General features: G+C 62.4%; 398 protein-coding genes, 10 tRNA genes, 3 rRNA genes, 11 pseudogenes and 2 riboswitches (2 of these 424 cut by a window edge). Of the genes and pseudogenes, 232 read left to right on the top strand and 190 right to left on the bottom strand.

The features are described from left to right. Positions 1-269 carry the 5' end (the start) of a transcriptional repressor LexA gene (gene lexA / locus REH59_RS19740; RefSeq protein WP_003248781.1) on the bottom strand. 340 nt of this gene lie to the left of the window's left edge, so 269 of the gene's 609 nt are visible here — the first part of the coding sequence; it begins with the start codon at positions 267-269; its stop codon lies beyond the left edge, outside the window. A 215-nt stretch (positions 270-484) separates the two neighbouring features. On the opposite strand from lexA, the gene REH59_RS19735 reads away from it, so the two are divergent. Beyond that, on the top strand, positions 485-1,192 hold the full coding sequence (locus REH59_RS19735) for a TetR/AcrR family transcriptional regulator (protein ID WP_003248784.1): 708 nt from the start codon (positions 485-487) through the stop codon (positions 1,190-1,192). Positions 1,193-1,381: 189 nt separating this feature from the next. Continuing rightward, positions 1,382-2,380, top strand: coding sequence for a beta-N-acetylhexosaminidase (gene nagZ, locus REH59_RS19730; RefSeq protein ID WP_172402813.1), 999 nt, complete (start codon positions 1,382-1,384; stop codon positions 2,378-2,380). Positions 2,381-2,748: 368 nt separating this feature from the next. On the opposite strand, the gene REH59_RS19725 is transcribed toward nagZ, so the two are convergent. From REH59_RS19725 to mfd, 3 genes are read right to left on the bottom strand one after another with little or no spacing between them, the layout of a single operon-like run. Beyond that, a complete protein-coding gene (locus REH59_RS19725; protein WP_014859657.1) occupies positions 2,749-6,066 on the bottom strand; it encodes a DEAD/DEAH box helicase in 3,318 nt (1,105 codons plus the stop codon). 4 nt (positions 6,067-6,070) lie between these two features. Next, on the bottom strand, positions 6,071-6,643 hold the full coding sequence (locus tag REH59_RS19720; protein WP_014859658.1) for a CsiV family protein: 573 nt from the start codon (positions 6,641-6,643) through the stop codon (positions 6,071-6,073). Between the two features lie 9 nt (positions 6,644-6,652). After that, positions 6,653-10,102 carry a transcription-repair coupling factor gene (gene mfd / locus REH59_RS19715; RefSeq protein WP_012053155.1) on the bottom strand — a complete coding sequence of 1,150 codons (3,450 nt, stop codon included), beginning with the start codon at positions 10,100-10,102 and terminating at the stop codon, positions 6,653-6,655. A 167-nt stretch (positions 10,103-10,269) separates the two neighbouring features. On the opposite strand from mfd, the gene REH59_RS19710 reads away from it, so the two are divergent. From REH59_RS19710 to sthA, 3 genes are all read left to right on the top strand, one after another. Continuing rightward, positions 10,270-11,733, top strand: a complete 1,464-nt coding sequence (locus tag REH59_RS19710; RefSeq protein ID WP_033725352.1) for a glyceraldehyde-3-phosphate dehydrogenase — start codon at positions 10,270-10,272, stop codon at positions 11,731-11,733. A 179-nt stretch (positions 11,734-11,912) separates the two neighbouring features. Beyond that, positions 11,913-12,911 carry an FAD:protein FMN transferase gene (locus REH59_RS19705; RefSeq protein WP_012053154.1) on the top strand — a complete coding sequence of 333 codons (999 nt, stop codon included), beginning with the start codon at positions 11,913-11,915 and terminating at the stop codon, positions 12,909-12,911. Positions 12,912-13,115: 204 nt separating this feature from the next. Then, the gene (gene sthA, locus REH59_RS19700; RefSeq protein WP_003248797.1) at positions 13,116-14,510 is read left to right on the top strand and encodes a Si-specific NAD(P)(+) transhydrogenase; all 1,395 of its coding nucleotides are present in this window, start codon (positions 13,116-13,118) and stop codon (positions 14,508-14,510) included. A 48-nt stretch (positions 14,511-14,558) separates the two neighbouring features. On the opposite strand, the gene REH59_RS19695 is transcribed toward sthA, so the two are convergent. Both REH59_RS19695 and REH59_RS19690 read right to left on the bottom strand, forming a co-directional pair. Then, positions 14,559-15,275, bottom strand: a complete 717-nt coding sequence (locus REH59_RS19695; protein ID WP_004576988.1) for a glycerophosphodiester phosphodiesterase — start codon at positions 15,273-15,275, stop codon at positions 14,559-14,561. 31 nt (positions 15,276-15,306) lie between these two features. Further along, positions 15,307-15,891, bottom strand: coding sequence for a PilZ domain-containing protein (locus tag REH59_RS19690; protein WP_003248801.1), 585 nt, complete (start codon positions 15,889-15,891; stop codon positions 15,307-15,309). Positions 15,892-15,984: 93 nt separating this feature from the next. On the opposite strand from REH59_RS19690, the gene REH59_RS19685 reads away from it, so the two are divergent. From REH59_RS19685 to REH59_RS19675, 3 genes are read left to right on the top strand one after another with little or no spacing between them, the layout of a single operon-like run. Next, positions 15,985-17,235, top strand: coding sequence for a lipoprotein-releasing ABC transporter permease subunit (locus REH59_RS19685; RefSeq protein WP_003248802.1), 1,251 nt, complete (start codon positions 15,985-15,987; stop codon positions 17,233-17,235). 7 nt (positions 17,236-17,242) lie between these two features. Beyond that, the gene (lolD, locus tag REH59_RS19680; RefSeq protein ID WP_014753922.1) at positions 17,243-17,926 is read left to right on the top strand and encodes a lipoprotein-releasing ABC transporter ATP-binding protein LolD; all 684 of its coding nucleotides are present in this window, start codon (positions 17,243-17,245) and stop codon (positions 17,924-17,926) included. Between the two features lie 60 nt (positions 17,927-17,986). After that, positions 17,987-19,228: a lipoprotein-releasing ABC transporter permease subunit gene (locus REH59_RS19675; RefSeq protein WP_012053153.1), complete on the top strand. Its 1,242-nt coding sequence runs from the start codon at positions 17,987-17,989 to the stop codon at positions 19,226-19,228. 39 nt (positions 19,229-19,267) lie between these two features. Here the strand turns inward: REH59_RS19675 and cinS are convergent, their stop codons facing one another. After that, positions 19,268-20,620, bottom strand: a complete 1,353-nt coding sequence (gene cinS / locus REH59_RS19670) for a two-component system sensor histidine kinase CinS (protein ID WP_014859661.1) — start codon at positions 20,618-20,620, stop codon at positions 19,268-19,270. Continuing rightward, entirely contained in the window at positions 20,617-21,297 is a 681-nt protein-coding gene (cinR, locus tag REH59_RS19665; protein WP_014859662.1) for a two-component system response regulator CinR, read from the bottom strand. The genes cinS and cinR overlap by 4 nt, the downstream gene beginning before the upstream one ends. 199 nt (positions 21,298-21,496) lie before the next feature. Between cinR and REH59_RS19660 the strand changes: the two genes are divergently transcribed. Together REH59_RS19660 and queF are read left to right on the top strand one after the other, a co-directional pair. Further along, on the top strand, positions 21,497-22,024 hold the full coding sequence (locus REH59_RS19660) for a cupredoxin domain-containing protein (protein ID WP_014859663.1): 528 nt from the start codon (positions 21,497-21,499) through the stop codon (positions 22,022-22,024). A gap of 68 nt (positions 22,025-22,092) precedes the next feature. Then, positions 22,093-22,923 carry an NADPH-dependent 7-cyano-7-deazaguanine reductase QueF gene (queF, locus tag REH59_RS19655; protein ID WP_014859664.1) on the top strand — a complete coding sequence of 277 codons (831 nt, stop codon included), beginning with the start codon at positions 22,093-22,095 and terminating at the stop codon, positions 22,921-22,923. A gap of 32 nt (positions 22,924-22,955) precedes the next feature. Here queF and REH59_RS19650 read toward each other — a convergent pair whose 3' ends face one another. Together REH59_RS19650 and REH59_RS19645 are read right to left on the bottom strand one after the other, a co-directional pair. After that, a complete protein-coding gene (locus REH59_RS19650; RefSeq protein WP_003248815.1) occupies positions 22,956-23,219 on the bottom strand; it encodes a DUF4404 family protein in 264 nt (87 codons plus the stop codon). A 122-nt stretch (positions 23,220-23,341) separates the two neighbouring features. Continuing rightward, positions 23,342-23,905, bottom strand: coding sequence for a hypothetical protein (locus REH59_RS19645; RefSeq protein WP_014859665.1), 564 nt, complete (start codon positions 23,903-23,905; stop codon positions 23,342-23,344). 201 nt (positions 23,906-24,106) lie between these two features. Here REH59_RS19645 and REH59_RS19640 point away from each other — a divergent pair, with 201 nt between their 5' ends. Next, the gene (locus tag REH59_RS19640) at positions 24,107-24,814 is read left to right on the top strand and encodes an MlaA family lipoprotein (RefSeq protein WP_012053148.1); all 708 of its coding nucleotides are present in this window, start codon (positions 24,107-24,109) and stop codon (positions 24,812-24,814) included. Positions 24,815-24,848: 34 nt separating this feature from the next. Here REH59_RS19640 and REH59_RS19635 read toward each other — a convergent pair whose 3' ends face one another. Further along, positions 24,849-25,148 carry a PilZ domain-containing protein gene (locus REH59_RS19635; RefSeq protein WP_014859666.1) on the bottom strand — a complete coding sequence of 100 codons (300 nt, stop codon included), beginning with the start codon at positions 25,146-25,148 and terminating at the stop codon, positions 24,849-24,851. A 270-nt stretch (positions 25,149-25,418) separates the two neighbouring features. Between REH59_RS19635 and rssB the strand changes: the two genes are divergently transcribed. Together rssB and rssC are read left to right on the top strand one after the other, a co-directional pair. Continuing rightward, positions 25,419-26,600 (top strand): two-component system response regulator RssB, encoded by a 1,182-nt coding sequence (rssB, locus tag REH59_RS19630; protein ID WP_003248822.1) that lies wholly within the window; start codon positions 25,419-25,421, stop codon positions 26,598-26,600. Then, positions 26,597-27,079 (top strand): anti-sigma factor antagonist RssC, encoded by a 483-nt coding sequence (rssC, locus tag REH59_RS19625; RefSeq protein ID WP_003248823.1) that lies wholly within the window; start codon positions 26,597-26,599, stop codon positions 27,077-27,079. The genes rssB and rssC overlap by 4 nt, the downstream gene beginning before the upstream one ends. Positions 27,080-27,227: 148 nt before the next feature. Here the strand turns inward: rssC and REH59_RS19620 are convergent, their stop codons facing one another. The 3 genes from REH59_RS19620 to dusA form a co-directional block, all read right to left on the bottom strand. Further along, positions 27,228-29,078, bottom strand: coding sequence for an alkaline phosphatase D family protein (locus REH59_RS19620; RefSeq protein ID WP_014859667.1), 1,851 nt, complete (start codon positions 29,076-29,078; stop codon positions 27,228-27,230). Between the two features lie 179 nt (positions 29,079-29,257). Beyond that, positions 29,258-30,184 (bottom strand): transaldolase, encoded by a 927-nt coding sequence (tal, locus tag REH59_RS19615; RefSeq protein WP_003248826.1) that lies wholly within the window; start codon positions 30,182-30,184, stop codon positions 29,258-29,260. A 156-nt stretch (positions 30,185-30,340) separates the two neighbouring features. Beyond that, positions 30,341-31,351 (bottom strand): tRNA dihydrouridine(20/20a) synthase DusA, encoded by a 1,011-nt coding sequence (gene dusA / locus REH59_RS19610; protein WP_128573590.1) that lies wholly within the window; start codon positions 31,349-31,351, stop codon positions 30,341-30,343. Between the two features lie 80 nt (positions 31,352-31,431). Here dusA and REH59_RS19605 point away from each other — a divergent pair. Both REH59_RS19605 and REH59_RS28840 read left to right on the top strand, forming a co-directional pair. Then, positions 31,432-31,662 (top strand): annotated as a pseudogene (locus REH59_RS19605) (site-specific integrase); the annotation flags it as partial. Beyond that, a pseudogene (locus tag REH59_RS28840) lies at positions 31,649-31,747 on the top strand (DUF4113 domain-containing protein); the annotation flags it as partial. The pseudogenes REH59_RS19605 and REH59_RS28840, both read left to right, overlap by 14 nt. Before the next feature lie 279 nt (positions 31,748-32,026). Here REH59_RS28840 and REH59_RS19600 read toward each other — a convergent pair. Together REH59_RS19600 and REH59_RS19595 are read right to left on the bottom strand one after the other, a co-directional pair. Next, positions 32,027-32,881 carry a hypothetical protein gene (locus REH59_RS19600; protein ID WP_135007136.1) on the bottom strand — a complete coding sequence of 285 codons (855 nt, stop codon included), beginning with the start codon at positions 32,879-32,881 and terminating at the stop codon, positions 32,027-32,029. Between the two features lies 1 nt (position 32,882). Continuing rightward, positions 32,883-33,905 carry a hypothetical protein gene (locus REH59_RS19595; RefSeq protein ID WP_102885191.1) on the bottom strand — a complete coding sequence of 341 codons (1,023 nt, stop codon included), beginning with the start codon at positions 33,903-33,905 and terminating at the stop codon, positions 32,883-32,885. Positions 33,906-34,489: 584 nt separating this feature from the next. On the opposite strand from REH59_RS19595, the pseudogene REH59_RS28835 reads away from it, so the two are divergent. Continuing rightward, positions 34,490-34,643: pseudogene (locus REH59_RS28835) on the top strand (tyrosine-type recombinase/integrase); the annotation flags it as partial. An 83-nt stretch (positions 34,644-34,726) separates the two neighbouring features. Further along, the gene (locus tag REH59_RS19585) at positions 34,727-35,035 is read left to right on the top strand and encodes a chorismate mutase (protein WP_014859670.1); all 309 of its coding nucleotides are present in this window, start codon (positions 34,727-34,729) and stop codon (positions 35,033-35,035) included. A 45-nt stretch (positions 35,036-35,080) separates the two neighbouring features. On the opposite strand, the gene REH59_RS19580 is transcribed toward REH59_RS19585, so the two are convergent. Further along, the gene (locus REH59_RS19580; RefSeq protein WP_080756779.1) at positions 35,081-35,698 is read right to left on the bottom strand and encodes a LysE family translocator; all 618 of its coding nucleotides are present in this window, start codon (positions 35,696-35,698) and stop codon (positions 35,081-35,083) included. Between the two features lie 174 nt (positions 35,699-35,872). Here REH59_RS19580 and REH59_RS19575 point away from each other — a divergent pair. From REH59_RS19575 to REH59_RS19560, 4 genes and pseudogenes are all read left to right on the top strand, one after another. Further along, a pseudogene (locus REH59_RS19575) lies at positions 35,873-35,989 on the top strand (IS5/IS1182 family transposase); the annotation flags it as partial. A 186-nt stretch (positions 35,990-36,175) separates the two neighbouring features. Continuing rightward, on the top strand, positions 36,176-36,649 hold the full coding sequence (locus REH59_RS19570) for a hypothetical protein (RefSeq protein ID WP_155766716.1): 474 nt from the start codon (positions 36,176-36,178) through the stop codon (positions 36,647-36,649). Positions 36,650-37,087: 438 nt separating this feature from the next. Further along, positions 37,088-37,651, top strand: coding sequence for a TetR/AcrR family transcriptional regulator (locus REH59_RS19565; protein WP_014859673.1), 564 nt, complete (start codon positions 37,088-37,090; stop codon positions 37,649-37,651). Then, on the top strand, positions 37,648-38,625 hold the full coding sequence (locus REH59_RS19560) for a DMT family transporter (RefSeq protein WP_014859674.1): 978 nt from the start codon (positions 37,648-37,650) through the stop codon (positions 38,623-38,625). The genes REH59_RS19565 and REH59_RS19560 overlap by 4 nt, the downstream gene beginning before the upstream one ends. A gap of 75 nt (positions 38,626-38,700) precedes the next feature. Here REH59_RS19560 and REH59_RS19555 read toward each other — a convergent pair whose 3' ends face one another. The 4 genes from REH59_RS19555 to REH59_RS19540 form a co-directional block, all read right to left on the bottom strand. Beyond that, complete coding sequence (locus REH59_RS19555) at positions 38,701-39,567, bottom strand: isocitrate lyase/PEP mutase family protein (RefSeq protein WP_004576750.1); 867 nt, start codon at positions 39,565-39,567, stop codon at positions 38,701-38,703. Positions 39,568-39,699: 132 nt separating this feature from the next. After that, positions 39,700-40,308 (bottom strand): L(+)-tartrate dehydratase subunit beta, encoded by a 609-nt coding sequence (gene ttdB, locus REH59_RS19550; protein ID WP_004576751.1) that lies wholly within the window; start codon positions 40,306-40,308, stop codon positions 39,700-39,702. Further along, a complete protein-coding gene (gene ttdA / locus REH59_RS19545; protein ID WP_004576752.1) occupies positions 40,305-41,213 on the bottom strand; it encodes a L(+)-tartrate dehydratase subunit alpha in 909 nt (302 codons plus the stop codon). The genes ttdB and ttdA overlap by 4 nt, the downstream gene beginning before the upstream one ends. Positions 41,214-41,223: 10 nt before the next feature. Continuing rightward, entirely contained in the window at positions 41,224-42,570 is a 1,347-nt protein-coding gene (locus tag REH59_RS19540; protein ID WP_014859675.1) for a dicarboxylate/amino acid:cation symporter, read from the bottom strand. Positions 42,571-42,756: 186 nt separating this feature from the next. On the opposite strand from REH59_RS19540, the gene REH59_RS19535 reads away from it, so the two are divergent. Both REH59_RS19535 and REH59_RS19530 read left to right on the top strand, forming a co-directional pair. Beyond that, on the top strand, positions 42,757-43,683 hold the full coding sequence (locus tag REH59_RS19535; RefSeq protein WP_004576754.1) for a LysR substrate-binding domain-containing protein: 927 nt from the start codon (positions 42,757-42,759) through the stop codon (positions 43,681-43,683). Positions 43,684-44,059: 376 nt separating this feature from the next. Next, complete coding sequence (locus tag REH59_RS19530) at positions 44,060-44,545, top strand: hypothetical protein (protein ID WP_014859676.1); 486 nt, start codon at positions 44,060-44,062, stop codon at positions 44,543-44,545. Positions 44,546-44,639: 94 nt separating this feature from the next. Here the strand turns inward: REH59_RS19530 and REH59_RS19525 are convergent, their stop codons facing one another. Continuing rightward, on the bottom strand, positions 44,640-45,344 hold the full coding sequence (locus REH59_RS19525; RefSeq protein ID WP_014859677.1) for an SDR family oxidoreductase: 705 nt from the start codon (positions 45,342-45,344) through the stop codon (positions 44,640-44,642). A 99-nt stretch (positions 45,345-45,443) separates the two neighbouring features. Further along, positions 45,444-46,337: a LysR substrate-binding domain-containing protein gene (locus REH59_RS19520; protein WP_088513735.1), complete on the bottom strand. Its 894-nt coding sequence runs from the start codon at positions 46,335-46,337 to the stop codon at positions 45,444-45,446. 213 nt (positions 46,338-46,550) lie between these two features. Here REH59_RS19520 and REH59_RS19515 point away from each other — a divergent pair, with 213 nt between their 5' ends. From REH59_RS19515 to REH59_RS19470, 10 genes are all read left to right on the top strand, one after another. Beyond that, positions 46,551-47,105 carry a helix-turn-helix domain-containing protein gene (locus REH59_RS19515; protein ID WP_004576758.1) on the top strand — a complete coding sequence of 185 codons (555 nt, stop codon included), beginning with the start codon at positions 46,551-46,553 and terminating at the stop codon, positions 47,103-47,105. A 27-nt stretch (positions 47,106-47,132) separates the two neighbouring features. After that, the gene (locus REH59_RS19510; RefSeq protein WP_014859679.1) at positions 47,133-48,479 is read left to right on the top strand and encodes a glutamine synthetase family protein; all 1,347 of its coding nucleotides are present in this window, start codon (positions 47,133-47,135) and stop codon (positions 48,477-48,479) included. An 84-nt stretch (positions 48,480-48,563) separates the two neighbouring features. Then, entirely contained in the window at positions 48,564-49,337 is a 774-nt protein-coding gene (locus REH59_RS19505) for a gamma-glutamyl-gamma-aminobutyrate hydrolase family protein (protein WP_012053133.1), read from the top strand. Positions 49,338-49,406: 69 nt separating this feature from the next. Beyond that, complete coding sequence (locus REH59_RS19500; protein ID WP_014859680.1) at positions 49,407-50,765, top strand: aspartate aminotransferase family protein; 1,359 nt, start codon at positions 49,407-49,409, stop codon at positions 50,763-50,765. A gap of 183 nt (positions 50,766-50,948) precedes the next feature. Continuing rightward, positions 50,949-51,503: a helix-turn-helix domain-containing protein gene (locus tag REH59_RS19495; protein ID WP_003248854.1), complete on the top strand. Its 555-nt coding sequence runs from the start codon at positions 50,949-50,951 to the stop codon at positions 51,501-51,503. Between the two features lie 122 nt (positions 51,504-51,625). Continuing rightward, positions 51,626-52,147, top strand: a complete 522-nt coding sequence (locus REH59_RS19490) for a ProQ/FinO family protein (RefSeq protein ID WP_014753898.1) — start codon at positions 51,626-51,628, stop codon at positions 52,145-52,147. Positions 52,148-52,548: 401 nt separating this feature from the next. After that, the gene (locus REH59_RS19485) at positions 52,549-53,031 is read left to right on the top strand and encodes a formate dehydrogenase subunit gamma (RefSeq protein WP_003248859.1); all 483 of its coding nucleotides are present in this window, start codon (positions 52,549-52,551) and stop codon (positions 53,029-53,031) included. Next, positions 53,025-54,584 (top strand): formate dehydrogenase beta subunit, encoded by a 1,560-nt coding sequence (locus REH59_RS19480; RefSeq protein ID WP_003248861.1) that lies wholly within the window; start codon positions 53,025-53,027, stop codon positions 54,582-54,584. Before REH59_RS19485 ends, REH59_RS19480 begins: the two co-directional genes overlap by 7 nt. Next, positions 54,581-57,463, top strand: a complete 2,883-nt coding sequence (gene fdhF, locus REH59_RS19475; protein WP_320450343.1) for a formate dehydrogenase subunit alpha — start codon at positions 54,581-54,583, stop codon at positions 57,461-57,463. The genes REH59_RS19480 and fdhF overlap by 4 nt, the downstream gene beginning before the upstream one ends. Then, on the top strand, positions 57,460-57,663 hold the full coding sequence (locus REH59_RS19470) for a formate dehydrogenase subunit delta (RefSeq protein ID WP_003248864.1): 204 nt from the start codon (positions 57,460-57,462) through the stop codon (positions 57,661-57,663). Before fdhF ends, REH59_RS19470 begins: the two co-directional genes overlap by 4 nt. 113 nt (positions 57,664-57,776) lie before the next feature. Here the strand turns inward: REH59_RS19470 and REH59_RS19465 are convergent, their stop codons facing one another. After that, entirely contained in the window at positions 57,777-58,640 is an 864-nt protein-coding gene (locus REH59_RS19465; RefSeq protein ID WP_004576762.1) for a universal stress protein, read from the bottom strand. Positions 58,641-58,794: 154 nt separating this feature from the next. Between REH59_RS19465 and REH59_RS19460 the strand changes: the two genes are divergently transcribed. Beyond that, entirely contained in the window at positions 58,795-59,412 is a 618-nt protein-coding gene (locus tag REH59_RS19460) for a tRNA-(ms[2]io[6]A)-hydroxylase (RefSeq protein WP_003248869.1), read from the top strand. A 22-nt stretch (positions 59,413-59,434) separates the two neighbouring features. Here REH59_RS19460 and REH59_RS19455 read toward each other — a convergent pair whose 3' ends face one another. Next, positions 59,435-59,755: a DUF883 family protein gene (locus REH59_RS19455; RefSeq protein ID WP_003248878.1), complete on the bottom strand. Its 321-nt coding sequence runs from the start codon at positions 59,753-59,755 to the stop codon at positions 59,435-59,437. A gap of 130 nt (positions 59,756-59,885) precedes the next feature. Here REH59_RS19455 and REH59_RS19450 point away from each other — a divergent pair, with 130 nt between their 5' ends. After that, entirely contained in the window at positions 59,886-60,149 is a 264-nt protein-coding gene (locus REH59_RS19450) for a hypothetical protein (RefSeq protein ID WP_003248880.1), read from the top strand. Between the two features lie 20 nt (positions 60,150-60,169). Here the strand turns inward: REH59_RS19450 and REH59_RS19445 are convergent, their stop codons facing one another. Continuing rightward, complete coding sequence (locus REH59_RS19445; protein WP_014859684.1) at positions 60,170-60,649, bottom strand: LEA type 2 family protein; 480 nt, start codon at positions 60,647-60,649, stop codon at positions 60,170-60,172. Between the two features lie 131 nt (positions 60,650-60,780). On the opposite strand from REH59_RS19445, the gene REH59_RS19440 reads away from it, so the two are divergent. Together REH59_RS19440 and REH59_RS19435 are read left to right on the top strand one after the other, a co-directional pair. Further along, positions 60,781-61,905 carry a sigma-70 family RNA polymerase sigma factor gene (locus REH59_RS19440; protein WP_014859685.1) on the top strand — a complete coding sequence of 375 codons (1,125 nt, stop codon included), beginning with the start codon at positions 60,781-60,783 and terminating at the stop codon, positions 61,903-61,905. 227 nt (positions 61,906-62,132) lie between these two features. Further along, entirely contained in the window at positions 62,133-64,559 is a 2,427-nt protein-coding gene (locus REH59_RS19435; RefSeq protein WP_019752084.1) for a TonB-dependent receptor, read from the top strand. 206 nt (positions 64,560-64,765) lie between these two features. Here REH59_RS19435 and REH59_RS19430 read toward each other — a convergent pair whose 3' ends face one another. Beyond that, on the bottom strand, positions 64,766-65,656 hold the full coding sequence (locus tag REH59_RS19430) for a LysR family transcriptional regulator (protein WP_014861514.1): 891 nt from the start codon (positions 65,654-65,656) through the stop codon (positions 64,766-64,768). 102 nt (positions 65,657-65,758) lie between these two features. On the opposite strand from REH59_RS19430, the gene REH59_RS19425 reads away from it, so the two are divergent. The 6 genes from REH59_RS19425 (at position 65,759) to REH59_RS19400 (ending at position 71,214) form a co-directional block, all read left to right on the top strand. Further along, positions 65,759-66,838, top strand: coding sequence for an extracellular solute-binding protein (locus REH59_RS19425; protein ID WP_014861515.1), 1,080 nt, complete (start codon positions 65,759-65,761; stop codon positions 66,836-66,838). A gap of 25 nt (positions 66,839-66,863) precedes the next feature. Then, on the top strand, positions 66,864-67,829 hold the full coding sequence (gene speB / locus REH59_RS19420; RefSeq protein ID WP_004576768.1) for an agmatinase: 966 nt from the start codon (positions 66,864-66,866) through the stop codon (positions 67,827-67,829). A 155-nt stretch (positions 67,830-67,984) separates the two neighbouring features. Then, on the top strand, positions 67,985-68,302 hold the full coding sequence (locus tag REH59_RS19415; protein ID WP_014861516.1) for a hypothetical protein: 318 nt from the start codon (positions 67,985-67,987) through the stop codon (positions 68,300-68,302). 22 nt (positions 68,303-68,324) lie between these two features. Further along, positions 68,325-69,470 (top strand): PQQ-dependent sugar dehydrogenase, encoded by a 1,146-nt coding sequence (locus tag REH59_RS19410; protein ID WP_014861517.1) that lies wholly within the window; start codon positions 68,325-68,327, stop codon positions 69,468-69,470. 42 nt (positions 69,471-69,512) lie between these two features. Then, positions 69,513-70,619, top strand: a complete 1,107-nt coding sequence (gene zapE / locus REH59_RS19405; protein WP_014861518.1) for a cell division protein ZapE — start codon at positions 69,513-69,515, stop codon at positions 70,617-70,619. Positions 70,620-70,632: 13 nt separating this feature from the next. Further along, the gene (locus tag REH59_RS19400; protein WP_004576772.1) at positions 70,633-71,214 is read left to right on the top strand and encodes a DinB family protein; all 582 of its coding nucleotides are present in this window, start codon (positions 70,633-70,635) and stop codon (positions 71,212-71,214) included. A 73-nt stretch (positions 71,215-71,287) separates the two neighbouring features. Here the strand turns inward: REH59_RS19400 and REH59_RS19395 are convergent, their stop codons facing one another. From REH59_RS19395 to yegQ, 5 genes and pseudogenes are all read right to left on the bottom strand, one after another. After that, positions 71,288-72,286 carry an alpha/beta fold hydrolase gene (locus REH59_RS19395; RefSeq protein ID WP_012053114.1) on the bottom strand — a complete coding sequence of 333 codons (999 nt, stop codon included), beginning with the start codon at positions 72,284-72,286 and terminating at the stop codon, positions 71,288-71,290. Positions 72,287-72,361: 75 nt separating this feature from the next. Continuing rightward, a complete protein-coding gene (locus REH59_RS19390; protein ID WP_003248912.1) occupies positions 72,362-72,799 on the bottom strand; it encodes a YqaA family protein in 438 nt (145 codons plus the stop codon). Further along, positions 72,799-73,227, bottom strand: coding sequence for a DUF411 domain-containing protein (locus tag REH59_RS19385; RefSeq protein WP_003248913.1), 429 nt, complete (start codon positions 73,225-73,227; stop codon positions 72,799-72,801). The genes REH59_RS19390 and REH59_RS19385 overlap by 1 nt, the downstream gene beginning before the upstream one ends. Before the next feature lie 14 nt (positions 73,228-73,241). Further along, positions 73,242-73,555 (bottom strand): annotated as a pseudogene (locus tag REH59_RS19380) (copper resistance protein B); the annotation flags it as partial. Between the two features lie 131 nt (positions 73,556-73,686). Further along, the gene (yegQ, locus tag REH59_RS19375) at positions 73,687-75,021 is read right to left on the bottom strand and encodes a tRNA 5-hydroxyuridine modification protein YegQ (protein ID WP_014861519.1); all 1,335 of its coding nucleotides are present in this window, start codon (positions 75,019-75,021) and stop codon (positions 73,687-73,689) included. Positions 75,022-75,154: 133 nt separating this feature from the next. Between yegQ and REH59_RS19370 the strand changes: the two genes are divergently transcribed. Beyond that, positions 75,155-76,219: an AI-2E family transporter gene (locus REH59_RS19370; RefSeq protein WP_004576775.1), complete on the top strand. Its 1,065-nt coding sequence runs from the start codon at positions 75,155-75,157 to the stop codon at positions 76,217-76,219. 681 nt (positions 76,220-76,900) lie between these two features. Here the strand turns inward: REH59_RS19370 and phnX are convergent. Both phnX and REH59_RS19360 read right to left on the bottom strand, forming a co-directional pair. Next, positions 76,901-77,728, bottom strand: coding sequence for a phosphonoacetaldehyde hydrolase (phnX, locus tag REH59_RS19365; protein WP_003250077.1), 828 nt, complete (start codon positions 77,726-77,728; stop codon positions 76,901-76,903). Positions 77,729-77,762: 34 nt separating this feature from the next. After that, on the bottom strand, positions 77,763-78,869 hold the full coding sequence (locus REH59_RS19360; RefSeq protein WP_012053112.1) for a 2-aminoethylphosphonate--pyruvate transaminase: 1,107 nt from the start codon (positions 78,867-78,869) through the stop codon (positions 77,763-77,765). Positions 78,870-78,981: 112 nt separating this feature from the next. Between REH59_RS19360 and REH59_RS19355 the strand changes: the two genes are divergently transcribed. The 8 genes from REH59_RS19355 to REH59_RS19320 all read left to right on the top strand — a co-directional run bounded on the left by REH59_RS19355 (position 78,982) and on the right by REH59_RS19320 (position 91,338). Continuing rightward, the gene (locus REH59_RS19355) at positions 78,982-79,845 is read left to right on the top strand and encodes a LysR substrate-binding domain-containing protein (RefSeq protein ID WP_003250081.1); all 864 of its coding nucleotides are present in this window, start codon (positions 78,982-78,984) and stop codon (positions 79,843-79,845) included. A gap of 200 nt (positions 79,846-80,045) precedes the next feature. Next, positions 80,046-81,068, top strand: coding sequence for an AraC family transcriptional regulator (locus tag REH59_RS19350; RefSeq protein ID WP_014859321.1), 1,023 nt, complete (start codon positions 80,046-80,048; stop codon positions 81,066-81,068). Between the two features lie 146 nt (positions 81,069-81,214). Next, the gene (locus REH59_RS19345) at positions 81,215-85,660 is read left to right on the top strand and encodes an NEL-type E3 ubiquitin ligase domain-containing protein (RefSeq protein WP_014859320.1); all 4,446 of its coding nucleotides are present in this window, start codon (positions 81,215-81,217) and stop codon (positions 85,658-85,660) included. A 122-nt stretch (positions 85,661-85,782) separates the two neighbouring features. Next, complete coding sequence (locus REH59_RS19340; protein ID WP_003250089.1) at positions 85,783-87,429, top strand: acyl-CoA synthetase; 1,647 nt, start codon at positions 85,783-85,785, stop codon at positions 87,427-87,429. A gap of 13 nt (positions 87,430-87,442) precedes the next feature. Continuing rightward, the gene (locus REH59_RS19335) at positions 87,443-88,210 is read left to right on the top strand and encodes an SDR family NAD(P)-dependent oxidoreductase (protein ID WP_003250091.1); all 768 of its coding nucleotides are present in this window, start codon (positions 87,443-87,445) and stop codon (positions 88,208-88,210) included. Between the two features lie 11 nt (positions 88,211-88,221). Continuing rightward, entirely contained in the window at positions 88,222-89,415 is a 1,194-nt protein-coding gene (locus tag REH59_RS19330; protein ID WP_014859318.1) for an acetyl-CoA C-acyltransferase, read from the top strand. Between the two features lie 8 nt (positions 89,416-89,423). Further along, entirely contained in the window at positions 89,424-90,551 is a 1,128-nt protein-coding gene (locus REH59_RS19325; RefSeq protein ID WP_014859317.1) for an acyl-CoA dehydrogenase, read from the top strand. Between the two features lie 13 nt (positions 90,552-90,564). Beyond that, positions 90,565-91,338 carry an enoyl-CoA hydratase gene (locus tag REH59_RS19320; protein WP_003250095.1) on the top strand — a complete coding sequence of 258 codons (774 nt, stop codon included), beginning with the start codon at positions 90,565-90,567 and terminating at the stop codon, positions 91,336-91,338. A gap of 562 nt (positions 91,339-91,900) precedes the next feature. Here the strand turns inward: REH59_RS19320 and REH59_RS28830 are convergent. Further along, on the bottom strand, positions 91,901-92,128 hold the full coding sequence (locus tag REH59_RS28830) for a hypothetical protein (protein ID WP_420715404.1): 228 nt from the start codon (positions 92,126-92,128) through the stop codon (positions 91,901-91,903). A gap of 235 nt (positions 92,129-92,363) precedes the next feature. Between REH59_RS28830 and REH59_RS19310 the strand changes: the two genes are divergently transcribed. From REH59_RS19310 to REH59_RS19295, 4 genes are all read left to right on the top strand, one after another. Beyond that, positions 92,364-92,768 carry a TraR/DksA family transcriptional regulator gene (locus tag REH59_RS19310; RefSeq protein ID WP_003250099.1) on the top strand — a complete coding sequence of 135 codons (405 nt, stop codon included), beginning with the start codon at positions 92,364-92,366 and terminating at the stop codon, positions 92,766-92,768. 176 nt (positions 92,769-92,944) lie between these two features. Next, positions 92,945-93,139, top strand: a complete 195-nt coding sequence (locus REH59_RS19305; protein ID WP_003250100.1) for a hypothetical protein — start codon at positions 92,945-92,947, stop codon at positions 93,137-93,139. A 345-nt stretch (positions 93,140-93,484) separates the two neighbouring features. Further along, entirely contained in the window at positions 93,485-93,955 is a 471-nt protein-coding gene (locus tag REH59_RS19300) for a hypothetical protein (RefSeq protein ID WP_003250101.1), read from the top strand. Next, entirely contained in the window at positions 93,952-94,164 is a 213-nt protein-coding gene (locus tag REH59_RS19295; protein WP_128573702.1) for a hypothetical protein, read from the top strand. The genes REH59_RS19300 and REH59_RS19295 overlap by 4 nt, the downstream gene beginning before the upstream one ends. A 12-nt stretch (positions 94,165-94,176) precedes the next feature. On the opposite strand, the gene REH59_RS19290 is transcribed toward REH59_RS19295, so the two are convergent. The 7 genes from REH59_RS19290 to REH59_RS19260 form a co-directional block, all read right to left on the bottom strand. Then, the gene (locus REH59_RS19290; RefSeq protein WP_003250107.1) at positions 94,177-94,542 is read right to left on the bottom strand and encodes a Na+/H+ antiporter subunit G; all 366 of its coding nucleotides are present in this window, start codon (positions 94,540-94,542) and stop codon (positions 94,177-94,179) included. Then, the gene (locus REH59_RS19285; protein ID WP_003250109.1) at positions 94,539-94,817 is read right to left on the bottom strand and encodes a K+/H+ antiporter subunit F; all 279 of its coding nucleotides are present in this window, start codon (positions 94,815-94,817) and stop codon (positions 94,539-94,541) included. Before REH59_RS19285 ends, REH59_RS19290 begins: the two co-directional genes overlap by 4 nt. Then, on the bottom strand, positions 94,814-95,302 hold the full coding sequence (locus REH59_RS19280; protein ID WP_003250117.1) for a Na+/H+ antiporter subunit E: 489 nt from the start codon (positions 95,300-95,302) through the stop codon (positions 94,814-94,816). Before REH59_RS19280 ends, REH59_RS19285 begins: the two co-directional genes overlap by 4 nt. Continuing rightward, positions 95,299-96,978: a monovalent cation/H+ antiporter subunit D gene (locus REH59_RS19275; RefSeq protein WP_004577151.1), complete on the bottom strand. Its 1,680-nt coding sequence runs from the start codon at positions 96,976-96,978 to the stop codon at positions 95,299-95,301. The genes REH59_RS19280 and REH59_RS19275 overlap by 4 nt, the downstream gene beginning before the upstream one ends. Continuing rightward, complete coding sequence (locus REH59_RS19270) at positions 96,975-97,319, bottom strand: Na+/H+ antiporter subunit C (RefSeq protein ID WP_003250128.1); 345 nt, start codon at positions 97,317-97,319, stop codon at positions 96,975-96,977. Before REH59_RS19270 ends, REH59_RS19275 begins: the two co-directional genes overlap by 4 nt. After that, positions 97,319-100,234, bottom strand: coding sequence for a monovalent cation/H+ antiporter subunit A (locus REH59_RS19265; RefSeq protein WP_003250131.1), 2,916 nt, complete (start codon positions 100,232-100,234; stop codon positions 97,319-97,321). The genes REH59_RS19270 and REH59_RS19265 overlap by 1 nt, the downstream gene beginning before the upstream one ends. A 150-nt stretch (positions 100,235-100,384) precedes the next feature. After that, on the bottom strand, positions 100,385-101,335 hold the full coding sequence (locus REH59_RS19260; protein WP_017147785.1) for a DMT family transporter: 951 nt from the start codon (positions 101,333-101,335) through the stop codon (positions 100,385-100,387). 84 nt (positions 101,336-101,419) lie between these two features. Between REH59_RS19260 and REH59_RS19255 the strand changes: the two genes are divergently transcribed. Next, positions 101,420-101,983 carry a helix-turn-helix domain-containing protein gene (locus REH59_RS19255; protein ID WP_003250134.1) on the top strand — a complete coding sequence of 188 codons (564 nt, stop codon included), beginning with the start codon at positions 101,420-101,422 and terminating at the stop codon, positions 101,981-101,983. A gap of 48 nt (positions 101,984-102,031) precedes the next feature. Here REH59_RS19255 and REH59_RS19250 read toward each other — a convergent pair whose 3' ends face one another. Then, positions 102,032-102,580 (bottom strand): cysteine hydrolase family protein, encoded by a 549-nt coding sequence (locus REH59_RS19250; RefSeq protein ID WP_003250137.1) that lies wholly within the window; start codon positions 102,578-102,580, stop codon positions 102,032-102,034. Positions 102,581-102,662: 82 nt separating this feature from the next. Here REH59_RS19250 and REH59_RS19245 point away from each other — a divergent pair, with 82 nt between their 5' ends. Further along, positions 102,663-103,655 carry a GlxA family transcriptional regulator gene (locus tag REH59_RS19245; RefSeq protein WP_004577150.1) on the top strand — a complete coding sequence of 331 codons (993 nt, stop codon included), beginning with the start codon at positions 102,663-102,665 and terminating at the stop codon, positions 103,653-103,655. A gap of 81 nt (positions 103,656-103,736) precedes the next feature. Beyond that, positions 103,737-104,117, top strand: a complete 381-nt coding sequence (locus REH59_RS19240; protein ID WP_014753863.1) for an antibiotic biosynthesis monooxygenase — start codon at positions 103,737-103,739, stop codon at positions 104,115-104,117. On the opposite strand, the gene REH59_RS19235 is transcribed toward REH59_RS19240, so the two are convergent. Beyond that, entirely contained in the window at positions 104,096-104,866 is a 771-nt protein-coding gene (locus REH59_RS19235) for an alpha/beta hydrolase family protein (protein ID WP_014860597.1), read from the bottom strand. The two genes, REH59_RS19240 and REH59_RS19235, sit on opposite strands and share 22 nt — an antisense overlap. Continuing rightward, positions 104,850-105,968, bottom strand: a complete 1,119-nt coding sequence (locus REH59_RS19230; RefSeq protein ID WP_128573701.1) for a DUF3182 family protein — start codon at positions 105,966-105,968, stop codon at positions 104,850-104,852. Before REH59_RS19230 ends, REH59_RS19235 begins: the two co-directional genes overlap by 17 nt. A 220-nt stretch (positions 105,969-106,188) precedes the next feature. Between REH59_RS19230 and REH59_RS19225 the strand changes: the two genes are divergently transcribed. Beyond that, positions 106,189-107,997, top strand: coding sequence for an aminopeptidase P family protein (locus tag REH59_RS19225; protein ID WP_014860595.1), 1,809 nt, complete (start codon positions 106,189-106,191; stop codon positions 107,995-107,997). A 39-nt stretch (positions 107,998-108,036) separates the two neighbouring features. Here the strand turns inward: REH59_RS19225 and REH59_RS19220 are convergent, their stop codons facing one another. Then, a complete protein-coding gene (locus tag REH59_RS19220; RefSeq protein ID WP_003250154.1) occupies positions 108,037-108,318 on the bottom strand; it encodes a hypothetical protein in 282 nt (93 codons plus the stop codon). A gap of 192 nt (positions 108,319-108,510) precedes the next feature. Continuing rightward, on the bottom strand, positions 108,511-109,398 hold the full coding sequence (gene rhtA, locus REH59_RS19215) for a threonine/homoserine exporter RhtA (RefSeq protein WP_003250156.1): 888 nt from the start codon (positions 109,396-109,398) through the stop codon (positions 108,511-108,513). Positions 109,399-109,872: 474 nt separating this feature from the next. On the opposite strand from rhtA, the gene REH59_RS19210 reads away from it, so the two are divergent. The 6 genes from REH59_RS19210 (at position 109,873) to REH59_RS19185 (ending at position 117,211) form a co-directional block, all read left to right on the top strand. Next, positions 109,873-111,409: ribosomal RNA gene (locus REH59_RS19210) — 16S ribosomal RNA — on the top strand. A gap of 77 nt (positions 111,410-111,486) precedes the next feature. Next, positions 111,487-111,563, top strand: a tRNA-Ile gene (locus REH59_RS19205). A gap of 6 nt (positions 111,564-111,569) precedes the next feature. Then, positions 111,570-111,645, top strand: a tRNA-Ala gene (locus REH59_RS19200). Positions 111,646-111,879: 234 nt separating this feature from the next. Beyond that, positions 111,880-114,772: ribosomal RNA gene (locus tag REH59_RS19195) — 23S ribosomal RNA — on the top strand. Positions 114,773-114,903: 131 nt separating this feature from the next. Next, positions 114,904-115,019, top strand: a 5S ribosomal RNA gene (gene rrf, locus REH59_RS19190). The 16S, 23S and 5S rRNA genes sit together here with 2 tRNA genes alongside, the layout of an rRNA operon. A gap of 383 nt (positions 115,020-115,402) precedes the next feature. Next, positions 115,403-117,211, top strand: a complete 1,809-nt coding sequence (locus tag REH59_RS19185; protein WP_004576805.1) for an ABC transporter ATP-binding protein/permease — start codon at positions 115,403-115,405, stop codon at positions 117,209-117,211. Positions 117,212-117,434: 223 nt separating this feature from the next. Here the strand turns inward: REH59_RS19185 and REH59_RS19180 are convergent, their stop codons facing one another. Next, positions 117,435-118,634, bottom strand: coding sequence for an MFS transporter (locus tag REH59_RS19180; RefSeq protein ID WP_014753858.1), 1,200 nt, complete (start codon positions 118,632-118,634; stop codon positions 117,435-117,437). Between the two features lie 428 nt (positions 118,635-119,062). On the opposite strand from REH59_RS19180, the gene REH59_RS19175 reads away from it, so the two are divergent. Then, entirely contained in the window at positions 119,063-121,297 is a 2,235-nt protein-coding gene (locus REH59_RS19175) for a TonB-dependent siderophore receptor (RefSeq protein WP_003250187.1), read from the top strand. A 126-nt stretch (positions 121,298-121,423) separates the two neighbouring features. Beyond that, entirely contained in the window at positions 121,424-121,963 is a 540-nt protein-coding gene (locus tag REH59_RS19170; RefSeq protein ID WP_014861853.1) for a histidine phosphatase family protein, read from the top strand. Between the two features lie 3 nt (positions 121,964-121,966). On the opposite strand, the gene REH59_RS19165 is transcribed toward REH59_RS19170, so the two are convergent. Continuing rightward, on the bottom strand, positions 121,967-122,752 hold the full coding sequence (locus REH59_RS19165; protein ID WP_003250191.1) for a sulfite exporter TauE/SafE family protein: 786 nt from the start codon (positions 122,750-122,752) through the stop codon (positions 121,967-121,969). Between the two features lie 125 nt (positions 122,753-122,877). Next, entirely contained in the window at positions 122,878-123,471 is a 594-nt protein-coding gene (locus REH59_RS19160; protein ID WP_012053085.1) for a helix-turn-helix domain-containing protein, read from the bottom strand. A gap of 115 nt (positions 123,472-123,586) precedes the next feature. On the opposite strand from REH59_RS19160, the gene REH59_RS19155 reads away from it, so the two are divergent. From REH59_RS19155 to REH59_RS19145, 3 genes are all read left to right on the top strand, one after another. Next, positions 123,587-124,723, top strand: coding sequence for an NAD(P)/FAD-dependent oxidoreductase (locus REH59_RS19155; protein WP_180689564.1), 1,137 nt, complete (start codon positions 123,587-123,589; stop codon positions 124,721-124,723). A gap of 12 nt (positions 124,724-124,735) precedes the next feature. After that, positions 124,736-125,113 carry a RidA family protein gene (locus REH59_RS19150; RefSeq protein WP_003250199.1) on the top strand — a complete coding sequence of 126 codons (378 nt, stop codon included), beginning with the start codon at positions 124,736-124,738 and terminating at the stop codon, positions 125,111-125,113. Positions 125,114-125,227: 114 nt separating this feature from the next. Then, entirely contained in the window at positions 125,228-126,292 is a 1,065-nt protein-coding gene (locus tag REH59_RS19145) for a hypothetical protein (RefSeq protein WP_128573880.1), read from the top strand. Between the two features lie 53 nt (positions 126,293-126,345). Here REH59_RS19145 and mcpA (REH59_RS28825) read toward each other — a convergent pair. The 3 genes and pseudogenes from mcpA (REH59_RS28825) to REH59_RS19135 form a co-directional block, all read right to left on the bottom strand. Continuing rightward, a pseudogene (gene mcpA, locus REH59_RS28825) lies at positions 126,346-126,942 on the bottom strand (methyl-accepting chemotaxis protein McpA); the annotation flags it as partial. A gap of 306 nt (positions 126,943-127,248) precedes the next feature. Continuing rightward, a pseudogene (gene mcpA, locus REH59_RS28820) lies at positions 127,249-128,232 on the bottom strand (methyl-accepting chemotaxis protein McpA); the annotation flags it as partial. 142 nt (positions 128,233-128,374) lie between these two features. Beyond that, complete coding sequence (locus REH59_RS19135) at positions 128,375-129,253, bottom strand: LysR family transcriptional regulator (protein WP_014861850.1); 879 nt, start codon at positions 129,251-129,253, stop codon at positions 128,375-128,377. A gap of 100 nt (positions 129,254-129,353) precedes the next feature. Between REH59_RS19135 and REH59_RS19130 the strand changes: the two genes are divergently transcribed. Beyond that, complete coding sequence (locus REH59_RS19130) at positions 129,354-129,782, top strand: PACE efflux transporter (protein WP_014861849.1); 429 nt, start codon at positions 129,354-129,356, stop codon at positions 129,780-129,782. Between the two features lie 39 nt (positions 129,783-129,821). Here REH59_RS19130 and REH59_RS19125 read toward each other — a convergent pair whose 3' ends face one another. The 5 genes from REH59_RS19125 to REH59_RS19105 form a co-directional block, all read right to left on the bottom strand. Next, the gene (locus REH59_RS19125) at positions 129,822-130,883 is read right to left on the bottom strand and encodes a hypothetical protein (protein WP_128573879.1); all 1,062 of its coding nucleotides are present in this window, start codon (positions 130,881-130,883) and stop codon (positions 129,822-129,824) included. Positions 130,884-131,035: 152 nt separating this feature from the next. Then, a complete protein-coding gene (locus REH59_RS19120; RefSeq protein WP_003250210.1) occupies positions 131,036-131,704 on the bottom strand; it encodes a GntR family transcriptional regulator in 669 nt (222 codons plus the stop codon). A 16-nt stretch (positions 131,705-131,720) separates the two neighbouring features. After that, positions 131,721-132,419, bottom strand: a complete 699-nt coding sequence (locus REH59_RS19115) for a FadR/GntR family transcriptional regulator (RefSeq protein ID WP_003250211.1) — start codon at positions 132,417-132,419, stop codon at positions 131,721-131,723. 44 nt (positions 132,420-132,463) lie between these two features. Continuing rightward, entirely contained in the window at positions 132,464-133,774 is a 1,311-nt protein-coding gene (locus REH59_RS19110) for a C4-dicarboxylate transporter DctA (protein WP_012053078.1), read from the bottom strand. Between the two features lie 227 nt (positions 133,775-134,001). Continuing rightward, entirely contained in the window at positions 134,002-134,316 is a 315-nt protein-coding gene (locus tag REH59_RS19105; protein WP_003250216.1) for a helix-turn-helix domain-containing protein, read from the bottom strand. Positions 134,317-134,582: 266 nt separating this feature from the next. Here REH59_RS19105 and REH59_RS28815 point away from each other — a divergent pair. From REH59_RS28815 to REH59_RS19095, 3 genes and pseudogenes are all read left to right on the top strand, one after another. Next, positions 134,583-134,864, top strand: a pseudogene (locus tag REH59_RS28815) (PAS domain-containing protein); the annotation flags it as partial. Positions 134,865-135,272: 408 nt separating this feature from the next. Beyond that, positions 135,273-136,148 (top strand): methyl-accepting chemotaxis protein, encoded by an 876-nt coding sequence (locus REH59_RS28810; RefSeq protein ID WP_370588368.1) that lies wholly within the window; start codon positions 135,273-135,275, stop codon positions 136,146-136,148. 13 nt (positions 136,149-136,161) lie between these two features. Continuing rightward, the gene (locus tag REH59_RS19095) at positions 136,162-137,850 is read left to right on the top strand and encodes a putative bifunctional diguanylate cyclase/phosphodiesterase (protein ID WP_003250219.1); all 1,689 of its coding nucleotides are present in this window, start codon (positions 136,162-136,164) and stop codon (positions 137,848-137,850) included. 106 nt (positions 137,851-137,956) lie between these two features. Here the strand turns inward: REH59_RS19095 and REH59_RS19090 are convergent, their stop codons facing one another. Next, the gene (locus REH59_RS19090; protein WP_014861847.1) at positions 137,957-139,705 is read right to left on the bottom strand and encodes a sigma-54-dependent Fis family transcriptional regulator; all 1,749 of its coding nucleotides are present in this window, start codon (positions 139,703-139,705) and stop codon (positions 137,957-137,959) included. Positions 139,706-139,928: 223 nt separating this feature from the next. Between REH59_RS19090 and REH59_RS19085 the strand changes: the two genes are divergently transcribed. From REH59_RS19085 to REH59_RS19060, 6 genes are read left to right on the top strand one after another with little or no spacing between them, the layout of a single operon-like run. After that, a complete protein-coding gene (locus tag REH59_RS19085) occupies positions 139,929-141,023 on the top strand; it encodes an ABC transporter ATP-binding protein (RefSeq protein ID WP_003250223.1) in 1,095 nt (364 codons plus the stop codon). After that, complete coding sequence (locus REH59_RS19080) at positions 141,023-142,120, top strand: ABC transporter ATP-binding protein (RefSeq protein ID WP_003250224.1); 1,098 nt, start codon at positions 141,023-141,025, stop codon at positions 142,118-142,120. Before REH59_RS19085 ends, REH59_RS19080 begins: the two co-directional genes overlap by 1 nt. Continuing rightward, complete coding sequence (locus tag REH59_RS19075; protein WP_003250226.1) at positions 142,117-142,983, top strand: carbohydrate ABC transporter permease; 867 nt, start codon at positions 142,117-142,119, stop codon at positions 142,981-142,983. Before REH59_RS19080 ends, REH59_RS19075 begins: the two co-directional genes overlap by 4 nt. Before the next feature lie 3 nt (positions 142,984-142,986). Continuing rightward, entirely contained in the window at positions 142,987-143,787 is an 801-nt protein-coding gene (locus REH59_RS19070) for a carbohydrate ABC transporter permease (RefSeq protein ID WP_003250228.1), read from the top strand. A 12-nt stretch (positions 143,788-143,799) separates the two neighbouring features. Then, positions 143,800-144,072: a DUF2160 domain-containing protein gene (locus REH59_RS19065; RefSeq protein WP_003250230.1), complete on the top strand. Its 273-nt coding sequence runs from the start codon at positions 143,800-143,802 to the stop codon at positions 144,070-144,072. A gap of 39 nt (positions 144,073-144,111) precedes the next feature. Further along, positions 144,112-145,851 (top strand): ABC transporter substrate-binding protein, encoded by a 1,740-nt coding sequence (locus REH59_RS19060; RefSeq protein WP_003250232.1) that lies wholly within the window; start codon positions 144,112-144,114, stop codon positions 145,849-145,851. Between the two features lie 143 nt (positions 145,852-145,994). Here the strand turns inward: REH59_RS19060 and folD are convergent, their stop codons facing one another. Next, entirely contained in the window at positions 145,995-146,849 is an 855-nt protein-coding gene (folD, locus tag REH59_RS19055; protein ID WP_003250234.1) for a bifunctional methylenetetrahydrofolate dehydrogenase/methenyltetrahydrofolate cyclohydrolase FolD, read from the bottom strand. A 269-nt stretch (positions 146,850-147,118) separates the two neighbouring features. On the opposite strand from folD, the gene REH59_RS19050 reads away from it, so the two are divergent. From REH59_RS19050 to REH59_RS19000, 11 genes are all read left to right on the top strand, one after another. Beyond that, positions 147,119-147,195, top strand: a tRNA-Arg gene (locus tag REH59_RS19050). 41 nt (positions 147,196-147,236) lie between these two features. Further along, positions 147,237-147,312 (top strand) — tRNA-His (locus REH59_RS19045). A gap of 52 nt (positions 147,313-147,364) precedes the next feature. Further along, positions 147,365-147,449, top strand: a tRNA-Leu gene (locus REH59_RS19040). A 36-nt stretch (positions 147,450-147,485) separates the two neighbouring features. Beyond that, positions 147,486-147,561, top strand: a tRNA-His gene (locus tag REH59_RS19035). Between the two features lie 188 nt (positions 147,562-147,749). Then, complete coding sequence (locus tag REH59_RS19030) at positions 147,750-148,049, top strand: DUF6388 family protein (protein WP_014861846.1); 300 nt, start codon at positions 147,750-147,752, stop codon at positions 148,047-148,049. A 248-nt stretch (positions 148,050-148,297) separates the two neighbouring features. Further along, positions 148,298-149,611, top strand: a complete 1,314-nt coding sequence (tig, locus tag REH59_RS19025; RefSeq protein WP_003250238.1) for a trigger factor — start codon at positions 148,298-148,300, stop codon at positions 149,609-149,611. 91 nt (positions 149,612-149,702) lie between these two features. Further along, positions 149,703-150,344 carry an ATP-dependent Clp endopeptidase proteolytic subunit ClpP gene (gene clpP / locus REH59_RS19020; RefSeq protein ID WP_003259400.1) on the top strand — a complete coding sequence of 214 codons (642 nt, stop codon included), beginning with the start codon at positions 149,703-149,705 and terminating at the stop codon, positions 150,342-150,344. A 107-nt stretch (positions 150,345-150,451) separates the two neighbouring features. Next, a complete protein-coding gene (gene clpX, locus REH59_RS19015; protein WP_003250242.1) occupies positions 150,452-151,735 on the top strand; it encodes an ATP-dependent Clp protease ATP-binding subunit ClpX in 1,284 nt (427 codons plus the stop codon). A 164-nt stretch (positions 151,736-151,899) separates the two neighbouring features. After that, positions 151,900-154,296 (top strand): endopeptidase La, encoded by a 2,397-nt coding sequence (gene lon / locus REH59_RS19010; protein WP_004576798.1) that lies wholly within the window; start codon positions 151,900-151,902, stop codon positions 154,294-154,296. Positions 154,297-154,448: 152 nt separating this feature from the next. Beyond that, a complete protein-coding gene (hupB, locus tag REH59_RS19005) occupies positions 154,449-154,721 on the top strand; it encodes a nucleoid-associated protein HU-beta (RefSeq protein ID WP_003250246.1) in 273 nt (90 codons plus the stop codon). 181 nt (positions 154,722-154,902) lie between these two features. Next, complete coding sequence (locus tag REH59_RS19000; RefSeq protein ID WP_265536511.1) at positions 154,903-156,774, top strand: SurA N-terminal domain-containing protein; 1,872 nt, start codon at positions 154,903-154,905, stop codon at positions 156,772-156,774. A 115-nt stretch (positions 156,775-156,889) separates the two neighbouring features. Here the strand turns inward: REH59_RS19000 and REH59_RS18995 are convergent, their stop codons facing one another. After that, on the bottom strand, positions 156,890-157,930 hold the full coding sequence (locus REH59_RS18995) for a patatin-like phospholipase family protein (RefSeq protein WP_003250250.1): 1,041 nt from the start codon (positions 157,928-157,930) through the stop codon (positions 156,890-156,892). Positions 157,931-158,107: 177 nt separating this feature from the next. Between REH59_RS18995 and REH59_RS18990 the strand changes: the two genes are divergently transcribed. From REH59_RS18990 to REH59_RS18980, 3 genes are all read left to right on the top strand, one after another. Further along, positions 158,108-158,386: a lipoprotein gene (locus tag REH59_RS18990; protein ID WP_003250254.1), complete on the top strand. Its 279-nt coding sequence runs from the start codon at positions 158,108-158,110 to the stop codon at positions 158,384-158,386. Between the two features lie 14 nt (positions 158,387-158,400). Continuing rightward, a complete protein-coding gene (locus REH59_RS18985) occupies positions 158,401-159,180 on the top strand; it encodes a CHAD domain-containing protein (protein WP_003250256.1) in 780 nt (259 codons plus the stop codon). 76 nt (positions 159,181-159,256) lie between these two features. Next, a complete protein-coding gene (locus REH59_RS18980) occupies positions 159,257-160,054 on the top strand; it encodes an acyl-CoA thioesterase (protein WP_014861844.1) in 798 nt (265 codons plus the stop codon). 41 nt (positions 160,055-160,095) lie between these two features. Here the strand turns inward: REH59_RS18980 and REH59_RS18975 are convergent, their stop codons facing one another. From REH59_RS18975 to REH59_RS18965, 3 genes are all read right to left on the bottom strand, one after another. Continuing rightward, the gene (locus REH59_RS18975; RefSeq protein WP_004576795.1) at positions 160,096-160,464 is read right to left on the bottom strand and encodes an Mpo1-like protein; all 369 of its coding nucleotides are present in this window, start codon (positions 160,462-160,464) and stop codon (positions 160,096-160,098) included. 75 nt (positions 160,465-160,539) lie between these two features. Further along, on the bottom strand, positions 160,540-162,018 hold the full coding sequence (locus REH59_RS18970; protein ID WP_003250263.1) for a methyl-accepting chemotaxis protein: 1,479 nt from the start codon (positions 162,016-162,018) through the stop codon (positions 160,540-160,542). 126 nt (positions 162,019-162,144) lie between these two features. Then, entirely contained in the window at positions 162,145-162,942 is a 798-nt protein-coding gene (locus REH59_RS18965) for a TatD family hydrolase (protein ID WP_014861842.1), read from the bottom strand. A gap of 157 nt (positions 162,943-163,099) precedes the next feature. Between REH59_RS18965 and REH59_RS18960 the strand changes: the two genes are divergently transcribed. The 4 genes from REH59_RS18960 to greB all read left to right on the top strand — a co-directional run bounded on the left by REH59_RS18960 (position 163,100) and on the right by greB (position 166,113). Continuing rightward, the gene (locus REH59_RS18960) at positions 163,100-164,506 is read left to right on the top strand and encodes a transglycosylase SLT domain-containing protein (RefSeq protein ID WP_320450341.1); all 1,407 of its coding nucleotides are present in this window, start codon (positions 163,100-163,102) and stop codon (positions 164,504-164,506) included. A 112-nt stretch (positions 164,507-164,618) separates the two neighbouring features. After that, positions 164,619-165,056 (top strand): DoxX family protein, encoded by a 438-nt coding sequence (locus REH59_RS18955; RefSeq protein WP_014861840.1) that lies wholly within the window; start codon positions 164,619-164,621, stop codon positions 165,054-165,056. A gap of 248 nt (positions 165,057-165,304) precedes the next feature. Beyond that, positions 165,305-165,613 carry a hypothetical protein gene (locus REH59_RS18950; protein WP_003250272.1) on the top strand — a complete coding sequence of 103 codons (309 nt, stop codon included), beginning with the start codon at positions 165,305-165,307 and terminating at the stop codon, positions 165,611-165,613. 11 nt (positions 165,614-165,624) lie between these two features. After that, complete coding sequence (gene greB, locus REH59_RS18945; protein ID WP_010953283.1) at positions 165,625-166,113, top strand: transcription elongation factor GreB; 489 nt, start codon at positions 165,625-165,627, stop codon at positions 166,111-166,113. 96 nt (positions 166,114-166,209) lie between these two features. On the opposite strand, the gene REH59_RS18940 is transcribed toward greB, so the two are convergent. Together REH59_RS18940 and REH59_RS18935 are read right to left on the bottom strand one after the other, a co-directional pair. Further along, positions 166,210-168,717 carry an ABC transporter permease gene (locus REH59_RS18940; protein WP_014861839.1) on the bottom strand — a complete coding sequence of 836 codons (2,508 nt, stop codon included), beginning with the start codon at positions 168,715-168,717 and terminating at the stop codon, positions 166,210-166,212. Continuing rightward, positions 168,714-169,400: an ABC transporter ATP-binding protein gene (locus REH59_RS18935; protein WP_014861838.1), complete on the bottom strand. Its 687-nt coding sequence runs from the start codon at positions 169,398-169,400 to the stop codon at positions 168,714-168,716. The genes REH59_RS18940 and REH59_RS18935 overlap by 4 nt, the downstream gene beginning before the upstream one ends. A 10-nt stretch (positions 169,401-169,410) precedes the next feature. Here REH59_RS18935 and REH59_RS18930 point away from each other — a divergent pair, with 10 nt between their 5' ends. From REH59_RS18930 to REH59_RS18920, 3 genes are all read left to right on the top strand, one after another. Next, a complete protein-coding gene (locus REH59_RS18930) occupies positions 169,411-170,016 on the top strand; it encodes an arylesterase (RefSeq protein ID WP_003250280.1) in 606 nt (201 codons plus the stop codon). 58 nt (positions 170,017-170,074) lie between these two features. Then, positions 170,075-170,365: a hypothetical protein gene (locus tag REH59_RS18925; protein WP_003250283.1), complete on the top strand. Its 291-nt coding sequence runs from the start codon at positions 170,075-170,077 to the stop codon at positions 170,363-170,365. Between the two features lie 113 nt (positions 170,366-170,478). Next, positions 170,479-171,456 carry a L,D-transpeptidase family protein gene (locus REH59_RS18920; RefSeq protein ID WP_003250286.1) on the top strand — a complete coding sequence of 326 codons (978 nt, stop codon included), beginning with the start codon at positions 170,479-170,481 and terminating at the stop codon, positions 171,454-171,456. A gap of 132 nt (positions 171,457-171,588) precedes the next feature. On the opposite strand, the gene REH59_RS18915 is transcribed toward REH59_RS18920, so the two are convergent. Continuing rightward, on the bottom strand, positions 171,589-171,840 hold the full coding sequence (locus tag REH59_RS18915; RefSeq protein ID WP_003250288.1) for an Lpp/OprI family alanine-zipper lipoprotein: 252 nt from the start codon (positions 171,838-171,840) through the stop codon (positions 171,589-171,591). A 507-nt stretch (positions 171,841-172,347) separates the two neighbouring features. Between REH59_RS18915 and REH59_RS18910 the strand changes: the two genes are divergently transcribed. Beyond that, complete coding sequence (locus tag REH59_RS18910; RefSeq protein ID WP_003250290.1) at positions 172,348-172,629, top strand: GNAT family N-acetyltransferase; 282 nt, start codon at positions 172,348-172,350, stop codon at positions 172,627-172,629. A gap of 70 nt (positions 172,630-172,699) precedes the next feature. On the opposite strand, the gene REH59_RS18905 is transcribed toward REH59_RS18910, so the two are convergent. Next, a complete protein-coding gene (locus REH59_RS18905; protein ID WP_003250292.1) occupies positions 172,700-173,776 on the bottom strand; it encodes a 3-deoxy-7-phosphoheptulonate synthase in 1,077 nt (358 codons plus the stop codon). Between the two features lie 232 nt (positions 173,777-174,008). Here REH59_RS18905 and REH59_RS18900 point away from each other — a divergent pair, with 232 nt between their 5' ends. From REH59_RS18900 to cysB, 3 genes are all read left to right on the top strand, one after another. Beyond that, on the top strand, positions 174,009-174,956 hold the full coding sequence (locus REH59_RS18900) for a putative 2-dehydropantoate 2-reductase (RefSeq protein WP_014861836.1): 948 nt from the start codon (positions 174,009-174,011) through the stop codon (positions 174,954-174,956). A gap of 124 nt (positions 174,957-175,080) precedes the next feature. Next, complete coding sequence (locus REH59_RS18895; protein ID WP_003250295.1) at positions 175,081-175,578, top strand: universal stress protein; 498 nt, start codon at positions 175,081-175,083, stop codon at positions 175,576-175,578. A 128-nt stretch (positions 175,579-175,706) separates the two neighbouring features. Then, a complete protein-coding gene (gene cysB / locus REH59_RS18890) occupies positions 175,707-176,681 on the top strand; it encodes an HTH-type transcriptional regulator CysB (protein ID WP_003250297.1) in 975 nt (324 codons plus the stop codon). A 169-nt stretch (positions 176,682-176,850) separates the two neighbouring features. Here the strand turns inward: cysB and REH59_RS18885 are convergent, their stop codons facing one another. From REH59_RS18885 to REH59_RS18865, 5 genes are all read right to left on the bottom strand, one after another. Continuing rightward, a complete protein-coding gene (locus REH59_RS18885; protein WP_003250299.1) occupies positions 176,851-177,585 on the bottom strand; it encodes a phosphoadenylyl-sulfate reductase in 735 nt (244 codons plus the stop codon). An 80-nt stretch (positions 177,586-177,665) separates the two neighbouring features. Further along, positions 177,666-179,006: an aminodeoxychorismate synthase component I gene (pabB, locus tag REH59_RS18880; protein ID WP_012053058.1), complete on the bottom strand. Its 1,341-nt coding sequence runs from the start codon at positions 179,004-179,006 to the stop codon at positions 177,666-177,668. Between the two features lie 208 nt (positions 179,007-179,214). Continuing rightward, a complete protein-coding gene (locus REH59_RS18875) occupies positions 179,215-180,195 on the bottom strand; it encodes an alpha-L-glutamate ligase-like protein (RefSeq protein WP_003250303.1) in 981 nt (326 codons plus the stop codon). Further along, positions 180,195-181,730 (bottom strand): inactive transglutaminase family protein, encoded by a 1,536-nt coding sequence (locus tag REH59_RS18870; protein WP_014861835.1) that lies wholly within the window; start codon positions 181,728-181,730, stop codon positions 180,195-180,197. The genes REH59_RS18875 and REH59_RS18870 overlap by 1 nt, the downstream gene beginning before the upstream one ends. A 5-nt stretch (positions 181,731-181,735) precedes the next feature. Further along, on the bottom strand, positions 181,736-182,272 hold the full coding sequence (locus REH59_RS18865) for an ATP-dependent zinc protease (protein WP_010953297.1): 537 nt from the start codon (positions 182,270-182,272) through the stop codon (positions 181,736-181,738). Between the two features lie 306 nt (positions 182,273-182,578). On the opposite strand from REH59_RS18865, the gene REH59_RS18860 reads away from it, so the two are divergent. From REH59_RS18860 to prpD, 6 genes are all read left to right on the top strand, one after another. Beyond that, complete coding sequence (locus REH59_RS18860; protein ID WP_003250308.1) at positions 182,579-183,295, top strand: GntR family transcriptional regulator; 717 nt, start codon at positions 182,579-182,581, stop codon at positions 183,293-183,295. After that, a complete protein-coding gene (gene prpB / locus REH59_RS18855) occupies positions 183,292-184,182 on the top strand; it encodes a methylisocitrate lyase (protein WP_012053054.1) in 891 nt (296 codons plus the stop codon). The genes REH59_RS18860 and prpB overlap by 4 nt, the downstream gene beginning before the upstream one ends. A gap of 60 nt (positions 184,183-184,242) precedes the next feature. Next, positions 184,243-185,370, top strand: coding sequence for a bifunctional 2-methylcitrate synthase/citrate synthase (prpC, locus tag REH59_RS18850; protein ID WP_003250313.1), 1,128 nt, complete (start codon positions 184,243-184,245; stop codon positions 185,368-185,370). Positions 185,371-185,531: 161 nt separating this feature from the next. Then, positions 185,532-188,120, top strand: a complete 2,589-nt coding sequence (gene acnD, locus REH59_RS18845; RefSeq protein WP_003250315.1) for a Fe/S-dependent 2-methylisocitrate dehydratase AcnD — start codon at positions 185,532-185,534, stop codon at positions 188,118-188,120. Between the two features lie 151 nt (positions 188,121-188,271). After that, complete coding sequence (gene prpF / locus REH59_RS18840; protein ID WP_014861833.1) at positions 188,272-189,462, top strand: 2-methylaconitate cis-trans isomerase PrpF; 1,191 nt, start codon at positions 188,272-188,274, stop codon at positions 189,460-189,462. 171 nt (positions 189,463-189,633) lie between these two features. Then, the gene (prpD, locus tag REH59_RS18835) at positions 189,634-191,118 is read left to right on the top strand and encodes a 2-methylcitrate dehydratase (RefSeq protein WP_014861832.1); all 1,485 of its coding nucleotides are present in this window, start codon (positions 189,634-189,636) and stop codon (positions 191,116-191,118) included. Positions 191,119-191,293: 175 nt separating this feature from the next. On the opposite strand, the gene acnB is transcribed toward prpD, so the two are convergent. Beyond that, entirely contained in the window at positions 191,294-193,903 is a 2,610-nt protein-coding gene (acnB, locus tag REH59_RS18830) for a bifunctional aconitate hydratase 2/2-methylisocitrate dehydratase (protein ID WP_014861831.1), read from the bottom strand. A 405-nt stretch (positions 193,904-194,308) separates the two neighbouring features. Between acnB and REH59_RS18825 the strand changes: the two genes are divergently transcribed. Then, positions 194,309-194,791, top strand: a complete 483-nt coding sequence (locus tag REH59_RS18825) for a DUF1289 domain-containing protein (protein WP_004576787.1) — start codon at positions 194,309-194,311, stop codon at positions 194,789-194,791. Positions 194,792-194,801: 10 nt separating this feature from the next. Here REH59_RS18825 and queD read toward each other — a convergent pair whose 3' ends face one another. After that, entirely contained in the window at positions 194,802-195,158 is a 357-nt protein-coding gene (queD, locus tag REH59_RS18820; RefSeq protein ID WP_003250327.1) for a 6-carboxytetrahydropterin synthase QueD, read from the bottom strand. A gap of 53 nt (positions 195,159-195,211) precedes the next feature. Further along, positions 195,212-196,291 carry a patatin-like phospholipase family protein gene (locus REH59_RS18815; RefSeq protein WP_004573881.1) on the bottom strand — a complete coding sequence of 360 codons (1,080 nt, stop codon included), beginning with the start codon at positions 196,289-196,291 and terminating at the stop codon, positions 195,212-195,214. 219 nt (positions 196,292-196,510) lie between these two features. On the opposite strand from REH59_RS18815, the gene REH59_RS18810 reads away from it, so the two are divergent. The 5 genes from REH59_RS18810 to REH59_RS18790 all read left to right on the top strand — a co-directional run bounded on the left by REH59_RS18810 (position 196,511) and on the right by REH59_RS18790 (position 200,592). Further along, the gene (locus REH59_RS18810) at positions 196,511-196,819 is read left to right on the top strand and encodes a PepSY domain-containing protein (RefSeq protein ID WP_003250340.1); all 309 of its coding nucleotides are present in this window, start codon (positions 196,511-196,513) and stop codon (positions 196,817-196,819) included. Then, positions 196,819-197,133 carry a PepSY domain-containing protein gene (locus REH59_RS18805; RefSeq protein ID WP_003250344.1) on the top strand — a complete coding sequence of 105 codons (315 nt, stop codon included), beginning with the start codon at positions 196,819-196,821 and terminating at the stop codon, positions 197,131-197,133. Before REH59_RS18810 ends, REH59_RS18805 begins: the two co-directional genes overlap by 1 nt. Further along, positions 197,134-197,802: a response regulator transcription factor gene (locus tag REH59_RS18800; RefSeq protein ID WP_003250345.1), complete on the top strand. Its 669-nt coding sequence runs from the start codon at positions 197,134-197,136 to the stop codon at positions 197,800-197,802. Then, the gene (locus REH59_RS18795; RefSeq protein ID WP_014861827.1) at positions 197,799-199,118 is read left to right on the top strand and encodes a sensor histidine kinase; all 1,320 of its coding nucleotides are present in this window, start codon (positions 197,799-197,801) and stop codon (positions 199,116-199,118) included. The genes REH59_RS18800 and REH59_RS18795 overlap by 4 nt, the downstream gene beginning before the upstream one ends. Before the next feature lie 319 nt (positions 199,119-199,437). Then, complete coding sequence (locus REH59_RS18790; protein WP_014861826.1) at positions 199,438-200,592, top strand: HPP family protein; 1,155 nt, start codon at positions 199,438-199,440, stop codon at positions 200,590-200,592. Here REH59_RS18790 and REH59_RS18785 read toward each other — a convergent pair. After that, the gene (locus REH59_RS18785; protein ID WP_004573884.1) at positions 200,566-201,432 is read right to left on the bottom strand and encodes a LysR family transcriptional regulator; all 867 of its coding nucleotides are present in this window, start codon (positions 201,430-201,432) and stop codon (positions 200,566-200,568) included. The genes REH59_RS18790 and REH59_RS18785 overlap by 27 nt on opposite strands. Positions 201,433-201,612: 180 nt before the next feature. Between REH59_RS18785 and REH59_RS18780 the strand changes: the two genes are divergently transcribed. Continuing rightward, a complete protein-coding gene (locus REH59_RS18780; protein ID WP_265536510.1) occupies positions 201,613-203,502 on the top strand; it encodes a propionyl-CoA synthetase in 1,890 nt (629 codons plus the stop codon). Positions 203,503-203,590: 88 nt separating this feature from the next. On the opposite strand, the gene REH59_RS18775 is transcribed toward REH59_RS18780, so the two are convergent. From REH59_RS18775 to REH59_RS18765, 3 genes are all read right to left on the bottom strand, one after another. Beyond that, entirely contained in the window at positions 203,591-204,817 is a 1,227-nt protein-coding gene (locus REH59_RS18775) for a hypothetical protein (protein WP_014861823.1), read from the bottom strand. Positions 204,818-204,920: 103 nt separating this feature from the next. After that, the gene (zapE, locus tag REH59_RS18770) at positions 204,921-205,994 is read right to left on the bottom strand and encodes a cell division protein ZapE (protein WP_014861822.1); all 1,074 of its coding nucleotides are present in this window, start codon (positions 205,992-205,994) and stop codon (positions 204,921-204,923) included. 132 nt (positions 205,995-206,126) lie between these two features. After that, on the bottom strand, positions 206,127-206,369 hold the full coding sequence (locus REH59_RS18765) for a hypothetical protein (protein ID WP_003250356.1): 243 nt from the start codon (positions 206,367-206,369) through the stop codon (positions 206,127-206,129). Positions 206,370-206,628: 259 nt separating this feature from the next. On the opposite strand from REH59_RS18765, the gene REH59_RS18760 reads away from it, so the two are divergent. Further along, positions 206,629-206,703 (top strand) — tRNA-Gln (locus REH59_RS18760). A 116-nt stretch (positions 206,704-206,819) separates the two neighbouring features. Here REH59_RS18760 and REH59_RS18755 read toward each other — a convergent pair. From REH59_RS18755 to REH59_RS18745, 3 genes are read right to left on the bottom strand one after another with little or no spacing between them, the layout of a single operon-like run. Continuing rightward, the gene (locus tag REH59_RS18755) at positions 206,820-209,207 is read right to left on the bottom strand and encodes a response regulator (protein ID WP_014753816.1); all 2,388 of its coding nucleotides are present in this window, start codon (positions 209,205-209,207) and stop codon (positions 206,820-206,822) included. A gap of 13 nt (positions 209,208-209,220) precedes the next feature. Further along, positions 209,221-209,682 (bottom strand): response regulator, encoded by a 462-nt coding sequence (locus tag REH59_RS18750; protein WP_003250360.1) that lies wholly within the window; start codon positions 209,680-209,682, stop codon positions 209,221-209,223. A gap of 15 nt (positions 209,683-209,697) precedes the next feature. Next, positions 209,698-211,944 (bottom strand): ATP-binding protein, encoded by a 2,247-nt coding sequence (locus REH59_RS18745; RefSeq protein ID WP_004575754.1) that lies wholly within the window; start codon positions 211,942-211,944, stop codon positions 209,698-209,700. A gap of 268 nt (positions 211,945-212,212) precedes the next feature. Here REH59_RS18745 and REH59_RS18740 point away from each other — a divergent pair, with 268 nt between their 5' ends. From REH59_RS18740 to REH59_RS18710, 7 genes are all read left to right on the top strand, one after another. Beyond that, positions 212,213-212,740, top strand: coding sequence for a spore coat U domain-containing protein (locus tag REH59_RS18740; RefSeq protein ID WP_033725550.1), 528 nt, complete (start codon positions 212,213-212,215; stop codon positions 212,738-212,740). Between the two features lie 30 nt (positions 212,741-212,770). After that, positions 212,771-213,307, top strand: a complete 537-nt coding sequence (locus REH59_RS18735; protein ID WP_003250366.1) for a Csu type fimbrial protein — start codon at positions 212,771-212,773, stop codon at positions 213,305-213,307. An 18-nt stretch (positions 213,308-213,325) separates the two neighbouring features. Further along, on the top strand, positions 213,326-213,859 hold the full coding sequence (locus REH59_RS18730; protein WP_014861820.1) for a Csu type fimbrial protein: 534 nt from the start codon (positions 213,326-213,328) through the stop codon (positions 213,857-213,859). Between the two features lie 3 nt (positions 213,860-213,862). Next, the gene (locus REH59_RS18725) at positions 213,863-214,366 is read left to right on the top strand and encodes a Csu type fimbrial protein (RefSeq protein ID WP_014861819.1); all 504 of its coding nucleotides are present in this window, start codon (positions 213,863-213,865) and stop codon (positions 214,364-214,366) included. Between the two features lie 40 nt (positions 214,367-214,406). Continuing rightward, positions 214,407-215,183, top strand: coding sequence for a fimbrial biogenesis chaperone (locus REH59_RS18720; RefSeq protein ID WP_014861818.1), 777 nt, complete (start codon positions 214,407-214,409; stop codon positions 215,181-215,183). Positions 215,184-215,291: 108 nt separating this feature from the next. After that, a complete protein-coding gene (locus tag REH59_RS18715) occupies positions 215,292-217,589 on the top strand; it encodes a fimbria/pilus outer membrane usher protein (RefSeq protein WP_014861817.1) in 2,298 nt (765 codons plus the stop codon). Beyond that, positions 217,586-218,557, top strand: coding sequence for a Csu type fimbrial protein (locus tag REH59_RS18710; RefSeq protein WP_003250377.1), 972 nt, complete (start codon positions 217,586-217,588; stop codon positions 218,555-218,557). Before REH59_RS18715 ends, REH59_RS18710 begins: the two co-directional genes overlap by 4 nt. Positions 218,558-218,634: 77 nt before the next feature. Here REH59_RS18710 and REH59_RS18705 read toward each other — a convergent pair whose 3' ends face one another. The 5 genes from REH59_RS18705 to dkgB form a co-directional block, all read right to left on the bottom strand. Further along, a complete protein-coding gene (locus tag REH59_RS18705; protein ID WP_003250378.1) occupies positions 218,635-219,783 on the bottom strand; it encodes a M14 family metallopeptidase in 1,149 nt (382 codons plus the stop codon). A 141-nt stretch (positions 219,784-219,924) separates the two neighbouring features. After that, positions 219,925-220,698, bottom strand: coding sequence for an AraC family transcriptional regulator (locus REH59_RS18700; RefSeq protein ID WP_004575751.1), 774 nt, complete (start codon positions 220,696-220,698; stop codon positions 219,925-219,927). 36 nt (positions 220,699-220,734) lie between these two features. Further along, a complete protein-coding gene (locus REH59_RS18695; RefSeq protein WP_003250383.1) occupies positions 220,735-221,967 on the bottom strand; it encodes an MFS transporter in 1,233 nt (410 codons plus the stop codon). 162 nt (positions 221,968-222,129) lie between these two features. After that, positions 222,130-223,302 carry an MFS transporter gene (locus REH59_RS18690; RefSeq protein WP_041168482.1) on the bottom strand — a complete coding sequence of 391 codons (1,173 nt, stop codon included), beginning with the start codon at positions 223,300-223,302 and terminating at the stop codon, positions 222,130-222,132. A gap of 20 nt (positions 223,303-223,322) precedes the next feature. Next, a complete protein-coding gene (gene dkgB, locus REH59_RS18685) occupies positions 223,323-224,126 on the bottom strand; it encodes a 2,5-didehydrogluconate reductase DkgB (RefSeq protein ID WP_012052951.1) in 804 nt (267 codons plus the stop codon). A 204-nt stretch (positions 224,127-224,330) separates the two neighbouring features. Between dkgB and REH59_RS18680 the strand changes: the two genes are divergently transcribed. Next, on the top strand, positions 224,331-228,518 hold the full coding sequence (locus REH59_RS18680) for an NEL-type E3 ubiquitin ligase domain-containing protein (protein WP_320450340.1): 4,188 nt from the start codon (positions 224,331-224,333) through the stop codon (positions 228,516-228,518). A gap of 46 nt (positions 228,519-228,564) precedes the next feature. On the opposite strand, the gene REH59_RS18675 is transcribed toward REH59_RS18680, so the two are convergent. Both REH59_RS18675 and REH59_RS18670 read right to left on the bottom strand, forming a co-directional pair. Beyond that, positions 228,565-229,059 carry a DUF934 domain-containing protein gene (locus REH59_RS18675; protein ID WP_003250391.1) on the bottom strand — a complete coding sequence of 165 codons (495 nt, stop codon included), beginning with the start codon at positions 229,057-229,059 and terminating at the stop codon, positions 228,565-228,567. Beyond that, the gene (locus tag REH59_RS18670; protein WP_012052949.1) at positions 229,043-230,695 is read right to left on the bottom strand and encodes a nitrite/sulfite reductase; all 1,653 of its coding nucleotides are present in this window, start codon (positions 230,693-230,695) and stop codon (positions 229,043-229,045) included. Before REH59_RS18670 ends, REH59_RS18675 begins: the two co-directional genes overlap by 17 nt. Before the next feature lie 213 nt (positions 230,696-230,908). On the opposite strand from REH59_RS18670, the gene REH59_RS18665 reads away from it, so the two are divergent. Beyond that, complete coding sequence (locus REH59_RS18665; RefSeq protein ID WP_014861813.1) at positions 230,909-231,985, top strand: ABC transporter substrate-binding protein; 1,077 nt, start codon at positions 230,909-230,911, stop codon at positions 231,983-231,985. A 359-nt stretch (positions 231,986-232,344) separates the two neighbouring features. Here the strand turns inward: REH59_RS18665 and REH59_RS18660 are convergent, their stop codons facing one another. Together REH59_RS18660 and metH are read right to left on the bottom strand one after the other, a co-directional pair. Next, positions 232,345-232,560: a DUF2970 domain-containing protein gene (locus REH59_RS18660; RefSeq protein WP_014861812.1), complete on the bottom strand. Its 216-nt coding sequence runs from the start codon at positions 232,558-232,560 to the stop codon at positions 232,345-232,347. Positions 232,561-232,729: 169 nt separating this feature from the next. Further along, the gene (metH, locus tag REH59_RS18655) at positions 232,730-236,437 is read right to left on the bottom strand and encodes a methionine synthase (protein ID WP_004573789.1); all 3,708 of its coding nucleotides are present in this window, start codon (positions 236,435-236,437) and stop codon (positions 232,730-232,732) included. A 182-nt stretch (positions 236,438-236,619) separates the two neighbouring features. Here metH and REH59_RS18650 point away from each other — a divergent pair, with 182 nt between their 5' ends. The 5 genes from REH59_RS18650 to REH59_RS18630 all read left to right on the top strand — a co-directional run bounded on the left by REH59_RS18650 (position 236,620) and on the right by REH59_RS18630 (position 242,080). Continuing rightward, entirely contained in the window at positions 236,620-238,920 is a 2,301-nt protein-coding gene (locus REH59_RS18650; RefSeq protein WP_004573786.1) for a fatty acid cis/trans isomerase, read from the top strand. Between the two features lie 194 nt (positions 238,921-239,114). Next, on the top strand, positions 239,115-240,149 hold the full coding sequence (locus REH59_RS18645) for an acyltransferase family protein (protein WP_004573784.1): 1,035 nt from the start codon (positions 239,115-239,117) through the stop codon (positions 240,147-240,149). 58 nt (positions 240,150-240,207) lie between these two features. Next, positions 240,208-240,792, top strand: a complete 585-nt coding sequence (gene nfuA / locus REH59_RS18640) for a Fe-S biogenesis protein NfuA (RefSeq protein ID WP_003250416.1) — start codon at positions 240,208-240,210, stop codon at positions 240,790-240,792. 196 nt (positions 240,793-240,988) lie between these two features. Continuing rightward, positions 240,989-241,597, top strand: a complete 609-nt coding sequence (locus REH59_RS18635; protein WP_003250418.1) for an SCO family protein — start codon at positions 240,989-240,991, stop codon at positions 241,595-241,597. After that, positions 241,598-242,080 (top strand): copper chaperone PCu(A)C, encoded by a 483-nt coding sequence (locus tag REH59_RS18630; RefSeq protein WP_004573777.1) that lies wholly within the window; start codon positions 241,598-241,600, stop codon positions 242,078-242,080. It abuts the gene before it with no gap. A gap of 47 nt (positions 242,081-242,127) precedes the next feature. Here REH59_RS18630 and REH59_RS18625 read toward each other — a convergent pair whose 3' ends face one another. The 8 genes from REH59_RS18625 to REH59_RS18590 all read right to left on the bottom strand — a co-directional run bounded on the left by REH59_RS18625 (position 242,128) and on the right by REH59_RS18590 (position 248,077). Next, positions 242,128-242,355, bottom strand: a complete 228-nt coding sequence (locus REH59_RS18625) for a hypothetical protein (RefSeq protein WP_003250422.1) — start codon at positions 242,353-242,355, stop codon at positions 242,128-242,130. A gap of 355 nt (positions 242,356-242,710) precedes the next feature. Continuing rightward, positions 242,711-243,556, bottom strand: a complete 846-nt coding sequence (locus REH59_RS18620) for an AraC family transcriptional regulator (RefSeq protein ID WP_014861810.1) — start codon at positions 243,554-243,556, stop codon at positions 242,711-242,713. Next, positions 243,553-243,867 (bottom strand): AzlD domain-containing protein, encoded by a 315-nt coding sequence (locus REH59_RS18615; protein ID WP_004573763.1) that lies wholly within the window; start codon positions 243,865-243,867, stop codon positions 243,553-243,555. The genes REH59_RS18620 and REH59_RS18615 overlap by 4 nt, the downstream gene beginning before the upstream one ends. Beyond that, positions 243,864-244,556: an AzlC family ABC transporter permease gene (locus REH59_RS18610; protein ID WP_014861809.1), complete on the bottom strand. Its 693-nt coding sequence runs from the start codon at positions 244,554-244,556 to the stop codon at positions 243,864-243,866. The genes REH59_RS18615 and REH59_RS18610 overlap by 4 nt, the downstream gene beginning before the upstream one ends. Before the next feature lie 147 nt (positions 244,557-244,703). Further along, positions 244,704-245,399 carry a hypothetical protein gene (locus tag REH59_RS18605; RefSeq protein WP_014861808.1) on the bottom strand — a complete coding sequence of 232 codons (696 nt, stop codon included), beginning with the start codon at positions 245,397-245,399 and terminating at the stop codon, positions 244,704-244,706. A gap of 138 nt (positions 245,400-245,537) precedes the next feature. Beyond that, entirely contained in the window at positions 245,538-246,620 is a 1,083-nt protein-coding gene (locus REH59_RS18600; protein ID WP_003250433.1) for a hypothetical protein, read from the bottom strand. 39 nt (positions 246,621-246,659) lie between these two features. Then, positions 246,660-247,286, bottom strand: a complete 627-nt coding sequence (locus REH59_RS18595) for a LysE family translocator (RefSeq protein ID WP_003250434.1) — start codon at positions 247,284-247,286, stop codon at positions 246,660-246,662. Positions 247,287-247,288: 2 nt separating this feature from the next. Further along, positions 247,289-248,077, bottom strand: coding sequence for a YqcI/YcgG family protein (locus tag REH59_RS18590; protein ID WP_014861807.1), 789 nt, complete (start codon positions 248,075-248,077; stop codon positions 247,289-247,291). Between the two features lie 160 nt (positions 248,078-248,237). On the opposite strand from REH59_RS18590, the gene REH59_RS18585 reads away from it, so the two are divergent. Continuing rightward, the gene (locus tag REH59_RS18585) at positions 248,238-249,158 is read left to right on the top strand and encodes a LysR substrate-binding domain-containing protein (RefSeq protein WP_003250438.1); all 921 of its coding nucleotides are present in this window, start codon (positions 248,238-248,240) and stop codon (positions 249,156-249,158) included. Here the strand turns inward: REH59_RS18585 and REH59_RS18580 are convergent. Beyond that, positions 249,139-250,035: a LysR family transcriptional regulator gene (locus REH59_RS18580; protein WP_003250440.1), complete on the bottom strand. Its 897-nt coding sequence runs from the start codon at positions 250,033-250,035 to the stop codon at positions 249,139-249,141. The two genes, REH59_RS18585 and REH59_RS18580, sit on opposite strands and share 20 nt — an antisense overlap. Positions 250,036-250,152: 117 nt before the next feature. Between REH59_RS18580 and REH59_RS18575 the strand changes: the two genes are divergently transcribed. The 8 genes from REH59_RS18575 to REH59_RS18540 all read left to right on the top strand — a co-directional run bounded on the left by REH59_RS18575 (position 250,153) and on the right by REH59_RS18540 (position 265,903). After that, positions 250,153-251,343 carry an MFS transporter gene (locus tag REH59_RS18575; RefSeq protein WP_014861805.1) on the top strand — a complete coding sequence of 397 codons (1,191 nt, stop codon included), beginning with the start codon at positions 250,153-250,155 and terminating at the stop codon, positions 251,341-251,343. 66 nt (positions 251,344-251,409) lie between these two features. Next, positions 251,410-253,770 carry a DNA polymerase II gene (locus tag REH59_RS18570; RefSeq protein ID WP_014861804.1) on the top strand — a complete coding sequence of 787 codons (2,361 nt, stop codon included), beginning with the start codon at positions 251,410-251,412 and terminating at the stop codon, positions 253,768-253,770. Positions 253,771-253,848: 78 nt separating this feature from the next. Then, complete coding sequence (locus REH59_RS18565) at positions 253,849-258,270, top strand: NEL-type E3 ubiquitin ligase domain-containing protein (RefSeq protein WP_014861803.1); 4,422 nt, start codon at positions 253,849-253,851, stop codon at positions 258,268-258,270. Between the two features lie 97 nt (positions 258,271-258,367). Next, positions 258,368-262,861, top strand: a complete 4,494-nt coding sequence (locus tag REH59_RS18560) for an NEL-type E3 ubiquitin ligase domain-containing protein (protein ID WP_014861802.1) — start codon at positions 258,368-258,370, stop codon at positions 262,859-262,861. Positions 262,862-263,089: 228 nt separating this feature from the next. Continuing rightward, entirely contained in the window at positions 263,090-263,641 is a 552-nt protein-coding gene (locus REH59_RS18555; RefSeq protein ID WP_003250449.1) for a DUF4174 domain-containing protein, read from the top strand. Positions 263,642-263,815: 174 nt separating this feature from the next. After that, positions 263,816-264,307, top strand: coding sequence for a hypothetical protein (locus REH59_RS18550; RefSeq protein ID WP_003250451.1), 492 nt, complete (start codon positions 263,816-263,818; stop codon positions 264,305-264,307). 74 nt (positions 264,308-264,381) lie between these two features. Further along, the gene (locus REH59_RS18545) at positions 264,382-265,215 is read left to right on the top strand and encodes a DUF692 domain-containing protein (RefSeq protein ID WP_128573877.1); all 834 of its coding nucleotides are present in this window, start codon (positions 264,382-264,384) and stop codon (positions 265,213-265,215) included. Then, on the top strand, positions 265,208-265,903 hold the full coding sequence (locus REH59_RS18540) for a DNA-binding domain-containing protein (RefSeq protein WP_014861800.1): 696 nt from the start codon (positions 265,208-265,210) through the stop codon (positions 265,901-265,903). Before REH59_RS18545 ends, REH59_RS18540 begins: the two co-directional genes overlap by 8 nt. Positions 265,904-265,936: 33 nt before the next feature. Here the strand turns inward: REH59_RS18540 and REH59_RS18535 are convergent, their stop codons facing one another. The 4 genes from REH59_RS18535 to REH59_RS18520 form a co-directional block, all read right to left on the bottom strand. Then, entirely contained in the window at positions 265,937-266,425 is a 489-nt protein-coding gene (locus REH59_RS18535) for a DoxX family membrane protein (protein ID WP_014591610.1), read from the bottom strand. Between the two features lie 14 nt (positions 266,426-266,439). Then, positions 266,440-267,057 (bottom strand): ferric reductase-like transmembrane domain-containing protein, encoded by a 618-nt coding sequence (locus tag REH59_RS18530; RefSeq protein ID WP_014861799.1) that lies wholly within the window; start codon positions 267,055-267,057, stop codon positions 266,440-266,442. A gap of 163 nt (positions 267,058-267,220) precedes the next feature. Continuing rightward, on the bottom strand, positions 267,221-268,507 hold the full coding sequence (locus REH59_RS18525; RefSeq protein ID WP_014861798.1) for a sensor histidine kinase: 1,287 nt from the start codon (positions 268,505-268,507) through the stop codon (positions 267,221-267,223). Then, the gene (locus REH59_RS18520) at positions 268,504-269,244 is read right to left on the bottom strand and encodes a response regulator (RefSeq protein ID WP_014861797.1); all 741 of its coding nucleotides are present in this window, start codon (positions 269,242-269,244) and stop codon (positions 268,504-268,506) included. The genes REH59_RS18525 and REH59_RS18520 overlap by 4 nt, the downstream gene beginning before the upstream one ends. Positions 269,245-269,464: 220 nt before the next feature. Here REH59_RS18520 and REH59_RS18515 point away from each other — a divergent pair, with 220 nt between their 5' ends. Continuing rightward, entirely contained in the window at positions 269,465-269,740 is a 276-nt protein-coding gene (locus tag REH59_RS18515) for a DUF2790 domain-containing protein (RefSeq protein ID WP_004573749.1), read from the top strand. A gap of 10 nt (positions 269,741-269,750) precedes the next feature. Next, complete coding sequence (locus REH59_RS18510; RefSeq protein WP_014861796.1) at positions 269,751-270,266, top strand: thioredoxin family protein; 516 nt, start codon at positions 269,751-269,753, stop codon at positions 270,264-270,266. A gap of 118 nt (positions 270,267-270,384) precedes the next feature. Here the strand turns inward: REH59_RS18510 and REH59_RS18505 are convergent, their stop codons facing one another. Continuing rightward, a complete protein-coding gene (locus REH59_RS18505; protein WP_003250467.1) occupies positions 270,385-271,233 on the bottom strand; it encodes a shikimate dehydrogenase in 849 nt (282 codons plus the stop codon). Beyond that, positions 271,230-271,679 carry a type II 3-dehydroquinate dehydratase gene (gene aroQ / locus REH59_RS18500; protein WP_003250469.1) on the bottom strand — a complete coding sequence of 150 codons (450 nt, stop codon included), beginning with the start codon at positions 271,677-271,679 and terminating at the stop codon, positions 271,230-271,232. The genes REH59_RS18505 and aroQ overlap by 4 nt, the downstream gene beginning before the upstream one ends. Positions 271,680-271,941: 262 nt before the next feature. Here aroQ and REH59_RS18495 point away from each other — a divergent pair, with 262 nt between their 5' ends. From REH59_RS18495 to REH59_RS18485, 3 genes are read left to right on the top strand one after another with little or no spacing between them, the layout of a single operon-like run. Beyond that, positions 271,942-273,195: a TolC family protein gene (locus REH59_RS18495; protein ID WP_003250472.1), complete on the top strand. Its 1,254-nt coding sequence runs from the start codon at positions 271,942-271,944 to the stop codon at positions 273,193-273,195. Further along, positions 273,188-274,402 (top strand): efflux RND transporter periplasmic adaptor subunit, encoded by a 1,215-nt coding sequence (locus tag REH59_RS18490; RefSeq protein WP_014861794.1) that lies wholly within the window; start codon positions 273,188-273,190, stop codon positions 274,400-274,402. The genes REH59_RS18495 and REH59_RS18490 overlap by 8 nt, the downstream gene beginning before the upstream one ends. 16 nt (positions 274,403-274,418) lie before the next feature. Further along, positions 274,419-277,565 (top strand): efflux RND transporter permease subunit, encoded by a 3,147-nt coding sequence (locus tag REH59_RS18485; RefSeq protein WP_003250476.1) that lies wholly within the window; start codon positions 274,419-274,421, stop codon positions 277,563-277,565. A 32-nt stretch (positions 277,566-277,597) separates the two neighbouring features. On the opposite strand, the gene REH59_RS18480 is transcribed toward REH59_RS18485, so the two are convergent. From REH59_RS18480 to REH59_RS18465, 4 genes are all read right to left on the bottom strand, one after another. Further along, entirely contained in the window at positions 277,598-278,935 is a 1,338-nt protein-coding gene (locus REH59_RS18480) for an MFS transporter (RefSeq protein WP_014861793.1), read from the bottom strand. Positions 278,936-279,115: 180 nt separating this feature from the next. Further along, a complete protein-coding gene (locus REH59_RS18475; protein WP_014861792.1) occupies positions 279,116-279,892 on the bottom strand; it encodes a ParA family protein in 777 nt (258 codons plus the stop codon). 158 nt (positions 279,893-280,050) lie between these two features. Continuing rightward, the gene (locus REH59_RS18470; protein WP_014861791.1) at positions 280,051-281,622 is read right to left on the bottom strand and encodes a sensor domain-containing diguanylate cyclase; all 1,572 of its coding nucleotides are present in this window, start codon (positions 281,620-281,622) and stop codon (positions 280,051-280,053) included. Positions 281,623-281,681: 59 nt separating this feature from the next. Then, the gene (locus tag REH59_RS18465; protein ID WP_003250484.1) at positions 281,682-282,161 is read right to left on the bottom strand and encodes a hypothetical protein; all 480 of its coding nucleotides are present in this window, start codon (positions 282,159-282,161) and stop codon (positions 281,682-281,684) included. Positions 282,162-282,294: 133 nt separating this feature from the next. On the opposite strand from REH59_RS18465, the gene REH59_RS18460 reads away from it, so the two are divergent. Next, a complete protein-coding gene (locus REH59_RS18460) occupies positions 282,295-282,792 on the top strand; it encodes a GNAT family N-acetyltransferase (protein ID WP_014861789.1) in 498 nt (165 codons plus the stop codon). A gap of 156 nt (positions 282,793-282,948) precedes the next feature. On the opposite strand, the gene REH59_RS18455 is transcribed toward REH59_RS18460, so the two are convergent. The 9 genes from REH59_RS18455 to lpxO all read right to left on the bottom strand — a co-directional run bounded on the left by REH59_RS18455 (position 282,949) and on the right by lpxO (position 292,443). Further along, positions 282,949-283,383 carry a pseudoazurin gene (locus REH59_RS18455; protein WP_014861788.1) on the bottom strand — a complete coding sequence of 145 codons (435 nt, stop codon included), beginning with the start codon at positions 283,381-283,383 and terminating at the stop codon, positions 282,949-282,951. 17 nt (positions 283,384-283,400) lie between these two features. Next, entirely contained in the window at positions 283,401-284,189 is a 789-nt protein-coding gene (locus REH59_RS18450) for an ABC transporter ATP-binding protein (RefSeq protein WP_121783711.1), read from the bottom strand. Then, positions 284,186-285,202 carry a FecCD family ABC transporter permease gene (locus REH59_RS18445; RefSeq protein ID WP_014861786.1) on the bottom strand — a complete coding sequence of 339 codons (1,017 nt, stop codon included), beginning with the start codon at positions 285,200-285,202 and terminating at the stop codon, positions 284,186-284,188. Before REH59_RS18445 ends, REH59_RS18450 begins: the two co-directional genes overlap by 4 nt. Next, the gene (locus REH59_RS18440) at positions 285,202-286,212 is read right to left on the bottom strand and encodes an ABC transporter substrate-binding protein (protein ID WP_014861785.1); all 1,011 of its coding nucleotides are present in this window, start codon (positions 286,210-286,212) and stop codon (positions 285,202-285,204) included. The genes REH59_RS18445 and REH59_RS18440 overlap by 1 nt, the downstream gene beginning before the upstream one ends. 110 nt (positions 286,213-286,322) lie before the next feature. After that, positions 286,323-286,521: riboswitch (cobalamin riboswitch) on the bottom strand. A gap of 28 nt (positions 286,522-286,549) precedes the next feature. Continuing rightward, positions 286,550-287,716 carry a DUF1624 domain-containing protein gene (locus REH59_RS18435; protein WP_128573876.1) on the bottom strand — a complete coding sequence of 389 codons (1,167 nt, stop codon included), beginning with the start codon at positions 287,714-287,716 and terminating at the stop codon, positions 286,550-286,552. A gap of 117 nt (positions 287,717-287,833) precedes the next feature. Beyond that, positions 287,834-289,960, bottom strand: a complete 2,127-nt coding sequence (locus tag REH59_RS18430) for a TonB-dependent receptor (RefSeq protein WP_128573944.1) — start codon at positions 289,958-289,960, stop codon at positions 287,834-287,836. 108 nt (positions 289,961-290,068) lie between these two features. Continuing rightward, positions 290,069-290,277, bottom strand: a riboswitch (cobalamin riboswitch). A 155-nt stretch (positions 290,278-290,432) separates the two neighbouring features. Then, complete coding sequence (locus REH59_RS18425; RefSeq protein WP_014861782.1) at positions 290,433-291,002, bottom strand: GNAT family N-acetyltransferase; 570 nt, start codon at positions 291,000-291,002, stop codon at positions 290,433-290,435. A gap of 78 nt (positions 291,003-291,080) precedes the next feature. Further along, on the bottom strand, positions 291,081-291,425 hold the full coding sequence (locus REH59_RS18420; protein WP_014591592.1) for a carboxymuconolactone decarboxylase family protein: 345 nt from the start codon (positions 291,423-291,425) through the stop codon (positions 291,081-291,083). Between the two features lie 118 nt (positions 291,426-291,543). Next, positions 291,544-292,443, bottom strand: coding sequence for a lipid A hydroxylase LpxO (gene lpxO / locus REH59_RS18415; protein WP_003250504.1), 900 nt, complete (start codon positions 292,441-292,443; stop codon positions 291,544-291,546). A 158-nt stretch (positions 292,444-292,601) separates the two neighbouring features. Between lpxO and thpR the strand changes: the two genes are divergently transcribed. Beyond that, positions 292,602-293,147 carry an RNA 2',3'-cyclic phosphodiesterase gene (thpR, locus tag REH59_RS18410; RefSeq protein WP_014861781.1) on the top strand — a complete coding sequence of 182 codons (546 nt, stop codon included), beginning with the start codon at positions 292,602-292,604 and terminating at the stop codon, positions 293,145-293,147. Between the two features lie 63 nt (positions 293,148-293,210). On the opposite strand, the gene REH59_RS18405 is transcribed toward thpR, so the two are convergent. Next, positions 293,211-294,116, bottom strand: coding sequence for an AraC family transcriptional regulator (locus tag REH59_RS18405; protein ID WP_003250509.1), 906 nt, complete (start codon positions 294,114-294,116; stop codon positions 293,211-293,213). Between the two features lie 181 nt (positions 294,117-294,297). On the opposite strand from REH59_RS18405, the gene calA reads away from it, so the two are divergent. Next, positions 294,298-295,350 (top strand): vanillin reductase, encoded by a 1,053-nt coding sequence (gene calA / locus REH59_RS18400; RefSeq protein WP_014861780.1) that lies wholly within the window; start codon positions 294,298-294,300, stop codon positions 295,348-295,350. 110 nt (positions 295,351-295,460) lie between these two features. On the opposite strand, the gene REH59_RS18395 is transcribed toward calA, so the two are convergent. Continuing rightward, positions 295,461-296,777: a hypothetical protein gene (locus REH59_RS18395; RefSeq protein ID WP_014861779.1), complete on the bottom strand. Its 1,317-nt coding sequence runs from the start codon at positions 296,775-296,777 to the stop codon at positions 295,461-295,463. A gap of 205 nt (positions 296,778-296,982) precedes the next feature. On the opposite strand from REH59_RS18395, the gene REH59_RS18390 reads away from it, so the two are divergent. Then, entirely contained in the window at positions 296,983-298,182 is a 1,200-nt protein-coding gene (locus REH59_RS18390) for a sugar transporter (RefSeq protein WP_014861778.1), read from the top strand. 39 nt (positions 298,183-298,221) lie between these two features. On the opposite strand, the gene REH59_RS18385 is transcribed toward REH59_RS18390, so the two are convergent. The 3 genes from REH59_RS18385 to REH59_RS18375 are packed head-to-tail and all read right to left on the bottom strand — an operon-like array spanning position 298,222 to position 300,660. Next, positions 298,222-298,806, bottom strand: coding sequence for a LysE family translocator (locus tag REH59_RS18385; RefSeq protein WP_004573728.1), 585 nt, complete (start codon positions 298,804-298,806; stop codon positions 298,222-298,224). A 51-nt stretch (positions 298,807-298,857) separates the two neighbouring features. Next, positions 298,858-299,688: an AraC family transcriptional regulator gene (locus REH59_RS18380; protein WP_003250518.1), complete on the bottom strand. Its 831-nt coding sequence runs from the start codon at positions 299,686-299,688 to the stop codon at positions 298,858-298,860. Between the two features lie 48 nt (positions 299,689-299,736). Next, positions 299,737-300,660 carry a LysR family transcriptional regulator gene (locus tag REH59_RS18375; RefSeq protein WP_014861777.1) on the bottom strand — a complete coding sequence of 308 codons (924 nt, stop codon included), beginning with the start codon at positions 300,658-300,660 and terminating at the stop codon, positions 299,737-299,739. Positions 300,661-300,763: 103 nt separating this feature from the next. On the opposite strand from REH59_RS18375, the gene REH59_RS18370 reads away from it, so the two are divergent. The 3 genes from REH59_RS18370 (at position 300,764) to REH59_RS18360 (ending at position 302,443) form a co-directional block, all read left to right on the top strand. Next, positions 300,764-301,417, top strand: coding sequence for an oxygen-insensitive NAD(P)H-dependent nitroreductase NfsB (locus tag REH59_RS18370; RefSeq protein ID WP_004573726.1), 654 nt, complete (start codon positions 300,764-300,766; stop codon positions 301,415-301,417). Between the two features lie 142 nt (positions 301,418-301,559). Further along, positions 301,560-302,009 (top strand): antitoxin Xre/MbcA/ParS toxin-binding domain-containing protein, encoded by a 450-nt coding sequence (locus REH59_RS18365; protein WP_003250525.1) that lies wholly within the window; start codon positions 301,560-301,562, stop codon positions 302,007-302,009. Next, entirely contained in the window at positions 302,006-302,443 is a 438-nt protein-coding gene (locus tag REH59_RS18360) for an RES family NAD+ phosphorylase (RefSeq protein WP_012052908.1), read from the top strand. The genes REH59_RS18365 and REH59_RS18360 overlap by 4 nt, the downstream gene beginning before the upstream one ends. Positions 302,444-302,500: 57 nt before the next feature. Here REH59_RS18360 and REH59_RS18355 read toward each other — a convergent pair whose 3' ends face one another. Next, on the bottom strand, positions 302,501-303,655 hold the full coding sequence (locus REH59_RS18355) for a cysteine desulfurase family protein (protein ID WP_060537721.1): 1,155 nt from the start codon (positions 303,653-303,655) through the stop codon (positions 302,501-302,503). Positions 303,656-303,848: 193 nt separating this feature from the next. Next, positions 303,849-304,772 carry a LysR family transcriptional regulator gene (locus REH59_RS18350; protein WP_014753760.1) on the bottom strand — a complete coding sequence of 308 codons (924 nt, stop codon included), beginning with the start codon at positions 304,770-304,772 and terminating at the stop codon, positions 303,849-303,851. Positions 304,773-304,912: 140 nt separating this feature from the next. Here REH59_RS18350 and REH59_RS18345 point away from each other — a divergent pair, with 140 nt between their 5' ends. The 3 genes and pseudogenes from REH59_RS18345 (at position 304,913) to REH59_RS18335 (ending at position 307,444) form a co-directional block, all read left to right on the top strand. Further along, positions 304,913-306,142: an acyl-CoA dehydrogenase gene (locus REH59_RS18345; protein WP_014861774.1), complete on the top strand. Its 1,230-nt coding sequence runs from the start codon at positions 304,913-304,915 to the stop codon at positions 306,140-306,142. 163 nt (positions 306,143-306,305) lie between these two features. After that, positions 306,306-307,062, top strand: a pseudogene (locus tag REH59_RS18340) (PAAR domain-containing protein). Continuing rightward, complete coding sequence (locus REH59_RS18335; RefSeq protein WP_054888684.1) at positions 307,055-307,444, top strand: hypothetical protein; 390 nt, start codon at positions 307,055-307,057, stop codon at positions 307,442-307,444. Before REH59_RS18340 ends, REH59_RS18335 begins: the two are co-directional and overlap by 8 nt. A 7-nt stretch (positions 307,445-307,451) precedes the next feature. Here REH59_RS18335 and REH59_RS18330 read toward each other — a convergent pair whose 3' ends face one another. Next, positions 307,452-308,516, bottom strand: coding sequence for a TerC family protein (locus tag REH59_RS18330; protein WP_004573717.1), 1,065 nt, complete (start codon positions 308,514-308,516; stop codon positions 307,452-307,454). A 321-nt stretch (positions 308,517-308,837) separates the two neighbouring features. On the opposite strand from REH59_RS18330, the gene ahpC reads away from it, so the two are divergent. From ahpC to REH59_RS18315, 3 genes are all read left to right on the top strand, one after another. Continuing rightward, entirely contained in the window at positions 308,838-309,401 is a 564-nt protein-coding gene (gene ahpC, locus REH59_RS18325) for an alkyl hydroperoxide reductase subunit C (protein ID WP_003250537.1), read from the top strand. Positions 309,402-309,525: 124 nt separating this feature from the next. Next, positions 309,526-311,088, top strand: a complete 1,563-nt coding sequence (gene ahpF / locus REH59_RS18320; protein WP_003250539.1) for an alkyl hydroperoxide reductase subunit F — start codon at positions 309,526-309,528, stop codon at positions 311,086-311,088. Positions 311,089-311,766: 678 nt separating this feature from the next. Then, positions 311,767-311,955 (top strand): hypothetical protein, encoded by a 189-nt coding sequence (locus REH59_RS18315; protein ID WP_012052901.1) that lies wholly within the window; start codon positions 311,767-311,769, stop codon positions 311,953-311,955. Between the two features lie 4 nt (positions 311,956-311,959). Here REH59_RS18315 and REH59_RS18310 read toward each other — a convergent pair. From REH59_RS18310 to nhaR, 3 genes and pseudogenes are all read right to left on the bottom strand, one after another. Then, positions 311,960-312,607 (bottom strand): annotated as a pseudogene (locus REH59_RS18310) (YceH family protein). 88 nt (positions 312,608-312,695) lie between these two features. Then, a complete protein-coding gene (gene sstT / locus REH59_RS18305) occupies positions 312,696-313,907 on the bottom strand; it encodes a serine/threonine transporter SstT (RefSeq protein ID WP_003250545.1) in 1,212 nt (403 codons plus the stop codon). A gap of 97 nt (positions 313,908-314,004) precedes the next feature. Continuing rightward, positions 314,005-314,898: a transcriptional activator NhaR gene (nhaR, locus tag REH59_RS18300; RefSeq protein ID WP_003250547.1), complete on the bottom strand. Its 894-nt coding sequence runs from the start codon at positions 314,896-314,898 to the stop codon at positions 314,005-314,007. A gap of 132 nt (positions 314,899-315,030) precedes the next feature. Here nhaR and REH59_RS18295 point away from each other — a divergent pair, with 132 nt between their 5' ends. Further along, on the top strand, positions 315,031-315,270 hold the full coding sequence (locus tag REH59_RS18295) for a hypothetical protein (protein WP_003250549.1): 240 nt from the start codon (positions 315,031-315,033) through the stop codon (positions 315,268-315,270). A 28-nt stretch (positions 315,271-315,298) separates the two neighbouring features. Next, complete coding sequence (locus REH59_RS18290; RefSeq protein ID WP_003250551.1) at positions 315,299-316,051, top strand: TerC family protein; 753 nt, start codon at positions 315,299-315,301, stop codon at positions 316,049-316,051. A 126-nt stretch (positions 316,052-316,177) separates the two neighbouring features. On the opposite strand, the gene REH59_RS18285 is transcribed toward REH59_RS18290, so the two are convergent. Beyond that, the gene (locus REH59_RS18285; RefSeq protein ID WP_003250553.1) at positions 316,178-316,351 is read right to left on the bottom strand and encodes a hypothetical protein; all 174 of its coding nucleotides are present in this window, start codon (positions 316,349-316,351) and stop codon (positions 316,178-316,180) included. 166 nt (positions 316,352-316,517) lie between these two features. Between REH59_RS18285 and REH59_RS18280 the strand changes: the two genes are divergently transcribed. After that, entirely contained in the window at positions 316,518-317,252 is a 735-nt protein-coding gene (locus tag REH59_RS18280; RefSeq protein ID WP_003250555.1) for a peptidase C39 family protein, read from the top strand. Between the two features lie 111 nt (positions 317,253-317,363). Here REH59_RS18280 and REH59_RS18275 read toward each other — a convergent pair whose 3' ends face one another. Next, entirely contained in the window at positions 317,364-318,647 is a 1,284-nt protein-coding gene (locus tag REH59_RS18275; RefSeq protein ID WP_003250557.1) for an NAD(P)/FAD-dependent oxidoreductase, read from the bottom strand. 203 nt (positions 318,648-318,850) lie between these two features. On the opposite strand from REH59_RS18275, the gene REH59_RS18270 reads away from it, so the two are divergent. The 4 genes from REH59_RS18270 to REH59_RS18255 all read left to right on the top strand — a co-directional run bounded on the left by REH59_RS18270 (position 318,851) and on the right by REH59_RS18255 (position 320,466). Beyond that, positions 318,851-318,927, top strand: a tRNA-Val gene (locus REH59_RS18270). Between the two features lie 173 nt (positions 318,928-319,100). Continuing rightward, a tRNA-Val gene (locus tag REH59_RS18265) sits at positions 319,101-319,177 on the top strand. Between the two features lie 131 nt (positions 319,178-319,308). Beyond that, entirely contained in the window at positions 319,309-319,878 is a 570-nt protein-coding gene (locus REH59_RS18260; protein ID WP_003250559.1) for an SPOR domain-containing protein, read from the top strand. A 162-nt stretch (positions 319,879-320,040) separates the two neighbouring features. Then, complete coding sequence (locus REH59_RS18255; protein ID WP_014860899.1) at positions 320,041-320,466, top strand: hypothetical protein; 426 nt, start codon at positions 320,041-320,043, stop codon at positions 320,464-320,466. Between the two features lie 3 nt (positions 320,467-320,469). Here the strand turns inward: REH59_RS18255 and REH59_RS18250 are convergent, their stop codons facing one another. The 4 genes from REH59_RS18250 to cynS form a co-directional block, all read right to left on the bottom strand. Continuing rightward, a complete protein-coding gene (locus tag REH59_RS18250; RefSeq protein WP_014860898.1) occupies positions 320,470-321,162 on the bottom strand; it encodes an endonuclease in 693 nt (230 codons plus the stop codon). A 6-nt stretch (positions 321,163-321,168) separates the two neighbouring features. Further along, complete coding sequence (locus REH59_RS18245; RefSeq protein ID WP_014860897.1) at positions 321,169-321,411, bottom strand: DUF1654 domain-containing protein; 243 nt, start codon at positions 321,409-321,411, stop codon at positions 321,169-321,171. A gap of 219 nt (positions 321,412-321,630) precedes the next feature. Continuing rightward, positions 321,631-322,455, bottom strand: coding sequence for a formate/nitrite transporter family protein (locus REH59_RS18240; RefSeq protein ID WP_004574329.1), 825 nt, complete (start codon positions 322,453-322,455; stop codon positions 321,631-321,633). A gap of 64 nt (positions 322,456-322,519) precedes the next feature. Beyond that, complete coding sequence (gene cynS, locus REH59_RS18235; RefSeq protein ID WP_003250631.1) at positions 322,520-322,960, bottom strand: cyanase; 441 nt, start codon at positions 322,958-322,960, stop codon at positions 322,520-322,522. Between the two features lie 200 nt (positions 322,961-323,160). On the opposite strand from cynS, the gene REH59_RS18230 reads away from it, so the two are divergent. Beyond that, positions 323,161-325,035 (top strand): sigma 54-interacting transcriptional regulator, encoded by a 1,875-nt coding sequence (locus tag REH59_RS18230; protein ID WP_014860896.1) that lies wholly within the window; start codon positions 323,161-323,163, stop codon positions 325,033-325,035. 123 nt (positions 325,036-325,158) lie between these two features. Here REH59_RS18230 and REH59_RS18225 read toward each other — a convergent pair whose 3' ends face one another. Further along, positions 325,159-326,247: an asparaginase gene (locus REH59_RS18225; RefSeq protein ID WP_003250634.1), complete on the bottom strand. Its 1,089-nt coding sequence runs from the start codon at positions 326,245-326,247 to the stop codon at positions 325,159-325,161. A gap of 367 nt (positions 326,248-326,614) precedes the next feature. Here REH59_RS18225 and REH59_RS18220 point away from each other — a divergent pair, with 367 nt between their 5' ends. From REH59_RS18220 to REH59_RS18190, 7 genes are all read left to right on the top strand, one after another. Continuing rightward, positions 326,615-327,574: a sugar ABC transporter substrate-binding protein gene (locus tag REH59_RS18220; RefSeq protein WP_014860895.1), complete on the top strand. Its 960-nt coding sequence runs from the start codon at positions 326,615-326,617 to the stop codon at positions 327,572-327,574. Positions 327,575-327,594: 20 nt separating this feature from the next. Continuing rightward, a complete protein-coding gene (locus tag REH59_RS18215) occupies positions 327,595-329,148 on the top strand; it encodes a sugar ABC transporter ATP-binding protein (protein ID WP_265536507.1) in 1,554 nt (517 codons plus the stop codon). After that, a complete protein-coding gene (locus REH59_RS18210; protein WP_003250639.1) occupies positions 329,145-330,140 on the top strand; it encodes an ABC transporter permease in 996 nt (331 codons plus the stop codon). Before REH59_RS18215 ends, REH59_RS18210 begins: the two co-directional genes overlap by 4 nt. A 4-nt stretch (positions 330,141-330,144) precedes the next feature. Further along, a complete protein-coding gene (locus tag REH59_RS18205; protein ID WP_014860892.1) occupies positions 330,145-331,167 on the top strand; it encodes a LacI family DNA-binding transcriptional regulator in 1,023 nt (340 codons plus the stop codon). Positions 331,168-331,182: 15 nt separating this feature from the next. Then, the gene (gene rbsK, locus REH59_RS18200; RefSeq protein ID WP_003250643.1) at positions 331,183-332,091 is read left to right on the top strand and encodes a ribokinase; all 909 of its coding nucleotides are present in this window, start codon (positions 331,183-331,185) and stop codon (positions 332,089-332,091) included. Beyond that, complete coding sequence (gene rbsD / locus REH59_RS18195; protein ID WP_003250646.1) at positions 332,088-332,486, top strand: D-ribose pyranase; 399 nt, start codon at positions 332,088-332,090, stop codon at positions 332,484-332,486. Before rbsK ends, rbsD begins: the two co-directional genes overlap by 4 nt. A gap of 64 nt (positions 332,487-332,550) precedes the next feature. After that, positions 332,551-333,552, top strand: a complete 1,002-nt coding sequence (locus REH59_RS18190; protein WP_128573744.1) for a nucleoside hydrolase — start codon at positions 332,551-332,553, stop codon at positions 333,550-333,552. On the opposite strand, the gene REH59_RS18185 is transcribed toward REH59_RS18190, so the two are convergent. Further along, entirely contained in the window at positions 333,524-333,736 is a 213-nt protein-coding gene (locus REH59_RS18185; protein WP_003250649.1) for a hypothetical protein, read from the bottom strand. The genes REH59_RS18190 and REH59_RS18185 overlap by 29 nt on opposite strands. A 274-nt stretch (positions 333,737-334,010) precedes the next feature. On the opposite strand from REH59_RS18185, the gene REH59_RS18180 reads away from it, so the two are divergent. Further along, positions 334,011-334,322 carry an I78 family peptidase inhibitor gene (locus REH59_RS18180; RefSeq protein WP_003250651.1) on the top strand — a complete coding sequence of 104 codons (312 nt, stop codon included), beginning with the start codon at positions 334,011-334,013 and terminating at the stop codon, positions 334,320-334,322. A 201-nt stretch (positions 334,323-334,523) separates the two neighbouring features. On the opposite strand, the gene REH59_RS18175 is transcribed toward REH59_RS18180, so the two are convergent. Then, on the bottom strand, positions 334,524-334,736 hold the full coding sequence (locus REH59_RS18175) for a cold-shock protein (RefSeq protein ID WP_003250656.1): 213 nt from the start codon (positions 334,734-334,736) through the stop codon (positions 334,524-334,526). 162 nt (positions 334,737-334,898) lie between these two features. Then, the gene (locus REH59_RS18170; protein ID WP_003250658.1) at positions 334,899-335,204 is read right to left on the bottom strand and encodes a hypothetical protein; all 306 of its coding nucleotides are present in this window, start codon (positions 335,202-335,204) and stop codon (positions 334,899-334,901) included. A gap of 338 nt (positions 335,205-335,542) precedes the next feature. Between REH59_RS18170 and thrS the strand changes: the two genes are divergently transcribed. The 9 genes from thrS (at position 335,543) to REH59_RS18125 (ending at position 343,029) form a co-directional block, all read left to right on the top strand. Continuing rightward, complete coding sequence (gene thrS, locus REH59_RS18165; RefSeq protein WP_004574324.1) at positions 335,543-337,465, top strand: threonine--tRNA ligase; 1,923 nt, start codon at positions 335,543-335,545, stop codon at positions 337,463-337,465. Further along, a complete protein-coding gene (gene infC, locus REH59_RS18160; RefSeq protein WP_012052879.1) occupies positions 337,465-338,016 on the top strand; it encodes a translation initiation factor IF-3 in 552 nt (183 codons plus the stop codon). Before thrS ends, infC begins: the two co-directional genes overlap by 1 nt. A 60-nt stretch (positions 338,017-338,076) precedes the next feature. Beyond that, positions 338,077-338,271 carry a 50S ribosomal protein L35 gene (rpmI, locus tag REH59_RS18155; RefSeq protein WP_003250667.1) on the top strand — a complete coding sequence of 65 codons (195 nt, stop codon included), beginning with the start codon at positions 338,077-338,079 and terminating at the stop codon, positions 338,269-338,271. A gap of 27 nt (positions 338,272-338,298) precedes the next feature. Next, positions 338,299-338,655: a 50S ribosomal protein L20 gene (gene rplT / locus REH59_RS18150; RefSeq protein ID WP_003250671.1), complete on the top strand. Its 357-nt coding sequence runs from the start codon at positions 338,299-338,301 to the stop codon at positions 338,653-338,655. Positions 338,656-338,764: 109 nt separating this feature from the next. Then, the gene (pheS, locus tag REH59_RS18145; protein WP_003250674.1) at positions 338,765-339,781 is read left to right on the top strand and encodes a phenylalanine--tRNA ligase subunit alpha; all 1,017 of its coding nucleotides are present in this window, start codon (positions 338,765-338,767) and stop codon (positions 339,779-339,781) included. Positions 339,782-339,812: 31 nt separating this feature from the next. Next, positions 339,813-342,194, top strand: coding sequence for a phenylalanine--tRNA ligase subunit beta (gene pheT, locus REH59_RS18140; protein ID WP_014860890.1), 2,382 nt, complete (start codon positions 339,813-339,815; stop codon positions 342,192-342,194). Positions 342,195-342,198: 4 nt separating this feature from the next. Continuing rightward, complete coding sequence (ihfA, locus tag REH59_RS18135) at positions 342,199-342,501, top strand: integration host factor subunit alpha (protein WP_003250679.1); 303 nt, start codon at positions 342,199-342,201, stop codon at positions 342,499-342,501. Further along, entirely contained in the window at positions 342,482-342,838 is a 357-nt protein-coding gene (locus tag REH59_RS18130) for a MerR family transcriptional regulator (RefSeq protein ID WP_003250681.1), read from the top strand. Before ihfA ends, REH59_RS18130 begins: the two co-directional genes overlap by 20 nt. A gap of 114 nt (positions 342,839-342,952) precedes the next feature. Continuing rightward, positions 342,953-343,029, top strand: a tRNA-Pro gene (locus REH59_RS18125). 6 nt (positions 343,030-343,035) lie between these two features. On the opposite strand, the gene REH59_RS18120 is transcribed toward REH59_RS18125, so the two are convergent. Further along, positions 343,036-343,272, bottom strand: a complete 237-nt coding sequence (locus tag REH59_RS18120) for a hypothetical protein (RefSeq protein ID WP_135007181.1) — start codon at positions 343,270-343,272, stop codon at positions 343,036-343,038. 127 nt (positions 343,273-343,399) lie between these two features. Then, positions 343,400-344,290 carry a LysR family transcriptional regulator gene (locus tag REH59_RS18115; protein WP_014860889.1) on the bottom strand — a complete coding sequence of 297 codons (891 nt, stop codon included), beginning with the start codon at positions 344,288-344,290 and terminating at the stop codon, positions 343,400-343,402. Between the two features lie 113 nt (positions 344,291-344,403). On the opposite strand from REH59_RS18115, the gene REH59_RS18110 reads away from it, so the two are divergent. Beyond that, complete coding sequence (locus tag REH59_RS18110) at positions 344,404-345,135, top strand: SDR family NAD(P)-dependent oxidoreductase (protein WP_014860888.1); 732 nt, start codon at positions 344,404-344,406, stop codon at positions 345,133-345,135. Positions 345,136-345,204: 69 nt separating this feature from the next. Then, complete coding sequence (locus REH59_RS18105) at positions 345,205-345,414, top strand: tautomerase family protein (RefSeq protein WP_014753565.1); 210 nt, start codon at positions 345,205-345,207, stop codon at positions 345,412-345,414. 157 nt (positions 345,415-345,571) lie between these two features. Here REH59_RS18105 and REH59_RS18100 read toward each other — a convergent pair whose 3' ends face one another. Then, positions 345,572-346,609: a sensor domain-containing diguanylate cyclase gene (locus tag REH59_RS18100; RefSeq protein ID WP_128573743.1), complete on the bottom strand. Its 1,038-nt coding sequence runs from the start codon at positions 346,607-346,609 to the stop codon at positions 345,572-345,574. 373 nt (positions 346,610-346,982) lie between these two features. Here REH59_RS18100 and REH59_RS18095 point away from each other — a divergent pair, with 373 nt between their 5' ends. Continuing rightward, positions 346,983-347,468 carry a DUF2165 domain-containing protein gene (locus REH59_RS18095; RefSeq protein ID WP_014860886.1) on the top strand — a complete coding sequence of 162 codons (486 nt, stop codon included), beginning with the start codon at positions 346,983-346,985 and terminating at the stop codon, positions 347,466-347,468. 45 nt (positions 347,469-347,513) lie between these two features. Continuing rightward, positions 347,514-348,230, top strand: a complete 717-nt coding sequence (locus REH59_RS18090; protein WP_014860885.1) for an SDR family NAD(P)-dependent oxidoreductase — start codon at positions 347,514-347,516, stop codon at positions 348,228-348,230. A 169-nt stretch (positions 348,231-348,399) separates the two neighbouring features. On the opposite strand, the gene REH59_RS18085 is transcribed toward REH59_RS18090, so the two are convergent. The 3 genes from REH59_RS18085 to REH59_RS18075 form a co-directional block, all read right to left on the bottom strand. Continuing rightward, the gene (locus REH59_RS18085; RefSeq protein WP_003250694.1) at positions 348,400-348,663 is read right to left on the bottom strand and encodes a DUF3077 domain-containing protein; all 264 of its coding nucleotides are present in this window, start codon (positions 348,661-348,663) and stop codon (positions 348,400-348,402) included. Positions 348,664-348,812: 149 nt separating this feature from the next. Beyond that, positions 348,813-349,055: a hypothetical protein gene (locus REH59_RS18080; protein ID WP_014860884.1), complete on the bottom strand. Its 243-nt coding sequence runs from the start codon at positions 349,053-349,055 to the stop codon at positions 348,813-348,815. Between the two features lie 474 nt (positions 349,056-349,529). Then, positions 349,530-349,748: a hypothetical protein gene (locus REH59_RS18075; RefSeq protein WP_014591528.1), complete on the bottom strand. Its 219-nt coding sequence runs from the start codon at positions 349,746-349,748 to the stop codon at positions 349,530-349,532. A gap of 176 nt (positions 349,749-349,924) precedes the next feature. On the opposite strand from REH59_RS18075, the gene REH59_RS18070 reads away from it, so the two are divergent. The 4 genes from REH59_RS18070 to REH59_RS18055 all read left to right on the top strand — a co-directional run bounded on the left by REH59_RS18070 (position 349,925) and on the right by REH59_RS18055 (position 352,242). Continuing rightward, on the top strand, positions 349,925-350,641 hold the full coding sequence (locus REH59_RS18070; RefSeq protein ID WP_320450592.1) for a hypothetical protein: 717 nt from the start codon (positions 349,925-349,927) through the stop codon (positions 350,639-350,641). A gap of 148 nt (positions 350,642-350,789) precedes the next feature. After that, on the top strand, positions 350,790-351,203 hold the full coding sequence (locus tag REH59_RS18065) for a thiol-disulfide oxidoreductase DCC family protein (protein ID WP_033725614.1): 414 nt from the start codon (positions 350,790-350,792) through the stop codon (positions 351,201-351,203). Beyond that, on the top strand, positions 351,188-351,748 hold the full coding sequence (gene folE / locus REH59_RS18060) for a GTP cyclohydrolase I FolE (protein WP_003250704.1): 561 nt from the start codon (positions 351,188-351,190) through the stop codon (positions 351,746-351,748). Before REH59_RS18065 ends, folE begins: the two co-directional genes overlap by 16 nt. A gap of 35 nt (positions 351,749-351,783) precedes the next feature. After that, positions 351,784-352,242, top strand: a complete 459-nt coding sequence (locus REH59_RS18055; protein WP_014860883.1) for a DUF3429 domain-containing protein — start codon at positions 351,784-351,786, stop codon at positions 352,240-352,242. 23 nt (positions 352,243-352,265) lie between these two features. Here the strand turns inward: REH59_RS18055 and REH59_RS18050 are convergent, their stop codons facing one another. From REH59_RS18050 to galB, 3 genes are read right to left on the bottom strand one after another with little or no spacing between them, the layout of a single operon-like run. Then, positions 352,266-353,351, bottom strand: a complete 1,086-nt coding sequence (locus tag REH59_RS18050; protein WP_014860882.1) for a 4-oxalomesaconate tautomerase — start codon at positions 353,349-353,351, stop codon at positions 352,266-352,268. 2 nt (positions 353,352-353,353) lie between these two features. Next, on the bottom strand, positions 353,354-354,070 hold the full coding sequence (locus REH59_RS18045) for a 4-carboxy-4-hydroxy-2-oxoadipate aldolase/oxaloacetate decarboxylase (protein WP_121783696.1): 717 nt from the start codon (positions 354,068-354,070) through the stop codon (positions 353,354-353,356). Continuing rightward, positions 354,067-354,843, bottom strand: coding sequence for a 4-oxalmesaconate hydratase (gene galB / locus REH59_RS18040; protein WP_103518093.1), 777 nt, complete (start codon positions 354,841-354,843; stop codon positions 354,067-354,069). The genes REH59_RS18045 and galB overlap by 4 nt, the downstream gene beginning before the upstream one ends. Before the next feature lie 117 nt (positions 354,844-354,960). Between galB and REH59_RS18035 the strand changes: the two genes are divergently transcribed. After that, complete coding sequence (locus tag REH59_RS18035) at positions 354,961-356,154, top strand: LysR family transcriptional regulator (RefSeq protein WP_014860880.1); 1,194 nt, start codon at positions 354,961-354,963, stop codon at positions 356,152-356,154. Between the two features lie 15 nt (positions 356,155-356,169). Here REH59_RS18035 and REH59_RS18030 read toward each other — a convergent pair whose 3' ends face one another. The 3 genes from REH59_RS18030 to REH59_RS18020 all read right to left on the bottom strand — a co-directional run bounded on the left by REH59_RS18030 (position 356,170) and on the right by REH59_RS18020 (position 360,182). Beyond that, entirely contained in the window at positions 356,170-357,417 is a 1,248-nt protein-coding gene (locus tag REH59_RS18030) for an OprD family porin (protein ID WP_014860879.1), read from the bottom strand. Positions 357,418-357,548: 131 nt separating this feature from the next. Continuing rightward, positions 357,549-358,811, bottom strand: coding sequence for a gallate dioxygenase (locus tag REH59_RS18025; protein ID WP_004575382.1), 1,263 nt, complete (start codon positions 358,809-358,811; stop codon positions 357,549-357,551). 21 nt (positions 358,812-358,832) lie between these two features. Continuing rightward, on the bottom strand, positions 358,833-360,182 hold the full coding sequence (locus REH59_RS18020) for an MFS transporter (protein WP_003250723.1): 1,350 nt from the start codon (positions 360,180-360,182) through the stop codon (positions 358,833-358,835). Between the two features lie 391 nt (positions 360,183-360,573). On the opposite strand from REH59_RS18020, the gene glsB reads away from it, so the two are divergent. After that, positions 360,574-361,482 (top strand): glutaminase B, encoded by a 909-nt coding sequence (gene glsB, locus REH59_RS18015; protein ID WP_004575383.1) that lies wholly within the window; start codon positions 360,574-360,576, stop codon positions 361,480-361,482. Between the two features lie 39 nt (positions 361,483-361,521). Here the strand turns inward: glsB and REH59_RS18010 are convergent, their stop codons facing one another. Next, positions 361,522-363,933 carry a TonB-dependent siderophore receptor gene (locus REH59_RS18010; protein ID WP_014860877.1) on the bottom strand — a complete coding sequence of 804 codons (2,412 nt, stop codon included), beginning with the start codon at positions 363,931-363,933 and terminating at the stop codon, positions 361,522-361,524. Between the two features lie 252 nt (positions 363,934-364,185). Here REH59_RS18010 and REH59_RS18005 point away from each other — a divergent pair, with 252 nt between their 5' ends. Further along, complete coding sequence (locus REH59_RS18005) at positions 364,186-364,842, top strand: HD domain-containing protein (RefSeq protein WP_014860876.1); 657 nt, start codon at positions 364,186-364,188, stop codon at positions 364,840-364,842. Between the two features lie 28 nt (positions 364,843-364,870). On the opposite strand, the gene REH59_RS18000 is transcribed toward REH59_RS18005, so the two are convergent. Then, entirely contained in the window at positions 364,871-366,034 is a 1,164-nt protein-coding gene (locus REH59_RS18000) for an AAA family ATPase (RefSeq protein WP_004575386.1), read from the bottom strand. Between the two features lie 146 nt (positions 366,035-366,180). Between REH59_RS18000 and REH59_RS17995 the strand changes: the two genes are divergently transcribed. Next, positions 366,181-366,654: an anti-virulence regulator CigR family protein gene (locus tag REH59_RS17995; protein ID WP_014860874.1), complete on the top strand. Its 474-nt coding sequence runs from the start codon at positions 366,181-366,183 to the stop codon at positions 366,652-366,654. Between the two features lie 81 nt (positions 366,655-366,735). Here REH59_RS17995 and REH59_RS17990 read toward each other — a convergent pair whose 3' ends face one another. Both REH59_RS17990 and REH59_RS17985 read right to left on the bottom strand, forming a co-directional pair. Further along, entirely contained in the window at positions 366,736-367,500 is a 765-nt protein-coding gene (locus REH59_RS17990; RefSeq protein ID WP_003250736.1) for a hypothetical protein, read from the bottom strand. Between the two features lie 64 nt (positions 367,501-367,564). Then, positions 367,565-368,842 (bottom strand): bifunctional O-acetylhomoserine aminocarboxypropyltransferase/cysteine synthase, encoded by a 1,278-nt coding sequence (locus REH59_RS17985; RefSeq protein ID WP_004575388.1) that lies wholly within the window; start codon positions 368,840-368,842, stop codon positions 367,565-367,567. A gap of 223 nt (positions 368,843-369,065) precedes the next feature. On the opposite strand from REH59_RS17985, the gene REH59_RS17980 reads away from it, so the two are divergent. Continuing rightward, positions 369,066-369,224, top strand: coding sequence for a hypothetical protein (locus tag REH59_RS17980; RefSeq protein WP_004575389.1), 159 nt, complete (start codon positions 369,066-369,068; stop codon positions 369,222-369,224). A 114-nt stretch (positions 369,225-369,338) separates the two neighbouring features. Here the strand turns inward: REH59_RS17980 and REH59_RS17975 are convergent, their stop codons facing one another. Then, entirely contained in the window at positions 369,339-370,334 is a 996-nt protein-coding gene (locus tag REH59_RS17975) for a 5'-nucleotidase (RefSeq protein ID WP_014860871.1), read from the bottom strand. Positions 370,335-370,476: 142 nt separating this feature from the next. Between REH59_RS17975 and REH59_RS17970 the strand changes: the two genes are divergently transcribed. Then, positions 370,477-370,962, top strand: coding sequence for a hypothetical protein (locus tag REH59_RS17970; RefSeq protein ID WP_128573742.1), 486 nt, complete (start codon positions 370,477-370,479; stop codon positions 370,960-370,962). Between the two features lie 7 nt (positions 370,963-370,969). On the opposite strand, the gene REH59_RS17965 is transcribed toward REH59_RS17970, so the two are convergent. The 4 genes from REH59_RS17965 to REH59_RS17950 all read right to left on the bottom strand — a co-directional run bounded on the left by REH59_RS17965 (position 370,970) and on the right by REH59_RS17950 (position 374,929). After that, on the bottom strand, positions 370,970-371,965 hold the full coding sequence (locus tag REH59_RS17965; RefSeq protein WP_014860869.1) for a D-2-hydroxyacid dehydrogenase family protein: 996 nt from the start codon (positions 371,963-371,965) through the stop codon (positions 370,970-370,972). A gap of 110 nt (positions 371,966-372,075) precedes the next feature. After that, the gene (locus tag REH59_RS17960; protein ID WP_320450339.1) at positions 372,076-373,074 is read right to left on the bottom strand and encodes an MFS transporter; all 999 of its coding nucleotides are present in this window, start codon (positions 373,072-373,074) and stop codon (positions 372,076-372,078) included. Further along, a complete protein-coding gene (locus REH59_RS17955) occupies positions 373,071-373,232 on the bottom strand; it encodes a hypothetical protein (RefSeq protein WP_320450338.1) in 162 nt (53 codons plus the stop codon). Before REH59_RS17955 ends, REH59_RS17960 begins: the two co-directional genes overlap by 4 nt. A 14-nt stretch (positions 373,233-373,246) precedes the next feature. Further along, positions 373,247-374,929: an amidohydrolase gene (locus REH59_RS17950; protein WP_014860867.1), complete on the bottom strand. Its 1,683-nt coding sequence runs from the start codon at positions 374,927-374,929 to the stop codon at positions 373,247-373,249. Between the two features lie 129 nt (positions 374,930-375,058). Here REH59_RS17950 and REH59_RS17945 point away from each other — a divergent pair, with 129 nt between their 5' ends. Continuing rightward, positions 375,059-375,682: a TetR/AcrR family transcriptional regulator gene (locus tag REH59_RS17945; RefSeq protein WP_012052848.1), complete on the top strand. Its 624-nt coding sequence runs from the start codon at positions 375,059-375,061 to the stop codon at positions 375,680-375,682. Positions 375,683-375,731: 49 nt separating this feature from the next. Here the strand turns inward: REH59_RS17945 and REH59_RS17940 are convergent, their stop codons facing one another. Further along, a complete protein-coding gene (locus REH59_RS17940) occupies positions 375,732-376,631 on the bottom strand; it encodes a LysR substrate-binding domain-containing protein (RefSeq protein WP_121783687.1) in 900 nt (299 codons plus the stop codon). A gap of 94 nt (positions 376,632-376,725) precedes the next feature. Here REH59_RS17940 and REH59_RS17935 point away from each other — a divergent pair, with 94 nt between their 5' ends. After that, positions 376,726-377,901, top strand: a complete 1,176-nt coding sequence (locus tag REH59_RS17935; protein WP_014860865.1) for an MFS transporter — start codon at positions 376,726-376,728, stop codon at positions 377,899-377,901. A 53-nt stretch (positions 377,902-377,954) separates the two neighbouring features. Here REH59_RS17935 and REH59_RS17930 read toward each other — a convergent pair whose 3' ends face one another. Continuing rightward, the gene (locus tag REH59_RS17930) at positions 377,955-378,578 is read right to left on the bottom strand and encodes a glutathione S-transferase family protein (RefSeq protein ID WP_010953466.1); all 624 of its coding nucleotides are present in this window, start codon (positions 378,576-378,578) and stop codon (positions 377,955-377,957) included. 198 nt (positions 378,579-378,776) lie between these two features. On the opposite strand from REH59_RS17930, the gene REH59_RS17925 reads away from it, so the two are divergent. The 4 genes from REH59_RS17925 to REH59_RS17910 all read left to right on the top strand — a co-directional run bounded on the left by REH59_RS17925 (position 378,777) and on the right by REH59_RS17910 (position 381,880). Beyond that, the gene (locus REH59_RS17925; RefSeq protein ID WP_014860864.1) at positions 378,777-379,079 is read left to right on the top strand and encodes a DUF3077 domain-containing protein; all 303 of its coding nucleotides are present in this window, start codon (positions 378,777-378,779) and stop codon (positions 379,077-379,079) included. 79 nt (positions 379,080-379,158) lie between these two features. Further along, positions 379,159-379,881 carry a hypothetical protein gene (locus REH59_RS17920; protein ID WP_014860863.1) on the top strand — a complete coding sequence of 241 codons (723 nt, stop codon included), beginning with the start codon at positions 379,159-379,161 and terminating at the stop codon, positions 379,879-379,881. 126 nt (positions 379,882-380,007) lie between these two features. Continuing rightward, entirely contained in the window at positions 380,008-380,934 is a 927-nt protein-coding gene (locus REH59_RS17915) for a LysR family transcriptional regulator (protein WP_003250758.1), read from the top strand. Positions 380,935-381,103: 169 nt separating this feature from the next. After that, positions 381,104-381,880, top strand: coding sequence for an SDR family oxidoreductase (locus tag REH59_RS17910; protein ID WP_014860862.1), 777 nt, complete (start codon positions 381,104-381,106; stop codon positions 381,878-381,880). Positions 381,881-381,891: 11 nt separating this feature from the next. On the opposite strand, the gene REH59_RS17905 is transcribed toward REH59_RS17910, so the two are convergent. Beyond that, positions 381,892-382,446 carry a WYL domain-containing protein gene (locus REH59_RS17905; RefSeq protein WP_014860861.1) on the bottom strand — a complete coding sequence of 185 codons (555 nt, stop codon included), beginning with the start codon at positions 382,444-382,446 and terminating at the stop codon, positions 381,892-381,894. 93 nt (positions 382,447-382,539) lie between these two features. Between REH59_RS17905 and REH59_RS17900 the strand changes: the two are divergent. Continuing rightward, positions 382,540-382,782: pseudogene (locus tag REH59_RS17900) on the top strand (Zn-dependent hydrolase); the annotation flags it as partial. An 8-nt stretch (positions 382,783-382,790) separates the two neighbouring features. Here REH59_RS17900 and REH59_RS17895 read toward each other — a convergent pair. Beyond that, positions 382,791-383,066, bottom strand: coding sequence for a hypothetical protein (locus REH59_RS17895; protein WP_128573741.1), 276 nt, complete (start codon positions 383,064-383,066; stop codon positions 382,791-382,793). A 774-nt stretch (positions 383,067-383,840) separates the two neighbouring features. After that, positions 383,841-385,265 (bottom strand): PLP-dependent aminotransferase family protein, encoded by a 1,425-nt coding sequence (locus tag REH59_RS17890; RefSeq protein WP_012052839.1) that lies wholly within the window; start codon positions 385,263-385,265, stop codon positions 383,841-383,843. A 325-nt stretch (positions 385,266-385,590) separates the two neighbouring features. Here REH59_RS17890 and REH59_RS17885 point away from each other — a divergent pair, with 325 nt between their 5' ends. Next, positions 385,591-387,003, top strand: coding sequence for an amino acid permease (locus REH59_RS17885; RefSeq protein ID WP_004575400.1), 1,413 nt, complete (start codon positions 385,591-385,593; stop codon positions 387,001-387,003). A gap of 3 nt (positions 387,004-387,006) precedes the next feature. Here the strand turns inward: REH59_RS17885 and REH59_RS17880 are convergent, their stop codons facing one another. Beyond that, the gene (locus REH59_RS17880; RefSeq protein ID WP_014860860.1) at positions 387,007-387,186 is read right to left on the bottom strand and encodes a hypothetical protein; all 180 of its coding nucleotides are present in this window, start codon (positions 387,184-387,186) and stop codon (positions 387,007-387,009) included. A gap of 114 nt (positions 387,187-387,300) precedes the next feature. On the opposite strand from REH59_RS17880, the gene tam reads away from it, so the two are divergent. Further along, positions 387,301-388,077 carry a trans-aconitate 2-methyltransferase gene (gene tam, locus REH59_RS17875; RefSeq protein WP_003250773.1) on the top strand — a complete coding sequence of 259 codons (777 nt, stop codon included), beginning with the start codon at positions 387,301-387,303 and terminating at the stop codon, positions 388,075-388,077. Here the strand turns inward: tam and REH59_RS17870 are convergent. Both REH59_RS17870 and REH59_RS17865 read right to left on the bottom strand, forming a co-directional pair. Then, positions 388,067-388,438: a DUF2784 domain-containing protein gene (locus REH59_RS17870; RefSeq protein WP_003250774.1), complete on the bottom strand. Its 372-nt coding sequence runs from the start codon at positions 388,436-388,438 to the stop codon at positions 388,067-388,069. The two genes, tam and REH59_RS17870, sit on opposite strands and share 11 nt — an antisense overlap. Before the next feature lie 157 nt (positions 388,439-388,595). After that, positions 388,596-389,465 carry a LysR substrate-binding domain-containing protein gene (locus REH59_RS17865; protein WP_014860859.1) on the bottom strand — a complete coding sequence of 290 codons (870 nt, stop codon included), beginning with the start codon at positions 389,463-389,465 and terminating at the stop codon, positions 388,596-388,598. Between the two features lie 243 nt (positions 389,466-389,708). Between REH59_RS17865 and REH59_RS17860 the strand changes: the two genes are divergently transcribed. The 5 genes from REH59_RS17860 (at position 389,709) to REH59_RS17840 (ending at position 395,885) form a co-directional block, all read left to right on the top strand. Beyond that, on the top strand, positions 389,709-391,025 hold the full coding sequence (locus REH59_RS17860) for an MFS transporter (RefSeq protein WP_014860858.1): 1,317 nt from the start codon (positions 389,709-389,711) through the stop codon (positions 391,023-391,025). Positions 391,026-391,039: 14 nt separating this feature from the next. Beyond that, complete coding sequence (locus REH59_RS17855; protein WP_014860857.1) at positions 391,040-392,431, top strand: FAD-dependent oxidoreductase; 1,392 nt, start codon at positions 391,040-391,042, stop codon at positions 392,429-392,431. 97 nt (positions 392,432-392,528) lie between these two features. Continuing rightward, a complete protein-coding gene (locus REH59_RS17850) occupies positions 392,529-393,242 on the top strand; it encodes a YebC/PmpR family DNA-binding transcriptional regulator (RefSeq protein ID WP_004575404.1) in 714 nt (237 codons plus the stop codon). A gap of 137 nt (positions 393,243-393,379) precedes the next feature. Next, positions 393,380-394,324, top strand: coding sequence for a LysR family transcriptional regulator (locus tag REH59_RS17845; RefSeq protein ID WP_014860856.1), 945 nt, complete (start codon positions 393,380-393,382; stop codon positions 394,322-394,324). A 148-nt stretch (positions 394,325-394,472) separates the two neighbouring features. Continuing rightward, the gene (locus REH59_RS17840) at positions 394,473-395,885 is read left to right on the top strand and encodes a DOPA decarboxylase (RefSeq protein WP_014860855.1); all 1,413 of its coding nucleotides are present in this window, start codon (positions 394,473-394,475) and stop codon (positions 395,883-395,885) included. A 113-nt stretch (positions 395,886-395,998) separates the two neighbouring features. On the opposite strand, the gene REH59_RS17835 is transcribed toward REH59_RS17840, so the two are convergent. Then, a complete protein-coding gene (locus REH59_RS17835) occupies positions 395,999-397,372 on the bottom strand; it encodes an MFS transporter (protein ID WP_014860854.1) in 1,374 nt (457 codons plus the stop codon). 289 nt (positions 397,373-397,661) lie between these two features. On the opposite strand from REH59_RS17835, the gene quiC reads away from it, so the two are divergent. After that, positions 397,662-399,569 carry a 3-dehydroshikimate dehydratase QuiC gene (gene quiC / locus REH59_RS17830; RefSeq protein WP_004575405.1) on the top strand — a complete coding sequence of 636 codons (1,908 nt, stop codon included), beginning with the start codon at positions 397,662-397,664 and terminating at the stop codon, positions 399,567-399,569. Positions 399,570-399,637: 68 nt separating this feature from the next. On the opposite strand, the gene REH59_RS17825 is transcribed toward quiC, so the two are convergent. The 6 genes from REH59_RS17825 to REH59_RS17800 form a co-directional block, all read right to left on the bottom strand. After that, positions 399,638-400,306 (bottom strand): class I SAM-dependent methyltransferase, encoded by a 669-nt coding sequence (locus REH59_RS17825; RefSeq protein ID WP_014860852.1) that lies wholly within the window; start codon positions 400,304-400,306, stop codon positions 399,638-399,640. 11 nt (positions 400,307-400,317) lie between these two features. Then, positions 400,318-401,670, bottom strand: coding sequence for a chromate efflux transporter (chrA, locus tag REH59_RS17820; RefSeq protein WP_014860851.1), 1,353 nt, complete (start codon positions 401,668-401,670; stop codon positions 400,318-400,320). Positions 401,671-401,687: 17 nt separating this feature from the next. Then, the gene (locus REH59_RS17815) at positions 401,688-402,551 is read right to left on the bottom strand and encodes a sensor domain-containing diguanylate cyclase (RefSeq protein WP_014860850.1); all 864 of its coding nucleotides are present in this window, start codon (positions 402,549-402,551) and stop codon (positions 401,688-401,690) included. 215 nt (positions 402,552-402,766) lie between these two features. Then, positions 402,767-404,095 carry a TolC family outer membrane protein gene (locus REH59_RS17810; protein ID WP_014753517.1) on the bottom strand — a complete coding sequence of 443 codons (1,329 nt, stop codon included), beginning with the start codon at positions 404,093-404,095 and terminating at the stop codon, positions 402,767-402,769. A 1-nt stretch (position 404,096) separates the two neighbouring features. Next, entirely contained in the window at positions 404,097-405,437 is a 1,341-nt protein-coding gene (locus tag REH59_RS17805) for an HlyD family type I secretion periplasmic adaptor subunit (RefSeq protein ID WP_014860849.1), read from the bottom strand. Between the two features lie 6 nt (positions 405,438-405,443). After that, on the bottom strand, positions 405,444-407,180 hold the full coding sequence (locus REH59_RS17800; protein WP_014860848.1) for a type I secretion system permease/ATPase: 1,737 nt from the start codon (positions 407,178-407,180) through the stop codon (positions 405,444-405,446). 543 nt (positions 407,181-407,723) lie between these two features. Here REH59_RS17800 and REH59_RS17795 point away from each other — a divergent pair. Both REH59_RS17795 and REH59_RS17790 read left to right on the top strand, forming a co-directional pair. Then, on the top strand, positions 407,724-418,550 hold the full coding sequence (locus tag REH59_RS17795; protein WP_265536504.1) for a peroxidase family protein: 10,827 nt from the start codon (positions 407,724-407,726) through the stop codon (positions 418,548-418,550). A 160-nt stretch (positions 418,551-418,710) separates the two neighbouring features. Then, on the top strand, positions 418,711-419,196 hold the full coding sequence (locus tag REH59_RS17790; protein ID WP_003250798.1) for an isochorismatase family protein: 486 nt from the start codon (positions 418,711-418,713) through the stop codon (positions 419,194-419,196). 27 nt (positions 419,197-419,223) lie between these two features. On the opposite strand, the gene REH59_RS17785 is transcribed toward REH59_RS17790, so the two are convergent. Both REH59_RS17785 and REH59_RS17780 read right to left on the bottom strand, forming a co-directional pair. After that, positions 419,224-421,995 carry an amino acid adenylation domain-containing protein gene (locus REH59_RS17785; protein ID WP_014860846.1) on the bottom strand — a complete coding sequence of 924 codons (2,772 nt, stop codon included), beginning with the start codon at positions 421,993-421,995 and terminating at the stop codon, positions 419,224-419,226. A gap of 215 nt (positions 421,996-422,210) precedes the next feature. Next, positions 422,211-422,909: a pirin family protein gene (locus REH59_RS17780; RefSeq protein WP_014860845.1), complete on the bottom strand. Its 699-nt coding sequence runs from the start codon at positions 422,907-422,909 to the stop codon at positions 422,211-422,213. A 185-nt stretch (positions 422,910-423,094) separates the two neighbouring features. Between REH59_RS17780 and REH59_RS17775 the strand changes: the two genes are divergently transcribed. Continuing rightward, positions 423,095-425,599 carry a UvrD-helicase domain-containing protein gene (locus tag REH59_RS17775; RefSeq protein WP_014860844.1) on the top strand — a complete coding sequence of 835 codons (2,505 nt, stop codon included), beginning with the start codon at positions 423,095-423,097 and terminating at the stop codon, positions 425,597-425,599. A 7-nt stretch (positions 425,600-425,606) separates the two neighbouring features. Here REH59_RS17775 and REH59_RS17770 read toward each other — a convergent pair whose 3' ends face one another. Then, positions 425,607-430,496: an NEL-type E3 ubiquitin ligase domain-containing protein gene (locus tag REH59_RS17770; RefSeq protein WP_320450337.1), complete on the bottom strand. Its 4,890-nt coding sequence runs from the start codon at positions 430,494-430,496 to the stop codon at positions 425,607-425,609. 182 nt (positions 430,497-430,678) lie between these two features. Between REH59_RS17770 and REH59_RS17765 the strand changes: the two genes are divergently transcribed. From REH59_RS17765 to REH59_RS17755, 3 genes are all read left to right on the top strand, one after another. Continuing rightward, the gene (locus tag REH59_RS17765) at positions 430,679-431,605 is read left to right on the top strand and encodes an alpha/beta fold hydrolase (protein WP_014860842.1); all 927 of its coding nucleotides are present in this window, start codon (positions 430,679-430,681) and stop codon (positions 431,603-431,605) included. Positions 431,606-431,680: 75 nt separating this feature from the next. After that, the gene (locus tag REH59_RS17760) at positions 431,681-432,100 is read left to right on the top strand and encodes a VOC family protein (protein ID WP_003250810.1); all 420 of its coding nucleotides are present in this window, start codon (positions 431,681-431,683) and stop codon (positions 432,098-432,100) included. 261 nt (positions 432,101-432,361) lie between these two features. Then, positions 432,362-434,041, top strand: coding sequence for an MFS transporter (locus tag REH59_RS17755; RefSeq protein ID WP_014860841.1), 1,680 nt, complete (start codon positions 432,362-432,364; stop codon positions 434,039-434,041). A gap of 176 nt (positions 434,042-434,217) precedes the next feature. On the opposite strand, the gene REH59_RS17750 is transcribed toward REH59_RS17755, so the two are convergent. Then, positions 434,218-434,787: a hypothetical protein gene (locus REH59_RS17750; RefSeq protein WP_003250813.1), complete on the bottom strand. Its 570-nt coding sequence runs from the start codon at positions 434,785-434,787 to the stop codon at positions 434,218-434,220. 41 nt (positions 434,788-434,828) lie between these two features. Further along, on the bottom strand, positions 434,829-435,215 hold the full coding sequence (locus REH59_RS17745) for a VOC family protein (protein WP_003250815.1): 387 nt from the start codon (positions 435,213-435,215) through the stop codon (positions 434,829-434,831). 278 nt (positions 435,216-435,493) lie between these two features. On the opposite strand from REH59_RS17745, the gene REH59_RS17740 reads away from it, so the two are divergent. Next, complete coding sequence (locus REH59_RS17740) at positions 435,494-436,399, top strand: LysR family transcriptional regulator (RefSeq protein WP_014753507.1); 906 nt, start codon at positions 435,494-435,496, stop codon at positions 436,397-436,399. Between the two features lie 49 nt (positions 436,400-436,448). Here REH59_RS17740 and REH59_RS17735 read toward each other — a convergent pair whose 3' ends face one another. Next, positions 436,449-436,922 (bottom strand): YMGG-like glycine zipper-containing protein, encoded by a 474-nt coding sequence (locus REH59_RS17735; RefSeq protein WP_014860840.1) that lies wholly within the window; start codon positions 436,920-436,922, stop codon positions 436,449-436,451. A 149-nt stretch (positions 436,923-437,071) separates the two neighbouring features. Between REH59_RS17735 and REH59_RS17730 the strand changes: the two genes are divergently transcribed. The 4 genes from REH59_RS17730 to REH59_RS17715 are packed head-to-tail and all read left to right on the top strand — an operon-like array spanning position 437,072 to position 440,476. Continuing rightward, complete coding sequence (locus REH59_RS17730; RefSeq protein ID WP_014860839.1) at positions 437,072-437,668, top strand: paraquat-inducible protein A; 597 nt, start codon at positions 437,072-437,074, stop codon at positions 437,666-437,668. Beyond that, positions 437,665-438,294, top strand: coding sequence for a paraquat-inducible protein A (locus tag REH59_RS17725; RefSeq protein ID WP_012052818.1), 630 nt, complete (start codon positions 437,665-437,667; stop codon positions 438,292-438,294). The genes REH59_RS17730 and REH59_RS17725 overlap by 4 nt, the downstream gene beginning before the upstream one ends. Beyond that, entirely contained in the window at positions 438,294-439,934 is a 1,641-nt protein-coding gene (locus REH59_RS17720) for an intermembrane transport protein PqiB (RefSeq protein ID WP_014860838.1), read from the top strand. Before REH59_RS17725 ends, REH59_RS17720 begins: the two co-directional genes overlap by 1 nt. A gap of 11 nt (positions 439,935-439,945) precedes the next feature. Beyond that, a complete protein-coding gene (locus REH59_RS17715) occupies positions 439,946-440,476 on the top strand; it encodes a PqiC family protein (protein ID WP_004575415.1) in 531 nt (176 codons plus the stop codon). A 10-nt stretch (positions 440,477-440,486) separates the two neighbouring features. Here the strand turns inward: REH59_RS17715 and REH59_RS17710 are convergent, their stop codons facing one another. Then, positions 440,487-442,241 (bottom strand): phosphoethanolamine transferase CptA, encoded by a 1,755-nt coding sequence (locus REH59_RS17710; protein ID WP_014860837.1) that lies wholly within the window; start codon positions 442,239-442,241, stop codon positions 440,487-440,489. 211 nt (positions 442,242-442,452) lie between these two features. Between REH59_RS17710 and REH59_RS17705 the strand changes: the two genes are divergently transcribed. After that, positions 442,453-442,608, top strand: coding sequence for a DUF2986 domain-containing protein (locus REH59_RS17705; protein ID WP_014860836.1), 156 nt, complete (start codon positions 442,453-442,455; stop codon positions 442,606-442,608). Between the two features lie 29 nt (positions 442,609-442,637). On the opposite strand, the gene REH59_RS17700 is transcribed toward REH59_RS17705, so the two are convergent. Together REH59_RS17700 and REH59_RS17695 are read right to left on the bottom strand one after the other, a co-directional pair. Continuing rightward, positions 442,638-443,012 carry a hypothetical protein gene (locus tag REH59_RS17700; protein WP_014860835.1) on the bottom strand — a complete coding sequence of 125 codons (375 nt, stop codon included), beginning with the start codon at positions 443,010-443,012 and terminating at the stop codon, positions 442,638-442,640. Positions 443,013-443,210: 198 nt separating this feature from the next. Continuing rightward, positions 443,211-443,801, bottom strand: a complete 591-nt coding sequence (locus REH59_RS17695; protein WP_014860834.1) for a biliverdin-producing heme oxygenase — start codon at positions 443,799-443,801, stop codon at positions 443,211-443,213. Between the two features lie 162 nt (positions 443,802-443,963). Between REH59_RS17695 and REH59_RS17690 the strand changes: the two genes are divergently transcribed. Then, positions 443,964-444,455, top strand: coding sequence for a GNAT family N-acetyltransferase (locus REH59_RS17690; RefSeq protein ID WP_004575420.1), 492 nt, complete (start codon positions 443,964-443,966; stop codon positions 444,453-444,455). 113 nt (positions 444,456-444,568) lie between these two features. On the opposite strand, the gene REH59_RS17685 is transcribed toward REH59_RS17690, so the two are convergent. The 3 genes from REH59_RS17685 to REH59_RS17675 all read right to left on the bottom strand — a co-directional run bounded on the left by REH59_RS17685 (position 444,569) and on the right by REH59_RS17675 (position 449,219). Continuing rightward, a complete protein-coding gene (locus REH59_RS17685) occupies positions 444,569-445,942 on the bottom strand; it encodes an 8-oxoguanine deaminase (protein WP_014860832.1) in 1,374 nt (457 codons plus the stop codon). Positions 445,943-446,102: 160 nt separating this feature from the next. Beyond that, positions 446,103-447,683 (bottom strand): aldehyde dehydrogenase (NADP(+)), encoded by a 1,581-nt coding sequence (locus tag REH59_RS17680; protein WP_265536503.1) that lies wholly within the window; start codon positions 447,681-447,683, stop codon positions 446,103-446,105. A gap of 153 nt (positions 447,684-447,836) precedes the next feature. After that, a complete protein-coding gene (locus tag REH59_RS17675) occupies positions 447,837-449,219 on the bottom strand; it encodes an APC family permease (RefSeq protein ID WP_014859220.1) in 1,383 nt (460 codons plus the stop codon). A gap of 282 nt (positions 449,220-449,501) precedes the next feature. Here REH59_RS17675 and REH59_RS17670 point away from each other — a divergent pair, with 282 nt between their 5' ends. The 4 genes from REH59_RS17670 to REH59_RS17655 all read left to right on the top strand — a co-directional run bounded on the left by REH59_RS17670 (position 449,502) and on the right by REH59_RS17655 (position 456,517). Beyond that, positions 449,502-450,344, top strand: coding sequence for a helix-turn-helix transcriptional regulator (locus REH59_RS17670; RefSeq protein WP_014859221.1), 843 nt, complete (start codon positions 449,502-449,504; stop codon positions 450,342-450,344). Positions 450,345-450,386: 42 nt separating this feature from the next. After that, entirely contained in the window at positions 450,387-451,769 is a 1,383-nt protein-coding gene (locus REH59_RS17665; RefSeq protein ID WP_004575424.1) for an aspartate aminotransferase family protein, read from the top strand. 195 nt (positions 451,770-451,964) lie between these two features. After that, a complete protein-coding gene (locus tag REH59_RS17660) occupies positions 451,965-453,458 on the top strand; it encodes an aldehyde dehydrogenase (RefSeq protein WP_014859222.1) in 1,494 nt (497 codons plus the stop codon). 152 nt (positions 453,459-453,610) lie between these two features. Further along, positions 453,611-456,517: an HD domain-containing phosphohydrolase gene (locus REH59_RS17655; RefSeq protein ID WP_320450336.1), complete on the top strand. Its 2,907-nt coding sequence runs from the start codon at positions 453,611-453,613 to the stop codon at positions 456,515-456,517. Positions 456,518-456,625: 108 nt separating this feature from the next. On the opposite strand, the gene REH59_RS17650 is transcribed toward REH59_RS17655, so the two are convergent. Further along, positions 456,626-456,633 carry the 3' portion of an FAD-dependent oxidoreductase gene (locus REH59_RS17650; protein WP_003250851.1) on the bottom strand. It continues 1,705 nt past the right edge of the window, so 8 of the gene's 1,713 nt are visible here — the last part of the coding sequence; its start codon lies off the right edge, out of view; it ends in the stop codon at positions 456,626-456,628.

Here is a 456,633-nt window from a genome sequence, read left to right as displayed (position 1 = left end):
GCACCGGCAGCGACCCGGCCGATGATGGGCAGGCCGGTTTCTTCGGCCTTGGCTTCCAGGCCAGGGATGCGGATGCCGCGGGAAGCGCCCGGCGTCATTTCGATCGCGCCCTTGCGGGCAAGGGCCTTGAGGTGCTCCTCGGCGGCATTGGGCGACTTGAAGCCCAGCTCCTGAGCAATCTCGGCGCGGGTAGGCGGGAAGCCGTTGTCTTCCAGGCAGCGCTTGATGAACGCGAGAATTTCGGCTTGGCGTGGCGTCAGTTTCAACATGGTAAGCGCTCTGTCTTTTTGTACAGTGACTGGGATTATATACAGTACTGAGTGCGCTGCAAGCCAAAAGCCGCAATAAACAGAAGAGGTGGCGCTTGCAGTGGGCCGGCTGGCGCTTTTAAATGGCGACCGCCCAGTCACCGAGCCTTGACAGAAGCAGGGCTGAAACGTATGTTTCAAACACCTGTTTGTCTGGCGGAGTAGTCGGAGTAGTCATGGCCCAATCGGAAACCGTTGAACGCATTCTCGATGCTGCCGAGCAGCTGTTCGCGGAAAGGGGGTTCGCCGAAACCTCGTTGCGGCTGATTACCAGCAAGGCCGGGGTCAACCTGGCGGCAGTCAACTATCATTTCGGCTCCAAGAAGGCGCTGATCCAGGCTGTTTTTTCGCGTTTCCTCGGCCCATTCTGCGCCAGTCTCGAGCGTGAGCTGGAGCGCCGCCAGGCCAAGCCGGAGCAAAAGCCCAGCCTTGAAGAACTGCTGGAAATGCTCGTAGAGCAGGCGCTGGCCGTGCAGCCGCGTAGCAACAACGACCTGTCGATCTTCATGCGCCTGCTGGGTTTGGCGTTCAGCCAGAGCCAGGGTCACCTGCGGCGCTATCTGGAAGACATGTACGGCAAGGTGTTCCGCCGCTACATGCTGCTGGTGAACGAGGCTGCGCCACGCATTCCGCCACTGGAACTGTTCTGGCGTGTGCACTTCATGCTGGGTGCCGCGGCCTTCAGCATGTCCGGTATCAAGGCCTTGCGGGCGATTGCCGAGACTGACTTCGGCATCAATACCTCGATCGAGCAGGTGATGCGCCTGATGGTGCCGTTCCTGGCGGCAGGCATGCGCGCTGACAGCGGTGTGACCGACGAGGCGATGGCCACTGCGCAGCTGCGTCCGCGAACCAAGACCAGTTCGGCTACCGCCAAGGCCTGAAGGCTGGGCGTGGCGGGGCGCTTCCGCTAAGCTAGCGCCCATGCCCTATCTCGATCTACTTCACATTTCCCTTGCTGACCAGCGCCTTTATGGCTTCGCCTGTGGCCAACAGCGCGTGTCTGCCGGTGTCTGCTGCCCCCCGGTGGGCTTCTCTCTGTCTTCAATGAAGGATTACCCATGACTGTCAGCCTGCAAGGCTCCCTGATGGTGGATATCGCCGGTAAATGGCTGACCGCCGAAGACCGTCAACTGCTTCGCCAGCCGGAAGTGGCTGGCCTGATCATCTTCGCCCGCAATATCGACAGCCCGCGCCAGGTGCGCGAACTGTGCGCGTCCATCCGCGCCATTCGCCCCGAGCTGATCCTGGCCGTGGATCAGGAAGGTGGTCGCGTACAGCGTCTGCGCCAGGGCTTTGTGCGCCTGCCGGCCATGCGTGCGCTGGCCGATAACGACAATGCTGAATACCTGGCTGAACAGTGCGGCTGGCTGATGGCGACCGAGGTACTGGCAGTTGGCCTGGACCTCAGCTTCGCTCCGGTGCTCGACCTGGACCACCAGCGTAGCGCCGTGGTGGGCAGCCGCGCCTTCGAGGGTGACCCGCTGCGTGCAACGCGACTGGCCGGCGCGTTCATCCGAGGCATGAATGCGGCAGGTATGGCCGCGTGTGGCAAGCATTTCCCGGGGCATGGCTGGGCCGAAGCCGATTCGCACGTGGCCATCCCCACCGATGAGCGCAGCCTGGAACAACTGCGCCAGGCCGACCTGGTGCCGTTTACCCGCCTGAGTGGGCAGCTGGCGGCAGTGATGCCGGCGCATGTCATCTACCCGCAGGTTGACAACCAGCCCGCTGGCTTCTCGCGGCGTTGGTTGCAGGACATCCTGCGTGGCGAGCTGGGCTTTGATGGGGTGATCTTCAGTGATGACCTGTCGATGGCCGGTGCGCATGTGGTGGGCGACGCGGCCAGCCGTATCGAGGCGGCGCTGAGCGCCGGTTGTGATATGGGCCTGGTGTGCAATGACCGGGCGGCGGCGGAGCTGGCGCTGAGTGCGGCGCAGCGCATGAAGGTCAAGCCATCGCCGCGGATTGCCCGGATGCGTGGGCAAGGGTTTGCGCGGACCGATTATCGCCAGCAGCCGCGCTGGCTGGAGGCGTTGGGGGCGTTGAAGGAAGCTCAGCTGGTCGATTGACTGCGCTGGCCTGTTCGCGCTCACAGGTATCGCATCTCATGCTTGTAGGCGCGGGTTTACCCGCGAATTTGGTGGCGGCGGCAACGGTGAACGGCGGGTGGTAATTGGCCAGCAGGTCCGGCCTCTTCGCGGGTAAACCCGCTCCTACGACGACCTGTGCCGAACCACCGATGCGTGCCTGTAGGCGCGGGTTTACCCGCGGATACGGTGGCGGCGGCAACGGTGAACGGCGGGTGGTAATTGGCCGGCAGGTCCGGCCTCTTCGCGGGTAAACCCGCTCCTACAGCGGCCTGTGCCGAACCACCGATGCGTGTGTAGGCGCGGGCTTGCCCGCGAAGAGGTCCGCACAGGCTGTATCCGCTTTTGGTCTACCGCCCGCGCTTTCCGGGCAATGGCGCAAACAGGGCCTCGATTTCTTCATCGCCAAGCCGCCATTGCCCAGCCTGCCCGCCGTCCAGCAGGCTGGCTGCCAGTGCTGCCTTTTCCTGCTGCAACAACTGGATCTTCTCTTCCACCGTACCCCGGGTAATCAGCTTGAACACGAACACCGGCTTGTCCTGGCCGATGCGGTAGGCACGGTCGGTAGCTTGGTTTTCGCTGGCCGGGTTCCACCAGGGGTCGAAGTGGATCACGGTGTCCGCCGCCGTCAGGTTCAAGCCTACGCCCCCTGCCTTGAGGCTGATCAGGAACACTTCGCTTTCACCTTGCTGGAACTGCTGCACTGGCGTGCGACGGTCACGAGTGTCACCGGTCAGCAAGCTGTAGCGGATTTTGCGCTTCTCAAGCTCCTGCTCGATCAGCGCCAGCATCGAGGTGAACTGTGAGAACAACAACACCCGGCGCCCTTCGCTGAGCAGTTCTTCGAGCATCTCCAGCAGCGCACCCAGCTTGCCCTTGTCGGCCTGGTTGCCTTTGCTTTCTACCCCCTTGACCAGGCGCAGGTCACAGCACACCTGGCGCAGCTTGAGCAACGCATCGAGGATCACGATCTGGCTGCGTGCGGCGCCATTGCGGGCGATTTCGTCGCGGACTTTCTGGTCCATGGCCACTCGCACGGCTTCGTACGTATCGCGCTGGGCATCACTGAGCTCGACCCAGTGCACCATCTCGGTCTTGGCCGGCAGTTCTGTGGCCACCTGCTCCTTGGTGCGGCGCAGCAGGAACGGCCGGATGCGGCTGGCCAGGTGGGCCATGCGCTCGCTGTCACCGTGGCGCTCGATCGGGTTGCGGTAATCCTGGTTGAAGCGCTTCAGGTCGCCCAGCCAGCCGGGCATCAGGAAGTGGAAGATCGACCACAGTTCGCCCAGGTTGTTTTCCATTGGCGTGCCGGTCAGGCACAGGCGCTGCCCGGCCTGTAGCTCGCAGACGGCGAGGGCAGCCTTGCTGCTGCTGCTCTTGATGTTTTGCGCCTCGTCCAGTATCAGCACGTGCCAGGCCTGGGGGCGCAGCTGTTCCAGGTCGCGTGGCATCAAGGCGTAAGTGGTCAGGACCAGATCGTACTCATGGAGTTTGGTGAAGTGCTTGCTGCGCCCCGGCCCATGCAGTGCCAGGACGCGCAGGTCGGGGGCGAAGCGCTGGGCTTCGTCCAGCCAGTTGGGTATGAGGCTGGTCGGCATGACTGCCAGGGCCGGTGCATTCAGGCGCCCGGACTGTTTCTCCAGCAGCAGATGGGCCAAGGCCTGCAGGGTCTTGCCCAGGCCCATGTCGTCGCCGAGGATACCGCCGGTACCCATCTCGCGCAGGGCCTGCAGCCAGTTCAAGCCTTGCTGCTGATAGGGGCGCAAGCTGGCCTGCAGCCCTGTGGGCGGTTCTACCTGTAGGTTCCGGGCATCGCGCAGGCGCCGGCCCAGATCGCGTACGTGCTCGCCACCTTCCCAGTGCAGGGGCAGGCCTTCTATTTCGTTCAGGCGCGCGGCGTCGGCGCGCTCCATGCGCAGGGACGGGCCTGCAGTGTCCTCGTGCAGGTAGAGCTCGCCCAGGGTGCCCATGACTGCCTTGATGCGGCCATAGGGCAGGGCGACGCGCAAAGCCGGGGCATCGAGACGGCCGCGATTGAGGTCGATCAGCAGGTGTTCATCATCGCTGCGCCGGGCCAGTTCGCTAGGGCGTAGCAGCTCCGGGCTGCTGCGCAGCAGGTGCAACACGATCGGCAGCAGGCTGTGGCGCTGGCCATCGACCACGATGCCGAGTTCCAGGTCGAACCATTCATGGCCAGGCGCTTCGTCGATGGTTGCATACCAGTCGTCCACCTCCTGCAGGTTGAAGGCGAAGTCGCGGTGAATATCGATGTCCCAGCCGGCTTCGCGCAGGCGCGGCAGGCCTTCGCGGGCAAAGCGCAGCCAGGCTTCGTCGTCAGGCAACTGGTGCATTTCGCCGGCGCTGTCGGGTAGGGCCTTGCTCTGCCGTGTGGCGGGCTTGAAGCCGAAATCGCGCAGTACCTTGCGCAGCGCCTGCTCGGCTTGAGTCTGGCGGCGAATGCGCTGGCTGGTGCTGCCTGCCAGGCGGGTCAGCGGCTTTTCGTCGGTGCCGCTGGCCTGCAAGCCGTCATAATCGAACGCCAATGCGGCGCGGTGTTGCATTTGCCGTTGCATGCGACCGGTTTTCGGCATGTAGGCGGTGTATTCAAGGCTGCCGAGAGCAAGAAGGGGCTTTGGCTGGATGTTATCGAGCAACTGCTCCTGCACTTGCGTCGGGGTCGGCACCTTATGGCTGAGGGCATTGAGCTTGTGGCTCAGGGGTACGACCAGGTGTTCCGGCACGTCGGGTGCAATAGTCAGCTGTACGGCGACGTGGGGATCCAGGCTGTGCTCGACCTTGCCCACTTCACGGGTCGGCAGGTCCAGGTAGTAAAGCGGCAGCAGCGGGATGACGCAGCGCAGCATCGCTTCGCCGCTGTACCACCGCCCCCGGTAATTTCCGTTGTCCAGGCGTACCCAGCGAAACTCGGCGTGGCGCACCGGGCCTTCATGAAGCAGGGGGAGGTCGGTGTCGAAGAACATCCGCCCGGTTTCGAGGGCGCGCTGGAACAGCTCGCCACCTTCATGGCCCTTCAGTCGGTAGCCGCGATCCTGGCCGCCGCCCTGATTCAGGGCCGAGAGCAGGCGCAGAATGCGGATGTCTTCGTCTGTTACGAAGCGCGGTGGCTCGTAGAGAAAATCGTAAAGGGACTGGATGCGGCTGAAGCGGATGCCGTCCTCCGTTCGCGTGCCCTTGCGCACAAGCAGGGCGCAGCCCGCATCGTCGGTGAGCTGCAGCTGATAGCACACCATGCGCCCGCGTTTGTCTTCGGTCGCGTCGGTCTTGGGTGGGGCCTGCTCCAGGCCGCTCAACCAGTGCTGCAGTTCGGCGGACAAGGCGCCCGGGTTGGCTTGCGTGTCCTTACTGCTGGAAAAGCGCTCGCTGACGCAGAAAAGGACAGCGGCGCAATGCTTGCAGTTTTGCCGTACCGGGCAATCGCAGTCACCGCGCACATGGCACCGGCCGCCCGCTACGTGCAACTTGATGTGTTGCCGGTAGTGGTTGTTGCCGCTCCCCTGGCAACTGGCCGTTATGGTTGGCCCATGAATGCCTTCCAGTTCGGCCCTGCCTTCCTCGGCATAGCGCTCACCGCGCTGCAGGGCAGCTTTGCTGAACGATTGAATCCAGTTCGGATAGGCGTTCACCATTTCGGCGGCATCGTCCTTCATGGGCTTACTGCTCCATCATCTCCGGGTCCATCACCGGCATTTTCGGCGTGCCTGGTGGGGTCACCTTCAGCAGCACCGCCAGGTGCCCGCCGTCGAGAAAGGTCAGCTGGCCGCCCTTGACGTTGCTGTTGCTTTGCCTGAACTGCTCGCTTTGCAGCACGTTGCCGTTGCCATCCAGCTGGTTGACCCAGAAGTTGGCCTCGACGGTGATGAAGCGGCCTTCAGCGATGCTCAGGTTGCCTTCGATAGGGAAGTGCCCGAACTGTTCGGTGCCTTCGCCCAGGGCGATGCGGCTGGGTTCGCTGCCCACCTGCTGTTGCCAGGCCTTGTGCATCAGCACCGTGTAGTCGGCGGTGGCTTCCAGGCGGGTGGCTTCATCTTCAAGTGCTGGGGGGCGCTCGGCGTCTTTCGCCAGGCGTGGGGCGCCAGCGCTCCAGTCTTCGGGGGCGAACGGGCTGGTGAAGGCGGGCACGCTGTTCTGCCGCACCAGAATCATTTCTACCTGATACAAGCCTTCAGCGAAGGCGGCTGGGGCGAACAGCGCCAGCAGCAGGGTCAGGCAACGGATGGCACGCATGAGTCTTCCTTAGGCAGGCTGTGGGGTCAGGCGCTCGAACAGCGCCTCCAGGGTATTGAAACGTTCGTCGGGGCGTTCCATCGGTACCAGGAAGCGGAACTGGGTGGCGCCTTCGAACTTGTAGCGTTTGGGTTGACCCTGGATCAGCTTGATCAGGGTCAGTGGGTCGACCGGTGTTTCGGCTTCGAACTCGAGCTTGCCACCGTTGGGCCCCGCATCGACTTTCTTGATGCCGAGCTTTTCCGCGTGCAGCTTGAGTGACGTCAGGCGCATCAGGTTCTTGGTCGGCTCTGGCAACAAGCCGAAGCGGTCGATCATCTCGACCTGCAAGTCCTTGAGGCCCTCTTCGTCGGCAGCCGAGGCAATGCGTTTGTACAGGATCAGGCGCGCATGCACGTCAGGCAGGTAGTCCTCGGGGATCAGTGCCGGCAGGCGCAGGTTGATCTCCGGGCCGCCACCCAGTGGTTGCTCAAGGTTCGGCTGGGTACCTTTTCGGATTGCCTTGACCGCACGTTCGAGCATTTCCATGTACAGGGTGAAGCCCACTGCCTGGATCTGCCCGCTCTGGCCTTCGCCCAGCAGCTCGCCGGCGCCGCGGATTTCCAGGTCGTTGGTGGCCAGCACAAAGCCTGCGCCAAGGTCTTGCGTGTTGGCGATCGCCTCCAGGCGCTTTTCGGCGTCGGCGCTCACCTTCTGACGGGTAGGTGTGAGCAGGTAGGCGTAGGCCTGGTGGTGACTACGGCCAACCCGGCCACGCAGCTGGTGCAGCTGGGCCAGGCCGAACTTGTCGGCGCGCTCGATGACGATGGTGTTGGCGCTGGGCACGTCGATACCGGTTTCGATAATGGTCGAGGCCACCAGCACGTTGAAACGCTTGTGGTAGAAATCGCTCATCACCTGTTCCAGCTCGCGTTCGCGCATTTGCCCGTGGCCGATGCCGATGCGTGCCTCGGGCACCAGCTCGGCAAGGTCGGCGGCGCATTTTTCGATGGTTTTCACATCGTTGTGCAGGTAATACACCTGGCCACCGCGCAACAGTTCGCGCAGCAGCGCCTCCTTGACCGTGCTCTTGTTCTGTTCCATGACGAAGGTGCGCACCGACAGGCGGCGTGCTGGCGGCGTGGCGATGATCGACAGGTCGCGCATGCCCGCCACCGCCATGTTCAGCGTGCGCGGAATCGGCGTGGCGGTCAGGGTGAGGATATCGACCTCGCTGCGCAGCGCCTTCAACTGTTCTTTCTGGCGCACGCCAAAGCGGTGCTCTTCATCGATGATGGCCAGGCCCAGGTCTTTGAAGCGCACGTCATCCTGCAGCAGCTTGTGGGTGCCGATGAGGATGTCGATCTTGCCTTCGGCAAGGTCCGCGGCGGCGGCGGCCACTTCCTTGGCCGATTTGAAGCGGCTCATCACTTCCACGGTCACGGGCCAGTCGGCAAAGCGGTCGCGGAAGCTGTTGTAATGCTGCTGGGCAAGCAGGGTGGTGGGCACCAGTACGGCCACCTGGCGGCCACTGTGCACGGCGATGAACGCCGCGCGCATGGCCACTTCGGTCTTGCCGAAGCCCACGTCGCCGCAGACCAGGCGGTCCATTGGCTTGGGTGCCAGCATGTCGGCGCGCACGGCCTCGATGGCGGCCTGCTGGTCCGGGGTTTCCTCGAACGGGAAGCCGGCGCTGAAAGTGGCGTAGTCGGCGGACGGGTCGGCAAACGCGTAGCCCTTGCGCGCGGCGCGGCGGGCATAGATGTCGAGCAGTTCGGCGGCCACGTCGCGGACCTGTTCGGCGGCCTTGCGCTTGGCTTTCTGCCAGGCCTCCGAACCCAGCCGGTGCAACGGTGCCAGGGCGTCGTCGCTGCCGGTGTAGCGGGCGATCAGGTGCAGGTTGGCCACCGGCACATACAGCTTGGCGTTCTCGGCGTATTCCAGTGTCAGGAATTCGGCAGCCTGGCCGTCGATTTCCAGGGTGGCCAGGCCCAGGTAGCGCCCGACGCCATGGTCGATGTGCACCACCGGCGCACCTTCGCGCAGCTCGGTGAGGTTCTTGATGACCGCGTCGTTGGCGGTTTCGCCGCGCTTGTCACGGCGCCGGCGCTGCATCACTCGCTGGCCGAACAGTGGGCTTTCGGCAATCAGGGCCAGCCCTGGATCGTCCAGCAGCAGGCCGTCGTCCAGCGGGGCGATGGTGATCGCCAGGCGCTCGGCACCGGTAATGAAATCGTCCCAGCCTTCGACGGTATGCGGGCGCAGCTTCAGCCGTTCGAGCAGCTCCAGCAGCACTTCCCGGCGGCCCGCTGATTCGGCTGTGAAGAGCACGCGGCCGGGGAACTGATCGAGGAAGTTGGCCAGCTCGGCCAGCGGCTGGTTGGCCTTGGCCTCGATGGCCAGGTTGGGCAAGGCGCGCGCCGGGAAGCGCTCGCGGCCCACGCCAGGCTCCAGCGCTTCGCTGCTGACCACCACCCGGGGCCACTGCTTGAGCCGGGCGAAGCAATCTTCCACCGGCAGGAACAGCTCGGCCGGCGGCAACAGCGGCCGGCTGAGGTCGCCGCGGCGGTCTTCATAGCGCCCGCGCACGTCGTTCCAGAAGTGCTCGGCGGCCTGTTCCACACCGGGTAGCGAGAACACCTGGGTGTCGGTCGGCAGGTAGTCGAACAGGGTCGAGGTTTCTTCGAAGAACAGCGGCAGGTAGTACTCGATACCGGCGGGGATGATGCCGCTGGCCAGGTCCTGGAAGATTGCACTGCGGCGGAAGTCGACGTCGAAGCGCTCGCGAAAGCGTGCCTTGAAGCGGGTCACTTCTTCCTTCTGCATCGGGAATTCGCGTGCTGGCAGCAGGCGCACCGAATCCACCTTGTCGATCGAGCGCTGGGTCTCGGGGTCGAAGGTGCGCAGCGTCTCGATCTCGTTATCGAACAGGTCGATGCGGTAGGGCAGCTTGCTGCCCATCGGGAACAGGTCGATCAGCGCGCCGCGCACGGCGAACTCGCCATGCTCGTAGACGGTGTCGACACAACGGTAGCCGCTGGCCTCCAGGCGCAGGCGCATCTGTTCCACGTCGATGGTCTGGCCCACATCCAGCACCAGGCTGCTGCCCAGCAGAAAACGCGTGGGTGCCAGGCGGTGCAGGGCGGTGGTGATCGGCACCACGAGGATGCCGTGGCTCAGCTCCGGCAGACGGTACAGGCTGGCGATGCGCTGGGAGATGATGTCCTGGTGTGGCGAGAACAGGTCGTAGGGCAGGGTTTCCCAATCGGGGAACGGCAGCACTGGCAGGTCTGGGGCAAAGAAGCGCAGCTCCTGCTCCAGACGGTCGGCGGCCTGGCTGTCGGCCGTCAGCAGCAGGGTGAAGCGGCCAGCGCTGCTGGCGGCTTCGGCGATGGCAAGGCTGAGGGCGGCACCGGGCAGGTTGCCCCAGGTTTGTTTGCCGGCCGTGGCCGACATTTGCGGTAGGCGCAGAACTGACACGGGAGATTGCACTCCAAGCGTTGCGGCAAAGAGACCGATTGTACCGGTGACAGTGCCGGCTGTCAGGCTCGAAAGGGCATGAACGCTGGCTTGCGTCACTGCGTCAGGCACTCATTGCCGGTTCCGCGTTGGGGCGTCATAATGTAGCCCCTTTTTTCTGTCCCTACATGTGGAAGGTTCCCGTGACTCAGAAGCCCGACCAGTGTCTTGGTGAGTGGATTGATCGTGAAGCCCTGGCTGAAGCGATGATCCCGCTTATCGGTCAGCTCTACCGCAATAACAATGTGGTGAGCTCGATTTATGGCCGCAGCCTGATCAACCGTTCGGTTATCTCGATCCTCAAGGCGCACCGCTTTGCGCGCCACCGCCAAACCGACGAAACCGAACTGTCCGTCCACGAGACATTCCCCCTGCTCAAGGCCATGAGCGAGCTGAAACTGGGCGCCGCATCGGTCGACCTGGGCAAGCTGGCCAACAAGTTCAAGCAGGAAGGCAATGGCCGCACTGCCGAGCAGTTCGTCCGTGAAGAGCTGGCCGACGTGGTCGGTCAGCAGAACGCTTCGGCGCGCAAAGGCACCGACGTTGTCCTGTACGGCTTCGGTCGCATCGGCCGCCTGCTGGCGCGCATCCTGATCGAGAAGACCGGTGGTGGTGACGGCCTGCGTCTGCGTGCCATCGTCGTGCGCAAAGGCGCCGAAAACGACCTGGTCAAGCGTGCCAGCCTGCTGCGCCGTGACTCGGTGCACGGCCCGTTCGATGGCACCATCACCATCGACGAAGCCAACAACACCATCACCGCCAACGGCAACCTGATCCAGGTTATCTACGCCAAGAGCCCGAGCGAAGTCGACTACACCCAGTACGGCATCGACAATGCGCTCATCGTCGACAACACCGGCGTATGGCGTGACGCCGACGGCCTGGGCCAGCACCTGGCCTGCCCGGGTGCTGCCCGCGTGATCCTCACCGCACCTGGCAAGGGCGCGCTGAAGAACATCGTGCACGGTATCAACCACGGTGACATCACTGCCGATGACAAGATCATCTCGGCGGCCTCCTGCACCACCAACGCCATCGTGCCGGTGCTCAAGGCCATCAACGACCAGTACGGCATCGTCAACGGCCACGTCGAAACCGTTCACTCGTTCACCAACGACCAGAACCTGATCGACAACTTCCACAAGGGCAGCCGCCGTGGCCGTGCCGCGCCGCTGAACATGGTAATCACCGAAACCGGCGCCGCCACCGCTGCTGCCAAGGCACTGCCAGTGCTGAAGGGCAAGCTGACCGGCAACGCGATTCGTGTTCCGACGCCGAACGTTTCGATGGCCATCCTGAACCTGAATCTGGAAAAGGCCACCACCCGCGACGAGATCAACGAGTACCTGCGCCAGATCGCCATGCACTCGGAGCTGCACAAGCAGATCGACTACGTGGCTTCGCAGGAAGTGGTTTCGACCGACTTCGTCGGCTCGCGCCACGCCGGTGTGGTTGACGCAGAGGCGACCATCGCCAACGACAACCGCGTTGTTCTGTACGTCTGGTACGACAACGAATTCGGTTATAGCTGCCAGGTGGTTCGTGTGATGGAAGACATGGCTGGTGTGAACCCGCCAGCGTTTCCACGCTGATTCGCTTGTAAGGCAATGAAAAAACGGGAACCTTCGGGTTCCCGTTTTTTTTATTCTGAATGTGTGTTGCCAGTGCCGGCCCTTTCGCGGGTAAACCCGCTCCTACAGGATTATCGCTGCCCCTGTAGGCGCGGGTTTACCCGCGAAGAGGCCAGCACCGGCAACCGAGAAACCCTACTGTGCGCACAGCCCTCCTGTTCATACTGCTGCTACTCACCGCCTGCAACCAGGGCCCCACCCTGGAGCGCCTGGGTGGCCCGACCATGGGCAGCAGCTACAGCATCCAGTACGTCCGCGAGCCTGGTGGCCCGGAGCCGGCCCAGGTGCAGAGGGCGGTGGAAACCATCCTGCACGACATCGACCACCACTACTCGACCTACCGCGGCGATTCCATCGTAAGCCAGTTCAACCGCTTACCTGCCGGCCAGTGCCTGGCCCTGCCGCCTGACATGCTCGCGTTGGTCAGCCTGGGCCAGCACCTTGCCGAGCAGAGCGATGGCGCCTTCGACCTCACGGTAGAGCCTTTGCTCGACCTGTGGGGCTTCGGCCCTCAGGCCCGTCACCAGCAGGTGCCCGAACCACAGGCACTGGCCCAGGTACGCCAGCGTGTGGGCTACCAGCACCTGCGCGTCAAAGGTCGAGCCCTGTGCAAGGATGCCCCGGTGCAGCTCGACTTCAACAGCATCGTCGCCGGCCATGCTGTCGACTTGATCGCTGCGCGCCTGCAGGCCATGGGTGTCAGCAGTTTTGTCGCCGAGGCCACTGGCGAGCTGAAGGCGGTTGGCCGCAAGCCTGACGGCAGCCCTTGGCGTATTGCCCTGGAACTGCCTCGCGAAGACCGTCAGATCGCCCGCCAGATCATCCCGGTCAATAGCCTTTCAGTATCAACCTCGGGTGACTATCGGCACTATTTCGAGCAGAATGGCCGGCGCTATTCGCACACCTTCGATGCCCGCCTCGGGCGCCCGGTCGAACATGACCTGGCTGCCGTTACGGTGCTGGACGCCTCAGCACTGCTGGCCGATGGCTATTCGACGCTGCTACTCATCCTGGGCCCACAGCAAGGCTGGGATTTTGCCGTGGCGCATGACTTGGCTGCGGTTTTGGTGACTCGAGCAGAGGGAGGCTTCGTCTCCCGAGCTACGCCCGCGTTCGAACGGGCAGTGAAAGGCCAGTGAAAGCACAAGCAGGGATGATTGCCGCCACGGAATGGGTGAAGCATATGTAGTGCGGGCAAAATTGGCCTACGACGCGACCAAGGGTTAATGTGCGCGGCGTTCAGGGTTGATTAGACTGCACCCGAATTTTCTCATGGCGCCCCGGCGGCATGATCGTGCCCCGCGAGCGACCGTGGCTTGCGGGCCAGTTCTGAAGGAGTACGCATGGCTGTCTACAACTACGACGTAGTGGTGCTGGGTTCCGGCCCGGCCGGTGAAGGCGCGGCAATGAATGCCGCCAAAGCAGGGCGCAAGGTAGCGATGGTCGATGACCGTCGCCAGGTCGGTGGCAACTGCACCCACTTGGGTACCATTCCGTCCAAGGCACTGCGTCACTCGGTGCGGCAGATCATGCAGTTCAACACCAACCCGATGTTTCGTGCCATCGGCGAGCCGCGCTGGTTCTCGTTCCCGGACGTGCTGAAAAGCGCCGAGAAGGTCATCGCCAAGCAGGTGGCATCGCGCACCGGCTACTATGCCCGTAACCGCGTCGACGTGTTCTTCGGCACCGGCAGCTTTGCCGACGAGCAAACCGTGGAAGTGGTGTGCCCGAACGGCGTGGTCGAGAAGCTCAACGCCAAGCACATCATCATCGCGACCGGCTCGCGCCCCTACCGCCCGGCCGACATCGACTTCCACCACCCGCGCGTGTACGACAGCGACACCATCCTCAGCCTCAGCCATACCCCGCGCAAGCTGATCGTGTACGGTGCCGGCGTGATCGGTTGCGAATACGCTTCGATCTTCAGTGGCCTGGGCGTATTGGTCGAGCTGGTCGACAACCGTGGCCAGTTGCTGAGCTTCCTCGACTCGGAAATTTCCCAGGCGCTGAGCTACCACTTCAGCAACAACAACATCACTGTGCGCCACAACGAAGAGTACGAGCGCGTCGAAGGCCTGGACAACGGGGTGATCCTGCACCTCAAGTCGGGCAAGAAAATCAAGGCCGACGCCTTGCTGTGGTGCAACGGCCGTACCGGCAACACTGACAAGCTGGGCCTGGAAAACATCGGCATCAAGGTGAACAGCCGCGGCCAGATCGAGGTTGACGAGGCCTACCGCACCACCGTGCCGAACATCTACGGTGCCGGCGACGTGATCGGCTGGCCAAGCCTGGCCAGTGCCGCCCATGACCAGGGCCGGTCAGCCGCTGGCAGCATTGTCGATAACGGCAGCTGGCGCTTCGTCAACGACGTGCCGACGGGTATCTACACCATTCCCGAAATCAGCTCGATCGGCAAGAACGAGCAGGAGCTGACCCAGGCCAAGGTGCCGTACGAAGTGGGCAAGGCCTTCTTCAAGAGCATGGCGCGTGCGCAGATCGCCGGCGAGCCGCAGGGCATGCTGAAGATCCTGTTCCACCGCGAAACCCTGGAAATCCTCGGCGTGCATTGCTTCGGCTACCAGGCTTCGGAGATCGTCCACATTGGCCAGGCGATCATGAACCAGCCGGGTGAGCAGAACAACCTGAAGTACTTCGTCAACACCACGTTCAACTACCCGACCATGGCCGAAGCCTATCGGGTAGCTGCCTATGACGGCCTGAACCGGCTTTTTTGAGCGGCTCCGACCGGTGGCCTGAGCCGGTCGGAGAGACCGATTTCAACCCTACCCGAGGGTGGTCTTGGCCAAACCGGGAAAGTCTGTAATCAGGCTGTCCACACCAAAGTCAGCAAGCCGGCGCATCAGTGCCGGCTCGTTGACCGTCCACACCGACACATGCAAACCCTGGCCCTGTGCTTTGAGCAGGCGCTCGGGGGTGCACAGCGTCCAGTTCAATGCCAGCAGTTCGCAGCCGTAGTTCTGTGCCACCTTCAGCGGATCGAGCCAGGCGTATTCGGCCACCAGCCCGCGCTTCACATCTGGCACCAGTTCCTGGGCGGCGCCCAGTACTTCGCGTGAGCTGGAGGTGATGGTCACCTTGTCCAGCAGGCCATATTGCTGGGCCAGTTCACGGATCGCCAGGACGGTGGTGGCCGCGCGGGTGCGCGAGGCGCTTTTCACCTCCAGTTGCCAGTGTTCGAACGGGCATTTTTCGAACAGCTCTTCCAGTTTCGGGATCGGGCAGGGCTGCACATGGCCCGGGCCGCCTTTGCGGGCATCGATCTTGACCAGTTCGGCGGCCGGGTGCTCGACCACTTTGCCGCGCCGGCCCGTGGTGCGCTTGAGGGTGGGGTCGTGGATGACCATCAGTTCGTTGTCGGATGACAAGTGCAGGTCCAGCTCGCAGCGGGTCACGCCATGGGACAGGCATTGCTGAAAGCTCTTCAGGGTGTTCTCGGGTGCTTCGCCCTTGGCGCCGCGATGGCCGTAGATCAGGGTCACGTTCGTTCCTTCAAATCAGGGAGAAATTGGCTCAGGAGGCGGGGTCGTTCAGTTCCAGCTGCTGGCGCCGTTGCTGTTGCTGGCGCTGCAGGATGTAACGCGCCAGCAGTTGTCGTTGGGCATCGGTCATGTCGATGAACTCGGTGCCGACTTCGAAGCCGCCCTCCGGGCGAGGGTCGCAATGGGTGATCTTGCCGCGCAGCAGCAGGCCATGGGCGCGCGGCATCAGCACCATTTTCACTTTCACCCGGGTGCCGGGGGCAATCTGTGTGGCTTGGGCGGATTCAATGCCGCCTTCGGAAATGACCACCGGCAGCGGCTCGCCGACCTCGCCAAGCAGGGTTTGTGCAACCACCGCGCTGAGCAAGTCGAGGCGCTTGTTCTGTGCCCGCAGGAACGCGGCGAGGGTGCGGTCCTTGTCGCTTAGCTGGCGCAACAGGTGTTGCGACTCGAAGTCGGACAGGTGCAGCTCGCTGAGCAGGTTGAACAACGGCGAATCATCTTGCAACACATCTGGTTCAAGGGCTTCGGCCGCGCTAAGGGGGCTTATTTGAAGTGCGATCCGATCTTCGATGCGGTAGTATTCGCGGCGATCTTCTTCGTCTAATGTCGTCATGGCGAACCCAAGGTAGCGGCGGTGGTCCGAGTGTAAAGCCGCCGTAGGCGCCTCGCCACAAGGACGTTCCCTTTCATCCGAACAAGCCCCGACATGTTCAGACCTCTTTTCGCATTCATCGGCACGCGTTATACCCGTGCCAAACGTCGCAATCACTTCGTCTCGTTCATTTCCCTGACCTCGATGATCGGCCTCGCCCTGGGCGTGGTGGTAATGATCGTGGTGCTGTCGGTGATGAACGGTTTCGACCACGAGATGCGCACCCGCGTGTTGGGGATGATTCCCCATGCCACGCTGGAGAGCGGCCAGCCCATTGCCGACTGGCAGGCCCTTGCCCAACAAGTAAAGCAGAATCCGCAGGTGGTGGCGGTTGCACCGTTCACCCAGATGCAGGGCCTGCTGACCCATGATGGCAAGGTGCAGAAGGTGCTGCTCAACGGCATCGACCCTGCTCGCGAGCGCGAGGTGTCGATCATCGACAACTTCGTCCTGCAAGGCCGCCTGGACCAGTTGGCGCCGGGCGAGTGGGGCATCATGATCGGCGACAAGGCGGCGGCCAAGCTGGGCGTTGCCATCGGCGACAAGCTCACCTTCGTTGCCCCCGAGGTCAGCGTGACCCCCGCTGGCATGTTCCCGCGCATGAAGCGCTTCACCGTGGTCGGCACCTTCCACGTTGGCGCGGGGGAGATCGACGGCTACCTGGGCCTGACCAACATCAGCGACCTGTCCCGCCTGCACCGCTGGAAGCCCGACCAGGTCCAGGGCCTGCGCCTGAAGTTCGACGACCTGTTCCAGGCGCCGCGCGTAGCCTGGAGCATCGCCCAGCAGCTGGGCGAACAGGAGTTCTATAGCCGTGACTGGACCCGTACCCACGGCAACCTGTACCAGGCGATCCGTATGGAAAAGGCCATGATCGGCCTGCTGTTGCTGCTGATCGTGGCGGTGGCGGCGTTCAACATCATTTCCACCCTGGTGATGGTGGTCAACGACAAGCGCGGCGACATCGCCATCCTGCGCACCCTGGGCGCCACGCCCGGGCAGATCATGCTCATCTTCATGGTCCAGGGTACGGTGATCGGGGTGATCGGTACCCTGATCGGCGCCGTCGTCGGGATCTTCGCGGCCCTGAACGTGAGCGCGGCGATCGCCGGCATCGAGACACTGATCGGCCACAAGTTCCTCAACGCCGACGTGTACTTCATCGATTACCTGCCGTCGCAGATCCTGGCCCAGGACGTGTACATGGTCTGCGGTGCGGCACTGGTCCTGAGTTTCTTCGCCACCCTGTATCCGGCCTGGCGTGCGGCCCGCACCCAGCCTGCAGAGGCGCTACGTTATGAGTGAGTCGCGCATGAGTGATAAAGCCGTTCTGAGTTGCCGCAACCTGGGCAAGTCCTACGACGAGGGCCCGGAGTCGGTGCAGGTGCTGTCCGGGCTCAACCTGGAACTGCAGGCCGGTGAGCGGGTGGCCATCGTTGGCAGTTCCGGCTCGGGCAAGAGTACCTTGCTCAACCTGCTGGGCGGCCTCGACCGGCCGACCCAGGGTAGCGTGTGGCTGGCTGGCGAAGAGCTGTCGGCACTGGGCGAGCGTGCCCGTGGCCTGCTACGCAACCGCGAGTTGGGCTTTGTCTACCAGTTCCACCACCTGCTGCCGGAATTCACCGCCATCGAGAACGTGTGCATGCCGCTGCTGATCGGCCGAACGCCCATCCCCGAGGCCCGGGAGCGTGCCGAGGCGCTGCTCAAGCGGGTAGGCCTGGGCCACCGCCTGAACCACAAGCCGGCCGAGCTTTCCGGCGGCGAACGCCAGCGTGTGGCGATTGCCCGGGCGCTGGTCAACCGCCCCGGCCTGGTGATGCTCGACGAGCCGACCGGTAACCTCGACCACCATACCGCCCAAGGCATCCAGGAACTGATGCAGGAGCTGTCCAGCGCTTCGCGCACGGCATTCCTGGTGGTCACCCACGACCTCAACCTGGCGCGGCAGATGGACCGTGTGCTGAAGCTCGACGATGGCCACCTGGTGGCCATCTGATCGACTGCCGGGGTGGCAGGTGCTGCCCCGTTTTCCTGTTTCCATTGGGTGATTTCGTACATGTTCAGACCCTTGCCCATCTTTATCGGCGCGCGCTACACCCGAGCCAAGCGTCGCAACCATTTCATCTCGTTCATTTCGATGACTTCGATGATCGGCCTGTCGCTGGGCGTGCTGGCGATGATCGTGGTGCTGTCGGTGATGAACGGCTTCCAGCGCGAAATGAGCTCGCGCATTCTCGGCCTGGTGCCGCATGCCGCCATCCTGGGCGTGCAGCCGCTGGACGATTGGCACAAGGTGGCCGACGCCGCCATGAAGAATCCGGCGGTGATGGCTGTGGCGCCGATTACCGAGATGGAAGGCATGCTGTCGTACAAGGGCGCCATGCAGCCGATCCAGGTGGGTGGTATCGACCCGGCCGAGGAGGGCAAGGTTTCCATCGTTGGCCAGCACATCGTCCAGGGCCGTCTGCAGGGCTTGCAGCCCGGTGAGTTTGGTGTGGTTATCGGTGAGCTGACCGCACGCCGCTTCCGCCTGAACACCGGCGACAAGCTGACCTTGATCGTGCCGGAAATCAGCAAGGAACCGGGTGGCATCACCCCGCGCATGCAGCGCCTCACCGTGGTCGGCATCTTCAAGGTCGGCGCCGAGCTGGATGGGTCGCAGGCCTATATCCATGTTGCTGATGCAGCTGAGATGCAGCGCTGGGCGCCGGGCCAGGTGCAAGGTGTGCGCCTTAAGCTGCACGACCTGTATGCCGCTCCGCAGGTGGCCAAGGCGATTGCTGCCGGGCTTGGGGACGCCTACCGGGCCGATGACTGGTCGCATACCCAGGGCAGCCTGTTCAGCGCCATGAAGATGGAAAAGACCATGATCGGCCTGTTGCTGATGATGATCATCGCGGTAGCGGCGTTCAATATCATCGCCACCCTGGTGATGGTGGTGAACGACAAGGGGCCGGACATTGCCATCCTGCGTACCTTGGGCGCCACGCCGGCGCAGATCATGGGCACGTTCATGGTCCAGGGCAGCCTGATCGGCATTGTCGGCACGCTGATTGGTGGCGTACTGGGCGTGATTGCGGCGTTCAATGTGAGCCAGATCGTCGGCTGGCTGGAGCGGGTGAGCGGGCAGCACATCTTTACGTCGGATGTGTACTTCGTCAGCAGCTTGCCGTCGCAGTTGCAGTGGGGGGATGTGGCGATCATCTGCACCGCCGGCCTGGTGATGAGTTTCCTGGCGACCATTTACCCGGCCTACCGGGCGTCGCAGGTGCAGCCGGCGATTGGCCTGGCGGTTTGATGTTTGCCTGAGATCCTGGGGGCGTAAAGCGCCCCAGGGTTACCGATCTTGAGCGAACTCGATCACGAATCGGGTCCACCCACCCTCGCACTCCGCCCGTATGCACCCGCCATGGGCCTGCACGATCGACCGGGTAATTGCCAAGCCCAACCCCGCATGCTCGCTGCTGCCTTCCCGCCGCGCCGGGTCCACCCGGTAGAAGCGGTCGAAAAGCCGCGGTAGAGCGGCCGGGTCGATAGCCAGCCCGGTATTGGCCACGTTGATCGTCGGCCCCGGCCCCAGGGTTACCTTGATCTGTCCTCCTGCCGGGGTAAAACGCATGGCGTTGTCCAGCAGGTTGGACAGCGCCCGGCGCAGCATATGCTGGTCGCCGTGCAGCACTGCTTCACCCTCGCGCAGCATCTGCACGTCGTTGTCTTCTGCCAGAGGCGCGTAGTACTCCAGCAGTGCATCCACCTCGTCATGCAGCGCCAAAGGCGCGTGCCCCGGTACCAGAAGGCCGTGGTCGGCCTTGGCGAGAAACAGCATGTCGTTGATCATCTGCGCCATCCATTGCAGTTCTTCCAGGTTGCCATGCAGCGCCTCTCGGTATTCTTCGAGGCTACGTGGGCGGGTGAGGGTGACCTGGGTGTGGGTCAGCAGGTTGGACAGCGGCGTACGCAACTCGTGGGCGATATCGGCCGAGAACGCTGACAGGCGCTGGAAGGCATCGTCCAGGCGCTGCAGCATCGCGTTCATGCTGCTGGCCAGCTCGGCCAACTCTTCGGGCATCTGCGCCACCGGCAGACGGGTGGTGAGCGAACGCGCTGACACGCTGGCGGCCACCTGGCCCATCTGCCGCAATGGGCGCAGGCCGCTGCGGGCGGCCCAGGCACCCAGTAGTGCGGTGGTTAGCGCCGACAGGCCGACCGTCAGCCAGATCAGCCGTTGCATGCCCTGCAGGAAGTGCTGGTGGTGGGTGATGTCGAGGTACAGGGTCAGTCGCGGCGACTGCATGGTGCCCTGTTTCAAGGGCACGGACAGGCTGCGGTAGTCGATGCCTTGCGCATGCAGGGTGGCCAGCCCGGTGGCCAGCGCTGCTTGCGGCAGCCCGCTGCGGCTTTCGAACCAGGTGGCGCCATTGCTGGCGCTGATACGCAAGGCCAGGTCGGCCTGGTGACTCAGTTCATCGCGTAGGGCAGGCAGGCGGGCCTGGAGCTCATCAGCCGTGCTGACATCAGCCAGTTGCGTACGAAACAAGGACAGGCGCGAGTCCAGCAGTTGTTGGTCAAGTTCGACGAAGTGCTGCTCGCTGGCCCGGCTGAATAGCAGGCCGGCGCCTAGCGAGACGGTGGCCGTGCAGGCGGCGAACAGCAGGGCCAGGCGGCTGCCGAGGGAAATCCGGCGCATCACTCGGCGCGCTCTTCGAGTACGTAACCCATGCCCCGTACGGTGTGGATCAGCTTGTTGGGGTGCGGGTCGTCGATCTTCAGGCGCAGGCGGCGGATGGCCACTTCGATCACATTGGTGTCACTGTCGAAGTTCATGTCCCACACCTGCGAGGCGATCAGCGATTTTGGCAGCACCTCACCCTGGCGGCGCAGCAGCAGCTCAAGGAGTGAGAATTCCTTGGCGGTCAGGTCGATGCGCTGCCCGGCGCGCTCGGCGCGGCGGCGGATCAGGTCCAGGCGCAGGTCGGCCAGGCTCAGGGTCGTGTCCTGGCTCGGGCTGGTGCCACGGCGCAGCAGGCTGCGTACCCGGGCCAGCAGTTCGGAAAAGGCGAACGGCTTGACCAGGTAGTCGTCGGCGCCCAGTTCCAGGCCATGCACGCGATCCTCGACGGCGTCGCGGGCGGTCAGGAACAGCACTGGCGTATCCAGGCCTGCCTGGCGCACGGCCTGAAGAATCTGCCAGCCGTCGCGGCCAGGCAGCATCACGTCGAGGATCAGCAGGTCGTGGTCGCCGGTCAGGGCGAGGAACTGGCCGGTCTCGCCATCGGTAGCCAACTCGGTGGCAAAGCCGGCCTCGCTCAGGCCTTGGCTCAGGTACTGGCCGGTGCGGGCCTGGTCTTCGACGATCAGCAGTTTCATGCACTGTCCATATTCTGAAAGATTGTGCGTAGCCTATGGCGTCGCTTTACCGCTAGCACAGGGATAATGGGGTGGGTGAAATGATACGTGACGATGTGCCCGCTCGCCCAAACTGACGAAGTTGTAATGTGCCTGTCAGGTAACTGCCAGTCGCCCCGGCTAATGTGGCTTCATCCTGCTGTGTATTCCCGGAGTCATCATGAAACACCTGTTCATTGCCGCCACCCTTGCCCTGGGCAGCCTGCCGGCTGTCGCTAGCCAGGCGCAGAGCTTCGCCTTTGGCGAGCCTGCCCCGGCGGCCAAGGCCACCCGCACGGTCAACGTGGTGCTCAAGGACATTGCCTTCGAGCCCAAAAGCCTGCAGGTAAAAGCCGGCGAGACGGTGCGCTTCGTGCTGGTCAACGAGGGCAACCTGCCGCACGAATTCAACCTGGGCGACAAGGCCATGCATGCCGAACACCAGAAGGAAATGGTTGCCATGCAAGGCAAGATGTTCACCCAGGCGATGAACCACGAAGGCATGGATCACGGCAAGATGATGAGCCACGGCCAAATGATGGACCACGGCGATGGCCATGGTCACGGGGGTGGCAATACTGTGATGGTTATGCCCGGCCAACGCGCCGAGCTGACCTGGACCTTCCGCCAAACGGTGCCCATCGAGTTTGCCTGCAACGTGCCGGGGCATTACCAGGCGGGTATGGTGGGGGCATTGACCATTGAGTGACTGGCCCTGCAAGGCGGGGTGCAAAACCGGTAGACTAGGGGCATTTTCGAACCTCTAGGTCAGTTTCCATGCATCCCGCTGCCGAACATTCCCCGCTGGGCAAGTCCAGCGAATACATCGCCACCTACTCCCCGGAGCAGTTGTTCCCGATCCCGCGTACTGCCAAGTGGGCCGAGCTGGGCGTCACTGCACAGACCTTGCCCTGGCAGGGGGTGGATTACTGGAACTGCTTCGAGCTGAGCTGGCTGCTGCCTTCGGGCAAGCCGGTGGTGGCGATCGGCGAGTTCGCCATCCCGGCGGACTCGCCAAACATCATCGAGTCCAAGTCATTCAAGCTGTACCTCAACTCGCTGAACCAGACGGTGTTCGCCTCGCTGGACGCGTTGCAGGCATGCCTGGAAAAAGACCTGTCCGCCGCTGCCGGCAAGCCGGTGGGGGTGAAGGTGCGCACTTTGGCCGAGGTTGAAGCCCAGGGTGTGGTGGCGTTACCGGGGCAGTGCATCGATGCACTGGATGTGGCCATCAGCAACTACGAGCAGCCGCAACCAGAGCTGTTGCGCTGCGACCCGACGCGGGTGGTGGAAGAAACCTTGCACAGCCATCTGCTGAAGTCCAACTGCCCGGTCACCGGCCAGCCGGATTGGGGTAGCGTGGTGGTTGAGTACAAGGGCAGGGCGCTGGACCATGCCAGCCTGCTGACCTACCTGATCAGCTTCCGCCAGCATGCCGACTTCCATGAGCAGTGTGTGGAACGGATTTACCTGGACTTGAAGAATCTGCTGCAGCCGGAGCACCTGACGGTCTATGCACGTTATGTGCGCCGCGGTGGGCTGGACATCAACCCGTATCGCAGCACCGGGGCGATCAGCCCGGATAACAAACGCCTGGTTCGGCAGTAATACAGGGGGGCCGCTTAGCGGCCCCCGCTATTTCAGATCCCCATGCTGTGCAGTGAGTTGGCAATGCTGCGCAGGGTGGCAGTGAGGTCGGGGTGGTCGGCCTCGAAGCGTTCGATCGCCAGGTTCACGCCGTCCACCAGGTTGTTGTCTGGCGTGGCTTCCTCAAGTTTCAGTTGCGCCTCGATCTGGCGCGCCTCTTCGTGCAGGGCGGCCAGCTCTTCTTCCGAAAGCGGTACGTTGCGGTCCAGTTGCTCGCGCAAGCTGTTCAGGCGCTCTTGCAATTCGCGGGCAGGCATTGGCTATTCTCCATCAATGGCTTGGCAAGCCATGGACCTCGGCGGCGTGGCAAAGGTTCTGGCCTGTCTTCAGGGTAATCTACCTGCTGGCGATTTGCATGATCCGCGTCAAGGCTGCTGTATCAGGGTTTTTCACCCTTGCGCCGGCGCTGGGCGATGTCCACCAGGCAGGTGTCCAGCGCTTCCAGATGGTCGATCACCGAGTGCACGCCCAGGTTGAACAGCGCCAGCGTCGCCTTGCTGCGCGCCAGATCCTGCTCTTGCGGGCTCATGGCTTGCCATTGCGCAGAAGTGCGGTCGCATAACGGGCTGCAGGCGGCCAGGCCTACTGTCCACAAGCCGGCGTTAAGGCCAGACTGCAGCAGGCGCGGGTCGCCGCTGACCAATACGCAGCCATCCAGGCGCTCGCTGTCCAGCGCCATCAGTGCCTGCCAGCAAGCGTTCGGCGCTGGCCAGCGCACGCCATTGACCGCATGCCCTGGCAGCCAGTCGGGCAGTACATGGGCCAGGCGTTCGCTTTGCGCGGTATTGAGGTCATCCAGCCAAATGCACGGCACTTGGCGCTGACGCAGGCTGGCAAGGGTGGCCAGGGCGCCGGGGGCGGGTGATGGCGCGCCATGGGTAGCCTGCACCAGGCAGCCGCGCAAGCCGAACAGCACAGCAGTGAAGGCGGGCGCAGTGTCCATGGCAACTTCCCCCAAATGGTTCGAAGGCTATGCGTTGATTGTTACCGTCTTGTGACATCGGCCGCTGCGCAACAGTTGTTCACAAAATATTCAGCAAAAATGTGTAAGGCTGTTTATCAGCACGCAAGTCTCTATACTGCCGCCTTAACAGCAGCGCGACCTGTTGCGCTTGCGGCCGAGAAATTCGATGGAGAAACATCTATGCGTAGGATCGGTGCCAGTGTGATCGAACGAGTCACCCAGGCCTGTGTCTGCGCCAGCATGCTGCTGGCGCCCGTGGCAGCCACCCAGGCCGCCACCGAGGAAGATCCCTGGGAAGCGGTCAACCGCCCGATCTTCCGCTTCAACGATACCCTCGACACCTATGCCCTCAAACCATTGGCCAAGGGCTACCAAGCGGTCACTCCACAGTTCCTCGAAGATGGCATCCACAACATCTTTCGCAACCTGGGGGACGTGACCAACCTCGCCAACGACGTGCTGCAGCTCAAGCCGCATGCGGCGGGCGTGGATACGGCGCGGTTGATCGTCAACACCACCTTCGGCCTGGGTGGCTTCTTCGATGTGGGTACCAAGATGGGCCTGCAGCGCAACGACGAGGACTTTGGCCAGACCCTGGGCTACTGGGGGGTGCCGAGCGGGCCGTATGTGGTCATCCCGCTGCTGGGCCCAAGCACCGTGCGTGACGGTGTGGCCAAGTACCCGGACACCTATACCAAACCCTATCGCTACATCGACCACGTGCCTACGCGCAATTCGATCTTCGCGCTGGACCTGATCGACACCCGCGCCAGCCTGCTCTCGGCCGAAAAGCTGATTCAGGGTGACAAGTACATCTTCATTCGCAATGCCTACCTGCAAAACCGCGAGTTCAAGGTGAAGGATGGCGAGGTCGAAGACGACTTCTGATCTGTGAACCTGGGGCCGCAAAGCGGCCTCGGGTTCAATGCATGGCCAGAATCCGCAGCCCGAACTTCTGCTGCCCGCCCGGCTGGTCGGCAATCCATACCACTTCGGTGCTGGCATGCAGCCCCTTCAGCGCCGGATGGTCGGAGTCGATCCGTACCTCGATCTGATCACCCACCAGAAAGCGCTGTGGCGCCTGCACTTGCATGCCACCGCTGGACAGGTCCAGGCACACTGCCGCAATCACCTGGCCTTCGTGCAAAAGGCTGACCTCGGTGTCGATGCGCATGCGAATGAAGTCGCGTTTCTCGCTATGGCTGGAGGGCGTGTGGGGCATGCTGCATCCTTCCCGTCGGGTTGCGCTGGTCGACTTTCTTATAACTCCCGGTGATTTGCCCTGTAAAGAGCGGCGAGGTCGACCCCAGCATGCTTGAAACCCCTGCCGGATGGGAGTACCGTCTGCGCCTTACAAGGTACCTCTGACAGTTGCCGGGCAGGTGTTCTTGTCCTACAACTCAAGTAGAGTGTGACCATAAAGAATTCCCGTAGCTGGCCGTCTGCCTTGCCGACACCGCTGCACCAACCTAAATCGGCGCCGTTCGCCCACATGCAGAAAACCAGTGCAACGCTGCTGATCATCGATGACGACGACGTGGTCCGTGCCAGCCTCGCCGCCTACCTTGAAGACAGTGGTTTCAGCGTCCTCCAGGCCAGTAATGGCCAGCAGGGGCTTCAGGTCTTCGAAGAACACCAGCCCGACCTCGTGATCTGCGATCTGCGCATGCCGCAGATGGGCGGCCTCGAACTGATCCGTCAGGTCAGCGAGCGTGCGCCGCAGTTGCCGGTGATCGTGGTGTCCGGTGCCGGCGTCATGAGTGATGCGGTGGAAGCGTTGCGCCTGGGCGCCGCCGACTACCTCATCAAGCCGCTGGAAGACCTGGCCGTACTCGAGCATTCGGTGCGCCGCGCCCTCGATCGCTCGCGCCTTGTGCTGGAAAACCAGCGCTACCGCGACAAGCTCGAAGCCGCCAACCGTGAACTGGAGGCTAGCCTGCACCTGTTGCAGGAGGACCAGACCGCCGGTCGCCAGGTGCAGATGAACATGTTGCCGGAAAGCCCCTGGGTGGCCGGTGAGTTCGCCTTCGAGCACCAGATCATCCCGTCGTTGTACCTATCGGGTGATTTTGTCGATTATTTCCGCGTGGACGAGCGGCGCATTGCTTTCTACCTCGCCGATGTATCCGGGCATGGGGCGTCGTCGGCCTTTGTCACCGTGCTGTTGAAATTCATGACCACGCGCCTCATGTTCGAGCTCAAGCGCAGCAGGATGCGTGAGTTCAAGCCGTCTGAAGTGCTCAGCCACATCAACCGCGGCCTGATCAACAGCAAGCTGGGCAAGCACGTCACCATGGTCGGCGGGGTGATCGACGAAGAGTCCGGCCTGCTGACCTACGCTGTCGGCGGCCATTTGCCGTTGCCGGTACTGTACACCCCCGAGCATTGCCGCTACCTGGAAGGCCGCGGCCTGCCGGTGGGGTTGTTCGATGAGGCCACCTACCAGGACCTGGTGGTGGAACTGCCCCCGCAGTTCAGCCTCAGCCTGATGTCCGATGGCATTCTGGACCTTTTGCCGGGTGATACGCTCAAAGATAAAGAAGCCGCCTTGCCGGAGATCGTCAAGGCAGCAGGTGGCAGTCTGGATGGGCTGCGTCAACGATTTGGATTGGCTACGCTTGGGGAGATGCCGGATGATATCGCCCTATTGGTGTTGAGCAGGAACCTTCAATGAGTACCGGTAGAATTCAGTTCGCCGAGCAGAGCGGTACCTTCGTACTGAAATTCGTTGGTGAAGTGCGCCTGACCCTGTGTTCGGCGCTGGATGCGACGATCGAGAAGATTTTCACTGCGCTGAACTTCTCGGCGATTGTCATCGACCTGACTGAAACCGAGAGTATCGACAGCACCACACTGGGCCTGCTGGCGAAGCTGTCGATCCTGTCGCGGCAGAAGGTGGGCCTGCTGCCGACGGTGGTGACTACCAATCCGGACATTTCACGGCTATTGCAGTCGATGGGCTTCGATCAGGTGTTCAACATTGTCGATCGGCCGATACCCTGCACCGATTGCCTGACTGACTTGCCGTCGCAGGACCAGAATGAAGAGGTGGTGCGCTCCAAGGTGCTGGAGGCGCACAAGATCCTCATGGGCCTGAATGACTCCAACCGCGAAGCCTTCCATGATCTGGTCAATGCGCTGGAGCGGGGCTGATCTCTGGCCTGTGCCGGCCTCTTCGCGGGTAAACCCGCCCCTACGACGGCCTGCGCCCAAACACCAATGTGTGTCCACCCCCAATCAGGTGTAGGAGCGGGTTTACCCGCGAAGAGGCCGGCACAGGCTGTAAAAACTCTGAGTCTCACTACGCCCGGTTTTTAAACTCTGTAGCCTCACCCCCGCCCGCATCCAGCTGATACACCCGCGCCGGCCGCCCCTGTTCATCAAAAAACACCTGTCCCAGCCCGGCACCATTCCACAACCGTTCCCCCGCCTTGCTATGGTTCGGCGTGCGCGGCACCACTTCCATCTCCCGCCGCTTGGTAAACCAGTTGAGCGGCGAGCGCGGCGCATACAACCAGCGGTTGAGCCGGTCGAGCACATCCAGCAAACGCCGGGGGAACTCGTTCTTGATTCCGCTGCTGGTCACCTGCCACAAGTGCGGGCTGCGCTGGCGGTGGCGAATCAGCACCTCATACACGAACGAGTAATGCACATCCCCCGACAGCACCACGTAGTGCCCCGGCGTGCGCGAGTGGCGGAAGATATTGAGGATGACCTGCGCCGCACCGCGGTGGGCCATCCAGTTCTCGGCATCCACCAGCAGCGGGTAGCCCAGCCAGCTGAACACCTTCTGCACCGTCTCGATCAGCTTCACCCCGAAAATCGGCGCAGGTGACACGATGACCGCCGAAGGATGATCGAGCAGTGCCTGCTGCAATTCACTCAGCGCTTCCCAGTCCAGCAGGCCGGACGGCTTGGCCAGGTTACTTTCGCTGCGCCAGCGGCGGGTGCGGGTATCCAGTACCAGCAGCGGTGGTTCTGTCGGCAGGCTGAACTGCCAACCCTGGAAGCGCAGCAGCTCGCCAATCAGCTCATCCTGGTTCTGGCGGGTCAGCACCTGGCACTGTTCGATCAGCGGATTGCAACCGTCCGGGTTGTTGCCCCAGGCCTGGCACAGCAGGTAGCCGAGCAAGGCGTTGCCAATGATCCTTCGCGAGAATGGGTGGCCGTAGGCCGTTTCCTCCCACTGCGCCGAGAGGTTCCAGTCGTCGGTGATGTCGTGGTCGTCGAAGATCATCAGGCAGGGCAGGTGAGCCATCACCCGCGCCACCTGACCGAGATTGTCGGCAAACCCCTGGATTAGCGGCAGCTCTTGCCGGTATCGGGCTTGATGCTCGTCGCTGAGCCCGCTGGGGATGCCCAGGTCCACCAGCTGCCAGGGCACCGGCGACCACACCAACAGGTACATGGCCATGACTTCGGCGAAGGTCACCAGGTGGTTGTCGGCGTTGCTGGACGAGAAGATCGGCTTGCGCTTTCCGCCGAAAAAACGCTCGCGCAGGGTGTCGTTGCGTTCCAGCGCCGGCAGCAGGTCGGCGCGGTGGTAGTAGCTGGCCGGGTGCTGGTACAGCGCCTGGCTGTCGGCTACCACCGCACCCTCCAGTTGCTCGTCGAACAAGCCCAGGCGCGAGATCAGGCTATGGATGGCGCGCAGCATGGGGCCAGCGACATCGTCTGCGTAAACCTGGTCGCCCGTCATCACTAGCACGGCGGGGCGGTCTTCGGGCTTCTTGCACCCCTGCAGCAGCCGGTCGGCGCACAGCAGGCCGTCGGCAGCAGGGTGGTGCGGCTTGCGGCAGGAGCCGTGCAGCAACTGGTCGAGGCGCTCACGCAGCACCAGGTTTGGGCGCTGGGCGCCCGGGTAGAGCAGGTGCGGCGCCCAGTCGGCGATACCCTGGCCATTGATCAGCAGGTCATAGTCGAGCAACTGGTTGCAGGGCAGGGGGCTGGCGAATTGGATGTCCAACAGGTGAACGTAGGCATGCCGGCCAATCGGCACCACCTGGCAATCGACGTGGGCCTCGCTTGCCAGGCAGACGAACGCGGGCTGCAGCGGTTGGGTAGTGACCAGCCAGGCGGCCAGACGCTGGGGTTCCAGGCGGCGCAGTACCGGGCCGGCGAGAACGAGGGGCAACGGGTTAGGGGAGGTCATCGACAGCTCGGGTGGCTATGGCGGCCTGTTCGCGGGCAAGCCCGCCCTTACATCGATCGGTGTAGGAGCGGGCTTGCCCGCGAACAGGCCCGAGAATTCAATACACAACTAAGGCGTGGCAAGCAAAACGGGCGGAAAATACTGAACATTTCCCGCCCGTCAGGCAAACCCGAACTGTATCAGGCCTTTTCAGCCATCAACTTCTCTAGCTTTTCCTGGTCCCGCGCAAACTGGCGAATACCTTCGGCCAGTTTCTCGGTGCCCATGGCGTCTTCGTTCATCGCCCAGCGGAACTTGCTTTCGTTCAGGTGCTGCTTGGCTTCACCGGCGTTGCCCGGTTTCAGCACCTGCGGCAATTCACCCTGGTCATCACTCAGCTGCTGCAGCAGCTCGGGGCTGATGGTGAGGCGGTCACAGCCGGCCAGTTGTTCGATCTGGCCGATATTGCGGAAGCTGGCGCCCATGACCACAGTGTTGTAACCATTGGCCTTGTAGTAGTTGTAGATGCGCGTGACCGACTGCACGCCTGGGTCCTCGGCGCCCACGTATTCCTGGCCGGTGCTCTTCTTGTACCAGTCGTAGATACGGCCCACGAACGGCGAAATCAAAAACACCCCGGCATCGGCGCAAGCCTGGGCCTGGGCGAAGGAGAACAGCAGGGTCAGGTTGGTCTGAATGCCTTCCTTCTCCAGCTTTTCGGCGGCGCGAATGCCTTCCCAGGTGGAGGCCAGCTTGATCAGCACACGCTCTTTTGCCACTCCGGCCGCCTCGTACAGGGCGATCAGCTGACGGGCCTTGTTCAGCAGGGCTGGCTCATCGAACGACAGGCGTGCATCCACCTCGGTGGAGATACGCCCCGGGATGACCTTGAGAATGCCTGAGCCTACCGCCACCGCAAACTTGTCGCAGGCCAGGTCGACATTACCCATGGCGTCGGCCTTCACCTGCTTGAGCAGGTCGGCGTAGCCCGGGATGGCAGCAGCCTTGAGCAGCAGCGACGGGTTGGTGGTGGCATCGACCGGCTTCAGGCGGGTGATGGCGTCCAGGTCCCCGGTGTCGGCGACCACGGTGGTGAACTGCTTGAGTTGTTCCAGCTTGGAGGTCATGGGCGTGCTCTGTCCTGTGCATTTACTCGACATTACCCGAGCCCCGACAGCCGCTCAAGGGCCGCCGAAACCCTGCGGACCCGCTGGCCCGCACAGGGCTGTACGAAAGGTGAAGATTCGAGTCGCAAGCAAGCCCGAGGTTCCCTCCCTCTGAGGTCACCGCCCCTGCAACATCTCCACCGCCTGGTCAAACACCGCCAAGGGTTCAGCCGCCTTGTGAATGTCTGCCGACAGCAACTGGCGGAAGCGCCGCGCCCCTTTGAATCCTTGGGCCAGCCCCAGAATATGCCGGGTAACGTGGTGCATCGCACCGCCACTTTCCATATGCGCCACGATGTAAGGCCGCAGTTGCGCCAATGCCTCGCTACGGCTGACCACCGGCGCATCGCTGCCAAACAGTTGCTGGTCCACCTCGGCCAGCAGATAAGGGTTGTGATACGCCTCGCGCCCCAGCATCACGCCATCGAAGGTTTCAAGGTGTGCCTGGCATTCGTCCAGGGTCTTGATCCCGCCGTTGAGCACGATCTCCAGGTCCGGGAAGTCCCTCTTCAACTGCGCTGCGATGTCATAGCGCAGCGGCGGGATCTCGCGGTTCTCTTTCGGCGACAGCCCTTCCAGAATCGCGATGCGTGCATGCACGGTAAAACTCCGGCAGCCGGCCTCACGCACCTGGCCGACGAAGTCGCTCAGTTCGGCGTAGCTGTCACGGCCGTTGATACCAATGCGGTGCTTCACCGTGACAGGCGTCGATACGGCATCACGCATGGCCTTCACGCAGTCGGCCACCAGCGCCGGGTGAGCCATCAGGCACGCGCCGATCATGTTGTTCTGCACCCGGTCGCTCGGGCAGCCAACGTTGAGGTTGACCTCATCGTAGCCCGCTTCTTCAGCCAGGCGCGCACACGCGGCCAGGTCGGCCGGCACACTGCCGCCCAGTTGCAGGGCCAGCGGGTGCTCAGAAGCATCGTGGCGCAGGAAACGGTGGGCGTCGTTGTGCAGCAGGGCACCGGTGGTGACCATTTCGGTGTAGAGCAGGGTTTGCCGGGAGAGCAGGCGCAGGAAGAACCGGCAATGCCTGTCGGTCCAGTCCATCATGGGGGCAACGCTGAAGCGGCGTGACGGCTCAGGGCGCGTGGGTTGTGGCTTCAAGCCTGATTTTGCGGTCATTTCGTTCAACGTGTTTTGTACCAATTTTCGGGGTTTTGGGGCGTTTGTACCAAGCGCTTGGTACAACGTACCAATCTCAGATGGCAACGATCAGAACGCGTAAAAAGGCCGATGGCAGCACTGGCTACCTCGTCCAGATCCGCATTTGTCGCGACAAGGGGACAGTCTACCAAGAGAGCCAAACGTTCGCCCGCAAACAGGCTGCAGTGGCTTGGGTGAAGCGACGGGAAACCAAGTTGTCTGAGCCTGGTGCTATCGAGCGCGCCACCCGGGTAGGGCGCACGGTCAAGCAGATGATCGACCGTACCCTTGGCCCCAGACTGGGGCATGCGCAGGGATATGATGAGTCAGTCTTACGCGACGCGTATCGATCATTTGTGGACTGTCAAATGCTGAGTCTGCCGAGCAGGTGGTTGGAGGAATCGAGCGACCAGTCTGCTTTGGTTGCCGATCCAGAAGGGCGCTGTGTAGTGCTCTCTATACTAGCTATAACTGCGCATCAGAGAGGTGAGATCAATTCTAATCAGTTATCCGATATGAATGTGGCTGCGAAGATGTAGGTTGTTTGGCTTTAAGCTACTGATACTGGTATCGATTACAGCGGCTCCTCAACAGTTATTGCAGGCTGAGGAGCTCCGGTGAGTATCTCAGGAATAAGTGGTGGCCGGTTGGGGGTTAGCACCACATCGTTAATTCAGATGAAAGAAATTCGTAATATAGATAGCCTAGAAAGTTCATGAATATGGGGTTGCAAACTTTCAGGAAGTCGTCCGGGCTCGATATGTCCGTTATTGAAAGGTTTTTCTCAAACGGCAGATAATGAAAAAATTGATTTCTAAAGCCGATTATGATGGAGTCGAGGTGCTTGTATTTGACTTCGATGCTGGAGTTTGTAGTGTTGACAACTTCTTCGGCGAACTTCTTTAGTACCTCAACATTTTGTCTGGGACGACTGGTGGTAGAGAAGTCGAATATGACTGTCTGATCGGCAACAGTTTTGTCAAGATAATCGCGCGTATATTTTTTGAGAACAGAAAGGTCAGATTTAGCTTTGATATCAACAAGTTGCCTGAATTCCGAAAATGTATTTTGAATTCCTGACTTGTTGATGATGGATATAATTGGAAGGCATAATGCAATCTGTTCGATTGTGCGGTATATATGAACGAAGCATGAAATATGGTTTTCGTTCAAGTGGTGCCCGTAAGCGTTAGTTGTTTCGTGAAATATATTTCGATGGAGGGAGTAATTTTTTGTTGCGGATTGATTGAAGAAACGATCGAGCTCTCTGCGGCTGTAATCTGGGAATTTATTGATTACATGGCTGATAGTGTTGGCAGTAGATGGTTGGTACGGTATTGTGAAGTGATCAAAAGGGATTCGAGTGCCTTTGGGTTTTTGTGTTTGAGTAATTCGCCCAAGTCCTGCAAGTAGTAAGATCGTCTTAAGACGAAAATTTTCTGCAGGTGTGTTGCCATAGTAGATTGACTGTTTAAATGTTTCTGGGGGCGAATAATTGAAGTTGGTCATATTACTGGCTCAGCTCAATAATTACGTCACTTTTGTCCATGGCTTCAAATTTCTGCAGGTTGGAGAAGTATTCTGCAACTAGCTTCCTGCGATACTCGCCAACTTTGATTTTCTTTTTGTCGAAGCTGCTGAATGTGTCTTCAAATTTTTCAATGGCATCGAGGAATTCTTCAGTTCCTTTTGTTCGAATGAAGTTGAAGTTCTTTCTGGCGGCAGCGCATAGTCCGATGAAGTTGTTGCCAACGGTAAGCCATTTGTTTATTTTGAGGTCGTTGGATTTTTCTGCGGCCCATGTAAGAATTTCAATAAATTCAAATTTGTCATTACTAATTTCGCTTGAAATAATTTTCTCAGCGATAAGTTCATCCATTTTTTCTTCAATCACAAGCTTGTTGTCAATGGCGTGAGTGTTTGCTAGGAACGCAATATACCCTTTGACAATGTCAGAACGATGAGCGGCAAGGCGGTCGGTGCTCACTTGCTTTGTTTTGTGGGACTGATTTCGTAGGCTAAGGTTGTCAAAGTCAAAAATCGTTTCCGAGAGAATGTCGATTTGATGCCTCGGGGACATTGGCTTTTGACCATTGTTCAGAGTAATCATGCGGTAGAGAAGCCTATCCATGGACGGGGCGATGATTATGTTGAGATGGAGTACTCTCTCTTCGAATGCTTTTTTTGCTTCGTCATCTAATTCAGAGTGCGCTCTGTATAGGGCGTTTAGCCGCTGGATTCCATCCAGTACAAAACCGTTCTCGATCTCGTCGTTTATGTACTTCGTGTTAGGAGTGGTCTTGTCAGTGTCCAGAATAAAAGCAAGAGTTAGTGGAGGTAGTACACATCCGATCTTGAGGTCGTCGCGAAGTCTGGCGTAGAAAGAAGGTGTCTGCGATCCACGCTGTATGCTCAAGCGCTGGACAAGCGGGAATAGCTTTGTAATGGCATATTTGTAATTTGTGAATCCCACAAAGTAATAAGCATTGAGCACTTTGTCCTTGATGGGCTTACCAAAAATTTCAATATTCACTTCAATTCCTTTGTGAGGGTGATGGCGTATGAGTGGCGCGAGTCTAGCGTATAGACGATTATTTGCGTTCAGGCAAGGGGATTAGATCGGGGGCTATAGCGGCACGGCTCCGGTGTGGTGCTGTCGATAACAGAGCAGTGACGTACGGCGGGGATTAGTGGCAGCCCTAATTGTTGGTACAAAATTGGTACGAATTTAGGAGGTGACGGGTTAAGGCCCCTAAAATCGGGGCCTCTGAGAAAAGCCCACACAATCCATCATGGGGGCAACGCTGAAGCGGCGTGACGGCTCAGGGCGCGAGGTTTGTGGCTTTGAAGCGTTTTCTAGGAGCATTCTGGGCTACGCATCTATGTACCATTTCCGGGGGCGTGTTGGGTTTGGCAGTGGTGCGGGCTACCGCCGCCAATCACACTCGTACCACCGGAGATCATGGCAACGAATCAGAGCAAGGAAAAAGGCCGATTCGACGGTTAGCTATACCGTCCAGATCCGCCTCAAGAAAAAGGGTGTCCTAGTCTACCAAAGGTCCCAGACATTCGCCTGCCAGCAGGCTGCCCAAGCCGGGGTGAAAGATGGTTGGCGTGGAGGATCTGCATTTTCACGACATGCGCCACGCAGGCGTGAGCTGGTTGTGCGAAATGGAGTGAGATATCCCGCGTGCATCCAGTATTTCCGGTCATCGTGACGGGCCACTCGCTGCGGCGTTACACCCCTCTGAGGAGCGTGAAGCGGACCTAGCAAAGAAGCTACACTGCACGCCCCGATCACCCACGACAGCCTGCTCCAATCCATCGCAGGCTCATGAAAAGGAAGTCAAGCAAATGGATGTACCTTGCACCTCTCTGGACGAAGTCCGTCAACGGATCGATGAAATCGACCGCAGCCTCGTTTCGCTTCTCGCCAAACGTGGAAGGCTCGTGACGCAAGCAGCGGGCTTCAAGAAAACCACCGATGATGTGCGTGCACCTGCTCGGGTCGAGCAAGTGATCAAGAAGGTTCGTGAGATGGCTGACGAAACCGGTGCCTCGGCTGAGGTGGTGGAACAGGTCTATCGGGCGATGATTTCGGCCTTCATCGCCGAGGAACTGAACACCCATGCGAAGCTGGCCGTCGAGGCTTCAGCATCGTGATGAAACGCGGGGCTCATACGCAGCCCCGCCGCTTTCTCCTGCTTGCTATCTCTGGCTCAACGCCGCAATCGAGACGCCAGACGCAACGAAGGTGAGGCCTGCGCCCACGTTCAGCCCATTCACCAGCCGTGGCCGCCGGTACAGGTAGCGAGACAGTCCCGTGGCGAAAATGCCCATCAAGGCAAACCCCAATGCCGTGAGTGCAGCGAACCACACGCCGTAAACCAACATCTGCACGCTGACCGACCCGCGTGCGGGGTCGACGAACTGGGGAATGAACGCCAGCACGAACAAACCGGGCTTGGGGTTGAGCGCAGCCGAAAGCAGACCGGTCAGAAAAATGCTGGGCAGCGATTGCCTGGAGGCCGGCTGAAAGCTTATGAGGTTACGAGCGCGCAGCACCTTGATCCCTAGCCAGAGCAGATAGCCGGCACCCATGAGCTTGATCACCCAAAATGCGAGCACCGAGGTTTGCATCAGTAGGGTCAAGCCTAACGAAGCGGCTGCAACGTGAAACAAAATGCCTGCTCCTGACGCCATGCCGGATACGGCCGCTGCGACTTTACCCTGGCTGAGACCGCGGCCAATGGCCAACACGTTGTCAGGGCCCGGTGCCAGCACCAACAGCACGCAGGCGGCGGTATAGGCGAACCACACGTTCATGGGAAACACGGCTCTCTCCTTAAGCCTGATGAAGCATCCATCCTGGCGGTGGGGTACGCCAATAGCAAGGTGGAACCTCAAGGGCTGTTAGCACTGGCGGGCTCGGCCCTGCTTGGTTGGCCGAGGATTCTCCGAACACGTCAGGACGGGGCAGACTACCTGTGCTGACACAGTCGTCCGCTCAAGCGCCAGTTCGGTTATGTGAAGGCTCGCTTTCGTGGCTTGGTCAAGAACACTGCACAACGGACCACGTTGTTTGCGCTGTCGAACCTGTGGATGGGGCGCCGGTAGTTGTTGAACGCTGCGCTATCGGCCGAAAAATGGGCCTGGCGCGGTCGAGATGTTGCTCATTACGCGCTCGGGAAAACGTGATCGGCATTTCCCTGGCAGTCTGTCGGAATGCGAGAACTTTGGTGTCTGTGTCAGGTCCAACCTGCACTTTAGCTACCCACTCGCGCCTCCGGAGCCGAACAAAAAATGAAAAAACCTTTGGTTGCTGTCTTTGCTTGTGCATTGGCACTCGGGATGACGGCATTCTTGCCCGCCGATATCTCCCCGATCAGTTCCGCCTATGCCAAGGGTGGCGGTGGTGGTGGCGGTGGCGGTGGCGGTGGCGGCGGCGGCGGCGGTGGTCATGGCGGTGGCGGCGGACATGGCGGTGGAAACGGCGCCGGACATGGCGGTGGCATGGGAGGGCATAGTGGAAGCGGGAAGGGCCTTGGAAGTGATCACGCTGGAAAGGCGACACGCGATCATGGGGTAAGCGGCAATCATTACGGAAGCTCGCGCAACAGCGACAACGGTCATGGCACCACCACCTCGGGTGTCGCTCACTCCAAGGACACTCGCGGTTTGGCCAAGTCCACGGCCATCTCTCGAACGACGCCAGGCGATCATAATTCGAAAGGCCTCAGCAACGCTGTCGGGTCTTCTTCAAAAAATGATCGATAATTTGACCGCATCCATGCCGTACCGGCTTTAGCGTGCACGAAAGCCCAGCGTAGACCGGGCTAAATGAACGGGTCACCCCCACACCCTGCGAGGGCTAAGCTTTCGCAGGGTGTTTTGTTTTGGAGGCCATCATCACGAGCGAGTCAGCACGGGTCGGGATCGATCTCGGTAAACACAGTTGCCACCGGCATGCCCAAGACACGTTGGGCCAAGCGGTGTTTCGCAAGCGGGTAGACGGCACGATCAGCCACACAGCCCAGATTCGCATCCCAAGTACAGGGGGCGCTTAGCTGGCGTAGCAAGTCTCTGATTGGCCAGGCCTGCGTTTTGCTGCTGCGCTCTGTGTCGTAGCGGCCATGCTTCAGGTCGTATCTGGATGCGGCCTGAATCTTACCGGTCAGTATAGTCAGCTCCGTCCCTTTGCCGGAGTGCCTTGAATTGGACAATACCCGTGAGCGTTTGATTGATGCCGCGCTGAAGCTGTTTCTGTTGCAAGGTGTATACGTGACGGGGGTAACGGCCATTGCCGCGATGGCGGGTGTTACCAAAATGACGCTCTACAGCCATTTCCCCTCCAAGGATGCGCTGATAGTGGCGTGCCTTGAGGAGCGTGACCGACGCTGGCGTGAAGAGGTAGCGTGCACCTTGGCCAGACATCCTGAGCCGGTCAGTGGCATGCTCGCTTTTTTCGATCTGTATGAACGCTTTCTTTTAAAAGATAGCGAGCGCGGGTGCCTGTTCGTCAACAGTGCGGCTGAATTCCCCCAGTTTAGCCACCCCGTGCATTTGGCAGTGAGCCGGCATAAGCAAGGGATACGCGAAAACCTTGCTGCCTTGGCCATAAGCGCCGGTATAAACGACCCCGACGCAGTTGCCCAAGGGCTGTTTATCTTGCTGGAGGGCAGTTTTGTCAGCGGCGCGATGGGCCAGGACATGCGGGTATTCGACACTGCCCGACAAATAGCTCATTGCTGGATCCAGAGGCAGGAGCAGGGCGTATGACCCTGGGCTTGTTAGCGGCCATTGCCGCCACCTTTTCCTGGTCACTGCTCTACATCTTTCCGGGGCTGGTCGGTGACTACAGCCTTTTTGACCTGGCGGTGGTGAGCTATGCCTTTGCCGGGTTAGGTAGCCTGCTGGTGCTGTTCGTTTACCGTAGCGCAGTGCGGCAATTGCGACTGATTGACTGGGCCTGTGCCGCACTGCTGGGCTTCTTGGGATACATTGGCTACTTCTTCCTGATCACCACTGCGGTCTTGGCAGCCGGGCCGGTGATCCCTCCGGTGATGATGGGGTCAGTACCGATCGTGCTCGCGATTGCCGGCAACCTGCGCAGTGCCAGCGTGCCCTGGCGCGCCATTGCCGGGCCACTCTTGGTGGCGGGTCTGGGCATCAGCCTGGTCAATCTGAGCGTGTTTGATGCTAGCCGTGCGGCGGCAGTGCTCCCAACCGCATCGTTACTGCTTGGGCTGCTTGCATCGTTGCTGGCAATCGCATTCTGGACCGGTTTTGGTCTATTGAATGAAAGTGCTTTGGCTCGACGCCCAAGCATGTCTCCCATGTTGTGGTCAGCCATGTTGATCTTCATGTGCAGCGCCGAAATGCTGGCGTTCATCCCGGTCGGGCTGTACTTGAAACTGTCTCATTTCGCTAGCCATCCGAGCGGATTGGCAGGTACTCAGGCGCTGATCGTCTGTGGGCTGATTCAGGGGTTAGGGGCCACCCTTGCAGGTGCCTGGGCATGGTCAATCGCAACGCGGCGTCTACCGCTGGCGCTGAGCGGGCAATTGATCGCCAGCGGATCCATTTATGCAACTACGATGGGCCTGCTCATCAACCAACGCTGGCCGTCTCCTATGGAAGCGCTTGGAACAGGCTTGTTGTTCGTAGGGGTGGTGTGGGCTATTCACGCCTTTTACCGCAAGCAAACACGCCTCCAGACACATGGCGGGATAACTGACCTTGGCCGACACTGATGGGACTGGTTTGCGATCATCCCTTGATTGATCCGTCGCCTGGATCGGAAAGGGGCGTTCAACAGTGCTGAGTTGTTACTTTGAGAAAAGCATGAACTCTGCTGCCCAGTCTTTATATTCGTTTTGCAAGCAATAGCCAGCAACGAGCGTTGAGGCCGATTTGTCAGCGTTAACCTGGCGACGGCGCTGTATGCGCAGGCTTTCATAGGTGGCCTGAACCGAGGCAAAGTATGCTTGATGGCCATCCACCACGATGCGCACGCCGAGTTCTGCCAGGCCAGGTGCATCCCGAAGCTCGCTGTTGCCATAGGTGATTAGCATCACTGGAAGGGTCAATCCATCGGCGATGGCGGCGAGTTCATGAACATCCTTCACACCAACGAGGCACACCGCATCGGCACCCGATCGCTCGAATTCCCTGGTTCTACGGATAACGTCCTGTAGCGGCTGCACACCAGCGTGGGTTCTGGCGATGATGGCGAGTGAGCTATCAATCCTTGCTTCTTGCGCCGCGCGCAGTTTACCGGTGGCTTCTTCGGTGCTGATCAGCTCCAGGGCGCCGCTGCCAAATCGGGCAGGCAGGAGGGTATCTTCGATGGTGAGTGCTGCAACCCCAGCCCGTTCTAGCTCGACAACTGTCCTCATGGCGTTAAGGGCGTTGCCATATCCATGATCAGCGTCAGCAATTATCGGAAGGCTAGCCACGCGGCCAATTCGGGTGGCCTGTTCGGCGAATTCACTAAGGGTGATTAAAGCGATGTCAGGAGCACCCAACACTTGCAGGGAGGCAACAGAGCCGCCCAGTATGCCAACTTCGAAGCCGAGATCCGAAGCGATGCGTGCGGATAAAGGGTCAAAAACCGAAGCGGTACTCAGGCAAGCGTGACCGTTGAGAAGAACACGGAAGTCATTTCGCAATTGATGATGACTGCGGTTGTGCATGGCTGTCTCTGGGCGTATTTGGGATGTATGACGCGTCGCGTTCCACTACTTTGGACGTTCAGCGAGTACGTTGAGAGGGCAGGGGATGGCGGTGTTGGGCGGTGGAGTTGATCACCTTCACCGCCCATTCGCTTATTTGATGAACCGTACTTGGCTATTGATCTTCTCGATCACCGCGCCTTTGCGTTCATTGAACCGGGCTTTGTTCTGCTCGAACAGGTTATTGCCCTTGGTGTCGATAGAAATGATCAGTGGGCCGAACTCTCGTACACGGTTGACCCATAGCGTTTCCGGCATGCCCAAGTCCTGCCATTCGGCGCGTTCGATCTCTTCCACCTGGGTCGCTGCCAAGACGGCACAGCCGCCTGGAAACACTGCATGCACCGCCTTGTTTTCAAGGCAGCCCGTGGTGGTCTCCGGGCCCATGCCGCCTTTGCCGACGATCAGCTTTACCCCAGTTTGCTCAATGAACTGTTTCTCGAACTTTTCCATGCGCATGCTAGTCGTCGGGCCGATCGACACCATTTCAAAGCTGCCATCGTCCTTTCTCTTGACGATGGGGCCTGCGTGAAAGATCGCGCCGCCGCGAAGATTTACAGGAAGCTCCCGGCCTAACTCGATAAGCCGGCGATGTGCAACGTCTCGGCAAGTCACCAACTGGCCAGTGAGGTAAACCACGTCGCCAACGTTCAGGCTTGCCAAATCTTCGTCACTTATTGGAGTGGTCAGGATCTTTTTCACAGTACTACGCCTTCATGGGAGAGGATGTCATAAGTGAGGTCGGCATTGATGCGGATCTTGCCGCGGCGGTGCGCCCAGCAACCTGTCGATACCGCGACGCCGATGGTCGAGGGGTGTCGGGCCGACGATTCAATGTTCACGCCCATCACGCTGCTGTTGCCCGTCAAACCCTGGGGGCCAATGCCGATTTCGTTCAGGCCTTCCTCCAGCAGCTTCTCCATCATCGCTGCACTTTCGTTGGGATGGCTGGAATCCACTTCGCGCAGGATGGCCTTTTTCGAAAGGCGTGCCGCGGTCTCGACCGAGGTCGATACACCCACGCCTACCAGCAAAGGCGGGCAAGCGTTGACACCGCGGGAGGTGATGACATCGAAGACGAACTCTGTGACCCCTTCGTAGCCTTGCCCTGGCATCAGCACCTTGGCCGAGCCCGGCAACGTACAGCCACCACCCGCCATGTACACATCGACAATGGCGTAGTCGGCATCGGGGATGATTTCCCAGTCCAGCCACGGGATCTTCGAGCCGGTGTTGGTGCCGGTGTTCTTTTCGATGAAGGTTTCAACTGCGTTATGGCGTAGCGGGCCCTTGATGGTCGCCTCCTTGGTGGCGTTCTCGAGGATGCCCTCCATTTCGCCCAGCAGCGGGAAGCGTGCACCGGCGGAAATGAAATACTGGATCACACCGGTATCCTGACAGCTGGGGCGGTTCAGCTTGTCAGCGTAATCCTGGTTGTCGGCCATCGAGTCGTAGACGGCGATGGCCAGCGGGTTGGTTTCCGCTGCGCGCAGCTTGGCGGTCTTTTCTTTTACATCCTTGGGCAGGCGCTTGCCGATGTAGGCGGTGAACTTCGCCAAGACGTCGGTCAGCGATTCCACAGCGGCTTCTTTGTCTACGGTTTCCATGTTTACTTCCTCAGTGCATCACAAGGTTTTTTGGGTCAGAGTCAATGGCAGGCTTGGTAGCCGAAGGCAGTGATTCGCTTTTTTCTGGCTCGCCCACCACTTGGCCATCCAAGACCTGATTCATCCTGGTGCTATCGAGGGCGCCGACCCATTTGGCGATGGCCATGGTGCCCACGGCGTTGCCGATGGTGTTGGTAATGGCGCGAGCCTCAGACATGAAGCGGTCTACGCCAAGAAGCAGAACCATGCCGGCTACAGGGATGTTGTCCATGGTGGCCAGGGTTGCGGCCAGGGTGATGAAGCCCGAACCCGTGACGCCTGCAGAGCCTTTGGATGTGAGCAGGAGCACGCCCAGGACGATCAGCTGGTCCATGAGGGTCAGTGGGGTATTGGTTGCCTGCGCGATGAATATCGCCGCCATTGTGTAGTAGATGCATTGGCCGTCAGGGTTGAAAGTCAGCCCCGAAGGAATGACCAGGCCTACTACCGGTTTCGAGACGCCGACCTTCTCCAGTTTGTTCATCATTTGTGGCACAACAGACTCCGATGAGCTGGTGCCCAATACGGTGAACAGCTCCTCCCGCAGGTACTTGAGGAACTTCCACAAGCTGAACCCAGACATCCGAGCGATTGAGCCGAGAACGATCACCACGAACAGGAAGCAGGTCACGTACATAGTTGCCATCAGCTTGCCCAGCGAAACGATGGAGCCCAGGCCATATTTGCCGACGGTGAAAGCCATGGCGCCACAGGCTGCCAGCGGAGCAATGCGCATCACCATGCCGACGATGTAGAACATGCCGTGAGAAAACGACTCGAGCACATCGACTACGGGCTTGCCGCGTTCTCCTAGATTGGCCAGCGCAATGCCGAGTAAGGTCGAGAACAGCAGAATCTGCAGGATTTCGTTCTTGGCAAAGGCATCCACTACGCTGCCGGGGATTACATGCAACAAGAAGTCGGTGAAGCCGCCCGATCCGCTAACGGCAGCAGCGGTGTAGGTAGAGATGGCATTGCTATCCAGGGTGGCAGGGTCGATGTTCATGCCTTGGCCAGGTTGCACCAGGTTCACAACGATCAGGCCCAGCAACAATGCGAAAGAGGAGAGAACCTCGAAGTAGATCAGGGCCCGGGCACCGACACGGCCGAGCTCCTTCATGTTTTCCATTTTGGCGATGCCGAGAACCACGGTTGCAAAGATGATCGGTGCAAAAACCATCTTGATCAGTTTGATGAAGGCATCACCCAGTGGCTTCATGTCTGCGCCGACCTCCGGCCAGAGCACGCCTAGCAGTACCCCAATTGAGACGCCAATCAGTACCTGCACATACAGCTTACTTATCCATCGTTTGGCCATTGCCGTCTCCGAATTATTGTTGTGAGTCGGATTTATGTGGCGACTGGGCTAAGCGGCAGACAGGCAAGACCGGCAAAGCTAAATAGCCCAGCGTTTTTGTGGTTAATCAGGCAGGCCTAAGGTAATGGTTTTTTCTGAGTGGTGTAATAGACTCAGATTTAAGACATTATTTCCTTGAGGTTAATTATGAATCCTGTGTCGGAACTTGCTTTTTTCAGCCAGTTGGTGGCGGCTGGCAGCCTGGCAGCGACAGCCCGTGAGCTGAACCTCACTCCCCCCGCTGTAACCAAGCGGCTTGCGCAATTGGAGAAGCGTCTCGGCGTTCGTTTGTTGAACCGAACGACGCGCAGCATCAGCCTCACGGCCGAAGGTGAGACGTACCTGATCAATGCAAAACGCATTCTCGGCGAGATCGAGGAGATGGAGCGGCAGGTATCCAGCAGCAGGGCCGAGCCAAAGGGTTTGTTGCGCGTGAATGCACCGCTGGGCTTCGGCCGCACCCATGTAGGGCCAGCCATCTCACTCTTCGCCAAGCGCTATCCAGAGGTTGAAGTTCAGCTTCACCTGACGGACCGGCCTATCCATCTACCTGATGACGCAATTGACGTGGCGATCCGTTTTGGTGAACTGCCTGATTCAAGGCTCATTGCCAGGAAAATAGCGGTTAATCGCCGACGTTTGTGTGCAAGCCCTGAGTACTTACGTACCCACGGAACTCCTGAGACGGCAAAAGACCTGGTCCGGCACAACTGTATCGTGTTGCGTCAAAATGAATCCGCATTCGGGATATGGCGTATGTCTAAAGGCAAACAGTTCGACGCCATCAAGGTCCACGGGAGCTTGAGTACTAACGATGGAGAGGTAGCGTTGACTTGGGCGCTGGACGGGCATGGGATATTGATGCGAGCGGAATGGAACCTGGCCGGTTATCTACGTACAGGTCAGCTTGTGGAAGTCTTGAACGATTATGAGACCGAGCCGGCAGACATTTACGCTGTCTATTTAGAACGCCTGAATTTATCTGCGAAAGTCGCTTATTTTGTTGATCATTTACGAGAGTTTTTCAAAAGCAAAGCTGAGAACCCTACTGGCGGTCTTGATGCGTGGAAATGACGCTGGCGAAGCCGCATCGGCTTGGTTGAGTTACGCCTGATGATGCGCATGAGGTCTTCTTGGCGATCCTCCCGCGTTAAAAAATGAAGCCAGGGGCGAGCATGAACGGCAGAAGGTTGGGCCGTTCCACGCGAAGAGGCGGTTTGGATTGCCATCGGCGCCGCCGGCACAACCCTTGTCGACACACAGTGTTTGGGTGATGGCGCATTATTTAACTTTGCGCCGGTAGCCCATGAATGCTTGCGCGCGCCCCTCACGACTTGCTTAGGTGTCAGCGACACCTTTCAACGTGCACCAGTTTGCGTCCTTAATCGAGACCTATACTGAACAGCAACGTTCCATTCCCTGCCCGCCATTCCCTATAAGGATCTGAACCATGACAGCATCCAAACTCGTCGCCCTGGCTTTGGCGGGTGTTCTTTTTCCTGCTCTAACCCTTGCCCAGCAGGCCTCCAGCGCCGCCGAGCCGACTCAACAGTCGATGAACATTGAGCAATTTGATCAGGAGATGGCGAAGGCTCAAGAAAATCTGAAAAAAATGCAGGATCAAATGAGCCTGATCCACAAAACTACCGATCCAGTCCAGCGCCAGAAACTCATGCAAGATCACCAGGCCATGATGCAGCAAGGAATGCTCATGATGAAGGGAATGATGGGGTGCTGCGGCGGCATGATGGGCGGTCGCATGATGGGGAGCGGCCACATGATGGGCTGGGGGCAGATGAGCAGCCATTACGCCGGAATGACGCCTGAGCAGATGAAGCAGCACCAATACATGATGGACAGATACATGGGAATGCAACAGATGATGATGGATCAGATGATGCAGCATCAGCAGCAGATGGGCACGCCGTCTCGCTAACCTAATACCCGCCACCGGCCAGCAAGGGTGACGCTGACCGATAGCTTCGAAGGAGGTGGGGGTCGCCGTTGCGTATGCTGCGGCCAACGGGCAATCAAACGCTACGTGTCACGCCGCCATCGACCTTGATGTTCTGCCCGGTGATGTAGGCAGCGCCTTCGCTGGCGAGAAACGCGATGGTGGCGGCGATTTCCTCGCGGGTGCCATAGCGTTTGAGCGGCACGCTGTCGCGGCGCTGTTCGGTGGCCGGCAGGCTGTCGATCCAGCCGGGGAGGACGTTGTTGATCCTCACGTTGTCCCCGGCGAATTGGTCGGCGAAGATTTTGGTGAATGCGGCCAGGCCCGAACGGAACACTGCAGACGTCGGGAACAGCTCACTCGGCTCGAACGCCCAGGCGGTGGAAATGTTGATGATCACGCCCCCTTTCTGGCGCTGCATGTAGGGCGTCACCAGGCGAGTCGGGCGAATGACATTGAGCAGATAGGTGTCCATGCCCTTGTGCCAGTCTTCGTCGCTGATTTCCAGGATTGGCGCGCGCGGACCATGGCCGGCGCTATTGACCAGCACGTCGATGCGCCCCCACTTTTCCACCACGGCATCGACCAGGCGTTTCAGGTCCTCAACCGACTGGTTGCTACCTGTTATACCCACACCGCCAAGCTCGGCAGCCAGCGCTTCGCCCTTGCCCGAGGAGGACAGGATGCCGACCTTGAACCCGTCAGCGGCCAGGCGCCGTGCCGCTGCCGCGCCCATACCACTGCCACCTGCTGTAATGATCGCAACTTTTTCTACTGACATGCTGCCTCCGGAACGTTAATGGCTGAATGCTTAGGTGCACTAAAATTAGCAGCAGTCGTGGCCGCGAGGGAGACAGCTAAACTTCACCAAGGCAGTAGATTAACTATTGCCTGCTTGTTGCTTGAGCCAGCGCTGGACAATGCCTAGCGACTCCGGCTGCTGCAACTTTCGTGGCCATACCAGATAGAACGACTTATCGAGCCTGAGTTGCTGAGCGAAGACCTGGGTCAGCCTGCCCGCGACGAGGTCATCACTGACGAACGCCAGGCTTGCCAACGCAATACCCTGACCACTGATGGCGGCATCGATGGCCAATGAAGTCTGGTTGAACCGCAGGTTTTTGGCAGTCGCTTGCCCGTGTTGCGGGAACAGTTGTGCAAGGAACCGAGGCCAGAAATCATGGGCATCGTGAAGCAGGGTGAACGCTTGAAGCTGCTCGAAGCTGGTGGGGACTTTGCTGGCTTCGAACAACCTTGGGCTGGCCACGGCGACGATACGCTGTTCCATCAACAGTTCGCTGTTCAAACCCGCGCCGATGTCGGGCTTGCCATAGCGGACTGCGAGATCCACGCCGTCGGTATTGAAGTGGGACAGCCGATCTGTGGCCAGTACACGTAAATCAATGTCCGGATGGCTGTGCGCAAAGCGGCCCAGCCGGGGAATGAGCCATTTGGAGGCAAAGGTCGGTGTCACGCTGACCGTCAGGTGAGACGCCTGTGGCCGCAGCAGGCGGGTTGCCTCATCGATCATCGCCAAGGCGTTGCGAATGCTGCCGCTGTAGCCCAGCCCCGCATCGGTCAGTGCCAGGCCCCGGGGCAGGCGCTCGAACAAACGAAGGTTCAGGCTCGCTTCCAGCCCGCGTATCTGTTGTGCAACTGCCGCCTGGGTCACCCCCAGCTCGTCGGCGGCCAGGCGAAAGTTCAGGTGGCGGGCAACCACTTCGAACACACGTAGCGCATTGAGTGAGGGCAAATCAGGGAAACCGTTTGGCATGGCGATGGACAGGGTCGGGCTGGAGGATTCACCCACGAGGCTACTCGCCGAGCGCCTGTAAAGAAACCCGCGCCACCGCAGGCAATCCGCCACGCTGCGCAGCAAGCCCTCTGTTGGCGGCTGCACATTTTCATTGTTCAGCTTGACGCGTGAAATTTTTCATGTAAATTTTCATGAAAAATAAGTCTAAAAATTTCACGGCAGTCCGAAACGATGAAGAGACACGAAGAGGTTGAAGCCCTCGCGATCCTTATTCACGACCTGCGCAAATTCAAGAACCTGACCTTGGGTGAACTGGCCGAGCGCATCAACCGCTCGGTGGGTTTCCTCTCCCAGGTCGAACGCGGCGTTTCGCGCCCGACCGTGGCAGACCTCACCGCTATCAGCGAAGCGCTCGGCGTATCAACCGCGTACTTCTACAACCTGAGCAAGCCCCGCAGCATTGGCTGGGTCACGCGCCCCCACGAGCGGCGCACGTTGTACCTGGAGTCGGGCATCACCGACGTGCTGGCTTCGCCGACCATCGCAGGCGCCTTCTCCATGCTCGACAGCCTTCTCGAGCCGGGCGCCACCAGTGGGGAGGCGTACTTGAGCGACCGTTCCGAGCAGGGCTGTTTCGTGCTCGAGGGCGAACTCACGGTGTGGCTGGACCAGGGCGATGCCGTGACCCTGCAAGCCAACGACTGCTTCCAGCTGCAACCCCATGCGCCGTTCCGTTACGCCAACCTGACGGACAGAACTACCCGTGTGCTCTGGGTCTTCAATTGAATTCGTTCACCTCACAAGGATAAGAAGATGAGTGTCATCTTTCCGGACCTGCTGGCTGAAGTGCGCTCGTTCCGAGCAGAACACCCGGCAATTCGCTATGTCGACCTGATTGCGCTGGACATCCCCGGGCACTTCTACGGCAAGCGCTACCCCATGGACATGCTGGAAAAAGTCGCAGCCGGTGCGCCACTGAAGCTGCCGCAGAACTGCGTGCTGCTGGGTACCCAGGGCGGCCTTTACCCGATTGGTGACTATTGCTTCGCCGACGGCGACCCGGATGCCGCCCGGCGCCTGGTGCCGGGTACGCTGAAACCGGTGCGTTGGGAGAAGGAAGTGATCGCCCAGATGCTGATCACATCCGACGGCACCGCAAAGCCGATCGAGTTCGAGCCCCGTGAAGTGCTGGCGCGTGTGCTTCAGCGTCTGGCCAAGCGTGGCATCCGCCCGGTGGTGGCGTTCGAACTGGAGTTCTACCTGTTCGACCGCAAGCTTGATAACGGCCTGCCGCAGTACCCACGTGACACGGCAACCGAGGATGAAGACGATCAGCCAAACATGCACATCGAGCGGTTGTCGCGCTTCTCGTCGGTCCTGCACGAGATGGTCGATGGCGCCAACGAGCAGGGCGTGCCGGCGAACGTCATCACTGCAGAGCTGGGCCCAGGCCAGTTCGAGATCAACTTCTCGCACAGCGACGATGCCCTCAGTGCGGCGGACTGGTCGGCACTGTTCTGCCGCAGTACCCGCGGTATCGCGATGAAGCACGGCTACCGTGCCAGCTTCATGAGCAAGCCCTACCTGGACGCGCCAGGCAGCGGCATGCATGTGCACGTCAGCCTGTACGACGAATCCGGCAATAACATCCTGGCGGGAAGCGAACAGCGCAAGCTGCGCCATGCGGTGGCAGGCTGCCTGGAGCTGCTGCCGCACTGCATGCCGATCTTTGCCCCCAACCACAATGCCTACCGACGTTATGGCGCCATGGTCAACGCGGCGAGCAAGGCCAGCTGGGGTTTCGAAGACCGTGACGCGTGCATCCGCATCCCCGAGTCCGACCCGCGCAACCTGCGCATCGAGCACCGCCTCGCTGGCGCCGACGCCAACCCGTATCTGGTACTGGCGGCCATTTTGACCGGGATGGAGCATGGTCTGGATCGTGGCGTGGAGCCCATCGCCCCGCTGAACGACAACCGCCAGAGCGGCATCGACTTCCCCAAGGATGCCCTCAGCGCCTTGGCCGCCATGCGTCATCACCCGGTGGTCAACGAAGGCCTGGGCAGCGAGTTCGTGATGGTCTATTGCGAAAACAAATACCAGGAGCAACTGGACTTCATGCACCACATCGATGCCCGCGAATACCGCTGGTTCCTGTAGGTGCCGAGGTTGGAACAGCGACGCTGCACCCTCCCTTTCTACCGTTTCAATACAACGCGCAATATGGATTTGCCGGAGGAAGATATGCCACGTGTGCCCGTGATCGGCATTACCGCATGCACCAGCATGATTGAGCTGCATGCAACCCAGACCATCAGCGAGAAATACGCGCGCGCGGCAGCCAAGGCGGCGTGTGGGCTGCCCATCGTCATTCCCAGCCTCGGTGAGCTGATGGACAGCGCCGATATTCTTGACGTGGTGGATGGGCTGATCTTCACCGGTTCGCCGTCCAACATCGAGCCGTACCACTACAACGGCCCGGCCAGTGCCGCGGGCACCCATCACGACCCTCTGCGCGATGCCACCACGTTGCCGCTGATGCGCGCCGCCATCGCCGCCGGTGTACCGGTACTCGGCATTTGCCGTGGCTTCCAGGAAATGAACGTGGCGCTGGGTGGCACCCTGCACCAGAAGGTCCACGAGACCGGCATGTTCATGGACCACCGCGAAGGCAAGGATGAGCCCCTCGACAAGCAATATGGGCCGCGCCACACCCTGCATGTAGAGCCTGGCGGCATGCTCGACCGCATGGGCTTGCCGGCAATATTCGACGTCAATTCCATCCACGGCCAAGGCATCGACGTATTGGCCCCCGGGCTGAGGGTGGAAGCGCTGGCGCCCGATGGCCTGGTGGAAGCGATTTCGGTCGAGAACAGCAAGGGTTTTGCCCTGGGTGTGCAATGGCACCCCGAGTTCCAGGTCATGGATAACCCACATTACCTGGCCATCTTCCAGTCCTTTGGCAAGGCCTGCCGGCACCGCTCGGTACTGCGCCAGAGGCTGTTGCTGTCTGCCTGAGCAGCGGCCTTTCCCACCTGTAAAAAATACCCTCGCAGCGCGGCTGCGCAACTTGATGGAGTGAAGTCAATGAGTGAACAGAATTCGCAGACCCTTGCCTGGCAAACCATGAGCCGCGACCATCACCTGGCCCCGTTCAGCGATGTCAGGCAACTGGCCGAGAAAGGCCCGCGCATCATCACCTCGGCCAAGGGCGTGTACCTGTGGGACAGCGAGGGCAACAAGATTCTCGATGGCATGGCCGGCCTGTGGTGCGTGGCGGTCGGCTATGGTCGCGATGAGCTGGCCGATGTCGCCAGCCAGCAGATGAAGCAGTTGCCTTACTACAACCTGTTCTTCCAGACCGCGCACCCGCCCGCGCTGGAGCTGGCCAAGGCGATCGCCGAGGTGGCCCCGCAAGGCATGAACCACGTGTTCTTCACCGGTTCCGGCTCCGAAGGCAACGACACCGTGCTGCGCATGGTCCGCCATTACTGGGCTCTGAAGGGCCAGAAGAACAAGAAGGTCATCATTGGCCGCATCAACGGCTACCACGGCTCTACCGTGGCGGGCGCCGCCTTGGGCGGCATGAGTGGCATGCACCAGCAGGGCGGGGTGATCCCGGATGTCGTGCACATCCCGCAGCCGTACTGGTTTGGCGAAGGCGGCGACATGACCGAGGCCGACTTCGGTGTGTGGGCGGCCGAGCAACTGGAGAAGAAGATCCTCGAAGTTGGCGTGGACAACGTTGCCGCCTTCATCGCCGAGCCGATCCAGGGCGCCGGTGGCGTGATCATTCCGCCGCAGACCTATTGGCCGAAGATCAAGGACATCCTGGCCAGGTACGACATCCTCTTCGTCGCCGACGAAGTGATCTGCGGGTTCGGCCGTACCGGTGAGTGGTTCGGCACCGATTATTACGACCTCAAGCCTGACCTGATGACCATCGCCAAGGGCCTGACCTCCGGTTACATCCCCATGGGCGGGGTGATCGTGCGTGACGAGGTGGCCAAGGTGATCAGCGAAGGCGGCGACTTCAACCACGGCTTCACCTATTCCGGCCACCCGGTGGCGGCAGCGGTGGGCCTGGAGAACCTGCGGATCCTGCGTGACGAGCAGATCATCCAGCAGGTGCACGATACAACCGCGCCTTATCTGCAACAACGCCTGCGCGAACTGGCCGACCACCCGCTGGTAGGCGAAGTGCGCGGCCTGGGCATGCTCGGTGCGATCGAGTTGGTGAAAGACAAGGCCACCCGGGCCCGTTATGAAGGCAAAGGTGTCGGCATGATCTGTCGCCAGCACTGCTTCGACAACGGCCTGATCATGCGCGCTGTAGGCGACACCATGATCATCGCGCCACCGCTGGTGATCAGTATCGAAGAGATCGACGAACTGGTGGAGAAAGCCCGCAAGTGCCTGGACCTGACCTATGAGGCTGTTCGGTAAGGGCAGAGGGCCTGGTTAGCTGTTCTCAGCACCTGTGAGATCGAGCGCCGCCTTCGCGGTGCTCGATCGGTGCCGCCATCGTACATTTCACCTCAGGCACCTTCCGCAAAGCATTTTGCTTTGTGAAATGAATCCTGTACTTTTCTGGGCATCCATTTCCCGTCTGAAAGTCGCGATTCAACCATGAAAGTGCACGAAGAAATCGAAGGCCTGGCAGTACTGATTCGCGACCTGCGCAAGTTCAAGGGCCTGACACTGGGCGAGCTGGCACAGCGCATCGGCCGTTCGGTGGGCTTTCTGTCCCAGGTCGAACGCGGCGTGTCACGCCCGACCGTGGCCGATCTCACAGCCATCAGCGAAGAGCTCGGTGTATCCACAGCCTACTTCTACAAGCTGGACAAACCCCGTGAGCTCGACTGGGTGACCCGTCCGCACGAGCGTCGCACGCTGCACCTGGCCGGTGGCATCACCGATGTGCTGGCATCGCCCTCCATAACGGGCGCGTTTTCCATGCTGGATAGCCATTTGCAGCCGGGGGCCAGCAGTGGCGAGGAGTACCTGGACGACAGCTCGGAGCAGGGCTGCTTCGTGCTCGAAGGCGAACTGACCGTATGGTTGGGCGATGCTGACCCGGTCACGCTGTACGCCAATGACAGTTTTCAGTTGCAACCCCACGCCCGTTTTCGGTATGCCAACCTGACCGACAAGCCCACACGCGTGCTTTGGGTGTTCAGCTGAGGGCCGTCGCACAGGCATGCGCTTGTGCCTGGGCTGGCCGGGAAAGTTGGCCTGCAAGCAATGTGCTGGCTGCATGGGGTATCCTTGCACCACGCAATCAACTTCGAAGCAGTGAATGAACAATGGGTTTTGAACAACTAGCTGAGCTACGAGACCGCCTGCGGGCGGAAAAAGGGCAGGTAAAGGCCGAGAGCGCGAAACCGCCCAAGCGCAAGTCGCCCCCGCAGGCGAAGCCGCGTGAGATGGACCCGGCGGTGGCAGCGATCTGGCCACTGCAGAAGCATTTTCCCTTGGCTTTCCCGGTCAACCCGGCCCCCAAGGTGCCGCTCAAGGAGGGCATTTTCAAGGATGCCGAGCAACACCTGGAGCTGCTTGGGTTAACCCGCGAACAGCTCAAGCTGGGCATTTCCACGTGGTGCCGGGGCACTCGATACTGGGCGAGCATGGTGGAGAATGCTCCGCGCCTTGACTTGAACGGTCAGGCCGCGGGTACTGTGACCGCCGCTCAGGCGCTGCATGCCAAGCAGCAGGCTGCGCGGCAACGCAGCCAGGATCGACGCAATCGAGCGAAGTCAAAGGCCCAGGTCCAGGCCCAGGCTCCGGCCCCCGCCGCCGACACCGCAACGGTGAAGTCTACCGACTGAACTCAGTCGCGTTCTGCCCCGTAGCCATGCTGGATGGCAGCCCATTGCCGGGGCTGCCGTCTGGCAGGCCCGGCAATGGACCAGGTTCGGTTTCGAGGGCCTGGTGCATGCAACGATGGTTTCAAGACCCACCTGATCGGCAAGCCGCGGCAGATGATGCCGGGGCGTAACCACGTTCGTCGGTTTCAGAATGCGCCTGGTCGCTCGCATGCAACCCCTCGGCGCTACAAGTGCCATGCTAGCAGGATGCCTAAGGGTCAGTGCGCGCAGACGTGCGGCCGTGGGCGAGGAGGCCGCCAGTACCACGCAACTGTGACGTGGGCGGTGCGCCGCAGCAGAACACGCCGGAAACCTGCCCCTTAAAAAAATCAGGCAGGGTCCGTGATGCCGAGGTCCGCTGTATGCCTGATGAATTGCTCCACCTGCCTGTAATCCAGCGCATTCTGGCCCGCGACAAGGACACCCCGGGTGCCCTGTTGCCGATCCTGCATGCCGTCCAGCACGAGCTGGGTTACATCCCCGACGCTTCTGTTCCCGAGATCGCCCATGCCCTCAACCTCAGCCTGGCTGAAGTGCGTGGGGTTATCAGTTTTTATCACGACTTCCGCACCGCGCCGCCCGCTCGCCACACCCTGCGCCTGTGCCGTGCCGAGTCGTGCCAGAGCCGTGGCGCCGAAGCCCTGGCCGCGCAATTGCGTGAACAGTTGGCACTGGACGACCACGGCACCAGCGCCGACGGCGCCATCAGCCTGCGCCCTGTTTATTGCCTGGGTGCCTGTGCCTGCTCGCCAGCGCTGGAGCTGGACGGCCAGGTGCACGCGCGCCTCACCCCTGAGCGCCTGCGGGACTTGGTTAACGGTTGCCGGGAGGACTCAGCATGCTGAAGCTGTATATTCCCTGTGATTCGGTAGCCCGTGCCGTGGGTGCCGATCAGGTTGCCGATGCCCTGCTGCATGAGGCCGAGCGCCGCCAGTTGCCACTGGACATCCAGCGCACCAGCTCGCGCGGGCTTTACTGGCTGGAGCCGCTGATCGAGTGCGACAGTGCGCAAGGGCGCCTGGGTTTCGGCCCGATTACGCCACACGATGTGCCGTCACTGCTTGATGCCTTGGCGGGCGAACCCGGTGGCCACTCGCTGGCACTGGGGCCGGTTGAAGAAATACCCTATCTCAAGACCCAGCAACGCTTGCTGTTCGCACGCGCGGGCATCACCCGCCCATTGTCACTGGACGACTATCGTGCCCATGGCGGTTTCGCAGGCCTTGAGGCCGCCGTGGCGCTGGACGGTGCCGAAGTGGTTGCCGCAGTACTCGACTCCGGCCTGCGTGGCCGTGGTGGTGCGGCGTTCCCGGCCGGCATCAAGTGGCGCACCGTGCGTGACGCTGGCGCCGGGCAGAAGTACGTGGTGTGCAACGCCGACGAGGGTGACTCGGGCACGTTCGCTGATCGCATGCTGATGGAGGGCGACCCCTTCCTACTGATCGAGGGCATGATCATTGCCGGCCTTGCCGTGGGGGCCGACAAGGGCTACGTCTATGTGCGCTCGGAGTACCCCGACGCCATCCGGGTACTTGACCAGGCCTTCGCCATCGCGCGTGACGCTGGCTACCTGGGTGCTGACGTAGCCGGCAGCGGCCAGGCGTTCGACCTGGAAGTGCGGGTGGGCGCCGGCGCCTATATTTGCGGCGAAGAAACCGCGCTGCTCGAATCCATCGAAGGCAAGCGTGGCATTGTCCGCGCCAAGCCACCGCTGCCTGCGCTGCAAGGGTTGTTCGGCCTGCCGACGTTGGTGCACAACGTGCTTACGCTGGCTTCGGTGCCCATCATTCTGGCCAAGGGTGCGGCGTTCTATCGCGATTTCGGCATGGGCCGCTCGCTGGGCACCATGCCGTTCCAGCTGGCCGGCAACATTCGCCAGGGTGGCCTGGTCGAGCGCGCGTTCGGCCTGACCCTGCGCGAGCTGGTGGAAGGCTATGGCGGTGGCACGGCCAGTGGCCGGCCGCTGAAGGCCGCGCAGGTCGGTGGCCCGCTCGGTGCCTGGGTACCTCCCAGCCATTTCGACACCCCATTGGACTATGAAGCGTTTGCTGCCGTGGGCGCGATGCTCGGCCACGGCGGTGTGGTGGTGGCCGACGATACGTTGAACATGGCCAGCATGGCGCGTTTCGCCCTGCAGTTCTGTGCCGAGGAGTCCTGCGGCAAGTGCACCCCGTGCCGCATCGGCTCCACCCGGGGCATGGAAGTGGTCGACCGGTTGATCGCCAGCAGCGACATCACCGAGCGCCATGACCAGGCACTGTTGCTGCGCGACCTGTGCGACACCCTGCAGTACGGTTCGCTGTGCGCCATGGGCGGTATGACTGCCTATCCGGTGGCCAGCGCGCTCAAGTACTTCCCCGCCGATTTTGGGCTGACCACCACGGAGGCCGCACAGTGATCAATTTCTTCGACCCCGCTTCTGATAAAAGCAGCGACCTCGGCACCCCGGCCCGCGAAAGCGACGTGCAGATCAGCCTGAGCATCGACGGCCGCGCCATCAGCGTGCCTGCTGGCACCTCGGTCATGCGCGCCGCCGCCATGCTGGGCACCAGCATCCCCAAACTGTGCGCCACCGACAGCCTCGAAGCCTTCGGCTCCTGCCGCATGTGCATGGTGGAAATCGAAGGCATGCGCGGCTACCCGGCATCCTGCACCACGCCAGTCAGCGAAGGCATGGTGGTGCGTACCGAAACCCCGCGCCTGGCCGGCCTGCGTCGCAACGTGATGGAGCTGTACATTTCCGACCACCCGCTGGACTGCCTGACCTGTTCGGCCAACGGCAACTGCGAGCTGCAGACCGTGGCCGGCCAGGTGGGCCTGCGTGAGGTGCGCTACGGCTATGACGGCGCCAACCACCTGGACGAGAAAAAAGACGTTTCCAACCCGTATTTCGACTACGAGCCGAGCAAGTGCATCGTCTGCAGCCGCTGTGTGCGCGCCTGCGAGGACATCCAGGGTACGTTCGCCCTGACCATTACCGGGCGCGGTTTCGAATCGCGGGTGGCGGCCGCGGGGGGCGAAAACTTCCTGGCTTCCGAATGCGTGTCGTGCGGCGCCTGCGTGCAGGCCTGTCCGACCGCGACCCTCACGGAAAAGAGCCTGGTGCAGCTTGGCCAGCCTGAGCGTTCGGTCATTACCACCTGCGCCTACTGCGGCGTTGGCTGCTCGTTCCGCGCCGAAATCAAGGGTGACCAGCTGGTGCGCATGGTCCCGGACAAGAACGGTGGCGCCAACCACGGCCACGCCTGCGTCAAGGGCCGCTTTGCCTGGGGCTACGCCACCCACCCGGACCGCATCACCAAACCGATGATCCGCAAGCGCCTGGAAGACCCGTGGCAGGAAGTCAGCTGGGACGAGGCCGTGACCTATGCCGCCAGCGAGTTCCGCCGCATCCAGCTCAAATACGGGCGCGACTCCATCGGCGGCATCACCTCCAGCCGCTGTACCAACGAAGAAGCCTACCTGGTGCAAAAACTGGTGCGCACGGCGTTTGGTAACAACAACGTCGACACCTGCGCACGGGTGTGCCATTCGCCCACCGGTTATGGCCTGAAGCAGACCCTGGGTGAGTCAGCCGGCACGCAAAGCTTCGACTCGGTGATGCAGGCCGACGTTGTGCTGGTGATTGGCGCCAACCCCACCGATGCGCACCCGGTGTTCGGCTCGCAACTCAAGCGTCGCCTGCGCCAAGGGGCGCGGCTGATCGTGATCGACCCACGGCGTATCGACCTGGTCGACTCGCCGCACGCCCGCGCCGACCTGCACCTGCAACTGCGCCCGGGCACCAACGTGGCCATGCTCAACGCCCTGGCCCACGTGATCGTCACCGAGGGCCTGCTGGCCCAAAGCTTCATCGATGCCCGCTGCGAAACCGAAGACTTCGCCCGTTGGCGCGACTTCGTCAGCCTGCCAGACAACGCCCCCGAGGTGCTCGGCCCGGTTTGTGGCGTGCCACCTGAGCAGATCCGCGCTGCGGCACGGCTGTATGCCACCGGCGGCAACGCGGCCATCTACTACGGCCTGGGTGTGACCGAGCACAGCCAAGGCAGCACCGCAGTGATGGGCATTGCCAACCTGGCCATGGCCACTGGCAACATCGGCCGTGAAGGGGTAGGGGTGAACCCGCTGCGCGGGCAGAACAACGTGCAGGGCTCGTGCGACATGGGCTCGTTCCCCCACGAGCTGCCCGGCTACCGGCATGTCTCCAACGAGGGCGTGCGCGCCGAGTTCGAACGGGCCTGGGGCGTGACCTTGCAGCCTGACCCGGGTCTGCGCATTCCCAACATGTTCGAGGCGGCGCTGGATGGCAGCTTCAAGGCGCTGTACTGCCAGGGTGAGGACATCGCCCAGAGCGACCCCAACACCCAGCACGTCACGGCGGCCTTGCTCGCCATGGAGTGCGTGGTGGTGCAGGACATTTTCCTCAACGAAACTGCCAAGTTCGCCCATGTGTTCCTGCCGGGCAGTTCGTTCCTGGAAAAGGACGGCACCTTCACCAACGCCGAGCGGCGTATTTCGCGGGTGCGCAAGGTCATGGAGCCGCTGGCAGGCAAGGCCGACTGGGAAGCTACCGTGGCCCTGGCCAACGCCCTGGGCTACCCGATGAAATACCGCCACCCGTCCGAGATCATGGACGAGATCGCCCGCCTGACGCCGACCTTCCGTCGTGTCAGCTACGCGGAAATCGACCGCCATGGCAGCCTGCAGTGGCCGTGCAACGACGCTGCGCCAGACGGCACGCCGACCATGCACATCGACCAGTTCGTGCGTGGCAAGGGCCGCTTCATGCTCACCGGCTACGTGCCCACCGACGAAAAGGTCAACAACCGCTACCCGTTGCTGCTGACTACCGGTCGTATCCTCAGCCAGTACAACGTCGGCGCCCAGACCCGGCGCACTGCCAACGTTGCCTGGCATGATGCCGACCGCCTGGAGATCCACCCGACCGACGCGGAAAGCCGTGGCATCCACGACGGTGACTGGGTCGGCATCGGCAGCCGCGCCGGGCAGACTGTGCTGCGTGCCAAGGTCAGTGCGCGGGTGGCGCCGGGCGTGGTGTACACCACCTTCCACTTCCCGGAGTCGGGTGCCAACGTGATCACCACCGACAACTCCGACTGGGCCACCAACTGCCCCGAGTACAAGGTGACGGCAGTGGAAGTGGTGAAAGTGTTCCAGCCATCGCAATGGCAGAAGCGCTATCAGGACTTCAGTGATGAACAGCAGCGGCTGCTGAAAGAGCGCCGTACTGCGGAGAAAGCCGAGGTTCGCCGATGAGCAGTGAAAACCTGGTCAAGATGGCCAACCAGATTGCCCATTACTTCGACAGCGAGCCAGACCGGGCGCTGGCGGTGCAAGGGGTGCGGCAGCATCTGAAGAGCTTCTGGACGCCGGCGATGCTCCGGCAATTGGCGGAGTGGAGCGAGGCCCACGCGGGGGAGGGGCTTGACCCGAAGGTGCGGGAGGCGTTGGTCTAGATTCCCGGGCGGCAACGGAACCTTGGGGCGGGTTGGCCTGCGAATGTGGCGTTGAAATCAATGACGCATTCGCGGGTGAACCCGCTCCTACAAGGGGCCTGCATATTGCCTACTTAGCCGCGGGCCAACTCCGCCAGGTGGGCGATGGCTTCTTCGCTCTTGAGCACCAGCACATCGCCCTCCAGCGCATCCAAGACCACTTCCGAGGTATTGCCAATCAACGCCCCGGAAATCCCCGTGCGGCACACCGTGCCTATCACGGTCACCACTGCATCGAGCTTCTTTTCGGTATGTGGAATCAACACATCCGCTGGCCCTTCGGCCACGTGCAGGCACTCATCGCTGATGCCGTATTCGGCCTGGAACGCCTTGCATGCTTCACGGTAGCGTTTTTCGATCGTATCGCTCAGCTGGTAGGCCGGGTCCGACGCTGACAGCATCGGCGACGGGTGGGCGCTGATGACATGCAGTTCTCCCTTGGCCAGTTTGGCAATCTCGAAGCCGTGGTCGATGATGCTGGCATGCAGGCGGCGGTGGTCTTCGTCCTGGTTACCCACGTCCACCGCCGCCAAAATCTTGCCCCCGGTCCACGGCCGTTCGCTCTTGACCATCAGCACGGTACCCGGGCATTGGCGCAGCAGCTTCCAGTCGCTGGGGGTGAGCAGGGCCTTTTTCAGCGGGTTGTCCGGGCGGTGTTCCTTGATCACCAGTTCGCAGCCTTCGGCCTGCTGTACATGGATGATGGTGTCGTGCAGGCTGTCGCGCCAGCCCTCTTCATGGGTGACATTGGCGTAGCCGTCATCATGCAACTGGCTGCTCAGCAGGCTGAGCAGCGCACTGTGATCATGCCGCTTGTCACACATCAGCAAGTGCAGGCGTGCGCCCGTGACGCCTGCAATCAGCTTGGCGCGCGTAAGCGCCCGGCTGTGGGCGTGCGCGGGGTCGAGGACGACGAGGATGCTGCGGACGGCTTGCATGGGCGTTAACTCCCTTCGATGATGGCGACCAATGCCTGACTATAGTCGGCGCTTCCCCCGCCAGTGCTTGATGTACATCAAGCATAGTCACTGGCATCGCCAGCCGCCGCCGGTATAATCGCCGGCCCTGCCTGTTCTGTGTGGTTGCACGCTTATGTCCCTGATCCCCGAAATCGACGCCTTTCTTGGCTGCCCGACGCCAGACGCCTGGATCGAAGCGGCGCTCGCCGACCAGGAAACCCTGCTGATCGACCACAAGAACTGCGAGTTCAAGGCCGCCAGCACGGCCTTGAGCCTGATCGCCAAGTACAACACTCACCTTGATCTGATCAACATGATGTCGCGCCTGGCCCGCGAGGAGCTGGTGCATCACGAACAGGTGTTACGCCTCATGAAGCGTCGCGGGGTGCCGTTGCGCCCGGTGTCGGCGGGGCGTTACGCGTCGGGGTTGCGCCGACTGGTGCGCGCCCACGAGCCGGTCAAGCTGGTGGATACACTGGTGGTGGGGGCGTTCATCGAGGCGCGCAGTTGCGAACGTTTTGCCGCGCTGGTGCCACATCTGGATGAAGAGCTGGGCCGCTTCTACCATGGGCTGCTGAAAAGCGAAGCGCGCCACTACCAGGGCTACCTGAAACTGGCGCACAACTACGGTGATGAAGCGGACATCGCTCGCCGCGTCGAGCTGGTACGCGCGGCGGAAATGGAGCTGATCCAGTCACCAGACCAGGAACTGCGCTTCCACAGCGGCATCCCGCAGGCTTTGGCCGCCTGATGTGCACCAGGCGGCGCAGGCCTTAACTGCGCCGACCCAGTAGCAGGCCTACCGCCAACCCGAGGCCGGCGGAAATGGCCACGGTCTGCCAGGGGTGGCCGCCGATGTAGTCCTGAGTGGCGTCCACCACCGGTTGCGCCTTGCTGCGCACGTTGCTCGCCGCCTGGCGTGCCTGGCGCAGCTTCAGGCTCACCTGGGCGCGCAACGTCTCTGCTTCTTCGCCGACCAGTGCGGCACTGTCGTTCAGCAGTTTTTCCGATTCTTCTATCAGCGATTGCAGTTCGCTGAATACCTGGTCCTTGATCTGATCGCTGTCCGCCAGCGTGGCGTTTTTCCGGGCCATGAACTCGTCCTCGTCAATGGGGGTGATGTGAACAATGGATGCCGCCACGTCGGGAAAGTTGCGGCGACTTTCCGGTGATGCTGTGCCTGGGTGTAAGATAGCGGCCATTTTCAAACCTGCAGGTACCTTCATGAGTTTCAATCTGGCCAACATGAGCTTCGAGGAACGGGCGCAGATCGAGGCAGAGAAGGCCCGGTTGTTCGAGATGTGGCAGAACAACCTGGGCAAAGCCAAGGGCGAAGCCGCCCGGCTGATTGCCGAAAAGCCACGGCGCAAGGGCAAATGGGCCGAGTGGGTGCGCGCCGAACTGGACGGCATGACGCCGCCTGAATACGCCAGCATGGTGCGCAGCGAAGTCAACAAGCTGATGGCCGCAGCCAGCGCTAACCGCTGAGCACACCCGCCCGGCGCTTGTCAGTAGGTGCCCTTGGGCAGGTCCAGCTTGCCTTCATCGGTAAAACGCACGGTCCCCAGCGGCCCGCCGGCCAGTTTGCCGCGCAGCTTGTAGGGTAGACCCTGCAGCGAATCTACCTTGCCCAGCCCATAGGCCTGGCGCAGGAAGGAAAACGCCGTGATGCTTACCGGCACCACGATCACTGCTTCGTCGTAGCGGCCAATGTGCCCCTGCTGGTCACTGACACCAGCGGCCAGCGGCTGGCCGTTCACTTCCAGGTTCAAGGCGATGCCGTTGTAATCGATCGGTGCCTCATTGGGGTTTTGCACCCGCATTTTCACCGCCATGCGCAGTTCCAGCTCCTGCCCGGGCAGTGGTTCGATGCCGATCACGCTGATGTTCACCGGGTCGCGTGGCTGGAACAGCGCACAGGCCGCCAGGCCACAGGCCAACAGCAGGACCAGGAACAGGCGGGTGTAGCGGTACAGACGGGCAGTCATGGGCTGTGACCTTGCCGGAGTGGAGCTGGCAGTGTGGCAAATGCGCGTCGACGTTGAAAGTATCGGTTCATATGAAAGATACTGTTTCTCATTAACGCCCGATAACCTCTCTTACTGGCTGTTCCCCAATCATGCTGACTTCACCCATGTCGGGCCTGCTGGCAAGCTTCCAGGAGCACTACGACGACCTGCTGCAGTTTCTGACGCGGCGCATGAGCGACCGTCAGCGCGCGGCCGATGTGGCGCAGGAAACCTACCTGAAGCTGGTGAACATCGACGAGCAGGCGGTGCCGGTGGTGCACGCGCGCAGTTTCATCTTCCGTGTGGCCGGCAACCTGGCGATTGACGCCTTGCGCCGTGAGCAACGCATCGCCGCCAGCCACGACGACAGCGACGGAGCCTGTGAGGTGGCCTGTCCGGCGCCGGCACCCGAGGCGGCGTTGCTGGCCCGCGAGCGCTTGCAGATTCTTGACCAGGCCCTGTTGCAGTTGCCCGACAATGCCCGCCAGGCGCTGTTGCTCAACCGTGTCGAGGGCCTGACCCAGAAGCAGGTCGCTCAACGCCTGGGGGTTTCCGAGAGCATGGTGGCAAAGTATATCGGCCAGGCCTTGCGCCATTGCCGCGGCCGGCTGAAGCAGGCGGGTGTGGCGGCATCGGTGGTGTTGCTGGTCGCCGCCGTGGCGGGTTGGCAGCAAGCCCCGATGCTGCTGGCCGATTACCACACCGCCGTGGGCGAGCGGCAGGTCATTACCCTGGCAGATGGCACACGGGTCACGCTGAACAGCGCCAGTGCCTTGAGCGTGGCGTTCAGCGAGCATGAGCGGCGTGTGGTACTCGATGCGGGTGAGGCGCTGTTCGAGACCGCCGATGATTCACGTCCGTTCGTGGTCGAAACGGCCGGTGCGCGGGTGCAGGGCAATGCCGCCACCTTCAGCGTGCACCGCGATGGGCACGTCGTGTTGGCACGCGGTGAAGCCAAGGTGGGTGAACATGAACTGGCGGTGGCGGCCGATGCCGGCACGCAGATGGCCTGGCAGCGTGGCAAGCTGATCTTCAACGGCAAGCCGCTGGGGCAGGTGCTGACGGAGCTTGAGCGATACCGGCATGGGCGCATTGTGTTGTCCGACAGCAAGCTGGCTGCGATGGAAGTGAGCGGGGTGTTTGACCTGGATGAACCTGAGGCCCTGTTGCGGACGTTGGAGCAGCGGTATGGCCTGAAGGTGACCTACCTGCCGTGGTTGGCCGTGGTGCATTGATCAGCCTGTGCCGGCCTCTTAGCGGCAAGCCCGTTCCTGCACAGATCGCACAATCTTCAGGCGGGCGCAGTCGTTGTAGGAGCGGGCTTGCCCGCGAAGAGGCCGGACAGAAACAAAAATATTTTCCATTTGCCACTGCAAGTTCCTGCAAGCCAGATCGTCGTAGTGAGACTGATCAGCAACCCATTCTCATTTACGACTTGTCAGGAAGCTCATTCGTGCCTCTGATGCTCAAGCCCTTGCACCGCCGTCGCGGTCCTTTTCACCATGCCTTGATGTCTTGCAGTGCCATGGCCCTGTTGCTCGGCCCCCTGCACGCAGGGGCCGCGACGACTGCCGAACAGACCCAGATGCAAGCTCGCCAGGTCCAGCTCGACCTGCCAGCCCAGCCGCTGGACCAGGCGCTGACCACCTTCGCCGACCAAGCCGGCCTGCACCTGCTGTACACCACAGGCGATGTCGCCGGCCAGGTCAGCCCGGCGTTGCAGGGCAACTACAGTGTCGAGCAGGCCCTGCAGCAGTTGTTGGCCGGCAGCGGCATGAGCTGGCAGTTCAGCGAGGCTCGCACCGTCACCCTGCGCAAGGCCGAGGCCGCGCCGCAGGCGGTCAACCTCAAGCCGATCGAAGTCAGCGTAGCCTCGCGCACCAGCACCGCCATCAGCGAAATCCCTGGGACCGTCTGGGTGGTCGACCAACAGCAATTGCGCGAGCAGATCGACAGCGGCGTCAGCCTGAAGGAAGCCATCGGCAAGCTGGTACCGGGCCTTGACCTGGCGCCGGAAGGGCGCACCAATTACGGCCAGAACATGCGTGGGCGCAACGTGCTGGTGATGATCGACGGGGTCAGCCAGAACAGCTCCCGCGGCCTGTCGCGCCAGTTCGACAGCATTTCGCCGTTCAACGTCGAGCGCGTCGAAGTGCTGTCTGGCGCCAGCGCCATCTACGGCGGTGGCGCCACTGGCGGCATCATCAACATCGTGACCAAAAAGGGCGAGCCTGGCCCGGCGCGCTTCGAGACCCAGTTGGGGGCCAGCAGCGGTTTCAACAACAGCGACGACCTGGCCACCCGCTTCGCCCAGTCGGTCAGCGGCGGCAACGAACGGGTCAATGCCCGGTTGGGCGTTTCCGGTGAGCAGAACGAAGCCTTCTACGATGGTGCTGGCGACCAGATCTTCATCGACAACACCCAGACCGACCTGCAGTACAACCGCACCATCGACGTACTCGGTACCTTGGGCCTGCAGCTGAACGACCAGCAGAGCCTCGACCTGTTGGCCCAGTACTACGACTCGGGCAACCACGGCAGCACGGGTATCTACTTCCCCAACCTGAACTACAACGCGCCATCCGACCTGGAAGACGCCGAGCTGCGCAGCGGTTATTCATCGGACCTGGAGCCGCGTACGCGGCGCTTGCTGCTCAACGCCAATTACCACCACACCGACGTGCTGGGCCAGGACTTCTACCTGCAGGCCTCGTACCGCAAGGAAGACGACAACTTCTACCCGTTCCCGTACTACAACCGTGCCACGCCCACCGGCTCGCGCGGGGTGTACTTTGCCGCCTCGCAGCAAAACTTCGAAGTTACCAGCCTCAAGGGCCTGTTTGCCAAACAGTGGGATACGCTGAAGCTGACCTACGGCGTCGACCTGGACCGCGAGCGCTTCAATGCCGAGCAAACCACCTTCAACGCCCAGACCTCGTCCGAGTCGGGTGGCCTGGAGCTGGAAAAAGACAGCAAGGCCGCACGCTACCCCAGCTACCGGGTGGATGGTGTGTCGGTGTATGCCCAGCTGGACTGGCATGCCACCGACAACCTGACGTTGTCCGGTGGCGCCCGGCGCCAGCAGATGGACGTGGATGTCAGCGACTTCAAGGGCGTGCCGGGCGGCAGTAACGACTATCAGGTCAACCTGTTCAACGTCGGTGCCATCTACGACTTCAAGAACGGCCACCAGGTGTGGAGCAACTATGGCGAAGGCTTCGACCTGCCTGACCCGGCCAAGTACTACGGCAAGCCGGGCCTGAGCGTGGCCGATAACCCGTTGGCCGGTATCAAGAGCCGCCAGGTGGAAGTGGGCTGGCGCTATGCCGACCTGGATTGGGATGCACAGGCAGCGCTGTACTACATCTGGTCGGACAAGATCATCAACGTCGATTCGCAAACGCTGACCATCGACGTGGAAGAGCAGAAAAGCCGCGACTTTGGCTTTGAAGGTGCACTGACCCGGCACTTCCAGACCGGCTGGGAAACTGGCGGCACATTGCACATGACACGCTCCGAGGAAGAGGCCGAGGATGGCGGCTGGATCAAGCGCGATGCCCGTTATGCCTCGTTGTCCAAGGCCACCGCATTTGTCGGCTGGAAGGGCGATGGCCGCAGTGTACGGTTGCAGGCCAACCATGCCTTCAGCCTGAAGGACGATGCCGATCACGAGATTGACGGTTACACCACCTTTGACCTGCTGGGCAGCCAAGACACCGGTTTCGGCACCGTCAGTGCCGGTATCCAGAACGTGCTGGACAAACAGTACAGCACGGTATGGGGACAGCGTGCGACGTTGTTCTATTCGCCGACCTACGGGCCGGCGTATCTGTATGACTACCAGGGGCGCGGGCGGACCTACACCCTGACCTGGAGCATGGCTTACTGATTGTGGTTGCCTGAACCGGCCCTTTCGCGGGTGAACCCGCTCCTACACGACGGTGCCTGTGCCCAGCCACCGACAGGTGTCCACCACCGATCCGATGTAGGAGCGGGTTTACCCGCGAATACGGTAGCGGCGGCAACGGTGAACGGCGGGTGTAAATTGGCCAGCAGGCCCGGCCCCTTCGCGGGTAAACCCGCGAAGGGGCCGGTTCAGGCAAACGCCGCCAGCAAATCCTGCGCAAATACATGGGCTGCCTCTCCAACCCCCTGTGCCCGGTGCCGGGCCAGGGTGAACGGCACCCCAAAATCAAGCTCAGGGTCCAGCGCCCATAACCGCCCCTCGGCCTCCCAGGCCTGTGCACAGTGGCATGGCAAGTAGCCAATATGCCGCCCAGACAGAATGAACGTCAGCACGCTTTCGATCTGCTCCGCCACTGCCGTGCTGCGTCTGCTCTGGAATGGCTCGCCCCCTTTGAGAAAACGGTACGGATGGCGCACCTGGTCCATGTCCAGCAACCGCTCAAGCCCAACATCCGTCTCGCCATACAGCACATGCCCCTTGCCGCAATACAGCCGCTGGCGCTCCGCGAACAAGGGCTGGTAATCAAAGGCCGCCTGGTTGCCGGAAAAGTAGCTGATGGCATAGTCCAGCCGCTGCTCCAGCAACAGCCGTTCCAGCTCCGCCGGCGGTGCACTGACAAGCTCCAGTTGCACCGATTCTTCTCGCCTGCGAAATGCCGCAATGGCCGCCGCCAGTTTCAGGCTCACCGCCTTGTCCTGATTTTCCGCCATGCCTATGCGCACAGTTCCCAGCAGCCGCCCGGCAACGCCGTTGGCCTGCTGGCGAAACTGCTCGATGTTCAGCAGCAGCCCACGCGCCGCCTCCAATAGCAATTCACCTTTTTCCGTCAGGCGAAAACCACCCTTGCCGCGGCTGCACAGGCGGTAACCCAAGCGTGCCTCCAGTTGCGCCATGCGCTGGCTGATGGTGGGCTGGCTCAGGCCCAGCACGCCTTGAGCGGCGCTGAAGCCACCTGCCTCGACTACAGTGACGAACAGCCGCAGCAGGTGCAGGTCGGGGTCGTGCACTTGTCCGAGCATTGCATTGCTCCTGATGAATGTCAGCTTTGCAAACTTGCCATTTGTGCAATGTAACCCGGCTGGCATGCTCGCGGCATCCACCCATTTACCGAGGTGTCCGCCATGCGTCGATCGTTGTGCCTTTTGTCTCTGGTTCTGGCCCTGCCGCTGCAGGCCGAAGAAAAGGTCGTCAATCTTTACAGCTGGGCCGATTACGTCGCCCCGCAAACCTTGCAGCGCTTCGAACAGGAAACGGGCTACAAGGTGCGTTACGACACCTTTGACACCCCCGAGGTGCTGGAAACCAAGCTGTTGACCGGTGGTAGCGGCTACGACGTGGTGGTGCCGTCATCCACCGTGCTGGCCCGAGCGCTCAAGGCCAATGCCCTGCAACCGCTGAACGCTCAGGCCATGCCTGGCTATGGCAACCTCGACAAGGACCTGCTGGGCAAACTGGCCGAGGTTGACCCCGGCAACCGCCATGCTGTGCCGTACACCTGGGGCACGCTGGGCCTGGGGGTAAATGTGGAGGCAGTACGCCAGCGCCTTGGCGATGTACCGCTGGACAGCCTCGACCTGTTGTTCAAGCCCGAGTACGCCACCCGCCTGAAGGGTTGCGGCATCGCTTTGCCTGACTCGCCCCAGGAGGTGATCGGCGTAGCCCTCAATTACCTGGGCAAGGACCCTTACAGCCAGAGCAAGGATGACCTGGCTGCCGCGCAGAACCTGCTCAGCCAGTTGCAGCCGTCGGTCAGCTACGTTGCCAACGGCCGGCAGATCAACGACCTGGCCAATGGCAGCGTGTGCCTGGCGCTGACCTACAACGGTGATGCCGCGATGGCCTCCGACCAGGCCCGTCGTGCCGGCAAGCCGTTCGAGGTGATCTACCGCATCCCCCGCGAAGGCACGCTGGTATGGCAGGACAACCTGGTCATCCCCAAGGACGCCCCGCACCCCGAGGCCGCACGGGCGTTCATCGCCTTCATGCTCAAGCCAGAGTCGGTGGCAGCGCTGACCAACACGCTGTTCTTCGCCAATGCCAACCAGGCTGCCACGCCGCTGGTGGACGAAGCGGTGCGCAACGACCCGGATATCTATCCGTCGGCCGAGGTGCGTCAGCGCCTGTATGCCGACCGCAGCATGGCCTTGGCCGACCTGCGACAACGCAACCGTCTGTGGACCGCCTTCCGCAGCCGGCAGTAGCCCATGACAATCAAGGAGCCCGACCGTGGACCAAGCCGCAAGCAATGACCAGGCCATGACCCGCGATAGCCTGTATGGTACCGCCGCAGAAAGCACCTACGCCGGTGTTGTCAGTTTTTCCCGCCGCCGCTACAGCCGCGACTTGCGCGGTGTGGATGTGGTGGTCAGCGGTGTGCCGTTCGACACGGCCACCAGTAACCGCCCCGGCGCGCGCTTCGGCCCGCGGGCGATCCGTGCTGCCTCGGTCCAGCAGGCCTGGGCCCGCCACTGGCCGTGGGCGTTCGACCCGTTCGACCACCTGGCGGTCATCGACTATGGCGACTGCCCCTTCGACAGCGGCACGCCGCAGTCGGTACCGGACAGCATCGAGGCCCATGCCGAGCACATTCTGCAGGCGGGTTGCGCCATGCTGACCCTTGGTGGCGACCACTTCATCAGCTACCCGCTGCTCAAGGCTCACGCCCGCCGCCATGGCCCGCTGGCGCTGATCCATTTCGATGCGCACAGTGACACCTGGCCGGACGAGGCGGGTAAGCGCATCGACCACGGCACCATGTTCTGGCATGCCGCCCGCGAAGGCCTGGTTGACCCGGCCCACTCGGTGCAGATTGGCCTGCGCACGACCAATGACGACAGCCAGGGCTTTGCCATTCTCGACGCCAGGCAGGTGCACCGCCAGGGCACAGAGGCGGTGATTGCAGCGATTCGCCAGCGGGTGGGCGAGCGGCCGGTGTACCTGACCTTCGACATCGACTGCCTCGACCCGGCCTACGCGCCCGGTACCGGAACGCCGGTGTGTGGCGGGCTGAGCACGGTGCAGGCGCTGGAGATTCTGGGTGGGCTGCGTGGCATCAACCTGGTAGGCATGGACTTGGTGGAAGTGGCGCCAGCCTATGACCATGCCGATATCACTGCATTGGCCGGGGCAACCCTGGCCATGGAGATGCTGTGCCTGTATGCGGCGCGGCATAAGGTGGATAACGGCCAGTAGAAGGTTGCGGCCATTGGAGGGCGAAGCAGCCCTCCGCGGCCCATACTGAAACATCAGGAATCAACTCCACCCGCATTCACACTTTTGCCGCGAACCCCTCGCGCCTTAGGCTATCAAACCCACCAGGCGCGGCATTTTCGTACAGGAGGTGAAGCATGACCCCGACATTGCCCATCCTGGCCCTCAGCCTGGCGCTGTGCCTGCCCGCGCACGCAGCTGCGCAGCAGCCCGTGCAACATGCTGCAGGCAACAGCAACCCTTACAACAGCCCGATCCAGCGGGCCAACCCCAACAGTCGTCAAGGCAGCATGCCAGCTACGCCTCCGGTACGTGGCCCGTCCACCGACCCGTACCAGCGCCCACCCACCCTGGACAACCGCGGCATCGGCAATGGCGACAACCTGCGCCGTCAGCAGCAAACCCCGAACCTGGAACCCACCCGGCCACCGCGCGACAACCCTCGTGCGCCTTAAGCCCACTTGAAAGGAATCCGGCATGCTTCGAGCACCCTGGCTAGCCACCCTGACCGCCGCCGCGCTGCTGCCACTGTGGGCGCATGCGGCGGCCGAACAGCGGTTCCCCAGCGAAGAAGGCACCTTGATCGTCGACACGCTTGCCGATGGCCTGCGCAACCCCTGGGCCCTGGCCTTCCTGCCCGGTGGCAAGGACATGCTGGTGACCGAGCGCGCCGGCAACCTGCGGCTGGTCAATGCCGAAGGCAAGGTCGGCCCGCCGATCAGCGGTGTACCCAAGGTCTGGGCCGAAGGCCAGGGCGGCTTGCTGGATGTGGCGCTGTCACCGGAGTTCGGCAAGGACCGCACCGTCTACCTGTCCTACGCCGAGGAGGGCAGTGACGGCAAGGCCGGTACTGCGGTCGGCCGCGGGCAGCTGTCCGAGGACCGCGCCCGGCTGGAGCATTTCACCGTGATCTTCCGCCAGCTGCCCAAGCTGTCGGTGGGTAACCACTTCGGCTCGCGGCTGGTGTTCGACCGCAACGGCTACCTGTTCATCGCCCTGGGCGAGAACAACCAACGCCCCACTGCTCAGGACCTGGACAAGTTGCAAGGCAAGGTCGTGCGTATTCTGCCGGACGGCGAAGTGCCCAAAGACAACCCCTTCGTCGGCAAGGACAACGTGCGCCCGGAGATCTGGTCGTACGGCCACCGTAATCAGCAAGGCGCCGCGCTCAACCCCTGGACCGGCCAGCTGTGGGCCCACGAACACGGCCCGCGCGGCGGGGATGAAATCAACATTCCAAAGCCTGGCAAGAACTATGGTTGGCCGATTGCGACCCACGGCATCAACTATTCGCTGCTGCCCATCCCCGAGGCCAAGGGCGAGCATGTGGACGGCATGGTCGACCCGCACCATGTATGGGAAAAGTCCCCGGGTGTCAGCGGTATGGCGTTCTACGACAGCCCAACGTTCAAGGCCTGGGACCACAATCTGTTCATAGGGGCGCTGGCCACGCAGGAATTGATCCGCTTGCAACTGGAGGGCGACAAGGTGGTGCACGAAGAGCGGTTGCTCGGTGACCTGAAGGCGCGTATCCGTGATGTGCGGGTGGGGCCAGATGGTTACCTGTATGTACTGACCGATGACAAGGACGGCGCGCTACTCAAGGTCGGCCTGGCCGACTGACGCGCGCCTGCACCGAGGGTGACAGTCGGGTAGAATGCGGCCATGGCCCTCGACCCCCAAACCCTCTACCAGCACGCCCTGAGCACTCGGGGCTACGTCGCTGACCCCGCCCAGGCCCGCGTCGTCGAGGCCTTGCAAGCCTGCTTCCAGTCCCTCGAGCAGGGTCGCCCCACCCAGGGCCTCTACCTCTGGGGCCCGGTCGGGCGCGGCAAGACCTGGCTGATGGACCAGTTCCACCAGTGTCTGCGCATGCCGAGCCGGCGCCAGCACTTTCATCACTTCATGGCCTGGGTGCATCAACGCCTGTTTCAGCTCAACGGCACCGCCGACCCGCTATTGGCCCTGGCGGCGGAGCTGGCGCGGCAAATCCGTGTGCTGTGCTTTGATGAACTGTTCGTCAACGACATCGGTGATGCGATCATCCTCGGCCGCCTGTTCCAGGTATTGTTCGATCAGGGCGTGGTGATTGTTGCCACTTCCAACCAGCCACCCGAGCAGCTCTACCGCGATGGTTTCAACCGCGAGCGGTTCCTGCCGGCCATCGCCGCCATTGGTCGTCACATGCAGGTCCTGCCGGTAGCGGGCGAGCAGGATCACCGCCTGCACCCCGGTGAAGCGCGGCAGCGCTATTGGGTAGCCGAGGCAGGGCAGACCAGCCCGTTGGCCGAGGTGTTTCGCCAGCTCAGCCCCAAAGACGCCGGCACGGATCAGCCCTTGATTATTGGCTCAAGGCACATTCACGTCGTGCGGCGCAGTGAGCAGGCTATCTGGTGTCGTTTCACGGATCTGTGCGATCAACCCTTGGCGGCCATGGAGTTCATGGCCTTGTGCGACCGTTTTCCCTCGATTCTGGTCTCCGGCATTCCGGCGCTGGGCGGGGAACAGCGGGCGGGGCGTATTGCCCGAGGCACCGAAGATGGCGCGGCGAGGGTCGTGGCGGGTGACCGTGAACTGCCGGCGCTGTCGCCCAAGGACGATGCGGTTCGCCGCTTCATTGCCCTGGTCGACGAATGCTATGACCGTCGGGTGGCGTTGTACCTGGAGGCACAGGTGCCGCTCGATGCCCTCTACACTCAAGGGTATCTGGCGTTCCCGTACCAGCGCACCCTCAGCCGGCTACGGGAGATGCAACTGCAACGCTTCGCCTGAAAAGGAGCCGACCATGCAGCCGCTATCGCATCATCTGCTGACCCAGGCCTATAACAATGGCTGGGCCAACCACCGCCTGTACAAGGCCTGCCTGCAACTGACCCAGGACGAGTTCGTCGCCCCGCGTTGCAGCTTCTTCCCGTCGATCAAGGCCACCCTCAACCACTTGCTGACGGTGGACTGGTTTTACCTGCATATGCTCGAGTGCGAGCAGCGCGGCGAGCAGCCCGATGCCGACGGCGAACGCTTTTTCGACCCGGAGCAGCCGTTTGCCACCTGCACCGATCTGCATGCCGAGCAGGCCCAGGCTGACCACCGTTTGATCGCCTACTGCCGGGGGCTGAGTGATGGCGACCTAGGCCGCTATGTGAGCGTCGTGCGGCCCGATCGGGTGCAGCGCGAGCAGCGGCTGCGGTTGCTGGCGCATCTGTTCGAACATCAGGTGCATCACCGTGGGCAGGTGCACGCAATGCTCAGTGATACAGCGGTCAGGCCACCACAGCTGGATGAGTTTTTCTGCGAAGAAGAGGCTGAGTTGCGGGCGGGCGACTTTGCCGAGCTGGGCTGGACGGAAGCGCAGGTCTGGAACGTGTAAAGGAACCCTGTGGCAGCAGCGGGCGTGCGCAAAATCCCAAAGCCTGCTGCTCCCACAGGGGCCAATCATTGGCTCACTTGCCCAGCCATTCGACCAGGGTGCGATTGAACCGCACCGGTTCCTCGATTTGCGGCGCGTGCCCCATGCCTTCGAACGTGATCAGCTCACCTTTGGGTATCAGCTTGGCCACCTGCGGCCCCAGCTCTGCATAGTTGCCCAGCTTGGCCTTTACCTCCGGCGGCGCGATATCGCTGCCGATGGCCGTGGTGTCCTGGTCGCCGATCAGCAGCAGGGTCGGCATCTGCAGGTGCTTGAACTCGTGGTACACCGGCTGGGTGAAGATCATGTCGTAGATCAGCGCCGAGTTCCACGCCACCGCTTCATGCCCCGGCCCTTTGTTCAAGCCCACCAGCATCTGCACCCAGCGTTCGTACTCAGGCTTCCAGCGCCCGGCGTAATAGGTCTTGCGTTCATATGCACGTACGCCTTCGGCATCCAGCTTGAGTTCGCGGGCATACCACTGGTCCACGGTGCGGTAGGGCACCCCCAGCGCTTTCCAGTCTTCCAGGCCGATTGGGTTGACCATTGCCAGGCGTTCCACCTGCTGGGGGTACATCAGCGCATAGCGGGTGGCCAGCATGCCGCCGGTGGAGTGGCCGAGCACAATGGTTTGTTTCACACCCAGCTGTTCGAGCAGGGCATGGGTATTGTCGGCCAGTTGCTGAAAGCTGTACTGGTAATGCGCCGGTTTGCTTGACGTACAGAAGCCGACCTGGTCGGGCGCGATGACCCGGTAGCCGGCCTTGCTCAAGGCGTCGATGGTGGTTTCCCAGGTGGCGGCGCAGAAGTTCTTGCCGTGCATCAGCACCACGTTGTGGCCGTTGGCCTGGCCCTGGGCGGGCACGTCCATGTAGCCCATCTGCAGGGCCTGGCCCTGGGACTTGAAGTCGAAATGCTTGAGGGGGTGCGGGTAGCTGAAGCCTTCAAGCTGGGGGCCGTAGGTAGGCGACTCGGCAGCGATGGCCGAACTGCTGGCAAGGCAGGCCAGGGCGAGGGCGGTTGCGCGCAGCATGGGGGAACTCCGTGTAGGGCCAGGTTGAATGGGGCGACTGTAACAGGCAGTGGACCACGCGAAACCTGAAAGGTGTTACCAGGCGTGAAACCAGCCCAGGGTGATCATGGCAAGCACTGCATAGCGGCCAGCCTTGGCCAGGGTCACCAGCAACAGGAAGCGCCAGAACGGCTCACGCATGATCCCGGCGATCAGCGTAAGCGGGTCACCGATCACCGGCATCCAGCTGAGCAGCAGCGACCATTGCCCCCAGCGTTGGTAGCGCTGCTGCGCACGCGCCAGCTGGGCAGCGCTGAAAGGGAACCAGCGTTTGTCGCGCAGGTGCTCGATGGCCCGGCCCAGCAGCCAGTTGACCACCGAGCCGAGCACGTTGCCCAGGGTGGCTACCAGCAGCAGGATCGCCCATGCCTCGGGCTGGCGCAGCAACAGACCGACCAGCACGGCCTCTGATTGCAGCGGCAGCAGGGTGGCGGCACCAAAGGCGCTGAGAAACAGCGCCCCCAGGCTGAGCATCAGTAGTTGGCGACCACGGTGTCCTGGCCATCCTGGGTCACCCCGATGACCTGGTAGGCATCCTTGTGGTCACCCATCTCCATGCCGGGCGAGCCCATGGGCATGCCCGGCACCGCCAGGCCCTTGAGGTCGTTGCGCTTGGCCAGCAGGCGCACCTGCTCGGCCGGCACGTGGCCTTCGACGAACTTGCCGTCGATCACCCCGGTGTGGCAAGACGCTAGGCGTGGCGCCACACCGAGGCGTTGCTTGACGGCGCTCATGTTTGGCTCGACGTGGTCGTTGACGGTAAAACCGTTGTCACGCAGGTGGCTGATCCAGGCCTTGCAGCAGCCGCAGTTGGGGTCGCGGTAGACGTCGATGGTCTCGGCGGCCTGGGCCAGGCCGGTGACGGCCAGCAGGCTCAGGGTCAGCAGATGTTTGCGCAGCATGGTGAAGCACTCCTTTAAAAACGCAGGCGGATACCGGCGACAAGGCGGGTCTGGCCCAGCTCTTCGCCGTCTTCCAGGGCCTGGTTGGCACGTGAGCCGCGCAGGCGGTTGAAACTGAGCCCGACGTAGGGGCGAAGCCGTGCGTGATCTCGTCGCGCAGGCGCAGGCCCACCTCGCTGTCGGCCAACCCCGCGCCTTGCTCGCGCCCGGCGTCGTTGCGCCCGTAGAGGTTGGCCTCCAGGGTCGGCTCCAGTATCCAGCGGTTGGTCAGCAGCATAGCGTAAGCGGCTTCCAGGCGCAGCGCGGTCTGCTGCCGCTCGCCTGCGTGCTGGCGGCGCCCAGGCCTTTGGCAAACGTACGGCGCGAGGGGTTGCGCAACATGGCGTGGCCTCATGCAGAAGCGCCACGATGTTCGCTGCCGCCGGCTGTCAGGTAGCTGAGGTGCACATTACAGTGTTGTCAGCTTGCTGCTTCGTCGATGCGGAGGTCGCGCATCAGCAGGCCGTAGTCGAGGGCAACCTGTTCCGGGATCGGCAGATACACCACGTGGCCATCGCCCGGTGCTACCTCGATGGCGTGCTGCTGGCGGTTGCACAGGCGGTGCAGGTCGAAGTGGTAGTTACCGCGCGGGGTCATCAGCTCCAGATGGTCGCCCACGGCGAAGCGGTTCTTCACCTTGACCTCGGCCAGGCCGTCGACGCGCACGCCGGTCAGCTCGCCAACGAATTGTTGGCGCTCGGACACCGAGTTGCCGCGCTGGTAGTTCTGGTACTCGTCGTGCACGTGGCGGCGCAGGAAACCTTCGGTGTAACCGCGTTGCGCCAGGGATTCGAGGTTGCCCATCAGGGCGCGGTCGAATGGTCGCCCGGCCACCGCGTCGTCGATCGCCTGGCGATACGACTGTACCGCGCGGGCGCAGTAGAAGTGCGATTTGGTGCGGCCTTCGATCTTCAGCGAATGCACGCCCATCAAGGCCAGGCGCTCGACGTGCTGAATGGCGCGCAGGTCCTTGGCGTTCATGATGTAGGTGCCGTGCTCATCCTCGAACGCCGGCATTTCAGTGCCGGGGCGGTTGCTTTCCTGCAGCAGGAACACTTGGTCGGTGGGCGCACCCAGGCCCAGGGTGGGCTGCACTTGGCGCACGATGTCACCGGTGGCGTTCTCGGTGGCCGGCGTGGCGTCGTACTTCCAACGGCAGGCATTGGTGCAGCTACCCTGGTTGGCGTCACGCTTGTTGAGGTAGCCCGACAGCAGGCAACGGCCGGAATAGGCCATGCACAGGGCGCCGTGCACGAACACTTCCAGTTCCATGCCCGGCACCTGCAGGCGGATTTCCTCGATTTCGTCCAGCGACAGCTCCCGCGACAGGATCACCCGGCTCAGGCCAAGTTGCTGCCAGAACTGCACGCTGGCCCAGTTGACGGTGTTGGCCTGCACCGACAGGTGCACCGGCATCTGTGGGAAGTGCTGGCGCACCAGCATGATCAGCCCGGGGTCGGACATGATCAGCGCGTCCGGCGCCATCTCGATCACGGGTGCCAGGTCCTTGAGGAAGGTTTTGAGCTTGGCATTGTGCGGGGCGATGTTGACCACCACGTAGAAGCGCTTGCCCAAGGCGTGCGCCTCCTCGATCCCCAGCGCCAGGTTGGCGTGATCGAACGCGTTGTTGCGCACCCGCAAGCTGTAACGCGGCTGGCCGGCGTAGACCGCATCGGCGCCGTAGGCAAACGCGTAGCGCATGGTCTTGAGGGTGCCGGCGGGGGCCAGCAGTTCGGGCTTGGCAGTAGGGTTCATGTGCGCACCGGGGCAAAAAGGCCGGGATGCTAGGGGCGATGGACAAGGCGCGTATTGATTTGCGTCAAGTGAGCACGGCACTTTTGTCCAGGTGCGGTGCACTAATCACTCATAAGCCATTTGAGGAACTGCGATGAACGAAACCGCGCTACAGAACAAAGCCCTGGCAGTACTCTTGGCGTTGGTGACCATTGCCTTCTTCTGGATTCTTCTGCCGTATTACGGCGCAATCTTCTGGGCGGTGATTCTCGGCATTTTGTTCGCCCCGCTGCAGCGTCACTTGCTGATCCGCTGCGGTCGGCGGCGTAACCTTGCCGCGGCCACGTCTACGCTGGTGTGCCTGCTTGTGGCGATCCTGCCGGTGATCATCACCAGCGCGCTGCTGGTTCAAGAGGGCGCCACGCTGTACCAGCGCATCGAAAGCGGGCAACTGGACATCGCCGGTTACGTCGAGCGCGGCAAGGACATGCTCCCGGCATTCGCCCAGCGTGGCCTGGACAACATGGGCATGGGTAACCTCGACGGGTTGCGTGACAAGATCGCCAAGTGGGCAACCCAGGGTAGCCAGGTATTGGCCAGCCAGGCGTTCAGCTTTGGGCAGGGCACATTCGAGTTCCTGATCAGTTTTGGCATCATGATGTACCTGCTGTTCTTTTTCCTGCGCGATGGTCCGGAAGTCGCGCGCCGGGTGCGGATGGCCGTCCCGCTGCCCGAGCACCAGAAGCGTCGTTTGCAGTTGAAGTTCAATCGTGTGGTACGGGCGACGGTGAAGGGCAACGTGCTGGTGGCCATTACCCAAGGTGCGTTGGGAGGCTTTATTTTCTGGGTGCTGGATATCCCGAGTGCGTTGGTGTGGGCGGTGCTGATGGCGTTTCTGTCGCTGCTGCCGGCGGTGGGCGCGGGCATTATCTGGGCGCCGGTGGCGGCGTATTTCCTGCTGACCGGGGCGATACTGCCAGGGGTGGTGCTTACCGCGTTCGGGGTGCTGGTGATCGGCCTGGTGGATAATGTGTTGCGGCCAATCCTGGTGGGCAAGGATACGCGCATGCCGGACTACCTGATCCTGGTGTCGACCCTTGGCGGGCTGGCGGTGTTCGGCCTAAACGGCTTCGTGATCGGTCCGTTGATCGCGGCGCTGTTCGTCTCCAGCTGGGCGATCTTTGCCGCGACCAAACCGCGGGTGCAATTGCCACAATAACGTTCTAGCTCAGGTTTGTCGGCCGTAGGAGCGGGTTTACCCGCGAAAGGGCCGGGCCTGCTGGCCAATCTCCACCCGCCGTTCACCGTTGCCGCCGCTAGCGTATTCGCGGGTAAACCCGCGCCTACGCCGGATCGGGGGTGGACACAGGTCGGTGGTTGGGCGCAGGCCGCGTGTAGGAGCGGGTTTACCCGCGAAAGGGCCGGGCCTGCTGGCCAATTACCACCCGCCGTTCACCGTTGCCGCCGCTAGCGTATTCGCGGGTAAACCCGCTCCTACGCCGGATCGGGGGTGGACACAGGTCGGTGGTTGGGCGCAGGCCGCGTGTAGGAGCGGGTTCACCCGCGAAAGGGCCGGGCCTGCTGGCCAATTACCACCCGCCGTTCACCGTTGCCGCCGCCACCGTATTCGCGGGTAAACCCGCTCCTACACCGGATCGGGGGTGGACACAGGTCGGTGGTTGGGCGCAGGCCGCGTGTAGGAGCGGGTTCACCCGCGAAAGGGCCGGGCCTGCTGGCCAATCTCCACCCGCCGTTCACCGTTGCCGCCGCTAGCGTATTCGCGGGTAAACCCGCGCCTACACCGGATCGAGGGTGGACACAGGTCGGTGATTGGGCGCAGGCCGCCGTAGGCGCGGCCTTGTGTCGCGCAAGGGCCGCTACCACTGCGAAAACGCAAGGGTCAGAAGGCTTGCGGCATCTCGCCCTTGGCCAGGCGCCGGTTGATATCGGCAATCACTTCGGGCAGGTCGTTGATGGTGTCGATCAGGTAGTGCGGGCGGGAGCCGGCAAACAGTGCATGGATGCGCTGGCGCTCGCTTTCCAGTTTCTCGGCACTCAACGCCCGGAAGCCTTCCCAGGTCAGGCCCAAGGCATTACCCGAGCAGACCAGCGCCACGGTCCACATGCCGGCACGGCGGCCTTCAAGAATGCCTGGCACGGTGTCGTCCACCTTCACGCAGGCCGCTACATCGTCAATCCCCAGCGCAATCACGTTGGCCAAGGCCTGGGCCGGCCATGGTCGGCCGTTCGGGGTTTCGTCGGTGGCCACGACATGGTCGGCTACGTAGCCGTTCTGCGCCGCCAGTTCCACCACCTTGTCCATCACCACTTTCGGGTAACCCGAGCACGAGCCGATCTTCAGGCCGTCCTGGCGTAGACCGGTGAGGGTGTCCAGCGCACCGGGGATCAGTGCCGAGTGCACGGCGATCTTCTCGATCTGCAGCGGCATGAAGCGGTTGTAGATGGCGGTGACGTCATCATCGGTCGGGGTACGGCCGAACACCTTGCGGTAGCGCTCGGCAATTTCCGGTACGTCGCACAGGGTGCGGATATGGTCCCATTTGCCCATGCCCATCGGGCCTCGGGCTTCTTCGATGGACACCTGCACGTCGAACTCGGCAAAGGCCTCGACAAAGATCTGGGTGGGGGCGAATGAGCCGAAATCGACCACGGTGCCAGCCCAGTCGAGGATGGCGGCTTGCAGTTGGGTGGGGTTGTTGTAGTTCATGTGCGCTAACTCCTGAATTCGGGTGGGCAAAGCGTCAGATGTCCAGCACTTCCATTTCCCGCAGCACCTCGGCCACGGCATTCACGGCGGCCTGCATGCCGTCCGCCCCGACCACGCCGATGCAGCCGACGCGGAAGGTTTCGACCTGGGTCAACTTGCCCGGGTAGAGAATGAAACCCTTGGCCTTGACCCGCTCGTAGAAGTCCTTGAACTGGTAGCGGGCATCGGTGGGGGCGTGGAAGGTGACGATGATTGGCGCCTGGATCTCGGCAGGCAGGAAACTGCGCAGGCCGATGGCTGCCATGCCGTCGAGCAGCGTCTTGCAGTTGTCTGCGTAGCGCTGGTGGCGGGCCGGAAGGCCACCTTCCTCGTTGTATTGCTGCAGTGCTTCGTGCAGGGCTGCGACCACGTGGGTAGGCGGGGTAAAGCGCCATTGCCCGGTCTTGGCCATGTAGGCGTGCTGGTCGTGCAGGTCCATGGCCAGCGAGTGGGCATTGCCTTCGGCGGCCGCCAGGGCGTTTTTTTCGGCGAAGACGAAGCCCATGCCGGGTACGCCTTCCAGGCACTTTCCGGAGGCCGCGATCAGCGCTTCGAAGGGGATTTCGCGGGCATCGATCGGCAGCGCACCGAACGAGCTCATGGCATCGATGATCAGGCGCTTGCCATGGTGTTTGATCACCTGGGCGATTTCGGGCAGCGGGTTCAGGATGCCGGTGCTGGTTTCACAGTGGATCAGCGCCACATGGGTGATGGCCGAGTCTTCGGCCAGCAGTCGGTCGACGTCGGCGGCGGTGGTCGGCTGGTCTTCGGCCGTTTCGAAGGTGCTGTAGGTGCGACCCAGCACTTTGCAGATCTTCGCCAGGCGCTGGCCGTACGCGCCGTTGATCAGTACCAGAACCTTGCCATCGCGTGGCACCAAGGTGCCGATGGCCGCTTCCACGGCGAAGGTGCCGCTGCCTTGCAGGGGCACGCAGTGGTGGCTGCTGGCGCCGTCGATGATGGCCAGCAGTTGTTCGCAGACGCTGGCAGTCAATTGGTTGAAGTCACGGTCCCAGGAGCCCCAGTCCACCAGCATGGCTTGGCGGGTGCGGATTGATGTGGTCAGGGGACCTGGGGTCAGCAGAATAGGGGCGTTGCTCATTCCGTTATTCCTCACAAGCGGTGGGCTGAAACTACGGGGCCTAGGTTGCAATTCGCACTGTCATCAATCAAATTGTTTGTTGTTATCCCAGCTATAAGTCAGGCCGATAAATATGAACCTGTTTCAGCTACGCGCCTTCGACGCCGTGGCCCGTGAGGGCAGCTTTACCCGTGCTGCCGAGCGCCTGTTCATCAGCCAGCCGGCGGTGACCGGGCACGTCAAGGCCCTGGAGGAGCACTACCAGATCACCTTGTTGCGGCGTACTGCACGGCGCGTGGAGCTGACCGAGGAGGGCACGCGCCTGGCGGCCATCACGCGCGCCATGTTCGGCCTGGCTGAAGAAGCGCAGGCCATGCTCGAGGCCAACCGCCAGTTGCTGACCGGGCGCCTGGAGGTAGCCGCCGACGGTCCGCACCGGGTCATGCCGATGCTGGCGCTGCTGCGTGAGCGGTACCCTGGCGTCACCGTCAACTTGCGTCTGGGCAATGCACAGGAGACGTTGGCTGCGCTGCTCGGCGAGCATGCCGACGTGGCAGTGCTGACCGAAATCGAGCCGCGCAAAGGGCTGCACCTGCAAAATCTCTGTGAGTCGCGCCTGTGTGCGTTGTTACCCGTGGGGCACGCCTGGGCCAGCGAGCGGGAGGACTTGCCGTTGGCCGAGCTGCACCAGCAGATCATGGTGCTGCGCGAACCCAGCTCCACCACCCGGCGCACCTTCGACAAGGCCTGCATCAAGGCGGGCGTGCAACCGCGTGTATTGCTGGAGCTGGACAGCCGGGAGGCGGTAACCGAGGCAGTGGCCTCGCAGCTGGGTATTGGCGTTGTTTCTTCCACTGAAGTGGCCAATGATCCCCGTGTGGTGGCACGACCCTTGGCCGGCGAGGGCCTTGTCAACCAACACGTGATCGGCTGCCTGGAGCGCCGTCGCGAACTGCGCCTGATTCAGGCATTCCTGAGCCTGGCAGCGGGGCTATGATGGCTGTTTGCTGCGGGGCACCCTAGGCTCTGTATGAAAAGCCTTGATACTCGGTGATGCTGCGTTGAAAACAGCCTCGGAATGCTCATTTACAACCCGTAAACTCCGCTTCCTCGGCTGTTTTCGCCTTGCCTGACCTTCGTCTCAAGGCTTTTCATACAGACCCTAATATGGCCGGCAATCAGCCGACAGGACCGTCGATGAGCGACAAAGACACCATTTCCATGCAGCTGGTGCGCGAAGCGCTGTTGCAGACCTGCCCTGCCGGTGAGCCTGACAGCGGCTTGCTGGCCAGGGCGGGCATCGCCGTTGAACAATTGCACCTGCCAGAGGCAAGGGTCAGTGCCGAGTCCTATGCCCGCCTGTGGCGCTTGCTGGCCCGGCGCTGCAACGACGAATTTTTCGCGATGGACCCGCGCGGTCTGCGCAGTGGCAGCCTGGCATTCATGTGCCGTGCCAGCATGGGCCAACCAACCCTGGGTGCAGGCCTGGACACCTCGCTGGCATTTCTGTCGCTGATGCTTCAAGACATGCAGCCCAGCCTGGTGCGCCAGCAAGGCCTGGCCGAAATTGTCATCAATGAGCCGCGTGACGAACCGCGCCGCGCGTTCACCTATTTCACGTTCTGGATGATCGTGCATGGCGTGACCTGCTGGCTGGCCGGGCGGCGTATCCCGATTCTGAGCATTGATCTGCGTTGTACCGAACCACCCTTTTGCGACGACTACCGGGTCATGTTTTCGGAAAACCTGCATTTTGAGCGTCCACGCACACGCATGATCATCGCTTCGCAATGCCTCGACTTGCCCCTGCGGCGCAGTGAAGAGGAACTGCAGCGTTTTCTGGCCGAAGCGCCGGGCAATATCCTGGTCAAATACCGTGACCCGGCCAGCCTCGGGCGGCGTATCCGCACCGACCTGCTGCGCCTGGCCCCTGAGCAATGGCCCGATGCTGACCGCCTGGCCCGGCAGCTGTGCCTGTCGCCATCGACCCTGCGGCGGCGCCTGGCAGAAGAGGGGCAGAACTACCAGGGCTTGAAGGACAGCGTACGACGGGAGCTGGCGATCGCCTGGCTCAGCCAGGAAGACGTGGCCATGGGCGAGCTTGCCGAGCGTTTGGGGTTCGCCGACAGCAGCTCGTTCTATAAGGCATTTCGCAAGTGGTTCGGCTGCAACCCAGGGCATTATCGGGCATTGATCCAGGCGCGAGGGGCAGGGCACTGAAGGGCGAACACTTCCCGTCGTAGTGCATTACCGCGCGGGCCCAGAAGGCTTACCGAGCAGGCGCCGATCGAACCCGTTCCCTCTGCATCCTGGCCCGGCATTTGAACAACATGGTTGGCTTCGTCAAATAGCGGGGGGAACCCACCATGATTATCAATACGACGGGCCATGACCCATTCATCGGTGCCCGATTACCTGAGTGGCTCAAACGCGCGTCACGGGGCCAGATCAACACCCTGCGCACCAGCCTGAACGCGCACCACGCCAGCCAGGCACGCTTGAGTGGCCTGACGCTTGAGTTACTGCCGCTCCAGCAGTTTGCCGAGAAGCACCTGGCGGCTTTGCTGGATGCACCGTTGCCGGACGGGCAGGTATTTGCCCAGCTCGAATGGCTGCGGGTAGCGCCGCGCTTCGGCACACTGCCAGGTACCTTGCAACAGACATACGGGTACAGCCAGACGCGTGAAAACGGGTTACTGCGGCTGATGCGCAACTTTGCTGCGAATACCCGCTACTACGAGGGCACGGGGCTGGTTTTGCCAGGCAGCGATAAACCATTGAATGCATCGCTGGAAGCATTGATTACGGCCTGTCGCAATCTGGACGTTGGTCAGCGCTATCAGGACGCGTTGCAAAGGATCTTCCCGCCAGCTACCCAGGCGGTGCTGGCTGAAGACAAACGTTCGGGGCTGAAGCTGGCGACCGAGCTTGCGGCTTTGCAGGGAAACATAAGCGTCGATGTGCAGCTTGCACTGCGCGAGCTGGTGGACCACGGTCAGGAGCAGCGACAACAAGGGCTTGAAGGCAAACCCATGCTGCTGAGGGCACTAGGGAAACCTGTGGTCGATGGCTTGCTGATCCACCTGCAAGACAAGACGGGAAATGAACGGGGCATCGTACTTTACCTGCCTGGTGATCCCCGGCAGGCATTGCGGTTCTTCGATAATGCCGCCTCCATGAACAGTACCGTGGCGATGTTGTTGCCAGATCCCGGTTACTGGCAGTACTTCACACAGCTCATCAGCCTTGAGCACCGTGCAGGTTTTGTCAGTACCCTCGGCAAGCGCTTGAAAGACAAGCTGCCGGACCTGGAGCTTGAGGGTGAAACTCCTGAAGGAGGGATCTTCACGCAACTGGCGACTCGGCAAGTGCAACGGGCCAAGGAAGATGCCCGGTTGCTGCTGGTACCGACTGCCGACGCTGATAGCCTGGCGGTAAGCGCCAGACACGCTGAGTGGAAAGCGGCAGGTCTGGACCTGGTAAACCTCGCCGGCTTGTTCATCCCGGCTGTGGGCGGCGTGCTGCTGGGTCAGGTGGTTGCCCAGACGTGCGCTGAAGTGTTCGAAGGGACACGGGATTGGTCGAGAGGGCACCAACACGAAGCGCTGCAGCATCTGCTGGGGGTTGCCGAAACCTTGGCGGCTACCGCTGCGACGGTGGCGGGTGTCAGTTTTGTGCGCAGTGCGTTTGTCGCGGGCCTGGAGCCGGTAAGCCTTGGGAATGGGCGCGGTCGCCTGTGGCAGTTCAACGCCAGGAATTATCGATCACTGCCGGGCGCTATCGACCTGTTTGAAGAGGGACGCTATGGCGAGGTGGGCCGCCGCTGGGTCCGTATCGATGGGCGCAACTTCGAAGTGCATCAGCCTATCGCCGATGGCCCCTATCGGCTGCGCCATGTAGCGAGTGAGGGCGGCTACGGGCCGGTCGTGTTGCACAATGGTGAGCGTGGCTGGCAGCTGATGCGTGAGCAACCACTCAGCTGGCAGGCGCCTGCTCGCATGCTGGATGCATTATGGCCACAGCATTCCCCTGTCGACGCACATCAGGCCGAGCAGATCATGCGGGTGGCAGGTATCGATGCAGATTTGTTGCGCGGCGTTCTCGTGGAGAATCGCCCGGCGCCGGTGAGCCTTGGCCAAACCTTGCGCGCCTTCCAGGCGCATGCACGCATTCAAACGTTTTTCGAGCGTGTTCGACTGAAGGCATTGGTGCCATCGGACAGTGAACTGCTGGCCTGGTGTGAAGCAAGGCCAGACGTGGGCGCCGGACTGGAGCAGATCCGGGTGCATGAGGCCGGGTTGCGGCCGCAATTGTTTGCCCACCTGACAGAGCAGTCACTTGCAGCAGACCCGCTGAGCATGTTGGTCAAGCGGGACTTCCCGGGTTTGCCTTCGGCCTACATAAATGAAGTAACCGGCCAAGCACATGAGCTTGAGCACCAAATGGCGCGGGTCGAGCGGCGGCTGCCATTGCCGTGCGCGAAGAACGCCCGTTCGCTCTTGCGTCTGGCTCGCCTGAGCCGGGGGCTGGCGGGATTGTATCTGAGCACAGCGTACAGTGATGTCACCGGCGAGTTGGCCCTTGCGTTGCTGGATAGCTTCGAACTCGAGCAACTTGACCTCGACTTGCGTGACAGCGGGCTGGATGGGCGGTCTATCAGGCGCCTCGGTAGCGGCGGGCGAACCGAGGCAAGAAGAATAGTGGTCCGGCATGAAGGCAGGTTTCTGATCTACAACGGGTCAGGTGTGCCACATGTGCTTATTGCTGACGAGCCGGGATGTATCTTCGAGGCGCTTTTTGCCGCACTGACATCAGAGCAGCGGGCAGCGATGCAACTGGTGGGCAGTGCTGCGGCGAGCCAATTGCGTGAGAAACTTCTGGCGCGGTTACCCGCTTCCCATTGGGATATCGCGCGCATGCTCGGCTGGCCAGAGGAGCAGGCCTGGCTCAATCCAGGGCGTCGCATGGACGATGGGCGCGTGGGATACCCGCTCAGTGGCCGCCCTGGCGCTGCACCCAGGGATGAGCGGGCGATCATTCGTGACCAGCTACGGTCGCTTTATCCTGGCCTGGACGAGGCCGCGCTCGATGTGGAGCTGGTGCGTGTGCAACAAGGCCCGCAGCCAGTCTTCGAGCGCCTGGTAGAACTGCAGGAAGCCCATGACCAGCTGGTGCTGTACCTGAATCGCTGGGTCGGTGCCGAGTTGCAGGAGGGTCGACGCGCCGCCCGCAGGTTGACGGCCGATAGCATCCTGCGAGCCTGGCGACTGCAGGGCGAGCCTGGTTCGGCCGGCGAGGGGCAAACACAAGGGCAGCGCTTGTCGATGAGCGGTTTGAGTTTGCGCACACTGCCGGCACTGCCGCCGAACATCGATTTCCATCGCATTACCCTGCTGAGCGTGAACGACACCCGGATTACTGACATACCGGTCGACTTCCTTCGCCCCTTCACTGCCCTGACGCACCTGAACCTCAACAACAACGCGTTGATGCGTCTACCAACAGGCATTGCCCATTTACCGAATCTTCAATCGCTTCGGTTGGCGCATAACGAGATACGCCTCGATGCCCAGGCGATCGGCGTTTTGCATGGTTTGTCCAACCTTGCGCATCTTGATCTCAGCCATAACCGGCTGGAAGCGCTGGACATGAGCTTCCACCAACTTTCTCGGCTGACAAGCCTGAACCTGCGTCATTGTCGCCTGGGCAGTTGGCCGCGTCGCCTGGAGCTCTGTGGTCTACTCGAGTGTGCTGACCTGCGCAACAATCAACTCCGCGAAGTGCCCACCGAGATCCAGCTGATGCCTTATGCATTTCGACGCGCCATTCTGATAGAAAACAACCCCTTGTCGGTCATGCAGCAAAGAGGGTTGTATGCACTCGATGTGATCGAAGAGCACCGGCACTCCCCTGAGCAGTTGGGTTCAGTTGACCTGGTCAGGGCCCGTACGCGTTGGGTAGGCCATACGGATGCGACGGTTCAGGCCGAGCGGGAGGGCGTGTGGCTGCGGTTGCTGGAGCAAGCGGGTAGCAGCGGGTTGTTCAGGTTGTTGGCTCGCCTGGAGATGACAGCGGACTACAGCGAAGCGGGTGAAGGGCGGGATGCGCTGGTTGACGGCGTATGGACACTGCTGGCTACGCTGGACGGCGACCCGGTGCTGTGCCGGCGGATCTTCGAGCAGGCCGGCCTGCCACTGTCATGTTCGGACGCCGTTGCCAGTCACTTCAGTGCACTGCAAGTATCGGTGAGGCAGGCGCAGGCAGAAGCCGCCGCAGCCAACCTTGAAAGCAGGGGAGAGTTGCTCGAACTGGGTAGGCAACTGTTCCGGCTGGATCAACTGGAAGGGATTGCCTACCAGGATGGCCGGCAGCGTCTGGCTGCCAGTGAACATATTGACCAGTTGGCATTGGGGCTCGCTTACAGGGTGCAACTTCGTAGCCGGTTGCAGCTGCCCAACCAGCCATATGCCATGCGCTATCCCGAAGCTGTCGCGCTGACACAGGCCCAGATAGAGGATGCGTTCCTGCGGGTTACGCGCGCGCAGACCATCGAGGGCCTGACCGATAGCCTGAGCCAGCGCGCGTTCTGGCGACGTTACCTGCGCCAGCAACATGACCAAATGTTCGATGCCCTCAGTGCGGACTACACGCGGCGCACGCTTGAGCTGCAGGCTCAACGTCCTGTCTTGGCGCCGGCGGCCTTCGAGCAGCAACTACACCGGCTGCAGGCACAGCAGGATCTCGACATCGAGCGCCTGGTCGCAGGGCTCACCCAGTCCTACCTGCGTGCAGCCGAGCGCGCAGAGGGGTGATGGGCGGCGGCCAAACCAGTCATCCAGATTGACAGCTTTGGCCATTGCCGCCGCGCATGAGCGGCGCGAACATCGTCGGACCGATGCTTCAACTCCAAAAACAAGAAACCAGGAGTCCGATGATGCGCGATTACGCCGAGGCCGCTCGCACGTTTGACCATGACCAGGCCGTTGTGGCGGCATTGCACGGCAATCTTGAAGCCCTTAATGCCTGTGTCGAATGCTGTGACCGCCATGCCGGTGACGGCAAGCTGGCACTGATTCATGAAGACCGCGATGGTAACAGCGCGCGCTATAGCTTCGATCAGCTTCAGGTGCAGGCTGCCCGGTTCGCCAATGTGCTAAAGGCGCAGGGGGTAGGCGCAGGCGACCGGGTTGCCGGCTTGATGCCGCGCACCCCCGAACTGTTGGTGACCATCCTCGCTACCTGGCGCCTCGGGGCGGTTTACCAGCCCTTGTTCACCGCGTTCGGCCCCAAGGCCATCGAGCACCGGCTTGAGCAATCCCATGCCCGAGTGATAGTCACCGATAGCCACAACCGCGCCAAGCTGGACGATGTGCACGTCTGCCCGACCATCATCACTGTCAAGGCCCGCAGTGGTGAGCTGGACTTCCAGCAATGCCTGGAGCGCGCAGCGGACGTATGTGAGCCGGTGATGCGCTCAGGCAACGATCCATTCCTGCTGATGTTCACTTCTGGAACCACTGGCCCGGCAAAACCCCTGGAAGTGCCACTGCGTGCGATCGTCGCGTTTCAGGGCTACATGCGTGATGCCATCGAGCTGCTGCCCGAAGACAACTTCTGGAACCTGGCCGACCCGGGTTGGGCGTACGGCTTGTATTACGCCGTTACCGGCCCATTGTCGCTGGGGCATGCCACCACGTTCTACGATGGCCCGTTCAGTGTCGAGAGCTGCGCCCGGGTGATCGACAAGCTGGGCATCACCAACCTGGCCGGCTCGCCCACCGCGTATCGCTTGCTGATTGCGGCGGGCAAAGATTTTTCGGCACCGATCAAGGGTCGTCTGCGGGTGGTCAGCAGTGCCGGCGAACCGCTTAACCCCGAGGTGATCCGCTGGTTCGCCGACGAGCTGGGCGTGACCATTCACGATCACTACGGCCAGACCGAACTGGGCATGGTGCTGTGCAATCACCATGGTCTGCAGCACCCGGTGCACCTGGGCTCCGCCGGTTATGCCATCCCCGGCCACCGCATCGTGGTGCTGGACGAACAGGGCAACGAGCGGCCAGCCGGCCAGCCAGGCATCCTCGCCGTTGATCGCGAGCAGTCGCCGCTGTGCTGGTTCGGCGGTTACCACGGCCTGCCGACCAAAGCCTTCGTCGGCAAGTACTACCTCAGCGGCGACACTGTCGAGCTGAACCCGGATGGCAGCATCAGCTTCGTTGGCCGTAGCGACGACGTGATCACCACCTCCGGTTACCGGGTGGGGCCGTTCGATGTGGAAAGCGCGTTGATCGAGCACCCGGCGGTGATCGAAGCCGCGGTGATCGGCAAGCCCGACCCGGAGCGCACCGAGCTGATCAAGGCGTTCGTGGTATTGGCCAGCGGCTACGCCGGCAGCGTCGAGCTGGAAGAAACCTTGCGCCAGCACGTGCGCCAGCGCCTCTACGCGCATGCCTACCCCAGGGAAATCGAATTCGTCAGCGAGCTGCCCAAGACCCCGAGCGGCAAGCTGCAACGCTTCATCCTGCGCAACCAGGAAGTCGCCAAACAACAAGCGCAACAGGCCACCCCTGTCAGCGTCTGAAAGGAAAGTACTCATGCACATCGCCAATAAACATTTCATCGTCAGTGGCGCCGCTTCCGGGCTGGGTGCCGCGACTGCACAGATGCTGGTCGAGGCTGGCGCCAAGGTCATGCTGGTCGACCTCAATGCCCAGGCTGTCGAAGCCAAGGCCCGCGAACTGGGCGACAACGCCCGTTTCGCCGTGGCTGATATCAGTGACGAGCAGGCGGCCCAGTCGGCTGTCGATGCAGCTGTCAGCGCCTTTGGCAGCTTGCATGGGTTGGTCAATTGTGCCGGCATCGTCGGTGCCGAGAAGGTGCTGGGCAAGCAGGGCCCGCATGGCCTGGCCAGCTTCGCCAAGGTCATCAACGTCAACCTGATCGGCAGCTTCAACCTGTTGCGTCTGGCGGCGGCGGCCATGGCCGAAGGGGCTGCCGATGAGAGCGGCGAGCGAGGGGTCATCATCAACACGGCCTCCATTGCCGCCTATGACGGCCAGATTGGCCAAGCCGCCTACGCTGCCTCCAAGGGGGCCATTGCCAGCCTGACCTTGCCGGCTGCGCGCGAACTGGCACGCTTCGGCATCCGCGTGATGACCATCGCGCCGGGCATCTTTGAAACACCTATGATGGCCGGCATGAGCGATGAGGTGCGTGCTTCACTGGCTGCCGGCGTGCCGTTCCCGCCCCGCTTGGGCCGCCCGCAGGAATACGCCGCGCTGGCCCGCCACATCATCGAGAACAGCATGCTCAACGGTGAGGTCATCCGCCTCGACGGTGCGCTGCGCATGGCTGCCAAGTAAGGAGAGCGAACATGACCCTCGCCAATGACCCCATCGTTATCGTCAGCGCCGTGCGCACGCCCATGGGCGGGTTGCAGGGCGACCTCAAGAGCCTGACTGCGCCGCAACTGGGCAGCGCCGCCATTCGTGGTGCCGTGGAACGTGCCGGCATCGATGCCGCCTGTGTCGAGCAGGTACTGTTCGGCTGCGTGCTGCCGGCCGGCCAGGGCCAGGCGCCGGCACGCCAGGCCGCGTTAGGCGCCGGGCTGGACAAGCACACCACCTGCACCACCCTGAACAAGATGTGCGGCTCGGGTATGCAAGCCGCGATCATGGCCCATGACCTGCTGCTGGCCGGCACCGCAGACGTGGTAGTGGCGGGTGGCATGGAAAGCATGACCAACGCGCCGTACCTGCTGGACAAAGCCCGTGGCGGCTACCGCATGGGCCACGGCAAGATCATCGACCACATGTTCATGGACGGCCTCGAAGACGCCTACGACAAAGGCCGCCTGATGGGCACCTTTGCCGAGGACTGTGCCCAGGCCAATTCTTTCAGCCGCGAGGCCCAGGACCAGTTCGCCATCGCCTCGCTGACCCGAGCGCAGGAAGCCATCAGCAGCGGCCGTTTTGCCGCCGAGATCGTGCCGGTGGAAGTCACCGAGGGCAAGGAAAAGCGCGTCATCAAGGATGACGAGCAGCCGCCCAAGGCACGCCTGGACAAGATTGCGCAGCTCAAACCGGCGTTTCGTGAAGGCGGCACCGTGACGGCGGCCAACGCCAGTTCGATTTCCGACGGTGCTGCGGCGCTGGTGCTGATGCGCCGCTCCGAGGCCGACAAACGTGGCCTCAAGGCATTGGCCGTCATCCACGGCCACGCCGCCTTTGCCGACACCCCGGCGCTGTTCCCGACCGCCCCGATCGGCGCGATCGACAAACTGATGAAACGCACCGGCTGGAACCTGGCCGAAGTCGACCTGTTCGAGATCAACGAGGCCTTCGCCGTGGTCACCCTGGCGGCCATGAAACACCTCGACCTGCCACACGACAAGGTCAATATCCACGGCGGCGCCTGCGCCCTCGGTCACCCGATCGGCGCTTCTGGCGCACGTATTCTGGTCACCCTGTTGTCGGCCTTGCGCCAGAACAATCTGCGTCGGGGTGTGGCGGCCATCTGCATCGGCGGTGGCGAGGCCACGGCCATGGCTGTTGAATGCCTGTACTGAGGTGAACCATGCTGGTAAATGACGAGCAACAACAGATCGCCGACGCGGTACGTGCGTTCGCCCAGGAACGCCTGAAGCCGTTTGCCGAGCAATGGGACAAGGACCATCGCTTTCCGAAAGAGGCCATCGACGAAATGGCCGAACTGGGCCTGTTCGGCATGCTGGTGCCGGAGCAGTGGGGCGGCAGCGACACGGGTTATGTGGCCTATGCCATGGCGCTGGAGGAAATCGCTGCGGGTGATGGCGCCTGCTCGACCATCATGAGCGTGCACAACTCGGTGGGTTGCGTGCCGATTCTGCGCTTCGGCAACGAGCAGCAGAAACAGCAATTCCTCACCCCGCTGGCGACAGGTGCGATGCTCGGTGCTTTCGCCCTGACCGAGCCGCAGGCTGGCTCTGATGCCAGCAGCCTGAAGACCCGTGCACGCCTGGAGGGCGACCATTACGTGCTCAATGGCAGCAAGCAGTTCATTACCTCGGGGCAGAACGCCGGCGTCGTGATCGTGTTTGCAGTCACCGACCCGGAGGCTGGCAAGCGTGGCATCAGCGCCTTCATCGTGCCGACCGATTCGCCGGGCTACCAGGTAGCGCGGGTCGAGGACAAACTCGGCCAGCACGCCTCCGACACCTGCCAGATCGTTTTCGACAATGTGCACGTGCCAGTGGCCAACCGGCTGGGTGCGGAGGGTGAAGGCTACAAGATCGCCCTGGCCAATCTTGAAGGCGGCCGTATCGGCATCGCCTCGCAAGCGGTGGGTATGGCCCGCGCGGCGTTCGAAGTGGCGCGCGACTATGCCAACGAGCGCCAAAGCTTTGGCAAACCGCTGATCGAGCACCAGGCCGTGGCGTTTCGCCTGGCTGACATGGCAACGAAAATTTCCGTTGCCCGGCAGATGGTATTGCACGCCGCTGCCCTTCGTGATGCGGGGCGTCCGGCACTGGTGGAAGCGTCGATGGCCAAGCTGTTCGCCTCGGAAATGGCCGAAAAGGTCTGTTCGGATGCCTTGCAGACCCTGGGTGGTTATGGCTATCTGAGTGACTTCCCGCTGGAGCGGATCTACCGCGACGTTCGGGTTTGCCAGATCTACGAAGGCACCAGCGACATTCAGCGCATGGTCATTGCGCGCAATCTTTGAAGGAGCAGACTGCATGGCATTCGAAACCATCCTGTTGGACATCCACGGCAAGGTCGGCCTGATCACCCTCAACCGCCCGCAGGCGCTCAATGCGCTGAACGCGCAGATTGTCGGTGAGATCAACCAGGCCTTGGACCAGCTTGAGCGCGACCCGAACATCGGCTGCGTGGTGCTGACAGGCTCGGCCAAAGCCTTTGCCGCTGGCGCCGACATCAAGGAAATGGCTGAGCTGCAATACCCGCAGATCTACGTCGACGACCTGTTCAGCGACGCCGACCGCATTGCCAATCGCCGTAAGCCGATCATTGCTGCAGTGTCTGGATTTGCCCTGGGCGGCGGCTGTGAGTTGGCGATGATGTGCGACTTTATCCTCGCGGCGGACAATGCCAAATTTGGTCAACCGGAAATCAACCTGGGCGTGCTGCCGGGCATGGGCGGTACCCAGCGCCTGACGCGTGCGGTGGGCAAGGCCAAGGCCATGGAGCTTTGCCTGACCGGCCGCCTGATGGGCGCGGAAGAAGCCGAGCGTGCAGGTTTGGTGGCGCGGATCGTGCCGCAGGCAGAGCTGGTGGAAGAGGCGCTGAAGGTGGCGGCGACCATTGCCAGCAAGTCGATTCCGGTGAGCATGATGGTCAAGGAGAGCGTCAACCGAGCATTTGAAGTCACCCTCAGCGAGGGGGTTCGTTTTGAGCGTCGTGTCTTCCATGCGGCGTTCTCCACCGAAGACCAGAAAGAAGGCATGGCTGCATTCATCGCCAAGCGAGAGGCACAGTTCAAGGACCGTTGATCAGACTCGGTTCGTTGCCGTTGCCGTTGCCGTTGCCGTGGCTTTTGCTTCTAAGTGCGCGATAGTTCAGACGACGCAGATTGCGACTTCAGGAGGCCGAGCGTAGGGCTTGCGAAGGGAGGTGACGGGCATGGATGCCCGTCAAGCGCTGAGGCCCCATGGATGGGGCCTGCAGCGCGTACTCCCGGGAGCAAGACCGTAGCGAGGGAACCCCGGAGCGTAGCGCAGGGGCCGGATGATAGGAGCCAGCGTTTTTTGGTTACTTTTTGTCGCGTTTGACAAAAAGTGACCCGCCGTAAGGGCGGAAAGGTGACTGTGCGCCACCTGCGTGAATGAATACCTACTCGATGTGAATGCCCACATCCAAGAAGCAAGAAGCAAGAAGCAAGAAGCAAGAAGCAAATTCGTCTGTTTTGACTCAGCGAACAGTCCATTTGCGATGGCGACGCTGACTCACCTTTTCGCCCTTACGGCGAGTCACTTTTTGTCAAACGCGACAAAAAGTAACCAAAAAACGCTGCGCTCCCATCATCCGGCCCCTGCGCTACGCTCCGGGGTCCCCTCACTCCGGCCTTGCTCCCGGCAGGACCGCGCCGAAGGCCCCATCCTGGGGCCTCAGCGCTTGACGGGCATCCATGCCCGTCACCTGCCTCCGCAAGGCCTGCGTTCGGCCTCCTGAAGTCGCGAAGATCAAAATCAAGATCAAGATCAAGATCAAGATCAACGGCAACAGCAACAGCAACAGCAACAGCAACAGCAACAGCAACAGCAACAGCAGGCGGAGGGGCACTGCCAGAATCTCAGTTTACTGCTGGCCCAGCAGCTGAGCTGGGGTGCCGACCGGCGGATTGTGAGCAGTGGAAGCAAATTCGCACCCATTTGCAGTTGCTCCACGCGGCGTGGCGCCTTAGACTGCCGCCCCCTGTAAAAGAGTGCCGGTTGGCGCTTGAAGAATTCCGCTGGCGATGCATAGGCATCGACGGCACATGAATCGCCCAAATGCACATTTTTTCATAGAGAAATCGATGACCAAGGAACAGTTGCTGGCCATGTCGGCCGATGACTACATGAACGCCGACCAGCTTGCCTTCTTTACTGAGCTGCTGCAGGCGATGAAAGTCGAAACCCATGAACGCATCGAACTCAGCCGCACCACCATCGAAGGCCTGGACACCCCGTCAGACCCCGCCGACGTGGCTTCGGTCGAAGAAGAACGTAGCTGGCTGGTAAATGCCATCGACCGCGACCAGCGCCTGCTGCCACAGCTGGAAATGGCCCTGGACCGTATTGCCGACGAAAGCTTCGGCTGGTGCGATGACAGTGGTGAGCCTATCGGCCTGAAGCGCTTGCTGATCAGCCCGACCACCAAGTACTGCATCGAAGCCCAGGAGCGCCACGAGCAGCTCGACCGCCACCAGCGTCAGGTATAAACCCGCGCGTGGTGCAAGCCCCTCGAAGCAATTCCTGGGGCTTTTTGCGTTTCTCGTCGATCCGTTTTTGTTACGCCTTACGAAACACTGATGTACCGGGATGCGCTGTTTCCGCGTCACTGTCAGGCGTATCATGGCTTTATCGTTAGGGTGCTAATTAAATTCCGGAGGGAATGATGAATAGCCGAGTCGATGTGGCTGTGATGATAGGGTCGGGTGTGCCGGCCACCTTGCAGGCGCTGGGCAAGCGCATTTGCTGGGTCGTGCTGGTCAATGGCGAGCGGCGCGGCACCGCCTTCGCCACGCGCGAAGAAGCGCTTGAGTGTCAGGCTGCCTGGCAACTGCAACTGAAGAAAGGGCTGGCTGCCTGAAAATGTTTATTGCCTCTCGACGGGTTTCGGTGTTTTCGGGCATATTTGTCCTACAGTAATGCGCACATGGATGCCAGGGCTTGTCTTCTTGCAGGCTCACGCCATTGGTTGCGTTTTCTGGCGAGTGATTTCAGGCATCACGCTTCCCAAGCCGGGAATGAGCCAAACGCCTTCGGTTGAGGGCGATTCTGGCAAACCAGAGTAAAGATTCCTGCGCGCTGCATCGTCAGCGAGCACAGACATTTCGCATATCGCTTTATTACTCTTTTTGCCTATCGATAAGAAATGGCCGTGCCTCCCCGAGCTTGGGTGAGGGCGGGTTGTAACCGGTTGAGGATTACTTCATTGGCAGTCAGCACACTTGATACACATGCGTTGTTCGCTCTGGGCGACTTGCGCGGTAAATTGGCCCAACTGTTTCAGGGCCGCTTCATCTATGTCACCGAACAGAGTCCCGAAGGCCTGTACATGGCCGAAATCGACACCGAGAGTGCACTGGTGGTCGATGACAAGCAGCGCCTTGAACTGAAAGTCGGTGACCACTTTCGTGCTGCCGTATTGCCCAGTCGCGAAGGTGGCAAGCTGGAAATGCGCTTTCGCGAAATCAAGTTGAATGTGTATGGCGTGGGCGACTACGCCTTCGTTTCTGTGCCGGAAGGCGAGGGCATCGTGTTTCGTGAAGGCCATGGCGTGATGCTGGTATTCGCCGCGCAGCAGCAAGTGCAGGAAGGCCTGGGCAAGTTGCTTAAAGCAGTGACTGGCAAGGTCGCCAAATGGCGCAAGGGTGAACTGACCACCTTCAAGGCCAGTGAATGACCGACAGTGACGACGCACCAGCCTCGCGGGCCGAGTTTCATCGGCAGCACCAGGCAGATGCCGTGGCTGAGGCAGAACGTTTGCTGGCCGGACGTGAAAAGCTGCAAGGCGCCTGGTTGACTTGGGTGGCGGCTGAGCTCTATCGCCTCAGCCCGCCGCCATTTGCCGCCATGGTCCGGCGCGAGTTGCAGCGCCTCAGCCAAGGTTGAGACGGCAAACCTTCAATTGCCACGGTCGCGGCCGCTGCTGACCTCTTCAGGCACCGGCTCTTTGGACATGCGTTTGCGAAACAGCGCCGCCCGCGCCAGCAACAGCGTGGTAATCGGCACGGTGATCGACAGCAGGATCGGAATCAGCCACGCGTGTAGCACAGGGGTGCCCTTGAGCCACGAAAAGTAGATGATCGAGGCCAGTGCAACGCACCAGGCACCAAGGGTCGAGGCCAGCGCTGGCGGGTGCATGCGCTGGAAGTAGTCTTTCAGGCGTACCAGGCCTATAGCACCGACCAGGGCGAACAGGCTGCCGGTAAGCAGTAGCGCGGCGGTGACCAGCTCCAGCCAGAATGGCAGTACCAGGGCTTCAGTCATTCGATCACCTCACCGCGCAGCAGAAACTTGGCCAAGGCAAACGAGCCGACGAAACCAAACAGTGCAATCAGCAGGGCCCCTTCGAAGTAGGTGTCACTGGCATAACGGATACCCAGCACCAACATGGTGAGCATGGCCAGGATGTACAGGTAGTCCAGGGCCAGCACGCGGTCTTGGGCGGACGGGCCACGGAACAGCCGGATCAGCGCCAGGCCCATGGCCAGGGCGAAGATGAACAGGCTGGCGAGGACGGCATTGGCGAGCAGGCCTGTCATTGGAAAATCTCCATAAGCGGGCGTTCGTAAGTGTCCTTGAAGTGCTGTATGAAGGCCGCTTCATCGTCCAGCTCAAACACATGCAGCAACAGCACACTGCGGTCCAGTGCCAGTTCGGACCATACGGTGCCAGGCACCACCGTGGTGATCATCGACAGCGCTGCCAGGCCGTGGGGGTCACGCAATGCCAGTGGTATGTGAACGAACGCAGAGCGTGGCGGCTGCTTGCCGGCCCGCAGCACACCACGGGCTACCAGCAGGTTGGAGGCGATCACATCAATGCCGACCCGGACGATCAGGCGGGCGATGACCAGGGGGCGCCGTACGTGTGCATGCTGCGGACGCAGGGGCGCCATCAACAGTGGCGCCAGTATGCCAAGTGCGGCGCCCAGCAGCAGGTTGCCAGGGCTGACCGAGAGGTTCAGCAGCAGCCACAGGCCGAACAGCGAGACCGATAGCAGTGGGGCGGGGAACAGTCGGTTCATGGCTGCACCTGTACGTCGCGCGAGGTGGGGCCAGGAATCGGCCGGGCGGCCATCACGGCGTCGATATAGGCATCGGGGGCCTGCAGGCTGGCGGCAGTGTCCTGGGTGTAGCGCAGCAACGGCTCGGCCTTGAAGCTGAGGATGAGGCACAGGCCGAGCAAGATGACAATGGGCAGGCATTCATAGCGCCGCAGGACCGGGGACGGACGCTCTTCGGGCTTCCAGAAACGCTGGATGCCGACGCGGCCGAAGGCGATCAGCGAGGCCATGCCGGACAGGATCAGCAACGCCACCAGGCCCCAGCCGGCGGCACTCAGGGGCTGCTCGACCGGTACGCCGAGGCCCAGTGGATTGAACAGCGCACTGATCAGGTTGAGCTTGCCGACAAAGCCCGACAGCGGCGGCATGCCGATGATCAGTAGCGCACAGGCGATGAAGCTGAGGCCGAGGAAGGCCATGGTCCACGGGATGATCTGGCCGATTACCACCTGCTGTTCATCGTCGAGGTTGATGCCCTTGGGCGGGTGCAGCGATTCCAGTGGCGGCGGCATGGCGTCTTCTTCGTCGTCCAGCGGCGCTTCATTGGCCGAGCGCGAGCGTTCGACCAGTTCGGCGAGCAGGAACAGTGCGCACAGCGCAAGGGTCGAGTTGACCAGATAGAACAGCGCCGCGCCGGTCAGAGCCGCCTGGGCAAAACCCACCGCACCCAGCAGCGTGCCGGCCGAGACCAGGATACTGAGTGCCGCCATACGCTCCAGGCGCTGTGCCGCCAGGATTGATACCGCTGCCACCGCCAGGGTAACCAGGCCGCCGTAAACCAGCCATTCGCCGCCGAAATGCGCCGAGGCCCCGGCCTGCCCGGAGAACAGTAATGTCCAAAGGCGCAGCACGGCGTACAGGCCGACTTTGGTCATGATGGCGAACAGTGCAGCCACCGGCGCGCTGGCAGACGCGTAAGCTGGCACCAGCCAGAAGTTCAGCGGCCAGATACCGGCCTTGACCAGGAAGGCCATGGCCAGGATTGCCGCGCCGGCATGCAGCAGGCCACGGTCGGCCTCCGGTACCAGTGGAATCTTCAGCGCCAGGTCCGCCATGTTCAGGGTACCGGTCACGCCATACAGCATCGCTGCGCCGATCAGGAACAGCGACGAGGCGAACAGGTTGATAGCGATGTAGTGCAGGCCGGCACGCACCCGCGCACGCCCCGAACCATGCAGCAGCAGGCCATAGGAGGCGGCCAGCAGCACTTCGAAGAAGACGAACAGGTTGAACAGGTCGGCGGTGAGGAAGGCGCCGTACAGCCCCATCAGCTGGATCTGGAACAGCGCATGGAAGCTGGCCCCTGCACCGTCCCAGCGGGCACGGGCAAATAGCAGCGCGCTGAAACCGATGACCCCGGTCAGGGTCAACAAGAGCGCGGACAGGTGGTCCACCACCAGCACGATGCCGAATGGCGCCGGCCAGTTGCCCGGCAGGTACACGCCGATCGACGCTGCCTGGCCCTGGGTGCGCACCCACAGCAGCAGACAGACCGCGATCACCAGGCCGGAGAAGGTGGACAGCAGGTTCAGCCTGGCTTTGATGTGCCTGTGCTTTTCACCCAGCAGCAACATCATCGCCGCCGTGATCAGCGGCAGCAGGATGGGGGCGACAATCAGTTGACTGATATCACTCATTCGTCACGCTCCCGGCCATCCACGTGGTCGGTACCGGTCAGGCCTCGCGAGGCCAGCAGCACTACCAGGAACAGCGCGGTCATGGCGAAACTGATGACGATGGCGGTGAGCACCAGTGCCTGTGGCAGCGGGTCGGTGTAATGCAACAGGTCCTGGGTAACGCCATCCTTGATGATTGGCTCCTTGCCGATGAACAGGCTGCCCATGCTGAAGATGAACAGGTTGACCCCGTAAGAAAGCAGGCACAGGCCCATGATCACCTGGTAGGTACGCGGGCGCAGGATCAGCCACACTCCGGAGGCAGCCAGTACGCCGATGGCGACTGCAATCACTTCTTCCATCAGGCGGCTCCTGCTTGGCTGGTTTTTGCCGGGTTGCCCGGGCGGTAGGCGCGCACCGACTGGTGCGCCAGGGCTGTGAGGATCAGCAGGGTCGAGCCGACCACGACGGTGAATACGCCAATATCGAAGAACAGCGCGCTGGCCACGTGCACATCACCCAGCAATGGCAGGTGCAAGTGGGCGGTATGGGTGGTGAGGAACGGGTAACCCAGCAGCATGGCGCCGACCCCGGTCAGGGTCGCGCACAGCAGCCCGGTACCCATCCAGCGCAGCGGCCGCAGGCTCATCTGCGCTTCGACCCACTGGGTGCCGGCCACCATGTACTGGAGGATGAACGCCACCGACATGACCAAGCCAGCGACAAAGCCGCCACCGGGCTGGTTGTGCCCGCGCATGAACAGGTACATCGACACCAGCAAGGCGATCGGCAGCAGCAGGCGCACCAGCGCTGCCGGTACCATCATGAAGCCCAGCGCGGTATCGGTGGCATGCCGCGGGTTGATCAGGTCGGTGACTACGTCCGGCGCCAGCTGGCGTTGTTGCGCCGGCAGCTGCATGCTCTCTTTCGGAGGACGGAAGCGCCGTAGCAGGGCGAACACCGTCAGCGCCACAGCCACCAACACGGTGATTTCACCGAGGGTATCGAAGCCGCGGAAGTCGACCAGCATGACATTGACCACATTGGTGCCGCCGCCCTGAGGCAACGCACGGCTCAGATAGAACGAGGAAATGTCGTTGGGCGTGGGTCGGGTCAGCATGGCGTACGACAGCACGGCCATGCCGCCACCCACCAGCACGGCCAGCAGCAAGTCGCGCAGGCGGCGCATGCGCGCGCGCTCCAGGCTACCCGGCAGCGGTGACACGCCTTCGATACGCCGTGGCAGCCAGCGCAGGCCGAGCAGGATCAGCACGGTGGTGACCACTTCCACCACCAACTGGGTCAGTGCCAGGTCGGGCGCAGAGAACCAGACGAAGGTGATGCAGGTCATCAGGCCGCAGACGCTGACCATGATCAGTGCCGCCAGGCGGTGGTACTTGGCCTGATAGGCGGCGCCGATGGCGCAGGCAATGGCGATCAGCCACAGGGCGACGAATACCCCGGAACCCGGAATCTTCGGGCGATCACCCCAGCTCAGGCCGCTATGGAGCATCGGCGTGAGGCCCGCGAGGAACGCGGCGAATACCAGCATGAACAGCTGCGACTGCAGCCGCCGGGTGGTGAACAGGCGTTCGATGCGACGCGCCAGCAACATCAGGTGAACCTGGCCGTGCTCGAACAACCGCTTGCCATTGAAGCGCTCGATCACGGGCGGGTAGGGGAAGCGACCCAGGCGCAGTTGTTTACGCAGCAACAGGTACAGGACGATGCCGCCGCTCATGGCGACCAGGCTCATGATCATCGGCGCGTTCCAGCCATGCCAGATGGCCAGGCTGTATTCCGGCAGGGTGCCGCCAACCACCGGCAGGGCCGCAGCGGCCAACAGGGGGCCGACCGACTGGGTGGGGAAGATGCCCACGACCAGGCACGTGAGCACCAGCAGCTCCACCGGAGCACGCATCCAGCGTGGCGGCTCGTGCGGGGTATGGGGCAGGTCCTGGGCCGTCGGCCCGAAGAACACATCGACGGTAAAACGCAGGGCGTACGCCACGCTGAAGGTGCCGGCCAGGGTGGCGATCACCGGCAGCGTGGCCTCGACCCAGGCGGTGGAACTGATGAATACCGTTTCGGCAAAGAACATTTCCTTCGACAGGAAGCCGTTCATCAGCGGCACGCCGGCCATCGAGGCGCTGGCGACCATGGCCAGGGTCGCGGTGTAGGGCACCAGGCGGATCAGGCCGCTGAGGCGGCGAATGTCGCGGGTGCCGCTCTCGTGGTCGATGATGCCGGCGGCCATGAACAGCGAGGCCTTGAAGGTGGCATGGTTGAGAATGTGGAATACCGCGGCGACGGCAGCCAGCGGGCTGTTAAGGCCCAGCAGCAGGGTAATCAGGCCCAGGTGGCTGATGGTCGAATAGGCCAGCAGGCCCTTGAGGTCATTTTGGAACATGGCGGCGAAAGCGCCAAGCAGCAGGGTGAGAGCGCCGGCACCGCCGACGATCCAGAACCACTCCTCGCTACCGGAGAGTACCGGCCACAGGCGTGCCAGCAGGAACACCCCGGCCTTGACCATGGTGGCCGAGTGCAGATAGGCCGACACCGGTGTGGGCGCTGCCATGGCGTGGGGCAGCCAGAACTGGAAGGGAAACTGTGCGCTCTTGGTCAGGGCGCCGATGAGTATCAGGGGCAGCAGCACCGGGTAAAGCGCATGCTGGCGGATGGTATGCCCGGCAGCCAGGACCTTGTCCAGGTCATAGCTGCCGACCACATGGCCGAGCAGCAGGGCCCCTACCAACAGGCACAAGCCGCCTGCACCGGTTACCATCAGCGCCATGTAGGCGCCGCGACGGGCGTCGGCGCGGTGGTGCCAGTAGCCGATCAGCAGGAAGGAGAACAGGCTGGTCAGTTCCCAGAAGAACACCAGTTGGATCAGGTTGCCGGAGATGACCAGGCCGAGCATGGCGCCCATGAAGGCCAGGAAGAACGCGAAGAAGCGTGGGACCGGGTCTTGCGGTGACATGTAGTAGCGCGCATACAGCGATACCAGCGTGCCAATGCCCAGTACCAGCAACGAGAACAGCCAGGCAAAGCCGTCCATGCGCAACACCAGGTTCAGCCCCAGGCTGGGTAGCCACAGGAACTCTTCGCGAATGACGCCACCATGGGCAATCTGAGGGTACAGAAGTGCTACCTGGACGGTGCCGACCAGGGCTACGAGCCCGGCAAGAATGGACTCGGCGTTACGTGCGTTGTGCGGCAGCACAGCTGCCAGGCAACTGCCCACGAACGGCAGAAGCAATAGCACTATCAAGGACATAGCGGCCTATTCTGGAGAAGTTTGCAAAGAATCATACGTGCCGAGGTGTTTATCACCAACACGCAAGCTGTCGCAGAATCCTACAAACCGGCTGTGACAAGCGGTTTTTTTATAACAGTTTTTTACAAAGAATAGCCGCTGTTGACTGTTTTACAGCCCCGCCTGGCCTTCGCCAGGGTTCTGCACATCACGTGTTTCGACGGTTTCGAGAGGGCGCCGCACCTTGAGTTCACTGACCACCACGGCAACCACGATCAGCAGGCCGCCGAGTAGCGCCACGCCAGGCAGGCGCTCGCCAGCCAGACGCCCGACGATGCCGGCCCACACCGGTTCACCGGCATAGATGAGTGTGGCGCGGGTAGGCGAGACCGACTTCTGTGCCCAGTTCATTGCCACTTGGATCACCGCACTCATTGCGCCCAGGCCCACTGCGCTGGCAAGCAACAGCCAGGAGAAGTCGGGGAGGCGCTCCTGGGTCGGCACGATCATGAGAAACGCCAGCAGCGATGCGGTCGCAAGTTGTACCACCGTAACCCGGCGCACATCGACCTGACCGGCGTAGCGGCTGATCAGAATGATTTCACCGGCGATGGCCACGGCGCTGATCAGGGTGACCAGTTCGCCCTCGCTGAAACGCAGGCTGCCGCCTTCCGGCCCGGCCAGCAGCATCAGGCCGATGAATGCCAGGCAGATACCCATGCTGGGCATCAGGCCAGGCCGCCGCCCCAGCACCAGCCACTGCAGCAGCGGCACGAACGGGACGTACAGCGCAGTGATGAACGCTGACTGGCTGCTGCTGATGGTTTGCAGGCCCATGGTCTGCAGGCCATAGCCGAGCATGATCGACACGCCGATCAGCATGCCGGCCTTCAGTTCGGTGAAGGTCAGGCCGGGCAGCGCTCGCGCCGAGACCACACCAACGAACAGCGCGGCTGCCGCAAAACGCAGGCCGACGAAGAACATCGGGCCGCTGACGGTCATTACGTTATGCACCAACAGGAAAGTGCCGCCCCACAACATGGTGATGAATACCAGCACCAGTTCGGCCTTGCTCAGGCGGAAGGTGACGGCAGGGGTAGGCTTGCTGCTGGGCTGATTCATGGTCTTGCACACTCGGAAAGGGCGGCGCACAATCGCCGCAAAAGTGGGCAGTATACTGCGCAATCTTGACCAGTGAGCAATATAGTGCACAAGGATTCTTCGCACCGGGCATCGGTGCTGCAACATGTCAGCCTCAATGTGCGCAGTCTGCGCAACGCCGCCGGCTTGAGTCAGGCGGCGCTGGCCGAGCGTTCAGGGGTCAGCCGGCGCATGCTGGTCGCGATCGAGGCGGGCGAGAAGAATGTCAGCCTGACCACATTGGACCTGATTGCCGAAGCCTTGGGCGTGGCTTTCAGTACCCTGATCCAGGCGCCAGACCTGCGCGACCCCGGGCGCATTGAAGAGCTGGCGTGGGCTGGCGAACACCCGCAGAGCCGAGCGGTGTTGCTGGGCACCAGCCCGGCAAGGCGCGAGGTGGAACTTTGGGAATGGACCCTGGCACCGGGGGAGTGCTATCACAGTGAGGCCGATGCCGAAGGCTGGAGCGAGCAGATTTATGTGATCGATGGGCAGCTGACGCTGATCATCGAAGAGGTCGAGCATCGCTTGCAGGTGGGGCAGTTCCATGTGTTCCCCAGTAACTGCCGGTATGCCTACCGTAACGATGGCGTGGTGGCTGTTCGGTTTGTGCGCAATGTGGCGATTTGAGCCTGCAGGCTTTGGGGCTGCTGTGCAGCCCCAAAGGTCTCAAGCCGATCAGCTTTTCAGCAGCTCGTCGGTCTTCACCACATTGGCATAGGCAAACGCCAACGCCGCCATCGCCGAATCATGCACATGAGCCGCCGGCACCTGCTTGCCGTCGAACGCCAGTGGCAGGGTCGCGCAGGCATCGTGCGCCACAGTCACTTGATAGCCTAGATCGGCTGCAGCCCGGGTGGCGGCGTCAATGCACATGTGGCTCATGCTGCCGACGATGGTCAGCGCCTCGACGCCATGCCGGTCCAGCGTGTGCTCAAGATCGGTACCGAGGAAGGCGTTGACCTTGTGCTTGAGCACCACCGGCTCGCTCGGCAATGGCTCGACCTTGGCGTGGATGGCCGCACCCTGCGAGCCGGGGGCAAAGAAGGGCGCATCGGCAGTGTCGAACTCATGCCGCACATGAACCACCAGGTCGCCGCGCTGGCGTGCGGCTGCCAGCAGGCGGGCGGCGTTGTCGGCCGCCTGGTCGGCACCATCGAGGGGCCACTTGCCGCCCGGGAAGTAGTCGTTCTGGATGTCGATGATGATCAGTGCCTGCTTGCTCATGCTGCCTCCTGTGGCAGTAGTCGTCGAGAGACGTTAGTTATAGGCTGTGTTCACTCACCTGAGGATTGGCGCGAACGACACTATGCGGGCAAAAACTGACACCGGCGCTAACCTGGATATCGGCTTGCTGCTATACCCCGGCGTGCAGCGCGCCGCTGTGCATGGCCTGGCCGACCTGTTCCTGGTGGCCAACCGGGTTGCGGCCGAACTGGGGGCCGTCGAGCTGCCGCACATTCGCGTCAGTTGCTGGCAGGCAGATGAGACGGGGCAGTTGTTGCCTGCGTCGGATAACTCAGCTGTCACCGTACCAGGCCTGCGGGTCCTGATCATTCCGCCAAGCCTGGAGTCAGCTCCGCAAGCCGAGTTGCTCGAACGTCATCGCGCGCCGCTGTGCCTGCTGCACGGGCGTGGTACGGTGCTGGCGTCGGTATGCATCGGTGTATTTTTCATTGCCGCCAGCGGTTTGCTCGACGGGCGCCCGGCCTGCACGCACTGGAATTATGTGCATGCGCTTGCCCAGCGCTTCCCCAGGGTGCGGGTAGAGGCTCAGCAGCCGTTGCTGGATGACGGCGATATCGTGACCTCGGCAGGGTTGATGGCCTGGACGGACCTCGGCTTGCGCCTGCTGGAGCGCTTTTTGGGGACGACGGTGGCTCAGGAGACCGCCCGCTATCTGGCCGTCGATCCGGTCGCGGCGCCGCTGCCCGGCGCTGTGTTCAACCCGCGCCTGGATCACGGCGACGAGGCCGTGTTGAAGGTGCAGCACTGGTTGCAGGGCAATGGCGGGCAGGATGCTGACCTGGCCACGATGGCGGCCTGCGCGGGGCTGGAGGCGCGCACTTTCTTGCGGCGCTTTCGTGCCGCTACCGGGCTGCGCCCGACCGAGTATTGCCAGCAGGTGAGGGTGGGGCGTGCATGCCGCTTGCTGGAGTTTACCCGGCGCAACGTCGAACAGATCGCGTGGGGTGTCGGCTATCAGGATCCGGGCGCGTTTCGCAAGGTATTCCAGCGTGTCACTGGCCTTACCCCGAGTGAATATCGGCGGCGGTTTGCGGTATCCGGCGAGGCTCTATAGAAACCACTTGACCTTGACTTTGCTTGAGGTTTTACCCTGCTCGGCATCGCGCTGCATGCGTACGTAGCCAGGAGACTGTCGATGTTGGCATCACCTCATGCCTTGTGGTTTACCCAGATGATCGAATACGAAGTGCCCAGTATGTGCCAGCAAGCGTTGGCTCAGGCCCTGGTGGCCCGTAGTGAAGCGTTGGCTGCGCGTTGCGAAGGGCTGCAGGGTGTGAGCATCCAGGCCAGCGACGATGGCAGCCGGGTGTTGCAGTACTTGCAATGGCAGTCACGCCAGGCCTGGGCGGCGGCGGCCGTGCACTTCATCGAGGAATCCTTTCTTGACCTGCTGGGCCAGCATCAGGCACGCGGCGTCAACTTCGCCGCCTACCAGGCCTTGCGCAGCCTGGTGCGCGGCGACGATGGCGTCCTGCATTGCCAGGTGGGCGGTCCTCAGGCATACCAAGGTGCGTAGTGCGGGTAGCGATCCAGGCGGGCACCTATGACCATCTCGCTGATCCATGCCGCCAGGAGCGAGCTGTACGCTTTCTGGCTCTTTTCGCTGGACAGTGCGTGGTCGGCGCCGTCGACGATGCGATGGGTGAGCGAGTGGGCGTTGACGAACGCCGAGCGGTAGTTCATCAAGGTACTGTGCGGCACGTAGTCATCCTGCTCTGACTCCACCAGCAGCACATCCCCGCCGAATTCGGCGCACGCGGCCAGCGCGCGGTTGTCGGCCGGGCCCAGGTGGCGCTGGCGATAGGCATTCAGGCGTTGACGGTCAAGGGTTTGCTTCGGGGTGCCCCATTCGTCATCCCAGTACATGGCAGGTACCCGCAGGGCCAGCCATCTGACTGGCCGTTGGCGGGTCAGCAGAGTCGCCAGGTAACCGCCATAGCTGCTGCCGATAATGGCGATGGCGCTGCTGTCGACAGCCGGGTGGCTGACCAGTCGATCGTAAGCCACCAGCAAGTCCTGCAGGTTTTGTTCACGGGTGACCGTGAGGCGCTGGCTTTCGGTCTTTTCGTGACCGCGCAGGTCGAAGGTCATGCACACGCATCCCAATCCGGTGATATGCCGGGCGCGGGCCAGGTCACGTTGCTGGCTGCCGCCCCAGCCGTGTACGAAGAGAATCCCCGGCATTTTGGTGCCCGGACTGACCAAGGTGCCGGCGATGCGGTCATTCTCGACCTGCAGTTCAACGGTTTCACTCTGAATGGCCATGTTCGCGAATCCGCGCAAATTTACTGAGTTGTCCGAGTTCACTGTCGTTTCCTTGGTAAAAGAGGGTGGCGTCAGTGGGCAGGTCGGGGTTGCCGAATACTTCGTGGGTGGAGGCACGTACCCGTTGCAATGCAGGGTCATCGGCAAACGCCTGCAGGGCCAACAGTTCGGCACTGCTGGCACCACCCAAGCGCCAGGATTGTTCGAGCACCCCGCTGCACAGGTGGCCCGAAGGGCTGATGCCGCGGGCGATGTCGTAGTTGCGACGTGAGGCGACAAAGCCCGGGAAGTGCTGCTCGGCGGCTTGTTCGTAAACCATGGCCTGGTTGATGGCAAGGCGCAGGTGGTCTTCCAGTGGGAGCTGTAGCAACGCCTGATAGTCGCCACGTACCACCACCAGGTCAGAACCGCCGTAGACCTCGGTACCCTGATGGTCACGTGTCAGTTGCTGGGTACCGTAGTAGCTGCAGGTCAAGCCGGCGACGCGCACCTGACCGACACTGAAGGTTTGCACCTGGCTCAGGTCTTCTTCGAGCACCAGGCCCCACAGCGCCAACGTTTGGTCATCCATGCCGGCCAGCAGAGGCTCAAGGGCGTCTGCCGTGGTGATGACCTGTTGACCGCGTCCTGCGCAAGCCAGTACCGGTTTGACCCTCAGCGGGCCGTCGAGCAGCAGCAACTGTGCGGCAGTGCGAGCGTCGGTTTTGCTGAACACGGTGTAGCCGCGCAGCAGGGCATCGCTGGCCTGTCGGGCAAAGTCGTCGGTCCAGCCCGGTGGGAAGCTGGCCTCGGCGGGTAACGGGTGAGAGATCGCCTTGGTTGCCATGTAGGGGTGCGGCACCATGCCGCCAAACAGGTCCTGTTCGCTGCAAATACCCAAGGCGGCATATCGCCTGGGGTCGATCAGGGTCTCGGTTGGCAGATAATAGTAGGCCTCGGCAGCATCTGGCGGCCGCATGGGCTGTATAAGTGGGCAGCCCAGTAAACGTGCCAGGCCTTCGGCAAGCTTGAGATGAACGCCGTGCTCGTGTTCGGGCGTGTGGTCGCGGGTGTCAAGCAACACCACGCCGGCTTTCGGTTCGATGGCACTGGGCATGGTCATTTGCCTGTGTGCAATGAGTGTACTGTGTGTGAAGCCGGTGTCTTGGGGAAGTTCAGGGGAACTTGATCGGTGGTCCTGGTCCTGTTGTAGGAAGTGTCCTATTGGCACAGGGCGTGGTGGGCAATGCATGCCGTATCTTGGTCGTCGCGATTGCAGCGCCCTGGTGGCTGTTCCATTATCGGCCTATTGGATCAACCGTTATGAAGTCGCAGGAGAGCGCATGAACGTCCAGACCACCCTTGAGCAAAGCGTGCCGCAGCGACTGGTGCACGTGCGCCAAGCCATGGCGGCAGCGGGCATCGATGCCTTGCTGGTCCCCTCGGCCGACCCCCACCTATCCGAATACCTGCCCGGTTACTGGCAGGGGCGCCAGTGGCTTTCGGGGTTCCAGGGCTCGGTCGGTACGTTGGTGGTGACGCCTGGGTTTGCCGGGCTGTGGGTCGATAGCCGCTACTGGGAGCAGGCAGCTCAGGAGCTGGAGGGCAGCGGCATCGAACTGATGAAACTGTTGCCGGGCAAACCCGGAGCGTTGGAATGGTTGGGCGAAAACGTCGAGCCCAACGGTCGCGTGGCAGTGGATGGTGCGGTCATGGCCCTGGCTTCGGCGCGCCAGCTGGCCGAGCGGCTGAAGGCGCGTGGAGCGCAGCTGGTGACTGACATGGACCTGCTGGGTCAAGTCTGGGACGGGCGCCCGGCGCTGCCAGGCAACCCGGTGTACCAGCACCTGCCGCCACACGCCACGGTGAGCCGGGCGGAAAAGCTCGCGCAATTGCGCCAGGGCATCCTGGCCAAGGGGGCCGACTGGCACTTCATCGCAACCCTGGATGACATTGCCTGGCTGTTCAACCTGCGCGGCAGCGATGTTTCTTACAATCCGGTTTTCCTGGCCTTTGCCCTGATCAATCAGCAGCAGGCCATCCTGTTCGTGGGCCAGGACAAGGTGGACGCGCACCTGCGTCATGTGCTGGAGGTCGACGGCATCGAGGTGCGCGACTACAGCGAAGCAGGCAAGGCGCTTGGCACTGTTCCTACGGGGGCGCGGCTGCTGGTGGACCCGGCCCGGGTGACCTGCGGCCTGCTGGACAACCTGGCGGCAGAGGTGGTTCTTGTCGAGGGGCTAAACCCCACCACGCTGAGCAAGTCCTGCAAGGGTGACGACGACCTGGTGCATATTCGCCAGGTCATGGAGCAGGACGGCGCAGCCTTGTGCGAGTTTTTCGCCTGGTTCGAGGCGAACCTCGGCCGGGAGGTCATTACGGAGCTGACGGTTGACGAGCAATTGAGTGCCGCGCGTGCTCGACGCCCTGATTTCGTGTCACTGAGCTTTTCTACCATTGCCGCCTTCAATGGCAATGGCGCGATGCCACACTACCGTGCCACCGAGCAGTCGCATGCGCTCATCGAGGGTAATGGCTTGTTGCTGATCGACTCGGGCGGTCAATACCTGGGCGGCACTACCGACATCACCCGCATGGTGCCGGTCGGTAACCCCAGCCAGGCACAGAAGCAGGACTGCACCCGTGTACTCAAGGGCATGATTGCCCTGTCGCGTGCCACGTTCCCGCGAGGGGTACTGTCGCCGTTGCTCGACGCCATTGCCCGGGCGCCGATCTGGGCTGACCAGGTCGACTATGGCCATGGTACCGGCCACGGGGTGGGCTACTTCATGAACGTGCACGAGGGGCCTCAAGTAATCGCCTACCAGGCGGCACCCGCACCGCAGACGGCCATGCAAGCGGGCATGATCAGCTCGATCGAGCCGGGTACGTACCGCCCGGGGCAGTGGGGCGTTCGCATCGAGAACCTGGTGGTCAACCGCGAAGCGGGGAGGAGTGCCTTTGGCGACTTCCTGCAATTCGAGACCTTGACGCTGTGCCCTATCGACACCCGCTGTCTGTTGCCCGAGTTGCTGACCAAGGAAGAGGTGGAGTGGCTGAACGGCTATCACGCCCGCGTACGTGAGCGCCTGGCGCCCTTGCTCCAAGGGGATGCGCTTGCCTGGTTGGAGGTGCGTACTGCACCGCTGTAACGCAGATGAAAAAGGGCAGTTTGCGAGCTGCCCTTTTCTCTATTTACAGATGACGATCATGCTACGGCTGGTGTAACCCGCCGGGTTGATGCCGAACAAATAGTCACCGGCTTCTTCATCGCTATCGCCCGAGCGCGCAACAACTCGGTAGCCGCGCGTGCTGCAGGCGCTTGCGGCCTTGCTGTAGCAATTGTCCCACGAGGAAGAAAGACCGGAGCAATTGATATGCAGGCCCTTCTTGCCCCTTTTGACCTCGGTCTTGGCTGTGGCGGCACATCCAGCAATAGCCAAGATGGCCAGGATGAGAAAAATTCGTTTCATTCCTGTCCTTAAATGCAGGGCAAATCAGTCGTCACGACCCTGTCGTTGTCGCTTCGGTTCTTCCTGAACCTTCCCCCAGCGTCCGTGTTCGGCCCAGTAGATAGCGTAAAGATGATGATTCTGTGACAGCTTAATCAGCGAGACGGGCTGCTACAATCACTAATCCTTTCTCAAATGAAAATATTTCTCATATCAGTCTGCTGCGATGGCCGGGCTGGTTGCCTTGCGCATGGACAGGGTGGTGCCGACCGAGGCGGTAATGATTGCCAGAATCGCCAGCCATTGAGTGAGTGTCAGCATCTCGCCGAGGAAAAGCAGGCCGGACAATGCGCCAAATGCCGGTTCGATGCTCATCAGGGTGCCGAACGTGCGCGCCGGGATTCGCGTGAGGGCAACCATTTCCAGGCTGTAGGGCAGGGCGGTGGACAGTATTGCAACGGCCAACGCCATGGGGATTACGGCAGGTGTGAGCAGAGCGCTACCGGCGTGGGCGATACCGATGGGGGCGACGAACAGGGCCGCGACTACCACCCCCAGGGCTGCGCTCTGGATGCCGTGTTCGGCCCCTGCACGTTGTCCGAACAGGATGTACAGCGCCCAGCACACACCCGCCCCCAGCGCATAGGCGGCGCCCACTGGGTCGAGTGCCTGGCCGCTGTGACCTGCTGGCAGCAACAGCAGCAGCCCAGCGATGGCGAGGGCAATCCACAGGAAATCGATCGGTCGGCGCGAGGAGAAGATCGCCACGGCCAACGGGCCGGTGAATTCCAGGGCCACGGCGATACCGATGGGTACCGTTTGCAGGGCCATATAGAAGAGGAAGTTCATGCCGCCCAGTGCCATGCCGTAGATGACCACGTTGCGCAACGTGTTGGCGGTCATGCGTACCCGCCACGGGCGCAATATAAGCAGCATGATGATGCTGGCGAAGATCAGGCGCAGGGTGGTGGTGCCTTGTGCGCCGATGATGGGGAACATGCTTTTGGCCAGAGAGGCGCCGGACTGAATCGATGCCATGGCGATAAGCAGTAGGCCGATCGGGAAGAGGGTGGCGGCCAGGCTGCGGGGCTGGGTGTTCATTTAGGTGCGGCAATCCTTTGGCGAGGGAGGTGGTGAGCAATATAGTGCGCAATTGGTGGGGTGGGTGGTAGCCGTCAAATGGCTTTGCCAGAAATATTTCAAATCATTGAAATTAAAGGTTGACCTTCTCGATGGCCTCCCTATAATGCGCACCACTCCAACGCGGTAGCGAAGCAAAGCTAGCCACTGTGTTGAGTCAAGTGTTTGAAGCTAAACGAGTTTTTCGCAAAAAACTTCAAAATAAACGCTTGACAGGCTCTGAGGAAAGCGTAGAATGCGCGCCTCGGTTGAGACGAAAAGCTCTTAACCAAACGCTCTTTAACAAATCGAATCAAGCAATTCGTGTGGGTGCTTGTGAGTACGGACTGATAGTCAAAAAGATTATCAGCATCACAAGTGACCATGCGAGAAATCACATAGTCATTTGAGATTGCTGAGCCAAGTTTAGGGTTTCTTAAAAACCCAAGCAGTATTGAACTGAAGAGTTTGATCATGGCTCAGATTGAACGCTGGCGGCAGGCCTAACACATGCAAGTCGAGCGGATGACGGGAGCTTGCTCCTTGATTCAGCGGCGGACGGGTGAGTAATGCCTAGGAATCTGCCTGGTAGTGGGGGACAACGTTTCGAAAGGAACGCTAATACCGCATACGTCCTACGGGAGAAAGCAGGGGACCTTCGGGCCTTGCGCTATCAGATGAGCCTAGGTCGGATTAGCTAGTTGGTGGGGTAATGGCTCACCAAGGCGACGATCCGTAACTGGTCTGAGAGGATGATCAGTCACACTGGAACTGAGACACGGTCCAGACTCCTACGGGAGGCAGCAGTGGGGAATATTGGACAATGGGCGAAAGCCTGATCCAGCCATGCCGCGTGTGTGAAGAAGGTCTTCGGATTGTAAAGCACTTTAAGTTGGGAGGAAGGGCAGTAAGTTAATACCTTGCTGTTTTGACGTTACCGACAGAATAAGCACCGGCTAACTCTGTGCCAGCAGCCGCGGTAATACAGAGGGTGCAAGCGTTAATCGGAATTACTGGGCGTAAAGCGCGCGTAGGTGGTTTGTTAAGTTGGATGTGAAAGCCCCGGGCTCAACCTGGGAACTGCATCCAAAACTGGCAAGCTAGAGTACGGTAGAGGGTGGTGGAATTTCCTGTGTAGCGGTGAAATGCGTAGATATAGGAAGGAACACCAGTGGCGAAGGCGACCACCTGGACTGATACTGACACTGAGGTGCGAAAGCGTGGGGAGCAAACAGGATTAGATACCCTGGTAGTCCACGCCGTAAACGATGTCAACTAGCCGTTGGAATCCTTGAGATTTTAGTGGCGCAGCTAACGCATTAAGTTGACCGCCTGGGGAGTACGGCCGCAAGGTTAAAACTCAAATGAATTGACGGGGGCCCGCACAAGCGGTGGAGCATGTGGTTTAATTCGAAGCAACGCGAAGAACCTTACCAGGCCTTGACATGCAGAGAACTTTCCAGAGATGGATTGGTGCCTTCGGGAACTCTGACACAGGTGCTGCATGGCTGTCGTCAGCTCGTGTCGTGAGATGTTGGGTTAAGTCCCGTAACGAGCGCAACCCTTGTCCTTAGTTACCAGCACGTTATGGTGGGCACTCTAAGGAGACTGCCGGTGACAAACCGGAGGAAGGTGGGGATGACGTCAAGTCATCATGGCCCTTACGGCCTGGGCTACACACGTGCTACAATGGTCGGTACAGAGGGTTGCCAAGCCGCGAGGTGGAGCTAATCTCACAAAACCGATCGTAGTCCGGATCGCAGTCTGCAACTCGACTGCGTGAAGTCGGAATCGCTAGTAATCGCGAATCAGAATGTCGCGGTGAATACGTTCCCGGGCCTTGTACACACCGCCCGTCACACCATGGGAGTGGGTTGCACCAGAAGTAGCTAGTCTAACCTTCGGGAGGACGGTTACCACGGTGTGATTCATGACTGGGGTGAAGTCGTAACAAGGTAGCCGTAGGGGAACCTGCGGCTGGATCACCTCCTTAATCGACGACATCAGCCTGCTGATGAGCTCCCACACGAATTGCTTGATTCATTGTCGAAGACGATCAAGACCCTATATAGGTCTGTAGCTCAGTTGGTTAGAGCGCACCCCTGATAAGGGTGAGGTCGGCAGTTCAAATCTGCCCAGACCTACCAATATGCGGGGCCATAGCTCAGCTGGGAGAGCGCCTGCCTTGCACGCAGGAGGTCAGCGGTTCGATCCCGCTTGGCTCCACCACTTGCTGTACCTTGATCAAACTCAGAAATGAGCATTCGCATCGAATGTTGATTTCTGGCTTTTGTCAGATCGTTCTTTAAAAATTCGGATATGTGATAGATATAGACTGAACACCAGTTTCACTGCTGGTGGATCAGGCTAAGGTAAAATTTGTGAGTTCTGCTCGAAAGAGCAACGTACGAATTTTCGGCGAATGTCGTCTTCACAGTATAACCAGATTGCTTGGGGTTATATGGTCAAGTGAAGAAGCGCATACGGTGGATGCCTTGGCAGTCAGAGGCGATGAAAGACGTGGTAGCCTGCGATAAGCTTTGGGGAGTCGGCAAACAGACTGTGATCCAGAGATCTCTGAATGGGGGAACCCAGCCAGCATAAGCTGGTTATCTTGTACTGAATACATAGGTGCAAGAGGCGAACCAGGGGAACTGAAACATCTAAGTACCCTGAGGAAAAGAAATCAACCGAGATTCCCTTAGTAGTGGCGAGCGAACGGGGACCAGCCCTTAAGTTGGTTTGAGATTAGTGGAACGCTCTGGAAAGTGCGGCCATAGTGGGTGATAGCCCCGTACACGAAAATCTCTTATCAATGAAATCGAGTAGGACGGAGCACGAGAAACTTTGTCTGAATATGGGGGGACCATCCTCCAAGGCTAAATACTACTGACTGACCGATAGTGAACCAGTACCGTGAGGGAAAGGCGAAAAGAACCCCGGAGAGGGGAGTGAAATAGAACCTGAAACCGTATGCGTACAAGCAGTGGGAGCCTACTTTGTTAGGTGACTGCGTACCTTTTGTATAATGGGTCAGCGACTTATATTCAGTGGCGAGCTTAACCGAATAGGGGAGGCGTAGCGAAAGCGAGTCTTAATAGGGCGTTTAGTCGCTGGGTATAGACCCGAAACCGGGCGATCTATCCATGGGCAGGTTGAAGGTTAGGTAACACTGACTGGAGGACCGAACCGACTACCGTTGAAAAGTTAGCGGATGACCTGTGGATCGGAGTGAAAGGCTAATCAAGCTCGGAGATAGCTGGTTCTCCTCGAAAGCTATTTAGGTAGCGCCTCATGTATCACTGTAGGGGGTAGAGCACTGTTTCGGCTAGGGGGTCATCCCGACTTACCAAACCGATGCAAACTCCGAATACCTACAAGTGCCGAGCATGGGAGACACACGGCGGGTGCTAACGTCCGTCGTGAAAAGGGAAACAACCCAGACCGTCAGCTAAGGTCCCAAAGTCATGGTTAAGTGGGAAACGATGTGGGAAGGCTTAGACAGCTAGGAGGTTGGCTTAGAAGCAGCCACCCTTTAAAGAAAGCGTAATAGCTCACTAGTCGAGTCGGCCTGCGCGGAAGATGTAACGGGGCTCAAACCATGCACCGAAGCTACGGGTATCATCGTATGATGATGCGGTAGAGGAGCGTTCTGTAAGCCTGTGAAGGTGAGTTGAGAAGCTTGCTGGAGGTATCAGAAGTGCGAATGCTGACATGAGTAACGACAATGCGAGTGAAAAACTCGCACGCCGAAAGACCAAGGTTTCCTGCGCAACGTTAATCGACGCAGGGTTAGTCGGTCCCTAAGGCGAGGCTGAAAAGCGTAGTCGATGGAAAACAGGTTAATATTCCTGTACTTCCAGTTATTGCGATGGAGGGACGGAGAAGGTTAGGCCAGCCTGGCGTTGGTTGTCCAGGTTTAAGGTGGTAGGCTGAAATCTTAGGCAAATCCGGGATTTCAAGGCCGAGAGCTGATGACGAGTTGCCTTTAGGCGACGAAGTGGTTGATACCATGCTTCCAAGAAAAGCTCCTAAGCTTCAGATAACTGGGAACCGTACCCCAAACCGACACAGGTGGTTAGGTAGAGAATACCAAGGCGCTTGAGAGAACTCGGGTGAAGGAACTAGGCAAAATGGCACCGTAACTTCGGGAGAAGGTGCGCCGGCGAGGGTTAAGGACTTGCTCCGTAAGCCCATGCCGGTCGAAGATACCAGGCCGCTGCGACTGTTTATTAAAAACACAGCACTCTGCAAACACGAAAGTGGACGTATAGGGTGTGACGCCTGCCCGGTGCCGGAAGGTTAATTGATGGGGTTAGCGCAAGCGAAGCTCTTGATCGAAGCCCCGGTAAACGGCGGCCGTAACTATAACGGTCCTAAGGTAGCGAAATTCCTTGTCGGGTAAGTTCCGACCTGCACGAATGGCGTAACGATGGCGGCGCTGTCTCCACCCGAGACTCAGTGAAATTGAAATCGCTGTGAAGATGCAGTGTATCCGCGGCTAGACGGAAAGACCCCGTGAACCTTTACTATAGCTTTGCACTGGACTTTGAATTTGCTTGTGTAGGATAGGTGGGAGGCTTTGAAGTGGGGACGCCAGTTCTCATGGAGCCATCCTTGAAATACCACCCTGGCAACTTTGAGGTTCTAACTCAGGTCCGTTATCCGGATCGAGGACAGTGTATGGTGGGTAGTTTGACTGGGGCGGTCTCCTCCCAAAGAGTAACGGAGGAGTACGAAGGTGCGCTCAGACCGGTCGGAAATCGGTCGTAGAGTATAAAGGCAAAAGCGCGCTTGACTGCGAGACAAACACGTCGAGCAGGTACGAAAGTAGGTCTTAGTGATCCGGTGGTTCTGTATGGAAGGGCCATCGCTCAACGGATAAAAGGTACTCCGGGGATAACAGGCTGATACCGCCCAAGAGTTCATATCGACGGCGGTGTTTGGCACCTCGATGTCGGCTCATCACATCCTGGGGCTGAAGCCGGTCCCAAGGGTATGGCTGTTCGCCATTTAAAGTGGTACGCGAGCTGGGTTTAGAACGTCGTGAGACAGTTCGGTCCCTATCTGCCGTGGACGTTTGAGATTTGAGAGGGGCTGCTCCTAGTACGAGAGGACCGGAGTGGACGAACCTCTGGTGTTCCGGTTGTCACGCCAGTGGCATTGCCGGGTAGCTATGTTCGGAAGAGATAACCGCTGAAAGCATCTAAGCGGGAAACTTGCCTCAAGATGAGATCTCACTGGGATCTTGAATCCCCTAAAGGGCCGTCGAAGACTACGACGTTGATAGGTTGGGTGTGTAAGCGCTGTGAGGCGTTGAGCTAACCAATACTAATTGCCCGTGAGGCTTGACCATATAACACCCAAGCAATTTGCTGACGCAGATTGCGGTGGTGAAGACGAAAGACCCGAAAATTCGTAAGACCACAAATATCGCATATCCGAATTCGCTGGGCTGTCCATCTGGACATTCTGGCAACAGAATTTCTTGACGACCATAGAGCATTGGAACCACCTGATCCCATCCCGAACTCAGTAGTGAAACGATGCATCGCCGATGGTAGTGTGGGGTTTCCCCATGTGAGAGTAGGTCATCGTCAAGATTCATTTCGCAAAACCCCTATCTGCGCATGCAGGTAGGGGTTTTGTCTTTGTGGGCAAAAAAAACTGGACCTGCTCGAATCACTGTGGGAACAGGCAGCTCGGTGGAGGGCACCGGCTTCGCCGGTGTTCGCGGGTAAACCCGCTCCTACGACGGCCTGTGTCCACCCCCCGATGTGTGTTCACCACCAAACTGTGTAGGAGCGGGTTTACCCGCGAATACGGTGGCGGCGGCAACGGTGAACGGCGGGTGGAGATTGGCCAGCAGGGCCGGCCCTTTCGCGGGTAACCCCGCTCCTACAAATCATGAAATGTGCGTCATTTATACCTGACGAATGACGGCGTAATGCTACGCTCGCGGAAATACTCAGCACGGATACTTACCATGGAAATGAACTGGCATCAGGCCCTGCAAGAGAGCCTAAGCTGGCTGGCAATCGCCTCGTTCATCACCCTTGTCAGCTTCACTGCAGCCGCAACTCTGGCCGTGCGCTGTACACGCTGGGGCAGCCAGTTCTGGCAGCTTGCCGGGCCCTATTTCAGTTTCAGGCGCAGTTGGCGGCCGTTGCTGGTGTTTGCCCTGCTGCTGGTCCTGACGCTGTTTTCGGTTCGCCTAAACGTTCTTTTTTCGTTCTGGTACAACGGCTTCTACAGCGCCTTGCAGGGCCTTGACCAGGCGGCGTTCTGGTACCTACTCGGCGTCTTCGCAGTGCTGGCTACCATCCATGTGTTGCGCTCGCTGTTCACCTTCTATGTCAGCCAGGCATTCAGTATCAAGTGGCGGGTCTGGCTGACCGAGCGCCTGACCCACGACTGGATGCAGGGCGATGCCTATTACCGTGGCCAGTTCCTTGCCGAGCCAGTGGACAACCCTGACCAACGTATCGAACTGGACGTTAACGCTTTTGTCACCAACTCGGTCACCCTTGCCCTGGGCGCAGTCAGTGCGCTGGTTTCGCTCGTGGCGTTCACCGGCATCCTCTGGGGGCTGTCGGCACCGTTGACGGTGGCCGGCGTAGAGATCCCTCGGGCGATGGTATTTGCCGTTTACCTGTATGTCATCGTCGCCACCTGGGTCGCCTTCCGCCTTGGGCGCCCGCTGATCCGGCTTAACTTCCTCAACGAGAAACTCACCGCCAACTTCCGTTACGCGTTGATGCGTCTGCGTGAGAACGCCGAGAACATTGCCTTCTACCAAGGTTCGCAAGTCGAGCGGGGCACGTTGCTCGGCCGTTTTGCTGCCTTGATCGTGAATGCCTGGGCATTGGTGTACCGGAACTTGAAGTTCAGTGGCTTCAACTTGGGTGTCAGTCAGGTAGCCGTTGTGTTTCCGTTCATTCTTCAGGCGCCGCGCTTCTTCAGTGGGGCGATCAAGCTGGGCGACGTCATGCAAACTTCCCAGGCCTTTGGGCAGGTGCAGGATTCTTTGTCGTTCTTCCGTGAGTCGTACGATGCGTTCGCGCAGTACCGCGCGACCCTTGACCGTCTCACCGGCTTTCTCGATGCCAACCAGCAGGCAAGTGCGTTGCCGCGCGTCACCACCGAAGACCAGGCGCATGCGCTGCAGATCGCGGGATTGCAGGTGCTGCGCCCGGACGGACATGCCCTTATCGCCGACCTGGACCTGAGCCTGCATGCCGGCCAGGCGTTGTTGATCAAAGGGCCATCGGGCAGTGGTAAAACCACGCTGCTGCGTGCCCTGGCGGGTCTTTGGCCGTATGCCGAAGGCAAGGTCAGGCGGCCAACGGGGCATCAGGCACTGTTCCTGTCGCAACGCCCGTACCTGCCGCTGGGTGACTTGCGTACCGTCATTGCCTACCCGGCAGCCAGTAATACCAAGGATGAGTTGCTCATGCAGCAGGCACTGCGCCAGGTCAACCTGGCCCACCTGGCCGAGCGTCTGGACGTCAGCTGTGACTGGTCACACATCCTCTCGGTGGGCGAGCAGCAGCGTCTGGCGTTCGCCCGGGTACTGTTCAACCGGCCTGAGGTGGTGTTTCTCGACGAGTCCACCTCGGCGATGGATGAGGGGCTCGAGCATGCCCTGTATGCGTTGTTGCGTTCGGAAATGCCGAGTGCATTGCTGGTCAGTGTCGGCCACCGCAGCACGCTGGCAGCGTTCCATACTCACCGGCTTGAGGTGGATGGGCATGGCGGTTGGTCGTTGCTGGAGCAGGAGGCTGCGCTGGCCTAGTTCGGCTTGAGGGGGAGATCGCCATCCAGCATCGCGATCAGCTTGGCCCCTTCACTGCGTGCATTGCCGACATCCTTGGTGACCCGAACCACTCGAACGCCTTCACCGGCAGGCCGTGCTCCCTGGCCAGGCGTTCGACCCCTGCGGCGGGAGCGTTCGGGTTACAGGATGGAACTGTTCAACCTGCGTGCGCTGCAGCCGTGAACCGCCAGGCTAGCCAGGTTCAGCGCAGCAGCGTCAGCCCTGCAAGGGTGGTGACGGCAAACCCTGCACCAACCAGGAAGGTTGCCTGGAACCCCGCACTCTCCCACAGCAATCCGGCTACCACGCTGGCTATCAGCAGTGCCGCACCGGTCAGCAGGTTGAACAGGCCGAAGGCGGTACCGCGCAAGTTGGCGGGGGCGCTGTCGGCAATCATGGCAGAGAAGATGCCTTGGCTGAAGCCCAAGTGCAGGCCCCAGGCCGTTACCCCAAAGGCAAGCCCGGCCCATCCTGGCAAAAGGGCCAGCAGCAGGTCGGCAGTGATCAGCAGGCCTAGCCCGGCCATCAGCACGCCACGGCGCCCCACTCGGTCCGACAACACGCCGGCAGGGTAGGCCGACAGTGAGTAGGCCATCGCCATCAATACCAGTACCGCCGGCGCCCACAGCGGAGTCAGGCCTATGTTCTGAGCCCGCAGCAGCAAGAACGCCTCGCTGAAACGGGCGAGGGTGAACAACGTGGCCAGACCGATCAGGCGCCAATAGACCGGCCCCAGGCGCCGAAGCGCGTGCAGTGCCAACGGTGAGCGTACCGGACGCCCCATAGCTGAGGCTTCAGGTTCGTGAACGAAGGCAACTAGGATATACACCGCCACGAACGCCGGGATAATAGCTACCCAGAACACGGTCTGGAAATGGCTCGCTGTCAGCCACATCAACACGATCGCCAGCAATGGCCCGAGGATAGCGCCCACGGTATCGAGCGCCTGACGCAGGCCGAACGCCGCGCCGCGCAGCTCGACCGGCGTAACATCGGCCACCAGTGCATCACGCGGTGCCCCCCGAATGCCTTTGCCGACACGGTCGACGAAGCGTGCCGCAGTCAGCCACTCAAGTCCGGAGGCCATGGGAAATACCGGCTTCATCAGCGCACTCAGGCCATAGCCGATCACTGTCAGCAGCTTGCGTTTACCCAGTCGGTCGCTGAGGGCGCCAGAGAACACCTTGGTGAACGATGCGGTCGACTCGGCGATTCCTTCGATGAACCCCACCGCGATCACCGAAGCGCCGAGCACACTGACCATGTACAGGGGCAGCAGGGCGTGGATCATCTCCGAGGAAATGTCCATCAACATCGACACGAAGCCCAGCGCCCAGATGCTGCGGGGCATTTTCGGCTGGCTTTTGGCAGTGCTTGCGCAGTTGTTGTCATCGCCACGCATCTGGCCGCTCCGCAGCGTTGTACGTCGAAACTGTAGATGCCTGCACACAGGATGCAAATCGGATAGGTGGATGGCAGCAACAGCCTGCGGACATGACTGAACTGTCCATGAATGCAGGGTGGTCATTCCGTCATAGGGTGCCTTCGCCGGTGTTCGCGGGTAAACCCGCTCTTACAGACCGCGAAGGCTTATCAAATGTTGAGCAAGACCGTTGCTCCCACAGCGAGCCTCGCTGTGCCAAAGATCACGGTTCAGCAAAGTTCAGTTACAAACATGTAAACTTCGTAAATAAGATTTACTCGCATTTGCGACTCTCTATATTTACCACCCCTGTTGGCCGCCGAACTGAGTGCGGGGCCGGTGGGCGAGGGCTCCCGGTTTCCGACAGGGATGTGCCTTTTCGCTCATGAATCGCAGGAGATGTACCCATGCAGTGCAGAACTTCATCCAACAGCCTGGCCCTGGCGTTCGTCGCGCTGGCGTCGCCGTCCATGCTGGCGACTGCGGCAGAGTCCGAGGAGCGGCGTGCGGGTGAGGTAGTGGAAGCGCCCGTCGCCGACAACGCGCTGGTGATCCAGGACACCCTGATCACCGCCGAGCGCGAGGCGCGACAGGCCCTGGGCACGTCGATCATCACGGCCGAGGACATCAAGCGCCACCCACCGGCCAATGACCTGTCCGACATCATCCGCCGCGAGCCCGGGGTTAACCTGACCGGCAACAGTGCCAGTGGCGCACGCGGAAACAACCGGCAGATCGACCTGCGCGGCATGGGCCCGGAGAACACGTTGATCCTCATCGACGGCAAGCCATCCAGCGCGCGCAACGCTGTGCGCTATGGCTGGAACGGTGACCGTGATACTCGGGGTGAAACCAATTGGGTGCCGGCCGAAGCGGTCGAGCGCATCGAGATCCTGCGTGGCCCGGCCGCCGCACGCTACGGCTCCGGCGCCATGGGCGGGGTGGTCAATATCATCACCAAGCGTCCTTCCGACGAGCTGAAAGGGAGCGTCAGCCTGTACACGCAACTGCCCGAAGACAGCGCAGAAGGCGCCAGCCGGCGAGCCAACTTCAACCTCGGTGGCGGCCTGACCGATAACCTGGGTTTGCGCCTGTACGGTGGCCTGGCCAAGACTGACGCCGACGATCTGGACATCAACGCCGGGCATGCCACCAGCGCCCTGGTTGCGGGGCGAGAAGGCGTTCGCAACAAGGACATCAACGGCCTGCTCAGCTGGAAACTGAACGACGAGCACCGCCTCGAAGCCAGTGCCGGCTACAGCCGTCAGGGCAACATTTTTGCCGGCGACACCATGAACAGCAACGGCGGCGGAGACGTCGACTTCGTCTCCAGCCTCTACGGCCACGAAACCAACGTGATGCAGCGCAGTACTTATGACCTGACCCACCTCGGTGATTTCACCTGGGGTACCAGCAAGACCACGCTGGCCTACGAATACGTACGCAACTGGCGCCTTAACGAGGGCTTGGCTGGCCGCACCGAAGGTGCCCCAAGCGACGAAGGTGGGGCCATGTCCCGTTTGCGTAACACACGCCTGAGCAGTGAGGTGAACCTGCCGTTCGCCATGGGCAGCACAGAACATGTGCTTACCTTGGGTGGCGAGTACCTGTACGAAACCCTCAACGACCAAGGTTCGTTGCGCCCGCAAAGCTCCGACCCCACCCACAATGACGGCCTTGTCGGCTTCGATCGCAGCAGCTCGAAGATGACCGCACGCAGCTATGCGCTGTTTGTCGAAGACAACATCATCGTTGGCGACACCACCCTTACGCCGGGCCTGCGTTTCGACCACCACGAAAGCTTCGGTGACAACTTCAGCCCCAGCCTGAACCTGTCGCACAAGCTGACCGAAGCGCTGTCGGTAAAAGGCGGCATCGCCCGTGCCTACAAGGTTCCGAACCTGTACCAGTCCAACCCCAACTACCTGCTGTACAGCCGCGGTAATGGCTGCAGTGTGCAACAGGCCAACAATGGTGGCTGCTACCTGCAGGGCAACGCCGACCTCAAGCCCGAGATCAGCGTCAACAAGGAAATCGGCCTGCTGTACGACCGTGGTACCTGGCGCACCAGTGCCACCTACTTCCGCAACGACTACAAGAACAAGATCATCGGTGATACCGATGTGCTTTACACCATGGGTACCGGCAGCCGCGTGACTCAGTGGGACAACGCCGGCAAGGCGCGGGTGGAAGGTGTCGAAGGCAACTTCTTCATCGAGTTGGCCCCGACCCTGGACTGGAACACCAACCTGACCTGGATGCTCGACAACGATGATCGCGAAACGGGCGAGCCGCTGTCGGTGATCCCGGAATACACCGTCAACACCAGCCTCGACTGGCGCGCCACCGAGCAGCTGTCATTCCAGGTAGCGGGTACTTACTTCGGCAAGCAAAAATCGCCGACCTACAACTACCGCACCCAGCAGGACTACGACAAGGCCGCCCAGCAGGACGTCGAGGCCTATGGCCTGGTGGACGTGAGCGCCGGGTACAAGTTCAATGCCAACTACGACGTGCGGGTGGGCGTGAACAACGTCTTCGACAAGCAGATCCTGCGCGGCGGCAACGCCAGCAGCTCGGGGGCAAACACGTATAACCAGCCGGGCAGGGCGGTGTTTGCTGCGCTGAATATCAACTTCTGATCCAAAGGGCCGCCCTGCGGCCCAATCGCAAGTCAATCGGGTCGCGAATGGCCGGCGACATTGTTGCAGCCAAACGTCTCGCAGCGTGCTAAACCATGCACCCCAGCCCGCTGCGAGAAATGCCTGGTGAAAGCCATCCGCCTGACCCTGATTTGCCATGCCCTGACCCAGGCCCAGAAGAACGGGCGCCTGCACCATACGGATGATGGCATCCTGCCGCTAGCCCGACAGGCAGACGCCGACCGATCAGGCGTGCAACTGCTGAGTGCGCCAGAGCGGCGGGCCTGCGAGACGGCGGCGTGGTTAACGGGGGCGGTACAGGTCGAGCCGGGCTTGGCCGATTGCGACCTTGGGCGTTGGCAGGGTGTGTCGTTGAAGCAGCTACAAGCCGAGCAACCGCAGGCGTTGGCAGAATGGCTGCGGGATCCGGCCAGTGCCGTGCATGGTGGCGAGTCGTTCGCTGCGCTATGCCAGCGCCTGGCCGCTTGGCTGGCGGCCTTTGACAGGCCGGGTGACTGGCTGGCCGTGACCCACCCGATGGTCATACGCGCCATGCTGGTACAGGTGCTTGGGTGTCCGATGAGTGCCGGGCAGCGAATTGACGTGCTGCCGCTGTCACGTCTGGAACTGAGCTTTACCGGGCAGTGGCGGTTGCGCCTGGGCTAAGGCTCAGAACGCCAGCTTGTAACCGATCAGCAGCAGCATCGTTGCCAGGCAAGGGCGCAGCACGCGGTCGGAGATTCGCCCGGTGAGGTGGCTACCCAGATAGATGCCTGGCAGCGAGCCCAGCAGCAGGTAGCCCAGCAGCGACCAATCCATGTTGCCCATGCCCGCGTGGCCCAGGCCTGCTACCAAGGTCAGTGGCACGGCGTGGGCAATTTCGGTACCGACCAGGCGACGGGTGACCAGGAACGGGTACAGCAGGAACAGCGCCACTGTACCCAGGGCGCCAGCACCGATGGAGGTGAGGGTGACCATTATTCCAAGCACCACGCCGGTCAGCACCGTGAGGGTGTTCAGGCTACGGTCGCTGAGGTGGTAGTGATCACCGGCATGGCGGCTGGCGAAGGCCTGCAGGCGCGATTTGAACAGGATGGCCAGCGCGGTCAGGATCAGCACCACCGCCAGGCCTTGCTTGATGATGGCGTTGAGCGCCGAGGTGTCGGTGTGCAGGGTGCTGAGGAACCACAGGGTCAGCGCCGCTGCGGGCACGCTGCCCAGGCTGAGCAGGCCGGTGATCTTCCAGTCGATGTTCTTGTTGCGCGCATGCACCCAGACGCCACTGGCCTTGGTGATCGCTGCATACAGCAGGTCGGTACCGACAGCGGTCGCCGGGTGGATACCAAACCACAACAGGATCGGGGTCATCAGCGAGCCGCCACCGACGCCGGTCATACCGACGATGAAGCCCACGACCAGGCCAGCAATGGTGAAACCGAAAGAACCTACATCCATACGCTACTCGACTGCCCAACTTTGCCCGTTATCGGATGCCAGTCAGCATATAGATTTTTTTATAGCCAAATAGACTTGTTCGTTATTAGGTTATAACCGGGTTTGCCTTGGGCGGGCGTGACCGATCAACGATCAGTCATCACCACCATGACATGGGCATCACCACCGTCATCACTTTCCGACAGGTAGATGTGCCCCACCTGGCTGTCGAAATACGCCGTCTCCTGCGGCCCGATGCTGACCGCTTCGCCGGTCTCGAACTCGATGCGCACGCGCCCGCTCAGCACCAGCGCGAACTCTTGCCCGGGGTGGCGGATAAAATCGTCGAATTGGCCGCGTTCCCGGGCGATGATGCGGGCATAAGCCGGTGTCATGCGTCGCGCGGGGAAATCCCCGGCAATTGGATAATAGTCGTAGGTGCCGGTCGAATAACCCGCCGCTGCGGGCAGTGAGTCAACCACCACGGTCACCGGCACCGGGGCGCTGACCGTGCCGCTGGCGCGGAACAGCTGGGCAATATCGACATTCAGCGCCCGCGCAGCAGCGGCCAGTTTTTCATAGCTGACCGACACCTGCGCCAGTTCCATCTTCGACAACGTGGACAGCGGCACACCACTGGCTTCGGACAATTGCTTGAGGGTCATCTGGCGCGCCTTGCGCACCTGGCGCAGGCGCTGGCCCACTACTGCACGGTCAAGCTGGGGTAGAGCTGAAGGCATTCAGGGATCTCGGCATGCGGCGTTGGTCGGGCATCTTACCTTGGACCCTTGCGCATTTCTAAATTCTCATATATTAGAATTCTCATAAATGATAATTGGCCTGGCAGGAGCGTGCATGACCCCGACCTACGACACCCTGATCATCGGTGCTGGCATCGCCGGCGCTTCGCTGGGCTACCGCCTGGCCGGTCAGCAGCGCGTGCTGCTGGTCGAGCGTGAATCGCAGCCTGGCTACCATTCCACCGGGCGTTCGGCGGCCATGTTCATGGAGGCTTACGGCACCCCACAGATCCAGGCACTGACCCGCGCCAGCCGAGCCTTCTACGAAGCGCCACCGCAGGGCTTCTGCGAGCACCCGCTGCTGGAGCCGCGAGGCTGTCTGTATGTGGCCAGCCTGGAGCAACGTGAACTGCTTGAGCAAACTTATGCGCAGAACCTGGCCAATGGCACAGAAGTCAGCCTGCTGGACCGGGACGCGGCCTTGGCACTGATACCCAGCCTGCGTGGCGAAACCCTGGCCGGCGCGGTGCTTGAGCCAGGTGCGATGGACCTTGATGTACATGCCTTGCACCAAGGCTTCTTGCGGGGTTATCGCACCGCCGGCGGGGAACTGCGCTGCAACGCCGAGCTGATCCAGGCCTGCTACCTGGACGGCGTGTGGCAGGTGGAGTTGGCCGATGGCAGCCGTTTGCAGGCCCGATGTCTGGTCAATGCTGCAGGTGCCTGGGCGGACCGTGTGGCCGAGCAGTGCGGGGTGGCGCGCATCGGCTTGCAACCGTGCCGCCGTAGCGCGTTCACCTTCCCCGGCCCGGCAGAACAAAACTTTGCCCGCTGGCCTGCAGTGATTGGCGTCGATGAAAGCTTCTACTTCAAGCCTGATGCCGGCCAACTGTTGGGGTCTCCAGCCAATGCCGACCCGGTCGAGCCACAGGATGCCGTGCCCGAGGAGTTCGACGTGGCCTTGGGTATTTACAACATTGAAGCCATGACCACCTTGGCGATCCGCCGCCCTAGCCACACCTGGGCCGGGCTGCGTTCATTCGTTGCCGACGGCGACCTGGTGATCGGTTTCGATGCGCATGCACCCGCGTTTTTCTGGCTGGCGGCCCAAGGCGGCTATGGCATCCAGTCGGCAGCGGGCGCCTCGCGCCTGGCCGCCGACTTGCTGATGGGCCAGCCCTTGTGTCCCGACCTTGTCAGCCAGGGCGTGGCGCCCGAGCGCCTGTCCCCGGCCCGTTTCCAGCAACCTTGAAAGGAGCATCCCATGAGCAATGACATTCAGCGTTTCCCCAGCAGCTTGCCGTTCCCGTTTTCCCGCGCCGTAAAGGCCGGTGGCTTTCTGTTCCTCTCCGGGCAGGTGCCGATGAGCGCTGGCGGCGAAGTGGTGCGCGGTGATATCCAGACCCAGACCCGTGCTGCCTGCGAGCGTATCGCCGAAAGCCTGGAGGCCTGTGGCGCACGTCTCGACCAGGTGGTGAAGGCCACGGTCTGGCTGTCGGACATGCGCCATTTCGCCGGCTTCAACGAGGTGTACAAGGCGTTCTTCGGCGCGGCGCTACCGGTGCGTTCCACCGTGGCTTCGGCGTTGGCCCTGGGCGTGGATGTGGAGATCGAAGTGCAGGCGTTCGTCGGCGACGCCTGACAGGGCAAAGAGCCCGTGTAGAGGCGGCCTTGTGTCGCGATGGGCTGCAAGGCCGCCCCTACAACCGCGGTATGCGACGGCGATGACAAAACAACAATAAATCCAGAGGTTCACATGCAAGAGCAGCTGAAGATCGCCGGCGCATTTGTCGGCGTGATCGTGGGGGCGGGGTTCGCTTCAGGGCGGGAACTGTTGTTGTTCTTTGTCGATTTCGGCGTGTGGGGGTTGGCTGGCGCGTTGGTCAGCGCCGCCTTGTTCACCTTCCTCGGCATGGCGTTGGCGGGGCTGGGCAATCGCCAGCAGGCCACCTCGCACAAGGATGTGATCCTGGCCATCTGCGGCCGTCACCTGGGCATGTTCGTCGACTGGTTGATCACCTTTTTCATGTTCGCCGTCACCGTGGTCATGCTGGCCGGTGGTGGTGCCTTGCTGGAGCAGCAGTTCGGCATCCCGGCCCTGACCGGCAGCGTGCTGGTGATGCTGGTGGTAGTCGGTATCGTGTGCCTGGACGTGCGCAAGATGATACTTGCAATTGGCGCCATCACACCCTTGCTGATCCTGGTGGCTTCGGCAATAGCGCTGTATGCCGTGATCACCCGCGAGCAGAGCTTTGCTGCGCTCGATCAGGTGGCCAGCCAGCAACAGGCCGGCACCCGCCATTGGCTGCTGGGGGCGTTCTTGTATGTGTCGTATAACATCGTCGCGGGTGCGCCGATCCTGGCCATTCTGGGCGGTTCGGCCAAGGGCGAGAAAGCCGCGGTGTGGGGAGGCCTGCTCGGTGGTGCAGCGCTAGGCGGCCTCATGCTGGTGATGAGTGCCGGGCTGCTGTCGCGCCTGGACAGTGTGGCCGACCAGCCGATGCCCATGCTGTCGATTGCCAACGAAGTGTCACCACTGCTGGGGCTGGTGATGTGCCTGATCATCTTCGGCATGATCGTCAACACCGCGGTGGGCACGCTGTTTTCCTTCCTCTCGCGGCTGTTACCGGCGGGCACGACGAAGTTCCGCTGGGGCTCGGTGGTGACCGGGGTGGTGGTGTTCGGCTGCAGCCTGGTGGGGTTCATCAGCCTGGTGGGCGAAGTGTACCCGTTGTTTGGCTACCTGGGCTTTGTGCTGATGACGGCGGTATTGCTGGCCTGGGTACGGCGGGGCAGGGCTGCGAAGGCGGTGGCTGCATAAGGGGCTGGTACAGGCGACAACAGGCATAGGCCGTTGCCGCCTTAACCCGGCGTTTAAATCCTGAAGCTGCCCACCAACTGCTTCAAACGCCCGGCCTGCTGGGCCAGCTGGTCGCAATGGCGCAGGGTCTCGTTGAGGTTCTCCACCCCTTGCTGGTTCAGGGCGTTGATCTGGGTGATGTCCAGGTTGAGGCTCTCGACCACGGCAGTCTGTTCTTCGGTCGCTGTCGCCACCGACTGGTTCATGCCATCGATTTCGCCAATGCGCTGGGTCACGCTGGCCAGGCGTTCGCCGGCCTGGTTGGCCACCTGCACGGTCTGCTCGCTGGAAACCTGGCTGGTGTTCATGGTGTGCACCGCTTCGCGCGAGCCCACCTGCAGGCTGGTGATCATGCGGTGGATTTCTTCCGCCGACTCCTGGGTACGGTGCGCCAGGTTGCGCACCTCGTCGGCCACCACGGCAAAGCCACGGCCGGCCTCACCGGCACGGGCCGCTTCGATGGCGGCGTTCAGTGCCAGCAGGTTGGTCTGCTGGGAAATGCCCTTGATCACGTCGAGGATCTTGCCGATTTCGTCGGTGCTGGCGTTGAGCGTTTCGATCTGCGCGCACGACTCGCTGATCCGTTGCGACAGGGCAGTCATGGCGCTGATGGCTTCTTCAACCACTTCACGGCCACCGTGCGCCTGTTCGCTGGCACCGCTGGCATGTTGCGAAGCATCTGCGGCGTTGCGGGCGATTTCCTGGGTGGCGGCGCCCAGTTCGTTGATGGCCGCAGCGACGCTGTTGGTGCGCATGCTCTGTTCTTCAGAACCGCTGATCGACGCATTGGACGCGCTGACCACTTTCTCCGAAAGGTCATGCACCAGGCGGGTGGCCGAGGACACTTCGCTGATCGAGGCATGGATACGTTCGACAAAGCGGTTGAACGAGGTAGCCAGTTCGCCGAATTCGTCCTTGTTCTGCACGGCCAGGCGGCGGGTAAGGTCACCTTCACCCTCGGCGATGTCGCGCATGGCGCGGCCCATGGTGGTCAGCGGGCTCATCAGCACCGGAATCAGCAGGCCGAGCAGGCCGGCGATGGCGGCCACGGCAATCAGCATGGCAATGATCGCCGAGGTGCGGAACTGGCTGAGCGCGGCATAGGCCTTGTCCCTGTCGATCGACAGCCCGATGTACCACTGCGCCGAAGGCAGGCCGGCCACCGGGGCGAACGAGATGATGCGGTCCTGGCCGTTGAGGGTGACATCCTGCATGCCGGCGGCAACCCGCAGGTTGCTGCCTGGGTAGATGTCCTTGAGGTTTTTCATCACCTGGTCTTTGTTCGGGCTGACGATCACCTGGCCATTGGCGTCGGCCAGGAAGGCGTGACCGATGCCGCCGAAGTCGACCGAGTTGATGATCTCGACGAGGGTGTCGAGGGTAACGTCACCGCCGACCACACCGATCAGTTCGCCATTGCGCTTGCTCTTCACCGGCGTGGCGATGGTCACCATCAGGCCACCGACTGCCCCCTGGTACGGGGCGGTCAGCACGGTCTGCCCGGCGTTGGCGGCGGCGCCATACCAAGGGCGCTGGCGCGGGTCGTAACCGGCGGGCATCTGGGCATCCGGGCGCTGGGTGAATTCGCCGTTGGCCTGGCCCAGGTAGGTGAACAGGAAATTACGCGTGTAGGACGGCTGCTCGATCAGCCCTGCCAAGGTGTCGCCGGCACCTTGCTGGCCGATGTCCTGGGCCAGGTTCTCCAGCACCAGAATGCGCCCGCTCATCCAGTTCTGCACACTGCTGGCGGTCAGTGCACCGGACTGCTGCACCGAGGCTTCGATATTCTGGCGGATGGTATTGCGTTGCAGGTAGTCGTTGTAGAGCGTGAACAGGGCAAATGCCAGGACCACGACGCCGCAGGCGCTGAGCAGGATCTTGTGGCGAAATTTCAGGTTCATGTTTCGAGACCTTGAGCCAATGAGGGGAGGGCGCAGCGCGCTCATGACGCGATGCGGTGCCTGTCGACCGAGATATCGGCTTGAGGGGTAAAAGATTGAAGTGCTTAGAGAAAATTCTTACAGACGTTTCGACGGACGGCAGTCACGGGTCAGCCAGCTGTTCGATCAGCAGGCGTGCGGCTTGCTGCAGCGGCTGTTGTTTGCGCCACAGGATATGCACGGGCAGTTGCAATTCGTTGCGTGTATTGCGGAACTCCAGGCGCACCAGACGCCCGCTGGCCAGCAGCGGCGCGACCCGCGACAACGGCAGATCGCCCCAGCCCAAGCCAGCTTCCACCATTTGCAAAGCCAGATCGAAGCTGTCGGTGGACCAGTGTGTGGCGCCGATAAGCGGGCGAGGGTCAGCCAGTGGCAGGTCGCGGCTGCGCACCAGAATCTGACGCACCCGGGTCAGGTCCTCGAGGTCGTGGATACGCCCCTCACGCAAGGCCGGGTGGGCCGGCGACAGGGTGGCCACCAGCGACTCCATGCCGATGTGCTGGAAGCCGCGACGGGCATCGACCTGCAGGCCGGCAAAGGCTATGCAGAGGTCGGCACGACCGCTGTCCAGCAAGTGCAGGGCTTCTTCCTGCGGGGCGCTGAGCAGGGCAATGTCCAGCAACGGGTGGCGTTTACCTAGGTTGGCGATGGCCGCCAGCAGCGGGCGGTGATCGATGTCGGGTACCACGGCCAGGGTCAGGCTGCTCTCCAGCCCTTGGGACAACTCCAGGGCATGAACCTGCAGCAGCCCCAGTTGTTCGGCAATCAGCCTGGCGTGTGGCTCCAGGGCCAAGGCCTGTGCGGTTGGGCGAACTTCACGCGGGCCACGTTCGAACAGGCTGTAGCCAAGTTCTGCTTCAAGGTTGCCAATGGCCATGCTCACGGCTGAAGGCACGCGCTTGAGGACACGCGCAGCGGAAGAAAACGAACCGTGGTCGAGCACGGCCAGAAACAGCTGGATGTTGTCGCTGGAAAAGTTCATGGCAGCCTCCTGTCAGTTGATCTGACAGCTGCTGACTTTTGCTGTCAAGTGCGTTGAAGCATGATCGCCCCGTCGCTATTTGTCTTTGGAGGTAACCTGGGTGCAGGGATTGAAACGCAAGCTGGTCTACGTGACTTTCTATGAACTGATCGGGCTGTGCATGTCGACCCTCGGGCTGGCCTACCTGTCAGATACGCAGGCGTCGCATACCGGGCCCTTGGCGGTGATGATCACCACCATCGCCATGCTCTGGAACCTGATCTACAACACCCTGTTCGAGTACTGGGAGAGCCGCCAGGCCAAGCGTGGGCGCAGCGTGGCGCGGCGGGTGGTGCATGCCATCGGCTTCCAGTTGACCCTGGTGGTTTACTTGATTCCGCTGATTGCCTGGTGGCTGGACATGACATTGCTGGAGGCGCTGCTGGTGGATATGGCGTTCATCATCCTGGTGCCGTGCTACACCTTTGCCTACAACTGGGCGTTTGATCGTGTGTTTGGCTTGCCAAGCTCTGCCCTTGCCACAGCTTGATACAGCCTTGCGCTGCGAAAACGCCGGCACAGGCCGCCACTAAGGTGGCAGGCGAATGATCAAAGGCGCCTGCTGCTGCTCGACCTGCTGCTCGACCTGCTGCTCCACCGGCCGCGGCGCACTGGCCAGCAAGCTGTCCTCAACCTGCCCCGACAGGTAATAGACCCCCGCCATGGCCCCGCTCTGGCGGTTCTCCATCAACTCCTGCCATTCCTGGTTCAACGCCACGTTCAGGATCACCCGCAACTGTTCGACCATCTGCGGGTGATCACGGTCATGGGTCATCATCCCGTAACCGGCTGCAGCAATCGAAATCATCGCCCCTGCCACCTTGCCCACTGCCGATGCCACGGCACTGGCGATACCGCGTGGGGCCAGGGTGGCGCCAAGCTTTTCGCTGGCCTGGGTGGCCACCGAGTTGAGCCCGACATCGGTCCTGCCAGGGCCTTTGCTGGCCTGTTGATGCAAGTGCTGGCGCATGGCTTGCCAGGCCGGTTGCTGGTCCAGTGACTTGGCCCGCAGCAGCTGATACAGGCTGGCATTGCGCGCATCCGGTGGCCCCAGGGCGATGGCGGGGATACGGTTGAGGCGCTGGCTGAACTGCTCGGGCGGCGCGTTGTAACGGCTGATGATGGCCGGCAGTTGCTGGCCGAGCAGTTGCAGGTACAGTTCGCAGGCGCGGTCGCGGATGCCCTCGGGGTTGATCTGCTCGGCTACCGGCTCAATCACCCGCGCGTGATACTGCTCCTGCAGGTACAGGGCCAGGCGTTTTTCTGCCGGTTCCCGCCCCTCGCCACTGTCGAGCTTGTACCAGGCCACCTTGAGGGTTAGCCACTGCTGGGTCCAGTAACCCGTGAACCAGGGGATGAAGTCGCTTTCGGTGCGTTGCTGCACTTGCTCCTTCCACACCCGCATGGAGCGCCGGGCATAGTCGTTGGCCGAGCCGGCGGCACCGACCGAGGCATCGATCAGTTCCTGGTCGATGCGTTGCCAGGCCGCGGGGGTGAGTATTGTGGGCGGCGGCGGGGCAGGGGGGCGCTTGCTCGCACAACCGCCGAGGGCCAGCAGAAGGCAGAGCAACAGGAGGACTCGAGAACTCACGCGACCGCCTCCCTGGTAGAGGCTGGGGTGGTTCTCGAAGTATAGGGTGGGGTTATTGGGGCTGCTGTGCAGCCCATCGCCCGCATCCGCTCTGATGCAGATGGTTGCGTGAGCGCGGCCTGCGTGGGAGCGATCGCGTCCGTTTGGTCGGGTTATTCCAGGTCGAGCTTTTCTTCCAGACGGTCAAGGTGCCTGTGCATCAACCCCAGCGCCGCTTCGGCATCACCTTGCTCCACGGCATCGATGATTGCCGCATGCTCTTCCCACGCGCAGTGATCGCAGCACGGCGTTTCGTAGCGAGCGATGATCAGCGAGGTCATCGGCACCAGCCCATTGAGAAATCGCGCCAGTGGTGCATTGGCCGCCACCTGCGCCAGTTTCAGGTGGAACTCGCCGCCCAGGCGGATCGCTGCGCAGCGTTCGCCACGCTCATGGTGCTGGCGCTCGCGCTCCACCAGTTGCCGTAGCTGGCGTACCTGCGCCGGCCGGGCGCGTTGCGCGGCCAGGGTGATCAGCGTGGTTTCCGCCAGGCGACGGGCACTGAGCACCTGACGTGCCTGGTCTGGGTCGGGTGCAGCCAGATGTGCGGTGTGGCTGGGGCGCTGTACCACTACCTGCTGGTCGGACAGGCGCCCCAGCACGCGGCGGATCACCGTGCGGCTGACACCAAAGGCATGGCCCAGCGCCTGTTCGGGCAACAGACTGCCCGGCGGCAGGCGCTGTTCGAGAATGGCGTCGAACAGCCGCGGATAAATCTGCTCGGCCGACAGGCGGGTTTCGCCGGCCGCGAGCAGGGCAGGCAAGTGGGGGGCGGCGTTCATGGGCACTCTCCTGAGGTCATGGATGTGGATGTTCGTCCGGGATATTCAGCGCGATGCCCATGCGCAGCCCTTCGGCCACGATGTGCTGACGCATCTGGGCACTGGCCTGGGCGCTGCTGCGTTCGCGAATGGCGCGCACCACCGCTTCGTTTTCCTTCAGCCGCGCGGCCAGGTGCTCTGGCGAGTTGCGCAGCATGTCGGCGCTTTGCTTCAGGGCATTGCCGGTCTGCTGCACCACGCTCTGGAAAATCGGGTTGGTGGTCAGGGCAAACAGGGCTTCATGGAAGGCAATGTAGGCTTTGACCCCGGCCTCGCTGTCATCGGCCTCCAGCGCTTCGCGCATGTCCATCAGGGTCAGGCGCAACTGGCCGATGTCCTGGCTGTTGGCCGACTGCGCCACCAGGCCGACGATGAACGGTTCGAGTGTGTAGCGCAGTTCCAGCACGTCGGCCAGGCTGGCCGCTGCGCTGGTTTCCACGCCCGACGCCTGGGCATCGGCATCCAGCACCAATACGCCCTTGCCGGGTAACGAGCGCACCAGGCCCAGTGTTTCCAGCACGGTTACCGCTTCGCGCAGGCTGGGGCGGCTGATGCCCAGTTGTTCGGCCAGTTCGCGCTGGCCTGGCAGCATGTCGCCAGTGCGCCATTGGCCGCGGGCCAGGGCCTGGCGGAGTTTTTCCACCACTGAGTTGACGACGGTTGATGAGCTGATCACGTTTCGCTCCTGGAAGGGCCGGCATCAATGCCGGCCACGTTCGCTCAGAATTCCTGTTGATGGGCGTTGGGTTGCTTGCGTGGCGTGGGGGCAAAGCCAGGCTTGCCGTCGAGCACGTTCTGCGCACGCTCCAGGTCAATGTCCTTCTCCCAACGGGCAATGGCCACGGTGGCCACGCAGTTGCCGATCAGGTTGGTCAACGCCCGGCCGATACCCATGAACCAGTCCACCGCCAGCACCAGTACCAGGCCAACCACAGGGATCGCCGGTACCGCAGTCAGGGTGGCGGCAAGAATCACCAGTGCCGAGCCTGGGATGCCGTGAGCCCCCTTGGAAGTCACCAACGACACCAGCAGGATGGTCAGCAGGTCGGTCATTTCCAGTGGCGTGCCGGTGGCGTTGGCGATGAACACGATCGCCAGGGTGAGGTAGATGGAAAAACCATCGAGGTTGAACGAGTAGCCGGTAGGGATCACCAGACCAACCGTGGAACTGCCGATGCCCAGGTGCTCAAGCTTGCGCATGATCTGTGGCAGCACGGCGTCGGAAGAGGCGGTGCCCAGGACGATGGTCAGCTCTTCACGCAGGTACTTGATCAACGGCAGCAGTTTCAGGCCCGACAGGCGCATGACGGTGCCCAGCACGATCAGCACGAAGCCAGCACAGGTCAGGTAGAACAGCGCCACCAGCCCGCCCAGGTGCTGCAGCGACGCCAGGCCGTACTTGCTGGTGGTGAAGGCAATGGCGCCGAACACGCCGATCGGCGCCAGGCGCACGATCATGCCCATGATGCGGAAGATCACATGGCTCAGTTCGTTGATCAGTCGCGAAATGCCGGCGGCCGAGTCACCTACCAGGTTCAGCGCACTGCCGAACAGCACCGAGAACAGCAGCACCTGAAGAATGTTGTTGTCGGCGAAGGCACCGATCACCGAGGTGGGGATCAGGTCCATGAAGAACGCCGTGGCGCCATGGATGTGCTGGCCGCGCTCGGCCAAGCCGTTGGCATCGGCGGCGGACAGTTGATCCAGGTGAATATTGGCACCGCTGCCAATGCCACTGGTGAAGGCGAACACCAGGCCGATCACCAGCGCCAGGGTCGTCAGCACTTCGAAGTAAATCACCGACTTCAGGCCGATGCGGCCGACCTTTTTCAGGTCACCCGCACCCGAAATGCCGCTGACCACCACGCAGAACACGATCAGGCCGATGAGCATCTTGATCAGCTTGATGAAGCCGTCGCCGAGGGGTTTGAGTTGCAGGGAGAGGTCGGGGAAGCTCAGACCGCAGGCGATGCCGAGGGCAAGGCCGAGTACGACTTGCAGGAAAATCGAACGCGAGCACCATTTGAGCATGGGAGGAGTCTCTGATCGGTGTCCTTGCTTCGGTAGCCGCACGGGGCGAAAGAGCGCAGGACTTAATTATTGTGGTCTTACCGGTTTGTTCAGCGCGAGGCCATAAAAGCGCGAAAAATACCTGATTGCAAGGTTTTTTGGCCTTACCGGTCTGACCAGTTGTGGGGCAATCCAGCCTGCCATGCTCTAGTTCGGTGCGTGCCGTGAAAGGGGGCGCTTGAAATAGCTCAGGGCTTGGCCAGTGCCTGGTCCACTGCTGCAATCAGCTTGCCAAGATCTTTGGGTGGGGCGTTGTGGATGACACCGAACAGGTAGGCGCGCTGCTCCTCTTCGTCGTCCGGTTCAGCGAAGAAGTCCTTGGGCTTGACGCCCAGCACCTGGGCAAACGCCATGATTGCATCGATGCTGGGGGTGTAGGTGCTGGTTTCGAAACGGCTGATGGTCTTGGGGTCGAAGCCGGTTCGTTCAGCCAGTTGTGCCTGGGTCAGGCCCGCCAGCTTGCGGTAGCGGCGCAGGGCGATACCCAAAGCTGATCTCGTCATCGCTTAATTCCCATTTAGAATCAAGAACTTAACGATATCTATCAATGTGGCACAACGCCATGATCGATCACCTTTGTTTTATTTATGTGATGAATTTCGTAGAATTCATGGCTTGACCGGTCAGTCATCGTCACCTTCCTTGTACCGTTCGGCCTCGCGCCGTAACGGCAGGAAGCGCTTTTGCCCATTGGAACGGATCCTCATGAATCGGTTCCGATGGCCGTCGATGTACTGGGTACCGGCTTGTCATCGAATGGAGTCTCATCGTGCGCCTCAACCTGCCGGTAACCCCGGTCGAGCAACGTTTCCCCCCCGATCAGCGGCTGATTTCTGCTACCGATACCGCCAGCCTGATCACCTACTGCAACCCTGAGTTTGCCGCCATCAGTGGCTACAGCGAGGCCGAACTGATCGGCAGCCCGCACAACCTGGTGCGCCACCCGGACATGCCGCCGGCGGTGTACGAGTTGATGTGGCGCTACCTGAAAGCCGGCAAGAGCTGGATGGGTATCGTCAAGAACCGCTGCCGTAACGGCGACTACTACTGGGTCAATGCCTACGTCACGCCCATCCTCGAAGGTGGGCGGGTAGTGGGTTACGAGTCGGTGCGCGTATGCCCCACGCGCGAGCAAGTAGCCCGTGCCGAAGCCCTCTATGCGCGGCTACGCAACGGTCAGGCGGCATTGTCGGCGCCGCGCCGTCTGAGCTTGCTGACGCAGGCCCTGGCCTTGCCTCTGGCCGGTGGGCTGCTGGCGGTGGGGGCCAATCAGTTGTGGCCTGGCCTGGTGGGGCAGGGGCTGACCGTGGGGCTGTTCGTGGCCTGCGGTCTATGGGCGCGCAATGCCCTCGGGCGGCAGCTGCAGCAGATTGTGCAGGGTGCCGAAGGTGCCTTCGCCGACCCGGTTGCAGCCTTGACCTACAGCGACCTGTCGGGAGCTGCCGGGCAGTTGCAACTGATGCTGATCAGCGAAGAGGCACGCCTGAAAACCGCATTGACGCGGCTAAGCGATCTGGCCGGGCAAATGGCCGTGGCCGCTCGCGATGCCGGGCAGTTGTCGCGCAGCACCGAGGCGGCATTGCTGGAGCAGCGTGCCGAAACCGACCTGAGCGCCACTGCAATGAACCAGATGGCCGCCTCCATTGGCGAAGTCGCCAACCACGTGCAGTTGACCGCCGCCGAGGCACACACGGCGCACCTGCTGGCCGAGCAAGGTAGCCAGGTGGCCGATGCCAGCGGCACGGCTATTCGTAACCTGGCCAGCACTGTGACGCAGATCAACCAGGCGGTCAGCCACCTGGCGGGTCAGACCGGCGCCATCGCCGAGGCCGCCGGGATGATCCGCGGCATTGCCGAGCAAACCAACCTGCTGGCCCTCAACGCCGCCATCGAGGCTGCCCGTGCGGGCGAGCAGGGCCGGGGCTTTGCCGTGGTCGCCGACGAGGTCCGGGCATTGGCCGACAAGACCCGCCAGTCCACCCTGCACATCCAGGCCATCATCGATGCCCTGCGCAGTGGCGCGGAGGAAGCCGTGGCGATCGCCAGCCGAGGCATCGACGGTGCCGAGCAAGGCGTTGCCCAGGTGCAGGAAGCCCGACAGGCGCTGCATGGCATTCGTGACGCGGTACAGCGCATCAGCGACATGAGCCAGCAGATGGCCACCGCCTCGCAGCAGCAGTCGGCGGTGGCAGAAGATGTTTCGCGGCAGATCAACGGCGTAGCCGGTATCGCCCAGCACAGCGCCCACAGCGCCAACGCCGCCGCCTCGCGCGGTACCGAACTGGAACACGTGTGCGCCGGATTGCGCGCCCTGGTGGAGCGCTTCAACCGCTAAGGCAGGATGCTTTATGGATGATAACTATCGCGCGGCCGTGGACGCGGCCGCAATCTTTTCGGAAACCGACCTGCGTGGGAACATCACCTACGTCAATCAGCAGTTCTGCAGCATCTCGGGCTACAGCCGTGAAGAACTGTTGGGGGCCAACCACCGCATCCTCAATTCCGGGCTGCATGAACCGACGTTCTTTGTCGGCATGTGGCGGGCTTTGGTCGCCGGGCGGGTGTGGAAGGGCGAAATCTGCAACCGGTCCAAGGACGGTTCGTTGTACTGGGTCGACAGCACCATGGTGCCACTGGTCGATCCGCTGACAGGCCAGGTGCGCAAGTATGTGTCGATCCGCTTTGACGTCACGGAGAAGCGCCAGCTGCTGCATACCTTGCAGTGGCGGGTGGGTCACGATGTGCTCACCGGCCTGCCCAACCGCGCCTACCTGTCCGACCTGCTGAACCAGGCTCTGGCCTACTCGCGCCGCGAAGGCATCTCGCTGGCGGTGTGCATGCTCGACCTGGATGGTTTCAAGGCGGTCAACGACGGCTACGGGCATGCCGTGGGTGACCTGCTGCTGGTGGAAGTGGCGCAGCGCCTGAAGAGTATCCTGCGTGGTGGGGATGCCGTGGCGCGGCTGTCGGGCGACGAATTCGTGCTGATCCTGCGCGATGTCGATGATGAGCACCAGCTGCATGCAGCCCTGCAGCGGGTGTTGCGTGCCTTGGCGGCGCCCTGTGTGGTGCGTGAGCATACACTGTCGCTCAGCGCCAGTATCGGCGTAACCCTGTACCCGCAGGATGACGAAGATGCCGACACCCTGGTGCGCCACGCCGACCAGGCCATGTATGTGGCCAAGCAGCGCGGGCGCAACCGTTACCATCTGTTCGACGTGTCGCAGGAACAGGAGCTCAAGGCCACCCACCAGACCGTGGCGCGCGTGCGCCGGGCGCTGCGCAACGGTGAGCTGTGTCTTTACTACCAGCCCAAGGTCAACCTGCGCAGTGGCAAGGTACTGGGCTTCGAGGGCTTATTGCGCTGGCAGCGGCCAGGCCGTGGTGTGGTGCCGCCTGGCGATTTCCTGCCCTGGGTAGAGCAGACCGACCTGATCGTCGAAATCGGCGAGTGGGTGATCGGGCAGGCGTTGAGCCAGTTGCAGGCCTGGCAGCGCCAAGGGCAGCCCTGGTCGCTGAGCGTGAATATCGCCGCGCGGCATTTGCAGCGCAATGACTTTGCCGAGCGCCTGCAGCAGTTGCTGGCAGCGTACCCGGCGGTGGACCCGGCGCTGCTGGACCTGGAAATCGTCGAGTCGGTGGCCATCGACAACCTGCAGCATGTCAGCCGCTGCCTGGATGCCTGCCGTGCGCTGGGTGTGCGTTTCTCGCTGGACGATTTCGGCACCGGTTATTCGTCCTTGAGTTACCTGAAACGCTTGCCGACCCAGACGATCAAGATCGACCAGTCGTTCGTGCGTGACATCCTTCATGACCAGGACGACCTGGCGCTGACGGAGGCGGTGATCGGCCTGGCGCGGGCGTTTGGCCGCGAGGTGATTGCCGAGGGGCTGGAGAGTGTCGAGCACGGTCGGGTACTGATGGGCCTGGGCTGCGAGCTGGCGCAGGGTTACTGCATCGCCCGGCCGATGCCCGCCAGTGACGTGCAAGCCTGGGCACAGGCCTACCGGCAGCCAGTGCAGTGGCGTGACCCTTGAAGGCCATCAGCGGGCCGTGGTCTTGAGCTGCACGGGGGCGCCACCTGCTGTCGATCAGGGGTGGCTTCGAAAACCTGCTGTGCGGCGCGCTTCAGGGCCAATCGATTCATCGCTCACGCAACCGCTTGTACAGTGTGGTGCGGCTGATACCCAGTCGGCGGGCCACCGCCGACAGGTTGCCATTGGCTTGCTCGACCAGGCTCTGCAGGTCCGTCTCTTCAGTCGCTATCGGCACCGGTGTTTTCGACTCGGCCAGAAAACCCGCTGGAAGGTGCTCGACGCCGACCGGCCCGTTGGCCGCCAGGGCCAACGCGACCTGTAGCACACTCACCAGTTCGCGCAGGTTGCCCGGCCAGGGGTGTTGATCGAACAGGTCGATTATGGCCGGGGGCAGCCGCGCAGGTTGCCCGGGCTCGCGGTAGCGGGCATGCACCTGCTCAATCAGCTGGCGCCGGTCAGCGCGTTCGCGCAGGGGAGGCAGCACCAGTGTCAGGCCGGCGATGCGGTAGTACAGGTCCTGGCGAAAGCGCCCGGCGCGCACTTCTTCGGCCAGGTTGCGATTGCTCGCCGACACCACGCGGATATCCACCGGCACCGGTTCGCCACTGCCCAGCGGCTGGATGCTGCGCGACTGCAGTACGCGCAGCAGGCGGGCCTGGGTGGGCAGTGGCATGTCGCCAATCTCATCCAGAAACAGGATGCCGTGGTCGGCCTTGCGGATCAGCCCTGGGTTGCCCTTGTGGTGGGCGCCGGTGAACGCGCCTTTGTCATAGCCGAACAGTTCCGACTCCACCAGTTCGGCCGGGATCGCCGCACAGTTTACGGCGACCAGCGGCTGCCTGGCGCGGCTGCTGGCCCGGTGCAGGGTGTCGACGAACACTTCTTTGCCTACGCCTGTTTCGCCCTCCACCAACACCGGGATGTCCTTCTCCAATAGCAGGCCGGCTTGTTTCAAGGCTTTTTCCAGGCGCGGCTCGGCGTTGCCGGCTTCGGGGCGTCGAGGGGTTTCGCGTGGGGGGTGCCACTGGCAGTGAAAGCGGTTGCGCCCGGTGGCCTGCAGAGCGAAGGGCTGTTGTCGGGGATGGCTGAGCAGCTGTTGCAGGGGTAACTGGAACAGTTGCTCGATGTTTTGCTGCAGCGGGTTTACGCCGAGCAGGCTATCGGCCCGGTGATTGGCAGCCAACACCTGTCCGCGCTCATCGAACACCAGCAAGCCGGCCCAAGGGCTGTCGAGGTTGTCGGAGGCGCTGTTGAAGATCAGTTGTGCATGCTGGTCAGCATGTTCGGCGAGGATCAGGCGGTTTTCCAGGCTCTGGCCCATCATGCGCACCAGCCCAAGCGTCTGGCTGGCCGGCAGGTAGCCGTCGCTGGCTACGTCGAGCACCCCGACCAGCTGCCGTGCGGCGTCGAACAGGGGGGCGGCGGCGCTGGACATGTAGCGGTTCTGACGCAGGAAGTGTTCGTCCTGGCCGACGTGAATCGCTTCGGCGCAAATCAGTGTGGTGCCCAGGGCATTGGTGCCGACGCCACGTTCGTGCCAATGGGCGCCGGCGCTGAAACCATGGTGCTGGCGCGGTTCGATGAAACGCCGCGAGCCCCAGCTGTCGAGCAGGCAGCCGCTGGCATCGGCCAGCATCACCAGGTAGCTGGCGTTACCCAAGAGGTGCGCATAGTGCGGTAGCACTTCCTCGCGGGTCAGGCGTAGCAGGTTTTGGCGCCGCTCCAGCAGGGCGCTGAGCTCGGCGCGGGACAGGCAGTCAAAGTCCGGCGCATGCTGCGGCTGCAGGCCGTGGTCGCGGCAGCGGTCCCAGGAAGCCTGGATCAGGCGGGTGTGGGTCGAAGCGGATGCGGCCATGGGCCTGTCCTGTGTGATTGTTGTCAGGGGTCGACCGCCGTTCAGTGTTGTCCACGGCTGTTCATTGTCAAACTGGCCAGTGTCCAGTTGTGCAGTGATTGTGTTCACCTGCGCGCCCGCGATTTGCCAGCGCTGCCACCCAGGCCCCGAACCAGAGCACCGGGCAAGGACTGGCACGGAACTGGCTGTAGCCGGCAGACAACAATCACAAAAAGGCCACGCCATGTCCCTGGTGCTGGAGCAGGTCAGCCGTAGCGTCGACAACCAGCCGTGGATCGTCGAGGCGTCACTGCGTTTCGAGCCCGGTTCGTTCAATGTGCTGCTGGGTCGCACCCTGGCCGGCAAGACCAGCCTGATGCGCCTGATGGCCGGGCTGGACCGTCCGGACCGGGGGCGGGTGCTGATGGATGGCCAGGACGTCACCGGTGTGCCGGTGCGTCAGCGCAATGTGTCGATGGTGTATCAGCAATTCATCAATTACCCGACCTTGAGCGTGTACGAAAACATCGCCTCGCCGCTGCGCCAGGCGCGCATGGCCGAGGACCAGATCCGACGGCGGGTGCAGGAAACTGCCGAGATGCTGCGCATCGAAACCTACCTGCAACGCCTGCCACTGGAGCTCTCCGGTGGCCAGCAGCAACGCACGGCGATGGCCAGGGCACTGGTCAAGGATGCCTCGTTGATCCTCTTCGACGAGCCATTGGTCAACCTCGACTACAAGTTGCGCGAAGGCCTGCGCCAGGAGCTGCGCGAGCTGTTCGCGGCGCGCCATTGCATTGCTGTGTACGCCACCACCGAGCCCAACGAGGCGCTGGCACTGGGCGGCACCACCACGCTTGTGCACGAAGGCCGTATCGTGCAGAGCGGGCCCACCGCCGAGGTCTATCAGCGCCCCAGCAGCGTGCTGGCTGCCGAGCTGTTTTCCGAGCCGCCGATCAACCTGGTGTCTGGCCGTATCACGGGTAACGAGGTGAGCCTGGCCCAGACCGTGCACTTTGCCCGCAATGCCGACCTGGAGCCGCTGGCCGAAGGTGACTACCGCTTCGGCGTGCGCCCCAGCCATATCGCGCTGGTGCCGGCCCATGACGATGACCTGGAGCTGGCGGTGCTGGTGGAGTTGGCCGAGATCAGTGGGTCAGAAACATTTCTGCATGTGCGCAACGAGTACTGGCGCATGGTGCTGCACCTTCCCGGGGTGCACGAATACCAGGTGGACACGCCGATACGCGTGTTCATCCCCACGCACAAGCTGTTCGTTTTCGACAGCGCCGGGGTGTTGGTGCAGGCCCCGGGGCTGCGCCAGGCGAGGAGAGGGTGATGGCCGAAATCCGCCTGCGCCAGCTGGCGCACAGTTACAGCCGCCAGCCCGCCAGCGAGGCAGACTATGCCCTGCACGCACTCGAACATGTGTGGGAACAGGGCGGTGCCTATGCGTTGCTCGGGCCGTCGGGCTGCGGCAAGTCGACCTTGCTCAATATCATTTCCGGGCTGCTGACGCCGTCTCATGGCGAGGTGCTGTTCGACGGCAAGCCGGTCAACCAGCTGTCCCCGCAGGCGCGCAATATCGCCCAGGTGTTCCAGTTCCCGGTGGTGTACGACACCATGACGGTGTTCGACAACCTGGCCTTCCCCTTGCGCAACCAGGGGCTCGATGAAGCCCGGGTGCGTGCCCGGGTGGAAGAAATTGCCGAAGTGCTCGAGCTGACTGCCGTGTTGCGCAAGAAAGCACGCAACCTCACCGCCGATGAAAAGCAGAAAGTCTCCATGGGGCGTGGCCTGGTGCGCGATGACGTGTCGGCGATCCTGTTCGACGAGCCGCTGACGGTGATCGACCCGCATCTGAAGTGGAAGCTGCGGCGCAAGCTGAAGCAGATCCATGAGCAGTTCAACATCACCATGATCTACGTCACCCACGACCAGTTGGAGGCCTCGACCTTCGCCGACAAGATCGCGGTGATGCACGGCGGACGCATCGTCCAGTTCGGCACGCCGCGCGAGCTGTTCGAGCGACCGCGGCATACGTTCGTCGGTTATTTCATCGGTAGCCCGGGCATGAACTTGATTGACGTGCGTGCCGAGGCGGGCGCGGTGGTGTTCGGCGATGTCCAGTTGGTACTGCCCGATGGCTTGTGCGAGCGCCTGGCTGCATTGGCGGGCGGGCGGCTGCAGCTGGGCATTCGCCCGGAGTTCGTGCAGCTGTGGGACAGCCCGTTCGAGGGTGCCTACCCGGCACGGGTGCTGGACGTCGAAGACCTGGGTACCTATCGCATCGTCACCCTCGAACTGGGCGGTGTCGCGCTCAAGGCGAGGCTGGGCGAGGACCGCCCGTTGCCTGTGGACAAGGCTTGGGTCAGCCTGCCGGCGCAGTGGCTGATGCTGTATGTCGACGATGTGCTGCTGGAGGCCGGGCCATGAACAACAAGGTGCCGAACAACAAGGCCTGGTGGCTGGTGCTGCCGGTGTTCCTGCTGGTCGCGTTCAGCGCGGTGGTGCCGATGATGACGGTGGTCAACTACTCGGTGCAAGACATCTTCGACCAGTCCAGCCGCTACTTCGTCGGTGCCGACTGGTACCGCCAGGTACTGCGCGACCCGGCGCTGCACGACGCATTGCTGCGCCAGTTCATTTACTCGGCCTGTGTACTGCTGATCGAAATTCCGTTGGGTATAGGCATCGCCCTGGCCATGCCAACCAAAGGCCGTATGGCCTCGGTGTGCCTGATCGTCATGGCTATCCCGTTGCTGATCCCGTGGAACGTGGTCGGCACTATCTGGCAGATTTTCGGCCGGGCCGACATTGGCCTGCTCGGCGCTTCCCTGGCCAAGCTCGGGGTCAGCTACAACTATGCCGGTGACCCATTCGACGCCTGGCTCACCGTGCTGGTGATGGATGTGTGGCACTGGACTTCGTTGGTGGCTCTGCTGTGCTATTCGGGGCTGCGTGCGATCCCCGACGTGTACTACCAGGCCGCGCGCATCGATCGGGCCTCGGGCTGGGCGGTGTTTCGCCATATCCAGCTGCCCAAGCTCAAGAACGTGCTGGTGATCGCGTTGATGCTGCGCTTCATGGACAGTTTCATGATCTACACCGAGCCGTTCGTGCTGACCGGCGGCGGGCCAGGCAACGCGACCACGTTCCTCAGCCAGACCCTCACGCGTATGGCCGTAGGGCAGTTCGACCTGGGGCCGGCGGCAGCGTTTTCACTGGTGTACTTCCTGATCATCCTGCTGGTGTCGTGGCTGTTCTACACAGCCATGACCCATGCCGACAAGGACTAGGCCATGAGCACACGCAAATCAATGGCCCTGCTGCTGTACTTCTTCTTCCTGCTGGTGCCGATCTACTGGTTGCTGAACATGTCGTTCAAGAGCAACGCCGAGATCCTTGGCGGCCTGACCCTGTGGCCGCAGGCGTTCACGCTCGACAACTACCGAGTGATCTTCACCGACGCCAGCTGGTACAGCGGCTACATCAACTCGCTGTACTACGTGTGCCTGAACACGCTGATTTCACTGCTCGTGGCGTTGCCCGCGGCCTATGCGTTCTCGCGCTACCGCTTTCTCGGCGACCGCCACCTGTTCTTCTGGCTGCTGACCAACCGCATGGCGCCACCGGCGGTGTTCCTGCTGCCGTTCTTCCAGTTGTACTCGTCGATCGGGCTGTTCGATACCCACATTGCCGTGGCGCTGGCCCATTGCCTGTTCAACGTACCGCTGGCGGTGTGGATCCTGGAGGGTTTCATGTCGGGCGTGCCAAGGGAAATCGACGAAACCGCCTACATCGACGGCTACAGTTTTCCACGCTTCTTCGTGAAGATCTTCATACCGCTGATTGGCTCCGGCATCGGCGTCACGGCGTTTTTCTGTTTCATGTTCTCCTGGGTCGAACTGCTGCTGGCGCGCACCCTGACCTCGGTGAATGCCAAGCCGATTGCCGCGGTGATGACCCGCACGGTGTCGGCATCGGGCATCGACTGGGGTGTGCTGGCGGCAGCGGGGGTGCTGACCATCTTGCCGGGCATGCTGGTGATCTGGTTCGTGCGCAATCATGTGGCCAAGGGCTTCGCCCTGGGCCGGGTGTGAGGAGGGCAACGCATGGAGTGGATGGCCTGGACCCTGCCGACAGCGCTGTTCTTCGCCGCTGTGGGCCTGTTGCTGCTGGGCATGACCCTGCTTGAACTGCGTCGCCCCTGCGTAGAGCGACGGGGCTTTTTGCCGCTGGTCACCAGCCGTGGTGACCGTTTGTTCATCGGCCTGCTGGCCAGCGCCTACCTGCACCTGCTGGTGGTCGGTGTCAGCGACTGGCCATTGTGGGTGGCCTCGCTGCTGTCGCTGGCGTGGCTGGCGGTGGTGTTGCGCTGGGGCTGAGCAAGCGGCCCTGTGGGATAACTGAAACGGGAGATCACAATGTTCGACAACAAACACAACAGGCGACATTTGACCCTGGCCGCGTTGCTGGTACTGGCCAGCGTGCAAGGCACAGCCTGGGCCGACCAGTACGAAGAGGCGGCAAAGAAATGGATCGGCAGCGAGTTCAAGCCTTCGACCCTTACCCCCGAACAGCAGTTGGCCGAATTGCAGTGGTTCATCAAGGCAGCCGAGCCGTTTCGCGGGATGAAGATCAACGTTGTGTCGGAAACCATCACCACCCATGAATACGAATCCAAGGTGCTGGCCAAGGCTTTCAGTGAGATCACCGGCATCCAGTTGACCCACGACCTGCTGCAGGAAGGCGATGTGGTGGAAAAACTGCAGACGCAGATGCAGTCGGACAAGAACATTTATGACGGCTGGGTCAACGACTCCGACCTGATCGGTACGCACTTTCGCTACGGCAAAGTGGAATCGATCACCGACCTGATGGCCAACGAGGGCAAAGCCTACACCTCGCCGACCCTCGACCTGAAGGACTTCATCGGTATTTCCTTCACCACCGCGCCCGATGGCAAGGTCTACCAACTGCCCGACCAGCAGTTCGCCAACCTGTACTGGTTCCGCGCCGACTGGTTCGAACGGCCTGAGTTGAAGGCCAGGTTCAAAGAGAAGTACGGCTATGAACTGGGGGTGCCAGTGAACTGGTCGGCGTACGAGGACATTGCCAAGTTCTTCACCGAAGACGTCAAGGAGATCGACGGCAAGCGTGTCTACGGGCACATGGACTACGGAAAGAAAGACCCGTCACTGGGCTGGCGCTTCACCGATGCCTGGTTCTCGATGGCCGGCGGCGGCGACAAGGGCCTGCCCAATGGTTTGCCGGTCGATGAATGGGGCATTCGCGTGGAGGACTGCCATCCGGTGGGTTCCAGCGTGACCCGCGGCGGCGATACCAATGGGCCGGCCGCCGTCTATGCCACGCAGAAGTACGTGGACTGGATGCGTGCCTACGCGCCCAAGGAAGCGCAGGGCATGACCTTCTCCGAAGCCGGCCCTGTGCCGGCGCAAGGCAACATTGCCCAGCAGATATTCTGGTACACCGCGTTCACCGCCGACATGACGAAGCCCGGCTTGCCGGTTGTGAATGCCGACGGCACGCCGAAGTGGCGCATGGCGCCTTCACCGAAGGGGCCATACTGGGAAGAGGGTATGAAACTCGGCTACCAGGACACCGGCTCGTGGACCTTCTTCAAGTCCACCCCCGAGAAGCAACGCTTGGCGGCGTGGCTGTACGCCCAGTTCGTCACCTCAAAGACCGTATCGCTGAAAAAGACCATCGTCGGCCTGACGCCGATTCGTGAGTCGGACATCAACTCCCAGGCCATGACCGAGTTGGCGCCCAAGCTCGGTGGGCTGGTGGAGTTCTATCGCAGCCCGGCGCGGGTGCAGTGGACGCCGACCGGCACCAACGTGCCGGACTACCCGCGGTTGGCGCAATTGTGGTGGAGCCATATCGCCGAAGTCGCCAGTGGCGAAAAGACCCCGCAGGAAGCCCTGGATGGGCTGGCCCGCGACCAGGACCGCATGATGGAGCGCCTGCAACGCTCCAATGCCCAGGCGACGTGTGCGCCCAAGCTGAATCCGGAGAAGGACGCCCAGTACTGGTTCGACCAGCCGGGTGCGCCGAAAGCCAAGCTGGCCAACGAAAAGCCCATGGGCGAGACCGTCAGCTACAACGAACTGCTGAAGTCTTGGGAGGCGGCCAGGAAGTGATCGGCTGAACACCGTGGTGGCTTCCCCCGCCCCCTGGGGGCCGGACAACCGCTTGCAAGAGCAGGCTCGTCCGCGAAGAGGTCATTTGTCACGGGCAAAAAAAACGGCACCTGCAATAGGTGCCGTTTTCGCATCACGCGATATTACTTGTGCAGCTCTTCTGCCGCGTACAGCGTGTTCTCCAGCAGGCACGCCCGGGTCATCGGCCCGACGCCGCCCGGCACCGGTGTGATCCAGCCGGCGCGGGGCAGGGCAGTCTCGTAGACCACGTCGCCGACCAGCTTGCCGTCTTCCTGGCGGTTGATGCCCACGTCGATGACGATGGCACCTTCCTTGACCCACTCACCCTTGACCAGGCCCGGCTTGCCGGCAGCCACGACCACCAGGTCGGCACGCCCGACATGGCCGGCCAGGTCCTTGGTGAAGCGATGGCAGACGGTCACGGTGCAGCCGGCCAGCAGCAGTTCCATGGCCATCGGGCGGCCAACGATGTTGGACGCGCCGACGATCACCGCGTTCATGCCGTACAGGTCCTGGCCGGTGCTTTCCAGCAGGGTCATGATGCCTTTCGGTGTGCACGGGCGCAGCAGTGGAATACGCTGGGCCAGGCGGCCGATGTTGTACGGATGGAAGCCGTCCACATCCTTGTCCGGGCGAATGCGCTCGAGCAGCAACGAGGCGTCCAGGTGTGCCGGCAGCGGCAGTTGCAACAGGATGCCGTCGACGGCCGGGTCGTCATTGAGACGGTCGATCAGCTCGGTCAGGGCTTGTTGCGTGGTCTCGCTGGGCAGGTCGAAAGCCTGCGAAATGAAGCCGACCTCTTCGCAGTCCTTGCGCTTGTGCGAGACATAGACTTGGGAGGCGGGGTCGGTGCCGACCAGGATCACTGCCAGGCCCGGCGTACGCAGGCCTTGCTGGCGACGCTCCACGACACGTTGAGCGATCTGCTGGCGCAGGCTGGCGGCGATAGCCTTGCCATCGATTAGGTGTGCAGTCATAGACGCGTGATTAACCATCGAGAAGGAACAATAAAGAACGTGCATTCTCGCACGACATGGGCCAAGGGCAAAGGCGGGTGGTCGGGCAAATCCCCTAACCCCTTAAATAATTTAAATTTTTTCGAAAAAGGTGTTGACGACTTTCGGGGTCGACTATAAGATTCGCCGCACTTGTCGGGCACAGCCTAGCACTGGTTGGCTAAGTCGGGCAGAATGAGTGGTTTAACAGTTCCTTGTTAGCGTCTCGTTCGGTTAGGCTTCAAGCTTAAGCGCCCGTAGCTCAGCTGGATAGAGCATCCGCCTTCTAAGCGGATGGTCGCAGGTTCGAGTCCTGCCGGGTGCGCCATTAGGCAGCTTTGGCAAGCAAGTAGGTTGTAATGCAATATGGTGGGCGTAGCTCAGTTGGTAGAGCGCTGGATTGTGATTCCAGTTGTCGTGGGTTCGATTCCCATCGTCCACCCCATATTTTTCAAGGGCGCCTCGATAGCATCTGGCGCCTTTGTTTTAAGCGTTACGCGGACGTGGTGAAATTGGTAGACACACTGGATTTAGGTTCCAGCGGCGCAAGCTGTAAGAGTTCGAGTCTCTTCGTCCGCACCATGCTTCTGTAAGGTTGTACCGCAAGACCGCAATATGGTGGGCGTAGCTCAGTTGGTAGAGCGCTGGATTGTGATTCCAGTTGTCGTGGGTTCGATTCCCATCGTCCACCCCATATTCCTGAAAGGCGCCTTGATCGTGAGATCGGGCGCCTTTTTGTTTTGGGTCTGCGTAGCGGTGATGAGCCGCGCCTCAGCCAAAACACCTCCTGCCCCTTGTAATCCTCTGGTGGCACCCCAATAAAAGCTGTTAGATTTCAGCCGGTTGAAACACCGGCCTGTTCGGCCGGCAAAGGACATCACGATGATTGCAAAAGAAGCCCGTCAGGCCCTGGCGCTGCAGCGCTTTGCCGAAGCCAATCCGCAGTTGCTCGAGGAGATCCGCGAGCTGGATGCGCGTGAGCAGGCCCAGCAGATCGAGTGGGCGTTCGAGGATGCCGCCGAGGAGCAGGGTATTGAGCCCTGGGAGCTGGCGCTGCAATTGATTGCTGAATCCCCGGAGCAGTTGCAGGTCATGCGCCTGGAAACGCACCGTGAAGTGGCCGAGGCGCTGGGGCTGGAATGGGAGGAATACTGCCAGTTCAACGACATTGATCCTCAATAAAGGAGGCGAATGCGTTGCGGGTAGTTGTTTGACAAAGTATTTCGGCTGCAGGCCGCCCTCCGGCGCCGTGCAGCCCTGTTGGAAGCAGGCCTGGCGCTGTGCCGTGCGGGCCTTGAAAGTTAATCGACCGGCGTTGTTTTCAGTCGTCCCGTGTGGGGTGACTTCTGCTGCGTGACTCACTAGAATGTTTGCCCTTGATTCTGGAGTCGGGCTAACGCCGGCTAACGTCTGTGCAACGAGGAATATCCATGCAAGTTTCTGTTGAAAACACTTCCGCTCTCGAGCGCCGCATGACCATCGCCGTTCCGGCCGAGCGCGTCGAGAACGAAGTCAACAAGCGTCTGCAGCAGACTGCCAAGCGCGCCAAGATTGCGGGCTTCCGTCCTGGTAAAGTACCGATGACCGTGATCCGTCAGCGTTTCGAGGCGGACGCTCGTCAAGAGGCTTTCGGTGACCTGGTCCAGGCCTCCTTCTACGAAGCCATCGTCGAGCAGAAGCTGAACCCGGCTGGCGCCCCGGCTGTAGAGCCCAAGTCCTTCGAAAAGGGCAAGGATCTGGAATTCGTCGCCATCTTCGAAGTGTTCCCTGAGTTCACTGTTGCGGGCCTCGAGTCGATCAAGGTCGAGCGCCTGAGCGCCGAAGTGGCTGACAGTGACCTGGACAACATGCTGGAAGTGCTGCGCAAGCAGAACACCCGCTTCGAGGCCGTCGAGCGCGCTGCGCAGAACGACGACCAGGTCAACATCGACTTCGTCGGCAAGGTCGACGGTGAAGCGTTTGCCGGTGGTTCGGCCAAGGGCACCCTGCTGGTGCTGGGCTCCGGCCGCATGATCCCAGGCTTCGAAGAAGGTCTGGTAGGCGCCAAGGCTGGCGAAGAGCGCGTTGTCAACGTGACCTTCCCAGAGGACTACCAGAACCTGGACCTGGCTGGCAAAGCCGCCGAGTTCACCATCACCGTCAACAGCGTTTCGGCACCTGTACTGCCAGAACTGAACGAAGCGTTCTTCGCCCAGTTCGGCATCAAGGAATCGACGCTGGAAGGCTTCCGCGCCGAAGTTCGCAAGAACATGGAGCGTGAGCTGCGTCAGGCGATCAAGACCAAGGTCAAGAACCAGGTCATGGACGGTCTGCTGGCCGCCAACCCGATCGAAGTGCCAAAGGCCCTGCTGGAAAACGAAGTCAACCGTCTGCGCGTACAGGCAGTTCAGCAGTTTGGTGGCAACATCAAGCCTGAGCAGCTGCCAGTCGAACTGTTCGAAGAGCAAGCCAAGCGCCGCGTCGTGCTGGGCCTGATCGTGGCCGAAGTGGTCAAGCAGTTCGAGCTGAAGCCGGACGACGCCAAGGTTCGCGAGATGATCGAAGAAATGGCTTCGGCTTACCAAGAGCCTGAGCAGGTCATCGCCTGGTACTACAAGAACGACCAGCAACTGAACGAAGTGCGTTCGGTTGTGCTGGAAGAACAAGTTGTAGATACTGTTCTGCAGAAAGCGACTGTGACCGACAAATCGGTCTCGTACGAAGAAGCCGTCAAACCAGCCGAGGCGCCTGCCGCTGCTGAGTAACGGTCTTCTCTCGTAGGAAACCTCCACAAGCCAGCCTTCGAGCTGGCTTGTGCGTATTCAAGCCATGACTATTTGGGAGTGAGCGCAGGACATGTCCCGCAATTCTTATATTCAGCAGAGCTCTGACATCCAGGCCGCAGGCGGCCTGGTCCCGATGGTTATCGAGCAGTCCGCCCGTGGCGAACGCGCTTACGACATCTACTCGCGTCTGTTGAAGGAGCGAGTGATCTTCCTGGTTGGCCCGGTAGAGGACTACATGGCCAACCTCGTCGTTGCGCAACTGCTGTTCCTTGAGGCGGAAAACCCGGACAAGGATATCCATCTGTACATCAACTCGCCGGGCGGTTCCGTCACCGCCGGCATGTCGATCTACGACACCATGCAGTTCATCAAGCCGGACGTTTCGACCATCTGCATCGGCCAGGCCTGCAGCATGGGCGCCTTCCTGCTGGCGGCAGGTGCCAAGGGCAAGCGTCATTGCCTGCCTAACTCGCGCGTGATGATCCACCAGCCGCTGGGCGGCTTCCAGGGTCAGGCCACCGATATCGAGATCCACGCCCAGGAAATCCTCAATATCAAGGCCCGTCTGAACGAGTTGCTGGCCTATCACACCGGCCAGGATCTCGAAACCATCAAGCGTGACACCGAGCGTGACAACTTCATGAGCGCCTCGCGCGCAGCCGAGTACGGCCTGATCGACTCGGTCTATGACAAGCGGCAACTGGCCTCCTGAACCGGGGGGCAGAGCAGGTGGGCGTCGAAAGCGCCTACCTGCGGACTTGAAAAAGCCCGCAATTGCCTTCATCTTGTGTTGCAAGCCTACCGGATTGGATCGATCGAATGACTGACACCCGTAACGGCGAGGACAGCGGCAAATTGCTTTATTGCTCCTTCTGCGGCAAAAGCCAGCACGAAGTGCGCAAACTGATTGCCGGGCCCTCGGTATTTATCTGCGACGAGTGCGTCGACCTGTGCAACGACATCATCCGTGAGGAGGTGCAGGAAGCCCAGGCCGAGAGCAGCGCGCACAAATTGCCTTCGCCGAAAGAAATCAGCGGCATCCTGGACCAGTACGTGATTGGTCAGGAGCGCGCGAAGAAGGTGCTGGCCGTAGCGGTGTACAACCACTACAAGCGCCTGAACCAGCGTGACAAGAAGGGTGACGAAGTCGAACTGGGCAAGAGCAACATCCTGCTCATCGGGCCGACCGGCTCGGGTAAGACCCTGCTCGCCGAAACCCTGGCACGCCTGTTGAACGTACCGTTCACCATTGCTGACGCCACCACCCTGACCGAAGCCGGTTATGTGGGTGAGGACGTCGAAAACATCATCCAGAAGCTGTTGCAGAAGTGCGACTACGACGTGGAAAAGGCCCAGATGGGCATTGTCTACATCGACGAAATCGACAAGATCTCGCGCAAGTCGGACAACCCGTCCATTACCCGTGATGTCTCGGGCGAGGGCGTGCAGCAGGCACTGCTGAAGCTGATCGAAGGCACCGTGGCCTCGGTCCCGCCGCAAGGCGGCCGCAAGCACCCGCAACAGGAATTCCTGCAGGTTGATACCCGCAACATCCTGTTCATCTGCGGTGGTGCGTTCTCGGGCCTGGAAAAGGTCATCCAGAACCGCTCCACCAAAGGCGGCATCGGTTTTGGTGCCGAAGTGCGCAGCAAGGAAGAGGGCAAGAAGGTTGGTGAGTCCCTGCGTGAGGTCGAGCCGGACGATCTGGTCAAGTTTGGCCTGATTCCGGAATTCGTCGGCCGCCTGCCGGTACTGGCTACCCTCGACGAGCTGGATGAGGCTGCGTTGATGCAGATCCTCACCGAGCCGAAGAATGCCCTGACCAAGCAGTATGCCAAGCTGTTCGAGATGGAAAGCGTCGACCTCGAGTTCCGCAGCGATGCGCTCAAGGCCGTTGCACGCAAGGCCCTGGAGCGCAAGACTGGCGCTCGTGGCCTGCGTTCGATCCTCGAAGGCGTGCTGCTCGATACCATGTATGAGATTCCTTCGAAAAAGGATGTCAGCAAGGTGGTTATCGACGAGAGCGTCATTGAAGGTACCTCGCAGCCGCTGATGATTTACGAAAACAGCGAACCGCAAGCCAAAGCCGCACCAGACGCCTGATTCAGGCAATGGCCGGTTCTCGGTTGCAAGCAAGAAGGGGGCCTACGGGCCCCTTTCTGCTTTTCCTGTGCAAGCGCTTGTAATTTCTCAAGCGTGCCCCCACATTAGGTCCAAGCATCATTTCCACCGGTTTCCGGCCATAAGGCCGCTGTAGAGGCGAAATCATGAAGACCACCCTCGACTTGCCTCTTTTGCCATTGCGCGATGTCGTTGTTTACCCGCACATGGTTATCCCGCTGTTCGTGGGGCGCGAAAAGTCCATCGAAGCCCTCGAGGCGGCGATGACGGGCGAAAAGCAGATCCTTCTGCTGGCCCAGAAGAACCCAGCCGACGACGATCCGGGTGAGGACGCCCTGTACCGCGTCGGTACCGTTGCCACCGTGCTGCAACTGCTGAAGCTGCCTGATGGCACCGTCAAGGTGCTGGTCGAAGGCGAACAGCGGGGTGCGGTCGAGCGCTTCTCCGAAGTTGAAGGGCACATCCGTGCCGAAGTCTCCCTGATCGACGAAACCGACACTGCCGAGCGCGAGTCGGAAGTGTTCGTGCGCACGCTGCTGTCACAGTTCGAACAATACGTTCAACTGGGCAAGAAGGTGCCTGCCGAAGTGCTGTCTTCGCTGAACAGCATCGACGAGCCAGGGCGCCTGGTCGACACCATGGCCGCGCACATGGCCCTGAAGATCGAGCAGAAGCAGGAAATTCTTGAAATCGTCGACTTGACTACCCGTGTCGAGCACGTGCTGGCACTGCTGGATGCCGAAATCGACCTCCTGCAGGTCGAAAAGCGCATTCGCGGCCGGGTCAAGAAGCAGATGGAGCGCAGCCAGCGCGAGTACTACCTGAATGAGCAGATGAAGGCCATTCAGAAAGAACTTGGCGATGGTGACGAAGGCCACAATGAAGTCGAAGAGCTGAAAAAGCGCATCGAAGCCGCAGGTCTGCCTAAGGATGCCTTGACCAAGGCTCAGGCGGAGCTGAACAAGCTCAAGCAAATGTCTCCGATGTCGGCCGAAGCTACCGTGGTGCGCTCGTACCTCGACTGGTTGGTGCAGGTGCCGTGGAAGGCTCAGAGCAAGGTGCGTCTGGACCTGACCAAGGCCGAGGAAATCCTCGATGCCGACCACTATGGCCTGGAAGAGGTCAAGGAACGCATCCTCGAATACCTTGCCGTGCAGAAGCGCGTCAAGAAGATCCGCGGTCCGGTGCTGTGCCTGGTCGGGCCACCCGGTGTCGGCAAGACCTCGCTGGCCGAGTCGATCGCTGCCGCCACCAACCGCAAGTTCGTGCGCATGGCCCTGGGTGGCGTGCGTGACGAGGCCGAGATCCGTGGCCACCGCCGTACCTACATCGGCTCCATGCCGGGTCGCCTGATCCAGAAAATGACCAAGGTGGGTGTGCGCAACCCGTTGTTCCTGCTCGACGAGATCGACAAGATGGGCAGCGACATGCGCGGTGACCCCGCTTCGGCACTGCTGGAAGTGCTCGACCCTGAACAGAACCACAACTTCAACGACCACTACCTGGAGGTCGACTACGACCTCTCGGACGTGATGTTCCTGTGCACCTCGAACTCGATGAACATCCCGCCGGCGCTGCTGGACCGGATGGAAGTCATCCGCCTGCCTGGCTACACCGAGGACGAAAAGATCAACATCGCGGTCAAGTACCTGGTGCCCAAGCAGGTCAAGGCCAACGGCTTGAAGAAGGAAGAGCTGGAAGTCGACATCTCGGCGATTCGCGACATCATCCGCTACTACACCCGTGAAGCCGGAGTGCGGGGCCTGGAGCGGCAAATTGCCAAGGTCTGCCGCAAGGTGGTCAAGGAACATACCGGGCAGAAGCAGGTCAAGGTCAAGGTGGCCAGCGAGCAGCTGGAGCACCTGCTGGGCGTGCGCAAGTTCCGCTATGGCCTGGCCGAGCAGCAGGATCAGATCGGCCAGGTAACCGGCCTGGCCTGGACCCAGGTGGGTGGCGAGTTGCTCACCATCGAGGCCGTGGTCATCCCCGGCAAGGGCCAGTTGATCAAGACCGGCTCGCTGGGCGATGTCATGGTCGAGTCGATTACCGCCGCGCAGACCGTGGTACGCAGCCGCGCCCGCAGCCTGGGGATTGCCGCCGACTTCCACGAGAAGCATGACGTGCACATTCACATGCCTGAGGGCGCCACGCCGAAGGACGGCCCAAGTGCCGGTATCGGAATGTGCACCGCACTGGTGTCGGCGCTGACGCAGATTCCGGTACGTGCCGACGTGGCCATGACCGGCGAAATCACCTTGCGTGGCCAGGTATTGGCCATTGGCGGGCTGAAGGAAAAACTGCTGGCGGCACACCGTGGCGGGATCAAGACGGTGATCATTCCCGAGGAGAATGTTCGCGATCTCAAGGAGATTCCTGAAAATATCAAACAGGATCTTCAGATCAAACCGGTCAAATGGATTGACGAAGTCCTGCAAATTGCGCTGCAATACGCCCCGGAGCCCTTGCCAGATGTGGCTCCGGAGATTGTCGCGAAAGACGAGAAGCGCGACGGCGATGCTAAGGAAAGAATCAGCACGCATTAGTAGTTTTTGGCTGGGGGGCTTTCCTTGACAGTATTTTCGGCGCCTTGCTATAAAGCGGCACGTTATTGTCGCCATGCCTCCCAGCACACGTTTCATAAGCTTTTCATTACATACTTAGAAACAAACTCAATAGAGAAATAAGGGGACTTAGAGTGAACAAGTCGGAACTGATTGACGCTATCGCCGCATCTGCAGACATCCCGAAAGCTGTAGCCGGCCGTGCGCTGGACGCAGTCATCGAATCCGTCACCGGCGCCCTGAAGCAAGGTGACGATGTGGTACTGGTTGGCTTTGGTACCTTCTCGGTCAAGGAGCGCGCCGAGCGTACCGGCCGCAACCCGCAAACCGGCAAGGCAATCAAGATCGAAGCCGCCAAGGTTCCAGGTTTCAAGGCAGGCAAAGGCCTGAAAGACGCCGTCAACTAAGTCGTCTTTCAGCCGGACCCGGCCTGGCCTGGTCCGAGCACGGTGATGGCGGGGCGCAAACGTTCCCGCCTGACACGTTTGCTAAGAAAAGGCGCATCCTCGGATGCGCCTTTCTTTTATCAGGATTCTACCCACGCTCCGCGGTTGTCGACGCAGTGGTACAGCCGTTTCTGGGGGACGCATGCTGCAAAATATCAGGGACAATTCACAAGGTTGGATTGCCAAGACCATCATCGGCCTTATCGTCGTGTTGATGGCATTGACCGGTTTCGAAGCCATTTTCCAGGCCGCCACTCATAGCCAGGACGCCGCCAAGGTGAACGGCCAGACCATCAGCCAGAACGAGCTGAGCCAGGCGGCCGACATGCAGCGCCGTCAACTGATGCAACAGTTGGGCAAGGATTTCGACCCGGCGCTGCTGGATGACAAGTTGCTGCGAGAGGAGGCACTCAAGGGGCTGATCAGCCGCAAGCTGCTGCTGCAAGGTGCTGAGGATGCCAAGTTCGCATTCTCCGAGGCCGCGCTGGATCAGGTGATCTTGCAGACCCCTGAGTTCCAGGTGGACGGCAAGTTCAGCGCTGACCGTTTCGACCAGGTGATCCGCCAGATGGGCTACGGTCGCATGCAGTTCCGCGAGATGCTCGGCGAGGAAATGCTCATCGGCCAACTGCGCACCGGCCTGGCCGGCAGCAGCTTCGTCACCGATCAACAGGTCGATGCTTTTGCTCGCCTGGAGAAGCAGACCCGCGACTTCGCCTCCCTGACGTTCAAGGCCGACCCGGCCGCAGTCAAGGTCAGCGACGAAGAGGTCAAGGCGCACTACGACCAGCACGCCAAGGAGTTCATGTCGCCTGACCAGGTCGTGATCGACTACATCGAGCTGAAGAAGTCGGCGTTCTTCGATCAGGTCAAAGTGACCGACGAAGAGCTCAAGGCCCAGTACGAGAAGGAAATCGCCAACCTGGCCGAGCAGCGTCATGCCGCGCACATCCTCATCGAGGTCAACGACAAGGTCACCGACGCCCAGGCCAAGGCCCGCGCCGAAGAGATCGAGCAGCGTCTGGCCAAGGGTGAGGACTTTGCCGCTTTGGCCAAAGAGTTCTCTCAGGACCCAGGCTCCGCCAACACCGGTGGTGACCTTGGCTTTGCCGGCCCGGGCGTATACGACCCGGCCTTCGAAGAGGCGCTGTACCAGCTGCAGAATGGCCAGGTATCTGCTCCGGTGCGCACCGAGTTTGGCTACCATCTGATCAAGCTGCTGGGCGTCCAGGCGCCAGAAGTACCGAGCTTCGCCAGCCTGAAGGACAAACTGACCCGCGATCTGAAGATGCCGCTGGTCGAGCAGCGTTATGTCGACGCCAGCAAGCAACTGCAGGATGCTGCCTACGAGGCTTCCGACCTGGCCCAGCCGGCCCAGGACCTGAACCTCAAGGTGCACACCTCCGCGGCCTTCGGCCGTGAGGGCGGTGAAGGCATTACCGCCAACCGTGCGGTGGTGCAGGCGGCGTTCTCTGAAGAAGTGCTGGATGAGGGTGCCAACAGCACCGCCATCGAGCTCGACCCTGAGACCACCGTGGTGCTGCGCGTCAAGGAACACCGCAAACCGGAGCAACTGCCGCTGGACGCGGTGGCCAAGAACATCAGGGAGCACCTGGCCAAAGAGAAGGCGACTGCCGAACTCAAGGCCAAGGCAGACAAGCTGATTGCCGGCCTGCGTGACGGTTCCATCGCAGCAGGCAGCGTTCACGAAGGCCAAGGCTGGAAAGCCTATGAAGCAGTCACCCGTGGCGAGGACGGTATTGACCCGGCCGTACTGCAGGCACTGTTCCGTCTGGGCAAGCCGCAAGCCAAGGACAAGCCTGTGTATGGCAGTGTGGTGCTGCGTGACGGAAGCCTGGTGGTGTTGCAGCTCAAGGGTGTGAACGACGGCGCTACCGCCACCGACGAAGAGAAGCAGCAGATTCGCCGCTACCTCGCGTCCCGTGCTGGCCAGCAGGACTTTGCGGCTTACCGCAAGCAGCTGGAAGCCAATGCAGACATCACCCGTTACTAAGGTGTTCGTTGCATGAAGAAACAGGCCGCCTCGTGCGGCCTGTGTCGTTTTCGCCAGCCGCGAGCACGGTCATTGTCGAAGACCACACCGCCTTCAGGGCGACGCCAACCAGGTGCTACCGCTTCACCCCTTCATAACTGTCCAGCGTATCGCGTGCAATCTCTCGCCCCAGGGCGATGAGCTCCGGCGCTTTGTAGAACTCGAAAAACCGGCACACCCGCTTGGGCACGTTGATCAGCACATCCGGTGGATAGCCGGCAATCTTGTACTGTGCCAACGAAGTCTGCATGACCTCGAAGCTCTGGTTGATCAAGTCCAGCAGCGAGGCTGGCCCCACGTTGTCGATGATGAAAGAGCCGGTGGCCGACTTCGGTGCGCCCTCGCGCTCCGGGGCCGCTGCCGGTTGCTGGTTTTCCGGGTCGGCGCTGTCGGCAAGCCACGGGCTTGGCGGTGCCAACCCCTCGGCGACGATTTCCTTTTCGATGCGGATCAGCTCTTCCGCCGGTTTGCGCCGGAATGGCAAGCGTGAACCCAGCGAGCTCAACAAGGCGTCAAAGCGCATCTTGAATGCCGCCGGGCGCTCGATCACCGGCAACTGGTACTGCTTCTGGTTGGTGGCGTTGAGGTTGACCGCGATGATCAGGTCGCAATGGCTGGACACCACCGGCACGATTGGCAGCGGGTTGAGGATGCCACCGTCGACAAGCATGCGGTTGCCTTGCATCACTGGCGTGAACAGGCTGGGAATGGCCGCTGAGGCGCGCATGGCCTGATGCAGGCAACCCTCCTGGAACCAGATTTCCTGCTGGTTGGTAAGGTCGGCGGCCACTGCGGTGTAGGGTATGCGCAGTTGCTCGATGTTTATCTCGCCGACGATCTTGCGGATCTGCCCGAACACCTTGTCGCCGCGAATCGCACCGAGGCGAAAGCTGACGTCGACCAGGCGCAGCACATCCAGGTAGTCGAGGCTTTCGATCCAGTTGCGATACTCGTCCAGCTTGCCGGCGGCATAGATACCGCCAATCACCGCGCCCATGGAACACCCTGCGACGCAGGCTATGTCGTAGCCGCGGCGCTCGATTTCTTCGATCACGCCGATGTGTGCATACCCTCGGGCGCCGCCCGATCCCAGTACCAGTGCCACACGTTTGCTCATGAACTTTCCCCGGCCAGTGCCATCATGGTCCTACAATGCACCCATCGCTGCCTGTGCTTCAATGTAGATCGTGCTGAGCTACTGTAATAAAACTGGCCAGGCAAAGCCGGCTGGGCATGGCACTTTCCAGCTGTCGGAGCGTCGAACAGCCACCGTTTTTCCATAGAGGTATTACTGATGAAAGCCTGGATCTGCCTTCCACTGATTGCCTTGGCCTTAGCTGGCTGCGCGGGCAAGACGGCCTACCGTGACAGCTGCGCGACCCAGCTGGATGCCGCCTGGAAGGAACTGGACCTGGCCAAGGCCGAAGGCTTTGCCGGTGCTGTAAGTTATTCCAAGGCCTTGTCACTGCTGACCGGGGCCAAGACCCAGCAGCAGTTCGAAGGCTACGAAAGCTGTACCCGCAAAGCCGAAAAGGCGCGGTTCTACATTCGTGAATCTCGCGCCGGGCGCTGAACAGGGAGCATCGTATGTCTGCCATGCTCGACCATGTCGTTGCCCAGATACTGACCTTGCAGGTGCGCTTGCTGGCCTGTCGTGAACGCCTGGCTGCCAATACCGACAGCGAGGCCTTGCACGACCTGCGTATCACCTTGCGGCGCCTGCGCAGTCTGCTGAGGCCGCTGCGTGGGCTGCCGGGTGTGGAGCAACTGGAGGATGCTGCACGTTCGCTGGGGACCCTTACCACGCCGCTGCGTGATCGCGAGGTGCTGGCGGCCGAGCTGATCGGGCGCGGTCATGCGGCAGCCGGCCAGCGGCGTCTGGAGGGGCGAGACAGGACTTTCGCCAGTGTCGCTGCCAGCCCACAGCTGGCCAGGGTATTGGCGATTCTCGACGCCTTTCCATTGTTCCTGCGGGCGGCGGATCGGGAGGGGCTGGTCAAGTCGCTGGGCAAACGCATCGACAAGCGCCTGGTCAAGCAGTGGCGCAAGTTGCACAAAGCGTTGCAGGACCCGGCTCACGATCGCCACCGCCTGCGTTTGCTGATCAAGCGTGCGCGCTATGGCGATGAGGCCTACCCGCAACTCGATCACGCTGGGAAGAAACTGCAACGTCTGTTGAAAAAGGCACAGGGCAACCTGGGGGATTGGCACGACCGCCTGCAATGGCTGCTGCAAGCCCGCGATCATGCCGACCTGCTCCCCTGCAAGGCTGGTTGGGAGCAGGAGCTGCATGAGGCGGAGCGCCAGTCAGATGTGACGCTGGACGCCCTGCAAGAGGCGCTGGCGCGGCGTTATCACGGAAAATGACCGATTTGCGGGCTGATTGCCCGGCGTTTGCTGGCTAGGATGAGCGGACCTTTTCTTTGCAGGCAGGAGCCGGCCAATGAATTTCAACCAACTGCTCGACGCCGTGCGCGCCAACCCGGATTCGGTCAGCATTCCGCCCAGCTGGGCCCAGGGGCGCGCTGCCTTTGGCGGGCTGATGGCGGCTATGGTCTATGAAACCATGCGCCTCAAGATCAGCGACAACCGCCCGGTACGCTCATTGGCCATCAGCTTCGTGGCACCCGCGGCGGCGGATGTGCCCATCCGCTTCGAGGTGGAGGTTTTGCGCGAAGGCAAGGCGGTTAGCACGTTGCTGGGCCGCGCGGTTCAGGATGGCCAGGTGGTGACTTTGGTGCAGGGCAATTTCGGTGCGGGCCGCCCTTCGGTGGTCGAAGTGCCGGCGTTACCGGCCATTGAAATGCCTGTGCTCGAAGAGGCGGCCCCGGAGTTGCCCTATATCAAAGGCGTTACCCCGGAGTTCATGCGCCACGTGGCCCTGCGCTGGGCAGTAGGCGGGCTGCCGTTCAGTGGCAATCAGTCGCGCAAGATGGGCGGCTGGGTGCGTTTGCGGGATGTGGCTGACGAGCCGGTGAACGAGGCGCACTTGCTGGCGTTGGTGGATGCGTGGCCGCCCAGCCTTATGCCGTTTCTCAAGCAGCCCGCTGCGGGCAGTACGTTGACCTGGACCATCGAGTTCATCCAGCCAACGGCGAAGCTTTCGACCCAGGAGTGGTGTCGGTACTGCGTGGAAACCGAGCATGCGCGGGATGGCTATGGTCATGCTGCCGCGGCGTTGTGGACGGCGCAGGGCGAGTTGTTGGCCTTGAGCCGGCAGACCGTCACCGTTTTCGCCTGATCCTTACCAGGCGGCTCACAAGGAGCGTTCCGGCAGCTGGCTCAGTGTCGGTGCTTGTGCCGTTCGCGCCAGGCCCTCCACCAGGCCCCGCTCACCACAAAGCGCGGAAAGGTGATGAACTGCTCGGTCAGTAAGCGCTGCACGGCATCCTGGCGGTTGGCGAACGGCTCGGGCTGCTGGGCTTCAAGGCGGTGGCCTTGGCGCTGCAGGCCCAGCGCGGCGACCAGGGCAATCACACCCACCGCGATCTGGCCGAGGTCGAAACCGAACAGGCCGGACAGCACCAGTAGTGTCCCTAGAATGAACAACGGCACAGCAATCAGGTGCAGCACCAGGTTGGCCGGGTGGCGGTGATTATGGTGGTAGCCGCGCCATTGCCAGGCGGGAAGATTGGGCAGGCGTTTGCTCATGGGGATTTCCTCTCGGTCATGCCCAAAGCTTAGTGCGGCCCCCACGCGGGGGCCAATCGAAGCTGGCTATGGTTACTATAGCTTGAGCTGGCCAATGGCCTTGTTCAGTTCGCCGGCCAGGGTCGCCAGTTCGCTGCTGGTGGTCGCCGAGCCGACCGTCTGCTGCACGGTCCGCTCGGTGACATCGCGGATGCTGACCACCGCGCGGTTCATTTCCTCGGCTACCTGGCTTTGCTGCTCGGCCGCTACAGCGATCTGGGTATTGCTTTCGCGCATCTGCGCCACGGCACCGGTGATTTCAGCCAGCGCCTCACCGGCTTCCTGTGCCTGACGCACACAGTCGTCGGCCTTGTACGAGCTCTCCTGCATGAACTCCACCGCATCGCGGGTGCCCGACTGCAGGGCCGAAACCATGGTGGTGATCTCATCCGTAGAGGTTTGCACGCGTTTGGCCAGGTTGCGCACTTCATCGGCCACCACGGCAAAGCCACGGCCCAGGTCGCCGGCGCGCGCGGCTTCGATGGCAGCGTTAAGCGCCAGCAAGTTGGTCTGTTCGGCAATACTGTGGATCACACTGACTACACCGTTGATCTTCTGGCTGTCCTCGGCTAGTTGTCGAATCATCTCGGCAGTTTGTTGCACGCCGCTGGAAAGCCCGGAAATCGAATCCTGCACTCGGCTGACCACCGCTTGACCGCTGCCGGCCAAGGTGTCAGCGGTTTGTGACAAATCGCGGGTGGCACCGGCGTGCTGGGCAATGTGGTGCACGGTCGCCGACATTTCGTTGATGGCAGTGGCGGCCTGGTCGGTTTCACTCTGCTGGCCGAGCATGCCATGGCGTACGTCGCTCATGCTGGCGGCCAGGCGTGCAGCGCCCGAGTCCAACTGTGCTGCGCTGTGGGCGACGGTGCTGACCACGCGGTGATAGGTGGACTGCATGGCGTTGAAGGCCCCAGCCATCTGGCCGACCTCGTCGCCACTGGCTAGCGGTACGCGGGCCGACAGGTCGCCGGTCTTTTCCACGTGCAGCATCACGTCCTTGAGGGTGTTGAGTTGGCTGAGCAGGAAGCGGATCAGCAGTTGGGAGGCGCCGAGCATGGCCAGCATCAGGATCAGCACACACACCGCGTAATTGCTGAAACGATCGAAGAAGACCTGGCGCAAACTGGGTGACTGGGCCAGCACAGCTAACTGCTGGTCGCCACTGCGCAGCACCTGTGCGCCACGCAGTGGGTTTTCGCCGAGGACCCAGGCGCTCGGCAATGCTACCCAGCCTTGGGCGTTGCGCAGGGCATCGAGCGCCTCCCCGGCGTAGGTTGGCGTTTGCCCGGTTGACCAACTGATGACGTTGGCCGGGCGTGGCAGTGCTTGCCCGGCTGGCCAGGCGGCCAGCAACTGGGCTTGTGCGACCGCCTGGCTCTGAGCCGCCTCGGCACGTGCGCGTTGCTCCAGGTGCACGGCGTACAGCACCAGCAGCAAGGTGGTGACAAAGGCCACTGCGTTGACGGCCCAGAACTTGTACTTCAGGGAAACATTGCTAAGCCAGGCACCCATGGGCAGGTCTTCTCTGAGTTGAGCGGAAACAATATTGGCAAGGTGCCATCATTGTGCCCTCATCCTCCTAGACATGTGTTGATGCATATCAACTGTGTTCACCCGCCCCGCAGAAACACGCGAGACTCAGGGGAGCTGGAAGAAAGCCCGCGCCGTTGCCGTCGTATGCGCCGCCGTGTGCTCGGCTGATTCTCCGCGATGCGAGGCCACCTCGCGCAGTACCTCCGGCAAGAACGCCGGCTCGTTGCGCCCGCTCTTGGGCTTGGGCCGCAAGCTGCGCGGCAGCAGGTAGGGCGCGTCGCTTTCCAGCATCAGCCGGCCTTGAGGAATGTTGCCCACCAGCGGGTGCAGGTGGGTGCCGCGGCGTTCGTCGCAGATCCAGCCGGTAATGCCGATGTGCAGGTCCAGGTCCAGGTAAGCGAACAGCGCCTCACGCTCACCGGTGAAGCAGTGCACCACCGCGCCGGTCAGGTGGTCGCGGTAGTCCTTGAGAATCGCCAGCAAACGCTCGCTGGCATCGCGCTCGTGCAGGAACACCGGCAGACGCAGCTCCGCAGCCAGTGTCAGCTGGGCTTCCAAGGCTTTCTCCTGCAGCGGGCGAGGGGAAAAGTCGCGGTTGAAATCCAGGCCGCATTCGCCCACCGCGCGTACGCGCGGTTCACTCAGCAACCGTCGCAGCTGGCGCTCGCTGTCGGCATCCCAGGCCTTGGCATCGTGAGGGTGCACGCCGGCCGTGGCGAACAGGTGGGCGCCGCTTGCATCCAGTTGTTGGCACAGTTCCAGGGCTTGTTCGCTGACCGCCAGGCTGGTGCCTGTCAGCAGCATTTGCGTAACGCCGGCCTCCAGCGCGCGCTCGACGATTGCGGCCTGTTGGTCGTGGAAACTGCTGTTGGTCAGGTTGACGCCGATATCGATCAGTTGCATGGTGCTATCTCGTGCCGCGGGGCGGCCAGCATAGCAAAAAGCGCGTTTTTCTGAAAAAACCAAGAACTTCATGCTGTTGCCGTGGTCATTTACCGTCGTTTATCACTTGGCGGTGCAACCCATGGATGCCGCTCACCGACCACGGACACGTTTTCGCATGCAGCGATGCTGGCTCATTTTTCTGCTGACGTTGGGGTTGATCTTTACCGGCCCCGCCCAGGCGCGCTCGCCGGGCCCACAGCAGCACATACCGCCTGCCAAGGTGCGTGACCTGCCGCAGATTCGTACCAGCAAAGTACTGCGAGTGCTGGTCAACCAGAGCCGCAACAGTTCCGGTGAGGTCAAGGGCGAGCCAGTCGGCATTGAGTATTATCGCCTGCGTGCCCTGGAGCATTTCCTCAATGCTCGTACTGCCGACGACCAGCAGATCCAGCTAAAGCTCATCCCGCGGGCCAAGGAACAGTTGCTGGGCGCCCTGGCCCGCGGCGAGGGTGACCTGGCCGCGCCAGGCGAGCTGCTTGACCCCACTACGGTGAATGGTGTTCGTAGCAGCGCGCCGATACTCGACCAAGTGCCGCTGATGCTGGTCGGGCGCAAAGGCGAGCGAAGTTTCAGCAAGGTCGAACAGCTGTCAGGGCGTACCGTGGCGTTGACCAGCGCCAGTGCCGCCGGACCATTGATCCAGCAGGTCAACCAGCAACTGGCACTGCGAAAGCGGCCGCCGATCAAAGTGGAGTGGGTCGATTCGACGCTGGCGGTGGAGGATGTGCTGGAGATGGTACAGGCAGGCATCTACCACCTGACCGTGGTCGAGCAGCCCATTGCCCGGCGTTGGGCGCGGGTTATGCCGCGCCTGCGCCTGGACAGCCGGGTGCGCCTGGGTGCGCCGCAAGCCATGCGCTGGTATGTAGGGCGTGATGCGCCGCAATTGTTGGCCGCAGTTGATCACTTTCTGCAAGGTTACCGCGCGCCAGATAACCAGGATGCGGCGTTCGAGCGCATCTACCGCCGGCAGTACCGGGTACACAACCCGTTGGCCAGCAAGGACCGCCAGCGTCTGGCATCGGTGCGGGCGGTGTTGCAGAAGCATGGCCAGGCGCAACAGATCGACTGGCTCAACCTGGCTGCATTGGCCTTCAAGGAGTCGACGCTCAACCCGGCTGCACGCGGTACTGGCGGTGCCCATGGCCTGATGCAGATTACCCCTTCGGCAGCCCAGCGGGTGGGGGTGAGCAACACTGCAACGGTAGATGGCAATGTCCTGGCCAGTGCCCGTTACCTGGCGCTTATCCGGCGCAAGTTTTTTGCCAGTGCCAAGATCAACGAGCGTGAGCGCATGGCCTTTGTGCTGGCAGCCTACAACCTCGGCCCCGAGCGGGTTCAGGCCATGCGCGCAGAGGCTCGACGGCGAGGTCTAAACGGTAACCAGTGGTTCTTCCAGACCGAACGCATCGCCATGGAGCAAGTGGGGATGGGACCCGTCAATTTCGTCAATAGCATCAACAAGTACTACCTGGCGTTCAACCGCGAACGCGCGGCACTGGAGCGCGTGGCGAAGCGTTAAGCATCGATTTTATCGATTGTTATGTTGGGTTTTTTGCGATTTTCATATCAATAGAATTGATTATGATGGCGCCCATACCCACACAACTGCTCCACTTCAAGGACGCTTCGACATGAACAACACTACCCTCAACGCGCTGTTCTCTACACGTGCTGGCGCTGGCTTGAGCGTTATCCGCATCCTGGTCGGCATCATCTTCATGGCTCATGGTGCGCAAAAACTCTTCGGCCTGTTCGGTGGCTACGGCCTGGAAGGCACCGGCCAATGGATGGAAAGCATCGGCCTGGCGCCGGGTTATCTGATGGCCCTGCTGTCCGGCAGTGCCGAATTCTTCGGCGGCCTGGCCTTGGTGGTCGGCCTGCTGGCTCGCCCGGCGGCCCTGGCGCTGACGGTGACCTTGGTAGTGGCGATCGTTTCGGTGCACATCGGCAACGGCCTGTTCATGTCCAACAACGGCTATGAGTTCGCCCTGGCGCTGTTGGCCGGCACTGTTGCAGTCATGATCGAAGGCGCTGGCCGCTTCTCGCTCGACCGCCTGATCGCCCGGTAATCAGCTGCAAGCTGTGAGCTACGAGCCGCAGGCAAGCGCGGGCCAATACTCGGCGTGTTCTTGCTTGCGGCTTGTCGCTTGCAACTTGGGGCTCATCGCTCTAGCATACCGCCTGCGCCGATTTAAACAGCTACTTGCGGGGCGCAGGAAAGCCCCACCTCCGGGCCGTCCGAAATACCGCTAAAGCGCTGGTTCGGTGACGCCTCCCACCGCTGCCCAGCGGGATTCGCGAGGCGGAGAGAAGCTCCATGAGTTGCCCACGTACCAGTGTCTGTTTAAGCCCTTTGCCTGCAAGCCAGGCGTCCCGCACACCGCGCATCCTGCTCGGCGGCCGGCATCAACCCACCCTTTTGCGTCATCTTGAAGGCCTGTCACGGCGCAAGGGGCAGGCGCGTGCCTTTCTGATCCAGTTCGCCGACAGTGGCTGCCACCTCGCGCAGTATGGCAATGACCGTTTCGACCTGGCTGTGATCCAGGCGCCGGCACCGGACGAAGCCGCCGAAGTCATCGGCCATCTCACCCGCATCGCGCGTCAAGGCCTGATTACCCGCCGCTGAGGAATGCGCTATTGAGCACCAATATCATCACCACAGAAGGCCATGAGGCGCTGAAGAAAGAGCTGGACCACCTGTGGCGGGTGTATCGTCCGGAAATTACCCAAAAGGTTGCCTGGGCCGCTTCGTTGGGTGACCGCAGCGAGAACGCGGACTACCAGTACAACAAGAAGCTGCTGCGCGAAATCGACCGCAGGGTGCGATACCTGCGCAAGCGGCTTGAAGATGTGAAAGTGGTGGCGTACTCGCCCGAGCAGGAAGGCAAAGTGTTTTTCGGTGCCTGGGTTGAGATCGAGAACGACGAGGGCGAGACCATGAAGTTTCGCATTGTCGGCTACGACGAGATCTACGGGCGCAACGATTACATCTCGATCGATTCACCCATGGCCCGTGCCTTGCTGAAGAAGGAGGAGGGTGATGAGGTGGTGGTGCATACACCTACCGGTGAAGCGACCTGGTATGTGAGCAGCATCCGTTACGGCCAGGGCGTCTCGACGGACTGACGGGCCCGTCTTGCGCCAGCGTGAGGCATCTGCTGTCCCAGCAGGCGATCGCCCAGCCCTCAGGGTTGCGCCTGCAGAAGCGCTGACAGCCAGGCATCAAGCCTCGCGCAACACCGCCAGCGGGCTGGCATTCAACGCCCGCCGCGTTCCCAGCACGCCCGCACCCCCCACCAGCAGTGCCCCCGTCAGCGGCAACACCAGCAGCCACGGGTGCGGGCTCCACTGCAAGTCAAAGGCATAGCGGTACAGCACCCAGGTAATCAGTTCGCAGCCCACGGCCGCCAATAGCCCGCTGGCCGCACCCAGCAGGCCGAACTCGATTCGCCGGGCCTTGACCAGCAACGGCCGCGCCGCGCCCAGTGCGCGCAACAATGCGCCTTGGCGAATACGCTCGTCCAGCGTGGCCTGCAAGCCGGCGAACAGCACTGCCAGCCCGGCGGCCAGCACGAACAGCAACACATACTCCACCGCCAGGGTTACCTGGGCGAGAATGCTGCGCAGCTGGTCGAGCAAGGCATCCACCTGCAGGATGGTCACCGCCGGAAACGCCCGTGACAGCGCGACGACATCCAGGTCATGCCCCGGTGCCAGGTAGAAGCTGGTCAGGTAAGTGGTCGGCAGCCCCTGCAGCGTGCCTGGCTGGAAGATCATGTAGAAGTTCGGCTGGAAGCTGTCCCAATGCACGTTGCGCAGGCTGCTCACGCGGGCCTGGCGCTGCTGACCGCCAATATCGAACGTCAGCAGGTCGCCCATCTGCAGTTTCAGGCTGCTGGCCAGTTCCGCCTCCACCGAAACCCCGGGGATATCGTTGTCGGCTGGCAAGGCTTGCCACCAGCTGCCTGCGGTCAGCACGTTGCCTTCGGGCAACTCGGCGGCCCAGGTCAGGCTGAGGTCGCGCTGCACGGCGCGCTCGCCTGCCGAGTCCTTGCTGACCACCTGCTGTACCGGTTTTTCATTGATTTGCACCAGGCGCCCGGGCGTTACCGGGTACAGCGGCGCTGAAGCGGCATTGACCTGGTGCAGGTGTTGAATGAACGGCTCACGGTCATCTGGCAGGATGTTCAGGGCGAAGTGGTTGGGCGCATCCTTGGGTAGCTGTGCTTGCCAGGTATCGAGCAACTCTGCGCGCAGCAGGGCGACCAAGGCCATGGCCAGCAGTATCAGGCCGAATGCCAGGGCTTGGCCTGCTGCCGCCATGGGGTGGCGCAGTAGCTGGCCCAGCCCCAGGCGCCAGGTGAGTGGCGCACCGGCCAGCAGCTGGCGCAGGCTGCGTAAACCGAGCAACAGCAGGCCGCCGAGCAGAAGCGCAGCGACCAGGCCGCCACCGAGCAGGGCGAAGGTGAGCAGCAGATCGAGGCTCAGGCGCCACATGATCAGGCCCAGGGCGAGCAGGGCGGCGCCGTACACCAGCCAACTGCTCGCAGGTATCGGCAGCAGGTCACGGCGCAGCACGCGCAGTGGCGGCACCTGGCCCAGCGCCGCAATGGGCGGCAGGGCAAAGCCAGCCAGTGCCACCAGCCCGGTACCGATACCTGCCAGCGCAGGAACGATGCCGCCATCGGGCACCACGCTCGGCAGCAAGCCGTGCAGCAGGCGGAACAGGCCCAGCTGAGCCAGCCAGCCGAGCAAGGCACCGGCCAGGGCAGCGACCAGGCCGAGCATGGCCAGTTGCAGGCAATACAAGCCCAATGCCTGGTGGCGCGACAGGCCCAGGCAGCGCAGCAGGGCACTGGCGTCCAGTCGGCGTGCAGCATAGCGACTGGCCGACAATGCCACGGCTACGCCTGCCAGCAATACAGCCACCAGGCTGGCCATGTTCAGGTAGCGTTCGGCTTTGCCCAGCGCGCCGCCGATCTGTTGGTTGCCATCGCGGGTGTCACGCAGGCGCTGGTTGGCGGCCAGGTCTTTTTCCACGGCCTGACGGTACTGCGCCAGCGCCTCGGTATCGCCGCGCCACAGGTCACGGTAGGTGACCCGGCTGCCCGGCTGGATCACGCCGGTGGCCTCCAGGTCGGCCAGGTTCATCATCACGCGTGGGGTAAGGCTGTAGAAGTTGTTGGCGCGGTCCGGTTCGTAGGTAAGCACGCGGCTCATGCGCAGGGTTTTCATGCCCACGTCGATGCTGTCGCCGATTGCCAGCCCCAGTGCTGCCAACAGGCGCGGTTCCACCCACACTTCGCCAGGGGCAGGGCCGCCGCCGGGTGTTTCTTCGGCATAAGGTGCCGGAGCGCTGCGTACTTGCCCGCGCAATGGGTAGGCGCCGTCGGCGGCCTTTACGCTGGACAGCTGGATGCCATTGTCGCCGCCGACCACGCTGGTGAACTCGACCACGCGTGCATGGCGCAAGCCCAGTGCCTTGCCGGCATCGAGCTGTTGCTCGCGGGCCGGTGCGCTGCCCTGCAGTACCAGATCGGCGCCCAGAAACTCGCTGGCGCGCAGCTGCATGGCGCCGTTGAGGCGGGCGCCGAAATAGCCGATGGCGGTGCTGGCAGCTACCGCCACCAACAGGGCAAAGAACAGCACGCGCACTTCACTGGCGCGAACATCGCGCAGCAACTGGCGCAGTGCCAGGCCACACAGGCGGGACAGCGGCATACGGCTCACCGGGCCTCCATCGGCGCCACAAGGCGGCCCGCGTCCAGGCGGATCTGGCGCCGGCAGCGGCGGGCCAGGCGTTCGTCATGGGTGACCAGCACCAAGGTAGTGCCGCGCTCCTTGTTCAGGTCGAACAACAAGTCGCTGATGCGTTCGCCGGTGTGGCTGTCGAGGTTGCCGGTGGGCTCATCGGCGAACAGCACCGCAGGCTGCGCGGCGAAGGCGCGAGCGATTGCCACGCGCTGCTGCTCGCCGCCCGACAGCTGCCGAGGTGTATGGCTCAGGCGCTTGCCCAGACCGACCCGCTCCAGCAAAGTGCGAGCCTGTTCGCGGGCATCGCGGCGGCCGTCCAGTTCCAGTGGCAGCATGACGTTCTCCAGTGCATTGAGGCTGTCGAGCAGCTGGAACGACTGGAACACGAAACCCACATGTTCGGCGCGCACACGGGCGCGTTGGTCTTCATCCAGTGGCCCCAGGTCGTGGCCGGCGAGCACGACATTGCCAGCGCTGGGGCGGTCGAGGCCGGCGAGCAAGCCGAGCAGGGTCGATTTGCCAGAGCCCGAGGCGCCGACGATGGCCAGGCTATCGCCTTGGGCCAGGTCGAGAGACAGTGCGTGGAGGATGGTAAGGTCACCTTCCGCGCTGGGGACCACTTTGCTAAGGTTCTGCGCAACGAGAATGCTGGGGCTCATGGAGAATCCGATGCGAGTGTGGTGGTTGAGTGCCGGTCTGGCCCTGTATTGCCTGGCCCAGAGCGCAGCGGCAGGAACACTGCTGGTTGTTGGCGATAGTATCAGCGCCGGTTTTGGCCTGGATAGCCGTCAGGGCTGGGTGTCTCTCTTGCAGGCCCGTCTCAGGGACGAAGGTTTTGACGACAAAGTGGTCAATGCTTCGATCAGTGGCGATACCAGCGCAGGTGGCCAGGCGCGGCTCCCGGCGCTGCTTGCAGCACATAAACCAAGCCTGGTGGTGCTGGAGCTGGGCGGCAACGATGGCCTGCGCGGGCAGCCGCCTGCACAATTGCAACAAAATCTTGCCTCGATGATCGAGCGTTCGCGTCAGGCAGGGGCCAAGGTGCTGCTATTGGGCATGCGCCTGCCGCCCAATTATGGTGTGCGTTACACCACCGCCTTTGCCAAGGTGTATGAACAGCTGGCAGCGGACAAACAGGTTCCTTTGGTGCCGTTTTTCCTCGAAGGGGTAGGGGGCGTACCTGAACTGATGCAGGCTGATGGCATCCATCCGGCCCAGGGGGCTCAGCAGCGCCTGCTGGAAAATGCCTGGCCAGCGATAAAACCCTTGCTGTGAAGCTTTAAACGGGGGCGCCTTTCGGCTAATGTTGCGCCCCCCGTTTCGAGTGCTCCAAATGCCGCGCCCTGCCTGGTCCCTGTATGCCTATCAACTGATCGAGCCCGACGAGCAGCTCGACCTGTTCGCCTGCCAGGAAATCCGCGTCCACCTCGTGGCCCGCCAGCTTGAGCTGGGCGTGCCGGTCGACCGTACCTTGTGTGGCGGCCTGCTGCCAGCCCAGCCGCGTTGGTCGGGGGTGCCGCGATCGATTTACCGCGATGGCCGCCTGTGTGAGCTGTGCCGTGCCATCCTCGATGCCCAGCGACGCGGCATGCGCCCGGTGTGGCCTGAGCTGCATGGCAGCTGAACGACAAGCGCCTTTCATCATCTGAAACGCTTGCAGCGTGCCAATGCCTCCCGCTTGCATCGGCGCGGGTGTACAATCGATTCTCTTGACCCATCTTTCGAAGGATTTACCGGATGTTGCCGCGCTTTCCTGCCGTCACCCGTAGCCTGTCCCTGGCCGCCCTGTTGGTAGCGGGCCCCGCTGCTGCGCTGGAGCTGCCACTGCCACCGCCCGGTGAAGACATCGTCGGCCAAGTGCATGTGATCAAGGCAAAGTACGAGGACACGTTCGCCGATATCGGCACCGCAAACGACCTCGGCTACCTGGAAATGATTGCCGCCAACCCCGGCGTGGACCCTTGGCTGCCGGGCGCCGGCACCGAGATCATCCTGCCGACCCGTTTCGTTCTGCCGCCGGGGCCGCGCGAAGGCATCGTCATCAACCTGGCCGAGTACCGCATGTACTACTTCCCCAAGGGGGAGAGCGTGGTGTACACCTTCCCGCTGGGCATTGGTCGCGAGGGGTGGGGGTCGCCGATCGCCAACACCAAGATCACCGCCAAGACGCCCAACCCGACCTGGACGCCGCCCGCTTCGATTCGCAAAGAGCACGCTGAGGACGGTGACATCCTGCCGACGGTGGTGCCGGCTGGCCCGGACAACCCGCTGGGGCCGTTCAAGTTCACCTTGGGCGTACCGGGCTATCTGATCCATGGTTCGAACAAGAAGTTCGGCATTGGCATGCGCACCAGTCACGGCTGCTTCCGCATGCTTAACAACAACGTGCTTGAACTGTCGAAGATGGTGCCGGTGGGGACGCCAGTGCGCATCATCAACGAGCCTTACAAGTTCGGTATCAGCGCCGGCAAGGTCTATCTTGAGGCACACACGCCGCTGGATGACCAGGGTAACCCGTCAGTGGTCGACAAACACACCGCAGTTATCAATGCCTTGCTCAAGCGTGAAGACCTGGCCAATAACCTACGCATGAACTGGGACATGGTACGTGACGTGGTGGCTGCAGAAGATGGCATGCCGGTAGAAATTGCCGTGCCGGTGGAAAACCAAGGGGCCGCACCGATGGTGTCGAGCATTCCGCCCGAACTGCAGTAAGGTGATTTCGACACACCCAGGCCTGCCTTAGTGCAGGCCTTTTTGTACCTGCTGGCCGCGTTTGTCGGATTCAAAGGCAATAAAAAAGCCGACCCACAAGTGGGTCGGCTTCTTAACAATCCGTGAGGATTATTACTTGCGGCTGGCTTTGTCCAGCATACGCAGAGCGCGCTCGTTGGCTTCGTCAGCGGTCTGCTGAGCCTTCTGAGCGGCTGCCATTGCGTCGTCAGCCTTACGGTAGGCTTCGTCAGCACGAGCTTGAGCGCGAGCTGCTGCGTCTTCAGTCGCAGTCAGACGAGCTTCGGTTTCTTTGGATACGCTGCTGCAACCGGTAGCCAGAACTGCGGCCAGAGCCAGAGCAGAGAATTTCAGAACGTTGTTCATCGTGTTCCCCTTCAAGGACTTTCTATTAAATAGCCATCTCTCAGGAAAGAGAAACTGGCCGGCGTACATAGTACCCATTACTTGTAGTAAGTAAACTGACAGAGCGCAAGAACTGCAAAAAAAATGTTGCTTGACTCCGCGCCGACAAGATTTGCGACGTGTCTGTGAAAAAAATGTGCAGGGTTCGCAAGCGGTTGTGGTACAGGAACTTTTTTGTTGAACTAAGGGTGACTTTAACTGTCGATCAGCGTCTTAAGCCCTAGAACATCCGGTGGCTGTTGCGCGGGCTTGGGAAAGTCACCCGGGCGGCGTTTTGACCTTTTTTAAGCGCCACCACCTTGAGCAATCCCGCTCGCGGTGCCTACTATCTTGTGAGTGCCAGACGATCCGAACGATTACAATCGTCCAATGGTCGAAGCGGCAACAGGTGGCGTAGAGGATTCTGTGCCGGATAAACCACCATCGGTTAAGGTAAGGGTCTGCCGAGAAGACCTGCGAGGAGTAGTGATGAGCGAAGCGCTGACCATCCACCATGACCAGGCCGGTCATCAGTTCGAGACCAACGTGGACGGTCATCGTGCCTACCTGACGTACATGGATCTGGGCAAGCAGACGCTGGACATCTATCGCACCTTCGTGCCCAACGCCCTGCGCGGCCGTGGGATCGCTGCCGCCCTGACCGAGCGGGCGCTGGAGTACGCCGAGCAGATGGGCTACACGGTGATCCCGTCTTGCTCGTATGTGGAGCGTTACATGGAGCGCCAGCAGCGGCATTCGAGCAAGGCCTGAGCTGATCATAGGCACCCGACACAACAAAAAAACGCCGGGCAGTGCCCGGCGTTTTTTATTCCCGCAATGTTCAGCCGCGCTTACGCTGCGGCAGCACATCCTTGAGCTTGGCATGCATGCTGCGCAGGGTTTTCTCGGTCGCCGACCAGTCGATGCAGGCGTCCGTGATCGACACGCCATACTGCAACTCGTCCAGGTTTTTCGGAATGGACTGACAGCCCCAGTTCAGGTGGCTTTCGACCATCAGGCCGATGATCGACTGGTTGCCTTCGAGAATCTGGTTGGCGACGTTCTCCATCACCAGCGGTTGCAGGGCCGGGTCCTTGTTGGAGTTGGCATGGCTGCAGTCGACCATGATGTTGGCCTTGATCTTGGCCTTGGCCAGGTCCTGTTCGCACAGGGCGACGCTGACCGAGTCGTAGTTCGGCTTGCCATTGCCGCCGCGCAGTACCACGTGGCCGTATGGGTTGCCCTTGGTGGTGACGATCGACACGCCGCCTTCCTGGTTGATGCCCAGGAAGCGGTGCGGCTTGGACACCGACTGCAGGGCATTGATGGCAACGGTCAGGCCGCCGTCGGTGCCGTTCTTGAAACCCACCGCCGAGGACAGGCCCGAGGCCATCTCGCGGTGTGTTTGCGATTCGGTGGTGCGGGCACCGATGGCCGACCAGCTGATCAGGTCTTGCAGGTACTGCGGGGAAATCGGGTCGAGCGCTTCGGTGGCAGTCGGCAAGCCCATTTCGGCCAGGTCCAGCAGCAGCTTGCGGCCGATGTGCAGGCCGTCCTGGATCTTGAACGAGTCATCCAGGTACGGATCGTTGATCAGGCCTTTCCAGCCGACGGTGGTGCGCGGCTTTTCGAAGTACACGCGCATGACCAGGTACAGCGTATCGGACACTTCTTCGGCCAGCACTTTCAGGCGCTCGGCGTATTCGTGGGCTGCCTTGATGTCGTGGATGGAGCAAGGGCCGACCACGACGAACAGGCGATGGTCCTTGCCGTCGAGAATATTGCGCACCACTTCACGGCCGGCAGTCACGGTCTGCAGGGCCTTGGCGCTGAGGGGGATTTCCTTCTTGAGCTGATCAGGGGTGATCAGGGTCTCGTTGGAGGCAACGTTCAAGTCATCGATCGGTAAATCAGCCATCGTGTTACTCGTCAGGTCACGGGTGCCGGCCGCCAACTATCCCCGTGCGGCCCAGCAGCAAGAATAATCGCAGCGGGGAGCCGAACCTTAGCGCGTTACAGATGGCACGACAATGGGCTGAACCCAGTCATTGTGGGGTTTTTACCTGAGCGAGGGGGTTGCGCGCGAATGGACTGCCCAGCGCTACGTAACCTGTGTAAAAAGAGTGCTGACCCTTTACCTGGAGATTGGCATGCATTCGCACCCCCCTCGCATCGGCATCATCGGCAGTGGCGCCATCGGCGGCTTTTATGGGTTGATGCTGGCCCGGGCCGGTTTCGATGTGCATTTTCTGTTGCGCAGCGAGTACCAGGCCGTTTGTGAACGCGGGCTGAGCCTGGACAGTGCCGTGCATGGCGCACTGCACATGCGGGTGCAGGCTTACGTCAGTGCCGCCGACATGCCGCCCTGTGACTGGCTTCTGATCGGGGCCAAGGCCACCAGCAACGAGCAGTTGGCACCGTTGATCGTCCAGGCTGCTGCGCCCGGCGCCAAGGTGGTGCTGTTGCAGAACGGCCTGGGTGTCGAGGAGCAGTTGCGTCCGGCCTTGCGCAGCGACATGCACCTGCTCGGCGGCCTGTGCTTCATCTGCGTCAACCGCCAGGCGCCAGGTGTAATCCGCCACCAGGCGCTGGGGGCGGTCAACCTGGGGTATCACAGCGGGCCGGCCACCGATTGCGGTGTCGCGCTGGTGAATGAAGGCGCCGGGTTGTTCCAGGCGGCGGGGATCGACTCGCAGGCCATGCCGAACCTGGCCTTGGCGCGCTGGCAGAAGCTGGTGTGGAACGTGCCTTACAACGGGCTGTCGGTGCTGCTGGGGGCCAGCACTTCGCCACTGATGGCCGACAGCAATAGCCGCGAGCTGATACAGGCCTTGATGGCCGAGGTGGTGCAGGGGGCGGCAGCCTGTGGCCATGTACTGCCCGCGGGCTATGCCGAGCACTTGTTCCAGGTGACCGAGCGCATGCCCGACTACTGGCCGAGCATGTATCACGACCATGTCCACAAACGCCCGTTGGAGCTGGGGGCCATTTACGCCGAGCCGCTGGCACGCGCACGGGCGGCAGGCTGCAGCATGCCGCGCACTGAAATGCTGTACCAAGCGCTGAGTTTCATCGACAGCAGCGACCGGCCGGCCTGAGGGTGGCCGAGGCTTCGGCGGGGCCCTGCAGCCCACGGCGGCAGCGCGCCGGACGGCAAAGCGAGCGTCCGGCGCGCTGCTAAGCTGAAGCTTGCTCTGCCGCTGCGGCAGTCGAGGAGGTCGAATGATCCGCTCCATGCTGTACGCCACCGACCTCGGTGTCTACGCCCCTTTCGTGATGCAACACGCGCTGGCCCTGGCGCGCACGTTCGGTGCCGAGTTGTATGTGATCCACGCGGTCGAGCCGATGGGCCAGTTCGCCGAATCCCTCCTGCAAAGCTACCTCGATGAGCAGACGCTCGATCAATTGCACAGCCAGGGGGTGAATACAGTGATGGCGAACATAGAGCAGCGTGTGCTGGAAAACTTTCGCGACGAGTTGGGCGAAGAGGCTGACCTGGCAGTGATCAAGGCCGTGCGTGTGCGTCAGGGCGACCCGGCGCAGGTGATTCTCGACCAGGCCCAGCGGCTAAGCGTCGACCTGTTGATATTCGGTAGCCACAGTGCCGGTGCCGGGGTGGATGTACCGCTTGGGCGCACGGCGGTGCGGCTGCTGCAGCTGTCGCCGGTGCCGGTGTACATGGTGCCCTTGGCGCAGCATCTGGGGCGTAGGAAAACGTGAAGATAGGTGCAGTCCATTTCCGTGGGCATGTAACAAAATAGTTCTAGATTTATTTCCAGAACCACTAATATAGTTATATATCGTCGCTGCCTGCTGCCGCGGACTCATCGCTGAACCGAGGGAAACCTATGAAGCTTCAACAACTGCGCTACATCTGGGAAGTGGCGCACCATGACCTCAACGTCTCCGCGACGGCGCAGAGCCTGTATACCTCCCAGCCAGGTATCAGCAAGCAGATCCGCCTGCTCGAAGACGAATTGGGTGTTGAAGTCTTTGCCCGCAGCGGCAAGCATCTGACCCGCGTGACCCCGGCCGGTGAGCGCATCATCAATACCGCAGGCGAAATCCTGCGCAAGGTCGAGAGCATCAAGCAGATTGCCCAAGAGTTCTCCAACGAGAAGAAGGGCACGCTTTCCATCGCCACCACCCACACCCAGGCGCGCTACGCGTTGCCGCCGGTTATCAGCAGCTTTATCAAGCAGTATCCGGAGGTGTCCCTGCACATGCATCAGGGTTCGCCCATGCAGATTGCCGAGATGGCTGCGGACGGTACGGTCGATTTCGCCATCGCCACCGAGGCGCTGGAGCTGTTCGGCGATCTGATCATGATGCCGTGCTACAAGTGGAACCGTTGCGTTGTGGTGCCACAGGGGCACCCGCTGGCCAAGCTGCCGAAACTGACCCTGGAAGCCGTCGCCGAATACCCGATCGTCACCTACGTGTTCGGTTTCACCGGGCGCTCGAAATTGGATGAAGCTTTCAATCACCGCGGCCTCACGCCAAAAGTGGTCTTCACCGCGGCTGACGCCGACGTCATCAAGACGTATGTGCGCCTGGGGCTGGGCGTGGGTATCGTTGCTGGCATGGCTGTGGACGCCAAGCTCGACAGTGACTTGGTGGCGCTGGATGCCAGTGAGCTGTTCGAAGCCAGTATCACCAAGATCGGCTTCCGTCGGGGTACCTTCCTGCGCGGCTTCATGTGCGACTTCATTGAGAAGTTTGCCCCGCACCTGACCCGTGAAGTGATGGCCAAGGCCATTCAGTGCCATAACAAGCAAGAGCTGGAAGCGTTGTTCGAAGGTGTCGAGCTGCCGGTTCACTGATTCGGGAGTGATGGGGCCGCTGTGGGAGTAACGGCCCTTGCTCAATGTCTAAAAGCTGGCGCGATCCCTGTGGGAGCGGGCTTGCCCGCGAACACGGGCGAAGCCCGTGCCATCCACCGCGGTGTCTTCTTCGCGGGTAAACCCGCTCCTACAGGCCGTCCTAGCTATCTCAAGCCTTGCTGATCAGGTTGCCCGCATGCAACCCGCATTCCTTCTGCGTCGACTCTTCCCACCACCAGCGCCCTTCACGCTCATGCTGGTTTGGCAGCACCGGGCGGGTGCATGGCTCGCAGCCAATGCTGATGAAGCCACGCTCGTGCAGGCTGTTGTACGGCAGCTCGAGCATGCGGATATAACCCCATACTTCTTCACTGCTCATCTGCGCCAGCGGGTTGAACTTGTACAGCGTGCGCTCAGGCGTGGAAAAGGCGCTGTCGATTTCCAGTGCTGCCACCTGGCTGCGGGTGCCCGGGCTTTGGTCGCGGCGCTGGCCGGTGGCCCAGGCGCTGACGGTGGCCAGCTTGCGTCGCAGCGGCTCGATCTTGCGAATGCCGCAGCACTCGCCATGGCCGTCCTTGTAGAAGCTGAACAGGCCCTTTTCCTTGACGAACGGGTCGAGCTTGGCGCGGTCCGGGCTGAGGATTTCGATCGGCAGGTTGTACTGTTCGCGTACCTGGTCGATGAACCGGTAGGTCTCCGGGTGCAGGCGCCCAGTGTCGAGGCTGAATACCTTTACCTGCTTGTTCAGCTTCCAGGCCATGTCGACCAGCACCACATCCTCGGCGCCGCTGAAGGAGATCCACAGGTCATCACCGAAGTGCTCGAAGGCAAGCTTGAGGATGTCCTGCGGGGACTTGTTGGCATAGGTCGCGGCCAGGGCGGCGACGTCGAAGGGTTGGCTCATCAGGCGGTTTCCATCTTGGCTGTGGCGCTGTGCGCTCGTAGTAGGGGGATGGTAACAAAAAAAACGTGGTCTAGATGGGCTCACAAGCCCTGCAGGGTCTGCATCAGCACCCGCACTTTGGCGATCGACTCTTCATACTCGGCCTGCCACTGCGAGTCGGCTACCACCGCGCCGCCGCCCCAGCAACTGACCTGTCCATCTTTGATCAGCAAGCTGCGAATGGCGATCGAACTGTCCATTTCGCCGCGCACATCCACATACAGCAGCGAGCCGCAGTACAGCGCGCGGCGCGCGGGTTCCAGTTCGTCGATGATCTGCATGGCGCGGATTTTCGGCGCGCCGGTAATCGAGCCGCCAGGGAAGCTGTCGCCGATCAGGTCCAGCGCGTCCTTGTCGCTGGCCAGCTGGCCGGTGATGCTGCTGACCAGATGGTGCACGTTGGGGTAACTCTCCAGGCTGAACAGTTCCGGTACCTTCACTGAGCCGATCTCACACGTGCGCCCCAGGTCGTTGCGCAGCAGGTCGACGATCATCAGGTTTTCCGAGCGATCCTTCGGGCTGTGCAGCAGCTCTTGGGCATTACGCTGGTCTTCAGCCGGGTCGCTGGCGCGTGGGCGGGTGCCCTTGATCGGCCGGGTTTCCACCTGGCCCTGGCTGACGCGGATGAAGCGCTCGGGCGAAAAGCTCAGCAGGGTACTGCCGTCGGCCAGTTGCTGGTAGCCGGAAAAAGGGGTCGGGCAGGCCTGGCGCAGGGCCTGGTAGGCCCGCCATGGATCGCCTTGGCAGGGCGCGCGAAAGCGTTGGGTGAGGTTGATCTGGTAGCAGTCACCGGCCTGGATGTAGCGTTGTACCTGATCGAAAGCGGTTTTGTATTGCTCCGGCTCCAGGTCACCGGCCATCGGTGCGAGCAGCCGGAAGTCGCCGGTGGTGGCGCTGGTGTCCTGGAACAGGCTGATAAGGCGTTCGCGTTCGTCGCCGGCCAGGCTCGGGTGGAACACCAGCTGGCTGGTGCCGAGCAGATGATCACTGACCAGTGCCCAGTCATACAGGCCCAGTTGTGCGTCTGGCAGGCCGAGGTCGTCCACGGCCAGACTTGGCAAGTGTTCCAGGCGGCGGCCGAAGTCGTAGCTCAGGTAGCCGATCAGGCCACCGGCAAAGGGCAGTTCTACACCGTTGGGCAAGTCGGCGTGGCCCAGTTGTGCCAGGCCAGCGCGCAGGCGCTGGAGGAAGACGCGGCCATCTTCATCGGGCTGCGCCTGCAGTTGTTGCAGCGGCCAGGCGCTGAGCAGGTCGAAACGCCCGCGTTCGGCGCCGGGGCGGGCGCTGTCGAGCAGGATCGCACCGGGGGCCTGGCGCAGGTGGGCGAAATAGGCGGCAGGGTCGGGCTGGTAGGGCAGGGGGTGTAGCGTGCAGGTCGGCATCAGTATGGACGGCGATGTAAAAGCGAGGAGGGCGATTGTAGACCTGTGCAGGAAAAGCGCCTAGCGCTGGGTACGACATTCAACATTGTGTTTGGCCCATACATAGCACAGGGCCGCGCCTGCAGGTTGAGCGAAGCGCTCGAATCAACTGCAGTGCTTGCAGGAGCAACCTTGTGCTGCGAATGGGCTGCAAAGCAGCCCCTGTATTTCAGCGGTTGGGCACATGCCCGAACAGACCCTGTGCTACCCGTACCCGCTGCTCGGCGTCTTCGGTCACACCCTCCTTGGCCAGTGCTTCGATGTGCGCCTCGATGGCATGGGTGCGCTGAGTCAGGCCGCAATCGTTGGCAATCTGGATGTTCAGCCCCGGGCGGGCGTTGAGCTCCAGAATCAGCGGGCCCTTGTCCTGGTCAAGCACCATGTCCACGCCGATATAGCCCAGGCCGCACAGTTCATAGCAGCCAGCGGCCAGCTTCATGAAGCCGTCCCAGTTCGGCAGTTGCACGCCGTCCACCGCGTTGGTGGTGTCCGGGTGCTTGCTGATGATGTTGTTCAGCCAGGTACCGCGCAGGGTCACGCCGGTGGCCAGGTCGACACCCACACCGATGGCGCCCTGGTGCAGGTTGGCCTTGCCGCCGGACTGGCGAGTCGGCAGGCGCAGCATGGCCATCACCGGGTAACCCATGAGCACGATGATGCGGATGTCCGGTACGCCTTCGTAACTGATGCTCTTGAATATCTGGTCCGGGGTCACGCGGTACTCGATCAGCGCGCGGTCGCGGTGCCCGCCGAGGGAGTACAGCCCGGTGAGGATGCTGGAAATCTGGTGCTCGATTTCCTCGTGGCTGATGATCTTGCCCGACACTGTGCGGTAGCGGTCCTCGAAGCGGTCGGCGATTACCAGGATGCCGTCACCGCCGGCGCCTTGCGCCGGCTTGATGACGAAATCGCTGCGACCGCCGATGATCTGGTCGAGCTTATCGATCTCTTTTTCGGTCTCGATGATGCCGTACATTTCCGGCACATGGATGCCGGCCGCCAGTGCGCGCTCCTTGGTGATGATCTTGTCGTCGACGATCGGGTACAGGCTGCGCTTGTTGTACTTCAGCACATAGTCCGCGTTACGTCGGTTGATCCCCATGATGCCCCGGGCCTCCAGGGCTTTCCACGTCTTGATCAGGCCAAACATCAGGAGTCAGCCTTTTTCAGGAAGGCTTTGAAGCGCACGAGTTCGGTCAGGCGGTAGCCGCGATAACGGCCCATCGCCAGCATGAAGCCCACCAGGATCAGCAGCACCGCCGGGAAGGTGAACACGAAGTACACCAGCTCCGGCACCATCATCAGCAGGTGTGCCAGGGAGGCGGCGAACAGGGTGCCGATGGCCACTTTCATGGCATGGCCGCCACCACGCTCCTCCCAGGTGATCGACAGGCGTTCGATGGTCATGGTCAGGATCACCATCGGGAACAGTGCTACCGACAGCCCGCGTTCAAGGCCCAGCTTGTGGCTGAACAGGCTGATGGCTGCAATCAGCACCACGACGAAGGTCAATACCACCGACAGGCGTGGCAGCATCTGCAGCTTGAGGTGTTCCAGGTACGAGCGCAGCGACAGGCCCAGGGCAGTGATCACCGTGAACAGCATGATACCGAAGCCCAACTGGGTTTCGCGGAACGCCAGGGCGATCAGCACCGGGGTGAATGTGCCCAGGGTCTGGATGCCGATCAGGTTGCGCAGCACCAGGATCACCAATACGCCGATCGGGATCATGACCATGATCATGAAGGTTTGCTGGGTTTGCAGCGGCAGACCGTACAGCGAGTATTCGAGGAAGTCGGCGTCGGTGTTCTCGTCGGTCAGCTTGGCCAGGCGGATGGCGTTCATCTCGCTGTTGTTCATGCTGAAGGTGACAGTGGCCTTCTTGCCGCCATCGACGGTGATCAGGTTGTCGTCACCGGTCCACCACAGCAGGCGGTCGCTCGGCAGGCCTTGCTCACCGGTGTCCGGGTTGAAGTACAGCCAGTCGTCGCCGTTGAAGCTGCGCAGCCACAGCTCTGGGGTTTGCGGGGTGTCGGCCAGCAGGCGGATGGTGTGCACCTTTTCCATCGGCACGTGGGCGATCGACAGCAGCAGGTCGATGACCTGGGCCTTCTTCATTGCCGAAGTGTCGCCGGCCAGCAGCAGCTTGACGTTGTCGTCGTTGAGGTTGTTGACCCGCTTGATGGTCTCGCTGACAAAGGTCTCGACGTCGGCCGAGTGCTGACGTATAGGCGCCATCAGCGCTTCAGCGGCGATCTTCTCGGGGCCTTCGACGGCCAGGCTGTCACGGAAGGTCGGGCCTTTGATCTTGGTCTTCTCGTTGCTGTAGCGCTTGGTCAGTACCAGGCGGTAGTAGAGGGTCTGGTTGCCACTGGCGCGACGTGCCGACCAGGTAACCTTGCGGTTGCCGTCGGCGCGGTTGATGCTGACCCCGTAGTTGTTGGAGATGAAGCTCTCGTTGAGGCTGACGTAGTCGCGGTTCAGCGGTGGCACGAACATCTGCACCTTGACCGGGTCCTTGCTGCTGGCCACGAACTCGACCTTGGCGTCGATGTTCCACAGGTCGTCGGTTTCATCCTCGGTCACCGGGATGCCGAGCACGAAGATCTGATAAGCCGTGACCGCCACGCCCAATAGCACCAGCACGGTGATCAGGACTTTCAGATGGAGGGTGAGAGAGCGCATCGGGATTACTCTGCTTTGGGAGCGTCGGTGGCACAGGCAGGTTTGCCGGCCGCATATTTAAGGCTTGGGTCAACCAGTGCGTCGAAGTGCTTGAGCGCCTCGGAACCGATCAGCAGCGGGAACTGGAAGGCGCTGCGGTCGGTGAGGTTGACTTCGATGGTGCGCCTGGTCTGGCCCATGCAGATTTCGAGTTCGATGACCGGGCGGGCCGTGTAGGCCTTGCCTGATTCGGCATCATAGTCGCCGGCCCGGCGCTTGATCTTGCTGACGCGTGCCAGTGGGCGTTCGATCGGGTGCGAATGGGCCGCATCGATGGCGAGGTAGAAGCGTACCCAGCTTTCGCCATTGCGCTTGAACCGCTTGATGTCGCGGGCGCTGAGCGAGGCGGTCTTGGCACCGGTGTCGAGCTTGGCGGCCACTTCCAGGTCCAGGTCGCCCAGATGTGCGTATTCGTTGAGACCATACACGGTCTTGCCCGCAGCCTGGCCAAGGGCCGGCAGCAGGGTGAGGCATAGCAGCAATAAAACGGGTGTAAGTCTCATATTCCTGGCGCGGTGCATTGCAAGGTTCTAGGCAAGGTTCAGGTCAAGGTGACTGGCAATTACTGCGCAAGCTTCCTCGTTGATCTGTCAACAGGCACGAATGCATGACAGACAGGCTATCCATACCCCATCGGAGGCGCGGCATTCTATCACGCCGACGTCTTGACGCCAGCGGTGCGCGATCTGACAGCGTTGTAGTGGTGATAGTTCGCGATTAGACGATTGTCGACAATGTTCATTTTGTCTTTGACTTGGAGGGCTCGTTTCGTTAGTTTCTGGCGAAGAGATTTAAAAGGTGTCGACAATATGCAGGACCTTTCCACCCCCGGCCCGGTGCTGACAGACGAAACGGAAACCCTCTCCGAAAACGTCTTTCGACGCATCCAGGCGGCCATTGTCAAGGGTGATATCGCCCCCGGCAGCAAGATTTCCGAGCCGGAGTTGGCGCGCACCTATGGCATCAGCCGCGGGCCGCTACGCGAAGCTATCCACCGCCTTGAAGGCCAGCGCCTGCTGGTGCGCGTGCCGCATGTGGGCGCGCGGGTGGTATCGCTCAACCACGCCGAACTGATCGAGCTGTACGAAATTCGCGAGTCGCTGGAAGGCATGGCCTGCCGCCTGGCCGCCGAACGCATGAGCCAGGCCGACATCGACGAACTGCGCCGGGTGCTCGACACCCATGAGCGCGATGCCGCGTTCCAGGCCGGTCTGGGCTACTACCAGCAGGAAGGCGACTACGACTTCCATTACCGGATTATTCAGGGTAGCGGCAACCAGACCCTGGTCAAGATGCTCTGCGGCGAGCTGTACCAGCTGGTGCGCATGTACCGTATCCAGTTCTCTGCCACGCCTAACCGGCCACGCCAGGCCTTTGCCGAGCATCATCGCATTCTTGATGCCATCGCCGACCGTGACGGCGAACTGGCCGAACTCCTGATGCGCCGCCACATCGGCGCGTCCAAGCGCAATATCGAGCGTCACTACCTGGACGCCCACAACAACAGCACACGAGGTGAGAAATGACAGTCAAGAGCACCCCCGGTCAGCGTTTCCGTGACGCCGTTGCCGCTGAACACCCGCTGCAGGTAGTTGGCGCCATCAACGCCAACCATGCCCTGCTGGCCAAGCGTGCCGGCTTCAAGGCCATCTACCTGTCAGGTGGCGGCGTGGCCGCTGGCTCCCTGGGCCTGCCAGACCTGGGCATCACTGGCTTGGACGACGTGCTCACCGACGTGCGTCGTATCACCGACGTGTGCGACCTGCCGCTGCTGGTGGATGTCGACACCGGCTTCGGCGCTTCGGCCTTCAACGTTGCCCGTACCGTGCGCTCGATGAGCAAGTTCGGCGCTGCCGCCATCCATATCGAGGACCAGGTTGGCGCCAAGCGTTGTGGCCACCGTCCCAACAAGGAAATTGTCAGCCAGCAGGAAATGGTCGACCGTATCAAAGCTGCTGTCGACGCCCGCAGCGATGACAGCTTCGTGATCATGGCGCGTACCGATGCGCTGGCCGTCGAAGGCCTGAACGCCGCCCTGGACCGTGCCGAGGCGTGTGTCGAAGCGGGCGCCGACATGATCTTCCCGGAAGCCATCACCGAACTGCAGATGTACAAGACTTTCGCTGATCGGGTGAAGGCACCGATCCTGGCCAACATCACCGAGTTCGGTGCCACGCCGCTGTACACAACCGAAGAGCTGGCCTCGGTCGACGTGTCGTTGGTGCTGTACCCGCTGTCGGCGTTCCGCGCCATGAACAAAGCAGCCGAGAACGTGTATACCGCGCTGCGCCGTGACGGCACGCAAAAGAACGTGATCGACACCATGCAGACTCGCATGGAGCTTTACGATGCCATTGGTTATCACGCCTTCGAGCAGAGCCTCGATGCACTGTTTGCCCAGAAGAAGGGCTAAGCGCTAGCGCCCGAATTAGCCAGAAAGCATCCATAACAAATTCAAGAAAGGAGAAACACCATGGCCGAAGCAAAAGTACTCAGTGGCGCAGGCCTGCGTGGCCAGGTGGCCGGCCAGACTGCACTGTCGACCGTGGGCCAGGCCGGTGCCGGGCTGACCTACCGTGGTTATGATGTGCGTGACCTGGCGGCCGGTGCCGAGTTCGAAGAAGTCGCCTACCTGCTGCTGTACGGCGAGCTGCCAACCCAGGCCGAACTGGCCGACTACAAGCGCAAGCTCAAGGGCCTGCGTGACCTGCCGCAAGCCTTGAAGGAAGTGCTTGAGCGCATCCCGCGCGATGCCCACCCGATGGACGTCATGCGCACTGGTTGCTCGGTACTGGGCACCCTCGAACCAGAACTGACCTTCGAAGCCCAGCGCGACAAGACCGACCGCCTGCTGGCGCTGTTCCCGGCCGTGATGTGCTACTGGTACCGCTTCACCCACCATGGCGTACGCATCGACTGCACCACTGATGAAGACACCTTGGGTGGCCACTTCCTGCACCTGCTGCACGGCAAGAAGCCGAGCGAGCTGCACGTCAAGGTCATGAACGTGTCGCTGATTCTCTACGCTGAACACGAATTCAATGCCTCGACCTTCACTGCCCGCGTCTGCGCCTCGACCCTGTCTGACCTGTACTCCTGCGTTACGGCAGCCATCGGCTCGCTGCGTGGCCCGCTGCACGGCGGTGCCAACGAGGCTGCGATGGAACTGATCGAACGCTTCCAGAGCCCCCAGGAAGCCACCGCCGAGCTGCTGCGCATGCTCGAGCGCAAAGACAAGATCATGGGCTTTGGCCATGCCATCTACAAAGAGTCCGACCCGCGCAACGAGGTGATCAAGGGCTGGTCGAAGCAGCTGGCTGATGAAGTGGGTGACAAGGTGCTGTACCCGGTGTCCGAAGCCATCGACAAGACCATGTGGGAGCAGAAGCGCCTGTTCCCCAACGCCGACTTCTACCATGCCTCGGCGTACCACTTCATGGGCATTCCGACCAAGCTGTTCACCCCGATCTTCGTCTGCTCGCGGCTGACCGGCTGGGCGGCGCACGTCTTCGAGCAGCGCGCCAACAACCGCATCATCCGCCCGAGCGCCGAGTATGTCGGCGTCGAACAGCGCCAGTTCGTGCCGATCGAGCAGCGCTGAATAGCTATAGAGAGGCAACCCGTTCCCCTTGTGGGAGCGGGCGTGCCCCCGAATGCGCCGGCCTTGCAACCACTGTGCACCTGCTGACGCATTCGCGGGCACGCCCGCTCCCACAGGTACGGTGAAACCTTCCGAATCCTGTGACCGAGCCTGATTCCATGATGAACACTGCATACCGCAAGCACCTGCCAGGCACCGACCTGGACTACTTCGATGCCCGCGCGGCGGTCGAGGCGATCAAGCCCGGCGCCTACGACGGCTTGCCATACACGTCCCGCGTGCTCGCCGAGAACCTGGTGCGCCGCTGCGACCCTGCTACGCTCGATGCCTCGCTGAGCCAGCTGATCGAGCGCAAGCGCGACCTCGACTTCCCGTGGTTCCCGGCCCGCGTGGTGTGCCATGACATCCTTGGCCAGACTGCGCTGGTGGACCTTGCCGGCCTGCGTGACGCCATTGCCGACAAAGGCGGCGACCCGGCCCAGGTCAACCCGGTGGTGCCGGTGCAACTGATCGTCGACCACTCGCTGGCCGTCGAGTGCGGTGGTTTCGACCCGCAGGCCTTCGAAAAGAACCGCGCCATCGAAGACCGCCGCAACGAAGACCGCTTCCACTTCATCAATTGGACCAAGAAGGCGTTCAAGAACGTCGACGTGATCCAGCCGGGCAACGGCATCATGCACCAGATCAACCTGGAGAAGATGTCGCCGGTGGTCCACAGCGACCGCGGTGTCGCCTACCCGGACACCTGCGTCGGCACCGACAGCCACACGCCGCATGTCGATGCACTGGGTGTGATCGCCATCGGCGTAGGCGGCCTGGAAGCCGAAAACGTGATGCTCGGCCGCGCCTCCTGGATGCGCCTGCCGGAAATCGTCGGCGTCGAGCTGACTGGCAAACTGGCCCCGAACATCACCGCCACCGACCTGGTACTGGCCTTGACCGAATTCCTGCGCAAGCAGAAAGTGGTCGGCGCTTACTTGGAGTTCCATGGCGAGGGTGCTCGCGCCCTGACCTTGGGCGACCGCGCCACCATTTCCAACATGGCCCCGGAATACGGCGCCACGGCGGCGATGTTCGCCATCGACCAGCAGACCATCGACTACCTGCGCCTGACCGGCCGTGAAGAGCAGCAGGTCAAACTGGTGGAAACCTACGCCAAGGCCACCGGCCTGTGGGCTGACAGCCTGGGCGGCGCGGTCTACGAGCGTACCCTGAGCTTCGACCTGTCGAGCGTGGTACGCAACATGGCCGGCCCGTCCAACCCGCATGCCCGCGTCGCCACCAGCGACCTGGCGGCCAAAGGCATCGCCGGCAGCTGGGAAGAAGTGCCGGGGCAGATGCCGGACGGCGCGGTGATCATCGCTGCCATCACCAGTTGCACCAACACCAGCAACCCGCGCAACGTGATTGCCGCAGGCCTGATTGCGCGCAATGCCAACAAGCTGGGGCTGACCCGCAAGCCGTGGGTCAAGTCGTCGCTGGCGCCCGGCTCCAAGGCCGTGCAGCTGTACCTGGAGGAAGCAGGGCTGGAGAAGGAGCTGGAGCAACTGGGCTTTGGCATCGTCGCCTTCGCCTGCACCACCTGCAACGGTATGTCCGGCGCCCTGGACCCGGTGATCCAGCAAGAAATCATCGACCGCGACCTGTACGCCACTGCCGTGTTGTCGGGTAACCGCAACTTCGACGGGCGTATCCACCCGTACGCCAAGCAGGCCTTCCTGGCTTCGCCACCGCTGGTGGTCGCCTACGCCATAGCCGGTACCATCCGCTTCGACATCGAGAAGGATGTACTGGGGGTGGTCGACGGCAAGGAAATCCGCCTCAAGGACATCTGGCCCAGCGACGAAGAAATCGATGCGGTGGTGCGTGCTGCGGTCAAGCCGGAGCAGTTCCGCAAGGTCTACATCCCGATGTTCGCCATCGAGGAAGACCGCGGGCCGAAAGTTGCGCCGCTGTATGATTGGCGCCCGATGAGCACCTACATCCGCCGCCCTCCCTACTGGGAAGGGGCCCTGGCCGGCGAGCGCACCCTGCGCGGCATGCGCCCGCTGGCGGTGCTGCCGGACAACATCACCACCGACCACCTGTCGCCGTCCAACGCGATCATGCTCGACAGCGCCGCCGGTGAATACCTGGCGAAAATGGGCCTGCCGGAAGAAGACTTCAACTCCTACGCCACTCACCGTGGCGACCACCTGACCGCCCAGCGCGCCACCTTCGCCAACCCTAAACTGTTCAACGAAATGGTGCGCAACGACGATGGCAGCGTGAAGCAGGGCTCGCTGGCGCGTATCGAGCCGGAAGGCAAGGTTACCCGCATGTGGGAGGCGATCGAGACCTACATGCAGCGCAAGCAGCCGCTGATCATCGTTGCGGGTGCCGACTACGGCCAGGGTTCGTCGCGCGACTGGGCGGCCAAGGGCGTGCGCCTGGCGGGTGTCGAGGCGATCGTGGCCGAAGGCTTCGAGCGTATTCACCGCACCAACCTGGTAGGCATGGGCGTGCTGCCGCTGGAGTTCAAGCCGGGCACCGACCGCAACACCCTGGGCCTGGATGGCAGCGAAACCTATGACGTGCTGGGTGCGCGTACGCCACGGGCGACCCTGACCCTGGTGGTTACCCGTGCCAATGGCGAGCGCCTGGAGGTACCGGTGACCTGCCGCCTGGACACCGCCGAGGAAGTGTCGATCTACGAAGCGGGCGGGGTGCTGCAGCGCTTTGCCCAGGACTTCCTCGAAGCGACCGCCTGAGCATGAATCGGGGGCCGCTTTGCGGCCCTTTCGCGACACAAGGCCGCTCCCACAAAGGGCGGCGCAGTACCTGTGGGGGCGGCCTTGTGTCGCGAAAGGGCTGCAAGGCAGCCCCAGGGTATTTCACCGGACTATCAGGATGCCCAAGAAAATGGCACATGTACCCCAGATCAAAATCCCCGCCACGTACATCCGCGGCGGCACCAGCAAAGGCGTGTTCTTCCGCCTGCAAGACCTGCCCGAGCAGGCGCAAATTCCAGGCCCCGCTCGCGACGCACTGCTGCTGCGGGTAATCGGCAGCCCCGACCCTTACGGCAAGCAGATCGACGGCATGGGCGGCGCCACGTCCAGTACCAGCAAGACCGTCATCCTGTCGCAAAGCATCAAGCCCGAACACGATGTCGACTACCTGTTTGGCCAGGTCAGCATCGACAAGGCCTTCGTCGACTGGAGTGGCAACTGCGGCAACCTGTCCGCTGCGGTCGGTTCGTTTGCCATCAGCAGTGGGCTGGTCGACCCGGCGCGTATTCCGCGCAACGGTATCGCCACCGTGCGTATCTGGCAGGCAAATATCGGCAAGACCATCATCGCCCACGTCCCGATCACTGAAGGTGAAGTGCAGGAAACCGGCGACTTCGAGCTGGACGGGGTCACGTTCCCGGCCGCCGAGGTGCAACTGGAGTTCCTTGACCCCGCCGCCGACGAAGACGGTGCCGGGGGGGCTATGTTCCCCACCGGCAAGCTGGTCGATGACTTGGAGGTGCCCGGTGTGGGCACCCTGAAGGCGACGTTGATCAATGCCGGCATCCCGACCATTTTCCTCAATGCCGCCGACATTGGTTATAGCGGTACGGAACTGCAGGATGCCATCAACGGTGACCCCCAGGCGCTGCTGCGTTTCGAGACCATTCGTGCCTATGGAGCAGTGCGCATGGGCCTGATCGAAAACGTCGACCAGGCTGCCGGGCGTCAGCACACGCCGAAAGTCGCTTTCGTCGCGCCGCCGAGCACCTACACTGCGTCCAGTGGCAAGACGGTGCAGGCGGGCGACATCGATCTGCTGGTGCGGGCGTTGTCGATGGGTAAGCTGCACCATGCCATGATGGGAACGGCGGCGGTGGCAATCGGCACCGCAGCGGCCATTCCGGGTACGCTGGTCAACCTTGCTGCTGGTGGGGGTGAGCGCAGTGCCGTACGGTTCGGCCACCCCTCGGGCACCTTGCGGGTTGGGGCCCAGGCGCGCCAGGTGGAGGGTGAGTGGACGGTAACCAAGGCAATCATGAGCCGTAGTGCTCGCGTGCTGATGGAGGGCTGGGTTCGCGTGCCTGGCGATAGCTTCTAACGCACCACTGGCGCTCGGCTTTAGTTCGTTGGGGCCGCTGTGCGGCCCTTCGCGGGCTTGCCCGCTCCCACAGGGTAACCACTGGTTCTGAATGCTGTGGTCAATCTGTGGGAGCGGGCAAGCCCGCGAAGGGCTGCACAGCAGCCCCGGCAATTCTGAAGGGAGCTGGATATGAGCGCCAACGTAGACCTCAATGACCGCCCGGACTACGACCGGGTGCTACAAACCCTGGCCGATTACGCCATCGGCTACCGGGTCGAATCCCTCGAGGCCCTGGACACCGCGCGCAACTGCCTGATGGACACCCTCGGTTGCGGCCTTCTCGCCTTGCGCTTCCCTGAGTGCACCAAGCTCCTTGGTCCTCAGGTGGAAGGCACGCTGGTCCCGAATGGTGCTCGCGTCCCCGGCACCTCCTATCGCCTCGACCCGGTCAAGGCTGCCTGGGACATTGGCTGCACGGTGCGCTGGCTGGACTACAACGACACCTGGCTGGCCGCCGAATGGGCTCATCCCTCGGACAACCTTGGCGGCATCCTGGCAGTGGCTGACCACCTGTCACAAAAACGGGTTGCCGCGGGTGAACAGCCGCTGCTGATGCGTGATGTGCTGGAGGCCATGGTCATGGCGCATGAGATCCAGGGCGTGCTGGCGCTGGAAAACGCCTTCAACCGCGTCGGCCTCGATCACGTGATTTTGGTGAAGGTCGCCTCGACCGCCGTATGTGCCAGGCTGATGGGGGCCAATCGTGAGCAGATGCTCTCGGCCTTGTCCCACGCCTTCGTCGACGGCCAGGCCCTTCGAACCTATCGCCACGCGCCCAACGCCGGTTCGCGCAAATCCTGGGCTGCGGGTGATGCCTCCAGCCGAGGTGTGCGCCTGGCCGACATCGCCTTGCGCGGGGAGATGGGCGTGCCGGGCGTGCTCACGGCGACGCAGTGGGGGTTCTACGATGTTTCGTTCAGCCACACCAACAAAGATCTGGCGCTCAAGCCCGCCGGGCAGTACGAGCTGCGCCTGCCCCAGGCGTTGGGCAGCTATGTGATGGAGAACGTGCTGTTCAAGGTCAGTTTCCCTGCCGAGTTCCATGCGCAGACCGCCTGTGAGGCAGCAGTAGCCCTGCATCCACTTGTGCGTAATCGTCTGCATGAAGTCGACCGCATCGTCATCACCACCCAGGAATCAGCGATCCGCATCATCTCCAAGAGCGGCCCACTGGCCAATGCCGCCGACCGTGACCACTGTCTGCAGTACATGGTGGCCGTGCCGCTGATCTTTGGTCATCTGGTGGCGGAGCATTATGAGGACGCCTTCCATGCCAACCACCCCAGTATCGACCGCCTGCGCGAGAAGATGGAGGTGGTGGAAGACCCGCGCTTCAGTCGCGAGTACCTGGAGCCGGACAAGCGTTCGATCGCCAACGCGCTGCAGGTGTTCTTCAAGGATGGCAGCAGCACCGAGCAAGTGGTGGTGGAATATCCGATCGGGCATCGTCGGCGGCGGGGGGAGGGGATACCGTTGCTGGAGGCCAAGTTCAGGGCCAACCTGGCGACCCGCTTTGCCCGGCAGCGGTGCCAGCAGGTTTTCGAACTGTGCAAGGACCCGCAGAAGCTGGAAGGCACGGCTGTGCACAGGTTCGTGGACTTGTTTGTGATATGAGGTGGCCTGTGCCGGCCGTTTCGCGGCTAAAGCCGCTCCTACAAGGGCATGCGCAGGTCTCGAACACCGTGGGGGCCCTGTAAGAGCGGCTTTAGCCGCGAAGCGGTCGGCACAGGCCAAAACAACAAAGCCCCGGCATCGCTGCCGGGGCTTTGTTTACAACGTGTAACTCAGCTTACGCCTGAACCACCGGGATCTTGGCGTTGGCTGCCGCTTCGCGGAACTCGGCGATCTGGTCGAAGCTCAGGTAGCGGTAAACGTCGGCAGCCATGCTGTCGATGTCTTTCGCGTACTGCATGTACTCTTCGACGGTCGGCAGTTTGCCGATGATCGAAGCGACAGCGGCCAGCTCGGCCGATGCCAGGTACACGTTGGTCGCGTCGCCCAGACGGTTCGGGAAGTTACGGGTCGAGGTGGAGACCACGGTCGAACCGGTCTGCACACGTGCCTGGTTGCCCATGCACAGCGAGCAGCCTGGCATTTCCATGCGTGCACCGGCCTTGCCGTAGATGCCGTAGTAGCCTTCTTCGGTCAGCTGGTGAGCGTCCATCTTGGTTGGCGGAGCCAGCCACAGACGGGTCGGAATGCCACCCTTGACCTTCTCCAGCAGCTTGCCGGCAGCGCGGAAGTGACCGATGTTGGTCATGCACGAACCGATGAACACTTCGTCGATCTTCTCGCCTTGTACCGAGGACAGCAGGCGGGCATCGTCCGGGTCGTTCGGCGCGCAGAGCACAGGCTCCTTGACGTCGGCCAGGTCGATTTCGATGATTTCGGCGTATTCGGCATCGGCGTCTGCCGACAGCAGCTCAGGCTTGGCCAGCCAGGCTTCCATGGCCTGGGCACGGCGCTCCAGGGTGCGGGCATCGCCGTAGCCTTCGCCGATCATCCAGCGCAGCAGGGTGATGTTGGACTGCAGGTACTCGGCGATGGCCTTTTCCGGCAGCTTGATGGTGCAACCGGCAGCGGAACGCTCGGCCGAGGCGTCGGACAGCTCGAAGGCTTGCTCGACGGTCAGTTCGTCCAGGCCTTCGATTTCCAGGATGCGGCCGGAGAAGGCGTTTTTCTTGCCTTTCTTCTCGACGGTCAGCAGGCCCTTCTGGATGGCGTAGTAAGGGATGGCATGAACCAGGTCACGCAGGGTGATGCCTGGCTGCAGTTTGCCCTTGAAGCGCACCAGGATCGATTCTGGCATGTCCAGCGGCATGACGCCGGTGGCGGCAGCGAAGGCCACCAGGCCGGAACCGGCCGGGAACGAGATGCCGATCGGGAAGCGGGTGTGCGAGTCGCCACCGGTACCTACGGTGTCAGGCATCAGCATGCGGTTCAGCCAGCTGTGGATGATGCCGTCGCCCGGGCGCAGCGACACGCCGCCACGGGTGCGGATGAAGTCTGGCAGGGTGTGGTGGGTGGTGACGTCGATCGGCTTCGGATAGGCCGCGGTGTGGCAGAACGACTGCATGACCAGGTCAGCAGAGAAGCCCAGGCATGCCAGGTCTTTCAGCTCGTCGCGCGTCATCGGGCCCGTGGTGTCCTGGGAGCCGACGGTGGTCATTTTTGGCTCGCAGTAGGCGCCTGGGCGCACGCCCTGGCCTTCTGGCAGGCCACAGGCACGGCCGACCATTTTCTGCGCCAGGGTGAAGCCCTTGCCGGAATCGGCAGGCTGCTCTGGTTTCTTGAACAGGTCGGAAGCACCCAGGCCCAGCTCGGCGCGGGCTTTTTCGGTCAGGCCGCGGCCGACGATCAGCGGGATACGGCCGCCAGCGCGGACTTCATCCAGCAGCACTTCGGTTTTCAGCTCGAAGGTGGTGACCAGCTCGTCGCTGTCGTGACGGCGTACTTCACCTTTGTATGGGTAAACGTCGATGACGTCGCCCATGCCCAGGTTGGTGCAGTCGAATTCGATCGGCAGGGCGCCGGCGTCTTCCATGGTGTTGTAGAAGATCGGGGCGATCTTGGTGCCGAAGCAGAAGCCACCGGCACGCTTGTTCGGCACGTACGGGATGTCGTCGCCGAAGAACCACAGTACCGAGTTGGTAGCGGATTTACGCGAGGAACCGGTACCGACCACGTCGCCGACATAGGCAACCGGGAAGCCCTTGGCCTTGACGGCTTCGATCTGGGCCAGCGGGCCGACCGAACCAGGCTGCTGCGGCTCGATGCCGTCGCGGGCCATTTTCAGCATGGCCAGGGCGTGCAGCGGAATGTCAGGGCGCGACCAGGCGTCCGGGGCAGGCGACAGGTCGTCGGTGTTGGTTTCGCCAGGCACCTTGAACACGGTCAGGGTGTACTTCTCGGCGATGGCCGGGCGCGAGGTGAACCACTCGCCGGCAGCCCAGGATTCCAGGACGGCCTTGGCGTGCTTGTTGCCGGCCTTGGCTTTTTCGGCCACGTCGTGGAAGGCATCGAACATCAGCAGGGTGTGCTTGAGCTGTTCGGCCGCGACGGCGCCCAGTTCGGCGTCATCCAGCAGTGCGACCAGCGTTTCGATGTTGTAGCCGCCCTGCATGGTGCCCAGCAGTTCGGTGGCGTGCTTGCGGTCGATCAGTGGCGACTTGGTTTCGCCCTTGGCAACGGCGGAGAGGAAAGCGGCCTTGACGTAGGCAGCTTCGTCGACCCCTGGCGGTACGCGGTTGGTGATCAGGTCTACGAGGAAGGCTTCTTCGCCGGCCGGCGGGTTTTTCAGCAGCTCGACCAGGCCTGCAGTTTGTTCGGCGTTCAGCGGCTGGGGAACGATACCCAGGGCGGCGCGCTCTTCGATGTGTTTGCGGTAGGCTTCAAGCACAGTTATTTCCCTCATCAGTGGTCCCTAAAGGGGGTCCGGGACGCTTATCCAGCATTCAATGCACCCATGCGCTGCCGCGGCTTTGTGGGCCGCCCAACCAGGGTCGCAAGGAATCCTTACAGAAGCTGCTTTCAAAGTTTTACGCCTGCAGAACGGGGACTGATGAGGGCTGGCGCGGGCATGCGAGGGATGCATGGCCCGGGCCAACGCCGTTCTACCGGATCAACTGTGCTCGTGACGCTTTGAAAACAGCTTCCAACGGACATTGTTGCCTTTGAAAAGGCCGGGTGATTCTACGGTAAAAAAAGCCTGAAGGTAAGGCGGTGTTCGTGACTTTAACGAGTGACCCTGGTTAGACAAAGGGCTAACATGGGCCTGTGTTCCATCGCCAAGCTGTTGTTTTTCATGTCCAACAAGTCCATCAAAACCCCTTGCGTCGGCCTGTGCTCCACGGTGTACGGAGACACGGTGTGCCGTGGCTGCAAGCGTTTTCACCATGAAGTGATCAACTGGAACGGCTACGACGACACGCAGAAGCGTGCCGTGTGGTTGCGCCTTGAGCAGCTGCTGGTGCAGGTGATGATGGCCAAGCTTGAGGTGTTCGACAAAGGCCTGCTGCGCCAGCAACTGGAGCAGCGCTCCATCCGCTTTGTCGAGCAGCAGTCGGCGTATTGCTGGGCTTACCAGCTGATTGCCCGCGGGGCGCGGATGATCCGTGATCTGGAGGCCTATGGCATGGCGTTGCTGCCGGAGTTCCGTGACTGGGAACTGCCCCAATTGCGCGATGCGATCGATCGCGAGTTCTTCCTGCTTTCAGAGGCGCACTACCAGCGCTACATCGCCCCCAGCTTCCTGCGCGATGCCATGGGCAGCGCGCAGGGCCAGTGAGCCGGGCGAATCAGTCGCCGGTGTATTCGCAACCGCTGGTGCAGGTTTCGTGGATGCGCACCTTGGACAGCTCCGGCATCAGCGGCTTGACCTGGTCCCAGATCCACTTGGCGATCACTTCGCTGGTGGGGTTTTCCAGGCCGGGGATGTCGTTCAGGTAGTTGTGGTCCAGCTGATCATAGATCGGCTTGAAGATTGCCTTGACCTCGGCGAAGTCGCGGATCCAGCCCGTGTGCGGGTCGAGCGGGCCGGTCAGGTGCAGGCCGACCTTGAACGAGTGGCCATGCAAACGGCCGCATTTGTGCCCTTCAGGGACGTGGGGCAGGCGGTGGGCCGATTCGAATGTGAATTCCTTGAAAATTTCCACGCTGTCATAACTCTGTGTGAATCAATAATGCGCGCAGTCTACCAGCATGGCCGCTACAAGGCTTGCAGGCGTTCATGCAGCCGCCCGGTGGCGGTCAGTTCCAGCAGTTCATCACCCAGGCGCTGGCTTTCGGCAATGGCCTTGTACCAATAGCGCTTGCGCCCTGGCGCATCGCCCATGAAGCGCTTGAAGTCGTTGCGGTCGGGCAGTTTGCCGTAGGGCAGGGCGGCCAGGTATTGCGGCGAAGGCGTCATCAGCAGCACGTTTTGCAGGCGGGTGGCATCGCCCTTGCGCCAGGGCAGGGCCTTGTCGAACCAGCCGGGTACGACCTTGTCGGTGAAGTGCGGGTACAGCACCAGGTCGTCGCCGCGGTAGGGCAGGTCGAGGTGATAGTCGAGCAGGCCGCCGTCGCGGTAGGTGCCGGCGCCGGCACCGGGGATGTCTTTCACGCCCTGCATGACCATCGGTATCGACCCGGAAGCAAGCAGGGCGTGGCGCAGGTTGGTCAAGTCCAGCGGCAGGTAGCGTGAGGGGAAGTCGGTCAGCGTGTCGAGCGGCGGCGCGGCGCGCCCATCGTGCAGAATGATGCGCTCGAAGTGGCGGGCCAGGCGCGAACGGCCCAGGAGGTTACTGGCAACCACCGAGCCCAGCCCCAGGCCCAGGCGGCCGCGATGGTCGTGCGCGAGCTGGCCATGGCTTTTCACCACCAGAATGTTCAGGCGGTAGTGTGGGTTGGCCAGCAGCTGGCCGTCGCGGCCTTCCAGCAGGTCATCGAGCATGCGTTGGCAGCTGCGGCTGATTTCGGCCGGGGTGACGCCCTTGGCGAAATCCTGCTCGGTGTATAGCTCGCCCAGGCGACGGATGCCGGCGACCGGGTCGTCGAGGCAGGCGCTGGCAAAGCGCCAGGCACCGATCGAAGCACCGATCAGGGCACGTTGACGGGGTGCCGAGGGTAGCCACTCGCCGAACAGCGCCAGGTCAAGGCCCTGGATGCCCAGCGGCTTCGGCCCACCCGCCGCGCCCGGCAATACCCCGACATCGGCCGCCTGCAGGCCGCGCTCGCGGATGTGTCGCAAGGCACGCTGGCCGGCCTTGAAGGTGAGGGCGGGGTATTTGATGTGGATGGCGCTCATGGCGGGTCTCTTGGGCTAAAACCAGCCGTTACAGATAACACACCTGTAGGTGCCTGTATTGGCCCTTTCGCAGCACAAGGCCGCACCTTGCACGGGGCCGGGTCGGGTTGGCGGCGTAACTGCGCTATCATGCCGCCAGCTGTTTTCAGGTTGAATTAAGGACCGCTGGTTAATCTTAACCCCGTAGACAACTTGCACAGTTCTCAGGAGAGAAGAACGATGAAAACCATGACTGCCCTGATCACCGCCGCTGCCCTCGCCCTGGGCGCCAATGCCGCCTTCGCCAAGGACGTTCAGCCTGACGAAGTGGTCAAACTGGTCAACGCCAAGACCATCAAGTCGCTGGACGAGCTCAAGGCCGCTGCCGTGGCCAAGCACCCAGGCGCCACCGTCACTGACTCGGAGCTTGAAGACGAGTACGGCCGCTACATCTACAAGGTCGAACTGCGTGATACGCAGAACGTCGAATGGGACGTCGACATGGATGCCAAGACCGGTGAGGTACTCAAGGACGCACGAGACAACTGATGATCCATGTATCCCGGACGGCACGTTACCTGGCGCTCTCGCTGCTTGCCGTCTGCTCCTTGGCTGTTGCCCGCGACCTGGACCAGGATGAAGCCCTGAAGCTCCGTCAGAAGGGCATCATCCTGCCGCTCGAGCAACTGCTCGAGACCGCCCTGGGGCGTCACCCCGGGGCGCGTCTGCTGGAAGCCGAGCTGGAAGAAGACGATGATCGCTACGAATATGAAGTCGAGTTGCTGACGACTGAAGGTGTGGTACGCGAGATCAAGCTCGATGCCAGCACCGGCGCCCTGCTCAAAGACGAGGAAGATGACTGAATGCGCCTGTTGCTTGTCGAGGACAACGTACCGTTGGCCGATGAACTGACCGCCGGCCTGCAGCGCCAGGGCTATGCCGTGGACTGGCTGGCTGATGGCCGTGACGCGGTTTACCAGGGGCAAAGCGAGCCTTACGACCTGATCATCCTGGACCTCGGCCTGCCTGGCTTGCCTGGCCTGGACGTGCTGGCCCAGTGGCGCGCCGCTGGCCTGGCCACACCGGTATTGATCCTCACCGCCCGCGGCTCCTGGGCCGAGCGCATCGAAGGGCTGAAGGCCGGGGCTGACGATTACCTGAGCAAGCCCTTCCACCCCGAGGAGCTGCAACTGCGCATCCAGGCGTTGCTGCGCCGTGCCCGTGGCCTGGCCAATCAGCCGAAGCTGGAAGCGGCCGGTCTGCACCTTGACGAAAGCCGTCAGTGCGTGAGCCGCGAGGGTGTGGACGTACAACTGACTGCCGCCGAGTTCCGCCTGCTGCGCTATTTCATGCTGCACCCGCAGCAGATCCTGTCCAAAAGCCACCTGGCCGAGCACCTCTACGACGGTGAAACCGAGCGCGACTCGAACGTGCTGGAGGTCCACGTCAACCATTTGCGCCGCAAGCTGGGCCGCAGTGTGATCGAAACCCGTCGCGGGCAAGGCTACATCTATGCCGGGAGCGGCGAGTGAAGTCGATCCAGGCGCGCCTGAGCCTGGGCCTGGTGGCGGTATTGGTGGTGGTCGGCGTGGTGCTGGCGCAACTGACCTTGTGGCTGTTCGAGGCCGGCCTGCAACGTTATCTGGAAAACGGCCTGCGCAACGAAAGCGAGAACCTTCTGGTGGCATTGGTGCGCGGGCCTTCGGGCCTGCAGCTGGATGAGCGGCGCATCTCGGCGGCCTATCAGCGGCCGTTTTCCGGTTACTACTTCCGCATCGATTTCGACCAGGGTACCTGGAGGTCTCGTTCGCTGTGGGACCTGGACATGCCCAAGCCCGCAGCGCCCGGGCTTTCCGATAGCCATGAGCTCGGCCCGGAAGGCCAGCAACTGCTGGCCCTGCGTGCCGACTACCGGCGCCTGGGCCAGGACATTTCGATCAGTGTGGCTCAGGACTATTCACCGGTGCGCGAAGGTTTCCGACGCTTGCAGCAGATCGGCCTGGGCATGGGCCTGGTGGCGCTGATCCTGATTCTGGTGCTGCAGCGCATCACGGTTACCCGCTCGCTGCGGCCGCTGGAGCGGGCGCGCCAGCAGATCGCCCAACTGCAGCAGGGGCAGCGCTCGCAGCTGGATGCCGAAGTGCCCAGCGAGTTGGTACCGCTGGTGGGGCAGATCAACCATTTGCTTAGCCATACCGAAGACAGCCTGCGCCGTTCACGCAATGCCCTCGGTAACCTCGGCCATGCGCTGAAGACGCCGCTGGCGGTGCTGCTGAGCCTGGCCTCCAGTGAACGCTTGCAGGGTCTGCCGGAGGTACGGGCGCAAATGCGTGAGCAGTTGCAGCAGATTCAGGAACGCCTGGCGCGCGAGCTGAACCGTGCGCGCCTGGCAGGGGATGCGCTGCCGGGCGCGCAGTTCGATTGTGATGCCGAACTGCCGGGGTTGCTCGGGACCTTGGGCATGATTCATGGCGAGGGCCTGCTGCTGGCAAGTGATGTGTCGCCCGGGCTGTTGTTGCCCTGGGACCGCGAGGACGTTCTGGAACTGTTGGGTAATCTGCTGGACAACGCCTGCAAGTGGGCAGACAGCGAAGTGCGCGTGGGTATCGCGCCGAACGCCGAGGGCTACCGGCTGTGGGTTGATGACGATGGCCCGGGTATTGCGCAAGACCAGCGGCAGCAGGTGCTGGAGCGTGGTTCGCGGCTGGACGAACAGGTGGCTGGGCATGGGCTGGGGTTGGGCATCGTGCGCGATATCGTTGATGCCTGGGGAGGGCGCCTGGCCTTGCTGGAGAGCCCGCTGGGCGGCCTGCGGGTGAGCATCGACCTGCCGCGCAAGGCTCGTTAATGCCGGGGCCGCTGTGCGGCCCATCGCGACACAAGGCCGCACACAGGTGTACGCAATCCCCTGTGGGGCCTTGTGTCGCGAAAGGGCGCGCAGTGCCCCTTTGGCCCTATCAGTACTGCAAAAAAATTGCAGTACAGCCGCAGTTTTTTGAATTAGCCCAAATTCCCCCCACCCGGCAAAATCCTCCCCACGAAACCCTGCGGTTTCCATCTCTCCACGGACGGAGCCCCTTGTGGTATTGCATGCGCAATACGAGGCCCAGGCCAACTCGGCTGGGCTTTCTTTTTAAACAGAAAAACCAAAGATCCCGATTGCCCAAATGTCTGCCTCGCGTTCCGAAAGTCGTCTGCAGCGGCTGTTGCCGGCCCCTCTCAACATCCCCCCAAAAGAATGGTTGCGTGCCGGTATCGGTGCGCTGCTTGGGCTTTTCCTCGCGGGCTGGCTGACCAGCATGGTCTATGGCCCCAGCATCGCCCTGCACTTGCTCGGCCCGCTGGCAGCCTCGGCGGTACTGGTGTTTGCGGTGCATTCCGGCCCCTTGGCCCAACCTTGGCCGGTGTTGGGCAGCTACGCCCTGGCGGGTGCAGTGGGGCTGGCCATGCGTGAAGGCTTCGGCCCCGAGCTGTGGGTGGCTGCTGCGGCGCTCGGCATCTCGATCCTGGTCATGTGCCTGTTGCGCTGCCTGCACCCGCCGGGTGGCGGTGTGGCAGTGAGCGCGGTGCTGGCCGACCCGGGGTTGACCGCCATGGGCGATCACCTGCTGGAGCCGGTGCTGCTCAATGCGCTGATCCTGGTGACAGTGGCAATCGCCTACAACCGTTTGACGGGTGTGCGCTACCCGAAAGGCACGGTGCCACGCAAAGACCTGCACCACACCCATGACCCGCTGCCCGGCGAGCGGGTCGGCATCCGCAGTGAAGACCTGGACCAGGCCCTGGAAGAGCTGGGCGAGTTCGTCGATGTCACCCGTGACGAGCTGGAGCGCATCATCCTCGCCACCGAGCAGCACGCCCTGCAGCGCAGCCTTGGCGGTATCACCGCGGCCTCGGTGATGTCCCGCGATGTGCAGTTCGTCACGCCTGATACCACGCTGGAGCAGGCCTGGAAAATGCTCGCCAGCCATCACCTGAAAACCCTGCCAGTCCTGCAGCACGGCAAGCTTGTAGGCATCGTCAGCCTCAGCGACCTGGTTGGCCCGGCGATGCAGCGTGGGCGTTTCAGCTGGCGCGGTCTGTTCGGCCGCCAGGCGGTGCGCATGGCGCAAGTGATGAGCAGGCGGGTTGTCAGTGTCAGCAGCCAGCACCCGTTGGAACGCCTGCTGCCCTTGTTGTGCGAACAAGGCCTGCACTGCTTGCCGGTGCTTGATGCCGACAAGCTGGTGGGGGTGATCACCCAGACCGACCTGATCGCCGGCCTCAAGCGTCAGTTGCTCAGCAAGACCGAGGCTTCAGATAACCGGGTCCCAGCGTTGTGACCAGTCGCTGGCGCCGGCAGCTACCAGCCGACGCAGGATCGCGAAGGCCTGTTGCAGGGCTTCGCTGTCACGTTTACGCGGGTACACCAGAAAGGTCGGGTAGGTGAACTCCGGTGCCTGCGGTACCCGCTCGAACACGCCGCTGTCCAGATAGGCCTGCACCACCCGCGTGCGGAAGTAGCCACTGCCACCTTGGTCGAGTATGAACTGCAGGGCCAGCGGGCCAAGGTTGAAACTTAGCGCCGGGCGTGCGCAGTCGGGCAGGGCCGCATCATGCTGGCGGCGGAAGGCCTCGCCCCAGTCGATGTAGATGTACGGCTCGGGCCGCTCGACCCGGCGCACGCGAATCAGCTTCTCTTCCATCAACTGCTCCACCTGCAGGCCTGGACCGTAGGTCGGCTGGTAGACCAGCGCGGCGTCCAGCAAGCCCATCTCGACCTTGCGCAGCAGCGACTCTCCATCGCTCACCTCGCTGCGGATGGCATGGCTGGGCAATTCACGGTGCAGGGCACTTACCCAGTCGAGCATCATCGGGTTGCCCAGGCTCACCTCACCGCCCACATGCAGCACCTGCTGGCAACCTTCAGGCAACGGCAGGTCGCGGCGCGCGGCTTCCCAGGTTTGCACCAACTGGTTGGCATAACTGACGAACGCTTCGCCATCGCTGGTCAGGCTGGCGCCGCTGCGGCTACGCACGAACAACTGGCAACCCAATTGCTGTTCCAGGCGCTGCACGCGCGCGGTGATCGCGGTTTGTGACACGAACAGGCGTTCGGCCGCGGCGACCAGGCTGCCGCAACGCACTATTTCCAGGAAGGTACGGGCCTGATCGATGTCCATGGGCTGCTCGGTGTTTGAAGGGGTTGCCTATTCTAGAGGCTTTGCACCGTTATGGGGCGCTATTGCGTTGTCTGCAAATTTGCAGGTCGGTTGTGACTTTAGTCCCATGGCGGCGCGGGTATAGCGGTCCATACTCAAGTTTCGCCCTTCAATAACAACAAGTACCGGGTTTCTAACGACATGAGCTACCAGCACAGCTACGCCCACTCCATTTCCGACCCTGCCGCGTTCTGGGCGGAACAGGCCGCACACCTGGCCTGGCACCGCAAGCCTGCCTTGACCCTGCAAGACAACGCCGACGGTACCCACCGCTGGTTCGCTGACGGCCGCCTCAACAGCTGTTACCTGGCCCTCGATCACCAGATCGAGCAGGGCCGGGGCGAGCAGTTGGCGCTGATCTACGATTCGCCAGTGACCGGCGTGCAGCAGACCTACACCTACAACCAGTTGCGCGACGAGGTAGCACGCCTGGCCGGTTTGCTGCGCCAGCTGGGGGTGAACAAGGGCGATGGGGTGATCATCTACATGCCCATGGTGCCGCAGGCGGCCATGGCGATGCTGGCCTGCGCGCGGATTGGCGCCGTGCATTCGGTGGTGTTCGGTGGCTTTGCTGCCAACGAGTTGGCCTTGCGCATCGATGACGCCCGGCCCGCCTTGTTGCTGACGGCTTCGTGCGGCCTGGAGTTCGATCGGGTCATAGCCTATAAGCCGCTGGTTGACCGCGCCCTGCAACTGGCCCGGCACCAGCCGCGCAATGTGCTGGTACTGCAGCGGCCGCAGGCGCATGCCGAACTGCTGCCGGGCCGCGACCTGGACTGGCAGGCGGCCTTGGCCGGCGCAGAACCGGTGGCGCCAGTCGAACTCGATGCCGGCGACCCGCTGTACATCATGTACACATCGGGCACCACCGGCAAACCCAAGGGTATCGTCCGGGAAAACGGCGGCAATGCCGTGGCGCTGTGTTATGCCATGCGCCATATCTATGGCATGCAGGCTGGCGATGTGTGGTGGGGCATATCCGACGTCGGTTGGGTGGTCGGCCATTCACTGATCGTCTACGGGCCGTTGATGAGCGGCTGTACCACCGTCTTCTACGAAGGCAAGCCGATCCGTACCCCGGACGCTTCGGCCTACTGGCGGGTGGTTGAGCAGTACCAGGTCAACGCGCTGTTCTGTGCACCGACGGCCATGCGCGCCATCCGCAAGGAAGATCCGGAGGGCGAACTGATTCGCAAACATGACCTCCGCTCGCTGCGTCAACTATTCCTGGCGGGGGAAAAGCTCGATTCCAGCACCCATGAATGGCTGGAGCGGGTAAGTGGCAAACCGGTGCACGACCACTGGTGGCAGACCGAGACCGGCTGGCCGGTCACCGCGCCGTGCGTCGGGTTGGAGGGCAGCGCCGCGAAGCCAGGGTCGAGCAACCGGGCGGTGCCTGGCTACAACGTTCGCGTGCTGGATGACGAAGGCCACTTGCTCGGGCCTAACCATCAGGGGGCGATCGTGATTGCCCTGCCATTGCCACCTGGTTGCAGTCAGACGCTGTGGGGTGATCACGAACGCTACCTGCAGGCCTACCTGCACACATATCCGGGTTACTACCACACGGGCGATGGCGGCTATCTGGATGACGAAGGCTTTGTCTACATCATGGGTCGCACCGATGATGTGATCAACGTGTCCGGGCATCGGCTTTCCACGGGTGAGATGGAGGACTTGGTGGCGCGCCATCCGGCGGTGGCCGAGTGCGCGGTGATCGGCGTGCACGACGAGATCAAGGGCCAGGTGCCGTTGGCGCTGGTGGTGCTCAAGGACGGCGAGGGCATTGCCGAAGCTCAGCTGCTGGTGGACCTGGTAGGCCGTGTGCGCTATGAGATCGGCCCACTGGCCTGTTTCAACCAGGTGCAGTTGGTGAAACGCTTGCCCAAGACCCGCTCTGGCAAGATTCTGCGGGCGGTGCTGCGCAAGATTGCCGATGGGCAGGATTATGTGCCGCCTTCGACCCTGGATGACCCGGCAGTGCTGGGCGAGATTGAAGCGGTGCTGGCGGATTTGCCCAGGGCGGGGTAATCAACGCCAGCATTGACTGAGTATCGGTAGCCCCGCTCGCATGATGCTGGAGCGCGACGGGGCCATCCGTCTATCAAGACGCCAAGTGTTACAAGGGGTGGCGGGCAATGAACTCCTTGCCCCTCAGCTCTATGATTTCCTGGTCTTCGTAAGTCAAGGTGAGCAGGGTATAGGGCTCGGGGTATTCAGGCGTGATCAACCAGCCTTGGTCACCGAATGCGGTATCCACATGGCCATTTTCGTCCAGTCGAACGATGGCGATTGGCATCTGATCTTCGATTGGGGACACCGCGCGGCAGCCCACCAGGACGCCGCTGCCATGCGGCGTGAGCGCGAATGCGATTGTCCGCTCGAATTCAGGTCGTTTGAAAATGATGGCCTGGCCATCGTTGAAGCGATTGTCCACGGTGCCGTCCAGTTTCAGGCAGTGTACAAAGCCACTTTGGTTGGTGCCGGTACCAGCGTTGCCTGTCAGATAAAGGCGGTCGTGGGCTTGAGTGGTAGCGTGTACGGCAATATAAGCGAGATCTGGATGGCCGGGCAGGCGTTTGACAATCCAGATGCCTTGCTCGGCAAAGCCCGATAACACGGCGCCGTTCTTGTCGCATGCTCCAACCCATGCCTGCGTTTCATCACCGCCCACGCGGTGGTAGCCGCAATAATGGAAGCCAGCATGTTCAGTACCGCGGTAACGGGCGTTTACGGCAAGTGTCTGTAGAGCGCGGCCTTGCCAACGGAAGTGCCTGCGCATACCTACTTCATTGAAGGAGGTATCCAGATTGCCTTGCATATCGAACTGTGCGAGCCCGGAGTTGACCATCTGGCGGAGTTTACCATCCGGGAATTGCGGCACGCTGCCCGCATAACCCTCAGCACCATCAAGCCTTGGCTGGGCTGCCTCTGAGGTGTAGTCCGGCTCGACTGGATAAGGATGTATTTTATATCCCTGGTGGCCGAAATCGATATCCATGGCGCCTGACGCCTTGTTCAGGCGGAAAATGGCAAAGTTATCGGAGCTCCGAAGCGCTACACCGCAAAGGAGGTGTTCGCCGTCGACAACGAAGCAGAAGTAGTCGCCCCATTCCCCTGGCATAGGGATGCGTACGGTGCCGTTGTCGCCAAATGCCTCGACTGCCCTGCCATCGGGCGTAAGCTTGGTAACTACCGTTGTGGGTTCACCCAGACGGTCCCGCGAGGCCCAGCAACTGTAGAAGAAACCCTCTACCAGATAAGGCGGGCGGTAGACGATTTCGTTTCGGATGTCATCAGGCAGTTGAAGATCAATACGGGTCCATGCTTCTTGTTTCGTGATCATGATGAAGGCCCTTCGTAAGTGAGCCTCCATTACAGGGCTGAGTCGCTGGACTGTCTGCTGGCAAAACTGACAGTTGCCTATTCAACAACGCTCATGATTCGCATCAGCCCGGACCGAGCGGGTGCAGCTGCCCCAAGCGGCTGCGGGTACGCATCAGGTCGGCCAGTGGGCCGCCCAGGCTCTCTTCCAGCGGATGTTTACCTATGACAACCACCCGCCGGTCCTGGTCATACAGCACGTCTACCAGGTTGACGAAGCGCTGCTGAGCCGCCAGCGAACACGCGGACAGATCGTCCAGCCCGTCGATGATCCACTCGTCATACTCCCTGGCCAGCACCAGGTAGTCGATGACCGCGGTGGCTTTTTCGCACAGGTCGTCAAAGCCAAGCATCACCCGCCGGCCATCAATGGCCAGCGCCCGCAGCGGGCGGTTGTTCACCTCCAGTATCACCGGTTGTTCGTTCGGCACGTTCAGCGCCTGGCGCTGCGCCGCATCACCCGGCCAGACATAATGGCCCTGGGTAAAACGCTGATGCTCGCGGTTGGCCGGCAAGCTGCGAAAATCCGTGTCGCCACCGACTTCGAGCACGTGCATCGAGCTGTTGATCAGGCGAATGACCGGCAGAAAACGCTCGTGATACAGCGGGTTGGGCAACAGCCCTTCGGGCGCGTAGTTAGAGGTCACCAGCAGGTACACGCCACGGGCGAACAAGGCGTTGAACAGCCGGGTGAGCAGCATGGCATCGCCTATGTCATGCACGTGGAATTCATCGAAGCACAGCACCCGGCAACCACCCACCAGCTCGTCCAGCGTTGCGCCCAGCGCGTCGTCCAGCGCCCGGTGGCGGTGCATGCTCTGGTGCAGGCGTGCAAAGAAATCATGAAAATGCAGGCGCAGCTTGGCGGCTATCGGCACGGCCTGGAAAAAGCCATCGAGCAGCCAGCTTTTACCCCGGCCGACCGAGCCGTACAGGTACAGACTGCGCGGTTGACCTTGTTCAAGCTGCGTCAGTTGTTCGGCCATGCAGTGGATTACCCGCCGCTGACCGTCACTCAGCTGATAACCGCGGCTGTGCGCCTTGTCCTCGAACCAGCCGAGCAGCTCGCTCTGTTGATTGGCGGTGCCGCGCAAGCGTTGGCCAAGCTGGCGCAGCGGGGTGGGGATCCAGGCAGACAAAAGCAACGCTCCTTGGGCGATGGCGGGGCAGCCTGCAGCTTGCCCGAGAGCGGCCATTTTGACTAATAGAGAAAGTGCCGGGCAATCATCACTTCTTGCGATAGGTCTGGCCGCCTCTTGTGCCTGTGCGGGCTATGACTTTCGCTCCAGCTGGCGCTCGATCATGTACTTCACCGCCAGGCGACGCTCCTTGAGGTGGCGCAGGTCTTCGTCGACGAAGTTACCGGCCGATATCGATTCGGCAGCCAGCACCTGGTTGTCGATGTCCACGTACTCGTCCAGCAGGCGATCCAGCGCCTTGTCCTGCTGGCGGCGCTGCTGGACGATTTCGCGCGGGTAGTGCAGGTCCTGGTAGAGGTCGTGAGAGACAGGCATGGGGTCCTCCTTGGTCAATGCGATGGGCTTACCTGATTGGAAGTGCGGAATGCGATTGTGTTGAAGCGAGGCGGGCGGAAACCGACGGACGGTCGCTGCGTCAGCGCCGAAATGACTAACTCGCTGTTTTTTGGCAATTTTTTTTATCAGGGGGGTTCACAGACCGAAAGTTTGTTGTTAAAGTGCCGCGCATTCCAAGACAGCAACCCAGTTGTCACTCAGTTGGAATTGTCAGAGCAGCAAACGCTGCATCCGATACAGGGGCGTCGCCAAGCGGTAAGGCAGCAGGTTTTGATCCTGCCATGCGTTGGTTCGAATCCAGCCGCCCCTGCCATTTTTCAAGAATCAAACGTATTTAACCCGGTGTCAGGAAAGATGAGCGCTGGGTTTTCGCGTTTTTTGATTTGGCGCGCCTCCGCGCCTCCTGAGCGCGGGTCGTGCCGTACCGGGTTACCCGGAAATCCCCAGCATTTCGTTCAGCGCCCTGGCCAGTTCATCAGCCTGCACCGGTTTCTGGATCACCAGGCTGCCCGGCAGTTCCAGCCCCTGCAACTCCGCATAACCGGTAAGAAACACCACCGGCACGCGGGGGTACCGTTCGCGGGCAGCCAGCGCCAGTTGTGCACCATTGAACTCGGGCATGGCGAAATCAGTCAGCAGCAGGTCAATATCGTCATCCAGCAATGCCAATGCCTGCTCGCCGCTGTGCGCCTGGCGCACCTGGTAGCCGTATTGGCGTAACACATCGCCAAGCATGTCGCGCACCAGGTGGTCGTCGTCCACCAGCAGCACCGTGCGGTTATGGCCGCTTTCGCTGATTGACTGACTGAGCACTGCTGCTACGGGTTCGTTCACCATCTCCTCTTTTACCGCCGGCAGGTATACCGCCACCTCGGTACCGCGACCGAGTGTGGTGTCGATGCGCACGCCGCCACCGGACTGCTTGGCAAAGCCGAACACCTGGGCCAGGCCCAGGCCCGAACCTTTGCCAATGTCCTTGGTGGTAAAGAAAGGCTCGAATACCTTGGCCAGCACGTCTTCGCTCATGCCGCAACCGGTATCGCGGATGCTCAGCATCACGTACTCGCCCGGGTCTGGGTCTTCCGGACGTTGCGGGCGCTGGTCGATGTGGGTGTTGCGCGTTGTCAGGGTCAGCTGACCGCCGTCGGGCATGGCATCGCGGGCATTGATCGCCAGGTTGAGGATGATCATCTCGGTCTGGGTGGGGTCGGTCAGTGCCTGCCACAGGGCCAGGTCCAGGTCCAGACGCACCGAAACGTTGCCACCCAGCGTGCGGCGCAGCAGCTCTTCCAGGCCGGCCAGGGTACGGTTGAGGTTCAGCGGCACCGGCTCCAGACGCTGGCGGCGGGAGAAGGCCAGCAACTGCGAGGTCAGCTTGGCACCACGCTCGCCCGCTTCGCGGATATGGGTGAGGCGAGTGCGGGCCTTGTCCAGGTCGGCCTTGGCCAGATCGCGCTCCAGAAAGCTGGCACCGGTGAGTATCACCGTCAGCAGGTTATTGAAGTCATGCGCCACGCCAGCCGTCAGTTGCCCAACCGCCTCCAGCCGCTGCATCTGCTGCAGAGCGGCCTCGATGCGCTCGCGCTCGTTGATCTGTTCGCGCAGCCGGGCGTTGGCATCTGCCAGGCCCAGGGCGGCTTCGCGCTCGCTGGTGATGTCGCGTGCCACCACGTACAGCAGGGTGTCCTCCGGCACCACCACCCACGACAGCCAGCGCTGTTGGCCGCCGGCATGCAGGATGCGGCCGACAAAGCGTGCGCTGGTGCGGCCGTGGGAGAGGGCGGCCAGTTCGGTGAGTAACTGTTCCTGGTCGTGCTCAGGTAGCAGGTGCAGCAAGGAGGATTGGCTCAGGCGTTCGCGCGAGAAGCCCAGGCTGGCTTCCCAGGCGGGGTTCAGTGCGACCGGGGTCAGGTCTTTGTTCAGCACGGCCAGCAAATCTTGCGACAGCTCCCAGGCACGATCGCGTTCGCGGGTACGGCGCTCAACCCGCTCGCCGAGCATCTCGTTCAGCTGACGCAGCGCCTGGGTGGCCTGGCGTTGCGTGTGGATGTCCTGCAGTACGCCTGAAAAGCGAACGCACTGATCATCGACGAACTGGCTCTGGCCGCTGCTCAGCAACCAGCGAGGCTCCAGGCCATTGGGTTGCGCGATCCGAAACTCCACGCGGTAATGACCGCCGCTTTCCGGGCGCATGGCATGTTCCACTGCCTCGCGCACCAGTGGCAGGTCATCGGGGTAGATGCCGGCGTAGAACACTTCAAGGCTCATTTCGGTGCTGGTGGGCACGCCGAACAAGGTCTTGCAGCGGTCATCCCACAGCAACAGGCCCTCTTGCGGGCGCAGGTCCCAGGTGCCCATGCCGGCGGCGTCGATGGCAATGCGAGCACGTGCTTCGACGTCCGCCAGGGCCTCTTCGGCGCGGCGACGGCGTTGGCGTTCCTGCACTTCGCTCAGGGCTCGGCGCACGGCTTTGGGCAGCAGTGGCAGGTTCTTCTTCAGCACATAGTCGGTCGCGCCCAGGCGGATCATTTCCACCGCGTGCTCTTCGCCATAAATGCCGGACAGGAATATGAACGGGATGTCGGGTGCCAGGCGTTGAGCGATGGCCAGCACTTCGGTGCCGGATGAGCCTGGTAGCACGCAGTCACACAATATCAGGTCGTAGCGGGCCTGGCGCAGGGCATGTTCGACACCTGCATGGTCGAACACCAGCTGTGACTGAACATGCAGCCCGCTGCGCTCCAGACGCATCAGGGTCAGCTCGGCGTCCATCGAGCTGTCTTCGACCATCAGTATTTTCAGCGGCGTTTGCTGCATCGTCGCGGCGGCCTCAGTTGCTACCGCGACGGTTCAGTCGCAGTGAGCCGGGTGGCGGTTCGTTTAGCACTGCCCAGAATACCCCGAGGTCGGAGATGGCGGTGACGAATTCCTTGAACTCCACGGGTTTGACCACATAAGCGTTTACCCCCAGCTCGTAGGCGCGCAGCAGGTCGGGCTCTTCGCGCGAAGAGGTCAGCATCACGGTGGGGATGCTGCGCAGTTCGGCAGTGGCGCGCACTTCCTTGAGCACTTCCAGGCCGTCGACCTTAGGCAGTTTCAGGTCGAGTAACAGCACGGCAGGGTTGCCGTCATCGCGCTCGGCATAGGCGTTGCGGCGCAGCAAGTAGTCGAGCGCATCGGCGCCGTCACGCAGCACGATGACTTCGTTGGCCAACTGGCTGCGCTCCAGGGCCAGCAGGGTCAGCTCCAGGTCTCGGGGATTGTCTTCGACCAGCAGAATGGGCTTGAGCATGATGGTAGCGGTGCCTCAGGTAGCAGTGTTTCGGGGTAGGGTGAAGTGAAAGCTGGCGCCCTGGTCGATCTGGCCAGTGGCCCAGACTCGACCGTCATGGCGCTCGATGATGCGGCGTACGCTCGCCAGGCCAATGCCGGTGCCTTCGAAATCTTCCATGCGGTGCAGGCGCTGGAAGACGCCGAACAGCTTGTTGGCGTAGGCCATGTCGAAGCCCACGCCATTGTCGCGGATGCAGACCTCGGTTTCGTCAGGGTGCTGTACGGCACTGATCTCGATGCGAGCAGGCGTACGGCCGCGAGTGTACTTGATGGCATTGGCTATCAGGTTGTGCAAGGCCATGTTGATGAATGCCGGGTCGCCGATCACCTTGGGCAGCGGGGCGATGTCCCAAACGATTGCGCGGCCTTCGTAATCGGGGGCCAGCTCGCTGCGAATGGCCTCGACCAGGGCGTTGAGGTCGACGTCGGACAGGCGCAAGGCCGAGCGGCCCATCTGCGAGAAGTTGAGCAGGTTGTCGACCAGGCTGCCGGCAAAGTGCGCCGCTTCACCGATATGCTGCAGGAAGCGCTTGCCGCGTTCGCTCAGGCCCTGGCCTTCGATTTCGCCAAGCAGTTCGGTATAGCCGGCGATGTGCCGCAGCGGGGCGCGCAGGTCGTGGGAAACACTGTAGGAAAACGCTTCGAGCTCCTTGTTGGAACGGCGCAATTCGCCAGCCAGTTGTGCCAGCTCTTCAGCCTTGCGCAGGACAATGCCCAGTACCGCGGTGCGCAGCTCCATCACGCCCTCGATCACCAGTGGGTCCCACGCCTGACAATAGCCGCGCAGTTCTTCCTGCCAGCGTTCAAAACTGTGCCGCGGGTCGAGGTTGCCCTGTGGCCCGACCTGCTTGGTCGGCTGCCCGGCCCAGTTGACCGTGCGTATCTGCTCGGGGCGGAACCACAGCAGGTAGTGCGAGTGGATCTGCGAGATGGCCACCGCCAGCACCCCGCCAGCATGGTTTGCCAGCTCGGGTAGCTCAGTGATGTCGCGGCGCAGGTTGTCGCTATGGAACACGCTGTCTTCGTCACGTTGGCCTAGCCAGTGCACCAGCGCCGTCACCTGGGCCTCAGGCGGGGTCTGGCCGATCAGGTCACAGCGCTCGGCCGAGATCACTGCCGCGCCCTGGGCGTCGGCGAAGGCCAGCAGCACGTGAGGCAGGTCGCGCAAGCCGTCACTGACGCTGTCGTGGTCGGCCATGGACGAGATCATGCGTACGATGTGTTGGCGCAGCGCCAACAGCTTGCGCGTGCTGGCATGGGACTCGCGGGACTCTATCTGCAACGACAGTACGCTGGCCAACAGCTCGCAGGCCGTGCGGGTGCGCAGGTCCACCGGGCGTGGCTGCTGATGGTGGCAGGAAATCAGCCCCCACAGCTCGCCGTCGACCACGATCGACAGCGACATCGAGGCCAGCGTGCCCATGTTGCGCATGTACTGCAGGTGCACGGGCGACACGCTACGCAGTACGGCGAAACTCATGTCCAGCGCCTTGCCGGTGCGCGGGTTGGTAGCGGGCAGCAGAGGCGAGGGTTGATAGTTGGCATCTTCGATCACGCGGATACGGTTGACCCGGTACAGCTCGCGCGCCTGGCGCGGGATGTCTGCAGCCGGGAAGCACAGGCCCGCGTAGCTGGGGTAGCCTGGGTCGGCCACTTCGGCCAGCACCTGGCCGTTGCCTTCGGCATCGAAACGGTAGGCCTTGACCCGCCCAAAGCCGGTGATGCGCTTGAACTGCAACACCGTTTGCTGCAGCAGGTCTTCAATACTGCTGGCCACTTGCAGACTGGCGACAAAGCTGCGCACCAACGGGTAATAGTCGCCTTGCCCGACCAGGTCTGCTGGCAGGCGGGGCGGTTCGAACTCGGCAATCAGTACCTGATCGTGGCAATGAACCAGCAAGTGCAGCAGGGCACTGATGGGGGCGCCCTGGTGCAAGCGCACGTCGCCAATGTGGAACGGGAAGACTTCATCTTCAGGAAGCCGTGTGAGGTGCGCGTGCAGGTCAAAGCCCTCGTGAACCAGGTCGGCGAAGCGGCAACCGATCAGTTCACGGGCTGGCAAGCCCAACCAGTGCTCGACATTTTCACTGGCCTGCAGCACGCACAGGTCGGTGGCATCCAGCACCAGCAGAAAGCCGTGAGGCTGGATGCTGCCCGGAACCTGGATCGGCTCCTGGGCACAGCGCTCCATGGCGTCTGCCAGTGAGTTGTCTGCAGTCATGATTGAAAAAGCTCCTGTCATGTCCGTCCGTGTACGGCACAGGTGTCTGGCGCAGGACGAGTACGATTCACCCTAACAGAATCCCGGTGCATTTACCGGCTCTTGGCCATTGGAGGCACGGGTTGGCCACGGGTTCTGTGTGGTACAGGCTTTTTTTGATGCCACGGTATCGCTTTATCGCTAATACAAAAAAAATGGCGTTATGCCACATCGGCTGCGCCACCTCACTGCTACGCTCAGTTCAGGACGTTTCGATAAGGATAACAAGGTGACGGAGCGCATGCTGGCCGCGCTGTTCGGCCTGTTGTTCAGCGGCAGTACCGTGGCGGCGGATTTTCTCGTGGAAGTGCGGGTACTGGTGCAGCGTGGCTGCATGCTGGTCAACCAGACCCGCGATGCGGGGGCTCAGGCCCTGGGTCGTATCGACCTGGGGGCGACGGCGCGCCTGGATGGCCCTGGCGCGCCCTTGAGCGGTGTGCTGCTAAGCCAGCGCCCGCCGCGCCTGGAGTGCAACCCGGATACGCCCTATCAGGTGCGGGTCGACGGTGGCCAGCATGGTGGCGTCGGCGAACTGCGCTACCTGGCCAGCGACGATCGCCTGGCGCGGCCCATTCCTTACCGCTTGTACCGTGACGCTGCCTGGCGTGAGCCTCTGGCAGTGGGGGTGGCCCAGTCGGCGCGTGTGCCGGGCAGCGGTTCGGTTGAATTGCCGTTGTACGCACGTATCGACAAATTGGCCTGGGTGCCGGATGCAGGGGTTTATGCCGACCTGCTGAAAGTCACCGTCACCTGGTAGGGACGCCGCCATGCACAAGGACGCCAGGCCATGAACCGCACTTCGATCCTGTTGCTCACCCTCGGCCCGCTGCTGGTCCCCGGCGGTGCGGTGCATGGCAGCACCACCGGTTTCATCCAGGCGCGGCTGGTGATCAGCGCGTCTTGCCAGATCAGCAGCAACGAGACGCAACCGGCCGTGCTGGGTGACCCAGGCGTACTGGACTTTGGCGAGCGCGGTCCGAACTGGGACCAGCCGTTGCGCAGTCAGGTGGACGAAGTGGGCGGCCAGGGTAGCCTGCAAATCAGTTGCACGCCTGAAGTTCGGGCCTTCAACGTGCGTATCAATGGCGGCCTCAATGGCGACGATGGCATTCGCCGCCTGAGCAACGGCCGTGAACTGATTCCTTATCAGCTGGCGGTCGACCCAGGCGGTAACAGCCGCTACGGCGTCGGCCAGGCGCGGGCCTTCACCATTCGCAGCAGCCAGCAAGTACCGATTCCCATCTACGGTGTGGTAGTGGCGCAACCGCGTGCGCTGCCGGCCGGGCTTTACCGCGACACCCTCAGAGTGACCCTGGACTGGTAACCACGCAAGGAGACTCCGATGCGAACGAACCTTTCATATTGCGTCCTCGCAGGCCTGGGCCTGGCGTTGGCTTCCCAGGCCCAGGCGGCCACGGTGACGGGCAGTATCAGCTCGACCCTGACGCTGACTGCGGCGTGCCAGGTCAATGGCACGTCGGGCACGTCGGGGCTTAACTTCGGTGCCTTGGACTTCGGTACCCAGGATGCCTTGTTCGTTACCGCCGATGCCCAGGTGTTGGGAGGCGGAGGTGGCGCCATGAGCATCCTGTGCTCGGCAGGTACGGTGCCTGTGATCAAAGTGAGTGCAGGCCTGCATGACGGCCAGTCGAGCGGCGGCACCCGTGCGCTCGCCGATGGTTCTGGCAACTTTGTACCGTACGACCTCTATACCGACGCTGGGCGTACGGCGTTGCTGGCGGTCGACGACACCATCACCCTGCCGACCAGTACCGGCGCCGCCCAGACCGTCAACCTTTACGGCAAGGCCGTCGGCAAGGCGGGCCTGCCCGCAGGGGTCTACAGCGACACGATCTCGGTCGAGCTGTCGTTCTGACCCATGCGCGGCTGGCTGGCAGGTAGCCTGACTGGCGTCAGCATGTTGTTGGCCGCCCCACTGGGGGCAGTGACCACCAGTACCTTCACGGTGACGGCGCAGGTTGTCGCCGGGTGCCTGGTGGTGGGGGGTGTCACCAGCTACGGCACGCTCGATTATGGCTCGCAGTCGGCGCTGTCCACGGGGCTGCTCAGCACATCGCTGGGTGGTTCTACCGTGACGTTCCAGTGCACCCCGGGCGTGGCCATGAGCATGAGCCTGGACGGCGGGCAAAACAGTGCCAGTGGCACACGCAACCTGAAGCGCACCAGTGGCACGCAAGTGCTGGCCTACCAGTTGTACCGGGACGCCGCCTATAGCCAGGCCTTGGGGATCGGCCAGAGCGTGGCGGTGAGCTATTCCGACCCGACGGCGATCAAGCTACCGGTGTACGGGCGGGTTCAGCTGACCGGCACGCAGCCGGCAGGGACCTACACCGATGTGGTGCAAGTGACGGTGACCTGGTAACGGCCAGCGCCACCCCTGACAAGTGTCTAAGGAGAGCTGCATGCGGGCAGGCGCGAAGTGGACGCGTGGATTGACTGGATTATTGTCGCTGGCAAGCCTGCCGGCCTGGGCGGCCACTTCGGTGCTGATCTGGCCGATCGACCCGGTGCTGGAGGCCGACCAGAAGGCAGGTGCGTTGTGGCTGGAAAACCGTGGCACTGCGCCGGCAAACCTGCAGGTGCGGGTATTCGCCTGGCGCCAGGGTGATTACCAGGAGCAGTTCCAGGCGCAGCGCGAGATTATCGGCAGCCCGCCGGTCGCCAACATTGCACCCGGGCAGAAGCAGCTGATCCGCCTGACCCGTACCGGCCCTTCACCCGCCGGCCAGGAGCAGGCCTACCGCATCATCATCGACGAGATTCCGCCCGCCATCCCGGTCGACAAGGCCGAGCCCGGCGCGACGGCGGCCATTCGATTGCAGATGCGCTATTCGGTGCCGCTGTTCGTCTATGGCGAAGGGCTGTGGGGCAAGGCCGACCCTGAAGGCAAACGCAATGCCGAGGGCGTGGGCAAGCCGCAGCTCAGTTGGCGCCCGGTGACGGTGCAGGGCAAGCCCTACATTGAACTGCGTAACACGGGCCCGGTACATGCGCGGCTGACCGATGTGGTCGTGCAGCAAGGCCCCCAGAGCAAGCCACTGGCTGAAGGCCTGCTGGGTTATGTACTGCCAGGGGCAAGCATGCGCTGGCCGGCTCCCGTGGCATCCGGCAACGTTAGCGTGCTGAAGGGCAGGGTCAATGGTCAACACTCGGCGGACGCCATCCGCCAAGGCCAATGAGCCAACGGCTGAATGAAGTGCAGGGGCCAAGGAGGACCCGGCAATGGTTGGAAACCGTGTGTGAAATGGCTCCCGGCGACGACGTGCCGCTGGTGCCTAGGGCTGGCCATGGTCAGCCCCGCGCTGGTGCTGGCCGACGACTTGCCCCCACCGCCCACGGAGATGTCCGCCATCGCCGAGGCCACCCTTTACCTCGACCTGGTGGTGAACCAGATGCCCAGGGTTGACCTGATACCGGTGCAGCAGCGGGCCGGGCGGTTGTACCTGGACAGCGACCTATTGCGTGCAGCCGGCGTTTCGCTGCCGGGCAACCCCCAGGGGGAGGTGGCCCTGGACAGCATCGCGGGGCTGCATACCGATTACGACCGTCAGAACCAGCGCCTGCTGCTGCAGGTGCCGCCGGCCTGGTTGCCTGACCAGCAAGTGGGTGATCGCAACCTTTACCCGGCCAGCGATGCGCGCAGCAGTTTTGGCGCCTTGTTCAACTACGACCTGTATCTCAACGACACCGATGAAGGCGGCACCTACCTGGCCGCCTGGAACGAGCTGCGCCTGTTCGACAGCTGGGGTACCTTTTCCAGCACCGGGCAGTGGCGTCAGTCTTTCAATGGCGCACAGGCGGACGATACCCGCCGTGGCTTCATGCGTTACGACACCACCTGGCGCTTTACCGACGAGCAGCGCCTGCTGACCTACGAAGCCGGTGACTTCGTGACGGGTGCGTTGCCCTGGAGCAGTTCGGTGCGCGTGGGCGGGGTGCAGCTGTCACGCGACTTCGCGGTGCGTCCGGATCTTGTCACTTACCCGTTGCCTGCGTTCGCCGGTGAAGCGGCGGTCCCCACGTCGCTCGACCTGTTCATCAACGGTTTCAAGTCCAGCACCACCGAACTGCAGCCAGGCCCGTACACCCTGACCAACGTGCCGTTCATCAACGGGGCCGGGGAGGCGGTGGTGGTCACCACGGATGCCCTTGGCCGGCAGGTGTCGACCACCTTGCCGTTCTATGTCACCAGCAGCCTGCTGCAGAAGGGCCTGTCGGACTACTCGGTGGCCGCCGGCAGCCTGCGCCGGGATTACGGCGTACGCGATTTCAGCTATGGGCCGGGTATTGCCTCGGGCAGCCTGCGCTATGGGCTCAGTGACATGTTCACCCTGGAAACCCACGCCGAAACGGCGGAGTCGCTGATGCTCGGAGGGCTGGGTGGCAACATGCGCGTGGGCAATTTCGGCGTGCTCAACGCTGCCTTGGCGCAAAGCCGGTTCGAGGGCGACAAAGGCCACCAGGTCGCCCTTGGCTACCAGTACAACAGCCAGCGCATCGGCTTCGGTTACCAGCGCCTGCAACGCCATGGCGATTATGCCGACCTGAGCCGGGTGGGCTCCCCGGACATGCAACTGAGCAAAAGCAGCGAACAGGTTACCCTCAGTGTCAACCTGAACGCGTACGGCAGCATTGGCGCTGGCTACTTCGACGTGCGCGCCGGTGACGGAACGCGTACCCGGTTGATCAACCTGAGCTACAGCAAGCCGCTGTGGGGCAGCAGCAGTGTGTACCTGTCGGCCAACCGTGAAGTGGGTGACAGCCAGTGGGCGGTGCAGGCGCAGCTGGTGATCCCGTTCGACCTGCACGGCACCCTGGCGCTGAGCATGGAACGCAGCAATGAAGGCGAGACCCTGCAACGGGTCAACTACAGCCGCGCGGTGCCAGCGGGTGTCGGCGTCGGTTACAACCTGGGCTATGCAGCAGGCAGCGACCGTGATGCCTATCGCCAGGCCGACGTCACCTGGCGCCTGCAATCGGTGCAATTGCAGGCCGGTGTGTATGGCAGCAGCGGCGAGATGACCCGCTGGGCCGACGCCAGTGGTTCTCTGGTGTGGATGGATGCCGGCGTGTTCGCCGCCAACCGTATCGATGATGCCTTCGTGGTGGTCAGCACCGCAGGTTACGGCGATGTGCCGGTGCGTTATGAAAACCAGGAAATCGGCCGTACCGATGCCAAGGGGCACTTGCTGGTGCCTTACAGCAGTGGTTACTACCGGGGCAAGTACGAGATCGACCCCATGAACCTGCCACCGGATGTCCTCGCGCCGGATGTTGAGCAGCGCGTGGCGGTACGACGGGGCAGTGGCTACTTGCTGGAATTCCCCCTCAAGCGCGTCATGGCGGCCAGTGTCGAATTGGTGGATGGCAACCAGCAGGTGCTCAAACTGGGTAGCCGTGTCACCCACGCAGAGAGTGGCACCCAGGCGGTGGTGGGGTGGGACGGGTTGGTGTACCTGGAGAACCTGTCGTCGAATAACCACCTTCAGGTAGCGCTTGAAGGGGGTGGGCATTGCGAAGTGGCGTTCGACCTGCCTGACGCGCAAGGCTCGGTCCCTTTGATTGGTCCGTTGGTGTGCCGATGAATGCCTGGCGGCGGGGCCTGGTGGCGAGCGTGCTGCTGTTGCCGAGCAGTACGGCCTGGGCGCTTTGTTCGTCGGTGGCCACCTTGCCGGCAGCGTTTGGCAGCCTTAATTCGACGCAGGTTCGCAACACGGTACAGACGGCTTCCAGCCTCAACTCCGGGTTGCAGTGCACCGGTTCGCTGCTGACCTTGCTCAGCAGCGGTGATCATTTCTACGCCACGATCACGCCCGCTTCGGGCGGGCTGGTCGGCCCGACAGGCGATGTCATTCCCTATACGCTCTATGCCGACAACACCACCCGCTACCCGATTACCCGGGGTGTGGCCTACGACTTCGCCCGCAACGGTATCCTCGACTTGCTGGGGCTGCTCGGCGGTACCACGCCCAAGGCGGTGCCGATCTACATGCGTACCCAGATTGGCAGCAATGTCGCGGCCGGGTTGTATCAAGAGGCCCTGACCGTGGCCTGGAGCTGGGATTATTGTTCGGGTATTGGCGCGTTGGGGATATGCCTAGGGCGTGACATCGGCTCGGGTAGCCAGGTCTTGAACGTGAGCCTGACGGTGACCAACGATTGCCAGATCACCACCCCCGACATCAGCTTCGCCAGTGCGCCGGTGGTGGCGGGGTTCGGCACGGTGAGCCAGGGCATAAACGTGTCATGCACCAAGGGCAGCAGCTACACGGTAGGGCTGGGTGACGGGCAGAACGTGTCCGGTGGGCGGCGGCGGATGAAGTCTTCGGCCAACAACTACCTGGCCTATGACATTTTCAAAAGTGCCGGTACCGTGCGCTGGGGGGCGTCCGGGGCTGCCAGGCGTTCCAGTACGGATGCCGACATCAACCCCGGCGTGGGTACCGGCACGGGTAGCCAGGTGTTCAACTACAACGCCAAGGTCTATACCGATCAGGCGACACCGCCGGCTGCGACCTATACCGACAGTGTGATACTGGATGTGCAGTTCTGAACGGCGGTCAATACCCCCCGAAGGAGCCGCCGCGTGTCGCGACGTGCTGCTCCTGCAGGGGTTGCGCAAGACGAGGTTCAGCGCAAATCGCCTACCATGCTTGCCAGGGTCTCCAGCACCGCGCCGGCCAGTGCCTTCGAGCGCGCCCCCGACCACCCGGCAACTGCATCGGGCGCGTCGTCATGGTCCTTGAACGGCATCTCCAGCGTCAGTGACAGGCAGTCATGGGCCATGCCCACCGCGTTGCAGGCCAGCGTCGTGTTCGCCTGTCCGGGCTCGTCACGGGTATAGCCATGCACCGTCTGGAAGTCGCGAGTCAGGCTGCACAAGGTGGTACGGAACTGCTCTTCGAGCTTGGCCAGCCGAGGGGTGTAACCGGGGTTGCCCTCGCATGCGGCCGTGAACACGTGCGGGATCTCTTCGTCACCGTGCACGTCGATGAAGGCATCCACACCGTACTGCTTCATCTGCGCCTGTGCAAAGAACACTTCCGGGCTGAATTCGACGCTGGCGTCCTGCCAGGCGCGGTTGAGGTCCTTGCCTTTGAAGTTGGTGCGCAGGTGGCCGAGGAAGGCGCCGTCGGGGTTCATGTTGGGGATCAGGTAAAGGTCGGCCTTGGCGAGCAATTGCTGGACCACTGCGTCGTTGGCCTGCAGGCGGTCGATCACGCCTTCCATGAACCATTCGGCCATGTGCTCGCCCGGGTGCTGCTGGGCAATCAGCCACAGCTTGCGCTTGCCTTCGGCACCGTCGCCTGCCCGCAGCAGCGGGATATCGCGGCCCTGGATACTGCGGCCGCTGGCCAGCAACTCGACACCCGGGAGTTGGCGGGCCCGTTCGATCAGCTGGTTGTGGCGGGCACGCGGGTAGGGCTCGAAATAGGCGAACCAGATCTGGTCCTGTTCAGCCTTGACCTCGAACGATAGCGCCGTACCGTCGAACTGGCTGGGCACGCGGAACCAGCGCTGCTGGTCGTAGCTGGCCACAGCGTTGTAGCCGCTCCACGCGTTCTTGTACGAGGAGCCAGAAGCGTTGTCCAGGCTGAAGCGATGGACCTGCCCCGGTGTGAGCCCGCTGACCTTGAAGTGGAACCACTGGTAGTGGCCGCTGTGGGTGTCCGGGCGAATGGCCAGGTGTACCTGGGCCGGGTTGCTGGCATCCAGTACCTGTATGTTGCCGGAGTCGAAATCGCAGTCGATCTGCAGGGGGGACAGCGTCACGGTCATGTGCCGGGCTCCTTTGCGGGCATTGTTGTAGGGGTACTGTATACGGCTTGGCGGGGATGCTGTGCAAGAACAGGCAGGGCGAGCCGTCAGCGGACAGCCCGTATGCGGCGGGCCAGTGCCGGCAAATGCGTGGACTTCAGGTTATCTGAAGAACTGGCTGGGCGTGGTACCGAACTGGCGTTTGAACATGCTGGCGAAGGCACTTGGGCTGTCATAGCCCAAGGCCCCCGCCACATCGATGATTCGCTCGCCCAGGGCAATTCGCTCCAGTGCCTGCATCAGCCGCGCCTGCTGACGCCACTGGCCGAAGGTCATGCCGGTTTCCTTGCGGAACAACCGCTGGATGGTCTTTTCGTCCACCCCCAGTTGCACGCCCCAGTCGGCAACGGTGGCGTTATCGTCGGGCCGTTCATGCAATGCCGTGCAGATCACCCGCAGGCGCTGGTCGCTGGGTTGCGACAGCTTCAGCGGCAAGGTCGGCAGTACGCAGATTTCGTCGAGGATCAGGCGCATGACCCGGGCTTCGCGCGAGTCCTCGGCAAACGGTGCGGTGAACCCCACCGAGGCCTTGATCAGTTCGCTGAGCAAGGGCGAGATGCTGATGGCCTTGCTCTGCAGGGGCAGGCCGGTTGCCGCGTCGATGCGCACGAACACACTGCGCATCTTCACGTCGCCGACACAGCGAATGGCGTGCACCTGGCCGCAAGGCATCCACACACCGCGGCTGGGTGGCACTGTCCAGCATTCGTTTCCGGACTCGACGATCATCAGGCCTTTGATGGCATAGATCAGTTGATGCTTGGTATGGCTATGGGGCTCGATGAACCAGTCGCTTGGGTAGTCTGTCGCACGGCTACCCACTTCCCAGGTCCACTCATCGACCTCCACCAGCAATTCACGCTGCGGCTTTACCATCGTGACCTCGTATCGAAGCAGCCTGGCAGCGCCACTTTAGCAGCAACGGCCAGGGCGGGCCCGCGAGCGGGTGGCCGGTAGCAAGGCGGTGGCCAACCCGAGCAGCGGCAGGAACGCGATGGCTTGGTACACCCATTCGATGCCATGCCGGTCGGCCAGTGTGCCCAGGCCGGCTGCACCCACGCCGCTGATGCCGAACATCAGCCCGAACATCACCCCCGAAACCATGCCGACCCGGCCTGGCACCGCCTCCTGGGCATACACCACCAGGGCAGCGAATGCCGAGGACATCACCAGGCCGATGGCCACCGCCAGTACGGCTGTCCAGGCGAGGTTGGCATGGGGCAGGGCCAGGGCGAAGGGCGCCACGCCGAGGAACGAGACCCAGATCACGGCCTTGCGCCCGATGCGATCACCCACCGGGCCACCGGCAAAGGTGCCCAGCGCAACGGCTGCGAGGAACACGAACAGGTACAGCTGGCTGTGCTGCACACTCAGGCCGAAATGCTCGATCAGGTAGAAGGTGAAGAAGTTGGTGAACGAAGCGATGTAGACGAACTTGGCGAACATCAGCACGGCGATCACCACCACCGCGCGCCACATGGCACCCCGCGACAGGCCGGGGGCCTGTTGGCCCGCGAAGCTCTTGAGCCGGGCCTGGCCGTGGCGCACGCTCCAGCCCGTCACCCGCAGCAGCACCAGAACGGCCAGCGCAGCGGCCAGCATGAACCAGGCAATGGCCGGTTGGCCGTGCGGAATGATGATGGCAGCGGTGAGCAGTGGGCCGAGGGCCGAGCCGGTATTACCGCCGACCTGGAAGGTTGATTGCGCGGTCCCGAAGCGCCCGCCGGAAGCCATCCTGGCGACCCGCGAGGCCTCTGGGTGAAAGGTGGCCGAACCCACGCCGACCACGGCGGCGGCCACCAGCAGCATTTCATAGCTGCCGGCAAAGGCGAGCAGGGCGATGCCCACCAGCGTCACCACCATGCCGGCAGGCAGCAGGTAGGGTTGTGGGTGCTTGTCGGTGAACATGCCGACCCAAGGTTGCAGCAGGGAAGCGGTCACCTGATACACCAAGGCGATCCAGCCGATCTGGGCAAAGCTCAGCGCGAAATCGCTTTTCAGCATAGGGTAGATCGACGGCAGTACGGCTTGAATCAGGTCGTTGAGCAGGTGGGCGAATGCAGCAGCACCGACGATGCGCACGACAAAGCCCTGAGGCTGGTCGGCAGGCGTGGCGGCGGCTACGGAGGCGGCGGAAGTTGTCATGGGCAATGTTCTTCTATGGCAAGGGAGCAAGGCGTTGCCGCAGCAGGTTATCCAGTGCCGAGGTTGCCTGTCTCACGCCGAACAGGCAGCCAATGTCGCGTTTCGGGCATCCGTGCCCACAGCCTGACAGGAGAACGGAGGCGCTCCTGCAGATGATTGCCTTCAGGCCATATCGGCTGCGGTCTTGCCGGCGACCTTGTGGCGCCCGCCCAGCCATACCAGCAACAGCCCCGCAGCTGCCAGCACACCTCCGGCCATCGGCACGGCGGCGTAGCCCAGGTTCAGGCTGATAACCGCACCACCCAGCGCCGCGCCCACGGCGTTACCCAGGTTGAACGCACCCACGTTGATCGACGACGCCAGGCCTGGTGCCTCGATGGCGGCAGTCATTACACGCATTTGCAGCGGTGGTACCACGGCGAAGGTGAACATGCCCCAGACCAGCAGGGCGATGGCTGCGCCAAGGTGGCTACCCAGTACCAGGGGCATCGCCAGCATGATCAGCGCCAGCACGGCGAGGAAGATTTTCGCCGCGCCATCCAGTGACCAGTCGGCCAGGCGGCCACCCAGGCTGTTGCCAAGGGTGAAGCCAACCCCGATCAGTACCAGTCCCAAGGTTACGAAGCCGTCCGAGGCACCGGTCAGTTCGGCCAGCACCGGCGCCACGTAGGTGTACAAGGTGAACATGGCACCGGCACCGAGCACGGTGGTGGCCATTGCCAGCAGCACGCTGGGGCGGGCAATGACCGCCAGTTCCTGGCGCACATGCGGCACGCTGCCGCGTTCACCCTTGGGCAGGGCGTACCACAGCGCGGCCATGGCCAGCAGGCCAAGTACGGCGGTACCGGCAAATGCCATGCGCCAGCCGATCTGCTGGCCAATCCAGGTGGCGGCCGGCACGCCGCCGATGTTGGCGATGGTCAGGCCCATGAACATGGTGGCCACGGCGCTGGCCTGTTTCTCCTTGGGCACCACGCTGGCTGCCACCACGGCTCCCAGGCCGAAGAACGCACCATGGTTGAGGCTGGTGACCAGTCGCGAAGCGAGCAGGGTGTAGTAGTCCGGCGACAGTGACGACAGCAGGTTACCAAGGGTGAAGATGGCCATCAGCGCCATCAGCGCAGCGCGCTTCCCAAAGCGGCTGAACAGCAAGGTCATGATCGGCGCGCCGACCATCACGCCAATGGCATAGGCGGTGATCAGCATACCGGCGCTGGGGATGCTCACCTCCACGCCCTGGGCGATGACTGGCAGTAGCCCCATCGGGGTGAACTCGGTAGTGCCGATGCCAAAGGCGCCAATGGCCAACGCGAAGAGCACGCGGCCGGGTCTCATTGTTTGAGCAGTCATCAGTGTCAGTCCCAGGTTGGCGCCAGGCCGTCAGGGCTGACCTCGCGGCCATTGCGCTCCAGCTTGGCGATGCGTGCCATGTCGTCGCTGTCCAGCGTCAGGCCACGGGCAAGCAGGTTGCTGGCCAGGTTTTCACGCTTGGTCGACGACGGGATCACGGCATAGCCCAATTGCAAGGCCCAGGCCAGGGCAACCTGGGCGACGGTAGCCTTGTGCTTGGCGGCGATCTGGGCCAGCACCGGGTCTTTCAGCACTTTGCCGTAGGCCAGGGTCATGTACGAGGTCACGGTGATCCCTTGTTCCTTGAGGAATGCGGTCAACTTGCTGTTCTGCAGGTAGGGGCTTAGCTCGATCTGGTTGGTGGCGATTTCCCCTTTGCCGACCACGGCAATGGCTTGCCTGGTCAGCTCGATGTTGAAGTTGGAAATGCCGATCTGGCGAGCCAGGCCTTGCTGCTTGGCGTCGGCCAGGGCCTTCATGTACTCGGGCAGTTCTACGCCATTGCCCGGCGCTGGCCAGTGGATCAGCAGCAGGTCGACGTAGTCGGTGCGCAGCTTCTGCAAGCTGTCACGCAGGCTGGGGATCAGCTTGTCGGCGGCGTAGTTGTCGACCCAGATCTTGGTGGTGATGAACAGCTCGCTGCGCGGCACGCCGCTTTCGGCGATGGCCTGGCCCACTTCGGCTTCGTTCTTGTAGATCTGGGCGGTATCGATGACGCGGTAGCCGACTGCCAGGGCAGACTTGACCGAGTCGATGACGGTTTGGCCGGAGAGGCGGAAGGTGCCGAGGCCGAAGGAAGGAACGCTCATGGGGTTGCTCCTGAATAGGGGGGAGGATCATGTGGTGCCCAGTGTGCAGGTTTGAACGGCAGCGAATAAGCCGCCATGGCGCCAAAGTCATTTGACCTGTAGTCACAAATACATTTTCAAGCTGTGCATTCACTACATAAATAGGGCCCGAGGGGATTGGAACCTTGTTCAGCTAGCGCTTTTTATCAAGCGTTGAGGCTGCCCATGACCCCTTCAGTAATACCCGCCGATTCCATCGATGCGCTGATTGCCCGTCAGTTGCCAGGCTGGCTCAAGCGCGCATCTGCCCAAGAGCTGACAGGCCTGCGCGCCGCTGCTTTGCGCCAACAGCGGGCGCAGGACCACGTCGACGCCTGGTTAGGGGCTATAACCCCCTTGGATGAGTTCGCCGAGTCGTTGCTCAAACGTGCGCCCGAGGCTCGTTCAATCAAGCAGGTAGACCTGCGCCAGGCTCAGCTCAGGTTGGTGACCCTCCAGCCAAAACCGTCGATATCGCCTGCTTTACCTAGCACGTCAACACGCCTCGTCAGCACCCAGACGCTTCTCTCGGCGGCACTGCATAACTTTCACGAAAAGGAAATGCAGCCTGGCTGGTTCGCGGCCGGGTCGCAGTTGGTCACTGCCAGCGGGCACCTGCTGCCGCTAAGTGCGCAAGCCTTTGTCCGCCTTTGCAGAGACATTGATATTGGCAGGCGTTATCAAAGCCATTTGCAATCGAAGCTTGAAGGCGAGGGGGTGGCCGTCGAGAGCACCCTGGAGGAGGCGTTGAGGGCCAACCTGGCGCTTGCTGCAATCGCCGCAAGGATCAAGGGTGAAATCGATGAGCAGACCTGTCAGTGGATCAACCAGGTGGTGGGCACAGGGTCTTTCCTGCCAGCCGACAACACCGTATTGAAGTGTCACACCCTGCGGCTGTTGGGCAAGGAGGTCATTGGCGCACTGGTGATCGAAGTGCGTCAGAACGCCCGCCTGCTTGGTGTTATCGCGTGGTTCCCTGAGGACCCGTATGCCCCGGTGAGTTGGCACACCAGCTGGGAGCTGCTGTACATGACCCTTGGCATACGTTTGCGTAATGAAGCGTATCGGCGCTACTTCCAGCGCTTCGTCGCAGAGCGTGATCGCGTCGCCTTCTGCGCGGCGCTGAACGCGCTGCTCAGCCACGGTAATACCGTTCTCCCGCTTGAGCTAGATGGCCGCTGTTTTGCGATCGAGGGCGACGTGTTTGTCGCGCTGCGCCAAGCCCGGATCGACAAAATGCTGGATGACGCACGGGTATTGGCGGTATCGACAGAGGATGAGGATGTCGCCGACCGTCGCGCACGTTTGCAGGGCTATCTGGATTTGGGGTTGAGCGTAGCAGGCCTGGCAGCGCTGTTTGTGCCTGTGTTGGGGCAGGCCCTGCTGGGGCTTACGGTGGTGCAGCTGGCAGGTGAGGTGTACGAAAGCTACCAGGATTGGCAGTTGGGTGATCGCGACGCCGCATTGGGCCACTTGTTCAACGTGGCCGACACGGTTGTGATGACGGCGGTGACGACGGCCGGGGCGACGGCACTTGGCAAGCTGGCCCAGCGAGTGGCGCAGGTGGATGCCTTGGTGCCGGTAAGCCTGGGCGATGGCCAGTTGCGGCTGTGTGACCCGTCCTTGTCGGGCTATCAGCGTGAGGGCGTCGATCTGATGGTAGGACAGGCCGTGAATGAAACTGGCCGTTCGCTGAGGCGCCTGCACGATGCTGTCTATGAGGTGAGTGAAGGGGACGATGGCGCATGGCGTATTCATCATCCATCAAGGCCACAGGCCTACGTACCGGCACTTGAGTACAATGGTGCCGGGGGATGGGTGCATGAGTTCGAACAACCGCAGCGCTGGCATGACGCCGCCTACATGGTGCGCCGCCTTGCCAGTCGTACGGCGCAGGTGCCCGATGAGGCGGTGTCTGTGGCGTTGCAGGCCACGGGTTTCGAGGCTGACAGCCTGCGCCGTTTGTTACTGGAAAATGCGCCCCCGCCGGCACGCCTGCTCGATGCCATCGAGCGCCAGCAATTGCACCGTGATTTCCCGGCGTTGCGAGGTGAGGCTTTCGAGGAGGTCTTCAACGAGCGACAGATCAGCCCGCAAGCAGCAGACCGGGTCTTGATGCGAGACTTCCCAGGCCTTTCCCACCGCTGCGCACGGGAAATCGTCGAGGGGGCCAGCAGTGTCGAGATGGAGAGCCTGACGGGCGCAGGCCGGGTGCCCTTGGCCTTGGCGGAACGTGCACGCTGGGCAATACGCGACAGTCGGATAGACCGTGCCTGCGCAGGGTTGCGCCAGGCCGCGGCAGAAAATGACGATACCGGCAAGCTCGCGCTGGGCCTGCTCGATGCCATCGCCCCCTGGTCGGCTGGGGTCAACGTTGAGCTGCCTGCCGCGGGCAGGGGTGGGTTGCTGCAGACGTTGAGACGGCAACTGGACAGCCGCCAGCGACAGTTGCTTGGTATTAGCCAGATGACGGATGACGCACTGGGTGAGCGGCTTGGGCGTGAGGCGCTCGCTGACCGTGAAGCGGCGGCCCGAATGATTGGGCTGGCCCGTGTGGGGCAGGGGATTCGCCCTCCTGTGCGGTTGTTCGATGGGCGTTTGGGCTACCCGCTCAGTGGCCAGCTGACAGGCACCCGACAGGCACTGCGGCGCACGTTGAACCACGTGTTCCCGGTGATGAGCAGTGAGCAGCTGGAGGTCTACCTGCAAGACCTGGCGCAGCGGGGGGTGGACCCGTGGGACCATGTCAGCCAACTGTTACAGGCCAAGGTCAGCCTCAAGCAGGCATTGCAAGCCTGGCGAAATGACGCAGGGCTGAACATTGTTCGCCGCCTGCGTCGTATCAAGGTTGCCAGGCGCATTACGGCAAGCTGGCAGCGCTTTACCCCTGGAGAGGTGGCGGGTGACTACCACCTGACCTTCGTGGGTGAGCGGGTGGGTGACCTGCCGGCTTTGCCTGAAAATGTGAGTTTTGACCACATCACGCACCTGACCCTGCGCGATATGCAGCTGACGAGCCTTGATGCGGGCTTTCTTGGTCGCTTCAGCAAGGTGCGCAACCTGGACTTGCGGAACAACCGGCTGACACGCCTTCCTGCAGGTATCGAGCAACTGACCGAATTGAAAAACCTGCGCCTTGGCGGCAACCAGATCGTGCTTTCCAGCGAGGATAACCTGCGTTTGAGCCAGCTTGTGGAACTGCGCCGCCTGGAGCTCAACGGCAACCCGGTCGGTTTGCTGCCACCCTTGGCGTCTTTCCCCCTGCTGCGCCGGCTGTCCTTGCGCAACACCGGGCTGGGCGAACTGCCCGCTGATCTGGCCAGGCACGGTAATCTGGAGTTGCTGGACATGCGTGACAACCAGATCCAGACGCTGCCTGAAGCGTTGTCCCTAGTGCCGCTTCGCTTGTGGCGGGGCCTGGAGCTGCACGACAATCCACTCTCGGACGAAACCTTGCAGCGCTTGCAGTTGGCCAGGGCGTCGGCCGGGGCTGCTGAGCGTCGACGTGCAGCTCATGCCACTTCGATCCCGAACGCTGCAGCCCCTTGGTTTTCAGGGTTCACGCCATCCCAGCGCGAGGTGCGATTGGCGAGCTGGAACCGCTTGAGCCAGGAAGCCGGAGCGCAGGATCTGTTTCGCTTTTTCTCTGATTTACGCGCCCTGCGTGAATACGACGCACAACCGCGCGACCTTCAGGCGCGGGTGTGGCATATCCTCGAAGCCTGCGAACAGCACGCTGAAGTACGCGCGAGCCTGTTCGAGCAAGTTGCCCGGCCGCGCAGTTGCAGCGACGAGTTGCTGCTGACGCTCAGCGAGCTGGAGGTTGGCGCGCTGGTCGCCAAGGCCGGTACAGCCGGTACCGGGTTGCAGAAGGAGCGGGCGCTGGTCAGGCTGGGGCGCTCGTTGTTCCGCCTGGACAAAGTCAACGCAATTGCCGCGCGGCATATTGCGGATTACTTTTCGAACGATCCCGTTGAGGTTTACCTGACCTATCGCGTCAGGCTGGCGGATAGCCTCGACCTTCCCGTGCAGCCCAGCCATCTTTCGTATGAGAGTTTCAGCGGGGTTGGCCGCGAAGACCTGGACGCCGCGCGCAGCGAGGTGCTGCGGCAGGAAACGCCACAAGCCTTGGCGCAGGCGCTGGCAGATCGATCCTTCTGGCAGGACTATCTGCACGAGCAGCAGGCGGCGCGCTTCAGCCGCTTGGACGAGCCTTTTCAGCAGCGCTTGGATGCGTTGCTCGAACAATCGAAAACGCTGAGCGATGGCGACTATTTTGCCCAGGTCGAGCATATCTGCGCAGCGCGTGAGGTCGCGAAACGGCAGCTTTTGCTTGAATTGAGCCGAGAGGCAATTCAACGCCACGGCCTGTGAACGAAACAGCCCGCCGAGAGGCGGGCTGTTCGCTGGGGCGGGACGATCAGCGGCGGCGGAACAGCGGCAGCGGTTCGTCGGTGGCGGCCTGGTAGGTCACCGAGAAGTCCTTCAGGCTTTGCAGCGCGTCTTCCGGGTCCTTGTCGGCACGGATGGCGAAGGCGTCGAAGCCGCAGCGGGCCATGAAGAACAGCTGGTCGCGCAGCACATCGCCGATGGCGCGCAGTTCGCCTTTGAACTTGTAGCGGTCACGCAGCAGGCGCGCATTGGAGTAGCTGCGGCCGTCGGTGAATGCCGGGAAGTTCAGGGCGATGACCTGGAAGTGGTGCACATCTTCACCGATTTCCTCCGCTTCCTGGTCGCTGTCCAGCCATACACCCAAGCCGCCATCGCGAGCCTTGAGCACATGGGCATGGTCGCGCCACATTTGCAGCGGCACGATGTAGTCGTCGCAGTTGGTCAGCTCGTCAAACGAGGTTTCCTTGGGCAGCAGGTGCCAGGTTTCGTCGACGATCTGGTTGTTCTTAATGATTCGCTGCATAGACGCGTTCCTTGAAGGGGTCGATGCCGATACGCTGGTAGGTGTCGATGAAACGCTCTTCCTCGGTACGTTGCTCGACGTACACGGCGATCAGCTTCTCGATCACATCGGCCATGTCATCCTGCGCGAAGGACGGGCCAAGGATCTTGCCCAGGCTTGCGCCGCGTGCGGCGTTGCCGCCCAGCGACACCTGGTAGAACTCCTCACCCTTCTTGTCCACGCCGAGGATGCCGATGTGGCCCACGTGGTGGTGGCCGCAGGCGTTCATGCAGCCGGAGATGTTCAGGTCGATTTCGCCGATGTCGAACAGGTAGTCCAGGTCGTCGAAGCGGCGCTGGATGGACTCGGCAATCGGGATCGACTTGGCGTTTGCCAGCGAGCAGTAGTCGCCACCCGGGCAGCAGATGATGTCGGTCAGCAGGCCGATGTTCGGGGTAGCGAAGCCGCCTTCGCGCAGTTCAAGCCACAGCGCGTGCAACTGGCGCTGCTCGACGTCGGCGAGGATGATGTTCTGCTCGTGCGAGGTGCGCAGGAAGCCGAAGCTGTAGCGTTCGGCCAGGTCGGCCACGGCGTCCAGCTGCTTGTCGGTCACGTCGCCCGGGGCAACACCGGTAGGCTTGAGTGACAGGGTAACAGCCACGTAGCCCGGGCGCTTGTGGGCGCGGGTGTTGCGCGAGCGCCAGCGGGCGAACCCTGGGTGCTCGGCGTCCAGGGCGGTGTAGTCGACGTTGTCGAGTGCGAGGTACTCGGGGTCGACGAAGTGGCGCGATACGCGTTGCACTTCGGCTTCGGTCAGGGTGGTGGTGCCGCCACGCAGGTGGACCATTTCGGCCTCGACCTTTTCGGCGAACACTTCCGGGGTAAGGGCCTTGACCAGAATCTTGATCCGCGCCTTGTACTTGTTGTCACGGCGGCCGTAACGGTTGTACACGCGCAGGATGGCGTCGAGGTAGCTGATCAGGTCCTGCCATGGCAGGAACTCGTTGATGAACGAGCCCACCACCGGGGTACGGCCCAGGCCGCCACCGACCAGCACACGGAAGCCCAGTTCGCCGGCAGCGTTGCGCACGGGCTCCAGGCCAATGTCGTGCACTTCGATGGCGGCGCGGTCTTCCTGCGAACCGTTGATGGCGATCTTGAACTTGCGTGGCAGGTAGGCGAATTCCGGGTGGAAGGTGGTCCACTGACGGACGATTTCACACCACGGGCGCGGGTCGACGATCTCGTCTGCGGCCACACCGGCGAACTGGTCGGTGGTGGTGTTGCGCAGGCAGTTGCCGCTGGTCTGGATCGCGTGCATCTGCACGGTGGCCAGCTCGGCGAGGATGTCGGGGATGTCTTCCAGCGCCGGCCAGTTGAACTGCACGTTCTGGCGGGTGGAAATGTGGGCATAGCCCTTGTCATAGTCGCGAGCGATCTTGGCCAGGGTGCGGACCTGGTTGGCGTTCAGCTGGCCGTACGGCACCGCGACACGCAGCATCGGCGCGAAACGTTGGATGTATAGGCCGTTCTGCAGGCGCAGAGGGCGGAATTCTTCTTCGCTCAGCTCACCGGCCAGGTAGCGGCGGGTCTGATCACGGAACTGCTTGACGCGGTCCTCGATGATCCGCTGATCGTACTCGTCGTATACGTACATAAAAGTCCTGTCTCAGGCATGCAGCTATTCGCGCGCACGGCCGCGCACTCCGGTACGGAGCCGGGGAACGATAGCAGGTTGCGGTTATGCGCTAAAGTGATGTTTTTGCATATGAAAAGAACCAAATGGACTATGTGAGATTGACTGCCATTTGTGCGCTGAGCATCGCCAGGCGTTTATAATCCGGTGTTTGCTTCGCAGAGATGTGACCCCATGCTCAAGGCCCTGTGCCAAAGCTTGTGCCTTGCCTTGCCACTGGTGGCAAATGCGCAACCGGCTTCGGTGGTGTTCCTCAACCCGGGGCTGTCCACCGAGACATTCTGGACCAGCTATACCCGCTTCATGCAGGCCGCCGCGGACGAGCTGGGCATGACCCTGCAGGTGCAATACAGCGAGCGCCGAGCCGACCTGGCACTGACCCAGGCCAGGGCGATCCTGAGCGCGCCGCAGCGGCCGGATTACCTGGTGCTGGTCAACGAGCAGTACGTGGCACCGGAAATCCTGCGGCTGTCGCGTGGCACCGGGGTGAAGCTGCTGCTGGTCAACAATGGCCTGACCGCCAGCCAGCGCTTCAGTATCGAGGGCCAGCCCGACAAGTACGCCGAGCCACTGGGTACCTTGATTAGCAACGACGAGCAGGCAGGCTTCCAGATGTTGCACCTGTTGCTCGCACAACTGCCTCGCGACGCAGGGCCGGTGGATCTGGTGGCTTTTGCCGGGGTCAAGACCACCCCGGCCTCGCAGTTGCGCGTTGAGGGCATGCGCCGCGCCTTGGCCGATTTCCCTCTGGTGCGCTTGCGGCAAGTGGTATACGGCGGCTGGAACCGCCAGCGCGCCTACGAGCAAGCGAAGCAGTTGCTTGAGCGTTACCCGGCCACCCGGCTGGTGTGGTCGGCCAATGACCAGATGGCCTTTGGTGCCATGCAGGCGTTCGAGGAGGCCGGGTACACGGCGGGTCGTGACGTGCTGTTCGCGGCCGTCAACAGCTCGCCCGAAGCCTTGCGCGCACGTATCGATGGGCGCTTGAGCGTGCTGATGGGTGGGCATTTCACCCTTGGCGGTTGGGCCATGGTGATGCTGCACGATGACGCCCACGGGCTGGCGTTGAACCGCGACGGCCTGCGCGAGCGCCGTGTTCCGGTATTGCAGGAAATCGATCAGGCCAAGGCCAGGCGTTGGCTGAAGCTGTTGGAAAGGGACGACTACGGCGTCGATTTTCGGCGTTACAGTGCTGAAGGGCGCCCGCCCGGGTACCGTTACCCGTTTCTGGCGTCACCGGTCGAATATTGAATGACCCTGCTTGAGGGAAGGGCATTGCTCGTCTTAACTGCTGGTGGTGAAGTGCATTCCCATAACCACTACAAGAGGCAATGCAATGGGAAACTCAACCAAGGTCCGCAAAGCTGACAGCAGCGTCGATGCCTGGGCGATCCTCTGCTTGATCGTTCTGGTGGTGGTCACTGCCGTGTATTGGGTCAGCCACCAGTGACTTGAAACTCAAGACCGTGATGTAGCAGGGCGCCTGTGGGAGGGAATCTCGCAGGCGCTTTAGTATTGCCTGTGCCCGTCTCTTTGCGGTGAACATCTGCCTTGAGAATGGCGCAGTACCGTCGTAGGCGCGGGTTCACCCGCGAAGAGGTCGGCACAGGTTAGCGGGTCAAGTGCAGGGCCAATTGCACCAGGCCGATCAATGCCGCAATGAACACCAGGGTGAACAGCGCCCCCAGCGCAATGAAATGGCTGGCCTTGCCGTGGGTGAAGTCGCGTGCGCGGTTTTTGCCGCTTTGCACGCCGAAGGCGGCGGCGAGGATGCTGTGCAGCATCTGCCAGAAGGTCGGGGGTTTGCCCTGGCTGGAATCGTCCATGGTGGCTCCTGGGGAAATCAGAGGCAATCAAAGACAGTGTAGGCAATGGTTGTGAGGTTGCCTGTGCCGGCCTCTTCGCGGGTAAACCCGCTCCTACAGGTCAATCACGGCCCTTGAGGCCTGTTTCATACCTGTGTGGGCGAGCCCGCGAAGAAGCCAGCGCAGTCGTTTAGCTGTCATACCCCAGGTTAGGCGCCAGCCAGCGCTCGCTTACGCTGATATCCTGGCCTTTGCGTGCGCTGTAACGTTCGATCTGGTCCTTGTCGACCTTGCCTACGGCAAAATACTTCGCCTGCGGGTGGGCGAAGTACCAGCCGCTGACCGCCGCCGCCGGGAACATCGCGAAGTGCTCGGTGAGGTACACCCCGCTTGGCCCGGTCTCACCGATGGCGGTGCCATCGAGCAGGCGGAACAGGGTTTCCTTTTCGGTGTGGTCGGGGCAGGCCGGGTAGCCCGGCGCAGGGCGGATGCCGCTGTACTGTTCCTTGATCAGCGCCTCGTTGTCCAGGTGCTCGTCGCGGGCATAACCCCAGTGCTCTTTACGCACCTGCTCGTGCAGCCATTCGGCACAGGCTTCGGCCAGGCGGTCGGCCAGGGCCTTGACCATGATCGAGCTGTAGTCGTCGCCCTTGTCCTGGTAAGCCTTGGCCACTTCCTCGGCACCGATGCCGGCGGTGGTGATAAAACCACCTACGTAGTCGGTCACGCCGCTGTCTTTCGGTGCGACGAAGTCGGCCAGCGACCAGTTGGGCTTGCCGTCCGGCTTGATGGTCTGCTGGCGCAGATGGTGCAGGGTGGCCAGTGCCTGGCCGTCTTCGCCGTAGACTTCGATGTCGTCATCGGCCACCTGGTTGGCCGGCCAGAAGCCGAATACCGCGCGGGCGCTGATCAGCTTCTCGTCGATCAGCTTGTCGAGCATCTCGCGGGCATCCTTGTACAGCGCCGTAGCAGCCTCGCCAACCACCTCGTCGGTGAGGATGCGCGGGAACTTGCCGGCCAAGTCCCAGGAGATGAAGAACGGGGTCCAGTCGATGTACTCGGCCAGGGTGCGCAAATCGATGTCTTCCAGCACCTTGACGCCGGTGAAGGAGGGCACCGCTGGCTGGTAGCTGGCCCAGTCGTACTGCGGCTTGGCAGCGATCGCCTGGGCGTAGCTGAGGCGCTCGGTGCGGGCGCTGCGGTTGGCGGTGCGCTCGCGCACGTCCACGTATTCCAGGCGGGTCTTCTCGACGAAGCCCGGCTTGAGTTCTTTGGACAGCAACTGGGTGGCCACGCCGACCGCGCGCGAAGCGTCGGTGACGTAGATGACTGCGTCGTTGCTGTACTTGGGCTCGATCTTGACCGCCGTGTGCGCCTTGGAGGTGGTAGCGCCACCGATCATCAGCGGCAGTTCGAAGCCCTGGCGCTGCATTTCGCGGGCAACGTGGACCATTTCGTCCAGCGACGGGGTAATCAGGCCGGACAGGCCGATGATGTCGCACTTCTGCTCGCGGGCCGTTTGCAGGATCTTCTCCGCCGGCACCATCACGCCAAGGTCGACGATGTCGTATCCGTTACAGCCCAGCACCACGCCGACAATGTTCTTCCCGATGTCGTGCACGTCGCCTTTCACCGTGGCCATCAGGATCTTGCCCTTGGCTTCCGGCTTGTCGCCTTTTTCGGCTTCGATGAAGGGGATCAGGTGAGCAACGGCCTGTTTCATGACGCGGGCCGACTTGACCACCTGCGGCAGGAACATCTTGCCCGCGCCGAACAGGTCGCCGACCACGTTCATGCCGTTCATCAGCGGGCCTTCGATCACTTCGATGGGGCGCGCGCACTGCTGGCGGCATTCTTCGGTGTCTTCGACGATGAACGCGGTGATGCCCTTGACCAGCGCGTGCTCCAGGCGTTTTTCCACCGGCAGCGAGCGCCACTCTTCGTTTTCCACTTCCTTGGTTGCGCCGCCACCCTTGTAGTCGTCGGCGATGGCCAGCAGTGCATCGGTGCCATGCGGGGTGCGGTTGAGCACCACGTCCTCGACCTTTTCACGCAGCTGGGCCGGGATCTCGTCGTAGATCTCCAGCTGGCCGGCGTTGACGATACCCATAGTCAGGCCGTTCTGGATGGCGTGATACAGGAACACCGAGTGGATCGCCTCACGCACCGGGTTGTTGCCTCGGAACGAGAACGACACGTTGGACACGCCACCCGAGCTCAGGGCGTGGGGCAGGTGGTCGCGGATATAGGCACAGGCCTCGATGAAGTCGACGGCGTAGTTGTTGTGCTCTTCGATACCGGTGGCGACGGCGAAGATGTTCGGGTCGAAGATGATGTCTTCTGGCGGGAAGCCCACTTCGTTGACCAGGATGTCATAGCTGCGCTGGCAGATTTCCTTCTTGCGCGCGGCAGTGTCGGCCTGGCCGACTTCGTCGAAAGCCATGACCACCACGGCAGCGCCATAGCGCTTGCACAGGCGGGCGTGGTGCTTGAACTGCTCGACGCCTTCCTTCATGGAAATGGAGTTGACGATGCCCTTGCCCTGGATGCACTTGAGGCCGGCTTCGATCACTTCCCACTTGGACGAGTCGATCATGATCGGTACACGCGAGATGTCCGGCTCACCCGCGATCAGGTTGAGGAACCGGACCATGGCCGCCTGGGAGTCGAGCATCCCTTCGTCCATGTTGATGTCGATTACCTGAGCGCCGGCCTCGACTTGCTGCAGGGCGACTTCCAAGGCTTCGGTATAGTTCTCTTCGCGGATCAGCCGGGCGAATTTGGCGGAACCGGTGATATTGGTGCGCTCACCGACGTTGACGAACAGCGACTGACGGTCGATGGTGAACGGCTCCAGGCCCGACAGGCGGCAGGCCTTGGCGATTTCCGGGATCTCGCGCGGCTTGTACTTGGCCACGGCTTCGGCAATGGCCTGGATATGGCCTGGGGTGGTGCCGCAGCAACCGCCGATGATGTTGAGGAAACCGCTGGCGGCGAATTCTTCGACCACCGCGGCCATCTCGGCTGGGGTTTCGTCGTACTCACCGAAGGCGTTCGGCAGGCCTGCGTTGGGGTGGGCGGACACGTGGGTGTCGGCCTTGGTGGCCAGCTCTTCCAGATACGGGCGCAGGTCCTTGGCGCCGAGGGCGCAGTTCAGGCCCACGGAAATCGGCTTGGCGTGGCGCACCGAGTTCCAGAACGCTTCGGTGGTCTGCCCCGACAGGGTACGGCCGGAGGCGTCGGTGATGGTGCCGGAGATCATGATCGGCAGTTCGACGTTGTCGTCCTCGAACACTTGCTGCACGGCGAAGATCGCCGCCTTGGCGTTGAGGGTGTCGAAGATGGTTTCGATCAGGATCAGGTCGGCGCCGCCTTCGATCAGGCCGCGGGTGGCCTCGATGTAGTTTTCTACCAACTCGTCGAAGGTGACGTTGCGGAACCCAGGGTCGTTGACGTCCGGGGAAATCGAACAGGTTCGGCTGGTAGGGCCGAGCACGCCGGCAACGAAGCGCGGCTTGTCCGGCGTTTCCAGGGTCTTGGCATCGGCAACCTGGCGAGCGATGCGCGCGCCTTCGACGTTCAGCTCGTAAACCAGCGACTCCATGCCGTAGTCGGCCTGGGAAATCTGCGTGGCGTTGAAGGTGTTGGTTTCGAGAATATCGGCACCGGCATCCAGATAGGCCTTCTCGATGGCGGCGATCACGTCCGGGCGGCTGAGCAGCAACAAGTCGTTGTTACCCTTCACATCGCTTGGCCAATCGGCAAAACGCGTGCCACGATAGTCGTGTTCCTCCAGACGGTAGCTTTGGATCATAGTACCCATGCCGCCGTCGAGGATCAGGATGCGCTCTTTGAGTGCGTTCTGGAGTGCTTGGAGACGAGCGCTGCGGTCGGACATAGGAACTACCTGGTCGGGCGAATATCAGAAGGTGCCGAATCATAACAAAGCTGCGCGGTTTTTAGGCATGTCGCCCATTTGCATGAAAACTGCTCATGTTGGGCGGGTGGAGGCAGCGCAAGGCACCCAGGACGACCAGGCAACAAATCGTGATGGCTTTCAAGAACCAGGACTTTCCGCACATGGTGCATCGTATCCTTGCCGGCGCCTTCGCCTTGCTCATCAGCGGCGCGGTATTCGGGCAGGCCCCCCAGTCGAGCCCGGCTATTTCCTACACCCGGGACATTCAACCGATCTTCACCGAGAAGTGCGTGGCCTGCCACGCCTGCAACGACGCCGCCTGCCAGCTCAAGCTGGAAAGCCCTGAAGGCGCGGTACGCGGGGCCAGTAAGGTCCCGGTGTACCAGGGCGAGCGGAGCAAGGCGGTGCCCACCACGCGGCTGTTCTACGACGCCCACAGCGAGGAGCAATGGCGCAAGAAGGGCTTCTACTCGGTGCTCGACAACCAGGGCGGTCAGGCCGCGCTGATGGCGCGCATGCTGGAATTGGGCCACAAGACCCCGCTTACGCCCAACGCCAAGCTGCCCGAAGAGATCGTCCTGGGCCTGAGCCGCAACAACATGTGCCCGTTGCCCCATGAATTCGACGCCTATGCCGGCGCACACCCCAAGGAGGGCATGCCGCTGGCGGTGACCGGGCTGACCGACGACGAATACGCCACCCTGCGCCGCTGGCTGGCGGCCGGTGCGCCGGTGGAGTACCAGCCGATCCAGCCGAGCGCGGCCGAAGCCAGGCAGATCGCAGAGTGGGAAGAACTGCTCAACCGCCCGGGTTCCACCGAGGCGCTGGTGGGCCGCTGGCTGTACGAGCACCTGTTTTTGGCGCACATCTATTTCGCTGGCGGCGAGCAGGGCCACTTCTTCCAGTGGGTGCGCTCGCGCACGCCAAGTGGCAAGCCGGTCGATATCATTGCCACCCGCCGCCCCAACGACCCACCGGGCACGGACTTCTACTACCGGTTGATCCCGGTGCAGGGCGTGATCGTGCACAAGACGCACATCACCTACCCGATGGGGCCGCAGAAGCTCAAGCGCGTGAAGCAGCTGTTCTATGCCGGTGACTGGCATGCTGCCGCGCTTCCGGGCTACGGCCCGCGCCACCGGGCCAATCCGTTTGAAACCTTCGAGGCGATCCCGGCGGTGGCGCGCTACCAGTTCATGCTGGATAACGCCGAGTACTTCGTGCGCACCTTCATCCGTGGCCCGGTGTGCCGCGGGCAGATTGCCACTGACGTGATCCGCGACAACTTCTGGGCGCTGTTCCAGGAGCCGGCCTTCGATCGCTACATCACCGATGCCAAGTACCGCGGCGAGGCTACCCCGCTGCTGGCCATGCCTGGTCAGATCGATGACGTGGGCAGTGTGCTGAGCCTGTGGCACGCCTATCGTGACAAGCGCAACGACTACGAGAAACTGCGCCGTGAAGCCTATGCCGAAATGCCGGCACCGAGATGGTCGACGCTGTGGGCCGGTAACGACAATGCGCTGCTGAGCATCTTCCGCCACTTCGACAGCGCATCGGTGACCAAGGGCCTGGTGGGGGATGTGCCGCTGACCGTGTGGCTGTTCGACTACCCGTTGTTCGAGCGCACGTATTACCAGCTGGCGGTCAACTTCGATGTGTATGGCAACGTTTCGCACCAGTTGCAGACGCGCCTGTACTTCGACCTGATCCGCAACGGCGCCGAGGTCAACTTCCTGCGCCTGATGCCGGCCGACCAGCGCAAGGCGATCCTTGGCGACTGGTACCAGAACAGTGGCAAGGTGAAGATGTGGATGGATTATGAAGACATCGACACCGACACCCCGAGTGGCATCAAGCTCGACCCGCGCAACCCCAAACGCGACTTTGGCCTGAAGCTGCTGCAGCGCACCGGCAGCCTGAATGCCGCACCGGACCCGATCAACCGCTGCCAGGGCGCGTTCTGCTCACGGCCGCAGATGAGCGAAGAATTCCGCAATGCCGAGCAGTCGCTCAGCCGTCTGGTGTCGCGCCCGGCGGCCGGGCTGAAGGTGATCAACCAGTTGCCCGAGGCGACCATGCTGCGTATCGAAGGGCAGGACGGCCAACGTCAGGTGTACAGCCTGCTGCGCAACCGCGCGCACAGCAACGTGGCGTTCCTGCTGGGTGAGGCGTACCGCTACCAGCCGGGGCTGGATACCCTGACCCTGTACCCGGGGGTGCTCTCCAGCTACCCGAACTTCATCTTCAACATCCCGACCAAGGATGTGCCGGAGTTCGTCGAGGACATGGAGTACGCCAAAGATGACGCGGCGAAGTTCGAGCGCATTGTCATGCGCTGGGGTGTGCGCCGCAGTCACCCGGCGTTCTGGCGCTATTTCCATGACCTGAACAGCTATATCAAGGAAACCGAACCGGTCGAGGCGGGCGTGCTGGACATGAACCGGTACGAGAACCTCTGATCGGGTTGGCTGACCTTTCCGAGTACCTTGCGGTCGGAATGGGTGGGTGGTCTTGATCGATTGCAAAGGGGGCTGCTTTGCAGCCCTTCGCGGGTGAACCCGCTCCTACAACAGGTACGGCGCTGCTCTGAAGGCTGGCGCTGGCCTCTGCACTCGATACGGGCCTCAATGCACCGCCAAGCGCAGGGTATTCCATGCTGTATTCGCTTCAGGCACTGCGGGCGTTCGCCGCCTGGGTGGTGGTCTGCCACCATTTCATGCAGATCTTCTTCGACTTCCACGCCACCGGCCCCATCGGCCAACTGCTCACCGACCGTGGCGCCGTAGGCGTCGACATCTTCTTCGTCATCAGTGGGCTGGTCATCTACCTGTCGACCCGCGACAAAACCATCGAACCGCGCCAGTTCCTGCTCAATCGGGCGCTGCGCATCGTCCCTGCCTACTGGTTCTACACAGCCCTGATGGCCATGTTGCTGCTGGCATTCAGCCAATGGATGCCACATCAGGCGTTTGACTGGCGGCACCTGTTCCTGTCGCTGCTGTTCATCCCGGCGGAAAACCCAGGTGGCTATGGCCTGTACCCGACCCTGAACGTGGGCTGGACGCTGAACTTCGAGATGTTCTTCTACCTGCTGTTCGGCCTGGCCTTCCTGGTACGCCAACGGCATCACCTGCTGCTGGTGACTGCCGCTCTGTTGCTGGTCAGTGAGGTACTGGGGCGCATGGGCGTGGTCAGCCGCTTCTACAACAACGGCATCATCTACGAGTTTCTGCTGGGCATTGGTGTCGGCGTACTGTACCGCCGCGGGCTGATCCGCCAGGGCCGGTGGTTGCCGCTGGCGTTGCTGGGTGTGGCGGGCATGGCGATCTACTATCTGGACGCTTCCCAGCGCTTGCTGCACTGGGGGTTACCGAGTGCGATGGTCGTCCTGGCCTTCGTGGCCATGGAGCCGCTGTTCCAGGGCAATCGGCTGCTCAAGGCCCTTGGCGACTGTTCGTACTCGGTGTACCTGATACATGTGCTGGTGCTGTATGCCGGTTGGTTCGCCAGTGAGCGCCTGCATCTGAACCCGTTCCTGACATTTGCCCTGTGCGTGCCGTCCATTGGACTAATGTCGTGGTTCAGCTATCAGTGGCTGGAGCGCGGCCTGTACCGGCGAATGCAGGCCTGGCTGGCGGCGCAACGGGGGCCGGCCCCTGAATATGCGCTTTCCCGAGTCAATTGCTAGGACTTTGTTCGAAGGCTGGGTTGGCGTACACTTGGCCGCAAGTCTGTGAGGAACCTACATGAGCGCTATAACCATTACCGACGCCGCCCATGACTACCTGGCCGATCTGCTCTCCAAGCAGAATACGCCCGGCATCGGCATTCGCATTTTCATCACCCAGCCGGGCACCCAGTACGCCGAGACGTGCATCGCCTACTGCAAGCCGGGCGAAGAGAAGCCTGACGACACCGCCGTGGGTCTGAAAAGCTTCACTGCTTACCTGGACGCCGTCAGCGTGCCGTTCCTGGAAGACGCACTGGTCGACTACGCCACCGACCGCATGGGCGGCCAGCTGACCATCAAGGCGCCAAACGCCAAGGTGCCGATGGTCAACGAAGACAGCCCGATCAACGAGCGTATCAACTACTACCTGCAGACCGAGATCAACCCCGGCCTGGCCAGCCATGGCGGCCAGGTGAGCCTGGTGGACGTGGTCGATGACGGCATTGCCGTGCTGCAGTTCGGTGGTGGCTGCCAGGGTTGCGGCCAGGCCGATGTCACCCTGAAGGAAGGCATCGAGCGCACCCTGCTCGAGCGTATTCCGGAGCTGAAGGGCGTGCGCGACGTGACTGACCACAGCCAGAAAGAAAACGCCTACTACTGAGTTGAAGGCGGCTCCCTTAGCAACAAAGTGTTACGGTTTCAACCCCTGCGACAACAGGCCGCAGCCCGTATTCAAAGGGCTGCAGGCCATCCCCGCCATGGTCGGGTAGAACCCCTCTGGGTGTCATGCCAGAATGCCCCGGTTTTTCGACCGGCCCGTCCCGAGGGCCGGCACCTTCCCTTTAAAGGATGGTTTCATGAATGATCTTTTGACCCGGCGTGCGGTTGTCGCCGGCATGGGCGTTCTCGGGCTTGGCCTGCTGGCAGGCTGCAGCCCGGCCCGGGGGCTCGAGTTCAAGTACGGCAAGAACATGAGCAACGAAATCCTCGGGCGCAAGTTCAGCCTCAAAGACCCGCAAGGTAACGTGCGCACCCTGTCGAGCTTCTACGGCAGCATGCCGATGGTCTTCTTCGGCTTCACCCAGTGCCCGGCCGTCTGCCCGACCACGCTGGCGCGGGCGGCGCAGATTCGCAAGCTGCTGAGGGGCCGCGACCGCGACCTGTTCCAGGTGGTGTTCATCACCCTGGACCCGGAGCGCGACACGCCCGAGGTGCTCGATGCCTACGTCAAGGCCTTCGACCCGACGTTCACCGCGCTGACCGGCACCCCCGAGGAAATTGCCGCGGTGGCCAAGGAATTCAAGGTGTTCTACGAGAAGGTTCCGGCCGGAGACACCTACACCATTTCTCACTCGTCCACCAGCTACGTCTACGATACACGTGGCACCCTGCGCCTGAGCCTGGGCCATTCCCTGAACGCCAAGGAATGCGCCGAAGATCTGGTCACCCTGATGGAGATCTGCTGAATGTCGATGCAACCGATCAAACGCGGTCTGGCTGCCCTGGTACTGATGGGGCTGGCCCTGCCGGCCCTGGCCCAGACCACCGTGAGTGATGCCTGGGTGCGTGCCAGCGTGCCGCACCAGCAGTCCACCGGTGCGTTCATGGTCCTGACTGCCAGCAGCGACAGCAAGCTGGTGGGCGTGGCTTCGCCTGTGGCCAAGACCGTGCAGGTGCACGAGATGACCATGAACGGTGACGTGATGGGCATGCGTGAGGTCAAGGCTGTCGAATTGCCAGCCGGCAAGGCAGTGACCCTGGACCCGAATGGCCTGCATGTCATGCTGATGGGCTTGAACAATCAGGTGAAGGAGGGTGACAAAGTGCCACTGACCCTGACCATCGAGGATGCCAAGGGCGCCAAGGAAACCCTGGACGTTCAGGCGCAAGTGCGTGCGCTCAACGCCGACGCGGGTGGTGGGCATGATCACATGCACATGAACCACTGACAGATCAAAGGGCCGCGTTCAGCGGCCCTTTTTTTCAACTGCGCCTTTCAGCTACGAAAGCGCGGCAGCGGTCTGTCGAGGGTCAGCGACGTCAGGGTCTTTCGAACCTGGGCCTCATCGGCCTCCAGTGCCTTCAGGCTAGCGCGGATCTTGCCGGCGGCGGGCACATCGCCCTGCCGGTCGATCCAGTCGGCAATCTCCTTGCAGGCACTGCTCAGACAGGCCTGGCGCTGGTTCATCAACGACAGAAGGGTGGTGAGCTCTCTTTCGGACATGGCAGGATCCTCCATTCAGCCCTGTCAGTGTAGCAGAGGGTTGGCCAGGCTCTTGCGGCCTTTGCAAGGTGCGTTGCGGCAGCTGCCAGTGGCTGCTCTTGCGGCGCAGTAACAACTCGTTACTTATAAACAGCATGTTTAAAGTTGATGCTCGTGCCGTGCAAGGGATTCAGGGCTCGGTATCTGAACGTGACCTGTTGAAGTGCTCAACTGCACAGTCGGGAAAATGCCGTCGGGTCTGCATTCAAAGCATGGTTGTTGTAGGAAAATTCCGCGTTTCTGATTTTCGCTTACGCGCAGAGCATAGCTTGGGCCTGGCGTATAGATGCAAGTTCGAGAGGGCGCTGCCGCCCTTTCACGCGCGCAGAGCAGAGTGAACGCAGGCTTGCCGATACGCCCCCGGGGTCACCCCATAGGCTTGCTTGAACTGCCGGCTCAAATGGCTCTGGTCGGCAAAGCCGAGGTCGAACGCCACTTGCGAAGCGGCCAGGCCGTGCTTCAGCATTTCGCGGGCGCGGGCCAGGCGGCGTTGCTTCAGCCAGGCATGGGGTGGCAGTCCGGTGGCCTGGCGGAACACCCGGGCGAAGTGGAACGGCGACAGGTTGACTGCTGCCGCCAGCGCTTCCAGTGAGGGCGGGTCGGCCAGTTGGCTTTCCAGCAGTTCGCGGGCGCGGGCTACGGCCAGGGGTTCGTGGCCAGGGGCCGAAGGCTCGGCGCACTGCCCGTGCCGCTGCACCAGGGCCAGCACCGCCTGGCGCCAGGCCGTCTGCTGCTGCAAGGCGCTGGCGCTGGCTTCGGACAACTGATGCAGCTGGCTGAACGCGAAGGCCAGGGCCGGGTCATGGATCACGCTGTCCTTGAAGCTGGGCATGCCGTGGCGGCCCAGTTCCAGTTCGTCGAGCACACCGGTGACCCGCTCGTGCTCGGGATAGAAGCCGCGATAACGCCAGCCGGCTTCATGGGCCGTAGCGCCGGTATGCAGTTCGTCGGGGTTGATCAGCACCATGCTGCCGACCGGTGCCAGGTGCTCGCTGCCGCGGTGCCAGAAGCGCTGGGCGCCCGACTCGATCACGGTGAATACATAGCCTTCGTGCACATGCGGGGCGAAGCGCTGCTGGTAGTAGCGAGCGTGCAGCATCTCGACGTCGCCAAGGGCTGGCGCCTGCCAGAGGTGTGTCTGCTCGCGCAAGGGCGGGCTCATGCCAGCCAGCTGCGCAGAAGGAAGAAGATCAACATGCTCACCAGCATGCTCAGCAATACGCTGCGGGTCAACAGCACCAGGGCGATGGCCACAAGGGAGCCCAGCAGGTAGGGGTTGAGCACGCTCAGGTTGAGCTGGTGGTCGGCCATGAAGATGATCGGGCCGCAGATGGCGGTGAGCATGCCCGGCACGGCAAAGCCGAGAAACTGCCGGGCATTCGAGCTCAGGCGCAGGGGCAGGCGCGGCTCCAGGAATGCGTAGCGGTTGAGGAACACGATGGCGCCCATGGCGAAAATCAGGATCCAGGTCATGCGCGGGCTCCGGCGAATTTCTGGCAGATGAACCCGGCGCACATGCCCAGCAGGCCTGCGACCACCAGGGCGGTTTCCCAGTGCCAGTAGCTGAACAGCACCGAACAGAACAGCGACACGGCTACGCACACCACGGTGGCCAGGTTGCGCACCAGCGGCGCGATCAGGGCGACAAAAGTGGCGACAATGGAGAAATCCAGGCCGAACTGGTCCAGGTGTGGAATGTTCTGGCCCAGCAGTATGCCGGCCAGGGTGAACAGGTTCCAGGCGATGTAAAAGGTCAGGCCCACCCCCAAGGCATACCAGCGGTTGAATTGCTGCTGGTCGTACTGGCTGGTCAGGGCGAAGAATTCGTCGGTCAGCAGAAAGCCCAGGCCGAGCCGCCAGCGCAGCGGCTGGCTGGACAGTACCGGGCGCATCGACAGGCCATACAGCAGGTGCTGCGAGGTCAGCAGCAGGGTGGTGAGCAGGATCGATGCCAGGTTGGCCCCCCCTTTGAGCATGCCAATGGCCACCAGCTGCGCGGCGCCGGCGAAGACGATGGCCGACAGCCCCTGCCCCTGCCAGGCGCTGAGGTTGGCCTCGATGGCCATGGAACCGGCCAGCAGGCCCCAAGGGGCAACGGCCAGGGACAACGGGAGAATGGCAATGGCGCCGTGAAGAAAGGCTTGGCGGGCGATGTGGGGCATGATGGCTGCATGACGGCTACGAGGCAGGCCAGCATGACAGACGGGGCAGGGGATGGCTTGAACGATCTTGCTGGTCGAGGCGTGTTCGTCTCAACCTCAGTGGCCAACTGACAACAGGGCCGCATAGCGGCCCCGAATGACCCTGGGTTATGGGCGGCTGGTCAGCAGCTGTTGCGCCGTTGCGCAGCCATTGATGTCTACGGCTTTCTGCAGCAGGCTCTTGCGCTGCTGTGGGTCGAGGTCGCCAAGCAGGCGGTACACCTCGGCCTGGTAGTCGCGCTGACGCCCCCACAGCATTTCCAGGCCTTGTGGCCGGCTGCGGTTGCAAGCCAGGCGTGTGGCCGGTTGCGGGTAGTAGGGGGCGTACACGGTGGCCATGCTGGGGATGGCCTCCAGCGCTGTACGGTACTCGCTGCTGACGTTGTAGGGCTGGCACCAGGTGGCGATGGCGGGCGCCGGTGCGGCAAAACCCTGCTGGAGGCTGGCTTCGAGCAACGGGCAGGCGGCGTCCGGGATTTGCGCGGCGGGCAGGTACGTCATGTAGTACAGCGCCAGGCGGTACTGTGCGACCGGGTGCCCAAGCGCTACCGATTTTTTCAGCAGGGCAACCGCTGTCGGCAAGGTGTGAGCCATGGCCTGGCCCTGGCGGCTAAGCTCAGGGTCGCCGCCCACTGCGGTGCGCAGCGTGCTGGCAGCGTCGTCCTGGTTGTCGGCCTGCTCCAGTAGCGGCAAGGCCTGACGGTAGAGCAGGTCGGCATGAGGGTCGATGCGTACCTCCAGCGCTTGCGCGGCCAGTGGCATCAGCGCAGCCAACAGCGGGGGCAGGCGTCGCACAAGGCTCACAGGCAAACCCCATGGGTGGCCAGGTACGGATGGACGGCTTCGGTGTTCATGGCGGTCAAACGTGCGCCTCGGGCAAATCGTAACGACGACGTATTCTAGCCACCCAAGGGGGGTGGCCGAAAGACCACCCGACAACTGTCAGACGAGCTTGATCGGCGTGACCTTGCGCTGGGCATGTTTTTCCTGGGCCAGCCCAAGCTTGGCGGTGATCACCTTGGCCAAGGCATTGTTGCCCAGATCGTTCAGGTGCAGGCGGTCGATGAACAGGTCTGCGCCGAACACGGGCGAGCTGTCGAGCATGCAGTTCATGTCGTAGCAGGGCACCGGGTCGGCCTGGCTTTTGATGCGGCGGAAAAATGCCGAATGCAACTGTCTGTCGAATGCCCCCTCCAGCAGCCGGTCGAAGTTGGCCGGTTGTTGCTGCAGCGCGGTCAACATGGCTTGCTCGCCGGCGGGCAGGGTATCCCGGCACCAGGGCAGCAGCGGTTGCAGGATGAAGGTGAGCGTGGCGTGGCTGTCTGCCAGCAGACGGTCCCATTGGCGCAAGGTGCGGCCAATGTTGTCGGCGGCACGGGCCAGTCGTTTTTCCGGGGACGACAGTGGCCAGCTGACCGGGGCTGTGACCACGGGAGGGGCCAGCGCCTGACCGATGCGCCGCCACAGCGACTGCCGACGGGGCGGTGCGCAGGGCTGCATGCCTTCGCTGAAACTGTTGAGAAAGGCCTGGTAGGCCTTGGCGTGCTGCGGGTCGTTGGTACCTGCGAGGACTTCACACAGGGCTTCGTGGGCCAGGCTGTTGAGGCCACTGAGCACCACCACATGGCCGAGCTGGCCAAGGCGGTGCTGGTGGGTCAGGAACATCATCAATTCCTGGGTGGCGTTGAGCCCGCAGCCGGCCAGGCTCAGCCAGACTTCGCCCGTGAGCATCGACAGGTGCGAGGCCACCGTGTGTTCGTCGGAGCTGGCGCCGATGCCCAGGGCTGTGGAGCCGCCGACCAGCAGGTTGATGCGCGACGCACCACCGTGCTCGGCCGCCGAAAAGCGCTTGCCGGCGCAATGGCTGTAGCGCAAGCCAAGGGCATCGGTGTTGATGGTGCCGGAGCGGTAGCCGGTTTCGTGCACATGCAGGGTATAGGGGGCACGGCGACTGCCCAGCAGGAGAAAACGCTGGTAGTCCTGCTGCAGCGGCGAAGGAGACGGGCGCGTGTCAGTCGTGGTCATGGTCTCTCCTTCGCTTAAGCCGGGTACTTTGCAGCAGATTCAGGCCGCCAGTTCCTTGAGGTTGTACAGCAGGCCGCCGGCGGCGATCAGCAGCAGGGCGACGCCCGACGCCAGGCTGATGATGCGGTTGCTGCGCTGCGAGGCGATCTTGCCGATGGCGAAGATGTACAGGCTGAGCACGGCGAAATCGATGGCCACCCACAGCAGCGACAGCACCACCATGCTCTTGCCGAACGATTCGGTGATCTGAATGAACTGCGGGAAGAAGGCGATGAAGAAAATGATGTCTTTCGGGTTGGAAATGCCCACCATGAAGCCTTGCATCAGCCCACCGCGCCCAGCCTTGGGGGCCTCGCTCGCCGCGTCTGACGCGGGTGCCTGCAGGGCGTCCCTCAACGTGCCCATGGCAATGTAGCCGATGAACAGGCAGCCCAGCAGGCTCATGGTGCTGAGCCATGTTTTGTCGATGGCGGCACTGGTGAGGATGATCCACGCTGCCGCGCCGATCAGCACCAGTGATGCCCAGTTGGTGCCGACGGCGGTGAACATGGCCTTGCGCGAGCCGGAGGCGGCCGCAGTGTTGACGATCAGTGCCACCACCGGGCCGGGAGTGGCGATCAGTAGCAGCACGGTGAGGGCGTAGGTGGCGGTGAGTGCGGTATTCACGGTCAGTTCTCGATCAGTATGTCGGGTGTCGCCTGGTGTGCGGCATGGGCATGGAAGGGGCAGCGTGACGGGTTGAGCGAGCCTGCCTCCTGCAGTTGATACTGCTTCCACTCGTAGTTGTCGGTATCGCCGAAAAAGCCAAGGGTGTCGGGCACAACGCCGTCGTTGTAGTGGTGCACGCGCTCGCGAATCCGTTCGCGGATGCGCTTGCCACTCTCGGTGCTGGCGTTGGCCACTTCGTCGAAGTTCTCCCGCGGGTTGATGACGAAGGTGATGTGCTGGCCCAGATTGCGGCTTTTCATCTGCTGATGGCCGGGGAAGTTCATGTTGATGAACAGCGGCATGCCGGCATAGCAGAATGACCAGCCGGTATCGTCGGGATCGGTCGGGATGCCCTGCGGCCAAGGGTGCGGGTCGCGCGCATGCACGCCGCGCAGTACCTTCCAGGCCAAGGCCTGCTGCTCGGCCAGGCTGCTGCCGGCGGCGGTTTCGAGAAACACCACCAATGGGCTGCCGATGCGCTGCTTGGGTGCGATCGGTGCGACGGTGCGCACATAATTGGCCAGGCCCTGTGCGATATCATCGGCCAGTTGCTCGGCGCGGGCGAAGAGAATGTGGCAGGTTTCGCCGTTTACCGCCTTGCGGCCGAACAGGCAGGGGAATTCGGGGTTGGCGAGAATACTGCGAAAGTGTTCTATGGTTTTGAACGTCCAGTGTTGCATGGTGTGACCATGTTCAGCGGCTAGCTCCAGCGCATCCAGGCGATAGCAATTTCCATATCCCGTAAACATGATTTCCCCAGGCGTTGATTTAAGTGAACGTTCCAGTCACATGCAGGCAGGATCTTGGTTATGTTTGTTATTTACCGGCATTTTCCGAGACGCTCCTGTCGTTGTAAAACGCGTGGAGTTATGACCTACTATTAGTCTTACTCATGCTCGGGACGCCGCCATGTCGGAACGGATTCAGGCCTTGCACGCGCTGCGTGCCTTCGAGGTGGCCTCTCGCTATGGCTCTTTCACCCGCGCTGCTGAGGAGCTGGCCCTGACCCAGGGCGCCGTCAGCCACCACATCAAGACCCTCGAAGCCCTGTTCGGCTGCGACCTGTTCGAACGTCGGGGCCCGAAACTGAGCCTCACCGAGCACGGCCGCCTGCTGGCGCAAGAGCTGAAGGTAGGCTTCAAGATCATCGAAAATGCCTGCGCACTGCTGCGTCAGGATCGCTACGGGCTGCGCCTGAAGGCGCCGTCCACGCTCACGGTGCGCTGGCTGCTGCGGGCGCTTGATGCATTCAAGAAGGTCGAGGACAACTGCAGCGTGCAACTGTCCAGTGTGTGGATGGATATCGACAGCGTGGACTTCTATTCCGAGCCCTACGACTGCGCCATTCTCCTGGCCAGCGGGCGTTTTCCTGCCGATATCGAGAGTTTCAAGCTGTTCGATGAATGGCTGATCCCGGTATGTCATCCGGATTACATGACGCAGGCACAACCGCAACTGTCCGACCTGCCCCGATGCGAGTTCCTGCACCCGTCACCCGACCGGCGTGACTGGCGGCGTTGGCTGGCGCGAATGGATGCGCTGGACATCAGCATCGACCAGGGGCAGGTGTTCGATACCCTCGACCAGGGCATATCGGCCGCCCAGCAAGGCTTGGGCATTTCAGTGGTCGATCTGGTACTGGCCAGCACCGACCTGGCCGCCGGGCGCCTGGTCACGCCTTTCAAGCATGCCGTGGCCACCGGCGACGGTTACTACATGACCTGGCTCAAGGCCAGCCCAAAAGCGCGGCAAATGCACAAGCTGCGTGACTTCCTGCTCGGCCAGGTACCGCCGCTGGCCTACAAGGACATCAACTACCTGTACGGTTGAATACCCGATCGAGCATGAAGTCGATGAATACCCGCAACTTTGGCGGCATCTGCCGCCCGGACGGCCACAGCAGATAGAAGCTGCCGCGCCGTTCCATGAAGTCGTCGAGGACACTGACCAGTGAGCCATTGCCCAATTCACGACCCACGTTGAAGTCCGGCAGACAGGTAATGCCGCGGTGGTTCAAGGCAAAGCAGACGCGTGTTTCGACGTGGTTGCAGACCATCGAGATGGGGATGTCATAGGCGTGCTCGGGATGCTCCTGGCGCAGCGGCCAGGTTTCCAGCTTGCCGTTGCTGGGGAAGCGATAATGCAGGCAGGTATGCGCTGCCAGGTCGCGTGGGTGCAAGGGTGTGCCGCGTTCGCGCAGGTACTCGGGCGAGGCTACCAGGCGGTGCTGAAAGTGCCCGAGGAATTTGGCGCTGAGCCGGGAATCCACCGGCTGCCCGCCGCGCATCACCACATCGAAGCCTTCGCCGACGATATCCACCATGCGGTCGGAGAAGTCCAGGTCCAGTTCAACCTGTGGGTACAGGGCCATGAACTCGGCCAGTGCCGGCATTACCAGTCTGGTCACCTGCGGCATGCTCACCCGCAGCCGCCCGCGCGGCGTTTCGCTGGCCTGCGACAGCTCCTGCTCGGTGGCTTCGATTTCGGCAAGGATGCGCCGGCTGCGTTCGAGGAACATCGTGCCCTCGGCGGTGAGGGTGATGCTGCGTGTGCTGCGATGGAACAGGCGCACGCCCAGGCGGCTTTCCAGGCGCGCCACGCGCTTGCCCACTGCCGAGGCACTGATCCCCAGTGACTGGCTGGCGGCAACGAAGCTGCGGGTTTCGGCCACCCGGTTGAAGACCACGAAGCCGCTGAGGCTGTCCATGTCGCACTCCTGATTGCGGACGCTGATGTCCTGGGTGAGCGGCATTGTAACCGTCTTTTTCCGCAATGGCCTTGTCTTGCAGACTGTTCGCCTCGTTTCCCACTCAAGGCATTTGCAATGTCCCAGACATCTTCCGCACCGTTGCTGGCTGCCAGCAACGAACGTCTGCCCGTTGGCGGGCTGCTGGCGCTGGCCATGACCGGTTTCATCGCCATCCTCAGCGAAACCTTGCCGGCGGGTTTGCTCGACCAGATCGCTGATGGCATGCACATCAGCCAGGCCATGGCTGGGCAATGGGTCACGGCGTATGCCTTGGGCTCGTTACTGACCGCCATCCCGTTGGTGACATTGACCCAAGGCTGGTATCGGCGCCGGGCGCTGTTGCTGGCGATCATCGGCTTCGTGCTGTTCAACGGGCTGACGGCCCTGTCGGACTCCAACACGCTGACCCTGGTGCTGCGCTTTTTCACGGGGGCTGCGGCCGGCCTGGCATGGGGCCTGATCGCTGGACATGCCCGGCGCATGGTGCCGGTACCGTTGCAGGGCCGGGCCATGGCGCTGGCCATGCTCGGGCAGCCGATTGCCTTGTCGCTCGGCTTGCCGATTGCGACCTGGCTGGGGGCAGGGGTGGGCTGGCGCGCGACGTTCGTGGTCGTCACGCTGGTGGCGTTGCTGCTGGTGGTGTGGGTGTTGCGATCCGTGCCGGACTACCCGGGGCAGGCTGCCGACAAGCGCCCGGCGGCCATGCAGGTATTGCGCACGCCGGGGGTGTTGCTCGTACTGCTGGTGATCCTCACCTGGATCCTTGGCCATAACATCCTCTACACCTATATCGTGCCGTTGCTGGCGGCGGCTGGCATGGCTGCGGACATTGGCCCTGTGCTGATGGTGTTTGGTCTGTCGGCGCTGGCCGGGATCGGCCTGGTAGGGCTGCTGGTCGACCGATACCTGCGCAAGCTGGTGTTGCTGAGCCTGGCCGGTTTTGCCTTGGCCACGCTGGCATTGGGGCAGGCATCGTCGTGGCTTGTGTACTTGAGCATCGCCTTGTGGGGAATGACCTATGGCGGCGCCCCGACCCTGCTGCAGACAGCGTGCGCCGACGCCGCAGGCCCGGGTGGTGATGTGGCGCAGTCGATGCTGGTGACGGTGTGGAACTGCGCCATTGCCCTGGGCGGGATCATTGGCGGATTGCTGCTGGCTGGGGCCGGCGTGGCGTGGTTTGGCGGGGTGGTGCTGGTGTTGATCGCCTTGGCCTGGCTGCTGGCCGTGGCCGGGCGGGGGAGCGGTTTTGTGGCGGGGAGGCGCTAAAACACTCATGTCAGGCACGACACAGGTAGAATAACGCCATCTAAAGAAAATCCAGAGGTCGACGCAGTGGAGTTGCAGCAGGGTTTTGTCCTGACCCGGCACTGGCACGATACGCCGGAAGGCACCTGCGTGGAGTTCTGGCTGGCCACCGATGCCGGGCCGCGGCTGTTGCGGCTGGCGGCGCAGGAGTCGGTGGCTTTCATTCCTCAGGCGCAGGCCGAGCATGCCCGTGTGCTGCTGGCCAACGAAGCAGGGACCAAGCTCAAGCCACTGCGCCTGAAGGACTTCGAGCATCGCCCGATGCTTGGCCTGTATGCCCGCCAGCATCGCCAGTTGATGCAACTGGAGCAGCGTCTGCGCACGGCCGGTATCGACGTGTTCGAGGCCGATATCCGCCCGCCGGAGCGTTACCTCATGGAGCGCTTCATCACGGCGCCGGTGCAGTTCACTGGTCAGCCGGATGCGCAGGGCGTTTACCGGGACGCCCAGCTCAAGCCGCAGCCAGGCTATCGCCCGGCGCTGCGCCTGGTGTCGCTGGACATCGAGACCAGCGAGCGTGGCGAGCTGTACAGCATCGCGCTGGAGGGCTGTGGCCTGCGCCAGGTGTACATGCTCGGCCCGGCCAACGGCGATGCCAGCGGGCTTGACTTCGACCTGGAGTATTGCGCCGATCGCGCCGCCTTGATTACCCGGCTCAACCAGTGGATGGCCAGGCATGACCCGGACGCGATCATTGGCTGGAACCTGGTGCAGTTCGACCTGCGCCTGCTGCATGAGCACGCCAAGTCGTTGCAGGTGCCACTGGCCCTGGGGCGCAACGGTGCGGTCATGACCCTGCGCAGCCATGCCGGTGGCGGCCATGTTTTCGCCGATGCGCCGGGGCGGCTGCTGATCGATGGCATCGAGGCGTTGCGTTCGGCCACCTGGAGCTTTTCCTCGTTCAGCCTGGAGAACGTTGCCCAGACCCTGCTGGGTGAAGGCAAGGCCATCGACACGCCGTACCAACGCATGGACGAAATCAATCGCCGCTTCGCCGAAGACAAACCGGCCCTGGCACGCTACAACCTGAAGGACTGCGAACTGGTCACGCGCATTTTCGCCCATACCCGGCTGCTCGACTTCCTGCTCGAACGGGCCTCGGTGACGGGATTGGCCGTGGACCGCAGCGGTGGGTCGGTAGCCGCGTTCTGTCACTTGTACATTCCACAGATGCACCGCCTTGGCTTTGTCGCGCCCAGCCTTGGCAGCCGGCCGGACGAAGCCAGCCCCGGCGGGTTTGTCATGGATTCGCGACCAGGGCTTTACGACTCGGTGCTGGTGCTGGACTACAAGAGCCTGTACCCGTCGATCATCCGGACCTTTCTCATCGACCCGGTCGGGCTGATCGAAGGCCTGCGTCAGCCTGACGACGCACATTCGGTCGAGGGCTTTCGCGGTGGGCGGTTTTCACGCACACAGCACTGCCTGCCAGCCATCGTCGAACGGGTGTGGCAGGGCAGGGAAGCGGCCAAGCGCGAGGGCAATGCGCCGCTGTCGCAGGCCTTGAAAATCATCATGAATGCCTTTTATGGCGTGCTTGGCTCCAGCGGTTGCCGTTTCTTCGATCCGCGCCTGGCGTCGTCGATCACCATGCGCGGCCACCAGATCATGCGCCAGACCAGGTCCCTGATCGAGGCGTGTGGCTACGATGTAATCTACGGTGACACCGACTCCACCTTTGTCTGGCTCAAGGGTGCCCACGCCGAGGCAGACGCGGCGCGCATCGGCCGCGAGCTGGTGGCAAAGGTCAACCAATGGTGGCAAGCCCATCTGCACGAGACCATGAACCTGCAGAGCGCCCTCGAACTGCAGTTCGAGGTGCATTACCGACGCTTCCTGATGCCCACCATCCGCGGTACCGATGAAGGCAGCAAAAAGCGCTATGCCGGCCTGGTGCAGCGGGCCGACGGTGCTGAAGAAATGGTTTACAAGGGCCTGGAATCGGTGCGCACCGACTGGTCACCGCTGGCCCGGCAGTTCCAGCAGGAACTCTACGGCCGAGTGTTCCGCAGCGAGCCCTACCGTGATTATGTCCGCGAGTACGTGCGGCGAACGTTGGCGGGCGAGCAGGACGAACTGCTGGTTTATCGCAAGCGCCTGCGTCGCCCGCTGGCCGATTACCAGCGCAACGTGCCGCCGCATGTGCGTGCCGCACGCCTTGCCGACGACTACAACAAGCGTCTACAGCGCCCTCTGCAGTACCAGCGTGGGGGCTGGATCAGTTACGTGATCACCACCGCCGGCCCTGAGCCGCTGGAAAACCTGCAGGCACCGATCGACTACGATCACTACATCAGCCGTCAGCTACTGCCGGTGGCCGACGCCATCCTGCCCTTTGTCGGCGATGATTTCGCGCGCCTTACCGACCATCAGTTACTGCTGTTCTGAGCGGGTGGTAGATAGCTAGGCGTCAGCCTGACGCTACAGTCTTCAGACTCGGTCCTCCATGTCGTCGCGGAGGCAGAGATGCAGAACAATAGCCGTCAACCATCGGCTGCGGTCGATACCCTTGCCATGGCACAAGCATGCCAGGATCACTACATTGCACAGCGGCTGCCGGCCTGGATGAAGCGGCTGAGCATGGCCGAATTCACCCTGCTGAGCGAGGCGCTGCCTGAACTGCTGGCCTGCCGCGCAGGCTTGGTGTCAGCGCTGGCGCGGCTACGCAACCTGAATGCATTTACCCAGCCCTTGCTGCAGCAAGCGCTCGGTGCCCACGGCGACCTTGACGTCGATCGCCTGTACTTTCGCCAGTGGTACACCTTTACCTCGCCCACGATCCATTATGTAACCAGTCGGCTTCCGGTTGTCGGCAGCGATTACTACGACATCCCTCTGCTCGAGGCCGCTTTGAGCAATTTCACCGCAGAACAGCAGCGCGACCAGCCACAGGGTAATTGCCTGGTCGATGTGCGCGGCGCAAGGCGTAGTGAGCTGTCTGCACCGAGCTTCGCCAGGCTGTGTCGAGCGCTGGATCTTGGGCAGAAATACCAGGCGCATCTGGATTCGGTACTCCAGCCTGAAGTCAGGGGGTTGCTGACGCGACGGCAACGCTACAGCATGCTGGTGGATGCCCTGCAGGCCAGGGCGCAGGGCGTATTGAGCGCAGACGAACTGCAGTGGGTGGTGGCGCTCTGCACCAAGGACACGCTCGGCAAGCTCGAAGGCGCCTCGGTTCGCGTGCGGCAGTTGGCGGTGTTCGGTTGCCGCTTGCAGCAGATCGTCGTGCTGGACGTGATCGACGCGGGCTTGTTGTTCAACACCAGCAAGCGCGTGTTGGTCTATGTACCGGGTGACCCGCACGGCCCCTGGAGCGTGCGCAGCGACCTGGAAGATTATGCCCGCCGGGTGCTTGGCAAACGCCTGCGCGAAGATGACTACCGGCGCTTCTTCAACCGCTTCGTGCGCCGACGCGATAGCCAGCGATTCTTCTCGGCCGTCAGTGAGCGCCTCGATGACGTGCCCGGCTGGGCAACCCGCGACCTCGATGAGCAAACCTTTGCCTATCGCCTGCCACTGTTCGAACACCTTGCTGACGACTGGATTGCGCGGATCAAGGACGATGCTGCGGTCATCGCCCCGCCCGTGGCCTTGCTTGATCGCGAGGTCCAGGCCGAACACGCCCGCCGTTTGCGTGCTGAAGGCTGGACTCTGTTGGGTGTTGCAGGGTTTTTCGTTCCGGGCATCGGCGCGGTGTTGTTGGGGGTGATGGCCTGGGAACTGCTTGAGCAGGCGTTCCAGGCTGTAGGGGATTGGCAGGACAACGAACGCAATGCGGCACTGGCGCACCTGCTGAAGGTTGGCAAAGGGCTGCTGGCGGTGGGGGCAACCGTTGCCGTCGTCGCCACGGCCCGACGCGCCTGGACCGAGGTGGACAAGCTGGTACCGGCGCAGCTGGAAAACGGTGAGGAAAAGCTGTGGAACGCAGACCTCAGCCCCTATCGCTGCGAAAGCCCGTCAGACACGGCGGTGCTGGACATGGAGGGTGTGCACCGTGTTGGCGAGCGCCGCTGGATCAGCATGGACGGCCACTGGTATGAGGTGACCTGGCACAATGATGATGAACAGTGGCAATTGCTCCCTTACCAGGGCTATGCGCCGCCGCTCCGTCACAATGGGGCCGGCGCGTGGCGGCTGTGGTGTGAACAGCCCGCCGAGTGGGGCGACACACGCCAGTTGTTCCGCCGCCTGGGCGGGCCATTCAGCGACCTTGACGATGCGCAGATCGACCAGTCGCTGGCGATCCATGGCCTCGATGATCAGCACCTTCGGGCATGGCATGTGTATGGCCTTGCGCCGGAAGCAGCGCTGGTCGACACCGTCGCACGCGTGCGGCTCGCCGGCAGGATTGGGACGTTGATCAACCACTTGCGCGAGGGAGGGGTAACGGCAGACCCGCTACTGCTGGAGCAGGTCATGCGCCTTCCACAGGCCGCCGGCAAGGACGGAGCAGCGTTGGCCGATGTGGCTTGGGCCGGGCGACGAGCACTGCTGCAGGCGGTGTACGAAGAGCAGAATCCCGACACGGAAACGGGCCGTCTCTTACGGCAGAATTTTGCCAGCCTGCACCGCTTGGCTGCGGATGAGGTGCTACGCGATGCCAGCGAGGATGACCTGCAGCTTTTGCGTGAGACGGGGCGCGTGCCGTTGCCGATGGCCGAGGCAGCAAGGTTGCAGGTTGCGCGAATTCGAATGGCGCGGGTGTATGAGGCGCTGAGCATCGATACGCCGCAAAACCTCGACCTGGCGCGTGTGGTACTTAATCTGCTGGTGCATGTGCCGGGGGCTGGCGGGCCCGGGTGGCGATTGTACGACGGTGATGCCAGCGAGCCGTTATTGACGGTCGAGGGATCGGGGCAGACGTTTGACTTGCTTCATCGTCATGGGCTGTTCCGCCTGCGTACCCGAACGCACACGGTTGCCGGTGAGAGGGGGGAGTTGTTCGAGACCTTGGCCGCAGCCTATGACGACGCATCGCAAGCGGCCATCGGCCAAGGCCGGTCGTTTGTGCCTGCGCTGCGCCAGGCGCTGACCGACGTTGCTATCGAGCAACGCCAGACCGTGGTGAATCTGCTCAGGCTGGAACAGCCGACCGGCTCGTTTCTCCCGCCACAACGTCTGGCTGATGGCAGGGTTGGCTACCCCTTGGCGGGCGGCAGGTTCTGGGGGGCGCTGGGGCGGAACAGGCCCAGGGCGCTTCAGGCTCGGCTGCGTGATCTGTACCCAGCTTTCAGTGACGAGCAGATCGGGCACTGGCTCGCATCAGGCGACGCGCAGGCCAGGTTACAGAGGCTGGAACAGCAATACGGGGTGCTCAAGAGACACTTGACCCAGTGGGCGCGCAGTGCCTTGCTGTCATCAGAACTGCCCGCCCGGCGTGAGTTCAGAAAGGGGCTGATCAACTGCTGGCGCTGTCTTGTGCCGGAACTGCAAGGACAAGCAGCACTGGACGACGGGCGCTTCATGCTTACCCAGACCATCAGCCGCTTGCGCCATCTGCCGGCCCTGCCCGCGCAAGTGGGCTTTCCCCACGTCTCGATCCTGGCCTTGCGCGCCATGCGCGTGGAGCACGTTCCGGATGAGTTTCTGCGGGCGTTTCCCAACTTGCGCAACCTGGAAATCACCCATTGCCGACTCACGCGTTTGCCATTGCCGCTGATGCTTGTCCAGAAACTGGAGGTGCTCGACTTGTCTGGTAACCAGATCGCCCTCGACCAAGGCCAGGCGTTGGTCCTGGCGGATTGCCGGTCCCTGGTGTACCTGAACCTTTCAGACAACCCGCTGCGCAGGGCATTTTCCGTCCAGGCAATGACCGAACTGAATGCCCTCTACCTGTCGAACACCCAGTTACCCGAGTGCCCCTATGGGCTGATGGACGCGCCAGAACTGCACACCCTGAACCTCAGCGGCAACCGTATTTCTGAACTGCCCGAGGGTTTTCATCAGTCGCAGCTGTGGCGCTTGGGCAGGGTCGAGCTTTCCGGCAATCGGCTGGGGGGTGCGCAGGATGGGTTATCAAACTGGCATTTGCTTGAGGCCAGTCGCGTGCCTTACCGGTTGCGCATTCTGGATGCGCTACCTGGCGAACGTCGAGATGAAATGGCTGCACTGTGGGCCCATCTGGAGGCAGAGGAGCAATCGGAAGCGTTCTTCAATACCCTGTCGATGCTGACGGAATCGGGCGCCTTCAGCTTCTCATCGACTGCATCCGCGCTCGCGGCCCGCATGTTCGACATGTTCCAGGCGATGTCTGAGCATGATGCCCTCAGGCTGGAGCTGTTCGAGCACGCTGCGGCGACCGGTTGCCAGGATAACGCCACCGCGCGTTTCGCCAACCTGGAACTGCGAGTGATGATATGGCGCACGAGGCACAGCGGATCTGCCCGGCCTGAACGGGCCTTGCTGAAGCTCGGTGCCCGGATGTGGCGGTTGGCGGTGCTTGAGCAAATTGCCGCTGAACATGCTCATCGGGTGGGGGCGAGCGCTGAATCGATCGAATTCGCCTTGGCCTATCGAATCGGCTTGCGCAAGTCTCTGGACTTGCCTGGCCAACCCGATGAAATGCTCTATGCAGGTATCCCTGCCTTGAGTAGCCAGGACCTTCTCCTGGCCCGTGAAAGGGTTCTGGCGCGACAGACCCGGGAGGGCATTGCTGATTACCTGTCACGCCAGTGGTTCTGGCAGGATTACTTGCGCAAGGCCTGCTCGGTTCGCTTGCAAGTGCCCCAATCCATGCATGCTGAGCTGGAACGGCTGATGGCGCTGGGGAATCGGGACGAGGAAATCGCGCGGCTGCAGATCCGCAATCAGCAACGCGAGCATGCGGTGTTGCTGCAGTTGACGCTGGAGGCGCTGGACCGGAACACGGTGCAGCGTCCGCTCAGCTAGCGGGTTGGCGGTTGTCTGAACGCAGGCATTAGCTATATAGCGCCTGGCGGGGAGCAGGCAACTTAGTCTGGCCTCTTTTCATGAAGAGGCCCCCGCTATGGATACCACTTTGCCGTCAGATGCGCAGGCCGCCATCGACGCGTTCCAGGACGGCATCATCGGCAGGCGCCTGCCACCCTGGTTGCGTCATGCACCCGCTGAGCAACTGCCTGAGATCGGCAGGGCATTGTCAAACAGCCTTCGCTGCTGTGAGCAAGTGAACACGGTGCTGCGAGGCATCGAAGGCCTCGACAGTTTCGTCGCATCAGCCCTGGGAAAGGCCCTCGACGAGCGTTACGGGCTTGGCCGTAACCCGCACGTGCTCAGGTTCCTGGAGGGCCGCCGGGAACCTGTGATCAACAGTCAGCCGGTGGGCGCGCACCTGACTACCGTGGTCTATGAAGAAAAGCCGCTGCTCGAAGTGGCATTGCGCAACTTCACGGACGCGCAGGCGCAGGAAGGTGGCCAGCCGCGCGGTAACCGCCTGCTGCTTCCACGCCACGGCACGGTCAAACCCCCTACGAGCATCGAGTTTGCCGGACTGTGTCGTGAGCTGGACCTGGGTGAGCGCTATCAACGTCATCTGGATGCCATCCTCACGCCCTCTGGCAGTGCCGAGCGCCTGGTATCGCAGCTTGTCGATGCCACGCGCTACACCATGCTTGTGGACGCCTACAAAGCCAGGCAAGAGGGAACGCTGGATGCCAGCGAACTCAATGTGATGGTGGCTGTGTGCGAGAAGGGTGAGCTGCCGCGCTTGGCGGGCGACCTTGTGCAGGCCAGGCAACTGAAATTGCTGGGTTGCCAGATTGAGCAGGTGACCGTGTTCGTAGTGGTTGAGCAGGGCGTTTTGTTCAACACGACGCGTCGGGTGTTGCTTTACGTGCCTGGAGACCCTTTTTCGCCCTGGCGCGCGTTCGAGAGCCTCGACAAACTGAACCGCGAACTGGGCCGTCGCTTGCGAGACAAGGCTTACCAGCGTTTTTTCAGCCGCTTCGTGCTGCGGCGCGACAGCCAGGCTTTTTTCGCCCAGGTCGCGGAGCGCTTCGATGGCCTGCCGGGCTGGGCTTTTCGCGATCTCGAACCGCGCTTGCAGGCTTACCCGCAGCCGTTGTTCATCAGCCTGGCACAGGCACGTATCCACCAGATCAAGGACGATGCGGCGATGATCGCGGTGCCTGTGGCCAGGCTGGATCGTGAGGTTCAGCGCCAGCATGACCTGCGCCTTGCAGCCGAAGGATGGGCGCTGCTCAACCTGGCCAGTTTCTTTCTGCCTGGGCTTGGCCTGGCGCTGCTGGCCGTGACGGCCTACGAACTACTGGGTGAGGTCTACCATGGCGCCGAGGCCTGGCAGCAAGGCGATCGTCAGGAGGCGCTCGACCATTTGACCCACGTGGCGACAGACCTTGCCGTGCTGGCGACCACGGTAGCCGGGGTGGGTGTCGCTCGACGGGTTTGGGCACGCTCTGCGAAGGTCGATGCCATGGTGCCGGCTCGGCTGGAGGACGGCACTGAGAAACTCTGGCAACAAGATTTGACCCCGTTTCAAAGCCAGGCCCCCGTTGCGGCCTCGAGCCGGGATGCCTTGGGTATTCGGCGTCAGGACGGGCGGGCCTGGATCGAAATGGACGGGCATCACTATCGCGTGGCAGAGGCGGGTGATGATCAATGGCAGTTGTATCCGGTCGACGGCCACGGGCCGTTGCTGCGCCACAATGGCGCAGGTGCCTGGCGTTTGTGGAGCGAGCAACCGGCTCGGTGGACCGACAAATACCGCATGTTCCGGCGTTTGGGCGAACCCTTCAATAGGCTGAATGACGAACAGATCGATGAGGTTCTGCTGTTCCATGGCCTTGATGGCGACGACCTGCGTGGCCTGCATGTACACGCCCAGGCACCGAGCCCCGGGATGATCGACAGCGTGGCGCGGGTCAGGCTTGATCAACGCATCCGCAGCATGATTGGTCGTTTGCGCAGCGGCGAGCCGGTAGCAGATACAACAGTGCTCGATCACGCTCGGCGCTTGCCAGGCGCGAGTGGCCTGGCAGATCAGGCACTGGCCGCGTTGGCCTGGACGCAGCGCCGAACACTGCTGCAGCACCTTTTCGAAGCCTTGCAGCCCAGCGATACCCCTGGCAGCGCGGCGCTGCGCCGGGTGTTCCCGGGGCTGAGCGCGCGCACTGCGCAAGCACTGGTACAGGCCGCCAGCAGCGTGGACCGCATGCGGCTGCTGTCCAGCGGAAGGGTTGCACTGGGGCTGGCCGAGGCGGCAAGGGGCAGCGTGCTGGCTACCCGCCAGGCTCGGGTATTTGAAGCGTTGTACCTTGATACGCCGCAGCATGCAGACCTGGCGCGGGTGGCCTTGGGCTTGTTGCGGTATCTATCCGAAAGCGAACAAGGTGTGTGCTGGCGCCTGTACGAAGGCTGCCTGGGCGGGCCGATACTGGCGAAGACCGAGCAAGGGCAGCGGGCGTTCGATCTGGTGCACGTTAACGGTAGGTTTCAACTGCATGGCAGCCAAGGCATGGCGCTGGGTGAGGCAGGCGAGTTGTTCGATGTCATGGCGCCAGCCTATACCGAAGCGCAACGGCAGGCGATGGGGATCGGCGATCCCTTCGCGCACAACCTCAGGGTGATGCTGGCGCGCGAAGCGGTACGCCATCGTGATGAGATCAGTCGTTTGCTTGGCGCAGTACGCCCAGGTGCTGTCCGAGGGCCCATGCGCTTGGCCGATGGACGTATTGGCTACCCGCTGGGTGGTGGCGGAGTAGGTGGTTTCGCATCAAGGGGGAGTGCCCTGAGGGCAACGCTGCGCGATCTCTTTCCGTGGTTGAGTGATGAGCAGGTCGAGACCTTCGCCGATGACGCCAGGCGTTCAGGGCAGCAGATTGAACACGTACTGACTGACCTTCGCAATGAGTTCGCCATCCTGCGCATCACACTGAATACCTGGGTGGCACGAGGGCAGGGCGATGTCAGGGAAGATCGAGAGGCTTTACGCCAGACGTTGTTCAATTGTTGGCGGCGGTCGGTGGGCGTGGGGGAACTGCAGATCAATGCACAGGAAAACCTCCACGTCATGTTCTGCAATTTCAGATCGAGCGGCTTGCCCAACATACCCCCACAGGTCAGCTTCAGAGGTGTGACCAGCCTGTCGCTGCTGCACCTTGACCTTCTGGAGGTGCCCAGCAGCCTATTGCTGGCTTTCCCTAACCTGCAAACCCTCGATCTGGGAGGGAACCTGTTGACGCGCCTTCCGCAGCCGTTGCTGCAGATACCGCAGCTGCGGCATCTGAGCCTGACCAACAACCGGATCGTCCTGAACACTGCACAAACCGCCACATTGGCCAGTTGCACGAGCCTGCAGTCTCTCGACCTGTCCCACAACCCCCTGGGGAGCCGGTTCACGTTGGCGGGTTTGGCTGAGTTGCGTTGGCTGAACTTGCGCGACACACAGATCTCGCAGTTTCCACTGGGCGTGTTCGACAACGCTCAGTTGGTATCCGTTGACTTGCGGGATAACCGGATCAGGCACATTCCAGAGGGTTTCTACCAGTTGCCCGTGTGGCAGCGGCGGCGGTTTCGCTTGAATGCGAACCCCTTGGGCGAGGCCCAGACGTTACGCTTGCAGGCTTCGTTGAGCAGCGTCGATCCGGCCCTCGACGAGGAGCAAGTGCTTCTGCGCCTGCAGCACGCGCGTGAAGTCTGGGGGGATGCCGTGGCCCCGGAGCATCGCGGCTTGATGCTTGCTGCCTGGGACTCGCTGGATGCAGGGCAGGACGCCGAGCGTTTTTTCCGTGTGCTTCGCCAGTTGTTGCTGTCTGAAGACTTTCGTGTCAATGCGCGTGCACTGGGCAATCGGGTAATGGCGGTATTGCAAGCGATGGCCATTACGCCAGAGCTGCGGCAGAACTTGCTGTCAGTGGCCAATGATGAGTGGGGGTGCCAGGACGGTGCAACCTGGTGCTTGAGCAACCTTGAACTGAATTTGTTGGTTTGGCAGGTTGAGCACGCGGCTCAGGGAGAAAGCGAACGCGCTTTGCTAGACCTGGGCAGACGTTTATGGCGCCAGGATGCAGTCGACATGTTCGCTACCCGATGGGCGCTACAGCATGGCAGGACGCTGGAAGGAAGCGAGGTGGGGTTGGCTTTCAGGATCGGGCTGAGGGAGCGTCTCGACCTGCCATTGCAGGTGGGAGAAATGAGCTTTCTTGCGATCTCAGGCGTCCTGGAGGCGGACCTTGCAGAGGCAGAGGCTGCGGTGCGGGATGCAGAAACACCGGAAGAGATTGCCCGCTCCATGGTTGACCGTGAATTTTGGCAGGCGCACCTGGAGCGTTCCCATCCTGAGCGATTCGCTGCGGTCGACCTGCCGTTCAGAAGGCAGCTTGAAACCGTGCTTGACGACGAAGCGCTGAGCGAAGGGGCCAGGATCGACCAGGCGGATGCCATTCGTGATGCTCAGCGCGCTGCACGCAGAGGGCTGATGCTGGATATGACGATTCAAGCGATGGAAATGGGACCCAAGGGGCCCTCGATCGATGTACGTTGACATGCGCTCAGGGCAAAGGCTTGCCCGGCCCTGTCAAAGCGGCTTTGGGCTATGCTCAGTCAAGCTGAATGTGGTTTGTACCAGCGCCGTAGTCTTGGCTTCAGGTGGCTCGGAAATCGACAGTTACTTTTACACACCCCGTTCTGGAATGAAGTGGTTTAGGCTCCCTGTCGGATTTTTCTCCGTGATCTGTAGTCATTGGTTTATCGAGACAATAAGGAGATACGCATGCTTGTCCGGTCACTGACCCTCGCAACCTTGCTTGCTGTTGCCGGCCCCCTGTTTGCCGCAGACAGTGATGCGCCTCTAGCCAAGGAACTGGGCAAGGCCAGACCATTGGTGGTTATCGCTCCCAGCAGTGCCGACCCAACGTTGCGAGGGCTGAACAAAGCGCTCGAAGACCCGGCCACCCAGGCAGCGTTCAAGGAGCGCAACCTTGTCCTGTACAGCGTCGCCAACATGATGGGCAAGCGAGAGGACAAGAACCTCGAGCAGCAGACCACAATGGCCCTGATTCGGGAACTGAAGCTGGGTGCGAGCAAGGGTACCAAGGTGATCCTGGTGGGCAAGGATGGTGAGCGGCACATGCTCAAGGACGACGACACCGGTGAGGCCATCGACCCACAGGTGATCCTCAAGGCGGTCGATGAACTGCCTGCCAGCGAAAAGGCGGTGGCGGCGCCCGAGCCCGTAGCGGCGGCCCCGCAAGCCAAGGACAAGGACAGCAAGCCGGCCAAGCCCGCCAAGCCAGCGGCCCCGCCCAAACCGCTGGAAGACTGATCACGCCTCATGGCCCCAAGGCAACTTGGGGCCCGTTGCCGGGTGGTGTGTATCGCACTGTATCTGCCTGTGCTGCAGACCTACTGCCATACAAAAGTGCGCCTGGCACGATACATCCACGACAAACCGCAACGGCCTAATGGCTCCACTTTCCAACCCCAGTGGAGCTGCATCATGACTCAAGCAAAAAACACCCTCGGCCTGCTCGGCGCCGCCCTGATCGGCAGCATGGCATTGAGCAACAGTGCGTTCGCCGTCGAGCCGCTGGCTCAAGGTTACCAACTGGCCTCGGCCAAAGTGGCCGGCGAGGGCAAGTGTGGTGAGGGCAAGTGCGGGGGGAGCGGCAAGGCTTCCCAAAGCGAAGGCAAGTGCGGTGAGGGTAAGTGCGGCGCCGGCGCCAAGGCTGGGGCTGAGGGCAAGTGTGGTGAAGGCAAGTGCGGTGACGCCTCGTTCGCCAAAACCGACAGCAATCACGATGGCAAGGTCTCGCGCGATGAGTTTCTGGCGGTGGCCAAGGACCGTGCCCGTGATTTCGACACGATCGACCGCAACCATGACGGTTTCATCTCCGAGCAGGAAGCGGCCGATCACCTCAAGGCGATTTATCAGGCCAATGGCAAAGCCATGCCTGATGGCTTGTTCAGCCACCTGACCGGCAAGCCCTGACGTTCTACCCCATGAAACGCCACAACGCTCCTCCTGCTGGCCAGGTGGGGCGTTGTGCTTGTTGGAGAACTTTTATGTGTCCTGCGATGTTGAACATCGGGCTAGGCTTGCGTCGCGGCCTGTTGCCGGAACTGCTGGCCATGGAGGCGGGTGCAGTGGACTTTCTCGAGTGTGCGCCGGAAAACTGGATTGCCGTGGGCGGCGCCTATGGCAAGGGCTTGGCCCAGTTGGCGGAGCGCTTTGCTGTCACCTGTCATGGGTTGTCTTTATCGCTGGGTGGCAGTGCCCCGCTGGACCGCCATTTCCTTGAGCAGACCCGGCAGTTTCTCGAGCGATACCAGGTGCGACTGTACAGCGAGCACCTGAGCTACTGCAGTGATGACGGGCACCTGTACGACCTGATGCCCATCCCGTTCACCGATGAAGCCGTACGCCATGTGGCCGCGCGCATACGCCAGGCTCAGGAGCAGCTGGAGCGGCGCATTGCCGTGGAGAACATCAGCTACTACGCCGCGCCGTATCAGGCGATGAGCGAACTCGACTTCATCCAGGCGGTGCTCGAAGAAGCGGATTGTGACCTGCTGCTGGACGTCAACAATGTCTATGTCAACGCCTGCAACCATGGCTACGACGCCCAGCAATTCCTTGCAGGCTTGCCCCCGGCGCGCGTGACCGGGATGCACGTTGCCGGGCATTACGATGAAGCGCCTGACCTCAAAGTGGATACCCACGGGGCGGCCGTGAAGGAGGATGTCTGGGCGCTGTACGCCAGCGCTTGCGTGCGCTTCGGCGTACAGCCGACGGTGCTTGAACGTGATTTCAACTACCCGCCCTTGGCCGAACTGTTGGCCGAGACGGCGCGTATGCGTGCTGTGCAATGCGCTGCCGGAGGGCAAGCAGATGAATGAGACCCTGCGTGCGCAGCAGTATGCCTTGGCCCGTCACCTGCGCGACCCACAGCGCCATGCCCCGCCGCCCGGCGTCGAGGCCCGCCGCCTGAAGGTTTACCGTGAGTTGTTCTATGGCTCCATCGAAGGGTTGCTGGCTGGCAGCTTCCCGGTCATGCGCCAGGCGTTGGGCGAGCAGCGCTGGCATGCCCGAGTACGTGATTTCTACGCCAGTTACCGTTGCCAGACGCCGTTGTTTACCGAAATTGCCGAGACGTTCGTCGACTACTTGCAACGTGTGGCGCTGGACACCCCTTGGCAGCTGGAGCTGGCGCACTATGAGTGGGTCGAGGCGCAACTGTACCTGAGCGATGCCGAGGACCCGGCGCATGACCCGGGTGGTGACCTGCTGGCGGGAGCGCCGTTGTTGTCTTGTGTGGCGCGGGTGCTGGCCTATCGTTGGCCGGTAGAAAGCATTGGCGTGGACTACCAGCCAACGGCTGCCCCAGCATCGCCGAGCTTGCTGCTGGTTTATCGCGATGCCCGGTTGCAGGTGCGTTTTGCCCGGTTGGCACCTATGGCGTATCGGTTGCTGGTGGAGCAGGGGACTGGAAGAGAGCGGCTGCAGGCATTGGGCGGGGATGTGCAGCAAGGGTTGGCATTGTTGGAGGCATTGCGCGAGCAGGGCGTCATTGTCGGAACCGTTTGAAGGCACTGGGGGCTGCGCAGCAGCCCCCAACTCTCATCTGCCGAACCGCATGCCAAGCCAATGATCCAGGCTAAGGCGCCCGGCGCCCTTGAGCAGCAGGGGTAGTAACGCCACCAGGTAGATCAGCGGCAACTTGTAATTGCCGAAGCCCTGGTCGGTAATGGCATAGCCTTGGGCCAGCTCCGCCAGGCCCGACCAGTGCGCCGGCCAGTGCACTGCCGCTATCGCTACAACGGTGACCACCATCAAACCCAACGATGCCAGCCGGGTACCCAGGCCCAACAGCAGCAGCAACGGCAGCACTAACTCGGCCCACATCGACAGCTGCCAGTTCAGCTCCGCGGGCAGCAGGTTGAAGGGGAACGGGAAGTTGGACTGCAGGTCGGCGAACCAGTTGCTGCCGTTGAATTTCTCCAGGCCGGATTCGAAAAACTCCCAGGCCAGAAATACCCGTAATGGCACGTCGGCGCTCCAGCTGCCGAGGCGATCAACGGTGGTCAGGGTACGGGTCAAGGTCGTCATTTGCGGTGCTCTCTTCAGGCAAGGGCGCGGGTGCTGCGGCGTTGTTTACGGGCCACTTTGGCGGTGAGCTTGACGGCGATGGCGCTGAACATCAGGGCGAACGCCAGCGGGTACCACCCCCCCATGGGGATGCGCTTGTAGAACGACAGGCAGAACACGGCAGCCAGTACCCACATGCCGCTGCTGTGCAGCGCTTGCCAGGCACGGCCGCCCAACAGCCGCATGGGGGGCTTGAACGAGGTGGCGGTGAGCAGCAGCACGAACAGGTAGCCGACTGTGCCGGGCAGGCTGGAAGTCAGTGTGCGGCCGGCCCAGAACAGCTCGGGAAATTGCTGGGCGTAGCGATAAATCAGCACGCCGTGCACGGTGTGGGAGAACGCGAATGCCAACCCCAGGTAGCGTCGCTCCTGAAGGATGCGGCGGCTTGATGTGCCAGGCAGCAAGGTCACCAGCGACGAGGCCAGGAACGCCAGCAGGAACAGTGCGAACGAGCTGCGTGCGGTGGCACGGATGGCACTGCGCAAGCCGTCCGGGTCAGGTTGGCTGGCCAGGACTATGGCGGTCATCGCCAAGGTCAGGCCGGCGAGGGCGGCGAACAGCTTCCAGCCGGAGGGCAAGGTGAGGGCTTTCATCAGGGACTCCCGGGGTGTGGTTGTGTGACCGGGAGTGTCTCGGGGCGGGGTATCTGCAGTGTGTCAGGGGGATGCAGTTGTGTATCTGTTTGTAGAGGCGACCGCGCGTTTTACAGGAACGGCCCGATCGAGATCCAAGGCCGTTCCTGCCAACGGTCGCACTTCAGGTGAGTTCGATCTGCGCGCACAATCCGCCCTGTTCGCGGTTGCTCAGGGTCAGCCGGCCCCCCATGGCCTGGATCAGCTGGTGGGCAATGGCCAATCCCAAGCCGGTGCCACCCGTGCTGCGATTGCGTGAACCTTCCACCCGGTAGAACGGCTTGAGCACTTCATCCAGCTCGTCACCGGGTATCCCTGGCCCGTTGTCGAGCACGCGGATGATGGTGGTACTGCCCTCGCGTGACACTTGCAGCTCGGCAGCACCTGCAAACTTCAGGGCGTTGTCGACCAGGTTCACCAGTACCCGGCGCAGCGCATGCGGGCGGGTTTCCAGCAGAGTCCCGCTGCTGCCGTGGCGTTCAACCTGGGCGCCGCTGTCCTGGTAGTCGAATACCAGGCTGTCGAGAAAGGCATCAAGGTTGACCCGGCAGGTCGCTTCGGTGCTGCTGTCCATGCTGCGGGCGTAAGCCACGCCTTCGCGCACCAGGTGTTCCATTTCATCCAGGTCGCTCCCGAACTTGTCCTTTTCGACCCCCTCATCCATCACTTCGACCCGCAACTTCATGCGAGTGATCGGTGTTTGCAGGTCGTGGGAAATGGCTGCCAGCAACTGCATGCGTTCCTTGAGGTGGGCAGCAATGCGCGCCTGCAGGGCGTTGAAGGCTACCGCAGCGTAGCGCACCTCGCGTGGGCCGCTTTCATCCAGTTGCACGCCGGGCTGGTCCGGGTCGAGGTTGTCCACTGCCTGGGCCAGACGGGTTAGCGGGCCGATGGCCAGGCGTACCGCCAGCCAGGTACACAGCAACAGCACAGCCAGCTGAATCAGCAGCACCACGGGCAACCAACGGGCTACCGGGACTGTTGCTGGCGTCACGTCGATGGTCAGTGGCGCGCCGTCGGCCAGGTTCAGGTGCGCCTGGAAGTGCGCATTGGGCCCCGGGATTTCCAGGAAGGTCAGGCGGTAGTCGCTGCCAATGGCCTTGACGATCGACGCGGCGGCCATCGGTGGGTCACTGCTCGGCATCGCTTCGCCTGCCAGGCCCTGGTCGAGGCGATAGCGGTAGGTGCGCCGTTCCAGGCGCGGCAGCCAGGCGGCACGCTCGGCTGCAGGCAGGCGATCGAGGATGGCAACCGAAGTCGCCACGTCCTGTTCGAGGTTGCTGAGCATCATCGAACGGCTGCTGATGTAGCGCTCGTAGGCCTGCAGGCCGAACGACAGACCATAAGCCAACACCAGGCCGGTGAAGAAGATCATCGCCAGGCGCGAGGCCAGGGTGCGCGGCCATTTCATGAGGGGGACTCGAGCAATTGCACCGGCAGCGAAAACACGTAGCCCTCGCTGCGCACGGTCTTGATGCAGCTGGGCTCGCGGGCATCGTCACCCAGGCGCTGGCGCAGGCGGCTGACCAGCAAGTCGATGGAGCGGTCGAAGATGTCGGTTTCGCGGCCCTGGGTCAGGTTAAGCAGCTGTTCGCGGCTGAGCACCCGCTGCGGGTGGTCGAGGAACACCCGCAGCAGGCGGTACTCGGCGCCACTCAGGGCCACCAGGGTGCCTTCGCTGTCGAGCAGGTGGCGCGCGGTGGTGTCCAGGCGCCATTGACCGAAACCCAGCAGGCGGCTGCTTTCACTGATGGTCAGGTTGGGCGGCAGCATGCGTGTGCGGCGCAGCACGGCGTTGATGCGGGCGAGCAGTTCGCGGGCCGAGAATGGTTTGGTCAGGTAATCGTCGGCGCCCATTTCCAGGCCGATGATGCGGTCGGTTTCGTCATTGCGGGCGGTCAGCATCAGCACCGGTGTATTGCGGTGCTTGCCGGCGCGCAGCTCGCGGCACAACAGCAGGCCGTCGTCGCCAGGCATCATGATGTCGAGCACGATCAGGTCGACGCTGTTGGCTTCGAGAAAGGCGCGCATCTGCCGGCCGTCGGCAACGATGCTGGTGCGCAGGCCGTTCTTCTTCAGGTAATTGCCGACCAGTTCGCGGATCTCGCGGTCGTCGTCGACGATCAGGATGTGATCGACGTGTTCCATGCGCTGGGTTCCTGTGCAAAGGGGGTTGGGCGCAGTGTACCGAGCGCGTTCGCCCTTGCCTGCGGGAGTTTGTATTGCAGTGTATCTGGCACGGGTAGGGATACAGCAGGACGCATATCACAACGCTGGGAGACACATGCGGGATACCTGGCTGACGTGAAATGGCTCTCGACCGGGGAGCAACACTCCCCACCCCCAAGTGTTACCCAGGAGAGATGCCATGAACGTCAAGACTATCGCCAGCGCCAGCCTGTTCGCCGTGCTCAGCTTCGGCGCCATCGCTGCCCAGGCCGCCACGGCCCCGATGCAGGATGGCGGGGTCATGCAGTACCGCTACGGTGAGCCTCTGGATGTGAAGAAAGTGCTGTCGGTGCAGGACGATCAGAGCAACGCCTGCGGCCTGGTGAATACCCGAATGGACTACCTTGACTCCCATGGCCAGCGGCAAAGCGTGCAGTACCGCACCTACGCCACGGGCGGTTGCCATGACAATTGATCGGCGCCGGATGCTCAAGGCAGGTGGTTTTGCGCTGGCGCTGACGGGGCTTGGGTTGGCTGGGCACCTGAAGGCACGCGACAGCTACGGCGCCATGCCGTCGCTGTCGGGCGCCAGCCAGTGGTTGAATTCGCCGCCCCTGGATGCCCCGGGGCTCAAGGGCAAAGTGGTGCTGGTGGACTTCTGGACCTGGGACTGCATCAACTGCCGGCGCAGCCTGCCGCATGTGAATGATTGGGCGCGGCGCTATGCCGATCAAGGGCTGGTGGTGGTGGGGGTACACACGCCCGAGTTCGACTACGAGCATGATGTGGCGACTTTGCGAGACAAGGTAGCCCGGTTGGGTATCGGGTATCCGGTGGCGGTAGATAACGACTACAAGGTGTGGAATGCCTGGGGCAACCAGTTCTGGCCGGCGCATTACTTTGTCGACCGCAAGGGGCAGGTGCGCCATGTGCACGTTGGCGAGGGGGATTATGGCGAGCAGGAACAGGTGATACAGGCGTTGCTGGATGAAAAAGGGTGATTCTTTTGTACCGGCCTCTTCGCGGGCATGCCCGCTCCCCCAGGGAGAGTGCAATCAGTAACGTTTGCGCAGTACCTGTGGGAGCGGGCGTGCCCGCGAAGAAGCCAACACTTTTCTATCAGGTGAAACTGGCAAAGTGTGCCTGCATTCGCGCCGCATCCGCCTGCCGCCCGCTGAACAGCTCGAATGCCTTCACCGCCTGGAACACCGCCATGTAGCTGCCATCCAGTGTGCGGCAGCCCAGTGCCCGGGCCGCGCGCAGCAGTTCGGTCTCCAGCGGGAAGTAGATGATCTCTGCCACCCACAGGCGGGGATGCAGCAACGCCACCGGCAGTGGCGTGCCCGGTAGCTTGGCCATGCCCACCGGCGTGGTGTTGACCAGCCCGTCCGCTTCGGCCAGTGCTGTGGCCAGGTCGGTGCCAAGCACGGCGCGCTCCGCGCCGAAATGGGCGTTCAGGTTGTCCACCAGCGCCTGCGCACGGGTCGCATCCACTTCGAACAGCACCAGCCGCTCTACCCCTTCACCCAGCAGGGCATGGGCCACGGCCGAGCCAGCGCCACCGGCACCCATCTGCACCACCTGGCGCCGTGCAACGTCGGGCAGGCCACGGCGCAAGCCTTCGGCAAAGCCCAGGCAATCGGTGTTGTGGCCGACGCGCTTGCCGTCCTTGAGCACCACGGTGTTTACCGCGCCGATACCGCGGGCCTCGTCGGACAGTTCGTCGAGCAACGGCAGGATCGCCTGCTTGAACGGGTACGTAATGTTCAGCCCGGTGAAACCGGTATGTTGCGCGGCTTCGAGCAGGCCGGGCAGGGCGCTGTCGTCCAGTTGCAGCTGGTCGGCGTCGATCAGCCGGTACAAGTAGCGCAGGGCCTGGGCGTCGCCTTCGTGTTCGTGCAGGGCCGGCGTACGTGACAGTTGGATGCCGCGGCCGATCAGGCCGGCGAGGATGGCTTGCTGGCTCATGCCGCACGCTCCTGCAACAGCTCGGCGAAGTGGCTCAGCGCCATGCGGTAGCCGTGGCTGCCCAGGCCGCAGATTACACCGACGGCGATGGACGATACGAACGACAAGTGACGGAACGGCTCGCGTTTGTGCACATTGGACAGGTGCACCTCGATCACCGGCAGTTCGCTGGCCACCAGGGCATCGCGGATGGCGACCGAGGTGTGCGTCCAGGCGCCGGGGTTGATCACGATGCCGGCGCAGCGGCCACGGGCGGCGTGGATCCAGTCGATCAGTTCACCTTCGTGGTTGGTCTGGCGGAACTCGATTTCCAGGCCGTGGGCGTGGGCAGTGTCGGCACATCCCTGAGCCAGGTCAGCGAGGGTTTCGTGGCCGTACTGGGCAGGCTCGCGGGTGCCCAGCATGTTCAGGTTGGGGCCGTTGAGCACGAGAATAAGGGGCTTCATGACGGGCATCGCTTTGTTGTTGTTGAATGCACGTAGTTTTGTACTGACTGGTTAGTTCCGTCAATTGGCCAAGATCGTCGCACCGGGAAAGTGTGCGATTATCGAACTTATTGGGCGTTGAATGCCCTGTACCCAGCCGTGCAAAGCTGCCCCTGCAACGAACTGCAGGGCGTCATTACAAAATTGTAATCTTGCCGCCACCGCCCCGATAACCAGCCCTTTCTACAGTCCCTCGCCAATGCTTCGCCCAGAGGACTGTTTCGTGCCCATCCCCCGCAAGATCGCCTTGCTCTGTCTGCTGCTGGCCAGTGCCACCGGCGCCCAGGCCAGCCAGGTGCTGAGCCTGCCCCAGGCGCTTACCGCCGCTTTCGCCCAGAACCCGGAGCTGGCTGCAGCCGGCCGTGAAATTGGCATTGCCGATGGCGAACGGCGCCAGGCCGGGCTGCTCCCCAACCCGGAGCTGGCCTGGGAGGTCGAGGACACCCGCCGCGACACCAGCACCACCACCGTCACCCTCAGCCAGCCGCTGGAGCTGGGCGGGAAGCGCGGCGCACGTCTCGCCGTGGCGGGTGCCGGCCAGGCCATTGCCCAGCTTGACCTGGAGCGCCAGCGCAACGCCCTGCGGGCCGATGTGGTGCAGGCTTTCCACGCTGCCTTGCGTGCACAGACCGCGCTGGAGTTGGCTCAGCAGTCGCAGGCGTTGACTGAACGAGGTCTGCGGGTGGTGCAAGGGCGGGTTACGGCAGGCCAGTCATCACCGGTGGAGGCCACCCGTGCCCAGGTGCAACTGGCCCAGGCCCAGGCCGAAGTGCGCCGCGCGAAAACCCAGCGCAGCGTGGCCTACCAGGCCTTGGCCCGGTTGACGGGCAGCCCGCTGGCAAGCTTCGACCGGTTGCAGGCAGCCAACCTTTCGCCAGGCATTGCGCCGGGTGCCGACACCTTGCTTGACCAGGTCGAAAAGACTGCCGAATGGCGCCTGGCCGCTGCCCAGGTCGAGCGCGGCGACGCCTCCCTGGGGGCGGAAAAAGCCCAGCGTATCCCCAACCTCACCGTCAGCCTTGGCAGCCAGTACAGCCGCGAAGACCGGGAGCGAGTGAACGTGGTTGGCCTGTCCATGCCGTTGCCGCTGTTCGACCGCAACCAGGGCAATGTTCTGGCAGCTGCGCGCCGTGCCGACCAGGCGCGTGACCTGCGCAATGCCGTGGCGCTGCGTCTGCGCAGTGAAACCCGTAGTGCCATCAGCCAGTGGGAGACGGCGATGCAGGACGTTGAAGCCTATGACCGCACCATCCTGCCTGCTGCGCAGCAGGCCGTGGACACCGCCACCCGCGGTTTTGAAATGGGCAAGTTCGCTTTCCTCGATGTACTCGACGCCCAGCGCACGCTGATCGAGGCTCGCGGGCTGTACCTCGAGGCGCTGGCCTCGGCGACCGACGCGCGTGCACAAGTGGAGCGCATCTACGGCGATCTCGATGGCGTGAGCAACAAACCCAATAGCAGGAGCAACAATGACTAACCCACGCAAGCTAGCCCTTCTGGCTGCCGCCATTGCTGCGCTTGGCCTCACGGGCATGGCCTGGACCGGCAACCTCGGCCAGGCGTCCAAGGCTCAAGCCCCCCATGACGACCATGGTGAAGACAGCCACGGCCATGCTGCAGCGCAGGCCGTCGAAGGCCATGCAGAGAAGGAGCACGGCGAAGAAGAAGGCCAGCTGCACCTGTCTATCGCGCAGATCGAATCGGCTGGCATACAACTGGCTGCCGCAGGCCCCCGTGAGCTGGGCACCGCCATCAGCTTCCCGGGTGAGATCCGCTTTGACGAGGACCGCACCGCACATGTGGTACCCCGCGTGCCGGGTGTGGTCGAAGCGGTGCACGCCGAGCTGGGCCAGGCGGTCAAGCGCGGCCAGGTACTGGCGGTGATTGCCAGCCAGCAGATCTCCGACCTGCGCAGTGAGCAGCAGGCCGCTCAACGTCGCCTGGAACTGGCGCGGTTGACCTTTCAACGGGAACAACAGCTGTGGCAGGAGCGAATCAGCGCCGAGCAGGATTACCTGCAGGCACGTCAGGCGCAGCAGGAGGCCGAGATCGCCCTGGCCAATGCTCGGCAGAAGGTCGCAGCGGTGGGGCCGGCCGGTGCCGGCAACCGCTATGAACTGCGCGCCCCCTTCGATGCGGTCGTCGTGGAGAAGCACCTGACCGTGGGCGAGGTGGTCGACGAGACCAGCAACGCGTTCACCCTGTCCGACCTGAGCCGGGTGTGGGCCACCTTCGCCGTGGCCCCTCGTGACCTGGGCAAGGTGGTGACCGGCCGTGAAGTCACGGTCAGTGCGCCGGACCTGGGCGCCCAGGTTCTGGGCAAGGTCAACTACGTCGGCAGCCTGCTCGGCGAGCAGAACCGTGCCGCCACTGTGCGTGCCACACTGGCCAACCCCAATGGCGCCTGGCGCCCCGGGCTGTTCGTCAATGTGGCTGTCAGCGTCGACCGCTTCGATGCCGCCGTGGCGGTGCCGGAAAGCGCCCTGCAAACCTGGGAGGCGCAGACCGTGGTGTTCGCCCGCACGGAGGAAGGCTTCGAGGCGCGCCCGGTGAAGACTGGCCGTCGCGATGCTGGCCAGGTGGAAATTACCAGCGGCCTGGCCGCCGGTACTCAGGTTGCGGCCGCCGGCAGCTTTGTCCTCAAGTCGGAACTGGGCAAGGGCTCGGCCGAGCACAGCCACTGATCACGGGGACACCTGCATGTTCGAACGCTTGATTCAATTTGCCATCGAGCAGCGCCTGGTGGTGATGCTGGCCGTGGTCCTGATGGCCGCGGTGGGTATCCACAGCTACCAGAAACTGCCAATCGATGCTGTGCCGGACATCACTAACGTCCAGGTGCAGATCAACACCGCCGCCCCCGGCTATTCGCCGCTGGAGACCGAGCAGCGCATCACCTTTGCCATCGAGACCGCGATGGCTGGCCTGCCAGGGCTCAAGCAGACCCGCTCGCTGTCGCGCTCGGGCCTGTCGCAAGTCACGGTCATTTTCGATGATGGCACCGATATCTTCTTCGCCCGCCAACTGGTCAACGAGCGCCTGCAGGTGGCCCGCGAGCAATTGCCTGAGGGCATCGAGGCGGGCATGGGGCCGATCTCCACCGGGCTGGGGGAAATTTTCCTGTGGACGGTGGAAGCCCAGGAGGGGGCGCTCAAGGAAGACGGTACACCTTACACCCCAACTGACCTGCGGGTGATTCAGGACTGGATCATCAAGCCGCAGCTGCGCAATGTGCCGGGTGTTGCCGAGGTCAACAGCATCGGCGGCCATGCCAAGCAATACCTGATTGCACCAGAGCCCAAGCGCCTGGCGGCCTACAAGCTCACCCTCAACGACCTGATTGCAGCGCTGGAGCGCAATAACGCCAACATTGGCGCTGGCTATATCGAGCGCAATGGCGAGCAGTTGCTGATTCGCGCGCCGGGCCAGGTGGCCTCGGCCGAAGACATTGCCAACATCGTTATCTCCAGCGTCGACGGCACGCCGATCCGCGTCAGCCATGTCGCCCAGGTTGGCCTTGGCGAAGAGCTGCGCTCGGGGGCAGCCACCGAAAACGGTCGGGAAGTGGTGCTGGGCACGGTGTTCATGCTGATTGGCGAGAACAGCCGCACGGTGTCGCAGGCGGTCGCTGCAAAATTGGTCGAGATCAATCGCAACCTGCCCAAGGGCGTAGTCGCCGTGACGGTGTACGACCGCACCAACCTGGTGGAGAAAGCCATCGCCACGGTGAAGAAGAACCTGATCGAAGGTGCGATCCTGGTGATTGCCGTGCTGTTCCTGTTCCTCGGCAACATTCGCGCTGCGCTGATCACGGCCATGGTTATCCCGCTTTCGATGCTGTTCACCTTTACCGGCATGTTCAGCAACAAGGTCAGTGCCAACCTGATGAGCCTGGGCGCGCTGGACTTCGGCATCATCGTCGACGGCGCAGTCGTGATCGTGGAAAACGCCATCCGTCGCCTGGCCCATGCCCAGCAGCGCCACGGTCGCATGCTGACCCGCAGCGAACGGTTCCATGAGGTGTTTGCCGCTGCCCGCGAAGCACGCCGGCCGCTGATCTATGGGCAGTTGATCATCATGGTGGTGTACCTGCCGATCTTTGCCCTGACCGGGGTCGAGGGCAAGATGTTCCACCCTATGGCCTTTACCGTGGTCATGGCCCTGTTGGGCGCGATGATCCTTTCGGTCACGTTCGTTCCGGCAGCCATTGCCCTGTTCGTCACCGGCAAGGTCAAGGAAGAGGAAGGCCTGGTGATGCGTACGGCACGGCAGCGCTATGCCCCGGTGCTGGCCTGGGTGCTGGGCCGGCGCAAACTGGCATGTGCCGCCGCCGCCGCCCTGGTGCTGTTGTCGGGCGTGATGGCCAGCCGCATGGGCAGCGAGTTCATCCCCAGCCTCAGCGAGGGTGACTTCGCCCTGCAGGCCCTGCGCGTGCCGGGCACCAGCCTGTCGCAGTCGGTGGACATGCAACAGCGCCTGGAGCAGGCGATCATCGCTCAGGTGCCGGAGGTGGAGCGGGTGTTTGCCCGCACCGGCACTGCCGAGATTGCCTCCGACCCGATGCCGCCGAACATTTCCGATGCCTACGTGATGCTGCGCCCGCGCGAACAATGGGTTGACCCGGGCAAACCGCGGGATGAGCTGATCGCCCAGGTGCAACGCGCCGCTGCCAGTGTGCCGGGCAGCAACTACGAGCTGTCGCAGCCGATTCAGCTGCGGTTCAACGAGCTGATTTCCGGGGTGCGCAGTGATGTGGCGGTGAAGCTGTTCGGTGACGACATGGAGGTGCTCAACCGCACTGCCGCACAGATCGCTGCCAGCCTGCAAGGGGTGTCGGGCGCGTCCGAGGTGAAGGTGGAGCAGACGACGGGCCTGCCGGTACTGACCATCGACATCGACCGTGACAAGGCCGCACGTCATGGCCTGAATGTGGGCGATGTGCAGGATGCCATCGCCATTGCCGTGGGCGGCCGCACCGCCGGTACGCTGTATGAAGGCGACCGCCGCTTCGACATGGTCGTGCGCCTGTCGGAGACCTTGCGTACCGATGTCGACGGGCTGGCCAGCCTGCTGATTCCGGTTCCGGCCAGTGCCGCTGAGGGGGCCGGGCAAATCGGTTTCATCCCGCTGTCGCAGGTCGCCACGCTGAACCTGCAACTGGGCCCGAATCAGGTGAGCCGCGAGGATGGCAAGCGCGTGGTGGTGGTCAGTGCCAACGTGCGTGGACGCGACCTGGGCTCGTTTGTGCAAGAGGCTGAGCAGGCCCTGATCGACCAGGTGCAGGTACCACCGGGTTACTGGACGCGTTGGGGAGGGCAGTTCGAACAGTTGCAGTCGGCAGCCGAGCGCCTGCAGGTGGTGGTGCCGGTGGCCTTGCTGCTGGTCATGGCGCTGTTGCTGATGATGTTCAACAACCTCAGGGATGGCCTGCTGGTGTTCACCGGCATCCCCTTTGCCCTGACCGGCGGGGTGCTGGCGCTGTGGGTGCGTGATATTCCGCTGTCTATTTCTGCCGGCGTCGGGTTCATTGCATTGTCGGGAGTGGCAGTGTTGAACGGGCTGGTGATGATTGCCTTTATCCGCGGGCTGCGCGAGGAAGGGCGCACGCTGCGGGCGGCGGTCGAGGAGGGGGCGCTGACCCGCTTGCGGCCAGTACTGATGACGGCGCTGGTGGCCTCGCTGGGGTTCATACCGATGGCCTTGGCCACCGGGACCGGGGCAGAGGTGCAGCGGCCACTGGCGACGGTGGTGATTGGTGGGATTTTGTCTTCTACCGCACTGACGTTGCTGGTGTTGCCGGCGTTGTATCAGTGGGCGTATCGGCGGGATGAGCAGCAGGAAGGCTGAGTACGTGGGGCTGCAAGGCAGCCCCAACAACCTCAAACGGCCCTTCGGGCACCAGCCCGTACACCGTCCACATCCAGGTCGTCATGCAAAGAAATCCGCGACGTTTCCGGCAACGCCAACCCGCCCACCAACGCCACCAGCGCAATCACCACCAGGTAGAACGCCGGTGCCAGGCTGCTGCCGGTCTGCCCGATGAGCCAGGTTGCCACCAGCGGCGCTGTGCCGCCAAATAGCGTATAGGCCACGTTGTAGGTAATTGCCGAAGCGGTGTAGCGGGTACGGGTAGGGAAGCTTTCCGAGAGCAAGGCTGCGGTAACCACGCCGCTGCACAATGCCCCCACCGCGAGCAGGATCACCCCCAGCAGCGCACCCGACATCGAGCCAGAGCTGGCCAGCCAGTACGCCGGGAACACGCAAAGCATCACCCACAGGCAGGTAAAGCCGATGGTCTTGCGCCGCCCCACCCGGTCCGAAAATGCCCCGGCCAGCGGGCAGCCGACCGCAGCGAACAGCAGGGCCACGGTGGTTACCAGCAGTGACTGCGCGCGGGTCAGGTTGCCGACCAGTTGCAGGTAGGTGGCGAAGTAGGTGGTGAACATGTAGAACGACAATGCGGTCAGCGAAATGAACGCCCCCAGGTTGCGAATAACCCGGCCATGGTGGCGCAGGGTTTCCTTCAGCGGTGAATGCTCGTGCTCCTTGCCCTGGGCGACGGCTTCGCGGAACGCCGGGGTTTCTTCCATGCGCCAGCGCAGGTACAGGCCGACCAGGCCCAGCGGTGCTGCAATCAGGAACGGAATGCGCCAACCCCAGGCATTCATCGCCTCGGTCGACAGGCTGGCTTCCAGGCCATACGCGATCACCGCCGCACAGGCAAAGGCGGAAAAGGTCGACACAGGCACGAAGCTGCCATAAAAGGCGCGCTTGTTGTCAGGCGCGTGCTCCATCAGGTAGGCGCAGGCCCCGGCATATTCGCCACCGGCAGAAAAACCCTGCAGGCAGCGGGCCAGGGTCAGCAGCGCCGGGGCTGCCAGGCCGATACTGGCGTAGGTCGGCAGCAGGCCGATCAACGTGGTGGAGCCGGCCATCAGCAAGATGGTCAGCGACAGGATGCGCTTGCGTCCCAGGCGGTCGCCCAAGGCGCCGAAGACGATGCCGCCCAAGGGACGCAGGGCGAAGGCCACGGCGAACACCGCGAAGGTTTTGAGCAAGGCTACGCTGGCGTCTTCGCTGGCGAAAAACTGGCTGGCGATCAGCGTGGCGAGAAAGCCGTACACGGCGAAGTCGAACCATTCGACGAAATTGCCGATGGCCGAAGCGGCAATCACCCTGCGCAGGGTGGCGGGGGATACCTCATGATGTGCGGACATGCGGGTGGTCTCCGGTTTCCTTTGGCAGCCATGTTGAAAGTGGCGCAGTCGGGCCGCGCCATCGTTATTGTGCTTGCCAGTAGATAGCCGAGCGCTGCAACGCGCTTTGTCGAGGGCGACCTCGGTATACCTGATTCGACCGGTCCAGCAGGTTACAGCTGGAGTACCCCCAACGGCCTGTCAGGCCGCACGCTCAAGCACATCCAGTAAATCGATGAATTCCAGGGCCAGTTTATGCCGCGGCGCCAAATGCACCAATGGCACCGAGGCGTGGTGCGATTCGCGCATCTTGATCGAACTGCTCAGGTACACCGGCAGCACCGGCATGCCTTCGTTGCGCAGTTGATCGACCAAGGTCTGGTGCAGCGCCGTGCGCCCGGCGAACTGATTGACCACCACACCTTCCACCACCAGCGCGGGGTTGTGGTCCTGGCGCAGTTCTTCGACCTCGGCCATGACACTGTGCAGGGCCTGGCGCGAGAAACTGTCGCAGTCGAACGGAATCAACAGACGCTCGGCCGCCACCAGCGCGCTGAAGGTGTAGAAGTTCAGCGCGGGTGGGGTGTCGATGTAGATTCGCTCATAGTCCTCGCCCAGCGTCACCAGCAACTTGCGCAGCTTGTTGATCTTGAACTTGCTCTCCAGCTTGCTTTGCAGGTCGCTGAGGTCAGGGCTGGCGGTGACCAGGTGCAGGTTGCGGTAGCGGGTTTCGGTGATGGCCACGCGGTGCTTCTTGCCGGCGGCGGTAACCGGCGACAAGGTCTGGCGGAAGAAGTCGGCGATGCCGGCAGGAATGGTGTCGTTGACCAGCCCGGTGAGGTAGAAGGTGGCATTGGCCTGCGGGTCGAGGTCGACCAGCAAGGTCCGGTAGCCCTCGGCGGCACTGGCTGCGGCGAGGTTGCAGGCAATGCTGGATTTGCCGACGCCACCTTTCTGATTGAAAACCACACGACGCATGAGACGCTCATCCATGAAGTGAAAATGTCAGGTCGGGGTCAATCCTATGACTGAAACACTGCAGTTTTATGACAGGAATTGTTACAAGCCACCGATTCATCGTTGCCTGTAACGGCATTTCACGGGCAAGCCCGCCCCCTGCAGACAACTCAAGACGTTCAGGCAAAAGCGACCCGGTTGCGCCCCTCCTGCTTGGCCCGGTAAAGCGCCCGGTCAGCCTCGCCCAATGCGTTCATGGGCTCGCCGTGAGTCTCGCCATCCCAGTGCGTCACCCCCAGCGAAATCGTCACTGCCCCCACCGGTTCCACCGGCATATCCTGTACGGTCACACGCAACCGTTCGGCCACCGCGGCCGCCACGTTCAGGGTGGCCCCAGGCAGCAATATCAGGAACTCCTCGCCACCGGTGCGACACAGCAGGTCGCCCTCGCGGCAACAACGGCGCATGAGCTCCGCCAGCTGGCGCAGCACCTGGTCGCCCACTTCGTGTCCATGGCTGTCATTTATCCGCTTGAAGTGGTCGATATCCAGCGCAATGGCTGCAAACTCCCGGTTTTCAGCCTCCAGTAACGACAGGCTGATTTCCAGGCTGCGGCGGTTGCCCAGGCCGGTCAGCGGATCGGTCTGGGCGTCCCGATTGAGCCGGCCGATACGCTCTTGCAGCAAGTTCAGGCTGAACAGCAACGCGCGCTTGAGCTCTGCCGCCTCGAAGTACCAGGCCCGCACCTGATGCAAGTGCTCGGCGGTAGCGGCGCGGTCCATCGTGCGGGCACCGGCGGCAAGCTTCCAGAGCGGTCGGGCGATGGTACGGGCCAGCCACCACAGCAGCAGGCTGCCAACCAGCGCCAAGGGCGCCGAACTGGCGATCACGTTCAGCACCAGATGGTGCAACGGCGCCACCGTCTGCACCAAGGGCTGCTGCGCTACCACGCCCCAGCCGGCGCTGGGGACGGTGGCGAAGCCGGCGAGCATTTCCACGCCCAGGCTATTGGTCAGTTGCCGGGTACCGCTGTCCAGTGTCGCCAACTGGTCGACCAGCGCATTGCCCTCCACCACCGTCCCTACCCGCTCGCTATGGGGGTGGTACAGCAGGCGTCGGTTGCGGTCGACCACATACAGGTACGAACCGTCCTTGTAGAAATGCTCGCCCAGCAGGCTGTTGAGGATGTTGCGTTCACGCAGGTACAGGCTGCCACCCACATACCCCAGGTAGTTGCCGTTGCTGTCGAAAATGGGTTGCGATAAGGCTACCACCAGGTTGTCGGCCGCCGACAGGTAGGGCGTGGAAACCAGTGGACGGCGTTCGCGCAGGGCTTCCAGAGCACCGGGTGACTGCACGTGGGTGCCGAGCAGGTGGCGTAGCGGGGCGGGGGATACTGCCAGCAGTACACCGTTGGCATCGATCACGAAGGTGGAGTTGAAGGCCATGCTCTGGCCCAGTACGCGGTCGGTTTCCAACTGCAGCGCTGTGGTGTCGCTCAACTGCCGGCTTTGCACGCCGGCGCTGAACATCAGTTGCTGCAAGGCGTTGCCAATGAAGGTTTCGGTGATGCTGGCCAGCTTGGTCGCATACACCCGGTTGGCTTCCAGGGCATTGTCGATCAATAGCTGGCGCTGCACCCGGTAGCTGGCGAAATAGCTGGCGCACAGCATGACCACTGCGGTAAGGGCGCAGAGCACCAGAATGAGTGTACGTAGATCCAGGCGCAATCCATGCTTGGTGTGTGTCAATCCTGACCTCGGGTGATCGTAAAGGGCGGCTGAACAGAAGTTACCTTGCCGGGCAGCGGTCAAGAGCCTGCTTTGTCCAGCGCATCAAGCTCATCTTCCACCTCTTGCATACGCTGCTCCACCAAGGCTTGCACGTTCACATCGCGGGCGGTTTCGCGCATCAGGGCGGTGAGTTTTTCGCTCAAGCGTTTGCCGGCTTCGGTGTCTTCCAGGGCGCGAGCTTTGGCGGGGTCCTGGGTGGCGGCGACGATGGTGGCGAATTCGGCGTCGCTGAAGTTCTTTTCGCTGTACAGGCGGAACAAGTCCCGGCGCTGGTCCTCGACGGTGAGGTGCTTGCGCAGTACGTCCTGGATGGTCGCTTGCGACAGCTGCGGGTGAGTGCGGCCCAGCAGCGCGGACATGCGCTCGATGTTGTGCGTGTAGGCGTCCTGCAGCGGCAGCTGGCTGAGGATCTGATCTTCACGGGAGGGTTTCTGGTCGCAGGCGGTGAATGCAGCAGCCAGCAACAGGGGTAACAGCAACTTCGGGAGGCGAGGCATGGTGTGGCCTGGTCGGGCAGTGAAGACTGCTGATTATACCGATGTCCGCCTTGCCACGACGAGCCCTGTGATTTGCCTTGTGCGGCACGCTGCGGTAGAACCGTGCGCTCCCAACCACACTGGCAATAGCCCGATGCCGAACTGGACCCTGCAACCTGTGGCGCGTGACGCCATTGCCGAAGTGCTGGCGTTTATCGACAGCGCCCGGCGCGCGCTTTTCCCGATGCTCGCCAACGCACCCTTGCCGCGTGACCTGGCGCATTTCGCCGACACTTACCTGGACGGCGCCGGCTGCTTTCTGGAAGCCCGTGAGGGTGGGCGGCTGGTTGCGGTGATCGGTTACTTGCCCTATGACCATCGCTTTGCCCAGCTTGATTACCGCGCAGAGCGGGTAGTCGAGGTGGTGCGGCTGTTCGTGTTGCCGGCCTACCGCAGGCATGGCCTGGCGGCCGCCTTGTTTGGTGCCTTGCGCGAACGGGCGATGCAAGCGGGCTTGGACTGCCTTTACTTGCATACTCATCCGTTTCTGCCGGGTGCCATTGCGTTCTGGGAGCGGCAAGGCTTCACGGTGGTGGATGTGGAGCAGGACCCGGTGTGGCAGACCACGCACATGCAGTTGCGATTACGCTGACCTGTGGGAACGTGCCTATTGGCGATGAAGATCGCGCACTGGGTCACTGGGTCGAACGCACGGCGGTTGATGAGGTTCCAGTTGCCATCCTCGGTAAAGCCATTGCTGTGCAACCGGGCGGAGCCGGCCTGGGCGTGAGGCGCCCGAATAGCCGGCTCACTGCCCGGCCCCGAGTTTTTGCAACTGCGCGGCAAAGCGGGCTTTGGCCCGCGCCGGCAAGCTGGCCGGCAATTCGGCTGCAGGCGCATCACCGACCTGGATCACCATGACCATGCCCATGGCCACGTGCGGAATGCACTGGATACCGTATACGCCCGGCACGCGGAAGGTGTGCTCGAACGGTTGGTTCAGCGTGCTCTTGAACGGCTCGGCACCGGTGGGTAGCAGGCCCGCCACGCTGGCGGCATTATGCCCGCTGTGGCTCGGCAGGAAGCGCACGCTGTCGCCGGGGGCAATGCGCAAGTGGTCAGGCTCGTAGACCATGGCGCCGTCGCTGCCACGGTTGAGCATTTTCACTTCATGCACTTCGGCCAGTGCGGTCGGGGCAAGCAGGGTGCTGGTGAGCAGCAGGGCGACAGGGCGCAACAGCATGGGCAAGGCTACCAGGTTCAGGGGGCGCGAAAGCGCAGGATGCGCGCGCCGTCGAAAGGGTCGGTGAGGTAGTGGGCGTGGACACCGAAGGTGCTCAGCAGGCGCTCTGGGGTAAGCACTTCGAAGGGTTTGCCGAGGGCGACCAGACGGCCCTTGTCGAGAACCGCGACACGGTCGCAGGTCAGCGCCTGGTTGAGGTCATGCAGCGCTACCAGGGTGGTGACCGGCAGCGCCTGCACTTGTTGCAGCAGGCTTAGCTGATGCTGAATGTCCAGGTGGTTGGTCGGTTCGTCCAGCAGCAGCACCTGCGGCCGTTGGGCCAGCGCACGGGCGATGTGCACACGCTGGCGCTCGCCACCGGACAGCGACCCCCACAGGCGCGTGCGCAGGTGCAGGGCGTCGAGGTCGGCCAGGGCTTGCTCGACGATGGCGCAGTCCTGCCGGGAGAACGGTGCCAGGGCCGAGAGCCACGGCGTGCGGCCCAAGGCAACCGCGTCGAACACGCTGATCGCATCGAGTGTGTCGGCCTGTTGCTCGACCAGCGCCAGCGCCTGGGCAACACGGCGGCGGGGCATCTGTGCCAGTGGCTCACCCAGGAGCTGCACGCTGCCGCAGGCGGGTTTGCGCAGCCCTGCCAGCAACTTCAACAGCGAGGACTTACCCGAGCCGTTGGGGCCGACGATGCCCAGGGTTTCACCGGCGACAACGCTGAGATCGATAGCGCTGAGCACGGTAGTGCCGGCCAGTTGCAACCCCAGCCCATGGCAGGCCAGCGGGGGGATGCGAACAGCGGTCATGGCTGTCATGGGCGCCCCCGACGGCTGACCAGAATCAGCGCGAATACGGGGGCACCGATCAGCGCCGTAACCACGCCCACCGGGATCACCTGGCCGGTGATCAGCGTGCGCGAAAGAATGTCCGCCACAATCAGAAACAGCGCACCGCCCAGTGCGCTGGCGGGCAACAGACGGCTGTGCCCGGGGCCGAGCAGAAGGCGCAGGGCATGGGGTATAACCAGCCCGACAAAACCGATGGCGCCGACAATGGACACCATCACAGCCGTCACCAGCGCTGCACAACTGATCAGCAGCAACTGGGTGCGCCGCACCGGGATGCCCAGCGAGGCGGCCGAATCGGCACCGAAGGTAAAGGCATCCAGCGCACGGCGATGCCACAGGCACACCAGCAAGCCGACAATCGCCACCGGTACGGCCAGCCACACCGAAGGCCAGCGTACACCGCTCAGGTTGCCCAGCAGCCAGAACAGGATGCCGCGCGCCTGCTCGGCGGTGGCTGACTTGGTGATCAGGAAGGCGGTCAGTGCATTGAACAGCTGCGAGCCGGCGATACCGGCAAGGATGACCTGTGCATTGTTGCTGCTGGGGCCGGCCGCGCGGGCCAGCACCAGCACCAGGGCGAATGCGGCCCCGGCGCCGATGAAGGCCCCAGCAGACATGCTTAATGCCAGGCTACCCAGCCCCAGCAGACCGACCAGTACCGCGCCGGTCGAGGCGCCGGCAGACAGCCCCAGCAGGTAGGGCTCGGCCAGTGGGTTGCGCAACATCGCCTGCAGGATGACACCGCAGGTGGCCAGCCCGGCGCCGCAAGCGGCCGCGACCAGGGTGCGGGTCAGGCGGTAGTTCCAGATGATGCCGGCGTCGATCGGGTCCACCTGGTAATCGGCTTGCCACAGGTGGTTGGCCAGCACCTGGCCAACCACGCTGGGCGACAGGTTGGTTTCGCCAATGGCGGTACCGGCCAGCAGGGCGGCCAACAGAGCGGCCAGGGCAACTGCGATGCAGGGTAACAGGCGGTTCATCACGGGGCTGCTTTACCGCTGGCGAAGGCCGTGGACAGCGTCTGCACGCCGCGGAACAGGCGGATGCCGGCCTGCATGGCGTCAGCGTCGAGGATAATGATGCGGTCGTGCTTCACCGCGTCCATGTTGCGGGTTACCGGGTCACTGCGCAGGAATTCGAGTTTTTTCTGGTAGTCGTCGGCGGGGAAACGGCGGCGGTCCATGCGCGCGATGATCAGCCAGGTCGGATTGGCCTTGGCCAGGGTTTCCCAGCCTACGCTTGGCCATTCTTCGCTGGACTCGACCACGTTGCGCACACCGAGGGTGCGCAGCATGAAATCGGCAACACCTTGGCGGCCGGCCACATAGGGGTCGATGTCCAGATCGGCGCTGGAGAACCAGAACAGCGCCGAAGTTGCCGACAGGTCCTTGCCGGCCAGTTGTGCCCTGGCACTGTCCAGACGCCCTTGCAACTCGGCGTTCAGGGCCGCGCCGCGGTCCTGAACGTCGAAGATCTCGGCCAGTTGGCTGACGCTCTTGTAGATGCTGTCTACCTGGAACGCTTGCAGGCGGGTGCCGTCTGCACCGACCAGGTTGTCCTTGCCCTCGCAGTCCGATGGCAGCACGTAGGTGGGGATCTTCAGCTCATCGAACTGCTCGCGGGTGGCGACCACGCCCTGGGCACCGACCATCCATTCGAACTGCGCCGCGACCAGTTGCGGGCGCTTGCCGACCACCGCCTCGAAGCTGGGGTCGTTGTCGGCCAGGCGCGGCACCTTGGCGTTCACCGCCTGGTATTCAGGCAATACATTGTTGAACCACAGCGAGGTGCCCGCCAGCTTGTCACCCAGCCCCAGGGCATAGAGCAGCTCGGTACCGGCCTGGCCGATGGTGACGGCGCGCTGCGGCGCCTGGGCAAAAATCTGCGGCTTGCCGCAGTTGTCGACCGTCAGCGGATAGTGGGTGGCAGCGGCCTGGGTCAGGCCAGTGAAGCCTAGGCCAGCGAGCAGGGTGGCGAAACGGGGCAGCATGCTGGGCGATCTCCTATCGGACAGTTCTGGTGAGGAACGCACGGACAGGCATCGCCGAGGCCCAGCGGGTGGCCGGGGCAACACGGATGGCCAATCCCGGACACCCCGCCGCTTGGTGAATGTAGGCCGGCAGGTCTCCTGACTGGTGCGTCACGGCCCGGCTCCGGCCTTCCCGGGCGGCAGGCCCAGTGGCATTGATGGAGCAGGCTCGGCACCTACAGTTGCGGGGGCAGTTCCGTTTGGCCCGTATTGGCAGGCCTGGGATTCCCTGTTAGTTCCGTGGTGGAAACCGGCGGCCCGCATGGTAGACCATCGCGTCGCCAGGTGAAAACGCTTTTCAGAAGTACTTCAGCCAACGGATGTCACGGCGGCGCTGCTTCAGTCGGGCGAACCCGCGCACCGGCAGGTACAGCGAAACCGCCAGCAGTACTGCGCCCAGCCATATCGCTGCAACACCGTTGAAACCGAAGTAGTCGCCATGGTTGAGCCCGAATAGCGCCACGCAGGCCAGGTACAGCAGCTTCAGCACATACAGGTGCAGCAGGTAGAAGAACATCGGTGCCGCACCGAACACCGCCAGGGCACTGATCCAGCGCGCCAGGCCGGCCCGTTCGAACGCGCGTAACAACAACAGGCCGCAGCCCAGGGTCAGGGTCAGGAACAGCAGCGACGGTGGGTATTTGGTGATGTTGAAGAAGCTCATCAGGGTTTGCGTGAAGGTTGGGTAACCGCTCCACGGCGCCTCACCGTAACCGTTGAACATGCGCAGCAGGACAAAGCCAAGCAGCGCGAGCAAACCAGTCGCCAGCAGGTGTTGCTGGCGTTGCCCGGCATCGCTGCCGCGGGCGAACCAGGGCCCCAGGCCGTAACCCAAGGCGATGACGCCGATCCACGGCAGCACCGGGTAAGACGTGCGCAGGTGCAGGTTTTCGGAAAACGCCAGCCAGCCGCGATCATGCAGGATTGCCCACGGCACATGCAGGGCTGAATCCACGCCAAAGTGCAGGCCGTCGAGCAGGTTGTGGCCGGCGACGATGCTGGCGCCCAGGGCGAGCAGTGCGGCGCGCGGCAGCCACACCAGCAGCGACAGGGCGATCATGCTGACGCCGATGGCCCAGATCACTTGCAGGTAGATCACGCTCGGGGGCAACTGGAAGGTCCAGGCGAAGTTGACCAGGGTGAACTCCAGCACCACCAGGAACAGCCCGCGTTTGAACAGGAACGCCGAGACGTCGCCACGGCCCTGATGCTTCTCGCCATACAGCCAGGCCGACAGGCCGGTCAGCAGGACGAACACAGGCGCACACAGGTGAGCGAGGGTGCGGCTGAAGAAAAGCGCCGGTTCCGTGGTGTCGATGGCCATGGGGTCGCTGACCTGGCGGTGCAGGAGGAAAGTCTCGCGGACGTGGTCCAGGAGCATGAACAGGATCACCAGGCCGCGCAGGGCATCGATGCTCTGCAGGCGCTGGGTGATCAGCGTGGGCGTGGCGCTGGCACTTGTCATGGGTTGTCTAATAGGAATGAATTTCATGTGAAACGTTATCGTATAACAAGACGCTAAAAGGGAATAGAGGTTTTTGTGTGGCCTGTGCCGGGCTCTTCGCGGCACAAACCACCCAGATCAGAAGCTGTAATCCACCGTCGCGAAGTACGACCGCGGTATCCCCATCAACCACTGCTGCCCGCTGAACGCCGACTGCACATACTCGCGATCGAACAGGTTGTTCAACTGCAACCCCACCTTCACATCCGGCATCACCTGCCAGGCGATGTTGGCATCGACCACGGTGTACCCGGGGGCGCTCTGGGTATTGGCGGTATCGGCATAACGCTCATCCACATAGCGCGCCCCAATGCCAGCCTCCACCTGCTGGCCGAAGCCTTTGCTCAACCAAAGGTTGGCGGTACGCCGTGGCACGTTGGCCGGCCGGTTGCCTGCCCGATTCTGCGGCAGGCCGCCGACCATTTCGTCGAAGTCGTCGTACTTGGCGCGTACCAGCGATGCGTTGGCCGACACCTGCCACTGATGGGCCAGGGCCAGCTCCAGCGTCGCTTCCAGGCCATCGGAGGTCTGCTGCCCGGCTTGTTGCTTCTCGTGCGTGATCGGGTCGTCCACCAGCAGCTTTTTCTTGACGATGTGGTAGGCGGCAAGCGTCCATTCGCCGCGCCCCTCCCAAAAGCGCTGCTTGAGGCCGACCTCGGTCTGCTTCGCCTCGGTCAGGTCATAGTTCATCTGCGCGGGGCTGAGGCTGATGAGGTTGTTGACCCCATCCTCGCTGGTTGAGTACTGGCCGTACAACGACAGGTCGTCGCTGATTGCGTACACCAGCCCGACGCGCCAGTTGCCCCCTTGCAGGCTGCGATCGCTACGGCTGTCGTTGGTCAGGTTGTTGCGGTCGATGTGGTTCTGGTCGCGACGCACGCCGGTAACCAAAGACAGGCGATCGCTCAATTGCAGGCGGTTCTCGGCAAACAGGGCAAAGGTATGGGTGGTCGAGAGCGTTTGCGGCCGCAACGGCGAGGCGCTATGGAACCCGCCGGGCTGCGGCTGCCATGGGTCGAGGTAGTCGCCGCCGACATCGTTGTAGGGTGAATTGCTGTCGACGTTGAAGCGCACCTTGTTGTATTCGGCACCGAGCACGGTCTTGCTGTCCAGGTCGAACAGGGTGTGGTCGAAGGTGAAGGTTTGACGGTCGCCGAACTGTTCCTGGTTGTGCTTGATTTCCAGGTAGCTGCCGCGCAGCAACTGCTGACGCCCGGCGTCCCAGCTGTAGTCCTCGGCGTTGCGCCAGTGGCGGCGGCTTTTGATGTAGTACAGCTGGTTGCTGGCGCCGAGCTGGTCGTTCAGCGCCCAGTCGGTCGTGAGCCGGGTCCATTCATCAACGTACTGCTGCACATCGTTCTGCACGTTGTAGTTCTTTTTGCGCAGGCTGCTGCGGTAGTGGCCGTCGATCAGCGGGGTACCGTAGTAGTTGGCAGGTTGTGCATCGCCGCGGTCATGGGCCAGCGTGAAGCTGAGGTCATCACTGGCATCAAAACGCAGCGCGGCGCTCAGGGCCAGGCTACGTGAAGCGGTGCGGTCGACCCAGCCATTGCCGGCCTGTTGGTTCAGCGTCAGGCGGTAGCTCAGGCGCTCGCTGAGGCTGCCGCCGCTGTCCAGGCCGAGCTGCTGGCGGTCCCACGAGCCGTAACCCAGTCGCAGGTGGTTGCGCACCTCGCCGGCAAAAGGTTTTTTCGGGATCACGTTGATCACTGCGCCGGTGGCGCCTTCGCCATGCAGTACCGAGGCCGGGCCGCGAATCACCTCGATGCGTTCGACCATCCACGGGTCGACCGGGAAGGTCTGTGTGCCGGCACCGGTGTACAGGCGCGCGCCGTCGAACAGGGTCATCACTGAGCTGTGGCCGGCAAAGCCGCGGGCAGACAGGCCTGTACCGCCGTCCCCCGGGGAGCCGACGAAGGTAATGCCCGGCGAGCGGGTCACTGCATCCTGCACCGTGCTGTTGTTGCGCTGCTGAATCTGCCGTTCGCTGATACTGCTGGTGCTGGCCGGTGTTTCCAGGGCGCTGAGGCCAAGGCGCGAGCCGGCCTGGGTCGGCGTGGCCAGGTCGATGGTGCGGTTGTCCTGGGTGTCGGTGATGGCCGTGGAAGGCAGGGCCAGAGGCTGCGGGTCGCGGTCATCAGCCAGCGCCGGCAGGGCAACGGCCAGGCAGGCCGCCAGGGGGTGAAGTTTGAACATACGGGACATGTCGTTCCACTGCTGCAGGAATGAATGGATCCCGGTGGAAAACACGCAAAGGCGAACCATGCAGGCAGGCGCGCGCACGGATTCCGGCCTGCGCCCGCCCACCGCGGGTTGCCAAGTGAAGCTCCAGGCCGGTCTCCGGGCTTGCGAGGGGCATGAAACCTTCACCTTCCCATGCTTGAGCACAGTGGTATCTCGAAGGGTTCGCTCGCTTACCGTTGCGGGGGCAGCACCGGACTTGTCGTGGGCAACACGACGCACCGGTTTCCCGTTTCACCCTGCGCGCGGCGGCGCAGGGCACCTGAAACTGGCGCGCATCTGACCATTGAAAGGCTGGGGCGTCAAATGTTGGTGTGCTGTGAATGCTGAGAAAAAACAACAGGTTGTGCGTTTTTGCGGCGCCGGAGCCCCATTTGGCAAGAACATCAGGCCCCAGCGTGATGAGTTGGCTGGGGAGGCAGGCTTGCCTGAAAAGCTAGCGCCCGCGGCGCCGCGATACCCGTGCCTCGATGTTCTTGCGCCCGATCAGCAGCGGCGGCTTCTCCACCACCGGCTCATCCGCCAGCCATTTGTACATCACCAGGCAGTCCACCAGCCCCAGGCGGGCATGACGGTAGGCCTTGGGCAAACGGCCGACTGTTTCAAAGCCCAGCTTGTGCCATAGCGCCACGGCCACTGCGTTAGTGGCTACCACCGAGTTGAACTGCAATGCCAGAAAGCCTTCCTGGCGCGCCAGCTTTTGCGAGTGCTCGCACATCAAGCGCGCCACGCCCCGGCCGCGCGCCTGTTCGCAGACCATGTAGCCGCAATTGCCTACATGCGCACCAGGCCCGGCAGCATTGGGCTTGAGGTAATACGACCCCAGTAGCTCGCCATCTTCTTCGGCCAACAGCGTGTGCAAGGGCAGCTCCAGCCACAGCTGGCGGGCTTGCTCGAAGCTCAGCGCCGGGTCGAAAGCGTAGGTTTCACGGGCTTGGACAATGGCCTGGAAGGTGGGCCAGAAACGATCGAAATCGTCCGGCGTCATGGGGCGAATGTGGATCATGCGGGTTCCTGCGCGGGGTGAGCCGCCCAGTCTGGGTGGCGCGGCGCCGTCGCGCAAGGGCGACGACGCCGTTTGTGCTCAACCGTTGGCCTTGCCCACCGCGTCCATTGCGCGGGCCGAGTACACCAGCGCGGCACCGGCGTTCATGGCCACGGCCACGCCGAGGGCCTCGGCAATTTCCTCGCGGCTGGCACCCGCTTTGACGGCCTGCTGCGAATGCACGGCGATACAGCCGTCGCAGCGGGTGGTCACAGCCACGGCCAAGGAGATCAGCTCGCGGGTCTTGGCATCCAGGTGGTTGGTTTTGGCGCCTGCACCGCTGGCGGTCATGTAGCCGGCTACGGTGTCGGGGGAGAGTTGCTTGAGATCGCCGATGCCGGCCATCAACTGCTTACGGTAGGCGTCCCAGTCCATCATGCTCATCGTCTTCACCTTGGGGGGGTGCGAGTGGAGCTTTCAGGCTAGTCGAAGCGTGGCACGTGCGAGGCGGTACTTTGGTGGGTAAACGCAGGTCACTCGTACAGTGGCCTGCGTTGAGCCTTCAGATGTAGATGAACACCAGCACCAACGCCGCGACCACTGCCCATTTTTCCAGGTAGTAGCGCAGGCGATTGCGCTTCTTCAGCGCCTTGCCACGCTCGCGGATCTTGTAGATGCGGGTGAACAGGCGGTTGATGCCACCGGTCTTGTCGCTGGCATCGTTGGGCGCAGCGGCAGCGGCCATCACGTTGCGGCTGAACCAGCGGTTGAACGCGGTTGCCCAGCGGTACTTGAGCGGGCGTTCGACGTCGCAGAACAGGATGATGCGGTTGTGCTCGGTGGTGTTGGCTGCATAGTGGATGTAGGTTTCGTCGAAGATCACCCCCTCACCATCGCGCCAGGCGTATTTCTCGCCGTCCACGTCGATGTAGCAGCCGTCGTCATTCGGCGTGTCCAGGCCCAGATGGTAGCGGTACGAGCCGGCATACGGGTCACGGTGGCGCACCAGCTTGGCTCCCGGAGGCAGGGTAGCGAACATGGCGGCCTTGACCGTGCCGATGCCTTGCAGCAGCTCGGTCGTGCGTGGGCAAAGGGCCATTGCCGACGGATGGCTTTCGCCATACCACTTCAGGTAAAAACGTTTCCAGCCGGTCTTGAAGAACGAGTTGAAACCGACGTCATCGTAATTGTCGGATTTCTTGATTTCGCCTACGTGCAGCAACTGGCGGCCTTCCTCACGGATCTCCTGCCAGTGGTCCTGCAGCGGTTTCAGTTCTGGAAAGGCCTCGACCGGCAGGTAGGGCTTGGCCGGGTGTTTGGAGAACAGGTACAGGAAGCTGTTGATCGGGGCCAGGAAGCTGGAGTGGTCGCCCAGCTGGCGAGTCAGCTTGTGGCGAACCCGACCGCGCAGGTGAACATAGGCGATCGAGAAGACGAAGATAAGTACGAGTGCAATTTTCATGGACGTTTACTTGTCGAAAAATGGCCATGCGCCGAGGCATGAGCCCGCCAGCATAAACAATCATGGGGGCAGTTTGTACTTATTGTTACCAAACTGCGGGGCGACATTGGTGTAATACCCTACAGTCTTGCGCAAACGTTTCATGTCAGGGAGTTTGTATGGTTCAGGATATACGCCCCAGCGGTAGCCCGTTCAAGCGGCTGTTCTTCGCCTTGCCGGTCAGCGACGCGCAGCGCCGTGACCTGGCCCAGTGGCGGCGCGGGCTGAACCTGCGCAGCGGCAAACCGGTGCCGGCGGCCAACTTCCATGTCACGTTGCTGTTCCTCGGTGATGTGGACACTGCGCAGGTGCCGGCAATGTGCGCGGCGGTCGACCAACTGGCGCTGCCAACCTCGGCGCCGCGGCTGTTGCTCGACCGTTTGCAGGTGTGGCAACGGGCCGGCGCCTTGGTGCTGGAGGCGCAGCAGGTACCGCCCGCCCTGTTGCAACTGGTGTACGGTTTGCAGCAGGCGTTGCTGCCGTTGGGGCTGGAAGCGGCCACGCGTGAGTATCGACCGCATCTGACGCTGTCCAGGGATTACCGCGGGCAGCCGCCCGAGGCCAGTAGCGCGCCGGAGTTTTACCTCACCGCGCGACACTTCACGCTTTACGAGTCGCGCAAGGGGGCTTACTGGCCATTGGCGCAGTGGCCGCTGGCGGGCTGACCCGCCGGGCGAAAAACGCCTTGTCCCGGATGCGTACCTGCAGGGGCTGTTCAGATTGGGTGATTACACCGGCATGCTTTGGTAAGGCAATTCATCCCCTGGGCTGCGCTCGAACTGGCGCTTGTACTCGCGGCTGAACTGCGAGGTGCTCTGATAGCCCACCCGGTGCGCAGCCTGTGCCACGCCCAGGCCTTCGCCAATCAGCATCTGCTGCGCCTTGAGCAGCCGCAAGCGCTTGAGGTACTGCATCGGTGCCATGTCGGTGCAGCGCTTGAAGTGTTCATGGAAGGTCGAAACGCTCATGTTGGCCCGCGCGGCCAGTGCCTCCACGCTCAGCGGCTCGGCGTAGTGCTCGCGCAGGTGGGCGAGGGCGGCACCGATGCGGGCGAAGTGCCCCTGTTGCTCCACCAGTGCCCGCAACACACCGGCCTGCGGGCCGCGCAGCGCGGTATACAGCACCTCGCGTACGCGCGCCGGGCCCAGTACCTTGGCGTCAAGCGGGTCCTGCAGGCAGTGCAGCAGCCGTTCCACACTTTCGCGCATTGGCGCATCCAGTGCTGCGGAGGTCATCGATTGCGGTGTTTGCGCCTGCACTTCAGCGTCCGGTGCCAAGCCCATGCTCTGCACCAACTCGCCCAGCACGCCACGGTCGATGCCCACCGCCACGCCCAGCAATGGCGCGTCAGGGGTGGCGAAGGTTTCGCACATGAACGGCACCGACAACGCCTGCACCAGGTAATGCCCGGCGCCGTACTCCAGGGTGCGCGGCCCCAGGCGTGCCAGCTTGCTGCCCTGGGCCAGGATCATGAGGCTGGGTTCGTAGATCTGTGGGCTGCTGGCCACATAGTGGTCCCAGCTCAGCACCTGCACCTGGGGCAGGAGGGTGGGCACGAAGCCCGGGCGCGTGGTGAGGCTGCGGATCAGTGAGCAGAGCGGCGCATTGGCATCGACGTGACGGGTCAGTTGCATGGTGGACCAAGGGCAGAGAATCAGACAGCTTGATCATCGCAGATTGAGGGCGTGGCGCCAGCTACGGGTTGGCATCTTCGTAGAATCAGGCATGCATGCCGGAGAATCAGCCGTGGGCGAGGCGGCGAACGACGCGCAAAATGCGTCGCCCGAATCGTTTCACTTCACTGCGAGGCCCTGCATGTATACCGCCATCGGTTACGCCGCTCAAACCCCCACCAGCCCCCTGGCCCCCATGACGTTCCAACGCCGCAGCCCGCGCCCGGATGACGTCGCCATCGACATCCTGTACTGCGGCGTGTGCCACTCCGACATCCACCAGGCGCGCAACGAATGGGGCATTGCCGTGTACCCGCTGATGCCGGGCCACGAGATCATCGGCCGGGTCACGGCGGTGGGCGACAAAGTCACCGCGCACAAGGTCGGTGACCTGGTGGGCGTCGGCTGCATGGTCGACTCGTGCCGTACCTGTGAAGCCTGCGCCAAGGACCTGGAACAGTATTGCCTCGAAGGCCCGACCATGACCTACGCCACCCCGGACCGGGTCGATGGCAGCAACACCATGGGGGGGTATTCCAGCAGCATCGTGGTCAGCGAGCACTTCGTGGTGCGCATACCGGCCGGCATGGACCTGCCCAGCGCTGCGCCTATCCTGTGCGCCGGCATCACCACCTATTCGCCGCTCAAGCACCACGGCGTTGGCCCGGGCCACAAGATCGGCATCCTCGGCATGGGCGGCCTGGGCCACATGGGCATCAAACTGGCCAAGGCCCTGGGTGCGGAAGTGACCCTGTTCACGCGCTCTCAGGCCAAGGCCGAGGAAGCGCGCCGCCAAGGGGCCGACCATGTGATCGTCTCCACCGATGCCGAGCAGATGCGCGCCGCTGCTGGCCGTTTCGATTTCCTGCTCGACACCATTCCGGTGCAGCACGACCTCAACCCGTACCTGGAAACGCTGAAGTTCGACGGTGTGCACATTCTGGTTGGCCTGATCGAACCGATCGACCCGGCATTGCATGCGGCCAACCTGGTGATGAAGCGCCGGGTGCTGGCGGGGTCGTTGATCGGGGGGATTGCCGAGACTCAGGAAGTACTGAACTTCTGCGCCGAGCACGGCATCCGTTGCGATATCGAGATGCTGGATATCCGCAACATCAACCAGGCCTATGAGCGGATGATTGCCGGTGATGTGAAGTACCGGTTCGTGATCGACATGGCCACGTTACAAGGCTGATGGGTCGGTTGCCTGTACGGGCCTCTTCGCGGGCAAGCCCGCTCCTACACAGGGGTGATGTAGGGCTTGCGCGCGGTGGGGCCCGTACAGGCAGCACCGATGCAGCCGTTTTACCAGGCCATCGGCTTGTCCCAGCCCTTCCAGAACAACCATCGCCGCACCTCGCCGTGCGCCCCGGTACCGATCTGCCACTCGGGCCGCCCGCTATCCAGCGCAATCACCGAAATAACCCCCGCATGGCTCGCCGCCACCAGCGTTTGTCCGTCGGCGCTGATATCCATCGCACTGATGGTCGATCCCAGGTAATGCTGCCAATGCTCCGTACCCTCTTCGCCAAACGCCCGCAGGTAGCCATAGGCATCACCCACAATGTACTCGCCATCGCGCGCAACCCCCGCATACACCCTTGCGCCATCCTGCACCAGCGGGGTACGCGGGTCCTGGCTGTAGTAATCGGTATTCAGCCCGTGCAGGTCTGCCACCCTCACGGCCAGCGTGGCACCGCTGTAGAAATGGCAGGCATTGACGATCAACTGGTCACCCGCGCGGTTGAACAAGGCAAAGTGCGGGTATTCGCTGCCCGGGCCGATGTGCGCCAGCGGCTTGAGTCGTTCGTCCAGAACAAGGTGTCGGCTGCCTTGCTCACCCACGACGATCAGCCGGCCATCCGCCGACACCGCACCATGCTCCATGCTCAACCCCAGGCTGATGTCGTCCGGGTCGGTGCCCTCGGCCAACTCATCGAGCACGCGTGTCTGCTGTGGCAGCAGGCGAGTCGCACCTTGAGTGGCCAGCACGAAGATACCTTCGGCACTCACCAGCAGCACTCGCTGGCCATCGGGGAAGGGGATCAGCGCGGTCGGTGTGGGCGGCAGGTCGAACGGCTCGAACGGGTAGCCTGGCGGCAACCCCTCCAGCCCGGTAGGCCAGGCCAGGCGCTGCACTTGCGGGCCGCCCCAGCCATCGGTCACACGCACGCCCTCGGCATTGGCCAGGGCGAAATAGCGCCGCGCCGGGCAACGGCCAAAGTGTTCGATGCCGATGACCGGGGTTACCCCATGGTGATCGATACGCACCACCTGGCCCTTGTCGTAAGGCATACCGATGCGGGCCAGCAGGCTGCCATCTTCCAGCAGCAGGACATGGCTGATGCCTTGGCCGTGGTCTTCGAGCAACGGTATCAAGGGGTGGTGTGCGGGTGGCCAGGCCTCGCGAAATGCCTGACGCTGCGGTTCGTCCATGCCAGGGCGGTTGGCTGCCTGCAGGGCTGCCAGCCAGGCGTCGAGCAGGTGTTCGGTGGCGGGTGCCTGCGGCTCTTCGAGGTTGTCCCAGCCGTGCGCACGGCCCTGCGCGACGTAGTCGTTGACGGCCTGGGCATAGGCGATGACTGCCTGCTGCCACTGCTGCTGGGAGTGCTGCTTGTCCATGAGCGGATCGGGCTCCTTGTTGCACGCGCGTTTCACACAAAGCGCGCATGGTACTCCTTCTGCCTGCCCTGCGGTTGTGAGGCCCCAGCTTGACGCGTACCATGCCGGGCATTCCTATCCATAACAAAACGTACGTTGGCACCCCTGCAAGCGGGTGGCTGGCGTGCGACCTGTTGCTTTGTCTGCGGAGAAGCGGTTTCCACCCATGAACGGACCCATACCCACACACCTGCCGCCCACAACGGGCAGCGGCAGCTGGCTGAGCGTCATCGCCCTGGCCTTGGCGGCCTTCATTTTCAACACCACCGAGTTCGTCCCGGTGGCGCTGCTCAGTGACATTGGCCGCAGCTTCGACATGAGCACTGCCCAGGTCGGCCTGATGCTGACCATCTATGCCTGGATCGTGGCGCTGGCCTCGTTGCCCATGATGTTGCTGACCCGCAACATCGAACGGCGGCGTCTGCTGCTGTTCGTGTTCCTGGTGTTCATTGTCAGCCACTTGCTGTCGTGGCTTTCGCAGAGCTTCGCCATGCTGCTGGTCAGCCGTATCGGCATTGCCCTGGCGCATGCGGTGTTCTGGTCCATCACCGCCTCGCTGGCGGTGCGTGTGGCGCCGCCGGGCCAGCAGGCCAAGGCGCTGGGCCTGCTGGCCACCGGCACTACCCTGGCCATGGTCCTGGGCATCCCGCTGGGCCGTGTGGTGGGCGAGGCACTGGGCTGGCGCATCACGTTCCTGAGCATTGGCGGGGTAGCGCTAGCCACCATGCTGTGCCTGATGAAATCGCTGCCGCTGCTGCCCAGCCAGAACTCCGGTTCGTTGCGCAGCCTGCCGGTCCTGTTCAAGCGCCCGGCACTGGTCATTACCTACTTGTTGGTGACGTTGGTCATTACCGCGCAGTTCACGGCCTACAGCTATATCGAGCCGTTCGCCCTGCACGTAGCGCAGATCGGCGGCGACCGCACCACACTGTTGCTGCTGTTGTTCGGCGGTGCCGGGGTTTTTGGTTCGTTGTTGTTCAGCCGTTACAGCGACCGCTTCCCGCATGGCTTCCTGGTGGGTTCGATCGGGGTACTCGCCGCGTGCCTGTTGCTGATGTTGCCGCTGTCGGGCAACTTCTATGTGTTCGCAGTGCTGAGCATGTTCTGGGGCGTGGCCATTCTCAGCTTCAGCCTGGCGCTGCAGTCCAAGACCCTGAAGCTGGCGTCCGACGCCACCGATGTGGCCATGGCGCTGTTCTCGGGTATCTACAACATCGGTATTGGCGGTGGTGCGCTGCTGGGCAGTATCGTCAGCAGCCAGATGAATGTGGCGGATATCGGCCTGGTGGGCGGCAGCGTGGCAGTGGTCGGGCTGGTACTGGCCGTTGCCAGTACCCGGCGCTTTCGCGAGGCGTTGGCACGCTGAGCCGGGGCCGCTCAGGCCCCTTGCCGGTCAAGTAGAGACTCAGGCCAATACGGCAGCCCATGCCGATATCAACAAAACCCCCGCCAATACCTGGTTGAACACCCGCAACCGCCCCGGTGCCTGCAGCCACCGGGCGCTCCCCACCCCCAACACCGCCCACGCGGCCATGCTCGGCAGAGCGATCAGCAAGAACACCAGCGCCAGCTGCCACACTGGCAACGACGGCGCGGCAAATACCCCGACCACCGCCACGGCCATCAACCACACCTTGGGGTTCACCACCTGCAACGAAGCCGCGCTGAGCGCACTGAAGCCTGGCGCCGTGGTCGTGTGGAGCGGGGCGGCGGCACTGCGCAGCATCTTCCAGGCCAGGCTACTCAGCCACAGCACCCCGGCCCAGCTCATCAGCTGTTGTGCCAGGGGGTGGCGCAGCAGCAGTTCGCCCAGCCCCAGCCCGACGAGCAGCACAATGGCTGCAGCCGCGCCACACGCCGCCACGATCGGCGCCAGGCTTGCGCGCAGGCCCCGGCGGGCGCCATGGGCCAGGATCAACAGGTTGGTCGGCCCCGGGCTGATACTGGACACCAGGGCAAACAGAATGAAGGGCAACAACGACTCAGACATGGTTCATGGGCTCCGTAACATCGAAGCACCATGCTCGCTGCCCGCCGGCACTCAGTCTGGAAGGTTTGAGCAGCGCCTGCGGTAGTCGGCCGGGGTCAACTGGTAGGCGCGGCGGAACCAGCGCCCCAGGTGGCTCTGGTCGGCAAAGCCCAGCGCCACGGCCACTTCGGCCGGTGTCTGGCCTTGGGCAAGCAGGCGCCGCGCGCGGGCCAGGCGCAGCTGGATCAGGTAGGCATGGGGTGCAATGCCGAACGCCGCCTTGAACGCACGCGTCAGGCGAAAGCGGTCAATGCCGCAGGCCTGGGCCAGGTCCTCCAGGCCGATGTCGCGCTCCAGATTGGCATGCAGGAAGTCCCGGGCGCGCTGTGCGGTCAGCGGCAGGCGCGGGTCGGGGTTGATGCGGCGGCGCCAGTGCAGGTGGCGGGTCAGGCAGGCCAGCAGATCGTCCATGGCCGTTTGCCTGACGATGCGCAAGTCCTGGTCATGCACGGCCCTGAAGGCCAGGGCGGTGGCCCGTGCCAAGCGTTCGTCGTGGCACAGGGTGTCGGCGAAGCTGGGCAGGCTGTCGCCCGGCGCGTGCTCGTACAGCGCGCGCAGTTGTTGGTCGAGCCAGGCGGGCTCCAGGTACAGCGTCGAATAGGTGAAGCCTTCTTCGGTGGGCGCCAGGCCATCGTGGATGTCGCCAGGCTCAAGTAAGAATACCTGCCCCGGCGTGCTGCGGTGGCGCACCCGGCGGCAGTTGAACTGCTGCACGCCCTGCTCGGTCACGCCGACCAGGAAGCTGTCGTGCCAGTGGGGATCATAGGCATGGCCGACAAAATGCGCGCGGACCGACTCGATGCCGGTGTCGGCGTCTTGTTTGAAGTCGATCCAGTTGCTCATGGACGTGTACCGTGGGGTAAATGGCTACCTTAGCGCAACGCCCCCGGCTCAGTCTGGAACGATTGTGCAGCCGTGGGTCAGTGCCCGGGCGCGCAGGGCCTCGAAGCGTTCGCGTAGCCACAGGTGCAATTGCTTCACGGCCGGTGTGAGTTGTTTGCGATGAGGGCAGACCAAGGTCAGCGGGGTAGGCTCGCCGAGCAATTCGGGCAGGACCATTTCCAGTTCACCGGCCGCGATGTTGGCGCTGACATCCAGCCACGACTTGTAGACGATACCTTCCCCCTGGATGGCCAGGCGGCGGATGACGTCGGCATCGTCACTGACCAGCGGCCCACGCACCTGCACGGTGCGATTACCCAGCTGCCACTTGTCGTACACCCGGCTGTGCTGCATGTACAGCAGGCAGGCATGCTGCTGCAGTGCGTCGGGGGTAAGCGGGCGGCCGTGACGGGCCAGGTAGTCGGGCGAGGCCACCAGCACTCGGCGGTTCCATTCGGCCAGTGGCAGGGCGATGTAGTTGGCATCCTGGTTGAGGCCATAGCGGATGGCCACATCCACAGGGTCGCGGTTGAGGTCGGCCATCTGGTCGGACAGGAAGAAGCGCAGTTGCAATGCCGGGTGGTCGTGGCGGAAGGCGCTGAGCCAGGGCAACAACATGTTGCGGCCCATGTCGGAAGGCGCCGACACCTGCAGGGTGCCGCGCAGGCTATTGGGGTTGCCATGCAGATCTTCATGGCCCTGGCGCAGGCTTTCCAGCACATTCAGCGCGGTTGGCAGGTAGCGCTCGCCCTCGGCGGTCAGGCGCAGGCTGCGGGTGGTGCGGGCGAACAGGCGTACATCCAGGTCGCGTTCCAGGCGTTTGATCGCGGCAGCCACCTGGCCCGGCAGCAGGCCTGCTTCATGGGCGGCGGCAGTGAAGCTCCCCAGCACGCTGCTGCGGGCAAACAGTTCGAGGTCGGTGATGCGCAGCATTTTCATTCCAGGGATGAAAGTGTTGTTACATTGTGCCGCTTTTTCTTTTTTGCTGGAAAGATAAGATGCCCGGCAAACCCACTGTTCACTCCGGAGTTGTCGCATGGATACCGTATCGCTGGCCAAGCGCCGTTACACCACCAAAGCTTACGATGCCTCACGCCGCATTCCCCAGGCCACTGTCGATGCCCTGCTCGAACAACTGCGTCACAGCCCGTCGTCGGTCAATTCCCAGCCCTGGCATTTCATCGTCGCCGACACGGCCGAAGGCAAGGCCCGCCTGGCCAAGAGCACTGCTGAGGGTTATGCCTACAACACGCAGAAGCTTCTCGATGCCTCGCATGTGATCGTGTTCTGCACCCGTACCGAAATGACTGAAGAACACCTGAACGCCGTGCTCGATCAAGAGGCTGCCGATGGCCGTTTCCGTGATGAGCAAGCGCGCGCCGGGCAAAACCAGAGCCGCCGGCACTACGTCAACCTGCACCGCTTTGACCAGAAGGATGTGCAGCACTGGATGGAAAAGCAGACCTACCTGGCGTTGGGAACTGCCTTGCTGGGTGCAGCGGCGCATGGGCTGGATGCCACGCCGATCGAGGGCTTCGACAGCAAGGTCCTCGATGCCGAACTGGGTTTGCGTGAGCGTGGCTTTACCAGTGTGGTGATCCTGAGCCTGGGTTACCGCAGTGAGGCGGACTTCAATGCCGGGCTGAGCAAGTCGCGGTTGCCGGCATCGCAAGTGTTCACCTTCCTGTGAGGTTTCCGGGGCCGCTGTGCGGCCCTGGCAACGCTGGCGGTTAATCTGGCAAAGCCCAGACGTCGACCGCCCGATCAGGCAAACTGGCAATGACCCGGCATATACCGCATACTTATCGGCAAATGCCGAAAAGGAGCCTGCCATGCTTGCCGAAGTGCTTCGCGACAACGGTTACCACGAGTACCGGGCGCGCTTGCAGGCGCTGCTGGACATTCCCGAGCTTGCCAGTGATTTCGAAATCCACACCCGCATCACCGATGGTTTTGCCGCCACCTGGTTGGTAAAGCTGACCGAACGCGGTGTGCTCACGCCGGTGGAGCGCGACCAGATCATCCCGCTGCGCACCCTCAAATCCCGTATCGAGCGCGACCAACCGCTGACCGTGGATGAGAGCGATCGGCTGTTCCGCTCGGCCCACATCACCGCCATGGCCGAGGCTGTGTTCGGTGAAGCGGGCAAGGCCAAACGCTGGCTTTCCAAGCCCAAGGAGCGTTTCTCGGGGCTGACGCCGATGCAGATGCTCACCACCCAGCAAGGCACCACGCAGGTCGAAGAAATGCTGCTGCAGATTGCCGAGGGCTATGGCCTGTGATTTTGTGGCGAATCAGCGCCTATGCAGACTTGAGTGGTACGGGGGGCTTGCGTGTAAGTGGCCGCTGGCACCAGGCGGGTCGGCCGGTGGTGTATGCCGCCACCAGCCCTCCCGGGGCGATGCTGGAAGTGTTGGTGCACCTGGAGATCGACCCCGAGGATTTCCCGACCACCATGCGCTTGCTTCGCATCGAACTGCCCGACACGGTTTCCCAGGCGCAGTTGCCCGCTTTGCAGCCTGGCTGGTCTGCTCAGCCTGAGTTGACCCGTACGCTGGGCAATCGCTTTCTGGATGACGGTTCGGCATTGCTGCTGCCGGTGCCAAGCGCGATCATGCCCAGCACCACCAATTACCTGTTCAACCCACGGCACCCGCAGGCGCAGAGCGCGAAAATCCAGGTTGAGGATTTCACCCCGGACAGCCGCCTGTTCTAGCCTCTGTACGAAAAGTCTTGAGACGCAGGTCAGGCAAGGCGAAAACAGCCGAGGTGGTCACCACAGTGCGGCCGATGCTGTCGTCAGCACTCGGCCAAACACTTCGAGCGCCTTGTCCACGTCAGCCTCGGTGCTGAAACGGCCGATGCTCAAGCGCACACTGTTGCGAGCCTGACGCTCATCCAGCCCCAGTGCCAGCAGCACATGCGAGGCAGCGTTGCTCGCCGAGTTGCAGGCCGAGGTGGTCGACAAGGCCAGTTCGCCGGCCAGTGCCGCACTGTTGAAGCCTTTGCTGTCGATGCACAGGTTCAAGGTATGGGGAATGCGTTGCTTGGCGCAGCCGTTCAGGGTAACGCCGGGCATGGCCAGCAGGCCTGTGCGCAGGCGTCTTGCCAGTTGCTCGAGGCGCTGGTGCTCGCTGTCGCCAGGTTGGCCGGCCAAGGCAAAGGCGCTGCCCATGCCCGCTATCTGATGGGTCGCCAGGGTGCCGGAACGCAGGCCCTGCTCATGGCCGCCGCCGTGCATCTGCGCACGCATCAGCACGCGGGCGCGCGGCCCGACATACAGCGCGCCGATGCCTTTTGGCCCGTAGACCTTGTGCGCCGAAAAAGACATCAGGTCCACGGCCATCGTATGCAGGTCGATCGCCAGCTTGCCCACGGCCTGCGCGGCATCCACGTGCAGAAGGGCACCGTGGGCACGCACCTGCTCGCCGATCGCGGCAAAATCGGTGACCGTGCCCAGTTCGTTGTTGACCGCCATCAGCGACACCAGGCGGGTGTCAGCGCGCAATGCTGCCTGCACGCTCGCGGGCTGGATCAGGCCGTCGGCATCCGCTGCCAGGCGTGTAACGGCCCAGCCCTGGCGCTCCAGTTCGGCCACGGTGTCGAGCACGGCCTTGTGTTCCAGCTGGCTGGTGATCAGGTGCCCGGGCTGGCCGATGCCTTGGGCAATACCCTTGAGTGCCAGGTTGTTGGACTCGGTCGCACCCGACGTCCATACCAGATGCTCGGCGTGCGCGCCGACGCACTCGGCGACTTGCTGGCGCGCTTGGTCCACGGCGTGACGTGCAGCCTGGCCGAAGGCGTGGCCGCTGGACGCCGGGTTGCCGAAGTTGGCCTGGTTGCCCAGGCAGGCGAGCATGGTTTCGATAACCCGGTCGTCGACTGGGGTAGTGGCGGCGTAATCGAAGTAGAGTGGGGCGCTAGGCATTGAGGGCGGGTCCGTGTCAGTGGCCGTGAAATCGGCAATCATTGACGTAAGCGTACCTGCCAGCAGCGGTATTTTTTTCGTTTCCCTCAGGTCGATTCGCGATTATTTTAGAAAAAAATTCTCTATCGAAGATCTTTCATGGGATTTTCTACTTTGCCTGGTGAGGGCCATGAAGGGTCCCTCGCCGGCACCGTCAGGGCTCCAGAGCCTTCTCTTCCTCTGCAACCACGCGCTCGCACAATTCCGTGATCTGCTCGCGCATCCAGCGGTTGGCCGGGTCCTGGTCGGTGCTTTCATGCCAGTACAGGTGCGTTTCCAGCGCAGGGACCTCCACCGGCAGCGCCTGATAACGCAACTGATGGCGACGGGCGAAGCGCTCGGGGACCGTCATCGCCATGTCGGTCTGCTGCAACACCTGCGACGCCATCAGGTAGTGTTGCGAACGCAGGGCGACCTTGCGTTGAACACCCATCTTGCCCAGCGCCAGGTCGACGTAACCCAGGCCGTTGCGGCGGCTGGAGATATGGATGTGGGTCATGCCCAGGTAGCTGTCGAGGGTCAGCTTGCTGTCGGCCAGCGGGTGACCTTGGCGCAGGGCGCAGACATAGCGGTCTTGCATCAGTTTGATGTGGCGCACCTGCGGGTCGGTGTTCAGTGGCGCGTCGATGGCAAAGTCCAGGCGGCCGGCCGCGAGTTCCTTGGTGGTCTCGCGGCGCTTGCACAGGAAGCTTTCGATCATGACTGCCGGCGCCAGGCGGCGCAGGCGCTGGAACAGCGGCGGCAGGATGACCGCCTCGGTCAGGTCGGTCATGCTGATGCGGAAGGTCTTGTTGGCCTGCTGCGGGTTGAACGTGCGGCTTTCCTGCACCGAAGTCCGCAGCAGCGCCAGCGCGTTGCGCACAGGGCCGATGATGTTCTGCGCCATGGGTGTGGGCACCATGCCTTGCGCGGTACGCACGAACAGCGGGTCATTGAAGGTTTCGCGCAGGCGCGACAGGGCATTGGACACTGCCGGCTGGGTAATGCCGACGATCTGCCCGGCGCGGGTCAGGTTGGCTTCGGTGTAGATCGCATCGAACACGATGAACAGGTTGAGGTCGACCTTGCTAAGGTTCATGGGCGCCGCTCTTTATTGGAATTATCGGCCGATCATATATCGGTTATGAATGTTTATACACGCGGAAAATAGACTAGGTGGATGGAGCAATGCTGCTCTAGGCTCTGGCCCAAGTACTCCGAACTGTGAAGGTAGCCCAGATGGATTTCGCCTATTCGCCCAAGGTCCAGGCACTGCGCGAGCGTGTCACTGCGTTCATGGACGCTCATGTCTACCCCGCCGAAGCCGTGTTCGAGCGCCAGGTCGCCGAGGGTGACCGCTGGCAGCCCACTGCAATCATGGAGGCGCTCAAGGCCAAGGCCCGCGCCGAAGGGTTGTGGAACCTGTTCCTGCCAGAGTCGGAATACGGCGCCGGCCTGAGCAACCTGGAGTACGCACCGCTGGCAGAGATCATGGGCCGCTCGTTGCTCGGGCCGGAGCCGTTCAACTGCTCGGCGCCGGACACTGGCAACATGGAAGTGCTGGTGCGCTACGGCAGCGAGGCGCAAAAACGCCAGTGGCTGGAGCCGCTGCTGCGTGGTGAGATCCGCTCGGCGTTTGCCATGACCGAACCGGACGTGGCCTCTTCGGACGCCACCAACATGGCTGCTACTGCCATACGGGACGGTGACGAGTGGGTGATCAACGGCCGCAAGTGGTGGACTTCCGGCGCCTGCGACCCGCGCTGCAAGGTCATGATCTTCATGGGCCTGTCTGACCCTGAAGGGCCACGCCACCAGCAGCATTCCATGGTGCTGGTGCCGACCGACACGCCAGGCGTGAAGATCGTCCGCCCGCTGCCGGTATTCGGTTATGACGATGCGCCCCATGGTCATGCCGAAGTCCTTTTCGAGCATGTGCGGGTGCCGTACGAAAACGTGATCCTTGGCGAAGGCCGCGGCTTCGAAATTGCCCAGGGCCGCCTGGGGCCAGGGCGTATCCACCACTGCATGCGCTCGATCGGCATGGCCGAGCGCGCACTGGAGCTGATGTGCAAGCGCTCGGTGGAGCGTACTGCTTTTGGTCGGCCACTGGCACGCCTGGGCGGCAACGTCGACAAGATCGCCGACTCGCGCATGGAAATCGACATGGCCCGGCTGCTGACGCTCAAAGCGGCCTACATGATGGACACCGTCGGCAACAAGGTGGCCCGTAGCGAGATCGCCCAGATCAAGGTGGTGGCGCCGAACGTGGCATTGAACGTGATCGACCGGGCTATCCAGATACATGGCGGGGCAGGGGTAAGCGGCGATTTCCCGCTGGCCTACATGTATGCCATGCAGCGCACCCTGCGCCTGGCTGACGGGCCGGATGAAGTGCACAGGGCGGCGATTGGCAAATACGAAATTGGCAAGTATGTGCCGGTGGAGATGTTGCGTAGCGGGCGGTGAACGCGTCAGCCTGCGCCGGCCCATTCGCGATCAAACCCGCGCCTGCAGTGATTGCGCAAAGTCCTGCAACTTGTAGGACGTATCTGAATTTTGGCTGAGGCCACTTGAATCTCCCTTGCTGGTGATAGGTTTCCAACCTGAATCAAGTACAGGGAGTTCATATATGCGCGTCAATCTAGAGGGGAAAGGTCAGGCGGTAGATGGCGATGTCACCACAACGGGTGCTGTCTGTATTGCGACGGGGGCCGGCTATCTAGACGAAGGCCGAATGGTGCTCCGTGAAGGCGACCACACCACGCCATGCCCCCTTTGTGGGCAGGCGGGAGCTGTCGCCGAAGGTGTGGATCACTTTTAGTCCGGGTTTCTTCGCCGAGCGCAGGCGGTTGTTGCAGCAACTGGATGGCCAGTTGAAAGCGGCGTTGCTTAATAAGCAACTGAATCTGGGGAGCTATGAGCGGCTGAAGAAGAGCTTGAATATCTCTACCAAGAGCCTGGTGCACCATTGGTCGAAAGCGGGCGGGCCGGGGCAGATTCCGGGGTATGCGACACATCTTGAGAAGGTGGCGCGGTTAAGTAAGTACCTGCAATACGGAGGGTATGCAGCGATTGGGCTGGGCGGGACCTCGTCTTATCTGAAAGTAAATGAAGTCTGTCGGGCCGGGGAGACTCGTGCTTGTCGAAAGGTTCGGTTTACTGAAGCGGGAAATTTTGTAGGGGGGCTAACGGGAGGGTTGGTAGGCGCCTCTGGTGGAGGTGCTGCAGCAGCTGCGTTATGCGGTATTTTTGCGGTGGGTACCGGTGGGTTTGGTGCAGTGTGCGGGATTGCGATCGTTGGCGCCGCCTCTTCTGCAGGCGCTATTGGTATTGGCGCCCTCGGAGAGCAAACCGGTGAACTCCTTCATGAGGTGACTGATGATTGACTTTGACAATTGGTCCCCATTGTTGCAAATAGGATTCCTGATTGCGCCTTTCGTCCTGGGCCTTGCGGGGATCGCTATCAATGTGAAAATTGCTTTGTCGAGTGATTTTGATGTCGCCCTTTCAGCGATAACGAGCAACCCCTATCTTGAGCAGATGAAACCTGTATGGGGCGGGCGAAACCTAAGGCATCGATGCCTACTGATGAGTACAGTAAGCGCTTTGGTCACATTCCCAAGGTTACATTTACGCCTCGGATGGTTGAACGAAGCGGAGCTTGACAATTTTCCCCCAAAGTTGAGGCGAGATATGGGAGCAGCCCTTTGGTTGATCTTGATTGCCTCACTTTGGGGAGCGGTTGGTTACTTCATCATCAAGCAATGATTGCAACTCAGACCCGTAACTGTGGGTCATTCCTTTTTTCTCCCGTTGTTTTCTTATCGTTAGCTGCTTTTTCTATCGTCTTGTCGTCTTTATTCAACGTCTGCCCCCGCGTCTTGATCAACGAAATCACCACCCCACCCAGCAACAACCCGAATGTCACGCCCAACGACAGGAGCGCCGGCACCTTGCCCACCATGCCGTGGTAGAAAATCTTGCAGCCAATGAAGATCAACACCAGCGCCAGTGCGTACTTGAGGTAGACGAACCGATGCATTAGCGCCGCCAGCGCGAAATACAGCGAGCGTAAGCCGAGGATGGCGAAGATGTTGGAGGTGTAGACGATGAACGGGTCCTGGGTGATGGCGAAGATCGCCGGCACGCTGTCGACGGCAAACACCAGGTCGGCCAGTTCGATCAGTACCAGTGCCAGAAACAGCGGGGTGGCATAACGCAGCGCCTTGCTGTGCCCGGCCGGGGTGTGGCGTACAAAGAAGTGCGAGCCATGGATCTGGTCGGTAACCCGCATGTGCCGCCGCACGAACTTGAGGATCGGGTTGTTGGCCAGGTCTGGGCGGCTGTCTTCCTTCGACAGCGCCATTTTCACCCCGGTAAACAGCAGGAAGGCACCGAAGATGTACAGCACCCAGGCAAAGTTCTGTACCAGCGCCGCGCCCACGCCGATCATGATGGCCCGCAGGAACACCACGCCCAGGATGCCCCAGAACAGCACGCGGTGCTGGTAGCGGCGGGGGATGGCGAAGTAGCTGAAGATCATCGCCATGACGAACACGTTGTCCATCGACAGCGACTGTTCGACCAGGAAACCGGTGTAGAACTCCAGTGCCGACTGCGCACCCAACTGGTACCAGACCCCCGCGCCAAACAGCACACCGACACTGAAATAGCCTGAATACAGCAGCAGGCTCTCGCGCATTTCAATTTCCCGGTCGTGGCGGTGCAGCACGCCCAGGTCGAGCACCAACAAACCGATGACGATGGCCATGAACACCAGCCACAACCAGGCGCTGGTACCGAGGACAGGTGTTGTGAGGAATGCTTGCAGAGCTGTCATGAGCCCCTCCTTGAATGTCGACGTTGCAAGGCAACAGTGATCCGACATGGCGGCTTGGCAGCCGTCAGAGGGGCCCGGTATCACATGGGCTTGAGCCTAGACCCGTTTGCCCGTGATGCCGAATGGGGAGCTGTTACATTTCTTTGCCAGTGCAGCGCTCAGGACCGCAATCCTTTGCTCAGCCCGTTCCCTTCTATTAAGTAACCTCGGTTATAGCCAAAACCAATCGAAAGCATGAGCTTTGCCAATGAGCCTTCAGCGGGATGATTAGTTAGGATTCTATCCATCAACTGATTCCAACCCCATGAAGGAGTGTCTCTCATGCCAATCATCAACAGCCAGGTCAAACCTTTCAACGCCACCGCCTACCACAAAGGCGAGTTCGTTCAGGTCAGCGAAGCCGATCTGAAAGGCAAGTGGTCTGTCGTGTTCTTCTACCCGGCCGACTTCACCTTCGTTTGCCCGACCGAGCTGGGTGACCTTGCTGACAACTACGCCGAGTTCCAGAAACTGGGCGTGGAAATCTACGGTGTTTCCACCGACACCCACTTCACTCACAAAGCCTGGCACGACACTTCGGACACCATCGGCAAGATCGAATACCCGCTGATCGGTGACCCGACTCACGTCATTTCGCGCAACTTCGACGTGCTGATCGAAGAAGCCGGCCTGGCCGACCGCGGTACCTTCGTGATCAACCCGGAAGGCCAGATCAAGATTGTCGAGCTGAACGACGGTGGTGTAGGCCGTGATGCTGCTGAACTGCTGCGTAAGGTCAAGGCTGCTCAGTACGTTGCCGCTCACCCTGGCGAAGTGTGCCCGGCCAAGTGGAAAGAAGGCGAAGCCACTCTGGCGCCGTCGCTGGACCTCGTAGGCAAGATCTAAGGTCATGCCCATAACGCGGGCGGTAAGCAGCCGCCAAAGCTGAAGTACCTACCGCCCCGTCAAGCGCCCGGGCGACCTCGCCTGGGCGTTTTTGTATCCGAGTTTTGAAAAAGGAATCGCCCGTATGTTGGACGCCACGCTTAAATCGCAACTGAAAACCTACCTGGAGCGGGTCACCCAGCCGATCGAGATCGTTGCTTCCCTCGACGACGGCGCGAAGTCCCGCGAATTGCACGACCTGCTGGTAGAGATTGCCAGCCTGTCGAACCTCATTACCTTCAGCGCGGACGGTACCGATGCCCGTCGCCCTTCGTTCTCGCTGAACCGCCCGGGTGCCGATATCAGCCTGCGCTTCGCCGGCATCCCCATGGGCCACGAGTTCACATCGCTGGTGCTGGCACTGCTGCAAGTGGGTGGCCACCCGTCAAAGGCCAGTGCCGAAGTGATCGAGCAGATCCAGGCCCTGGAAGGTGAATTCAACTTCGAAACCTACTTCTCGCTGTCGTGCCAGAACTGCCCGGACGTCGTCCAGGCACTGAACCTGATGGCGGTACTCAACCCCAACGTGCGCCATGTTGCCATCGACGGTGCGCTGTTCCAGGACGAAGTGGAATCGCGCAAGATCATGGCGGTTCCGAGTATCTACCTCAACGGTGAAGTGTTTGGTCAGGGCCGTATGGGCCTGGAAGAAATCATTGGCAAGATCGACACCAACGCTGGCGCCCGCCAGGCCGAGAAGATCAACGCCAAGGAAGCCTTTGACGTGCTGGTTGTCGGCGGTGGCCCCGCTGGCGCCGCTGCTGCCATCTACGCTGCCCGCAAGGGCATCCGCACCGGTGTTGCCGCCGAGCGCTTCGGCGGCCAGGTGCTGGACACTCTGGCCATCGAGAACTTCATCTCGGTGCAGGAAACCGAAGGGCCGAAGCTGGCCACGGCGCTGGAAGAGCATGTCAAACAGTACGACGTCGACATCATGAACCTGCAGCGTGGTGAAGCGCTGATTCCGGCCGCCGAGGGCGGTCTGCACGAAGTGCGCCTGGCGGGGGGCGCTTCGCTGAAGGCCAAGACCGTGATCCTGGCCACCGGCGCCCGCTGGCGCGAAATGAACGTGCCGGGTGAGCAAGAGTACCGTGGCCGCGGCGTGGCCTACTGCCCGCACTGTGACGGCCCGCTGTTCAAGGGCAAACGCGTGGCGGTGATTGGCGGCGGCAACTCGGGTGTGGAAGCGGCCATCGACCTGGCCGGTATCGTCGCCCAGGTGACGCTGATCGAGTTCGACAGCCAGTTGCGTGCCGATGCGGTGTTGCAACGCAAGCTGCGCAGCCTGCCGAACGTCAACGTGATCACCAGCGCGCTGACCACCGAGGTGCTGGGTAATGGCGAGAAGGTTACCGGCCTGCGCTACAAGGACCGCACCACGGATGAACAGCACGAGGTGGCACTGGAAGGCATCTTCGTGCAGATTGGCCTGTTGCCCAATACTGACTGGCTGAAGGGCACCGTCGAGCTGTCGCCGCGTGGCGAAATCATTGTCGACGCCAAGGGCCAGACCAGCATCCCGGGTGTGTTTGCAGCAGGTGACGTGACTACCGTGCCGTACAAGCAGATCGTCATTGCGGTGGGTGAGGGGGCCAAGGCGTCGCTCGCGGCCTTTGACCACCTGATTCGGACTTCGGCACCGGCGTAAGCCTGTACGGCCCTTTCGCGGTTGAAGCCGCTCTCACAGGACTGCGCAGTTGTTGAAACTGTGAAGATCCCCGTAGGAGCGGGTTTACCCGCGAAGAGGCCGGGCCTGCTGGCCAATCACCACCCGCCGTTCACCGTTGCTGCCGCTACCGTATTCGCGGGTAAACCCGCTCCTACATCGGATCGGTGGTGGACACCTGTCGGTGGCCGGGCCTGCTGGCCAATCTCCACCCGCCTTTCACCGTTGCTGCCGCCACCGTATTCGCGGGTAAACCCGCTCCTACATCGGATCGGTGGTGGACACATGTCGGTGGCCGGGCCTGCTGGCCAATCTCCACCCGCCGTTCACCGTTGCTGCCGCTACCGTATTCGCGGGTAAACCCGCTCCTACACAGATCGGTGGTAGACACACATCGAGGGCTGGACACAGGCCGTCGTAGGAGCGGGTTTACCCGCGAAGAGGCCGGGGCCTGCTGGCCAATCTCCACCTGCCGTTCACCGTCGCCGCCGCCACCGTATTCGCGGGTAAACCCGCTCCTACGCAGATTGGTGGCGGACACACATCGAGGGTTGGACACAGGACGCTGTAGGAGCGGGTTCACCCGCGAAAGGGCCGGTGCAAGCAAAGCAGGACCTGAAGGTGTCTATGCTTACTGCAGACCCCTCAGGAATCACACCCATGACCCTGATCAGCCGCGAACCCTGGTGGCTAGTCCCCCCGCAGCCCGGGCAGCAAGAGCAGGACCTGCACTGGGGCTACCTGGAAATCTACGCCGACGGTCGCGCTGTGTTCGTCGACCAGCGCCCCACTGACCGGGAGCTGGCCGAGCGCAAGAGCTGCCGCAATTTCCCCGACCCCGAGCCGTGACGGCTCAGCCTTCCAGCTCGGCCAGGCGTGCTTCCAGCGCCGCAATGCGGGCTTCGAGGGCCTCGATGCGTTCTTCGGACACACTGCCGCCACTGGTGCGCGCGCCGCCTTCCTGCTGCCGTGCAGCGAGAATAGCCTCGATTTCCGCCGGATCGCCCAAGGCATGGGTGTAGCGGTCTTCACGCTGGCCGGTCTGGCGTGGCAGGTGCAAGGCCAGGCCCCGCGAGATCAGGCGCTCCAGCTGATGCTGGATCTGCTCGGTGTCGTCGAAGTCGTGCAGGCGGTTGCTACGGGTCAGCAGTTCGTTGAGGGTTTGCGGGCCCCGCAGGAACATCAGGCCCATCAGCACCAACTGCGCTGGCACCAGCTCCAGTGCCTTGTCTACCCGATGTTCCCAGCGGTCGGCACGGCTGCCCATCTGCAGGCGGGTCATGCCCTGACCTTCGAGGACGCGCAGCGCCTGGCCGACCTGGCCTTGGGTGAGGTTCATCACCGGCTCGCGGCTGGTCTTCTGGTTGCAGGCCAGGACCAGGGCATTGAGGGTCAGCGGGTAGCTTTCCGGGCTGGTGGCCTACTTTTCGATCAGCGAGCCGAGAACGCGGACCTCGATGCTGTTGAAGCGGCCTTCACCTGCGGTTTCGTGTTCTGACATGGCCCTGTCTCGTGGCTGGGGAAAGGCCACTAGGGTAGGTAATGCGATCGCGTAAGGCAATTGGGGCCGCAAAGCGGCCCCGGCCCGCTTAGCCGTTACGCTGCTCTTCGGCCTGACACGCCGCCGCGGTGAACAGCACATCGGTTGAAGAATTCAGCGCCGTTTCGGCAGAATCCTGCAACACGCCGATGATGAAGCCCACTGCCACTACCTGCATGGCAATTTCGCTAGGGATGCCAAACAGGCTGCACGCCAGCGGAATCAGCAGCAGCGAACCCCCAGCCACGCCCGAGGCGCCGCAGGCGCACACTGCCGCCACCACGCTGAGCAGCACGGCAGTCGGCAGGTCCACCTGGATACCCAGGGTATGCACGGCGGCCAGGGTCAGCACGGTAATGGTGATCGCCGCACCGGCCATGTTGATGGTCGCGCCCAGCGGGATCGACACCGAGTAGGTGTCTTCATGCAGGCCAAGGCGTTCCGACAACGCCAGGTTCACCGGGATGTTGGCGGCCGAGCTGCGGGTGAAGAACGCGGTAATACCGCTTTCACGCAGGCACAGCAGCGTCAGCGGGTACGGGTTGCGGCGAATCTTCCAGAACACGATCAGCGGGTTCATCACCAGCGCCACGAACAGCATGCAGCCGATCAGTACCGCCAACAGGTGCAGGTAGCCGAGCAGCGCGTCCAGGCCCGACTGGGCCAGGGTGGAACTGACCAGGCCAAAGATGCCCAGCGGGGCGAAGCGGATGACCACGCGCACGATCAGGGTTACACCCGTGGACAGGTCTTCGACCACGGTACGGGTGGTTTCGCCGGCGTGGCGCAGGGCCACGCCCAAGCCGATGGCCCATGTCAGCACGCCGATGAAGTTGGCATTGAGCAGGGCATTGACCGGGTTGTCTACCGCACTCAGCAGCAGGTTCTGCAGCACCTCGGTGATGCCGCCTGGCGCGCTCAGCGTGGCTTCGCTGGTGCTTAGTACCAGGTACGACGGGAACAGCATGCTGGCAACCACGGCCACCACTGCTGCGGCAAAGGTGCCCAGCAGGTACAGCCAGAGGATCGGGCGAATGTGGGTTTCCTGGCCGTGACGATGGTTGGCGACCGAAGCCATGACCAGGATGAACACCAGCACGGGCGCAACCGCCTTCAGGGCGCTGACAAACACCTTGCCAAGAAAGGCCAGGTCGCGGGCGATGGCAGGTGCCAGCAGGGCGAGGGCGATGCCAGCGAGCAGGCCGATGACGATCTGAGTCACCAGGCTGGTGCGGTTGAGGAAGCGGAGGAGAGGGGTCATGTGCAGCGGTATCTCGGAATCTGGAAAGGGCGGACTTTACCATAGAGCACCTGGTGGGCACGGCGCGCCTTGTTGCTAGTCAATCAGGCTTGGATGGCTACCAGTGAAACAACTCCCGCCGCGCCCCCTCGGTAATCGCCACGATCCCTGGGTGCTTGACCTTGCGCTCCACCGAAATGGCATAGAACGACTCGTGCACGGCCTCGGTCTGTCCGATCAGTTGCACGCCATACTGACGGCACACCTCCTCGGCGATTACGCTGGGCGCAACGAAAATGCCGCTGCCCGACTGCCCGAACGCTTGCATCAAGGCACTGTCATCGAACTCCCCCACGATCCGTGGCTGCACCTGCTGCTCGCCCAGCCACCGCAGCAAGCGGCTGCGGACCACGGTCTCCTGGCCGGGAACCAGCAGCGGAGCATCCTGCAGGCAAGCTGGAAAAGGACCTTCAAGCCGTTGTGCCAGCGCCGGGGTGGCGAAGAAGCTCAGCCCGCACTCGCCCAGCTTTTGGCTGTAGCACTTGATGTCCAGGTGGTTAGGCATGGGGCTGTCGGAAATCACCAGGTCCAGGCGCTGAATAGCCAGGTCTGCCAGTAACCGCTCAAGTTTGTCTTCGCGGCAATTGATGCGCAGCACCTCCTCCAGGTCCATGGTCGGTGCCAGCAGGCGGTAGACAATGGATTTGGGCACCACGTCAGCCACCCCCACACGAAACAGGATCTGCTCCTGAGGGCCGGCGCGCAGCATGGCTTCAAGCTCGCTGCCAATCTGAAACATCTGTTCTGCATACACCAGGGCCTGGCGGCCGGTTTCTGTCAGTTCCAGCTGCCGGCCGGCGCGCTGGAACAGTTCCAGGCCGTAGGTTTGCTCGAACAGGGTGATCTGCCCGCTAATGGTTTGTGGTGTGAGGTTCAGCTGTTGGCTGGCGCGGGTGATGCTGCCCGTCTTGGCCACGGCCCAGAAGTAATGCAGCTGGCGATAGTTAAGCACCGTCGGTCGTTCCGATTCGTAAAAACCGAAGTATATGCCATGAAAATACGAATTTTCCTGAACTATTGCCGTCTCTAGAATGCACGGCTATCAGGCGCCATGCGCCGCCGGGTTATTTCAAGCGAGGACACCATGCTGCAACTCAAATCCATTGGCACCCCATTGGTGCTGGCTTTGGCCCTGTTCACCCTGGCAGGCTGCGACCAGGCCGAGAAATCCGCCCAGCAGATGCTCGACCAGGCCGCGCAGTCGGCCAAGCAGGCCATTGACGACACCAACAAGGCTGCCCAGCAGGCGCTGAGCGAAGCCATCGGCGGCGAAGGGCAGAAGCCCAAGGATGCCGAGAAGAAAGAAGAAACCCAGGAAATCTGACCCCAACCGCTGCTGCAGGATTTGAACAATGGAATATTTGCTGGAACTCGCCGCTAGCCCTACCGCCTGGGTTGCCCTGGCTACGCTGGTGGCCATGGAAGTTGTACTGGGCATCGACAACCTGATCTTCATCTCGATCCTGACCAACAAACTGCCGGTGGAGTACCGCTCCAAGGCGCGGCGTATCGGTATCAGCATGGCCTTGGTCATGCGGCTGGCCTTGCTCAGCACCGTGGCCTGGATCGTCCAGTTGACCGACCCGGTGTTCGAAGTGTTCGGCAACGCCTTCTCGTGGAAGGATGTGATTCTGATTGCCGGTGGTTTGTTCTTGCTGTGGAAGGCGACCAAGGAAATTCACGAAAACGTCGACCCGCATGGCGCCAAGGAGGAAGCCAAAGTCTCCTCCACGGTGACCCTGGGCTTTGCTGCGGCGATCTTCCAGATCCTGCTGCTGGACATCGTCTTCTCGGTCGACAGCATCATCACCGCCGTGGGCATGACCGAGCACCTGCCCATCATGATTATCGCCGTTATCACGGCTGTGATCGTGATGATGGTGGCCGCCGACCCGCTGGCCAACTTCATCAACGACAACCCGACCGTGGTCATGCTTGCGCTGGGCTTCCTCATCATGATCGGCATGACGCTGATCGCCGAAGGCTTTGGCGCCCATGTACCCAAGGGCTATGTGTATGCGGCCATGGCGTTCTCGACGGCTATCGAGGTCCTCAACATCCTGGCCCGCCGAGCGCGTCTGAAGCGTGAGGCGGCTGAAGGTTGATGTAAAAAGGGGCGCCTCGCGCCCCTCTTGCGGACAAGCCCGCTGCATAGGTATTCGCGTGGCACTGGCAACGCGAATACCTGTGCAGCGGGCTTGTCAGTCAGTGGGCTTCGGGAAATCCTGAGGTTAGCTCACCCCGGCATGCCGCCGCGGCCGTCTTACTGGCTGTGGCTTGGCGGGTGCCTGCGGTGGCAGGTGGTGTGCATGACGCCGCACGATACGCAGTACACCCCACAGCATGGCGGCTGCGACGCTCAGCCACATGCCTACCAGCATGAGAATTGCCATGGTCAGGCTCATCTGTGCCTCCATCTTTGCGGCAAGCGCTTGATTGGGCCGCGTTTACCTTCCAGACACTGCTTTAGTCTAGCCCTTCGTCTGTGACGTTCCATCGAACAATGGTCTATCTCTAGGGCCGATTCGCTCCAAGGCGCTGTCGGACTATACCCGCGCCGCTGTCGGACCTATGATCGGTGGCCAGAGCCGGGCGCTGCCTGCCTGGCGTTGGAACAAGCGAGTGTCCATGGAGCAACATTCCTTCAAGGCTGCCCCCCGGCGGCTACTGGCTGCCTGCCTGCTGGCTGCCACCCTGGCTGGCTGCGCCAGCGCACCGCCCGGCAACCTCAAGGGCCTGCCGCAGCGAGTCGAGATCAGCAGCGTGCCGTTCTACCGTGGCAACGCCAACCACAGCGGGGCCATGGCGCTGGCGGCAGTGCTGTCGCAGCAGGGGGCGCCTATTACGCCGGGCTTGCTGGATAAGCCGCTCAACCTGCCTCAGGGCGCCGAAACGCTGGATACCGCTATTCCCCGTGTGGCGCGGGACTACGGTAGGGTGGTGTACCCGCTGGACAAGCAACTGGACGCGCTGCTGACCCAGGTGGCAGCGGGCAACCCGGTGCTGCTGCGTTACGAGGACGGTTCGGCCTGGTGGAGCGAGCCGCGCTATGCGGTGTTGATGGGCTATGACCGTTACAAGCAGCGGGTGCTGCTGCGCTCGGGCATGCACCGGCGGCAGGTGATGGCATTCGATGAATTTGCATCGGCATGGGAGAAGCAGGGGAGTTGGGCGGTGCTGGTGCAGCCACCTCGGCAACTGCCGGCCCAGGTTGATCGCCAGCGGTGGTTGCATGCTGCGGATGAATTGGCCAAGGCCGGGCAAGAGATTGCGGCGAAGCAGGCGGTCAATAGCCTGAACGAATAGCGTTGCCTGTGCCGGCTTCTTCGCCGGCAAGCCCGCGCCCACAGGATTTGTGCTTATTGCACAGTCCGTGTGGGCGCAGGTTTGCCGGCGAAGAGGCCAGGCCTGCCTGAATCAGAAGCCCAGGCGATCGCGCAGGCTGTAGTACCAGGCACCGATGGCGCTGAAGGGTACGCGCAGCATCTGGCCACCCGGGAACGGGTAGTGCGGCAGGCCGGCAAAGGCGTCGAAACGCTCTGCCTGGCCGCGCAGGGCCTCGGCCAGCACCTTGCCCGCCAGGTGGGTATAGGTCACGCCGTGGCCCGAGCAACCCTGCGAGTAGTAGATGTTGTCGCCAATCCGGCCAACCTGTGGCAGGCGCGACAAGGTCAGCAGGAAGTTACCGGTCCAGGCGTAGTCGATCTTCACGTTCTTCAGCTGCGGGAAGGCCTTGAGCATTTTCGGGCGGATGATCGCCTCGATGTTGGCCGGGTCACGCGCGCCGTACACCACGCCGCCACCGAAAATCAGGCGCTTGTCGCTGGTCAGGCGGTAGTAGTCGAGCAGGTAGTTGCAGTCTTCGACGCAGTAGTCCTGCGGCAGCAGGGTGCGTGCCAGTTCTTCGCCCAGTGGCTCGGTGGTGATCACCTGCGTGCCGCATGGCATGGACTTGGCGGCCAGCTCGGGTACCAGGTTGCCCAGGTAGGCGTTGCCGGCAACGATGATGAACTTGGCGCGGACCTTGCCCTGCGGGGTATGCACGACCGGGTTGGCACCACGTTCGATGCGCACGGCCGGGGTTTGCTCATAGATGATGCCACCCAGCGACTCGACCGCGGCAGCTTCACCCAGGGCCAGGTTCAGCGGGTGGATGTGGCCGCCGCTCATGTCGAGCATGCCGCCGATGTAGCTGTCGCAGGCAACCACTTCGCGGATGCGCTTCTGGTCCATCAGCTCCAGCTGATTATGGCCAAAGCGTTCCCACAGGCGCTTTTGCGATTCCAGGTGACCCATCTGCTTGCTGGTAAGGGCAGCGAATACGCCACCATCTTTCAGGTCGCACTGAATGTTGTACTTGGCCACGCGTTCACGAATGATGCGCCCGCCCTCGAAGGCCATGTGGCCCAGCAGTTGTGCCTGCTTGGGGCCGACGGTGCGTTCGATGACATCAATGTCGCGGCTGTAGCTGTTGACGATCTGGCCGCCGTTGCGGCCCGATGCGCCGAAGCCGACCTTGGCCGCTTCGACGATGCTCACCTTGAAGCCGTTCTCCAGAAGGAACAGGGCGCTGGACAGGCCGGTGTAGCCGGCACCGATGATGCATACATCGGTTTCCACCTCACCCTGCAGCGCCGGACGTGGCGGCACCGGGTTGGCCGAGGCGGCGTAGTAGGACTGGGGGTAGGGGGTGTTAGCCATGCTGCAGGAACCTCGTGTTTTATATTTTTAACGAATGTACCGATGCTATCAATAATAATAAACACCCGCTAGTCGTCTGGTGAAAATCCTTTACGGGGCCCCCCTCAGTCAGCCTCTCTATAAAGAGTTTAAGATTCAGTAGGTTAGCGCGAAAAAAAGTGTTGACAGGGTTTTTGTAATGCGTAGAATGCGCACCACACGACAGGCACATAGCTCAGTTGGTTAGAGCACCACCTTGACATGGTGGGGGTCGTTGGTTCGAGTCCAATTGTGCCTACCAAATCGAAAAAGGGGTGATCCGAAAGGGTCACCCCTTTTTTCATTGTCCATTGCCGCGCGAGCGGGAATACCGCGGCATGGACGCAAAGCGCTTTCATTCGAAAGTTTTTGATTTTTCTCAAAAAAAAAGCTTTACAGGTGCGCATCGCACCACTAATATGCGCACCACACGACAGGCACATAGCTCAGTTGGTTAGAGCACCACCTTGACATGGTGGGGGTCGTTGGTTCGAGTCCAATTGTGCCTACCAAATCGAAAAAGGGCGATCAGAAATGATCGCCCTTTTTGCATTTGCGCCCGAAGCAGCGTGTAACGTTTGGTCGCGGTTCGGGGCATACCCGGCGTGCTAGAATCCGCCCCTTCGAATCTGGAGGTACACGCGTGCGCAAACTGGCTGTGGTAATGGCAGTGCTCGCCCTGGCGGGCTGTGAGAACGAGGTCGAAGGCGTGCACAAGCAGGTGGCCGAACACCTGCATAACCCCAAGACCGCCAAGTTCGGCAACGTGCGGATCGACACCCAGGGCACCATCTGCGGTCAGGTCCGCGGCAAGGACGATGCCGGGCAGTACGAAGCCTACCGCAGCTACGTGGCGATCAAGCGCGATGGCCAGTACGACATCATCGTTGACGATACCGGCAACAACCTGCGTATCCGTGAACTCTGCGGCGGAGCCGACCTGCAGCGCCGTGCCGAGGCGCTGGCAGACCAGCCGGCGCCCCAGGGGTGGGATGTGGAAGTGGTACAGGGCGCCAACATGGGCGCACTCAGCGATATGACGGCGCGCCTGATCGAAAAGGGCATCCCCTCTTCGGTGGAGTACCGTGACGGCAAGCCGGTGGTGCTGATGGGGCCGTTCCCCACCCGCGAAGAAGCGCAAGCGCGCAGGGACGAAGTGATGGCCAAGCTGGGTACCGATTCGGTGGTCATCCAGCACGGCGCAGCACGCTAGGGTCTGTTCGAGAAGTCTTGAGACGCAGCATGACCAAGTATCAAGGCTTATCGTGCAGAGCCTAAGCCGGTACAGTGGCGCCGCGGCCAAGGCTTGTGTCAGGCGCTGTTCACACAAGTTTGGCTATGCTTGGGTTGGGAGATGCCAAACGGGGAGGGCCTCATGTCTACACTGGAGCGGGCCATTGCCGTGGCCGCCAGGGCGCATGAAGGGCAATACGATAAGGGTGGGGCGGCTTATATCCTCCACCCGTTACGCGTGATGATGCGGGTTTCCACACCTGAGCAGCGGATTGTGGCGGTGCTTCACGATGTGATCGAAGACACCCCGCTGACCCTGTCCGACCTGGCGCGTGAGGGCTTCGCGCTGAAAATCCTGGCTGCGTTGCTGGCGCTTAGCCGCCGCGAAGGCGAGCCTTACCAGGATTTCGTGGTGCGCCTGGGCGAAGACCCGTTGGCGCGCACCGTCAAGCTGGCCGATCTGGCCGACAACAGCGACCTCTCGCGCATCCCTTCCCCGGGCCCCGCCGACCTGGCGCGGCTGGCCCGTTATCGCCAAGCCAGTGCCTATTTACAGGCGCTGGCCTGAGGATCAACCGCACGCCTTGAGGTTGACCGGCCCCACGAACGCGTTTCCTCGCCCCATCACGCAGGCGACCTGTTGGTTGCGTTGCTGCTCCCAGGCTTGCGGCGGGTAGGTCTTGTTCCAGGCTTCGAACAGCTGGCGGTCCTGTTTGGACAGGCGCAGGTTGTACTGCTTGCTCATGTAGAAGTAGGTGCGGGCGATCATGCCGCGGATCGACGGGCGCGGCATCACCTTCTTGGCCTTGAAGTCGACCTGGGTCAGGCAGCGGCCATACTGGCCGCGTTGTTCTGGTAGCCAGCCGAAGCTGAAGTTGCTGCGGTCGCCGTTGACCTCGCCGATGCTTGGCACCAGGTTGTGCAGGTCGGCTTCGGCGCGTTGGTACACTTCGTCATGCTGCGAGCACTGCTTGCGCCCGCCGCTCTGCCAACACTGGCGCTGATGGCCGATCTGCCAGGCGGGTACGATGTGCTCCCACTCGATGCGCGACGCGCGCTGGGCGTTCTTGCGTGGGGCATAGCCGCAAGATGCCAGGTCGACCTTGTTGCCTTTGTATTTACAGCCGCAATAGAACTCGGTCGATTGCGGCGCATAGAGCTTCCAGGCGACCTTCTTGGCCTCCTGGAAGGTGCGCGGGGCGTCGGCTTGAACAAGGGGAGTGGTCAGTAACAGGCAAGCTGCTGCGAAAAGCGAAACTCTCATGCGCAGTCAATCTTCCTTCGGTACGGTCCAGAAAATCTGCACACCGCCATCGTCGCGATGGGCGAGGGTGACGTTGTCGTTTTCTGCGATCTCCTGAAGCAGGGTCTCCCAGTCATCCGGGCTTTCCTGTTCCAGGCGGAAGATCAGCGCCGCACGGCTGCGCTGGGCGGTGGGGCTGTTGATGATCTTCTGGATGCGTACACCCATCTGTTCATAGCTGCTCGGGGTGGCGGAGGCGGTGCTGGACACAGGAGTTTCCTTGTTTTGCTGTATGTGCATACAGTATTTCACTGTAAGTAAATTCGCAACAGCTTGTCAGGGGAAATCCAGCGTTGGTCTGTAAGCCATGACACCGTTCTGAAATGTAAACGATGTTCGGGTTAGAGGCAGTGCAAAGCAAAACCTCTTTTTTGTCCTGGATATGAAGGAGACAGGCGGCGACTGAGGCTGCCTGCCTTCTTTATCGCTTCAGCAGGTTGTTGCGCTGGTGGCTTTCTTCGCGGCCGTACGGATGTGGGTGCCGTACAGCGTCAGGCCTGTGAAGGCCAGGCCGCCCACCAAGTTGCCCAGTACAGTAGGGATTTCGTTCCACACCAGGTAGTCCATGAGCGAGAAATCGCCGCCCATGATCATTGCGGAAGGGAACAGGAACATGTTCACGACCGAGTGCTCGAAGCCCATGAAGAAAAACAGCATGATCGGCATCCACATGGCGATCACCTTGCCGCTCACAGAGGTGGAGATCATTGCGCCAACCACGCCCATCGACACCATCCAGTTGCACAGCACGCCACGCAGGAAGATCGTCAACCAGCCTGCCAGCCCGTATTGCTCGTAACCCAGGGTGCGGGCCTCACCGATGCTGGCAATTTTCTCTCCCACGGCACCGGGGGAAGCATGGAAACCATAGGTAAAGACGAAGGCCATCATGCAGGCGACCGTAAGGGCGCCGGCGAAGTTGCCGACGAACACCAGGCCCCAGTTGCGCAGAATTCCCCTAACGGTGACCCCGGGACGTTTGTCCAGTAATGCCAGCGGGGTGAGCATGAAGACCCCGGTGAGCAGGTCGAAGCCCATAAGGTAGAGCATTGAAAAACCAACCGGAAACAGTACTGCGCCTAGCAGGGCTGAGCCTGTCTGTACTGCGATGGTCACTGCGAATACGGCCGCCAGGGCCAGAATTGCCCCGGCCATGTAGCTGCGGATCAGCGTGTCGCGAGTGGACATGTGGACCTTTGATGCGCCGGCATCGAGCATCTTGGTGACAAAATCGGTGGGTAGCAGATAGGACATGGCGGCTCCCTCAACTGCGGGTAATAGGCGGCACCCTTGGAGGGGTGCCGAGGGTTGGATGGGTTTACCAGGAACGGTACGGCAAGAACTTGCCATTGAGGGTCAACAGAACCCGGTCGCCTTTGGGATCTTCGATTCGCTCGACATGCATGGAAAAGTCGATGGCACTCATGATGCCGTCGCCAAATTTTTCCTGGATCACGTCTTTCAGGGTCGGGCCATAGACGCCCACGACTTCATACAGTCGATAGATCAGCGGGTCTTGAGGGATGGACTTGTCCCAGCCCTTGACTGGGAAAGCGGTTAAGGTGGCGGCGACTTGATCATCCAGCTCCAATACCTCGCAAAGATGCGTTGCCACTTCCAGCGGCGCGCTGTTCATGCCGTAGCAGACCGATGCAAGCCATACCGGGGCCTTGCCCACTGCGTTGGCAAGATCATCCCAGCTCAGGCCCTTGCGTGCTTTCGCGGCCATGATCAGGTGATGCATTTCAAGTTTGTCCATTATTTCTGCTCCCGCAGTTGGGTTTAAGGTGAACACACCCATAGCGAGAGATGTGCCAATCTCCATTATTTTTTAACTATCTGATTTTATTAGTTTATTTTTTATTGATAGCGAATTGGATTGACGAAATTTCGTGAATTACGAACTCTCGTAATATTGTTTACGAAATTTCGTGAAAATCGGCTGAAGGATATGCATCTGTGACAGACGCCGTCGCCCTCGGAGTCGCTGCCGACTCCGCCGTTGCCATGCTGTTAATCCACCCGGTAGATGATCGGGTACTGCAAGCCAACAACGCCGCGCTTGATTTACTGGGCTGCGCCGCAAATGAGCTGCCCGGTCATGCCTTTAGCCATTTTCTGCGAGGGGGAATCGCACTGTGGGTGAGCTTTACGGATGAGGTGCTGACTCAAGGCGAAGCGTGGTCGGACGACCTGCTGCTGGTGGATCTGCAACTGCGGCAAATAGCGGTGGAGGTTTCGGCTAGCGCGGTTGAGGGCGGGAAAATTGTACTGGCGGTGCAGCGGCGGGACCTTCTGGAGCAGCGCCGTAACCGTGCAGAGGCGCGCCGCCAACACCGTTTGGGTCACGTGGGATGGGAGCGGATCAGCCAGGTGTTCGAGCGCATCCAGCAGCAAAACCGGCTGATTCTTGGTGCAGTTGGCGAGGGCATCTATGGGCTCGATACCCGGGGCCAGACCACGTTCATCAACCCCGCCGCCGAGCGTATTTTGGGGTGGAGTGCCGTCGACATGATTGGCCAGGATGCCCACCATTTGTTCCATCACAGCCATAGCGACGGACGTGCGTTCGAGGTCAATCAGTGCCCCATCCATGCTTCGTTCAGCGATGGACAAGTTCATCGCGTGGATAACGAGGTGTTCTGGCACAAGAGCGGCGAAGCAATCGCCGTCGAGTACACCAGCACTCCAATCTTCGAGATGGGAAGGCTGGTGGGGGCGGTGGTGCTTTTTCGGGACATCCGCGAACGACAGCGCACTGAAGCGCGCCTGCGCGATGCGCTGAGTGAAGTAGAGCAGTTGAAGGCTCGGCTGGAGATGGAAAACCAATACCTGCAGGAGGAAATCAACGCCCACGGCAATCACCACGAGATCGTCGGCGAAAGCCCAGCGGTAAAGCATCTGTTACAGCAGATCGACCTGGTCGCAGCTACCGACGCCAACGTATTGGTCACCGGCGAGTCAGGCACGGGCAAAGAGCTTGTGGCTCGCGCTATTCATGCCAGCAGCCCCCGGCGCGACCGCCCTCTGATTCGGGTCAATTGCGCCGCGGTACCCCGTGAATTGTTCGAGAGCGAGTTCTTCGGCCACCTCAAAGGGGCCTTCACCGGAGCGGTCAGCAACCGAGTGGGTCGCTTTGAGTTGGCAGACGGCGGAACCTTGTTTCTCGATGAGGTGGGAGAGATTCCGCTGGAGTTACAAAGCAAGTTGCTCCGTGTTCTACAGGACCGCCAGTTTGAGCCTGTAGGCGACAATCGCACCAGGGCCGTTGATGTGCGAGTTATCGCCGCAACGAACCGTGACCTGCGCGATATGGTCGCCCGAGGGGCGTTCCGGGAAGATTTATACTTCCGCTTGAATGTGTTCCCTATACGCTCGGTGCCCTTGCGGGAGCGACTTGAGGACATTCCGTTGCTCGCCAGCCATTTTCTTGAAAGGGCTAGCCTGGCGTTTAACAAGCCGGGCATTCGCATGTCGCTGACCCAAGTCGCGGTGCTTCAGCAGTACGCCTGGCCAGGCAACATCCGCGAGCTTCAAAATGTGATTGAGCGACAGACCATCGTCTCCCGAGACGGTCGCGTGAGCTTTCATGAGGTTCTGGCGCCAAACGGCCCGTCCAGTGGCCCAGTATCTTCAATTGCACAATGCCAGCCTGAGCCGACTGCCGACAAAGACTGGGAGCGGCAGATGAAGCTGAATGCGATCTCTGTGCTCAAACGAACAGCAGGGAAAGTCTCCGGCGAGGGTGGTGCTGCGCAATTGCTGGGGTTGAAGCCCACAACCTTGGCGTCTCGACTCAAGAAGTGGGGCGTTGATCCGAGAGATTACAAATAGAGCCGCTTGCGCAAGCCAGAGAAGAAACCCGCTGATGCGAGCCCCAGTTGAGTGGCGGCGGGGCGGGTTGATCTGGAAAGGAAGAATGGCCGGTGATGTGGGGCACCGGCCATGGGGGGTTGATCAGTACTCCCAGAAGATGCGTTGCAGCTCTTTGCTGTCCTGGGTCTTGGTCATTGCCACCATCGCCAGGATCCGCGCTTTTTGCGGGTTCAGGTCGTGAGCCACGACCCAGTCGTTCTTGTCATCCGGCTGTTCGGCGTTACGCAGTACGAAACCACCCTGGTTGACATGCGACGAGCGGATGATCTGCACGCCGTTCTTGCGCAGTTCTTGCAGCGCCGGGACTACCCGCGACGATACCGAACCGTTGCCGGTACCGGCATGGATCAGCGCCTTGGCACCGTTCTGTGCCAGCGCCTTGTAGGCGGTGTCGGTGACGTTGCCATAGCCATAGGCAATGTCCACCTGCGGCAGGCTGCTGATCTGCTTGATGTCGAACTCGGAATTGACCGTATGGCGCTTGGCCGGCAGGCGGAACCAGTACGATTTGCCTTCCACCACCATGCCCATCGGGCCCCAGGCGCTCTTGAAGGCTTCGGTCTTGATGTTGACCGCCTTGCTTACATCGCGGCCGGACTGGATCTCGTCGTTCATGGTCACCAGCACGCCCTTGCCACGCGACTGCTTGTCGCTGGCTACGGCCACGGCGTTGTACAGGTTGAGCATGCCGTCGGCGGACATGGCGGTACCCGGACGCATCGAGCCGACCACCACGATTGGCTTGTCGGTCTTCTCTACCAGGTTGAGGAAGTAGGCGGTTTCTTCGAGGGTGTCGGTGCCGTGGGTGATGACGATGCCGTCCACGTCCTTGCTTTCGGCCAGCTCGGCGACGCGCTTGCCCAGCTTCAGCAGGTCGTCATTGCTGATGCTCTCGGAGGCGATCTGCATCACTTGCTCGCCACGTACGTTGGCGATGTCGGCCAGTTCTGGCACGCCAGCGATGAGCTTGTCGACGCCCAGCTTGGCAGCCTGGTAAGTGGCGCTGTTGGCAGCGCTGGCGCCGGCGCCGGCAATGGTGCCGCCGGTGGCGAGGATGACCACGTTGGCCAGCTTCTGTTGGGTTTCGGCTTCTTTGGCCGAGGCGCTGGATGGCAGGATCAGCAGCAGGGCGAGTGCGCTGGGGGCGAAGGTTTTGAGTGCGGCATTCATCGTTATTGTTCTCGCTTCCTAGTGAGATAGTTATTGAGTCGCGCAGGGCTATAGGCATTTTTCGTACCAAGGCACCACGCGTTGCCTGGGTTAGAGTGGCTGTGCTTTGCAATGGGCTGTGTAGCAGCCCCGACAATGTGTGGTGTTGCACCGAACCGCGCCTGCCAAAGGCAGCATTGCATTCGTAATTCCGAACAAATAAAGGAAAAGGTGTTCGGTTTTTCGGAAAAGACTGCATAATCGGCCCCGGCAGCACTTTGGCCTCCGAAAGCCAAACGGATTTGACAAACAACGGTCCTGTTACCATAGTTGGTCAACGCAAACGTTTGCGATCCGATAAAAAACACAAGATTCGGAGTCATCGTTCATGAAGCTGCCGTTCCCCGGTCGTCTGCTGGCCCTCGCTGTCATTTCCTCGCTTAGCCTCGCCTTGCCATTGTCTGCCGCCCACGCTGAAGACAAGCCCAAGGTCGCCCTTGTCATGAAGTCGCTGGCCAACGAGTTCTTCCGCACCATGGAAGACGGCGCCAAGGACTACCAGAAAACCCACGCCGACGAGTTCGACCTGATCGCCAACGGCATCAAGAACGAGACCGACACTGGCGAGCAGATCCGCATCGTCGAGCAGATGGTCAATGCCGGCGCCAAGGCGCTGGTGATTGCCCCGGCTGACTCGAAAGCACTTGTGTCGGCGGTCAAGAAGGCCATGGACCAGGGCGTGGTGGTGATCAACATCGACAACCGTCTGGACCCTGATCTGCTCAAGAGCAAAGGCATCAGCGTTCCCTTCGTCGGCCCCGACAACCGCAAGGGCGCGCGCCTGGTTGGCGATTACCTGGCCAGCCATAAGCTCAAGGCCGGCGACCAGGTGGGCATTATCGAAGGCGTGCCGACCACCACCAATGCCCAGCAGCGCACCGCCGGCTTCAAGGACGCCATGGACGCCGCGCAGATGAACATCGTCTCGGTACAAAGCGGCAATTGGGAGATCGACAAAGGCAATGCCGTCGCCGCCTCCATGCTCAACGAATACCCCGACCTGAAGGCCTTGCTGGCCGGCAACGACAGCATGGCACTGGGCGCTGTGTCCGCCGTGCGTGCCGCTGGCAAGGCCGGCCAGGTGCAAGTGGTGGGCTACGACAACATCAAAGCCATCAAGCCAATGCTTGCCGATGGACGCGTGCTTGCCACCCTCGACCAGGCCGCCAGCCAACAGGCGGTGTATGGCATTCAGGCGGCGCTGAAAATGGTCAAGGGCGAAAAGCCTGATGTGGATGCCGACAACGTCATCCAGACCCCGGTCGAACTCATCACCAAGAAGCCCTGATGCTGCCAGGAGAATCGGCCATGCCTGCATCGGCCAATGAAGTGGTGCTTGCCGCCAGCGGCCTGGGCAAGACCTACGCCCAGCCCGTGCTCGGCGAGGTCAGCCTGAGCCTGCGCGCCGGTGAAGTGCTGGCCCTGACCGGCGAGAACGGCGCGGGCAAGAGTACGTTGTCCAAGCTTATCAGCGGCCTGGAGGTGCCCACCACCGGGCACATGACCTACCGTGGCCAGGCCTACGCGCCCGGCAGCCGCAGCGAGGCCGAACGCCTTGGTGTGCGCATGGTCATGCAGGAGCTGAACCTGCTGCCGACGCTGACCGTGGCGGAAAACCTGTTTCTCGACAACCTGCCCAGCCGTTTCGGCTGGATCAGCCACAAGCGCCTGCGCCAGCTGGCAACGGCCGCCATGGCTCGGGTCGGGCTCGACGCCATCGACCCGGACACCCCAGTCGGCGAACTGGGCATCGGCCATCAGCAAATGGTCGAGATTGCCCGCAACCTGATCGGTGACTGCCATGTGCTGATCCTGGACGAGCCCACTGCCATGCTCACTGCGCGCGAGGTGGCGTTGCTGTTCACCCAGATCGAGCGCCTGCGCGCCCGCGGCGTGGCCATCGTCTATATCTCGCATCGCCTGGAAGAGTTGCAGCGCGTGGCCCAACGCATCGTTGTACTGCGCGATGGCAAGCTGGTGTGCGACGAGCCGATCCAGCGCTACAGCAGCGCCGAACTGGTCAACCTGATGGTCGGCCGCGAGCTGGGCGAGCATATCGACCTGGGCCGACGGCAGTTGGGTGCACCGCTGCTCAAGGTCGACAAGTTGTGCCGCGGCGACAAGGTGCGTGAGGTGTCGTTCGAAGTCAGGGCAGGGGAGATTTTTGGCATTTCCGGCCTGATCGGCGCCGGCCGTACCGAGCTGTTGCGCCTGATCTATGGTGCCGATCGCGCCGACAGCGGCGGTATCGCGCTCGGCCAACCGCCGCAGGCGGTAAACATCGACTCACCCAAGGCTGCAGTGCGGGCCGGTATCGCGCTGATAACCGAAGACCGCAAAGGCGAGGGCCTGCTGTTGACGCAGTCGATCAGCGCCAACATTGCATTGGGCAACCTGGGCGCGGTATCGCGGGCCGGCGTGCTCGATGGCGAAGCGGAAAAAGCCTTGGCCGAACGCCAGATCCAGGCCATGCGCATTCGCAGTGCCGGCGCGCAGCAGGTGGTGGGTGAGCTGTCTGGCGGTAACCAGCAAAAAGTGGTGATCGGCCGCTGGCTGGAGCGCGATTGCCAGGTGCTGCTGTTCGACGAACCCACGCGTGGCATCGATGTGGGCGCCAAGTTCGACATTTATGGCCTGCTGGCCGAGCTGGCGCGCCAAGGCAAGGCCTTGGTGGTGGTGTCCAGTGACCTGCGAGAACTGATGCTGATTTGCGACCGCATCGGCGTGCTGTCCGCCGGCCGCCTGATCGACACCTTCGCGCGTGATCATTGGAGCCAGGACCAGTTGCTTGCCGCCGCCTTCGCCGGTTATCAGAAACGTGACGCGCTGCTGCATGATGCAGCCCCCAGGATGGATGCATGAAAACCACCCCGCTCAACAACCAGGAAGCCGCCCCCGTGCGCCGCAGCGGTACCTACTTTGGCCTGGGCACCTACCTGGGCCTGGCTGGCGCCTTGCTGGCGATGATCGTGCTGTTCTCGTTCCTCAGCAGCCACTTCTGGTCGTATGGCACCTTCAGCACGCTGGCCAACCAGATCCCGGACCTGATGGTGCTGGCGGTGGGCATGACCTTCGTGTTGATCATCGGCGGCATCGACCTGTCGGTGGGCTCGGTGCTGGCGCTGGCCGCCTCGACGGTGAGCGTGGCGATACTCGGCTGGGGCTGGGGCGTGCTGCCCTCGGCGCTGCTGGGCATGGCCGTGGCCGCATTGGCCGGCAGCATTACCGGTGGCGTCACCGTGGCCTGGCGCATCCCGTCGTTCATCGTCTCGCTTGGTGTGCTGGAGATGGCCCGTGGCCTGGCCTACCAGTTCACCGACTCGCGCACCGCCTATATCGGCGACGCCTATGCCTGGTTCTCCAACCCGGTCGCCTTTGGTGTTTCGCCAGCGTTTATCATCGCCTTGTTGGTGATCGTGCTCGCCCAGTTGGTACTGACGCGCACGGTGTTCGGCCGTTACCTGATCGGTATCGGCACCAACGAAGAGGCCGTGCGCCTGGCCGGTATCGATCCGCGCCCTTACAAAGTGCTGGTGTTCGCCCTGATGGGCCTGCTCGCCGGCCTGGCCGCACTGTTCCAGATCTCGCGGCTGGAAGCCGCCGACCCCAACGCCGGGTCTGGCCTGGAGTTGCAGGTCATTGCCGCCGTCGTGATCGGCGGTACCAGCCTGATGGGCGGGCGTGGCTCGGTCATCAGCACCTTCTTTGGCGTACTGATCATTTCCGTATTGGCCGCCGGGCTGGCGCAGATCGGCGCCAGCGAGCCGACCAAACGCATTATCACCGGGGCGGTGATCGTCATCGCCGTTGTGCTCGACACTTACCGTAGCCGGCGCGCAGGCCGGCGGAACTGACACCATGGCAACCATCAAAGACGTCGCGGCACTGGCGGGTATTTCCTACACCACCGTGTCCCATGTACTCAACAAGACCCGTCCGGTCAGCGAACAGGTGCGGCTGAAGGTGGAAGCCGCCATTGTCGAACTGGATTACGTGCCCAGTGCGGTAGCGCGCTCGCTGAAGGCGCGCAGCACGGCCACCATCGGCCTGTTGGTGCCCAACAGCGTCAACCCTTACTTCGCCGAGCTGGCGCGGGGTATCGAAGACGCCTGCGAGCGCAACGGCTATTGCGTGATCCTGTGCAACTCCGACGACAACCCGCAGAAGCAGCGCAGCTACCTGCGCGTGCTGCTGGAAAAACGCATCGACGGCCTGGTAGTGGCCTCGGTGGGCCAGGACGACGACCTGCTGCAAAGCCTGGCCGGTGTGCGCACGCCAATGGTCATCGTCGACCGTGAGCTGGAAGGCGTCGATGCCGACCTGGTGCGCATTGACCACGAGCAGGGGGCGTACCTGGCCACCCGGCACCTGCTGGAGCTGGGCCATCGCGACGTCGCCTATATCGGCGGCCCCGCCGAAACCGGTGTTACCCAGCTGCGCCTGAGCGGCTTCCGCCGTGCCATGGCCGAAGCCGGTGCGCCTGTGCTGGGCAGCCGTGTACTGCACTGCGACTTCACCAGCCCGGGTGGCCATGCAGCGGCGGCGCAGGTGCTGGAAGGCAAGCGGCCCTCGGCGATTTTTGCCGGCAACGACATGATCGGCTTTGGTGTGCTGCGCGCTGCCGCCGAACGCAATATCAGCGTACCCGGCGAGCTGTCGGTGATCGGCTTCGACGACATCGAACTGAGCCGCTATGTGTACCCACCACTGACCACCGTGGGCCAGTCGATCCGCGAGCTGGGCGAGAGCGCTGCCTCGTTGCTGCTGACGCGTATCGCTACGCCCCGGCAAGGCGCGGCGGAGCAGCGTATCGTCGCCCCGCGTATCGTCTTGCGTGAATCCACCGGGCCGCGCCCGGACCTGTTCAATGAATACCGCTAACGCTAAGGAAACGTCATGAATGCCAAGGTTGTGGTGGTCGGCAGCCTCAACATGGACCTGGTGGTCCGCGCCCAGCGCCTGCCACGGGCCGGCGAAACACTCCCCGGCGATAGCTTTTTCACGGTGCCGGGCGGCAAGGGTGCCAACCAGGCGGTGGCGGTAGCGCGGCTGGGGGGCAGCGTGGCGATGATCGGCAATGTGGGGGATGATGATTACGGTCGGCAACTGCACCGGGCCTTGTATGTCGAGGGTATCGACTGTCAGGGTGTCAGCACCTGCCCGGGCACGTCCAGCGGTGTGGCGCTGATCACGGTGGATGCTGCCAGCCAGAACTGTATTGTCATCATTCCCGGCGCCAACGGCCTGCTGACGCCGCAGTCGGTGCTGCGTTTCGATGCACTGCTGCAGGCCGCCGAGGTGGTCATCTGCCAGCTGGAAGTGCCCACTGACACTGTGGCGTGCACACTGGCCAGGGCGCGTGAGCTGGGCAAGCAGGTCATCCTGAATCCAGCACCCGCTACCGGCCCCTTGCCAGCGGACTGGTTTGCGCATATCGATTACCTTACCCCTAACGAAAGCGAGGCCGAAGCCTTGACCGGTGTGGCGGTGACCGACCAGGACAGTGCCCGGCGCGCAGGTGAGCGCTTGCTGCAGCTGGGGGCAGGCAAAGTGATCATCACCTTGGGTGCGCAAGGTGCCTTGCTGGTTACTGCCCAAGGCCATCAGCACTATCCGGCGCCGCGCGTGCAACCGCTGGACACCACCGCTGCCGGCGATACCTTCATTGGTGGCTTTGCTGCCGCCCTGGTGCGTGGGCTGAAGGAGGGCGAGGCGATCGCCTTTGGCCAGCGTGCCGCGGCATTGTCGGTTACCCGTGCCGGTGCCCAACCGTCGATTCCCTACCTGGCGGAGCTGACGCCATGAAGAAAACCCCGCTGCTGAACGTTGCCCTGTCGCGAGTCATTGCCGGCATGGGGCATGGCGATATCCTGGTGATCGGCGATGCCGGGCTGCCGGTGCCGCCGGGTGTCGAGCTGATCGACCTGGCCATTACGCCTGGCCTGCCGGACTTCGCCAGTGTGCTGCGGGTGGTGCTGAGCGAATTGCAGGTTGAGCGGCACGTGCTGGCTGAAGAAATGCAGAAAGTGGTGCCACCTGCGCTGGTCGAAATCGAGCGACTGAAGGGCAAGCTGGGCAAGCGCGAATGGCTGACCCATGAGGATTTCAAAGTGCTGTCGCGCAGTGCCCGTGCGGTGGTGCGTACAGGCGAGTGCCAGCCCTACAGCAACATCGCCCTCATCTCCGGCGTCACCTTCTAGCCGCTTCCACAAAGGACGCCGGGCTGTGTAAACGCATGATTCATAGGCAACAGGAGTGCCATCCATGCTCAAGTCCCTGCTACAAGGAGTCGTCTTCATGGCCACAGCCTCCACCCTCCAGGCCGCACCCATCGACCTGATCATCGACACCGATCCCGGCGCGGACGACGTGGTCGCGCTGTTTCTGGCCATGGCTTCGCCCAACGAACTCAATATCCGCGCCATCACCACCGTGGCCGGCAACGTGCGCCTGGACAAGACCTCGCGCAATGCCCGCCTGGCCCGGGAATGGGCGGGGCGTGAAGACATCCCGGTGTACGCCGGTGCCGGCCGCCCATTGGTGCGCACGCCGATCTACGCCGCCGACGTTCATGGCGAAGAAGGCCTCACCGGTGTACCGGTGCACGAGCCGAAAGCGCCCCTGGCCCAGGGCAATGCCGTGCAATACCTGGTCGATACCCTCAGCGCAGCCAAACCGCACAGCATCACCGTCGCCATGCTCGGCCCGCAGACCAATCTGGCCCTGGCGCTGATCCAGCGCCCGAGCATCGTCAACGGCATCAAGGAGGTGGTGGTCATGGGGGGAGCCCATTTCAACGGCGGCAACATCACCCCGGTGGCGGAGTTCAACCTCTACGCCGACCCGCACGCCGCCGAAGTGGTGCTGGCCAGCGGCGTACAGCTGACCTACCTGCCGCTGGACGTCACGCACAAGCTGCTGACCAGTAACGCCCGCCTGAAGCAACTGGCAGCCGTGAACAACCAAGCCAGCAAGCGCGTGGTGGATATCCTCAATGCCTACATCACCCACGATATGGACGTGTATGGCATACCTGGCGGCCCTGTGCACGACGCCAGCGTCATCGCCTACCTGTTAAAGCCCGAGCTGTTCAGTGGCCGGCGTATCCACATGAGCATCGACAGCCGCGAAGGGGCCACTTTCGGCCAGACAGTTGCAGACTGGTACGGTGTGCTCAAGCGGCCGGCGAATGTGCTGTGGGTGGAGCAGGGTGATGCCCAGGGGCTGTTCGACCTGCTCAGTGCCCGTCTGGCGCGATTGGAATAGCCGCGTGTGGCGCGTAGCGCTCGAACACCTGGTCGATGAAGCTGCGTGCCGCCTCGGCACCGTTGTCGCGCACCAACAGGTCGATGGCGATCAACAGTAACTCTTCCGGTGTGCCAGGGCTGTACGCGCTCTGGCCCTCGGCCCATTTGACCTTGATATCGGCATCGATGCTGTGGGTGCTCATGAAAAGCTCTCGCTGGGGGCCCGGAACGAAGGGGGAACACCTGACCCTGGTGTTCGATGGAGGCGGGATGCGCTCCACTTCTTGCAGCAAATCATGGCTTTGCGCCGGTGACCGTGCGGGCTAAGCATATGGCAAATACAGCACGTTGTGCAAAATCCGGTCACGATTGCTTTTCGCCTCGCCGCTGCAGTTCAGGCAGACTTGACCGGTTTTGCAACAAATGATGAGCGGAGCTGTCGGATCAGACAGTTCCCGGACCGATTTAGGAGGCTTCATGTTCCGTACCCGTGCTTACCTGGCAACTCTGGCTGTGGCTGCTGTCCTGGCGGGTTGCAGCACTGGTGGCAATGCTGATGGTGGTGCCGCGCCAGCGGGCAACGATGGCCGCTGCGAAGCCAGTGGTGCCGACTTCGCCCTGGGCAAGCAGGCCAGCGCCGAATTGCTGGAGCAGGCACGCAAGGCCAGCGGCTCGCAGATGGCGCGCATTCTAAAGCCGCACGACGTGGTCACCCTGGAGTACCGCTCCGAGCGCTTGAACCTGAACGTGGACGAGCAGGGCAGGGTAACCCGCGTCAACTGCGGTTGATGCACGCGGGGGCAACTGCCTTGCGCAAAATGTGAAAAGCCTGCGCGGTCGCCTTGTAGGAGCGGGTTCACCCGCGAACACGGGCAAAGCCCGTGCCATTCACCCTACAGTCGGTTTCGCAGGCAATCCCGCCCCACTCAGATGATGCATCACCCATAAAAAAACCCGCCACAAGGGCGGGTTTTTTTACAGCTATCCGAATTACTCCGGACGAACCTGTGCAGCCTGCATGCCCTTCTGGCCGCGCTCGGCGACGAAGGAAACAGTCTGGCCTTCTTTCAGGCTCTTGAAGCCGTCAGATTCGATGGCTTTGAAGTGTACGAACAGGTCGTCGCCGCCGCCTGCTGGGGTGATGAAGCCGTAGCCTTTCTCATCATTGAACCATTTGACGGTGCCTTGTTGGCGATTGGACATGGGTGAATCTCCAGAACATTTAGTTTTTTCAGTGGTGCAATGCGGCCGAGGCTACGGAGCACGGGATACATCATAGTCTAATTCTGCGCATCTAGCGCCTTTTACCTTCGCAGGATATTGATCCAGCTCAAAGAATGGCTGGTCATCACCGGCTTTAAGGTTTCAGCTCTTCGGTGCGCAGGCCTGTCTCACCACCGACTGCGCCTTCTGCATCAGCTTGGCGTCAACGCCGTCCTTGCTGTCGAGGTCGGCAATCTCGGCGTCGGTGAAGTTCTTTTTGATGGCTTGCGCGCCACAGTCGCAGTGTTTTTTCGCGGTGGCAGCGTCAACGCCCTGGCCGCTGGCCACTTGCGTGCACTGGGTCATGTAGGCGGCCTCCTTCCCGGCTGGGAAGTTGCCGGCGTTCGCAGCCACGGGCAGCAGCAGGGCGCCAGCGGCCGCCAGGGCCAGAAGAGACGGAACTCGCATCACCAGTTACTCCTTGGGTTAAGGTCTCATCAAGAGTAGGTTGCTTCCCAAAGTCTGAGCGGTATTTTTCCGCGTTAGTTCACCGCTGCGGTGCAATTTCCAAATATTTCTGCCTGGGGTGCAACCCGCGTGCTAGCATGCTCGGCTTGCAGTCGCGCTGTTGCCGGCTGCAGCTATCTTTTTTCTTTCCAGTCACTCTGGTTCGTCCCTGACAAGCCGAAAGGCTTCTGCCACTGTGGGGCAGGCTTCCTTTTACCGGAAGGCAGGTCGGATCTTGTACTGGCTCATCCCAACCCACGTGACCTTTGGTAGGGGTCACCACTAGGAGAGGAGGCGCCATGCCCGTTATTACTCTTCCCGATGGCAGTCAACGTTCGTTCGATCACGCCGTATCCGTAGCCGAAGTAGCCGCTTCCATCGGCGCTGGCCTGGCCAAGGCCACTGTGGCCGGCAAGGTCGACGGCAAGCTGGTCGATGCGTGTGACCTGATCAGCAACGACGCCACCCTGCAGATCATCACCCCTAAAGATGAAGAGGGACTGGAGATCATCCGTCACTCGTGCGCCCACCTGGTTGGCCACGCCGTGAAGCAGCTGTACCCGACCGCCAAGATGGTGATCGGCCCGGTCATTGACGAAGGCTTCTATTACGACATCGCCTACGAGCGCCCCTTCACCCCAGAAGACATGGCCGCCATCGAAAAGCGCATGATGGAGCTGATCGAAAAAGACTACGACGTGGTCAAGAAAATGACCCCGCGCGCCGAAGTCATCGATGTGTTCAAGGCCCGTGGCGAAGACTACAAGCTGCGTCTGGTCGAAGACATGCCGGATGAACAGGCCATGGGCCTGTACTACCACGAAGAATACGTCGACATGTGCCGTGGCCCGCACGTGCCGAACACCCGCTTCCTCAAGGCATTCAAGCTGACCAAGCTGTCCGGCGCTTACTGGCGTGGCGATGCCAAGAACGAGCAGCTGCAGCGCGTGTACGGCACGGCCTGGGCTGACAAGAAGCAGCTGGCTGCGTACATCCAGCGCATCGAAGAAGCCGAAAAACGCGACCACCGCAAGATCGGCAAGCAGCTCGACCTGTTCCACCTGCAGGAAGAAGCCCCGGGCATGGTGTTCTGGCACGCCAACGGCTGGACCGTCTACCAGGTACTCGAGCAGTACATGCGTGGCGTGCAGCGCGAAAACGGCTACCAGGAAATCAAGACCCCGCAGGTTGTCGACCGCATCCTGTGGGAGCGTTCCGGCCACTGGTCCAACTATGCCGAAAACATGTTCACCACTTCGTCGGAAAGCCGTGACTACGCGGTAAAACCGATGAACTGCCCGTGCCACGTGCAGGTGTTCAACCAGGGCCTGAAAAGCTACCGCGACCTGCCGCTGCGTCTGGCCGAGTTCGGTGCCTGCCACCGTAACGAGCCGTCGGGCGCCCTGCACGGCATCATGCGCGTGCGTGGCTTCGTACAGGACGATGCGCACATTTTCTGCACCGAAGAACAGGTGAAGAAAGAAGCCGCCGACTTCATCAAGCTGACCCTGGACGTGTACAAGGACTTCGGTTTCAGCGACATCGCCATGAAACTGTCCACTCGTCCGGCCAAGCGTGTCGGTTCTGAAGAGTTGTGGGACCGTGCTGAAACAGCGCTGGCCGACGCCCTGAACGAATCCGGCCTTGAGTGGGAATACCAGCCGGGCGAGGGTGCCTTCTACGGCCCGAAAATCGAGTTTACCCTGCGCGACTGCCTCGGCCGTAACTGGCAGTGCGGTACCCTGCAGTACGACCCGAACCTGCCAGAGCGTCTGGATGCCAGCTATATCGCCGAAGATAACAGCCGAGTTCGCCCGGTCATGCTGCACCGCGCCATCCTCGGTTCGTTCGAGCGCTTCATCGGCATGCTGATCGAGCACTATGCTGGTGTGTTCCCGGCGTGGCTGGCCCCAACCCAGGCGGTGATCATGAATATCACCGACAAGCAGGCCGATTTCGCCCTCGAGGTTGAGAAATCTCTGAACGGAAGCGGTTTCCGTGCCAAGTCGGACTTGAGAAATGAGAAGATCGGCTTTAAAATCCGCGAGCATACTTTGCTCAAGGTCCCGTACCTTTTGGTTATAGGGGACCGCGAAGTCGAAACGCAAACCGTCGCTGTGCGTACTCGCGAAGGCGCAGACCTGGGCTCCATGCCCGTCGCCCAATTCGTTGAGCTGCTGACACAAGCGGTTTCCCGGCGTGGTCGCCAAGAATCGGAGTAATGACTATTAAGCGTGAAATGAGAAACGATAAGCGTGCTGTACCGAAGGCCCCGATCAACGAGAATATCTCGGCCCGCGAGGTTCGGTTAATTGGCGCAGACGGCGAGCAGGTTGGCATCGTCTCGATTGATGAAGCGCTGCGTATCGCTGATGAAGCGAAGCTGGACCTGGTAGAAATCTCTGCAGACGCGGTACCACCCGTCTGCAAGGTCATGGACTACGGCAAGCACCTCTTCGAGAAGAAGAAGCAGGCTAACGAAGCCAAGAAAAACCAGAAGCAGATCCAGATCAAAGAAATCAAGTTTCGTCCAGGGACGGAGGATGGGGATTACCAGGTAAAACTACGCAACCTGGTACGTTTCCTTACCGATGGGGACAAGGCCAAGATCTCTCTGAGATTCCGTGGTCGTGAGATGGCCCACCAGGAGCTGGGCATGGAGCTGTTGAAGCGGGTCGAAGCCGACCTCGCCGAATACGGCACCGTTGAGCAGCATCCGAAGATGGAAGGACGCCAGCTTATGATGGTCATCGCCCCCAAGAAAAAGAAGTAATCTCCCGGGCACGGCAGGCCTGATGATTATGTGTAATTTTATCGAATGCGGAGTTCCAACATGCCAAAAATGAAAACCAAGAGCGGTGCTGCGAAGCGCTTCCTGAAGACAGCTTCGGGCTTCAAGCACAAGCACGCTTTCAAGAGCCACATCCTGACCAAAATGTCGACCAAGCGTAAGCGTCAACTGCGCGGTGCCAGCTTGCTGCACCCGTCCGACGTCGCAAAAGTCGAGCGCATGCTGCGCGTTCGTTAATTCTGGTTAAGATAGAGGAAGTTACTCATGGCTCGTGTTAAGCGCGGCGTTATCGCTCGTAAGCGTCACAAAAAAATTCTGAAACTGGCTAAAGGTTACTACGGTGCACGTTCGCGCGTATTCCGTGTAGCCAAGCAAGCGGTCATCAAGGCAGGCCAATACGCCTACCGCGACCGTCGCCAGAAGAAGCGTCAGTTCCGCGCACTGTGGATCGCTCGTATCAACGCCGGTGCCCGCACCAACGGTCTGTCCTACAGCCGTCTGATTGCTGGCCTGAAAAAGGCTTCGATCGAAATCGACCGTAAGGTTCTGGCTGATCTGGCAGTGAACGAAAAAGCGGCGTTTGCTGCGATTGTCGAGAAAGCTAAAGCCGTTCTGGCTTAAGTACCCGCGACAATCACCCGGCGGTGCTAGCGCTGCCGGGCATTGAACGTCATCGATAGGGGAAGAGCCTTCAAAGCTCTTCCCCTATTTTCGTATCTGGAGTCTGTACATGGAAAACCTGGATGCGCTGGTCTCCCAAGCCCTAGAGGCCGTGGAACGCGCTGAAGACATCAACGCCCTGGAACAGATCCGGGTTAATTATCTCGGCAAGAAGGGCGAACTGACCCAGGTGATGAAGACCCTGGGCAACCTGCCAGCCGAAGAGCGGCCGAAAGTCGGCGCGCTGATCAACGACGCCAAAGAGCGCGTCACCGTTGTGCTCAATGCCCGCAAGGCTGCCTTTGAAGAAGCCGAGCTCAGTGCTCGCCTGGCTGCCGAATGCATTGACGTCACCCTGCCAGGCCGCGGCCAGGCCACCGGTGGCCTGCACCCGATCACCCGTACACTCGAGCGCATCGAGCAGTTCTTCACCCACATTGGCTACGGCATTGCCGAAGGCCCAGAGGTGGAAGACGACTACCACAACTTCGAAGCGCTCAACATCCCTGGCCACCACCCGGCGCGGGCGATGCACGACACCTTCTACTTCAATGCCAACATGCTGCTGCGTACCCACACCTCGCCGGTGCAGGTGCGGACCATGGAGTCCACCCAGCCGCCCATCCGCATTGTGTGCCCGGGCCGCGTATACCGCTGCGACTCGGATATCACCCACTCGCCGATGTTCCACCAGGTCGAAGGCCTGCTGATCGATCGCGATATCAACTTCGCCGACCTCAAGGGCACCATCGAAGAATTCCTGCGCGTATTCTTCGAGAAAGAACTGGCGGTCCGTTTCCGCCCATCGTTCTTCCCCTTCACCGAGCCGTCTGCAGAAGTCGACATCCAGTGCGTGATGTGTTCCGGCAACGGCTGCCGCGTGTGCAAGCAAACCGGCTGGCTGGAAGTGATGGGCTGCGGCATGGTGCACCCGAATGTGTTGCGCATGTCCGGCATCGACCCAGAAGAGTTCCAGGGCTTTGCCTTCGGCATGGGTGCCGAGCGCCTGGCCATGCTGCGCTATGGCGTCAACGATTTGCGTCTGTTCTTCGACAACGACCTGCGGTTCCTAGCCCAATTCCGCTAGGCCCAATCGACGCAACTTTCAGGAGAACAGCATGAAATTCAGTGAACAGTGGCTGCGCGGTTGGGTCAACCCGCAAGTCTCCCGTGACGAACTGGTCGCCCGCCTGTCCATGGCCGGCCTCGAAGTTGACAGCGTTACCCCCGCTGCCGGCCAGTTCAGCGGCATCGTCGTGGGCGAAATTCTCGCCACCGAACAACACCCGGACGCCGACAAGCTGCGCGTGTGCCAGGTAAGCAGCGGCCAGGAAACCTTCCAGGTTGTGTGCGGCGCCCCTAACGCCCGCCCAGGCATCAAGATCCCGTTCGCCATGATCGGTGCCGAACTGCCAGGCGACTTCAAGATCAAGAAGGCCAAGCTGCGCGGTGTCGAGTCCTTCGGCATGCTGTGCTCGGCCGCCGAACTGCAGATCAGCGAAGAAAACGACGGCCTGCTGGAACTGGCTGCCGACGCTCCGGTTGGCGAAGACATTCGCACGTACCTGTGCCTGGATGATGCCAGCATCGAAATCGGCCTGACCCCGAACCGCGGCGACTGCCTGTCCATCGCTGGCCTGGCCCGCGACGTCAGCGCCCTGTACGACACCCCGGTCACCCGCCCGGTGGTGCCAGCCGTAGCGGCCGCCCATGACGAAGTGCGCCCGGTCGAAGTCAGCGCCCCGGCTGCTTGCCCGCGCTACCTGGGCCGCGTTATCCGTAACGTCGACCTGAGCAAGCCAACCCCACTGTGGATGGTCGAGCGCCTGCGCCGCAGCGACGTTCGCAGCATCGACGCCGCCGTCGACATCACCAACTACGTGATGCTCGAACTCGGCCAGCCGATGCACGCCTTCGACCTGGCAGAAATCAACGGCGGCATCCGCGTGCGCATGGCCGAAGAGGGCGAAAAGCTCGTCCTGCTCGACGGCCAGGAAGTGGCCCTGCGCGCCGACACCCTGGTCATCGCCGACCACACCCGCGCCTTGGCCATCGCCGGCGTCATGGGTGGCGAGCACAGCGGTGTGAACACCGAAAAAACCCGCGACCTGTTCCTGGAAAGCGCCTTCTTCGAGCCGATTTCCGTCGCCGGTAAAGCTCGTTCCTACGGCCTGCACACCGATGCCTCGCACCGCTACGAGCGCGGCGTCGACTCGCAACTGGCCCGCGAAGCCATGGAGCGCGCCACGCAGTTGCTGCTGGACATCGTTGGCGGCGAAGCCGGCCCTGTGGTTGAAGCGGTCAGCGAACAGCACCTGCCACAAGTAGCCCCGGTCACCCTGCGCGCCGAACGCATCACCCAGATGCTTGGCATGGAAATGGACCCAGCCCAGGTCGAGCAGTTGCTCAACGCCCTCGAGCTGACCACGACCAAGAGCGGGGAAGGGCAGTGGACCGTCAGCGTGCCAAGCCACCGCTTCGACATCAGCCTGGAAGTGGACCTGATCGAAGAGCTGGCCCGCCTGTACGGCTACAACAACCTGCCGGTACGCTACCCGCAAGCCCGCCTGGCCCCACAGGGCAAGCCGGAAACCCGCGGTGACCTGCCGACCCTGCGCCGCCTGCTGGTTGCCCGCGGCTACCAGGAAGCCATCACCTACAGCTTCATCGACCCGAAACTGTTCGAACTGTTCAGCCCGGGCGTAGAGCCGCTGCTGCTTGCCAACCCCATCTCCAGCGACATGGCCGCCATGCGCGCCTCGCTGTGGCCGGGCCTGGTCAAGGCACTGCAGCACAACCTGAACCGCCAGCAAGACCGCGTGCGCCTGTTCGAAAGCGGCCTGCGCTTTGTCGGCCAACTGGGTGACCTGCAGCAGCAGCCAATGATTGCCGGCGTCATCACCGGCAGCCGCCTGCCAGAAGGCTGGGCCAACGGCCGCGACGGCGTCGACTTCTTCGACGTCAAAGCCGACGTGGAAGCCCTGCTGGGCTACTCCGGCGCCCTGAGCGACTTCACCTTCAGCGCCGGCAAACACCCAGCCCTGCACCCAGGCCAGACTGCTGCCATCGAGCGTGACGGCAAACTGGTCGGCTACCTCGGCGCCATCCACCCAGAGCTGGCCAAGGCCCTGGGCCTGGACCGCCCGGTGTTCCTGTTCGAGCTGGTGCTGGGCGACGTGGTCGAAGGCCGCCTGCCGAAATTCAGCGAACTGTCCAAGTTCCCGGAAACCCGTCGTGACCTGGCTTTGATCGCAGGACGTGATGTGGCTTCTAGCGCGGTGCTTGAATTAATTCGTGACAATGCAGGCGAATGGCTCACAGACCTCAGGCTGTTTGATGTGTACCAAGGTAAAGGCATTGATCCTGATAGAAAAAGCCTTGCCGTCGGCTTGACCTGGCAGCATCCATCGCGCACTCTTAACGACGATGAGGTGAACACTACCCTGCAAAACATCCTCACCTCGCTCGAACAAAGGTTGAACACCACGTTAAGGAAATAACGGCATGGGTGCTCTGACGAAAGCTGAGATGGCCGAAAGGCTGTACGAGGAGCTGGGGCTTAACAAGCGTGAGGCCAAGGAGCTGGTCGAGCTGTTTTTCGAAGAAATTCGGCACGCACTTGAAGAGAACGAGCAGGTCAAGCTGTCCGGTTTCGGCAACTTCGACCTTCGCGACAAACGCCAGCGGCCGGGCCGTAACCCCAAGACAGGGGAAGAAATCCCGATCACCGCACGGCGCGTCGTCACCTTTCGTCCAGGGCAGAAGTTGAAGGCCCGGGTTGAGGCCTATGCTGGAACCAAGCCATAACGACGAACTGCCCCCCATACCGGGCAAACGCTACTTCACCATTGGTGAAGTGAGCGAGTTGTGTGCCGTAAAGCCACACGTGCTGCGGTATTGGGAGCAGGAGTTCGACCAGCTGAACCCTGTGAAGCGGCGGGGGAACCGGCGGTATTACCAGCGCCAGGATGTGCTGATGATCCGCCAGATTCGTGCGCTGCTGTATGATCAGGGGTTCACCATTGGCGGGGCGCGGTTGAGGCTCTCCAGTGATGAGGCTAAAGATGAATCCAGCCAGTACAAGCAGCTGATTCGGCAGATGATTGTTGAGTTGGAGGATGTGTTGGTGGTTTTGAAGAAGTAAACCGGGTTTCTGATGAATGGAAATTTTTTTGAGAAAAAGCTTTCATTTATCAGGAGGTTAGGGTACATTCTTCAACGTTCTCGGCAAGATTGAGAACATGCTTCAAAGCCCAGTCGGGGCGTAGCGCAGCCCGGTAGCGCACTTGCATGGGGTGCAAGGGGTCGAGTGTTCGAATCACTCCGTCCCGACCATATATTTCAATGACTTAGGCCATTTCCGAAAGGAGTGGCCTTTTTCATGTGCGTGACTTTTGCGTGACTTCTCAGGGTAACACCACCGCGAATTCGCATGTCAACCTCGTCAGGATCGGCGTGGGTGTAGAGCGGAATGCTGTAGTCGTTGACCGCCGAGGCAGGCGCTCCACCGAATTTGAGGTTGTGCTGCTTAACCTCGTTCGAGATCGTGGCGTACGCCTGAGGTGAGCGTGATTCCATCCATGCCACCGGCTCGGCCCGGTGCTGGGCCGGCAGGTGCTAAACCGGAGATCGGTCCAAGGCCAATTACAGACTGGCCCATCGGCGCCGCATCCACCATGGCACTGGTACAGAGTGAGACGTCCCCTCAGCTGCCAGCAGCCCACTGGCGCCGCTTGTCCATGATGAAGTCGACGAAGGCCCGCAGGCGCAACGGCATGTGCCGGCCTTGGGGATACAGCAGGGTGAACGGCCGCGAGCGGCCAGCGAAGGGCCGCAGCACCTCGACCAGCGAGCCCTCGGCCAGCTCGCGCTCGACGATAAAGCGGTAGGTCTGGAACAGTCCCGCGCCGTGCTTGGCCAAGGTCACGCCACCGAGCACGTCGTCCGAGCAGATGTAGCCGCCCTCGGTGAGTACTTCCCGCTGACCGCTGCTGGGCAGTTCGAACTGGATGCAGTCATGCTGCGCCAGTTCTTCAAGGCTCTGCAGTTCCCCCGCGTGTTCCAAGTAATCTGGAGTGGCCACCACCACCAGCCGGGCGTCTTCCAGCGGCCGGGCGATCAGAGTCGAATCCGGCTGTGCACGCACGCGGATGGCCAGGTCGTAGCCCTCGCCGACAAAGTCGATATTGCGGTTGCCCAGGTGGATGTCGACCTGCACCTTCGGGTAGCGCCGTCGAAACTCGGGCAGCAGCGGCAGGATGCGGTGGTGCCCGTAGGTCGTGGGCAGGCTGATGCGCAGTGTGCCCGAAGGCTCCTGCTGCTGACCGGTCACCACCCGCTCGGCCTCCACCAGCTGGGTCAGCGCCTGACGACACTGTTCGTAGTAGCCTCGCCCGCCCTCGGTCAGACGGATGCTGCGGGTGGTACGGACGAACAGTCTGGAGCCCAAGCGCTCTTCCAGGCGGCTGATCGAGCGACTGACCGCTGCCGGCGTCACGCCCGCCGCGAGACCGGCCGCGGTGAAGCTGCCCAGCTCCGCCGCCAGGCAGAACAGCTCGATGCTGCCGAGTAGGACGTCGTCGAAATGCCGCTGCATTGATTACACCATGTATCAACTGAAGTTCTTGCTGCCATATTTATCCTTATCTAAAGCAAAAATATAGTCCTCCCAACGGCGCTCTTCTGCGTCACCTGATTGGGAGAAACGACATGAGCAACAGCAAAACGGTAGTGATCACCGGCGCCTCCAGCGGCATCGGCTTCGGCCTGGCCAAGGCTTTCCTCGCCAGTGGCTTCAATGTGGTCGGCAATGCCCGCTCCGCCGGACGCCTCGCCGAGGCCAAGGCACAACTGGACAGCCCCGCCTTCATCGGCGTGGCCGGTGACATCGCCAAGCCTGAGACCGCCCGCCGCCTGATTCAGGCCAGCATCGACGCCTTCGGCCAGGTCGACGTGTTGGTCAACAACGCTGGCTTCTTCCTGCCCAAACCCTTCGTCGACTACAGCCCGGAAGACATCCAAAGCATGCTGGAGACCAACCTCAAGGGCGTGGTCTACGCCTCCCAGGCCGCCGCCGTGCACATGATCGAGCGGCGCCAGGGTCACATCATCAACATCACCGCTGCCGTGGCGCTGCAACCCAACATCGCCGTGCCCGCCGCCCTGCCGGTGCTGATCAAGGGGGGGCTCAACCAAGTTACCCGCGCCCTGGCGCTGGAGCTGTCGTCGCACAACATCCAGGTTAACGCGGTGGCTCCCGGCATCATCGAGACGCCGATGCACGATCCGGCCAGCTTCGACTTCCTCAACGGCTTGCAACCGGCCGGACACATCGGACGCGTCAGCGACATTGCCGACGCCGTGCTTTACCTGGCCAACGCCGGGTTCACCACGGGCGCGGTGTTGCCGGTCGACGGCGGTATGAGTGTCGGCAAATGGTAATAGGCTGAACGTAACGGGGAGGCATCCCGCCTCCTTGCCCTGATTTCCCCACCCTATAGGAGTAATACCATGCCCTTCGTCAGCGTCCGCATCACTCGCGACGGCGTCACCCGTGATCAGAAAGCCCAAGTCATCAAGGAAATCACAGAGACCTTGCAGCGAGTGCTCGGAAAGAAACCTGAGCTCACCCATATCGTGATCGAGGAGGTCGACACCGATAACTGGGGCTACGCCGGTATGACCACCACCGAGTACCGCAGCAAAAAAACTCAGGGATGAGCTCCGAACTGCCCCGGCGGCGCGAATCAGCGCCTCCAGGGCGGCCTTGGCTCGACACGCTTGCGAAGGAGAACCCACTTGGAGACCGGGGTGGCCAATACGCTAGCGCATTTCGTATAGGGAGAGTCTCGCCCCATGTTACCGAGTCTTAACTTCCTCAGGATAACGCTGGCACATAGACAACTTGGTCACGCCCCCCGTGTTTGGCCGCATAGAGACCGCCATCAGCGCGCTTTATTGCATCATCAATCTGCTCACCCTGGGTGAGCAGGGCGCATCCAATGCTCATGGTCATCTTCCGAGGGCCGCCGGGCAACAAAAACGGCGCGCTGCCGATTGACTGACGCAAGCGCTCCGCAATCTGCGTTAATTCTTGGCTATCTTTAACCCGTAGCAAGGCCACGAACTCCTCTCCTCCTTGGCGTACCAGCAGGTCATCTGGCCGAAGCGTAGCCCGCAGTCGGCGGGCGCACTCGCAGAGAACTTTATCGCCGGCATCGTGGCCATGCTCGTCATTGACCGATTTGAAACGGTCGAGGTCCGCGTATACGGCACCTAGCTGTAAACCTCGCTCCTCAGCCAAACGAAGCTCTCGGTTCTGAAATGCTGCCAACGCCCCGCGGTTCCATAGTTGTGTCAAAGGATCAAGCAAAGCCCTGCGCTGCCCGCGATCCATTTCAACACGCAGAGCGCGATTGACCTGCGCTAGGCTCCGCAGTTGCAAATAACCCTCGGTGAGCGTGGCTAAGTCCCGAAAATTAGCCTGTTGCGCCTCGCTGAGCTTCCGCGGCCGAGGATCGAACATGCACAGGGTGCCAATGGCTTTGCCATTTGAGGCACGTAACGGGTGGCCCGCATAGAACCGGATATAGGGTGGGTTCAGCACGAGGGGATTGTCCTCGAAGCGTGTATCGCACCTGGCGTCGGAAACCATCAAGGTATCTTCACCGAGAATCGCGTAGCCGCAAAAAGACACATTACGCTTCGTCTCGCTTACCTCGATACCGATTCGAGCCTTGAACCACTGCCGGTCCTGATCGATTAGGCTGACCAGAACGGTCTCCACCTGGGCTAGTTCTTGGGTGAGTCGTACCAAGGTATCGAGATAATGCTCGGCCGGCGTATCGACCAAGTCCATATCATCAAGTGTGCGCTGACGAAGTGCTTCATCAGCGGGTAGGGGACAAGCTGGCATATCTGTTACTCCACTCCTTGGTTCGTTTTTTCCACAAACGCGGATAGAAAACTCTCAAGCATCTTGACCAATGCCGCACACGCTCGGCGCCTTCAGGCCAGGCCAGCCGGAATAGAGAGCATAGCAAACCGGTTGGCTCTATCCCGGATCCTCCAGTGGGCATTACCTGTGGTGTTGATCGGCGCGGCTCGGTCGGTCGCCCAAGACCTCGACAAACTTCTCAGACCTACAGACGGCTTGAACAAACGGTTGAGGTTGTCGCCCCTGCCTGCCTTATTGGAAATCCGGTATTGACCTCGAGTTAAGTCAAGGTTTTAGAGTGGCGTCCGGACGCTCTCGCTGCTTTCGGAAACGAACTCACAAAGGACCAGGAATGGACACTCCGACTTCACTGCTGATTTTCCAGATCACCTGCTGCATTGGCTTGAGCCTGTGGCTGAGTATCAGCCTGATCAACAACCTGCAGGCCTTTGCCAGCTCAGCCGGGGCGATCGGGGAGACCATGTCGATGGCGCCGCTGGCCCAACCTCCCGGAATCAGCCTCCCTTTGCTGGTGCGAGCGATGAACTCTCACGCCATCCATCGCTTGGCCTTGTCGATCATCGTGCTGACACAGGCAGCCGCCGTTCTCGCGGCTTGGGTTGGCTGCTATGAACTGCTGCTTGGCGCCGGCCTGGAGGTGGCGCGGCCCTGGTTGAACCTGGCCTTGAGCGCAACGCTCGGGTTCCTGTTCGCGATGCTGCTGGGCGGGATATGGTTCGGCTACTGGATCCGCCAGGAAGGGTTGCAACTGACCCATCTGCTGTTGATGGTCTGGATCCTGCTGCACTTCGTCGTACTGAATGTCCGCTGGAGTTGAGCGGCCTAGGGAAGCTTGGAGCATTTCAGTTAAAAGGAGCAACAGATGAAGATGATGATCGTAGGCGCCGGCAGAGGTTTGGGCCGGGCTTTGCTCGAAGGGCTCGGCAAGCCAGGGGACACGCTGATCGGCGTATCACGCAAACAGCCGTCAGACTTGGCCCTTGCCCCGGGCATCGATCTGCACTGGGTCGATGCCGACCTTGCCAAGCCAGCGGCGGCTGTGGCACAGATCGCGGATCGGGCACCTGCCGATCTGGATGTCCTGATCTACAACGTTGGCATCTGGGAAGAACACGCCTTCAGCGAGCACTATGCATTCCTTGACGACAGCGACGAATCGATCACCAGGCTGGTCGAGGTGAACATCACGGCCACGCTGCTTTTACTCAAGCGCCTGGTGCCCAAGTTGCTTGGTGCGCCCCGGCCGCAGTTGATCCTCACCGGTTCGACCTCAGCTCTTCGCCAGAGTGGGCGCCCGGAGGTAGCGTTCGGCGCCTCAAAGTTCGCCCTCAACGGCATGGCTGATGCGCTGCGCGAAGGTTTCAGGGATGACAACCTGGCGGTGACCGTGCTCCAACTGGGTTATCTGAATACCGACGACTCCCTGAACACGCCATTGGCGCAAGCCGCAGCACGTGGCGAGCGGCGCCAGGTACCGGTGCATGATGTGGTCACTATGGTCGACGCGCTGTTGCGCTTATCCGGGGCTTCGTTCGTACGGGAGCTGATCTTGCCGGCTATCGGCGATGAGCGCTTCTGACGCCAAAGCACCGGAGCCTTTGCGTGAGGGTTCGGCTTTGATGTCGCAATCGATGGAACTGAATCTTGGATCACGTCTAGCAAGAAAGGGGCAGGGGTTAGGTCGCTGAGTCGCCTTCAAAACCGGGAGTCGCATAGGTCTTGAAGGCACCCAGTCAATGATGAGTCATTCAGCGCATCATGCCCAGTTCAGCATCATCCATCAGTGCCTTGGCTAACGCGCAAAGGTAGTGCGAAGCCCAGATCAACTGAGGTTTATCTTCCATCAATCCATCCAGAGTCATGTCCCGTGCATAGCCCATCAGCTCGGACGCCTGTTCACGGGCGCTTTGGCAGGGGATGCCGGCTTCGATGCGGAAGAGGGGATGGGTCTGGTTTTCACCTTGGTAGAAGGTGGTTTTGCCGACGGTGAATTTGGTTTCTTCTGTGGACATTGTTCAGTTTCCCCAAGATTGCTTCAGCCTGTACGGGCCTATTCGCGGGTGAACCCGCTCCTACAGGAGCACGGCAGTCTTCAAGGCTGAGGGAGTGCCTGGGAGGGTATCCGTGAAGAGGCCGGCCCAGGCAGTACATCAGCGAGACGTCAGTGCGTAGTGCGAGGCTCAGTGGGCATCTGCACCTGGGCTATTGCGGACTCGAGCAAAGCTCTCAAGGTCTCCAGTTCATGCATCGAGGTCATCATCAGAATCGACGCGGGTGACTTGGGCTGCAGCAGCATTGCCTGATGCACGACAGTTGCAGCGCAAAGCGCGTAATCCGTGGCCTGGATCAGGGTGTCTTCAAGGCAGAGGGACCGGTGGGGTGGATCTGGAACGATCTTGAGCATGGCGTAACTCCAACGTCGGAAAGTGGAGCTACCTCAACCTTGCTGTCAAACAAGATGGTGGCAGCTGTACGCGGGTTGACAGACCGAGACGTTGGCACTCGGCGCACCACAGGGTGCCCACACGTACAGCCGCCATGAAAGCGAGCACATGAGGACAACGTCAGCGGTCTGTCAAAACCGGTCGCTGAATTGGCAGCGACAGGCCGAGACTAGGGCTGACTATTTCCATGTGCAACGAAAATCAGGCGCGAGGAGTATCTTTGGGAAATGGCCTACAAGGAAGGGGTAATTTCTGATTTTTCGACCCGCTCCCGTTCCCCAAAACGTCGACAGGAAACATGCGGGCAAAAGAAAGCCCGCCGAGGCGGGCTAAGTACTATCACGTAGGGATAGCTTCATCCTGCCCAAGCCACTGTGAAAATTGGGTGAAAGAAAGGTCCCCATAACGTGATCATCCAGAGGGCCCCGCGCCCTTCAAAGCTCGGCTTTCTGCCGCTGGTGGCGCTGAAAGCGGGTAACCGCGATCTGGACGGCAGCTGCAACGAGGCACAGTAGGCCGACTTTCCAGCTGCCCTCCAGGCCGTAATGCTCGGCGATCTTCCCTGTGATGATGACGCTAACGAAGATGGCGAAAGGCAGGATCAGTTTGTTCATCGGGTCTTCCAGCAGGCTGCAGATGGCTCGGGTGAACATGCAGTTCACCCAGCGGAAAGGCCGCGATCTTAGCAAATCCGGTTGCGGCGTTGTGGTCACTTCCAGAGCGGTTGCAAGGTGTGTTGTCTGTATCGCGATAATGGCAAAGGGTCAGTATGGACTTGCGCGACCCAGCCCTCGAAACTGATTCATTCGCATCTGGACCAGGGCCGGTCATGAATAACCTGCAACGCACACTCTCTCTCATGCTGCTGCTGGCAGCCGCTTCATTGACCGCCTGCGTCCCCTGGAAACGCGAACGCGCCGCCTACGCGGGCCTTTGCGAATCCGAGTTCCAGTTCAAAGTGCCAGGCCCGCAGGGGGAGACCACCCTCTACCTGGAAACCTACCTCTACGACCACGCCGCCCTATGGGGCGAAAAGCGCTATGAGCAAAGCCTGTACGTGCAGTACCCGGGCGAGAAGTACTCGCGGCAGGAATTCTTTGTGCAAATGATCGCCTACAACAAAGACCGCCAACGCCCGTCGACCGATGCCAAGCGTGGCGAGCCGCCGATACCGGTGCTGTACGACAGCCGTCAGGCTTACATCACCTTTGAAGACGGCTCGCGCCTGAATGCGCGGCCCGAGGTGTACTTGGGCATCAACGAGACCTACGACTTTCCGTTGGTGAATGAGAAGACCGCCCGGCCATCGCCATATGACATCAACAGCGATGAAGTGCACCGGATGATTCCCAGGATGACCAATAACAAGCGCTATGGCTCGGCTTACGTGATCTTTCAGACGGACAAGTTCGAGGCAGATTCCAAGTGGACGATTCATCTGGGGGCACTGGATGTGCAGGGCCGCAAGGTGCAGATTCCGCCGCTGAAGCTCTGCTATCACCCCGTTAAGAAATGGATCGGGATCGAGCCGCTCATGCGGCCTTGAGTGGAAGGTGTCGGCCATGGGAGGTTTGGCGGCGCTCGATCTCACCGGCAATACAAACCCACCGGCGAACATCTCCCAGCCCCCCATTGCGAATTTCCTGGTTTCAGCTAACTTATACAAAAACCTGTACAAGCATGAGAGGTTGTACATGTATTGCGAGTGGCCCTTCACCCTGTACTTTGACGGCGCCTGCCCGTTGTGCGCTCGGGAGATCGCCTTCCTGCGCAGGCAATCGACCGGGGGAAAGCTCATCCTGGTTGACATCAGTGCGGATGATTTCGATGCAGGGGCGTTGGGCTTGACGGTTGAGCAACTGAGGTCATGCCTGCATGGAAGGTTCGCGAGCGGGCACTGGGTTACAGGCTTGGACGCCACCTTGTGGAGTTGGCGTGCTGCCGATGTGGGCCTGTGGGTCGCGCCACTGGCTTGGCGTCCGCTACGTCCCCTGTTTTCGGTGCTTTACAGGCTGTTCTGTCGATTGAGGCCACACTTGGCCTGGCTACCACATCCCGCTGGCGGGCACCGCTGTAGCGGTGAGGAGTCCAAATGTCACATTCGTTAGCCGAGCACTACCATGAAATCCTGGTCGGTATTGGTGAAAACCCGCAGCGCGAAGGGCTTCTGGACACACCCCAGCGTGCGGCAAAAGCGATGCAGTACTTGTGCAACGGGTATGCCCAGGATCTTCACGAGGTCGTGAACGGTGCTCTGTTCGAGAGTGAAAACGATGAAATGATTGTGGTGCGTGACATTGAGCTCTACTCATTGTGCGAACACCACATGTTGCCGTTTATTGGCAAGGCGCATGTCGCGTACCTGCCAACAGGACGCGTGTTAGGGCTTTCCAAGGTTGCACGCGTGGTGGATATGTTCGCCCGTCGCTTACAGATACAGGAAAACCTCACGCGGCAAATTGCGTATGCCGTGCAGGAAGTCACGGATGCCGCAGGGGTAGCGGTCGTGATCGAAGCCCAGCATATGTGCATGATGATGCGCGGTGTAGAGAAGCAGAACTCGGTGATGATTTCATCCGTGATGTTAGGTGCATTTCGCGACGCCCCCTCGACGCGGCACGAATTCCTGAACCTCATTGGACGACACAGTTGACGTCCGGTCCTGAACCGTCGCGAAGGGGCGCCCAGATGAATACCGATGCTACTGCGTTATCTCCAAGCCGCTTCGCTGTCCTGGGTTACGGCGGTCTGCTGCCGTTTATTGGTTTAACGCTGCTCATCCTTTTTTGGGCTGAATATCGAGCGTTTTTCTCGATGATGCTGGTTGGCTATGGCGCGGTGATATTGAGCTTCGTCGGTGCCCTGCACTGGGGGTTTGCCATGACGTTGCAGGGTTTGCCCGCAAAGCAGCGTCAAGAGCGACTGGTGTGGAGCGTTATACCGGCCCTGATCGGTTGGGTTGGCACGTTGCTGCCTGTGCCATTGGGGTGTCTGGTGTTGACCTTTGGTTTTGTCGGCCATCTTTGGCAGGATCGCAAACTGGCGCAAGCCGTGCCTGGGTGGTATCTGCCGATGCGCGTGCATTTAACGGCTGTCGCGAGCCTCTGTTTGCTGGTCAGTGCACTTGCGGTGTCAATTCATTTTTGAAACCCCAAGCAACCATTGATGAATCACTTCTGCGGCCCACCCCAGATATCCCGACCGATGCACACAACCCCGTCAAACAGCAAACGCGCCGTCCTCACCAACCCGCACCCCTTGATCACGCCATGTTCCAGGCTGATTTCCACCGTAAATTCCCCACTCGGATGCTCCACCGCCAAACGCTGACGATCACCGTCGGACGCGCTGGCAAGGCCCTGTGCAACCGACCCTTCAATCAAGCAGGCCGCAGCAACACTCACCGCACCAAACACCCCGATGGACGCATGGCAGCGGTGCGGGATGAATGAGCGCGTATTGACCGTGCCGCCGTTGCGCGGTGCTGACAGCAGGCACATTTTTGGCACATTGCGCTGGCTGACATCACCCAGGTTCATGCGTGGGCCCAGTTGCAGGCGGATGGCTTCCAGGCGTGTTTTCAGGGCGCTGTCGGCCTCCAGCGTTTCGCACGGCTCGTAACCGGTCACGCCAATGTCCTCGGCACGCAGCAGTACCACCGGCATGCCGTTGTCGATGCAGGTGACTTCCACACCCTCGACACAGTCGCGGCTGTTGCCGGTGGGCAACAGGGCTCCGCAGCTGGCGCCGGCCACGTCGGCAAACGTGACCACCAGCGCCGCCCCACGGCCCGGCACCCCATCAATACGGGTATCGCCGGCATACTCCACCTGGCCATCGGCGGTCGGCACCTGGGCGACGGCGATCTGCCCGGTGTTTTCCATGAAGATGCGCACCGGTGTGCTCGCGCCGCTGGCGGCCACCAGGCCGCGCTCAAGGGCGAACGGCCCTACGCCGGCCAGAATGTTGCCGCAGTTTTGCCCATAGTCCACCCGCGCCTCGTCCACCACCACCTGAGCGAACAGGTAGTCCACGTCGGCGTCATCGCGCTGCGAAGCGCGGATGATGGCGACTTTGCTGGTGAGCGAGTCGGCGCCGCCGATGCCGTCAATCTGACGGGCATCGGGCGAGCCCATCACCGCCAGCAGCACCCGGTCACGCAGCGGGCCAGGGGCGGGCAGGTCGTCATGCAGAAAATAGGCGCCCTTGGAGGTGCCGCCGCGCAGCAGCAGGCAGGGTATGCGGGTCTGGCCCATGTTCAGCCTTCCAGGTCGGTGAGGTGGTCGACATAACGCAGGCCCTTCGCCGCCAGGCGCGGGCGCATCTCGTAGATGTCCAGGCCAAGCTCGCCGGCGGCCAGGCGCAGGCGTTTGCGTTCTTCCAGGTCGGCGCGCTGGGTGGCGGCTTCGAGTACCGCCTGGGCTTCGCCATGGCGCACCACCACTACGCCGTCGTCATCGGCCACCACGATGTCACCGGCATGGACGAGCTGCCCGGCACACAGCAGCGGCAGGTTCACCGAACCCAGCACTTCCTTCACTGTGCCTTGGGCATTGATCGCGCGGGACCACACGGCAAAGCCCATGTCGCGCAGTGTCTGGCTGTCGCGCACGCCCGCATCGATCACCAGGCCGCGCACGCCGCGGGCCTGGAGCGAGGTCGCCAGCAGGTCGCCGAAATAGCCATCGCTGCACGGCGAGCTGGGCGCCACCACCAGTACGTCGCCTGGGCGGCACTGTTCCACGGCAACATGGAACATCCAGTTGTCGCCTGGGGCCACCAGCACGGTTACCGCGCTGCCGGCCACCGCCACACCTTGCTGGAGGGGGCGCACGGCAGTATTGAGCAGCCCCTTGCGACCTTGGGCCTCATGCACCGTGGCGACACCCAGCCGGCCCAGGGCATCGATGATGTGTGGCTCAACGCGTGGGATATTACGCACGACGATGCCGGTCTTGCCGATCAGCCCGCTCATGCCAGGTTCTCCGTCACGCGTGGGAACACGCTCTGCAGGCCTTCGGCGTAGACGATGTTGCGTGCGCTGGTGATGCCCACGTTACGCTTGGCTTGCACGCCGCGCTGCAGGGCCACGCGGGTGTAGTACTCCCAGAGGTGTTCCTGGCCAGCCATGCACTGGATGGCGGCATACTTTTTGTCCCACACCGAGGTAATGTCCAGGAACGTGTCCGGGCGCCATTCGCACTGCTCGGGCTGGTGCGGCTCAAAGGCGTACACCGGCGGTGCGCCAACGATCTTCTCGCCCGGCTTGTAGCCTTCAGCCTGCGCGATGATGCGGGCTTCCTGGGCCAGGTGCATGGCCAGCGGGTGGTCGTAGTTGTAAGGGTCTTTGAGGGAGTGGCTGAGTACGAACTCCGGTTGTACCCGGCGATACACATCGGCCAGGCGGAACAGGGTGTCCTTGTCGGCGCGCATCGGGTAGTCGCCGATGTCGAAGAACTCCACGCTGGCACCGAGGATTTCGGCCGCCGCCATGGCCTCTTCACGGCGTGCGTCCTTGACCTTGGCTTCGGTCATTTCACCCTTGCGCCACAGCTTGGCAGACTCACCACGCTCACCGAAAGACAGGCAGACCACGTGCATGGCATAGCCTTGCTCAGCGTGCAGCGCAATGGCGCCACCGGCACGCCAGACAAAGTCGGCCGAATGTGCGCTGACCACCAGGGCGGATTTTTGTGGGGTATTCATGGTTCGTTGGCTCCTGCAGTGGGGGTGGGCGCAGGATGTCATTGGCCTGTGCAGGGCACTAATGCGTTCATTTGCAGCGGCTATGCGTTTTATTTATTGCCGGGCAAGCGGGGTAGAGGCATAGTCGCCGCAGTCACGAGCCGAGCGCCGGGAGCCCTTATGATCGATGTCGAACTGCCCAACCTGATGCAAGTCCGCGCGTTCATCCGGGTAGCCGAGCTGGGCAGCGTTTCGCGGGCGACGGAAGTGTTGTTCCGTGCTCAGTCCGTGGTCACCCGCGCCATCGCCGAGCTGGAGGCGCGCTTTGCCGTGCCCCTGTTCGAGCGCCATGCCAATGGCATGCGCCTGACCGACTATGGCGAGTGCCTGCTGCCGCGCGCACAGCGCGTGCTGGCGGAACTGGACGGCGTGCCGAGTTTGCTGGGCACCGCGCAGGGCGAGCCCCTCTACCTGTTTCAGGCGCGGCGCCTGCAGGTGTTCGTGAAACTCTGTGAAACACGGCACATGCAAACCGTGGCGCGGCACTTCGGCCTTAGCCAGCCGGCGGTCAGTGCGGCCTTGAAAGTGCTCGAAGGCGGGTGTGGACAGCCCTTGTTCGTGCGCACGTCGCGCGGCCTGCAGCCCACTGTGGCCAGCCGGGACATTCTGTTCCCCATCCGCCGGGCGCTGAACGAGTTGCGCCTGCTGGACAGTGACCTGAGCGCGATGCAAGGCACCCTGCGCGGGGTGGTGCATGTCGGCGCGTTGCCATTGGGCCGCTCGCGCATTCTACCGGACGCCATTTTACGCTTCACGGCCCAGCACCCACAGGTTCGGGTGGTGACCAACGAAAGCCCGTTCGACCTGCTGGCAACCGAGCTGCGGGTAGGGGATGTGGATTTCGTCTTGGGCGCCTTGCGGCCTCACGATTATGCCAGCGACCTGGTGGGCGAGCCGCTCATCAACGAGGAAATGGTGGTGCTGGCCCGTCGAGGGCACCCGCTGTTGCACACACACCTGACGCTCAAGGACGTGCACCAGGCGCGCTGGGTGTTGCCGCGGGCCGGTTCGCCGGCCCGCCAGCTGCTCGACAACTGTTTCGCCGCCGCGGGCCTGACAGCGCCGTGGCCGGTGGTGGAAAGCGCTGATCTGGCGGTTATCCGTGGCCTGCTGGTGCGTTCGGACATGCTGGCGGCGGTGTCTGCGCACCAGTTGGCTTACGAGATTGCCAGCAGCGAACTGCAACGCCTGCCGCTGGCACTGCCCGGCACTGCCCGCGCCATCGGCCTCATGCAGCGCAGTGGCTGCCTGCAGTCACCGGCGGCAGTCGCGCTGATGGCCTGTATCCGCCAGGTTATCACCGAGCAGGCGTGAGCCCAGGAGGGTGACTTAAAGCAGGCTCAGCGGGTAGCTGACGATCAGCCTGTTCTCATCGAAACTGTTGGTGCTGCCCCAGTCCCGGCGCTGGCTGGAGTTGCGCCACTTGAGGTTCAGGGCCTTGAACGGCCCAGACTGGATCACATAGGCCAGCTCGCTTTCGCGGCCCCACTCGGTGCCGTCCTGGGTGCTGGCGTTGTGCACGTTGTCACCGTGGATATAGCGGTTCATCAGGGTCAGGCCGGGTATGCCAAGCACCACGAAGTTGAAGTCGTGGCGCACCTGCCAGGAGCGCTCGCGGGCGCTTTCATAGCTGGAGCCGAAGGCGTCGTTGGCCAGCGTGCCGCCGCTGGTGCCATTGACCCGGAACCATTCATCATCGCCCATGACCTTCTGCAAACCGACGTAGAACGTGTTGCCACCCAGCTTCGCCGAGAACAGGCCCGAAGCGGTGCGGTTGTCCAGTTCGCCTGCCTTGGCGCCACCGTCATCCTTGCCCCAGAAATAGCTCAGGTTGGCGCCCAGTACCCAGTTGCCCAGCGGCTGTTGATGCTGCACCTGGAAGTAGCGCTGCTGGTAGATGTCTTCCAGCTGGGCATACCAGGCGCCGACCAGGGTGCGCTCCTGGTTGAAGCGGTATTCACCGCCGGCGAAGTTGAAGCGGTCCGAGGTGAAGGCTGTGCGCGTGAACAGGCTCATGTCCTGCATGCTGGCGTCGTTGCGCGGGCTGTTCTGGCGGAACTGGCCGCCATACAGGCTCAGGCCGGCCAGCTCGTTGGAGGTGACCTGCGCGCCCTGCAAGGTTTGTGGCAGCGAGCGGCCGTCATCGGCGCGCAGGATGGGCAGGGTAGGTGACCACTCGCCAACCTTGAGTTCCGTCTTGGACACCCGCATCTTGCCCGCCAGCGCCGTGCGGCCAAAGTCGTCCGCCGGGCGCCCGTCGTCATGAACAGGCAGCAACTGCGTGCCGGCGGTGCCCTTGCCGCCATCAAGTTTGATGCTGTAAAGGCCCAGCACGTCAACGCCGAAACCGACCACGCCGGGGGTGAAGCCGGACTTGAAGTCGAGGATGAAACTTTGCGTCCATTCCTCGGCTTTGCCTTGGCTTGCCGTGCCCGTGTAGTCGCGGTTCATGTAGAAGTTACGCAACGTCAGGCTTGCCTTGGCATCGTCGACGAAGCCTTCGGCCAGGGCTTGCAGTGGCAGGCTGGCTGCCAGTGCGAATGTGGGGACGAGCGGGTACAGGGTGCGGCATTTCATTATTTTTATTCTCCAGGGATGGGCAAAGCGCTGCCTGCCAGCGGCGCATCGGCGCTGGGCAGGTTGAATCAGGGAGCGGTGGGGGTGGCGGCGCGGGACGCGCCGTCACAGGATCAAGCGGGTTGCATCGGTCAGTTGGGTGCTTTGCCGGCCACCGAGTAGCGAACCTGCTGGTTACGGGTCTTCATGAAGTCTTCGATGCTCTGCCCGCGCATGGCGGCGTAAATGTCCAGGTTGGACACACCCAGTACGGCGCCCAGCTTCTCCAGTACGAAGAAGATCACCCCGTAGTGGATCAGCCCGCGCCAGTCGCGGCGGCGCAGCAGGTCGCTTTCCTCTTCGCTCAGGCCTGCCTCGCGGTACAGCGCTTCGGGTTCGCTCAGGAAACGCTGGCGCCACTGCGGCTCGATCATGCGATGCAAGAACTTGTTCAGGCGGTAGCCTTTGGCACTGCGCTCCAAGGTGTAGGGATAGGTGCCCTCAAGCTGCTCAGCCCCTGCCAGCTGATGCTGCATGTGCTGGCGGTGGCGTTCGTTGACCGGTGCCGGCAGTGCCTGGTCGCGGTTTTCCAGCAGCAGGGTGGCAATGCCGGTCATCGACGGCAGGTAGTAGCTTTGGTGCTTGCGCTCAACGTTGGCAGACAACGCGCCACGCATGATCAGCCAGGTGATCACCTCGGCGCCTTCCATGCCGCCGAGCGTGGCGTACTCGGCCAGTGTCATCTCGGTAAGGCGCTGCGGGTCGTTCACCAGCAGGTCAAGGAACTGCGCGTCCCACTCCGGGTTGTTGAAGCCGCAACGCTCGCCGTGCACCTGGTGTGACACCCCGCCGGTGGCGACGATCGCCACCTTGAGGTCTTCGGGGTAGCTCTCGATGGCGCGGCGCAATGCCTGGCCCAGTTTGTAGCAGCGCCGGGCCGTGGGGATCGGCAGCTGCAGTACGCCGACCTGCAGCGGCACGATCTGTACGGGCCAGCTTTCATCGCAGGGCAGCAGCGCCGACATGGGCGAGAAGAAGCCGTGGTCCAGCGGCTTGTCGCGGAAAAAGCTCATGTCGAACTCATCGGCCATCAGGCTCTGGCCGATGTGCCGCGACAGCGCTGCGTGGCCGCCCACTGGCGGCAGGTCCCGCGGATTGCCCCCTTCATCGGCCACGCCATACTGCTCGTCTACGCCCAGGGTGAAGGCGCTGTAATGGTCAAAGAAGAACGAGGTGATGTGGTCGTTGAAGATATAGAAGAGTACGTCCGGCTGGCGCTGCTGCAGCCACGTGCGGATCGGCTCGAAGCTTTCGAAGATCGGCGCCCAGGCGGCTTCTTCCTGTTTGTCGTGGTCGACTGCGAAGCCGATGGTTGGGGTGTGGGAGACGGCCAGGCCACCAATGATACGAGCCATGCGAAAGTCCTCTGTTACAGGTTACGGCGCGGTTACTGCGGGGGTCGCGCGCAGCCGGGCGTGGCCGTTGGCCAGGATCGCCAGGGCAGCGGCGAATGCCGGCAGGCCGAGGAGGGTGAACAGCAGCGGCAGGCCCAGCCCCAGGCTGAGCACGGCACCACCGATGAGGGAGCCGAAAATGGCCCCGAAGCGCCCGATACCGAGCATCCAGCTTACGCCTGTGGCGCGGAACTCGGTCGGGTAGTAGCCAGGGGCGAAGGCGTTCAGGCCGGTCTGCGCACCGCTCATGCAGAACCCGGCAGCCGCCACGCCCACCACCAGCAGGCTCGACTCCAGGCTCAGGGCGCCCAGTGAGACGATGCACAGGCCGCCGAGGGCGTAGGCGATGGCGATGACCCGGTTAGGGTTGCGTCGGTCCATGATCCAGCCGACCACGATTGCGCCCACTGCGCCGCCGATCTGGAACAGCCCCGTGATGGTGGCGGCGCGCTCGATGGACAGCCCGCCATCACGCAGCAGCGTCGGCAACCAGCCCATGGTCAGGTAGATCACCAGCAGGCCCATGAAATAGGTCAGCCACAGGGCCAGGGTGCCCAACCGGTAGCGCTCGCTGAACAGCTGCCGGGCCGGTGCCTTGTGCTGCGTGGTTGGCTCACTGACGATGAAGCGGGTGCCGGCAGCGAAGCGGCCGCCGAGCTTGGCCAAGGCTGCCGCAATCTGGCTGGCCGGTGCCTGGCGTGCAGCAAGGAAGCGGGCGGACTCTGGCAGCAGCCACCACAGCAGGGGCAGCAAAGCCAATGGCAGCAGGCCGCCGGCCAGCAGTACCGACTTCCAGCCGTGATGAGGGATCAGCCAGGCGGACAGAAAACCGCCCAGGCCCGAGCCCATGTTGAAGCCGGTGAACATGATGGTGATCATCAACGAGCGGTTTCGGGTAGGCAGGTATTCGGCGAGCAGGGTGGTGCAGTTGGGCATGGCCGCACCCAGGGCAATGCCGGTCAGCAGCCGTAACACAGCCAGTTCATAGGGGTTGCGGGCGAAGGCGCAGGCCAGGCTCAGCAGGCTGAAACCGCTGACCGCGATCAGCAGCACTTTCTTGCGGCCCAACCGGTCGGCATACGGGCCGGCGGTCAGTGCGCCGATGGCAAGGCCGACCATGCCGGCACTCATCACCGGGCCAAAGGCGGCGCGCGACAGGCCCCAGTCCTGCATCAGCGAAGGCGCGATGAAACCCATGACGGCGACATCGAAGCCATCGAACAGCACGATCAGGAAGCACAGCGACAGAATCAGCCACTGGTAGGCAGCAATGGGGCGGTTATCGATCCAGTCTTTGACATCGATAGGGGCATCGACAGGAGGCTTAAGCATGCGTGGTCACCTTTGTTCTTGTATTGGAGTGAATTGCGCCGGGTTCCGGTAAGGCTTCGAACGCGTAATGGCCCAGCAGCAACCACCCCGCCGGACGACGGCGTGGGGCGGACTGTAATCCCATGGTCCAGGGCAGCGCCTGCGGGATTTCTTTAATGAGATATCCAATTTTTTTATCGCAGACTTCGTGGCGCTAATGTCGCGTCAAGCTGTGCCGCTCGGCAGCAAGCTGTTGCCCTGTAAAAGACCTGATGCGCTGCTGGCGTCGTCAGGCTTCCGGGTGATGAAGACGCTGACGGTGATTTGTTTCTGAATGTGTGATCTCTCCCGCTCAGTCTTCGTCAAGAAGACTGCCCCTCGCCGTCGTCTGGGGATTGATACAGGGCCTTCCATGCAAACGCTGTTGAACGAGATTCTCGAAGAAGTACGTCCCTTGATCGGCAAGGGCAAAGTCGCTGACTACATTCCCGCGCTGGCGGACGTGCCGGCGAACCAGCTGGGCATCGCTGTCTATGGCAACGATGGCAGTTATCACTGCGCAGGCGACGCACGGGTGCCATTCTCGGTGCAGAGCATTTCCAAGGTGTTCAGCCTGGTTCAGGCCATTGGCCATTCGGGGGAAGCCATTTGGGAGCGGTTGGGGCATGAGCCTTCGGGTCAGCCGTTCAACTCGCTGGTGCAGCTGGAGTTCGAGCGCGGGCGGCCGCGTAACCCGTTCATCAATGCAGGGGCATTGGTGATCTGCGATATCAATCAGTCGCGCTTCGCTGCCCCCACGTTGTCGATGCGCGATTTTGTCCGACGGCTTTCAGGCAACCCCCACATCTCGATCAATACCCGGGTCGCTGATTCGGAATATCAGTTTCGCGCGCGCAACGCTGCCATGGCGTACCTGATGCAGTCATTTGGCAACTTCCATAACGAGGTCGAGACGGTGCTGCGCAGTTACTTCAGTTACTGCGCACTGCAAATGAACTGCCTGGACCTGGCGCGGGCATTCTGCTTCCTGGCCAATGATGGGTTCTGCAAGCACAGCGGTGAGCAGATCCTGACGCGGCGCCAGACCCAACAAGTGAACTCGATCATGGCCACCAGCGGGCTGTATGACGAGGCGGGGAATTTCGCCTTCAGGGTGGGTTTGCCTGGCAAGAGTGGCGTGGGTGGCGGGATCGTGGCTATCGTACCGGGGCAATTTACCGTATGCGTGTGGTCGCCAGAGCTGAATGCGGCGGGCAACTCCCTGGCCGGGATGGCGGCGCTTGAGCTGCTCAGCTCGCGGATCGGATGGTCGGTGTTCTGATCTGCGAACTCAGGGGCCATCAGGCGTCGCCTTGGCGGGTCAGAACGCGTACACCAACGTGGCCGTGGCGCTGCGTGGGCTGCCATACCAGCCGCGGGCGCCAATCGCCGTGTAGTAGGTTTTGTCCAACACGTTGTTGAGGTTCAGTGAAACGCTGGTCTGCGGCGTGAAGGCATATTGAGCCATCAGGTCGACCACGCTGTAGGGGTCCTGGGTGAACGTTTCGTTGTTGGGCCCGGCGCTTTTGTAGTACTCGGTACCCTGCCAGCGCACACCACCCCCTACCTTCAACTGTGGCAGGGTCGCCAGGCGGTAGCTGGTGAACAGTTTCAAGGTGTCTCGCGGTATTTCAGTGTTCAGGCGGTCGCCATCCGAATCCTTGCTCACCGCATAGGTGTAGCTGGCCGAGACCTGCCAATCAGGCAAAACCTCGCCCGCCATTTCCATCTCGAAACCACGTGTCTTGGTACCCGATTCGGCACGGTAGGCCTGGTTGCCGTCTGGCGCCAGGTTGCTTCCGTCGGCTACCGCCAGGTTGTCCTGGTGCACCTCGAAAACGCTGAAAGCCGCGGTCAGGCGCTGGTCCCAGAACTCACTCTTCAGACCGAGCTCGTAGTTAACACCTTCCAACGGGTCCAGGTAGGTCCCGTTGATATCCTTGTTGCTCTGCGGTTTGAAAATGGTGGTGTAACTGGCATAGGCCGACCAGTGCTCGTTGAGGTCATACACCAGGCCAAGGTAGGGCGTGACGACCCCGGTTTCGCTACGCGAGGTGCGGCTTGTCGCGCCGGACGACAGGGTGGTAGAGGTTTCGTCGCGTTTCCAGTCGATCAGCCGCGCCCCGGTAATCAGCGACAGGTCATCGGCCAGGCTCCAGCGTACCGAAGCCACCAGGCCGTCCTGGGTTTCATCCAGCGCGTCTTCCGAGGACTTGGCATGGATGGCGTCTGGTATCGCCAGCGAACCGTCCCAGGTGTAAATGTTGTCGATGGTCTGGATCGTCCACAGTGGGTAACCGTCGTTGCGGTAGTAGGCGCGGTAGTGACTGGCCCCGACGTAGGCCTGGTGCTCGCGTGACAACAGCTCGAACGGGCCCGACGCCGACAGGTCGAACGAGGTCTGCCGGGGCTCGCCGGCCCAACGCCCCGTCCAGGTGCTGATGCCACTGCCACCGGGCTTGACGGTGCCGCTGGCAGCGGTGGCGAAGGCGTCGTCATAGCTGCGACGGCTGTGTTCGGCATTCAGTTTCAATTGCCAGCCGTTGTCCAGTTGATGCTCCAGCGTAGTGAATACCGTCTTGGTGCGACGCTTGTGATAGCTCCAGTCCGAAGCCGAGTTGAACGTACGGGAGGGGCTGAAGTGACTGCCATCTGAATTGAACATCGGGAAGCCGTGGTTGCCTGCCCCGTCGTTGTCCATCTCCTGATATTCCGCACCTGCTGTCAGCATCGTGCTGTCGGTGATGTCCCACTCCAGCACCCCATAGGCCACCTGCCGTTCCAGCGATTGGCGGTCGACGTAGCTCTGGCTGTCGGTATTGGAGGCGACAAAGCGCCCGCGGACATTGCCGCTTTGCGTCAACTTGCCCGAAACGTCCAGCTCGGTGCGGTAGTTGTCCCACGAGCCCGCTTTCAAGGTCAGCTTGCGTTGTGTTTCCAGGGTCGGCTTCTTGCGGATCAGGTTGACGGTGGCGCCCGGGTCGCCAGTGCCGGACATCAGGCCCGTGGCACCGCGCACTACCTCTACCCGGTCATAGGACACCATGTCGGAGAGGTCGTCCCTGAAACCAAAGGTATCGGGGCGGTTGATGCCGTCCACCTGGATGCTGCCGACCTCGAAGCCGCGCACGTAGATATGGTTGGCGTCGCTTCCGGCGGGCCCCATGCTGTCAACGACCACGCCTGGTGTCTGTTCAAGCACCTGGGCAACATCGTTCAGGTTCTGGTCTTCAATCTGCTGGCGGGTGACCACGCTGACCGATTGGGGTGTCTCGCGTGCAGACAGCCGCAGCCCGGTTGCGGTATTGACCGAGCCGGTGGTGTAGCTGCCGGTGCCTTCGGTGGTGGCACCCAGGGCCATGCTGGAGACGGTGGTTGCCGCAAGCTCCATGGCGCCATCCTGCTCAGCGCTGACCAGCATGAAGTGCTTGTCGCCCGCTGCCTGCACCTGCAAGCCACTGCCTTGCAGCAGTTCTGCCAACGCCTGATGCAGCGCGTAATTGCCGTTCAGCCCTTTGCTGTGCAAGCCTGCGACTGCTTCATGGCTGAAACTGATGACTGCCCCGCTGGCGTCGGCAAACTGGTCGAGTGCGTGAGCCAATGACCCTGCCGGGATGCTGTAACCCACAGGCTCGGCCCAGGCATGTGCAGTGCCCAGCAGCGAGCCCGCGAAGCTGACCGCTAGCGCGGTTTGGCGAATACGGGTGGCGGGGGAGGAAAAGCGAGCGGACATCCATTGACTCCTTGCTGATCGAATACAAGTGCTCCCAGTAACAAACGTGTTGTTGACGGAAATACTTAGTAGCAAGGTGCAGATAGGGCTGAGGATCTACTTTGGCAGTAACATCCTCATCGCAGCACAAGGCTGCTCCTGCCAGTGCTGTACAGGCTTTGAAACCGACATGCAGGCTCTCGGTACTTGCCCAGGCAGTGTCGGGCGGCGCCCGTGAACCCGCGCATTCACCGGAAATGGAACCTACCGAAGATGACCCGCCAAGCGTTTGCCCCTTATCAGTGCCTTGCCACTGACTTGCTGAAGTATCTGCCGTCCGACCAGCGTGATGGCTCCCACGACTTGGCCCATATTCAGCGCGTGTGGGTCAATGCGCACCGGATTCAGCGGGTAGAGGGTGGCGACCTTGAAATCTTGCTTGCGGCCACGGTGCTGCACGACTGTGTGGCGGTGGAAAAGCATTCGCCGTTACGTGGGCAGGCCTCGACGTTGTCGGCGAACAAGGCTGCATCAGTCCTTGCTGAGATGGGCTGGCCGAGTGGGCGTGTTGAGCAGGTAGTGCATGCGATCAAAACGCACAGTTACTCGGCGGGGTTCGAACCGCTGACACGTGAGGCCTGCATCCTTCAGGACAGTGACCGGCTTGACGCCATAGGCGCGGTGGGTATTGCCCGGTGTTTTTACGTCGCCGGGCGAATGGGGTCGGCGCTCTATGACGTCGAGAATCCTTTCGCGCAGCAGAGGGCGTACCAGGACGGGGCGTATGCCATCGAGCACTTCCAGACCAAACTGCTCAAGCTCGCCTCGGGCTTTAAGACCCAAGAAGGGGCTCGCCTTGCTGCCGAGCGTCATACCCGGCTTGAAACCTTTCTTACCCAGTTCATGGACGAGATTACCGGGGCCGGTTAGTCATGCCGGGCTTGTGCCGTCCTTGAATTCAGTCAGCCCAGCGCCACAGCGGCTCATCCAGCAACCCAACCCCCCGCAGCTGGGTTTGCCCTTGTATTTTTTCCAGCTCTAGCACATTGCACCCGTCACAGGCTGCCAGCGCGTTGATTAATGGCGCACTGTGCGATACCACCCAAACCTGGCTACGGCGTGATGCACGAATGATCAGCCGCGCCAAGGCCGGGAGCAGGTCCGCGTGCAGACTGGTTTCCGGTTCGTTCAAGACCATCAGCGATGGCGGCCGTGGTGTGAGCAGGGCGGCCATCAGCAGAAGATAACGCAGGGTGCCGTCCGACAATTCAGCACCCTCGAGCGGGCGCAAAAGACCGTGCTGGTGCAGCCGTACACTGAACAGCCCACCAGGTGGCGCATTGACCTCCAGACGGCTGCCGGGAAACGCGTCATTCAGCGCTTCCACCAGATCCTCCACATCGCCAATTTCGATAATGGTCTGCAACGCTGAGGCAAGGTTGCGCCCGTCGTGATGCAGTACCGGCGAGCGAGTGCCCAGTTGGGGTTGACGGCAAGGCGCATCACGGTCAATCCGGAAGTGATCGTAAAACCGCCAGCTGTTGATGAACGCGCGCAGGTCACCGATTTCCGGTGCCTGGCGTGGCCGGCCGACGATGTTGAAAAAGCTCTCGCCGCTGTCAGCATGCTGATCGAGCACTGCCCAGCGGTTGCCCTCGCGGGCCCGCACCAGGGCATTCTTGCGCTCGACCAGCAAGGAAGAGGGGCGATAGGCGCCAGCGCCCCAGATGGCCTCGCACTTTATTTCAGGGTCGAGCATGAACGCGCTCGGATACGGCAGGGGAATTGGCAGGCCGAGGGTGATGGCAAAACCGAGGTCTTCGGTGGCAAAGCCCAGGCGCAGGCGCCTGGCTTCGCTCGGATGCTGGCCTTGGATGGGCACTTCGCCGCGCCGCATTCGTGCGCTGGTTTCTGGGCCGGCCCACCAGGTCGAATCCAGCCCGCCTTCACGGGCGAGGGCTTCGACCACACCGCCCTGTGCGGTTTCGGCCAGCAGGCGCAGCGCCTTGTACAGGTTGGATTTGCCGCTGCCGTTGGCACCGGTCACCAGGTTGAGTTGGCTCAGCGGCAGCACCAGGTGGTTGATCGAGCGGTAGTTGCCGATGGCGAGGGTAGTGAGCATGCAGTGCTTCCCAGCGTGGACCAGGCGACCGATTGTGGCCGAAGCGTGCCTGCCTTGTCAGCCATCCCTGCTGAGGCTGTTGCAAGTGAAGCAGGCGTGCGCACCGTCTATAGTGTGGGGCAACCTCTCGCGCAAAGGATGCTCACATGGCCAGATCAACAATCATGACAGCCGTTGTCACCTCATTGGCGGTGGCCTTGGCCTCTGGCCCGGTGCTCGCCGACCCGGGTAATGGCAAAGGCCAGGGCCAAGGTCAGGGGCACGGCAAGGGTCAGGCGCCGCACGCCCAGGGCCAGGGTAATTCGGGCGGCCACAAGCAGAGCGCCGGCGGCAATGACTGGCACGGCGGCCCGTCCATCGACCGTGGCGATGTACTGGGCATCCTCGGTGGCCACCGCAACTACTGGAGCCCGGGCCCGGCATTGCCTCCAGGTATTCAGAAGAACCTGGCCCGCGGCAAGCCCCTGCCACCTGGTATCGCCAAGAAACTGGATGGCCGTCTGTTGGGGCAGCTGCCTCACTACGACGGGTATGAGTGGATGCAAGCGGGCGCAGACCTGATTCTGGTCGCCGTGGCGACCGGGATCATCTATGAGGTGTTGAACGGGGCGTTCGACTAAGGCCGCAGGTGCGAGCAGTCCGCTCGGTCCCTGCAGGCGCTGGCGTGCCTGCGATGGGCTGCGCAGCAGCCCAACGGCCTATCAACGCCGCCGCAACACCGCGGCCAGCCCAAGGGTCAGCACCACAGCGCACAGCATGGCCAGCCCGATGGTCACGCCAACGCCCCACGTTTCCAGCAGCCCCGCCAATACCAGATAGAACGCAATCACCCCCACCGCGCCGATCGCATTCCCCCGCACCATCGCCGCCATCCCGGCTCGCCCGCCCTGCACATGGGCGAACACCACCAGTGGCCAGGCAATCACCGGAATCGGCGCCAGCATCCCGCTGGTCGCCGGGCCCAGCCAACTGGCCAGGCTGGTGGTGATCATCAGCAGGGAAGTGGCAGATACCATGCGCAACGGGATTTCCCAGTGCCGGTGCCGGGGGCGGGCCAAGGTATCAGGTTTGGGCTCGCGGCCGCTGGCGCGGATCAGCACGCCGATCAGCACCAACGCCACTGCAATCGACAGGTACAGGCTGCCCCAGTGGGTAAAGGCATAGGCGGCCAGGCCATAGAACAGCAACGCCAGCAGTACGGCCACGGCGATGCCGAGTGTGCGCGTGGCCAGCAGGTAGACGGTGTAGGTGGCCTGCACCGCCGCCAGGCCGCCCAGTGCGCCGGGCAATGCGCCCAGGGCGAAGGCCGTGCCCTGTTCCAGGCACAGGAAGGTCATCACCAGCGCCGAGGTGATCGGCAGGCCGGACAGCAATCCGCCTAGCAGGCCGCCCCAGCGCCGGGAGGCGAGGGAGATGGCCCACATCAGCAGGGGGGTGATGGTGAGTTTCAGGTAAAACAGGGTCATTGCGGGTGCATCCACGCTTGATGAAGGTGCGCCCGCCTTCGACATGGGGTAGGGCGCGGAGGAATCAGCCGCGGCTGGCCTCCAAGGCCTGGGCCAGGTCGGCGATGATGTCGTCACTGTGTTCGATGCCGATCGACAGGCGCACCATGTCCCGTGGCACGCCGGCCTTCTCCAGTTCCTCGTCGTTGAGCTGACGGTGAGTAGTGGACGCGGGGTGGCAGGCCAGTGACTTGGCGTCGCCGATGTTCACCAGGCGTACCACCAACTGCAATGCGTCGATGAAGCGCGCGCCAGCCGCCTGGCCACCCTTGATACCGAACGACAGGATCGACGCCGGCTTGCCGCCGGTGTAGCGCTGGGCCAGTTCATGTTCGGGGTGGTCGGGCAGCCCGGCGAACTTCACCCAGGCCACTTGCTCGTGGGCTTGCAGGTAATGGGCGACCTTTAGCGCGTTCTCGGTATGGCGCTCCATGCGCAGGGCCAGGGTTTCCAGGCCTTGCAGGATCAGGAAGGCGTTGAACGGCGACAGCGCGGCGCCGGTGTTGCGCAAGGGCACCACACGGCAGCGGCCGATGAAGGCGGCAGGCCCGAAAGCTTCGGTGTAGGTGACGCCGTGGTAGGACGGGTCGGGGGTGTTGAGCAGGGCGAAGCGTTCCTTGTTTTCGGCCCAGGGGAATTTGCCGGAGTCGATGACGATGCCGCCGATGCTGGTGCCGTGACCGCCGATGTACTTGGTCAGCGAGTGCACGACGATATCGGCGCCGTGCTCGAACGGTCGGCACAGCACCGGGGTGGCCACGGTATTGTCGACGATCAGCGGCACCCCGTGGCGGTGGGCGGCCTCGGCCAGCGCAGCGATATCAACGATATTGCCGGCGGGATTGCCGATGGACTCGCAGAATACCGCTTTGGTACGCGCGTCGATCAGCGCTTCGAGGGCGGCGATATCGTCATGGGCCGCGAAGCGGGTGTGGATTCCCATGCGTGGCAGGGTGTGCGCCAGCAGGTTGTAGGTGCCGCCGTACAGCTTGGCCACCGAGACGATATTGTCGCCGGCTTCGGCGACGGTCTGGATGGCGTAGGTGATAGCCGCCATGCCCGAGGCGACGGCCAGCGCGCCAACCCCGCCTTCCAGGGCGGCCATGCGCTGCTCGAGCACGTCGTTGGTGGGGTTCATGATGCGCGAATAGATGTTGCCGGCAACCTTCAGGTCAAACAGGTCGGCGCCGTGCTGGGTGTCGTCGAAGGCGAAGGAGGTGGTCTGGTAGATCGGTACGGCCACCGCCTTGGTGGTCGGGTCGGGGCTGAAGCCCGCATGGATGGCAAGCGTTTCCAGCTTCATGCAATCGTTCCTTGAGCGTGGGTGGAAGCGTTCGAGCATGCGGCGGCGAGTGGGCATGGGTCAAGGAGGATCATTCTGGTGGTCCCTGCGCGGCGTTTGCGGCCACGGGGTCGACAGTAAAGATATGCAAAGTTTCCCCGTGCCATCACACCGCAGCTCTAGAATCGTGTCGCTGCCCGATCCGCTAAGGCAGGCAGCAGATCTAGCCTTGTGGAGCGTTTCAATGAAGTCGAAAAACCTTTTGCGCGCAGCCTTGGTGGCGGCGCTGGTATCCGCCTTGTCGGGTTGCTGGATGTTCATGCCGCCGGGTGGTGGCGGTGGTCATGGTGGGGGTGGCCACGGCGGTGGTTTTGGTGGCCATCAGGGTGGCGGCCCGCGCTAAGCTGACCCCGCGACGGACCGCGCCCTTTCGGCCGGGTTGCAAGCGCGTACCCGGCACGGGCGCACGCACCTTGGTCGCCCGAACCGCGCGTGGCACAGCGCCGGTGTTTGCGCTTTAGGGCATGCAGGATGATGCGCTGATCGGCAGTTGATCCTGCTTCACGTCGGGTTCCTGAGGCGAGCGCACGCTGTTCGCCACCCCAAACGGTACATGCACCATCGGCAGGTTTCCCGCTGGCGATTGCAGGTGCGTGCGCTGGTCGTCGAAAAACACATGCGGCTTCAATATCGACAACACCCTGGGTTTATCCATACCGCCTAGAAAAAAGCACTCATCCGGGGATACGCCCCAATCCTTCAAGGTCGTCACTACTCGCTCATGCGAAGGCGCGTTGCGCGCCGTGACGATGGCAATGCGCAGAATCCGCTGGTACGTCGGGTCCTCGGCCAGCTTGCGGTCCTCCAGCATGCGTATCCGCGAAAGCTTGCGGTAAAGGTCTGCCAGTGGCCCCGGCGAATGCGGGGTGCCCTTGTGCATGCGCTCGTGTTCCTGAAAGTCGTCCAGGTTGTCGTTGCGCTTGTAAACACGCTCTGCCTCGTCGTCGGCAATCACGCCATCGAAGTCGAAGGCCACCCGCAGCTCAGTGTCGATTTCATCATCGTAGATGCGCGTAGGCAGTACCCGCCCGGCAGGGTAGTTGGCGTCGATGGCCTTTTGCACATCTTCCTCGTTGGCGCTGAGGAACAGCGAGGCATTGAACGCCGGGATGTATTCGTAGGGCGAGCGGCCCGACATGAATGCCGCGCGGGTGATGTCCAACTGATAGTGGCTGATGGAGCGGAATACCCGCAGGCCGGTTTCCGGCGAGTTGCGCGAGAGCAGCACCACTTCCACCGGCAACTGGTCGGGGAACGCCTTGTTGATGCTCAGGAAGCGGCGAATGAACGGGAGCGCCACCCCACTGGGGAACGGCTCGTCCAGGTTCTGCTCCTGGTGTTGGCGGTAAGCCTCGACACCTTGTGTCTGGTAGATGTCATCGGAGACGGAGAGGTCGAACAGCGCACTCGAGGCAACGCCGATGACCAGTTTTTCTTCAATGGGGTAGGGCATGAAGCGGCTCCTGCGAGTGGCATGAAGGCAAGTGTACGCGCACGTTCTGACGAAAGCCGTCAATTGCGCGACTGATCAGTGGATCCGGTAATGTCATTTTGATAGCTTCTCGCCCCTTACCGCAGTATCCGGACAGTGATTGATGAACCAGCTACATGAACACGGCACCCTGACTCCGCTTGCCGAGGCGAATGGGAACACGATGCACGAGCCCCACCATGAGGCGGACGCGTCGGCCCAGCAGGCCCCCGGGCATGACGCACTGCAGGCCAGTATCGAGGCGCTGAACAAAAAGCTCGTGGCAACTACCCTGGCCCGTGTGCAGAAGGAAGGGGCGATTCGCAAGCACCTTGAGCAGTGCCAGCACCAACTGGCCGCCAGCAATCAGGCTCGGGAGGGGCTGTCCATCACGGTGACCACGGCACTGAAGAAGCTCGCGCTGGCAGCGAGCACCCAGGCAGACCGTGTGGACAGTGTGGAGACGCGCTTGACCGGCCTGGCTGAGCGCCAATGTCAATGCGTGGCGCAGTCAGCAGCCGGTTGGCCCGCGTATCTGGAACGTCATGGGGTGTCGTTGGTCGCCTTGGCCGTGGCTGTGTTTACGCTGGGGCTGCACCTGCTTGGGTAGTGCAACCTCAAGGCTGCACTGGGTTCAAGCGTTGAAGTGCCAAAGCTTGCGGGTTGGCGACGTTCTTCGGCACCCCTTCGAAAAACGCCAGCACATTGTCGAAGGCGTCACCGAAGTACAGCTCGTAGCCGTTCTTCTCCACATACCCCAGGTGGGGCGTGCTGAGTACACGTGGGTGGCGCAGCAGTGGATGGGCCGGGTCGAGTAACGGCTCCTCCTCATAAACATCGACCGCCGCGTAGCCCGGCCGCCCGACATCCAATGCCTGCAGTAATGCGCCTGGTGCAATCAGTTCCGCGCGGCTGACGTTCACCAGCAAGGCGTCGGGCTTCATGTGGGACAGGTCGTCGAAGGTCACTCCATGGCGTGTCTGATCCGAAAGGCGCAGGTTCAGGCTGACAATATCCGCCTCGGCAAAAAACGCCTCACGCGAGGCGGCAGCAGCGTGGCCATGGGCTTTGGCTGCGGCGCGGCTGCTGTCGCTGCCCCACACCAGCACGGGCATGTCGAAAGCCTGCGCATAACGCGCCAGGCGCTGGCCGATCTTGCCATAGCCCCAGATGCCCAGCGTCTGCCCGGCCAGCGCCTGGCCCAGGTTGACCTGCCATTGGCCTTGGCGGAAGGCATCAATGGCCGGCACCAATTGCCGGCGGGCATTGAGGATCAGCGCCCAGGCCAGTTCGGCAGGCGCTACCGGCGATCCGCGCCCCTCGGTCACGGCAATGCCGCGCGCGGTGCAGGCAGCCAGGTCAAGGTGGCTGGACACCTTGCCGGTCTGGCTGATCAGCTTGAGGTTGGGCAGGCGGTCGAGCAAGGCGGCGTCGATGCGTGTGCGTTCGCGGGTGAGTACCAGGGCATCGGCATCGGCAAAACGTGCGGCAAGTTGTTCCAGCGTGGCAGGCGGGAGCTCATGAAGGACGCTGACAGCATGCCCGCTCAACTTGCCGAAGCAATCGAGGGTACGGATTACATTTTGGTAGTCGTCGGGAATGACAATGCGCATGGTGGTCTGGCCCGGGCGGTACAGTGAAGCGTCGAAGATAACCTAACGGGCGGTATCGGTGTCAGATCGGGCTGCAGTCGTCGCACACCATCACCGGCTCATGCGCTCTATCAAGCAGCTTCACGAATTGCCCGCCGATGAACCACGCCGGCCACGCTCTTCAGCACGCACCCCAACACCACCGCCGTCCCTGCACTGGCAAAGATCATTTCCCGCCCGGCACTCTGTTGCTGCAACGCCACTAACGCCGGCGCTGCCGCCGCGGCCCCCAGTTGCAGCGCACTGACCCAGGGTGTCAACGTGCCGCGTGGGTCATTGGTGGCAATTGCCCCCATGTAGTAGGTTAGCGCCAGCACCCAGCCGAAGTTCATCAGAAACAGTGCCATGCACAGCTGATCGGCATCATGTGTATAGCGCGCCAGCAGGGTGATTGACACAAGCACTACCAGCGAGCCCAGGCCGATCATCGGGCCACGGCTCACCCGTGCGCCCAGCAGGCTGGGCAGGGCGCCGCCAGGCAAGCCACCCAGTATTCCCAGCCCGAACGCCCAGCCCACATCCACCGCCTCGATGCCACGTTCGCGCGCCAACTGTTCGACAAACCCCCACAACGAATAGATCGCCAACTGCAGGCACAGCATCCCCAGCAGGGCGTAGCGCCCGATAATCGCGGAGCCGCCGCCTGGCTGCGCCAGGCGCACGGGGGTTACACGCTGCAGCCGTACCGGAATGAACAACGCAGCCATAGCGATCAGCACGAACCAGAAACCCAGTGATGCAATCGCCGTGCGGTGACCGAACTGCTCTGCCAGTTGTGGCAGGCAGGTCGCGTACAGGGCAAAGACAGCGGTTTGAATCAGCAGCGACAGGCCGTACGAGCGATCCTGGCCCGGCAGCCGGCCAAGCCCGCTGATCGACCCGGCATACAGCAGGCCCGCAGCGATACCACAGGCAAAACGGCACAGAATCAGGTTCGTCAAAGTGTCCAGCGCAGCGCTGAGGAGGTTCAACATCAGCGCTGCAAAGGCTGCCGCCAGGTACAGCCCACGGCCACTTGGATGACGCCTTGGTATCGATAGCAGCAGGCAGCCGAGCAGTGTTCCGCTCATTTCACTGGAAAGTACCCAGCCCTGTTGGCTAAGGTCCAGATGCAACCGCTCGCCAGCAGGCCGATGAAGATGGGTTGTACGCCAATGATGATCAAGGCCGTGGCGGCGATGTAGATTAGCGCAGCACGCAGAAGCAGGGTGTTGTTATTGTTGTGCATGGTCGGGTCCGGGGTCAGGCGCGGGGCAGGGTACCTGCGTCGTGGGTGATGCGGCCGTTCATTACGGTCAGCGCTACTTCGGTATTGCCGATCTGGTAGCGGTCCAGTTCGAACAGGTCCTGCTCCAGCACGATGATGTCGGCACGCTTGCCAACGGTGATCGAACCGATTTCCCGTTCCAGGCCCAGTTGGTATGCACCGTTGAGGGTATAGGCGGCGATCAGTTGCGGGATACTCAGGCGCTCGTCGGCATCGGGCATCACAGGGGCATCGGGTTCGCCACTAAGCTGGCGGGTGTGGCCCGATTCGATGTGTTCCACCGGCTTGTGCTGGCATCGGCATTGGCACACCAGGCCGTCCATGCCGATGGACACGGTCACACCTTGGTCGATGAAGCTGCGGAATTTATACATCGACGCCCAGCGTGGGTAGCCATAGGTCTGCTGGATGGCCTCGGCGTAGGCGTCGACCACGCCCCACTGCAACTGGGTGTTGGCCATGACGCCGATACGGCGAAAGCGCGGTATGTCGTCGGGGTGGGTGAGAAAGGCGTGAGTGATGACGTGACGACGGTCGCGGGGCGGATTGCTGGAGAACGTGCGCTCGAACACGTCCAGCGCCATGCGCACGGCGGCATCGCCCACTGCATGCACCATCACGTCGATACCGAGGGCGTCGGCCTTGCGCACATGGCCCTCGAACACTTCCTCGGGCATGGTCGTCGACCCGCAGCTGTGTGGCTTGTCGCAATAGGGCTCGAGCAGGAACGCGGTGTGGTTCAGCTCGGTCCCGTCCAGCATCAGCTTGAGGGTCTGCGCCTTGACCAGCGGCGAGTCGTAGCGTTCGCGCATGGCCTGCAGCCGCGTGACCGGATCGTCCTCGGTGCCCATGTTGATGTAGCTGCCGACCACCCGCAGTTTCAGGCGCTCCTCACGCTCCAGTTGCTGCAGGGTTTCATACAGCAGCGACTGGTCGCCAGCGGGGTCGAGGAACCCGGCATCGAATACCGTGGTAATCCCGGCCGCCACCAGTTTCTCTTGCCAAAAAGGAATCGAGCGCAGGTACAGGTCGATGCCTGTCGGTAGGTAGCCGGCTTCGCTCAGACGTTGCATCAGCAGCGAATAGGCGGCGCAGTCAATGATCACACCCGTGGGCTCGCCGGTGATCGGGTCCTTTTCGAACCAGCTGGCGCCCTCTTCTACTGGCGGGGTGTTGCGGTCGATCCCGGCAGCGTTCAGGGCGAAGCTGTTGACCCACATGGTGTGATAGTCGGTGGACAGCAGGCACACGGGCTTGTCCGCACAGATGGCATCCAGTACTTCGCGGCGCAACATATGCCCAGGCATCAATGGCTGGATCCAGCCCATGCCGGTAATGGCTTTTTCACAGGGGTTGGCCTCGACGTAGGCCTGGAGCAGGGCCAGCACCTGTAGCGGGTCGGTATGGTTGACCAGCGCCTGAAAGGCAAAGGCGGTAGAGGAAAAATGCCAGTGAGACTCGACGAAGCCCGGCAGCACCAGTTTGCCGCCGGCATCCAGCAGGCGTGTGGCAGGGCCGGCGTATGCCATGACGCTGCCGTGGTCGCCCACGCAAACGATGCGTTCGCCGCAGATGGCCACCGCCTCAGCCCAAGGCCTGTGCGGGTCGACCGTGTAGATGCGGGCATTGTGAATAATGAGGTCTGCGGCGGTGGACATGGCAACTCCCAGGTCAGAATGGAACATTAGTTTTGAGTTCATTAAAACTTTTAGTCAATAAAATATTTTTACGGCGCAGCTTTGCGTTATGCTGTGCGCCGACGTGTACGATTCGAAAAAGGTGTGAATGTGAGCGGACTGCGCGAGCAGCAGAAGGCGATGCGTCGTGAAACCATCAGCCGAACGGCGCTAGGCCTGTTTGAAACGCAGGGTTACCAGACCACCACCATGGAGCAGATCGCGCGCTTGGCCGCAGTGTCGGTGCCCACGGTGTTTGCTTATTTCGGCAGCAAGCAGGAAATTTTGCTGGAGAAGCTCCGCGAGGCCGACCACCGGGCGGTGACCGAAGCCCGGCGGCGCCTGCCGGAATTCGACGATGCGCTGGAGGCCCTGTGCTGCTACGAAGCGCACTTGACCGATTACGCATTCGAGGTGCTGCCTGCACCGCTCTGGCGCGAGATATTGCCGCCGTTGCTGCCGTTGCTGGGGGCTGAGCAGCAGGGCGTGCCGGATGCCTACAGGCGCGTCAACGACGCGTTGGTCAACGAGTTGAAATGCCTGCTACAGGACTTGTGCGACAGCGGCAGGCTGGCGGCTGGGCTGGACGTGGGCTATGCGGCGTTCCTGATCAACGATTACGGGCACCTTCAGTTGCTGCGCCTTTGCAGCCGCGAGCCGCTGGACATGACGGCACACCGGGCGGATGTGCGGCGGTTCATGGGCTTTATCCTGGCCGGCATGCAAGCGCGATGAGACTGATCAGGGCGCGCGTGGGCGGCCCTGTCGCGACATGAGGCCGACCCTACAGGCCGTCAGATAGCTGTTCCACCAGAAAATCCACAAACACCCGCACCCGCGCCGGCATCGCCGGGCCGCCGACGAACACCGCATGAATCGGTTCCCGATCACCCGGGTTGTAAGCCTCCAGCAACGGCACCAGTTGCCCGTTGGCCAGGTCATCGGCCACGGTAAAGGTGCCGATACGCGCCACGCCGGCGCCCAGCCTGGCCAGCTGTGCCAGCGCTTCGCCGCTGCTGCATTCGATATTCCCTTTAACCTTCAGTGAGAACGTATGCCCGTCGCGGTGAAACGGCCAGTCGGGCATCGCGCGGCGGAAGTTGAAGCGCAGGCAGTTGTGCCGGGCCAGGTCTTCAGGTGCAAGCGGGGTACCGTGGCGTTGCAGGTAATCGGGCGAGGCCACCACTACCTGGCCGGTCTCGCCAATGGCGCGAGCGCTCAACGAGCTGTCCGGCAGATGACCGAAGCGCAGCGCGACGTCGGCCTGGCCGCCGAGAATGTCAGCCACCTCGTCGCTGAGGGTCAGGTCAACCAGCACTTGCGGGTAGCGTGCGCTGAAGGCCGCCAGCAGCGGCACTACGGTCAACCGGGCATGGCCCAGCGCAGCGCTGACCCGCAAGCGCCCGCGTGGCACGCCTTGGTCAGTGATGGCTTCTTCCACTTCCAGCATGTCCGCCAGCACCCGCCGTGCGCCGCGCAGGTAGGCCTCTCCCTCGGGGGTGAGGGTGAGCGCCCGGGTCGTGCGCAGCAGCAGGCGGGTACCCAGGCGCTGTTCCGTGCGGGCGAGAATACGGCTGACCGCCGAGGGTGTCAGGCCCAGCGCCCGGGCGGCGGCAGACAGGCTGCCCGCTTGCGCCACCTTGGCAAAAATCTCCATCTCTCCGGATCTGCCACTGAAGTCCATTTGTGCCTCTCAGGCAAAGGTGGTTCGCAAAAATGCAGTCTAGTGCGCGTTTGGAACGGATCGTAGCATTTACGGCATAGATAAGGAGCTTGCCATGCGTATCAATCCACCGCTTGTCGCACTCGCCATCGGTGCCTTCGGCATCGGCGTTACAGAGTTCGCCCCCATGGGCATGTTGCCCAGTATCGCTACCGACCTTGGCGTTTCCATCCCTGCTGCCGGGCTGCTGGTCAGTGCCTATGCCATCGGCGTGCTGATCGGCGCGCCGCTGATGACCCTGGCCACGGTGAAGATCCCGCGCCGTTACCTGCTGATCGGGCTGATGGCCATTTTCACCTTGGGTAACCTGATGTCGGCCCTGGCCAGCGACTACGCCAGCCTGCTGGTGGCCCGCGTGGTCACTTCACTCAACCACGGCGCCTTCTTTGGCATCGGCTCGATCGTCGCGGCCAGTGTGGTGCCGCCGGCGAAGCGCGCCGGGGCCGTGGCTGCAATGTTCATGGGGTTGACCCTGGCCACCATCGGCGGCGTGCCGTTAGCGACCTGGTTGGGTGAAATGCTGGGTTGGCGCACGGCGTTCTGGGGTATTGCCGGGCTTGGCCTGGTGGCGATGACCACGCTCTGGTACGCATTGCCCAATGTTGCGTCGCCCAAGGGCGAGGGTGCCATGGCCGAGATCCGTGTGCTGGGCCGCAGGCCGGTACTGGCGGCCTTGTTGCTGACCGTGGTGGGTTCCAGCGCAATGTTCACCGTGTTCACCTACATTGCGCCGATCCTGCAGCATGAAGCGGCGGCGTCCACCCCCTTCGTGACGGCGATGCTGGTGCTGTTCGGTGTCGGCCTGACCTTGGGCAACGTATGGGGCGGCAAGGCGGCGGACCGCTCGATCGATCGCACCCTGATCCTGTCACTGGCTGGGCTGATTGCCGTGCTGCTGGTGTTTCCGCTGGTACTGGACTGGCCGCTGCCGACGGCCCTGGCGATCCTGGTTTGGGGGGCGGCCAGCTTTGCCCTGGTGCCGCCGCTGCAAATGCGGGTCATGGAAGCGGCCAAGGATGCGCCCAACCTGGCCTCGGCGGTGAACATTGGCGCGTTCAACCTGGGCAATGCGATCGGTGCGGCGCTGGGTGGCGCGGTGATCAACGCGGGGCTGGGCTACCCGGCGATTTCCCTGGCGGGGGCTGCGATGGCGGCGCTGGGGCTGGTGCTGGTACTGCTGTTTGCCTGGCGTGGGCGAGGGGTGGTAGCCGGGCGGCAGGTTGCGCTGTAACAGGCCGGAACCTTGGGGCGCCTTGCGCCCCTGGATACACGTCCTTGCGGGTACTACGGGGTACCGTTTCGGCCATGCAGGTGATAGGCAGGGCGCTCGCTCAGGCGCTCGTAATAATCGCGCACCGCGGGCAGGTGCGGGTGCTCGAACGGCGTTTCGAACCAGCGGTTGACCGACAGGCCGATCGGGATGTCGGCCAGGGTGAACTGGCTGCCGGCCACATAGGCACCGGTGCTGGCCAGCTGGCGGTCGAGGATGCGCATGTAGCGTGACCACTCGGCACAACCGGCAGCCAGTGCTTGTGGGTCCTGGTGAGCGGGCGAATGCCTGACCAGCGACATGAACGCGTAGCTCCAAGAGCGGTTGAGGTCCGAGGCCTGCCAGTCGATCCACTGGTCGATCCGCGCCCGCGCCTGGGCCTCGCCGGGATAGAACGCGGTGGCGCCGTAGCGGCTGGCCAGGTAACGGATGATGCTATTGGATTCCCACAAGGTGAAGTCGCCGTCCTGGATCACCGGAATCATGGCGTTGGGGTTCAGCGCGAGGAACTCGGTGCTGTCAGTGGCCTTGAAGCCGGAACCCCAGTCTTCGCGCTCGAACGCGATCTCGAATTCGGCGCAGGCCCACAGGACTTTTCGCACATTGATGGAAGAGGCTCTTCCCAGTATCCGCAGCATGGTGTTCGTCCTTGTGTGGGGGAGGTTGATCGTCCGCCACTGCCGGGGGCGGGTCAAGGGGGCTGAGCGGGGGCTCGGCGCTCCCTGTGCAGGGTTCTTGTAGTCCATTTCCTAAAGTGACCCTTTCCACCCCTTTGTCATTGTAATGGGGTAGGCAGCGGCCTAGCCTCGGCAAGCGCCTAACCTTGAGGAATGGACATGGACAGCGAAACGCCGAAAAACAGCAGCAAGCCCTATGTCGTGCAAGCCGCGAGCCGCTTTGGCAACAGCGATGCCGAACTGGTGCAAATGAAACCGCAACTGCCAATACGCACCGCACTGATGGAAGCTTCGGGCATCATGGGCTGCATCACCGAGATCACCCGCAAGGCCATCGACAGGCCTGACGACCGCCAGGTGATGATGAAGGCCACGTACTACCTGGCCGGGATGGCCAAGTCACTGATCGACGGCCAGCTGCTGCAGATGCGTCAGGCGCGCGAAGGCGGGGGCGAAGCCTAGCCAGGCTTGCCTGGGGGGCGCGAACTTGGCACCCTTGGGCGGTTTTAATCGTCTGTAACACGACAGAAGGAAGCATGCATTGAGCTGGGACAAGGTGGGGAAGCTTCTCGTCGCCGTGCTGATCGGCCTGATGGTCCTGTTGGCCGCCTACGCGTTGCTCAGGGGCAATCCGCGCCTTGAGGCGTCACTGACCTATGCCTACCTCACTTACCCCAGCCAGTTCAGCGAGCGGATCAGCAAGGCCAGCGAACAGCTGAAGTATGAGCAGTTGCAGGGGCAAATCAACGGTATCGTTCAAGGCCAGCTGGGCCATGATCAGGTCGAGCGGCTCATCGAAATGGCGCAGGCCCCTTATGCCCAGCTGTTCGCCAAGCCTTTCGAGGCCGGGCTGGTCGACCACCGTGCCGGCCTGCTGATCGAACTGCACAACAGCGGTAATGCGCAGGTCCGGCAGGTAAAAATCCGCCTGCCAGCCAAAGGCCTGGTGCAGGTGCGCGATGCTGCCGGCAACGACACGCTGCTGGAAACCCCCGCCGCCCAGGTTGATATCCCGGCCATCGAGCCAGGTGGCACCTGCAAGGTGTGGGTGTATTTCGATGCCGACTACTCGCAGATTCGCCATGGCGGGGTCAGTATCAGCCATGCCGATGGTGAGGCCAATGTGCAAGTGTACCGCGAAGTCATCGGTTTTCCGGCCATGGTGGCCCGTTACAGCCGTGAGCTGATGATACTGCTTGGCATACTGGCGGCCAGCGTACTGGGCTTGGCCTATGCCTGCCTGGCGCGTCGTGTTCCGCGGTAAAACAGCCTGCAGAAAAATGCGTGCATGCGTTCTGCGATCAAGGGTCATTTGCTGAAAACGCAACACGCCCCCGCAGACGACCCTCTATAGTGCTCGGCATGACGAAACCCCTGCCGAGCCTGCCTGATGATTCCTTCTCTGGACGCCATTTTTTCTCGCCTGCGCCTGCGCCAGTTGCGCTTGCTGATTGAGCTGGACCGCTGTGGCTCGCTGCACAAGGCAGCTGAAGCCATGGCCATTTCCCAGCCCGGCGCCACCAAGGCCCTGCGCGAGGTCGAGGAGGTGCTGGGCGTACCGTTGTTCCAGCGAATGCCCAGCGGCCTGGTTGCCAACGAGGTGGGCCGCTGCGTGGTGCGCTACGCGCGGCTGATCCACAGCGACCTGGGGCATCTGCGCGAAGAGGTGTTGGGCATCGTCCAAGGCCAGGGCGGGCGGCTGGCGGTGGGCAGTATCATGGGGGCGATGCCCACACTGGTCAGCGCCCTCGGGCGCTTGCGCCGCAAACAGCCGCAACTGGCAGTGGAAATTGCCGAGAATACCAGCGCCAACCTGCTCGCCCAGCTGGACGAAGGGCGCCTGGACCTGGCCATCTGCCGGCCAGGGCTGGGCCGCAACGCGGCGGAATATGGCTTTGTCGAACTGGCCCAGGAGCCGCTGGCGGTGGTCGCGCATCCGCAGCATCCGCTGGCCGGGGCGGCGGCACTCAAGATCAGCGACCTTAGCCATTATCGCTGGGTGGTTTATCCGGCCAACATGCCCATGCGCCAAGCGCTGGAACGCGAGTTGAGCGAGGCTGGGGTGGCGGTGTCGCGTTATCCGCTGGAGACCTTCTCCACCTTCGCCACCTTCATGCTGCTTGAAGATGACCCGACATTGGTGGCGGTCATTCCCCGTGCAGTGGCGGCCTTTGCCGAGCAGCGCGGGTTGCTGGTGTCGCTGGCGGTGCCGCTACGGGCGCTGAGCGAGCCGTTCGGCATCGTGCACCGGGTCGCGGCGCCGTTATCGCCTGCGGCACGATTGCTGGTGGAGGAACTGACGGCGGGTGAAGTGTGACGCTACCCCTCTATTCCCAGCCCGTTGTCGAAGCGCTGGTTGGGATAAGCGGCGGTTATCGGTGGATCAGTTCTTTTCATTATCGGTGGCCCTGTCCTGTGCTCTAGATTGCCCCCCGGCAGTGCCTGTCAGTCACCCTGTAACCCTGATTGCATCTAGGAGCAAACCAATGGATCTAGGCATCACCGGCCGCTGGGCCATCGTCTGCGCGGCCAGCCAAGGCCTTGGCAAAGGCTGCGCCGAAGCGCTGTGCAAAGAAGGCGTCAACCTGGTCATCAATGCCCGTACCCAGGCCACCCTGGAGCAGACCGCCAGCGAGTTGCGCAGGGCCTGCCCGGGCATCGAGGTCCATACCGTGGCAGGTGATGTGGCCGATCCCAAGGTGCGCCTGGCGCTGTTGGCGGCCTGCCCGCAGGTCGACATTCTGGTCAACAACGCCGGTGGCCCGCCACCGGGGGACTTCCGTGATTGGGAGCGTGATGACTGGCTGAAGGCGCTGGACGCCAACATGCTCACGCCCATCGAGCTGATCAAGGCGGTGGTCGATGGCATGGCCGAACGTGGTTTTGGCCGGGTGGTGAACATCACCTCCGGCGCGGTGAAGGCACCGATCGACATGCTGGGTTTATCCAACGGTGCCCGCAGTGGCCTGACCGGATTCATTGCCGGCCTGGCCCGGCAGCAGCGCCTGGCGGGCCGCAATGTGACACTCAACAACCTGTTGCCTGGGGCGTTCGACACGGCGCGCCTGCAAAAGACCTTGAAGGCGGCGGGTGGTGATGTGGAAGTCACTGCCCAGGCACGGCGCAAGGCCATTCCGGCGTCGCGTTTTGGCGAAGCCGCGGAGTTTGGCGCGTATTGCGCATTTCTGTGCAGTGCGCATGCCGGGTACATCACCGGGCAGAACCTGCTGATCGATGGCGGGGCGTATCCAGGAACCTACTGACGCCGTTGGCGCTATTGCTTGCAGCCGCCTTCGCCCTCATGCAGCGCCAGGCTCTGGCGCAATTGTTCAATCATGGCCGCACGTAGCGCCTGCGGCGCCTGGATGCGGATCGAACCCGCCTGGGACAGCAGCCAGCCCATCAGCGCGCGGTTGTCGTCGACGGTGGCCACCAGCGCGGCGCCGCCGCCAGCCTGCGGCGTCAGTTGCATATCGACGGACAGGGGTGACTGTTCCAGGCGGCGGGCCAGCGCGTCATCGACCCAGGCATACAGTACAACGTGTGTCGGGGGGGTAAGTGCGTCGGGTTGCAGCTGCTGCGCTTCGCCCAGGCTCAAGCCCGGTTGCCAGTACCAGCCATAAGGCATGCCTTTACTGTTGCACTGTAGCGGGAACAGTGCGGCGAGCTCCACCAGGTCGCGCTCGACGGTGCGTTTGCTGGTGGAATGGCCCACGGTTGTCAGGGCAGCCTGCAACTGGGTGGAGCTCATGCCTGGGTGGCGGCCGGGCAGTAACTTGAGCAGTTGCCACTGGCGGGCGATGGTGTGGCGGGTCGGGTGGCTGGGCAAAGGGCTCATCCTTGAAGACAGGCACCAAGCCTGCCTGGGTAGTGGCGTTTAGCTATTGCCTAGCATACCTTGTCACAAGATGGGATCCAAGTTGTGGCATCAGGCCTCGGTCAAGTGGTGCGGCGCCTGAGCGACCTGGACATCCAAACCCGCAAGCCACTGGACATTGCCGTATGGACCAACGAGGAGGGCGCGCGCTTCATCCCGGCCCTGTTCGGCTCGGCGGTGTTCACTGGCAGCCTCGCGCTGGCCGAGGCGCTGGCCATTCGCGATGCCGATGGCGTCAGTGTCGCCGACGAACTGCACCGCACCGGGTACGCCGGCCAACGCCCGCTGGTGTGCTGTCAACTTTGATTGAAAGTGTACTTATTTTCGAGCATGAATTTTGGTGCCGTCCATTTTGGGCCTTTCACATATCCACCGGCTTTTTGCTCAATCAAGCCGTCGCTCGTCATTCGTCTGATCAGTTCGATGAGGCCAATGCAGTCACCTAGGTGAATCCAATTGTTCTGGGTGTAAAGCCTGTCTAGTTGCGGGTGGGAGATGCCAGTACCTCTGGTGAAAAATAAAATTACATCCGTAGGAGATTCGTTTTTAATTACATCGTGAATGGTATCCATGGTTTTCCCGCTCAAGCTGGATTACCTCTGCTTCTAGCGCTTGCGCTGTATATAATAGCTCGGCGTCTGATCCAGGCTGATAGTCTTCCAAAGTGGCTGCGTGAATATTGTTCCAAGTCTCGCCGCCATCAGTTGGTAGAATTTTATCAGCAATGCCAAGGGCGCGGAGGTGCTCAAGCCCCCTTATTTCATGTATGAAAAATCGCTTGTCGATGTCGGTTGCTTGTAGTGTGCGCTGTAGATTTTTTCGAGTCTATCTATCATCATTTTGTTCGCGCCTGACGGCAGAAGTCGACTTGTTTGTAATTTGACTAACTCGACGCCGCCTGCTGTGATCCGGGCCTCTCTCCAATCCATTCGTTCGATTGGGCCCCCGGCTTTGTCCAGGTTGTAGGGGCGTCAGCTGTAAGCCCCTATAATTCTCACGCCGGGATAGGGAGAATTGAAAACCACCTACAGTGGCGGTAGGCCTGACTCTGGCGGGAAAAAGCAGTAGATGCAGTCTTTATAATTCGGTGGCTCATGAGGCACAACACTTCTTCTTAACTTCTTTGATCACACAGTTCAAACCTGCTCCCTGCCCCAGTCACTTTCCTGCACCTGCTCCTTGTAGTCACAGGCTCTAACGCGCCAGGAATATTTGGGGCGAGAGGAGCAAGCGCGAAGGGGGTGATGGAGCCAATAAGTGCATGCCACAACATCTTCAACGCCTGTGAGATGTCGTGGCGCGCGGGCGGCGCTCAATCCCACAGGCGGTGCGGATGTCGTGGCGAACTACATCCCACTCCGGCGCACATGCTTGACGAAGACCTTCTCCAACAACTCCCACATCGCCGGGTCCGTACTGAAGGCCACGTTGAAGCGCATCCACCCGGTCGCTTTGGCGTCGACCATGAACAACTGCCCAGGCCCAAGCATGATGCCTTTCTCCAGCGCATCGTCCAGCAACGCTGCACTGTCGGGAATCGCCGGGTGGCGGGTCCAGATGTACATGCCTTCATCCGATTCGGTGAACAGTTCGAAGCCTAATCGATGCAGATGCCGGCCAACTTCCTGGTGCGCCTCGGCCAGCCGCTGGCGCAGGCGCTTGAGGTGCTTACGCCAGCGCCCGTCGATGATCGCCGCATACACCACGCGCTCCATCACCTGCGAAGTGGTCAGGCCTGAGCGCATTTTCAGGTGCAGCAGTTTTTGCATCAGCTCGGGGTTGGCCAGCATGTAGCCGACCCGTACGTTGGGTGAAATGCTCTTGGAATAGCTGCCCACGTACACCACCTGCTGCAGATGGTCGAGGCTGGCCAGGCATGGCTGCGGCTCGGCGACCATGTCGGCGTACAGGTTGTTCTCCACCAGGCGGAAGCCATGCTGGCTGGCAAGCTGCAGCAGGCGGTGCAACTGCGGCAGCGGGGTGCGCGAGCACGTCGGGCTGTGCAGGTGCGGCTGGGTGAAGAACGCCGTCGGGCGGTGGTGGGTGAGCAATTGCTCCAGCTGGTTCAGGTCGTAGCCGGCCGGTGTACGTGGCACGCCTACCAGGGTTGCGCCTTGGGTGCGCAGGATGCTCATGAGGTTCGGGTAGCCGGGGTCGTCCACCAGCACCACATCGCCCGGGCGCACCAGTGTGCGTGCGGCCAGGTCCAGGGCCTGGCTGGCGCCGTGGGTGAGCATCAGCTGTGCTGGGTTGGCGACGATCGACAGCTCTTGTTGCAGGTTCTGGGCGGTCAGCGCACGCAGCTCCATCAGGCCCATGGGGTCGCCGTACCCCGACAACTCCAGCGGGCTGCCGGCCACCTGGCGCAGGCCGCGGCGCAGGCCGTCTTCGTACATCCAGTCGTTGGGCAGCCAGCCGCACCCCGGTTTGTACGGCAACTGGCGGATTTCGAAAATCTGCTGCAGGTACCACTCGGAGTTGAACGTTGGTCGACTGGTGTCGGCCTCGGTGTTGTGCTGCTCCAGCAGTTCGCCCGCCGCACGGTTGACGAAGAACCCCGCATTGCCACGGCTCACCAGCAGCCCCTGGGCGACCAGGCGGTCGTAGGCCTCGACCACGGTGAAGGTACTCACCGAATAGCTGGCGGCAAAGGCGCGGATCGACGGGACCTTGGCGCCTGGCTTGAGGGTTTGGTTGTCGATCAGCTCGCGCAGCCCATCGATGATCTGGTTGACCAGCGGGGTAGAGGAGTCTGGATGTAATTCGAACATTCGGGGCCTTCAGGGTGCGTATCGCCTGGCGTCTGCAGGGTGTACTGCATGGGCGACCTATACAGTGCAGTGCGAGATTCATGCCACTGTGCATGGCTCTCTGCGTCGGACATTTTTACATTAGGTGTCGGATATCGCCACATAAAGCATGTTCAGTTCGCCTCAGGCAGTCGCCCTGGGGCGCGTCAGCAGGCCGCCATGGAAGGCCTGCGTGTGTAAGTTCACACCATCCTGCCCGCATTAGCACTGATGTACAGGTGAAATCGCCAGCCATCGGGGTTTCACAGTTTTCCTTGGATAAAAAGAAGCACGGGGTACACAACTGATGGACGCAACATCCACAACCACCACCGCGAAAAGCGGGCACGAGAGCAAGCTCAGTGCCTCGCTGAAGTCGCGCCACCTGACGATGATGTCGATCGCCGGGGTTATCGGCGGCGCCTTGTTCGTCGGTTCCGGCAGCGTGATCCACAGCGCCGGCCCAGCCGCTGTCCTGGCCTACCTGGCAGGCGGCATCCTGGTGGTGCTGATCATGCGCATGCTGGGTGAAATGGCGACTTCCTCGCCTGACACCGGCTCGTTCTCAACCTACGCCGACCGCGCCATTGGCCGTTGGGCCGGTTTCACCATCGGCTGGCTGTACTGGTGGTACTGGGTCATCCTCATGGCCTGGGAAGCCTATGTGGCGGGCAAGATCCTGCATGGCTTCTTCCCCGACGTCAGCGTCAACGTGTTCGTGCTGGCCACGACCCTGTTGCTGATCACCGTCAACTTCTTCAACGTCAAGCACTACGGTGAGTTCGAGTTCTGGTTCGCCTTGATCAAGGTGATTGCGATCGTCTGCTTCCTGATCGTGTGTACCGCTGCCGTGATGAACATCTGGCAGTTCGGTGAAGTGCGTGGCATCAGCCACCTCACCGCCGAAGGCTTCATGCCCAATGGCATCACCACTGTGATCGGTGCCTTGCTCGGGGTGATGTTCGCCTTCCTCGGCGCAGAGATCGTCACCATCGCCGCTTCCGAAGCCAAAGACCCGGCTGCGCAGATCGTCAAGGCGACCAACTCGGTGGTCTGGCGTGTGTGCCTGTTCTACGTCGGCTCGATCTTCCTGATCGTCTGCCTGGTACCGTGGAACGACCCGCACCTGGGTGTTTCTGGCTATGGCGCCTATCGCCGTACCCTGGAACTGCTGGGCGTGCCGTATGCCGAGCTGCTGATGAACTTCGTGGTGCTGACTTCGGTGAGCAGCTGCCTGATCTCGGGCCACTACACCGCTTCGCGCATGCTGTTCTCCCTGGCCCAGCGTGGCGATGCGCCGTCGTTCTTCAAGATCACCCGCGCCGGTACCGGTGTACCGGTGTACGCGATCATGGGTTCGTGCGCCGTGGCCGTGGTGTGTGCATTGATCAACTTCAGCGAGACCCTGCGCCCGAAAGACGTGCTGGACACCCTGATGAACACCACCGGCATGATCGCCCTGCTGGTGTACCTGGTCATCGCCTTCTCGCAGCTGCGCATGCGCCGCAAGCTGATTGCCGAGGGCAAGGAAGTACGCCTGAAGATGTGGCTGTTCCCGTGGCTGACCTACCTGGTGATCGCGTTCATCGTGGCTGCCCTGGTCACCATGGCCTTCATGCCTGACTACCAGATTCTGGTCATTTCCACCGGTATCGCTGCGGCGGTCGTGGTGGCGATGGGTGTGGTGCACCAGATCCGCTCTGGTAGCAAGCAGCACTAAGCGTCACTCGCGTCTGGAAACGGCCGGCTCCCTTGGGGACCCGGCCGTTTCGCGTTGTTGGGCCTGGGCTTTTTCTGCAGGCATGTGGAAACCTTGGTTCATCCACGGTGAACCGAGCAGGGCGGCCGCAGCGATCAGGGCCAGGATGGCGAGGGCGATGTAGGTCTTCAAGGGCGTGCGCATGCAAGGACTGACTTCAAGCAGAGGTGATCAGTTCCGGGGTAATCCGTTCGCAACCGTCCCGCCGGGCGACAGATGGCATATGCTAGGCACATTGCCCGCCCAAAGGAGCCGCACATGGCCTGGTCTGCCAACCAGTATTCCCTGTTCGAAGACGAACGCACACGCGCCGTACGCGACCTGATTGCCGCCATCCCGCCACGGCCGGTGCGCCACGCCACCGACCTGGGGTGCGGCCCCGGTAACTCGACCGAAGTGCTGCTGCAACGTTACCCCGATGCTCAGGTGACGGCGCTGGACAGCGACCCGGACATGATCGACAAGGCCCGTGAGCGCAAGCGGCTGTGCATCCCGCGTGTGCGCACGGTCATTGCCGACATTGCCGGCTGGGCTGCCCCCGAGCCGCAGGACCTGATCCTGGCCAATGCCTCGCTGCAATGGGTACCTGACCACGCCTTGCTGTATCCGCATCTGGTGCGCCAGCTCAGCGAAGGCGCCAGCCTGGCCGTGCAGACCCCGGACAACCTCGACGAGCCGGCCCACCGGCAGTTGCGCGAGATCGCAAGCCAAGGCCCTTGGGCGGCGAAGTTCGCCGACTTGCAGCTGCCGCCACGGCACAACGCGGCGTTCTACTACGACTTGCTCAGCCCGCTGTGCGCACGGGTGGATGTGTGGCGCACCACCTATCATCACCCGTTGATGGGGGGCGCCGAAGCGGTAGTGGAATGGTTCAAGGGCTCGGCGTTGCGGCCTTATCTGGCCAGGCTTGATGAGCAGGAGCAGGCCGACTTCCTGCAGATGTACCTGCAGGCCATGCAGCGCGATTATCCGCCGGCCTCTGATGGCAAGGTCCTGTTGCCCTTCCCGCGGTTGTTCGTGATCGCTACCCGCTAGGGCGGCGCCAGCGCCAGGCCACGTAGCTGTAGATGCCGAGGTTCAGCGCCAGCACGAGGGTGCCCAGCAGCAGCTGGATCTGCGGGGTCAGGCCGGCGGGGTAGATCAGTGGCCAGACGTAGTGCTCGACGAAGCTGCCCTGGTAACCGGCGTCACCGGCGGCATTGCGCATGCGGTTTTCCCAGGTGGTCAGCGGGCAGCCCAGGTGCAGGCACTCCACCGCCAGGCCCCAGGCCAGGGCCGGCAAGTGCAGCAACAGGGCAGGGCGCCAGCGCAGCACCAGCAGCCCGCCGAACAGCACCAGCAGGATGAAGGCCAGGTGCAGCAGCACCAGGGTGTCGGCGGCAAGGCGGTAGAGCATGGGGTGGGCGCCCGGGGATTGGGGTTATCCCAGCATAGTCGGGTTGCCTGATCTGGCCCCTTCGCGGGCTCGCCCGCTCCCACAGCATCACCACAGATTCCGGATGCCGCGCAGGACCTGTGGGAGCGGGCGAGCCCGCGAAAAGGCCAGCACAGGCCTACCCCCCTTCCTCGACCATCTGCAGGAAAGTCGCCACCACCCGGCGTGTACGCTGCTCGCTCAGGCACACCAGGGTCTCGGTCAAATGCCGCTGGCAATCGACAATCGGCAACGCACACACCCGCGCATCGGCACCGAACTCCGCCGCCGACACCACACCCACACCAATCCCTACCACCACCGCTTCACGCGCCGCTTCCCGGCCCTCCACCTGGATCGCTGCGCGTATCCGCAGGCCGGCACGTTGCATCTCTTCTTCCAGCGTTTGCCGCGTTACCGAGCCGGGCTCGCGCAGCACCAGTGGCGTGTCGTCCAGGTCGGCCAGGCTGATCGAGCCACGGCTGGCCCATGGGTGGTGGTGGGAAACGAACGCCACCATCGGGTCACGACGCAGCGGCAGGCAATGCAGGCGCTCATCGTCGACATCCCGCCCCAGCAGGGCCAGGTCGGCCTGATAGCTGAACAGCCGCGCCAGCGATTCGTCGGTATTGCCCGTTTCGATCTTCACCTGGATACCCGGAAAACGCTGGCAGAAGCGGGCGATCTGCGGCAGCACGTGCACCGGCGCATCCACTGCCAGCACCAGGCTGCCGGTGTGCAGCGCACGCGAGTCGTGCAGCAGCTCTTGTGCCTCGGCCTCGCAGGCGAACAGGCGCTGGCTGATGCCCAGTAGCCGCTCGCCAAGGTCGGTGAGCTGCACCGAGCGTTTGTTGCGGTGGAACAGCAATACGCCGAAGCGCTCCTCCAGTTTGCGCACCTGATCGGACACCGCAGGCTGGGTAAGAAACAGCCTTTCAGCGGCGCGGGTAAAGCTGCCGTGTACGGCCACCGCGTGGAAAGCCTTGAGTTGAGCGTGGGAAACCGACATGACGACCTCAGTAACAAGCTGGGCTTATGTGTGTAATACGATAAATCGATTTTATTTATCTTACAGCAACTGTTTCCATGGATTTCAGCCCGACGCTGGCACCACGAATGCCGCCAGGGCCATGGCGCTCACACGGCGCCACCTGACCCGATGACAGCCTCGTCATCGCTGTGCGTAACACAAGAACAAGACAGGCGTTTCTTCACATTCTGCCGGCACACTTGAGCAAGAGGTCAGACTTACATGAACCAATCCCTAGCCGCGTTCAAACGCTGGCGCATCCAGATTTTCGCCATCACCTGGCTGGCTTACGCCGCCTTCTACTTCACCCGCAAAGCCTTCTCGGTGGCCAAACTGGGCATCGCCGAAGACCCAGGCTTCATGCTCGACAAGGCCGCCATGGCCAACCTGGACGCCATCTACCTGGCCGCCTATGCCGTGGGCCAATTCACCTGGGGCATGCTTGCCGACCGCTTCGGCCCGCGCGTGGTCGTGCTGGGCGGGTTGCTGATTTCTGCGGCGGCGGCAGTGGTGATGGGCAGTTACGCAACCTTCCCGATCTTCGCCACCTGCATGCTGGTACAGGGCCTGGCGCAATCCACCGGCTGGGCCGGCTTGTGCAAGAACATCGGCAGCTTCTTCCCGGCTTCGCAGCGCGGGCGGGTGCTGGGCCTGTGGAGTTCCTGCTATGCCTTCGGCGGCCTGGTGGCCTCGCCGTTCGCGGGCTGGTGGGCCTACACCCTGGTGGGTACCTGGCATGCGGCGTTCTTCTCCAGCGCGGCAGTGGTGGCGCTGGTGGCGGTGCTGTTCTTCTTCCTGCAGCGCAACAAACCCGAGGACGTCGGCTTGCCGGCGGTTGAGCCCGAGCCGCAAAGCATGGCCCCGGCCGGCAACCTGTGCAGCGTGTGGGCACCCCTGCGGGAGATCCTGCGCAACCGCACGGTGTTGACCCTGGGCCTTGCGTACTTCCTGTTGAAGCCTGCGCGCTACGCCATCTTGCTGTGGGGCCCTGTGATCGTCTTCGAGCAGATGCCCTCGGTGGGCAAAGTGGGCGCGGCAATCATCCCGACTGCTTTCGAACTGGCCGGGCTGCTTGGCCCGATCATGATCGGCCTGGCCTCGGACAAACTGTTTGGCGCCCGGCGCATGCCGGCCTGCGTGATCAGCCTGGTGCTGCTGACCGTGACACTGGCGTTGTTCATGGCGGCCATGCACACCGGCAGCGTGCTGCTGGTGGTGGCCTTGCTGTTCGTCATGGGCCTGACCCTGTACGGGCCGGACTCGATGATCAGCGGCGCTGCAGCCATCGACTTCGGCACCGCCAAGGCCGGCGCCACCGCAGCAGGTTTCGTCAACGGCTGTGGCTCGGTGGGCGCGGTGCTGGGCGGGCTGCTGCCGGGTTACTTCGACGGCGTCACGGTGTTCATCGTGTTCGCGGGCTGCGCGCTGTTCTCGGCGCTGGTGTTGCTGCCGCACTGGAACAGCCGCCCGGCCAGCAGCGCGCAAGGCACCGACGTGGCACCGAACACCAGCATGGCAATCAAGCCACTGCGTACTTAAAGGAAAGCGAGCGAATGAGACCCTTCTGGCTGCAACAGGCCCTGGATTCGGCGCAGGAGGCGGTATGCCCGCCGCTGAAAGGCGATACCCGTTGCGATGTGTGCATTGTCGGCGGCGGCTACACCGGCCTGTGGACGGCGCTGATGCTCAAGGAAGCGGTACCGGCCCTGGATGTGGTGCTGATCGAGGCCGACATCTGTGGTGCCGGAGCCAGCGGCCGCAATGGGGGCTGTGCGTTGTCCTGGTCGGCCAAGTACTTCACCCTCGAACGCCTGTTCGGGGCGGCGGAGGCGGTGCGGCTGGTACGCGAGTCGGAGCGCAGCATCGCAGACATCGGTGTGTTCTGCGCGGCCAATGGCATCGACTGCGACTACCGCCTGGACGGCACGCTGTACACGGCCACCAACGCAGCGCAGGTCGGTGCCACCGACGCGGTGATCGCCGCGTTGGAGCACAAGGGCATCAACTCGTTCCGCCGCTTGCCGCTGGAGCAGGTGCAGCGCCTGGCCGGTTCGGCACGGCACCTGGAGGGCTGGTTCTCGCCGGCCGCCGCCACCGTGCAGCCTGGCAAACTGGTGCGCGGCCTGCGCCGGGTGGCCTTGCAGCGCGGCGTGCGGCTCTACGAAGGCACCGCCATGACCGGCCTGGAGCACGGCGCCCCGGTGCAGGTACGCACGGCCCACGGCACGCTGCGCGCCGACCGTGTCGTGCTGGGCCTCAATGCCTGGATGGCGCGCGTCTTCCCGCAGTTCGAGCGCAGTGTGGCGATCGTTTCCAGCGACATGGTCATTACCGAACCGTGCCCCGAGCTGCTGCGCCAGATCGGCCTGGACAGCGGCATCAGCGTGCTCGACTCGCGTATTTTCGTGCACTACTACCACAACACCTCCGATGGCCGGCTGATGCTCGGCAAGGGCGGCAACACGTTTGCCTATGGCGGGCGCATGTTGCCGGTGTTCGACCAGCCGTCGCCGTATCGGCGGTTGCTGCGCGAAAGCCTTGGCGGCTTTTTCCCGGCCTTGGCCGAGGTGCCACTGGCGGCCAGCTGGAACGGGCCGTCGGATCGCTCGGTAACCGGCCTGCCGTTCTTTGGTCGGTTGGACGGGCAGGGCAACGTGTTCTATGGCTTTGGTTACTCCGGCAGCGGTGTTGGCCCGTGCCACATGGGCGGGCAGATTCTTTCGTCGCTGGCGCTGGGACTGGACAACCCGTGGACCCGGTCGCCGCTGGTCAAAGGGCCGCTGGGGCTGTTCCCGCCCGAGCCGATCCGCTACCTGGGCTCGCTGGTGGTGCGCAATGCCATCCGCCGCAAGGAGCAGGCCGAAGATCGTGGTGTGCGCCCGCGAAGGCTGGACGTGCGGTTGGCGCGGTTTGCCGCGGCGGCGGGCAAAGCCGATAAAGGCTGATGAGATTTCTTGTCGATCCCATGCTCGAGGGCGTATAAAATGCACCCACTTTTGGCCGGTCGCTTCCTGAACCGGCCGCTGAAACAAGAGAGTCGACATGGGCGCACAGTGGAAAGCCAAACATAGAGAAACAGCGGCCAATGCCAAAGGCAAGATCATGGGCAAGCTGTCCAAGGAAATCCAGATCGCGGCCAAGTCGGGTGCCGATCCCGACATGAACCCGCGCCTGCGCCTGGCCATCGTGCAAGCCAAGAAGGCTTCGATGACCCGCGAGACCCTGGATCGGGCAATCCGCAAGGGCGCTGGCCTGGACGGTGATGCCGTGCAATACCATGCGGTGAGCTATGAAGGTTTCGCACCGCACCAGGTACCGCTGATCGTCGAGTGCCTGACCGACAACATCAACCGCACCGTCGCGCAGATCCGCGTGCTGTTCCGCAAGGGCCAGTTGGGTGCCAGCGGTTCGGTAGCGTGGGACTTCAACCATGTAGGCCTGATCGAAGCCACGCCTGCGAGCGCTGACGCTGATCCGGAAATGGCCGCGATCGAAGCCGGTGCCCAGGACTTCGAGGAAGGTGAAGAAGAGGGCTCGACCCTGTTCATTACCGACACCACCGACCTGGACGCGGTGCAGAAGGCCCTGCCAGAGCATGGTTTCACCGTGACCGCAGCAAAAATCGGCTACACCCCTAAAAACCCGGTAAGCGCGGCCAGCCTGAGTGCTGAAGCGTTGGCCGAGGTCGAAGCGTTCCTCGAGGCGATCGACGAGCACGATGACGTGCAGAACGTCTATGTTGGCCTGACCGAGTAATCGTCGGGGCCGCGTTGCGGCCTGTTCGCGGGCAAGCCCGCTCCCGCAGGTTTTTCACGATGCTGAACGATGTGAGAACCCTGTGAGAGCGGGCTTGCCCGCGAGAGGGCCCTTGAATTCCACCGCAGGGAGCCTGCATGAACCCCACCTTCGCCTCCCTCAGCCTCGCCCACCTGCGTACCCTCGACCACCTGTTGCAGCTTAAAAACCTCAGCCACGCGGCCGAGCGCCTGGGTGTCAGCCAATCGGCCCTGAGCCGCCAGTTGGCCCACCTGCGCGAAGCCTTCGATGATCCATTGCTGGTGCGCCAAGGGCGTGGTTACGTGCTTAGCGAACACGCCGAAGCCCTGGTCGAGCCTTTGCGCCAGGTGCTCGAAGAACTGCACGCGCTGCGCCAGCCCGCCATCTTCGACCCGGCGCGTTGCGAGCGGCGGTTCTGCCTGGCCGCTTCGGACTATGTGGCCGAGCACATGCTGCCGCTGCTGGTGGCGGCGCTGGAGCGCGAAGCGCCAGGTGTGTCGCTGGAGTACCGCACCTGGCAGGCCGGCCAGTACGCCTTGCTGGCCAGCGGAGAAATCGACCTGGCGACCACCTTGTTTGACGAGTCGCCGCCCAACCTGCATGGGCGGCTGCTGGGTGAGGACCGCGCGGTATGCCTGATGCGCCAGGATCATCCGTTGGCCGCGCAGGCTGCGCTCAGCCAGGCCGACTACCTGGCGTACAAGCATGTGCGCATTTCGGGCGGTGGCGACAAGGACAGCTTCATCGACCGGCACTTGCGTGCACAGGGCCTGCAGCGGCGGGTCAGCCTGGAAGTGCCGTTCTTCTGCGCCACGGTACAAGTGATTGCCAACAGTCAGGCAGTGGCCACGGTCCCCGAGCATATTGCCCGGCAGTTGTGCCGTTTACATCACCTGGCCTGGCGGCCACTGGGCTTCATTGACCACAGCCAGCGCTATTGGGTGGTGTGGCACCAGCGCCTGCAGGCTTCGGCCGAGCACCGCTGGTTGCGCAACCGGGTGTTCGAGCTGTGGCGCCAGTCGCAGTTCGGGGTGCAGGGCGGGCATGCGGGTTCGCCATAGCAGCTATGCGTGAAGCGGGGTTATTCGGCTGGGGATAGGTGCCTAGACTGGGACATTGTGTTGATTGTGCGGCTTCTTCGCGGCTGTAGGCGCGGGTTTACCCGCGAAAGGGCCAGCACAGGCAATGGATAACCCCAGGAGAGCTAGCGTGACCCCCGAACAATTCCGCCAGTACGGCCACCAACTGATCGACCTGATTGCCGACTACCGCCAGACCGTGGGCGAGCGCCCGGTCATGGCCCAGGTCGAACCTGGCTATCTCAAGGCCGCCTTGCCCGCAACTGCCCCTCAACAAGGCGAACCTTTCGCGGCCATTCTCGACGACGTCAATAACCTGGTCATGCCCGGCCTGTCCCATTGGCAGCACCCGGATTTCTATGGCTATTTCCCTTCCAATGGCACCCTGTCCTCGGTGCTGGGGGACTTCCTCAGTACTGGTCTGGGCGTGCTGGGCCTGTCATGGCAATCCAGCCCGGCCCTGAGCGAACTGGAAGAAACCACCCTCGACTGGCTGCGCCAGTTACTTGGCCTGTCTGCCCAGTGGAGTGGGGTGATCCAGGACACTGCCTCGACCAGCACCCTGGTGGCGCTGATCAGTGCCCGTGAACGCGCCACTGACTACGCCTTGGTACGTGGTGGCCTGCAGGCCGAGCCCAAGCCTTTGATCGTGTATGTCAGCGCCCACGCCCACAGCTCGGTGGACAAGGCTGCACTGCTGGCAGGTTTTGGCCGCGACAATATCCGCCTGATCCCCACCGACGACCGCTACGCCCTTCGCCCAGAAGCACTGCAGGCGGCGATCGAACAGGACCTGGCTGCCGGCAACCAGCCCTGCGCCGTGGTTGCCACCACCGGCACCACGACGACCACTGCCCTCGACCCGCTGCGCGCGGTGGGCGAAATCGCCCAGGCTAATGGGCTGTGGTTGCACGTTGATTCGGCCATGGCCGGCTCGGCGATGATCCTGCCCGAGTGCCGCTGGATGTGGGACGGCATCGAGCTGGCCGATTCGGTGGTGGTCAACGCGCACAAATGGCTGGGTGTGGCCTTCGATTGCTCGATCTACTACGTGCGCGATCCGCAGCACCTGATTCGCGTGATGAGCACCAATCCCAGCTACCTGCAGTCGGCGGTGGATGGCGAGGTGAAGAACCTGCGCGACTGGGGCATTCCGCTGGGCCGTCGGTTCCGTGCGTTGAAGCTGTGGTTCATGTTGCGCAGCGAGGGTGTCGATGCATTGCAGGCGCGGCTGCGGCGTGACCTGGATAATGCCCAGTGGTTGGCGGGGCAGGTCGAGACGGCGGCGGAGTGGGAAGTGCTGGCGCCAGTACAGCTGCAGACCTTGTGCATTCGCCATCGACCGGCGGGGCTTGAAGGGGAGGCGCTGGATGCGCATACCAAGGGTTGGGCCGAGCGGCTGAATGCATCCGGCGATGCTTATGTGACGCCGGCTACACTGGACGGGCGGTGGATGGTGCGGGTTTCGATTGGTGCGCTGCCGACCGAGCGGGGGGATGTGAAGCGGCTGTGGGCACGTCTGCAGGACGTGATCAAGGGCTGAAGCCTTCGCGGGCAAGCCCGCTCTCTAGGGATCGCATCAGGGCTGAAGCCTGTACGGCACCTGTGTGAGCGGGCTTGCCCGTGAAGGGGCTGCAAAGCAGCCCCTGCAATCTATCAGTGGCTCACCGCCTGAAAGCTACCTTTACGGCTGGCTTCATAGGCAGCCTTTTCCATCGGCTTGGCGTCTGGGTTGCCCAGGTCGTCCATCGCCAGGCGGTGGGTTTCCGGGGCAATGTAGGCCGCCAGGGCGCACACGCCGGTGATGAAGAAGGCCAGCCCACCGACTACCAGCGGAATGTTGTCCGAGCCCGGCGGAGCAACCATTGCGAACAGCGCGGGCAGCATGGCGGTCAGCATGGTGCCGATGTTCTGCGCGATGGCCATGGCCGTAACGCGGTAGCGGGTGTGGAACAGCTCTGGGTAGAAGCTTGGGAACACCGCGTTGTAACCCTGGTAGACCATGCCCCACATGACGATCGAGGCGGCGAACGCCATCGGCACGTTCTGGATGCTGATCGCATACAGGTAGACGAAGGCCAGCAGGCCAGAGCCCAGACAGCCAGCGATCATGGTCGGGCGACGGCCGATCTTGTCAGACAGGTTGCCCACGAACGGGATCACCAGCACCGCAACGATGTTGCCGACCACCGGAATCCACAGGTAGACGCTCTTGTCGAAGCCGATGCCATACGCCGGCTGCACCGCGTAGGCCGCACCGAAGATGGTGGCCACGACCGGGATCACGTTCATCAGGGCCATGAACATCACCAGCACCATGTGCTTCCAGCTGTGGCGGAATGCCTCGCTGATGGGTGACTTGGCAACCTTGTCCTGTTTCTCTTCTTGCACGAACGCTGGGGTTTCGTGCACTTCCTTGCGGATGATGAAGCCGGCAATCAGCACGATGGCGCTCATCAGGAACGGAATGCGCCAGCCCCATTCGGTAAAGGCTTCGCTAGGCATGAAGTAAGCCAGTGGCAGGAATACCGCCGCCGCCAGAACCTGGCCCGCTTGCACACCTTGCAGGGTGAAACTGGCGTAGTAGCCTCTTCGGCCAAACGGCGCGTGCTCCATGATCATCGAGCTGGCACCGGAAATTTCCCCGGCCACGGCAAAGCCCTGGATCAGGCGCAACACCACCAGCAAGGCCGGTGCGAGGTAGCCGATGTCGTGGTAGGTGGGTAGCAGGCCGACAGCCATGGTCGACAGGCCCATGAGGAACATGCACAGCAGCAGGACGTTCTTGCGACCGCGGGTGTCACCCCAGTGGCCCAGTACGAAGGCGCCGATCGGGCGTGCCAGGTAGCCCACGCCATAGGTGGCCAACGAGGCAATGATGGCCATTTTCGGGTCGGTGTTAGGGAAGAAAATCTGCGGGAAAATCAGCGCAGCGGCCTGGGCATAGATGAAGAAGTCGTAGTACTCGAGTGCCGAGCCTATCCATCCACTGGCGGTCGCTTTCTTTGCTTGCGAGCTGGAGTGAGCCATCGTTGTCTCCGTTGTTATTGTTGTTTGCGCAGGTTCCGCCAGAGGTTATGCCAAGGCAGGAGGCAACGGTCGGTGTGCCTGCGTCTGTGGTCCATGTTGACCACGGGCCCGCGGTCTAGCAATTCGCTAAAACGGGTTTTGTGCGATAATCGAACGCAAAACTAACCATTCCGTACAAAGAGATTGAAGCGACGACTTTACCTGCGAATAATCGATCGTGCCATAAACTGTAACAGGGGTTGTTTGCCCGAATGGCACCGTATTCTTCCAACAACAAGGAACTCCCGCCATGCAGCGTTCGATCGCTACCGTGTCCTTGAGCGGCACTCTGCCGGAAAAGCTCGAAGCCATCGCCGCCGCCGGTTTTGACGGCGTCGAGATCTTCGAGAACGATCTGCTCTATTACGCTGGCAGCCCGCGCCAGGTGCGCCAGATGTGCGCCGACCTGGGCATTGCCATCACCTTGTTCCAGCCTTTCCGCGACTTTGAAGGCTGCCGCCGTGACCGCCTGCAGAAAAACCTCGACCGCGCCGAACGCAAGTTCGACCTGATGCAGGAGCTGGGTACCGACCTGGTGCTGGTGTGCAGCAACGTCCAGGCCGATGCCCTGGGTGACGAGCAACTGTTGGTCGACGACCTGCGCCTGCTGGGCGAACATGCCGGCAAGCGTGGCCTGCGCATTGGTTACGAAGCGCTGGCCTGGGGCCGCCACGTCAACACTTACCAGCAAGTGTGGAACCTGGTGCGCCAGGCCGACCACCCGGCACTCGGGGTGATCCTCGACAGCTTCCACACCTTGTCGCTCAAAGGTGACCCCAGCGCGATCCGCGACATCCCCGGCGACAAGATTTTCTTCGTGCAAATGGCCGATGCGCCGATCCTGGCCATGGATGTGCTGGAGTGGAGCCGCCACTTTCGCTGCTTCCCGGGGCAGGGCGAAATGGACATGGCCGGTTTCCTCGCGCCGATCCTCGCCACGGGTTACCGTGGCCCGCTGTCGCTGGAAATCTTCAACGACGGCTTCCGCGCCGCACCGACCCGGCAGAATGCCGCCGACGGCTTGCGTTCGCTGCTGTACCTCGAAGAGCAGACCCGTTTGCGCCTGGAGCAGGAAAACACGCCGATCGAACCTGGCGTGCTGTTCTCCCCGCCGCCGGCCAGCGCTTATGACGGCGTGGAGTTCCTGGAGTTCGCGGTCGACGAAGCCGTCGGCGCGCGCCTGGGCAACTGGCTGAAGCGCCTGGGCTTTGCCGAAGCCGGCAAGCACCGCAGCAAAGAAGTGCAACTGCTGCGCCAGGGTGATATCAACATTGTGCTGAACGCCGAACCGTATTCCTTTGGCCACAACTTCTTCGAGGCCCATGGCCCGTCGCTGTGCGCCACTGCGCTGCGGGTCAAGGACCAGCAAGCGGCCCTGAAGCGGGCCACCGCCTTCCGTGGCCAGCCGTTCCGCGGCCTGGTCGGCCCCAATGAATGCGAAGTGCCGGCGGTGCGTGCGCCCGATGGCAGCCTGCTGTACCTGGTAGAGCAGGGCACTGCCGGCCACACCCTGTACGACACCGACTTCAGCCTGGACAACAACGCAGCCGCGACCGGCGGCTTGCGCCGCATCGACCACATGGCCCTGGCCTTGCCGGCCGAGTCGCTGGACAGCTGGGTGCTGTTCTACAAGAGCTTGTTCGACTTCGCCGCCGACGACGAAGTGGTGCTGCCCGACCCGTATGGCCTGGTCAAGAGCCGCGCCCTGCGCAGCCAGTGCGGCACCTTGCGCCTGCCGCTGAACATCTCGGAAAACCGCAACACCGCCATCGCCCATGCGCTGTCAAGCTACCGTGGTTCGGGCGTGCATCACATCGCTTTCGATTGTGACGACATCTTCCGCGAAGTGGCGCGGGCCAAGCTGGCAGGGGTACCGCTGCTGGAAATCCCGCTGAACTACTACGACGACCTGGCGGCGCGTTTCGATTTCGACGACGAGTTCCTCAGCGAACTGGCGTACTACAACGTGCTGTACGACCGTGACGCTCAAGGTGGCGAGCTGTTCCACGTCTATACCGAGCCGTTCGAGGAGCGTTTCTTCTTCGAGATCATCCAGCGCAAGGCGGGGTACGCCGGTTACGGCGCTGCCAACGTTGCGGTGCGCCTGGCAGCCATGGCCAAGGCCCGTAGCGGGGCGGCGCGCAAGCCGGTGCTGTAGTCGCCTGCACCGGCCTGTCTTGTGGGAGTGGGGTGAACCCTGCTTCCACAGGATCGTTACGGCCCGATTCAGTGACGCTCAGCCACCATCAACAACGACTGCGGCACCGCGCTTTGCGGATGCTGCGGTTCCTGCAGACTGACCAGCCTCAACCCCGCCATGTCCAGCGCATTCAGCCAGCTGGCCAGGGTGCGGAAATACCAAGGCATCGGTTGCCAATCCCCGGCAAACCCGGCAAAAGACTCCTCTCGCCAGCCATCCTGATAAGCCCCGCCGGCCACGCTCCACGGGTGCAGGGTCTGGATCACCAGTGCACCGCCTGGCACCAGCAAAGTACGCATGGCCGACAACAGTTCAATGATGTCCTGGTGCAACAGCGCGAAGTTGGCGCAGATCACGTCATAGTCCTTGCCAACATGTACCTTCGCCTCAGCCAGCTGCGCATAGCTGGCCAGGTGCACCTCACCCGCGCCCGCAGCCTGCGCTGCATCCACCAGGGAGCTGTCGCCGTCGACGCCCACGGCCTCGATACCCCGGCTGGCCAGCGCGCGCAGCAGCCAGCCCTCACCGCAGCCCAGGTCGAGCACCCGTTCGGGCTGGCGGCCGAGGATGGCCAGCAGGATGGCCTGGTCGGTGACCTGGCGACGGCTTTCGATGGCGCCGCTGCGTACGGCGTCGATCCAGACTTGGGCGTTATGGTGCCAACTGTCGAGCAAGGCGTCTTCAGGGTTGCGCATGATCGGCTCCATCAGCGGAAAAGGTGAAGGGCAAGCCCGGCAACGGCGCAGCCGATCAACACGTGTATCACCCCGCGCTTGTAGCGGAACAGCGCCACAGCCGCCGCGAGCGCTATCACCGCCGAGGACCAGTGGAACGCGCCATCGAACCCGGCCGGCCACAGCACGTGGTAGCCGAAGAACAGCGCAAGGTTGAGGATTACCCCCACCACCGCCGCAGTGATCCCGGTCAGTGGGGCGGTGAACTTCAGTGCGTTGTGGGTCGACTCCACCAGCGGGCCTCCGGCGAGGATGAACAGGAACGAGGGCAGGAAGGTGAACCAGGTCACCAGGCTCGCTGCCACTGCGCCCGCGAGGAACGCCTGGTGGGCGCCGAACATCGGCTGCAGGTAGCCGCCGACGAAACCGACAAAGGCCACCACCATGATCAGCGGCCCGGGCGTGGCCTCGCCCAGCGCCAGGCCATCGATCATCTGCGTGGGCGACAGCCAGCCATAGTGGCTGACAGCCCCTTGATAGACATAGGGCAGCACCGCATAGGCACCGCCGAAAGTCAGCAGCGCCGCCTTGGTGAAGAACCAGCCCATTTGCGTCAGTGTGCCTTGCCAGCCAAAGGCCGCCATCAGCAGGCCCATAGGTAGAAGCCAAAGCGCTGCAACTGCCAGCAGCAAGGTCACCAGACGGCCCCAGCTGAAGCGGGCGTGCGCGGGTATCGGGGTATCGTCGTCGATCAGTGCCGGGCGCTGGCGGGCCCTGACTGCGCTGTGGCCCCCACCGGGCGCGAACTGTGCTGGCCGCAGCCGGCCGCCGACATAACCCAGCAGTGCGGCCGCCAGCACGATCAGCGGGAAGGGGACGTCAAGCGCGAAAATGGCCACGAACGAGGCCGCGGCAATGGCCCATAACCAGCCGTTCTTCAGCGCCCGCGTGCCAATGCGGTGGGCGGCATGCACGACGATGGCGGTCACGGCCGGCTTGATCCCTTCGAAAATCCCGGCGACCACCGGTACTTCGCTCCAGGTCAGGTACACCCACGACAGGCCGATCAGGATGAACAGCGACGGGAGCACGAACAGAGCGCCGGCCATCACCCCGCCCCAGGTGCGGTGCATCAGCCAGCCGATGTAGGTGGCCAGTTGCTGGGCCTCGGGCCCGGGCAGCAACATGCAGTAGTTGAGGGCATGCAGGAAACGCCGTTCACTGATCCAGCGGCGCCGCTCCACCAGCTCCTGATGCATGATCGCAATCTGCCCGGCCGGGCCGCCGAAACTGACGAAACCCAGCTTCAGCCAGAACAGCAATGCCTGGCCCAGGCCGACAGAGGCGGGTGTTTGCCCGGCAGTTGCTTGCAGGTGTTCAGCCATGCGGTGTGCCCTTGCTTTCAGCCAGTCGCAGCGCGTTGGCGCTTGATTCGGTACATGTGCCCGTCAGCATGGCGCAGTAACATGTCGGCATCGTTGCCGTCTTCGGGAAAGCGGGCCACGCCAATACTGCAGGACGGTGCATCGATGCCGGCAAACTCGGCATCGAGCGGTTCAGCCATGACCGCGAGAATGTACTGCACGTGCGTGGCAATGGCCTCCGGCGACGGGCAATCGGGCAATAGCACGGTGAATTCGTCACCGCCCATCCGCGCTACCGTGCCAGCCGCCCCTACGCAGCTTTCCAGGCGGCGGGCCAGTGTGCACAGGACCCGGTCACCCACGCTGTGGCCGTGGTTGTCGTTGATCTGCTTGAAGTCATTGATATCGAGGAACAGCAAGGCCAGCCTGCGGTTGTAACGCCGGGCCGCGGCCAGGGCAGTGTCCAGCCGTTCATTGAACATGGCGCGGTTGGCCAGCCGGGTCAGAGGGTCATGATGGGCGAGGAAGCGCAGTTCGTCTTCGGCCTTGCGCTGGGCGGTAACGTCCCGCGCCACGCCGATACGCGCTTGGGCCTCCTCGGACCAGCAGGCCGCCCACAGAATGTGCACCACGCTGCCATCCTTGCGAAGGTAACGGTTGCAAAAGTCGTAGTGCGGCTGGCCGTTCATCACCCGCATGATCGAGGCGCGCGTGGCCGCGAGGTCGTCAGGGTGCATGTAGCGGGTAATCGGCGTGCCGATCAGTTCGCAGGCCTGGTAGCCCAGCAGTGTCTTGCAGGCATCACTGACGAACACGATCTGGTTTTCCCTGTCGACCACGAATACCGTGTCCAGCATCAGGTGGATCAGCCTGGGGTACAACGCTTGCAGGTCTACGGGCATGGCTCAGGGTGTCCGCGGCAGGGTGACCGATCATAGCCTGAAGGCATACGTCGCAGCTACGGCAGCCTGCAGGGCGGGTGCCCCTTCCTTGAAACTGGCAACGACCGCATCGAAAGGGGTGGGTCTCGTGGATCGTTGCCACCGGTCAGGCCTGGCTGGCCTGTTCGCAGTACAAGGCTGCTCGTGCAGGGGCACTTCATAGCTTGAGGTCGCTATCAATTGCTGACTATCAGCTCCGGCCCCAGGTAATCATTGATCTGCTCGATATCATCATCCCCCAGGCTGCCCACCGACGAGGCCAGCCGCAGGCGCGACATCAGGTAGTTGAGCTTGGCCTCGAACAGATCATGGCGGGCGTCATACAGCAGCTCCTCGGCATTGAGCACATCCGAGTTGGTGCTGGTGCCACCTTCCTTGAAGCCCTTGCGGGTCGAGGTCAGCGAACGCTCGTTGGAGGTCACGGCCTTCTCCAGTGCCTGAATGCGCAGGGCACCACTCTGCACGCCACGGTACTCGCGGGTCGTGTTGGAAATCACCTCCTGGCGAGTGGCGTCCAGTTCATCCAGGGCCTTGGCGCTGTTGGCGCTGGCCTGACGGGTCAGGGCACGGGTGCTGCCACCGCTGTACAGCGGGATGTTCAGCTCCAGCCCGATCGAGCTGTAGTGGTTGCGCTGGTTCAGCTCGGAAATCGACTGGCTGCTGCCCGCGGTGTAACCCGCCACGAAATCCAGGGTCGGGTAGTGTCCGGCGCGGGCGCGGTTGACTTCTTCCTCGGCCAGCGCGTAGCTGTGCCGGCGCGCATGAATCAGCGGGCTGTCAGCCTGGGCCTTGACCAGCCACTCCTGCAGGTTGCCCGGCATCAGCGGCGGGGTGCTGAAGCCCGCCTGCAGGGTGGTCAACGCCTGCGGGGTTTCACCAATGTATTCCTCCAGCTTGCGCCGGGCATTGACCAGGTTGTCCTGGGCGTCGATCAGGTCGGCCTCGGCCAGGTCGCGCCGGGCCACCGACTCGTCGACGTCGGTGATGGTGCCGGCGCCCAGTTCCTTGCGCCGCTTCGCCGATGCCAGCTGTTCCTCGAAAGCGCTCAGCTTGGCCTTGGCCAGGGTGATGGTTTCGCTGGCCAGCAGCACGTCGAAGTAAGCGTCGGCCAGGCGCACCGCTGCGTCCTGGCTCTTGGCATCGAACACCGCCACGCTGTAGTCGGCGCGTTGCTGGCCCTGGCGGTACTCGGCCATCTTCTGCTTGTTGAACAGCGGCTGGCGCAGGCGCACGTTGGCGCCCTTGGAGTCATAGTCGAGGTCATTGTCCTGGCCATTCTGGCGCTGGCTGCCATTGACCTGGTTGAAGTAGGCCGAGGCGTTGATCTGCGGCAGCAGGCCGGCCTCGCCGATGGCGCGGTTTTCGCCACCGGCTTGTTTTTCATGCACGGCAGCGCGGTAGACCGGGCCCTGGTACTGCAACAGGTCCCAGGCTTGCTTCAGGTCCATGGCACTGGCCTGTACGGCAACTCCCAGCAGGCACACCATCAGGCATGGGCGTTTCATGTCATTGCTCCTTGAACGCGGCGTCCACACGTTCGAGCATTGGTTTGAGCAGGTAGCTGAGCAGGTTGCGCTCGCCGGTCTTGATGGTGACGGTGGCAGGCATGCCGGGGCGGATGTGGTTGCTGCCCAGCAAGCCCATGCCGGCCGGCGTCACTTCGACCTGGGCCAGGTAGAACGGCTGCTTGCTTTCTTCGTCGAGCAGCCGGTCGGCGGAAATGGTTTTTACCCGGCCGGGAATGTTCGGTGTCTGCGCATGGTTGAAGGCCGGGAAAGCGATGTCCACGGCAAGGCCTGGGACCATCCTGTCGATCGCCTGCACCGGGATCATCGCATCGACCTGCAGCGGCTGGTCGAGCGGCACCACTTCCATGATCTTGGCCCCGGGCTGGATGATGCCGCCGACCGTGGCGATGCTCAGTCCCTGCACCATGCCGTCGATCGGCGAGCGGATCACCGTGTGGGTCACTTCATAGTCCAGTGCGCGCAAGCGATCGGCCAGGGTGGTGTTTTCCTTGGCAGTATCGGTCAGTTGCGACTCCACCTCCTTCAGGTAATCGTGCTGGCGCTGCAGGATGCGCAGCTTGATCTCGGTGGCCTGGCTGCGCGCCCGGGCAATGTTATTAAGGTTTTCGGCCTGGCCGGCGGACAGGTCGGCATTGCTGCGCTCCAGCTCCAGCAGGCGATTGCGGGGTACATAACCTTCGGCGGCCAGTACCCGGGTGCCTTGCAGTTCCTGGTTGAGGAAGCCGATCTGCGAGGCGCGGGCGCCGTACACCTGCTGCAGGCCCTTCAGTTGCACTGCCGAGGCAGTCAGGTTTTCTTCAAGGATGCTCAGTTCACCGGCAAGGCCCGCGCGGCGGGTATCGAGCAGGCGCTGTTGCAGGTCCATGGCGGCCAGCAGGCGTGGGTCATTGGCGTAGTGTTCCAGCAGGGCAGGGTCGAACGTCACGGTATCGCGGCCATCGCGCTCGGCTTCCAGGCGGTTTTCCACGGTCTTGCTGACGATGTACTGGGCGCTGAGTGCGCCTTGTTCGGCCACCGCACGCAGGGCATCGAGGCGCACCACTTCCTGGCCTTTCTTCACCACATCGCCTTCGCGCACCATGATCGCTTCAACGGTGCCCCCGCTCAGGTGCTGGACCGCCTTTCGGTTGCTGGTGACCTTGACCGTACCGGTGGCGACCACGCCGGCGTCCAGTGGCGCCAGGCAGGACCACAGCAGGAAGCCGCCGAAGCCGGCGATGACCAGCCATACGCCCCAGCGTACCGGGCGGCCCGCGTCCAGGTCGATCAGGTGGCTGGTCTCGGCGGGGATCAGTTCGGCATGTTGAGTCATCTGCATGGTTGGTTACTCCCGTACTTTGACCGAAGCCAGCGGTGCCGCAGCCGTTGCCGGAATCACCGCGGCCTTGCGCAGCGCGGCGAACACTTCGTCGCGGCTGCCAAGCATGTGCACACCACCGTCGCGCAGCATCAGTATCTGGTCGACCGCGCACAGCACATTGGGCCGGTGGGAAATCAGCACCACCGTGGCGCCGCGTGCCTTGAGCTCGGCCAGGGCATCGACCAAGGCTTTTTCACCCACGTCATCGAGGTTGGCGTTGGGCTCGTCCAGCACCACCAGGTTGGGCTCGCCATACAGGGCGCGGGCCAGCGCGATGCGTTGCTTCTGACCGCCAGACAATGGGCTGCCATCGGCGGCCAGGCGGGTGTCGTAACCCTGCGGGAAGCGCAGGATCATGTCGTGTACACCGCTGCTGCGGGCAGCACGGATCACCGCGTCGCTGTCCACCTCGGCAAAGCGGGCGATGTTTTCGGCGATGGTGCCTTCGAACAGCTCCACGTCCTGCGGCAGGTAGCCCAGCCACGGGCCCAGTTCGGCCTTGTTCCAGGTGAAGATATCGGCGCCGTCCAGGCGCACCTTGCCGGCCTGGGCCGGCCACACACCTACCAGCAGGCGGGCGAGGGTGGACTTGCCCGAGGCCGAAGGGCCGATGACACCCAGGCTGTCACCCGGGGCCAGGCTGAAGCTCACCCCGCGAACGATGCTGGTGGTGCTGCCAGGGGCGCCGGCGATCACGTTCTCCACGGCCAGCATGCCCATCGGCCGCTGCAGCGACATGCTCGGTGGCCGTTGCGGGTAGTCCTGCAGCAGGTCATTGAGCCTGCCCCAGGCCAGGCGGCAGCCCAGCAGTTGCTTCCACGCGGCGATCACCTGTTCCACCGGGCCCAGGGCTCGGCCGGTCAGGATCGAGCAGGCGATCATCATGCCGGGGGTGATCGTGCCCTCGATCGCCAGCAGCGCGCCGGTGCCGAGGATCAGCGACTGCAGGGTGATGCGCACGAAGCGCCCGGTGCTGCTGATCAGCGCCGCGCGATCGGAGGCCAGGGTCTGCATCTGCAGGATGCGCAAGTGGCCTTGGTACCAGCGCTTGCCGATTGACGGCAGCATGCCCATGGCTTCGATCACTTCGGCGTTGCGCAGGTTGTTGTTGGCGTAGCTGGCTGACGACATGGCTGCCTGGTTGGCTTCGGCCAAGGGCTTTTGCGTAGCCTTTTCAGTGAGGTAGGCCAGCCCGACGAGGATCAGCGAGCCAATCGTGGTGACCAGCCCGAGCCAGGGGTGGATCAGGTAGCAAACCAGCAGGTAGATCGGTGTCCAGGGGGCGTCGAAGAACGCGAACAGGCCGTTGCCGGTGAGAAACTGCCGTACCTGCGCCAAGTCCTGCAGGGCCTGGGCCGGGTTACCGCCGGCACGGCTCAGGTTGCGTTCGAAGGCAGCGCTGAAAAGGCGCCGGTTCAGGCTCATGTCCAGGCCGTTGCCCACCCTTATCAACACCCGGGTGCGGACCATCTCCAGCGCCGACATCAGCAGGAACAGCCCGACCACCAGCAAGGTGAGCATGCCCAAGGTCGTGACATTGCGGCTGACCAGGGCGCGGTCGTACACCTGCAACATATAGATGGCTGGCGTCAACATCATGACGTTTATCACGCCGCTGAAGGCGGCCAGGGCGTAGAAGCTGCGGCGCAAGCGAAACAGCACGTCGGCCAGCTCGGAGCGGGTGCGTGGTGGCTTAGGCATCGGGGGCCTCCCTTTATCACAAAACGGGAAGCCCTTGCGGCGCCCCGTACAACGGCTGTTGTGGCTTCTTGGTCGGCTCGCAGGCGGGTCGCACTGATGGCGATATTGCCCAAACGCTGCGTTGCTCCCACAGACAGCAGCGTAGGTTGCAACGAAACACTCAGTAATATCATTTCGCTCTATAAATACTTTGAACCTTTTATAAGTCACAGGAAAACAGTGGGTTGCATCGCATTATCGTTGGTCGAGATTTTTTTGACGAAATATTGACAAGCTTTTGGCCTACGACTTTAGTCTGAAGTATTCGGGCCCTGTGCGAGCTGGGATCGATGCACGTGCGTTACACCTGTTGCGCACGGTTTACAGGGCCCCTCCTGCAACGGGGGGCCAGCTTGCCAAGAAGAGGCCAGAGGTTTCAGCACACGAGTGCTGGGCTACTGAGCCCGGTACACCCAACCAGATTCTGCGCACGTCAACACTGACTGGGCGCGGGAAGGACCCTGTTGCCCTGTGTCATCTCCGGACAGATCGAGGGCAACTGCAATGGCCAATTTCAGCAAGTCGGACCTTGAATTCATCCTCAAACAGATCTTCATCGCTGAGGCACACGCCGATGGCGCCAGCCTGATCGACCTGTTGCCCAACAGCCAGGTACCCTTTGGCCTGCGCACGGTGGATGGCAGCTACAACAACCTGGTCACCGGGCAGAGCGAGTTCGGCGCAGCCGACAACTCGTTCCTGCGCCTGCTCGAAGCGTCTTACCGCGCCAACTATGTCGGCACCGGCAATGTCGTCGATTCGCAACCGCGCACCATCAGCAACCTGATCGTCGACCAGACAGCCAACAACCCGGCCGCCGTCGAGGCCAACGGCGGTGCCGCGCCGGTGATGAGCCCTGGTATCGATGGCGTATTCGGCACCGCAGACGACAAGCCTGTGTTCTTCATCCCGAACGTGTCGCCAGACGCCGGGCTGACCGCCGGCTTCAACGCCTGGATGACCTTCTTCGGTCAGTTCTTCGACCACGGCCTGGACCTGGTCAGCAAGAGCAGCACCGACATCGTGTTCATCCCGCTGCGCCCGGACGACCCCCTGTTCGTGGCCGGCAGCCCGACCAACTTCATGGTGCTGTCTCGCGCCGTGCGCACCGCCGGCGCCGATGGCGTGGTGGGTACCGCCGACGATAGCCAGCCCAACACCACCTCGCCCTTTGTCGACCAGAGCCAGACCTACAGCTCGCACCCCTCGCACCAGGTGTTCCTGCGCGAATACACGGTCAACGCGGCAGGTGAGCCGGTGGCTACCGGGCGCCTGATCACCAACCGTGATCTGGGCGCCGATGGCAAGTTCGGCACCGCCGACGATGGCAACGGCGAAAGCGGTGGCATGGCTACCTGGGCGGTGGTCAAGGCCCAGGCCCGCGACTTGCTGGGTATCAACCTGACCGATGCCGACGTGCATAGCGTGCCGCTGCTGGCCACCGATGCCTACGGCAACTTCCTGCGCGGACCCAACGGCATGCCGCAGGTGGTCGTGCGCGTGAACAACGGCGCCGATGGCATTGCTGGCACCGCCGATGACGTCACCCAGCTGGTCGAGGGCGACCGCAATGCGCCGATCAGCCTGGCCAATGCCGTGAGCACCGGGCATGGCTTCCTTGACGACATCGCCCACAATGCCGCGCCCGTGGTGGTTGGGGGTGTGCTGCAGGCTGACGCCGACACCCTGGTGGGCAACGCACAGCCGGTCGGGCAGGGTGGCAACAACCTGACCTACGACAACGAATTGCTCGACGCGCACTACATCGCCGGTGACGGCCGGGTGAACGAGAACATCGGCCTGACCGCCGTGCACCATGTGTTCCACTCCGAGCACAACCGCCTGGTGCAGCAGACCAAGGATACTCTGCTGGCCGCGGGCGACCTGGCGTTCCTCAATGAGTGGCTGATCGACGACGTCACCGCTATCCCCACCGCGCCTGCCGACATCGCCGCGCTGGTGTGGGATGGCGAGCGGCTGTTCCAGGCCGCCAAGTTCGGCACCGAGATGCAGTACCAGCACCTGGTGTTCGAAGAGTTCGCCCGCACCATCCAGCCGCAGATCGATGAGTTCCTCGCCCCCAACGGCTACGACACCTCGATCAACCCGGCCATCCTCGCCGAGTTCGCCCATGTGGTGTACCGCTTCGGCCACTCGATGCTGACCGAAACCGTCGACCGCTACGACCCGGCGTTCAACCCGGTTTCTGCCGACCCGGCCAACCCCGACCAGCAGTTGGGCCTGATTGCCGCGTTTCTCAACCCGCTGGCGTTCGCCGGTAGCGGGGCCACGGCCGATGAAGCGGCGGGCGCAATCATCCGCGGCGTTACCCGCCAGGTGGGCAACGAGATCGACGAGTTCGTCACCGAAGCCCTGCGCAACAACCTGCTCGGCCTGCCACTGGACCTGCCTGCGCTGAACATCGCCCGCGGTCGTGATACCGGCATCCCCAGCCTGAACGAGGCCCGCCGCGAGTTCTATGCCGCCACCGGCGACAGCCAGCTCAAGCCCTACATCAGCTGGGTCGACTTTGCCGATCACCTCAAGCACCCGGCGTCGCTGATCAACTTCATTGCCGCCTACGGCACCCACAGCAGCATTACCGGGGCCACCACCGAGGCCGCCAAGCGCGCCGCCGCCGTGGCACTGGTACTTGGCGGAGACGGCGCCCCCCTCGACCGCCTCGACTTCCTCAACGGCACCGGTGCCTATGCCAACGTGACGCTGGCCGGCGCGGACGGCATCGCCGGCACGGCCGACGACATTGCCGGGGTGACCGTGACCGGGGTCGACGCCATCGACTTCTGGGTCGGCGGCCTGGCCGAGAAGAAAATGCCGTTTGGCGGCATGCTCGGCTCCAGCTTCAACTTTGTCTTCGAAACCCAGCTGGAAGCGCTGCAGAACGGTGACCGCTTCTACTACCTGTCGCGCACGGCGGGCATGAATTTTGGTACGGAGCTGGAAAACAACTCCTTTGCCAAGCTGATCATGGCCAACTCCGACGTCACCCACCTGTCCAACACCGTGTTCCTCACGCCCACGTTCACCCTGGAAGTGAACCAGGCCAACCAGTTCACCGGGTTGGGTGCCGACGGCAAGGCCGACCCCACTGGCGGCATCGAGATCAACGGGGTTGAAATCGTTCCGTTGGTGATCCGCGATAACCCCGATACCGTCGGGCCAGACAGCAACTTCCTGCATTACACCGGTGAAGACCATGTGGTGCTGGGTGGCACCGCTGGCAACGACATCATCATCTCCAGCGAAGGCGACGACACCCTCTATGGCGATGCCGGTGATGACCTGCTCGAAGGCGGCGCCGGCAACGACGCGGTGCTGGGCGGCGCGGGCGACGACATCATCACCGATTCGTTCGGCGACAACCGCCTTGAAGGCAACGCCGGCAACGACGTGATCGTCGCTGGCAGCATGGGGGTTGCCGGTAACCTGATCCTGGGCGGCGATGGCCAGGACTTCATCATCACCACCGAGGACATCAGCACCACCTTCGGTGGCCTGGGCGACGACTTCATCCTCGGCGCCAAGACCAACCTGCCACCTACCGGTAACGAGGGTGACGACTGGATCGAGAAGGGTACCCAGGACGGCGCACCTGGTGACAACTTCGCGCCCTTGCTGGGTGACGAAGTCATTGGCAACGACATCTTCGTCGGGGGCGGCGGCTTCGACGAAATGATCGGTGAGGGCGGCGACGATATCTTCGTCGGCAGCGATGCCCAAGACAAAATGGATGGCATGTCCGGTTTCGACTGGGTCACCAACAAGAATGACCGCGTGGGTGTCACCGTGGACCTCAGCCTGGCCGCCTTGGCTCAGCCCCATGGCAACGCGCCTAACCAGAACGCTGGCGTGTTCAACCCGGTGGGCGCTTCGCCTGCCTCGATTCTGGACAGGTTCGCCGAGGTCGAAGGGGTGTCCGGTTCGGCCTACGCCGATGTGCTCAAGGGCGACGACGTCGATGCCGTGACCATTCTCAACCATGGCGGCGCCACCGGCAGTGCGCTGACCAACGTGGCGCTGATACGTGGGCTGCAGCAGTTCCTGGCGGATGCCGGCCTGCCCACCACCGGCTTTGCCACCGGCAACATCATGCTCGGCGGCAATGGCAGTGACCTGATCGAAGGCCGGGGTGGCGATGACCTGATCGATGGCGACAAGTGGCTCAACGTGCGCATCGCCGTGTACGCCCCTGGCGACGTCGACCACACCGGCCCGGAAATCGCCAGCTTCGACAGCATGGCCGACATGATTCCGTTCATGCTTGACCGCACCTACAACCCCGGCCAGCTCAAGGCCGTGCGCGAAATCCTGCCCGGCACTTCGACCGGCGGGGCCGCCTTCGACACGGCAATATTCTCTGGGCTACAGAGCGAGTACGTGGTGACCCAGAACACCAAGGGCACCGCCGATGTTGCCGATGACGTCTGGACCGTGACCGACACCGTGGCCGGCCGCGATGGCGTCGATACCCTGTTGCACATCGAGCGCCTGCAGTTTGCCGATAGCCAGCGCGTACTGGTGGAGGGGGTGAACGCACAACCCACCGGCAGCCCGACCCTGCTCGACAGCAACGGCGGTGCGATTACCGTGGGTGACATGCTGACGGTGAGCGTGGCCGCCGTGCGCGACGCCGACAATATCAGTGCGGGCAACCCGACGGGCTCGCTCGCCGACCGTTCGGTGTCTTACTACTGGCAGTTCGAGGCCGACCCGGGCAGCGGTGTGTTCCAGGACATCATCCTGCTACCGGCCGGCGACCTGGCCTTCCAGAGCGCCGATGGCACTTCGTTCAAGGTGTCGCCAGACCTGGCCGGGCTGAGCCTGCGGGTCAAGGCGATCTATCAGGATGCCCATGGCACCACCGAAGTGCTGTACTCGCAGCCTACCACCGTGGTGCAACCTGGCGCGCCCGTGGTGCCGACCGTGGCCACCCCGGTGGTGGATGCCAGTGACGGCGGTGCCGGCCTGCACATGGTGCGCTCCGACCTGAACTTCATCCTCGCGCAAATCAAGATTGCCGAGGCCGATGCCGCCGGGCAGGACATCCTCTCGCTGATCCCCAACGTCCGCGCAGCCATGGGCCTGCGTGCGGTGGATGGCTCGAACAACAACCTGATGAACCTGAACGGCAACAACAACACCCAATACGGTGCCGCCGACAACGTCTTCCCGCGCGTGACCGACCCGGTATTCAACCCGGCCGAAGGTGCGCCAGCCGGTTTCTTCGGCCCAGGTTCCCCGGCGATCCCGGGGTCGTCGTACCAGCAGACCAGCGGGCCGGTGTTCGATTCGCAGCCACGTACCATCAGCAACCTGATTGTCGACCAGACCTCCAACAACCCGGCAGCCTATGCCACCGCGTATGACCCGGGTGCCGATGGCGTGCTCAACTTCGGCGCCGCAGGCAACGACGACGTGCTCAAGGATGGCGTGCGCATCGTCGCCAGCCCAGGTATGGACGGCCAGTTCGGCACCACCGACGACCATGACGTGTACCTGTTCGAGAACACCGCTGCCGATGCCGGGCTGTCTGCGCCGTTCAACGCGTGGATGACCTTCTTCGGGCAGTTCTTCGACCATGGCCTGGACCTGGTCACCAAGGGCGGCTCCGGTACCATCTACATCCCGCTGCAACCGGATGACCCGCTGTACGTGGAGGGTGGCTTCACCAACTTCATGGTGGTAACCCGTGCCACCAACCTGCCTGGGCCGGACGGCATCCTTGGCAACGCCGACGACATCCGCGAACACACCAACACCACCACGCCGTTCGTCGACCAGAACCAGACCTACAGCTCGCATCCCTCGCACCAGGTGTTCCTGCGCGCCTATGTCATGACTGACGACGGCCCGGTCGCCACGGGCCGGTTGATCACCAATCGCGACCTGGGCGCTGATGGGCGGTTCGGCACGGCCGACGACACCGAGATCGGCGGCATGGCCACCTGGAAGGTGGTCAAGGCCCAGGCCCGCGACCTGCTCGGCATCAACCTGACCGATGCCGACGTCGACAACGTGCCGCTGCTGGCCACCGACGCCTACGGCAACTTCATCAAAGGGCCCAACGGCTACCCGATGGTGGTGATGAAAGGCCTGGACGGTATTGCCGGCACCGCTGATGACCAGGAGGTCGAAGGCAACCCGCTGGCGCCGCTCGACCTGACCAACGCCGTGCGTACCGGGCACCAGTTCCTTGCCGACATCGCCCACAATGCCGTGCCGGTGTTCAGTGGCGGCGTGCTGGCGCCGGATGCCGACAACGTTGCCGGCAATGCCGTGCCGGTCAACCCGCAGACCGGTGCCAACCTGGCCTACGACAACGAACTGCTGGACGCGCACTACATCGCCGGTGACGGCCGGGTCAACGAGAACATCGGCCTGACCGCCGTGCATGCGATTTTCCACTCCGAGCACAACCGGCTGGTGGCGCAGACCATGGACACCGTGCTCGACTCGGGTGACCTGGCCTTCCTCAACGAATGGCTGCTCAACCCGGTCAGCGCCTTGCCAGTCACCCCGGCCGAGATCGGTGCCCTGGTGTGGAATGGCGAGCGGCTGTTCCAGGCGGCCAAGTTCGGCACCGAAATGCAGTACCAGCACCTGGTGTTCGAGGAGTTCGCCCGCACCGTGCAACCTCGGGTCGACCTGTTCTTTGCCCCGACCCAGGTGTACGACGTCGACCTCGATGCCTCGATCGTGGCCGAGTTCGCCCACACCGTGTACCGCTTTGGCCACTCGATGCTGACAGAGACTGTCGACCGCTTCGACATCGACTTCAACGTCATCCAGGACCCGGCCAGCGCCAACCCCGACCAGCAACTGGGGCTGATCGCGGCCTTCCTCAACCCACTGGCTTATGCCGCCAGTGGCGTAACCCCCGAGGACGCCACCAGCGCCATCGTGCGCGGGGTCACCCGCCAGGCCGGTAACGAAATCGACGAGTTCGTCACCGAGGCGCTGCGCAACAACCTGCTCGGCCTGCCACTGGACCTGCCAGCGATCAACATCGCCCGTGGCCGCGACGTCGGTATCCCTTCGCTGAACGCTGTGCGCCGTGAAATCTACGGGCAAACCGGCGATACCCAGCTCAAACCGTACAGCAGTTGGGTCGACCTGGTGCAACACCTGAAACATCCAGAGTCGCTGATCAACTTCATCGCGGCCTACGGCACCCACAGCACCATCACCGCTGCCACCACCCTGCTGGAAAAACGCGCCGCGGCCATGGCCTTGGTGTTCGGCGGCGATGGCGCACCCGCCGACCGCATGGACTTCCTCAACAGCAGCGGCGCCTGGGCCAACGTGACCCTGCCCGGCAAGGACGGTGTACTGGGTACTGCCGATGACCTGAAGGCAGTTACCGTGACCGGTGTCGATGCCATCGACCTGTGGATCGGCGGCCTGGCGGAAGCAAAAGCGCCATTTGGCGGCATGCTCGGCAGCACCTTCAACTTTGTGTTCGAGAACCAGATGGAGAAACTGCAGGACGGCGACCGCTTCTACTACCTGGAGCGCACGGCGGGCCTGTCGATGAACGCCGAGCTGGAAAGCAACTCGTTCGCCAAGCTGATCATGGCCAACAGCTCGGCCACCCACCTGCCAGGCCTGGTGTTTTCCGACCCTGGCTTCTACCTGGAACTGGACCAGACCAAGCAGTACAACGAGGGCCTTGGCAGCGCCGACCCGCTGGGCGAAAACGGCGAGCAGGTGGTGTTCCGCGACAGCCCGCTGACGGCTGGCCCGGACACCCACTACATCCGCTATGCCGGTGCCGAGCACATCGTGCTGGGCGGCACCAATGGGGACGATATTCTGGTCTCCAGCGAAGGCGACGACACGGTCTGGGGTGATGCCGGCAACGACCGCATCGAGGGTGGCGACGGCAACGACCAGCTGCGCGGTGGGGCCGGGGACGACATCATCAGCGACATGGGCGGTGACGACAACATCCAGGGCGGCGACGGCAACGATGTGTTGCATGGCGGTAATGGCATCAACCTGATCATCGGCGGTTTCGGCAATGACTTTATCGTCACTGGTGAGGACGCCTCCGAAGCCATCGGCGGTCAGGGCAATGACTTCATCCTCGGCAGCAAGGCCAACGAGCAGGACATGGGCAACGAAGGTGACGACTGGATCGAGAAGGGCACCTCGGACGGCGCGCCTGGCGACAACTTCGACCCGCTCGGCAACGACCCGGTCATCGGTAACGACGTATTTGTCGGCGGCAACGAGAACGACAAGTTCAACGGTGAAGGCGGTGACGACATCATGGTCGGCAGCTTGGGGTTCGGCGACCGTTACATTGGTGGCTCGGGCTATGACTGGGCAACCTTCAAGGACTTGGCCCAAGGCGTGTCCATCGACATGAGCGACCGCTTCTTCGATGTGCCACTGGTACCGGGTTCGGGCGCTTCGACGCTGGTGCGCTTCGACATCATGGAAGGCCTGTCGGGCTCGGCGCATGGCGACTTCCTGCGCGGCGACAGCGAAGACGCCACCTCGCTGCCTACTGCAGGTGCTGCCGGCAGCGTGCTGACCAACATCAGCCTGATCGACGGCCTGGCCGGCTTGCTGGCGGCCGGGGCGACCTTCTATGACGGCGGCAACATCATCCTCGGCGGCAGCGGCAGCGACCTGCTCGAAGGCCGGGGTGGCGACGATATCCTCGACGGCGACAAGTGGCTGAACGTGCGCATCAGTGTACGCGCCAACCCTGATGGCACCGGCCCGGAAATCGCCAGCTTCAACAGCATGGAGCCGATGCTGCCGTTCATGCTCAATGGCACCTACAACCCCGGCCAGTTGGTGATCGTGCGGGAGATCCTCAGCGGTACCGACCACTTCGACACGGCGGTGTTCTCAGGGGTGTCCACCGACTACAGCGTGGTGGTTGATGGCAACTCGGTGACCGTCACCGACCTGGTGGCTGGTCGTGATGGCGTCGACCACCTGACCGGCATCGAGCGCCTGCAGTTCTCTGACAGTTCGCAGGCCTCTGGCGTCGGTACGGCAGTCAACGCCGGCCCCACCGGCCACCTGGCGATTCTCGATGCTACCACCGGCCTGCGCGACGATACGCCAGTCAGTGGCCAGCTGCTGAGGGTAAGCAACCTCGCCGTGCATGACGCGGACAATGTCAGCGCAACCAATGCGACCGGTGCGGTGAACGGCCCCGTGGCCTACTACTGGCAAGTCGAGGCGCTGCCGGGTTCCGGGGTTTATGAAGACATCACGGTTGTGGCCGCTGGTGAAGCGACACGGGTCACCGGTACGACCTACCGCGTCACGGACGACGTCGCCGGCCTGAACATCCGCGTGCGTGCGGTGTACCAGGATGCCAAGGGCACGCTGGAAATCGTCGATTCGACGCCGAACAGCGCGCCGAGCGCCGGGCCGACCGTGACCGGGCTGCTGGTGCAGAATCAAACGCTCACCGCCAACCCGGCCACCATCGTCGACGCCGACGGCCTGAGCAACCCTCAGTTCACCTTCCAGTGGCAGTCCAACCGGGGTGTCGGTTGGGTCAACATCGCCGGCGCCATCAGCAGCACGTTCGTCCTGACCCAGGCGCAAGTGGGGCAGAACATGCGTGTGGTGGTCAGCTACGTGGATGACTTTGGCGTGCAGGAAAGCGTCGCCTCCGACATTCTCGACCCGGTGGCCAACGTCAACGATGCGCCGACCGGTGCGTTGCTGATCAGCGACACCACACCCGACCAAGGCCAAACGCTGACCGCGCTCACCGGCGCAATTGCCGACATCGACGGCCTGGGGGCCTTCAGCTTCCAGTGGCAGCAAGGCACCGGCGGCACCTTCGCCGATATTGCCGGGGCCACGGCGGCCACCTTCACCCCCGGCTTCGCCCAGGGTAACCAGCAGCTACGGGTGATCGTGCGCTACACCGACGGCTTCGGCACCCTGGAGTCGCTGACCTCGGCGGCGACCGCTGCAGTCACCGTGCCACCGGGTGTTGTACTGGTTGGTACCAATGGAGCCAACACCCTGACCGGTGGCGCAGGCAATGACGTGATCTCGGGCTTGGGCGGCAACGACACGCTCAACGGCCTGGGCGGCAGCGACCAGCTGTTCGGTGGCATTGGCAACGACATCCTCAATGGCGGTGACGACCCTGACTTCCTCAATGGCGAGGATGGCAACGATACCCTCAACGGCGGGCTTGGCGCAGATGCCATGAATGGCGGTGCCGGCAACGATACCTTCCTGGTCGACAACGCCGGGGATACGGTCACCGAGGCACTCAATGGTGGCACGGACCAGGTGCAGACCAGCCTGGCCAGCTACACCCTTGGCGCCAACGTCGAGAACCTGACCTATACCGGCAGCAGCGCCTTTACCGGTACCGGTAACGCGCTGGCCAACACCCTCACAGGGGGGGCCGGCAACGACCTGCTCAACGGCGGTGCGGGTGCCGACCGCTTGGTGGGTGGCGTGGGCAACGACACCTATGTGGTGGATGACGCCGGGGATGTAGTGGTCGAGGCGACGGGGGCCGGTACGGACCTTGTGCGTACCACGCTGGCCAGCCACACCATGGCCGCCAACGTCGAGAACCTGGCCTATACCGGGGTGGGCAACTTCACCGGCACGGGTAACGGACTGGCCAACATCATAGACGGTGGGGCAGGTAATGACACGCTCAGCGGCGACGGCGGTAACGATGTGCTCAACGGCAATGCCGGCAACGACACCCTCAACGGCGACGCCGGGAACGACCAGCTGTTCGGCGGCCTGGGTGACGACCAACTGCGCGGTGGAGGGGGGGACGACAGCCTCGATGCCGGTGGCGGCAACGACACGTTGCTGGGGGAGGCCGGTAACGACAACCTGAACGGGGGCGCTGGCGATGACAGCCTGGATGGCGGCAACGGCAATGACACCCTGCAGGGCGGCGATGGTAACGACACATTGTTCGGCGACGTGGGTACCGACACCCTGATCGGGGGGGCCGGCAACGACTTCCTCAACGGTGCGGCAGGTAACGATACGGTGGTGGGTGGGGCCGGTAACGACACCCTGATCGCCACCGATGGCAACGATGTGTTCCAGTTCGCTGCAGGCTTTGGCAACGACTTGATCATCAATTTTGATGCCATTGCGGCGGGTGGCCAGGACCGGCTGGATATCACCGCCCTCAACATTACCGCAGCCACCTTTGGCGCCAGTGTGACCATCGCCGATGTTGGTGCGGACACCTTGGTAAGTATCGGTGCTGCCGACTCCATACGTTTGGTGGGGGTGGCAGATGCAACCACGGTGACCGCCGCAGACTTCATCCTGGCCGGTTGAGGGGCGCTGGGGTTAGCTGTTACGGGTACAACAGGGGGGCTGCGCAGCAGCCCCTTTTTCTGCGCAAAGAGTCGCCGAATGGTTCCCCGGGCCTGTCCAGCGACCACGGCAGTTGCTTCGCGTTATACTTCGCGCCTTTTGCCCGTGCCGGAATCCGCCCATGCGCCAGGTTTTGCTCATCGTCGATGTTCAGTCCACCTTCAGCCCACCCGAGTGGCTGGTCGATGGTTTGCGGCGGTTGTCAGCGAACATTCCCACCATAGCCTCGGTCGAGTTGCACGATGAACAGGTCACGCCGTTCGAGCGCCAGCTCGGTTGGCACCCGGCGGCCGAGGACGAAAGCCTGGTCGAGGCCGACCAGGTGTTCGTCAAGCATGGCTATGGGCAAAGTGCCGAAGCTATCGACTACATCCGGCAATTGGGTGTAGAGCGGGTGCTGGTGTGTGGGTTGCAGACCGAAACCTGCGTGCTGGCCGCCGGCTTTGCCCTGTTCGATGCAGGGCTGATGCCCACGCTGGTGACAGACATGACAATAGGGTCGTCGCTGGACCGTTCGGGCAAGCTGGGTACCGACCTGTGGAAGCACCACTTCCGCCAGGTCACTACCTCGGCCGAGGTGCTGGCTGAACTGGCCGGACGCGCGTAGTGCATGCGCCGGCGGGGTCATCTTCGTTCAGGCAGAGGTGACGCGTTCAGCTGGATCGGCTCCACGCGCCTGGTGCTGTTTGCGCCTGCGGGTAAACAGCAGGCGCAACAGGGTGTTCCAGCAATAGCTCACCAGTACCCCTCCAGCGAGTGCCAGGGCCACCTCGAACAGCGGGTGCCTGAAAACATGCTCCGCCACCGACTCGAACTGGAAATGCGTCAGGTAGATATACAAGGTTGACGAAGCGATCACCGCACCTGCCCGTGCAACCAGGGCGGGTACTGGTACCGAGCGGAACCAGACAAGCGCCAGTATCGCTGGCAGGGCGATGTCGACATAGTGTGTGAGCGCTTGCCAGCCAACACCGGCAACCGCCATCAGGTCCAGCTCACCCACCACCAGCACGGCCACCGCACTGGCCACCCATTTGCGTGAGGGCGTGTCGGCATGGTGCACGGCCATGCCCAGCACCATCACCGCCAGGAAGTGCTGGGGTACCCGGTTGAGCAGGGCACTGGCGTCGAACACGAACTGGTTGAGGAGCACATCCAGCGCTACCAGTGCACAGGCAGCGATGATCAGCCAGCGAAACGGGTCGGCAACCAGCACCTGGCGCACGCGCTTGATCGACAGCACCAGGCCAATGATCACGATCATCTGCACCAACACTTCGATGTACCAATAGTTGAACAGGCTGACCTCGCTGGCGGGGAACCAGTTGGAAACCAGCAGCAGCGATTGCCAATGCAGCCGGTCGAATACCAGCTGGATCAATGCGGTATACAACAGTGTTGGCACCACGATGGCTGCCAGTGACCTGAGCAGCGTGCGTGCATCGCCACGCGCTTCGATGGCCTTGAGCTGAAAGCGCGCCAGGGCGATGCCGGAGACCAGAAACAGCACCGAGGTTTCGCCGACGATCAGCCAGTGGTCGAACTCGCCCAGGTGGCCGACCACAATCAGGATGATGGCGAGCATGCGGATGAACACCGGCATCTCCATAACCCGCCACGTGCCTTTGGGTGGCGCACTCAGCTCGGCCAGCTGGCACACCGGCAGGGTTTCCCAACGTTCAGGCAGGTGGCCGATGAGTGCTTCGAGCACGCGCGAAGCCTGCACGAACGACAGCGAGTCGCCGCCCAGCTCGACAAAGCTCAACCTGGCGTCCAGGCGCGGTACCTGGAGGATGCGTGCCCAGGCTGTACTCAGCTTTTCGGCCAAGGGTGACAACGGTGGGCTGATACTGTCGTCAAATGCAGCAGGCAGCGCGCGTTTGTCGACTTTGCCGTTGGGGGTGAGCGGCAGGGCATCAAGGAACACGAACAGCGCCGGAACCATATAGTCAGGCAGCTGGCCGCTGAGGGCCTGGCGCAGTTCGTCAACACGGATGGCTTGCTGCGCGACGCAATAGGCCACCAGCCGGGTCGATGCACCCTCGTGGTTGGCCAGGACCACGCATTGCCCTATGTGCGGGTGACGGCAGATGGCGTTCTCGATTTCTGCCAGCTCGATGCGATGCCCCCGGATTTTCACCTGGCTGTCAGCGCGCCCCAGAAAACTGGCGCTGCCATCGGCTAGGTAGGTGCCCAGGTCACCCGTGCGGTAACAGCGGTCGGCCGCGTCAGCGGTGAACGGGTTGGCGATGAATTTGGCTTCGGTCAGCCCCGGGTCGCCCCAGTATCCCCGCGACAGGTAGGGGCTGCGGATCAGGATTTCGCCTGTCTCGCCCTCGCTGACCAGCTGGTTGGCCGGGTTTATCACCAGCAATTGTGCATCGGCAATGCCTTTGCCCAAGGGCACCCGGGCATTGTCCATTTCCGGGTCGAGGGTATGGAAAGCCATGGCCTGTGGGGTTTCGGTGGTGCCGTAGAAGTTCACATTGACGGCATTCGGTGCGATGGCGCGGACCTGCTGGTACTGCGTCGGGCTGAGTGCATCGCCACCCCAGAACAGGTAGCGCAGGTGGTCGAGAACCTGGCCGTTCAGGTGTGCGCCAGTTTCGATCAGCTTGCCCAGCGGCGGGGTGAGGTGGATCACGCTCACACCGTGCTGCTGAAGCCAGCTGGCCAGCCGTGAGGGGTCGGTCAGGGTCGACTGCGCCGGGCAGGCAATGGTCGCGCCAAGCGACAGTGGCGTGAACACGTCGCGGTATACCGGGTCGTGGCCCAGGCCAGAAAGCAGCGAGAAGGTGTCGGCCTGGGTAAAGCCGTGCTGGCGCACATGCCAGTCGATGAAGTGCACCAGCGGTGCGTGGTGGGTAACGATGCCCTTGGGTTCACCGGTGCTGCCCGAGGTGAAGGTGATGTAGGCCGGCTGCTCAGGGCTGACAGCGGGCAGCGCGACAGGTTGGCGAGGGAAGGCCTGCAGCGCCTCCGCGGGGGCTTCAGGCACCGTGACGACCATGGGCTGGCCGACGTCGACGGTTGCCTCGGCACAGCGCAGTATCACCGCAGGCTTCAGGGTGTTGACGATTTGCTCGATACGCGCGGCAGGGTAAGCGGCGTCAGCAACGGTGAAGGCCAGGCCGGCACGCAGGCAGCCGAGCATGGCGTATACCAGGGCGGCGCTGCGGCGGGTGACGATGACCACACGATCGGTGCCGCTGGTGGCGTTTTTAACCAGAAACGCGGCAATGCCCGCGCTGATCTGCTCCAGTTGGGAGTAGTTGCAGGTTGTGTGCTGGCCAATGATGGCAATGGCCGCCGGGCAGCGGCTGGCCTGCTGGATGAAAGCGTGGTGAATGGGCTGTTCGGCACGGTACTCCAGGCACAGCGTCGGGTTCGGGCGCAGGTCCGGCATGATGATCGAGTACTCCGCAGGAACGTTGGGCTGGCTGGTAGCACAACGCTAGTGCAGGCTGGCTGATGGCGCCAATATTTGAAGGCTGCCTTGCGATAGCCGGGCAGGCCCAGGGCCGCAAGCGTGCCCCCATAAAACCCTGCTAACCCGACGGGTTAGCAGGGTTTTATGGGAGCCGCCTTGCGCTGCGACATGGATTGTCACAGGCCTGGTTTTCAGGCCACATCCACAAGCACGATCTCGCTGTCCTCGATGGCGGTCACCCGCAGCACCTCTTCCTGCTCGATCGCCACGCCATCGCGCGCCTTGGCCCGCAACCCGTTGACTTCCACCAGCCCCTTGGCCGGCACCAGGTAACCCCGGCGTGCGGCATCGAAGCGGTACTCGGCGGTTTCACCCGCCCGCAGGGTGGCAGCCACCAGACGGGCATCGGTACGGATCTGCAGGCTGTCTTCGTCACCCGCGCGGCCGCTGGCCAAGGTCACGAAGCCTTCGCCGCGCTCGCCTTTGGGGAACGGCCGGCTACCCCACTGCGGTGCTTCACCGGTGCGCTCTGGCACGATCCAGATCTGGAAAATTCGTGTATCGATGTCTTCCAGGTTGTACTCGCTGTGCACAATGCCGGTACCGGCGCTCATGACCTGAACATCACCGGCTTCGGTACGGCCCTTGTTGCCCAGGCTGTCCTGATGGCTGATCGCGCCTTCACGCACATACGTGATGATTTCCATGTCGCGGTGCGGGTGCGGTGGGAAGCCGCTGCCGGCCGCGATCAGGTCGTCGTTCCAAACCCGCAGGTTACCCCAGTGCATGCGTGCCGGGTCGTAGTACTCGGCAAACGAGAAATGGTGGTGGGCATCGAGCCAGCCATGGTTGGCGTGGCCGAGGCTTTCGAAGGGTCGCAGTTGCAGCATGGTCGTGCTCCTTGAATCAGTGGAATGACGCCATGATGCGCTAAAGAAACATCGAAAATAAGCGTAAATATCGGCTTAAAACAATCTGTTTTATAGATGCTTTTTGTGTGGCGTTTTATTCGCTTCATCGCCTAATCCACTGATCTGCAAGCATTCGCTGGCGATTTTTCGTCGATGCGGCGAACATGCCTGCTGTTTTGATTTTCAACGGAGTGACCGTGGCCCACGAGCAACCCTTGGCCCCCGCCGACCTTACCCCTCCTGCCCAGTTGCCCTGGTTTCGCCGCCTGGCCGCCCGCTTGCTGGGGCGTGGCCTGACCCGCCTGCAAGCCCAGCACCGCGACTCGTGGTTCCTCGGCCACGCCACAGGCCAGCGCACTGGCCATGCCGATGGCGTGCGTGAAGGGTTCGAGCGTGGTCGGGTGGAGGGCTATGAAGCGGGGCGCCAGGTGCTGGTGATCCGCGATACGCGCCCCGACAGCGCCGCCGTGCCAGGCCAGGATGACAACTTGTTCGACGACTGGCGCCTGCCGTTGACGGCCGAGTTGAAGAAGCGCTTCAAGGCCGATGTCGCCCAGCGCCTGCCCGCCGAAGCCCAGCCCAGCGCCGCGCAATGGAAGCTGATCTTCAGTGACACCCCGTCTACCTGCGTGGTGGCAGGCGCCGGGGCAGGCAAGTCCACGTCGCTGGTGCTGCGTATCCTGCTGCTGCGTCATTACCTGGGTTACGAGCTGGATGCGATGACCGTAGTCACCTTCACCCGCGAGTCGCGCAAGGACTTCATCAAGCGCCTGCTGCAGGTGTTCGCCCTGTGGCAGATCAACCTGCAGCCTGCGCAGGCCCGCGAGCTGGTGCGCACGTTCCATTCGCGCATCCTGCCGCTGGTGCGCAGCCTGCCGGGCTTCGGCCAGGTGCGTGCATTTGAAACACTGGGCCACGAGATGCCTGCCGGGCGTGAGGCCGAGGCCGACAGCAACCCGTTCGACCTGCGCCTGAACGATGCCCAGCGCCAGCAGCTGAACCAGTGCTACAGCAGCTTGCTGGGCGAGAGCCCGCGTTTTGCCGAGCTGGTCGGCCAGTTGCGCAGCGAAGCCTTGCAACTGAAACCGCTGGACCCGAACAACCCCGATGTGCAGAAGCGCGCACAGGTGACCCAATTGGCCGCCCAGCGCGACGAAGAACTGTGCGACGTGATCGAGGACCTGTGGTTCGCCGCCGGCGTCTGGCCGATCAAGGGCATCGAGCCCTGCCGCGAAACGGTCGACATCCGTGGCAGCCGCTTCCATGTGCATGGCCGCCTGGAAGGCCAGGGGCCTTTGGTGGTGCTGGGCTTCGACCCCGCACAAAGCGCGCAGTACCAGCGCCCCGGCGCCAAGCTGACCGTGCGTGCCGAGTGGGCGGTCAAGCGCACACTGTTGCAGGCGTTCTGCGACAGGCCGCTGATCTGGCTCGACAACTACGCCATGGCCAGGCGCCTGGCGGCATCGTTGGCGGGCGATGCCGTGGCCGGGCCTGGCTTCGAGTACAAGGTCAAGGGCGAACTGGCCCCGGCGCCGCTGCTGGATGCGTTCGTCAGTGCGGCCAATTTCATCGAAAACCTTGGGTTGGAGGTGAACAAAGCGGTGGCGGCGATGAGCTTTCCGTCCGGCGACAGCGATGCACTGTTCTTCGAGGCCCTGGCGCTGTACTGGAAAGCCCTGGAAGCGCACCTGCTGGACCAGTCGCCGCCGGTGATGAGCTACAACCGCATGTTCGCCTTGTTTGGCGAGAACAACCCAGAAAACCTGCATTTGCTGCCCGATCCGTTGCTGCGGCCGCTGGCGCACCTGATGATCGACGAGTTCCAGGACGTGTCGCCACAGATCGTCAGTTGGTTGCGTGCCAGCCTCGCCGAAATACGGCGCCGCGGCCCGGCCATGCACACCGGGCGCCATGCCCAGCATTCGTCGTTGCTGTGCGTGGGGGACGACTGGCAATCGATCTACGGCTGGCGTGGTAGCTCGCCCAAGTATTTCATGGAGTTCACCAAGGCGTTCCCGTCGCCGGCCAACACGCGGGTGATGCTGGTCGACAACTACCGATGCCAGCAACAGGTGATCGATGCGGCCGAGCACCTGGTCAAGGGCACCCCGGCGATTGCCGGCAAGAAAGCCCGCGCCAGTGGCCCGGCGGCTGAGTTGCCCGGCTCGCCGGTCAAGGTGTTCGACCGTGACGAGGCTGCGTTGGGCGAAACGCTTGTCGAGCATTACCAGCGGGGTGAGACGGTCATGATGCTGTACCGCAAGGGCAGTGACCGAGCGTTGATGAACGAGCACCTGCAAAGCGTGTTGCACGCCGACGCGGCGCTTCCGGCCGAGCAGCGCCGGCTGCGCCAGCTGACCTACCACAGTGCCAAGGGTTTACAGGCCGATGCGGTGTTCATGCTGGGTGACTGCCAGTACCTGACCAGCTCACCCTACAAGAACCAGGTATACCGTCAGGCCGGGCTGGGCAAGGCAGGTGATGCCCAACCGTTCGACTCGGCACAGAAGGAAGAAGTGCAGCGCTTGGCCTACGTGGCGGTGACCCGTGCAGTGCAGCACTGCTATTGGCACGTGGAGGCCGTCAGTGGTGACGCCGCAGCGGCCCCACGGGCGTCCAGCCAGGTGGACGGCAAGCAGGCCTTCTTCGAAGACCTGCGCGGGCAGTGAGTGGGGGTCAGCGGCCGATTGTTTGCGTCTGGCGGGTGAGGCTGGTCAGCAGACCGGTTTCAACCTGCTGCTGCTCGGCAGTCAGCGCGTCAACGCCCTGGCGATACTGCTGCTCGTTGAGCACCACGCGCCGCAGCCTGCCCTCAGCATCCACCGGGCTTTCAGGCATGACCCTGGCCAAGGCTCGTCGCACAGAGCTGTCCAGGGATGTCACCGGGTCGGCGGTTTCATCCAGGCAGTAATAGAGGTAGTCAAGGCCTGGCCGCCAGAAGTCGGTGATCAGGCTGAACTGTGCCGCATGCTCTCGTTTCAAGTACTCGACCCAGCCCGGCTGCTGGGTCAACCATTGCTCCCGAGCGATGGCATCCCTGTCCAGGGAACGGACCGCAGCTTTCACCATTTCGATGATTGTGTCGTTGATTCTGGCCGTATTGCGGTACAGCATGCCTCGGCTCGGCTCAGGGTAGTCCAGCGCGCTGGCCAACGACTGGCGCAGAGCCAAACGTACCTCGACATCGTCCACCAGCCCCGTTTGAAGTTCGCTGTCTGGAAAGGCTGAGGGGTCGTCCAGCTCATCGTAGGGGGGGAGGTTTTCATCGAAGGCCCCGTCGAGCAGTGCCTGTTTGCGCAAGGACCTTCTCCAGCTGATGCGATCGGCCAGTTGATTGACCTGACTGCGTCGATACAACTTGCCATACAGGCTCAGTAGATCAGCGGGTCGACTACCGGCGACGGCTGCCGCTTCGTGGGCCAGCACTTCTATCTCCAAGGCACTGAACGCGTCGGCACCTGCGTCGCCACAGGTTGGCGGGAAGTCGCCGGCCACGGTGGCGAGGCGTTCACGCAGCGCGGTGTCGCGGGCCGCGTCATCCAACAGCTTCCAGACGCGTGCCCTCAGGGCCTCGCCATCACGCTGCGCTTCTGCCGATTGGGCAAGACGTTCGAGTACGCCCAGCAGCGCTGCGTTTTCACCTTGGTCAAACAGGTCGCTCCACAGTTGCTCCTCGGCACTGCTCGCCTCGCCACGGAAAATGCCTTGCCACAGTGGCACGTCTTCTGCGTGCTCGAAGACGTTGACGCCGCTGCTGCCCAGGCGTGCTCGTGTCTGGGCTTCCAGGGTGTTGTAGTTGAACAGCCAGCGGCGCTCCGGCAAGTGCGCGGCGACATCGCGGGCAAACGGGGTACGCAGCACACCAGGCAAGTCTGGCAGGGTACGAATGCGGTTGGACGACAGGTTCAGGTAGCGCAGTTGGTACTGGGGCTGGCTCATCAGGACGGTCAGGCTGTCGGGCCACTGCTGCAGTTCGCAGCGGTCAAGGTCCAGGTGGCTGAGGCGGGCCATGAAGCGCAGGTCTGGCGCCAGCCGCAGTGGGTTGCCCGACATGTGCAGTACCTTGGGATGGATCATGTCCTGAAACTGGGCGGCCAGGCTCTCATCCAGTGTGATCTGGTTGCTGCCCAGGCCAAGTCCATCCAGGGGCAAACGCGTCAGGAAGGCGAGGCTGGCATTATCGAGCCGCAGCCGGTTACGGCTGAGGCCGAGTACCCGCAGGCCAGGCATCGCCCCAATGGCCTGCTGGGCAGTGGCTGAAAGGGTAGTCAAGCCATTGCCTGTCAGGCCCAGCTCGCGTAGCCGTGGGGCAGACTTGAGCGCCTCGAACAATGCTTCAGCGTCCATCTCCGGGTTACCGATAATTTCCAGGGTGCCCAGGTCAGGGAAGTTTGCCAGGAAGCCGCCCTCCAGGCGTCGCATCTGCAACCCCTCAAGGACGAGGTGCCGTATATGCGGCATACGGGCAGTGAACGCTGGCAGCGCTTCCAGTTGCATATGGCTCAGTACCAGCACTGCGCGTTGCGCGCCGCCTTCACGGCGGGAAGCACTCATCAGTCGCTCGGTGCATTGCTGGCGATCAAAGCGCTCTTCAAGGGTGCGGGCGGTGCTTACCCAACGGTTGAGATCCCGGTTGAGGGTACGCTGCTCGACCTCCAGCTGGTTGATCGCGCTACCCAGGTCGCCTCCTCGAGCCAGTTCGGCTTGTAGCCCACTGATTTGCTCGCTGCTGAGTTCGGGGTAGAGCGCCCGGAGTCGACGTGCAGCCGGCAAGGCTCGTCCTTGCAGGCCACGGCCGCTCAGGGGATAGCCCAGCTGGCCGTTGGCCAACCGCAAAGGGGAGCGGAACCTGGGGTTGATGGGTTGCTGGCCGATCAGTGAGGCGCAGTGCTGGCGATCGTCAAGGGCAAGTTGCAGCAACCGGGCCGGGTCAGCCTGCGGGTGCGCGGCTTGCAGCGCCTGCTTGATGCGTAGACTGTCGTCGTTGGCCAGGCTGGGCCTGAACAGGCCGAGGAGGGCACGATCAAGCCGCGCTCGAGCTTGCAGAAGGCGTGCTTCCTCGGCAACGCGAAGCGGCACCCGTCCGTTGGTCAGGCGTTCCCGTTCGGCGTTGCTGAGGTTGGCAAGCAATGCTTCAAGCGCGCTGTCCGGCAGCCCGGGAAAATGCCGGGCGAGGGTTTGTGCAGTGGGTGGGTGTGTGGGACGGCGTCGTTGTTGCAGGCTCTCGAACAGCGCCTCGCGATGCTGTTCCAGGTGTTGCGCGAGCTTGTTGTTCAGTGCGGACGATCGGTGCTCGGTTGGTGTGTCACCGAGCAACTGCTCAATGGCTTCTTCATCCATCTGATCCAGCACGGTCTGGCTCAACTGGCCATTGTCCAGGTCGGTACGGGTAATTTCGATTTCTGTCTGGCCCAGCGTGTGAGGGGGGCCGTAGCGCACCGATTCGCCCCAGGGTTCTGGCCCTTGGTAAACCTTCAGCACGTTCCCCTCGGGCCACCCCGGCAGGCGCAGCAACTCAGGCAAGGCAAAGTTCTTGTACGCAGCCAGCGGCAACCCATGGCGTACGCAGTTGATGATCTGTTGTGTCTGATTGTCCAGTTGCAACCGCTGCAGCGTGTCGATCAACAAAGCGGGTGGAGGCAGGCCCGCTGCCTGGGCACGGCGCAGCACATCTGGATCGGTACCGGTAGTGCGCATGGCATGGTCCAGTTCGCTGTCGTCCAGGCCTGCGCTATGGCTGCCGAGGCGGCGCGCGAGCTGTTCGCGGTCCCATTCCAGAGGCTGTTCATGGGCCAGTTGCCAGCGGGCGTTACCCTGATGCAGCAAGCGTGGGGCATAGGCCTGCGCGTCATCAGGGTGGCGCACGCGCCATTGCTGATCAGCGCCCTGAAACACCTCGTACAGGGTCCCATCCAGCTTCAGGTAGGTCTTTCCGTCGACGTGCACATGGCCGAGCAAATCGGGTTGAGCCTCCTCAGGAATAGCCGCCGTGCTCGTATAGGGTTTCATGTCGGGGTGCCAAAGCACTTCCTTGTCTTCATGCCATACACGTTTCAGTGCATCGACAAAGCCAGACGCCTGGACGACCCTGGTGCCCACTGCAAAGCCGGCAATCACGCCCGCGTTGATGGCCAGCGATTCCAACTGCGCCAGTGCCTGCCGGGTATCACCTTCTTCCCAGGCCTCGAACCCGGTGAAAACAGAGCTCATCAGGTCGTAAGCAAAAACGCCTAGCATGACCGTGTTCAGCCCCGGCACGAAGAACGCGGCGACATTCAGCACGTTCATCCCCAGGTCGAACCAGTACTTCAGACGCTCATTGCGGGCGTTGGCGTCGACTTCGGCGGTAGGCACAGCAATGGTTTTTGCGTCGGCCTTCATGCGCGCAAGGTGTGCGTTGTGCAAGGACGTCCAAGGGTCGGTTCGGATTGGCGAGAGCGTGAAAGGGATCACTGGCATGATGCGGGGTTTGCGTATGCCCGCTTCATCCTCTTCGAACAGCGCGATTTCCAGCTTTACGGCGAGTTCTTTTTGCCTGTCCTTGTAGGCGAAATGCACCAAGGCGCGGCGAAACTCGCTTTGCAATAGCCGGCTGCGCAGGTGCTTGCCCGCTTCCTGACGAGAAGCGAACTCCCTGACCGGGTGCTCGCTGTCGCCAGGGACATACACAATGCAGGGGTTCTTGCGGTAAGGGTTGTCTGGCCCGATGAACAGTATTTCGTGGACGGGGGTATCGAACAGGTTGAAGTGCCAGCAATGCAACGCCTCGTTTTCATAGGTGGGGTGAGGCTTGCCGTCGCACAGTTGCCCAAGCGCATCGAGCCCGGCCTGGCTCAGCAGGCCTTTGAGCTTGGCGATCAATGCCTGGACCCTCAAGGCCTCACGGTTCGCTGCAATCGACAGGCGCTGGATTTCAGCGCGATTGGCGCCTTCATGGGTTGCAAGCAAATGGTCTTGATAGCGTTTGCCAAGGTCCAGTGCCCGACAATGTCTCACGAAGTCCGCCATCGTCAGGCCTGCCAGGGGCGTGTCGCTGCCAGCGGCGTCGGTGAGCCTGCTGTAGGGACCGACTTCGTCCAGCCCCTCGAAGTTGTGCAGGGCAGCCTCCAGCAAACTGCGTGTTTGCGGCTGGCCTACGGGGCGGGTGGCCAGCACATCCGCTTCCACGTCCGGGACCAAAGGCGTTTCCACATCGGGAACGCCAACCCAGATGTTGGCCTCTGACTCAAAGGGCTGGAAGACATACTGCGCCCTGTCTACGGGTACATTCAGCTTCAACCGCTCGGTCAACAGAGGGCCGCAGAACGCGATGATGTCCTTGAACTCGCCCAGCGCCTGCTTGACCTGCGCCAGCCGTTTGTTACGGGTTTGCAACGCCTTGTGCAACTGCTCACGCATGGGCTCATCGGCAGTGGCATACCACGAGTAAGGGGTGCCATCTTCATCGAGGTACTCCTTGTACAGGCTCTGCACCACTTTGCGCGTATGCGTGGGTTGGAGCGCCTTGCTCCATTTCGGTAACGATCGGGTTATCTGGCTTTGATGCAACGGTGTCGGGGTTGTCATGGTCACCATCTCTTTTGTGGGGGGAGACAGTCCACGCTGATCAAGGCGCCGGGGTGCGGTAGATAGTTGTTGGCCGCGGTCGGTCCTGCGTATGCGCGGGTCGGTGGGGGGCTGGCAGCGAGGGAGCATCTGCGAGAGGGTGAGGCAGGCCATGGTGCAGGCTTCAGCCAAGGAGAATCGCAATGCGTTCGCTGTGCAGTCCGAAAGACCACCTGCTAGACCTCGATGGCGTTGAAATAGCGGTTCGCACCTGGGGGGCAGAAGACGGTATTCCCATATTGGCCTTGCATGGCTGGCTGGATAACGCTGCCTCGTTCGAGCGCCTGGCACCGATGCTGGACGGCTGCTTCGTGGTGGCCCCCGACCTGATCGGCCATGGCCGTTCTGGCCATCGTCGCCACGACAGCGGCTATTACCTGTGGGAGCATGCCGAAGACATGCTGGCGGTGACCGACAGCCTGGGCCTGGCGCAATTTCATGTGCTGGCCCATGGGATGGGCACCGGTATAGCGTCGCTGCTGGCGGCCATGACCAGTGGCATTGCCAGCATGACCTTCCTCGACGGCATGGGGGCACCGTTCACGGTGGCCGAGGATGACCGCGTGCAGCACCTGGCGCGGGCTTACCGGCTCAAGCGCATGGTACAGCGGAGCCAGTTGCCGGGTTTTGCCGAGCCGGATGTTGGTCGCTTCGACGACCTGGACACCGCCCTGGCGCAACGCCGCGAGCGGCTGGACACCGAACTGTCGGAAGGTGCCGCTCGGCTGCTGGCGCTGCGCGACCTGCTACAGCTGGACGATGGCTATTGCTGGCGCCACGACCCGCGGCTGGTATTGCCCGAACCCATGCCACTGACCGAGCGCGAAGCCTGCGACCTGCTCAGTCAGATCCGCTGCCCGTTGTACCTGCTGTTCGGCCGCCAGGGGGCCTTCACCGGCGAGGCCTTTACCCGGCGTCAGTCCGCCTTGCCCAGCCAGGCGAAAGTCTCCTGGCACCCAGGCGGGCACCACTTCCACCTGGATGCGCCGGACCGGGCGCTGGTCGACCAGTTGCTGCGTATCCTGACGCGCCATGAAGGGGGCGTTCTGCAACGCTTGGTGAACGAGTAGCTGATTCTGGTCACGCCGCGTGAACCTGGGCTATGGTGGCGAACGTATTCGCAAACACGCCACAGGGAGCCCGGCATGCGGCCTTTCACCATCAAGCACATCGACCACCTTGTGTTGCGGGTCAGCGACCTGCCGCGCAGTGTTGCCTTTTACACCGAACTGCTCGGCTGCACCGTCAGCCGCGTGCGCGAAGACTTGGGCATGGTGCACCTGGCCACGGGCACGGCGATGATCGACCTGGTAACCCTGGATGGCCCGCTGGGGCAGCCAGGCGGAGCGGCACCGGGCGTGGAAGGGCGCAACCTGCACCATTTCTGCCTGCGCATCGAGCCGTTTGACGAGGCCGCGTTGACGGCCTATCTGGAAGCCGCCGGGGTAAAGGTGGAGCCTGCCGAGAAGCGGTATGGTGCCGAAGGCGAGGGGCTTTCGCTGTACTGCTACGACCCGGATGGTAATCAGGTCGAGTTGAAGGGGCCGGTAGTGCCTGGCGGGTGAAACCACACCCACCAAAATCGTCAGCTAACCCGCTATCGCCCAGCACCCCGGTGCGGCGTGTCGTCCAGGCCGCCCTCTCGTGCAGGGCCCGGCGGGTGGATATCCAGCCAATCCCGATTATGCTTCATGAACCTTGCTGCGATCCGAGGCGGCCCGCCTCGTCGTGCTTCGCGCAAACAAAGCAAGCTCAAGGGCCTGGGTGCGACGGTGAAGTGGTTGTGAGGTGCTCCGGCCTGCATGACAACATGACGGAGGCAACCCATGGCGGTTCTCGACAGCGCATCCACGGGCAGCAGCGCGCCCCAACGCGGCATCACCAGGGAGGAGCGCAAGGTCATCTTCGCCTCGTCCCTGGGCACGGTATTCGAGTGGTACGACTTCTACCTGTACGGCTCACTCGCCGCGATTATCGCCAGGCACTTCTTCGCTGGCGTCAATGAAACCACCTCGTTCATCTTTGCCTTGCTGGCCTTTGCCGCCGGCTTTGCCGTCCGACCGTTCGGCGCCATCGTGTTCGGTCGCCTGGGCGACATGATCGGGCGCAAGTACACCTTCCTCATCACCATTGTCATCATGGGCCTGTCCACCGCAGTGGTGGGCCTGCTACCGGGCTACGCCACGATCGGCGTGGCCGCGCCGATCATCCTGATCACCCTGCGCTTGCTGCAGGGGCTGGCGCTGGGCGGTGAGTACGGCGGCGCGGCCACCTACGTGGCCGAGCATGCGCCCAAGGGCCGCCGCGGATTTTTCACTGCCTGGATCCAGACGACTGCCACCCTGGGGCTGTTCCTGTCGCTGCTGGTGATCATGGCCTGTCGCACGGCCATGGGGACGGAAGCGTTCGAGGCCTGGGGCTGGCGGATACCGTTCCTGCTGTCGATTCTGCTGCTGGCGATTTCGGTGTACATCCGCCTGCAGTTGAACGAGTCGCCGGTATTCATGAAGATGAAGGCCGAGGGCAAGGCATCCAAGGCGCCCCTGACCGAATCGTTCGCCCGCTGGGACAACCTCAAGGTGGTGATCATGTCGCTGCTCGGCGGCACCGCCGGCCAGGCCGTGGTGTGGTACACCGGGCAGTTCTACGCGTTGTTCTTCCTGTTGCAGACGCTCAAGATCGAGCCGCAGACCGCCAACCTGCTGATTGCCGGTTCACTGTTGATCGGCACACCATTCTTCATTTTCTTTGGCAGCCTGTCCGACCGGATTGGCCGCAAGAAAATCATCATGGCCGGCTGCATCATCGCCGCACTGACCTATTTCCCGATCTTCAAGGCGCTGACCGAGTACGGCAACCCGGATGTATTCGTTGCCCAGGAGCAGAACCCGGTGGTGGTGGTGGCCGACCCGGGCCAATGTGCATTCCAGTTCGACCCGGTGGGCAAGGCCAAATTCACCAGCTCCTGCGACATTGCCAAGAGCCTGCTGGCCAAGCGCGCCATCCCGTATACCAATGAAGCGGCGGAGCCCGGCAGCGTGGCACAGATCCGCATTGGCGAACGGGTATTGCCGAGCTTTGATGGCAGCAGCCTGGCGGCGGCCGACTTCAAGGTGCAAAGCGAAGCGTTTACCGCAACCCTGAGTGGTGCATTGAAAGAGGCGGGCTACCCGGAAAAGGCCGACCCGGCGAAGATCCACTACCCGATGGTGCTGTTGCTGCTGACCATTCTGGTGATCTACGTGACCATGGTCTACGGGCCGATTGCCGCTTGGCTGGTGGAGCTGTTCCCGGCGCGCATCCGCTACACCTCGATGTCGCTGCCTTACCACATCGGGAATGGCTGGTTCGGCGGCTTCCTGCCGACCGTGGCGTTTGCCATGGTGGCAGCGACCGGGGATATCTATTACGGCTTGTGGTACCCGATCGTGATTGCCGTGATGACGGCGGTGTTGGGGATCTTCTTCCTGCCGGAGACCAAGGATCGGGATATCACTCACACCTGAAGGTCGAGTTTGCCTGTGCTGGCCCCTTCGCTGCAGGAGCGGGTTCACCCGCGAAAGGATCAGCACAGGCCTCGAACGCTGTGTAGGAGCGGGTTCACCCGCGAAGAGGCCGACACAGGCCTCGAATGCTGTGTAGGAGCGGGCTTGCCCGCGAAGAGGCCGGCACAGGCGATCAATCAGTCGAAGTAGCCACGAAGCCCGAATGCATACCCGGTATCCACAGCTGTCGCCTCACCCCGGCTCCAGCGCTTCTTCAGCACGAACTCGAATGCCGGCTCGTACAACCCGTCGCGCACCAGTGCCCCCGCCAGCACCTCCACGTCGTACCAGCCATTGTCCAGTTCGATGATCGGCCGCCCTGGCACCTGGTAACGCGCCATCAGGTCACCCAGGGTCTTGGGCGTGAAGTGCTGCAGGATGCGCCAGGTGTACAGCATCAGCGCACCGTGCTCGACCCGCAGTACATAGCCATTGCGCCGGTGCTTCAGGCGGCTGCCGGCCTCGCGCAGGGCCGGGGTGTGGTTATCGAGGGTGAACAGGATGCGGTAGGGCAGGTTGTCGACACCGGCCAGCGGCAGCACGATGCCTTCGCGCACCGCCTGGTCGCCGCTGTCACCGTGGGTGAACGCACCGGCCAGGTCGTCGGGCAGTTGATGGTCTTGCTTGAAGCGTTCGAGCAACTGGATATCGCCAAGCAGAAAATAGTCGACCAGGTCGTTGAGCACTTCGCTGAATTCGTGGCGCATCTTTTTTCCTTGTGGGTGCGCATTGGGGTAAGGGCAACCGGCTAGTGCTTCTGGGCAATCTGGATCAAGTTGCCGCACGTGTCATCGAACACCGCCACGGTAACCGGCCCCATTGGGGTGGGTGGCCGGATGAACTGCACACCGGCTGCACAGAGCCGGGTGTATTCGGCCTGGATATCGCGCACGCCGAACGAGGTGGCGGGGATGCCATCCTGCTTGAGCGCGGCCTTGTACACCTTGGCCGCCGGGTGCGCGTCGGGTTCCAGCAGCAGTTCGACGCCATTGGGGTCGTTGGGCGAAGTCAGGGTCAACCAGCGGTGCCGGCCCATGGGGATGTCGTGCCTGGGCTCGAAACCGAGTACGTAGTGGTAGAAAGCCAGGGCCTTGGCCTGGTCGTCGACGAGGATGCTGGTGACCACGATCTTCATAAGCACACACCGTTTACCTGGGGCCGATGACTATCAGTAAAGACGTTCGGGCGTTTTTGACCAGTGGTTGCAGTGCCACGGGGGCCCGTTACAGGTGCAAGCGTGGTGCGGCGCCGGTTTGCGCAGGCCTGTGAGACGAGGTACTGGCAGTACCCTACAAAAAACCTGTTCAAGGCATAGGTAAATCCTTCAGCGCTCAGCGCCCGCAGAGCGGCAGCCAAGGGTAAAGTGTGAGGCATGATCCCAGCCTGCCAAGACCCGCGTCAGAGAGGTACCCTGTGGCTGCCTATACCTTGCGACAACTGAAGTACTTCGTCACCACCGTGGAAGCGGGCAGTGTGGCCGAAGCGTCACGCCAGCTGTACATCGCCCAGCCGTCCATCTCCACGGCCATCAAGAGCCTGGAGGAAAGTTTCGGTGTGCAGCTGTTCATTCGCCACCACGCCCAGGGCGTGTCATTGACGCCCAGTGGCAAACGCTTCTATGCCAAGACCAAGTCGCTGCTGCAGATGGCCCATGAGTTCGAACAGAACGCCCTGGCCGACAACGATACCGTCGCCGGGCAAATCGACATTGGCTGTTTCGAAACCGTGGCGCCACTCTACCTGCCGCGCCTGATCGCCGGTTTTCGTCAGCGCTACCCGGGTGTGGACATTCGCCTGCGCGACGGTGAACAGCAGGACCTGATCCAGGGCCTGACCGCCGGAACATTCGACCTGGCATTTCTCTATGACCACGACCTGGATGGCACCATCGAGGCCGAGCCGCTGATGCCGCCGCAGAAGCCCTATGTGCTGCTACCCGAGAACCACCGCTTTGCCAGCCAGGCCCAGGTCTCGCTGCGCGACCTGTGCCCCGAGCCGATGATCCTGCTGGACGTGGCCCCTAGCCGCACCTACTTCGTCAGCTTGTTCAACGAGATGGGCCTGGCACCGAACATTGTCTTCAGTTCACCGTCGATCGAGATGGTGCGCGGCATGGTCGGTCAGGGTTTCGGTTTTTCGTTGCTGGTAACCCGTCCGCACTCGGAATACACCTATGACGGCCAGCGCCTGGCAATGCTCGACATTGCCGAGCCGGTGGCGCTGTCGGGGCTGGCTGCGGCGTGGTTGAAGCGAGTCCAGCTGACCAAACCGGCGCAGTTGTTCGTGGAGTTTTGCCGGGAAGAGCTGGCGAAGTTCTGAACTGAGCACGCCATGCTACCCCGGCAGGAGGCGCATGGCGTGGCATTGCTCAGGGGCTGACCTGATAGCCGCGCCCCTGCAGGCAACCGCTGTAGGCACTGGCATGGGCCTGGGTTTTGGCTTCGTCCTGGCCGCGCCGGTCCTCGCGCCGGTCCTGACGCTGGCGCATGCCACCGACCGCGGCTCCGGCGGCGGCCACTTCGCCAGCACGGTTCTGCCGGTATTGCTGTTTGGCATCGTCACCCACCCGGTCATACAACGCGTCATGCTGGTTGCCGCGCACCTGCGCGCCTACAGCACCGGCGGCGGCACCCGCAGCTGCACCGCGAACCCGGCCACCGACATGGGGGTCGCTGGACGTCGCCGTGCCGTTTGCGGCATTGGTGGCGACGGTATTGCAATCGTTGATATCCAGTTGCATCTGCTGGCTGCTCTGGCCCTTGAGCGGCACTACCGACTGCGCCTGGGCGGCCGATGCTGCGCACAGCAGCATCAACAGGTAACTCCACGTGAACGTACGCATGGCACACCTCCACCGGGCGGAAAGCCCGCCTCACAGGATAGTCGCCTTTGAGGTCGCGATGGAAGTTTTGCCCAGATGGTCTACACCGGATATCAGACGCCGTTCCGATTAGCCTCTTGGCCTGATCCAAGGCTACCTGCGGGCAAACCATGAGCCAGACGCAAGATCTGATCATCTGCGAGTATTGCGACACGGTGTACCACCGTGCACCGCTGCTCAAACATCAACGTGCCCTTTGCCAGCGCTGTGGCGGCGTGCTGTACCGGCACAGGTCACTGACCATCGAGCAGCGGCTGGCATTGAGTGTGACTGGCGGTGTCCTGCTGGTGTTCGCCAACTATTACCCGGTGATGACCATCGGCATGCAGGGGTTGACCCACTCGGCCACCTTGTGGGACGCCGTGCAGATCCTCAGTCACGGCAGTATCACCTTCATCGCCCTGGTCATGGCGCTGTCGATCATTTTTGCGCCGCTGCTGCAAATTGCCCTGTTGTGCTGGGTGTTGAGTTTTGCCCTTGCCGGTCAGCGTGCCCCCGGCTTTGCCCTGTGCATGCGTGGCCTGGAAAGCCTGCGGCCTTGGAGCATGCTGGAGGTGTGTCTGCTGGGGGCGATGGTGGCGGTGATCAAGCTGGCGGGGCTGCTCGATGTGATCCCCGGTATTGGCCTGCTGGCCCTGGCCGCACTGAGCATGTTGATCATCCACATTGCCGGCAAGGACATCCGCGATTTGTGGGAACAGGTATGACTGTCCCAGCCATGGCGCACGACCTTGGCTTGTGTCTGTGCCATGGCTGTGGCCAGGCATGCGACACGCGCAGTGGCGCGCACACCTGCAACCGTTGCGGCGCCGTCATTCACCGGCGCAAGGCCAATGCCATCAGCCGTGGCTGGGCGTTTCTGCTGGCCGCACTGATTTTCTACATCCCCGCCAACCTGCTGCCGGTGATGCACACCGAAATGCTCGGCAGTGGTACAGAAAGCACCATTGGCGGTGGCGTGCTGGAGTTCTGGGAAGCCGGGGCCTGGGACATCGCGCTGATCATTTTCATTGCCAGCGTGGGTGTGCCCGCCATCAAGTTCTTTTCCCTTGGCCTGCTGCTGTTCACTGCCCAGCGTGGTTCTTCCTGGGCCTGCCGGCAGCGTTCGCAGCTGTACCGCTTCGTCGAGCTGATCGGCTATTGGTCCATGCTCGATGTGATGGTAGTGGCGTTGGTGGCTGCGTTGGTGCAACTGCGCGGGCTGGGCACCATCGAGCCGCGTGTGGGCATTCTGTTTTTTGGCATGGTGGTAGTGCTGACCATGTTCTCTGCGATGAGCTTTGATCCACGCTTGATCTGGGATAGCCATGCCAACGAGGGGAGGCCGCATTGATGGGGCAACAGACTGACAAGCGCGAGGGCCCTGGGCAGGTTGAAGTGCGCACCCGACGTTGGAGTGTGTCACTGGTATGGATCGTGCCGATCCTGGCGATCCTGATCGGCGCTTCGCTGGTGGTGCGCAACTGGATGCAGCAAGGGCCGGTGATTACCATTTCTTTCCACAGTGGCGAGGGATTGGTGGCGCACAAGACCCAGGTAAAATACCGCAGCGTGGTGATTGGCGAAGTGACCACGGTGGACTTGGCCGACGACAATAAGAGCGTGGTGGCCAAGGTTCAGCTCTCCAACGATGCCCGTTCGTTTGCTACCCAGGGGGCGCGCTTCTGGGTGGTGCGACCGCGCATCGGCGTGGGCGGGGTTTCCGGGGTGGACACGCTGCTTTCGGGCAGTTTCATCGGGGCCGATTCAGGCGAGTCGAAGGTGCCGGAAAAGTCCTTTGTCGGCCTGGAGCTGCCACCGCCGATCACCTATGACGAAAAGGGCAAGCGTTTCGTTCTTGTCGCCAGCGACCTGGGCTCGCTGGATATCGGTTCTTCGATCTACTACCGCAAGATCCCGGTGGGCGAAGTGGTGTCCTTTGCGCTCCAGAGTGATGGCAAGGGGGTAGAGATTGGCGTGTTCGTGCAGGCGCCCTACGACACGTTCGTCACTGCTGACACGCGCTTCTGGAATGCCAGTGGCATCGACATGCAGATCGGTGCCAATGGCCTGAAGGTCGATACCGAATCGCTGTCGTCGATTCTGGTGGGCGGGCTGGCCTTCGGCTCGCCCGATTTCGCCGCGCAAGCCGAGCCTGCTGCCGACCAGGCCCGCTTCCAGCTATTCGCGGACCGCGACATGGCGCTGTCGCCTCCGCATGGCCAGGCGCAGTACCTGCAGTTGCGCTTCGACCAGGCCATGCGTGGCCTGTCGGTGGGCGCGCCCGTGGAATTCAAGGGGGTGGAGTTTGGCCGGGTCACCTCGATCCAGCTCGATTACGATGCTACGCGGCAGAGCTTCCCGGTTGTGGTCGATGCGGTGATTTACCCGCAGCGGCTAGGGCCGGTGCACCGCAAGATGCTGGCGGTGTTCAAGCACACCGAGGGTGATATGGAAGGGGCGCGGAAACTGATTGGCACGTTTGTCGAACATGGGCTGCGGGCCCAGGCGCGTAGCGGCAACCTGATCACCGGGCAGATGTTCATTTCGCTGGACTTCTACCCGGATGCCCCCAAGGTGACCTTCGACATGGCTGCCAACCCCATCATGATCCCGACGCTGCCCGGCAGCCTTGAGCAGTTGCAGGAACAGCTGCAGCGGGTGATGGAGCGCATTGCCAAGCTGCCGCTGGAAAGCATCGCCGGTAACCTGGACGGTAGCTTGCGTGAGCTGCGCGCCAGCCTCAGGCAGTTCAATGGCCAGACGCTGCCGGAGGTGAAGGTGGCGCTGGACGAGGTGCACAAGACCCTGCGCACGGCCAACTCGGCCATTTCCGAAGATTCGCCGCAGCGCGAGCGAATGGGCGAAACACTGGACGAGCTGGAGCGCATGTCGCGGTCGCTACGTGACCTTGCCGACTACCTGGGCCGCCACCCCGAGTCGCTGATTCGTGGCCGGCCGAAAGCGGCCGGGCCCGCAGACCTTGAACCCTGAGGAGACAGCCGATGCAACGACTGCGCAATGTATGTGTGGCCAGCCTGCTGGTGTGGCTCGGGGGCTGCAGCAGTACGCCGAACAACTACCACACGTTGGTACCGAGCGAACCGGTACGTGACAGCGGCCAGCGCATCCAGGTGGTCAGGGTGGCTGTGCCGCCCCAGGTCGACCGCCCACAGTTGGTGGTGCGGCAAGGGCAGAGCGGCCTGGCCATCCTGGAGACGGAGTGGTGGGGCGCCAACCTGGTGGATGAATTCCGCAGCGCCCTGCAGGACCTGTTGGGCGGCCCGGCGGGCGGTGGCAAGGCGTCGCTGCGGGTGGATGTGCAGCGCTTCGACACGGTACCAGGGCGCTATGCCTCGCTGGAGGCGGTGTGGCGCCTGAAGCAGCAAGGGCAGGCCGAGCTGACCTGCCGTACGTCTGTGCAGACTGCCGCGGACAACAGCATCACCAGCCTGGTGAATGCACACCAGGCCAACCTGCGCAAGTTGGCCGAGGCGGTGCGGGGGAGTGCCCTGCAGGGTAGCTGCCGGGCATGAACCGGCCTTATTACTGCCGGGTGCTGGCTGTTTCCTGTGCCCCGTCGGCCTTGTCCTGCGGCAGCTGATCGAACTCGCGCAAGCCATCCTTGCGGTACGGATCGCCGATCCAGCGTGGTGCTGCCACGAACTGTGGGCTCACCAGGCTCTTGGCCGGTTCATAGCGGTCGTAGCTCAATCCGGCCAGGTCTGACAGGGTATGGATCAGATGCGAACTGCTGTAGGGGCGGTTGGCCATTGCCTGCAAGTCACGCGGGTGTTCGGCCTGCCAGCTAGGCGAGGTCCACAGCAGGAACGGGATGGTGTACATCGGCCGGGTCGGTGCGCCTTCATTGCGCCCCAGGCGGTCGTGGTCACCGGAGCTGTACACGTCCTCACCATGATCGGACAGGTACATCAGGAACCCGTTGGGGTTGCCTGCCGCATAACGCTTGATCAGGGTCGACACCACATAGTCGTTGTAGCGCACCGCGTTGTCATAGAAGTTGTAGGTTTCTACCTGGTCCGCCGTCAGCTTGGCTGGCACACCTTGCTTGTCGTCGAAGTGCGCATAGTCGTCCGGGTAGCGGTAGCGGTAGTCCATGTGCGTGCCCAGCAGGTGCACGATGATGAACTTGTTGGGCGCAGGGTCTTGCAGGGCTTTCTCGAACGGTGCCAGCACCACGTCATCGTACTGGCGGGCATTCTGGTTGCGCTGGTTGTTCAGGTACACCGGCGCGTCTGTTTGCTGCGAGAAGGTGGTGAGCATGGTGTTGCGCTTGGTCAAGGTCTGCTGGTTGGTGATCCAGAAGGTCTTGTAGCCTGCCTGTTTCAGCAGGTTGATCAGCGACGGGTCGCTGAGGAAGCGGTCCGGGTTCTGCTCGTCGCCGAACGTGAGGATCTGCTGCATCACTTCGATGGTGTACGGGCGCGGCGATACCACGTCGCGGAACACGGTCAGGCCCTTGTCGCTGGCGGCCAGCGCGTCGAGGTTGGGCGTGGTATCGCGGTTATAGCCATACAGGTGCATGTGCTCGCGGGTGGTCGACTCGCCGAGCACCAATACCAGGGTGCGTGGCGCTGTACCACTGCTGTCTCGCAGGTTTTGCAGCGGTGGCAGTGCGGCATTCTGGGCCAGCAGTTTCTGCATGTTGTCCAGTTGCTGGCGGTACTGTCGGTAGCCGACCAGCAACTGCCAAGGGACGGCCGGCTCCATTCGCTGCTGCACTTTTTCGAGCGCATCGGCGAAGTTGCGCTCCTGGGTGACCATCTGCTTGTAGAACGGCATGACCAGGTTGGCCACCAGCAATAGCACGACCACCGGCAGGCGGCTGCGCAGCGGCAGGCTGACCGGGCGCACGCGCCGCCACAGCATTACCGCAACCAGCGTGTACAGCACCAGTGCCAGGCCCAGCCCCACGCTGAAGTATTGGCTGAAGTACTCACCAGCCTCGGCGGTGTTGGACTCGAACATCACAAAGATGACGCTTTGTGAAAACTCCTGGCGATAGATGCCGAAGTAGCTCAGGCCCACCAGCGATGCAGCCCACAGCACCAGACCAATGATTGCCGCGGTGGCGCGGGTGAAGCGCGGCAGCAACAGGACGGGCGCCAGCCATAGGCTGCTGAGGAATAACGCATCGCGAAAACCGGCGAAGCCGGTCGTCCCGCTGAACAGCAGCAGCGCCTGGGTTACACCGGAGAAATACCAGAAGAACAGCAAGAGCCAGCCGAGCCCGGCCCAGTCCACGCGCTTGTGCGCGGCGGGGGATGTAGTGTTTGACACGTATGCCTCGTCGTACCTTGGCGGCCAGCGGTTGTGCGCGTGACCGGAAAGGGCGTGACGCTAATCTGCGGACTGTGAAAAATACGTCAACGCGTTGAATCCTGTGAGCTGCGTGGCCGTAGCAGGCATAAGCTGGGCTGTTCACCGCGTTTTCCCAAGGCTGCCGGGTTATGATGGCGGCAGCGAAACGTCCTGAAAGGCCCCGTAGACTATGAACCGTCGTAAGAAGATCAAGCAGCTATTGCAGGCGCATGCCAAAAAGGCCAGTGCCAAGCTGGCGCCACGCAAGCCCAAGTACATCTGCAAGGCGGACCGCTTGAAGATGGAGGCAGAGGCGTCGGGGGAGGCTCCGCAGCTGGCCGACTGACACTGCCCCTAAAACCGATCGCTTGGGCTTCAACGGCGGTAGTAATGATGCGCGTCATGATGACGCTGGCGCATGGCGCGCTCATGGCGGCGCTCCCAATCACGGCGCCGTTCCCAGTCGCGCCGCCGCTCCCAGTCCCGACGGGCTTGTTCACGCCGCCACTGTTCGCGGCGCCAGTCGCTTCGATGGTCGTGCCAGCGATCGTCATCATGCGCCAGGAGGGTGGCCGGCTGTTCAACGGCCACGCTGGCCACGCTCGACCAAGGGTTGCCGGCTGGCTTTAACGGTGACTGGACAGCCGGTGAAACCGGTTCGGCGGCTTTCATTTGCGTTGCCGATGCCGTGCCCACCGCCGCGAGCGAGAACAGGCCGAGCAGCACCAACCTTGCGACATGTATTTTCATGAGCGTAGCCAACCTCTGATAACGAATGAGCCATCTGGCCAGCAGGTGTGGGGCGAACCCTGTCTCGCGTTCCGCTACCTTCTGTGCCTCACACATAGACAGGGAATCAAGAAAAAGTTCGCTACAGCAACAACTTGAAGAACTTTGCCGGGGTGGTTGGCGCTGTGCAGTAGCCGCCGTGAGTGCCCCACTGGTCAGTCATAGGCCTGCAAACACCTCACGCAAATGCCGCCGGTAACTGTCGAACGCAGCAATCGCCCCTTTCACCACCTCTGCTTCTTCCTGCTCCCCCAGCACCAGGCTGTCCAGCCTGGCAACAAATTCGCGCCAATGCAGCGCTCGGCCATCCGGGTGAGGGGCCAGGTGGCGGGCCCCCTTGTCACCCTCCAGCCCAAGACGTTGCGTGTGCTTGTAGAGAAACGCCGCCCCCAGGTTCGAGCCTTCACTGCAATACAGCCATCCCAAGGCCTGGGCCGAGCTGACACGGACCGGTTGGGTGGGCGTTGGCAGCAGCAGGCCGAGGTCGCGCAGGTCGGCCTCGACTGCCGCGAACCGTGACAGCGCCGCCAGCCCCGGCAGTTGCTGGTTGAGCTGTTCATCCTGATACAACGCCAACAGGCTGCCATGAAAACGGTGCTGCACCCGCAGGAAGCGCCCATAACGCTCGCGGCTCTCGAAAGGCCGCGCTGCCATTACCAGTTGATCGACGCTGTCATGATCCCTGCTGCTGGCCGCTTTCAGGCGTTTGCAGCGGCTGGGTTCGGTGAAGGGGGAAGTTACAGCGGTCATCGGCGTATCCGTGGCAATAGAGCAAGGTCCCCATGATGCTTGCCATCCTTGGCAAGCATCAAGCGTCACACGCCCGACCTGACCGAGTTCGCAATGATGGAGCGCAAGGTCGAGGCTCATTTATCATGGCGGCTGTCTTTACCATTGCCAAGGATACTTGCCATGAGCGCCCTTCAGTTCCGCACCCCCGTTCCCGCCGATGCCGAGCGTTGCTACGCCATCGAAATTGGCGCCTATGAAGGGGATGAGGCGGCCACGCTGGAGAAAATCCGCACGCGTATCACGCAGTACCCACAAGGCTTCCTGGTGCTGGAAAGTGACGGCGAGATCGTGGGTTTCATCAACAGTGGCTGCGCCCACGAGGTCGTGATGTCCGACGAGGCCTTCAAAGAGCTGGTCGGCCATGACCCGGCGGCAGCGAACGTGGTGATCATGTCGGTGGTTGTAGACCCGGCCCACCAGGGCAAAGGCTACGCCAAACTGTTGATGAACGAATTCATCGGGCGCATGCACGCGGCGGGCAAGCAGACCATTCACCTGATGTGCAAGGAGCAGCATGTGGCCCTGTACCAGAAGCTGGGCTACCAATACGTGAAACCGTCGCCGTCGGACCACGGCGGTATGGCCTGGCATGAGATGGTCATGGACCTTTGAGTGGACATGACATCGTAGTGCGCGCTACCCGCAGCTTGCCTAGGTGACAGCGCAGCCCAAAGGGCTGCGCATGCCCTTCATTCAACCCGGCGATGCCGAGCTGATGCCTGGCCTCAAGTGCCACTGACCAGCTGATGGGCCAGCTGGTTGTGGCGTTCCAGTACGCGCGGCAGGTCGATGGTGGCCAGCTGGCCGTCTTTCACCACGACGCGGCCGTTGATCACGCTGGTATGCACCTGGGTCGGGGTGCAGAACACCAGTGCCGCCAATGGGTCATGGTGGCCGCCGGCATACGCCACATGGCCCAGGTCGAAGGCGACGAAATCGGCGACCATGCCCGGGGCCAGGGCGCCGATATCATTGCGGTTGAGCACTTTCGCGCCACCCAGGGTGGCTATCTCTAGCGCTTCGCGTGCGGTCATCGCGTCAGGGCCGAAGCCCACCCGTTGCAGCAGCAGGGCCTGGCGCACTTCACCGATCATGCTGGCGCCGTCGTTGGAGGCAGAGCCATCGACCCCCAAGCCCACCGGTACGCCGTGGTCGCGCATCTTGCGTACCGGGGCGATGCCCGAGGCCAGCCGCATGTTCGAGCATGGGCAGTGGGCGACGCCGGTGCCGGTGCGGGCGAACAGCTCAATGCCGTGCTGGTCGAGCTGCACGCAGTGGGCATGCCATACATCATGGCCGACCCAGCCAAGGTCTTCGGCGTACTCGGCAGGGGTCATGCCGAACTTCTCGCGGCTGTAGGCGATGTCGTTGACGTTCTCGGCCAGGTGGGTGTGCAGCGACACGCCATACTGGCGCGCCAGCACGGCAGCTTCGCGCATCAGGTCGCGGCTGACCGAGAACGGCGAGCATGGCGCGACCACGATACGGCGCATCGAGCCGTGGCTGGCATCGTGGTAGTCCTCGATCAGGCGTTGCGATTCCTTGAGGATGTCGGCTTCCTTTTCCACCACTGCGTCAGGTGGCAGGCCGCCTTGGCTCTGGCCCACGCTCATGCTGCCGCGCGCGGCATGGAAGCGCATGCCGATCTCGGCCGCCGCGTGGATGCTGTCGTCGAGCTTGCAGCCGTTGGGGTAGATATACAGGTGGTCGCTGGAGGTGGTGCAGCCGGACAGGATCAGCTCGGCCATGGCGGTCTGGGTCGACACCGCGATCATCTCGGGGGTCAGGCGCGCCCAGATCGGGTACAGGTTGGTCAACCAGTTGAACAGCTCGCCGTCCTGAGCTGCCGGTACCACGCGGGTGAGGCTCTGGTACATGTGGTGGTGGGTGTTGACCAGGCCTGGGATGACCACCTTGCCGGCCATGTCCAGAACCACGTCGGCGTGCTGCGGGAGGGTTTCGCTGGGGCCGACTTGCTTAATCAGGTTGCCTTCGATGAACAGGCCGCCGTTCTTGATTTCGCGGCGTTCGCCGTCCATGGTGACCAGCAGTGCGGCGTTTTTGACGAGGAGCGTTTTTGCAGGGTTTGTAGATGACATGGTGCAAGCCTGCGCAATACGCATCGGCGATTACCGATGTCATAGGCGCTCGGTATTGTAAGCAAGCTTTTTACTGATTGTATACAGCTCGAAGTACCCGTGCCGGCCTCTTGGCGGCTAGAGCCGCGAAGAGGCCGGCACGGGTTGCAGCCATGAAAGATCACACCGCCTCGCGGCTGCTCACACCCTCCAGCAACCGGGCAATCCCCAGCGGGTTAGCGTTTTTCAACGCATCCGGCAGCAGTGCGTCCGGGTAGTTCTGGAAGCACACCGGGCGCAGGAAGCGGTCGATGGCCAAGGTGCCGACCGAAGTGCCGCGGGCGTCGGAGGTGGCCGGGTAGGGCCCGCCATGCACCATGGCATCGGAAACCTCCACGCCGGTCGGGTAGCCATTGAGCAGCAAGCGCCCGGCCTTGCGTTCGAGCAGCGGCACCAGTGAGGCAAAGGTGCGCAGGTCGTCAGGTTCGGCAATCAGGGTGGCAGTCAGCTGACCTTGCAGGTGACGCAATGCTTCGGCCAATTGCTGGGCATCGGCCACTTCAACCACCACGGTGCAAGGGCCGAACACTTCTTCCTGCAACAGCGGGTCGCCATTGAGCAGCAGGCTCACGTCGGCCTTGAACAACTGCGGCTGAGCCTGGTTACCCGTTTGCGGTTGGCCGGCCAGATGCTGGATACCCGGGTGCGCCAGCAAGTGCTGCACAGCGTTCTGGTAGCTGCGCAGGGTGCCCGCGTTGAGCATGGTCTGCGGGCTCTGGTCGGCCATGCGTGCCACCAGCGTTTGCAGGAAATGCTCGAAGTGTGGCGACCGGATACCCACCACCAGGCCCGGGTTGGTGCAGAACTGCCCGCAGCCCAGCACCACCGAGGCGGCCAGCTCGGTCGCCACCTGTTCACCGCGAGCCTGCAGAGCCTGCGGCAGCACGATCACCGGGTTGATACTGCTCATTTCGGCGAACACAGGGATCGGCTGCGGGCGCGCTGCGGCCATGTCGCACAGGGCGCGGCCACCGCGCAGCGAGCCGGTAAAGCCGACTGCCTGAATGGCTGGGTGCTTGACAAGCGCTTCGCCCACACCCGCACCGTAGATCATGTTGAAAACGCCTGCCGGCATGCCGCTGCTGGTCACTGCACGGTCGATGGCCGCGGCCACATGGGCCGCAGTGAGCATGTGCCCGCTGTGTGCCTTGAACACCACCGGGCAGCCGGCGGCCAGCGCCGAAGCGGTGTCACCGCCAGCGGTGGAGAAGGCCAGTGGGAAGTTGCTGGCGCCGAACACGGCCACCGGGCCCACGCCGATGCGGTACTGGCGCAGGTCCGGGCGCGGCAGCGGGGTGCGCTGGGGCAGGGCGCGGTCGATGCGTGCAGCGTAAAAGTCGCCACGCCGTACCACCTCGGCAAACAGGCGCAGCTGGTTGCTGGTGCGGCTGCGTTCGCCGCGGATGCGTGCTTCAGGCAGTGCGGTTTCGCGCATCACATCCTGGATGAAGTCATCACCTAACGCGTCCAGTTCGCTGGCGATCGCGTCGAGAAAAGCAGCGCGCTGGTCCGGGCGGGTGCTGCGGTAGCTCGGGTAGGCCGCCTCGGCGGCCTGGGCGGCGGCCTCGACTTCGTCGCCGGTCGCCTGGTGGAAGGCGTAGGGCAGTGCTTCACCGGTGTGGGCGTCGAGGCTGTGCAGCAGCACGTCACCGTGGCCACTGAGCTGGCCGGCGATGTGGTTCAGGCGGTGTTCGATGGACATTTCGTTTCCCGTTGGCAATGACAATCGTGGGTCAGGACTGTAGGGGGCGAACGGGGGGCTGAATAATGATTAATCCGGATCGGGTGATAACGAGCAGTTATCACCCGGGTTCTCGCGATGCCCGGCAGGAGCGGTCACGCAAGGCGTCAGGGCTCACTCGGCCATCTGCAACTCTGGCAGCTTCACGCGCAACGCCCGGGTCAGCCCCAGTAGCACCAACAAGCCCAGGCCCATCCAGCACAGGCCGATGGTGAACGACAGGCTGGTCAGGCTGCTCCATAGCCACAGCGTGCTGAGAAAGCCCAGGCCAGGAATGGCGCCGTACAGCAGGCAGTTGCGGCAACCGCGCAGTTTCTGGTCAACCAGGTAGTGCTTGACCACTGCCAGGTTCACCGCCGAAAAGGCGAACAGTGCGCCAAAGCTGATCATGTTCGCCACGGTATCCAGGGTGATCACCAGGGCGATCAGCGACAGCAGGCTGACCACCAGGATGGCAGTGGCCGGCACGCGCTTTTTCGTCACCAGCTGGCCGAATGCCCTCGGCAATGCGCCGTCACGGCCCATGGCGAACAGTACGCGCGACACGCTGGCTTGGGACACCATGGCCGAAGCGAAGCAGCCGGCCACGTAGGTCGCGGTGAAGGCGGTTACCAGCAGCTCGCCGCCCACCCGGCGCATCACGTCGACCGACGCCGAATCCGGATCGGCGAAGCTGCCCCAATCGGGGAACACCATCTGTGCGCAATAAGACACCACCAGAAACAGCAGGCCGCCGATCAACGACACCGCCAGAATCGCCACGGGAATGCGGTAGGTCGGGTTACTGGTTTCCTCAGCCATGGTCGACACCGCATCGAAGCCGAGGAACGACAGGCACAGCACGGCGGCGCCGGTCATGATCAACGGCACGCTGAAGCCTTCGTGGTGCAAGGGGGCCAGCAGCGACACCGGCTCCGCCTGTCCACTGAGCTTGAGAATGGACAGAGCGACGAAGACGATGATGAACACCAGTTGCACCACCACCAGGATCCAGTTGACCCGGGTGATCGACTCGATGCCGATCAGGTTGAGGAAGGTGACCAGGGCAATGGAGCCCGCCACCCACACCCAGGCATGGATGGTCGGGAAGTATTCCGACATGTAGATGCCGATCAGCAGGTAGCTGAGCAGCGGCAGAAAGATGTAGTCGAGCAGCAGTGTCCAACCGGTGATGAAGCCGATATAGCTACCGAAGGCCTTGCGCGTGTAGGTGTAGACCGAGCCGGAGTAGGGGTGGGCCTGGACCATGCGGCCGTAACTGTAGGCGGTCAGCAGCATGGCGGCGAGCGTGAGCAGGTAGGCGGTGGGCAGGTGCCCTTTGGTCATCTGGGTGACCAGCCCGTAGGTGGTGAATACGGCCAGGGGCACCATGTAGGCCAGGCCGAACAGCACCAGGGCGGTCATGCTCATGGACTTGCGGAAGCGGCCGGTGCTGGTGGCGGATTGCGAGGGTGCATGCGGGGCGGGGCTATGGGCTGTACTTGTTGTTGTATGCATTGCTAACTCCTGAAAAGGGATGCAGGACACCGCGGCAGGCGAGCAGGCTCGCGACCGTCAGGTGTTGTGCAAGGAGGTCGAGCGGAAAGCTCGCAGCGCTGGGGCGGGTTGATGCTCCCACACCCTGCAGGCACCCGGAATCACCCTTTGGGGTGAGCGGACACAGCCCTTGCCCGGCTCACCCCAAAGGGTGATTCCGGTGCCTGCAGCCCCGTGGGAGTATCTGCTCAACGACGCACCGCACCGGGGGCGGTGCCACTGAGAAGAAACGGCAGGCTTACAGTGACTAATCAATTGCTTTCAGCACAATGGTTCGAGCACCAGGCCAAGGTCACCGAGGCGATCGGCCGGCCGGGCTTTGCCGCCAGCCTGTTTGCTGCATTGAGTGTGATACGGCCGATCCAGGCGACCACGGTGTACCTGTACCCGCACGATGGCATGCCCTGTGCGCTGTTCGAGCAGGATGACAAGGCACCTTGGCAGCCCGAAGGCAATGTCAGCCGCTACCTGTCGGGCTTCTACCTGCTTGACCCGTTCTACGGTGCTTGTGTGGAACAGGTCGAATCCGGCTGCTACGGCCTGTTCGAAGTGGCGCCCGATCACTTCGAGGTCAGCGAATACTACCAATCGTTCTACCGCCACTCGCACCTGGAGGATGAGCTCAACTACATCCTGCAGGTGGCGCCCGGGCAAAGCCTGGCGGTGTCGCTGGCCTTCACCGACAAGCTGGATGGGCAAAGCCGCACGCGGTTCGGGCTCATCACGCCTTGGGTGCTGGCGGTACTCGGCAAGCATTTTGCCGGGCTGGACAGCCGCGCAGGCCGCTTCGAGAACATCCTCGAGCAACGTATCCATGCCGCGCTGAACAACTTCGGCAGCTCGCTGCTGACCGAGCGTGAATGCCGTATCGCCCAGTTGATCCTGCGTGGTCACTCGACCAGGTCGCTGGCCGAGCGGCTGGGGGTGTCGGAAGACACCATCAAGTCGCACCGCAAGAACGTCTACGTCAAGCTCGACATCGGCACCCAGTCCGAACTGTTCTCCCTGTTCATCGACGCACTGGCCAATGCCCAGGGCGTGCTGGGCAAGGACCCGCTGGAAAGCTACATGGGCAAGCTGCGCTGAGCGCCAGCTGCCCTGCAACCCCACCGCAAAGGAAAACCAACAATGAACGCGCCTTTCGCCCCGCAACGCCAGACCCGTGACTACCAGGCAGCCGATGCCGCCCACCACATTCATGCCTTCCTCGACCAGAAGGCACTGAACGCCGAAGGGCCGCGGGTGATCGTCGGGGGCGAACGCCTGCACCTGTGGGACAGCGAGGGCAAGCGTTACCTGGATGGCATGTCTGGCCTGTGGTGCACCCAGCTCGGTTATGGCCGTCGTGACCTGACGGCCGCCGCGGCCACGCAGATGGATCAGCTGGCCTACTACAACATGTTCTTCCACACCACCCACCCGGCGGTGATCGAACTGTCCGAGTTGCTGTTCAGCCTGCTGCCGGGGCACTACAGCCACGCGATCTACACCAACTCCGGCTCCGAGGCCAACGAGGTACTGATCCGCACCGTGCGCCGCTACTGGCAGGTGGTTGGCCAGCCAGGCAAGAAGGTCATGATCGGCCGCTGGAACGGCTACCACGGCTCGACCCTGGCGGCCACGGCGTTGGGCGGGATGAAGTTCATGCACGACATGGGCGGGCTGATTCCGGATGTGGCACACATCGACGAACCTTACTGGTACGCCGAGGGCGGTGAACTGACCCCGGCCGAGTTCGGCCGCCGCTGCGCCCTGCAGCTGGAGGAAAAGATCCTCGAACTGGGTGCCGAGAACGTTGCCGGCTTCATTGCCGAACCCTTCCAGGGGGCCGGCGGCATGATCTTCCCGCCGGAAAGCTACTGGCCGGAAATCCAGCGTATCTGCCGCCAGTACGACGTGCTGCTGTGCGCCGATGAGGTGATCGGTGGCTTTGGCCGCACCGGCGAATGGTTCGCCCATGAATACTTCGGCTTCGAGCCCGACACCCTGTCGATTGCCAAGGGCCTGACCAGCGGCTATGTGCCCATGGGTGGCCTGGTGCTGAGCAAGCGCATTGCCGAGGCGTTGGTGGAACGCGGCGGGGTATTTGCCCACGGCCTGACCTATTCCGGCCACCCGGTGGCGGCGGCAGTGGCCATCGCCAACCTGAAGGCGCTGCGTGACGAAGGCATCGTGCGCCAGGTGAAGGACGACACGGGGCCGTACCTGCAGCGCATTCTGCGCGAAGTGTTTGCCGATCACCCATTGATCGGCCAGGTGCAAGGGGCCGGGCTGGTGGCGGCGCTGCAGTTCGCCGAGCACAAGCCGACGCGCAAGCGCTTTGCCAACGAGAACGACCTGGCCTGGCAGTGCCGCACCTTTGGTTTCGAGGAAGGGGTGATCATTCGCTCGACCCTGGGCCGGATGATCATGGCCCCGGCCTTGATCGCCAACCACAGCGAGCTGGATGAGCTGGTGGAGAAGACCCGGATAGCCGTAGACCGCACGGCGCGGCTGGTCGGCAAGCTCTAAGCCGCTGACAAGGGCAACGCGCTTCCCTGTGGGAGCGGGCACGCCCGCGAACACCGGCGAAGCCGGTGCCATCCACCGTGTCGCCTGATTCGCGGGCATGCCCGCTCCCACAGAGGGAGTGCGGCGTGCTTGCGGACTGTGTGGTACCTGTTACTTGCGCAAGAAGGACCGCCACGACGGTCGTCTGGAGCACAAATGTACACTCTCGAATTCTGGCAACAACGCGCCTCGGACCTCTACCTTCCGGCCCATGCACTGATCGACGGCAAACCCGTCAACGCTCAGGATGGCGCCACCTTCGCAGCCATCAACCCCGCCACCAACAACGTAATGGCACAGGTTACCGCCTGCGGCCAGGCCGAGGTCGACCTGGCCGTCGCCAGCGCCCGTCGAGCCTTCGAGCACGGCCCCTGGCCGCGCATGGCGCCGGGCGAGCGCAAGAAAGTGCTGCTGCGCCTGGCCGAGCTGATCATGGCCCATCGTGAAGAACTGGCGTTGCTGGACTCGCTGAACATGGGCAAGCCGGTGATGGACGCCTACACCATCGACGTGCCGGGCTCTGCACATGTGTTCGGCTGGTACGGCGAAGCGCTGGACAAGCTGTACGACCAAGTGGCGCCCACGGCGCCCACGGCGCTGGCCACCATCACCCGCGAAGCACTCGGTGTGGTCGCGGCTGTGGTGCCGTGGAATTTCCCCCTCGACATGGCCGCCTGGAAGCTGGCCCCGGCGCTGGCTGCCGGTAACAGCGTGGTACTCAAGCCCGCCGAGCAATCACCGTTCTCGGCCCTGCGCCTGGCCCAATTGGCGCTGGAAGCGGGGTTGCCGGAAGGTGTACTGAACGTAGTGCCGGGCCTGGGCGAGCAGGCCGGGCAGGTGCTGGGCCTGCACCCGGATGTGGACTGCCTGGTCTTCACCGGCTCCACCCAGGTGGGCAAGTACTTCATGCAGTACTCGGCGCAGTCCAACCTCAAGCAGGTGTGGCTGGAGTGCGGCGGCAAGAGCCCGAACCTGGTGTTCGACAACTGCCAGGACCTGGACCTGGCGGCGGAAAAGGCCGCCTTCGGCATTTTCTTCAACCAGGGGGAGGTGTGTTCGGCCAACTCGCGGCTGTACGTGCAGCGTGCCATCCACGATGAGTTCATCGAGCGCCTGCAGGCCAAGGCTCGCCAGTGGCTGCCCGGTAACCCGCTGGATCCGGCGAGCCGCGCCGGGGCCATTGTCGATGCCGAGCAGACCGGCCGCATCGAGGCTGCCATCGTGCGTGCCGGGCAAGAGGGTGCGCGATTGGTGTGTGGCGGCCGACGCCTGACCGTCGAAGGTTCGGACAACTACATCGAGCCGACCATTTTTGCCGGTGTCGAGGGCCGCATGAGCCTGGCGCGGGAGGAGGTGTTCGGCCCGGTGCTGGCGGTCAGCGCCTTCGACACCGAAGAAGAAGCGGTGCGCCTGGCCAACGACAGCATCTATGGCCTGGCAGCCTCGGTGTGGAGCGACGACTTCAACCAGGTGCACCGGGTAGCGCGTGCGTTGAAAGCCGGTACCGTATCGGTGAACACGGTCGATGCGCTGGATGTGACGGTGCCGTTCGGTGGGGGCAAGCAGTCGGGGTTTGGCCGCGATCTGTCACTGCATTCGTTCGACAAGTATTCGCAGCTCAAGACCACCTGGTACCAGTTGCGCGGCTGATCTCCTGATCATGGCCCACGTCGCCTGCGTCGCGGTACAAAGCCTTGCACGATCGTCTGTAAACGTGTTGCCGGCCCGGCAGAACGCTCACATGCACTCTACACTGCTGCAGACATCAGCCAAGGCAATGTGCCGCACATGGAGTACCTGGGATGGGCTGCGTGTCGACGGGGCGTGTCGTTGGCAATAGAGGACGTGGTATTTCACTGCAGTGGCTGGTGGCGCTGGCCATCGTGCTGGGCATGCTGCTGCTCGGCGCTGCCCTGGCCTGGCAGGGGTACCGCGGTATTCGCCAAACCCTTGTGGCTGCTGCTGGCGATGCCGCCCAGCAGGTTGCCAAGACGATCGACGAGCGCGCCAGGCGCCTGATCGAGCCTGCGCAAAGCAGCATTCGCCTGCTTGCCCACAACCCGACTGTGCACACCCAGGCACAGCGCCTGGATCGGCTGCCACAGCTGGTGGAAATGCTGGACGCCAACCGCATGCTCAGCGCCGCCTATCTGGGTTACCCCAGCGGCGAGTTCCTGCTGGTGCGTCGCCTGCATGACCCGCAGCTGATGCAGCGTTTCGCCGCTCCACCGGGCACGGCATTTCTGGTGCAGAGCGTCAACCATGGCGAGGGCGCCAAGGTGCAGGGCGAGTGGCGTTTTTATGATCGGGCGCTGAACCTGTTGCAGGCCCAGGCCAAACCTGACTATCGCTACGATCCACGCCTGCGCCCCTGGTTCGCTGAAGCCACGGTACAACCCTCTACGGTGCTGACTCGCCCTTATGTGTTCTTCACCACCCGCGAGGTCGGCTTGACCATGGCCCAACGTAGCGTCGACGGTGGCGCCGTGATCGGCCTGGATGTCTCGGTCAACGACTTGGCCAGCGAGACTCAGGACCTGCGCATGACCCCGGGTACCGAGATCGTGGTGGTCGATGACCAGGGCAACGTTGTGGCCTATCCGGACCCGCAGCGGGCAATCGTGCACGAAGGGCAAGGCGTGCGCCTGTCGCGTGTCGCCGAGCTGGGCGCTCCCAGCCTGGCGCGGCTATACGCTGACCTGCCCAAGGGCAACCAGCCTCAGCCTTATCAGGTGGATGGCCAGACCTGGTATGGCATTCGTGTGCATCTGACCACCCTGGCCGGGCACGACTTGTACGTGCTGATTGCCGTACCCGGCCACGAGTTACTGGTGGGGGCGCGCAAAGTCTTGTACGAGCAGTTGCTCTGGACCGTGGCGCTGATGGCCGTGCTGCTGGTGCTCGGCGGTGTGCTTGGCCGGCACATTGGCCGCCCGCTGCGGCTGTTGCGCGAGCAGGTTCAAGGCTTGGCCAGTTTTGATTTCAGCCGTGAGGTGGGCGTGCACTCGCGGGTTTCCGAGGTGCGTGAACTGAGCCGCGTGCTGAGCCGCATGTCCGGTACCATTCGCCACTTTCAGGCGATTACCCTTACGCTCAGCCGTGAGCGAAACCTGGAGCGCATGCTCGACGGCGTGCTGAACCATCTGGTAGAAGCTGCCGGGGGCGACGCCGGCGGGGTTTACCTGTATGACGCTGAACAGGCTTTGCTGCGCCTGGCCGCCTCGTGCCGCGGTGAACACTACCCAAGCGAGCTGGCAGTGGATGAGGGCGCCCGGCAGCACTTGGCTGTAACAGTGACCCAGGCCCTCGGCCTGCATGAGCGCAGTCTGGCCGTGGTGCTGAATGACCGTAGCCAGGCACTGTTGGGCATCCTGGTCCTGCAAATGGACGAAGAGCAGGCGCAGGAGCGGGTGGGCGAGGCATTCCGGCGCTTTGTCGAGGAATTGTCCGGAGTGGCTGCGGTGGCTATCGAAACCCGCCAGTTGGTCGAAGCCCAGCAACGCCTGCTGGACGCCATGATCAAGCTGCTGGCAGACGCCATCGATGCCAAGAGCCCCTATACCGGTGGCCACTGCGAGCGGGTGCCTCAGCTGGCGCAGATGCTGCTGGATCAGGCAGTGGCAGCCGACAGCGGTCCGTTCGCCAGCTTCAGCATGACCGAGGCAGAACGGTACGAGTTCCGTGTGGCAGCGTGGCTGCACGATTGTGGCAAGGTCACCAGCCCTGAGTACGTGGTGGACAAGGCGACCAAGCTGGAGACCCTGTACAACCGCATCCACGAAGTCCGCATGCGTTTCGAAGTGCTGTGGCGCGATGCGGAGCTGGCCTACTGGCAAGGCCTGGCCAGTGGCGCCGACCAGCAGGTGCTGAAAGCCGCACTGCAGCGAAGCCAGGCCGAGCTGCAGGACGACTTCGCTTTCGTCGCCCAGGCCAACATCGGCGGCGAGTTCATGCAGGACACCGATATCCAGCGTTTGCAGGTGATCGGCAAGCGCCGCTGGCTGCGCCATTTCGATAACCGCCTGGGCATCTCCCGTGACGAGGCGGAACGCCTTGTCGGCGTGCCGCAGCCTGCACTGCCGACAGAGGAGCCATTGCTGGCTGATCGCCCCGAGCACAGCGTGCACTGGGGCACCCGCACGCCGCCGGTGGTCAAGGATGACCCGCGTAATATCTGGGGGTTCGACATGCACCTGCCAGGCCACGCCAGCAACTACGGCGAGTTGTACAACCTGTCGATCCGCCGTGGCACGCTGACTGACGAAGAACGCTTCAAGATCAACGAACACATCGTGCAGACCATCATCATGCTCAGTGCGCTGCCGCTCCCGCGCCACCTCAAGCGGGTACCCGACATCGCCGGCAACCACCACGAAAAGATGAACGGCAGCGGCTATCCGCGCCGCCTGGGCGGGCAGGACCTGGGCATCGCCGAGCGGGTGATGGCGATTGCCGACATCTTCGAAGCACTGACGGCAGCAGACCGGCCTTACAAACCCCCGAAGACGCTGTCCGAATCGGTGAAGATCCTGGTGGCCATGGCCCGCGAGGGGCACGTCGACGGGCAACTGCTACAACTGTTCCTCAGCAGCGGGGTATACCGCCAATATGCCGAGCGCTTCCTGCGCACCGAGCAGATCGACGAGGTGGATGTGGTCTACTGGCTGGCGCAGATTCAGGAGCGCAGCGCAGCGAGACCAGTGAGCTGAGGGACGACAGCGCTGAAAAATCAGACCGCGTGGCGCTCGATTCAAGCGCCACGGCCTTTCCCTGCGTCCTCCTGCAGAGCGCCGACCACCCGGGTATTGGGGGCCAGCTCACTCAT

Origin of the sequence: Pseudomonas sp. BO3-4 (genome assembly GCF_034044115.1) — a bacterium.
GTDB classification, from domain to species: domain Bacteria; phylum Pseudomonadota; class Gammaproteobacteria; order Pseudomonadales; family Pseudomonadaceae; genus Aquipseudomonas; species Aquipseudomonas alloputida.
The sequence above is the reverse complement of the archived record's forward strand: the minus strand, read 5'-3'. Positions and strand labels throughout refer to the sequence as shown.

Excerpts from the sequence above, each read along its gene's own strand:
- REH59_RS17890 (WP_012052839.1), bottom strand. The coding sequence starts at position 385,265 with ATGTTCGAATTACATCCAGACTCCTCTACCCCGCTGGTCAACCAGATC.
- REH59_RS18205 (WP_014860892.1), top strand. The coding sequence starts at position 330,145 with ATGGCAACCATCAAAGACGTCGCGGCACTGGCGGGTATTTCCTACACC.
- REH59_RS18550 (WP_003250451.1), top strand. The coding sequence starts at position 263,816 with ATGACTCAAGCAAAAAACACCCTCGGCCTGCTCGGCGCCGCCCTGATC.
- REH59_RS17720 (WP_014860838.1), top strand. The coding sequence starts at position 438,294 with ATGGGGCAACAGACTGACAAGCGCGAGGGCCCTGGGCAGGTTGAAGTG.
- prpC (WP_003250313.1), top strand. The coding sequence starts at position 184,243 with ATGGCCGAAGCAAAAGTACTCAGTGGCGCAGGCCTGCGTGGCCAGGTG.
- REH59_RS18555 (WP_003250449.1), top strand. The coding sequence starts at position 263,090 with ATGCTTGTCCGGTCACTGACCCTCGCAACCTTGCTTGCTGTTGCCGGC.
- REH59_RS19395 (WP_012053114.1), bottom strand. The coding sequence starts at position 72,286 with ATGCTGCGCGCAACCGCCCTCGCCCTGGCCTGCCTTGCCAGCAGTTCG.
- REH59_RS17695 (WP_014860834.1), bottom strand. The coding sequence starts at position 443,801 with ATGACCGCTGTAACTTCCCCCTTCACCGAACCCAGCCGCTGCAAACGC.
- REH59_RS18515 (WP_004573749.1), top strand. The coding sequence starts at position 269,465 with ATGAACGTCAAGACTATCGCCAGCGCCAGCCTGTTCGCCGTGCTCAGC.
- REH59_RS18525 (WP_014861798.1), bottom strand. The coding sequence starts at position 268,507 with ATGAAATGGCCGCGCACCCTGGCCTCGCGCCTGGCGATGATCTTCTTC.
- REH59_RS18350 (WP_014753760.1), bottom strand. The coding sequence starts at position 304,772 with ATGAACCTTAGCAAGGTCGACCTCAACCTGTTCATCGTGTTCGATGCG.
- REH59_RS19060 (WP_003250232.1), top strand. The coding sequence starts at position 144,112 with ATGTTCGACAACAAACACAACAGGCGACATTTGACCCTGGCCGCGTTG.
- REH59_RS19245 (WP_004577150.1), top strand. The coding sequence starts at position 102,663 with ATGCGGGCAAAAACTGACACCGGCGCTAACCTGGATATCGGCTTGCTG.
- REH59_RS17955 (WP_320450338.1), bottom strand. The coding sequence starts at position 373,232 with ATGCACAACAATAACAACACCCTGCTTCTGCGTGCTGCGCTAATCTAC.
- REH59_RS19345 (WP_014859320.1), top strand. The coding sequence starts at position 81,215 with ATGATTATCAATACGACGGGCCATGACCCATTCATCGGTGCCCGATTA.
- ihfA (WP_003250679.1), top strand. The coding sequence starts at position 342,199 with ATGGGTGCTCTGACGAAAGCTGAGATGGCCGAAAGGCTGTACGAGGAG.
- REH59_RS18105 (WP_014753565.1), top strand. The coding sequence starts at position 345,205 with ATGCCCTTCGTCAGCGTCCGCATCACTCGCGACGGCGTCACCCGTGAT.
- REH59_RS19460 (WP_003248869.1), top strand. The coding sequence starts at position 58,795 with ATGTCCCTGATCCCCGAAATCGACGCCTTTCTTGGCTGCCCGACGCCA.
- REH59_RS18910 (WP_003250290.1), top strand. The coding sequence starts at position 172,348 with ATGAGCGAAGCGCTGACCATCCACCATGACCAGGCCGGTCATCAGTTC.
- REH59_RS18095 (WP_014860886.1), top strand. The coding sequence starts at position 346,983 with ATGGACACTCCGACTTCACTGCTGATTTTCCAGATCACCTGCTGCATT.
- REH59_RS17765 (WP_014860842.1), top strand. The coding sequence starts at position 430,679 with ATGCGTTCGCTGTGCAGTCCGAAAGACCACCTGCTAGACCTCGATGGC.
- REH59_RS18615 (WP_004573763.1), bottom strand. The coding sequence starts at position 243,867 with ATGACCTGGATCCTGATTTTCGCCATGGGCGCCATCGTGTTCCTCAAC.
- REH59_RS28810 (WP_370588368.1), top strand. The coding sequence starts at position 135,273 with ATGCTGATCAGCGAAGAGGCACGCCTGAAAACCGCATTGACGCGGCTA.
- REH59_RS18240 (WP_004574329.1), bottom strand. The coding sequence starts at position 322,455 with ATGTCCTATCTGCTACCCACCGATTTTGTCACCAAGATGCTCGATGCC.
- REH59_RS18610 (WP_014861809.1), bottom strand. The coding sequence starts at position 244,556 with ATGCCCCACATCGCCCGCCAAGCCTTTCTTCACGGCGCCATTGCCATT.
- REH59_RS18625 (WP_003250422.1), bottom strand. The coding sequence starts at position 242,355 with ATGTCCGAAAGAGAGCTCACCACCCTTCTGTCGTTGATGAACCAGCGC.
- infC (WP_012052879.1), top strand. The coding sequence starts at position 337,465 with ATGACTATTAAGCGTGAAATGAGAAACGATAAGCGTGCTGTACCGAAG.
- REH59_RS19175 (WP_003250187.1), top strand. The coding sequence starts at position 119,063 with ATGCAGTGCAGAACTTCATCCAACAGCCTGGCCCTGGCGTTCGTCGCG.
- REH59_RS18590 (WP_014861807.1), bottom strand. The coding sequence starts at position 248,077 with ATGTTTACGGGATATGGAAATTGCTATCGCCTGGATGCGCTGGAGCTA.
- REH59_RS18405 (WP_003250509.1), bottom strand. The coding sequence starts at position 294,116 with ATGCAACTGACCCGTCACGTCGATGCCAATGCGCCGCTCTGCTCACTG.
- REH59_RS18250 (WP_014860898.1), bottom strand. The coding sequence starts at position 321,162 with ATGAGAGTTTCGCTTTTCGCAGCAGCTTGCCTGTTACTGACCACTCCC.
- REH59_RS18055 (WP_014860883.1), top strand. The coding sequence starts at position 351,784 with ATGAATACCGATGCTACTGCGTTATCTCCAAGCCGCTTCGCTGTCCTG.
- REH59_RS18860 (WP_003250308.1), top strand. The coding sequence starts at position 182,579 with ATGCAGGACCTTTCCACCCCCGGCCCGGTGCTGACAGACGAAACGGAA.
- REH59_RS18905 (WP_003250292.1), bottom strand. The coding sequence starts at position 173,776 with ATGGCTGATTTACCGATCGATGACTTGAACGTTGCCTCCAACGAGACC.
- glsB (WP_004575383.1), top strand. The coding sequence starts at position 360,574 with ATGCAAACGCTGTTGAACGAGATTCTCGAAGAAGTACGTCCCTTGATC.
- queF (WP_014859664.1), top strand. The coding sequence starts at position 22,093 with ATGCATCCCGCTGCCGAACATTCCCCGCTGGGCAAGTCCAGCGAATAC.
- REH59_RS18960 (WP_320450341.1), top strand. The coding sequence starts at position 163,100 with ATGCAGCGATGCTGGCTCATTTTTCTGCTGACGTTGGGGTTGATCTTT.
- REH59_RS19240 (WP_014753863.1), top strand. The coding sequence starts at position 103,737 with ATGTTGGCATCACCTCATGCCTTGTGGTTTACCCAGATGATCGAATAC.
- REH59_RS17975 (WP_014860871.1), bottom strand. The coding sequence starts at position 370,334 with ATGCCCTACCCCATTGAAGAAAAACTGGTCATCGGCGTTGCCTCGAGT.
- REH59_RS18650 (WP_004573786.1), top strand. The coding sequence starts at position 236,620 with ATGGTGCATCGTATCCTTGCCGGCGCCTTCGCCTTGCTCATCAGCGGC.
- REH59_RS19145 (WP_128573880.1), top strand. The coding sequence starts at position 125,228 with ATGCAAGAGCAGCTGAAGATCGCCGGCGCATTTGTCGGCGTGATCGTG.
- REH59_RS19000 (WP_265536511.1), top strand. The coding sequence starts at position 154,903 with ATGCTGCAAAATATCAGGGACAATTCACAAGGTTGGATTGCCAAGACC.
- REH59_RS19425 (WP_014861515.1), top strand. The coding sequence starts at position 65,759 with ATGCGTCGATCGTTGTGCCTTTTGTCTCTGGTTCTGGCCCTGCCGCTG.
- REH59_RS19650 (WP_003248815.1), bottom strand. The coding sequence starts at position 23,219 with ATGCCTGCCCGCGAATTGCAAGAGCGCCTGAACAGCTTGCGCGAGCAA.
- REH59_RS17970 (WP_128573742.1), top strand. The coding sequence starts at position 370,477 with ATGAACCAGCTACATGAACACGGCACCCTGACTCCGCTTGCCGAGGCG.
- REH59_RS19645 (WP_014859665.1), bottom strand. The coding sequence starts at position 23,905 with ATGGACACTGCGCCCGCCTTCACTGCTGTGCTGTTCGGCTTGCGCGGC.
- REH59_RS19720 (WP_014859658.1), bottom strand. The coding sequence starts at position 6,643 with ATGCGTGCCATCCGTTGCCTGACCCTGCTGCTGGCGCTGTTCGCCCCA.
- REH59_RS17680 (WP_265536503.1), bottom strand. The coding sequence starts at position 447,683 with ATGTCCATCGAACACCGCCTGAACCACATCGCCGGCCAGCTCAGTGGC.
- REH59_RS18865 (WP_010953297.1), bottom strand. The coding sequence starts at position 182,272 with ATGAGACTTACACCCGTTTTATTGCTGCTATGCCTCACCCTGCTGCCG.
- folE (WP_003250704.1), top strand. The coding sequence starts at position 351,188 with ATGTCACATTCGTTAGCCGAGCACTACCATGAAATCCTGGTCGGTATT.
- REH59_RS18885 (WP_003250299.1), bottom strand. The coding sequence starts at position 177,585 with ATGAGCCAACCCTTCGACGTCGCCGCCCTGGCCGCGACCTATGCCAAC.
- REH59_RS18775 (WP_014861823.1), bottom strand. The coding sequence starts at position 204,817 with ATGATCACGAAACAAGAAGCATGGACCCGTATTGATCTTCAACTGCCT.
- REH59_RS17665 (WP_004575424.1), top strand. The coding sequence starts at position 450,387 with ATGAACGCGCCTTTCGCCCCGCAACGCCAGACCCGTGACTACCAGGCA.
- REH59_RS18345 (WP_014861774.1), top strand. The coding sequence starts at position 304,913 with ATGGATTTCGCCTATTCGCCCAAGGTCCAGGCACTGCGCGAGCGTGTC.
- REH59_RS19580 (WP_080756779.1), bottom strand. The coding sequence starts at position 35,698 with ATGAACGTGTGGTTCGCCTATACCGCCGCCTGCGTGCTGTTGGTGCTG.
- REH59_RS19325 (WP_014859317.1), top strand. The coding sequence starts at position 89,424 with ATGCTGGTAAATGACGAGCAACAACAGATCGCCGACGCGGTACGTGCG.
- REH59_RS19135 (WP_014861850.1), bottom strand. The coding sequence starts at position 129,253 with ATGAACTTTTCCAGCGACAACATCCAGCTGTTTCTGGCCGTGCTCGAC.
- REH59_RS18690 (WP_041168482.1), bottom strand. The coding sequence starts at position 223,302 with ATGAGACCCGGCCGCGTGCTCTTCGCGTTGGCCATTGGCGCCTTTGGC.
- REH59_RS18975 (WP_004576795.1), bottom strand. The coding sequence starts at position 160,464 with ATGAGCAAACGCCTGCCCAATCTTCCCGCCTGGCAATGGCGCGGCTAC.
- prpD (WP_014861832.1), top strand. The coding sequence starts at position 189,634 with ATGAGCGCCAACGTAGACCTCAATGACCGCCCGGACTACGACCGGGTG.
- REH59_RS19160 (WP_012053085.1), bottom strand. The coding sequence starts at position 123,471 with ATGCCTTCAGCTCTACCCCAGCTTGACCGTGCAGTAGTGGGCCAGCGC.
- REH59_RS17745 (WP_003250815.1), bottom strand. The coding sequence starts at position 435,215 with ATGAAGATCGTGGTCACCAGCATCCTCGTCGACGACCAGGCCAAGGCC.
- dusA (WP_128573590.1), bottom strand. The coding sequence starts at position 31,351 with ATGACCGCAAAATCAGGCTTGAAGCCACAACCCACGCGCCCTGAGCCG.
- REH59_RS19660 (WP_014859663.1), top strand. The coding sequence starts at position 21,497 with ATGAAACACCTGTTCATTGCCGCCACCCTTGCCCTGGGCAGCCTGCCG.
- REH59_RS18075 (WP_014591528.1), bottom strand. The coding sequence starts at position 349,748 with ATGTTCACCCGAGCCATCTGCAGCCTGCTGGAAGACCCGATGAACAAA.
- REH59_RS18990 (WP_003250254.1), top strand. The coding sequence starts at position 158,108 with ATGAAAGCCTGGATCTGCCTTCCACTGATTGCCTTGGCCTTAGCTGGC.
- REH59_RS17805 (WP_014860849.1), bottom strand. The coding sequence starts at position 405,437 with ATGCAGATGACTCAACATGCCGAACTGATCCCCGCCGAGACCAGCCAC.
- REH59_RS17730 (WP_014860839.1), top strand. The coding sequence starts at position 437,072 with ATGAGCCAGACGCAAGATCTGATCATCTGCGAGTATTGCGACACGGTG.
- REH59_RS19320 (WP_003250095.1), top strand. The coding sequence starts at position 90,565 with ATGGCATTCGAAACCATCCTGTTGGACATCCACGGCAAGGTCGGCCTG.
- REH59_RS17985 (WP_004575388.1), bottom strand. The coding sequence starts at position 368,842 with ATGAAGCTGGAAACGCTTGCCATCCATGCGGGCTTCAGCCCCGACCCG.
- REH59_RS19710 (WP_033725352.1), top strand. The coding sequence starts at position 10,270 with ATGTGGAAGGTTCCCGTGACTCAGAAGCCCGACCAGTGTCTTGGTGAG.
- REH59_RS17980 (WP_004575389.1), top strand. The coding sequence starts at position 369,066 with ATGAAGTCGAAAAACCTTTTGCGCGCAGCCTTGGTGGCGGCGCTGGTA.
- REH59_RS19335 (WP_003250091.1), top strand. The coding sequence starts at position 87,443 with ATGCACATCGCCAATAAACATTTCATCGTCAGTGGCGCCGCTTCCGGG.
- REH59_RS19095 (WP_003250219.1), top strand. The coding sequence starts at position 136,162 with ATGGATGATAACTATCGCGCGGCCGTGGACGCGGCCGCAATCTTTTCG.
- REH59_RS19725 (WP_014859657.1), bottom strand. The coding sequence starts at position 6,066 with ATGAAGGACGATGCCGCCGAAATGGTGAACGCCTATCCGAACTGGATT.
- REH59_RS17935 (WP_014860865.1), top strand. The coding sequence starts at position 376,726 with ATGCGTATCAATCCACCGCTTGTCGCACTCGCCATCGGTGCCTTCGGC.
- galB (WP_103518093.1), bottom strand. The coding sequence starts at position 354,843 with ATGACATCCTGCGCCCACCCCCACTGCAGGAGCCAACGAACCATGAAT.
- REH59_RS18930 (WP_003250280.1), top strand. The coding sequence starts at position 169,411 with ATGCGAGTGTGGTGGTTGAGTGCCGGTCTGGCCCTGTATTGCCTGGCC.
- REH59_RS17705 (WP_014860836.1), top strand. The coding sequence starts at position 442,453 with ATGAACCGTCGTAAGAAGATCAAGCAGCTATTGCAGGCGCATGCCAAA.
- REH59_RS17655 (WP_320450336.1), top strand. The coding sequence starts at position 453,611 with ATGGGCTGCGTGTCGACGGGGCGTGTCGTTGGCAATAGAGGACGTGGT.
- clpX (WP_003250242.1), top strand. The coding sequence starts at position 150,452 with ATGACTGACACCCGTAACGGCGAGGACAGCGGCAAATTGCTTTATTGC.
- REH59_RS19440 (WP_014859685.1), top strand. The coding sequence starts at position 60,781 with ATGCTGACTTCACCCATGTCGGGCCTGCTGGCAAGCTTCCAGGAGCAC.
- REH59_RS19270 (WP_003250128.1), bottom strand. The coding sequence starts at position 97,319 with ATGGAAGAAGTGATTGCAGTCGCCATCGGCGTACTGGCTGCCTCCGGA.
- REH59_RS17880 (WP_014860860.1), bottom strand. The coding sequence starts at position 387,186 with ATGCGCACGCCCTTGAAGACCTACATCGCCCTCGCCATCCTGGCCCTG.
- REH59_RS19225 (WP_014860595.1), top strand. The coding sequence starts at position 106,189 with ATGAACGTCCAGACCACCCTTGAGCAAAGCGTGCCGCAGCGACTGGTG.
- REH59_RS17865 (WP_014860859.1), bottom strand. The coding sequence starts at position 389,465 with ATGTCGGTTTCCCACGCTCAACTCAAGGCTTTCCACGCGGTGGCCGTA.
- REH59_RS19275 (WP_004577151.1), bottom strand. The coding sequence starts at position 96,978 with ATGAGTGATATCAGTCAACTGATTGTCGCCCCCATCCTGCTGCCGCTG.
- REH59_RS18565 (WP_014861803.1), top strand. The coding sequence starts at position 253,849 with ATGCAGAACAATAGCCGTCAACCATCGGCTGCGGTCGATACCCTTGCC.
- REH59_RS18870 (WP_014861835.1), bottom strand. The coding sequence starts at position 181,730 with ATGCGCTCTCTCACCCTCCATCTGAAAGTCCTGATCACCGTGCTGGTG.
- REH59_RS19155 (WP_180689564.1), top strand. The coding sequence starts at position 123,587 with ATGACCCCGACCTACGACACCCTGATCATCGGTGCTGGCATCGCCGGC.
- REH59_RS18375 (WP_014861777.1), bottom strand. The coding sequence starts at position 300,660 with ATGCTGCGCATCACCGACCTCGAACTGTTTGCCCGCAGCAGCGTGCTG.
- sstT (WP_003250545.1), bottom strand. The coding sequence starts at position 313,907 with ATGACCCCTCTCCTCCGCTTCCTCAACCGCACCAGCCTGGTGACTCAG.
- REH59_RS18170 (WP_003250658.1), bottom strand. The coding sequence starts at position 335,204 with ATGCGAGTTCCGTCTCTTCTGGCCCTGGCGGCCGCTGGCGCCCTGCTG.
- REH59_RS19280 (WP_003250117.1), bottom strand. The coding sequence starts at position 95,302 with ATGAACCGACTGTTCCCCGCCCCACTGCTATCGGTCTCGCTGTTCGGC.
- REH59_RS18920 (WP_003250286.1), top strand. The coding sequence starts at position 170,479 with ATGTTGCCGCGCTTTCCTGCCGTCACCCGTAGCCTGTCCCTGGCCGCC.
- REH59_RS18490 (WP_014861794.1), top strand. The coding sequence starts at position 273,188 with ATGACTAACCCACGCAAGCTAGCCCTTCTGGCTGCCGCCATTGCTGCG.
- REH59_RS19620 (WP_014859667.1), bottom strand. The coding sequence starts at position 29,078 with ATGACCTCCCCTAACCCGTTGCCCCTCGTTCTCGCCGGCCCGGTACTG.
- REH59_RS19250 (WP_003250137.1), bottom strand. The coding sequence starts at position 102,580 with ATGAGCAAGCAGGCACTGATCATCATCGACATCCAGAACGACTACTTC.
- REH59_RS18765 (WP_003250356.1), bottom strand. The coding sequence starts at position 206,369 with ATGCCTGTCTCTCACGACCTCTACCAGGACCTGCACTACCCGCGCGAA.
- folD (WP_003250234.1), bottom strand. The coding sequence starts at position 146,849 with ATGACTGCACACCTAATCGATGGCAAGGCTATCGCCGCCAGCCTGCGC.
- REH59_RS18285 (WP_003250553.1), bottom strand. The coding sequence starts at position 316,351 with ATGAGCCTGACCATGGCAATTCTCATGCTGGTAGGCATGTGGCTGAGC.
- REH59_RS18900 (WP_014861836.1), top strand. The coding sequence starts at position 174,009 with ATGCATTCGCACCCCCCTCGCATCGGCATCATCGGCAGTGGCGCCATC.
- REH59_RS18180 (WP_003250651.1), top strand. The coding sequence starts at position 334,011 with ATGTTCCGTACCCGTGCTTACCTGGCAACTCTGGCTGTGGCTGCTGTC.
- aroQ (WP_003250469.1), bottom strand. The coding sequence starts at position 271,679 with ATGAAGCCCCTTATTCTCGTGCTCAACGGCCCCAACCTGAACATGCTG.
- cynS (WP_003250631.1), bottom strand. The coding sequence starts at position 322,960 with ATGGACAAACTTGAAATGCATCACCTGATCATGGCCGCGAAAGCACGC.
- REH59_RS17930 (WP_010953466.1), bottom strand. The coding sequence starts at position 378,578 with ATGCTGCGGATACTGGGAAGAGCCTCTTCCATCAATGTGCGAAAAGTC.
- REH59_RS18980 (WP_014861844.1), top strand. The coding sequence starts at position 159,257 with ATGAATTTCAACCAACTGCTCGACGCCGTGCGCGCCAACCCGGATTCG.
- rbsD (WP_003250646.1), top strand. The coding sequence starts at position 332,088 with ATGAAGAAAACCCCGCTGCTGAACGTTGCCCTGTCGCGAGTCATTGCC.
- REH59_RS19075 (WP_003250226.1), top strand. The coding sequence starts at position 142,117 with ATGAACAACAAGGTGCCGAACAACAAGGCCTGGTGGCTGGTGCTGCCG.
- REH59_RS17760 (WP_003250810.1), top strand. The coding sequence starts at position 431,681 with ATGCGGCCTTTCACCATCAAGCACATCGACCACCTTGTGTTGCGGGTC.
- REH59_RS18215 (WP_265536507.1), top strand. The coding sequence starts at position 327,595 with ATGCCTGCATCGGCCAATGAAGTGGTGCTTGCCGCCAGCGGCCTGGGC.
- REH59_RS18730 (WP_014861820.1), top strand. The coding sequence starts at position 213,326 with ATGCGAACGAACCTTTCATATTGCGTCCTCGCAGGCCTGGGCCTGGCG.
- REH59_RS19285 (WP_003250109.1), bottom strand. The coding sequence starts at position 94,817 with ATGACAGGCCTGCTCGCCAATGCCGTCCTCGCCAGCCTGTTCATCTTC.
- REH59_RS18875 (WP_003250303.1), bottom strand. The coding sequence starts at position 180,195 with ATGTTTGGCCTGATCAAGACGTGGAAAGCCCTGGAGGCCCGGGGCATC.
- REH59_RS18335 (WP_054888684.1), top strand. The coding sequence starts at position 307,055 with ATGATTGACTTTGACAATTGGTCCCCATTGTTGCAAATAGGATTCCTG.
- REH59_RS19220 (WP_003250154.1), bottom strand. The coding sequence starts at position 108,318 with ATGAAACGAATTTTTCTCATCCTGGCCATCTTGGCTATTGCTGGATGT.
- REH59_RS19510 (WP_014859679.1), top strand. The coding sequence starts at position 47,133 with ATGAGTGTCATCTTTCCGGACCTGCTGGCTGAAGTGCGCTCGTTCCGA.
- REH59_RS18010 (WP_014860877.1), bottom strand. The coding sequence starts at position 363,933 with ATGTCCGCTCGCTTTTCCTCCCCCGCCACCCGTATTCGCCAAACCGCG.
- REH59_RS18580 (WP_003250440.1), bottom strand. The coding sequence starts at position 250,035 with ATGGACAGCCTCAGCGGCTTCGTGGTCTTCAACCGGGTGGCCGAAACC.
- REH59_RS18225 (WP_003250634.1), bottom strand. The coding sequence starts at position 326,247 with ATGAATGCCGCACTCAAAACCTTCGCCCCCAGCGCACTCGCCCTGCTG.
- REH59_RS19180 (WP_014753858.1), bottom strand. The coding sequence starts at position 118,634 with ATGCGTGGCGATGACAACAACTGCGCAAGCACTGCCAAAAGCCAGCCG.
- REH59_RS18280 (WP_003250555.1), top strand. The coding sequence starts at position 316,518 with ATGATCGGTGGCCAGAGCCGGGCGCTGCCTGCCTGGCGTTGGAACAAG.
- REH59_RS19260 (WP_017147785.1), bottom strand. The coding sequence starts at position 101,335 with ATGAATCAGCCCAGCAGCAAGCCTACCCCTGCCGTCACCTTCCGCCTG.
- REH59_RS18365 (WP_003250525.1), top strand. The coding sequence starts at position 301,560 with ATGCTTGCCGAAGTGCTTCGCGACAACGGTTACCACGAGTACCGGGCG.
- REH59_RS18130 (WP_003250681.1), top strand. The coding sequence starts at position 342,482 with ATGCTGGAACCAAGCCATAACGACGAACTGCCCCCCATACCGGGCAAA.
- REH59_RS18915 (WP_003250288.1), bottom strand. The coding sequence starts at position 171,840 with ATGAACAACGTTCTGAAATTCTCTGCTCTGGCTCTGGCCGCAGTTCTG.
- REH59_RS18005 (WP_014860876.1), top strand. The coding sequence starts at position 364,186 with ATGACCCGCCAAGCGTTTGCCCCTTATCAGTGCCTTGCCACTGACTTG.
- REH59_RS18560 (WP_014861802.1), top strand. The coding sequence starts at position 258,368 with ATGGATACCACTTTGCCGTCAGATGCGCAGGCCGCCATCGACGCGTTC.
- REH59_RS18645 (WP_004573784.1), top strand. The coding sequence starts at position 239,115 with ATGCTGTATTCGCTTCAGGCACTGCGGGCGTTCGCCGCCTGGGTGGTG.
- REH59_RS19290 (WP_003250107.1), bottom strand. The coding sequence starts at position 94,542 with ATGACTGAAGCCCTGGTACTGCCATTCTGGCTGGAGCTGGTCACCGCC.
- REH59_RS19685 (WP_003248802.1), top strand. The coding sequence starts at position 15,985 with ATGTTCAGACCTCTTTTCGCATTCATCGGCACGCGTTATACCCGTGCC.
- REH59_RS18710 (WP_003250377.1), top strand. The coding sequence starts at position 217,586 with ATGAATGCCTGGCGGCGGGGCCTGGTGGCGAGCGTGCTGCTGTTGCCG.
- REH59_RS19480 (WP_003248861.1), top strand. The coding sequence starts at position 53,025 with ATGCTGAAGCTGTATATTCCCTGTGATTCGGTAGCCCGTGCCGTGGGT.
- REH59_RS18460 (WP_014861789.1), top strand. The coding sequence starts at position 282,295 with ATGCCGAACTGGACCCTGCAACCTGTGGCGCGTGACGCCATTGCCGAA.
- REH59_RS18545 (WP_128573877.1), top strand. The coding sequence starts at position 264,382 with ATGTGTCCTGCGATGTTGAACATCGGGCTAGGCTTGCGTCGCGGCCTG.
- REH59_RS18210 (WP_003250639.1), top strand. The coding sequence starts at position 329,145 with ATGAAAACCACCCCGCTCAACAACCAGGAAGCCGCCCCCGTGCGCCGC.
- calA (WP_014861780.1), top strand. The coding sequence starts at position 294,298 with ATGTATACCGCCATCGGTTACGCCGCTCAAACCCCCACCAGCCCCCTG.
- REH59_RS18295 (WP_003250549.1), top strand. The coding sequence starts at position 315,031 with ATGCTGCAACTCAAATCCATTGGCACCCCATTGGTGCTGGCTTTGGCC.
- REH59_RS18585 (WP_003250438.1), top strand. The coding sequence starts at position 248,238 with ATGTCGGAACGGATTCAGGCCTTGCACGCGCTGCGTGCCTTCGAGGTG.
- REH59_RS17940 (WP_121783687.1), bottom strand. The coding sequence starts at position 376,631 with ATGGACTTCAGTGGCAGATCCGGAGAGATGGAGATTTTTGCCAAGGTG.
- pheT (WP_014860890.1), top strand. The coding sequence starts at position 339,813 with ATGAAATTCAGTGAACAGTGGCTGCGCGGTTGGGTCAACCCGCAAGTC.
- REH59_RS17795 (WP_265536504.1), top strand. The coding sequence starts at position 407,724 with ATGGCCAATTTCAGCAAGTCGGACCTTGAATTCATCCTCAAACAGATC.
- REH59_RS19585 (WP_014859670.1), top strand. The coding sequence starts at position 34,727 with ATGGATGTACCTTGCACCTCTCTGGACGAAGTCCGTCAACGGATCGAT.
- REH59_RS18070 (WP_320450592.1), top strand. The coding sequence starts at position 349,925 with ATGAATAACCTGCAACGCACACTCTCTCTCATGCTGCTGCTGGCAGCC.
- REH59_RS17990 (WP_003250736.1), bottom strand. The coding sequence starts at position 367,500 with ATGACCCTGTTTTACCTGAAACTCACCATCACCCCCCTGCTGATGTGG.
- REH59_RS19525 (WP_014859677.1), bottom strand. The coding sequence starts at position 45,344 with ATGTCAGTAGAAAAAGTTGCGATCATTACAGCAGGTGGCAGTGGTATG.
- REH59_RS18110 (WP_014860888.1), top strand. The coding sequence starts at position 344,404 with ATGAGCAACAGCAAAACGGTAGTGATCACCGGCGCCTCCAGCGGCATC.
- REH59_RS17780 (WP_014860845.1), bottom strand. The coding sequence starts at position 422,909 with ATGCTGCAACTGCGACCCTTCGAAAGCCTCGGCCACGCCAACCATGGC.
- REH59_RS18925 (WP_003250283.1), top strand. The coding sequence starts at position 170,075 with ATGCCGCGCCCTGCCTGGTCCCTGTATGCCTATCAACTGATCGAGCCC.
- REH59_RS19485 (WP_003248859.1), top strand. The coding sequence starts at position 52,549 with ATGCCTGATGAATTGCTCCACCTGCCTGTAATCCAGCGCATTCTGGCC.
- REH59_RS17725 (WP_012052818.1), top strand. The coding sequence starts at position 437,665 with ATGACTGTCCCAGCCATGGCGCACGACCTTGGCTTGTGTCTGTGCCAT.
- REH59_RS18420 (WP_014591592.1), bottom strand. The coding sequence starts at position 291,425 with ATGAGCATGATGGACTGGGACGCCTACCGTAAGCAGTTGATGGCCGGC.
- REH59_RS19540 (WP_014859675.1), bottom strand. The coding sequence starts at position 42,570 with ATGGCCAAACGATGGATAAGTAAGCTGTATGTGCAGGTACTGATTGGC.
- REH59_RS17810 (WP_014753517.1), bottom strand. The coding sequence starts at position 404,095 with ATGAAACGCCCATGCCTGATGGTGTGCCTGCTGGGAGTTGCCGTACAG.
- REH59_RS19635 (WP_014859666.1), bottom strand. The coding sequence starts at position 25,148 with ATGCCCCACACGCCCTCCAGCCATAGCGAGAAACGCGACTTCATTCGC.
- REH59_RS17995 (WP_014860874.1), top strand. The coding sequence starts at position 366,181 with ATGGCCAGATCAACAATCATGACAGCCGTTGTCACCTCATTGGCGGTG.
- ahpC (WP_003250537.1), top strand. The coding sequence starts at position 308,838 with ATGCCAATCATCAACAGCCAGGTCAAACCTTTCAACGCCACCGCCTAC.
- REH59_RS19355 (WP_003250081.1), top strand. The coding sequence starts at position 78,982 with ATGAACCTGTTTCAGCTACGCGCCTTCGACGCCGTGGCCCGTGAGGGC.
- cysB (WP_003250297.1), top strand. The coding sequence starts at position 175,707 with ATGAAGCTTCAACAACTGCGCTACATCTGGGAAGTGGCGCACCATGAC.
- REH59_RS18355 (WP_060537721.1), bottom strand. The coding sequence starts at position 303,655 with ATGCCTAGCGCCCCACTCTACTTCGATTACGCCGCCACTACCCCAGTC.
- REH59_RS18115 (WP_014860889.1), bottom strand. The coding sequence starts at position 344,290 with ATGCAGCGGCATTTCGACGACGTCCTACTCGGCAGCATCGAGCTGTTC.
- REH59_RS18025 (WP_004575382.1), bottom strand. The coding sequence starts at position 358,811 with ATGGCTCGTATCATTGGTGGCCTGGCCGTCTCCCACACCCCAACCATC.
- REH59_RS18480 (WP_014861793.1), bottom strand. The coding sequence starts at position 278,935 with ATGTCCGCACATCATGAGGTATCCCCCGCCACCCTGCGCAGGGTGATT.
- REH59_RS19330 (WP_014859318.1), top strand. The coding sequence starts at position 88,222 with ATGACCCTCGCCAATGACCCCATCGTTATCGTCAGCGCCGTGCGCACG.
- REH59_RS19030 (WP_014861846.1), top strand. The coding sequence starts at position 147,750 with ATGATTGCAAAAGAAGCCCGTCAGGCCCTGGCGCTGCAGCGCTTTGCC.
- REH59_RS17925 (WP_014860864.1), top strand. The coding sequence starts at position 378,777 with ATGGACAGCGAAACGCCGAAAAACAGCAGCAAGCCCTATGTCGTGCAA.
- REH59_RS18535 (WP_014591610.1), bottom strand. The coding sequence starts at position 266,425 with ATGACGACCTTGACCCGTACCCTGACCACCGTTGATCGCCTCGGCAGC.
- chrA (WP_014860851.1), bottom strand. The coding sequence starts at position 401,670 with ATGGCTGAACACCTGCAAGCAACTGCCGGGCAAACACCCGCCTCTGTC.
- REH59_RS19390 (WP_003248912.1), bottom strand. The coding sequence starts at position 72,799 with ATGCTCAGCCTGGGGGCGCTGTTTCTCAGCGCCTTTGGTGCCGCCACC.
- REH59_RS18530 (WP_014861799.1), bottom strand. The coding sequence starts at position 267,057 with ATGAAAGCCCTCACCTTGCCCTCCGGCTGGAAGCTGTTCGCCGCCCTC.
- REH59_RS19735 (WP_003248784.1), top strand. The coding sequence starts at position 485 with ATGGCCCAATCGGAAACCGTTGAACGCATTCTCGATGCTGCCGAGCAG.
- REH59_RS18465 (WP_003250484.1), bottom strand. The coding sequence starts at position 282,161 with ATGCCTCGCCTCCCGAAGTTGCTGTTACCCCTGTTGCTGGCTGCTGCA.
- REH59_RS17790 (WP_003250798.1), top strand. The coding sequence starts at position 418,711 with ATGCGCCAGGTTTTGCTCATCGTCGATGTTCAGTCCACCTTCAGCCCA.
- REH59_RS17770 (WP_320450337.1), bottom strand. The coding sequence starts at position 430,496 with ATGACAACCCCGACACCGTTGCATCAAAGCCAGATAACCCGATCGTTA.
- REH59_RS17685 (WP_014860832.1), bottom strand. The coding sequence starts at position 445,942 with ATGTCATCTACAAACCCTGCAAAAACGCTCCTCGTCAAAAACGCCGCA.
- lon (WP_004576798.1), top strand. The coding sequence starts at position 151,900 with ATGAAGACCACCCTCGACTTGCCTCTTTTGCCATTGCGCGATGTCGTT.
- ahpF (WP_003250539.1), top strand. The coding sequence starts at position 309,526 with ATGTTGGACGCCACGCTTAAATCGCAACTGAAAACCTACCTGGAGCGG.
- REH59_RS17855 (WP_014860857.1), top strand. The coding sequence starts at position 391,040 with ATGAGACCCTTCTGGCTGCAACAGGCCCTGGATTCGGCGCAGGAGGCG.
- REH59_RS17850 (WP_004575404.1), top strand. The coding sequence starts at position 392,529 with ATGGGCGCACAGTGGAAAGCCAAACATAGAGAAACAGCGGCCAATGCC.
- rpmI (WP_003250667.1), top strand. The coding sequence starts at position 338,077 with ATGCCAAAAATGAAAACCAAGAGCGGTGCTGCGAAGCGCTTCCTGAAG.
- REH59_RS17755 (WP_014860841.1), top strand. The coding sequence starts at position 432,362 with ATGGCGGTTCTCGACAGCGCATCCACGGGCAGCAGCGCGCCCCAACGC.
- REH59_RS19490 (WP_014753898.1), top strand. The coding sequence starts at position 51,626 with ATGGGTTTTGAACAACTAGCTGAGCTACGAGACCGCCTGCGGGCGGAA.
- rssB (WP_003248822.1), top strand. The coding sequence starts at position 25,419 with ATGCAGAAAACCAGTGCAACGCTGCTGATCATCGATGACGACGACGTG.
- REH59_RS18815 (WP_004573881.1), bottom strand. The coding sequence starts at position 196,291 with ATGAGCGCCATCCACATCAAATACCCCGCCCTCACCTTCAAGGCCGGC.
- REH59_RS18995 (WP_003250250.1), bottom strand. The coding sequence starts at position 157,930 with ATGAGCAAACGTGTGGCACTGGTACTGGGATCGGGCGGCGCCCGAGGG.
- REH59_RS17895 (WP_128573741.1), bottom strand. The coding sequence starts at position 383,066 with ATGGATACCATTCACGATGTAATTAAAAACGAATCTCCTACGGATGTA.
- REH59_RS17870 (WP_003250774.1), bottom strand. The coding sequence starts at position 388,438 with ATGCTCTACCGCCTTGCCGCCGACACCCTGGTGCTGCTGCACCTGGCC.
- REH59_RS19410 (WP_014861517.1), top strand. The coding sequence starts at position 68,325 with ATGCTTCGAGCACCCTGGCTAGCCACCCTGACCGCCGCCGCGCTGCTG.
- ttdA (WP_004576752.1), bottom strand. The coding sequence starts at position 41,213 with ATGGAAACCGTAGACAAAGAAGCCGCTGTGGAATCGCTGACCGACGTC.
- REH59_RS19350 (WP_014859321.1), top strand. The coding sequence starts at position 80,046 with ATGAGCGACAAAGACACCATTTCCATGCAGCTGGTGCGCGAAGCGCTG.
- REH59_RS19465 (WP_004576762.1), bottom strand. The coding sequence starts at position 58,640 with ATGCAAGCCGTCCGCAGCATCCTCGTCGTCCTCGACCCCGCGCACGCC.
- REH59_RS18670 (WP_012052949.1), bottom strand. The coding sequence starts at position 230,695 with ATGTACGTATACGACGAGTACGATCAGCGGATCATCGAGGACCGCGTC.
- quiC (WP_004575405.1), top strand. The coding sequence starts at position 397,662 with ATGCAGCGTTCGATCGCTACCGTGTCCTTGAGCGGCACTCTGCCGGAA.
- REH59_RS18030 (WP_014860879.1), bottom strand. The coding sequence starts at position 357,417 with ATGAAATGCCGCACCCTGTACCCGCTCGTCCCCACATTCGCACTGGCA.
- REH59_RS19500 (WP_014859680.1), top strand. The coding sequence starts at position 49,407 with ATGAGTGAACAGAATTCGCAGACCCTTGCCTGGCAAACCATGAGCCGC.
- REH59_RS18675 (WP_003250391.1), bottom strand. The coding sequence starts at position 229,059 with ATGCAGCGAATCATTAAGAACAACCAGATCGTCGACGAAACCTGGCAC.
- REH59_RS17660 (WP_014859222.1), top strand. The coding sequence starts at position 451,965 with ATGTACACTCTCGAATTCTGGCAACAACGCGCCTCGGACCTCTACCTT.
- REH59_RS18255 (WP_014860899.1), top strand. The coding sequence starts at position 320,041 with ATGTCTACACTGGAGCGGGCCATTGCCGTGGCCGCCAGGGCGCATGAA.
- REH59_RS18825 (WP_004576787.1), top strand. The coding sequence starts at position 194,309 with ATGTCCAACAAGTCCATCAAAACCCCTTGCGTCGGCCTGTGCTCCACG.
- REH59_RS19450 (WP_003248880.1), top strand. The coding sequence starts at position 59,886 with ATGAGTTTCAATCTGGCCAACATGAGCTTCGAGGAACGGGCGCAGATC.
- REH59_RS19570 (WP_155766716.1), top strand. The coding sequence starts at position 36,176 with ATGAAAAAACCTTTGGTTGCTGTCTTTGCTTGTGCATTGGCACTCGGG.
- REH59_RS19165 (WP_003250191.1), bottom strand. The coding sequence starts at position 122,752 with ATGGATGTAGGTTCTTTCGGTTTCACCATTGCTGGCCTGGTCGTGGGC.
- nfuA (WP_003250416.1), top strand. The coding sequence starts at position 240,208 with ATGAGCGCTATAACCATTACCGACGCCGCCCATGACTACCTGGCCGAT.
- acnD (WP_003250315.1), top strand. The coding sequence starts at position 185,532 with ATGAACACTGCATACCGCAAGCACCTGCCAGGCACCGACCTGGACTAC.
- REH59_RS18100 (WP_128573743.1), bottom strand. The coding sequence starts at position 346,609 with ATGCCAGCTTGTCCCCTACCCGCTGATGAAGCACTTCGTCAGCGCACA.
- REH59_RS19505 (WP_012053133.1), top strand. The coding sequence starts at position 48,564 with ATGCCACGTGTGCCCGTGATCGGCATTACCGCATGCACCAGCATGATT.
- thrS (WP_004574324.1), top strand. The coding sequence starts at position 335,543 with ATGCCCGTTATTACTCTTCCCGATGGCAGTCAACGTTCGTTCGATCAC.
- pabB (WP_012053058.1), bottom strand. The coding sequence starts at position 179,006 with ATGCCGACCTGCACGCTACACCCCCTGCCCTACCAGCCCGACCCTGCC.
- REH59_RS18700 (WP_004575751.1), bottom strand. The coding sequence starts at position 220,698 with ATGGTAAAGCCGCAGCGTGAATTGCTGGTGGAGGTCGATGAGTGGACC.
- REH59_RS18985 (WP_003250256.1), top strand. The coding sequence starts at position 158,401 with ATGTCTGCCATGCTCGACCATGTCGTTGCCCAGATACTGACCTTGCAG.
- REH59_RS19235 (WP_014860597.1), bottom strand. The coding sequence starts at position 104,866 with ATGGCCATTCAGAGTGAAACCGTTGAACTGCAGGTCGAGAATGACCGC.
- lolD (WP_014753922.1), top strand. The coding sequence starts at position 17,243 with ATGAGTGATAAAGCCGTTCTGAGTTGCCGCAACCTGGGCAAGTCCTAC.
- REH59_RS19070 (WP_003250228.1), top strand. The coding sequence starts at position 142,987 with ATGAGCACACGCAAATCAATGGCCCTGCTGCTGTACTTCTTCTTCCTG.
- REH59_RS18755 (WP_014753816.1), bottom strand. The coding sequence starts at position 209,207 with ATGCAGCAAACGCCGCTGAAAATACTGATGGTCGAAGACAGCTCGATG.
- REH59_RS18505 (WP_003250467.1), bottom strand. The coding sequence starts at position 271,233 with ATGAGCCAGCAAGCCATCCTCGCCGGCCTGATCGGCCGCGGCATCCAA.
- REH59_RS18800 (WP_003250345.1), top strand. The coding sequence starts at position 197,134 with ATGCGCCTGTTGCTTGTCGAGGACAACGTACCGTTGGCCGATGAACTG.
- REH59_RS19640 (WP_012053148.1), top strand. The coding sequence starts at position 24,107 with ATGCGTAGGATCGGTGCCAGTGTGATCGAACGAGTCACCCAGGCCTGT.
- REH59_RS17960 (WP_320450339.1), bottom strand. The coding sequence starts at position 373,074 with ATGAGCGGAACACTGCTCGGCTGCCTGCTGCTATCGATACCAAGGCGT.
- REH59_RS18950 (WP_003250272.1), top strand. The coding sequence starts at position 165,305 with ATGAGTTGCCCACGTACCAGTGTCTGTTTAAGCCCTTTGCCTGCAAGC.
- REH59_RS19555 (WP_004576750.1), bottom strand. The coding sequence starts at position 39,567 with ATGCACAACCGCAGTCATCATCAATTGCGAAATGACTTCCGTGTTCTT.
- REH59_RS19310 (WP_003250099.1), top strand. The coding sequence starts at position 92,364 with ATGACCAAGGAACAGTTGCTGGCCATGTCGGCCGATGACTACATGAAC.
- REH59_RS18965 (WP_014861842.1), bottom strand. The coding sequence starts at position 162,942 with ATGCAACTGATCGATATCGGCGTCAACCTGACCAACAGCAGTTTCCAC.
- REH59_RS18935 (WP_014861838.1), bottom strand. The coding sequence starts at position 169,400 with ATGAGCCCCAGCATTCTCGTTGCGCAGAACCTTAGCAAAGTGGTCCCC.
- REH59_RS19385 (WP_003248913.1), bottom strand. The coding sequence starts at position 73,227 with ATGCTGCGCAAACATCTGCTGACCCTGAGCCTGCTGGCCGTCACCGGC.
- REH59_RS17845 (WP_014860856.1), top strand. The coding sequence starts at position 393,380 with ATGAACCCCACCTTCGCCTCCCTCAGCCTCGCCCACCTGCGTACCCTC.
- REH59_RS17800 (WP_014860848.1), bottom strand. The coding sequence starts at position 407,180 with ATGCCTAAGCCACCACGCACCCGCTCCGAGCTGGCCGACGTGCTGTTT.
- REH59_RS18520 (WP_014861797.1), bottom strand. The coding sequence starts at position 269,244 with ATGGAACACGTCGATCACATCCTGATCGTCGACGACGACCGCGAGATC.
- REH59_RS19435 (WP_019752084.1), top strand. The coding sequence starts at position 62,133 with ATGCTCAAGCCCTTGCACCGCCGTCGCGGTCCTTTTCACCATGCCTTG.
- REH59_RS19230 (WP_128573701.1), bottom strand. The coding sequence starts at position 105,968 with ATGACCATGCCCAGTGCCATCGAACCGAAAGCCGGCGTGGTGTTGCTT.
- REH59_RS19110 (WP_012053078.1), bottom strand. The coding sequence starts at position 133,774 with ATGCTCAAATGGTGCTCGCGTTCGATTTTCCTGCAAGTCGTACTCGGC.
- REH59_RS18665 (WP_014861813.1), top strand. The coding sequence starts at position 230,909 with ATGCTCAAGGCCCTGTGCCAAAGCTTGTGCCTTGCCTTGCCACTGGTG.
- REH59_RS18430 (WP_128573944.1), bottom strand. The coding sequence starts at position 289,960 with ATGTCCCGTATGTTCAAACTTCACCCCCTGGCGGCCTGCCTGGCCGTT.
- REH59_RS18455 (WP_014861788.1), bottom strand. The coding sequence starts at position 283,383 with ATGCTGTTGCGCCCTGTCGCCCTGCTGCTCACCAGCACCCTGCTTGCC.
- phnX (WP_003250077.1), bottom strand. The coding sequence starts at position 77,728 with ATGAACTACAACAACCCCACCCAACTGCAAGCCGCCATCCTCGACTGG.
- pheS (WP_003250674.1), top strand. The coding sequence starts at position 338,765 with ATGGAAAACCTGGATGCGCTGGTCTCCCAAGCCCTAGAGGCCGTGGAA.
- REH59_RS19370 (WP_004576775.1), top strand. The coding sequence starts at position 75,155 with ATGAACGAAACCGCGCTACAGAACAAAGCCCTGGCAGTACTCTTGGCG.
- sthA (WP_003248797.1), top strand. The coding sequence starts at position 13,116 with ATGGCTGTCTACAACTACGACGTAGTGGTGCTGGGTTCCGGCCCGGCC.
- REH59_RS17690 (WP_004575420.1), top strand. The coding sequence starts at position 443,964 with ATGAGCGCCCTTCAGTTCCGCACCCCCGTTCCCGCCGATGCCGAGCGT.
- REH59_RS19470 (WP_003248864.1), top strand. The coding sequence starts at position 57,460 with ATGAGCAGTGAAAACCTGGTCAAGATGGCCAACCAGATTGCCCATTAC.
- lpxO (WP_003250504.1), bottom strand. The coding sequence starts at position 292,443 with ATGAAAATTGCACTCGTACTTATCTTCGTCTTCTCGATCGCCTATGTT.
- REH59_RS18445 (WP_014861786.1), bottom strand. The coding sequence starts at position 285,202 with ATGAACCGCCTGTTACCCTGCATCGCAGTTGCCCTGGCCGCTCTGTTG.
- REH59_RS18635 (WP_003250418.1), top strand. The coding sequence starts at position 240,989 with ATGAATGATCTTTTGACCCGGCGTGCGGTTGTCGCCGGCATGGGCGTT.
- REH59_RS17750 (WP_003250813.1), bottom strand. The coding sequence starts at position 434,787 with ATGCGCCACGAATTCAGCGAAGTGCTCAACGACCTGGTCGACTATTTT.
- REH59_RS18185 (WP_003250649.1), bottom strand. The coding sequence starts at position 333,736 with ATGAGCACCCACAGCATCGATGCCGATATCAAGGTCAAATGGGCCGAG.
- REH59_RS18780 (WP_265536510.1), top strand. The coding sequence starts at position 201,613 with ATGAGCTACCAGCACAGCTACGCCCACTCCATTTCCGACCCTGCCGCG.
- REH59_RS18080 (WP_014860884.1), bottom strand. The coding sequence starts at position 349,055 with ATGCTCAAGATCGTTCCAGATCCACCCCACCGGTCCCTCTGCCTTGAA.
- REH59_RS18290 (WP_003250551.1), top strand. The coding sequence starts at position 315,299 with ATGGAATATTTGCTGGAACTCGCCGCTAGCCCTACCGCCTGGGTTGCC.
- REH59_RS18035 (WP_014860880.1), top strand. The coding sequence starts at position 354,961 with ATGATCGATGTCGAACTGCCCAACCTGATGCAAGTCCGCGCGTTCATC.
- REH59_RS17815 (WP_014860850.1), bottom strand. The coding sequence starts at position 402,551 with ATGCCCGTAGACCTGCAAGCGTTGTACCCCAGGCTGATCCACCTGATG.
- REH59_RS19495 (WP_003248854.1), top strand. The coding sequence starts at position 50,949 with ATGAAAGTGCACGAAGAAATCGAAGGCCTGGCAGTACTGATTCGCGAC.
- REH59_RS19520 (WP_088513735.1), bottom strand. The coding sequence starts at position 46,337 with ATGCCAAACGGTTTCCCTGATTTGCCCTCACTCAATGCGCTACGTGTG.
- REH59_RS17735 (WP_014860840.1), bottom strand. The coding sequence starts at position 436,922 with ATGCGTACGTTCACGTGGAGTTACCTGTTGATGCTGCTGTGCGCAGCA.
- REH59_RS19065 (WP_003250230.1), top strand. The coding sequence starts at position 143,800 with ATGGAGTGGATGGCCTGGACCCTGCCGACAGCGCTGTTCTTCGCCGCT.
- REH59_RS18425 (WP_014861782.1), bottom strand. The coding sequence starts at position 291,002 with ATGATCCACATTCGCCCCATGACGCCGGACGATTTCGATCGTTTCTGG.
- REH59_RS19675 (WP_012053153.1), top strand. The coding sequence starts at position 17,987 with ATGTTCAGACCCTTGCCCATCTTTATCGGCGCGCGCTACACCCGAGCC.
- REH59_RS18895 (WP_003250295.1), top strand. The coding sequence starts at position 175,081 with ATGATCCGCTCCATGCTGTACGCCACCGACCTCGGTGTCTACGCCCCT.
- REH59_RS18620 (WP_014861810.1), bottom strand. The coding sequence starts at position 243,556 with ATGAGCCCGCCCTTGCGCGAGCAGACACACCTCTGGCAGGCGCCAGCC.
- REH59_RS17965 (WP_014860869.1), bottom strand. The coding sequence starts at position 371,965 with ATGCGCATTGTCATTCCCGACGACTACCAAAATGTAATCCGTACCCTC.
- REH59_RS19090 (WP_014861847.1), bottom strand. The coding sequence starts at position 139,705 with ATGGCCGCATCCGCTTCGACCCACACCCGCCTGATCCAGGCTTCCTGG.
- REH59_RS17910 (WP_014860862.1), top strand. The coding sequence starts at position 381,104 with ATGGATCTAGGCATCACCGGCCGCTGGGCCATCGTCTGCGCGGCCAGC.
- REH59_RS18510 (WP_014861796.1), top strand. The coding sequence starts at position 269,751 with ATGCTCAAGGCAGGTGGTTTTGCGCTGGCGCTGACGGGGCTTGGGTTG.
- REH59_RS19455 (WP_003248878.1), bottom strand. The coding sequence starts at position 59,755 with ATGGCCCGGAAAAACGCCACGCTGGCGGACAGCGATCAGATCAAGGAC.
- REH59_RS19530 (WP_014859676.1), top strand. The coding sequence starts at position 44,060 with ATGACAGCATCCAAACTCGTCGCCCTGGCTTTGGCGGGTGTTCTTTTT.
- REH59_RS19560 (WP_014859674.1), top strand. The coding sequence starts at position 37,648 with ATGACCCTGGGCTTGTTAGCGGCCATTGCCGCCACCTTTTCCTGGTCA.
- REH59_RS19445 (WP_014859684.1), bottom strand. The coding sequence starts at position 60,649 with ATGACTGCCCGTCTGTACCGCTACACCCGCCTGTTCCTGGTCCTGCTG.
- REH59_RS19600 (WP_135007136.1), bottom strand. The coding sequence starts at position 32,881 with ATGACCAACTTCAATTATTCGCCCCCAGAAACATTTAAACAGTCAATC.
- REH59_RS17825 (WP_014860852.1), bottom strand. The coding sequence starts at position 400,306 with ATGCGCAACCCTGAAGACGCCTTGCTCGACAGTTGGCACCATAACGCC.
- REH59_RS18575 (WP_014861805.1), top strand. The coding sequence starts at position 250,153 with ATGTCCCAGACATCTTCCGCACCGTTGCTGGCTGCCAGCAACGAACGT.
- REH59_RS19185 (WP_004576805.1), top strand. The coding sequence starts at position 115,403 with ATGGAAATGAACTGGCATCAGGCCCTGCAAGAGAGCCTAAGCTGGCTG.
- prpF (WP_014861833.1), top strand. The coding sequence starts at position 188,272 with ATGGCACATGTACCCCAGATCAAAATCCCCGCCACGTACATCCGCGGC.
- REH59_RS18450 (WP_121783711.1), bottom strand. The coding sequence starts at position 284,189 with ATGACAGCCATGACCGCTGTTCGCATCCCCCCGCTGGCCTGCCATGGG.
- REH59_RS19265 (WP_003250131.1), bottom strand. The coding sequence starts at position 100,234 with ATGTCCTTGATAGTGCTATTGCTTCTGCCGTTCGTGGGCAGTTGCCTG.
- REH59_RS17715 (WP_004575415.1), top strand. The coding sequence starts at position 439,946 with ATGCAACGACTGCGCAATGTATGTGTGGCCAGCCTGCTGGTGTGGCTC.
- REH59_RS18475 (WP_014861792.1), bottom strand. The coding sequence starts at position 279,892 with ATGCGTCGTGTGGTTTTCAATCAGAAAGGTGGCGTCGGCAAATCCAGC.
- REH59_RS18720 (WP_014861818.1), top strand. The coding sequence starts at position 214,407 with ATGCGGGCAGGCGCGAAGTGGACGCGTGGATTGACTGGATTATTGTCG.
- REH59_RS18750 (WP_003250360.1), bottom strand. The coding sequence starts at position 209,682 with ATGCTCAAGCCCATTCTGCTGGTCGAAGACAATCCCCGAGACCTGGAG.
- REH59_RS18735 (WP_003250366.1), top strand. The coding sequence starts at position 212,771 with ATGAACCGCACTTCGATCCTGTTGCTCACCCTCGGCCCGCTGCTGGTC.
- prpB (WP_012053054.1), top strand. The coding sequence starts at position 183,292 with ATGACAGTCAAGAGCACCCCCGGTCAGCGTTTCCGTGACGCCGTTGCC.
- yegQ (WP_014861519.1), bottom strand. The coding sequence starts at position 75,021 with ATGAACCCTACTGCCAAGCCCGAACTGCTGGCCCCCGCCGGCACCCTC.
- REH59_RS18220 (WP_014860895.1), top strand. The coding sequence starts at position 326,615 with ATGAAGCTGCCGTTCCCCGGTCGTCTGCTGGCCCTCGCTGTCATTTCC.
- REH59_RS18600 (WP_003250433.1), bottom strand. The coding sequence starts at position 246,620 with ATGACCACGACTGACACGCGCCCGTCTCCTTCGCCGCTGCAGCAGGAC.
- REH59_RS18090 (WP_014860885.1), top strand. The coding sequence starts at position 347,514 with ATGAAGATGATGATCGTAGGCGCCGGCAGAGGTTTGGGCCGGGCTTTG.
- REH59_RS19105 (WP_003250216.1), bottom strand. The coding sequence starts at position 134,316 with ATGACGAGATCAGCTTTGGGTATCGCCCTGCGCCGCTACCGCAAGCTG.
- zapE (WP_014861518.1), top strand. The coding sequence starts at position 69,513 with ATGGCCCTCGACCCCCAAACCCTCTACCAGCACGCCCTGAGCACTCGG.
- REH59_RS18680 (WP_320450340.1), top strand. The coding sequence starts at position 224,331 with ATGACCCCTTCAGTAATACCCGCCGATTCCATCGATGCGCTGATTGCC.
- dkgB (WP_012052951.1), bottom strand. The coding sequence starts at position 224,126 with ATGAGCGTTCCTTCCTTCGGCCTCGGCACCTTCCGCCTCTCCGGCCAA.
- REH59_RS18065 (WP_033725614.1), top strand. The coding sequence starts at position 350,790 with ATGTATTGCGAGTGGCCCTTCACCCTGTACTTTGACGGCGCCTGCCCG.
- REH59_RS17885 (WP_004575400.1), top strand. The coding sequence starts at position 385,591 with ATGGACGCAACATCCACAACCACCACCGCGAAAAGCGGGCACGAGAGC.
- clpP (WP_003259400.1), top strand. The coding sequence starts at position 149,703 with ATGTCCCGCAATTCTTATATTCAGCAGAGCTCTGACATCCAGGCCGCA.
- REH59_RS18805 (WP_003250344.1), top strand. The coding sequence starts at position 196,819 with ATGATCCATGTATCCCGGACGGCACGTTACCTGGCGCTCTCGCTGCTT.
- REH59_RS17915 (WP_003250758.1), top strand. The coding sequence starts at position 380,008 with ATGATTCCTTCTCTGGACGCCATTTTTTCTCGCCTGCGCCTGCGCCAG.
- REH59_RS18050 (WP_014860882.1), bottom strand. The coding sequence starts at position 353,351 with ATGGGCCAGACCCGCATACCCTGCCTGCTGCTGCGCGGCGGCACCTCC.
- tam (WP_003250773.1), top strand. The coding sequence starts at position 387,301 with ATGGCCTGGTCTGCCAACCAGTATTCCCTGTTCGAAGACGAACGCACA.
- REH59_RS19400 (WP_004576772.1), top strand. The coding sequence starts at position 70,633 with ATGCAGCCGCTATCGCATCATCTGCTGACCCAGGCCTATAACAATGGC.
- REH59_RS18175 (WP_003250656.1), bottom strand. The coding sequence starts at position 334,736 with ATGTCCAATCGCCAACAAGGCACCGTCAAATGGTTCAATGATGAGAAA.
- REH59_RS18330 (WP_004573717.1), bottom strand. The coding sequence starts at position 308,516 with ATGACAGCTCTGCAAGCATTCCTCACAACACCTGTCCTCGGTACCAGC.
- rssC (WP_003248823.1), top strand. The coding sequence starts at position 26,597 with ATGAGTACCGGTAGAATTCAGTTCGCCGAGCAGAGCGGTACCTTCGTA.
- REH59_RS19535 (WP_004576754.1), top strand. The coding sequence starts at position 42,757 with ATGAATCCTGTGTCGGAACTTGCTTTTTTCAGCCAGTTGGTGGCGGCT.
- REH59_RS19430 (WP_014861514.1), bottom strand. The coding sequence starts at position 65,656 with ATGCTCGGACAAGTGCACGACCCCGACCTGCACCTGCTGCGGCTGTTC.
- rbsK (WP_003250643.1), top strand. The coding sequence starts at position 331,183 with ATGAATGCCAAGGTTGTGGTGGTCGGCAGCCTCAACATGGACCTGGTG.
- thpR (WP_014861781.1), top strand. The coding sequence starts at position 292,602 with ATGGTTCAGGATATACGCCCCAGCGGTAGCCCGTTCAAGCGGCTGTTC.
- rplT (WP_003250671.1), top strand. The coding sequence starts at position 338,299 with ATGGCTCGTGTTAAGCGCGGCGTTATCGCTCGTAAGCGTCACAAAAAA.
- REH59_RS19360 (WP_012053112.1), bottom strand. The coding sequence starts at position 78,869 with ATGAGCAACGCCCCTATTCTGCTGACCCCAGGTCCCCTGACCACATCA.
- REH59_RS18955 (WP_014861840.1), top strand. The coding sequence starts at position 164,619 with ATGAACAACACTACCCTCAACGCGCTGTTCTCTACACGTGCTGGCGCT.
- cinR (WP_014859662.1), bottom strand. The coding sequence starts at position 21,297 with ATGAAACTGCTGATCGTCGAAGACCAGGCCCGCACCGGCCAGTACCTG.
- REH59_RS19080 (WP_003250224.1), top strand. The coding sequence starts at position 141,023 with ATGGCCGAAATCCGCCTGCGCCAGCTGGCGCACAGTTACAGCCGCCAG.
- REH59_RS19295 (WP_128573702.1), top strand. The coding sequence starts at position 93,952 with ATGACCGACAGTGACGACGCACCAGCCTCGCGGGCCGAGTTTCATCGG.
- REH59_RS17675 (WP_014859220.1), bottom strand. The coding sequence starts at position 449,219 with ATGCATACAACAACAAGTACAGCCCATAGCCCCGCCCCGCATGCACCC.
- REH59_RS18810 (WP_003250340.1), top strand. The coding sequence starts at position 196,511 with ATGAAAACCATGACTGCCCTGATCACCGCCGCTGCCCTCGCCCTGGGC.
- REH59_RS19690 (WP_003248801.1), bottom strand. The coding sequence starts at position 15,891 with ATGACGACATTAGACGAAGAAGATCGCCGCGAATACTACCGCATCGAA.
- REH59_RS18725 (WP_014861819.1), top strand. The coding sequence starts at position 213,863 with ATGCGCGGCTGGCTGGCAGGTAGCCTGACTGGCGTCAGCATGTTGTTG.
- REH59_RS18120 (WP_135007181.1), bottom strand. The coding sequence starts at position 343,272 with ATGGAATCACGCTCACCTCAGGCGTACGCCACGATCTCGAACGAGGTT.
- REH59_RS18785 (WP_004573884.1), bottom strand. The coding sequence starts at position 201,432 with ATGGACATCGATCAGGCCCGTACCTTCCTGGAAATAGTGCGTTGCGGC.
- REH59_RS18695 (WP_003250383.1), bottom strand. The coding sequence starts at position 221,967 with ATGACAACTTCCGCCGCCTCCGTAGCCGCCGCCACGCCTGCCGACCAG.
- REH59_RS18540 (WP_014861800.1), top strand. The coding sequence starts at position 265,208 with ATGAATGAGACCCTGCGTGCGCAGCAGTATGCCTTGGCCCGTCACCTG.
- REH59_RS18790 (WP_014861826.1), top strand. The coding sequence starts at position 199,438 with ATGTCTGCCTCGCGTTCCGAAAGTCGTCTGCAGCGGCTGTTGCCGGCC.
- REH59_RS18000 (WP_004575386.1), bottom strand. The coding sequence starts at position 366,034 with ATGCTCACTACCCTCGCCATCGGCAACTACCGCTCGATCAACCACCTG.
- REH59_RS18745 (WP_004575754.1), bottom strand. The coding sequence starts at position 211,944 with ATGACTGCAGACAACTCACTGGCAGACGCCATGGAGCGCTGTGCCCAG.
- REH59_RS18435 (WP_128573876.1), bottom strand. The coding sequence starts at position 287,716 with ATGACAAGTGCCAGCGCCACGCCCACGCTGATCACCCAGCGCCTGCAG.
- REH59_RS18440 (WP_014861785.1), bottom strand. The coding sequence starts at position 286,212 with ATGCTGCCCCGTTTCGCCACCCTGCTCGCTGGCCTAGGCTTCACTGGC.
- REH59_RS17700 (WP_014860835.1), bottom strand. The coding sequence starts at position 443,012 with ATGAAAATACATGTCGCAAGGTTGGTGCTGCTCGGCCTGTTCTCGCTC.
- REH59_RS17775 (WP_014860844.1), top strand. The coding sequence starts at position 423,095 with ATGCCTGCTGTTTTGATTTTCAACGGAGTGACCGTGGCCCACGAGCAA.
- REH59_RS18385 (WP_004573728.1), bottom strand. The coding sequence starts at position 298,806 with ATGTCTGAGTCGTTGTTGCCCTTCATTCTGTTTGCCCTGGTGTCCAGT.
- REH59_RS18390 (WP_014861778.1), top strand. The coding sequence starts at position 296,983 with ATGAACGGACCCATACCCACACACCTGCCGCCCACAACGGGCAGCGGC.
- REH59_RS19085 (WP_003250223.1), top strand. The coding sequence starts at position 139,929 with ATGTCCCTGGTGCTGGAGCAGGTCAGCCGTAGCGTCGACAACCAGCCG.
- metH (WP_004573789.1), bottom strand. The coding sequence starts at position 236,437 with ATGTCCGACCGCAGCGCTCGTCTCCAAGCACTCCAGAACGCACTCAAA.
- REH59_RS18705 (WP_003250378.1), bottom strand. The coding sequence starts at position 219,783 with ATGACCGTGACGCTGTCCCCCCTGCAGATCGACTGCGATTTCGACTCC.
- REH59_RS19305 (WP_003250100.1), top strand. The coding sequence starts at position 92,945 with ATGAATAGCCGAGTCGATGTGGCTGTGATGATAGGGTCGGGTGTGCCG.
- REH59_RS18395 (WP_014861779.1), bottom strand. The coding sequence starts at position 296,777 with ATGGACAAGCAGCACTCCCAGCAGCAGTGGCAGCAGGCAGTCATCGCC.
- REH59_RS17860 (WP_014860858.1), top strand. The coding sequence starts at position 389,709 with ATGAACCAATCCCTAGCCGCGTTCAAACGCTGGCGCATCCAGATTTTC.
- rhtA (WP_003250156.1), bottom strand. The coding sequence starts at position 109,398 with ATGAACACCCAGCCCCGCAGCCTGGCCGCCACCCTCTTCCCGATCGGC.
- REH59_RS19415 (WP_014861516.1), top strand. The coding sequence starts at position 67,985 with ATGACCCCGACATTGCCCATCCTGGCCCTCAGCCTGGCGCTGTGCCTG.
- REH59_RS18085 (WP_003250694.1), bottom strand. The coding sequence starts at position 348,663 with ATGTCCACAGAAGAAACCAAATTCACCGTCGGCAAAACCACCTTCTAC.
- REH59_RS18715 (WP_014861817.1), top strand. The coding sequence starts at position 215,292 with ATGGTCAGCCCCGCGCTGGTGCTGGCCGACGACTTGCCCCCACCGCCC.
- REH59_RS18380 (WP_003250518.1), bottom strand. The coding sequence starts at position 299,688 with ATGAGCAACTGGATCGACTTCAAACAAGACGCCGACACCGGCATCGAG.
- REH59_RS18315 (WP_012052901.1), top strand. The coding sequence starts at position 311,767 with ATGACCCTGATCAGCCGCGAACCCTGGTGGCTAGTCCCCCCGCAGCCC.
- REH59_RS18630 (WP_004573777.1), top strand. The coding sequence starts at position 241,598 with ATGTCGATGCAACCGATCAAACGCGGTCTGGCTGCCCTGGTACTGATG.
- REH59_RS18045 (WP_121783696.1), bottom strand. The coding sequence starts at position 354,070 with ATGAGCGGGCTGATCGGCAAGACCGGCATCGTCGTGCGTAATATCCCA.
- REH59_RS17950 (WP_014860867.1), bottom strand. The coding sequence starts at position 374,929 with ATGTCCACCGCCGCAGACCTCATTATTCACAATGCCCGCATCTACACG.
- REH59_RS19515 (WP_004576758.1), top strand. The coding sequence starts at position 46,551 with ATGAAGAGACACGAAGAGGTTGAAGCCCTCGCGATCCTTATTCACGAC.
- REH59_RS18190 (WP_128573744.1), top strand. The coding sequence starts at position 332,551 with ATGCTCAAGTCCCTGCTACAAGGAGTCGTCTTCATGGCCACAGCCTCC.
- tal (WP_003248826.1), bottom strand. The coding sequence starts at position 30,184 with ATGACCTCCAAGCTGGAACAACTCAAGCAGTTCACCACCGTGGTCGCC.
- REH59_RS18275 (WP_003250557.1), bottom strand. The coding sequence starts at position 318,647 with ATGGCTAACACCCCCTACCCCCAGTCCTACTACGCCGCCTCGGCCAAC.
- REH59_RS19150 (WP_003250199.1), top strand. The coding sequence starts at position 124,736 with ATGAGCAATGACATTCAGCGTTTCCCCAGCAGCTTGCCGTTCCCGTTT.
- REH59_RS17835 (WP_014860854.1), bottom strand. The coding sequence starts at position 397,372 with ATGGCTCACTCCAGCTCGCAAGCAAAGAAAGCGACCGCCAGTGGATGG.
- REH59_RS19120 (WP_003250210.1), bottom strand. The coding sequence starts at position 131,704 with ATGAACGCCGCCCCCCACTTGCCTGCCCTGCTCGCGGCCGGCGAAACC.
- REH59_RS19340 (WP_003250089.1), top strand. The coding sequence starts at position 85,783 with ATGCGCGATTACGCCGAGGCCGCTCGCACGTTTGACCATGACCAGGCC.
- REH59_RS17785 (WP_014860846.1), bottom strand. The coding sequence starts at position 421,995 with ATGCCGGACCTGCGCCCGAACCCGACGCTGTGCCTGGAGTACCGTGCC.
- REH59_RS18370 (WP_004573726.1), top strand. The coding sequence starts at position 300,764 with ATGGATACCGTATCGCTGGCCAAGCGCCGTTACACCACCAAAGCTTAC.
- REH59_RS18660 (WP_014861812.1), bottom strand. The coding sequence starts at position 232,560 with ATGGACGATTCCAGCCAGGGCAAACCCCCGACCTTCTGGCAGATGCTG.
- tig (WP_003250238.1), top strand. The coding sequence starts at position 148,298 with ATGCAAGTTTCTGTTGAAAACACTTCCGCTCTCGAGCGCCGCATGACC.
- REH59_RS18970 (WP_003250263.1), bottom strand. The coding sequence starts at position 162,018 with ATGGGTGCCTGGCTTAGCAATGTTTCCCTGAAGTACAAGTTCTGGGCC.
- REH59_RS18020 (WP_003250723.1), bottom strand. The coding sequence starts at position 360,182 with ATGCTTAAGCCTCCTGTCGATGCCCCTATCGATGTCAAAGACTGGATC.
- REH59_RS18485 (WP_003250476.1), top strand. The coding sequence starts at position 274,419 with ATGTTCGAACGCTTGATTCAATTTGCCATCGAGCAGCGCCTGGTGGTG.